Here is a 344,735-nt window from a genome sequence, read left to right on the forward strand (position 1 = left end):
AGTGTCCCGGTCGAACCGCACCTTCCAGTTCCGCCCCGAGCTTCGGCACGTCGACCACCGTTTCCATCGGTCGCGGATACATATCCGTGACGCCCGGTGCGAAGAGAAAATCGACGCCGGCGTCACGCAGCATGGCACTGTCTCGCTCGAGATCGCGCGGATATTTCGCCAGATCCTCGTTGGCGCCGAACTGTAGCGGGTTGACAAAAATGGAGGTGACGACGACGTCGTTTTCGGCCTTGGCGCGAGAGACCAGTTCCATATGGCCGGCGTGCAGGTAACCCATGGTCGGCACCAGGCCGATTTTCCTGCCGGCTTTGCGGTGTTCGCCAAGCCGTTCGCGTAGAGCGGCTATCGTGTGAACGATCTCCATTGTGGCACTCCTCCCCAGGCAATGCCGTTTCCGTATCGCCGGTTTCCATCCCTCAAAATTGCCGGGACTTCTAACGTGTGCAGTGCGAAAAGGCAATTCGCCCGCGCCACCAGCCACGGTTTCGCTTTCAGGCTATGAGGTTCGCAGGCCAATCCAAGGCGATTTAATCTCCGTTGTTGTGCTCCAAACAGAATCGCCCTCCCAAGGGGTGCCTGAGAGAGCGAAAACGAGGCGATGCTGTTTTGCAGAGGCTAGACCGAGCGGGTCAGGCCGCCATCGACTTTGAGGTTTTGGCCGGTGATATACCCAGCGCCATCGGAGGCCAGAAAGGCGACGGTGGCGGCGATCTCGGCGCTGGTGCCATAACGCTGCATCGGCACGCTGTCACGGCGCTCTTCGGTCGCCGGCAGGCTGTCGATCCAGCCGGGCAGCACATTGTTCATGCGTATGTTGTCGGCGGCGTAGGTATCGGCAAAGATCTTCGTATAGGAGGCAAGGCCCGCCCGGAATACCGCCGATGTCGGGAACATTGCCGATGGCTCGAATACCCATGCCGTGGAGATGTTGATGATCGAGCCGGATTTCTGCTTCTGCATGATAGGAGCGATGAGACGGACCGAGCGAATGACGTTCATCAGATAGACGTCGAGGCCGGTGTGCCATTGCTCGTCGGTGATCTCCAGGATCGGGGCGCGCGGACCATGGCCGGCGCTGTTGACGAGCACATCGATCCGCCCCCATTTTTCCATCGTCGCATTGACCAGGCGCTTGAGATCGTCATTCGACTGATTGGAGCCGGTAACGCCGATGCCGCCAAGTTCCTGAGCCAGTGCCTCACCCTTTCCGGAGGAGGAGAGGATGGCAACATGGAAGCCATCGGCCGCAAGACGTCTGGCGCTTTCGGCACCCATGCCGCTACCGCCCGCCGTGATGACAGCCACTTTTTCTATCGACATTTTCGGTTCCTCCTTCATCTTGTTCTGCTAGAACTGATTGCCTCGAAATTATCGATGAAATATCATCGTCTTCGCGCGAGAGCGAAGCAGATAAACTCCTGTTTGCCAGTAGAAAAACTATCGCATGAATGGTTCACCCAGTAAACTTCCCTCGCTGAACGGTCTGAAGGCATTCGAAGTGGCCGCGCGCCATCGCAGCTTCAGGCTCGCGGCCGAGGAGCTTAGGGTGACGCAGGGCGCCGTAGCGCAGCAGGTGCGCGGGCTGGAAGCCGAGCTTGGCGTAAAGCTGTTCGAGCGAATGCCGCGGACTTTGGCGCTAACGGGCGAGGGACGGGCCTATATCGCCGATATCAGGCGTGCCTTTGAAATTATCGCACAAGCGACTGGCGATCTCAGGCCGCAGCCCGTCAGGCTCACCATCAGCACCACGCCGACATTCGCGTCGAAATGGCTGATTCCGCGCCTGCCGGATTTTACCGCTCGTCATCCCGATCTCGATCTTCATATCCTTGCGACCGAACGCATGTCAGGCTTCCAGGCTGATGGAGTGGATCTTGCAGTCCGCTACGGGCGACCGCCTTTCGGGCCGGGACTTGCGACCGAACTGCTCTTCGAGCAAGAGATCATCGCCGTTTGCAGCCCGGCATTGTTGCAGGACCGAAAGCCGCCGAAGACTGCAGAAGAACTTGCCGACTACGCGCTTCTTCATGATGCCCATAATTCCTGGCCCGAATTCATCGACAAGCATTTCGGGCGGGCGGCTCACGCCTCTTATAAAGGTATCAGCTTCAACCAGACATCGCATGCAATCGAGGCGGCGATCGCCGGGCAGGGAATCGTTCTTGCCAACCGCGATTTCGTGGCGCGAGATATGGTGGAAGGTCGCTTGACGCAGGTTATCCAGGGGTCGCTAAGCGGTCCATCCGACTTCTATCTTGTCTGGCCGCGCTATCGCAAATCCGCAGCCATTGAGACGGTCATCGCCTGGATGAGAGGAGAAGCGAGCAGTAAATAGGGGATACCGCTCGCCCGGTGTTGCGAGCGAGCCGGTTTTTCAGGAATGAAATGCCCACCGGTTTTCGAAGGCGGCCCATCAGGCGCGGTCGCGCTGCCAAATGTTGCAATTGTCCTTTGGGGTTAGCGCTTTCCTCAATCTTTTCCTGTTATCTGCAGCCATGGCGAAGATCGTGGCATTGGCTGCATATTTCTATCAGGCTGCGGTGGCTTTCGGGCTGCTGATCGCTGTGGCGCATCTGCTGATGCCAGCGGATTATGCCGCCTATTCGCTGTTCATCTCGATCAGCCAGTTTGCGGCGATCCTCTGCTTCGAATGGGTTCGCTTTGCCTGCAGCCGCTTCTATCCGGGGCAGGGGCCTGGGAGCGAGGCGCTGGAGCGCAAGGCGCTGACGGTAGAATTCGCGGCATGCTCGGCAATCTGCCTGATCGCCGCTTCCGTCTCGATCTTTTTTTCGGTCTCGGCAGAGATTGCCGTGCTTGGCGGCCTGGTTGCGATCTTCCAGGGTGGCAGCGACCTGCATCTCACCATGCTGCGCTTTCGTCAGGAATTTCGCGTCTTTTCGCGGCTGCAGGGTTCGCGCGCGACAATTCTGGCAATCGGTACGCTTGCGGGTGCGGCCATTGCCCCGACCTTCACATGGACCGTCGCCGGTCTGATGGCCGGCTATCTTGCCTATAGTCTTCTAGCCGTATTTTTAACCCGCAACAGTCTTCACGAAGCGGCTTCATTCGAGAAGGCGCTAGTGCGCAAGCATTTCGTCTATGGCAGCGTCGCCGCGAGCGCCTCCGTTATCGGCATGCTGACACCGCTGGGATTGAAGTCCATCCTTACGGCCATGTTGGGAGCGGGTGGTGCTGCCGGCGCACTTCTGGCGCTTGATCTGCTGCAGCGACCCTTCATCCTGATCGTCTCTGCGCTGCAGGCCATTCAATATCCCGATGTCGTTACAACCTATGATCGCGATGGATCGACGCCCGCCTTTACCAAGCAGCTCGGAGAATATTATTCGCTGCTGACCGGGCTGACGCTGATGACGGCCGCCGGCATTTTCGCGCTATTGCAGCCGGTCGGCCAATTGGTCATCGCGGCTGGTTTGCGCAAGGAGTTTCTTGCCGTCGCCCCCTTTGTCATCGGCCTTGCGACATGCCGTGCACTGACGGCCAATATGCTGCCCACCCCTGCGCATCTACAGCACCGGTTGCTGACGATCTTTCTGCTCGCGGCACTGGATTGCGTATTGCTGAATGCGGGCACGATCATCGGCGGTTATCTCGGCTCTTATGATGATGCTGCGCTTATGGCCGGTGGCATGATCGGCGCGCTGTGTGCCATGGTGATCGGTGTGAAGGTGATGATGTCCCTTGCCTTCGATTTCGTCTGGCCGCCCGTTATCCTGTCCGCCATCGGGCTCGCCCTGCCGGTGCTAGCGACGATCGGCTTTGGGTATTCGCTATGGATATTCGTGGCCGGGGGCGTGGTTGGCGGCGCGCTCTTCTGTCTGCTCGGCCTCTACAGCTATTTCGTCATTATGTTTCAGCGGCAAGTGCGGCCATAAGCTCTCAAAGTACTTCCAGCATGGAGAGTACGCGATCCGCGCTGCCGTCCCATGAAAAGCGCTTGATGTTCTCGTAGCCACGCCGGCGCAGATCTTCGCGGAGCGTCTCATCCGTCACGATCCTGCGCATGGCATCGAGGAGCTCGTCCTGTCGGAATGGATCGAAGTAGAGTGCGGCGTCGCCCGAGGCCTCGCGCACCGCAGGAATATCGGCCGCAAGCACCGGGCAGCCTTGAGTCATTGCTTCCAATGGCGGGATGCCGAAACCTTCGTAGAGGCTCGGAAAAACGAAAGCCGTGGCATGGCGCTCCAGGGCGGCGATTTCCGCGTCGGCGAGCCGACCGGGGAAAAGCAGGCTGTCGTTTGATTGCTGGCTGTCCGATTTGAACACGGTCGGTGCGGAGCCGCCCACGACGACGAGCTTCTGATTGTCATCCTTGAGCGCCTCGAAGGCGCGGATCGCAAAATCGAGGTTCTTATTCGGCTTCATCGTGCCGACGAGCAGGAAGAAGCCATTCGTCTTGAGATCGAGTCGCTGCATCACGGCTTCATCCGGCTCGATGGCGGCGTAATGATCGACGGCATTGTAGACGACGTCGATACCAGTCGATGGCACCCGGAACACGGAAGCAAGCTCCTGCCGCGAGAATTCCGAGACGGTGCCGATCTTGGCGGTGCGCGTCAGCACGGTTCCAAGGGCGCCATGCAGCAGGCGGTAGCTGCGCTTGAAGGACTGCGGATGGCGGAAGATCGTCACGTCATGGATGACGACGGCCTGGCGGCGATGCAGAAGCGGGCCGCTGCCGCCGAAGCCGATCAGGCGGCTGCCGCGCGAGCGTGAAAGCAGCGACGTCTGCTCCCAAACGTGACCTGGCCCAGCGCCGAATTCGTCGATTTCGATAGCGGAGAGCTTGAGATCGACGGGCGTGTTGCGCGGCACGGCCAGCCGCCAGCGCACGCCATTCAGAGAGGCTGGCAGGGAGCCTGCGGAAATCTTGCGGTCGAGTGCCAAGGTGAGCTCCCGCGCAAAGCGCTGCACGCCCGAAAGGGGCTGGCCGAGGAAACGCCCATTGATGACAATAGATTGCACGCGCAAAACCCGATATTTCATTGATCGGGAACAGCTTGCATCATTTTGTTTAGAGAAGGTTTAGCTGGACTTGCGCGATTTTACGCAAGCGCATCCTTGCTGCTGATCACGGCAACACCACGGGCTCGCATCTCGTCGATTGCCGATTTGACGCCGACGGGATCGATGCCTCGGCTTGCATCTTCGATGAAGCGGACGGTAACGCCAGGCAGCATTTCAACGGCATCGAGTGCCGAGAATTTCACGCAGTAATCGGTCGCCAGGCCGCAAAGATCGAGTTCGGTGACGTCCTGACTGCGCAGATAGGCGGCAAGGCCGGTCAGGGCTGCCTGATCGTTGTCGCGGAAGGCGGAATAGCTGTCGACTGCAGGGTTCTGGCCCTTCTGCTGGATGAAATCGACGGAGGTCAGATGAAGGTCGGGATGGAACGCGGCGTCTTCTGTATTCTGGACGCAGTGATCGGGCCACATCATCTGGGGCTTGCCCGAGAGCATGCCGATTTCAAAGGGTTTCTTGCCGGGATGGGAGGAGGCGAAGCTGCCATGACCAGGCGGATGCCAATCCTGTGACGCGATGATGAGATCGTATTTGCCGCTGTCGATGAGCTCATTGGCAACGGGCACGATCTTATCGCCTTCAGGCACTGGAAGATTGCCGCCAGGGCAGAAGCCGTTCTGGATATCGATGAGCAGCAGCGCTTTCATGAGGCCTGTCCTTCCGTTTTGTTGCGCTGCACGATGCCAAGCGGCGCGTTTCGGATCAAGCCCTTTGCGCCTCGCCGATGAAGGCGGCGAGGCGCGATAGTTTGCAAAGGCTTATGCCGGCTTGTGGCCTTTGAGGCCATAGAAGGCAATGTAGACGTAGCAGATGATCGGCATCAGGAAGGCGAGGTGAATGCCGATCGTATCGGCAAGGCCGCCCTGGATAACAGGCAGGATCGCGCCGCCGACGATGGCAAGGCAAAGAATGCCCGAGCCTTGGCTCGTATATTTGCCGAGGCCATGCAGCGCCAGGCTGAAGATCGTCGGGAACATGATGGAGTTGAACAGACCGATCGCCAGCACGGACCACATGGCGACATGACCTGTCGTCAGCACCGTCACCAGCAGAAGGATGATCGCAATGGCGGCATTGAAGGCGAGTGCCTTGCCATCATCGATATGGCGCATGATTGCCGAGCCGACGAAGCGTCCGACCATCGCGCCGCCCCAGAAATAGGAGACATAGTGGGCGGCATCGGACTCGGAGAGATGGGCGATATCGGGCTGGCTCAGGAAGTTCACCAGGAAGCTGCCGACGCTGACTTCCGCACCGACATAAACAAAGATGCCGACGGCGCCGAGCACGAGATGGCGGTACTGCCAGGCGGAGCCGCCGCCGCGCATCGGCTCGACGGTTTCTTCATCTTCGACCTCGGGCAGCTTCAATGCGGCAAAGACGGCAGCAAGCACCAGGAACGCGGCGGCAAGAAGCAGGTAGGGGAACTTGACCGCACCGGCCTCGGCAAGCCGCATGGCGTCGAGCTGCTCCGGCGTCGCGTTGGTGGCCGCAACCGTCGCAGCGGACAGGATAAGCATGGCGCCGAAGTAAGGTGCAATCGTCGTGCCGAGGGAGTTGAAGGCTTGCGTCAGGTTCAGACGGCTGGCGGCCGTATCCGGCGGTCCCAATACGGTGACATAGGGGTTGGCGGCGACCTGCAGAATCGTGATGCCGGTGGCGAGCACGAAAAGCGCGCCCAAGAAAAGGGCGTAGACTCGGTAGGTGGCGGCCGGAATGAACAGGGCGCAGCCGACAGCCGCGATCGCGAGACCGACAACGATGCCCCATTTATAGGTGATGCGCTTCACGAGCGTGCCGGCAGGCAGCGATATGATGGAGTATGCGCCGAAAAAGCAAAGCTGGATGAGCATTGCCTGGGTGTAATTGAGCTGAAAGACGCTTTTCAGGTGCGGGACCAGAATATCGTTCAGGCAAGTGATGAAGCCCCACATGAAAAAGAGTGAGGTGAGTGCGATAAGCGCGAATTGGTAATTGCCCTGGCCTTGGTGTGCGGATGCACGCGCGCTGGTGGGCGCAGAGCTTGTTGCTGAGCCAGCCACTTTTTTATCCTCGGTTTTTGTTGTTACCAGGCTTCGAGATTCGAGCCGGACGAAAAGCCCGAACGGGCCGAAAGAAGAACTGGCGGCGGCTTGCCGAGATACCCGCGGGAAACGCAGAATCCCGAAGCCGCTTCAATCGATATAATCGATTGGATTATCATTGGTAGCTTGCTAGGCATGCGGATTCTGCAATGCTGCAATGCGATCGCTTGCAAGAGTGGAATGTCTAGCCATACCTTCCGGTTTTGGGGCGGCCTATTCGATTGGGGCCGCTGCCGACGTCAGTCGAGGCTATGCAAATAGCCAAGAACGGCACGTTTCACGCGCAGAGCCAGCTGGTTTTTATCCGTGTCGCCATGGTCCCCTGCGGCATCGACCATTCCCTTGATGATGGCGACCACGTCGCGGCTTGCCACTTCTATATCGGCCTGCGGCGGCAAATCCGGTCGCAGCAGGGTTGCACGCGTGAGCTCGAAGAATCGCCGTTTGACCGCTTCGGTGGCGGCATCGAGCGGCAGCCGCGCCTCCTCGAAATCGAGCAAGCGGGCAAGCGCCGGCCGGCGAAGCTGCTGTTCGACGCAAGGGAGGATGAGCGCCGATAGGGCTTCGCTGCCGGTGGGCCTTTCGGCGGCAATTTCCGCCTCTGCGACGAGGCGGGAAGTCTCGCGCAGGATCAAGGCTCCGATCAGCGCATCCTTGCGTGGAAAATACTGATAGAGCGAGCCGACGCTGACGCCGGCCTTCTCCGCGACGGCATTGGTGGAGAAGGCTTCATGGCCGCGCTCTTCCAAAATGCGAGCGGCAGCCTCCACGATGGCTTCGACTGTTGCGAGCGACCGGGCTTGCTTTGGCGCTTTTCTCGGCGTGGCGCGGCTGTGGAGCGGGCTTTCGGACATGTTCCTGGAATGCGAGTAGTAAAAAGCGAATTATCGCTCATATTACAATTCGCAACCCAACGAAACAAGCATTTCAGCGAACATGCCGGGATTGAGTTCCCAGGCATGGCGGAGAGCGCTTGTGCGAACGACAAGGGAATTGACGCATGTCCAACGAAATTAGATCAGCGATCGTAACCGGCGCATCCAAAGGGATTGGCGCCGCCATTGCGAAGCAGCTTGCCGCCGACGGCTTTCAGATCGTCGTCAATTACGCATCAAGTTCCGAAGAGGCCGCCGATGTTGTCGCCGGTATCGCAGCGGCAGGCGGCCGCGCACTTGCCGTCCGTGCCGATGTCGCCGATGCCGCGGCCATGACCGAATTGTTCGATCGCGCCGAAGCGGAGTTCGGAAAGGTCGACGTGCTCGTCAACAATGCCGGGATCAGCAAATTCTCACCACTGGCCGAGGTTTCGGATGAGGATTTTCGGCAGCAGGTCGCGGTCAATCTGACGGGCACCTTCAATGGAATGCGAGAAGGGGCGAAGCGGGTGCGCGATGGCGGCCGTATCATCAATCTCTCCACGAGCATTATCGGTCACTACTCCCCCGGCAACGGCGTTTACGCGGCGACCAAAGCGGCAGTGGAGGCAATGACCCATATCCTTGCGAAGGAACTCGGCCCACGCGGCGTCACGGTCAATGCAGTCGCGCCGGGGCCGATCGCGACCGAATTGCTGTTCAAGGGGCGGTCCGAGGCGCTGATCCAGCGGCTGATAAACGACATCCCGCTCGGGCGCCTCGGGCTGCCGGAGGATATCGCCCAGATCGTATCGTTTCTGGCCGGCTCGCATAGTGGCTGGGTCAACGGACAGATCATCAGGGCAAATGGCGGGCGCAACTAAAGTGGCGCAGCGCGGCGCAAGAGCCTTTGCGGCAGAAGGATCGTCTCCTCGGGCTTGACCCGAGGATCCAAGCACAAGCCTCTTTGTTGCGTAATTGATTGCCGTGTCAGACGACTTTGTCGCCGCCCAGAACGCGGCGCTCTCGTTCGTGCCTCAAATAGACAACACGAATTTGATGGGAAGCCTGTGCGTGGATCCTCGGGTCAAGCCCGAGGATGACGGAGCGCGGGGGAGGCAAGAGGCCGCATAATCAGCCTCTTATCTTAGCGGTTGCACCGATAGGCAGCCTCTGGTCCCAAACTAGATGGCCGACCTTTTACCGCTAAACCCGCTCCACAAACCCATCCAACACCCTTTTCTGCCCCGCGCGGTCGAATTCGATGGTCAGCTTGTTGCCCTCGATTTCCGAGACGTTGCCGTTGCCGAACTTGATGTGGAAGACGCGGTCGCCGATGGCGAATTTGGAGGGTTCGGCGGAGGTGGATTTGGCCACCAGCTCGCCGTCGATGGTGCGCACCTTGGGGCCGCTCTCGCCATAGCCGATGCGCTCGACGGCGTGGCCGGAGCGGCTGCCCCAGTTGTCGCGGGTTGCATCGTTGCGGTTGGCCTGGGCGCGTTTCCAGCCGGGCGTGGAATAGGTGTTGGCGAAGGGATCTGCCTTGTCGAAGCGTGACTGGCCGTAGCCGCCGCGGCCATATCCGCCATAGGATTGTTCGACTTCGGCGACCTGAACATGCATTTCCGGCAGTTCGTCGAGGAAGCGGGAGGGGATCGTGGATTGCCAGAGACCGTGGATGCGGCGGTTGGAAACGAACCAGATGTGGCAGCGGCGCTTGGCGCGGGTGATGCCGACATAGGCGAGGCGGCGCTCTTCCTCCAGCCCGGCGCGACCGCTTTCGTCGAGCGAGCGCTGGTGTGGAAACAGGCCTTCTTCCCAGCCGGGCAGGAACACGGTGTCGAATTCCAGACCCTTGGCGGAGTGCAGCGTCATGATGGAGACGGCGTCGAGATTCTCGTTCTGCTCGGCATCCATGACGAGGGCGACGTGTTCGAGGAAGCCGCGCATGGACTCGAAGCTGTCCATGGAGCGGATGAGTTCTTTCAGGTTTTCCAGGCGCCCCGGCGCTTCCGCCGATTTGTCGTTCTTCCACATGTCCGTATAGCCGGACTCTTCGAGGATCTGCTCGGCAAGATCGGTATGCGGCGTGTTTTCGAGCAGGCCCTGCCAGCGGCGGAAGGATTGGACGACGTCGAACAGCGCCTTGCGCGCCTTCGGCTTCATCTCATCCGTCTCGATGATGTCGGCCGCTGCCGCCAGCATCGGAATATCGCGCACGCGGGCGTAATCATGCAGGGCGCGGACAGTGGTGTCGCCGAGGCCGCGCTTCGGCGTGTTGATGATGCGCTCGAAGGCGAGATCGTCGGCCGGCTGGCAGACGAGGCGGAAATAGGCCATGGCATCGCGGATTTCGAGGCGCTCGTAGAAACGCGGGCCGCCGACGACGCGATAGTTCAGGCCGAGCGTGACGAAACGATCTTCGAACTCGCGCATCTGGAAGGAGGCGCGCACGAGGATGGCGATGTCGTTGAGATTGTGCTTGTTGCGCTGCAGCTGCTCGATCTCTTCGCCGATCGCGCGCGCTTCCTCCTCGGAATCCCAGGAGGCATGCACCTGCACCTTTATATCGTCCGGATCGGAGCGGTCGGTGAACAGCGTCTTGCCGAGCCGACCCTCATTATGGGCGATCAGATGCGCGGCAGCGCCGAGAATATGTTCGGTGGAGCGATAGTTGCGCTCGAGCTTGATGACCTTGGCGCCGGGAAAATCCTTCTCGAAGCGCAGGATGTTGTCGACCTCAGCACCGCGCCAGCCATAGATCGACTGGTCGTCGTCGCCGACGCAGCAGACATTCTGCGGCTCACCCTTCTGCCGCTGCGCCAGCAGGCGAAGCCACATATATTGCGCCGTGTTGGTGTCCTGATACTCGTCGACCAAGATGTAGCGAAAGCGCTGGTGATAGTCCTTGAGGATATCTGGATTCTGTCTGAATATATTGATCGGATGCAGCAGGAGATCGCCGAAGTCGCAGGCGTTCAGCGTTTTCAGGCGGTTCTGGTAGGCGGCATAGAGTTCGCGGCCCTTGCCGTTGGCGAAGGCGCGCGCGTCGCCTTCCGGAATATCAGCGGGGCTGAGGCCCTTGTTCTTCCAGGTATCGATCATGCCGGCAAACTGCTTGGCCGGCCAGCGCTTGTCGTCGAGCCCTTCCGCCTGGATCAGTTGCTTGATCAGGCGAATGACATCGTCCGTGTCGAGAATGGTGAAGCTGGAGGTGAGGCCCACCAGCTCGGCATGACGGCGCAAAAGCTTGACACCGATCGAGTGGAAGGTGCCGAGCCAGGGCATGCCTTCGACCGCGCCGCCGACGAGCAGCGCGATGCGTTCCTTCATCTCACGGGCCGCCTTGTTGGTGAAGGTGACCGCGAGGATCTGGCTGGGGAAGGCGCGGTTGGTGGAGAGGATATGAGCGATGCGCGTCGTCAGCACGCGCGTCTTGCCGGTGCCTGCGCCGGCAAGCACCAGAACAGGCCCGTCGAGCGTTTCCACGGCTTCCGTCTGCTCGGCATTAAGGCCGGAAAGATAATCCGGCCGGCGGCCGCTGTCGCGTGCCGCCATGGCGCGTGCCGCGATGCCGCCGCCAATGCTGCCGGCAGCCGGCGCGGAACGGCGCGGTGCTGTGTGCTCCGGCTCCTCGTCAAAGAAGGGAATGTCGTCATGTCCAATGGTCATGCGGCCCAATGTAATGATTCTACCCCGAAAGGCAAAAGAAACGGGCCGAAATTAGAACAAAAAGTGCACATTCACAGCTCTTGATGCGCGTTTTGCATCACGGAGCGGACATGCCGACGAGCCTGTAAAACGTGTCGTTGTCTCACCGAAGATTACAACTTTGTTTGTACCTAAATTGTGGTTTAGCAGTCGCTTCATGGGAAGCAACGGCCGCGTGAAAAGATGCCGACTCGGCGCGGTACACGATGCTCGCCAATCGTCGCACCGCGGAATAGCGCGAGCACGTCGGGGCTAAGCCAGTTATCATTTCCGCGCATAATTATGGTGAATTATGCGTTGTTCTTAGCGCATTCTTAAGCATGTTTGCTAATCATGGCGATATGTAACCGCCAGAGAGCAGGCGTTGTTTTTGCCTGGCTCCTGTTTGCCGATGCGATCGGCCCGCGCGCATGAGCGCCCGCGGCAAGGTTCCGATGTCTCCTTGTATGTGTTGCGTATTGTTGCGTTCGGAGTTCATGTGCCGTGAGTATTTTTTCGACCTTCATCAGGGTCAGTCCCTCTATGAATACAGCGCTGGAAGTGCTGAGGGACACCCAGGCCAAACTGGGTAATGCCGAACGACAGATGTCGTCGGGCCTGCGGGTTCAAACGGCGAGAGACAATGCTACGTACTGGAAAATCTCGACTTTGACGCATACTGACGTCGGTGCAATTTCGTCGGTTCAGGATGCGCTCGGTCTCGCCGCCTCGACCGTCAGCACGGCTTCTACGGGTGTCGGCAGCGCGATCGACGTCGTCACCGAGATCAGGACAAAGCTTGTTAGCGCCTATGAGACCAGCGTCGACAAGACGAAACTCAATGATGAGATTGCGCAGCTGAAAGAGCAACTGCGCAGCATCGGAGAGTCTGCGACCTTCAATGGCGTCAACTGGACCGTGCTGCGGGATGGCGCCGATCCTACCGATCCGCATGAAGTGCCGGGTTCGCTGATCCGCGGCAGCAACGGGACGGTTTCGATCGGCATGTTGAGCTATGCAGGCGTGAGTTCGACGAGCGGCCCGATCACATCGGCCGATGCGCGCTATCTGATCGATGATCAGTCGAGCGGCTCCGGCGGATATGGCGTGCTGACGTCGACGTCTTTCGCGACCGAGGCCGGGGCTGCAAGGAACTATGTGCTCGTCAGCACTCAGAACGGCAATACGAGCGGCCAGGTGGAGATCTCGCTCGATGCGAATACGACCAAAGGGGCCATCGCCGACATGGTCAACACAGTGACGGGAATGTTGAATCAGCTCAAGACGATCGGGTCCGCCTTCGGCTCCCTCGAATCGCGCATCAATCTCCAGACCGAGTTCGCCAAGAATCTGAGCGATTCCCTGACCAGCGGTGTCGGGAAGCTTGTCGATGCCGATATGGAGCAGCAATCGAGCAAGGTTCTGGCGCTGCAGGCTCAGCAGCAGCTCGGGCTGCAATCGCTCTCGATCGCCAATGCCAGCTACAATACGGCTTTGCAGCTTTTCCAGAATCTCTGAGAGCCAACCAAAATCATAAGAGGCAGAGTTATACGTATCCTCGTTGCCTCGGTGGCTTTCGCCGTTTTTTCGCTTGGCTGGAGTGTTCGCGGTGCTGCCAGAGGCGGCGTCTGACGTCTATTATTGAAAGATTGTTGCGGAAATTGCTTCCATCCCAAAGATATAAGGGCGTCATAGATTTCTCTTCACGATATTGCCGCAATGCTTCATATCTGCTGCGGCCATCGAACCGGAGAGCGATGATTCCATGATAAAGAGAATTGCCATTTTTGCCCTAGCGGCAGCCTTTTTGAACGCATGCACGACCACTGATCCCTATACAGGTGAGCAGAAAGTTTCCAATACGGCAGGCGGTGCAGCGATCGGTGCCGGTGTCGGCGCTGTCGCAGGCCTTCTGATCGGCCATTCGCCGGCCTCGCGCCGCAATGCCGCGCTGATCGGCGCGGGCGTCGGTGCGCTCGCCGGTGCAGGCATCGGCAATTATATGGACCAGCAGGAATCCGAGCTGCGTGCGCAGCTGCAAGGCACGGGCGTTTCCGTGACCCGTGTCGGCGACCGCATCATCCTGAACATGCCGTCGGCGATTACCTTCGATATCGACCAGGACGCGATCAAGCCGGAATTCTTCCCGACGCTCAATTCCGTCGCAATCGTGCTGCGCAAGTTCAACCGCACGCTGATCGACGTCAACGGCCATACGGATTCGACTGGCAGCCTGCAGCATAACCAGGATCTGTCCGAACGCCGCGCCGGATCGGTTGCCTCCTACCTCGGCAGCCAGGGTATCGACCAGCGCCGCATGTCGGCCATCGGTTTCGGTCCATCGCAGCCGGTTGCAACGAACGCAACCGAGGCCGGTCGCGCACAGAACCGCCGCGTCGAGATCCAGATCGCACCGATCACGCAGAACGGCTAAGTTTTCCTGAACAAAAACGGCCAGGTCTCAGCATCCGGCCGTTTTTTTGTGCGTCCGATCACGCGTGCATGCTGGCGCCTTTGGTGATCTTGTCGACGATTTTCTTGTCTGCACGCAGCGCGATGCCGACCACCTTGGCGTCCTCAGGCGCGAATTCGGAAAAGACGGCGCGGTTGGCCGCATCATGGCCGGTTGAAAACATTTCCTCGATGAAGATGGAAGACGTGACGCCACGCTCCAGCGAGCGGCGGTGGATGGCGGTAATGCTCTCCTTATCGGCCGAGAGCACGATGATGGGCTGGATCGACAAAGCGTTGTAGACGTTGCCGGTGCGATCGCGATAGGCTTCGCCGATGATATCAGGATGCTGCCCGGCTATGCCTGTCGACAGGAACGCCGTTACATTCAGCTTTTGCCAGGATTGAAGGTCGCTTCGCAGAACGATCGCGATTTTGGTATCGAACATCGATGGTCACTTTCATGCAGTCTGGAAATGGGACATTGCGCGAGGATGTAACCGAACAGATCTTCGAGGGTCTTGAACGTTTGTGCGTGACGCCGGAGGCTAACCGCATCCTGTCCGCGCCGGCCTATCCGGGCATCGAGCGCATCCAGGCGCAGTTTCGCGGCGATGCTTTCGAGCTGCATCGACACGATACCTATGCGCTTGGCGTCACCATGCGCGGCGTGCAGACATTCCGCTATCGCGGCGAACAGCGCTACAGCCTGCCTGGGCGGGTGATCATCCTTCATCCGGACGAACTGCATGACGGCGGGGCCGCGACGGATGACGGGCTCGTGTACCGGATGCTGTATCTGGAGCCATCGGTGCTGTTTCAATGCCTCGAAGCGGCGCGTGTCGGCCTGCCTTTCGTCGATGACCCCGTGGTGGAAGACAATCGTCTCGCCGGCTTGCTGCTGGCGGCGCTTGGTGAGCTCGATCGCGAGCTGGATGAGCTCTTCGTTGACGATTTCGTCTCGCGGCTCACCGACGGACTTGTCCAGCACGCCCGTTTGCCGCAACGGCCTTTGGGCAGCATTGCCTGGGGGCAGGCGAAGGCTGCGCGGGACTACCTTGAAGCGCATGTCACGCGGGGTGTGCGCTCGCAGGAACTGGAGCGCATCACCGGCCTCGATCGCTTTGCGCTGGCGCGGCATTTCCGCGCCGCCTTTGCAACAAGCCCGCATCGGTTCCTGCTGATGCGGCGGCTGCAGCAGGCAAAGGCGATGATCGGCGCGGGAGAGCCGATCGCGGAAGTGGCCGTCGCAACCGGGTTTGCCGATCAGAGCCATCTCACCCGGCATTTCAAGAAGGCGTTCGGCATTGCTCCAGGTGCCTGGAACACCATGGTTCAAAGAACCGCTTAGCCGAGCCTATCGACCTTCAATGCAGGCCGAGGAACTGCTTGAGTTCAGGCGTTTGCGGATTGGCAAAGACTTCGCCCGGCGGTCCGATTTCGTGCACGCGCCCCTGCTGCATGAAGACCACGCGCGAGCAGACGTCCCGGGCGAATTTCATCTCATGCGTCACCATCAGCAGCGTCATGCCTTCGCCGGCCAGTTCGCGCACGACAGCAAGGACTTCCGCCACCAGCTCCGGGTCCAGCGCGGAGGTGATTTCATCGCAGAGAAGCGCGATCGGCTGCATGGCGAGTGCTCTTGCGATGGCGACGCGCTGCTGCTGGCCGCCGGAGAGTTCATCCGGATAGGCGTCGAACTTGTGCCCGAGGCCGACGCGGTCGAGCATGCGCCGCGCCATCGCCTCGGCTTCGGCCTTGGCGGTCTTCTTGACCACCATCTGCGAGAGCATGACGTTGCGTCCCGCGCTCAGATGCGGAAAGAGATTGAACTGCTGAAAGATCATGCCGACCTTCAGCCGGAGCGCCTTCAGATGCAGGTCATCAGGCAAAAGCTGTGCACCGGCCACGGAAATCGAGCCGTCATTGATCGTTTCCAGCCCGTTGATGCAGCGCAGCAGTGTCGATTTTCCGGAGCCGCTCTTGCCGATGATAGCGATGACTTCGCCTGGCTCGACATCGAGGTTGATGCCCTTCAGGACTTCATTGGTGCCGAAGCTCTTGCGGACTTCAGTGATTTCGATGAGCGACATTGAGCTTCCTCTCCAGGATCTGGCTGCTCTTGGACAGCGGCCAGCACAGGGCGAAATAGATAAGCGCGACAAAGCCGTAGACGGTGAACGGCTGAAAGGTCGCGTTGGTGATGACGGTGCCGGCCTTCGATAGCTCTACGAAGCCGATAATGGAGGTCAGGGCTGTGCCCTTGACGACCTGCACGGAGAAGCCGACCGTCGGCGGCACGGCGATGCGCAGCGCCTGCGGCAGGATGACATAGCGCATCTGCTGCAAATAACCCATGCCGAGACTCGCCGATGCTTCCCATTGTCCCTTGGCGACGGCCTCGACGCAGCCGCGCCAAATTTCGGTCAAAAAAGCAGCCGACCAGAGGGTGAGGGCGACGCCGGCAGCCAGCCAGGCCGGCACGTCGATGCCGAAAAGCCCGAGGCCGAAGAAGGCGAGGAAGAGCTGCATCAGCAGCGGCGTGCCCTGGAACAGCTCGACGAAATATCTGACCGCGACGCGGCCGACCTTTGCCTTGCCGATGCGAAGGAACAATAGGATTGCGCCGACGATGGCGCCGCCGGCAAAAGAGACGAGCGATAGTAATATCGTCCAGCGTGCGGCCAGAAGCAGGCCGCGCAGAATATCCCATGTGGTGAATTGGATCATTGGCGGACCCTGCGTGGAAAGATCAGCTTGCCCACTGCGGCAAGTGCCTGCCGAAGCAGGACCGCCAGCGCGAGGTATATCGCCGTGGATACGAAATAGGCCTCGAACGCACGGAACGAGCGCGACTGTATGAAGTTTGCCGCGAAGGTCAGGTCTTCGGCGGCGATCTGCGAGACGACGGAGGAGCCGAGCATGACGATGACGACCTGAGAGGACAGCGCCGGCCAGATGCGCTGCAGGGACGGAATGAGGACGACATGCCGGAAGGTCTCGAACCGGGTCATGGCAAGGCTGGCGCCGGCTTCGAACTGGCCACGTGGTGTTGCCTGTATGCCGGCGCGGATGATCTCGCAGCTATAGGCTCCGAGATTGATGATCATGGCGAGATTGGCGGCGGTCATCTCGTTCATCTGAACGCCGATGCCGGGCAGGCCAAAGAAAATGAAGAAGAGCTGGATCAGAAACGGCGTATTGCGGATGAGTTCGACATAGGCAGCCACGAAGGGTTTGAGCCAGCTCGGGCCAAGTGCGCGAGCCCAGGCGCAGGCAATTCCGAGGATAATGCCCAGCACAGCGCCGATAAGGGTCAGCTCCACCGTGACGAGAACGCCCTTGATCAGCGTGGGATAGTATTCGGCAAGCCAGCCGAAATCGAAGTGATAGCGCATGGGAGAAAGCCTCGCTGAGACCGATCACGCCGCCGAATGACGGCGCGATCAGTCCTGCGTTGATCAGAAGCCGGCCGGCAGGTCGGCGCCCAGCCACTTCTGTGACATCTTGTTCAGTGTCCCGTCCGCCTTGGCGGCGGCAATGATGTCATTGACCTTCTTCTGCAATGTCTGCTCGTTCTTGTTCAGGCCGATGAAGCAGGGGGAGTTGGTGATAAGGAATTTCATCTCGGGCTTCTTCGGCGGATTCCTGGCAAGAATGGCCGCCGCGACGACATTGCCGGTTGCAACCAGCTGAACCTGTCCGGACAGGAAGGCGGAGATGGTGCCGTTATTGTCCTCGTAGCGCTTGATTGTCGCATCTTGCGGCGCGACCTTGGTCAGCGCGAGATCCTCGATCGCGCCGCGGGTGACGCCGATCGTCTTGCCGGAAAGGTCTTCCGGCTTCGCGGCCGCGATATCGCCGGGACCGAAGACGCCGTTGAAGAAGGGCGCGTAGGCGTTGGAGAAATCGATGACCTTTTCACGATCCGGATTCTTGCCGAGGCTTGAGATCACCAGATCGACCTTGTTGGTCTGCAGATAGGGAATGCGGTTGGCGCTGGTAACCGGAACAAGCTCCGTTTTCACGCCGAGTTTTTCGCCGATCAGATTGGCCATGTCGATATCATAGCCCATGGGTGCCATGTCCGTGCCGACACTGCCGAAGGGCGGAAAGTCCTGCGGAACGGCGACGCGCAGCGTGCCGCGCGAGGTTATGTCGCTCAGAGCATCCGCCCGAGCTGCGCCAGGGGCGGAAACCGACCCCATCGCCAGCATCGCGATACCGAGTGCCATGAGCATTTGTCTGCGCTTCATCGAATGTCCTTCCAATCGTGGCTGTATGAAAGCTGAAAGGCGAAAGGCAAGACATATGCCAGTCGACGGAAGACTGCCTCGCGGTGTCATGGTATGGATGAAAGTGAATGTTCGGTGATCGTTGGGGCGATGGATTGATTAAAATATAGGCAAAATTCCGCGGCGCTGCTTTTCCGGCCAGTCGATCGTCGCACCTTTGATCAATCGCACAAAACTTGAACTTATGCGCGATAGCGGCTCACTTTCATCACTGGACAGCCCCGCCCCAAATGCCCCATAGAACCGAGAGGGGTTAACGCCCCGGACGACCGCGATGGGAGATTCGGACTATGGTTTTGGCTGATGCAAAGGCGGGAACACGCAACGAGGCCGGCATATCCGCCGTTCTCGGCATTTTGAAGCAGGCCTTCGGTGAACGTTTCCAGACCGGCGAAAGTTTTCGTGCCCAGCACGCCCACACCACCACTTATATCCCATCGCAGTTGCCGGACGGCGTGGTCTTTGCTGAAACGAGCGAGGACGTGCGGACTGTCGTGAAGGCATGTGCCGAACACAAGGTCCCGGTTATTCCTTTTGGCACCGGGTCTTCGCTGGAGGGGCAGGTGAATGCGCCGCAGGGCGGCATTTCCATCGATTTCAGCCGCATGAACCGTATTCTCGAAGTCAATGCCGAGGATCTGGATTGCACGGTCGAGCCCGGTGTCACCCGCGAGCAGCTTAATACCTACCTGCGCGACACGGGCCTGTTCTTCCCGATCGATCCGGGCGCTAACGCTTCGATCGGCGGCATGGCATCGACGCGCGCATCGGGTACCAATGCCGTGCGCTATGGCACGATGAAGGACAATGTTCTTTCCGTGACCGTGGTGACTGCCAATGGCGAGGAAATCCGCACCGCCCGCCGCGCCAAGAAATCATCCGCCGGTTACGATCTGACACGGCTCTTTGTCGGAGCGGAAGGCACGCTCGGCGTACTGACGTCGATCACCCTGCGCTTGCAGGGCATTCCGCAGAAGATCGCCGGTGGGGCCTGCGCTTTTCCGGACGTCAAGACGGCTTGCGATGCCGTCATCATGACCATCCAGATGGGCGTTCCCGTCGCGCGCATCGAGCTGCTCGATGCCATGCAGATGCGGGCCTGCAATCGCTATTCCGGCCTGACCTATGACGAGAAGCCGACGCTTTTTCTTGAATTCCACGGCACCGACGAGACCGTAGCGCTGCAATCGGCGCAATTTGCCGAGATCGCAGCCGAGTGCGGTGGCGGCGAATTCCTTTGGACAAGTAATGCCGAAGAGCGCAACAAGCTCTGGAAAGCCCGCCACGACGCCTACTGGGCCTGCCGGGCGCTGGCGCCGGAGTTGGCTGCGCTATCGACAGATGTCTGCGTGCCGATCTCACGCCTTGCCGAATGCGTAGCGGAAACCCAGGCCGATATCGAGGCGCATGGCCTGCTGGCACCGATCGTCGGCCATGCTGGCGACGGCAATTTCCATGTGCTCGTCCTATTTGACGACAAGACGCCTGAAGGGATCGCTGTCGTCGAGGAATTCGTCGCGCGCCTCAACGCGCGTGCGCTCGCCATGGATGGCACATGCACCGGCGAGCACGGCATAGGGCAGGGGAAGATGGCGTTTCTGGAGCAGGAGCTCGGCGATGCCGTCGATCTGATGCGTCAAATCAAGGAGTCGCTCGATCCGGACGCCATTTTCAATCCAGGGAAGATATTCCGCAGGCACTGAAAGATGGAATATTTTCATGATCTTGGCTTGCTACGCGTGCGAATGGCGCTAGGCTGCATCCGCACTTTTCCGGTTTTTGCCACAAAAAGCCACTGACACGCGCTAGAGGAGGCGTACCTCTTAAAAAGAGCTGCTGTGACAGGCGGAGATCGGGTAGAACCGTACATAGACTAAATTATGCCGTGTATGGCTCTGACAAGCGAGACCTGCATACGTTGGGAATGAAGATTGGAGACGATACGCGTTGTTAGGTAGGGTCCTGGTTTTTCTGGGTGGATTGCTTGTGGTGGTGCTGTTCCTGGCGCTGCTCGCCCCGCTCTTCATAGACTGGACCGATTTTCGCAAGAACTTCGAGGATCAGGCGAGCCGCATCATCGGCAAGAAGGTGACTGTTCATGGCACCGTGGATGCCCGTCTTCTGCCGTTCCCGTCGGTGACGCTGCATGACGTCCGCGTCGGCCAGGAGGCTGATGGAACGCCGCTCGTGCAGGTGGCCGAATTCTCCATGGATGCGGAACTTGCGCCTTTCCTTTCCGGCGAAGCGCTGATCTTCGATATGCGGGTGTCCAAGCCCAAGGTGCGGCTGCGGTTGCTGAAGGACGGCACGCTCGACTGGATGCGCGGTAGCCAGCCGGAAATTCCCGCAAAGTCCGTCGTGCTCGAAAGCGTTCACGTAGAAGACGGCGATATTCTCTTCATCGACGAGCAAACGGGCAGGACCCGCCACGTCACGGGCCTGAATGCCCAGATGTCCGCGCGGTCGCTTGCCGGCCCTTGGCGTATCGAGGGCGATGCGGCCCTCGACAACGAGCATGGCAATTTCACGGTTTCCAGCAGCCAGCCTGACGACAACGGCGTCCTGCGCGTCCGCACCCGGCTGATGCCGGACCGCCATCCGCTTAATGTCGATCTCGATGGCGAGCTTAAACTCGTCAACAGCAAGCCCGATTACATGGGCTCCTTCACGGCCGGGGTCAACGATAAGCAGACGCGCGATTCTGCCGATCAGAAGGCGCAGCCCCGCATTAAGGGCCGTTTCGAGCTGACGAATGACCGTATTCGCGTTCCGGAATATCGTCTTGAAGTCGGTGCCGATGACGATCCTTATGTCGTCACAGGCGAGGCGACGCTGGATACAGGTTCCAAGCCGGAATTCCTGCTGACGGCCGATGGTCAGCAGATCGACGTCAACCGTCTCGGCAACAACAAGGGCACCAACGGCAAGACCAATCGCAACCCGGCAATCTCGGCGCGTCAGCGCCTCAACAATTTGATTGCGATTGCGGCCGAGATCCCGGTGCCACAGGTTCCCGGCAAGGCGACCTTCCGGCTGCCAGCCATCGTGGCGGGTGACACGACCATACGCGACGTGCAGCTCGATCTCGAACCGGCGGGAACGGGATGGAAGATCGATCATGCGATCGGCACGATGCCCGGCCGCACACAGGTCGAAGCGCGCGGCAATCTCATGCTGCGGGACGAGCCCAACTTCATCGGTAATCTGGTTGTTGCGTCCAACCAGCCGTCAGGATTGGCCTCGTGGCTTGTCGGGTCCGTCGATCCGGCGATACGCCAGCTGCGTCAGGCCGGCTTCTCCGCCGATGTCAGCCTGAAGCATGACGAGCAGCGCTTCGAAAATCTCGAGATCGCAATTGGTCCGGCCACGCTGAAAGGCCGGATCGATCGCCAGAGCGGGACGGACAAGGCGCCGCCAAAGCTTGCAGTCGATCTGACCGGCGATGCTCTCGACCTCGATGCGCTGAGGGCGCTGACCGGGCTCTTTACAGGCCAGGATACGGGAGAATCCTTCTTCGATCACCGGATTACGGCGCATCTCCAGGCCGGAAAATTCATGGCCTTCGGCGTGCTGGCCGATAATGTCGATACCTCATTTTCCGTTGCCGACGGCGCTCTGACGATCGACAAGCTTTCGGTGCACAATGTCGCCGGCGCCGAAATCACCGCAACGGGCCGCGCTGACGGCACGCCATCCGACTACAAGGGATCGGGCGAGATCACCTTCAAGGCCGCCGATCCGGGGCCATTCTTTGAAATGCTGCGCCAGCATTTGCCGCACCATCCCGTCATGGACCGTCTGGTGCGCAATGCAGCCTGGTATGGAAACACGGCTCTTCGCGGGGCAGTGACGCTTGGCGGCGATCAGGACAACGCGCTGACGGTGACGCTTGCCGGCGTTTCCAACGGCAGCCGCGTCAATTTCGATTATCGCATGTCCGATCTTTCGGCGTTCACGGGCAAGGGCACCACGACGCTTGAGGGAACGCTGGAAAATTCGGTGACGTCGATCCTGTTCGGCCAGGCGGGTCTCGATCCGTTGCCTGTCGAAGCCGATGCCAATGGTCGTCTGACGCTGAAAGTGTCGGCAAGTGGCACCGATCCGGCGGATGCCGCGCTCACTTTTGCGACCGACAAAACATCGTTTACCGCAAACGGCAAGGTGGATGTCCGTCCAGCTACCTTCCTCAACGGCAACATAGCGCTATCGTTCGAAAGCGCTGACATCGATCCCTATTTCGTGATGAACGGCATCGGTATTCCGCAGATGGGCGCTGGTTTGCCGGTGAAGTTCCAGGCTAATGCCGCGTTGAGCCCGGACAAGATCGTATTTTCGGATATGAAGGGGCTGTTTGCCGACAACAACATGTCCGGCACGCTGACCGTCGATCGGAAGGCGCCGAATCTAAAGGCCTCGGGTGAATTGTCGCTCGACAAGATGGATCTCGACTGGCTGGCGGAAGCCATCTACGGGCCGATGAGCGATCCGAAAACAGGCGCGCTCAACAAGGACAAGCTCGGCCTTCCAGCCTTCGGCGGCATGGACATCGGCGTCAAACTCTCCGCAAGGCAGGTATGGCCTGGTCTGTTCGGTCCCATTTCGAATTTCACCGCCAATGCAGCTTACAGGGGCGAGGAGTTACGGCTGAACGATCTGACGGGTGGCTGGAATGGCGGTACGCTGACCGGGAGCGCGATGTTCGCCAATTCGGATGGCACCGGCCTGCTGCAGACGAAGCTCAGCCTCGCCAATGGCGATCTTGCGGCTGTTGCCTGGCAGCGCGATGGGGCGCCGCTTGCGACCGGCCGCTTCGGCCTTGCGATGAATGCCGAAGCGAGTGGCAAGAGCATTGCCGACCTTGCCGCCAATGCGAGCGGTTCGGGTGAAATGAAGCTCGGCGAGACGCATGTGCGTGGCCTCAATCTTTCCGTCATGCCACCGCTCCTCTCGGCGACGGATCAGATTCAGGGCGATATCACCGCCGCCAAGGTGCTGCCGATCGTGCAGACGCTGCTGAACAATGGCGAAGCGGTCCTGCCGGCAACCAGCATCCCTTTCAACATTTCCGCCGGTGTGGTGCGAGCGACCAATATTATCGCCGGCAACGATCTGGCAAAGCTTTCGGGCAATGCCGAAATCAGCCTGCCGGATGAACGCATGCGCGGCTCACTCGGTATCGACTTCAAGGCCGGTGCCGAAGCGCAGAGCGGGGCGGAACCGGCCCTACGCCTCGATTTCGCCGGACCGCTCTCCGCACCTGGCCGGACGATGGATATCACGGACGTCACCAGCTTCCTGTCTGTCCGGGCATTCGAGCGCGAGCGCCGTCGGGTGGAGCGCTTGCAGGCCAATGTGCTTGAAAAGCAGCGGCTGCGGCGTGAGGTGGCGCTGTACAAGTATGTTGCAGGCGTGCGCGAGGCTCAGCGCCAGCGCGATGCCGCCATCGAGCAACAGCGCCGTGCAGAAGAGGAACGGTTACGCAATCTGGCTCAGCAGGCGGCCGCTCAGAAGCAAGCGGATGAAGAGGCGCGCGCCAAGCTGGCGGCGGAGGAAGCGGCCAAGGCCAAGGCGGCCGCCGACGCGCGAACCAAGGCCGAGACTCAGCATCCGACGGCACCTTTGAATTTCAACGAACTGCCGGGAGTTGCCCAGTAAACCGGAAGGTTCTGGATTGATCCACATCTGGTAGGTAAACGCGCTCACGACATCGTCTTGAGCTCTCTGCAACTATTCAGTTGCGATCCTTCAGCCATTTAAGGACATAGAGGCGGAGCGCAGAGGAGAGGTTGCTGCCGGCTTCGCGCCCGTCGTCGATCTCGGAGATCAGTGCTGCGAGCGACGTGCCGCGCGCGTTGGCGATCGCCTTCAGTTCTGTCCAGAAGGCATCCTCGAGGGAAAAGCTCGTGCGATGGCCATGCAGCGTCGCGGAATGTTTTCGGATCATCGGCGGATCGATCAAAAATCGGAAATGGCGGGATATTTCTGAAAGTGATTCAAAATGCGGAAGTAAGCAACTGATTTCTGAAGTTTTTTATCTCAGAACCTAAATTAGTCTTCGGTCTTCTTGGTTTCGATTCGGCCGGCCTCGTGCGCCTTTGCGGCCTTTTCGTTAAGCGTTGTCGTCAGCTTCTTCTCAGCCTTGGTCCTTCCGAAAGCGATGCGGTTCTGCTCAGCCTGCGTTTCCTTATCAGAACGGGCCTGTTTCTTGCGAAACTGGCGCAGATTGACGATTTCGGCGCTCATTAATCTGTTCCGTTACCGACATGAAAAAGGGAAGCGGATGCTTCCCCTGTAATGGCTACTGCTTCTTGCGGAATGCGTCGAGAGAGACAACCGAGCCCGGCTTCTTTTCCTCGCCTTCCTTGGCTGCCGCCGCAGGCGCTTCCTCGCCTTCGACCGGCACCGGATAGGCCGTGATTTCGCCGGAGGAGGTCTCTTCTTCTTCATCAGCCAACGGCACGTCGAATTCCAGTTCGAAATTGACGGAGGGGTCGTAGAAGCCGCGGATGGCGTTGAAGGGGACGACCAGCTTTTCCGGGACGTCGGAGAAGGAGAGGCCGATTTCGAATTGGCTTTCCGTGATCTTCAGATCCCAGAACTGGTGCTGGATGACGATGGTCATCTGTTCGGGATATTTCGCCTTCAGGTGCTGTGAAATGCGCACGCCCGGGGCGCCGGTCAGAAAGGTGATGAAGAAATGGTGGTCACCGGGCAGGCGGCCTGTAGCGCCGACCTCGGTCAGCACCTTGCGGATTACTCCCCGCAGGGCGTCCTGTGCCAAAATGTCGTAGCGGATATGATCCTGCCCCATGCTTTCCTGTCTTTCGTTGGCCATGCTTTTTATAGGCTTATGCCACGCTGAGCGCCGCCGGAAAAGCCCTATGCGCGAGTCACCGCGTGTCGATCCATAATATAGCACTGGAGAAGAAGGTGAAGGCTTCTGTTGCCAGGTGCCTTCGAACCCCGCCTAAGAGTGCGACCCCTTAGGACTTTATTTGAAGTGTCACACCGCGATTAAGCAGCGAGACGAGCTTCCGCATAGTTGTCGTTTGCAACTACAATTTTAGCCCGATAACGGCGGTACAATGCCGAGCGAAAAGTCGATCTTTACACCCTTGTCGATCCTGTTTCGCCCCCATCAAAAGCCGGTCTGTCGCAAGTTCTGCCGGCCGGTTTTTGGTGGAGGCGCCGGGTACCGCCCCCGGGTCCAATAGGTTTATTACACCGCTCATTTATCGCCATAGCCGGCCCGAAGACCGGCAAGGGTGATATAGTGTTTTCCGTAGGCGAAGGGAAGGGCAATTGTCATAAATGCTTCGCGGAAACATCGGTTTGCCCCGAAGGCCGCGAGATTTGCCTGAATTACGTTTGGCCGCGGTTGGTTTCGCAGCGGCTTGTCATTAGAATTGCGAAAAAGGAATCGGCGGGCCGCTCTTGGGCAGCTTTACAGCCGGAAAATTCAAGCGATTTCGGAGCGGAAGATGGCTCGTCACCCAGAGTATCAATATCTCGACCTGATGGCGCATCTGCTCGAGCACGGCGATCGCCGTATCGATCGCACCGGCGTCGGCACCTTGAGTGGTCTTGGCGCCATGATGCGCTTCGATCTCTCAAAGGGGCAGATTCCGATCTTCACGACGAAGCGGGTCTATTGGAAACTCGCCGTCAAGGAGATGCTCTGGTTCCTGACGGGCGACACCAATATCCGCAATCTCCTGAAGGAAAATGTGCGGATCTGGACCGACTGGCCGTTGGCGAAATATCGCAAGGCGACAGGCGAAGAGATCGATCAGGTCGCTTTTGAAAAGCGCATTCTGGAGGACGAGGCCTTTGCTCTGCAATGGGGCGATCTCGGCCCGGTTTATGGCAAGCAGTGGCGGCAATGGCGCGATGCCGAAGGCCGCGTGCATGACCAGCTCGCCGCGGTCATCAAGGATCTCAAGGCCAATCCCGGCAGCCGCCGCATGATCTTCCACGCCTGGAATGTCGGCGAGCTCGCTGATATGGCGTTGCCTCCCTGCCATATGGTCTACCAGTTCCACGTATCGAATATCTCGGCCGAAGGGGGCAAGCGCCCACGTCTCAGCCTGATGGTCTTCCAGCGCTCATGCGACCTGTTCCTTGGCAATCCCTTCAACATCTGCCAGCAGGCGGTTTTGCTCGCCATGGTCGCACAGCAGGTCGATATGGATATGGGCGAGCTGGTCTGGTCGGGTGGTGACGTCCACCTCTACCTCAACCATCTGGACGCGATCCGCGAGCAGCTCAGCCGTGAGCCGAAGCCGTTTCCGACTTTGCGGCTGCTACGCCGACCCGACAGTATCGATGATTATCGTATCGAGGATTTCGAGGTTCTCGGGTATGAGCCGCACGCGGCGATAGCGGCCGAAGTCGCGGTTTAGGCCTTCGGCTTGGCGTCGGGATCGGTGCGCTGATCGAGGAGTAGTTGCAGGAAGGCGAGATCGAGCCATCGTCCGAACTTCGTGCCGACCTGCGGAAGAAGCCCAACCCGCTGGAAGCCGAGCTTTTCGTGCAGCCGGATCGAAGCCTCGTTGCCTGCCTCGATGCCCGCGACCATTGCATGCTTGCCGATCGCCCGGGCGCGCTCGATGAGCTCGATCATCAGCGCCTTGCCGATGCCGCCGCGGTACTGATCGTTTCGCACATAGACGGAGTGCTCGACCGTGTGCCGATAGCCGTCGAAGGCGCGCCAGTCACCGAAGGAGGCATAGCCAACGACTTCACCATGCTCATTGGTTGCGACCAGCACGGGATAGCCGAGCTTGTGCCGATCCTGCAGCCATTGCTTGCGATTGGCGATATCGACCTGCGTCTCGTTCCAGATCGCGGCGGTATTGGCGACGGCGTCGTTATAGATCGCGGTTATTCCCGCGAGATCTTCGTCTGTCGCATCGCGAATTTGCATCGGTCGCTCCGTAGACTCCATCCCTCAGATTGGATGGTCGTATCGTTTGTTTTTCATGCTGTCATACACCGATTTCGACGCCTGTCTACTATGTTATTACATGGCTGCATCGGAGATCAAACTCAGCTACGAAAGAATCCAGATTTTCTAGTGATGTGCGTCGATTGTTACTGCGGTGAAAGTCCACTATAGTAAAACGCATGTCTCAACTTGATGATATTGACAGGCGCATTGGCGCACGCATTCGCATCGAACGGGAAAGCCGTGGTTGGTCGCTGACCGAGTTGGCCGAACGCTCGGCCGTTTCCCGGGCTATGATCCACAAGATCGAGCGCGGCGAGAGCAGCCCGACGGCGACGCTGCTCGGTAAGCTTTCCGGTGCCTTCAGCCTGAGCATGTCGGCCTTGATGGCACGTGCGGAGATGCAGCAGGGCCGGTTTCTCCGGAAGGAAGAGCAGCCCGTCTGGGTGGATCCGCAGACAGGCTATGAGCGCCGGCACGTTTCCCCGAAGTCGGACCTGCCGCTCGATCTCGTCCGCATCGAGTTGCCCGCGGGGGCGGAGGTTCCGATGCCCGCATCGGCTTATGCCTTCGTGCGGCAGCTCATCTGGGTGCTGGAGGGACAGCTGACCTTTCTCGAGGGAGATACGAAGCACTCGATGTCGCCGGGCGATTGCCTCGAGCTCGGTCCGCCGACGGATTGCGTTTTCAAGAATGAAAGCGGAGAGCCCTGTATCTATGCTGTCCTCGTGCTTCGCAACGCTTGACGACCCCCGCTAAACTTAGCGTTACCGCAAGGCATTGCGCTCGTCCGGTCGGACGATAGGCGATATGGTGCCGTCTTCCTCGATCGGAGAAGGAGATTGGCCGTGGAGATCGCAGTCATCGGAGCCGGTGCCATGGGAAGCGCCATTGGCCGGCGTTTGGTCGAAAATGGGGCGAGGGTGCTCACTTATCTCGACGGACGCTCGGCTTCGACCATCGAACGGGCGAAAGCAGCCGGCATGGAGCCGGTTGGATTGGACGCTATCGCCGCGTCGCGTCTCATTCTTTCCATCGTTCCGCCGGCGGAGGCTGTTGCCGTCGCTGAGCAGATTGCCGCTGAACTGCGCCGGATGGGCGCGAAAACGACCTTCATGGACTGCAATGCGATTTCGCCGCGGACCATGACCGAGGTTGCGGCGATTTTCGGCCGCGACTGCGGCGTGGTTCTCGACGGCTCCATCATCGGCGGTCCGCCGAAGCCCGGCCAGAAGGGGCCGAAACTCTATGTGAGCGCCGATACCGCGAACGACAGCGGCGTGTTGGTCGAATACGGACTACAGGTTCGCCGCATCGATGGGGCAATCGGCGCGGCCTCGGCATTGAAGATGTGCTATGCCGGCATTAACAAGGGCGTTACAGGCCTCGGCGCCGCCATGCTGCTTGCCGCGATCCGTTCGGATGCCGATGCTGCCCTGAAGCGCGAACTTCAGGAAAGCCTGCCGGATCTCGATGCGAAATTCGTCAACGGCATTCCGGACATGTATCCGAAAGCCTACCGATGGGTCGCGGAGATGGAAGAGATTTCCGAGTTCCTCGGTGAGGATGATCCGGCCGCCTTGATCTTTAAGGGCATGGCCGGGCTCTATCGGAAGATGGCCAGGGACCGGGAAGAGGGAGGTCTGTTGGCCGGCCAGCTCGATAAATTGAATAGCGGTGGCTGATATTAGGCCGGGATAGGTGCGTTCCATCTGCCGCCGCCGCCTTGATGATGTAAAGTCGCCTCGCCGACTCGTATTGGCGTCGGCGAGGCAGATTGAGGGAGACGTATGACCCAGCCGATCAAGACCATCGTCGTTGCCGTATCGCGCAACGGCATCATCGGGCGCGAAGGCGACATGCCCTGGCGATTGTCATCCGATCTCAAGCGTTTCAAGGCGATGACGCTCGGCAAGCCGGTGATCATGGGACGTAAGACGTTCCAGTCGATCGGCAGGCCACTGCCGGGCCGGCCGAATGTCGTCATTACCCGCGACACCGACTTTACAGCCGAGGGGATAACGGTCGTGCACTCGCTGGATGAAGCGATCTCGGTTGCATCCCGTCTGGCCAAGGAGAGCAATGTCGACGAAATCTGCATCCTCGGCGGCGGCGAAATCTATCGGCAGGCGATCGATCTCTCCGACCGGCTACTGATCACCCATGTCGAGGCGGATGTGGAAGGCGACACGTCCTTTCCGAAGATCGATCCCGGCATCTGGCAGGCAGATGGCGAGCTTGCCGTGCCGGCTGGAGAAAAGGACACTTATCCGACGCGTTTCGTTCGCTATTTCAGGCGAAAGGCATAAGAGCTGGCCCTAAAAAGCAGATATTTTCCAATGAATCCGACGAACTTCCTGAAGTCGCGTTGAAAGCAGGTGCTTCGATACCTATAACGGGAAACAATCGCTGCCACCCGCGGATTTCGTGGGCTTGGCGCGATATCGGGAGTCAACAAACAAAGAGGTTTTGATGCCTTGGAGCAATCAGAATGGCGGCGGCGGTGGCCCATGGGGCGGCGGTGGCGGCGGAAATAATCAGGGACCTTGGGGACAGGGACCGAACCGACCGCGGGGCAGCGGCAACGGAGGGCCTCCGGACCTGGAGGATATCATTCGCCGCGGTCAGGACCGATTGAAAGGTTTCGTGCCAGGTGGCTTCAATGCAGGCGTCGTTCTCATCATCATCGCAGTGATTGCCGTTTTCTGGCTGATCCAGTGCATCTATACCGTGCAGCCGGACGAGCGCGGCGTTGAACTGCGCTTCGGCAAGCCGCGTGAAGAAATCTCCATGCCTGGCCTGCATTTCCATATTTGGCCGATGGACCGCATCGAATTCGTGAAGGTCACAGAGCAGCAGCGCAATATCGGCGGCCGCTCTTCGGCCGGTTCGAATGCTGGCCTGATGCTGACGGGCGATCAGAACATCGTCAACGTGCAGTTTTCGATCCTCTATACCGTGACCAACCCGCAATCCTATCTGTTCAATCTCGAGACCCCCGACGAGACTTTGCAGCAGGTTGCGGAAAGTGCGATGCGTGAGGTCGTTGGTCGCCGCCCGGCTCAGGACATCTATCGCGACAAACGTCAGGAAATCGCAACCGAGGTCAGAAGTATCATCCAGGATACGATGGATCGCTACGGCTCCGGTATCTCCATCAATGCCGTCCCGATCGAGGATGTCTCGCCGCCGCGCGAAGTGGCCGACGCATTCGAAGAAGTACAGCGCGCGGAGCAGAACGAAGACCAGCAGGTGGAAGAGGCCAATCAATACGCCAACCAGAAGCTCGGTCAGGCCCGCGGCCGCGCGGCTCAGATTCGCGAAGAAGCGGCTGCCTACAAGGATCGTATCGTGAAAGAAGCTCAGGGTGAGGCGCAGCGCTTCATCTCGATCTACGACGAATACGTCAAGGCGCCCGAGGTCACGCGCAAGCGCCTGTTCCTGGAAACCATGGAGTCCGTCATCGGCAATTCCAACAGCATCATCATCGACGACAAGCAGGGCGTCGTGCCTTATCTGCCGCTGAATGAAGTCGGCAAGCAGTCCACGACCCAGGCGGGCAAGCCCGCTGCTGCAACTCAGCCGGAGGCCAAATAATGACATCCAGCCGTTTGCCAGCCATTCTTATCGCGCTCGCGGTAGTACTGCTGCTTATCTATTCGTCGGTGTTCGTGGTCAATGCCCGTGAACAGGCGATCGTTCTGCGCTTCGGCCAGATTCGCGCCGTGAAGACGGAGCCGGGCATCTACTTCAAGCTGCCTTTTGCCTTCATGGATGCCGATCGCGTCCAGTATGTGCAGCAGCAGGAACTCCGCTTCGATCTGGACAATATCCGCGTCCAGGTCTCGGGCGGTAAGTTCTACGAAGTCGATGCATTCGTCGTCTACAAGATCATGGATGCGCGCAAGTTCCGCGAGACCGTCTCGGGCGATCGCGATGCGGCTGAATCGCGTCTCAGGACGCGCCTCGATGCTGCTCTGCGTCGCGTCTATGGTCTACGCGGCTTCGAGGCGGCGCTTTCCAACGAGCGTGCCGCGATGATGACGGACGTGCGCAACGATCTCCATCGCGATGCGGAAACACTCGGCCTCAACATCGAGGACGTCCGCATCCGCCGCACGGACCTGTCTCAGGAAGTGTCGCAGAACACTTACGACCGCATGAAGGCCGAGCGTCTGGCGGAAGCCGAGCTGATCCGCGCGCGCGGTAACGAAGAAGGTCAGCGCCGCCGGGCTGTCGCGGACCGTCAGGTCGTCGAGATCGTTGCCGATGCGCAGAAGGATTCGGAAGTGCTGCGTGGTGAAGGCGAAGCCGAACGTAACGGCATCTTTGCGGATGCCTCCAAGCGCGATCCGAACTTCTACGAATTCTATCGCTCGATGGCTGCCTACAACAAGGCGCTTGCCTCGGGTGGCAAGACGCTTGTCCTGCCGCCGAACCAGTCGGACTTCTTCAAGTATTTTGACAGTCCTGCCGGTTCTGCGCCCAATTCGGGCGCGCCGGCACTCGCCAATCCGACCCCGCCCGCGAACTAAAGCGTTCGTGCTAGAAATGGAAGGGCTGCCTCAGGGTGGCCCTTTTCTTTATGACGGATTGCATCACTTTTAGCCTTTAAGCATTGGCGGGACGGAGGTCCGGGGATTTCGCAAAAAGGTGATTTCACGCTTCATCATTCCGCCTTATGTTGATGCTTATACAAGTTTTCCCCTATCTTGATGAGGATGCCTGATGGCTTCGACCAATCGCCTGCCTTTCAGCCGTTCGTTTGCCTTGCTCGCAAGCATTGCAGTGATCGCCGTCCCCGTTGCCGGCGTTACCGAACAGGCTTATGCGCAGACGCAGAACAGCGGTGCGGCCGCAGGTGCCCAGCCGCCAGCCACGCCGAACAATCAGACGCCGCCGACCGCATCTCCCACGATCGCCACGAATCCGGCGATGAATGCCGGGCCGGCATCGGTTGCCGATCTCGCTTCCGGCCTGCTCGATGCTGTCGTCAATATTTCCACATCGCAAAAGGTCAAGGATGAGGGGAATGGGCCGGCGACCCCGAAGGTGCCGGACAATTCGCCGTACCAGGATGAATTCAAGGATTTCTTCAACAACAAGAAAGACGACGACAGCAACCGTAAGGTGAGCTCGCTCGGCTCCGGATTCGTCATCGATCCCGCCGGCTATATCGTCACCAACAATCACGTCATCGAAGGTGCTGACGATATCGAGGCGATCTTCCCGAACGGCACGAAGCTGAAGGCCAAGCTGATCGGAACGGATACGAAGACCGATCTTTCGGTTCTCAAGGTCGAGCCCAAGCATCCGCTGACGTCAGTCAAATTCGGCGATTCCTCGAAGATGCGAATCGGCGACTGGGTGATGGCGATCGGCAATCCGTTCGGCCTCGGCGGCTCGGTGACCATCGGCATCGTCTCGGCGCGCGGCCGCAACATCAACGCCGGCCCCTACGACAACTTCATCCAGACCGATGCGGCGATCAACAAGGGCAATTCCGGCGGTCCGCTCTTCAACATGAAGGGCGAGGTGATCGGCATCAATACGGCGATCATCTCCCCGAGCGGCGGCTCGATCGGTATCGGCTTTGCAGTGCCGTCCGAACTTGCGGAAGGCGTCGTCAATCAGCTCCGAGACTTCGGCGAGACGCGTCGCGGCTGGCTCGGCGTGCGCATTCAGCCGGTCACGGACGATGTTGCTAATAGCCTCGGCCTATCCGAAGCCAAGGGCGCGCTCGTGGCTGGTGTCATCAAGGGCGGCCCTGTCGATAACGGCTCGATCAAGGCGGGCGATGTCATCCTCAAATTCGACGGCAAGGATGTGGAAGAGATGCGCGACTTGCCGCGCGTCGTTGCCGAAAGCACTGTCGGCAAGGAAGTCGATGTCGTTATCTATCGCGATGGCAAGCAGCAAACCGTCAAGGTGACGCTCGGCCGGCTGGAGGACAGCGACCAGGCGGCAGCCGCAAGCGCCGACAAGAACAAGAAGCCGCAGCTCGCGCCCGACGATAAGGGCAATAGCGATGGTGTCATCAATCCCGACCAGGGGGACGAGGGTGACGACGACGGCATGGATGGGCAGGATCAGGGAGGCGATCCGCAGCAATCGCCGCAGGCCCAGCCGCCGGTCCAGGCAACCTCGAGCATTCTCGGAATGAAGCTCTCGACGCTGACCGCCGAAAACCGCAAGAGCTTCGGCATTGCCGACAGTGTCGATGGCGTTGTCATCACCGAAGTGGCACCAGGCTCGGCGGCGGCGGAAAAGGGGCTGAAGCCCGGCGATGTCGTCGTTGAGGTTGCGCAGGAATTCGTCCAGACTCCGAGTGCTGCCTCGGAGAAGGTGGCTTCGCTGAAGCGGGAAGGCCGCCGCAATGCGCAGATGATGATCGCGTCTCCGAACGGTGATTTGCGTTTCATCGCCGTCGCGCTTGAGTAGAATTCAGCTCCCGGCTTGCTTCGTCTGTTGCGCGCGCCACTCGGCTTGCGTCAGACAATAGAGAACATGGCGCTTTAGATGAGCATGAGTGTCGGGAACGTTAGGGTGATCGAAGTCGCCGCCCTCGACTCGATGCATACCGATCCGCGCCATTACGGCGGTCGATCTGACATTGTTGTGCACGGCGAAGGAAACGATTTGATTGAGGCCAAGCTTTTCGAAGCCATAGGCTAGCAATGCCCGCGCCGCCTCGCTGACCAGTCCCTTGCCCCATTGTCGTGCTACGAGCCGCCAGCCGATCTCGATCGTGCCGGCCGGGACAAATGGCTCCAGATGATCCGTGCGCATCAGCCCGCAATAGCCGATTGCCTCACCGCTTTCCTTAAGTTCCAGCGCATAGAGGCCGAGCCCGGTTTCCGCGATCATGGACTGGACGCGAGCGAAGAAGGCGTCCGCTTCCGCGCGATTGCGGCGAAACGGAAAGAACTCCATGACGGCCTCGTCGGAATTGATCTCGTAGGCCAGATCGCGATCCGTCTCGCGCCAATTGCGGATGATGAGGCGTTCGGTTTCGGTAATGATCATCTGCGGCCCCTGACTTCAGCGATTTGGACTGCTCTATGGTTTGACGAAGTCCGTCTTGCGGTAGCCCTGGATATAGAGCAGGGCAGTCAGGTCACCGTGGTCGATGCGCATTCTGGCCTGTGCCGAAACGGTGGGCTTGGCATGGAGCGCGATGCCGGAACCGGCAAGCTGTAGCATGCCAAGGTCGTTGGCGCCGTCGCCGACGGCCAGCGCGTCATCAACAGAAATGCCGAGCCTCTCTGCGATTTCATTCAGCGCATCCACCTTGGCCTGCTTGCCGAGGATGGGTTCCTCGACGAGGCCCGTCAGGATGCCATTTTCTTCCAGCAGGACATTTGCCCGGTTCTCGTCGAAGCCGAGCGTGGCGCCGATGCGGCTGGTGAAGACAGTGAAGCCACCGGAAACGAGGGCGGCGTAATAGCCCTTCGCTTTCATGGTGGCGATGAGCTCCGGGCCGCCTGGCGTGAGCGTGATGCGCTTGGCAATGACCTCATCGACCACGGAAAGCGGCAATCCTTTGAGGAGAGCGACGCGCTCGCGCAGGGCTGGTTCGAAAGCGATCTCACCATTCATGGCGCGCGCCGTGATATCGGCAACCTTCTCCTTGAGGCCGACTTCAGCGGCAAGCTCGTCGATGCATTCCTGGCCGATCATCGTGGAATCCATATCGGCGATCAGCAATTTCTTGCGACGGGTTTCGGCTTCCTGGATTACCAGATCGATCGGCGCGCTGCCGATCGCCGCCAGGATATTGGCTTCCGCTGCCTCGATATCGGTGTCATCGCGCAGCGCGATATCGCAGGCAATGCCGTCGGCAAGCCAATAGAGCCCGGACGCTTTGACAGCATCAGCCGCCTGTTCTGCGATGGCCGGAACGAGAACGGGGTTTGACGGATTGGCAATAAGCGTGGCAACGAAGGCCATGAGCAGAAACCCTGTGAGCAATATCGACGCGATCCTGATAACCGGGCCGACCGCCAGCGGCAAGTCCGCACTGGCCGTAGAATTGGCCCGTTCGCATAATGGCGTCGTCATCAATGCCGACAGCATGCAGATCTATGACACCCTGCGCGTGCTGACCGCGCGGCCGGATGAAGCAGATATGGAAGGCATTCCGCACTATCTTTATGGCCACGTCCCGGCGAGCCAGGCCTATTCGACCGGCGTCTGGCTGCGCGAGGCAGGCGCCTTGGTCGAACGCTTGCGCGGCGAGGGCAGAATGCCTGTCTTTGTCGGGGGGACGGGTCTTTATTTCAAGGCGCTGACGGGCGGGCTTTCCGATATGCCGGAGATTCCGTCCGATATCCGCGATCGGCTCCGCGGCCGGCTGCTGGCAGAAGGGGCGGAAACTCTGCATCGTGAGCTTGCGGAGCGCGACGCCGCTGTCGCGAAAACGCTGAACCCGCAGGACGGGCAGCGTATCGTTCGCGCCCTGGAAGTGATTGAAGCGACGGGCCGGTCCATCGCCGCTTTTCAGGGTAAGAACGGACCAATGATCATTAATCCCGACCGTGCGCGAAAGATCGTGGTTCTGCCTGAGCGCGCACTCCTGCATGAACGCATCAACAGACGTTTCGAGAAAATGCTGGCGATGGGAGCGGAAGACGAGGTGCGGGCTCTGCTGGCACTGGATCTTCCGCCGGAAATGCCGGTCATGAAGGCGATCGGGGTCGCGCAGATCGCTGCGATGCTGAAGGGGGAGATGACGCGTGCCGAGGTCATCGAAACCGGATCCGCGGCGACGCGGCAATATGCCAAACGGCAGATGACCTGGTTCCGCAATCAGATGGACGAGAGTTGGGAGCGCTTGAGCCCGTAATCCGGTATCAGTCCTTGTCGTAAAGACTGCTGAGCGGCTTTCTCAGAATGCTGTCCCGCAAGGACAAGCCGGGTTCGCGCCGCAGGGATGGAGCGGGCTCTCTCGGCGGTACCGAGCGCGCGATTCCTTCGTCGCTGCGGAATTCGCGGCGTAATTCCGCAAGCTTGCTGTCGATCGATGTTTGCGAAGCCGCCGCGGGTTGCGGTGCGGTGCGCGGCAGCATGTCTGGACGATAGGGTTCGATCGGCGGCGGGTTCGGTTCCACTTGGGGCCGGATTGGTTGCTCGACTGGCACTTCGTCGAAATCATCCTTGATATCCGTCACGGGCATAGCATTGTAGCTTTGCTGCAGAGGACTGATATCGGGGCCTGAAATCGAGCGCATGCGGCCGATGATCGTGCGCAAATCGACAGTGTCCGGCGAGTCCTCGCTGGTTTTCGCGACGCTGCTGCTCGCTTTCGGCAGCAAATGTCGCTCGACCTGGGAAAAGCGCATGCGCATCGGCACTGCGATAGCCTCGCCGAAGGCGATAGCTTCGCCGTTGCCGATCGATGACAGGAAGCTGGTTGTCGATATCGAGGAGTTCGGAATGGCTGAGCGGATGATTTCCTGGTCGCGATCATTGGCAAGGCGCATGGCAAACAGCGTCGAGCACTGCGAGAGGATCGTCTGATCCAGTTCGCCCGGGCGCTGCGTGATGATGCCGAGAGAAACGCCATACTTGCGGCCTTCCTTGGCGATGCGGGCGATGGCCTGTCGTGTCGGGAAGAAGCCAAGCGTTGGATCCGCGGGAATGTAGCGGTGCGCTTCCTCGCAGACGACGAGCATATGGATTGCGCCGTCGCTCCAGAGCGCCAGTTCGAAGGCCATGCGGCAAAGTACTGACGCGACAGAATTGATGACTTCCGAGGGGATGCCGGCGAGCTGGAACGTGCAGATCGGCTTGCCGTCGCCGGGAATGCGGAAGATCTTGGCGATGGTCTCCATGATCGTATCGGTGATCGTATTGTTGGAGAACATGAAATGATAGCGCGGATCATTGATCGCCGAGATGATGCGCATCTTCAGTGAGCGCAGGTGCGGCTTTTCCTGACGGCCCTCAAGGCGGCCGATACGCTCATCTATCAGCGCCAGCAGATCGGCCATGCGATAGGGGACGGGTGTGTCCGCTGTCACCGAAGACTTTTCCGTCTGACGGCGCATCAGGGCTGAATCGCTGCCTCGGAAGGCACGGCGCGCTTCGGGAATGAGATCGCGCAGGGCGTCGAGTTCCTCAGGCACCGCCGGCCGGCCACGGAAGATGACTTCGCTAAATTCGTCGAGACGCATCAGCCAGAAGGGCAGATCAAGCGTATCAGTGTCGATGACGACGGCGTGCCTGGGGAAGGCGGCCGCGAATTCATTGTGCGGATCGAGGATCAGCACGCGCAATTTCGGATCGGCTGTGATTGCCTTGTGCAACAGCAGCGATACGGCGGTGGATTTGCCGACACCGGTCGATCCTACGACCGCGAAATGTTTCGCCAGCATCGTGGGAATGTGGATGGCGGCGTCTATGCTTTCGTCTTGCGTCAGCTTGCCGATGACACAGCTGCTGCCCTTGCCGGCATCGAAGATGCGCATGAGATCGGCGGCACGGATGCGATGCGCGATGGCCCCGAGATAGGGATAGGCCGATATGCCGCTCGAAAACTCCTCGCGGCCATCCGGGCCGACACGGACTTCGCCGAGTAATTCTACCTCGATGCGGAAGAGATTGTCCTGCCCTTCGCCCCAGCCGACGCTTTGTGTATTCATCGAATAGACGAGCGCTGCGACGCGGTTCTTCCCGACGCTAATGGAAATCAGCCGGCCCACGGACCAGAGTTCGGTCAGGTCCGTGCCGCCGGCCTCGGCCACAGCGGCGATCGTCGCTCTGGAACCGTTGCACGCGACGACGCGACCGAGAAAGCGATTTCCCGGTTTCAACTTGTCGCGGCGATCAAGATCTCCCGCGCTGCCTGATGTCTGCAGATCGTTATTCAGCAAACAATTACCCCAACTTTAGATGTCGAAGCATAGAGACGTGGGCTTAACAAAACCCTGTCTGCCATCCGCTCTTTTTATAGGGTTATGATGCAGTCGCGATTTTTTATTGCTTCACGCGTTGACGCTTCGAAATTTTCTGTCTATCACTTCGGCCCATGAAAAACTCGATCGTTCTTATCGTGGTGGGAAGGCGCATGGGCAGGATGGTGTAACCATCCGGCGATAGCCACCCATGCGCTAGATGACAGGCTCCCGAAGGGGCCTTTTTTTATGCCCGAAATCGAGATTTCATCTTTCCAAACCTCCAGCAGACAGCGGAACAAACGTATGACCGGCACAGATAATCAGGCGAGCGGCAATCGAATGACAGGCGCGGAGATCGTGTTGCAGGCGCTCAAGGACAACGGCGTCGAACACATCTTCGGTTATCCGGGCGGCGCTGTGCTTCCGATCTATGACGAGATCTTCCAGCAGGACGACATCAAGCACATTCTCGTCCGCCACGAGCAGGGCGCCGGCCATGCGGCCGAAGGCTATGCCCGCTCCACCGGGAAAGTCGGCGTCATGCTGGTCACCTCCGGTCCCGGTGCGACCAATGCGGTCACGCCGCTGCAGGACGCCTTGATGGATTCGATTCCGCTCGTCTGCCTCAGTGGTCAGGTTCCGACCACGCTGATCGGCTCCGATGCGTTCCAGGAATGCGATACGGTCGGGATCACGCGTCCCTGCACCAAGCACAACTGGCTGGTCAAGGATGTCAACGAACTGGCCGCCGTCATCCACGAAGCCTTCCGCATCGCGCAGTCAGGCCGTCCCGGTCCTGTCGTTGTCGACATTCCGAAGGACATTCAGTTTGCGACCGGCACCTATACGCCGCCGGAAGCCCATGATGTCCAGAAGAGCTATCAGCCGAAGATCCAGGGCGATCTCAACAAGATTCACCAGGCGATCGAGCTGATGAAGAATGCCCGTCGTCCGGTCATCTATTCCGGCGGCGGCGTCGTCAACTCCGGTCTAGAAGCTTCCAAGCTGCTGCGCGAGCTGGTCGAGCTGACAAATTTCCCGATCACGTCGACGCTGATGGGCCTCGGCGCCTACCCGGCATCGGGCAAGAGCTGGCTCGGCATGCTCGGCATGCACGGTTCCTACGAAGCCAATATGGCGATGCATGATTGCGACGTCATGGTCTGCATCGGCGCGCGCTTCGACGATCGCATTACCGGCCGTCTCAATGCCTTCTCGCCGAATTCGAAGAAGATCCATATCGATATCGATCCGTCCTCGATCAACAAGAACGTTCACGTCGATATCGGCATTCTCGGTGATGTCGGCAATGTTCTGGAAGACATGGTTCGCCTGTGGCGCGCCCTGCCGCAAAAGCCTGCGGCGGACCGCCTCGGTGACTGGTGGGCCGATGTTGCGCGCTGGCGTGCGCGCAACTCGTTCGCCTACAAGCCGAGCGACGACGTCATCATGCCGCAATATGCGATCCAGCGCCTTTATGAGCTGACCAAGCATCGCGATACCTACATCACGACCGAAGTCGGTCAACACCAGATGTGGGCGGCGCAGTTCTACGGCTTCGAACAACCGAACCGCTGGATGACCTCGGGCGGTCTCGGAACCATGGGCTACGGCCTGCCGGCTGCGCTCGGCGTTCAGATCGCTCATCCGGAGAGCCTGGTTATCGACATTGCTGGCGATGCCTCGATCCAGATGTGCATTCAGGAAATGTCGGCCGCGATCCAGCACAATGCGCCGATCAAGATCTTCATCCTGAACAACCAATACATGGGCATGGTTCGCCAGTGGCAGCAGTTGCTGCACGGCAACCGCCTGTCCAATTCCTATACGGAAGCGATGCCCGATTTCGTCAAGCTTGCGGAAGCCTATGGCGCCGTCGGCCTGCGTTGCGAGAAGCCGGGTGACCTCGATGCCGCCATCCAGGAAATGATCGACGTCAACAAGCCGGTCATCTTCGATTGCCGTGTCGCCAATCTCGCCAACTGCTTCCCGATGATCCCCTCGGGCAAGGCACATAATGAGATGCTGCTGCCGGATGAGGCGACCGATGAGGCTGTCGCCAACGCGATCGACGCTAAGGGTCGCCAGCTGGTTTGATCGATAGCCGGGCGCGGCACAAGCTGCGCCCGGCCGATCTCGCTGGCATACCGAACAAGAACCGAGGAAACGGAACAAGGATCATGAACGCACACCTTCAACCCACGGGCTCTGCCTACTTCATTTCGCCGGAAACCGCGACGGCTGAGAGCCACACGCTTTCGGTGCTTGTCGACAACGAGCCCGGCGTTCTGGCCCGCGTCATCGGCCTTTTCTCCGGCCGTGGCTACAACATCGAAAGCCTTACAGTTTCCGAGACCGAGCATCAGGCGCATCTGTCGCGCATCACCATCGTGACTCGCGGCACGCCGCAGGTGCTGGAGCAGATCAAGGCACAGCTCGAGCGTATCGTTCCCGTACACCGCGTCGTCGACCTGACGGTGCGCGCCCGCGAACTCGGCCAGGAGCGGCCGATCGAGCGCGAAGTGGCGCTGCTGAAGGTGACCGGAAGCGGCGAAATGCGCGCCGAAACCCTGCGGCTCGCCGACGCATTCCACGCCAAGGTGGTGGATGCGACCGTCGAGCACTTCATTCTCGAAATCACCGGCAAGTCCTCGAAGATCGACCAGTTCATCGCCATCGTCAAGCCGCTCGGCCTCATCGAAGTCTGCCGCACCGGCATCGCCGCGATGAATCGCGGCTCGCAGGGGATGTAACGCCCCCCCATTATTGACCGGCTTGCGGGCGTCGCCTAGCCTTTGCGACGCTCGGGCCGATCGACGGCTTGATTTATACGGGGGTAGCAGAGGTGGCGGCCGTCGCTGGCGAGATTTTTCCCGATATCGGCGAAAAGCCTTGGCATCCGCCGGCGGACATGCGGCTCGGCGCTGCCTTCTTCGTGCGCAATGATTTCCCCTGGCTCAATCAATATTTCGGGAAGCAGAAGCTTGCCTCGGTTGTTTCGCCCGGCATAGGCGGCATCGTTTCCTGGGGTGGCCGCATATCGGCCAAGGTGGCGGCCAGGATTGCGCGGTTTCGCGGATTGCGTCACTGGCATCTGGAGGACGGCTTTCTGCGGTCGATGGGGCTCGGCAAGTCCGGCGCTATTCCGCTATCCATCGTTATCGACGATCTTGGTCTGCCCGTCGATGCAAACAGCCCGTCGCGGCTTGAGCGGCTGATAGAGGGTGCTGGGGAGGCGGGAGAGCTCGGCCGCGCAATTCGCGAGCAGATCGTTCTTAACAAGCTCTCGAAATATAATCATCTTCCTCATCGATCGCCTCACATCGAGCAGACGACCAAGCGGCGCATTCTGCTGGTCGATCAGGTCGTGGGCGACGTTTCTGTCGGTCGGGCGCTCGGCTCAAAAGTCTCCTTTGAGAAGATGCTCGCCGATGCGCTGGCAACCGATGCGCAATGCCTGATCCGGACCCATCCGGATGTCATGGCCGGGCTTCGCAAGGGGTATCTCACGGGTGGCGCCTCGAAAGGTGATGCAATCCTAGTCGATGACGAGGTATCCGTGGCGTCAATCCTTGACGTCGTGGACGAGGTCTGGACGGTTTCCAGCCAGTTTGGCTTCGATGCGCTTCTGCGCGGCATTCCAGTTCGCTGTTATGCCGCGCCCTTTTATGCGGGCTGGGGCGTGACCGAGGATCATTTCGGCGTTTACACCAAGGCCGCGCTTGCCGGGCGTCGAACAAAGCTAAGGACGGTCGATCAGATCGCCGCCGCCGCTTTTTCACTTTATCCGACCTATCGCGATCCGGCCGACTGGCGCGAGATCGACGTCTTCCGGGCGATCGAGCTGATCGTCGCGCAGCAGAAGGCGGCCGACTGAACCTACAGCATGTCCAGGGACTTCTTTCGCGACGGCGGCGGGAAGGCGGCATCGAGCACGGCCCAATCCTCATCTGTAATATCGACATCGATCGAGTCGCGGTTTTCCTCGATGCGCTGTGCGTTCGAGGATTTCGGGATCGATATGACGCCATCGCGCTCCAGCAGAAAGGCGAGGGCGATCTGGGCTGGGGTCGCCTGGTAAGTCTTAGCGACGCGGATCAGCTCGGGATGATGCAGCAGCCGGCCTTGCTCGATCGGCGAATAGGCCATGATTGGAATGCTGCGCTCCTGGCACCAGGGCAAGAGGTCGTATTCGATGCCGCGTCGGGAGAGATTGTAGAGCACCTGATTGGCGGCGACATTGCCGCCGTTCGGCACGGAGAGCAGTTCGTCCATATCATCAATGTCGAAATTCGACACGCCCCAGGCCTCGATCTTGCCCGCAGCCTTCAGACCTTCGAAGGCTTCCACGGTCTCTTCAAGCGGATAGTTGCCACGCCAATGCAGTAGATAGAGATCGATGCGATCGGTATTCAGGCGCTTCAGGCTGCGTTCGCAGGCTTCGACCGCGCCTTTGCGGCTGGCATTGGCGGGATAGACCTTGCTGACAAGAAAAACCTCGTCGCGACGGCCTTCGATCGCCTTGCCGACGATTTCCTCCGAACCGCCGTCTGCGTACATCTCAGCCGTATCGATCAGAGTCATGCCGAGATCGAGGCCGGTCTTGAGGCTGGCGATCTCATCCCTGGCGCTTGCGCTATTCTCGCCCATATTCCACGTTCCCTGGCCAAGCGCGGGAACCTGGATGCCAGAAGGAAGGGTGACGGTTGGGATGGGCTCGCGCATGGTCATTCCTCACTGCAGAAAACCGAAGGATAGGAGCATTCAACCGGATTTCAATCGACATCCGTCATGTCACCGTGACAATCACCCTATGGCTTTCGTATGGCTGGCAAACTAATGTCCGATCAAGATGCGCTGTCATATTCCACGCGCATGAAGACGAATTTCGGATGCCGCCTTATCACGATACGGTGTCCCGGGAGGCATCATGGCGCTGGATACATTTCTGGCTCTTCTACTTTTCGCATTTACAACCTCAATCACGCCCGGGCCGAACAACATGATGTTGTTTGCCTCAGGTGTGAACTTCGGTTTCCGTCGCACCGTTCCACACATGCTCGGCATCGGCGTCGGCTTTTTTGTGCTGCTGATTGCCGTGGGATTGGGATTGGGTGCGCTGCTGCACACGGTGCCGGTGCTCTATACCGCGCTTAAATTCGCCGGCGGAGCTTACCTTGTCTGGATTGCCTGGAAGATCGGCACCTCGCGCAGCCTGAGCGAGGCGGAAAGCGATGCAAAGCCGATGAGTTTCATCAGCGCTGCTGCGTTCCAATGGGTCAACCCCAAGGCGTGGGTGATGGCCGTCACCGCCATGGCTACTTACACTAACGAGCAGCTCTATCTCTTCACTGTCCTTCTCGTCGGGTTCGCGTTTGCCGCTGTGAACGTCGCCAGCGTATCGACCTGGGCCGGCTTCGGTTCCGTCCTGCGCGATTGGCTCTCCGATCCCGTCCGGCTGAAATGGTTCAACATAACCATGGCCGTTCTGCTGGTGCTCAGTCTCTGGCCGATGCTAAAGTAGGCGCAAAGAGACAGGAGGCGGCCATGTCCCACGACCACTCGCATGATGAAGACGATCATCACGATGACCATCACCACGACAACCATTATTCGGACATGCAGGCGCGGGTGAGGGCGCTGGAAACGCTGCTGACGGAAAAGGGGTTGATCGATCCGGCAGCGATCGACCGCATCGTCGAGATATATGAGACAAAGGTCGGGCCGCGTAACGGCGCGCAGGTCGTTGCGAAAGCCTGGAGCGATCCTGATTTCGCCGACTGGCTACGGCGCGACGCGACAGCGGCGATCGCAAGTCTCTGTTTTACAGGTCGTCAAGGCGAGCATATGCGTGCGGTGTTCAATACGCCGGAAACGCACAACCTGATCGTCTGCACACTCTGCTCCTGCTATCCCTGGGCCGTGCTCGGGCTGCCGCCGGTCTGGTATAAGGCGCCAGCCTATCGTTCGCGTGCGGTGATCGACCCGCGCGGCGTGCTCGCCGAATTCGGCCTGACGTTGCCGCAGGAAACGAAAATCCGGGTATGGGATTCGACGGCGGAACTTCGCTATCTAGTGATCCCTGAGCGACCGGCCGGTTCCGAAGGCATGGACGAGGCGGCGCTCGCAGATCTCGTCAGCCGCGACGCGATGATCGGCACGGCGGTCGTCAGAATGCCGGAGGCAGGGCTGTGAACGGGCCGCACGATCTTGGCGGCCAGATGGGCTTCGGCCCGGTCGCACCGGAGCCGAACGAGCCCTATTTCCATGCGGAATGGGAAAAGCGCGCGCTCGGCATCACGCTCTCCTGCGGCGCCTTCGGCGCCTGGACGATCGACGAGAGCCGGCATGCGCGCGAAAACATTCCGCCGGCCGACTATCTGGGTGCCAGCTACTACGAGATCTGGACCCGCGCAGTCGATATGCTGCTGGAGCGGCATGGTTTTGCCACGGCGGAGGAGCTGCGCACCGGTCGTTCGCTCGAACAGGGCAGGGTGCCGAAGCGGATTTTGAAGGCTGACATGGTCGATGGCGTCTTGGCCAAGGGCGGCCCCTGCGATCGACCGCTCGATACCGCACCGCTTTTTGCCGTCGGCGATCATGTGCGCACCAAGAACTTCAATCCGACCGGTCATACCAGATTGCCGCGCTACGCGCGCGCCAAAATCGGTGTCGTTGAGGCCGTGCAGGGCTCTTTCGTCTTTCCCGACGACAATGCCCATGGCCGCGGGGAAAATCCGCAATGGGTTTACACGGTCGTCTTCGATGGCGCCGAGATCTGGGGCGATGGCGCCGATCCCTCTCTGACGGTTTCGATCGATGCCTGGGAGAGCTATCTTGAGCGCATGTGAGATCGCATCGCCTTTGACGCAATCGCCGCAGTTGCCGAAATCTGCCGACGGGGAGCCGGTTTTTCCCGAACCCTGGGCGGCAGAGGCTTTCGCCATGACAGTTCATCTGCATGAGAAAGGTCTGTTTGCCTGGAGCGAATGGGCTGAGCAGTTGTCGGCGGAACTGCACAAGCCGGGCCGAGCGATTGACGGCAGCGATTATTTCGATTGCTGGGTGGCTGCTCTGTCTGGCTTGCTCGTGTCGAAGGGTATCGCGGATGCCGATGCGATCCTAGCTCTGCAGCAAAGCTGGCAACGTGCGGCGGAGGCAACGCCGCATGGCAAGCCGATCGCGCTGGAGAATGATCCTCGACGTTAGAAGGCGGGCTTGCCTGGAACCATCCTTACCGTTCGAGGCTTCGGTCTGCGACCTCCGCACCTTAGGATAAGGATGGAGCGAGTGTCGAATTCCATGAAAGCTCACCTGATCGGCCTGCGCAAAAAGATTAGCCCTCATGGTGAGGAGGCCAAGGGGCCGTCTCGAACCACGAGGGCGGGCGGGTGGCCCCTATCTAAATGTCCTATGCGAGTGTCCCGCCGGTGTCAGGAAGAGAACTGCTTGTAGCACTCGTCCGCCACCTGCCGCAGCATGTCGCGCGAGATTTCGCCTGTCACGGCATAGCCGAGATTGCCGTCGATCCAGTAGAAGGTCTCGACGGGTTTGTCGCTGGCGAAGCGGAAGCTGGTCGTGGTGTTGCCACTATTGCGCCCCACCAGCACGGTCAGGCGCTGGCCGCTGGCATTTTCATACATGAACAGGGCTCCGGGCGTACCATTGATTGGCAGCAGCCGGCCGCCGACGAGCTGGAAGCCCAGTTTTTGCAGGCTCGGCACCTTGAGGCCAGCGACATTCATGCGCTTCCCGAGCCAAGTGGCAAGATGTGCCTCCTGATCCGCGCCGACTTCGACGGGATGGCGAACATCGCTGGCATAGACGACGAAGGCCGAGCGTGCTTGCTGCGGCAGGGCTTCGATTGATGTCAGCTGCAATTCGGGTCTGGCAAAAAGATCAGGGCCGAAGTGGCCGGCCGCAGCACCGGCGATGAAGAGCGCCAATGAGGCGGCAAGCATCCTCAGCTTGGGGCTTCGTTGCGGGGCAAACGCCTGTGCGGCCGATGAGGTTCTGCTCTTCAAAATGAGGTCTGTGTCACCATCTCTCGATACCGCATAAGGGGAGAACATGGCCCGGATGTCATGGTTCTGGGCCTGCCATGCAGCCACGGAAGCAGCCTCTTCAGGATTTTCTGCCAGCCATCCCTCCAGTTCCGCCTGTTTTTCCGGCGGCAGAAGACCATCAGCAAAAGCGTGAAGATCCGCTTCGGTCACGGTCGGTTTGTGTTCGTTCATTTTGGTCTCCGAAGCGTGACAACATTGTCTGCATTCAGCAGGCTCGTCATCTTCTGGCGGGCGCGTGACAGGCGCGACATGACTGTGCCGATCGGGATATCGAGCATGTCGGCGACATCCTGATAGCTGTAGCCCTCGACGACGACGAGCATCAGCACCGCGCGATAGTCTTCGCCGAGGCTGTTCAGTGCCGTTTCGAGGCGCGATCGCTGTAGCGGATCGTTATCCGTTTCGTCAGCCGGCAGATGGCTGTTGTCATCGATATCGACGAAGCTGCGGCCGCCCTGCTGGCGCCGCTCGTTGCGGTAAAGATTGGTCATGATGGTGAAGATCCAGCCGCGCAGGTTCAGTCCGCGCCATTGGCCGCGGCGGGTCAGAACCTTCTCGACACAATCCTGAAGCAGGTCCTCGCCATCGGCATCCGACCGGGCGAGGCTGCGCGAATAGCGTCGCAGCGAGGGGAGGAGCGCCAGCACCTCCGCCTCGAAACTATCGGGCGCTGGGGAGGATCCCGCCGCGCCGTTTCCGGTCCGATCAGGGCCGTGCGACATCCCAGACGCCCTTGAAGCCGTCACCGGCGATATCACCGGACTTTGCGTCCTTGACGAAGAAATAGAGCGGCATGCCGTCCTTTGCCCACTGTTTCATCCCGTCCTTGCGGGTAATGATCGAGTATGCACCCTCGGCCTTGGCTTTGCCATCGGCCATGAGCGGCGGCCAGGCCTTTGCGCAATCGCCGTTGCAATTGGATTCGCCCGGCTTGTCGTTCTTGAACGTGTAGAGCGTCTTGCCGTTTTCGCCGGCCAGCACCTTGCCCTTGGCGCTTTCGACCGTCTTGACGGGCGCGGCGGCGAAGGCGGCGGTGGCAAAGGCCGATGCCGCAGCGAGCGCGGCCAGGAAACTCAGGGTCTTCATGATGTCTCTCCTCGGGTGGGTGAACGATGGTCGTCCAGGCCTCGCATTTTGCGTTGCCGGACATGAGACACGCCTCCTCGGGATTTTATTCCCAGCTCGCCGGGTATTTTTTACTGCTTGCTTCCATTAGCCGAATCCTGCCAAGTCGAGCCATGCAATTCGCGCCGCAACAAGATGAAGCGCTCAAGGCCGTCGCAAACTGGCTGAAAGAGGGGCGCTCGCCGTTGTTTCGTCTGTTCGGCTATGCCGGCACGGGCAAGACGACGCTTGCGCGGCATTTCGCCGAGCATGTGGATGGCGACGTGCTGTTTGCGGCCTTTACCGGCAAGGCGGCGCAGGTGCTGCGCTCGCGCGGCGCCTCGAATGCCAAGACCATCCATTCTTTGATCTACCGGCCGCGTGGCGAAGAGGCCGTAGAGGACGAGGAAACGGGTAAGACATCGATCGCCCCGATGTTCACCATCAACCGCCAGAGCCCGGTCGCAAAGGCCGCCCTGATCATCGTCGACGAATGCTCAATGGTGGACGAAGCGCTTGGCAAGGATCTGATGAGCTTCGGAACGCCCATTCTCGTGCTCGGCGATCCCGGGCAGCTGCCGCCTGTTTCCGGCGGTGGGTTCTTCACGAACGAAGAGCCGGATTATCTGCTGACGGATATTCACCGCCAGGCCCGCGACAATCCGATCATCCAGCTCGCCATGCAGGTGCGTGAAGGCAAGGAGATCATGCATGGCGACTATGGTACCGCGCAGGTGATCTCGAAGAACGAGGTCACGCAGCCGCTGGTGCTGGAGGCCGATCAGGTGCTCGTCGGCACTAATAGGACGCGGCGGCGTTACAATCAGCGCCTGCGCGAGCTTAAAGGATTTACGGCCGACTACCCGCAATCCGGCGACAAGCTGGTCTGCCTGCGCAACGATCCCGCCAAGGGGCTGCTCAACGGCTCGCTCTGGCAGGTGATGACGTCTTCCAGGGAAACGACGAAGCCCGGCATCAATCTGCTGGTGCGCCCGGAAGATGACGACATGGATCGTGGGGCGGCGAAGATCAAGCTGTTGAAACAGGCCTTTGAGGATGTCGAGGGTGAGATCCCGTGGTCGACCCGCAAGCGCTACGACGAATTCGATTACGGCTATGCGTTGACGGTGCATAAGGCCCAGGGTTCACAATGGAACAATGTCGTGCTGTTCGACGAGAGCTGGGCGTTCCGCGACACCCGCGAACGCTGGCTTTATACAGCCATTACCCGCGCCGCAGAGACGCTGACGATCGTCCGCTAGTGGCTTCGAGCTCATGGATGGGGCGTCGCTATGTGGTGACACGTGCGCCGTGTTGCCATCAAAGTTTTGCATGGAACGATGTCGGAATCTCGTTGGTTTTGTTGGCCGTAATGGCATAAAACGACACTACCATCCGCTTTGAAAATCAGGGATTTCGATCATGCCCGCCAAGCTTTCCGTGAACCTCAACGCCATCGCGATGCTGCGCAACCGGCGTGATCTTCCCTGGCCGAGCGTCACGGGTTTGGGCCGTATCGCGCTGGCGGCCGGCGCCAGCGGTCTGACGGTTCATCCGCGTCCCGATCAGCGGCATGTGCGCTTTTCCGATCTGCCCGAAATCCGTGCGCTGATCGATGACGAGTTTCCGGAAGCTGAGTTCAATATCGAGGGCTATCCGAGCGACGAGTTCTTCGATCTCTGTGCTTCTGCCGAGCCCGAGCAGGTGACACTCGTGCCCGATGATCCCGCACAGGCGACGTCGGACCATGGCTGGGATTTTCGCAAGAACCGAGATCTGCTGGCCGAGGTCGTCGCCAAGTACAAGACGATCGGCTGCCGCGTGTCGCTGTTTGCCGATGGCGACGGTGATGCAGAGGCCGTTAAGATCGCGAGAGAAGTTGGTGCCGACCGCATCGAGCTTTACACCGGCCCATACGGCGGCTGCTACGATGATCCGCAGAAGGCTGCCGTCATCCTCGAAGCGCTTGGCAAGACCGCCGACGCAGCTTTTGCCAACGGCCTCGACGTCAATGCTGGCCACGACTTGACCGTCGCCAACCTGCCGGCGCTGCTGAAGCGCATTCCGAAGCTCGCGGAGACCTCGATTGGCCATGGGCTGACGGCGGATGCGCTGGAATACGGTATGGCCGAGACGGTGCGCCGTTTCCGCCGGGCTTGCGGACAGGTGGTTTAAGGGGAAGAGGTTTCGGGGTTGGTCAGGCGAGGGCGTTACTGACGCGCCACGGCGCCTGCCCCTCATTTTAGCCTTCTCCCCGCTTGCGGGGAGAAGGGACGACAGCGCGCAAACGGTGCTTATTCCATTCGATTGGAGTTCATGCGTGAGGCATGAACTCCCTCTCCCCGCACGCGGGGAGAGGGCTGGGGTGGGGTGCCAGGCAAGAAGGTGCGGCAAACGAAGCCTCACCTGACCTCTTCCGAAACTCAGCCAGCCAACGCTGCCTTGTGTTCTTCAAAGAAGCTGCGCAGCGTCTGCGGCTCCTTGCCGGTCAGCTTGTTGAAGTCGTTGGTAAGAATGTCGAATTTGCCGGCGCGGGTATTGGCGTCAGCCGAGACGAGCATGTCGACCACGAATTTCGGCAGACCGGCGCCGGTGAGGCCGGCGGCAAACTGGTCGTCCGTGACCTGCACGACCTCAAGCGGACGGCCGGTGATCTTGCTGACAACGCTTGCGACGTCCTCGATGGTGACGGCGGTCGAGCCGGTCAGCGTGTAGGTGGCGCTTTCCGTTGTGTCGGATGCCAGAGCAGAGGCGATGGCGAGCGCGCAATCTTCCCGGCTGATGTTGCTGACCCGGCCGCCGCCGGTTGCCGTGTACCACTTGCCGGTTTCGAGGCTGTGCGGCAGGCCCATCAGGTAGTTGTCGAAATACCAGGCGTCGCGCAGGATCGTATAGCCGATGCCGCTTGCCTTGATTGCGTTTTCCGTTCCCAGATGGTCGGGCGCGAAGCTGACGAGCGAACCTTCGGGGGCTGGCATGGAGGTATAGAGCACATGCTTGACGCCAGCCTTCTTCGCGGCTTCGACAGCAGCCGTGTGCTGCTTCAGGCGCAGGCCGGGCACGGCCAGTGCATCGGTGCTGATGATCAGCAGACGATCGACGCCGGTAAAGGCGGCGGACAGGGAGCTGGCATCATCGAAGTCGGCCTTGCGGGTGATGACGCCCTTGGCGGCGAGATCGGCAAGCTTCTCCGGGCTGCGCGTAGCGGCGATGATGCGGCCGGGCGCGACCTTATATGTCTCCAGCAGGTGATGGATGACGCGCTGGCCAAGCTTGCCGGCGGCGCCGGTAACGAGAAGGGTGCTGCTCATATGTTTTCCCTTGTTGGGCCGCCGCACATTCGCAGGGCCTTGTTGCTCTCAAAAAGAGACTAGCACTAGAATAGGAATTGACTTTGCGGTGTAAAGGAGGCAGTTTTTCGGCTCCAAGTTACCAAAAGGGAACCGGCATGGCAGCCAGCGCCGTCGTCAATCTGCGTGACAGCATAGATCCGCCGTTACGCGACGTCGATCTCAGTAATCTCGATTTCAGCAATTGTCCCGTGCGTGACCTGATCTCGCAGATCGGCGGAAAATGGTCGGTGTTGCTGCTGGAAACGCTGGCTAAACGGCCGTACCGTTTCGGCGAGTTGCGCCGCTTAGTGCCCGATATATCCCAACGCATGCTGACACAAACGCTGCGCGACCTCCAGCGCGACGGCTACGTCGATCGTGAGGTCTTTCCCACCAAGCCGCCAAGCGTCGAATATCGCATGACGGATCTCGGCTACTCGCTTTACGAGCCGCTGGCGTTGCTTCTGAACTGGGCCGAGGCCAATCATGAGGCCGTGAAGGCCGCAAGAGCGCGTTTCGATCAATCGCCGGACTGAGCTGCCCATCGTGAAGCCTTTGAAGATCGCTATCGTCGGCGCCGGGCCTGCCGGTCTTGCCGCCTCTCTCTTTCTCACTCGTGCTGGTCATACGACCGATATCATCGAACGGTTCGATAGCCCGGCCCCCGTCGGTTCAGCGCTGATGCTGCAGCCGACCGGATTGACCGTGCTGGAATCGCTGGGGCTCGGTCCGGCGATCCATGCCGCCGGCAATCGCATCGACCGCCTGTTCGGCACGGAAACCACCCGTGGCCGCATCGTTCTCGACGTGCGCTACAATGCCTTGCCGGGCGGGCGCTATGGGCTTGGCGTTCATCGTGCCGCCCTGTTCGATACACTTTACGACGAAGTCTCCGCGCGGCAACATCCGATCCATACCGGCCAGCGTGCTATCGGTGTTGCGGAGGAGGGCGATGAGAGTTATCTCTCGGTCGAAGGGGGCGAGCGCCTCGGGCCTTACGATCTGGTCATCGACGCCAGTGGTGCACGTTCGGAACTGGTGACGGCATCGCCCGTTGCGCCGCGCGCACGAAATCTCGTCTACGGCGCCTTCTGGGCGACGCTCAACTGTCCGGATGGGCTCGTAGATCAGGCGGCGCTGACGCAGCGCTATGACAAGGCAAGCGTGATGATCGGTGTCCTGCCGATCGGCAGCAGAAGGCCGGATTTGCCGAAGCAGGCCGCTTTGTTCTGGAGCCTGAAAGTGGCGGATGCCGATGAGGTGCGCAGGCTTGGGCTCGAGCGTTGGAAACAGACGATCCGCGATTACTGGCCGGAATGCGAGCCCTTGCTGGAGCAGATCACGGATTGGGATCAGTTGACACTCGCACGCTATGCCCATCGAACTGTGATGACGCCCTATAGCGGGCGGATTGTTTTCGTTGGCGATGCAGCGCATTCCACCAGCCCGCAGCTGGGGCAGGGTGCGAACATGGCGTTGCTCGACGTGGCTGCGCTGGCGCATGCGCTTGCGAGGCATGAAACCATCGATGCTGCTCTTGCTGCCTATGCCAAGGCTCGGCGGATGCATGTGCGGCTTTTTCAGCTGCTGTCTGCGGCCTTCACGCCCTTTTACCAATCGGATTCGGCAGCATTGGCCTGGATCCGGGACCGGCTGGTTGCCACCATTGCCAAAGTGCCGCCCGCGCCGCAGATCCTGGCGGGCATCGTTTCCGGTACGCTGATCGATCCGTTCCATGGCGCAGGCTTGCGGGAATGTGACTGGCTGCGGCAGGCTGTGCCACAGCCGTCGTGATCATTTTTCCCGCTCGGTCAGATAGGCAAGCAGCGCAATGACCGGGAAGGCGACGCCGATCCAGGAGGCCATGTTCCAGCCGCCGGTGGCATAGGCCCAGCCGCCAAGCGCCGAGCCGAGGGCGCCGCCGGCGAAGAAAGTCGCCATATAGAGGCCGTTGAGACGGCTGCGATGCTCGGCGCTGAGCGCGAAGATGGCACGCTGGCCGAGCACGAGATTCGTCTGGACACCGAAGTCGAGCATGATGCCTGACAGCGTCAGCGTGATCAGCGCCAGCAGCGAGCCGCTGCCGGAAAAATGGCCGATCAGGAAGGCGATGATGGCGAGTACCAGGGCGAAGGCTGTGGCAAGCTTCGTCCAGCCGCGATCGGCAACTCGTCCGGCAATCGGCGAGGCGACGGCGCCGGCGGCTCCGGCAAGTGCGAAGAGGGCGATGCCATTTTGCGTCAGGCCGAAGGCAGGGCTTGCCAGCAGCAGCGGCGTCGTCGTCCAGAAGAGGCTGAAGGCGCCGAACATGCAGGCCTGATAGAGTGCCCGCCGCTGCAGGACTGGTGTGCGAAGCGCGAGATGCCCCATCGAAGATAGCAACTGCCCATAATGCAGTTTCGTATGGGGCACGCGGGTCGGCAGAACGAGGCGCAGGATAACGATCAGCCCGATCATGACGCCGGCCGAGATAATATAGACCGCATGCCACGACAGAAGCTCGGACAGGAAGCTCGCAGCCGGACGGGCCAGCATGATGCCGACGAGCAGGCCGCTCATGACATTGCCGACCACAGCGCCGCGGCTGGCGTCAGGCGCCATATGGGCGGCAAAGGGAACAAGGACCTGCACAGCTACGGATGCAAGGCCAATGCAGAGCGAGGCGAGCAGGAACAGCGACGGCGACCATGCGAAGGCTGCGCCGACAAGCGCGACGGCGGCAAGCGCCACCAGCGTCAGGACCAGTTTCCGGTTCTCGAGAAGATCGCCGAGTGGGACGATTAGCAGGAGGCCGAGGCCGTAGCCGATCTGGGTCAGCGTGACGATGAGGCCGGTCGCCGCAGGGCTGAAGCCGAGTGACTGGCTGATGGGGCCGGCAAGCGGCTGGCCGTAGTAGAGATTGGCGGCCACCAGCCCGCAGGCGGCGGCGAACATGAATGTCAGCAGCGGCGAAATGGTTTTTTCCGGGAGCGGCGTGCTCTCCCGTCTGGCAGCGGCAGTTGCGGGCATGTCTTGTCCTCAATAGGAGCGGGGGTTACGTTCCCCGAAATTTCAGTGAAAATCAGTTCAGCAGTTTCATGGCCGTCTCGGCAACAGCGAGCATATGTTCGGTCTTGCGGCCAGTCTTGCCGATCACGCGCATGCCCTTCGTCAGGGCCAGCAGCGTACAGGCAGTACTTTCCGGATCGACATGCTTCGATATGGAGCCATCCTCCTGTCCGAGACGGATCAAATTGAGGATGCGCCTTTCGTCGAAATCGAAGGCGACGCCGACGCGACCGGCGACTTCTTCGTCGAAAAGCGCGAGTTCGGTAGCGCTTCCGACGACAAGGCAGCCGCGGCGGCCGATCTCCCCGCATGAGGCCTCCGCGAAGAACGTCACCAAGGCACGAAGTTTTTCATGAGCATTTGGGGCTTTTGCAAGCGTCTCGTCGATGAGTTGCTGGCGGACCTGGCGATACCGGCTGAACGCGGCGAGGAAGATGCCGCGCTTATCGCCGAAAGCCTTGTAGACGCTGCCTGCCGTCAGGCCCATGGCCTCGGTCAATTCGCTAATCGAGGCGGCATAGTAGCCACGCTCGGAAAAAACGCGCAGCGCTTCGTCGAGCGCGGAATCCATGTCGAATTCCCGTGGGCGACCGCGAAGCTTCGGTGCGATGTCGAGTGTGTCTGTCGTCATGTCATTCTTTTAGGAAATGATCGTTTCCAAATCAAGCGAATTTTTGCGCCGCAGCAAGAATCGGAAGAACGTTGATTGCGACCGGTCGCGCTACTCGTGGAAAAACGCCATGTGGATCGCGTCCTTATAGCGGCCGTCGATGCGTACGGAATTGCGAGCGAGGCCCTCGCGGACGAAGCCGACTTTTTCGTAGAGCGTGATGGCCTTGTTGTTGTCGGCATGCACGCTGAGTTCGATGCGTTCCATTCCTGCATCATGCGCGGCGCGCAGCGTCGTTTCAATCAATCGACGTCCCAACCCCTGGCCGCGATAGGCGGGGATGATGCCCATGCCGAGCCGACCGGCATGGGCATGGGAAGGAAAGCCATGACGGCTGATGTCGCACCAGCCGACCACCTTCCCATCGGCCAGAGCGACGAACTGCGGATTGCCTTTTTCGATCATGCCAAGCACGAAAATGCGCGTTTCTTCAAGCGGAAAGGCTTCAAGCAGCGACAGATATTCCCGCTCACGCGCGACCGTATCGAGCGCCTTGTGAAAACCTTCGATATGCTCGGCTGATATGGGTTCTATCCGGATTTCACTACTTTCGGCCATCGCTGGTATCTCATTGCAAATCAGGGAAGCATTGAGGATATGGGTAAAACCAGAGGGTGTCCACGCTCGCAGCCAGCCGCCTGCGTTCAGAGATCGAGTTCCCACGTCTGGCCGTTCAGTTCCGGGCCGAACATGCGATGCCGTTCCTCCGCTACAAGCCTGAAGCCCGTCTTGATGTAGATCGCCCGCGCCGTATCGAGAATGTCGTTGGTCCAGAGCGAGAGTGTTCTATAGCCGGCATCGCGCGAGAAACGGATGCATTCTTCGACCAGCATCTTGCCGAGGCCGAGGCCGCGCGCTGTCTTGTCGACATAGAGCAGCCGAAGCTTTGCGATGCCGTCGCCGCCATCGGCAATCATGGCGGAGCCGACATTCAGGCCGCCTCGCTCGGCAATCCAGCATCGATCTTTTTGCGGGTTGAAATTAGACAAGAATTTACCGGCGACTTCGGCCACCAAGCCTTCGAAGCGATCGTCCCAGCCGAATTCCTCGGTGTAGAAGCGCGCCTGACTTTGTACGATCCAGCCAATGTCACCGGGACGGTGATTGCGAATGATCGCGGGCGGCGCTGCGGTTCGATCGGGGCCTAGTGTTTCCTGTATCGTCTGCATCGCTGCAACGACACGCTCGGGTTCGCCGGGCGCGAGTTTTTCGAAATATCCAGCGATCTGCGCGCGGGAGCGGCGGACGAACTCCTCGAACTGCGCCTGTCCCTTCTCGGTGACCTTTATGATCTGGCTGCGCGCATCGCTCGGGTCCGGCGTCGTTTCGATCAGCCCATCCTCGCGAAAGCGCTTGACGATGCGGCTGAGATAGGCGGGGTCGAGATGAAGCTCGCGTGTCAGCGCGGAAGCTGCGACGCCACCGCGGAAGCCGACTTCGAACAGCACGCGCACATCCGTGAGCGTATAGGGGCTGTCGAGATAGGCCTTGTTCAGGACGCCAAGAAAATTCGTGTAGAAGCGATTGAAGTCGCGGACCGCATCGATGGTGGTGAATTCGGCAGCGGCGGGCATGGCATCGTCTCCTCATATACAGAAGACGATGTCCATTAATTATTGGACTCAGTCAAGTAAATTGATTGAAGTCAGGCGGCGCAGCTGCTGCGAGCCTTTGCATCCGCAAGAGCAAAGTTTACGGCGGCTTCCGCGTGGATCGTCGTCGTGTCGAAGCCTGGCAGGATCAGCGCCTTCGGATCGAGGATGAGGCAGATCTCGGTGCAGCCGAGAATGACGCTGTCGGCGCCTTCCGCCTTGGCGCGCGCGATGATGCCGTTCAGCTTCCGGCGCGACTCGTCCTTGATGATGCCGGCGCAGAGTTCGTTGAAGATGATATCGTGCGTGACGGTGCGATCCTCGGGACCGGGCACCATGATGGAGAGGCCGTTTTCAGCCATACGCTCGGCATAGAAGCCGTGTTCCATCGTGTAGCGTGTGGCGAGCAGCAGCGGCTTGACCCTGCCGGCGGCCTTCAAGGCCGCGGCGGTCTCATCGATGATGTGGATGAGCGGAGCTGAAACGCGTTCGGCAACCTGAGGTGCGATCAGGTGCATGGTGTTGGTGCAGATGAGCACGCATTCGGCACCAGCCTTTTGCAGGCGTTCTGCCGCATCGCCGAGGCGATTGGCGGCATCGTTCCAGCGTCCAGCCTTTTGCAGCGCGACGATTTCCTCGAAATTGACGGAGTACATGACCAGTTCGGACGAGGAGAGGCCGCCCAGCCGTTCGCGGACCATTTCGTTGATCAGGCGATAATAGACTGCCGAACTCTCGAAACTCATACCGCCGATCAGGCCAATGGTGCGCATAGTGCTGTTCTCCGCTCGTGGATTTTGAATGGAGGAATAGTGCGGCGATTCACTCGCCGTATGTTTGCGTTTTTTGAAGCTTATCAGGATCTATCTGCAAATGTTTGCGCATTTTGCGATTTATGTGCAAAATATTGGCGTATATATGAGGAGTTGCCGCACATGCTTGATGAACGCGACCGAAAGATTCTCGAATTTCTGCAGGCGGATGCCGGCATCTCCGTCACCGACCTTGCCGATCGCGTTGCCCTGTCGGTGTCGGCTTGCTCGCGTCGCATACAGCGGCTTGAGGAAAGCGGGCATATCGCCCGGCGCATCGTTGTGCTCGACCGCGAGAAGATGGGCGTGCCGACCACGGTCTATGCGATGATCAAGACGGCGCATCACGCCGACGAGTGGATCGAATCCTTCCGCAAAGTCATCGGTGATATCCCTGAGATCGTGGAGGCGCATCGGCTTACCGGGAATTATGATTATATCCTCAAGATCGTCTTGCCGCGTGTCGAGCATTACGATGTCATCTATAAACAGCTCGTGCGCAAGATCGAGCTCTTCGACGTCTCGGCGTCGATCTCGATGGAGGAACTTAAAAGCGGCGCCTCCGTTCCTGTCGGGTATGCACAATAGGTGCCTTGGCCATATCGTAGCCGTGCAGAGGTGCCATGCATAAAAGATGGTTGCTGCATATCCTTCTCAACCCTACGTTTTTGAGCAGAGTTAATCGCGAGGTGTTGCCATGCAGGATCATCATGTCGTCGTGGTCGGAGGTGGCTTTGGCGGGGTGCAGCTCGCCAATGATCTGAAGGGTGCTCCCGTCCGCATCACGATGATCGATCGGCGCAATCACCACCTCTTTCAGCCACTCCTCTATCAGGTCGCAACCACTCTGCTTGCGACCTCAGAGATCGCCTGGCCGATCCGCAATTTCTTCCGCGATCGACCTGACGTGACGACCTTGCTCTGCGAGGTTGTCGGCGTCGATAGCGCGGCGCATGAGGTGCTCCTGAAGAACGGTCAGAAGATCCATTACGACACGCTGGTGCTGGCAACCGGCGCGACCCATGCCTATTTCGGCCATGACGAGTGGGAGCCGGTGGCGCCCGGATTGAAGACATTGGAGGATGCAACCACCATCCGCCGGCGGCTCTTGCTGGCCTTTGAGCAGGCGGAAATGGAAACCGACCCGGCCGTCCGTGAGGCGCTGTTGACCTTCGTCATCGTTGGCGCGGGTCCCACGGGTGTCGAGCTCGCCGGTATCATCTCCGAGCTGGCAAGGACAACACTGCCGAAGGAGTTCCGCAATATCGATACCCGCAAGGCGAAGATCATCCTCGTCGAGGCCGGCCCAAGGGTGTTGCCCGCCTTCGCGCAAGAGCTCTCCGACTATGCGCACAAGGAGCTGGAACTGCTGGGTGTCGACGTCCGCTTCGGTAGACCGGTCACCTCATGCACGGCCGAAGGCGTGACGATCGGCGACACCTTCGTGCCATGCCGTACCATCGTCTGGGCGGCGGGTGTCGAGGCGTCGCCGGCGGCGAAATGGCTTGGCATTCCAGCCGATCGTGCCGGCCGCGCCATTGTCGACAAGGATCTGAGGGCGCCGGGCGAGGAGGATATCTTCATCATCGGCGATACCGCAGCCGTCATGCGTGACGATGGCAGCCCCGTCCCGGGGATCGCTCCGGCTGCCAAGCAGCAGGGCGCTTATGTCGCCAAGGTCATCAAGGCAAAGCTTGCGGGCAGACCGTCGCCCGGACCGTTCCACTACCGCCATCAGGGCAGCCTTGCGACGATCGGCAAAAGTGCTGCGATCATCGATTTCGGCTGGATCAAGCTGAAGGGATGGCTCGCGTGGTGGGTCTGGGGGCTTGCCCACATCTATTTCCTGATCGGCGTGCGTTGGCGCATCGCCGTCGCCTGGAGCTGGCTTTGGATCTATATCAGTCGGCAGCACAGCGCCCGGCTGATCACGCAGAAGGAAACCATGCGCGAGGAATGAAAAAGGGCAGCCCTTACGGCTGCCCTTTTCGTATGAGTTGCTGCGCAATAGTGCTTATGCCAGCGAAGCGATATCGATGACGAAGCGGTAGCGGACGTCGCTCTTCAGAACGCGCTCATAGGCTTCGTTGATTTCCTGGATGTTGATCTTCTCGATCTCGGCCACGATGTTGTGCTCGCCGCAGAAGTCGAGCATTTCCTGGGTTTCCTTGATCGAGCCGATCATGGAGCCGGAGAGGCTGCGGCGGCCGGGGATCAGTGAGAAGGCATGCACCGGAACCGCATGTTCGGGAACGCCGACCAGCACCATGCTGCCATCATACTTCAACAGGTTCAGATAGGCGTTCCAGTCGATCGCCGTGCCGACCGTGTTGATGATCAGGTCGAAGGTGCCGGCGAGCTTGGTGAAGGTCTCGGCGTCGCTGGTGGCGTAGTAGTCCTTCGCGCCCAGCTTGAACCCGTCTTCCTTCTTCGACAGCGTCTGGCTCAGAACCGTGACGTCGGCGCCCATGGCATGGGCCAGCTTCACGCCCATGTGGCCGAGGCCGCCCATGCCGACGATCGCGACCTTCTTGCCTGGGCCAGCCTTCCAGTGGCGCAGCGGCGAAAAGAGTGTGATGCCGGCGCAAAGCAGTGGTGCGCCCGAATCGAGCGGAATGTTGTCGGGGAAGGAGAGGACATAGCCTTCCTTGACGACGATCGAGTCGGAGTAGCCGCCATAGGTCGGCGTCTCGCCATCGGCTTCGACATCGTTGTAGGTCTGAACGAGGCCCGGCATGTAGTGCTCATAGTCCAGGTCGCGCGTGGCGCAGGTCGTGCAGGAATTGACGAAGCAGCCGACGCCGACGCGGTCGCCGACCTTGAACTTCGTGACCTCGGAACCGACGGCGGTCACGATGCCGGCGACTTCATGGCCGGGCACCATCGGATACTTCGAGCCGCCCCATTCGTTGCGGGCCTGGTGAATGTCGGAATGGCAGACGCCGCAATATTTGACGGAGATGACAACGTCGTCCGCATTCGGGTCGCGACGCTCGAAAGTGAATGGTGTGAGCGGCTTGGACGCGTCGGTTGCTGCATAACCCTTTGCGATAGGCATGGGAGATTTCCTTATCTTTTCGGATGGGTTGGGGGTACGATTTGGATGGCCCACCATGCATCAGGTCCGGGCTACAGCGTTAGAGCGATCCTGCAAGCTTTATGTACGATCCTGCGAATCTAAATGCGCGGCAGGTCTTTCGCGATCGAACGGTGTTACCTAGATAGGCATCGATATCTGCTCGAAAACAGTTGGTTGCGCATGACACTGCCTTTCAATCCCAATCAGGAACTCGCGTCGATCGTTGCACGTTTCGCCATGAGCGACGGCGAACATCGCACGCCGATAGACAATCTTAATCTCTATCGGCAGTCGGCCGCGACCGTGTGGCAGCATGGGGCTTATCGGCCCTGTTTTGCAATCGTAGTTCAGGGGCGCAAGAACCTGACAATCGGCGCCGAGACCTACAATTATGGTGTCGGCGAATATATTTTGACCGCGCTCGACCTTCCGGTATCGACGCAGGTCACCAATGTCGGCAGCGATACGCCTTATCTTTGTTTTGGTATGGCGCTCGACAGCGAACGGTTGAAGGAGCTCCTGTCGCGCGTCAGCATTCCGCGTCAGGCGTTGACCGAGCCTGTGCGCGGAATTGCGGTCAATGCCGCCTCGCCGGAACTGCTCGATGCCTCGCTGCGGCTGCTCCGATTGCTTGATCGGCCCGAAGATATTCCAGCCATGGCGCCTTTAATCGAGCAGGAAATCCTCTATCGCCTGCTGACCGGTCCGAACGGCCCTCGGCTGCTGCAGATCGCGATGGCGGAGAGCCAGAGCAACCGGGTGGCGCGTGCCGTCGCCTGGCTCCGCGGCAACTATACGCAGCCGTTGCGCATCGAAGAGCTCGCCGAGCGCGTCGGCATGAGCGTTTCGTCGCTGCATCACCATTTCAAGACTGTCACGGCACTATCACCGATGCAGTATCAGAAGCAGCTTCGGCTTCATGAGGCGCGGCGCCTTATGATCGTCGAGCAGCTAGATGTCGGATCGGCAGGCCATCGTGTCGGATATCAAAGTCCATCGCAATTCAGCCGGGAGTACAGCCGCCTTTATGGCCTGCCGCCGCTGAAGGATGTCGAGGCGATGCGCAATGGCGTGGTTGCCGCCGAGTAGGTCTCCGGCCGACGGCAGTTAGCTGATCGGCGCGTTGCAGCTGCCGCCATTCCATGTGTAGCTCGGCGTGACGTCCTGCGGCCCCCACAGACCTTCGAAACGATGATAGGCGGCATCGAAGCGGATTGTCAGCAAACCCATTCCATATTTGTCAAACCATCGCAGTGTTCGCACTCTGCCGGGTGTCGTTCCGATTTCCGAGAGGGTGCCGACCGTTGTCTCGCCATCGTCTTTAAAACGATAGGTCCCAGCTATGTGGCCCTTCGCATCGACTTGGAGCGACGTTTCGAGATCGACCAACCGATCGCTGGAGAGAAGCTTGCCGCAATAGTGCCCGGCGGGACGCGCTAGGGATTTTGACGCTGCATCCGCCGGTACGGGTAAATGAAATAGTCCGCTCGCAAAACAGATTCCAGCAATCCAGTTGATTGCCTGGCGTTTACCCTTTTCCATGCATCCGACGCGCCAGGCTGGCGCCGCTTTATAAGATTGATTGACCAGGGGTTTCACCGAACGATCTCGCAGCAATAGAGGCCGACATGATCTATCTATTGTGCGCTCGCCATGACAAGTGTCCTCCGTTTTTTTAACGCGGTGCAGCAACGAATTCCGCTTGACGGCTGCATCGGTGTCCTGCATAAAGCGCCACGAACCGTACCGTACGGTACGCATTTGGGAGTAACCATCGTGCTGAGCGAAGCAGGACAGTCGAGCGAGTTTTCGCCGCGCCAGAACGCCGTTCTGGAACAGGCGCTGCGTCTGCTCGTCGATGGCGGCGAGAAGGCGCTAACGACCTCCGGCGTCGCGCGCGCCGCCAATTGCTCGAAGGAAAGTCTTTACAAGTGGTTCGGCGACCGGGACGGCTTGCTATCGGCGATGATCACCTATCAGGCCAGCAAGGTTCGCACCTTCGAGCGCAATGGCGAGCGGCTGAATACGACAAGCCTGCATGATCATCTTGTCGTTTTCGCCCGCGACCTGCTGGAGGTTCTGGCTGGCGACGTTTCACTCGCGTTGAATCGTCTGGCAATCGGCCAGTCGAACCGCGACGGCTCCAAGCTCGGCAAGCTCCTGCTGGAGCGCGGCCGCCGGCAGATCGACCGCCGCGCCATCGGTCTCATCGATGCCGGCAAGCGGGCAGGGCTGCTGCGCTTTATCGATGCCGACGAAGCATATCACACGCTTTACGGGCTCATCGTCTCCGATCTGCATGTGCGCATGCTGCTCGGCGAGCCCGGTTTGAAGGATACGAGCCGTCAGGCTGAGAAGGCGGTCAGCGCCTTCCTCAAGCTTTACGGCACGGAAAAGGTATTGGCGGAAGCGGCAGCGACCGTCTGACAATTTAAAATCTGCACCCAGACAAGCAAAGGGAAGGACAAACAATGCGCGTCTATTACGATCGTGATGCCGATCTCAACCTCATCAAGTCGAAGAAAGTCGCCGTCATCGGCTATGGTTCGCAGGGCCGCGCTCACGCGCTGAACCTGAAGGACAGCGGCGCACAGAACCTTGTGATCGCGCTGAAGGCCGGTTCCCCCACGGTCAAGAAGGCCGAAGCCGACGGCTTCAAGGTCATGACCGTTGCCGAAGCTGCTGCCTGGGCCGACCTGATGATGATGGCGACCCCGGACGAACTGCAGGCCGACATCTACAAGGCCGATATTGCTCCGAACATCCGCGACGGCGCTGCGATCGCTTTCGCCCACGGCCTCAACGTCCACTTCGGCCTCATCGAGCCGAAGGCTTCGGTCGACGTCGTCATGATCGCTCCGAAGGGCCCGGGCCACACGGTTCGCGGCGAATACCAGAAGGGCGGCGGCGTTCCTTGCCTCGTTGCCGTTCACCAGAACGCTTCCGGCAACGCCCTTGAACTCGCTCTCTCCTACGCTTGCGGCGTCGGCGGCGGCCGTTCGGGCATCATCGAAACCAACTTCCGCGAAGAGTGCGAAACCGACCTCTTCGGCGAACAGGTCGTTCTCTGCGGCGGTCTCGTCGAGCTCATCCGCGCCGGCTTCGAAACGCTTGTTGAGGCCGGCTACGCTCCGGAAATGGCCTACTTCGAGTGCCTGCACGAAGTGAAGCTGATCGTCGACCTGATCTATGAAGGCGGCATCGCCAACATGAACTACTCGATCTCGAACACGGCCGAGTGGGGCGAATACGTCACCGGCCCGCGCATCATCACCGAAGAGACCAAGGCTGAGATGAAGCGCGTCCTCAAGGACATCCAGACCGGCAAGTTCACCTCCGAGTGGATGCAGGAATACCGTTCGGGTGCTGCCCGCTTCAAGGGTATCCGCCGCAACAACGACAGCCACCAGATCGAAGAAGTCGGCGCCAAACTGCGTGGCATGATGCCTTGGATCGGCAAGAACAAGCTGGTCGACAAGTCGGTCAACTAAGCTTTCGGCGTGAGCCGGACTGGAGGGCCGGGGCGAGAGCTCCGGCCGTTCTACTTTTGAGCTTTGACGTAAAGCCATCTTGTCGGTTCGCCATCGAAGCCGCCGCCATCCGCTTCAGTCATTGTAATGTTTCTCCATCCTCCGGCGCTCAGCATAGCCTCAAGCCATACGGCGGAAGGATAGTTGTAGTAACGTCCGAACTTGTCATGCCCATCCGCTTCTCCGGCCTTGAAGCTGGCGTGGAAGATGCCACCCATTTTCAGGGCGCGCAAAATGCGGTCGAAGACATCCGGCAGCACTGATCGCGGAACATGTAGGAGGCTGGCCTCCGCCCATATGCCGTCGAAGATTTCGGTGGCGTCCAAGACTTCGAAACGCATCACTCGAACGGGCTTGCCGAGACGCTTTTCCGCTTCCCTCGCAAGCTCGGCTGAACCGTCCGTCGGCGTGACGTCGAAGCCGCGCGACATCATGTAGGCGGCATCGTGTCCACCGCCGCAACCCAATTCGAGGATGGTTGCGCGGGCGGGCAGGGCGGTCAGAAAGGCGTCCAGCCTTTGGCGCGGCAGCCGGCGTTCACGCGCCGCGTAGATGGCGGCGTTGTCGGTATAGAAGGACGATGTCGGGTCGGTGCTCATGCTGGCTGGCGTTCATTCCTTTGTAAGACCATCGTCGATGCTAGCAGGAAAGGCAGACAATATCTGTCACCATGACAAACAAAATAGGTCAGTATTGTTGACTTATCTTTTGTTGCGTGATCTTGTGATACAAAGACCAAAAATTACGAGGAAGCCCCATGTTGAATTGGGAAAATATCTTTGCGACGCGTTCGAGCCGTATGCGCGCCTCCGAAATCCGCGAGCTGCTGAAGCTGCTGGAGCGGCCGGATATCATCTCTTTCGCCGGCGGCATTCCCGATCCCGCGTTGTTTCCGGATGCGGAGTTCAAGCAGGCCTATGCCGACATCTTTTCCGGTCCGACGGTCAATGCAGCGCTGCAATATTCGGTCAGCGAAGGCTACAAGCCGCTGCGCGAATGGCTTGTTGGTCAGATGGGCGCGCTCGGCATTCCCTGCGAACTCGAAAACGTCTTCATCGTCTCCGGTTCGCAGCAGGGGCTCGATTATCTCGGCAAGCTCTTCCTGTCGCCGAAGGACACGGCGCTGGTGACGGCGCCCACCTATCTCGGCGCGCTGCAGGCCTTCAATGCTTATGAGCCGACCTACGATCAGTTGACGCCGAACGGCAACCGCACGCCGGATTCCTATCGCGCCGCGGCTTCGCAGGCGGGGGGCAGGGTGAAGTTCGCTTATCTCTCGGCCGACTTCGCCAACCCGACGGGCGAGACGGTCGACCTGGCCGGGCGTGAGAAGCTGCTCGACCTTGCGGAAGAGCTCGATATCGCCGTCATCGAAGACGCAGCCTATCAGTCGCTGCGTTATGACGGCGAGCCGGTCGCGCCGATCCTGGCGCTGGAAATCGCGCGCAAGGGCAGCATCAACGACACGCGCACGATCTATTGCGGCAGCTTCTCCAAGACGCTGGCGCCCGGCCTTCGTGTCGGCTTCATCGTCGCCAATGCGCCTGTCATCCGCAAGCTGGTGCTGATGAAGCAGGCGGCCGACCTGCATTCCTCGACCATCAACCAGATCGCGATCCATCAGGTCGCCGAGCGCGGTTTTGATGCGCAGGTTGACAAGGTCCGCAAGACCTATAGCCACCGCCGCGACTGCATGCTGGCGGCGCTTGCGAAATACATGCCTAACGGTACGAGCTGGACGAAGCCGCAAGGCGGCATGTTCGTCTGGATCACCCTGCCGAAGGGAATGGATGGCGCCAAGCTGCTTGCACGGTCTCTCGAAACGGCGAAGGTCGCCTTCGTGCCGGGTCAGGCCTTCTTTGCCGACGGCAGCGGCGCGAACACCTTCCGCGTCAGCTTCTCCTGCGCCAATGACGAGATGATCGAAGAGGGTATCTCGCGGCTCGGCAAGCTGATTGCGGGTGAAATTGGGGCGATGGCGGCCTAAGCCGCCGTCGCCGCTTTCTCTACTTGGTAAGGTACGGGCCGATCAGTGAAAGGTCGGCCTCGCTCAGCCTGTCGCTGGCCGTATTGCGCTGGTGCCAGTAGGGATACATCAGCGGCTGCAGGCTGACGTCATCGAGCCGTTTGCGTTCCTCGTCCGTCAGCTTCAGCTCGGCGCTGGCGAGATTGTCCTTGAACTGGGTCTCGGTGCGGCCGCCGATGATGACCGAGGTCACGCCCTTGCGGCCGATAAGCCAGGCAAGCGCCACCTGAGCTGCGGAGACGCCGCGGCCATCGGCGATTTCCACCAGCGTATCGACGATATTCCACAGGCGGTTTTCATCGCGGATCGGCGGTTCCGTCCAGCCGGCGAACTGGCGCGTGCCCTCCGGCGTGGCCTGATTGCGGCGATGCTTGCCTGAGAGCAGACCACCGGCAATCGGGCTCCAGACGAGGATGCCGAGGCCCTGGTCGATACTGATTGGCACCAGCTCGTTTTCCGCGTCGCGGGCTTCCAGCGTGTAATGGATCTGCTGGCTGACGAAGCGTTCGCGCTTGTCGCGCTCACTGACGCCAAGTGCCTTCATGATGTGCCAGCCGGAAAAGTTCGAGCAGCCGATATAGCGGACCTTGCCCTGGCGAACTAATGTGTCGAGCGCTTCCATCGTCTCTTCTAGCGGTGTCTGCCCGTCCCATTCATGCAGCTGATAGAGATCGATGACTTCGGTCTTCATGCGCTTCAGGCTTGCTTCGCAGGCCTGAATGAGGTGCTGACGGGAGGAACCGACATCGTTGACGCCCGGCCCCGTCGGGAAGCGCGCCTTGGTGGCGATGAGCACGCCGTTCTTGCGCGGGCCGCCGATGATCTCGCCGAGAATCTCCTCCGATGCGCCCTGCGAATAGACGTCGGCCGTATCGAGCAGGTTGACGCCGGCATCGATACACATGTCGACAAGCTTCTTGGCTTCCTTGACGCTGAGATCGCCGACAGTTTTTGCCCAGCCGACTCCGCCGAAGGTCATGGTGCCCATGGTGATGGTGGAAACTTTGAGGCCGGAGCGGCCAAGCGGACGATATTCCATCGATCTTTCCTCCTCGATCCCGTCTGAATAACGTGCCTCAGCAAATAGCGCCGGATCGCGGCGGTCAAGATTCAATCATCATACGAACGGCAATCTATTCAAATTCAACTGTCACAATCATGTTAAGCCCCGCGTCTAGACAACCTCATACAACCTAGCCGAGGACGTTTTCATGAAGACCTTTGTTTCCGCCTTTGCCGGCCTATTGGCCATTGCCCTTTTCTCCGGAAGCGCCAACGCCGCCGATCTCGTCCTCTATACCAGCCAGCCGAATGCCGATGCGCAGGCCACCGTCGATGGTTTCATGGCTGCCAACCCCGGCATCAAGGTCGATTGGGTTCGTGATGGCACGCCGCAGATCATTGCCAAGCTGCAGGCTGAAATGCAGGCCGGCGCTCCGATTGCCGATATCCTGCTGATTGCCGATACGGTGACGCTGGAGCGCTTGAAGGAAGCCGGCAAGCTGCTTGCCTACAAGTCGCCGGAAGCCGCAAATTACGATCCGTCGCTCTATGACGCCGGCGGCTATTACTATTCCACCAAGCTGATCACGACCGGCATCGTCTACAACACGGCCGCCGCGATGAAGCCGGCAAGTTGGCACGATCTGGTCAAGCCGGAAGCCAAGGGTCTCGTTGCGATGCCGAGCCCACTGGCTTCGGGCGCCGCTCTCATCCACGCGCAGACGCTCGCCGGCGTCGGCAGTCTCGGTTGGGACTACTACAAGAACCTCGCCGAGAACGGCGCGATCGCTTCGGGCGGCAACGGCGCCGTGCTGAAGTCGGTCGCGTCCGGCGAGAAGGCCTATGGCATGATCGTCGACTACATGCCGATCCGCGAAAAGGCCAAGGGCGCTCCGCTGGAATTCGTTTTCCCGAAGGAAGGCGTTTCGGCTGTGACCGAGCCGGTCGGCATTCTCGCCGGCACGCAGCATGCCGATGCTGCCAAGAAGTTCGTCGATTATGTTCTTTCCGAAAAAGGCCAGGAAGGCTTCCTGAAGCTCGGCTACATCCCGGCCCGCAATGGCACGCCGCTGCCGGAAGGCTTCCCGGCACGTGACAGCATCAAGGTTTTGCCGTTGAATGCCGCCGATGCTCTCAAGAACACGGATCAGGACCTCAAGACCTTTTCCACCTACTTCAAGTCGAAGTAATCCGACCCGGATCTGGAATGTACCGATATGTGCGACGAGGAAACAGCCAGCCGGCCTGGCTGTTTCCTTTTGTTGTTGCCGTCGTGCTCTTGCTCAGCGTTTTGCCGTTGGCACGGCTGGCGTTTGCCGGCGTCGAGGCGCTGCTTAGGGGCGGCACCTATGAACTCATCACCGATCCCTCGCTCTGGCGCTCGGCCTGGTACACGATCGAAACGGCCGTGCTCGGCACCATGGTTTCTGTCTTGCTCGGTTGTCTCTTCGCATTCCTGCTGACATTGACCGATCTTTCGGGCAGGGGGCTTCTCGGCTTCCTCTTCGTATTGCCGATGATGATTCCGCCGCAAGTGACGGCACTCGCCTGGGTACAGATGTCCGGGCCGTCGAGCCCCTTGCTGAAAGCGTTGCATATCGCGCCGCCGCTCGGCTCGCCGCAGCCGCTCTATTCTGTCGGCGGCATTGCGCTGCTTTATGGCGTTCAGCATGCACCGCTCGTCTATCTCGCTCTGCGCGCCGGCCTGATGGCGCTGCCGCGCGATGGCGTCGAGGCCGCAAGGCTTTCGGGCGCGTCCGGCCTGCGTGTCTTCCGCGATATCATCCTGCCCTTGTCTCTGCCCGGTGTCATTGCGGGCGCTGCGATTGCCTTCGTCTCGTCCATCGGCAATTTCGGCATTCCGGCGATCCTTGGTATTCCCGCCTCGATCTATACGCTCTCAACCTTGATCTTCACGAAGTTCTCCAATTTCGGGCCGAGGACATTCGGCGATATCGCCGTGCTCTCGACGATGATCGCCGTCATTGCGGTTGCCGGCCTTGCAGTGCAGGGCATGGCCTTGAAAGGGCGTGACTACCGCGTCATCGGCATTTCCGGCGCGACGGCCGCCTTTTCGCTCGGCCGTTGGCGCTATCTGGCGCTGCCGGTGCTCTATGCCATCCTCTTCATCATGCTTGTTGCTCCCTTTCTGGCGCTGCTCGCAGGTGCGCTGGTGCCGGCATATGGCGTGCCGCTCACCGTCAAGACGGCGTCGCTCAACGCGTTTACGGAAATCCTGTTTCGGCAGAGCATAACGCGCACCGCCTTTTCCAATTCGTTGTTCCTCGCGGGCATGACGGCTTTTGGTCTCCTGCTGGTGACAGTGCTTGCGGCCTATGCGCTGACGCGGCGCAAGGACGCGCTCAGCCGTATCGTTGGCGGCATGATCGAGATCCCTTACTCGCTTCCGGGCATCATCATCGCTGTCTGTTTCATCCTGGTTTTTGCAGCGCCGCTGCCGATCCTCAACGTCACGCTTTACGGGACGATCTGGATCATTCTGCTTGCCTATTTCTCCGCCTATTTCGCTGTCAGCCTGAAACCGGTCATGAGCGCCTTCCTGCAGCTCGATCCGGCACTGGAAGAGGCCGCGCGACTTTCCGGAGCCGGCTTCTTCCGCCGCTTGACCGATATCATCGTGCCGTTGATCGCTCCGGCGGCGGGCGCCTCGGTGATCCTCGTTTTCCTCATTGCCTGCAACGAGCTGACCGTTTCAGCGCTGCTCTGGTCGGCGGGCACGCAGACGCTCGGCGTCGTCATCTATAATCTCGATGATGGCGGCAGCGCCGATCTGGCCTCGGCCATGTCGGTCATCATCATCGCCATGGTCGTCGTGATGATGATGCTTCTGGAAATCATGGCCAAGCGCCTGCCGAAGGGAGTGGTGCCTTGGCGAAGCTGATCCTCAATCATGTCAGCAAGGATTTCGGCACGGGCGGACGCGCTGCCGTCAACGCTTTGTCGCTCGATGTCCGCGAAGGCGGCTTCCTGGCACTGCTCGGTCCCTCGGGCTGCGGCAAGACGACTGTGCTTCGAATGATCGCCGGTTTTGAGCGGCCGACCGATGGCTCCATCCATCTCAGCGAACGGCTGCTGGCCGATGCCGCAAACATGTTGCCGCCGGAGCGGCGCAATATGGCGATGGTGTTCCAATCCTACGCGCTCTGGCCGCACATGAATGTCGCCGATAATGTCGGCTACCCGCTGAAGGTGCGCGGCATCTCTGGCGAGCGTTATCGCGAGAAGGTGCGCGAGGCCTTGGCGACGGTGCGTCTCGGCGACTATGCCGAACGCAGGCCCGCCGATCTTTCCGGCGGTCAGCGGCAGCGCGTGGCGCTTGCCCGCTGCCTGGTGACATCGCCCGATGTCGTGCTGCTGGACGAGCCGCTGGCTAACCTCGACCGTCACCTGAAGAAGGAGATGGAGGAGACCTTTCGCGAATTCCACCAGCGCTCCGGTGCCACCATGGTCTATGTCACCCATGACCAGAGCGAAGCGATGGCGCTCGCGACCGATGTTGCCGTCATGTCCGAAGGGCGGCTCCTGCAGATGGCGCCGCCGGCGGAGATCTATGCGCGCCCCGAAGGCAAAATGGTCGGCGGATTGGTCGGGCACGGTGCCATCCTGTCGATGGCTTTTCCCGATGGCGGTCCGCGCCGTATCGATTGGCCGTTCTTCCGAGGCTTGTGGGAGAATCGGGCAGGCGGCTCGGCCAGAGGGGATATTCTCGTGCGGCCGGAGGACGTGGTTGTCGACGGGGAGGGCATTTCATGCCGTGTCGATTCCGTTCTTTATGAAGGTGAGCGCTATGCTGTGAAGCTATCAATGCCTGATGGGCAGGTGCTGCGTGCCTATAGCCGCGAGGCTGTTGCCGTGGGCGATGATTATCGGGTCGCGATCCGCTCCGCCTGGCGGCTTTGATCGGTGGGGGGACAAGATGGTTGTTCCCTGTCGCCTCCTATGCTTGATTTGCTCGACGTCACGAAGGGGAGTCGCGCATGTCCGATCATAGCTTTCCGATTTTCGATCTCGGCGCTTTCGAAGCAGCCGGTCATGACGAGAAGAAGCGGCTCGGTGCGGAGGTGGATCGGATATGCCGCTCGACCGGCTTTCTGGCGATTGCCAACCACGGTGTCGCGGATGCCGTGATCGCCGAGGTGTGGAAGAAGACACAGACTTTTTTCGATCTGCCGTCTGAGGTGAAGCAGAAGGCGAAAACGCTCTATCCCGGTTACCCCTACGGCTATCTGGGGCCGGGCACTGAGGCACTTGCAAAATCGCGCAACGTGGACACGCCGCCGGATCTGAAGGAAAGCTTCAATGGCGGCCCGCTTTCCGTACCCTCAGGCATGACAGATCCGGAAGCACTCGGCTTCTGCTATGCCGCGACCATCTGGCCGGAAGGGCCTGATGGCTTCGTAGAGGCATGGAAAGCTTATTATCGGGCGATGGAAGATTTGGCGGCGCGTATCATGCGCGTCTTCGCTACGGCGCTCGGCCTTGATGAACATTTCTTCGATTCCTATGTCGATGCGCCGATCAGTGCGCTGAGGGCACTGAATTATCCCGAGCAGCATGTGCCACCGCAGCCGGGCCAGCTTCGCGCCGGCGCGCATACCGATTACGGCAGCCTGACGATCCTCCTGCCGCAACCCGGCTCGAAAGGGCTAGAGATCATCGCCCCTGATGGCAACTGGACGCCGGTGCCGCCGGTGGAGGGTGCTTTCGTCATCAACATCGGCGACCTGATGGCGCTCTGGACCAATGATCGCTGGGTTTCGACTGTCCATCGCGTCGTCAATCCGCCGCCGGAGGAGGGCGGCATGCAGCGCCGCCAGTCTCTGGCCTTCTTCCACCAGCCGAACTGGTTTGCCGAGATCACCTGCCTGCCGTCGTGCCTGAAGGATGGCGAGGAACCGAAATATGCTCCCGTTCTTTCCGGCCCGTATCTGATGGGCAAGTTCAAATCGACGGTAACAGCCAAAGCCGGATGATGCGAGTATAATAAGCCGGCTCACATTTCTCTTAAACTGGAATGCTTCATGTCCCTGCGCCTTGCGACTTTCAATGTCGAAAACCTTTTGACCCGTTTTGATTACACTGGTTTTCGCAATCAGTTGCGCCAGGATCGCGTTCTGCAGCTCTTCGATGTCCGTAATGAAGAGATCTATCAGCAGCTGGAAGCGGCGCGTGTGATTGCGGCGACTGACGACACCAGGCAGATGACCGCGCTTGCGATCGCAGATGCGGATGCCGACATCATCTGCCTGCAGGAGGTCGACAACATGGCGGCGCTGCAGGCTTTCGAATATGGCTATCTCTACCGCATGGTCGGCAACGGCTACCGCCAGAAATTCCTGATCGAAGGCAATGACAGCCGCGGCATCGATGTCGCCGTGATGATGCGTGAGGAGACGCGCGACGGACAGCCGATCGTGCTCAATGACATCAAGAGTCACGCCATGGTGACCTACGGCAATTTCGGCCTTTTCAACGACGAGTTGGCGGAACTCGGCCTTCATTCGGAGGACAAGATCTTCAAGCGCGATTGCCTGGAGCTGCATCTCCATATTGGTGGCGTTCCGTTTTCGCTTTATGTCATCCATCTGAAATCGATGGGACCTGCACGCGAAGGCGTAGATGGACGTCATGCGACCATGCCGATCCGCCGAGCCGAGACCATGGCGGTTCGCCGCATCATCGAAGATCGCTTTGGGGCTGGCCACACGGCGACGAAGAATTTCGCCATCTGCGGCGACATGAACGACTATCAGGAATGGATCGACGTCATCGGCACACGCCGCACCGGCTATCGTTTTGAACCGCGCGGCGAGGAGAAGGGCAGCGCCCTCGATGTTTTCAGCCGTGATGGTTTTGCGGAGAACATCGTGCGGCGGCGAGAGGAGCTTGACCGCTGGACGCTTTACCACGCCCGAGGGCCGCAGGAGCAGCGGCTTTGCCAGCTTGATTACATCTGGCTCTCTCCGGCGCTGGCACGTGCTAATGCAACGCGCATGCCCGATATCATCCGCTCGGGTCAGCCGTTCCGCACTATTTTTCCACCGGGGCAGGAAGTGGAGCGCTATCCGCGCGTCGGCTGGGACAGGCCAAAAGCATCCGATCATTGCCCCGTCGTCATGACATTGGATTTGATATGACCACTTTAGAATTGCAGAGCGATATGGCCGGCTGGCCGCCGGAAAGCACCGTATTTCCCGTTTCCGGGATCGATCTTGCCGTGCTGCCAGGCGAGCATCCTTTCCACATTCAGGAGTCTGCGGCGGCGCAGGAGAACTGGGCAAGAGAAATCGCCGACAATCCAGCCCTTTTTGATGGCCGCATGATCTTCCAGCGTCGTCTTTCGCTTGCCGACGGCCTTGTCAGGGGTGAAGCCTATGTGACGCCTTTCTCGACCTTCCTTTGGTGGCGCAAGCAAAGCAAGCGGCACGGTGGCTTTCATCTTTTCGCATTTCCGGTGGCGGTATCGTCCGATGGTGCGATCATCGCGATCCGCATGGCGCCGCACACTGCCAATCCCGGCCAAATTTATTGCGCGGCTGGATCGATGGACGAAAATGATATTGTCGACGAGCACGCCGACGTCGCTGGCAATATGCGACGCGAGGTGCTGGAGGAAACCGGCCTGGATTTGAACGATGCGATCGCCGACCCTGGATACTACGCAACCCATATGAATCGTTCCGTTACGCTCTTTCGGGTTTTCCGCTTTCCGTGGACGGCCGAGGATATGCTTCGGCGTATCGAGGCGCATATACTGGTGTCTGAAGAAGATGAGGTCGATGGTGTGGTCGCCATTCGCTCGGCCGATCCCGCCGCGCATCACTACAGCGTGGCGATGCTGCCGATCCTTGCCTGGTTCTTCGGTGGCGGTAGATAGCTCGGGCTTGCGCTGGGGTCGCTTGCCGGTATGAATAATTAGATCTGGAAGTATGGATGGAGGCCAGATTGGCGCGCAGCTACAGTGTCTATGATGTGTTCACCGACAACAAGCTGGCGGGCAATCCGCTCGCAATCATCTTCGATGCGGGGGACCTGAGCGATGAGGCAATGCAGGCGATCGCCAGGGAGATGAACCTTTCCGAGACGGTCTTTGTGCTGCCGCCGCAAAATCCCGCCCACACGGCGAGCCTGCGCATATTCACGCCCGGCCGCGAACTGCCTTTTGCCGGGCATCCGACAGTCGGCACGGCGATCGCCTTGGCGGAGAAGGTCCATGCCAATCATGGCGGTGACCTCGATCTCGTTTCCGTCCTCGATGAGCGTGTCGGACCGGTGCGTTGCGCCATCAAGCTACGCCAGAACAAGGCGAGTTTTGCCGAGTTCGATCTACCGAAGAAGTCGCAGGAGATCCCGCTGCCGCTGGATAGGGCCGATATCGCCAATGCACTCAGCCTGAAGATCACCGAGATTGGCTTCGAGAACCATGTACCTTCCATTTGGAGTGCCGGAGTGCCGTTTCTTTTGGTGCCGGTGCACGATGTCGGCGCAGCTGAAAGGCTGGAGTTCGATCTGCAGCTTTGGGAAAAGACGGTGCCCTTCGTCGACGGCGCGCTTGCTTCGGCTTTCATTTATTGCCGCGGCGGCGTCAATCACGTTGCCAAATTCCACGCGCGCATGTTCCCCGTGGGAATGGGTATCGTCGAAGACCCGGCGACGGGTGCTGCAGTGGCGGCGCTGTCCGGGGCGATCAATCAGTTCGATGCTTTGCCGGATGGGCATCATCCTGTTGTCATAGAGCAGGGCATCGAGATGGGACGGCCATCGCTGATTCATCTTCACCTCGATATCAATGGTGGCCTGATCGCCAATGCCCGCATCGGCGGCCAGGCGGTGCGTGTTGCATCGGGAATTCTTGAGCTTTGATTTTATTGACTTTTCGGCGGCCTCTGAAATTTTTTTGACAAAAAAACAAAGAAAATTCGTCTGGCCGCTGGACAATCAAACCGATCCTATTTATATGCCCGGTCACGCCGCCAGCAAGCGGTACGGGTGATTAGCTCAGTTGGTAGAGCAGCTGACTCTTAATCAGCGGGTCGTAGGTTCGAGCCCTACATCACCCACCAAAAACTCCTTGAAATCGTTAGTTAATTCGAAACGTCTCGAGGGTTTTCGGCTGCGCGGTTTCCAGCAGATTGGAAACGGTTTCCAATTCAAGTTCCGTGCTATTCCGGAATGCAGCGGCTCGATCTCGCTCCAGCGGGTTTCCATGAACTTCATCGCATCCCGAGCTAAACTCCGTAGCGCGACGTCCCTTCCGTACTTCAGCATAAGAGAGGTATTCGTCCGCGGTTCTTCTCCCGATCGGACAGCGATCGACGTTGTCGGTAGGGGTGTCGCTCTAGTCGGAAAGCCTGCCCAGTAGAAGGCCGGTAAATAAGCCGAGGAGCGCCGTCACGATCAGGACGGAGCTTGTGGCGGTTGGATTTTCCTTTGCGACCTGCACTACGTTCCGGCCCTCGGAGCGGGCATGATCCGCGATGTTTGCAACTTTTCCCTTTGCTGAAGAAAGGGCCTCGTCGGCGCGATCCGAGGCGCTATCGATCCGCTTTGCCAAATCGGTGGAGAGCCTATCGATCTGGCTGCGGAGTTCATCGATCTGCGCATTGATGTCCTTGTCCAGCGAGATGTTGGCCATGATGCCCTCCTTGATTGCGGGTAAGTTCCTCCAGGAACGAATGGGGGCTTGCTTTGGTTCCCATCAGGTTGAACGACGTCTTTCGCAGTTGGAGAAGTTTTGAAACGGCCGCGAAGCGACCGATGTGCCAATGGCTTTAGCGTAGATGCAGGAGAAACGCGGTTGGCGCTGATATCGACATCGTGAAAAGAAATAGGGAAAGCCCATATTTCAGTCTTCGCATTCGGCGTGTCTTGATGCCGTCCCAGTCATATCCCATAAGTATATCCTGTTTGCTTCGTGCTTTATTGATGCTGGAAATATCCCATGAATTGTTTGCGCGAAGCTTGTGAATTGTTTTCATCGAAACGATGAAGAGATGCATCGGATTATACAATCCTGTGCTGCAATTTTTTCTTTGGCTTTTGCAAGTATAATCGAGAAGGTCCACTATTAACTAGAAGTAGTGAACTCGGATCCTCTCGCAGATCTTACGCGAGCTACAATCTTTGATTTGACTGAACATCCAGCTCGGGCACTGATTGCGCACTAACCAATCTACATCACCAGATTATGCTGTTGCTGTAAGCGGCGCTTACGCCTGCGCTCGGATAGGCCGGGCCGACGGAGCTTCCCGGCTATCGCCCCGCGTTCAAATGACGTCAGAGATGTCTGGCCGATGGCAATGGCCATTGCTTTCGATCACGTGCGTTCAAGGCTTCCTATATCCACCTTCCATGACGCTGAATACAAAGATAGCGGCCAGAATCACGATCAGCGTATAATCGAAGGCGGAGAGCAGGCGAAGCAGTTCCATGATGTTTCTCCTCCCACAGAGAACACGAACCAGAACAACCGCTAGTATGTTCCTCCCCCGGGCGCATGCCAAGTTTTTTGCATTCTGCGGTGCAAAAACAATGTTGTGCGAAGCAAAATAACCAGTTGTTTCCAAAGACATATCAGCACTCTATTAACTGCTATTGGTTGCGGTAAGGGCGAACGCGCGCTGCAATCGTATTGTCAACAAATTTTATAGAGTATAGCATCGGGACAATGATAAGTCCGATTGCCCAACTCTTGCAGAAATCACGTGGTGCGATCGATCTGGAGGGAGTTGGCTATTGACCCTTGGCTCTGACCATCAGCCGCGTGACCTGCCTGTTGTCGTTATCGTCGGCGGTGGCGTTTCCGGAACAGGGGTTGCCTTTCATCTGCTGCAGCGACAATCGCGACAGGTCGGTCAGGTCTTCATATTCGAGCCGCGGGAGCGTTTGGGGGCAGGGCTCGCCTACGACACGCAGGATATCGCCCATCGCATCAATGTACCCGCGGCGAGGATGAGCCTGCTGCCCGATGACATCGAACATTTTCAGCGCTGGCTGCTGGAAAATAATGCGCTTGCCGATGATGATGCGGCGATTGCCGTCGATGGCAGTCTTTTTCCGCGACGCTCCGTTTTCGGGAGCTATATCAACAGCATGATCCGTCCCTTCGCCGAGAACGGGCGGCTGCGCCACGTCAGGCAAAGCGTCGAGCGGATCCAGAGGACGGGCGGCCGCTGGGCGGTGACCGGTGCTGGCGGAGGGCGCGTTGATGCCGATATTCTCGTCATCGCGACAAGCCATCCGTCGCCTTTGCCGCCGCAGGTGTTGCGGGATGCGCTTGCCGATCACCCACGCTTTGTTGCCGACCCAACGCGTCCTGATGCGCTTTCGGTCGTCGGCGCCGGAGATCGCGTCCTTGTGGTCGGCAACGGTTTGACCTCGGCCGACGTCATCGCCTCGCTCGAACTCAGGGGACATAAGGGGCCGGTCACCGCGATATCCCGACGCGGTCTGCGCTCGCGTGGCCATGCCGCGGTCAAGCAGGAGCTATTCGGCGATTTTGCTGATCAGCCCTCGAAAACCGCGGTTGATCTGCTGAAAAGCGTGCGAGCGGCTATCCGTAGGGCGGAAGGGGAAGGACGCAGCTGGCATGCGGTCATCGATCAGGTAAGGACGCAGGGGCGGCAAATCTGGGAGGCGCTTCCGATCAAGGAGCGGCGTCGGCTGGTTCGGCATTTGCGGCCGTTTTGGGATGTCCATCGTTTCCGTGTTGCGCCGCAGGTGGAAGCTGTCAGCGAACGGGCGCTTGCAAGCGGCAGGCTTGAGGTGCTGGCGGCTTCGGTTGCGGAGGTTGGCGTTACCGACGATGTCATCGATTGCCGGTTGCGATTGAGCCGTTCCGACCGCTTCGTCAGAAGGCAATTCGATGCGGTCGTCGTTACCACCGGTCCGGGACACCGAGGCATTCTGCAATCCCAAGCCTGGATCGATGAGCTGTCGAAAGCCGGATATCTCGCATTGGATCCCGCCCGCTTGGGATTTTCCTGCGACACGCAATCACGCGCCTTGGCGGCCGACGGCACGGTGACACCATCTCTGTTTATCTCCGGACCGCTCGCACGCGGAACCTTCGGCGAATTGATGGGATTGCCCGAGGTGGTCGAGCACGCCGTTCTCGTCGCCGACCAGGTGGCCGGCGCGATCGCCGATTACACGACGCGTGGGCAAGGGAAGGCATATTTGGACAGTAGCGCCGCCTAAAATCCAAGAAAAGCCGCAAATTCGTTGCTCAGACGATACATTTGCCTAAATTTACTCATATAAACTATACAATTTGTGAGTTACTATCTTGTTCCCACGAGATTGCGGAGTTACTTCCGCAGTCCCATGCTGACAGGATTGGCCCGTTGAGTCTCTTTCGAGCCATGCCGGGTTTTCAACAACTGACTTTGCAGTAAAGCGGACGGCGATGCTTACGAAAAAAGGAAAGTACGGATTGAAGGCGCTGGTGGATCTCGCACGCCTTGGTCCGGGTGAAACCGCGTTCATCAACGATATCGCGTTACGCAACAATATTCCGAAGAAGTTTCTCGATACCATCCTGCTAGAATTGCGAAACGCCGGCGTGTTGCGTTCGAAGAAGGGGCCAGGCGGCGGTTATTCGCTGTCGCGTCCCGCCTCGGAAATCCGCATCGGCCACGTCATCCGTACCCTGGACGGTCCGCTGGCTCCTATCCGCTGCGCCAGCCGCACGGCCTATGAAGCTTGCGACGACTGTTCCGATCCGGAGCGTTGTCAGGTACGGCGCTCGATGACCGAGGTGCGTGACGCGATTGCCGAGATTCTCGACAACATGTCGCTGGAACAATTCGTCGCCGGTGGCGCGGATTTCGACGCCCCGGAACGGGAAGATCGACGCGCTTCTCATACCGCCTGATTTTCGACGTACCTTTGCTTTCAAGGCAACCAACTCTTCAATGGCTTCACGCCGTTGAGATGGTAGTTGCCGACGATGTGGTATTTCTGGCGGGCCGGTTCATGCAGCGTATGGATGCGGGCGTTGCGCCAATGGCGGTCGAGGTTCAGGCCGATGCCCGCCGACGTCGTGCCGGCAAGCTCGAACAGCGTATCGGCTGCCTCCATCGCAATATCAGCCGTCATAGTCTGGGCTGCCGCAACGGAGAGCGCCGCATCGATGACGTGGTCTTCCGTGAGATTGATCTGCGCCGCGTCGATCTTGCCGCCGGCCCATTCCATCGTTGCCGTTGCCGCTTCGATGTGGACGGCAATTTCTCCGACTCTCGTTACGATCAGCGGATCATTGACGGCTTGCTCATCGCCATCGCTTTCCTCCGGGTGAGGACGCGCCCGCACGAGCTCCATAGTCGCTGCCAGTGCGGATCTGGCGATGCCGAGATTGATTCCAGCGCGCGTGAGCTGGTTCACGCAATCGATCACCGTCGGCTCCGCCAACTTTTCTCGGTCTACGAGCAGGGTGTCGGCATCGAGATAGACATTATGCAATATGACCGTGCCGTTTCCGGAGGTGCGTTGACCAAAGCCGTCCCAATCGTCGATGATCTGGATGCCTTCCGTATTTCTGGGCACGACAGCGGCTATCGATCCCTGGCGTTTATCCGCCGCGAACAGCGCGATCCAATCTGAAAAGAGAATGCTGGCGGATGGCCGGCTACGTCCGTTGAGGCGGAAGCCGGCTCCGTCCGATGTCAGATGCCAGGAATGCTGGTCGGCGCCGCTCGCACCCGCCTCGGAAAAGATGCTGCCGAAACGATCGCCGGTAATGGCGCGATCGAAAAGGAGTGCCCTTTGGTCCTCACCGCCGCCAATTCTGACCGCTTCCAGCACGTGAAAATGCGTCTGCAATATCTGCGCGATGGAAGGGTCGGCCTCCGCCAGGATGGCGATGACTTCGGCGAGAACGCTGTTCGAAATGTCGATGCCGCCATTTTCGGAGGGAACGGAAATTCCAAGCAGCCCCGATTGGGATAGAGCCTCGGCCTCGTCATAGGGCAGGATGCGGTTGATATCGCGGTCGCTCGCCTGCTGTGCAAAGGCGGCCGCAAACGAGCGCGCAATATCGAGCGCCTCTTCTTCGCTTTGAACGCGATGGGCGGGCGGCCTGACGCGTTCATACAATTGGGAAACAGTCCCCATTTGTCACTCCTCGACCAGCGCCGACTCGGCTCCTCAGGGCGTGGCAAATCAGCGAGATGCTGGTTTCGCACCCTTCTGTATAATAGGCGCCGACTGAAAAATTGTAAGCGTTCGGCCCGATGTCAGTCAGATCGAATAGCGAACTCGGTGCCTTCCAATGCCATTCCCTCCACAGCGAAAGCGGTTTCGAAATCTGATCTTAGCGCGCGGAATTGCTTTCCTTTTCCCGGCTCAATCGAAGGCGCGGCACGAAGAAAGCAGCCGACCGCAAGATGTTTTTCAAACTGCATTATCGCCAATCCGATTCCGCCCGCAGAAGAAAGCGCTTGCTAGACGCGCATTTTCGCGCTTTCATATACGACTAAATAAGTAGACAATGACAATAATCATGCCGCCTCATCGCTTCAAGAAGCAATGGCGGACGATTGCAGGCATCGGATATTGCACGAGTTGGACCTGCCTGTCGCACCTTTCTTTCGTTGGAGAAGAATGGTGGAATTTTGAGACCCGAAGCGGCTCTTATGCGTTTGTCAGCCACCGTTCTTCGGTGTCGAGCATGAGATCGGAGTTTGAATTTCGGGCCGTTAAGTGACAAGCCCAAGAAAGGCATGATCGACCACCTCTCGCCCCAGGAGTTGATATGACGGTTCAGGGATTCTTTTCCGCCAGGACGAATGCGGCGTCGTCGGCTTATGTGATGCCGCGGATTGCCGTGATCGGACGTGGTTTTTCCGGCATGATGATGGCAATCGCCCTGCTGAAGACAGTGCGCTTTCCCTTCCATCTGCAGCTCTTCGATCCCAATTCCAGCGTCAGCGGTGGTCAGGCGCTCGCCTCGGGACACAGCAGCGAAATCCTCAACAGCCGCGTGCGCGATCTTTCGGTCTCTGCCGGCGATCCTGACGATTTCAATCAATGGCTCTCCAGCAATGCGCCTTTCCGCAGCGCCGTTCCCGCCGCCATACCGGGTTTCTTGCAGATCTTCGTGCCGAAGAGCATTTTCAGCGACTACGTCTACCAGCGCTTTTCGGAAGCCTTCTCATCACGGCGCGATGTGGCGGTGCAGGTCCGCAGCGAGACGGTCTTCGGTCTCAGGCGTGTTCGCGGCGGCCGTTTCGTGGTGGAGAGCGACGGTGCCGGCAATGCGCCATTTGATATGGTGGTGCTGGCAACGGGCTACGGCATTGCCGATCGGGAGGCGCAGGCCAGCGATCTCGTGACGGTCCCGACCACCGTTCGTGCGCGCCGCCTTGTGTCGCGACCGCACACGATCTTGCTGGGAAGCGGCCTGCGCGTGGTCGATCGGCTGCTGCAGATGCGCGAAAATGGCTATACGGGGCAGATCACCATCGTTTCGCGGCGGGGCTTCCTGCCGCAGAGCCATACGCGCAACAATGCCGACCCGGTTTTCCCTGCAGATGAGATGCCAGATAAACTCAGCGAAATTGTTCGCTTCATTCGCCGCGCGTGCGAGGAGGCGGAGGCGAACGGGCAGAGCTGGCAGTCCGTTATGAATGGTTTGCGCAAGCATGCCCGATCGCTATGGCGATCCCTGCCGGCCGGTCAGAAGCAGCAGTTCAACCGTCATCTGCGGGCGCTCTATGACAGCCATCGCAATCGGTTGCCCGAAGCCCTGCATGTTCGCCTCAATCAGGAGATGGCTGAGGGTAACACGCTGTTGCGGCGCGGTCACTTCATCCGGCGGACGCCGACAGGGCTGATTTTGAGGCCCGCGGGACGGCAGGAGACCGAGCAGCTCTATGCCGATGACGTGATCGATTGTCGATGCCAGGCGCCCGATCTGAATGCGCCGTTGCTGCGCAGCCTCATCGACGCCGGCCTCGCAGTGCCGGACGAGCTCGGTCTCGGTCTCGCCGTCGATGCTGCAGGTGGGCTCGAGGTCAATGGGCGTTCGACGGAGGGGCTCTTTGCCATCGGTCCCCTGGGGCTTGGAAGTCTCCCGGACATCGATCTCGTGCCTGAGATCGTGACGCAGGCCTATGCTGCCGCCGAAAGCGTGGCGGAACGTTTTCATCCGCAATGCAAGGCGGTCTGACCACTCAGCAGCGTCTCCAGTTGCAAGCAAGATGGCGATCGTTTGGTTCGTTAAGCGTGCTGCATCGCGGCAGAATAGCGGCTTGCCGCGGGCGCCGAACATGGCGCCACCTTCATTCTGATTGCCCAGCGCGATAATCTATCATTGCCAAGGTGGTTCTCTGGCCTATTTCTGGACGGGCGCTGGTCCGTGCGATAGGTCATGTCCAATATGAGGCGGCGTTACCAGGTTTTGAGCGAGGTTCTGGACAGGATAAGGGCGTGAAATGCCTTCGTGTCGCCTTTCTTTGTCTTACAAGGCGTACGCGTAAAGACTATGGAATTCGCAATCTTGTTATAGGACGAGTCGGGTCTCTGTTTTTGCGGCGATTTCGGTCATCCATTGGCTGCGACTTCATGTGCAACGAGGAGCTCTGCTTGCGCCCGCTGAAATCTCGTCTTTTTCTATTGCCTCTTTTGTTGCTGGGATTGGCTGTATTTGCCATCATCGGTCCGCTGGTGGGCGAGGATGCCTTTGCGCAGGATCAGCAGCCGGCCCAGACGTCACAGCAAACGGATCAACAGCCCGGGCAGCTCGCCACTGGGCTGCTGGATACGGCCGTCACCGAACTCGGCAAGGCAAAGAAGACCTACGCATCGCTTCAGGAGGCGGCGAAGCAGGCAACGGCTGATGATGAGACGCTCGTGGCGCTCTCCGGCCAGGTTGACGAACTCAATCGCACCACCGCTGCTATTTCCGCGCGCCTGAAACCCCGTACCGCCGAGATCGATACACGCCTGACGCAACTCGGTGCTGCCCCGAAGGAAGGCCAGCCGCCTGAGGCTCCGATCGTGACACAGGAGCGCGACCGGCTCAATGCCGAACGCTCGCAGATCAGTGCCGTGATCCTCGATGCAGACAATCTGACCGCAGAAAGTAATCGGCTTTCGATGCAATTCATGGAGATGCGCCGAAAGTTGTTTGCCGAGACACTATTCAAGCGGACGGAGGTTTCCACCACGACATTCGACGATGCAGGCGCGGCTTTGGTCGAGGAGGGCGTCAAGTTTACTGCCGCGGTGACGAGCTGGATCGCCTTCGTGCTCAAGGCAAAGCTCGCCTCGCTTCTGGCTGCCGTCTGCCTGTCGATCGGCGCTGCGCTGATATTTCTTTTTGGGGGTTATCGGCTGTTCCGCCGCTACTACGTGCAGGACGAGGCTATCGAGAATCCGCCCTATATCAGCCGACTCTCCGTCGCCTTCTGGTCGACGCTGATCCGCACGCTGTCGCTGGCGGCCTTTCTTGTCACATCTTTCTTCTTCCTCTCGAATTTCAATGTGCTGCGGCCCGACATCGCGCCGATACTGGCGGCGGTCTTTGGCTTCATCGGCCTCGTCTATTTTGTCGGTCGCCTCAGCAATGCCGTCTTCGCGCCATTCCGGCCGCATTGGCGCTTGGTCAAGCTGTCAAACAAGGGAGCGCATTCGCTCACCTGGTGCCTGCAGGCGATGGCCGTGGTCAACGGGCTGGATTACGTCTTCGACCGCATCAGCGAGTCTCTGGGATCGCCGGTCGTCGTTACCGTAGCGAAAAGCTTCCTGGCCGCACTCTTGATCGGCCTCATCCTGATTGCGGCCTCCTTCGGCTCGCCGATGCTGGCCAAGAATGGCGATCCGGATGCGCCAGGTCGCCATTGGCCGCATGGCATGGCCATCATTCTTCGCGCTCTCGGCATATTGGTGATCTTCACCTCGTTCATCGGCTATGTGGGGCTTGCCCGCTTCATGGCAACGCAGATGATCGTGACGAGCGCTGTCATCGCAACCATGTATCTCGGTTTTCAGCTCGGCAAGGCCGTATCCAAGCAGGGCGTCTTTGCCGAAACGATCATCGGCCGCTTCTTGGAAAACCGTCTGACGCTGCGTGAAGTGGCGCTCGATCAGGCAGGTCTCGCAGCCGGACTTGCGACCTACGCAGTCGCGCTGCTGACGGGCATTCCCCTGATTCTGCTCTCCTGGGGTTTCCACATTCAGGATCTGGAAGCCTTCGCCTACAGGCTCTTCACCGAGATCAAGATCGGCAACATGTCGATCTCGCTGCTCGGCATCTTTGTCGGTATCCTGCTGTTTGCGGGCGGCTATCTGGTCACGCGCTGGTTCCAGCGGTGGCTCGATAGCAATGTCATGGCGCGCGGGCAGGTGGATCTGGGTGTCCGCAATTCGGTGAGAACCGGCATCGGCTATCTGGGCATAGCATTGGCGGCGATCTTTGCCATTTCCGCTGCCGGCATCGATTTGTCCAGCCTGGCGCTCGTCGCCAGCGCCCTTTCGGTCGGTATCGGTTTCGGTCTGCAGAATATCGTGTCGAACTTCGTGTCGGGCCTGATCCTGCTGGTCGAACGACCGTTCAAGGTTGGCGACTGGATCGTTTCGGGTACATCGGAAGGCATCGTCAAGCGCATCTCGGTGCGTGCGACCGAGATCGAGACCTTCCGCAAGCAGTCGATTATCGTGCCAAACTCCGAGCTTATCAACGCATCCCTCGGCAACTGGACGCATCGCAACAGGCTTGGCCGCTCCGAAATCCCTGTATCCGTCAGCTATGATGCCGATCCGCGCAAGGTGATGGATATTTTGCTGGAGCTGGTACGCTCGATCCCGAAGGTGCTTAGGAATCCGGAGCCGCATGTGGAGTTCCTGCGTTTCGGGCCGTCATCGCTCGATTTCGAGATGCGCTTTTATCTGTCCGATCTCTCCGACGGCATGGAGATCCGCAACAATCTGCGCATCGAAATCCTGAAGCGCTTCAACGAGGAGGGGATTTCAATTCCCTATCCGCATCAAGAACTGCATATCGTTCGCGACGGTAGGAGAGGCAGGCAGCTGGATGCTACAGCCGAAGCACTGACGGATTCTGCCGACGGGCCCGAGGCCGGGGATGCCATTCAGGAAGGCTCTGTTTCGTCCCGCGAAGATAAAGTGCCGGAGGCAAAGGGGGCGGCGAGCCGGCGTCGCGGCCGGACCGCAGCGGAGTAAGTTGCACGCAGGCAGGCCGCCGCCTGTGTGCTCCGTCTGGAAGACTTAACCCTGACTTCTCGACATGGACAACGTGCTGCCAGCAAGGCCCGCGCCTCGAACGGCGTCGGCCGACCAGCGTAATTTTCTTCATTTCCGGGAAACCAATCGACTTAACAAATACGCAAAAGCTTTGTCTTAAAACAATACAGAGGGGATCATTTTCAAAAACAGGTTTTCATTATGCCATTTCTGGGTGTTTCGGGGATGCAATATTCCGGCGCGTCTCTTGCCGGCTCTCGCATTCTTCTCGTCGAGGATTCCAATCTCTTTACATCGATGGTCAGGGCGAAGCTGAAGGGGCTTCTGGACATCGACGTCGAGATTTGCCGCAATTTCGAAGAACTGCAGCTTGCCTACGACAAGTCGTCGGAGCCGATCAAGCTGGCGATCTCGAACATGAACCTGCCGGGCGCCGAGAAGGGAGAGGCCTTGGCTTATCTTCTCGATCTCAGCATTCCAACGATCGCCTTCACGGGCACTTTTCTCGAAGGCACACGCGACGAGCTGATCGCCAAGGATGTGGTGGATTATATTCTCAAGGATAATATCTTTGCGGTGGATATGCTGGCGGAATCGATCTGCCGCTTTCTGACGAACCATCGTCACCACGTTCTCATCGTGGACGACAGCGCAACGGCCCGCGCTTTACTGTCCAGCCGGCTTAAACGCTACAATTTCCGCGTCAGCGTTGCGGAGAATGGTGCAAAAGCGCTCGAAATCCTGAAAGCCAGCTCGGATATCGGCCTTATGGTCACGGACTACAATATGCCCGACATGGACGGATTCGAGCTGACGCGGCGCATCCGCGCCACCACCGGCTCTCATGAGCTGCGCATTATCGGTGTCTCGTCATCCAGCAACCGGCTGCTTTCTGCCCGTTTCCTCAAAGCGGGCGGCAATGATTTCATCCTGCGGCCCTTCATCGACGAGGAATTCTACTGCCGCGTGAATCAGAATCTCGACACGCTGTTGCAGATTCAGTCGGCGCAGCCGCCTGCGAGGGAGGTACAGGCCCGATAAAATCGGCTTGAGCAATCCAGAAAAAGTGAGGAAAAATCACTTTTATGTAAATCTCCGCAATCGGCGGTTCCAATTTTTTCACGAATCCTGTTCAGGATACGGGAAAGACGGTTTGGCAGACCTGCAATTGACTGAATATTCATACACCTGAGGGTGTGGGAGGAATTGACGGGAAATGGTACTGCATGCGGGAAACCTCAGCGGCGGCCTCGGTCACCGCGACGGCAGCCAGAAAATACTTCTGGTTGAGGATTCGCGCATGTTTTCGGCGGTGCTATCGCATCGGTTCGAAACCGAACTCGGTCTTGCGGTAACCCATTGCTCTTCATTGAAAGTGCTGAACGAGGTGCTGGCAGGGGCGGATCGCAGCTTCACGATGGCGGTGATCGACCTTAACCTCCCCGACGCTGCCCATGGAGAAGCCCTGGATGTCGCCGTCGCCCATGACATTCCCACTATCGTTTTTACGGCATCTTTCGACTTAGCGACGCGCAATCGCATCATGGAGCGCAATGTCGTCGACTATGTGCTCAAGGATGGCGAGTTCGCCCTCGACAATCTCGTCTCCTCCGTCCGCCGCGCCATTGCCAATCGGTCTGTCCGCGTGATGGTCGTCGATGATGTGCCTTCGGCGCGGAAAATGCTGACGGACTTGCTGCACGCCCAGCAATTCAAGGTCGCTGAAGCCGGCACGGGTGTCGAGGCGCTGGCAATGCTCGAAACATTCGACGACATCGAAATCGTCGTCACCGACTATAATATGCCTGACATGAACGGGCATGAACTGACCCGCCGCATCCGCCACCGCTATGGTTCGGATCGGATGCGGATCATCGGCATTTCGTCTTCGAACGATCGTTTGCTGTCTGCGACATTCCTGAAGGCGGGCGCCAGCGATTTCATCTATCGGCCCTTCGTTCAGGAAGAGCTGCAATGCCGCATTGCATTGAATGTGGAGACGCTGTCGCAGCTGAAGCAATTGCGGGCGGCGGCGGCGAGCGACTATCTGACTGGGCTCTATAACAGGCGCTATTTCTATGATCATGGCCCGCGCCTAGTCAATGAATGCCTGCGTCGCCAGCGTCCGAGCTCCGTTGCCATTCTCGACATCGATCACTTCAAGCATCTGAACGACACTTATGGGCACGAGATCGGAGACCAAGTGCTGAAGGCCGTTGCTGGCAGGCTTCACACGCTTCTGGAAGGCACGAATAATCTGCTCTCCCGCCTTGGGGGCGAAGAGTTTGCCATTCTTTTTGCGGAAATGAATTCGCGTGCGGCAACCGAGCTGTGCGACGAAGTCCGACTGAGCCTTGCGAGCCTGAAGGTTCATGCCGACGACGAAGAGCTTTCGGTGACTGTTTCCATCGGGGTTGCGGAAATTGCCGGCTACGAGGCCTTCGACAACTATCTCAATGCTGCCGACCAGTTTCTCTATATGGCGAAGCACAGTGGCCGAAACCAGGTCTATTCCGATTTCAAGATGGCTCAACAGGCGGCCCAGTAAGCCGCCTGCAATAATCCGATTGCCTTGATTTCCATCGCTCTCAGACGACAATGCCGGTGCGGTTGGTCGACATGGTCAGCTTGCGTTCTGCGCGCTCCTGCTGCGGCGAGCGATTATAGAGTTCGCGATAACACTTAGAGAAGTGCGAGGCCGATACGAAGCCGCATGCGACCGCCACTTCAACAACCGGCATGGAGGACTGCACCAGTAGATGCCGGGCGCGATCCAGGCGAATTTCAAGATAGTAGCGTGCCGGCGAGCGGCCCATTTCCTGGCGGAACAGGCGCTCGATCTGCCGACGCGACAGGCCGGCATCGTCAGCGATTTCCAAAAGCGACAGCGGTTCGGCAAGGTTGCTTTCCATCAGCTCGATGATCGATAGGACCTTGGAGTTCTGCACGCCGAGACGCGCGCGCAGCGGCAGGCGCTGGCGGTCATGCGGGCTGCGGACACGATCGGTCAGCTGCTGCTCGCAGACGCGGTTGACGAGGTTTTCGCCAAAGTCCTGACCGATGAGATTGAGCATCATGTCAAGCGAGGCGGTGCCGCCGGCGCATGTATAGAGGTTGCTGTCGACCTCATAGAGATCGGCATAGACTTCCGCCTGCGGGAAGGTTTCCGAAAAGCCCGGCAGGTTCTCCCAGTGGATCGCACAGCGCTTGCCATTCAGCAATCCTGCTTGGGCAAGCACATGCGCGCCCGTACAGAGGCTGCCGACGGCGACGCCGCGATTGTATGTCTCGCGCAGCCAGGCATTGACCGACTTGTTGTGGAATTCTTCGACATAGATGCCGGAACAGACCAGCACCATGTTGGGGCGGTTCTCGCCGCCGAGATAACGGCGCTCGTCGGTAAGGGAGGAATTGACCTCCAGCCCGATGCCGCTGGAGGAATAGACTTTCTGACCGTCCGTCGAGGCGAGCCGCCATGTGTAGGCGGGGTAGCCCAGCATGCGATTGGCAATCCGTAGCGTCTCGATCGCGGCGGAAAACGGCAGCATAGTGAAATGCGGAACAAGGAAGAAAACCAGGGAGCGCGTCTTGATCGGGGTCTTGCTCATGTCGTGAAAATCCATGTTCCAGGGCCGTTACGTATTCCTTGCGTCAAATACGTCGGCCCGATGGTCTATAAGCGACATTGGCATGGATAATCGCGGCCGCAAAGGGATATTTGCGTCTACTTTGAAAAATACGGCTATGAAGGAGAGAAACAAAGGGGAGGCGAGCAATATGCTCAAGCGACGAAATATATTTGTGGGTAATTCTCAGGATTAAAATGCGCTTCGCATCCTGATGCGTAAATGTTCAAAAGGCGACGCTCGCTTGGGTTGAACGCCGCCTTCAGCCGTTATGCTTGCTGATTATCATCGGGTAGCTTTCGGCTTCTTGATTTCGTTTGCGGCCGGCCAGCCCAGGTCCTTGCGCATGTCATCGGACAGAGATTCGAGCTCACGAAGGGAGCGCCACTGCTGCCAGCGATTAGCGAGGCGAGAAAAGAAGGGCATGTAACTTCCGCCTGACGGAAACGGGTTCCGCGTGCCGGTCTGTCTATAGCTGATGGTCGTCATTTTCAGGGTCCTTTCAGTGTCAACCGTTCAAAATGTCACGGGTTTAATATGGGCCTGCCAGATCCATCAATCAAACGAATAGATCTTATAGCTGCCATTAGTATTATTGAACGAACGCAATTTGCCGGGTTTCCGCTCCAGCGCCGACAATGTGCGATCCGGCGGGAGGCCGCGTGCATTGACGTCATCGATCAGATGAGCGGGAAAGCGGGTGGCAATCTCGTCGAGGGTGTGCTGTGCCATCCGCTGAATCTTGCGGAGGCGTAAAAGAGAGAAAAGCCGTGAGGCTTCGTCTGATACCATGCCAGCCATGATTTTACTCCTTTGAGGCTGTCTGAATTTCCATTACGTCTAATATGGTGCTTCGTTGACATTCAGACAAATGAAATGATATGGTGCTTAGGATCAGAAAAATTGAAAGGTAACCGATATGACCGTACCGTTCCGCCGGCCCATACCGTTGCTTGACAATGAAGTTCTGCGTACCTTTGTCGCGATTGCCGAAACGGGGAATTTTTCGACCGCGGCCGATGCTGTTTTTCGCACGCCATCCGCCGTTTCGATGCAGATCAAGAAGCTGGAGGAGCAGCTCGGCGTCACGCTATTCCTGCGCGACGCGCGCTCGGTGAGCCTGACGCAGCATGGGGAGATGCTGCTTTCCTATGCGCGCAATATTCTGGCGCTCTCCAATGAGGCGGTGTCGCGCTTCATCATGCCAGAACTCAGCGGGGTGGTACGGCTTGGCGCGCCTGACGATATAGGCGAGCGCCTGCTGCCGACCATCCTGAAGAGTTTTTCGGAAACTTATCCAGGCATCATGGTCGATGTCGTCGTCGATATGAGCATCCAGCTCAAGAAGCGCATCGAGGAACAGCGGCTGGACCTCGCGCTGATCAATTGCGCGACGCGTCCTTTCCCGACCGAGGGTGAGGTCATCTACACGGAGCGTCTCGTCTGGGCCGGCGCCAAGTGCGGTACCGCCTATCGCCGCGATCCGCTGCCGATCTCGATCTGGGAAGAGGGCTGCATCTGGCGGTCGGAAGCGATGTCGCAGCTAGAGCGGCAGAAGCGTGCTTATCGCGTTTCCTATCTCAGCGCGCATACGATGGCGCAGCGCGCCGCGATCGTCTCCGATCTTGCCGTCGCGCCATTCCCGCGCTCCTACATCACCGATGATATGGAAATCCTCGGGCCGAACGAGGGGCTACCGGAACTGACGTCCTTCGACATTCGTCTGCTGACGGCATCGCAGATGACCGGACCGATGAAAGCGGTGGCAGACAGCATTCGCCAGGCCTTCGTCGAGATCGGGCGCAAAATGGCCGCGTGAATCGCGGCCAACCATCTCTTGGACGAATTGCTTTCTTACTCGCGGCTGCGGCGACGCCTGCGACCGCCGCCGTCTCCGCCATCGTCGGAGATCTGCTTACGCTCCGGCAATGTCACGACCTTGGACAGTTCCGGGAAGCTGTCGACCTTGTTCGGTAGCGCCATGGCGTAGACGAAATGCTCTTGAAATTTTGATTCAAGCGCCGTCTCTATCTTCTCGATTTTCCTGACGGTTTCCTCGATCTCGCGGCGATGGCCGCGGTTGAGCAGCGCCATGCGCGCGCCGGTGCCGGCGGCATTGCCGACGGCCTTGACCTTGTCGAGTTCGCAGTCGGGAATGAGCCCCAGCACCATCGCATATTTAGGATCGATGAAAGTGCCGAAGGCGCCGGCAAGGCCGATGCGGTCGACATGATCGATGCCCTGCTTGTCCATCAGCAGCTTGACGCCGGCATAGAGCGCTGCCTTGGCAAGCTGGATGGCGCGGATATCGTTCTGGGTGACCGTGATACGCGGTTCGCCGTCTCGCAGCAGATAGGAATAGGTTCGGCCATTCTGAAGGATGCGCGGCGAGCGTGCGGCCATTGCGCCATCGACGACGCCATCTTCCGAAATGATGCCGGTCAGGAACATTTCGGCGACGACCTCGATGATGGCCGAGCCGCAGATGCCGGTGACACCGACTTTAGCTGCGGCTTCCTCGAAGCCCGGCTCGTCCGACCACTGTTCGATGCCGATGACGCGATAGCGCGGCTCCAGGGTGGCGGGATCAATGCGCACGCGTTCGATCGCGCCGGGAGCGGCGCGCTGACCGCTGGAAATCTCGGCACCTTCGAAGGCGGGGCCGGTCGGCGAGGAGGCGGCGACGACGCGGTGGCGGTTGCCGAGCACGATTTCCGCATTGGTGCCGATATCGACCAGCAGCATCATTTCATCCTGACGATGCGGCCCTTCGGCAAGTGTCGCGGCAGCCGCATCAGCGCCGACATGACCGGCGATGCAAGGCAGCATATAGATGCGGGTGCCTGTGTTCATCGGCAGGCCGATTTCGGCCGATTTCAGATGCACCGCCCCTGATACGGCGAGCGCGAAGGGGGCGCCGCCGAGTTCGGTCGGGTCGATGCCGAGGAAGAGGTGGTGCATGATCGGATTGCCGACGAAGACGGCGTTCAAAATATCCTGGCGCGACACGCCGCCATCGGCACAGACCTTGTCGATCAAGCCGTTCAAGGCTTCGCGGACGGCGTTGGTCATCGCCGCGCGGCCGTCCGGGTTCATCATCACATAGGAAACGCGGCTCATCAGATCCTCGCCGAAGCGGATCTGCGGGTTGGAGGCGCCGGCCGAAGCAACGGTTCTGCCCGACAGCAGCGACGATAGATGCATGGCAATCGTCGTCGAACCGATATCGCAGGCAATGCCGTAAGCTTCGTTCTTCAAGCCGGGGTAGAGCGCGATGAGGCGAGGGCGCTCGCTGTCCTGATCACGATGAATGGCGGCCGTCACCTTCCATTCGCCCTTGCGCAGGATCGACTGCACCTGCGGGATGAGGTGGAAATCCACCTCGAGATTGTCGTATTTCCAGTCGGCCGCGATTGCCGCCTTCAGGCGGTCGAGATCGCCAAGCGGCTTGTGCATATCGGGCTCCTCGACCTCGACGTAGCACATGTGCACGGCCGGATCGCGGGCAATCACGCGCTCGTCGGCTGCCTTGCGCACGACTTGTGCGTTGATGACCGTATCCTGCGGTACGTCGATGACGAGATCGCCCTGAATCAAGGCGGAGCAAGAGAGCCGGCGGCCTTCAGGCAGGTCGCGCACCTCGGCATAGCGCTTTTCCTTCGGCCCGATCGGTGAAAGATGATCATTGGCCGAGACGATCTTGTGCTTGGCGAAATTGCCTTCCTGCACCGACACCTGGCAACGCCCGCAGGTCGCGCGGCCGCCGCAGACGCTTTCGACATAGACACCGAGCTGGCGAGCGGCCTCCAGCACAGGTGTTCCCACGGGGAAGTGGCCGCGCTTGCCGGATGGCATGAAAAGGACGAGAGGTTTGGCGCTGTCGCTGGCTTCGGCCACGGATCAGCCTTTCTATTTGCTAAGGCGGCGCACGTTCGAGCGAACACGCCTGCTATAGGGTTTTATCGCGGCGTGAGCGACCGCATCGGCCATGCTGCGCTGGCTTGCCGCGCCTGCGGCCGTCAGAGCCGCGAGACCCTGTTGCACCATTGCTGTGTTGACGGCAACGGCGCTTTCCGCCGCAGCCATCATCTTTTCGGAAACCATCCGGTTCATTTCGGCGGCATTCACATTGCCGGTCAGCGCGTCCATCCACATCTGCTGCAGCCTGATCGCGATCACGACAGGTGCCTGTAGCCAGAGCGTGGCAAGATCATTGGAAAGGCCGCGACCGGATGACATCTTATTCCCTCGCTGCTCCTGCACCGGCGCGCGCTGCACGACCGCCGCGGCGTCCGCCGCCGGCGGCTGGTGCCGCTGTTGCTGCGGCGGCTGCGACGCCGCCTTCGGCAGGCTTATAATCACGATAGGTCATGATCCAGTTGGTGCAATTGGCGTCCGTGCCGTTCAGCACGTTGGCGGCGCGTACGGCTTCCATCTCCTGCGGACGGCAAGGGTTCATGATTGCCGAGGTCATGCCCGCGCCGATGACCATTGGGATGAAACCGGCATTGATGCCGTGGCGATGCGGCAGGCCGAACGAAATGTTGGAAAGCCCGCAGGTGGTGTTGACCTTCAGCTCGTTGCGCAGGCGATGCAGCAGCGCGAAGACCTGACGGCCGGCGTCACCGAGCGCTCCGATCGGCATGACGAGCGGATCGACGACGATATCATGCGGCTTGATGCCGTGATCCATGGCGCGCTCGACGATCTTCTTGGCGACGGCGAAGCGTACATCCGGATCCATGGAAATGCCTGTCTCATCGTTCGAGATGGCGACGACGGGCACATCGTATTTCTTGACCAGCGGCAGGATGGCTTCGAGCTTTTCCTCTTCGCCCGTCACCGAGTTGACCAGTGGCCGGCCCTTGGCAACCTTGAGTGCGGCTTCGATTGCTGCCGTGACCGAGCTGTCGATCGAGAGTGGTACGTCGACCAGACCCTGCACGATCTCCAGCGTCTGCACCAGGAGACCCGGTTCGGTCTCGTTCGGGTTGACCGAAGTGACGCCCGCATTGACGTCGAGCATGGTCGCACCGGCGGCGACCTGCTCCAGAGCGTCCTTGATGACGGTGTCGAAATTGCCTTCGATCATCTCGGCAGCGAGCTTCTTGCGCCCCGTCGGGTTGATGCGCTCGCCGATCACGCAGAAAGGCTGGTCGAAGCCTATGATGATCTCGCGGGTGGCGGAGGCAACGATGGTACGCGTCATGTCGGATCCTCTGGTCAGTTGGCCCGATAGCTGGTCTATCGTGCGGTGATCTGGGTTACAAGCCGGCCGGTTCCTCTCCTGGCCCGCCTCTATCTATCGAACTCAATGCGTCTGCGGCGGCGTATGGTGGGCTGCAATTTCCGCCATCGCCTGCTGGTTTTCTTCCCGGCCTTCGCTGATCTGGTGCAGGCGCTCGGCAACCAGGGCGTCGCTGCGGCTTGCCTCGCGCTTCCACGGCTGACGGCCCTTCAGAACGCCGGAATCATGCACCATTTCGGCGACATATTCCTCCTGGCGGTAGGCCATGACGTGGATGCCGGAAACGCCCTCGATCTCCTTCACCTCGTTGATGATGTCGATGCAGAGCTGCTTGCCTTCCTTTTTCTGATCCTGCGCACCTTCAATGCGTTTGATGATTTCATCGGGAATGTGGACGCCCGGTACGTTGGAGCGCATCCAGCGCGCCGTCTTTGCCGATGCGAGCGGGCCGACGCCGACGAGAATGAAGCATTTTTCGGTGAGGCCGAGGTCGCGCACCTTCTTCATGTATTCGCGGAACATCGGCACGTCGTAGCAATACTGGCTCTGGACGAACTGTGCCCCGGCCTCGATCTTCTTCGCCAGCCGGTAGGGCCGGAAATCATAAGGCGGTGCGAAGGGATTGATGGCGGCGCCCAGAAAGACCTTCGGCGGCGAGGTCAGCTTGCGACCGGAGAGGAATTTCGCGTTGTCGCGCATGATGCGCACGGTTTCGAGCAGCGACATGCAATCGAGATCGAAGACCGGCTTGGCGCCGGGCTGATCGCCGGCTTGTACACCGTCACCGGTCAGGCACATGATGTTGCAAACGCCCATGGCGGCAGCGCCCAGCACGTCGCCCTGGATGGCGATGCGGTTCTTGTCGCGGCAGGCGATCTGCATGATGGGCGCATAGCCCATGCGTGTCAGAAGCGCGCAAATCCCGACCGAGGACATATGGCAGTTGGCACCCGAAGCGTCGACGGCGTTGATGCCATCGACCCAGCCCTCGAAGATGGCCGCGCGCTCGTAAACGTCTTCGGCATTGGCGCTGTCGGGCGGGTTCAATTCGGCTGTCACGGCGAACTCGCCGCGGCGAAGCACGCGTTCCAGCCGCCCGAGCGAAGAGTGGCCGGGCAGGGGATCGAGCGGCAGATGGACGCCAAGCGGGTTTTCATCGATATGCGACATCGCTCAGGCTTCCTTTTTCGCCGTTTCACGGGCTGCCGCGGCCTCAGCCGTGACGCGAAGCCACGAAGATGTTTCGCGCAGCGACTGGTTCACGGGCTTCTGCACGTTGAGGATCGCGTCGCCGTGCGTCATGTTCCTCGAGCCGTTCCAGGCCTGCACCCAGACGCAGGGCATGTCGGGCTCCACTTCGCAATTGCCGTTGGCGCGCACGCCGCCACAGGGGCCATTGCGCAGCTGCTTGGGACAGTTCATCGGACAGGACATGCCTGTCGATGATAGCGCGCATTGGCCGCACATGCGGCAATCGAACAGGAAGCCCTTCACATTGCGTTCGATGAAGGTGATCGGGCGCTCCACGCGGTCATAGCCGAATGCCTTCCACAGCGGATGAAGCAGGAGGAAGGCGTCGGCGAAGCGACGATAGAACCATTCCAAGAAACGTGAGTGACGCACCGCCCAGAGACGGACCGTGTATTTGCGCCGGGCGCGGCGGTTGGGCGAAACTCCCGCAGGCGTATAGGCACCGCTGGCCGCTTTTGCGCCCGCGGCGGCATTGCCGGGCTTCTGAACGGCGTCAGCCATTATCGCGGCCTCCGGATTTTACCAGAGCCACCAGCCGCTCGCGATCATAAGCTGCCTCAAGCTCGCTCGCCGCCTTGTCCGCCTCGGCTTCGAGTTCGTCCGATACCGGCACGGGATCCGCCTTACGCCATTCGGCGAGATAGTCGTCGGTTTCGGCTGCACCGGTGCGCATGGCGCACATGTCTATTGCTTCGGTAAAGCGCAACGAAAGCTCGCGTTTTGCCGTCTGCCTGCCCTTTTTGATGATCACCTGGGCCGGAATGTCCCGCCAGTAGACGACAATGCGATCTGCCATGCACAAATCTCCTCTTCACGCCAGAATGCACGCCGGCCGACCTCGGGACTGCGCTCGCCACGACGCGGCACATGCCGAAAAGCGACGCGACATGAAAACCTCGTCTGGAAGTATCGCCAAGGCGCTTTATCCTTTGAAACGGCCGGGTTCGAACTGTGATTGAATGTTTTTCCGTCGTCCAGCATGTCGGCCCAGGCAAAGAGGAGGAAGACAGAAAAGCGACGTAGGTGTCGTAATCAGACGGTCAGTAATTCGCGGGCAAGATCGCCGTACCCGGTGTAGCGATATTCGTAGTCCAGCCCGAGATAGGCGGCGGCTTCCTTCGCCTTTGCCTGCAGTGCGGGATCCTCTTCCTGCGAGAGATAGACCACCTTGCGGTAGTTGCCGAAATACATATCGCGCAATTCGGGATGACGGTCCAAACCCAGCGGGACGATGACGAAGGCTTCGAACTGGCGGGCCAGGAAGTCGGTGAGGAAGAACGAGGTGATATCATCGTCACGCGCCGCGAAGGCCTCGTTGCCGGTAAAGAAGGAATAACAATGCGGTCCGGACAGGCGCTCTATTCTCTCGCGCTCGCAAATCCTGTCGATAGCGCCACCAGTGCCGCAATCGGCATAGCCGATGAAGATCTTTTCGAAGCCGCGAGAGCGGGCATCGGCAATCGCTTCTTCCAGGGCTGGTGCGATCTTCTGGGGATAGGAGTGATAGATTGCGGGAAGACAGTGGAGATCGATGTGATCGAGCCCGTTTATTCGGGTAAGCGCCAGTATTTCGCGCGCGATTGCGCCGCACGCGATCACATGAACCTTTTGCTTTGTTATACGTTTATCGCCCGGAGGGTTCTTCTCCGCATTTTTTTGATCGATATCCACTCAGAGGGGGTTCCCAATCATGACTGCATCGACACTCACGAAAATTGCAGCGGCCTGCGCCGTTCTCATGGTACTTGCTTCCTGCGCCAATACCATACGCGGCGTGGGCAGAGATACTGCAAACGCGGTCCACGCGACGGAGGACGCTGGTCATACCGTCAAGAAGGCTGCTCAATAATTAATTTGGGATGCCAATGCGCCGGCGGCAACCCATTGGTTATCGCCGGCCATCAGTTTCTTGCATCAGGCGCCGGCAGCCAGGCTGTTGTGCTTGCGCTTCATGAATTCCTTGGCGGTTTCGACCGCCACGGCGGCGTCGCGGCAATACGCATCGGCGCCTACGGCCTTGCCGAATTCCTCATTCAGCGGCGCACCGCCGACCAGCACGACGTAGTCATCGCGCAGGCCCTTTTCCTTCAGAGTATCGATGACAACCTTCATGTAGGGCATCGTCGTGGTCAGCAGGGCCGACATGCCGAGAATGTCGGGCTGTTCGCGCTCGATGGCGTCGAGATAGTTTTCGACCGGGTTGTTGATGCCGAGGTCGATGACGTCGAAGCCTGCGCCTTCCATCATCATGCCGACAAGGTTCTTGCCGATGTCGTGAATGTCGCCTTTGACGGTGCCGATCACCATTTTGCCGAGCTTCGGCGCGCCGGTCTGCGCCAGAAGCGGACGCAGGATAAACATGCCAGCCTTCATCGCATTGGCGGACAGCAGAACTTCCGGAACGAAGAGAATGCCGTCGCGGAAGTCGATGCCGACGATGCGCATGCCTTCGACCAGTGCTTGGGTCAGAATATCATAAGGCGCCCAGCCACGCTCGAGGAGGATATTGGTGGCTTCCTCGATTTCTTCCTTCAAGCCGTCATATAGGTCGTCATGCATCTGCTGCACGAGCTCTTCGTCAGAAAGTTCCGAGAGAATGATTTCGTCGTCAGACATGCGCTCCATCCCGTTTTCGTGCAATGCATCAGAGACTTGTATAAAACACTGCCGCCATTACGGATAGACCGGAAGGCCGCCAAAACTCTTTTTGAATGCGACGTCGCACGGAACAATCGCGACGGACGAAGAACAGTTGATATTAGCAGCCCATGTCTGTCCTATGCTAATTGCTGGCGCATTAAGGAACGTCCGCTTGGCGGAATCGGGTAGCATGGGGCCTGATAGACGCATCCATGCGCAGGAGTGAGGAAACATCATGGACGATATGATTGAGCAACCGGCTGCAGGCAATGATGGCGGTGGACGGCGTTCGCGCAGCGAGGGCAGGGGTGCGGCAGCCCGGCGTGCTTCGCGCAGCGGCGGGGGGCCGGGTCCTTCGCTCCCCTATATCACCCGTAAGATCGGCGTCTACGAAGTGCTTGACGAAGAGGGCCTGCAGCTCATCGAACGCAATGCCGATACGGTTCTGGAAGAAATCGGCATCGAATTTCGCGATGACGCGGAAGCGCTGGCGCTCTGGAAGGAGGCCGGTGCCGACGTGCGCGGGCAGCGCGTGCACTTTCCGAAGGGACTTTGTCGCGAGCTTCTGAAGACCGCGCCGAAGGAATTTACCTGGCATGCCCGCAACAGCGCGCGCAACGCCCATGTCGGCGGCAAGGCGACGATTTTCGCGCCGGTCTATGGCCCGCCCTTCGTCCGCGATCTCGAGGGCAACCGCCGCTATGCGACGATCGAGGATTTCCGCAATTTCGTGAAGCTCGCCTATATGGCGCCGTCGATGCATTCGTCAGGCGGCACGGTCTGCGAGCCTGTCGATATCCCGGTCAACAAGCGCCATCTCGATATGGTCTATAGCCATATCAAATATTCCGACAAGCCGTTCATGGGATCGGTGACCGCACCGGAGCGTGCTGAAGATACGATCGCCATGGCGAAGATCGTATTCGGAGACGATTTTGTTGAAAACAATTGCGTGACGCTGAACCTCATCAATGCCAACTCGCCGATGGTGTTCGACGAGACCATGCTCGGCGCTCTGAAAGTCTATGCGCGGCACAACCAGGCTTCGGTCGTTTCGCCCTTCATTCTCTCGGGCGCAATGAGCCCTGTCACTGTTGCAGGCACGCTGACGCAGATTCTCGCCGAAGTGCTGGCTGGAGCTTCCTTCACGCAGCTGATCCGCAAGGGTTCGCCGGTGCTTTACGGCACCTTTGCCGCCTCGATCTCGATGCAGTCGGGTGCGCCGACCTTCGGCACGCCGGAGCCGTCGCTCGTGTCCTACGGCGCGGCACAGCTTGCCCGGCGTCTCGGTCTGCCGTTCCGTACCGGCGGTTCGCTCTGCGGATCGAAGGTGCCGGATGCACAGGCGGCGCATGAATCCGCGAACACATTGAACATGACGCTGCTGGCTGGCACGAATTTCGTGCTGCATGCGGCCGGCTGGCTCGAAGGCGGTCTCGTTTCCTCCTACGAGAAGTTCATGATCGACCAGGATCAGCTCGGCATGATGCAGAAGATGGCCGAGGGCGTCGATCTCTCGGAGAATGGCCAGGCGCTCGATGCCATCCGCGAAGTCGGCCCGGGTAGTCATTATCTCGGCTGTGCCCATACGCAGGCCAACTTCCAGTCCGCTTTCTATCGCTCGGCGCTCGCAGACAACAATTCCTTCGAGCAGTGGGAGATCGAGGGCCAGAAGCGCATCGAGCAGCGCGCCAATGCCCTTTGCCGCTCCTGGCTCGATCACTACGAAGCGCCGCCGCTCGATCCGGCCATCGACGAGGCTCTTCTGGCCTATATCCAGAAGCGCAAGGATTCCATGCCCGACGCCTTCACCTGAAGAGAGCCCGAGGCCGCCAGGGAGCAAGGCGGTGCGACGCGCGTTGCCGACCTCATCCAGAAGGAAGTCTGGCGGCCGCACTATGAATATAAGGGGCCACGGTGAGCCGCGGCCCTCTCATACTCGAACAGCTCCGTGCGGCGCTCGGCGTCGACGGAGTTTTCGTTCGAGGTATAGTGTCCTTCGGCGATGACGAGGGGCCGCTATTGGCCGATGGCGCGACGGCGCGAAGCGTGATCCTACTTGGCAATATCGGCGGCTCGATCTGGACATCGTTCTCGCAGTGGCGGCAATTGCCTGAGAACGCTGCGCGGTCCGACCCGCTCGACGACTGGTCGAAGACAGTCATCCGACCAGTCGCAAGCAGCTTGGGGGCTACGGCTTATTTTCCTTCAGATCCGCCTTGGCAGCCGTTTCAGCGATGGGCCATGCAGGCCGAAGGCTTGAAGGCATCGCCGCTCGATATACTGATCCATCCCGTTTATGGCTTGTGGCACGGCTATCGTGGCGCGTTGGGATTTGCAGATGCCATTGAAAATGACTTCGCGCCGGCATTTCCTCAGCATCCATGCGATGTATGCGTCGACAAGCCCTGTGTCCCTGCCTGTCCGGTAGCGGCCGTAACGACAGCGGGCTTTGATGTTCCAAGCTGTCGCTCGCATTTGCGCACGCGGGAAGGGCAGGCCGACTGCATGGTCGGCGGCTGTCTCGCACGCAACGCCTGCCCGATCGGGGCCGGCTATCGTTATCCCGCCGAGCAGCTTGCATTCCATATGGCGGCACTCCAGCTTTAGGTTCCCGCGTACTCCTTGTTTCGCCGCATTGCGATGCGTTCTAGCGCTTGTGCTATTGATGCAGAGCTATGCGCTTGATTCGATTGATGCTCATCCTTGCCGTTTTTGCCTTTGCCGCGACCGCCTCGGCCGGTGAGGCCTGCCGCAAGGTTCAGCATCTCGGCGACGGCTACACAGTTTGCACCTTCGATCCCGCCCATTACGACGTCCAGATTTTCCAGAATGATCACAACGGTAAGCCTTACGGCTCGTTCCGGGCGCTGGAAATGGATCTGCGCCAGGAGCGCGTCTATGTGCGCTTTGCGATGAACGGCGGCATGTATCTCGACGATCAATCTCCTGTCGGTCTCTTCATCGAAAACGGACGCGAGGTGAAGGCGATCAACACCAACAAGGGCTGGGGCAATTTCCATCTCTTGCCGAACGGTGTTTTCTATGTTGATAGAGGCAGGGCCGGGATCGTGGAGAGCAAGGCTTTCGCTGCTTCCGGCGCCAGGCCATTCTATGCGACACAGTCCGGCCCGATGCTCGTCATCGATGGAAAGCTGCATCCGTCGTTTCTGGCCGACAGCACGAGTCTCAAGACCAGAAACGGTGTCGGAGTCACTATCGATGGGCTCGTCATGTTCGCGATTTCCGATGGCCCTGTGCGCTTCCACGATTTTGCGACGCTGTTTCGTGACGATCTGAACTGTCCGAATGCATTATTTCTCGACGGCAGCATTTCCAGCGTCGACATACCGGAATGGCAAAGGCGCGACAGCCTGTTTCCGCTCGGTCCGATCATCGCAGTGACGGAGATGCTGCCAGGCTAGGGCAGCTCCATATATAGACAAGAACGCCTTCACGAAGCTCTCCACCGGCTCTCGGTCTCGCAAGGTTTGAGCAAGGCCCATCGCGCAGTTTTCAAGCGAGGGGTTCCAGCGAGTCTTCGAGAAGGATCAACATGCACGCGCAAGCGGAGAAACAGACTGTCGCATCGCATGGCGCGGAACACGCCCTGCCAGCCTTTCCTTTCGGTTGGGAGCATCACAAGGATCGGCACTGCATTTGGATCGTCAGCCCGGAGGGCTACGTTCATAGCCGCGCTTTCGAGGATGTTGCCCTCGGTCTTCACTACGCCTTTGCCGAACTCGGCGGCAGTGCGCCTCTGGTTACCAATCCGCGAGATTGGAACGGACGGGTGCCGATCGTCTACGGCGCAAATTTGCTGCCGTCGGTCGCAGCGCAATGGCTGCCACCCGAGAGCATCATCGTCAATATGGAGCAGGTCTCGGCTGAAAGCAGCTGGATCAATCATCGATATCTCGGACTGCTCAAGAAATTCGCCGTGCTCGATTACAGCGAGCGCAATCGCCAGGGACTGGCCAGGTTCGGCGTTCCCGCCGAAATTCTCGATGTGGGATACAACAGGCACCTGACGCGTGTGCCCCGGGCGCCGGTGAAGGATATCGACGTTCTCTTTTACGGCTCGGTCAACGAGCGCCGCAAGAATGTGCTGGTGGCGCTGCAAACAAACGGGCTGAACCTCGTTCACCTGTTCGGCGTCTACGGCACCGAGCGCGACGCCTACATTGGGCGCTCTAAAATCGTCCTCAACGTGCATCATTTCGACGCCGCGATCTTTGAGATTTGTCGCGTTTCCTTCCTGCTTGCCAATGGCGCTTGTGTCGTCAGCGAGGGCAATATCCATGACCCGGAAGTGGCCGCTTTTGCTGAGGGAATGGCGTTTTGCAATTATGATCGGCTTGTCGAAACCTGCATCGAGCTCGTTCGCGACGATGAGAGACGGTCGGCAATTGCGAGCCGCGGCTTCAGCCTCATGTGCGAGCGCCAGCAGGCGACTATTCTTTCCGCTTTGATGGCGAGGGGCGGCTAGGTTTTTTTAGAGCATTTGGGCAGCGAACCGGGCGCCTGTGGCGGGTGGATCGGCAAACGACATGTGAAGGCGGACTGCGACTATGACTGGAAATGAAACGATCTACATCCTCTGCCCACCGAATCATATGACGGGAGGCCCGGAAGCCCTTCACCAACTTTGCGCAAGGCTGACCAAAATCGGGCGCAGTGCCAGGATGGTCTATACCAACGGTTCCGATCACTCCCTGATGCCGTCCCCTGATGGGGAAACCACAATGGTATTTCGGGAATACGAGAATGCCGTTCATCCGCAATATCGGGCCTACGCGACCGAAAGCTCAGACTATATCATCGACAACGAAAACGCGATCGTGGTGTTTCCGGAGATATGGCCGCATCTGATTCCACTCTTCAAGAAGGCGACTAAAGCCTATTGGTGGCTCAGTTTCGATTACGGCATGCGGCATCTGATGCCGCTGGGCGGCGTACCGTTCCTTCTGGAGAACGACTGCAAGATGCTGTCGCAATCCTCCTATGCCACGGCACAGCTCAGTATTTTGGGCTTCAGCGATGTCTTGCGGATCTCGGATTTTACGACACTGGCAAACAACGTGGCGCCACAGCCGATTCAGCAGCGGCGCGATCTGGTTCTGTTCAACAACAAGGCCGAGGCTTTCGGACGCCAACTGGCGACCATGTCTCCGCAATATGAATTCAAGATCCTGAGCGGCATGTCGCCGACGGAAGTCCATCAAAACATGGCGCAGGCCAAGGTTTACGTCGACTTCGGTCCGCATGCCGGCAAGGACCGCATGCCGCGCGAAGCGGCGCTGCTCGGATGCTGTGTGATCACCGGTCGGAACGGCTCGGCCAACAATTTTGAGGATTTGCCCATTCCGGCCAAATACAAGTTTGGCAATCATCCCCAACGAACGCACGAGATTTCAAGAGCGATCGATGACGTGATCCAGAATTTCCCGGAGAGATTCGAGGATTTCGGTGTCTATCGGCGCTCTATTGCCGTCGAAGAGACAAAGTTCGAATTGGAGGTCTTCAGTGTATTCGGGCAGGTCTGATCGAAAGTTGGCGGCAAGAAGGTTGGTCTCGCGATCATGATCAATTTCGCCGATGTTGACTTGCTCGTGGTCGGCGCCGGCTTTTATGGCGCGACGATCGCGGAGCGAGTGGCCAACGAGCTGCAGAAGAATGTGCTTCTGATCGACCGCCGGAGCCATATCGGCGGCAACGCCTATAGCGAGTTCGACAGCGAGACCGGCATCGAGATTCACCGCTACGGCGCGCATCTCTTTCATACGCCGAACGAACTGGTCTGGACCTATCTCAACAGGTTCACCGCATTCACCGACTATAAGCATCGTGTCTATTCGACCTATCGCGATCAGGTCTATTCGATGCCGATCAACCTCGGCACGATCTCGCAATTCTTCAACCGGCGCCTTTCGCCCGATCAGGCGAGGGCACTGATTGCCGATCAGGCGGCGGAAATGGCCGGCCGGCATCCGGCCAATCTGGAAGAGAAGGCGATTTCTCTGATCGGCCGGCCCTTGTATGAGGCGTTTATCCGCGGCTATACGGCCAAGCAGTGGCAAACGGATCCGCGTGACCTGCCCGAACACATCATTACGCGCCTGCCGGTCCGCTACACCTTCGACAATCGCTATTTCAACGACAAGTATGAGGGCCTGCCGGTCGACGGGTATACGGCGATTTTCGAGAGGATGCTGAAGCATCCGAAGATCCGTATTGCCCTGGGCGTCGATTTCTTCTCGCTGAAATCAACGCTGCCGGCCGGGCTTCCGATCGTCTATACCGGCCCGATCGACCGCTATTTCGATTATTCCGAAGGCGAGTTGGGCTGGCGCACCATCGACTTTGAGAAGGAGACGCTGAACACCGGCGACTTTCAGGGGATGGCGGTCATGAATTATGCCGATAAAACAATCCCCTACACGCGTATCCTCGAGTTTCGCCATTTCAATCCCGAGCGAAGCTACCAGACCGAAAAGACGGTCGTTGTGCGGGAATATTCACGATCGGCGAAGCGTGTCGATGAACCCTATTATCCAATCGACACGCGTCAGGACAAGGAGATCTTCCTGCGCTATCGCGAGCGGGCCGAGGCGGAGGCGAATGTCCATTTCGGCGGGCGGCTCGGCACCTACCGATATCTCGACATGCACCAAGCCATCGGCGCTGCCTTGAAGGCCTTCGACAGCAGGATTGTTCCGCATTTCACCGAAGGCCGCGCTATTGGCGGTGAAAGATAGGCGATCGCCCGTTACGCGCCGATGTTCAGCGCGTAACTGCCGGCAGTGCCGACCAAGGCTCAAGGCGAAAATACCCGCTTCGCAGGGGGAAGCTCGGTTGTCGGGCTTTCCTTAGATTGCTTAGGAGCGTCTGCGACGCTCACGCGCCGGAGCGGCGCCGCCTTCGTTGGCCGTCTTGTTGCGCATGGGGCCAATCCGCTCGATGATCGTCTCCAGCGTCGGGCGAGCGCCAGGCACGTAGCTGTCCAGCGCCTCCCGCATGGCGGCAAGGTGGTCGCAGGAGGTGCCGCAGCAGCCGCCGATGATCTTGGCTCCGGCATCGCGGGCAAGGCGTGCATAGTCGGCCATCAGCGGTGGTGTGCCGGAATAATGGATCTCTGCGCCACGATATTCGGGAATGCCGCAATTACCCTTGACGATAACGATGGCGGCCGGGTCTGCCTCGGTCATGTCGAGGAGGCTGGACAGGATATCCGAGGCGCCGACGCCGCAATTGGCGCCGACCGCGAGCGGCCCTGCACCGATATCGGTGGCGACGGCATGAATATCCTTCGGGTGTAGGCCCATCATCGTCTTGCCGGCCGTGTCGAACGAGCCGGTATATGTATAGGGCAAGCCGACCTTGGCAGCGGCTTCGGCAGCGGCGCGGATCTCGTCCGGCGAAGACATGGTTTCGATCCAGGCAACATCGGCACCGCCGGCCTGAAGGCCTTCCATCTGCTCGACGAAGGCTGCGACGGCGTCTTCATAGGTCAAGGCGCCGAGCGGCATCAGCAACTCGCCCGTCGGCCCTACTGAGCCGCCGACGATGACCTTGCGGTCGGCTTTGTCGGCAACGGCACGGGCGATCTCGGCTGCCGTCTTGTTGAGACTGTGCACGCGATCCTGAGCATGATGAAGCTTGAGGCGATGGCGCGTGCCGCCGAAAGTGTTGGTGAGGATGATGTCGGCGCCGGCATCGACGAAATCCTGATGCAGCTTCGTGATCCGGTCGGGATGCTGTTCGTTCCAGAGTTCGGGCGCTTCGCCGGCTTCCAGGCCCATGGCAAAGAGGTTCGTGCCGGTTGCGCCGTCGGCAAGCAGTACGCCTTTTTCGGCAAGCAGATCGGTCAAGGGATTGGTGGCGACGGTCATAGTGTGTCCTCGGATGCGGCGGCTCTAAAGAGTGTCAAATGCAGATATAAACATTTCTTTATGTGAACACAACGACAAGATGGCTGCCCCAATATGTTGACGCGGCAACAAGACAGAAAAAGCGCCCCGGTAAGGGCGCTTTGTCACGTGAGATGAAAATCTCGCCGTCAGGCTGCTGCCATTTCTGCCGTGTCGTGTGTCGTGGGCGTGACCATGGCGGCGATGATGCCTTGCAGATCGATCGTGCCGATAGGCTTGCCGCTCGCATCCGTGACGACGGCTCCTGTCTGGCCCGCCTCGATGATCTGCTTGGCGGCGACTTCCAGCGTCATGTCGCCAGGCACGCGCGCGCCGCCCGGCTCGCCGGCAAGCGGCTTCATGATTGTCTGGGCCTGGATGACGCGGCCGCGGTTCACTTCTTTCACGAAGGCCGTGATATAGTCGTCGGCAGGTTGCAGCACGATCTCCTGACCGGTTCCTTGCTGAACAACCTTACCGTCGCGCAGGATCGCGATCTTGTCGCCAAGGCGCAGGGCCTCGTCGAGATCGTGGGTGATGAAGACGACGGTCTTCTTCAATTCCTTCTGCAGATCGAGCAGCACCGTCTGCATATCCACGCGGATCAGCGGATCGAGCGCCGAATAGGCTTCGTCCATCAGCAGGATGTCGGCATCGTTCGTCAGCGCCCGGGCAAGGCCGACACGCTGCTGCATGCCGCCGGAAAGCTGGTTCGGATAGTGCCTCTCAAAGCCCTTCAGCCCGACGCGCTCGATCCAGTACTGGCCCTTCTTTTCGCTTTCGGAGCGCGGCACGCCCTGGATATCCAAGCCGTAGATCGTGTTCTCGATCACGGTGCGGTGCGGCAGAAGCGCGAATTTCTGGAACACCATTGCCGTCTTGTGGCGGCGGAATTCGCGCAGGTCGTTTTCGTTCATCTTGCAGACGTCAACGCCGTCATAGAGCACTTCGCCGACCGTCGGCTCGATCAGGCGGTTGATATGGCGGATCAGCGTCGATTTGCCGGAGCCGGAGAGGCCCATGACGACGGTGATCGCGCCGGCCGGCATGTCGATATTGATGTCCTGCAGACCGAGTACATGACCATGCGTTTCATTGAGCTCGGCTTTGCCCAAACCGCTCTTCACCTGATCTACATAGTCGCGTCCGCGCGGGCCGAAGATCTTGTAGAGGCTCTTTATCTGGATCGCGTGACTAGCCATGGATGACCTCCGAGTGCTTCTGGAGCCGTCTGCCATAGGCCTGGCTCGTACGGTCGAAAATGATGGCGATGGCGACCAGCGCGAAGCCGTTGAGGAAACCAACGGTGAAAAACTGGTTGTTGATCGCCTGCAGCGTATTTCGGCCGAGCCCGCCGACGCCGACCATCGAGGCGACGACGACCATGGCGAGCGACATCATGATGGTCTGGTTGATGCCGGCCATGATGGTGGGCAGTGCGAGCGGGATCTGCACGTTGAACAGCTTCTGGCGATGCGACGACCCGAAAGCGTCGGCCGCTTCCAGCACTTCCTTGTCCACGAGGCGGATGCCGAGATTGGTCAGGCGGATCATCGGTGGGACGGCATAGATGACGACGGCGATAAGACCGGGCACCTTACCAATGCCGAAGATGACGACGACCGGGATCAGATAAACGAAGCTCGGCATGGTCTGCATGACATCGAGGATCGGATTGACGATCGACTGCAGCCGGTCTGAGCGCGCCATCAATATGCCGATCGGCAGGCCGATGACGATGGCGATCAGCGTACAGACCGTTACCATCGCGAGCGTGATCATCGTGTCGGTCCAGAGGCCGCAGACGCCGATGAGGATCATGGAGATTGCTGTGCCGGCAACAATTTTCAGGTTGCGGCTTGCTGCATAGACGACGAGCATCATCACGATGAGCACGATGAACCAGGGCGTATTGGTAAATGCCCATTCAAGATAGTTCAGAAACCATTGCAGCGGTTGCACGATGGCATCGATGAGAGTGCCATAGGCGCGTACGGACGCCCTGAAGCCGTCGTCGATATTCTTGCGTGCGAGGCGTATGAGCGATTCATCTATTGCCGGAAAGTTGCAGAGCACATTCGGCAGGATCGTACACTGAATAGCCATGTATTTCCCCTTCTTGGTCCGGTTTTGTTCCGCTCCGCCCGTGTGGCCTTCACGTGTGGATGGCTTGCAGCGCTGCGACCGGTTCTTCAGGCTGCCCTTGCATTCTTACTATATTCGCCACCATCAATCTGCACTCGTTGCGACCTTGCGCCTTGCCGCACTGTCGGTATGAGCGTCGTTTGGGTTGTTCTGTGCGAATATGAAATCGGCGGCAGGCACGAGACCGCCGCCGATTCAGCAACATGGATCAGAGCGAAGCCTTGATCTTGGTGGCGACGTCCGGAGCGACCCACTTGGTCCACATATCGGGGTAGGTCTTGAGGAAGTACTTGGCGCCGTCCTCGTTCGTACCCTGATTGTCGGTCATCCAGGCGAGAACCTTGCCGACCGTGGCGTTATCCCACTTGCGGGTCTTCATGTAGTCCATGGCGACGCCGGCCTTTGCGGCAAAGTCCTTGGTCACGACGGTATAGACGTCCGAAACCGGATAGGAGTTCACCTTCGGATTGGCGCAATCCTGCTGCGATGTGCAGGCATCCCAATCCTTCTTGTCATGCGGCACGTTGAAGCTCAGGCGAACCATCTCGTACTTGCCGAGGATGGCTGTCGGAGCCCAATAGTAGCCGAGCCAGCCGGTCTTCTTTTCGAAGGCATTGGCGATCGAACCGTCGAGACCTGCGGCGGAGCCGGTATCGACAAGGGTAAAGCCGAGCTTGTCGGCGCCAAGAGCCTTGTAGAGGTTGGTCGTGGAGATCTGGCAGTTCCAACCTGCTGGGCAGTCATAGACGGCACCCTTGGACGGATCTTCGGGGGCAGGGAAAAGTTCGGGATGCTTGAGGGCGTCCTGAACGGTCTTGATGTCCGGATGGGCGTCTGCGAGGAACTTCGGAATCCACCAGCCTTCGACGCCGCCGTCGCTCAGAAGCGGTGCGGCCACGATCAGGCGGCCCTCAGATACGGCCTTGTCGAGCGCGGTGCGCACGGCGTTGACCCAAAGTTCTGGTGCGACGTCAGGCTGACCTTTTTCGTTCATGGAGGCAAAGGTCGGCTGTGTATCGCCGGTCACCAGGGTGACATTGCAGCCGTAACCGTTCTGCAGGATGATCTTGTCGACCTGCGCGGCAACGCCTGCGGATGCCCAGTTCATTTCAGCAATGGATACACTGCCGCAATCCGCCGCGTGCGCCGAGCCAGCCAAAGCATAGGCGCCGAATGCGAAGATGGCTGAAGCGAGAAGCTTCTTCATTGATATCGTCTCCCAATTTTTCGTTACGTTGCGGAAATCGACCCTAATGTGTTCGATTTCTGTCGATCCCCTGTCAGCGCGGTCCAATTGCAACCGTTCATACGCCGCTGACGACGCCCGTACGGTCCCCTTTGCTGCCGTCGTGCATTTGGTCTTTTTGCGACCGCTGAACTTTATCGCGGCCGGGCATTCTTTGCATCGACATCAGGCAGCGTAAGGATTTGGATGAAGAAATCAACAGCCAGTCGGCTGATGGACGTTATCGTGTCTCTTGGAGAAGCTTAATTAAGCGCCTGAATTAGCCTATTTTCTGCCATTCGTGGCTGTAAAACGTCCATCACATGGCTTCCTCAAAGCTTTGCCGCCCAAGCGGATTTGAATGGTGCTCAAATATCGTGTCCCTGAAAGACGTTTTATATCTTATTTGCGTCGTTTGCGATTTCTCAACGCAAGGCGGAAAATTTTCAAAAAATTTTCAGATTCACTCTAATTTAAGCACTTAATAACCCTCCAGTAACGATGTCGGTTTAACAATCGATGCGTGGCGGGGGACAACCGCTGCTTCCCTGGATCAGGTATAGCGTACCGGGGAATGCGAACCTTGCGGTGTATGTGCAGGGAAGCCGGCGTTTTTGGCAAACCGCGTCGATCTCCGGATCGCGCGGTTTTCGCGCTTTAAGAGTGCCGTTTTGGCACGACTTGCCATCCGACGGAAGCGGTGTCGTTAAAGTCCGATCTTGGTAGTGATAAAAAAATATAGCCGCCAATGCTGTCGCATGGCGGCTTCTTGTGTGTTGGACTAGCGGCTTGACGCGCTATCACCCAACATTATACGTGCGGATGAAGCCCACGGTGCCGAAGCGCGTATCGAGCTGCTGCAGCCGGCTCTCGGGGCGGTGAGCCGGAAGCTTGCCGTTCCAGGCGATCTGGATGGAATTCTGTCTGTTGAAGATGAAAAGCATTGGGGTATCCTCCGACCCGGACCGGCCGGTTTCGTTGTTTGTTTTCACGATGCAGATAATCCTCCTTCGCGTAACTCACAATGGATGAAATCGTCATCCAATGTCGCAAACAGAGCATGTCGGGCGGTGATGCATTTTTGTATCGTGTCGGTGGGCTCGGAGGGGCGGAGATCGCGGCAAAATCAAGGCAAAATCCAGCGTTTTCAGTGGCTGTAGCATATCAAGGTGGTGAGGAATGACGAGAGCGATCATGCTGCAGGGAACCGGATCCGATGTCGGAAAAACGGTATTGGTCGCGGGCTTGTGCCGGCTGTTCGCAAACCGGGGCGTCAGAGTGCGCCCGTTCAAGCCACAGAACATGTCGAACAATGCCGCAGTTGCCGAGGATGGCGGCGAAATCGGACGCGCCCAGTGGCTGCAGTCGCTGGCGTCACGCGTTCCCTCATCGGTTCATATGAATCCGGTGCTGTTGAAGCCGCAATCGGAAACCGGCAGCCAGATCATCGTGCAGGGCAAGGTCTGGGGACAGGCCAAGGGCAGGGACTATCAGGCGCTCAAGCCGCAATTGCTCGGCGCAGTGCTCGAAAGCTTCGCCACGATGCGGGCGGGGACTGATCTCGTCATCGTCGAGGGGGCAGGTTCGCCCGCCGAGATCAATCTGCGGCGCGGCGACATCGCCAATATGGGCTTTGCGACACGCGCCAATGTCCCCGTCGTGCTGGTCGGCGACATAGACCGCGGCGGCGTGATCGCGTCGCTGGTCGGCACGTACCATATCTTGCCGGAGGAAGATCGGCGGATGATCCGCGGCTATCTGATCAACAAGTTCCGTGGCGATGTCTCCCTCTTCGGTGAGGGTATCGAGGCAATTGGTAGCTTCACGGGGTGGCACTGCCATGGTGTCGTTCCCTGGCTGAAGGCAGCGGCGCGCCTGCCGGCGGAGGATTCCGTTGTGCTGGAGCGACTTGCTCGAGGTTCCTCTGGTGCGCTCAAGGTCGCCGTACCCGTGCTGTCGCGCATCGCCAATTTCGACGACCTCGATCCGCTGCGGGCCGAACCGGATGTCGATTTGGTGTTTGTCCGCGCTGGAGAGCGCTTGCCTGCCGATGCAGCGCTCGTGGTGCTGCCGGGTTCGAAGTCTACGATCGGTGATCTCCTTGATCTGCGCGAGCAGGGATGGGACCGCGATATAGCCGCGCATGTGCGCCGTGGCGGCCGCGTCATCGGCATTTGCGGCGGCTACCAGATGCTCGGTCATACTGTTCACGATCCGCTGGGAATTGAGGGATCGGTGACCGAGACGCCCGGATTGGGCCTGCTGGATATCGAGACGGAGATGGCGCCGGAAAAGACCGTGCGCAACAGCACTGCCGTCTCCAAAGAGTATGATGTGCCGTTATCGGGTTATGAAATCCACCTCGGCGTGACGCAGGGCCGGGACTGCGAGCGGCCATCGGCCATGATCGACGGGCGGCCTGATGGAGCCGTATCGCCGGATGGTCACGTCATGGGCACATACCTGCATGGCCTTTTCAGCAGCGACGCTTATCGGGCAAAACTGCTGGCAAGCTTCGGCCTCTCCGGCGAGCGCATGAACTATCGCGCCAGCGTCGACGCGGCGCTGGACGAAGTTGCGGCAGAGCTGGAAAGCGTACTCGATCCCGCCTGGCTCGACAGCCTGGTCGCCTAAAGCTCGCCGGAGACTTCCCGGCGGCGGCGGTCGAGTTCTTCGCTGTAGCGACGCAGCGTATAGCTCTCGGTCAACAGGCCGATGACCTTGCGTTCGATCAGGTCGTTGACCACGACGAGCGCTTCGCTTTTCGTCTGCTCGAACATGGCGGCTGCCTGCTTGGCATTCATTTGCGGCTGCAGGAACTCGTTTCGCAGCCGGATGAAATCGGAAAGGCCGTGCTCTTCGTCGTCCTTTTCGATCGGGCTCGCATAGATATCGGGCACGACGACCATTCCGGAATATTTTTCGTTCTTGTCGACGAGGATGACCCGCTGCGCCGAGCCGATCGGGAAATTCTTGCGGAATTCCTCGATGCTCATGTCGATGCTCGCTGTATGAACATCGGGGCGCATCATGCGGGCGACGGTCAGATTGCGGATCCAGCCGACATCGTGAGCGCTGCGGATACTCTCGCCGCGCAAGTGGAAGCGCCATGTGGCGAAGGAGTAGCCGAAGGTCGTGCGCACCACCAGCGAGGAGGTGATGACCGCCGCCAGAACCAGAGCAGTGATCGGGAAATCTCCGGTGATTTCGAGCGCCAGGAAGGTCATCGTCAGCGGCCCGCCAATGATCGCGACGGCAAGCGAGCTCATGCCGACGACTGCGTAGACGGCCGGCGTCAGCGTGGCGTGATCGAAATAGGGTGCGCAATAGGCGAAGATCTTACCGAGCAGCGCGCCCATGAACAGGGAGGCAAAGAAGAGACCGCCTCTGAAGCCGGAGCCGATCGAAACTGCTGATGCCAGGGATTTCAGGATGAAGACGCCGACAAGTGCGCTCAGCGTCACATCGGTCGAAAGATTGAGATGCAGGGCGCCATGGCCGGCAGACAGAACCTGTGGCGAGATCAGCGCCAATGTTCCCACCACCAAGCCGCCAAGCGCAGGGCGGAAGGGCGGTGCGATCGAGCTTTTGCGCGCCAGTTCCTCGACCCATGCGACGCCCTGCATGATCAGGATGCCGATACCGGCGCAGAAGGCACCCAGCAGGATGGCAGGAAGATAATCAGCCGGAACGATCGCCCCGACATGATCGATATCGATGGCGAAGTCGTCGCCGGCGAGCAGTCTTGCGATCATGGTCGATATCAGCGCCGAGACGACGACGGGTGTCAGGGTCACGATCGAATAGCTGCCGATGATCAGCTCGAAGGCGTAGAAGGCGCCGGTGAGCGGCGCATTGAATGCTGCGGCGATGGCGCCGGCCGCGCCGCAGCCGACGAGCATGCGCAGGTCCGCGCGACGCATCTGCATCTTGTAGCCGAACTTGGAGGCAATGCCCGCAGCGAGCTGCGTGTAACCTGCTTCAAGCCCGACAGAGGCGCCGAATCCATTGGAAATCAGGTTTTGCACGGCCACGATGATGCTGTCGGTCAGCGACATGCGGCCGCCATGCAGCGCATTGGCTTCGATCGGGTCGACCATCGGCTTTTTGCGTGTGCGGGATAATATATAGAGCAGTATGCCGAGAATGATGCCGCCTGCGATCGGTGCGATGAACAATACGGATTTGTCCTGAATTGCCATCGCCGCCGAACTCAAGCGTTCGTAGTCGGTTATGCCGTAGATGACGCTGTGAAACTTGCGCGAGATATAGCTCATCGCCGTTACGGCACAGCCGGATACTATTCCTACTAGCGCTCCGGCGAAGACAAGTCCCAATTCGCCACGGCGCAGCAATGCCCTGAAGCGACCGAGATCGAACAGAGCCGAGAAGACGCCGAGGCGTCGCGGTTGGAATTTCTGCAACATGGGAAACGGACGATACGTTTTACTCGAATGCGAGAGCCTACCCTCTATAACCTCCTAACATCAAAGAAATACGGCAAAAAAGCCGTTGGCTTTATGGGAATTTTCAGCCGATTTCGTAATCAGGATGGCGCAGGTCGCATCCATGCCCTTGATTGACTTGAGGTAAGTGAAAGCCTAATCATTGCCGGTATAACGAATGGTTCCTGAGCGGCGATCTGCCGCATGGGATGAAAAGGGAATGTGGAGGGACGGACCCAATCCGGGCGTTCTCATCACAGCCGACCCCGCGACTGTAGAGCGGTCAGGGTCTTTCGTTCGGTTTGAAACCTATTCCATCGACGATTCGCATGGGGCGAACGAGGCGGGGCAGGCTCAAGTCGAAAAAGCCACTGGCGTGGCATCATGATCAACCGGGGCTGGACGCCTCTTATTCTACGAATCGTCCGCCTTTTCATGATGCATTGCCGGGAAGGCGAGAAAGATCCGCTGGCGCACGATCGGGGGCGACCGGTTTCGGTCCGCCCCCGTCGCGGCGCCTTATCCGCGAGCCAGGAGACCTGCCATGCGTGCCGGGCACAGAGCCTGTTCTGGGACGTCAGTTCCGCTGCCAGCACGGAGGTTGTCATGGCGCAAGACGAGTTTTCGGCGTGTAGGCGCCCGTTTCCCGGCTCCAGCGATGTGCTGCCGACCCTCGCTTCCGCGCGGGAGCGGACATAGCGTATGTCGTCTTCGACTTCCCGAGCAGTCTTCGTCCTTGGGGGCGCGCGTTCCGGCAAATCCAGGTTTGCCGAATCCCTGGTTTCGGACACGGGTCTTGAACGTCACTATGTGGCGACAGGGCAGGCATGGGACGACGAGATGCGCGAGCGCATCGCGAAGCATCGTGCCGACCGCGGCGATCTATGGCAAACGCATGAGGAGCCGATCGATCTTGTCGGGCAGCTTGCCGCCGTCGACGCCGAGGGGCGGGCAGTGCTTGTCGACTGCCTGACGCTATGGGTCACCAATCTGATGATGGCCGAGCGTGACATGGCGGCGGAATTTGCCGCCCTGACCGCCTTTCTGCCGACCGCACGATCGCGGCTCGTTCTCGTCTCCAACGAGGTGGGCTTGGGAATCGTGCCGGAGAATCGCATGGCGCGAGAGTTTCGCGATCATGCCGGCCGCCTGCACCAGATGGTCGCGGCGACAAGTGCCGAAGTTTATTTTATCGCAGCGGGCCTGCCGCTGAAAATGAAGGGTTGATGCATATGAACCAGGAAAAGATTCCCGCCACCGTCATCACCGGCTTCCTGGGAGCCGGCAAGACGACGATGATCCGCAACCTCCTGCAGAATGCCGGCGGCAAGAAGATCGCGCTGATCATTAACGAATTCGGCGATCTCGGCGTCGACGGCGACGTGCTGAAGGGCTGCGGCGCGGAGAACTGCACCGAAGACGACATCATCGAGCTGACCAATGGCTGCATCTGCTGCACCGTCGCCGACGATTTCATCCCCACCATGACGAAGCTTCTGGAGCGCGACGCGCGCCCGGATCACATCGTTATCGAGACCTCGGGCCTCGCGCTGCCGCAGCCGCTGGTCGCCGCCTTCAACTGGCCCGACATCCGCACTCATGTCACCGTCGATGGCGTCATCACCGTCGTCGATAGCGCCGCCGTAGCTGCCGGCCGTTTCGCCGACGATCATGACGCTGTCGAAGCAGCCCGCGTCGAGGACGACTCGCTCGATCATGAAAGCCCGATCGAAGAGCTTTTCGAGGATCAGCTGACCTGCGCCGATCTGATCGTGCTCAACAAGACCGATCTGATCGACGTCGATGGGCTCGGCCGCGTCCGCGCCGAGGTTGCCTCGCGCACGGCACGCAAGCCGACGATTATCGAAGCGAAGAACGGCGATGTGCCGGCCGCCATCCTGCTCGGCCTCGGCATCGGCACGGAAGACGATATCGTCAATCGCAAATCCCATCATGAACTGGAGCATGAAGACGGCACGCCGCATGATCACGACGAGTTCGACAGCTTCGTCGTCGAACTCGGCCCGATTGCCGACCCGGCGGCCTTCGTCGATGCGCTGAAAGGTGTGATTGCCGAGCATGATGTGCTGCGCCTGAAAGGCTTCGTCGATGTCCCCGGCAAGCCCATGCGCCTGCAGCTTCAGGCTGTTGGCAGCCGCATCGACACCTATTTCGATCGCGCCTGGACGCCGGGTGAAGCCCGCGCGACCCGGCTGGTGGTGATCGGCCTGCACGAGATGGATGAGACGATGGTGCGCAAAGCGATCGAAGCGCTGGTCTGATCGATGCTGCGTCTTTGTCCAGAAACATCCCCCTCTGTCCCTTGCGGGACATCTCCCCCACAAGGGGGGAAATTGGGAACTCGCGACTACGTTTTTGCGAAACGGCTGACTACCGAGGTTTTGGTGGCTTCGGATGGTCGCTGGGGTGAGGCATGGCACCAAACAATCTCCCCCTTTGTGGGGGAGATGTCCCGAAGTGACAGAGGGGGGTATGCAGCCGCGTACTCTGAAGCCTGATGCATCTTCTCCTGGCACAGAAGGGAACGATCAGCGACGGCGAGGAGGCGATCGATCTTGGGCAGTCGCCCGGCGATATCCTCTTTCTGTCGGCTGCCGATACCGAGCTTGCGGCGATTGCCGCAGCGCACGGCGAGGGCGGCCGCTCCCTTCGGCTTGCAAGCCTGATGAGCCTCAAGCATCCGATGTCCGTCGATACCTATGTCGACAGGACGGCGCGGCATGCGAAGCTCATCATCGTGCGGGCCTTGGGAGGGGCGAGCTATTTTCATTATGCGCTGGAGGCGCTGCATGCCTGTGCGGCGCGCCAGGGTGCCTTGATTGCAGTGCTGCCGGGGGATTCGAAGCCGGATCCCGGGCTGACGCCATTCTCCAACGTCGCGCTCGATGATCTCAACGCGCTCTGGTCTTATCTGATCGAGGGTGGGGAGGCGAATTCGCGAGCGTTTCTCGCCTATGCCGAGGCGATGCTCTCGGGCGCCGAGAAGCCGATGCCTGCTGTACACTTGATGAAGGCTGGCATCTGGTGGCCGGGCAGGGGTGTGATCGGCGTCGAGGAGTGGCGGAGACTTGAAATCGAATGGAGGGTTCGCCCCTCACCCCAGCCCTCTCCCCGCATTGACGGGGAGAGGGGGCATATCGAGTTCGCTGCTCCCCCTTCGCCCCGCTTGCGGGGAGAAGGTGCCCGTAGGGCGGATGAGGGGCAAGACCCTCCTTTGAAGCAGTTGCCGGCCGCGGACATCGCTTTGGAGCAGATGGCGACCCCAGCAGGATTCGAATCCCCGACGGTTGCCATTTCTTTCTACCGCGCGCTGGTTCAGAGCGGTGAAACCAGACCCGTCGAAGCCATGATAGAGGCTCTTATCGCCGAGGGGCTGCGGCCGTTACCGGTCTTTGCCTATAGTCTCAAGGATGCCGTGTCGGTCGGCATTCTCGAAAGCGTCTTTACGGAGCTGAAGCCGAGCGTGGTCATCAACGCGACAGGCTTTGCCGTTTCGGCGCCGGGCGCGGATCGTCAGGCAACGGTGCTGGAAACGGGTGATGCCGTGGTTCTGCAGGCCATCTTCTCGGCGTCATCGAAGGAGGCGTGGGAGGCATCCTCGCAGGGGCTTTCGGCCCGCGATCTCGGCATGAATGTGGCTTTGCCCGAGGTCGATGGGCGTGTTCTTGCGCGCGCTGTGTCCTTCAAGGCTGCGGCCCGCTATGACGAGCGGGTCGAGGCCAATATCGTCGCGAGCGAACCGCTTGAGGATCGCATGCGCTATACGGCGCGGCTCGCTGCCAATTGGGCACGGCTGCGCAATACGCCGCCCGGCGATCGCCGCGTCGCGCTCGTGATGGCAAACTATCCCAATCGCGATGGGCGCATGGGCAATGGCGTTGGGCTCGATACGCCGGCCGGAACGATCGAAGTGTTGAAGGCGATGCAGGCGGCAGGCTACGGCGTTGCCGATCTGCCTGCCGATGGCGATGCACTGATGCGGCATCTGGCGGAAGGCCCGACAAATTCGGGGCGCGATGGCCGCGTCGTTCGTGAGAGGCTTTCCTTTAGCGACTACAAGGATTTCTTCTCGTCGCTTCCCAAACAGATTCAGGATGAAATCACGGTGCGTTGGGGGAAGCCTGAGGCAGATCCTTACGCGCTCGATAATGGTTTTGCCTTGCCGGTCGCCCGCTTCGGGGACGTGCTTGTCGGCATCCAGCCGGCGCGCGGCTACAACATCGATCCGAAGGAGAGTTACCACTCTCCCGATCTCGTACCGCCACACGGCTATCTAGCCTTCTATGCCTTCCTTCGCCGTTCCTTCGATGCGCATGCGGTCATCCACATGGGCAAGCACGGCAATCTCGAATGGCTGCCGGGCAAGGCGCTGGCACTGTCGGAAAGCTGCTATCCGGAAGCGATCCTCGGGTCGCTGCCGAATCTCTATCCTTTCATCGTCAACGATCCCGGCGAGGGCACGCAGGCCAAGCGCCGCACGAGCGCCGTCATCATCGATCACCTGACGCCACCACTGACGCGCGCCGAAAGCTATGGCCCGCTGAAGGATCTGGAGGCGCTGGTCGACGAATATTACGAGGCTTCGGGCGGCGATCCGCGCCGCATCCGTCTGCTGCGCAAGCAGATCCTTGATCTCGTCGCCGATATCGGGCTGGATCAGGATGCCGGCATCGCCAAGGGCGAGGGCGAAGACGAGGCCTTGCGGAAACTTGATGCCTATCTTTGCGACCTCAAGGAAATGCAGATCCGCGATGGCCTGCACATCTTCGGTGTTTCGCCTGCAGGACGACTGTTGACGGATCTGACGGTGGCGCTGGCAAGGGTGCCGCGCGGGCTGGGCGAGGGTGGGGACCAGAGCCTGCAGCGGGCGATTGCAAGAGATGCATTCGTGGACGTGGAGAGTGCTATACCCCCCTCTGTCGCTCCCGCGACATCTCCCCCACAAGGGGGGAGATTGGTTGCTCGCGGCGCTTCTCTTCATCAAACCGAGATCGAGTCCGCAGATACTGTCGATGGAGAGGCGGGAACGTCGGGCAGCATACTCCCACCAATCTCCCCCCTTGTGGGGGAGATGTCAGCGAAGCTGACAGAGGGGGGTAACTCTCCGAGCAAACCATTCGACCCGCTTGACTGCGATATGGCCGCCGAATGGACAGGCCCGCGCACTACAATCCTCCAAGATATCTCCGACGCCTCCTGGCGCACCCACGGTGATACCGTCGAGCGGATCGAACTGCTGGCCGCAAAACTCGTGAATGGCGACATAGTCTGCCCCGAGACTTGGCCAAACACCAGCATGGTTCTCGACGAGATCGCTTCAAAGCTCCAGCCTTCAATTCTCGCTTGCGGCGATGCTGAAATCGCAGCCCTGCTCAAAGGCCTGGACGGCCGCTTCGTTCCGCCTGGTCCTTCCGGTGCGCCGACGCGTGGCCGACCGGATGTTTTGCCCACGGGGCGGAATTTCTATTCGGTCGACAGCCGTGCGATGCCAACGCCCGCGGCCTATGAGCTTGGCAGGAAATCGGCCGAGTTGCTGATCCGCCGTTACGTTCAGGACCATGGCGAATGGCCCGTTTCCTTCGGCCTGACGGCATGGGGCACTTCGAACATGCGCACGGGTGGCGATGATATCGCGCAGGCGCTGGCGCTGATCGGCGTCAAGCCCGTCTGGGACATGACGTCTCGCCGCGTCACCGGCTACGAGATCATTCCGCCGGCGGTGCTCCGGCGGCCGCGTGTCGATGTCACGCTACGTATCTCCGGCTTCTTCCGTGATGCGTTTCCCGAACAGATCGCCTTGTTCGACAAGGCCATCCGTGCTGTCGGCATGCTCGATGAAGATGCGGCGGACAATCCCATTGCGGCTCGCATGCGCGGCGAGATCGCGCGGCTCGAAGCAGCTGGCCTCGACGCTGCCTCTGCCAGCCGCAGGGCTGGTTATCGTATCTTCGGCTCCAAGCCCGGAGCCTACGGTGCCGGTCTGCAGGCACTCATCGATGAGAAGGGATGGGAGCGGCGTGCCGATCTGGCCGAGGCCTATCTCGTCTGGGGCAGCTATGCCTATGGCGCCGGCGAGGAAGGCAGAGCCGAGCGCGGCGTCTTCGAGGAGCGGTTGCGTTCGATCCAGGCGGTGGTGCAGAACCAGGACAATCGCGAGCACGATTTGCTCGATAGCGACGACTATTATCAGTTCGAGGGCGGGATGGCGGCAGCGGCCGAGCAGCTCGGCGGTGCACGTCCCTCGATCTATCACAACGACCACTCTAGGCCGGAAAAGCCTGTGATCCGCTCGCTGGAAGAGGAGATCGGCCGTGTGGTGCGCGGTCGCGTCGTCAATCCCAAGTGGATCGAGGGCATCATGCGGCACGGCTATAAGGGCGCCTTCGAGATCGCCGCAACGGTGGATTATCTCTTTGCCTTTGCCGCGACGACGGGTGCTGTGCGCAATCATCATTTCGAGGCCGTCTATCAGGCCTTTGTCGTCGATCAGAGCGTGCGCGATTTCATGGCGGAGAAGAACCCGGCAGCACTTCAGGAGATGCGGGAACGTCTGCTGGAGGCGATCGATCGCCAGCTCTGGACGCCGAGAAGCAATTCGGCGCGGTTCGATCTGGAAAGCCTTGATAAGGGCAAGGACGCGGCGGAATGAGTGTGATCGACGAGCTTCTGGTTGGTTTTCGGGATTACCTGCTGTCGCGCAGCGATCCGATGCTGCGGCATTTCATCGAAGGCTTTGACTGGCCGGCGCAACAGCGCTCGCTTGTGACGCACGACTTGCCCGTCGTCCATTATCTTCGAAAGCATGCTCAGTTGGGCGAGGGTGCAGAAGGCGTGCTGTTCGACAGGCTCTTTCAAGCCGCGAACGAACTGCATTGGGCCCAGACCTATAGCATTGCCGATTTCGGCAGCGATTTCCTGCAGCGATATGGCTGGGTCGAGCTGTTCGGCACGCGCGGCCATTTTGCGAGCGAGGAGATGGCCGGCGGCTTCCTGTTGCTCGGTCCCGGCGTGCATTATCCGGATCATCACCACGAGGCTGAGGAGATCTATATCCCGCTGACTGACGGCTCGCTGTGGAGCAAGGATGCCCAGCCATTCCTGCCGCGCTGGTCGGGCGAGATCATCCATCACCCCTCGAATATCCGCCACGCCATGCGCACGGAAGACCAGCCACTCGTCGCGCTCTATCTTTGGCGCGGTGGCCCGCTGGCACAGAAATCGATCATATCAGGGAGAATGCAATGAGCGACGAATTGGCCGAAACCGGCGCGGACGCCCCGAAGAACGACGATGCCCGTCACGCCGACAAGATGGCCAAGAAGAAGGCTGCCCGCGACAAGATCATGGCGACCAAAAACGATGAGAAAGGTCTGATCATTGTCCATACCGGCAAGGGCAAGGGAAAGTCCTCGTCCGCTTTTGGCATGATCTTCCGTCACATCGCTCATGGGAAGCCGAGCGCCGTCGTGCAGTTCATCAAGGGCGCCATGTGGACCGGCGAGCGCGATCTGATCGAGAAGCATTTCTCCGATCTATGCCAGTTCCATACGATGGGTGAGGGCTTCACATGGGAGACTCAGGACCGAGCCCGAGACGTGGCGGCGGCGTCCGCTGCCTGGGAAAAGGCCAAGGAGCTGATCCGCGACGAGCGTAATTCGATGGTGCTGCTTGACGAGATCAACATTGCGCTTCGTTACGACTATCTCGACATCAACGACGTGATCGAATTCCTCAGGAACGAGAAGCCCTACATGACGCATGTGGTCTTGACGGGTCGCAATGCCAAGGAAGAGCTGATCGAGATTGCCGACCTCGTCACCGAGATGGAATTGATCAAGCATCCGTTCCGCTCGGGCATCAAGGGGCAGCCGGGCGTCGAGTTCTGATCGCCTGGCGAGCGTTTAGCTGCCCGGCAGCATCGTCCTCAGAGTTTCCGCCGTCTGCGGGTTCGCGGGAAAGAAGGATTCGATGGCGAGTTCCGACAGCGTGACATCGACAGGCGTTCCGAAGACCGTCGTAGTGGACAAAAACGATAGATGTCCCGCTTCGGTTACGAGTTCCAGAGGTACGGCGATGCCGGCGAAATCCCGTTCCGGAGCTGCCGATTTCGGTGCAGGCGGTGCGGGATAGGCCAACAATTCCTCAAGCAGTTTTTTCAAAACAGGATCGCCAGTTGCCGATATCTGCTGGCGTAGGCGTTCCAACAGATGTGCCCGCCATTCATGGAGATTGGCGATCCGAGGCGCCAAGCCGTGGGGGTGCAGGCTGAGCCGCAGGACGTTGATTGGTCCTTCGGTCAGCGAGGCATCGGTCACCCCCGCGAGCAGCGGAGCGACGGCGGCATTGGCGGCGATGAGCGTCCAATGCCGGTCGACGGCCAGGGCCGGGAAGGGCTCGTGTCCTTTCAGCAGCATATCGATTGCGCGCCGTGCCGGAGCAAGCGCCGGATCATCCAGTTTGCGCTCTGGAAAGACCGGGGCAAAGCCGGCCGCCAGGAGCATTGGATTGCGTTCGCGCAATGGCACGTCGAGCCGTTCGGCGAGATGCATCAGCATCTCGCGGCTTGGAAGTGCCCGCCCGCTCTCGATGAAGCTCAGATGTCGCTGCGATATATCGGCTTCAAGGGCGAATTCGAGCTGGCTCAGGCGGCGGCGTTGCCGCCATTCGCGCAGATGGTCGCCGAGAGAGCGGGCCGGGTTCATCATGCGGCAGCCGGCAGCTGGTCGATGAAGCCGTGAACGGACTTCAGGCGTTCACCTTCGAGGATGGCGAAATCTGTGCCCTTGACGAGCGGCTCGGCGTCGGCCGGACCGAAGCCCCAGGAGAAGCGGAGATTGTCGCCGTGGCGCTCGCCCTCGGTGATGAGCGTGAAGCGGAAGCCGGGGAAGCGTTCGTGTGCCGCGGTGACGAGTGCGTGGATCTGCTCGCGATTATCAGCGCGCATCATCGGGTCGACATAGCTGCAGTCTTCCGTCCAAGCCTCGGCGATGAGCGCACGGCGACGTTCGGTGTCGGCCTCGTTCCAGATGGCGATATAGCGGTCAGCAATGATGTTTGCGTCAGTCATCGGTCAACTCCTTTGGATCGCCTGAACCGTTCAGGCAGGGCGATCATCGGCGCGGACCGAAGTACTATCAATTACGTCAGAGGTAATCAAAGACCCGTTCTAGAGGCCGAGCCAGATCCTGACGGGATGGGTGGGGTCTGCCAGCAGTTTGGTCGCGAAGGCGATGCAGACGATGACGAGCAGCGGTTTGATCAGCTTGGCGCCGATGCGCATGGCAAGCCGCGAACCGAGCTGCGCGCCGAGGAATTGGCCGAACCCCATCGTCAGCCCGACTTTCCAAAGGATGGCGCCGGAGAAGATGAAGACGATCAGGCCGCCGAGATTCGATCCGAAATTGAGCAGCTTCGTATGCGCCGTCGCCTTCAAGAGGCCGAAGCCGGCGAGGGTCACGAAGGCGAGCATCAGGAACGAGCCGGTTCCGGGGCCGAAGGCGCCGTCATAGAAGCCGATCAGCGGCACGAACGTCACGCCGAAAAGTCCGGCACTCATGCGCCGATGCTTTTCGACATCGCCGAGATTGGGTTTCAGGGCGAAATAGAGCGCGATTGCGATCAGCAGGAAGGGCAGGATGATGCGCAGGACTTGGCTTGGCATGACGGTCGCCAGCAACGCACCGAGCATGCCACCGATGACTGCCATCAACGCCATCGGAAGCTGCTCGCGAAGCTGTACGTGTCCTTGTCGGGCATAGGCGATCGTTGCCGAAGCCGCGCCGCAGATGGATTGCACCTTGTTCGTGCCAAGGGTCTGCAGCGGTGGGATGCCTGCCAGCAGCATGGCAGGGACGGTAATCAACCCACCGCCGCCCGCAATGGAATCGACGAAGCCGGCGAAGAACGCAGCGGCAAAGAGCAAAAGCAGCAGTTGAAATGTAATATCTGGCAAGGTGGGAACTCGGAGGCGGGAAATCAGCGGCCTTCTGGCACTTCGCTCGCCGCAAGGCAATTGCTATCAGGACACACCAGCCGAAATTGACGTGTCGGAAGGTGCCCGCTACAGCTGTCATATCGGTCGATGCTGCTGGGAGCGAATATGACGACATATGCCAATTCCACTCGCCGCTATCTTCTGGGCCTTGGCTGTGAGCGCGGCACGGACTGGAATGAAGTGCGGATGCTTGCGGAAAGAGCATTCCAGGAGGTCGGGATCGGGAGTGATCAGGTTCTGGCCGTTGTATCGATCGACACGCGCATGGACGAACCGGCCATTCTCGAGACCGCCACGCATTTTCGTCTCCCGGCCCGCTTCTTCAAGGCGGTTGCACTGGAGCGGGAGACACCCAGACTGAAGAATCCCTCCGAGATTGTTTTCGCGCATGTCGGTTGTCACGGCGTCGCAGAAGCGGCCGCGTTAGCGGCCGCCGGCCCGGACTCCGAGCTCGTGCTTCCCAAGATCAAGTCCAGCTTTGCTACGGCGGCGATCGCCAGGATTGCCTGAGCAGCGAATTCGCAACGCAAGTCTCGCAAATGATCCGCAGGAGATCCTGACGGCATTTCACCGCCGCCTGTTCTCGTGTATGCCGGTAGGTCAAGCGCTGATCTCAAGCGAAGTAAATTTCCGAAAGATCAAGCTTATTCAGTATGTTGGTAAGGAAAAAGCATGCATAAGGTCATTTATGATACCGATCCTGGCGTCGATGACGCCATGGCGCTTCTCTTTTTGCATCGTCACCCGGGTATCGACCTTCTCGGCGTGACGACGGTTTTCGGCAATGCCTCCGTGGACACGACGACGCGTAACGCGCTGTTCCTGAAACGCGAGTGGAATATTCCGTGCCCGGTCGCGCGCGGCGCCAGCGTTACCTTCGATCCGTCGCGGCACGAGCGCCCATGGCCGACGATGGTTCACGGCCATAACGGTCTCGGCGATATCGACGTGCCTGAGACGATCGACCTACCGGCCGATCCGCGGCCCGCCTATCAGTTCATCATCGACACGGTTCGCGCCCATCCCGGCGAGGTGACCCTGGTCGCCGTTGGCCGCATGACTAATTTGGCGTTGGCGCTGAAGCACGATCCGGAAATCGCCAAGCTCGTAAAGAGCGTGGTCATCATGGGTGGCAATTTCTACGTGCCGGGCAATGTTTCTCCGGTCGCGGAAGCCAATATTCACGGCGATCCGGAAGCCGCCGATTTCGTCATGACGGCAGCCTGGAAAGTGGTCGTGGTCGGTCTCGACGTGACGTCGGTGACGACCATGGGCCGCAGCTATCTCGCTGATATGGCGAAAGCGGGCGGTCCCTCGGTGCAGCTCCTGGCCGACCTGTCACAGTCCTATATCGATTTCTACCAGCATGCGGTCGAAGACGGCATGATGGTCCACGATAGCTGCGCTTGCGTCTATGTCGTGGCGCCCGAGTTGTTCGATACCATCGAAGGATCGATCCGCGTCGTCTGCGGCGGCATTGCCGATGGTCAGACGGTTATCAAGCCGGCCGGCCGCCACTTTCCGCCGGGCGACTGGGACAATCTGCCGAGCCAGATCGCTTGCATCGGCATTCGCTCGCAGCAGGTTCTCGATCTGATCCGCGACGTGATTCTGGGCAAGGTGAAGCACTAAGTTCGGTGAAGGGGGCGACAGTGCCCCCTTCACAATTCGCTGAAGACCATTTTCCAGCTCTATCAAGAGCCTACTTGAGTGTCCGGAAATATCGAGTCCGGAGCGTCATGCGATCGGCAAACCTGTTTTTCGTTTCCTGTCGTGGTTGGAAAAGCCCATAGCGTGCTGCCGCTCATGCCGATCGGGTATGTGACGTAATGTTTGCAGTGGGAGCGATGTCGAATCGAGATCGCCTTATCCCGTTCTCAACATTGCAATTTCGCCCATCCGGGCATAGGACACATGGGATGAACGATACCGCTTTTTCCACTCTGCCGGCCCTGGAGCCGGGGTCGGTCTGGCTCGTTGGCGCCGGGCCGGGCGATCCGGGGCTTTTGACCCTGCTGGCCGCCAAGGGGTTGGCCGAGGCAGATGTCATCGTGCATGATGCTCTTGTCAATGAAGATTGCCTGAAGCTCGCCCGCCCGGGCGCCATGCTGGAATATGCCGGCAAGCGCGGCGGCAAGCCATCGGCCAAGCAGCGGGACATTTCCCTGCGGCTGGTGGAACTGGCGCGGACCGGCAAGCGCGTTCTGCGCCTCAAGGGCGGTGACCCTTTCGTCTTCGGGCGCGGTGGTGAGGAGGCGCTGATGCTCGTTCAGCACGGCATTCCCTTCCGCATCGTGCCCGGCATTACGGCCGGGATCGGCGGCTTGGCCTATGCCGGCATTCCGGTTACCCATCGCGACGTCAATCACGCCGTCACCTTCCTGACCGGCCATGATTCGTCCGGCGTCGTACCGGACGCCATCGATTGGGAGGCGATCGGCAAGGGATCGCCCGTCATCGTCATGTATATGGCGATGAAGCACATCGCGCAGATCAGCGCCAATCTCATTGCCGCCGGCCGTTCGGCGGACGAACCTGTTGCCTTCGTCTGCAATGCGGCGACGCCCTCCCAGCAAGTTCTGGAGACGACGCTTGGGCGTGCGCCTGCCGATGTCGAAACGTCCGGTCTCGAGCCGCCGGCCATCGTCGTCGTTGGCGAGGTGGTGAAACTGCGGCCGTCGCTCGACTGGCTGGGCGCGCTTTCCGGTCGCGCGCTGGTATCGCCGGCCGAAAGGCAGGGCGAGAGCGGACGCAAGGTGCCGGCATGAGCGGACTTCTGATCGCGGCACCCTCATCAGGCTCCGGCAAGACCACCTTCACACTTGGTTTGCTGCGGGCATTGAGAAACAGGGGTGTTGCGGTCGCGCCCGGCAAGGCCGGACCCGATTACATTGATCCCGCCTTTCATGCCGCGGCGGTCGGAACGCCCTGCCTCAACTTCGATCCCTGGGCCATGCGCGCAGAGCTCATTTCAGCGAATGCCGCGCTTCATCGCGCCGGCGGACGGATGCTTGTCATCGAGGGGATGATGGGCCTGTTCGACGGCGCCGCCGATGGCACGGGCACGCCGGCCGATCTGGCCGCCTTGCTCGGTCTATCCGTCGTGCTCGTCATCGATTGCTCTCGCATGTCGCAGTCGGTTGCGGCTGTCGTCAGCGGCTTTGCCAATTTTCGCGCCGATATCCGCGTTGCCGGTGTCGTGCTCAATCGCGTTGCCAGTGATAGGCACGAGAAAATGCTGCGCCAGGCACTGAATGCGGTGCGTATGCCCGTCGTCGCCGTTATTCGCGGTGATACAATCCTGGCATTGCCGGAACGGCATCTCGGTCTGGTGCAGGCTGGAGAGCATGGGGCGCTCGAGCAATTTATCGAGGCTGCGGCAGAGATCGTCTCGAAGGCCTGCGATTTCGATCTGCTCTTGCGGGCGGCACAGCAGCATCTCGTTCGCACCTCCGCAGCCAATATCACGCGGCTCATGCCGTTCGGCCAGCGCATTGCGGTGGCAAGAGATATCGCATTCGCCTTCTGCTATGAGCATATGCTGCTCGGCTGGAGGCGGCGCGGTGCGGAAATATCCTTCTTTTCACCGCTCGCGGATGAAGCTCCTTCGGCCGATGCGGATGCGATCTATCTGCCGGGCGGCTATCCGGAATTGCACGCTGGAAAGCTCGCCGCCGCTCAGCATTTCCGGGATGGCGTGAAGGCGGCGGCCTCGCGTGGGGTGCGCATATATGGCGAATGCGGCGGGTACATGGTGCTCGGCGAGGGTCTTGTGGATGCGGCGGGCGTGCGCCACGAAATGCTGGGCCTCTTGCCCGTCGTTACCAGTTACGAGAAACGACAGCGGCATCTCGGCTATCGACGCGTGGTGCCTCTTGCCGGCTCCTTCTTCGAAAAGCCGATGACGGCGCATGAGTTTCATTATTCGACCATCGTATCGGAAGGCGAGGCGGACCGTCTGTTTGCCGTCAGGGATGCGCTCGATACCGATCTCGGCACAGCCGGTCTGCAACACGGCAATGTCGCCGGCTCCTACATGCATCTGATCGATCTAGCCGGTGAAGCCGCATGACCACCAGGATCGTCCACGGCGGCGGCATTACCGCGGCGGCGCGTCAATATGGCGGGCGCCCGGAGGAATGGCTGGATCTGTCGACCGGCATCAATCCCAATCCGGTGACACTGCCGGAAATCCCCGTTGCGGCTTGGCACAGGTTGCCTGACCAGCATTTGCAGGAGCGGGCGCGGGAAGCGGCGAGGAGCTATTACCGCAGCGGCGATATTCTGCCGCTGCCGGTTCCAGGCACGCAGTCCGTCATTCAATTGCTTCCAAAGCTCGTAACGGGCGGCAGGGTTGCAATCTTCTCGCCGACCTATGGCGAATATGCGCGCGCTTTTACGCTCGCCGGCCTGCAGGTTCGCCAGGTTTCGACGATTGCCGAACTCACGGCCGATGACAGGCTGGTCGTTGCCGTCAATCCCAATAATCCTGATGGGCGGGTGCTGCCCATCGAGCAGTTGCGGGAACTGCATGACAGGCAGCGCGAGCAGGGCGGCCTCCTTCTGGTCGACGAGGCGTTCGGCGATGTCGAACCGGCGGCAAGCATGGCGCCTTTGGCCGCCTCTATGCCGAATCTCATTATCTTCCGCTCCTTCGGAAAGTTTTTCGGCTTGGCCGGTCTGCGTCTTGGCTTCGTGATTGCCGAGGCTTCGATCATGACAAGATTCGAGGATTGGCTCGGGCCATGGGCGGTTTCCGGGCCGGCCCTTTCGATCGCTGCCTCCCTGATGGAAAGCGATACAGGCGCCATCCGTAACCGCATTCTTCAAAGGCATTCGGCGCTGGAAGCGGTTCTACGACGTTCCAAGCTGCATGTAGCGGGAGGCACTGCTTTTTTTGCACTGGTTGCAGACGACCGCGCCGAAGGCATATATACGCATCTCTGCCGTCATCACATTCTCGTCCGCAAGTTCGATTACGCCCGCAATTGGCTGCGCTTCGGACTAGCTCCTGATGAGGCGGCAGATAAGAGACTCGCCGGGGTATTAGAGGATTATTCGACATGACCGCCGACGAACATTTGCTCATTCTGGTCCTTGCCTTGCTGCTTGACCGCTTCGTCGGCGATCCCGACTGGCTTTGGCAGCGCTTTCCGCATCCCGTCGTACTGTTCGGCAAGGCGATTTCAGCTTTCGATCAACGGTTCAATGCAAAGCATCTGCCGGGCGTTCTTCGCCGCCGTAATGGGCTGATGTCGATCGTCGCGCTGCTGATGGGCGCTGCCATCGCTGGCTGGGCTATTCATGGATTTCTCGCCTTTTTCGGCTGGCTCGGCATATTGATAGAGGCGGGATTGGTGGCGGTTTTCATGGCGCAGAAGAGCCTTGCCGATCACGTCGGCGAGGTGTCTCGGGCATTGCGCTCCGATGGTCTGGAAGGCGGCCGTCTTGCTGTGTCGCGCATCGTCGGCCGCGATCCCGAGACGCTGGATGAGCCGGGTATCTGCCGTGCGGCCATCGAAAGCCTCGCCGAGAACTTTTCCGACGGCGTCGTCGCGCCGGCCCTGTGGTACGGCGTTTTCGGCCTGCCGGGCCTGTTTTTCTACAAGATGCTCAACACCGCCGATTCGATGATCGGCCACAAGTCCGAGACCTATGTCGATTTCGGCCGCGCCGCTGCGCGCCTGGACGATATCGCCAACTGGCCGGCTGCACGGCTCTCCATTCTGCTGATTGCCGCCGGAGCCTTGGCTAAGCGGGGAATCGCCGCGCTTGGAAATGCGATCCGCATCGCCGTGCGCGACGGCGGGCTGCATCGCTCACCCAACTCAGGCAGGCCAGAGGCGGCAATGGCCGGTGCCCTCGACATCCAGCTTGCCGGCCCGCGAATCTATGGCGGCGAGCTCGTGCGCGAGCCAATGATCAACGGTGCCGGCCGGGATACGGCGACCGTGAGTGACGTCGAAGCGGGTATTTCCATCTTTTATTCCGCGTGCTCGATGCTGACGCTTCTCGCTTTCCTTGGCTTCCTGCTGCTCTTGTGAGCGTCCCTAAATTAAGCAATCGCTCACTATATGTATTAATTTGGTATAATTGGCATAGCGATAGACTTTCCCATCGTCTGAATTGCTTCGGAAGGAAGCAAACGGTCGGAGGGGCAAGATGAAGCATATCGCTTTGGCAGTAACGGCATGTCTATGTATGCAATTCAGCAGCGTTTCGGCTCACGCCGGAACTGTTGTCGCGGTGGTCGATCTTCGATCGCAAACTATGACCGTTTCCGAGGATGGAGCTCTGAAGTATCGCTGGCGAGTGTCGACGGCCCGCAAAGGTTATGTGACGCCGATCGGCTCCTACACGGCGAAATGGCTGTCCAGGGATCATCGCTCGAAGAAATATGACGATGCGCCGATGCCGTACGCCGTATTTTTCAACGGCGGCTATGCCATTCACGGCACTTATGAGGTGCGGCACCTCGGCCGGCCAGCGTCGCATGGCTGCGTTCGGCTCGATACCCGCAATGCCGCCACCTTCTTTGCCATGGCGGCCGACGCGGGGCTTCACAATACACGCATCGTGATCAGCGAATGATCTCTGGCGAATAGACACGCTTCGTCGCTGCGGTTCGGCCGCAATGCTGCCATATCCCGCGTCCACGTCGCGCGCGATTTCACAGGTATGACGCGACGGTCATTTTGCTGTTTGCGCAACAGTGGCTTGCCAATTTGCCGGGGTTTCTGGTGGAAACCATTGGCTTTTGGAACGGATTTCCCTATGAGGGGGATTGAATTATTATTTCAAGAGGTATGGGCAGTGACTGCTACATTTGACAAAGTTGCCGACATTATCGCTGAAACCAGCGAAATCGACCGTGACACCATCACCCCGGATAGCCACACGATCGACGACCTCGGCATCGACAGCCTGGACTTCCTGGATATCGTTTTCGCGATCGACAAGGAATTCGGCATCAAGATCCCGCTCGAGAAGTGGACGCAGGAAGTCAACGAAGGCAAGGTCTCGACCGAAGAGTACTTCGTGCTGAAGAATCTCTGCGCCAAGATCGATGAGCTGCGCGCCGCCAAGGGCTGAGCGACATCCTAGTATTTTTTTGACGCCCTGCCGCTCACGAATATGGCGGCCGGGCGGTTTTATTCTTAAATAGCGTATCCCGCCCGGCACGTTCCTTGTTGCCGAGTTGGATCGGAGGCGTTGATGCTGCTGGAATATTTCCAGATGATCGACAGGGTCGAATCTGTCGATCTGTCCAAGGGCCGGTTGAAGGCTCATTCCGTCGTTCCGGCCAAAAGCCCTGTTTTCGAAGGCCATTTCCCGGGCATGCCGCTGGTTCCCGGCGTTCTCCTTATCGAAACGATGGCGCAGGCTTCGGGCATGCTCGTGCTTGCGGCGACAAAATTTGCCTGTATGCCATTCCTGATGTCGGTCGATGGCGCCAAGATGCGGACCTTCGTGGAGCCCGAAGCCGAACTCGATATCGAAGCCGATCTGGAGCACGAGGGCTCGGGCTTTGCTGTCACCAAGGCGCGCATCACCATCGGTGGAAAGAAGGTCTGCGATGCGCAGTTGAAGCTGCGGACCATGCCGTTTAATGAGGTGCCGCTCGGCGATATCGTGCGCAAGCGGGCAGGCGAGGTCGGACTTCTCGACGCCATCGCCGCCAACGGTTGATGCTGCCGGCTTGTTCGGCGCCGCATTCGAAGAGGATTGATGAATGAGCAAGGCTCAGAATGATGTGGTCATAACGGGTATCGGCATCGTTACCTGCCAGGGCGTTGGCAAGGACGCGCATGTCGCCCTGCTGAAGGCGGACAAAGCGCCGGCGACCATCGTCGAAACCGAGAAGTTCAAGCCCTATCCCGTGCATCCGCTGCCTGAGATCGATTGGTCGCAGCAGATTCCAAAGCGCGGCGATCAGCGGCAGATGGAAAACTGGCAGCGCATCGGCGTCTTCACCGCCGGTCTGGCGCTCGACGATGCCGGTTTCAAGGACGATCTGGAAGCCTGCGGCACCATGGACATGATCGTCGCGGCCGGGGGTGGCGAGCGCGATACCAATGTCGATACGCTGATCGTCAACGAAGGCTTGAAGCGCAACGACCGCGAATTGTTGCTGAATGAGAAGCTGACGACCGAATTGCGTCCGACGCTGTTCCTGGCGCAGCTTTCGAACCTGCTCGCCGGCAATATCTCGATCGTGCACAAGGTCACGGGTTCCTCGCGAACCTTCATGGGTGAAGAGGCCTCCGGTATTTCGGCCGTCGAGACCGCGTTCCACCGCATCAAGTCCGGTGAATCGAGCCATGCTCTCGTTGGCGGCGCATTTTCCGCCGAGCGCCTCGACATGATCCTGCTGATCGAATCCATCAATGCGCATGCTATCGGTAACTGGCATCCTGTCTGGTCGCGCAAGCCGGAAGATGGCGGCGGCATGATCATGGGCTCGCTGAGCGCCTTCCTCGTTCTTGAATCGCGTGCGCACGCCGAAGCTCGCGGCGCGCATATCTATGCGACGATCGATGCGGTCGAGGGCGATCGCGGTCGACGTGACGAAGGCAAGCTCGAAGCACGGCTGGAGCGCATGCTCGCACCCGCAAAGCAGGCGCCTGGCGATGCGACGGTCGTCTTCTCCGGTACGACAGCAATTCCCGATCTCGCCAAGCGCGAAAAAGCCGTGATCGAAGCACAGCTTCCGGAGGCCGCCATCCGTGCCTATTCCGGCATTTCCGGGCATGGGTTGGAAGGCCAGTTTCCGCTCGGGCTCGCCTTTGCGGCACTGGCCGTCGCTAATAAAGCCAAGGTACCGCCCTTCGATGCCGCGAATGAAAAGCCAATGGCGACGGGCGCACGCAATGCCGTGGTAACAACCGTCGGCCATGCGCGCGGTGAAGGTATCGCCGTACTGTCAGCCGAAGCGTGAGGAACAGGACATGACCGCTTACAAGGATCATCTCGGACGTCCGATCGTCGCCGTCACCGGCATGGGGATCATCACGTCGCTGGGGCAGGGGCTACAGGATAACTGGAATGCTCTTTCTTCGGGCACGTCGGGCATTCACGGCATCACGCGCTTCCCGACGGACGGACTTTCGACGCGGATCGCCGGGACGGTGGATTTCATCGATATCCCCGTTCCAAACGCTGTCGAGCGCTCCTATGCTTTTGCCCGTGAAACAACCATCGAAGCTTTGGCACAGGCGGGAATTTCCGGCGATTTCGACGCGCCGCTCTTCCTGGCTGCGCCGCCGATCGAACCCGAATGGAGCGCCCGCTTTGAGCTGGCTGACCGCTCACCTCCGGCAGATCACGAGGGCGATGCATATGAGCGCTTCCTTGCCGCCATGCGCCAGCGCCCCGATCCCGCCTTCCACGAAGCCGCTCTTTTCGGCGCCATTTCCGAGCGCCTTGCCGACCGTTTTGGCACGCGCGGCCTGCCGGTAACGCTGTCGACGGCGTGTGCGTCAGGCGTGACAGCAATCCAGCTGGGCATTGAGTCGATCCGTCAGGGCCGCACCGCGCGGGCACTGACGGTTGCGACCGACGGATCCCTGAGCGCGGAGGCGTTGATCCGCTTCTCGCTGCTCTCGGCGCTGTCGACGCAGAACGATCCGCCGACGAAAGCATCCAAGCCATTCAGCAAGGATCGTGATGGCTTCGTCATTGCCGAAGGAGCGGCGACGCTGGTGCTGGAATCGCTGGAAGCGGCAGTTGCCCGCGGCGCCAAGATCCTCGGCATCATGAAGGGCGCCGGCGACAAGGCGGACTCCTTCCATCGCACACGCTCTTCGCCTGACGGCGGTCCGGCGATCGCGACGATCCGCGCAGCACTTGCCGATGCTGGCATGGATGAGAGCGATATCGGCTATATCAACGCTCATGGCACTTCGACGCCGGAAAACGACAAGATGGAATATGGCGCGATGTCGGCTGTCTTCGGTGAGCGGCTTCCGACCATTCCGGTTTCGTCGAACAAGTCGATGATCGGCCACACGCTGACGGCGGCGGGCGCAGTCGAGGCGGTATTCTCGTTGCAGACGATGCTGACCGGCACGTTGCCGCCGACCATCAACTACAATAATCCGGACCCGTCCATCATTCTCGATGTGGTGCCGAACAAGAAGCGTGAAAAGCAGGTGAATGCCGTCCTCTCGAACTCTTTCGGGTTCGGCGGTCAGAACGCCAGCCTTGTCATGGCGCTTGAACCGGCTTAAGCGGACATCTGAAAAACAGGATACAACTGCGCCCGAGAGGCGAGGGACTTTGCCATGCGTGCTTTGCAACTGATCGACGACCGCAAACTTGAGATCACCGATCTGCCGGAGCCGGAGGCGCCGGGTGCGGGTGAGGTGACCTTGCGCGTCAAGGCCGTCGCCCTCAATCATATCGACGTCTGGGGCTGGCGCGGTATGGCTTTTGCCAAGCGCAAGATGCCGCTGGTCATCGGCGCGGAAGCTGCCGGTGTCGTGGAAGCGATCGGGCCGGGCGTTGCCAATGTTCTGCCGGGTCAGCTCGTGTCGATCTACGGCGCGCGCACCTGCGGCCTCTGCCGCCATTGCCGCGAGGGACGCGACAATCTGTGCGAACATGTCGGCGGCGTGCATGGTTTCCATCTCGATGGCTTCGCGCAGGAGAAGGTCAATTTGCCGGCTCGCCTGCTTGTTCCGGCACCTCCCGGCGTCGATGCGGTCGGTGCAGCGCTTGCTCCTGTGACTTTCGGCACGGTTGAGCACATGCTGTTTGACAATGCCAAGCTCGAACCGGGCGAAACGATCCTCGTTCATGCCGGCGGCTCGGGTATCGGAACGGCTGCCATCCAGCTTGCCAAGAAGATCGGCTGCACGGTCATCACGACGGTCGGCTCCGACGACAAAATCGAGAAAGCCAAGGCCTTGGGCGCCGATCACGTCATCAACTACCGCACCGACCGCTTCGAGGGTGTCGTACGCAAGCTGACGAAGAAGAAGGGCGTCGACGTGGTTTTCGAGCATGTCGGCAAGGATACCTGGGCCGGCTCCATGCTCTGCATGAAGCGCGGCGGTCGTCTCGTCACCTGCGGCTCTACCTCTGGGGTTTCGACCGAAATGAACCTGATGATGCTGTTCCAGCAGCAGCTGAAGCTTCTCGGATCTTTCGGCTGCCGCATGGAGAACATGGCCAACGCGATGCAGAAGATGGCGCGGGGCCTCGTTCACCCAGTGATCGATACCGAAGTCAGCTTCAATGACATCGACCGCGCTCTCGAGCGGATGGAATCGCGCCAGATCTTCGGCAAGATCATCCTGAAGATGGACTGAGCCGCGTGAAGCTTTTCATCACCCGGATCGTGCTTGCGCTCAGAAATTTCCAGCAGTGGCTGGTGGCGCAGGTCATCTTCGGCTTCCTGAATTTCCTGAAACTGTTTCCGGCGGATGCGGGTATCAACTTTGCCGATCGCCTGACCCGCAAGATCGGTCCGCGTATGCGCCGGCATCAGCTGATGCTGACCAATCTGCGCAATGCCTTTCCGGAAAAGACCGAGGCGGAGATTGAAGAGATCGCACGTGCGAGCTGGGGCAATATGGGGCGCCTGGCAGCGGAATATGTCTTTCTCGACCGGCTTTTCGATTTCGATCCCTTTAGCGACAAGCCTGGCCGCATCGAAGTTTCCGGCATTCCGATCTTTCTCGATCTCCGAGACAATCCGCGCCCGTTTATCGTCTTTACCGGGCATACCGGCAATTTCGAGCTGTTGCCGGTCGCCGGCGCCGCCTTTGGTCTGAAGGTGACTGTGCTCTTTCGCCCGCCGAACAATCCCTATGTCGCTCAGAAGGTTTTCGACTTTCGTGCCAAGCGTATGGGCAATCTCGTGCCATCACACGCTGGCTCGTCGTTCGCGCTTGCCAGAGAGCTTGAGGCCGGTCGTGGCGTCGGCGTGCTGGTCGACCAGAAATTCCGTAAGGGTTTGAAGACGTTGTTCTTCGGTCGCGACGTAAAGACCAACCCGCTGCTGCCGAAGCTCGTGCGTCAGTTCAATTGCGAAGTCTATCCGGCCCGTTGCATCCGTTTGCCCGGCAATCGCTACCGGCTGGAGATCGAACCGAAGCTAGAGATGCCTCGCAACGAGGCCGGCGGCCTCGATCTGACTGCAACGGCACAGCTGCTGAATGACAAGGTTGAAAGCTGGGTGAGGGAAAATCCCGAGCAATGGCTCTGGTATCATGATCGCTGGAATATCAAGAAGAGCGTTTTCTAGGCCCATTTTTGCCTGGGCTAGCGGCAGTTTTGTCCGCATGGCCGCATTCGGTCTTCGTCCAGTCATTGTACTTATAAGCCTGGTTTTTCATAAAGTTCTCGTTTCCCGAGAACTTCTGCTCATCCCGATTGAAAGTGGGGATAAGTCATGTTAATTCAGAATATAGAAAGTTTGGTGAGAATGCGGACACCAAGCTGAATATCCTTGGGCATGGCAGCGCCGGGAATCGAGGCCCCTGCGTCCTGTTATGGTCAGGGACAGGAGGGCAATTTTGCTGGCACTCTTTCATGCCTTCTCCATGAAATGTAGTCAGATTCAGCGTGCGATAAAACTTGGCGACGACGAGCTTGTGGCATCGCTCGATCGTGAATTGGAGCCCCTTATCGCAGCTATCCTGGCCTATAAGGCCGTGAGTCTGCTTGAAATTTACATGCAGCTCCAGTTCATGAACAATCTCATCCGCGAAGAAGCGGATGATCGCTCACGGGTCCTGCGCAATTCTGCGTCGCTTTCGGCACTGATCGATCGTTATTTTGGCGGCGCGAGCGAAGCAGCGGGCGAAGTTTTCCGGGTCTTTTCGAGCGAGAAAATCGACCGGGACGATACGCTCGGCTTTGAAGAAGGCAGCGTTCTGAATGATGTCATTCTGGACAGCCTGCCCAATCGTGTCGCGGTCGTCACACGAGATTATCGCTATCTTTACAGCAACGCCGCCAATTCGGAATTTCTGAAATCGAAGCCGATGGAGCTTGTGGGGCGTCACATCTCGGAATTCATCGGCTCGGAAGATTTCGAAATCAGTCTGAAGGCGAAGCTCGATGCCTGCTTTGCCGGGGAAAAGGTGGAGTGTCTTTATCCCTCCTATCGGCAGATCGAACCCGGCAAGGTGTTTCGCTGCACAATCACCCCGTTACGTGCCAAAGATGAAGTGATCGGCGCATTGCTGGTCATGCATGAGATCATCGCCGTTCCCGCGGGTATGTTGGTGGCCTGAACCTGCCGTTCAGGCACCAAACAGCAATTTTCCAATTACGTCCGTGATCAGGCGGCGGTCCTCTTCGCCTGATTTTATGCTGGCCTGATCCGTTTCGTTCGTACCGGAGCTCGATCTCTCATCGGTCTGCTTGTCATTGGTGCTGCATTCGAAACAATGGCATTGGAATCTGATCGGTTTCGTCTTCTTCATACTGCGGTCATGTTCCAACTGGCAAAGGGATCGGGCAGGTTCCGCCAGCGTTCGGGCGTGAAGCCGTCCGCCTCAATCAGGCAGGCGTTCAGTTCGTCCGTGAGATGCTTTTCGTTCATCGGATCGGCGCCGATGAACACCAGCTCTTGGCGGCGATCCCCCCATATCGGATCGAAATAGGGCGCCAGCGCACGCTTGAAGCTCGGATCATGCGGCCACTGGTCTTGCGGCACGGCTGCCCACCAGAGGCCCATTTTGCTCGTGCGGACGAGCGCGCCGGCCTGACTCATCTCGCCGACAGAATAGGGTCTGGTCGCGAGCCAGAAGAAGCCCTTGGTGCGAATGACACCCGGCCATGACCGATTGAGAAAGGCCTGGAATTTAAGAGGATCGAACGGTTTCTTCGCGCGATAGACGAAGGAACGGATGCCATATTCCTCCGTTTCCGGAACATGATCCTTGAAGCCATGCAGCTCCTTATACCAGAGTGGATGGGTTTCGGCTCGATCGATGTCGAAGCGTCCCGTGCCGAGAACCTCCGATGGTTCCACCACACCGAAATCGGCTTCGATCAGACGTGCATCGGGGTTGAGGCCGACGATGATCTTGCGGGCGGCGTCGCGTTGCTCTGCTGTCGCCGCGCCGACTTTGTTGAGAATGACGACATCGGCAAATTCGATCTGCTCGACCAGGAGGTCGACGATGGTCCGGTTGTCGCCGGCGCCGGCGGTCTCGCCACGATCGGCAAGGAAATCCGTCGATCCATAGTCGGAGAGAAGATTGGCCGCATCGACGACGGTCACCATCGTATCGAGCCGGGCAACGTCGGAAAGACTGCTGCCGTCCTCGTCGCGGAACTCGAAGGTGGTGGCGACGGGCAGGGGCTCGGCAATGCCTGTGGATTCGATCAGCAGATAATCGAAGCGGCCCTGCTCGGCGAGCTGACGGACTTCCTTGAGAAGATCGTCGCGCAGCGTGCAACAGATGCAGCCATTGGTCATCTCCACGAGCTGTTCCTCCGTGCGGGAGAGATTGGCGCCGCCGTCGCGCACCAGCGCCGCATCGATATTCACCTCGCTCATGTCGTTGACGATGACGGCAACGCGCAAGCCCTCGCGGTTGTTGAGGATATGGTTGAGCAAGGTCGTCTTGCCGGCGCCGAGAAAACCGGAGAGGACGGTGACTGGGAGCTTCTTGTTCATGACAACTTCCTTTGTAATGTAATATCATTACATATATTGTGATAAAAAAAGCGAGCAACATGCCCGCTTCCTTCGGCGATGTTCAGCCTTGCGCTGAAAGGCAGGCTTTGAGGGAACTCGCGATGCCGCGCATCAGGTCGAAATAGAGATCCGGCCCCTGCGGCAGCGTTGCAGCTTCCGGATCGAGGGTTCCCGATTTTGCGGGGGTGCCTTCCAGCACCACGTTGACCAGCTTCGGTTCGAATTGTGGCTCGGCGAAGACGCAGGTCGCGCCGAGATCGGCGACCTTGCTGTGGATCTCGGCGACGCGCTGCGCGCCCGGAATGGTTTCCGGGCTGACCGTGATGGAGCCTGAGACGCGCACGCCATAACGGTGCTCGAAATACTGGTAGGCATCGTGAAAGACGATGAAGGGCTTGTCCTTTACCGGGGCGAGCGTCGAGGCGATTTCCATATCGAGAGCGTCGAGTTTGTCGTTCAGAGCCTTCTGGTTCGCTTGATAGGTCAGGGCGTTGACGGGGTCCGCCGCGACCAGGGAAGTTGTGATCTCGGAGACCATCGCCTTGGCATTATGCGGATCGAGCCAGAGGTGAGTGTCGAACTCGCCATGATCATGGTCGTGTCCATGGGCGTGATCGTCGCTGGCCTCATGCTCGTCGCCATCGTCATGCGGTTCGAAGGCGCCGCCTTCGCGGAACTTGAGTTTGGTAATGCCGGGCGCATCGTCGAGCTCGACGACGGTGGCGTTGGTACCGAGTGCGGCAAGTGGCTTTTGCAGAAAGGCTTCCATACCCGACCCAACCCAGAAGACCAATTTCGCCTCCTGAAGGCTGCGCGCATTCGAGGGCTTCAGCGCGTAGGTATGCGGCGATGCAGCGCCATCGACGATCAGATCCGGCGTGCCGACGCCCTGCATGACGGCTGCGACCAGCGAGTGGATCGGCTTGATGGAAACGACGACTTTCGGCGCATCGGCTGCAGTTGCGGCCGTACCGACGAGCAGGCCGGAAAGGAGAAGGGAGGCGGCGATGGGAAGAAGAGTTTTTGCTGCGTTCATGCCAGAAATGCCCTTGAATGGGTCTGTTATGTTATTACATCAATTGCGTTATGCTATAACGTGTGCGATAGCATGGCGCAATAGGGCAATTGGAAATTTCATGCTTTCTTCCATCGACAGCAAGAGCCGTCCGCTCGTGTCGCTCCATGATGTCGGCGTTCGTCGCGGCGGCCGCTGGCTGGTGCGTGGGGTCGATTTTTCCGTCAGCCGGGGCGAGATCGTTACCCTGATCGGCCCGAACGGTTCCGGCAAGTCGACCAGCGCCAAGACGGCAATCGGCGTCTTGAAGCCGGACGAAGGGCGCGTGGAGCGCATTGCCAATCTGAAGGTCGGCTATGTCCCGCAGAAGCTTGCGATCGATTGGACCTTGCCGCTCAGCGTGCAGCGGTTGATGACGCTGACGGGACCTTTGCCGGAGCGTGAGCTAATCGCGGCGCTGGAAGCCGTCGGCATCGCGCATCTTGCCAAGGCCGAGGTGCAGCATCTTTCCGGCGGCGAATTCCAGCGGGCGCTGCTAGCGCGCGCCATTGCCCGCAAGCCCGATCTGCTTGTGCTGGACGAGCCCGTGCAGGGCGTGGATTTCAACGGTGAGATCGCGCTTTACGATCTCATCAAGTCCATCCGCAATTCACAGGGCTGTGGTATCCTGCTGATTTCACACGATCTGCACGTCGTCATGGCGGCGACGGATACGGTGGTTTGCCTGAACGGCCATGTCTGCTGCCGCGGCACGCCGCAGACCGTCAGCCAGAGCCCCGAATATGTGAAGCTGTTTGGCACGCGGGCGGCGCAATCCCTGGCGATCTACAGTCATCATCACGACCACACGCATCTGCCTGATGGCCGCGTACAACATGCTGACGGCTCGATAACAGATCATTGCCATGCCGACGACGGCCACCACCATCATGAACATGCCGATCATGGTCACCATCATGGCCATGATCACGATCATGACCACAGCAAGGGAGAACGCCATGTTTGACGATTTCTTCCTGCGCGCCGTCGTGGCCGGCGTCGGGCTGGCGCTGACGACCGGGCCGCTCGGCTGCTTCATCATCTGGCGACGTATGGCCTATTTCGGCGATACGATCTCTCACTCGGCGCTGCTCGGCGTGGCGCTCTCGCTGCTGTTCCAACTCAATCTGACACTGTCCGTCTTCGCGGTTGCTGCACTCGTCTCGATTCTGCTGCTGTTCCTGCAGCGGCGGCAGGCGCTGTCGGCTGACGCGCTGCTCGGTATTCTCTCGCATGCGACGCTGGCGATTGGCCTGGTCATCGTCGCCTTTATGAGCTGGGTGCGGATCGATCTCATTGCTTTCCTCTTCGGCGACATTCTGGCTGTCACCCAGTCGGACATTGCGGTGATATGGGGCGGCGGCATTTTCGTCCTGGCGGCAATCGCCTGGCTTTGGCGGCCGCTTTTGGCTTCGACCGTCAATCCCGAACTCGCCGAGGCGGAAGGATTGCGGCCGGAGCGCGCAAGGCTGTTCTTCATGCTGCTGATGGCCGTGGTGATCGCGATTGCCATGAAAATCGTCGGTATCCTGCTTATCACCGCGCTTCTGATCATCCCCGCGGCCACCGCACGCCGCTTTGCCGCCACGCCGGAAACGATGGCGATCTTTGCTTCGCTGCTCGGCGCTATCGCCGTTGTCGGCGGGCTATTCGGGTCGCTGCGCTACGACACACCGTCAGGCCCGTCGATCGTGGTGGCGGCGCTCGTTCTATTTATCATCAGTCTGCTGCCCCTTGTTCGCAGGAGCGGCACGCCACCGGCGCAACAGAGAGGACAGTCGTCATGACCACTCCGATGCTCACCAAGAACCAGTCTCTCGTTTTCGATATCCTGATCAAAGCGGAAGCGCCGCTCAGCGCCTATACCATTCTCGACAAGCTACGCGATCAGGGCTTTCGCGCGCCGCTGCAGGTCTATCGCGCGCTGGACAAGCTTCTGGAATATGGCGTGGTGCATCGGCTCGAAAGCATCAATTCCTTCGTCGCCTGCGCCCATCCGCATGAGGATTGCCATAGCCATGGCCTCGTCGCCTTCGCCATCTGCGAAAGCTGCGGCCAAGTGATCGAGTTTCACGATCACGAGGTGGATCATCGGCTGATGGATTGGCTGAAATCGCAGAAATTCAAGGCGGAAAAGTCGACCATCGAAATTCGCGGTCATTGCGCCAATTGCGCGGCTTGATCTGCAAATTGCCGTTTATTTCATACTCGGCAAGTAGCTATTAGAAATTTCTAATCTAATCTCTTCAGATCGCGGGCGAAGCGCTGCCAGTTGGCGACATAGTTGCGGGCGGAGCGGCGCAGGCCTTCGATCGCGGCTTCATCCAGCGTGCGGATCGCTCTTGCCGGTGCGCCGACGATCAGCGAGCCATCCGGAAATTCCTTGCCTTCCGTGACAAGTGCATTGGCGCCGACGAGGCAATTGTTGCCGATCTTCGCGCCGTTCAGGATCGTTGCGCCCATGCCGATCAAGGAGTTGTTGCCGATGGTGCAGCCGTGAATGATGGCATGATGGCCGATGGTGCAGCCTTCGCCGATGGTGGTCGGGTAGGCCGGATCGGTATGGACCATCGTGCCTTCCTGGATATTCGTGTCCTTGCCAACGACGATCGGCTCGTTGTCGCCACGTAGCACTGCGCCGAACCAGATGCCGACATCTTCGCCGATTTCGACCTTGCCGATGACGCTGGCATCCGGCGCGATCCAATAGCGGTCCGGCTCGGGTGTTTTCGGCGTCGAGCCGGCAAGGGCGTAGAGCGGCATGGTCGATCCTCCTCGGTCAGACGACGTTCAGTACCAGGTTTGCAACGCCATCGACGGCGCAGCTGATCCGATCACCGCGGGCAACGGGGCCGACGCCGGCGGGCGTGCCGGTCATGATGATATCGCCGGGGGCCAGCGTGAAGAGCTTGGAAAGTTCGGCGATGATCTCCGGCACTTTCCAGATCATCTGCGAGAGGTCGCCTCTTTGTGCGGCCTCGCCGTTGCGCATCAGCCAGATGCCGCCCTTGTCTGGATGGCCGACGTGGGTGGCGGGTACGAGCGCGGAGATGGGTGCCGAATGATCGAAGGCCTTGCCGATTTCCCAGGGGCGGCCGAGCTTCTTGGCCTCGCCCTGCAGGTCACGACGGGTAAAATCAATGCCGACGCCATAGCCGTAGACGGAATCCAGTGCCTGTTCGACCGTGATGTTTGTGCCGCCGCTACGCAACGCTACGACAAGCTCCACTTCGTGATGCACGTCAGATGAAAGGGCGGGATAGGGAAAGTCGCGGGAGACCAGCAGATTGTCGGGGTTCTTCTGGAAAAAGAATGGCGGTTCGCGGGTAGGGTCATGACCCATCTCGATGGCGTGGTCGGCATAGTTGCGGCCGACGCAATAGACACGACGTACAGGGAAAAACTCGGTCTCACCTTCGATCGGCAGAAGGACAGGGGCGGGTGGCGGAATGACTGTCGTTAGTGGGGCGTTCATATGCGCTTTCGAAACTTTCATCTTTTTCAGAGGCCTGTTGCCCTCCGACTCCGTTCGGGCAAACTAGCATCATTGTGACTGCCACGAAAACTGGCCTTTTTGAGGGATTTGGTATAGAGCGCGGATCAGAAAGGTTTCCTATGTATAGCGACGCGCTGAAAACTGGCCGCAAGATCTTTGCGGTTGCCCCCATGATCGACTGGACAGATCGCCATTGCAGGTACCTGCATCGGCAGATCAGCCGGCATGCCTTGCTCTATACCGAGATGGTGGTAGCCGATGCGATCATTCACGGGCCGCGCGACCGGCTGCTGGGGCATGATGTCAGCGAGCATCCCGTTGCACTGCAGCTGGGCGGCTCCGACCCGGCCAAGCTTGCTGAGGCGCTGCGGATCGCAGAAGCCTATAACTATGACGAAATCAACCTCAACGTCGGCTGTCCCTCGGATCGGGTACAGTCAGGCACCTTCGGCGCTTGCCTGATGCTAACGCCGGAGACGGTCGCATCGTGCGTTGCCGCCATGAAGGCCGTTTCGAAGGCGCCTGTCACCGTGAAATGTCGGATCGGCGTCGATGAGCAGGAGCCGGAAGAGGCCTTGCCGGAGCTGATGACGCGCGTGCTCGATGCCGGCGCCGATGCGATCTGGATCCATGCCCGCAAGGCCTGGCTGAAGGGCCTGTCGCCGAAGGAAAACCGCGAAATACCGCCGCTTGATTATGACATCGTCTACCGCATGAAGCAGCGTTGGCCCGAGGTCTTCATCGGCATCAATGGCGGCATCCAGACGCTGGATCAGGCTGAGGCGCATTTGGCTCACGTCGACGGCGTCATGCTCGGCCGCGCCGCCTATCAGAATGCCGCCATTCTCGCTGACGTCGACCATCGCTTCTTTCGCGAAGCGGCTGCCGAGGCCGACTGGAACGGACTGCGCGACCGGATGATTGAGTATGTGGAGCGCCATATCGCCAATGGCGGTCGTCTGCAGCATGTCGCGCGGCACATGGTCGGCCTCTTCACCGGCTTGCCCGGCTCGCGCCGCTATCGCCAGATCCTCTCCACCGACGCCAACAAGCCGGGGGCTGGGCCGGAGGTGATTGCGGCCGCTTTTGCGGCAGTGGATTTCAGCGCGGATTCCGAGCGGGTCAGCGCTTGAGGGGCTATCTCGCTCGCCAGGGGCGAGATAGGACCCGAACCTGCTGCAAACCTCATCCTCACAAACGAAAAACGGCGCGGTTTGCACCGCGCCGTCCGAAACCTTATTCAGGCAGTCACCCGGGGCTTAGTTAGCCTGGATGTTGACAGCCTTCGGGCCCTTGCCCATGCGATCCGGCTCGGTGTCGAAGGTGACCTGCTGGCCTTCGCGCAGCGACTGGATGCCGGAAGCCTGAAGAGCGGAAATGTGGACGAAAACGTCCTTCGCGCCGCCGTCAGGAGTGATGAAACCAAAACCCTTGTCCTGGTTGAAGAATTTTACGGTGCCCTTGGTGGCCATGGGGGATAGTCCTTTACCCATCAGTCTTAGTTTATCCGGATGAACCCGGACGGCTTTGCTTCCGCAACATGCGAAAGCCAGTCGAGAAGTTCACGTACGGGGAAAGAACGTCTGCGCGGGTCAAAAGACCCAACCGCTGCCTGCCGCAAGCGGATCACCAAATCAGTCCAGTCACCGGCATGCAAATGCCCGAGCATGCATATGGGTGACAGGGTTTGTGGAAAAAGGCAAGGGGCAATATCGGGGCAGGGTGGGAAACGGGTAGGATAGGGTGGGGAATTTCAAGGGGTTGAGAAAGCTGGCGCCCGCGCGACCAACGAAGTTATCATTGCGAATGTATATAATGAGCTTGCTGGCCAACAAGAGCGCACCGGCGATGATCCAAAGCACGAGAATCCGTCATGCGGCTGCAACAAACGTTGCTATCTTACGTCAGCACAATTTTTAACACGGGATTCGAGAGGCTGCGTGGTTCAATTGAGTGATGACTATATGATGGGTCTCGCGCTTGATGAAGCCAGGATTGCGCTGGATGAAGGCGTGTTTCCTGTTGGAGCAGTTCTATGTACGGGAGATCAGGTTTTGGGACGCTCCCACAAAACTATGGTTTCGAATCATTTGAACCATGCGGAAATGAATCTCTTTCATCAGGTGTTTAGCGGAGATTACGCTTTCTCGCGAAACAATGGGCTGACGCTTTATACGACACTTGAGCCTTGCATCATGTGCTTCGGTACGATGATGCATTTGCCGATCACGCGGCTTGTTTTCGCTATGACCGATGCATATGGCGGATGTGCTCACGTCAGATTGGAAAATTCTCCTCCCAGACACTTTTCGAGAACGGTAGAGATTGTTGGAGGCGTTCGTCGCCGGGAGGCTTCCAAGCTCTTTGCAGAGTTTCTCGACACGACCACGGAAGAATTCTGGCTCACGGGCGGGGCTTCGCATTTTCAGGCCGCGGTGAGGGCCGAGCTTGATGAAGATGTACTGTAACACCGATAGTTCGGAGCCTTGCTTAATAAACTCCCGGCCTAGCTCTCCGCCAGTGTAAACACCGAACAAGGCTCGGCAATCCCGCGCAGCTCATAGTCCCCTAAAGACACCAGCGTCGTCGTCGTTTCCGCCGCAAGCGCACCCGAGATCAGCACGTTGTGTCCCAGCGGCTTGCAGAGGCCCTCCAGCCGGCTGACGAGGTTGACGGCGGGGCCGATGGCGGTGAAGTCCAGGCGGTCGGCGGCGCCGATGTTGCCCCAGAGCATGTCGCCGAAATGCAGCGCGACGCCAAAGGGGAGCTGCGGCAGGCCTTGGCTTGCGCGTGTCGCGTCGAGATGCGCCATGCCGGCTCGGATAGCGGTGGCGGCGCGCAAGGCCGCCTCGCAAGCTTCCTTTGGTGTCCCGCTCATGGGGAAGATTGCCAGCACGCCATCGCCCATGAATTTCAGGACTTCCCCGCCGAAGGCATGCACGGCGCCGGCGACGCGGTCGAACCAGGCATCGAGTGCCGCGATCACGACGCTTGGTTCCGTCGCTTCGGAAAGGGCGGTGAAATCCCGCAGATCGGCGCAGAGCAGGGCTGCGCGGATGGTTTCGCCGCTGTTGCGGCTGAGCGCACCTGCCTGCACGCGCGCCGCACTTCTGCGACCAAGATAGGCTTCGAGCAGGGTGGAGAGAGTGGCGCGAGCGGCCAATCCCGCCAAGGGTGCTGCGGCAAAGCGGGCGATCTCGCACAGGTTTTCTGCTTCAAAGGAGATGAAGGGCCGAGTGCCGGCCCAGGCCAGCACGGAATTGCCGGGTGCAATCCCGATCGTTTCCTCGCATATCGGGCCTAGATCGCCGAGCCAATCGCGACCGGCCTGTCCGAGCGCCGTGCCGGCGAAGCCGAGAGCTTCGGTCACTGCGCCGGTTTCGGCGCGCCAGAGCCACGTATGCTGCGTGATGATCGGATGTGGCGCGGCAAGCGTCAGCGCGCTGCCGGCAAGCGGGAGGCCGGCGGCCAATAGATGTCCGCCCAGATCGGCCAGGAAGCGTTCGGGGCTGGGCGAGGTGCCGGCTTCGTCGACCAGCCAGGCGAGGGGGGCGGGCAAATCCATGCGGCGATCATGCCATGGCGCTTGCCGGCTGTCATCCGTGCGCATGTGACCACGCCAACGGCATTGGAAGGCAAAATAACACGGGCAACTGCTGTCGCCGATCGGTGATATCGCGGCCATCGAGCATCTGGCCTGATGGCGCCGCGCTCAAAATTCCGTCAGCTCCTGCCGTCGTGGCCGCGCATGGGGTCCGGGCCGGGATCGCGTCCGGCAGCCACTGCGGCCATACGGTCGAGATAATGCGCCCAACCCTTTGCGTGCGCTTCACATTGTTCGACCGTCGGCAGGCCGGTATGGGTGAGGCGCACCAGCGTCCCGTCGGGTTGCTCGATCAGATCAATCTCCACAAGGCTCGATCCGGGAGGCACTTCCTCGCTGCCTTCCCAGCCGAAGCTATAGGCGAGGCGATGAACCGGCACGACCTCGCGGAAAGTGCCGCGCGCGGCACGGGCGCCAGTGACGTTGACGAGATAGATGCCGCCAGGCTCCGGCTCCGTCCGGGCTTCCGTGCCCATCCAGCGCAGGATCTTTTCTGGATCGGTCAGCAGTGCGAATATCGCGGCAGGCGGCGCCGAGACATGGGTCTCGCGACGGACGATCAAAGGCTCGGACATCAGTCTTTCTCCCCAGCTTGCTATCGCTTCCCACCGGCCCGGCACGCGCTCAAGCGCCTTCCGTCTCCCCGTGGGCCTCCTCATATGATGCCATGTAGCGGTTGCGGCCTCGTCAGCAAGGCATTGCTCCACGCTCGCAGGCCTCAGCCTTCATAAAACCGGCAGCACCGGGCGGCAGATATCCGACAATCGCGGTTGCCTTATCGCCCGGGCCGTCCCGTCTTGCCCTTTGTTCGCCCCTTGCGGTGCTTCTCGTCCACCGGGTCCTCATAGGAGCCGACGCCCGGCTTTGCCCGGGTGATCGGCTTGTCCGGCACCTTGCCTGTGACAGGCTTTTCAGTGCGGCCGACGGTCATCTCGTCCAAGGTGTTCTTGCGGAAGAGCGGCGTGCCGGCATCGCTGCCCGGTCCCATTTCGTCGAGGCTTGGCTTGGCGAAATAGCTCTTCGAGGTTGCGTTTTCATCCTGGGATGCGCCACCCGAAGTGCTCGCCTTCGAAGACGAGGAGCGGCCACCCTTGCCGCTTTCGAGGCTCTTTGCTTCCTCGCGGGCGAGCGGATCGTCCATGGCGGCGAGTTCGACGGCCTTGAGGCGCTTGATCTCGTCGCGCAGTCGTGCCGCCTTTTCGAAGTCCAGGTCGGCGGCGGCATCGCGCATGGATTTTTCCAGCGCGTTGAGATGGGCCTGCAGATTGTTGCCGACGAGATGGCCGCCATCGGCGAAGCCCTTGCCGGAGGCGCCACCGATATCGGCGCGGACATGGTCCTTCTCGTAGACGCTGTCGAGGATGTCGGAAATCTTCGCCTTGACCGATTCCGGCGTGATGCCGTGTTCCTCGTTGTAGGCCATCTGCTTTTCGCGGCGGCGGCTGGTTTCGTCCATCGCCCGCTGCATCGAGCCGGTAATGGTATCGGCATAAAGGATGACCTTGCCGTCGACGTTACGCGCGGCACGGCCGATCGTCTGGATCAGCGACGTTTCCGAGCGCAGGAAGCCTTCCTTGTCGGCATCGAGGATGGCGACGAAGCCGCATTCCGGAATGTCGAGACCCTCGCGCAGCAGGTTGATGCCGACGAGTACGTCGAAAGCGCCCAAGCGAAGATCGCGAATGATCTCGATGCGTTCCAGCGTGTCGATGTCGGAGTGCATGTAGCGCACGCGCACGCCCTGTTCGTGCAGATATTCCGTCAGATCCTCGGCCATGCGCTTGGTGAGCACCGTGCAGAGCGTGCGATAGCCCTTGGCGGCGGTTTCGCGGATTTCGCCGAGCACGTCGTCGACCTGGGTGCGGGCGGAACGCACTTCGACAGGCGGGTCGATGAGGCCGGTCGGGCGAATGACCTGCTCAGCGAAGACGCCGCCGGATTGCTCCATTTCCCAGCTACCGGGTGTCGCCGAAACCGCGATCGTATCCGGGCGCATGGCGTCCCATTCCTCGAAGCGCAGGGGCCGGTTGTCCATACAGGAGGGCAGGCGGAAGCCGTATTCGGCAAGCGTCGCCTTGCGCCGGAAGTCGCCTCGGTACATGCCGCCGATCTGGCTGACAGAGACGTGGCTTTCGTCGATAAACAGCAGGGCATTGTCAGGAATATATTCGAACAAAGTCGGCGGCGGCTCGCCGGGATTTCGGCCGGTCAGATAGCGCGAATAGTTCTCGATGCCGGCGCATGAGCCGGTGGCTTCGAGCATCTCGATATCGTAGCGCGTGCGTTGTTCCAGGCGCTGCGCCTCGAGCAGGCGTCCGGCCTTTTCCAGTTCGGCCAGCCGGATTTTCAGCTCTTCCTTGATAGCCTTGATAGCGCCGTTCAGCGTCGGGCGCGGCGTAACATAGTGCGAATTGGCGTAGATCTTCACCGATTTCAGGTCGCCGGTCTTCTGGCCGGTCAGCGGATCGAATTCGGTGATGGCGTCGATCTCATCGCCGAACATGGAGATGCGCCACGCGGCATCCTCCAAGTGGGCCGGGAAGATTTCGATCGTATCGCCGCGAACGCGGAAGGAGCCGCGGATGAAATCCATGTCGCGGCGCTTGTATTGCTGCGCGACGAGGTCTGCGAGAAGCTGACGCTGGTCCAACCGGTCGCCGACATTCATCTGGAACGTCATCGCCGTATAGGTTTCGACCGAGCCGATACCGTAGATGCAGGAGACCGAGGCGACGATGATGCAATCGTCGCGTTCCAGCAGCGAGCGCGTCGCCGAGTGGCGCATGCGGTCGATCTGCTCGTTGATCGAACTTTCCTTCTCGATGAAGGTGTCCGAACGCGGCACATAGGCTTCCGGCTGATAATAGTCGTAGTAGGAGACGAAGTACTCGACCGCGTTGTCCGGGAAGAAATTCTTGAACTCGGAATAGAGCTGTGCCGCCAGCGTCTTGTTCGGCGCCAGGATGACAGCAGGGCGTTGCGTCGCCTCGATGACCTTGGCCATGGTGAAGGTCTTGCCGGAGCCGGTGACGCCAAGCAGAACCTGACTGCGCTCGCCATTCTCCAATCCCTCGACGAGGTCGCGGATCGCCGTTGGCTGGTCGCCTGCGGGCTGATACTCCGAATCCATGCGGATCCGGATGCCGCCTTCGGATTTCGCCGGCCGGGCAGGGCGGTGCGGCGTCCAGAGCTTGCCGTCCTTGAAGAGAGGATTACCGCTTTCGATTAGCTTCGATAGCGCCTCGACGGTGGCCGTAACGCCTTCGCGCGAAATCTTGTCGGCGTCCTCAAGCGCAATGTCGAGACCGGCCACCGGATTGAGACCGGCAGCGGCACGCGTCTTCGGATCGGTCGATCCACCCATCGATGTGCCGCGCCCTGATTTGGATGCAGCTATCTCCACCTTCTTGCGGTGCTTGCCGGCCTTCGAAGCGATCTCGCGCTGGGTTTCGACGCCGGATGCTTCCGCATCGGCTTCGAGCTGCTTCACCCAATCGGCAACGCTGCCGCTGAGCGGCGCACCTTCAAACGGTGCCTGCGGCGCCTCTTCGAAACCGGTCGGGGCGGGGGATTTTTTCGATGATTTGGCCATGGGGCGAATATGGCGACAGATCGCGCAGATGTGAAGGGGGAAAGGGTACAAAAGGGAAACAAAGTGGCGGATTTTTCCATTCGCCGGAGATGTCAAATATGTTACAACCCACGGGCGGCCAGTGCGTCATCGCTGATCCAAAGTCCGCATAGCGCGATCCTCGCAGGCGCCAAGGGAGGAACCAGCCGCAACGTCGACATGCCCGGCCAATGCCGGGTTCCCCCAGCTTCGACGGCATCCGGTATTGCCCGCCTCGCCGCCGCCATCCGGTCGGAGGATCATGATGACCGCATTGGATAGCTTACGTTCCCTGTCCCCCCAGCAGCGAAACACCGTGATCGCAGCCTATCTGGGCTGGACATTGGATGCTTTCGATTTCTTCATTTTGGTTTTCGTTCTCAAGCATATAGCCGAAGAATTTCACACGGATGTTCCGGCGGTTGCCGTGGCGATCTTTCTTACCCTCGCCATGCGGCCGCTCGGCGCGCTGATCTTCGGGCTCGCGGCGGATCGGTTCGGGCGGCGCACCACCCTGATGGTCGACGTGCTGCTTTATTCCGTCTTCGAATTCCTGACCGGCTTTTCGACCGGCTTGACGATGTTTCTCGTCCTGCGTGCGCTTTTCGGTGTCGCCATGGGCGGGGAGTGGGGCGTGGGCGCGTCGCTCGTCATGGAGACGATACCGGAGGACTCCCGTGGGCTGGTGTCGGGTATCCTGCAGGCCGGCTATCCCTCGGGCTATCTGATCGCCTCGATCGTCTTCTTCCTGCTGTTTCCGATCATTGGCTGGCGCGGCATGTTCTTCGTCGGCGCGGTGCCGGCGCTGCTGGTGCTCTATATCAGGCGCAATGTGGAGGAATCTCCGGCCTTCCTGCAGCGGCAGGCCAAGCCGCAACGGCCGTTTCTCACCGTGCTGCGCGAGAATATCCCGCTCTTCCTCTGGGCGGTGCTTTTGATGACCGCGTTCAATTTCTTCAGTCACGGCACCCAGGATCTTTATCCGACCTTCCTCGAAAGCCAGCGGCAATATGATTCCTATACGGTCGGCGCCATCGCCATCGTCTATAATATCGGCGCGATTGTTGGCGGCCTGACCTTCGGCTCTTTGTCGCAGCGCTGGGGCAGGCGGCGGACGATCGTCATCGCGGCGTTGCTGGCCATACCCGTCGCTCCGCTTTGGGTCTGGGGCCACGGCCCAGTCATGCTCGCGATCGGCGCTTTCCTGATGCAGCTGTTCGTGCAGGGCGCCTGGGGCATCGTTCCCGTGCATCTCAACGAGTTGTCGCCGGATGAGGTGCGCGGCACCTTCCCCGGATTTGCCTATCAGCTCGGCAATCTGCTGGCTTCGGGCAATGCCTCGATCCAGGCGGGATTGGCCAAGCAATGGGGCGGCGACTATGCGCTGGCGCTGTTGATCGTCGCCTGCATCGTGGCCGTCGTTGTGGCGTTGTTTGCCGGCTTTGGCTTCGAGAAGAAGGGTGTTCGGTTCGGCGGCAAAGACGCAGGGCAAGCCGATAGTGTCATGCAAACCTGAACCGGTTGTCGTGTTCCATCTCGAGGGCCGGCGATCCTTACCGGCCCTTCTTCACTTTCCGCAGATTTCCGAGATCTTGGCCTGGGCAAAGCCGCGGGCAAGTTCCTGCAGGCCTCCGACCGAGGATATCAGCTCGCCAATCGGGCCATTGATGCCGAGATGCAGGTCGGTGATGTGGCATGCGCCGACATCGACGGTCATGGAGGCATCGAGCTCTCCTTTGATCGTCGTCTTCAGTACGCCATGCGATTTGCAGGCCATCTCTGCGTGGGCATTGATCTGGACGCCACCGTTCGGACCGTCGCAGACATCGAGCGATTTCACCTCGAACTTGTCCTTATGATCGACGCCGGGCAGTTTCTTGCAGGGATCGGCCTCATTCACGGACTTCTCGATCTCGGGGCCAAATTTGCTCTGCAGCAGCGACCAGCAAGAACCGGGCGCAGCTTGTGCCGGCATAGCCGCCATCGGAAGCGGAGAGAGCGGCAGCACGATCGCCACCGTCAGCGAAGCCATGCGAAGCGGCGGCAGAAGCGAGACGAGGAACATGGGATATTTCAGGTTCACGACAATCTATCCTCTTAAAAGAAGAAGCAGCAAATCAGGCGTGGCACCAACAGTCTTCCATCTCTTCCTTCACCAAGGCAATCCCCGGCTTACTGCTTTACGGGTATCGGCATATTTTCGGCAATTCACTGAGAGCGGGGGCAGATGGCCGGCTAGTCGCGATGGCACCGGTCGGCTGACGCCTCAGATCGGAATGGGCTGTCCGCCTGAGCGGTCTTCCTGTTGTTGGTCCTCGCCGCCGTCATAGCCGAGGTGCTTCGCCTTGCGGAACCATTCTGCCGCCTTACCCGCGTCCGCAGTGACGCCATCGCCGTCGCGGTACATCATGGCGAGATTGTAGGCCGCGCCGGCATAGCGATGTTCCGCCGCCCTTTCGAACCAGTAGACGGCTCGATGGCCGTTCTTGGCAACGCCTTCGCCATCGCGGAACATGACGCCGAGATTGTATTCGGCCTCGACATCGTTCTGCGCAGCAGCCTTCAGGAACCATGTGATCGCCTCGGCCTGATCCTGCTTGATCCCGTCGCCATCGGCATACATGGCTCCGATATTGAATTGCGCGCTGGCATCGCCTTGGTCGGCTGCCTTCTTGAACCAGGAAAAGGCGGCAGCGCTGTCCTTGGCGACGCCTTCGCCGTCGCGATACATAATGCCGAGATTGTATTGCGCCTCGACTTTTCCCTGTTCGGCCGCCTTGCGATACCAGATGACGGCCTTGGTCTTGTCCTTGCCCGTGCCATCGCCCTGATCATACATGGTGCCGACATTGAACTGCGCATCGGTATCGCCCTGTTCGGCGGCCTTGCTGTACCAGGCAAACGCCTGCGGCTTGTCCTGTGCTACGCCTTGGCCCGTGTCGTAGACGACGCCGAGATTATATTGTGCATTGAGGTATCCCTGTGCCGCAGACTTCTTGTACCAGGCAATGGCCTGGCCCTTGTCGGCGGTAACGCCTTCGCCCTGATCGTACATGGTGCCGACATTGAATTGCGCTTCGGCATTGCCCTGATCGGCGGCCTTCTTGTACCATCCGAGGGCGAGCGTCAGGTTCTTTTCGACGCCATTGCCCTCCTCATACATTTGTCCGAGTTTCAGCTGTGCGGCGGCATTGCCCTTGTTCGCCAGGGGGCGCCAGTAATCCAGGCCCGATTTGATATCGCCGCGATCGTAGCCGTTTCGTCCGACATCGGCTTGTGCGGCTCCCATGGACGCCAGTGCGAAGAGCAAAGCTGCTGCCGCCTTCTTCCAGTTCACAATCTACCCCTCAGTCGAAATCCGTTGAATTAATATGCTGAGCGCTTCGCAACCGCTAGGGCACGAGCACCATTAGCAAATGAAATAAGAGCCAGCCCGTGCTGACACCCGTGCCTTTTTTGCTGGCGGCCCCTTGTCCCAGCGGTCCGAGATCCTTGATCGGGCCCTCGCCATTGGCTTCCATATAGCTGAGTCCGTGCTGCGCTTCCGGCAACCCTTTGGCCGCTGCCTTGTTGAACCAGTCGGCAGCGGTCTTGGAGTCCTTTGGCACGCCATAGCCGTTATAATACAGATATCCAAGACCGTATTCCGCCCGAGCATCGCCCTGATCGGCTGCTTTGCGAAGCAGAGCGGCCGTTTGGCCATAGTCCTTGGGAACACCCGCGCCCTGATAATAAAGGTAGGCGAGGGCATATTCGCCCTGTGAATTGTTCTGGTCGGCCGCCTTGCGGTACCAGCTGGCGGCGGCCGATTTGTCAGCCGTCGTCCCCTGACCGTTTTCATACATGTAGCCGAGTGCGTATTGGGCGTCAGCGTGACCCTGGCTTGCCGCCTTCTGGTACCAGTCAACGGCCTTGCCATAGTCCCTGCCAACGCCGCGGCCGCCGGCATACATGTAGGCGAGGGCATATTGACCCTGTGCGTCGCCTTGTTCGGCGGCCTTGCGATACCATCTCACCGCGCTATCGTCGTCAGTCTTCACGCCCTGGCCGTTGGCGTAGAGGTAGCCGATAGCATATTGCGCATCGGGGCGACCCTGATCGGCAGCTTTGCGATACCATTGCAGCGCCTGCCTGTAGTCTCGGGCGACGCCTATCCCGTTTGCAAGACTGTAACCAACGGCGTATTGCGCGTCAGCACGGCCTTTTATCGCCGCCTTCATATACCAGGAATAGGCTTCGGCATCGTTCCGTGTCACACCCTTGCCGTTGGCGTAGGCATAGCCGACTGCATACAGACCCTGCGCAACTCCTTGATTGCCGGCCTTTTTGTACCAGGCGACAGCCTGTTCCTGGTCTTCTTCGGCGCCTTGACCGTTGTCGTACATGTAGCCGATTGCGTATTCGGCGTCGGGCCGACCTTGGTCAGCCGCCTTGCGATACCAGCCGAGTGCGATCGCCTCGTCCTGATGCACCCCGAGACCATTGGCATACATGTAGCCGAGCGCATATTGCGCCTGCGCCTGTCCCTGGGAGGCGGATTTCTGATACCAGGCGACGGCGGCTTCATCACTGACGGCCATGCCGCGGCCATTGGCATAGGAATAGCCGATGGCATATTGGGCATCGGCATTGCCAGCCTGCGCCGCCCTTAAATACCAGTCGTTTGCCTGCTTCAGATCGGTATCGACGCCGCGGCCGCTGGCATACATGTAGGCGAGTGCATATTGGGCCTGCGCATTGCCCTGCTCAGCCGATTTCCGATACCAATCGACGGCCTGAGCGTCATCCTGTTCCACGCCCTGACCGTTGGCGTAGCGATAGCCGAGACCATATTGAGCGGCCGAATTGCCCTGTTTTGCGAATTCCACCCAGTATTTCAGGTCGATCGTCGTATTGGCGGGTCCTGGGGCTGGGTCCTCGGCATGAGCAAGCCAGGGCAGCGAAAGAGCGAGCGCCAATCCCAATGCATAGCTCTTTGTCCTCAAGGCTTCAGTCTCCCACCTGCGTCCCAGACCTTAATCGATCTGAACAATATGGCGATGTCTTGGTCAAGGATCGCAGAAACCCAAATGGCGGTGGATTTAATGCCCGCTGGCGGATGCGATCGCTATACCGGAAGTACGTCGTAGAGGCGGAAGATCCATGTGATCTGATAGATCAGCCCGACGATCACGAATGCCGCCTGGAAGCGCCGGTTCGCGGTGATTGAGGCGATGATGCAAAGGATGACATAGACGACATTGCGTATTGGATATTCCCAGCCGAGCGACCGGAAATAGGCTTCCCCCTTCAACAATGTGTCGATGAGGTCTACCGCGTAGGTGACGGCGAGCAGGCCGAAGAACCAATGGCGGCGGGAGATGAAATACTCCTCGAAGCCGCCATAATCCTCGACCGACGGCGGATTGAGCAATACGCAGAGGAAATAGAAGAGGCAGCAGAAGCAGATGAGAAAGAGGTAGACGCCGAAATTGATCTGCGCAACCGATTGTAGCCGGTACTCCCACCACCAGAAATGGATGATGAACAGGAACATGGACAATACCCAGCCGATATGGACGGGGTAGATCTTGTTCTTGCCCGGCGCCTGTACGAAACCGGCAAGCCGAGTCAGAAGCTGAGCCAGCGAAAGGCCGATCACCATGCTCATGACCGTCCTGATATAGACGTAGACTTCCGGTGTGTGCGCCGAATCCATCGCGTCAGCTCTCCTCCGGTACGGCCTTCGGCAAGCCGTTTTCATCGAGCGCGACCATGATGAAGGTCGCAGCCGTCACTTTCTCCAGGCTGTTATAACGGGCGCGGTGCGCCCATGCTTCGACGCTCAGGGTGATCGAGGTGCGGCCGACGCGTTCGACATCGGTGAAGACGCTCAGCGTGTCGCCGATCTTGACCGGCAGTTCGAAGGCCATCTCCTTGACGGCGGCCGTGACCACGCGGCCGCGCGCCCGCTCGGCGGCGCGGATGCCACTTGCCAAGTCCATCTGCGCCATGACCCAGCCGCCAAAGATATCGCCGGCGGGATTGGCGTCGGCGGGCATGGCAAGCGTGCGCAATGTCAGTTCCCCTCTCGGTTTGACGCTGTCATTCATTCATCTGCTCCTGTTCACGGTCGATTCCGACAATCAGCCTATGCAATCCGGTCGCGATGGAAAAGCCATACCCGCATTTCCATGGAGGACTCCTGTGGGTGTTTTGCTTCAAGCCACTATGCGGTGACGTGGTGCCTGTGTGAAACACCGAGATCACCCCGCGGTAAGCTTTCGTTCACCCTTCCCATTTAGGGTTTGTAATCATTACCGACCGTGGCTGGGGCAGCGGATCAGGATTATGGCCATTTTACCCATTCTACGGCGGGTCGCGCTGCCATTGCTATTGTCGTCGGCGCTGGTCGCCTGTACGGCCGACAGCCTTGTGCCGCCATCCGGCATCGACAACTCCTCGCGTGTCGGGTCCATCAAGCCGCATCGCAGTGTGCCGCAACGCCAATTTGCCTACCAAGGGGTACAAGATCCCGTCGTTTCCGCATCGAGCAGTTACAAGAGCGGCGGTCCCGTTCGTTCCAACGGCACTGGCGAGGCTGTGACCACCACGGATGTCGAAGCCGGCTTAGCACAGCAGTCGGATATCCCCTCTCAGGGCGTCAATATGGATGCCGAACTTGGCGTCGGGCCGAGCGAAGAGGCGCAATCCGCCTCGGTGGTGGGATTGGCGCAGGAAGAGCAGCAGAACATTGCGGAAGGTCAGTCCGACCAGCCCGTGGTCGATGGCATCGGCACCGATGCGCCGGTACAGACCAACCGGTCGATTATTCAGCGAACGGCGGCACAGGCCGAACTCAACCAGTCGCGGATACCGAGGCAGCTGCCGGGAACGCAGGTTGCGATGCTGCCGCGTGTCGAAAATCCGATACCGCGCCTCGATCAGCAGTTCGAAGCGCCGCAATCGACGCCGGGCATGATGCCGCCTTCTGAAATCGCCTGCCGTCGGGAATTGCAGCGCATGGGCGTCGTCTATACCGACAAGCCCGCGATCTCGAACGGTCCGGCATGTCAGGTTCCCTATCCGGTTTCGCTCAGCGGCCTTTCCGGTAATATCGCGGTCCGACCGGCGGTGACTTTGAATTGCCAGGTGACGCTTGCCTTCGCCAAATGGGTGAAGAACGAACTCGCCCCAGCCGCACGCACGCGCTACTGGACGGGTATCGGCACGATCGTACCGCTTGGCGGCTATTCCTGCCGGCGGATGAACAATAGCCGGCAACGCTATAATCCTATGTCGGAACATGCGCATGGCAACGCGATCGATGTCGGTACCTTCGTCCTGAAGAATGGCCATGTGATCGACGTGCGCAAGAAGGGCTTGTTCTCCTTCCGGGAAGGACGGTTGCTTAAGGCGGTACGTAGCGACAGCTGCCGCTATTTCGATACGGTGCTCGGCCCGGGCAGCAATCCGGAGCACTGGAACCATTTCCATTTCGACCTCAGGGATCGTCAAGGCGGCCGGCGCTATTGCAGCCTTTGATTGGCCCTTTGCCGGAGCAGCATCCACCCTTGCCAAACGGGAAAGCTGATTTACCTTTCGGCGGAATCGCGCTCAACTGCGCGAGCTAAATGGCAGGGAGGGGTTCATGGAAGACGTACCGAGACGAAAGAGAAGCCTGGGAAGGGCGCTCGTTGCCGCACTGATTGCCATCATTATCGTCATCGGCGGCCGCTGGTATGCTTATGTCGCCTATGCCGATGATCCCTTCGATGAAGTCGGCATCGGTCTCAACTCCATGATGCCTGGACCCATTCGCGACAAGGGTTGCGCGATGCTGAAAGCCCGCTTCGAACACAAGACGCTGCCGCCGGCGGGCTGCGGCGTAAACGGCAATTGGTAAGTTCTTTCCCGATCGTAAGCTGGCAAAAAAGAAAAAAGCCGGCGGAGCCGGCTTGAGCGGAGCATGGCAACGACGGGGGATCCTTGCCAGCTCCAGAAAAGAACTTCATGTTGCAATGATGCTGCACGCAATATGAATGCAAAGCAATAAATCGGCCAATACAGCAGGCGCTGACGGTGTCGCCAAGAGGCGTTGGGCGGAGTTGCGACAAACGTTGCTCACCTAAGGAGCTATATGCCCGACGAAGGTCACGATTTGATGACAGCTTATTTACCCTGGGCGAACGCTGTGTTCCGCTACCGTGGGGTGGTCAAAGGTTAGAACCGGTTATATAGCGGGCAAACGCCGCGAAATTCATCACAAAAGCCGGACTTTGCCTCGCTATGGCTCCGATCATTTCCATAAGTAATCTGACCAAAACCTACTCCAACGGGTTTCAGGCGCTGAAAGGTGTCAGTCTCGATATCGAGCGAGGGGAAATCCTGGCGCTGCTGGGGCCGAACGGTGCCGGCAAGACAACACTGATTTCCATCGTCTGCGGGATTGCCAACCCGAGCGGTGGGTCTGTGACCGTCGGCGGTTATGACGTCGTGCGCGATTTTCGCGCTACGCGCAGCCTGATCGGCCTTGTGCCGCAGGAATTGACGACCGATCAGTTCGAAACCGTCTGGAATACAGTCAGCTTTTCGCGCGGGCTTCACGGCAAGAGGCCGAACCCCGAATATATCGAGAAGATATTGCGCGATCTTTCGCTCTGGGAGAAGAAAGACAACATGCTTCGCCAGCTTTCCGGCGGCATGAAGCGACGCGTGCTCATTGCCAAAGCGCTCTCGCATGAACCGGAGATCCTGTTTCTCGACGAGCCCACGGCCGGTGTCGACGTGACGTTGCGCAAGGACATGTGGCATGTGGTCGAGCGCTTACGCGCGTCCGGCGTCACGATCATTCTCACAACGCATTACATCGAAGAGGCGGAAGAAGCGGCCGATCGCGTTGGCGTCATCAATGGTGGCGAGCTGCTGCTGGTGGAGGAGAAGAGGGCGCTGATGGCCAAGCTCGGCCGCAAGCAGCTGATCCTCGATTTGAACGAGCCGATCGACGCCATACCGGAGTCTCTCAACGGGAACGGGCTTTCGCTAGGCCCGAACGGACTGACGCTGATCTATGATTTCGACGCCCAGGACGAGCAGTCGAGCATTGCGGCTCTGCTGTCGAAACTCGGTGCCGAAGGAATTCATTTCAAGGACCTCTCGACGCGCCAGAGCTCGCTCGAGGATATTTTCGTATCGCTGGTGGAGGCAGGTAAATGAACTTCGAAGCGATCAAGTCCATCTATTCGTTCGAAATGGCCCGCACGCGCCGCACTCTGCTGCAGAGCGTCGTTTCGCCTGTGATTTCCACATCGCTCTATTTCATCGTCTTCGGTGCCGCGATCGGTTCGCGCATCAATCTGGTCGAGGGCGTTTCCTATGGGGCGTTCATCACGCCCGGCCTGATCATGCTGACCTTGCTCGGCCAGTGCATCAGCAACGGCTCCTTCGGCATTTATTTCCCGAAGTTCACCGGTACGATCTACGAGGTGCTGTCGGCGCCTGTCGCCATGACGGAAATTGTGCTCGGCTATGTCGGTGCGGCTGCCACCAAGGGGATGCTGATCGGCCTTATTATTCTCGCCACGGCAAGTTTCTTCGTCGATATCAGGATCGAGCATCCTTTCATGATGATCCTGTTCTTCGTGCTGACGGCCGTCACCTTCAGCCTATTCGGCTTCATGATCGGCATATGGGCTGGGAATTTCGAGCAGCTGAACCTGATCCCGATGCTGGTCGTGCCGCCGCTCACCTTCCTTGGCGGCAGCTTCTATTCGATCAACATGCTGCCGCCCTTCTGGCAGGCGGTTAGCCACCTCAATCCGGTCCTCTATCTGGTCAGCGGCTTCCGCTGGAGCTTCTATGGCATTGCCGACGTCAATCCGGTGCTGAGCCTTGCCATGATCACACTCTTCCTTGTCGTCTGTCTGATCATCCTTGGATGGATTTTCCGGACGGGATATCGCTTGAGAAATTGATGGCGATGCCAGGCTGGCGGGCTTAAGAAGGCCTGCGGCTTTTGCAGCCGCAATAAAATAGTCCAGGAAAGCATTCAATGTCGCAGGCTCATCTCAATCCTTCGCTGCCTCAGGCACTTTCCCGGCTCGATCAACTGACCAATTGGGAGCGCAAGCCGCGGGGAGAGATGCGGGTCGGTCTCGAGCCGATGCTCGATCTCATGCAGCGCTTGGGCAACCCGCATCGGAGCTTCCGCGCCATCCACGTCGCCGGCACCAAGGGTAAGGGATCGGTATCGGCGCTCCTCGAGGCTGGATTGCTGCGGGCTGGCTGGCGGATCGGACGCTATGGGTCGCCACATGTGGACCGCGTGAACGAGCGTGTCAGCATTCTCGGCCAGGAGGTCGAGGACGATGCACTGGCAACCGCGATTATGCTGGTTCTCGACAGCTATGAGAGTGCGAAGCTGGCGGCAACCGCCGGCGAGGACGCCACCTGGTTCGACGTGATAACGGCGGCCGCTTTCGTCGTCTTCAGGGACGCCGGTTTGAACTGGGTCGTGGTCGAGGTCGGGCTGGGCGGCAGGCTGGATTCGACGAATGTTGTCTTCGGCGAAGTCGCGATCGTCACGAATATCGGCCTTGAGCACACGGAGATTCTGGGAAGCACGCGCGAGGCGATCGCGCGGGAGAAAGTCGGCATATTGAAGCCCGGTGCGATGCTTGTGACGACGCTTGCCGCCGACGATGTCGCAGGACAGGTGTTGCAGCAGCGCGCCGATGAGCTGGGCTGCAAGGTGCTTCGGACCGTTCTTCCCGAGGATGCGACGATTGCGGAGACGAATATCGCTCTGGTCGGAGTGGTGTTCGATCATCTGGGGCGGCAGGGTGAGAGTGTACGAGAGGGAGGCGAAAAGGGTCAGCCGATCGGTGCATGGCTGCTCGAAAAAGCTGTTATCGACAAGGCGTGTCTGTCGGGGCGGATGGAGCGTTTCGACGTCTCTCTGTCGCCTGCATTGGCAAAGGGGCGGCAAAGCCTGCCCATCATCATGGATGGTGCACATGTGCCGTTCAATATCGAGGCTGTGTTGCGCGATATTACGCGCTCTTCCTCGGTCAGCGGCGAATGTGTTGCCATCGTCGCACTGGCATCCGACAAGGATGCGCCCGGCTTTCTGGACGTGTTATCGCGATACGCGGCTTATGTTGTCTTTACGGAAGCGTCCGGATCGGGGCGTGCCCATCCAGCGATCGAGCTGGAAGCGTTGGGGAAGTCCATGGGTATGAATTGCGAAGCCGAGCCGGACCCGCACAGGGCGCTGGATCGGGCGATGGTGAAAGCCGCCGAGCGCGGCGGCTGGATGCTTGTTACCGGTTCGCTCTATCTCGTCGGCGCGCTGCGCAGCACCGTCCTCAGAAATGCCCAATGACGACGGACATAGAGATCAGGCTCGCGCTCGCCGGTGATGTTGCTGACATCGCCAGGCTGCATCGCGCGATCTGGTGCGATACCTATCGCGATCTGGCGCCTGCCGAAGTCTATCGGGTCCTTGATGAAGATTACCGTCGCGCGCGATGGGCCGATATGCTGGCCACTCCGCGTCGGGATCAGCGTGTGTTCCTGGCTGAACAAGGTGCGCGACTTGTCGGCATCGGCGCGATTGCAGCTGCGTCCGAGCCAGCATTCGAGGGGCGCGGTGAGATAAAATCGCTCTATATCGATCCCTCCATCAAGCGTCAGGGGCTTGGCCGCCGGCTCATGCGGACAATGATGGAAGAATTTGCTGCCATGGGATATTCGGGCGCCGCGCTTGGCGTTGTCGTCGGCAACGGGCCGGCAATCTCTTTCTACCGTGCGCTTGGGGGGCAATTGATCGGTCGTTACACCGATCCGGGACCTATCTGGCGCTCCGATAATCTCATTTTCGCATGGGACGATCTGTCTCTGCTAAGCTAAACGTCCCATGCAAGCGCTGAACGTGATTGCCTTTTCACGCCAGGGCCTTCCTGCGTGGTGCGATGGTCATGGCCATGACACCTGCCACGACACAGACAAGACCGATGGCTGCCGTCGGGGATAGAGGCTCGCCGAGGAAGATAACGCCGATGCCGACGCCGATCGGGACGCGAAGATAGGCCTGCGCCGTCGTGCCGACCGAGCCCAGGGTCTGGATAAGTCGGAAATAGATGCTGAAGGCAAGCGCGGTGGAGACGACCGACAGGCCGACCAGTGCCAGGATCGAGGCTGTCGATGGCGCAATTTGCCAGGGATGTTCGACAATCAGGCTCGCGGGGATCAGGAGGGTGGCACCGCAAAGCAACGAGCCGGCTGCCGGCATCATCGGGTCCAGTCCCTTGAAATTGCGGCCGAACAAGGCAGCACAAGCATAGCAAATCGATGCCGCGACAACGGAAAGCTGCGGCAGCAATTGGCGGCCCATGCCATGTAGCGCATCGAGGCCGATGATCAGGCAGATGCCCGCCATGCCGGCAATCATGCCAAATAGCTTGCGTCCCGTCAGCGGCTCGCTGCGTAGCAGGAAAGCGGAAATCAGGAAGGCGAAAATCGGTGTCGTGGAATTCAATATGGTCGCCAGACCGGCATCGACGGTCTGTTCCGCCCAGGCGATCAACGTGAAGGGAATGGCGCTGTTGAGGCAGGACTGAATGAGGAAGCGCTTCCATGTGGCGGCGTCTCTCGGCAGGCTCAGCCCGCGCCAGCGTATGATGGCGAGCAGGACAAGACCGGCGATCAGGGTTCGCGCGGCAATCAGCGTGATCGGCGGAATGGTTGCCACGCCGACGCGGATGAAGGTGTAAGAGGCGCCCCAGCAGGTCGCGAGTGCAAGAAGAAGCAGCAGTTCGGTCGTCAGGTTCGGTCTTGCCGGCGTCATCGTTTTTCACTCTTATAAGGTTTGGACATGCCATCTTTTAGAGTGAAGAGGCCGGCGAATGCTTCGCTCCCAACCGAACTATCGCATGCGATGGTTCATTAGTCTCGCAGCCGAAGCTCGTCCGTCTGCATCTGCATGGACCCCAGGGTTTCGAGAAAGCTCATGCCGAGCAGGCTCTGATCGAGCCTGCCTGCTTCTGCCACGCTCGCTTGGACATCCCTGCGCTTGATCGGGCCGATTGCGACGGAGCCGAGTTCCACGGGAGCCGCTCTGGCGCGGCCGTTGGCGGTCAGTACCGTCTGCGAATAGGTGAGGTTTTCCGGAATGATACCAACGCGCTCGGCGTCTTCCTGCGACAGGGCGATGGTGCTGGCGCCGGTGTCGATCAGCATGTCGATCGGTTGGCCGTTGATCATGACCTTCGCTTCGAAATGCCCGTTCGAACGCTTGTGTAGGATGACTTCCTGACCGCCTTCGCTCGTCGTGACGACGACTGCATGGCCGGGCATCAGGCCGGCGAAGAGGCGGTTGCAGACCTGTTCTGCATCGCGGCGATAGATGTAGGCGGTTGCAAGCGCCATGATGATGACGAACCAGATGAGAAGATTACGGATCGACTGGCTGACCGTATGCCGGCTAGCCCAGACGGCGGCGCTCATCATCAGGGCGATCGGCACGAGATAGACGACACGCGCGAAGTCGTCATTGCGCATGCCGAAGGTGGAGCCGGTATTATTGTTGAAGACGAGCAGTGCGAGGCCGATGCCGAGAATGACGAGAACGATGTTCAGGCGGTTCATACGGCGCTGCGCTCCCGTGCCATCCTTTGGCGGCGGGTCTCCCGGCGTGGCTTGCGCTCGACCTTGGTCAGGCGCTCCGGAAGCATTTCCATGATCTGACGGCGTTCGTCATCGCTATAGTTCATCCACGCGCCGATTTCAGCGGATGTGCGGCCGCAGCCGAAGCAATAGCCGGTGTTCTGATCGATGGAGCAAACGAGGATGCAGGGTGTCAGCATGGGATCATATATCGATGCTTCAAACGCACATGGCAAGGGTGCAGAGCGACGCGATCTCGCAAATCTGCTGGGTCGCGCCGATCGTATCGCCCGTATGGCCAGTCAATTTCTGACGGATATATCGCGTGGCCAGAAATGCCGCGGCGCTTGTCGCAAGAAGGCAGCCAACCAGCGCCGGAATGCCCATGGCAGGACCGACGAGCAGTACCGCCAGGCCAAGTGTCGCAAGCAGCGCCAGCTGCATGGCATCGCCATCCGGCTTGCCCGCTGATGCCGCGATCCCATCCGGTTTGGCTGGGGGCAGGGCGTACCAATGCCAGACCATGGCACCGCGGCTCAAGGTGGCCGCGGCGAGGATTGCGACTGCGGCGTCCTCAGGCGGGAGATGCCGGGCGATGGCGGCAAGTGCTGCCGCCCGCAATCCGAAGGACAGTATCAACGCTGCCGCCCCGTACGTCCCGATACGGCTGTCCTTCATGATTTCGAGTGCGCGCTCGCGGTTCTTGCCGCCGCCCAATCCGTCTGCCGTGTCGCTGAGACCGTCTTCATGGAGGGCGCCGGTCAGGAGCGTATGCACGGCAAGCGCCAGCAATGCGGCCATTAACGGATCGGCATTGAGGGCAAGCAGCACGCTGAAGGTCAGTGCAGAGGGCAGGGCGATCAGCAGGCCGGCGACAGGAAAAGCGCGTGAAACACGCGACAGCTTGCCGTCATCGCCTTCGAAGAAGGACGACGGCACGGGAATGCGGCTCAAGAAAGCGACGGAGCGCGCGATGTCACGCATATATTCCCGCATTTCTTCCTCTCCCCGCCATACGCGCGACAGCATCGGGCGCTTTTGGAGTTGTTCACGCCGATTCCCAGGACTAATAGAGTCGCACGCAAAGAACCCGATTTGAGACTAAAAGACAAGGAACGCATTCATGAGCGTCAGCGGCCTCCCATTCGACGATTTCCGCGCATTGCTGCGCGACCTTCCAGGCCCGGATGCCCGGGCGCTCGTGGCCGCGCGCGAACGTGATGCACAGCTCACCAAGCCGCCGGGCGCGCTTGGAAGACTAGAGGAAATCGCTTTCTGGCTCGCGGCCTGGACCGGTCGTCCGCCGGCCGTGACCCGGCCTCTGGTGGCGATCTTTGCCGGCAATCATGGTGTCACGAAGCAGGGAATTACGCCGTTTCCGCCTTCCGTCACGCAACAGATGGTGGAAAATTTCGCGGCCGGCGGTGCAGCCATCAACCAGATCTGCGTTGCCTACGATCTCGGCCTCAAGGTCTTCGATCTCGCGCTCGAGTTCCCGACCGGAGATATCACCGAAGAACCGGCATTGAGCGAACGCGACTGCGCGGCCACCATGGCCTTCGGCATGGAGGCAATTGCCGGCGGTACGGATCTGCTCTGCATTGGCGAGATGGGCATCGGCAATACCACGATCGCCGCGGCCATTCATTACGCGCTCTATGGCGGCAAGGCCGAAGACTGGGTTGGCCCAGGCACCGGCTCGGAAGGTGAGATGCTGAAGCGCAAGATCGCTGCCGTCGAGAAGGCGGTCGCGCTTCATCGCGATCATCTCAACGATCCGCTAGAAATCCTGCGCCGCCTTGGCGGCCGCGAGATCGCCGCCATGGCCGGCGCCATCCTCGCCGCGCGCATGGAGCGTATCCCTGTTATCATCGACGGCTATGTCGCGACGGCCGCTGCCTCTGTTCTCAAGGCTGGCAATCCCTCTGCTCTCGATCATTGCCTGATCGGGCATGTCTCGGCCGAGCCGGGTCATCTCCGTTCGATCGAAAAGCTCGGCAAGACGCCGCTTCTGGCGCTCGGCATGCGGCTTGGTGAAGGTACGGGGGCGGCATTGGCCGCGGGTATCGTCAAGGCTGCGGCAGCCTGCCATTCGGGCATGGCGACGTTCGAAAGCGCCGGGGTTACGAACAAGCACTGAAAAACCGAGCGACGAAACGTTGAAATAAACGTTTCGTCGCTCAATTTCCTGTAGATGATCGGTTTTCCGTCATAAAACTGCAATGAATTTCGAGGCGACGAGAGCTGTTGCCTTGCTTCGCCCACGGTGAGGCGGTATTCGCAAGGCATCCAGATTGCAACCGGGACAATACGGGCGGAGCGCGAATGGCTGAGTTTTCAAAATCAGCGGTCAATAAAGAGACCGGGATTCGGCACTTTTTCGCCGCTGCCGGCTATTCCTGGGGCGGATTTCAGCGGCTGTTGCAGGAATCGGCCTTTCGCCAGGAGCTTCTTTTTGCCGGAGCGGGACTGATCCTGTTGATCGCCGTCGGCGCGACCATCGGTGAGATCGTCATCGCGATGGTCTTGTTCCTGGCCGTCTTCGCAGTCGAAGCCATGAATACGGCGGTGGAAGAGGTGATCGACCGGATCTCGCCGGAGATTTCCAACGTCGGCAAGCACGCCAAGGATCTCGGCTCCTTTGCCGTTCTCTGCATGCTGGTCGCGTCCGGTATCTACATGCTTTATGTCATCGGCAGCCATCTGCTGTTTCGCTAAAGCAATTCCAGGAAAAGTGCGGAGCGGTTTTCCGTCCGGAATTGCGAGACAACAAAGAGATAGAGCGGTTCAGAGATTCCATGAAAAGCTGAAGCGCTCTAACGATCAGCGTCCATGCTTGGTTTACGCGAAGCTCTTCTTGCGCCGCTCGGCGAGCGGGGCATCCTCGACCGCCGGCAGGCTTTGCAGCACGCGCTTGGGCGGTAGGATGGCGATGACTTCCGTGCCTTCCCGCAGCTTGGATTTCAGCATGAACTGACCGTCATGTTTGGCAAGAATGGCCTGTACGATCGGCAGGCCGAGGCCCGTGCCCTGTTCGGCGCTTTTGATGGCGATGGAGCCCTGGCCGAAGGCCGACAGCACAATCGGGATCTCCTCTTCGGGGATGCCCGGACCGTTGTCCTTGATCGCAACATATTCCCCGCCACCGGCGGTCCATCCGACCTTGACGCTGATCTCGCCGCCCTGCGGCGTGAATTTCACCGCATTCGACAGGAGGTTGAGGATCACCTGGCGCATCGATTTCTCATCAGCCCAGACGGAGGGTAGCTGCGCCTCGAATTGCGATGAGATCGAAATGTTCTTGGCGCGGGCACGCAACTGCACCATGCCGATGCAATCCTCGGCAATATCGAGGAGAGAAATCGCTTCTTCGTTCAGCTCGTATTTCCCGGCCTCGATACGAGAGAGGTCGAGGATTTCGTTGATCAGGTTGAGCAGGTGCTGGCCGGATCGATGGATATCACTGGTGTATTCGCGATAGGTCGGATTGTTGAGCGGCCCCATGACCTCCGCCGACATGACTTCGGAAAAACCAAGGATCGCATTCAGCGGCGTTCTAAGCTCGTGCGACATGGAAGCAAGAAAGCGCGATTTGGCGAGGTTTGCTTCTTCGGCACGCCGACGGGCCTCGTCGGACATCGATTTCGCGACTTCGAGTTCCGCGATCAGATCGTCCTTCTCCGATTGGAAAGAGAGGATCTTCAGGTTCGACTGATACATGCGGTTGGTGATGAAGCTGAAGAATATCACGGCAACCGAAATGGCTGCGGCGAGGGCGATATCGGAAGGCCTTCGCGTTAGGATGGCTGCCACGGTCAGCGCTACGGTCGCCGGTGCGAAGGAAAACGGAACAGCTCGCGGCAGCATGAAGCTGGACATGGCCGCAATGCAGATTGCCGCTAGCAGGGTCGTGCCCTTGTAGAAGGCGAAGCTGTCGCCGCCGCAGGTCGCACAATTTTGCATCGCAAAGAGCGCCCAACAGAAGCCGACGAGCAATTGCCCCAGCAAAAGCAGCTGTCGCCATTTTCTGGCGCTTTCAGCTGACATTTCCTGCTTCTTGGCGCGTCGTCCGATCAGCATGTTGATGGCATGCGCGGTGAGGATCGGAATGGTCCAGAAGAGAATGCCGGCATCACGCGCCAGGTAGACGCCGAGAACGGCAACCACGATGACGAAGATCGGCACGACGGCGGCACTCTGCCGCAAGGTGTCGATATGCATCATCATCAGTTCGCGGTCGAAGTTGCGGCTGTGGCCGCTTTGCAGGCGCTCGCGCGTTTGCCGCACGGCCTTCGACACAGCCCGGTTACGGTGACTGCGCGATCGGTCGACAATGTTTTTATCTGTCGATGTGCTGACGCCGGTGCTCATGGTTACATTGAAACTTAGCCTGCCTGAGGCTACACCCTAGCGTTTAAATCTTAAGAAGATGCTGCGCCGAAATGATTTGTTTGCCATCTTCGCCAAGGATTTGTTCTTAAAGGAGGCAACAACGTGATGCGGTCGGGCCGCCTGTTTCGTGACGGCATGGTCACTTTCGCGCTGCTTGCCATTCTTGCATTATTCGCGTTGAAGATGAACAATCGACCGGAAATCGTTCAAAATGGAAGCTTTTATGTCATTGACGGCGACACGCTTTCCGCCAGTGGCGAGCGCTTGAGATTGAAAGGGATCGATGCTCCCGAATATCGGCAGCGCTGCCAACGCAATGGCGCGGATTGGGCCTGCGGCGAAGAAGCACGCAAGGCGCTTGCCACAATGATTAAGACCGGAGCGCCCGAATGTCGGGGGCGGGAGAGGGATCGCTATGGTCGCCTGTTGGTGACATGCGTCGCCGGCGATGCTGATATCAACGCCGCAATGGTGCGCAACGGCATGGCGGTTTCTTATGGCGGCTACGCAAGCGAGGAGCGGAGCGCACGGCAGGCGAAGGCTGGGCTTTGGGCCAGTGATTTCGAGAGGCCGAGCGACTATCGGCGCGAGGAGCGTATGGCCCATGACAATGATCCGATTGCCGGATGGCTCGGCTATTTGCGCCAGCTTGTCGGGTGGAGCGCCCCATGAAGCAGGAGGGCGAATTGCAAATCCTGCGTTCGGCGATTGCGGCCTGCCGTCTCTGTCGGGACGCACCGGCCAAGGGCGAGGCGGATCGCCTGCCGCATGAGCCGCGTCCGGTTGCGACACTATCATCGACTGCACGGATACTTATCGCAGGGCAGGCGCCAGGATTGCGCGTTCACGAGAGCGGTATGCCGTTCAATGATGCCTCCGGTGATCGTTTGCGTCAGTGGCTCGCCGTAGATCGCGAGAGTTTCTACAATCCGGATCATTTCGCCATAATGGGCATGGGCTTCTGCTTTCCGGGCTATGACAAGACTCGAAGCGATCTGCCGCCGCGCAAGGAGTGCGCACCATTATGGCGGCAACGGGCAATGGATGCGATGCCGCAGATCGAATTGATCCTGACGATCGGTCAATATGCGCAGGCTTGGCATCTCGGAGCGGAGCGCATGGGTTCGATGACCGAGACTGTCGCGCAGTGGCGGCGTTATCTTCTAACCAACCGGTCGCCGTCCGTCCTGCCGTTGCCGCATCCGAGCTGGCGCAACAGCGGCTGGCTGAAACGTAACCCGTGGTTCGAGGCCGAACTGCTTCCCATTTTGCAACAACGTGTGAAAAGCCTGCTTCCTTGAGAAAAAGTTTCTTTTCTGTCGCTAAAAATACGCTATAGAGAGAATATAATTCGAAGGGATGCTTTAAATGGACCGTCTTGACCGCAAAATCCTGCGCCTGCTGCAGGAGGATTCCACTCTGGCCGTAGCCGATCTTGCCAAGAAGGTCGGTCTCTCGACGACGCCCTGCTGGCGCCGTATTCAGAAGATGGAAGAAGATGGCGTCATTCGCCGCCGCGTGGCCTTGCTCGATCCGGAAAAGGTCAATACGAAGGTCACGGTTTTCGTGTCCATCCGCACCAATAGCCACTCGATCGAATGGCTGAAGCGCTTTTCGGAAGTGATCGCCGATTTCCCGGAAGTGGTCGAATTCTATCGCATGAGCGGTGATGTCGACTATCTGTTGCGTGTCGTCGTCCCGGATATCGCCGCCTATGATGCCTTCTACAAGCGCATGATCGCCAAGATCGAAATCCGCGATGTCTCTTCGGCTTTTGCGATGGAGCAGATCAAGTATTCGACGGAACTGCCGCTCGATTACATGCTGCTGGAAAATGCCAAGTCCAACGAGGACTGACATAGACTGAGCGCCGCTCTGACGAGGCGCTCAGCAGAAGCTATTGATTTCCCGGCAGCCTTTACTTCTTGTCCAGGCGCGCGAGCAGTGAGGAGGTATCCCAGCGATTGCCTCCCATCGCCTGGACGTCGCCGTAGAACTGGTCGACGAGGGCCGTGAGCGGCAGCTTGGCTTTGTTTCGCCGGGCTTCCTCAAGCACGATGCCGAGATCCTTGCGCATCCAGTCGACCGCAAAGCCGAAATCATACTTGCCTGAATTCATGGTCTTGTGGCGGTTTTCCATTTGCCAGGAGCCGGCGGCGCCCTTGGAAATGACTTCCACGACCTTTTCGATATCGAGCCCGGCCTGCTTGCCGAAATGGATGCCTTCGGCCAGGCCCTGGACGATGCCGGCAATACAGATCTGGTTGATCATCTTGGTCAGCTGTCCCGCGCCGACAGACCCCATCAGCCCAACCATGCGGGCATAGGCGTCGATGACGGGACGAGCCTTCTCGAAGGCGGCTTCATCACCGCCGCACATGACGGTCAACACGCCGTTTTCCGCGCCTGCCTGTCCGCCGGAAACCGGTGCGTCGATGAAGTCGACGTCTTTTTCCTTGGCGGCTGCGTAGAGTTCGCGGGCGACTTCGGCGCTTGCGGTGGTATTGTCGATGAGAATCGAACCGGCCTTCATACTTAAGAGGACGCCGTTCTCACCCGTGGTCACCGAGCGCAGGTCGTCGTCATTGCCCACGCAGGTGAAGACGAAATCGGCGCCTGCAGCGGCTTCGGCCGGAGTGGGGGCAAACTTGCCGTCATATTGTTTGGCCCATGCCTCGGCCTTGGCGGTGGTGCGGTTATAGACGGTGACGTCATGCCCACCCTTGACCTTCAGATGCCCAGCCATGGGATAACCCATGACGCCCATGCCGATGAATGAGACCTTTGCCATTTCATAACTCCGTGACCGAATTTGTCTCGAAGGCTTAGCCGAAAGGCCGGGGAGACGAAAGACCGATTTGTCAGCCAACTTGTCACCATGGCATATGATTTGAAATCTGATTTCCGTTTTATCCACTTATTGGAATGGAATTTCGCTACTGTTGCGAATCTTCATAATTTTCTTTGTCGATATAATCTATGGATTTGCGATCTTTAAGTCATCGACAACGAGCCGGTGGCCGCGGAAGCGCCGAGGCCTCATGAAAAGGGATCTTCGATGATTTCGCGCAGACAGACACTCGGCCTTCTCGGTGCGACGGCGGCAGCTTTCGCTTTACCTTCCGTTCGACAGTCACGTGCGGCTGCAGCGACGACGCTTCGGATCGGCTGGCAGAAAAACAGCGTATTGGCATTGGCAAAGCGTCAAGGGGCGTTGGAAAAGCGGCTTTCCGATCGCGGCGTATCCGTCGAATGGTCGGAGTTCACATCCGGCCCGCCGCTGCTGGAAGCTCTTGGCGCCGGTGCTCTCGATTTCGGTGCGACGGGCGATGTGCCGCCGCTGTTTGCGCAGGCTGCCAACGGCAATCTGCTATACGTCGGCATTTACACCGGCAGCCCCGAAAGCTCCGCCATTCTCGTGCGCAAGGATTCCCCGATCGAGGCGCTTGCTGATCTCAAGGGAAAGAAGGTTGCCTTCAAGCGCGGCTCCAGCGCCCACAACGTCGCCGTCAAGGCGCTTCGCAAAGGCGGGCTGACGATCAGCGATATCCAGCCGCTCGATCTCACGCCGCCGGATGCAGCCGCTGCGTTCAAGACCGGCGCGATCGACGCCTGGTCGATCTGGGATCCCTATCTCGCCATTGCAGAGGCCGACCCGGATACCCGCATCCTTGCGACTGCGCGGGGCATCGTCGATTCCTTCAGTTATTTCCTGGCCAACGGCGATTTCACCAAAGATAACCCGCAGGTGATTATCGATGTCATCGACGAACTGGCCAAGGTGGGGGCGGCGGCGCAATCGGATTTGGACGGCACCGTTAAGGCCATGTCTGAAATCACCGGTGTGCCGGCCGAGGTGACGCGGGTGGTGCTGACGCGCCCCGGTGCAAATCTTGGCGGTGTCTCTACCATTACAGATGCGGCGATCGCCTATCAGCAGGGGCTGGCTGACGAGTTCTATAATCTTGGCATCGTTCCGAAGAAGCTCAACGTCACGGACATCGTCTGGCGACCAAAGGCGAGCTGACGCTGACAAGACCCACGGATATCGTCTGCGCCCGTAACACTACGGGCGTGGACTTTATGGGCAAAATATTTCGTCAAACGCCGACAATTAGAAAATCCATATTGTCGATGTAATCGATAGTCTATGCCATTATCCGGATCGAACATCGGGAGGTGGCTCCCGACCACGCGCATCCAGAAAGCAGGAAAGCTTCATGACCGCGACCGCAAAACCCATCGATTTTCTCTGGTTCATCCCGACCTCCGGCGACGGCACCTATCTGGGTACGGCCGATCTCAACCGCGGCCCGGAGATTGGCTATCTCCAGCAGATCGCGCAGGCAGTCGATCGGCTGGGTTATACGGGCGTGCTTTTGCCGACCGGCGTTTCCTGTGAAGAATCCTTCGTGACGGCTGCGGCGCTCTCGGCGCACACGCAGAAGCTGAAGTTTCTGGTCGCCATCCGCCCGGGTACGGCCTCGCCGGCCTACTATGCGCGCCTTGCCTCGACGCTTGATCGCGTTTCGAACGGCCGCGTGCTGCTGAACATCGTCGTTGGCGGCAGCCCGGCAGAGCTCGCCGGTGACGGCATTCATCTGGAACACGATGAGCGCTACGCCCATGCCGATGAATTCTTCCATGTCTGGGAGGAGCTGTTGGAGACGGGGTCGTCCACCTTCGAGGGAAAATATATCAAGGCGACGAATGCGCGGCTCGGCCTGCCGCCGGTGCAGGCACCGCGCCCACCGCTCTACTTCGGTGGATCTTCGGATGCGGGTATCGAATTCTCGGTTGGTCGCGTCGACAAGTATCTGACATGGGGCGAGCCGCCGGCGCAGGTGGCCGAAAAGATCAAGAAGGTGCGGGCAGCCGCTGCCAAGCGTGGGCGCGAGGTCAGCTTCGGCATTCGCCTTCACTTCATCGTTCGCGAGACGGACGAAGAGGCATGGGCTGCGGCCGACAAGCTGATTTCAAAGCTCGACGACGAGACGATCCGCGAAGCGCAGGAGCAATTCGTCAATCAGTCCGACTCCGTCGGGCAGAAGCGCATGGCGGCGCTGCATGGCGGTCGCCGGGACAAGCTCGAAGTTTCGCCGAATCTCTGGGCTGGCGTCGGCCTGGTCCGTGCTGGCGCCGGTACGGCACTTGTGGGATCGCCGAAGACGGTCGCTGCAAGGTTGCGGGAATATCAGGAGCTCGGCATCGAAACCGTGATCGGCTCGGGCTATCCGCATCTGGAGGAAGCTTATCGTGTGGCCGAACTGCTCTTCCCCGAGCTGGGATTGGAGCGCGACGAGCAGCGTGCCGGGTTCCGCAACGAATTCGGCGCCAAGCAGATTTTCGCGGGCGGCAGTCATGGCGGCAATCTCAAGGTCGTTTCCGGCTCGTAACGCCAGATCAAAGGGAGATCCCCATGTCGGCATTCGACACGTCCTTCGTCCGCGTGGCCTCGGAACGGCGCGCACGCCAGGCTAAGGTCGCGCGGCAAGGCATTTCGTTCCAGAGGTTTCTGCCGTTCCTGCTGCCGGTTGTCGTCATCGCGGCATGGCAGCTGGGCTCGTCGCTTGGATGGATCTCCAACCGCATTATGCCGTCGCCGGCGGCCGTCGTGGTCGCCTTCTGGCAGACCACGATTTCCGGCCAACTCCCGAACAATATCTTGGTCAGCGCCGGTCGCGCCTTCGCCGGCCTGCTGGTCGGCGGCTCGATCGGCTTTCTGCTTGGCATCGCCAACGGCGTGTCGCGGCTGTCTGAACAGCTGACCGATACGACGCTGCAGATGCTGCGAACCATTCCGCATCTTGCCATGGTGCCGCTCGTCATTCTCTGGTTCGGGATCGGCGAGGAATCCAAACTGTTCCTGACGGCGCTCGGCGTGCTTTTCCCGATCTATCTCAACACCTACCACGGCGTGCGCAATGTCGATCGCGGGCTGATCGAGATGGGACGGGTCTACGGCATGAGCAACTGGACGCTGTTCCGGAAGGTCATCTTCCCCGGCGCACTTCCGTCCATTTTGGTTGGTTTGCGCTTTGCCCTCGGTATCATGTGGCTGACGCTCATCGTTGCCGAATCGATCGCGGCATCGTCGGGCATTGGCTACATGGCCAACAATGCCCGCGAGTTCGGCATGACTGATGTCGTGGTGCTGACGCTCGTCATCTACGCCATTCTCGGCAAGCTCGCCGATGTCGTCGCACGGGCGATCGAGCGCAGGGCTTTGCGCTGGAATCCGGCCTATCGGAATTAAGGAACCTCCCATGAGCGTCAACACACTCGATCGCCCGCGGGCGGAAGCCAAAAATTCCGCCGCGCAGGCGGCGGGCACTGCGGCCATTCATATCAAGGGTCTGGAGAAGAGTTTCGGCAGCAACCGTGTCCTGCGGGGCATCGATCTCGATATTCCTGCCGGGCAGTTCGTCGCCGTCATCGGCAAGAGCGGCTGCGGCAAGAGCACGTTGCTGCGCATCCTGATGGGGCTGGAAGAGCCGAGCGCCGGCCATCTGCGCTTTGAAGCGGTCGATGGCGGTGACACACAGCCCAATACCCGCATCGTCTTTCAGGAGCCTCGGCTGCTGCCCTGGCTTTCCGTCGCCGACAATGTTGCGGTGGGCCTGGGCGAGGGCGTGCCACAGGATATCTCGCGCAAGAAGACCGCGTCCGTTCTTTCGGAGGTGCAGCTTGCCGAGAAAGCCAGTGAATGGCCCTCGAGCCTTTCCGGCGGCCAGAAGCAGCGCGTGGCGCTTGCCCGTGCACTCGTCAGCAAGCCCGGGATCCTCGCGCTTGATGAGCCGCTCGGTGCGTTGGATGCTTTGACCCGCATCAGCATGCAGGAGCTGCTGAACCGCGTCTGGCGCGAGCTCGGCTTTACCGCCGTGCTCGTGACGCACGATGTCAGCGAAGCCGTGCATCTGGCCGATCGGGTCGTGGTGCTGGACGAGGGCCGGATCGTGCTCGATCTCGACATTCCCTATCCGCATCCCCGCCGTCATGGCAATCCGGCGCTCGCAGAGCTCGAAGGGCAGCTGCTGGCGGCAATCCTCGGTGACGCGCGGAATTAGAGCTTTTTCGCTTTTCTTCGAATCGCGAAAACGCTCTATCTTTTTGTTTTTACGTAATTCCGGACGGAAAACCGCTACGCACTTTTTCTGGAATTGCTCTAATTCGGCCTGCTATCGTCTCCCTCGACATAGAGCTTGAGGTTATCGAAGCCGATTTCTGTGCCCATGAGGCGAGAGCCGTTGTCGCTGTAGCCGTCGAGGAACACGACCTGTTCGACGAAGGTCATTTTCGTGCCGCCGGGTTCTGAGGCGAAGCTGACCGTTGCCAGCGATACGGAGATTCTGACGTTGTCGAGCATCATGTCGAAGGCATAAATGAAGCGCTCGTTCTGGACGACGTCGATATATCGCGCCTGATAGGCATGCACGACGCCTTCAGCTGAGGCGACGCGACTGCTTTCGCTGCCGCCGGCACGGAAATCGAGTTGGAACTCCAGCGACTTCCAATCCTCATGGCAGCCGAACCATTGCCGCTTCTGCTCCGGTATTGCCCAGGCATTGAAGACCTTTGGCAGGGAGGCTTTGAAATGACGCTCTATGGTGATCGTGGTATGGTTTATCGATCTTATGCTCATTCGTCCGTCGTCTCCGTCGATGTATCAGCAAGAAAGAGGTCGAGCCGGTCGAAGGTCCTGTTCCAGGATGCCTTGCGCTCGGCAATCCAGCGTTCGACAGCTGCCAGCGCTTCCTTGCGCAGGTGATAGGTGCGCACCCGCCCGGCCTTTTCCGACACGACCAGCCCGCTCGTTTCCAGCACCTGCAGATGTTTCATCACGGTCGGCAGCGCCATGTCGAGCGGCTGTGCCAGTTCCGTGACGGAGGCCGGTCCACGCCCGAGCCTGTCGATCATGCCGCGACGGCTTTGATCGGACAGAGCCTGGAACATGCGGTCGAGCGCCTGCGATTCTTCAAGCATTCGGCTTTTCCGGCCGGAACCGTGCCGGCAGCTTGTCACTATAAGGGTACATATGGAAATAGGGCATTGCTTCCTGCAGGACGCGGGCGAAGGATGGGCGCTCGATAAGGCGCCGATAATAGGCCTTCAGCCGGCCATGCTCCTCGCCGAAGGGGACGAGGGTTTCCGCGTAGAAGAGAGCCGGCGCGGCGGCGCAATCCGCCATGGTTACATTGTCTCCGGTGATCCAGATTTTTCCGTCCAGCTGCTTTTCGATCATGCCATAAGCGGTGCGCAGCAAGGTCTCGGCTTCGGCGACGCTTTGCGGGCGCCGCTCCCCTTCTGCGCGGCGCACGTCCGCGACGATCGCTTGCATCGGCTCCTGCACATAGAGATCGAAGAAGCGATCCCAGAGCCGCACACATAGGGCGTCCGATGGATCTGTCGGCAGCAGCGCCCTTGCGCCGGGATAATGCCGGTCGAGATATTCGATAATGATACTAGTCTCGGGAACCGTGCTGTCGAGGGCTTCGTCGCGAAGCACCGGAAATTTTGCGAGCGGCCAGAGGCGCGCCAGCGAGGCGCGCGATTCCGCATTGCCGAGATCGATGATGCGGCTTTCGAATGTCGCCCCGTTTTCATAGAGCGCCATCAAGACCTTGTGGCAAAAGGAGGCGAGGGGATGCTGATAGAGAATAAGGGACATGCGGCGACCTTTCCGAGATCAAGGTTCGAGCTGATACTTATCTGAGTGGCTAAGTATCAGCTCGCCGGTCGCCGCGCAAGAAAATAGTTATCCAAATGGATAACTATTTGCAATGTGATGTATTTTCCCTCAATCGGCGAGACGACGGGCGATGACCAGATGACCCGGGGTCGGCTGGCCATCTTCCATACGGACGTTGATGTCGGTGATTTCGACGAGTTCGAAGCCCGTCGCAGTCAGCCGCTCGCGCACATAGGCTTCCGAATGGGCGAAGCGCTGATGCGGGCCGACCATATAGGGACGTCCGGCCATGGTCGCCTCAGGCAGGGTCTCCGAAGAGAAGATGAAGAGGCCGCCCGGCGTCATGTTTTCGGCTGCGCCGAAGAACAGGGGTTCCAGCGCGCCGAGATAGGGCAGGACATCGGTCGCGGTGATCAGATCGAAGGCGCCCTCGTCATTGTCGTCTAGAAAATCCTCGACCTCGGCAACGAAGAGCGTTTCGTAGATATCCTTTTCATGGGCGACTTCGACCATGTTTTCGGAAATGTCGATGCCAGTAATATCCTCGGCGATATCGCGCAGCGTGCCGCCGGTGAGGCCAGTGCCGCAGCCAAGGTCGAGCATCCGCTTGAAGGGACCGAGGCCAAGAGCCTGCAGGCGCTGGCGCACGAGAACCGGGACGTGGTAGCCGAGCTGCTCCACCAGCACATCCTCGAAAATCTCGGCATGCTGGTCGAACAGGGTTTCGACATAGGCGTCCGGCGCCTTGGCCGGTGTCTCGCCGCGCCCCATCGAGGCGATACGCACGGCTGCGCCACCATGGTCTTCCGGATCGAGAGCCAGTACCTTTTCATAGGCCTGAACCGCAGCGTCGATATCGCCCGCCTTCTCCAGTGCCAGTGCCTGGTTATAGGCTTCCGCAAGCGCGTCTTCGTCGATCTTCTTCTTTGCCATGAGTGACAGCCCTTCCATTCGTCACGCAGGCATTAAGGCGCTTGATCGCCTTTTGCAATGCTTGGCGCGCAGGCGCAGAATATGGGCTTCAGGGAAGGCGACTTGGGGGACGCTATCCGAACAAAAGAATAAGGGAGGAAAAATCATGGATAATGAACGCACCACACCGAATCCGACAAGCAGCCCCGCAGAGCGCGGCCGTCCCTCTTTGCCGTCCACATCCGCTGAAGTCACAAACACCTTGACGCACTATTATCGGGGCGAACTGGGGAGGATGACGAGCTGGCGCGATCGCATCGACCGGACATCGAATTGGGCGATCACGGTGGTTGCAGCCCTGCTGTCCGTATCGCTTTCGACACCGACGTCGCATCATGGGGTATTGTTGTTCGGAATGATGCTGATCACACTGCTGTTGCTGATCGAGGCGCGACGATATCGCTTCTTCGATGTCTATCGCTCGCGGGTGCGGCAACTGGAGCGGCACTACTTCGCGCAGATTCTGGCGCCGCAAACGGACCTCAATCCTGATTGGGCCCTGTCGGTCGCCGCCAGCCTGCGTTCGCCCCGGCTGCTGCTCAGCTATTTCGAAGCAGCACAGCGGCGGTTGCGGCGCAATTATTGCTGGATGTATGCGATCCTGCTGCTGGCATGGATCCTGAAGATCTCGACGCCAAGGCTTCAGACCAGCGGCGTAGCGCAGGAGCAGCCGCATTCATGGAGCTATATTGCCGACAACGCGGCTCTCGGGCCTATACCCGGCTTGCTCGTCATCCTCCTCGTCGGGGTCTTCTATGCCGTCGCCCTCTATGGCACGCTCCATCGTGGGCCGGATGACGGCGATTTCGTCCATGGCGAAGCGCATGTCTGATACACGTGTCTCCGACGTGTGACGGGGAGCTGGACAGATCGAAGCCCCGGCGGTTCTAGTGGAGAATGAATTCTCCCTTTAGCGCTCGCCATTCCGTCGCTGAAATCAGCTTGCGATGGACATAACGCACGGAATGCAACGGCCCATCCAGCGTTTCCTGCCAGAATTTCAGGAAGCCGCGCATTTCCGGGAAGTTCGGGGCGAGATCATAATCCTGCCAGATATAGGTCTGCAGGAATTGCGGATGATCGGGCAGGCGGTAGAAGATCTGCGCCGTCGTCAACCCATAACCCTGCAACTGCTTTTGCATGTCGTTATGCATGAGCTTTCTCTTTCCGTTCCCATTCTTGTTCGTGACTCACGGTTACTCAAATATGGAAACAACAGATGGTAAACTCAAGCTTTACAAAAATGTCATGATGGAAATTTATTCACAGAAATCAATGTATTAGCAGCGATTGCATGGGAGTGCTGCCAAGGCTGCGCCCAGGCGCAGCCTTGGCGGGATCAGCGCTTGAGGTGCCGTGTCAGTCGGCCTTCCATCCACGCCCAGCCATTCCGCATCAACTCGACGATAACGAGATAGAAGATCGCTGCCCAGAGATAGATCTGATAGTCGTAGGTACGCGAAAACGCGTATCGCGTCTCGCCCATGAGGTCGTAGACGGTGATGATGGACACCGTGGCGGAACTCTTGATCAGCAGAATGATCTCGTTGCCATAGGGGCGCAGCGCCACGATGAGCGCCTGAGGAATGATAATCTTGCGGAAGGCGATCCAGGTGTGGATGCCAAGTGCGCTGGCGGCTTCCCGCTGGCCTTTCGGCACGCTTTGAATGGCGCCCCGGACAATCTCCGTCTGATAGGCCGCCGTGTTCAGTGTCATGGCGAAGACGCCGCAATAGAAGGGGTCCTTGAAGAACCACCACAGGCCGACATCCTCGAAGAACCAGCGAAAGCTCGGAAAGCCGTAATAGACCATGAAAATCTGCGCCAGCAGCGGCGTACCGCGAAACAGATAGACATAGCAATAGGTCAGCGTGCTCAGAAATTTGTTGCTCGACATGCGGGCGAAAGCCAGCGGTATCGAGAGGATCGCGCCGAGGATGAAGGATGTGGCGACCAGTTTGACGGTGATCCAGAGACCGTTGCGAAGCCTGGGTCCATATGTCATGACCTTATCGAGATCCCAGCCGAGCACAATCATCGCCAACAGCGAAATGCCGAGAATGGCCCAGAGGGTCAGAAAAAAATAACCGGCGATGCGCGCCTTGGACAGCTTCGTGACCGTCTTCGGCGGTGCCGGCTGCGCGGCGATCAGAACTTCGGCATGGCTCATCGATGGACCTCCGCGCGTTTAGCCCATCGATCGAGATAGAAGAGGCCGACGGAAGAGATGACGGCCAGTGTCAGATAAAACAGGCAGGCGATGGAATAGAAGGTGAAGGGCGCCTTGGTGGCGCGGACGGCAATCCCCGTCTGCCTGATGATATCGGCAAGGCCGATGATGGACACGTAAGACGTATCCTTCAGCAGGTTCATCCAGAGGTTCCCGAGATTTGGCAGGGAAATACGCACGAGTTGCGGCACGATGATAAGCCGCATGGTTCGCGCCCGATGAAATCCAAGTGCATCGCCTGCCTCATATTGACCTTTGGGAATGGCTTTGAAGGCAGAGAGGAGGACTTCCGAACAATAGGCGGAAAAGACGATTGCCAGCGCCACCATGCCGGCCGCGAAGGCGTTGATCTCAACGGGTCCGTCATAACCGAATTTGGCGAGCACGGACTGCAAGAGGATCTGCATGCCATAGTAGATGATGAAGAGCGTCAGCAGCTCCGGCAGGCCACGGAAAATCGTCGTGAAGACACCAGCGGCGAGCCTCAGCGATTTCTCTTCCGATTGCTGCGCGAGCGCCACGAAGAAGCCGATGACGATGCCAAGCGGCAGCGTTAGGACCGAGACGGCGATGGTGATCTTCAAGCCGCCGGCAAGCTCGTCGCCCCATCCCGTGTCACCACAGGCGAGCATCGTATTTTGGCCGAACAGAGTGAACAGTCCGGCCGGACCACACAATGGGTCAAAAATCGTACTCAACCAGGTCCACAAGGAACCAAGGGCGGAAAACAATCCGCTCATGCCATATTTCCCCTAGCGGCTTTTGCCGCGTTTCTGCTTATATTCATCTCGTTGTCAAACAAAAACGGCGGAAGGGCAAGCTTCCGCCGTCGTCTTTTCCCAGGGAATCGACGGGCGATCAATCGCCGTAGACGTCGAAATCGAAATACTTGTCCTGGATCTTCTTGTAGGTGCCGTCAGCGCGGATCGCAGCGATCGCGGCGTTCAGCTTATCCTTGAGGGCCGCATCGCCCTTGCGGATGGCGATGCCTGCACCGACGCCGTTGATGACCGGGTCGCTTTTCAGCGTACCGAGCATTTTGCAGCAGTTGCCTGCATCGGACTTCACCCATTCGGACAGCACGACGACGTCGTCGATGGCGGCATCGATACGGCCGTTGCTGAGGTCGAGCTTGTATTCGTCAGCCGACGGATAGAGCTTGAGCTCGGCATCCTTCAGGTGGGCGGACGCATAGTTGGCATGCGTCGTGGAGGACTGTGCGCCGATTGTCTTGCCCTTCAGGGCTTCATCGGTCGCTTCCTTGAGAGTGGAGTCCTTCGGAATGGCGATTGCCGGCGGCGTGTTGTAAATCTTGTTAGTGAAGTCGACGATCTTCTCGCGCTCGGGTGTGATCGACATGGACGAGATGATCGCGTCGAACTTCTTGGCCTGCAGGGCGGGAATGATGCCGTCGAAATCCTGGTTTACGAAGGTGCACTTGACCTTCATGTGATCGCAAAGCGCATTGGTTATATCGATGTCGAAGCCGGTGAACTTGCCGCCGGCGTCAAGCGATTCGAAAGGCGGGTAGGTCGCGTCCGTGCCGAAGACGATCGTGTCGCCGTCGGCAAGCGCCGCACCGGCGACGAGCGACATTGCGGCGAAGGATGCGGCGGCAATAAGACGAGTGGAGATGCGCATATTGACCCTCTCTGTTGGTGGCCGGCAGCCCATTATTGTTTTTGGCAGACGGCTCGAGTGGAGCGGGCCGGTGGCCCGCCTCGCGGCGATATTCGTACTTTTTTTTGGGAAAATGCAACTGGAATTACAAAGGCAATCTGCCTTTGCGCAATGCCGCCGTAATGCACGCGCTACACAGGCAAATCTGAATGTAAGCCATCCATTGCGTTCAGGCAGGGTTAATTACGGCAACCTAATAGAGCGGGAACATATAGCGGCTTGCCGCGATTCAGCCTCATGAGAACCGAAAATTGGCCGGGTTCCTGAGGCAATCGCCTTGCCGCTCAGATTCGCAATTCGGCGGACAAAGATCATAAGAGGAGACCCCTATGGGAAAGCGATCCAGACTATTTGCCAGCGCCGCGTTTCCGCTGCTTTCGCTATCGCTCGCCTTCGAGCCGGCAGCAGCCGCGGCCCTTCGTGAACAGCCAATCGTACCGCTGAACAACGGCATCGCCGGCGCAGCCGCGACCGCCGCAGATACAAGTTTCGAGGTGGCGCAGCAGGAGGCGCCGGCAGCTCAGCCCGATGAAGAGCAGCTCAAGCACAAGAAGCCTGCCGAGGGCGGGGAGGGCCAGAAGCATCAGGGTGGTGGCGAGCAGCAGCACCAGATGAAGCAGGCTGAGCCCGAGGGCGAGCCGAAGCCGCCGAAGCAGCAACAGCCGCAAGCGCAACCGCCGAAGGCCGAGCATCAGCAGCCCGCGGAGCAGGAGCAGCCGAAGCCGCAGAAGCAACAGCCGGCCGCAGAGGCTCCCCCCGAGCCGAAGAAGCAGCGCCAGCAACCGGCCGAAGAGCAGCCTCAGGCACAGCCCGAAGCCAAACCGCAGCCTAAGGCTGTCGCTCCCCAGGCAGAGCCGGAAGCACCGCAGCCGAAGCCGAAGGTCAAGCAGCCCGAAGCCAAGCAGCCTGTGGAGCAAGAGCAACCGAAGCCGCAAAAGCAGCAGCCGGCCGAAGCGCCGCAGCCGAAGGCAGAGCAGCAGCCTGCTACGGAAGCGCAGCCGGAAGCACAGCCGCCAAAGGCCAAGCCTGGTTCGAAGGCACAGCAGCCGACGCCGGCCGAGAAGCAGGCTCCCGCCGCGGGCGAACAGCCGAATCAGGAGGCCCAGCCTGGAAAGCAGGCGCAGCCCGAACAGAACGCCCACCCCAAGCCGCAAGGTCAGACCGAGGCTCCGGCGAAGCAGCCTGCCGAGCAGCAGCCGGCACCGGCCGGTGAACCTGTCCAGGGACAAAAGGCACAGCCGGGAACGCAGCCTCAGACGCAGGCACAGCCCGGAACGCCTGCAACCCCTGGCGCTGCGCAGGGGCAGAAGCAGGGCGGGGACAAGACCCACGGCAAACAGCCGCAGAACCAGCAGCAGGGCGAGCAGCCCGCTGCCAATCCGCAGCAGCCGGCCCAGCAGGGCACGCCGCAAGGACAGCCAGCACAAGCTGGCAATCCGGCAACGCCGCAGCCTGGCAAGCAGCAACCGGCCAATGGCGCTGCGACGCCGGCTCAAGCTGGTGCAACGGCTCCCGCCGCCAACGGCAGTGGCCAGCAGGCTGGCGAAATTAAGCTGCCTCCGGCCGAGCAGGTCTCGCCGCAGGAACTGGAGCGCCGTAAGAAGATCGCGGAGAATCCCGCCTCTGCCAATGGTCCCGTCATCCTGCCCGTCGAAAACGGAAGCGCGGTTCTGGACAGCCAGAAGGATGCGGTTCGTCGTGGCGAGCATCTGAACAACGGGCAGAATCCCGCTGCCCCAGGCGCCCAGGGTGGTCGCGGACAGGCGGGTCAGGCTCCGCAGAGCGGGCAGGCCCAGACCGCCCCGGCCCAGCAGCCGCCACCGGCTTACACCAAGCCGCCGACCTCCGATGCTGAGGCCCAGCGCGCGGCAGCAGGCGCTCAGCAGCAACCTCCGGTCAAGATGGAAGCTGTAACCAGCGAGCAGGGTCGTCGCATCGATCGCCGGCCGGACTTCGCCCCGCCACAGGGAACGACGGTGCAGACCATCATCAATCAGGACAACCGGACCATCGTGAATGTCGACAACACCTATGTCGTTCGTCACGATGATAGCGAGCGCTTCATTCGAGGCGGCGAGCGCCCGGTCTACGAACAGCTGCCGCGTGACCGCTACCGCGAGACGATCGATCAGCCCGATGGTGATCGCGTCATCACGATCCGCAACCGCTACGGCGACATCATCCAGCGCTCGCGCATTGACTCCAGCGGTCGCGAATATGTGCTGTTCTACTCGCCGGAACTGGAAAATCGTCCTGACAATGACGACTACTACCGCGATCCGGGTGAAGATCTGCCGCCGATGCGACTGCTCATTCCGCTGAGCCAGTACATCATCGACACGGCATCGAATCGCAATGCCGACTATTACGACTTCCTGCGTGAGCCGCCGGTCGAGCCGGTCGAACGTATCTATTCGGTCAACGAAGTCCGCTATTCGGCTCGTATCCGCGACAAGATCCGCCGTATCGACCTCGACACGATCACCTTCGCGACGGGCAGCGCCGAGATTCCGATGTCGCAAGCGAGCAGCCTTCGCGGTGTCGCCGATGGCATGTTGAAGATCATCAAGCGTGATCCGACGGAAACCTTCCTGATCGAGGGCCATACGGATGCGGTGGGTTCGGCCCAGAGCAATCTGATCCTGTCGGACCAACGCGCGGAATCGGTCGCCAACGTGCTGACGGATGTCTACGGCATTCCTGCCGAAAACCTGGTCACCCAGGGCTATGGCGAGCAGTATCTCAAGGTGAATACGCTCGGTCCGTCGCAAGAAAACCGCCGCGTCACGATCCGCCGCATCACGCCGCTGGTGCGCCCGGTCGCATCGAACCAGTAAGAAACGGCTTACAGCTTGATAGCGGGGGCCGCCGGGAAACCGGCGGCCTTTCTATTTCGTCGGTTTGCCAAGGCCGACTTTCGCAGCGATGAAGTCGGCGATGGCGAGAGTGTCGTTGAGGTCGAAAACAGCGAGCGGAGCGGCATCTTCCACCGGATGGTCGGCGGCGATAGCGATGATGTGAGGGTCCTGTGGGGCGAGCGGTTCGCGCTTAGCCGCTTCCAGCCGGCGCGCCTCGATTTTCGGGATGGGTTCGCGCTTGTAACCCTCGATCAAGACAAGGTCGCAAGGGGCGAGACGCGCCAGTATTTCTTCGAAGCTCGGTTCGGGGGCGCCGCGCAATTCGTGCATGATGGCATAGCGCGTGCCGGAGACGATGGTGACCTCATGCGCGCCCGCCTCGCGATGGCGAAAGCTGTCGGCGCCGACCTTGTCTATATCGAAATCATGATGCGCATGCTTGATGGTCGAGATGCGATAGCCGCGCTGGGTGAACTCCGTGACCAGCCTCACGGCAAGCCCCGTCTTGCCGGAATTCTTCCAGCCGGCAATGCCGAAGATTTTGGGCCGAGATTTCGTCATGACATGTCTTCCAAAGCTGCTAGCCATGTCTCCGCTTCGGCGAGATCGGCTGGCGTATTGATGTTGAAGAAGGGATCGAGAGGCCCGATTGCCGTTTCGACCGCGGGGAATTCCACCCGCCGCACCTTATGTCGAGCGAGAAAATCCCTGACGCGCCGTTTGTCGTCGGAGGAGATCCATAGCTCCAGGTCGGCGGTGACTGAGACGGGCCAGAGACCGAAAACAGGATGATCCCGGCCGATTGATGCGGCAATGGCAATCTCATCGAGGCCATGAATGACATGTGCAAGGCGCGCGACAAGATCGGAAGGAAAGAACGGGGTGTCGATGGGGATGGTGGCGATGTGCGAGACCTCAGGGTGACGCAATTGCGCATCCTGCAGCGCGGCAAGCACACCTGCAAGCGGCCCCAATTTACCGGGAGTTCTATCCGGAATGAGCCGCATTCCCATGGCGTCAGGCCAATCGGCATCTGCATTCAGTGCGATTGGTTTGAGCTGCCGTTGCCCGATCTTCGACATGATACGAGCGATCAAGCTTTCGCCGGCGAGCAGCGCAAAGGCCTTGTTTGCGCCCATGCGGCTGGAACGGCCGCCCGCGAGCAAAACGACGGGAATATCTTCGGGATTGGCGATGAAGTCGGACATGATTGCGACCTCAGGCGGGAACGCGGGGTTCTGATTCCTGCGCGACAGGCTCGGCCGCCCGCCGTCTGCTTTCGCGATAGAAAGTATAGATACCGGAGGCAATGACAACGGCTGCACCGAAGACAGACCATCCGTCCGGCAATTCGCCGAAGGCGATCAATCCGAGCAGAGCCGACCAGATGAGACTGAGATAACGGAACGGCGCGACGAAAGAGATTTCGCCCGTGCGCATGGCCAATATGACGCCCTGGTAGCCGATCAGCACCAGAACGGAGGCCAGCAGGATCTGCAGGAGCGACGTCGCGCTCGCCGGCTGCCAGCCACCGAAGGGGATGATGCACAATGCTCCGAATATGGATATGGAAATTGCGGTGCAGAGCGTGACCATCAGTGACGGCACGTCCTTGTCTATACAGCGTGTCGCCAGATCGCGGGCGGCGGTCGCAAACATGCAGGCGATAGCAAGGAGGGCCGCCGTCGTGAACCCGTCACGGCTGGGCCTGATGATGATCAGCACGCCGACGAAGCCGACGGCAATGGCCGTCCATCGCCTCCATCCCACAGGCTCGTTCAAGAAAATCATCGCGCCAAGTGTCACGGCAAGCGGAACAGCCTGCTGGATAGCGGAGGCATTGGCGATAGGCATCATTCCAAGAGCAGTGATGTAGGTTGCTGCCGCCAGAGCTTCGCAGGCGATGCGCAGCGCAATCATCGGCTGCAGGATGACGCGCCAATTGCGCAGGGCGCCCATTCGACGGGCAAGCAGATACACAAAAAAACTCGTGAACAAGCCGCGGATGAAGATGATCTCGCCTGCGTTCATCGTTGCGATAACAGTCTTGGACAACGCATCGCTGCAGGAGAAGCCGGCCATGGAGGCCGCCATGAAGAGCGCGCCCTGCGTATTCTTGGTCAGTCGCATGAGAAAGATGAGTCTCCCGATTACCCATCTGAATTAGCGCCGTTTTCAGCAAATTGGAATCGGCTGTGTTTCGGCCGAAGTTGAATTCGTTTGAGCGGCAGTCAAATTCGATTGTGCATTGCGGGATGTTTGTCATTCATTGACGTAATTTTTCGCGCTGTGGTCGTGGAATGATACAGCGGTTGCAGTTTTTTTGCCGTTGCAGAGGCTTTTAGGCAGGCGATTAATGCTTATTCAATCTTATTTCCCGAGGCTCTCAGCGGTTTTGCATGAGGCAGAAGCCCTTACCGCAGCGCAGCAGGAATGACGATCCCGCCTTCGCTGGAGATTTTTAATAATCCAGTTGAGGCGCCGTATGTTTTTCATTGATCGTCTTTTGCAAGGCCGCAGGATTGTCACCAAAGTCCTTATTTTCGTGGTGCCTCTGGTGGTTCTGATCGCCGGCGTCGGCCTGGTGGGCTATCACACGGCCAATATTCTGAACGGTCATATGACCGTGACGCGCGCCACGATCGAGAATATCAGCGATTTCGAGAACCTTCAGGCCGCCCTGCAGGAATTCACGGGTTCACCTTCCGATGACACGCGCCAGACATTGGCCGCCAAGATCGACGCGCAGGAACAGGGCGTCCGTCGCTTAAGTGGGCTGCTCAGTGACGATCAGCGCGCCAAGATCATTCCGGTCACCGAGCTTGCCGCCAAGATGCGCACCCAGGAAGCGACGCTCTGGTCCATCAGGCAGAAGCAGGATAGCGATGTCGAAGCCATCCGGAAGGCGGTACAAAACATCGAGGCGACCGCCAAGGCCGCCGGCAAGCAGATCGACATCATCCGCAAGGATTTCAGCGACAAGGAAACCTTCGCCAAGGAACTGCTCTACGATGCTGCGGCCTATAAGGGCCTGTCGGAGAAGATGAGCAATCTGCGCATCCAGGTGCAGATGGCTGCCGATTCCACCGAGGAGATTTCAGACGCGCGCACCTATGCGGACGCTATCCTGAAGCAGGTGACGGTTTCCAAGGCACTCGTTTCCAAGCGCGGCGCCAGCCTCGTCGCCAATGCCTCCGATGCGGCCGACAAGCTCGATGCGGTATTGAAAGGCTCCGGCACGCCCGACCAGAAGGTCGAGGCGATGGGGCCGATCCTGCAGAGTTTCGTGAAGATCGAGGGCGAAATGACCCTGCAGTCGGCCAAGAACAGCGATACCGCCGCCGATCGTTTCGTCAGTCTCGATAAGATCATCGATGGCCAAAAGGAGCTTCTGGATCATGTCGATCAGGCGCTTAGTCTCGTCGATCGTCTGATATTGCACGCCTCGCGCATGGAAAACGTTCGCGATGCAGCCTCACGCGAACCGGTACTTGCGGATCTCAAGGATCTGCAGAGCATAGCTGCAAGGATTTCGGAGCTCGGCCCGACCAACGCCACCATGCGTGATTTTGCGGCTCATATGAAGCCGCTGATCGAGGGCTTGACCAATGGATCGGCCGATCTGCTGCAGACGGCAGCCGACTGGAAGACGACGCGTGTTCAGTCCAACACCTTGCTCGCCGATGCGATGACCTCGCTGCGTGGCTTCGTTGCTCAGGCACAGGAACTTGGCAAGGAAGATAGCGAGCGTTCGGCTAACGTCTCGGTCATCGCCATGATCGTTGGTACGCTGCTTGCCATCATCGGCGGCCTCATGCTCGTGGAAACCCTGCGCGGACCGCTGAAGCGCGTCGCCGACGTGATGACGCGCCTTGCGAGCGGCGACCTGGAAGTCGCGATCGACGGCCGCAATCGCGGCGATGAGATCGGCGACATGGTACGCTCCGTCAGCGTCTTCCGCGATGCCGCGCTTGAAAATGTCCGGCTGGAGCGGGAAGCCGAAAGCGCCCGTGCGCTCTCTGCGGAAGAGGCTGCCCGCCGCGCCGCCGAGCGCGCCCGCATCGAAGGCGAGCAGAAGCAGGCGCTCAATGCGCTGGCCGACGTTCTCGCCAAGCTTGCCGACGGCAATCTGGAAGAGGGAATGCGCGAGGACCTTTCGGCTGACTTCGTGGAAATGGCCTTCACCTACAATCACGCGGTCGAGGCGCTGCGTGAGACCCTGACTGACGTGCGCTACACGGCCGAGGAGATCAAGGGCGGCACCGGCAATCTTGCCATGTCGGCCGACGACCTCGCTCGGCGCACCGAGCAGCAGGCTGCCGCCCTCGAGGAAAGCTCGCGGGCACTGCATCGTCTCAGCGACGTTGTGCGCTCGACCGCCGATCGTGCACGGCAAACGGCGACCTCCGTCAACGAGACGCAGGCCTATGCGACCCAATCGGGTGAAGTCGTCGCCAAGGCTGTGGGCGCCATGAGCGAGATCAACCGTTCGTCGGAGAAGATCGCCACGATCATCGGGGTCATCGACGAGATCGCCTTCCAGACCAACCTCTTGGCGCTGAATGCCGGTGTCGAGGCAGCCCGTGCCGGTGAGGCCGGCCGCGGCTTTGCTGTTGTCGCTCAGGAGGTGCGTGAACTTGCGCAGCGCTGCGCCAACGCGGCGAAGGAGATCAAGGGCTTGATTTCCGCAAGCTCCACCCAGGTGCGGAACGGCGTTCATCTGGTCGAGCAGACCGGCGCAGCCCTGACCGAGATCATCAACCATGTCACCGGCGTCCAGAGGCTCGTTGCCGACATTTCGTCGGCGACCACCGAGCAATCGACCGGTATCGAGGAAGTCACCCGCGCGGTTTCCGAAGTCGAGCTGATCACGCAGCGGAACGCGGCAATGGTCGAGGAGAACAATGCCGAGATCCATGGCCTGCGCCAGCGCGTCGACATGCTTTCGGAAAAGATCGATCGCTTCCGCACCGGCGATGGCGAGGCGGAGCATGCGAGCTATGGCAATGCGGATGCACGTTACCGCGCCGCGTAAGGCTGCATCGATGGAAAGACTATCATGAATCGAAAAGCGCCGAGCCAACGGTCCGGCGCTTTTCCATTGAAGTCTGTTTTCCAATTACTGAATTGCGAGCGAATTACCGACCGAGATGGAGCGTCTCGCCATCGGCGGGAATGAGCAGCCGCGAGGGATCGAGACCGCCTGCCTCTGCGGTTTGGCGAAGATCCTGGCGCGTGATGGTCGCGTGATCGAGCGCTTCCATATGAGTCGCGACGATGGTTGCTTGCGGGGCGAGGCGGCTGACTTCGAGCGTCTGTTTGTCGTCCATGACGATCAGGTCGCCATCCCAACGGGCGCCGCAGGAATGGGTGACGATGATATCGGGGGAGAATTCACGGATCGTTTCGGCGACCGGAGGGTAAAACACGGTATCGCCAGCCCAATAGACAGTGGGTTCGCTGACAGCTTCCAGCGTGAGGCCGATAACCGGCCCCATTTTTTCCACCACCGGCCCAACGCCGTGGCTGCCTTGCCGCGGCGTGATTGTTACGCCTTGCCAAACGACCGATTGCGTGAGCGGCGTGACGTTTGTGAATCCCGCGTCGCGGATACGTCCTTCGTCACCGGGTTGGCAAAGGATCGGCAGTGTTTTCGGCACGCGCTCCTTCGCCACGGCATCGAAATGATCGGTATGGAGATGCGATACGATCACCAGCTCGACGCCCTGGAGAATGTCGTCGATCGAACGCGGCAGTTCCGTCATCGGATTGGGAGAGCGGCCGGTGAAGGACGGGAGACTGTGGCGCGGTGCAAAGTAAGGGTCGATCAGCAGAATATGGCCGCCATAGGTGACCTTCAGCGTCGCATTGCGAATAAGCTCAAGCTGCATATTTGATGTTCTCGGTGGGATTTAGCCGCCGGTGACGCTCATGTGGCGACCGACTGCCGGACGGTTGTGCGTGCGGTCGATGATGAAATCATGACCCTTCGGCTTGCGGGTGATGGCTTCGTCTATCGCTGCATGGAGCAGGGCGTCATCCTCGCTTGCGCGCAACGCCGTGCGCAGGTCGGCCGCGTCGTTCTGGCCGAGGCACATATAGAGCGTGCCCGTGCAGGTGAGCCTTACGCGATTGCAGCTCTCGCAGAAATTATGGGTCATGGGCGTGATGAAGCCGAGGCGACCGCCGGTTTCGGCGACTTGGACGTAACGGGCAGGGCCGCCCGTCTGGTAGGGAATGTCCACCAGCGTGAACTCACGCTCGAGATCGGTGCGCAACTGGGAGAGCGGGAGATACTGGTCGGTGCGGTCTTCGTCGATCTCGCCCATGGGCATGGTCTCGATGACGGTCAGGTCCATGCCGCGACCATGCGCGAACCGCAACAGGTCGGGAATTTCGGTATCGTTGAAGCCTTTGAGCGCGACAGCGTTGAGCTTGATCTTCAGACCGGCTTTCTGCGCTGCGTCGATGCCTTCCATCACCTTGGAGAAATCTCCCCAGCGGGTGATCGTGCGGAATTTATCGGGATCCAGTGTATCGAGCGACACGTTGATGCGCCGGACGCCGCTATCGTAAAGCTCTTCGGCATGGCGGGCGAGCTGCGAGCCGTTCGTCGTCAGGGTCAATTCGTCAAGCGCGCCATTTTTCACGCTCTCACCGAGCTTGCGGACCAGAAACATGATGTTCTTGCGCACCAGAGGTTCGCCGCCGGTGAGCCTGATCTTGCGCACGCCCTTGGCGATGAAGGCGGAACAGAGCCGGTCGAGCTCTTCGAGCGTCAGCAGATCCTTCTTCGGCAGGAAGGTCATGTGCTCGGCCATGCAGTAGGTACAGCGGAAATCACAGCGGTCGGTGACGGAAACGCGGAGATAGGTGACCGCACGCCCAAAGGGGTCGATCATCGGGCCAGTACCCGCTGCCAGCGGCGATGCGCCGCCTATCGTGCCAATTATGCTATTCACTCGAACCTCCGTCAGGTCACTAATGTGTGCATAGGCGATTGTTGCGTCAAGGAAAATGACTTTCAATTATACTTGCGTGTAGACCTGTCGCGGCATAATTCTCGGAAAGACGCTGAAGGACATGGGAAAATCGATGAGTGACGTTTGGCCGACCGAATTGCGGGTCTCTAAGGATCGCCGTCACCTGTTGGTGACGTTCGACAACGGCGCGAGCTTCGACTTGCCGGCGGAGATGCTGCGGGTGCTGTCTCCCTCCGCGGAGGTCCAGGGACATGGACCGGGACAGAAGGTTACCGTACCGGGTAAGCGCAACGTCGGCATCATGTCGATGACGCCGACCGGCAATTATGCCGTTCGCATCGGCTTCGACGACATGCACGATACCGGCATTTTCACATGGTCCTATCTGCGCGAGCTTGGAGAAAAGGGCCAGGAGCTTTTCGCGGCCTATGAGGCTGAGCTGAAGGAAAAGGGTCTCAGCCGCGACCCGGTTGGAAAGCCGCGTTAGCAAATTCCAGTGACGGACAGGGGACGTAGGCATGATCCTTGGTGGTAGGGAAAACTGGCTTCGCGCCAAGGGCAGCAAGAACGAGAGCAAGGTTTCCTTCGTCGAGCTGTTTTTCGACCTGGTCTTCGTTTTCTCGATCTCGCAGCTTGCGCATGCGCTGGCCGAGCATTTCACCCCATTAGGGGCGCTCGAGGCCATCATGCTGATCTTCGCGGTATGGTGGGTTTGGGTTTTCACCGCCTGGGTGACGAACTGGCTCGATCCGGACCGCATGCCTGTGCGCATCATGCTGTTTACGCTGATGTTTGCGGGACTTATCCTTTCCGCTGCTATCCCCGAGGCCTTCGGCGAGAAGGCGATTTTCTTTGCCGGCGCCTACGTCTTCATGCAGGTGGGCCGTTCGCTGTTCACCGTCTACGCCCTCAAGAATGCCAGCGCTGCCAACCATCGCAATTTCCTGCGCATCACCAGCTGGCTGATCCTGTCCGGCATTTTCTGGATATCAGGCGCCCTGATGGAAGGCGAAATGCGCATCATAGTCTGGCTGATCGCGCTCATCATCGAATATGCAGCTCCAGCGCTTGGCTTCCGGGTACCCGGGCTCGGCAAGTCGACGACGGCGGACTGGAATGTATCAGGCGCGCATCTGGCCGAACGTTGCGCACTCTTCATCATCATCTGCCTCGGCGAAGCGGTCCTGCAGGCCGGCAAGACCTTTGCCGAACAGCCGGTGACGCCCTTGATCGTCGCGGTGTTCATCACCGCCTTCGTCGGCACGGTTGCTCTGTGGTGGATTTACTTTCAGTTTGGCCATGAAAGGGCGGCCCATCGCATCGAGCATGACGACACGCCCGGCAGCCTCGCTAGGCAGGCGTTCACCTACGCGCATATTCCGATCTTGGCCGGTATTATCCTGAGCGTCGTCGGAGATGAATTTCTCTTTGCTCATCCGCATGATGCAGCGGATATGCACGCCGCGGCCGCCATTCTAGGCGGACCGGCGGTCTTCCTCCTTGGAAATCTCTGGTTCAAAGGGGTAACCACCGGCCGGCCGCCGCTATCGCATATGGCGGGACTCGTCGGGCTGGCGCTATTGCTTCTTACCTTGCCGATGGTCGTGGTCTATCAGCTCGGCATTCTGGCGACGGCCGTGCTCGTCGTCGTTGCGATCTGGGAATTCGCCTCGTTGAACCGGGTTGTTCCTGCGGCACGCTCAGCCGGCGATCACTGATCGCCGACGGGCTCCAGTGGTTCATGCTCTTCCTGCATCAGGAGGCTGACGACGCGCTCCATATGCACGGTGATCGCGTCGCACTCTTCGATTGGCGCATCCGAGAGCATCCGGTCGATGAGCGTGGTCTGGATGGTCATGGCCTCTTCCGTCACGCGCCGGCCTTCCTCGGTCAGGTGGAGGCGGAGCACCCGCTTGTCGAGACGATCGCCACGGCGTTCGATCAGCCCCCGCTTTTCCATCTGCGGCAATAGCATGCTCATGTTGGAGCGGCCGACCAATAGCTTGCGGGCAAGCTCCTGCTGGGAAATGCCTTCAAAGCGAAACAGGTTGACGAGAATGTCGAGGTGCGGCGGCTTGATGTCGAGATGCGCCAATGCCCGTCCGAGCGATTGTTGCATCAGCTGGCAGGCGCGCGCCACGGCGATCCAGCTTCGAAAACGCGGATGGTCCCAGGGAAGGGATTGATTTTTGTTCATCGTTGTACTTTATTGTTCATAGTTGAACATTATTGGATTCCCACTATGCCATCCTTTGCGCTCAAGGTCACCCGGTCGGGTCTCGCCGGTCTCGAAAGGCTATCTCCGAGGCTCGCCGGCAAGGCAGCTTTCCGGCTTTTCTGTCTGACGCCATCGCGTCGGCCGCGGGGCTCGAAGGCCAAGGCGGCGTATATGGAGGGCAGGCAGCGTCTCCTTGCAGCGGAGCAGGTGATGCTGCCGTTTCCCGGCGGCCGCGCCATGGCTTACCGTTTCAATGGCGGCGCTAAGGGGCCGCGCAGGCGCTATCTCGTAGTCCATGGCTGGGGCTCCAGCAGTGAATATATGTCTGAGCTGGCTGCATTCCTTGCCGATAGTGGGGCAGAAGTGATCTCGCTCGATCTGCCCGGCCATGGTCGCTCGGCCGGTCGGTTCCTGAATGTGCGTTTGGCCGTTTCCGCTATCGCGGCGGCGTCGGCGCGCTTCGGAGCCTTCGACGCAGCGATCGGACACTCCTTTGGTGGGGCATCCCTGGCACTGGCATCCGCGGGCTTTCTGCCTGATATCGAGCCGCTTCGTCCAGGCAAGCTTGTGTTGATCGGTGCGCCGAGCGCCATGGGCTCGCTATTCAAGGATTTCGGTCGACTGATGCGGCTCGGACCTGCGACCCAGGCGGCCCTGGAAGACGAGGTTCGCCTGATAACGGGCAGGACGCTTGTTTCCTATGACCAGAAACATGGACGGCTGGATCCGAGCCGGCCTGTTCTCGTCATCCATGCCGAGGATGACAAGGAGGTGAGCGCCGATCATGCGCGCGGCTATGCGGCCGAGGGGCCGCATGTCCGTCTCTTCTGGGCCAATGGTTTCGGGCACCGGCGAATCGTCAGCGCCGCACCCGTGTTCGACGCCATCCAGGGCTTCCTTACCGAAGATACCCAGAAGGAAAATCCGCTCGAAAATCATGACGGGACGGTGCTATCGTTCTACCGAACTCCGCTGCGTCGCTCGTCATAATAGTGGCTGTGCCGCGCCGGATCCGAGTTAAATGCCAGAGAGAAGCGTGAGGTCGCATGCACATCGTCACATCCGTCGAGGAACTGAAGCAGCTCTATGGCGACGCCGGCGAGGCGTCGATCACCAAGGTCACGAGCGTCCTGACACCGCTCTATCGCCAAATGATCGAAGCATCGCCCTTCATGGCACTGGCAACGGTCGGGCCTGAGGGGCTTGATTGCTCACCGCGCGGTGACTTGGGTGGAGTCGTTCGCGTAGAGGACGAGAAGACCCTGCATCTGCCGGATTGGCGCGGCAACAACCGCGTCGACTCTCTTGCGAATATCGTTCGCGATCCGCGCATAGCGCTGATGTTTCTCATCCCGGGATCGAATACGACGATGCGGCTCAATGGTCGGGCAGTCGTCTCGATCGACCCGGCCTTGCTCGACAGTTTCGAGATGGATGGCAAGCATCCGCGCTGCGTTGTCGTGATTACGATCGAGGAAGTCTATTTCCAGTGTGCGCGGGCGATTATGCGGGCCGAGCTGTGGAATGCGGAACGGTTCGTCGATCCGGCAAGCCTGCCATCGCCGGGTATGATGCTGAAGGCGGCGAAGGCCGATTTCGATCAGGAGACTTATGATCGCGAGGCGCCCGTACGGGCAGCCAAGACACTCTGGTAAGCAAGCCGCCGGCATGCCTGGGAAAGCAGCGCCGGCGGTTGGTTGGCTTCGCTTCTAATTCTTGTAGATGAGCCAACTTTTGGTGAAATCCTTCTGCATGCCATCCTGATAGACGCTGCTGCAATTGCGGCCGGCATTCTTGGCGCAATAAAGCGCCAGATCGGCCTTGTTATACAGTTCCCCGGAATCGGCCGCTTCCGAAGCCATGCAGATGCCGAGGGAGAGGGTGATCGGACCATAGTCGACCCTGGTGCGCGAATTCTTGAACGGCGTCGCCTCCAGGGTGCGACGGATCCGTTCGCAAACCGTCGTAACTTCCTCGATGCTGGTGGCTTCCAGAATGAGAGCGAATTCCTCGCCTCCGACGCGGGCGACGAAAACGTCGCGACGTACATTGGCGCGGATGATGGAGGCGACGGTGGCGAGAATCTTGTCGCCGACCGGGTGCCCGAACGTATCGTTGACCCGCTTGAAGTGATCGATATCGGCAAGAACCAGAGCGGTCGTCGGCCGGGTAAGCTGGTTGTCGAAGATGGAGATCAGCCGGTCCTCGAAGGCGCGGCGGTTGGAAAGCCGGGTTAGCGAATCGGTGTTGGCGATGCGCTTGTATTCGTCCAGCTCCTTGCGGACCAGATCCATTTCCTGGCTGCGCTCCACGACATGCTCGACGGTCTTTTCACCGTGAGCCATCGTATCGCCGGTTGCTGTGGCGAGCATGTCAATGGCGCTGCGCAGCAGTTCGGCGCTGTTGTGGCTTCTGGAGCTTATGCTTTCACTGGTTTCGCCGAGCAGGCGGTTATAGCTTTCGAGTGTTGTCTGTTCCTGACGCAGGGCGCGCAGGATGGCATCGAGTTCGGAGGCGAGGCGGGTATGCGCTTCATCGAAGACGCGGCCTGCATGATGCGGAAAATACTTGGCGCCGATCGCGTCCAGCTCCTCCTGGGTGGCGTTTTTGCCCAGAGCTGCCAGTTCACGCGTAAGAGTGGGATTGGAGCCGATATAAGCTTCGTAGAAAAGTTCGTAATTGCGCGGAATAGGTGCGACCCCCATGGATCGCATGGCGTAGGTAATTTGCCCTGCCACGTCGGGAATTTGCGCCTTCGGCGTAATCGCCGTACTCATCGATGAGCTCCGTAACATGTATTTTTTAAATCTCTTCTTTATCTACGCAAAGATTCTTTGAGAAAATATTAAGAATGTGATTATGAAAAATCCTCTGACACTATGGTTTTATTCAAAAATAATACAATTGAAGAGGGTTTTACAGAAAGGGGCGCCGATGCGCCCCTTTTGATATGCTCAATTCAAAACAGCTATTCTATCCAAGGTTAAGTTCCTGAAAGAAATCATTGCCCTTATCGTCAATGACGATAAAGGCGGGAAAATCTTCGACCTCGATTTTCCAGACCGCTTCCATGCCAAGTTCCGGATATTCGAGTACCTCCACCTTCTTGATGCAATCCTGGGCAAGGCGGGCAGCCGGCCCGCCGATCGAACCGAGGTAGAAGCCGCCATATGTCTTGCAGGCTTCCCGTACGGCACGCGAGCGGTTGCCCTTGGCGAGCATGACCATGGAGCCGCCGAAGGATTGGAACTGGTCGACGTAACTGTCCATCCGGCCTGCGGTCGTCGGGCCGAACGAACCGGAGGCATAGCCGGCTGGCGTCTTTGCCGGGCCGGCATAATAGACCGGATGGTTCTTCAGGTATTCCGGCATGCCTTCGCCCTTTTCCAGGCGTTCGCGGATCTTGGCATGGGCAAGGTCGCGCGCGACGATGATGGTGCCGGTCAAAGAGAGGCGCGTCTTGACTGGGTGCGCCGATAGCTCTGCCAGGATATCCGCCATCGGCCGGTTGAGATCGATGCGGACCATGGATTCCGAGAGCTTGGCTTCGTCGATCTCCGGCATGTACTTGGACGGGTTGGTCTCCAGCTGTTCGATGAAGATGCCGTCGCGCGTGATCTTGCCTTTCGCCTGGCGGTCGGCGGAACAGGAGACGCCGAGGCCGATCGGCAACGATGCGCCATGACGGGGCAGGCGGATGACGCGGACATCATGGCAGAAATATTTGCCGCCGAACTGCGCGCCGACGCCGAGGCTCTGCGTGAGCTTATGGATTTCCTTCTCCATTTCGATATCCCGGAAGGCATGTCCGCTTTCGGAACCTTCCGTGGGAAGACAGTCGAGATACCGCGTCGAGGCGAGCTTGACCGTCTTCAGGTTCATCTCGGCCGAGGTGCCGCCGATGACGATCGCGAGATGGTAGGGCGGACAGGCCGCCGTGCCGAGCGTCAGGATCTTTTCCTTCAGGAAGTCCAGCATGCGGTCGTGGGTCAGGAGAGACGGCGTGCCCTGATAGAGGAACGTCTTGTTGGCCGAGCCGCCGCCCTTCGCGACGAAGAGGAACTCGTAGGCGTCGGTTCCTTCCTCGTAGATATCGATCTGTGCGGGCAAGTTGTTCTTGGTGTTCTTCTCCTCGAACATCTTGATCGGTGCGAGTTGCGAATAGCGCAGGTTCTTCTTCTCGTAGGCGTCGAGTACGCCCTTGGCGAGCGCGCCGCTGTCGCCGCCTTCGGTCCAGACGCGGCGGCCCTTCTTGCCCATGATGATGGCGGTGCCGGTATCCTGGCACATGGGCAGCACGCCGCCGGCGGCGATATTGGCATTCTTCAGCAGATCGTAGGCGACGAAGCGGTCGTTATCGGTCGCTTCAGGGTCTTCCAGGATCGATGCCAGCTGCTTCAGGTGGCCGGGGCGTAGCAGATGGTTGATGTCGGCAAAAGCCGTTTCGGCAAGGAGACGGATGCCCTCTGGATCGACGGTCAGGATTTCCTGGCCCTTGAAGGTATCGACGGAAACATAGTCGCCCGAAATCTTGCGGTAAGGGGTCGTGTCGTCGCCGAGGGGAAATAGATCGTCAGCCATGTGGAAACCTTTCAAGCCGGATGGCGGGGAAGATGTTTGGAAACGATCTAAATCCGGCTTGAGGCAAAAGCAATTGTCTGGCTGATAAGTTGAAATCTCAAAATGGAGATGCGCAGATCGGGTGGGTCTTTTGACGTTGAGATCTTGTGCCCGGCCCCTCACCCTAGCCCTCTCCCCGCTCATGCGGGGAGAGGGGACCTATCCTGTGTTTGCGGCACCTACTGAGGCTGCTGATCTTGCATGATCACTCCCTCGCCCCGCCTGCGGGGCGAGGGCTGGGGTGAGGGGCCAGGCAGATCGTTGCACCAGACGCGAACGTGCCTGATGATCACCGTTCACTTCGGGCCGATCATCGTTTCCGGGCGGACGATGGCGTCATATTCTTCCGAAGACACCAATCCGCTTGCCAGCGCCTCTTCTTTTAGGGTCGTGCCGTTCTTATGGGCCGTCTTGGCGATCTTGGCGGCGTTGTCGTAGCCGATCTTCGGGGCGAGCGCGGTCACCAGCATCAGGGAGCGCTCCAAGCCAGCCTTGATGTTGTCCTCGCGCGCCTCGATGCCGACGACGCAATTGTCGGTGAAGGAGACGGCGGCATCGCCGAGCAACTGCACAGACTGCAGGAAATTATAAGCCATCATCGGATTGTAGACATTGAGCTCGAAATGGCCCTGGCTGCCGGCAAAGGTGAGTGCAGCGTTGTTACCGAAGATGTGAATACAGACCTGCGTCAGCGCTTCGCACTGTGTCGGATTGACCTTGCCCGGCATGATCGACGAGCCCGGCTCGTTCTCCGGCAGTGAGAGTTCTCCGAGGCCCGAGCGCGGACCAGAGCCAAGCAGGCGGATGTCGTTGGCGATCTTGAACAGCGCGGCGGCGGCGGCATTGATGGCTCCGTGGCTGAAGACCATCGAGTCATGGGCAGCCAGCGCTTCGAACTTGTTCGGGGCGGTAACGAAGGGCAGGCCAGTGATCTTGGCGATCTCGTCGGCGACCTTCTCGGCAAAGCCGATCGGTGCATTGAGCCCGGTTCCAACCGCAGTGCCGCCCTGGGCGAGTTCGCAAAGGCCCGGCAATGTCAGCTCGATGCGCTTGATCGAGGAGGCGACCTGCGCGGCATAGCCGGAGAATTCCTGGCCGAGCGTCAGCGGCGTTGCATCCTGCGTATGAGTGCGGCCGATCTTGATGATATGGGCGAAGTCGGCAACCTTCTTTTCCAAAGCGGCATGCAGATGCCTGAGCGCCGGCAGCAGGTGATGGACGATCTGCTCGGCGCAGGCGATGTGCATGGCCGTCGGATAGGTGTCGTTCGACGACTGGCTCATGTTGACGTGATCGTTCGGATGCACCGGCTTTTTCGAGCCCATGACGCCGCCGAGCATTTCGATCGCGCGATTGGAGATCACTTCATTCGCGTTCATGTTCGATTGCGTGCCCGAGCCGGTCTGCCAGACCACAAGCGGAAAATGCTCATTGAGTTTTCCGTCGATGACTTCCTGCGCCGCAGCAACGATCGCTTTGCCGAGGGTCGGATCCAACTGGCCGAGCTCCATGTTGGCACGTGCGGCCGCCTGCTTGACGATGCCGAGGGCGCGCACGACCGATAGCGGCTGCTTCTCCCAGCCGATCTTGAAATTGCCCAGCGAGCGTTGCGCCTGCGCGCCCCAATAGCGGTCGCTAGCAACTTCGATCGGGCCAAATGTGTCGGTTTCGGTGCGGGTGGAGGTCATCTTCCTGGTCCTGCTTTCCATTGAGACGGATAGCAGCTCATATAGGTCCGAAAGGGCCTCATGAAAATATCAAAGCGCCATTTGATGACTATTATAGTCATGTTTTGCTTGGTGCGGCGTGCTCTTTTTAACACGCTGCGCATATATTAACGGACACGCATTTTCGGGCGCTTAAAAAGTCTCCAAAAATTCAATAAAGCATTAACCAATAATTTCATATTTTTGTGTGGACTGAGCCGCGAAAGACGCCACCGCTTCGTCACATGAAGTTGAGGCATTGAACGAAAGGCGGGCCTCGCCGTTTTCATAGTGTGAGTATACGATGTCGAAGACATCGCGGCCGAGTTGAAAACAGCACCGCCAAGCTCGAAGTCATCGCACGATACAGGGACTGATTACAGAATGAAACTTGCTTCCAAAGCCACCGCATCCGTCCTGGCTCTCTCCTGTTGCCTTTCCTCGATAGGCGCAACCTCTGCAAGTGCCATGACCCTCATGGATTTCATCCGTGGCGGCCAAGGCCGTCAGCAGAGCACGCAGGTTTCGGCTCCCGTTCCTGTCAATCCGGTGCAGACGCTGGATCCTGATCAGCCTCCGCGAGTAAAACAGCCGCTGCCGACCGTCGATGCGCCAAAATATTATACCTATAAAGCCGATCAGATGCGTTTGGTGTCGACGGCGCATTTCGCCGACCCGGTCGTGACCGGTGCCGTTGCAGACGCTTCTCCCTCGCCAGTTGCGATCGACTCCGAGATTTCGCAGCGCCGTTATCTGGCAGATGCGCGCGTCATGGCGACCAACGACATCGCCAAGGCGATCGAAGCCTATTATGCCGATCAGAGCAAGCCGCTTCTCTGGGTTGCCGATCATGCCGTCAGCGACAAGGCGAAGGCTGCCATGGCGGCACTTGCCGATGCGGGTTCCGTCGGCCTCGATCCCGCCGATTATGCGGTAACTTTGCCCAGTGCGGATGCGGAAAACGCCGATCCGGTCATGCGCGATCGCGCGCTCATGCAATTCGAGCTCGCGCTGTCCAGCAAGATATTGATGTTTGTTCAGGATACGGTTCGGGGTCGCCTCGACCCGAACAAGATTTCCGGCTATCACGACTTCAAGCGCAAGGACGTCAATCTGACGGCAATGCTCGATGTATTGCGCGCCAGCCCGGATGTTCCAGCTTATCTGAACAGCCGAAACCCATCCAATCAGCAATTCCTGGCCTTGAAGGCGGAACTCGCGAAACTTCGTGCGGAATCCGGGTCGGACGGCAGCCATATCTCCATTTCGCTGAGCGGAATTCTGAAGCCGGGCGGCAGCTCCCCGGAAATGGCCAACATCGTCAAGGCGATCCAGCACCGCGGATCGGATGCGCTGAAGGCGGCCCATGCCGATCTTTTCGATGCCTATCTGGGCACGCCGGACTATACGCCCGAACTCGTGTCGCTGGTTGAAGACTTCCAGCGCGAGAAGGGGCTGACGGCCGATGGCGTGATCGGCTCATCCTCCGTTCGCGCAATGGTCGGCGAGAACAATGACGTGAAGATCCAGAAGCTGGTCATCGCCATGGAGCAGTTGCGCTGGCTGCCGCCTGAGCTTGGCCCGCGCTATGTCTTCATCAACCAGCCGGCTTTCATGGTCTATTACTACAATAACAACCAGGAGCAGCTGTCGATGCGCGTCGTCGTCGGCAGCAAGCAGCACCAGACCTTTTTCTTCGAAAATCAGGTGCAGACGGTCGAATTCAATCCGTTCTGGGGCGTTCCGCAGTCGATCATCATCAACGAAATGCTGCCGAAGCTGCGTTCCGATCCGAACTATCTCGACCGGATGGGCTATCAGGTCGAAGTCGGCGGTCGTGCTGTCGCATCCTCCAGCGTCGACTGGTACGGCTCGACGAAGAGCATCTCGGTTCGCCAGCCGCCGAGCAGCGACAACGCACTCGGTGAATTGAAGATCCTCTTCCCGAACTCGCACGCGATCTACATGCACGATACGCCGCAGAAGAGCTTCTTCAAGAAGGATATGCGCGCACTCAGCCACGGCTGCGTCCGTCTTGCCGATCCGCGCGCTATGGCCGCCGCCGTGCTGAACACGACGGTCGATGACGTCGCCAAGCAGATCGCCACTGGCCAGAACAAGGCTGTGGCCGTGCCGCAGAAGTTCCCGATCTACATCGCCTATTTCACCGCTTGGCCGAACAAGGACGGCGTCATCCAGTATTTCAACGACGTCTACGATCGCGATGCCGCCACGCTGAAGGCGCTGGATGCGACCTCAAAGGCACGCACCGCCCAGATCTAAAGTCTGTTCAGCGGAGAAAACGAATAAGGGCGGCCCATCGGTCGCCCTTATTCGTTTAAGGGCTGATGCGCCTCAGGCCGCCAGCAATCCCTCGACCAGCTCGGGCGTCAGTTCGTCGTAGTGGTAGATGATGCGGTTCGGTCCGAGCGTTTCGATGCCGACATCGGAGTAGCCGAAAGGGACGGCGATCGAGGGGACGCCGGCATTGCGGGCGACGAGGATGTCGTTGATGCTGTCGCCGATCATGATCGTACGGGCGATGTCGCCGCCGGCGCGTTCGACCGTGCCGATCAGGTGCTCGGCATTCGGCTTGCGGACGGTGAAGGTGTCGCCGCCGGTAATGGCCTCGAAGTAATGGGTCAGCTTCAGCCGGTCGAGCAAGGTACGCGCCAGCGATTCCATCTTGTTGGTGCAGACGGCGAGCTTATAGCCTTGGCTCTTCAGCGTATCGAGAGCTGCAAGCAGCCCCGGGTAAGGCTGCGTCACGCCTGGCATGGTTTCGGAATAATGAGTGATGAAGCGCTGCAGAAGGGTGGGCAATTCTTCCGATGTCAGCATATAGCCGTGCAGCTTGCAGGCTCGCTCGATCATGACCTGCGCGCCGTTGCCGACGAGATGTGTCACGTCGTCGTAGCTGACCGGGGGAAGCTTGAGCGCCGCGATCGTATGGTTCAGGCTGACGATCAGGTCCGCATGCGTGTCCAGCAGCGTGCCGTCGAGATCGAATACGACAAGGGGGGATTTCACTAGGAATCGGCCTTTGCAGAGAAAAGAGTGCGTCTTTTGGAGTTAAAAGATCGCGTAGGCAATTGCAACTGAAGTGCCGGAATGCCTTGGCGGGAAGGGGCCGGGGATTTCTATATCACGCCGTTATTTTGGCTTTCGTTTGGCTGGAGAGCCGTGTAAACAGCAGACCAACGTAACAATGGGAGCAGGTGGCGCATGGACGCCCGCCAGATGAAGATTGAGGCTGCGAGAGCCGCGCTCGCTCATGTCGAGAGCGGCATGCGGCTCGGGATCGGCACCGGCACCACGGCGGAGGAATTCGTTCGCCTGCTCGCCGAAAAGGTTGCTGCCGGCCTCTCGATCCAAGGCGTTCCGACGTCCGAAAGGACGGCCAAGCTTTGCAATGAGCTCGGCGTCCCGTTGAAATCCCTGGACGAGCTTCCCGAACTTGACCTCACCATCGATGGTGCCGATGAGCTGGATGGCGCGCTGACGCTGATCAAGGGCGGCGGCGGTGCGCTGTTGCGCGAGAAGATCGTTGCGGCGTCGTCAGCCCGCATGATCGTCATTGCGGATCAAAGCAAGGTCGTCGAGACGCTCGGCGCATATCCATTGCCTATTGAGGTCAATCCGTTCGGGCTCGTTTCTACCCGCATCCTCATCGAGAAGGCGGCCTCGCGTCTTGGGCTCTCGGGCACCCTCGACATGCGCCGCTCCGGTAACAGCCTCTTTGTCACCGACGGGGGGCATTACATCGTCGATGCATCTTTCGGCCGCATTCCTGATGCAGAGGCGCTGTCGAACGAGCTCTATTCGATTCCCGGCGTTGTCGAACACGGGCTCTTTATCCATATGGCGACATTAGCGATCATTGCCGGCCCTGCCGGTGCGCGCACGTTGCAGGCCAACAATACATAGGAGCACTCATCTCATGATCAAATTTGCGGGTCTTGGCCGTCTTGCCGCTGCAACCATTCTTCTTTCCGGCATTGCCTTCGGTTCGGTCAACGCTCAGGAAGTTTCCGAGGATCAGATCAAGGCTGCCCGCGCCGCGATCAATGCTCTCGGCATTACCAACCAGTTCGACAATATTCTGCCTAATCTCGCCGAGCAGCTGAAGAGCACGATGATCCAGGCAAACCCGAATTTCGGCGATGCGATCAATTCGACCGTTGATGCCACCGCGCTCGCGCTCGCACCACGTCGTGCCGATCTGGAGCGTGAAGCTGCCATCACCTATGCCAAGGCTTTCTCGGCCGACGAACTGAAGGCAATCGCCGATTTCTACGGTTCGCCGGCAGGCAAGAAGCTTCTTAAGGATGGTCCGCTCGCCACCCGCGAACTCTACAAGGCCGCCGATATATGGAGCCAAGGCATTTCGCGCGATCTCGCAAAGCAGAGCAACAATGCTCTGCAGAAGGTCGTCAAGCAGCCGGTCGTTACGCCGGATGCCGGCGCGGCCGCTCAGCCGGCGCCGAAGCAGTAAGCGACGCGTCTTTGCTGCATTCGTTCCGAAAGAGATGTTTCGTCTTTTAGGTGCGTACGGCAGGCAGCTGAAATTCGAAGCCCGGATCGATTCCGGGCTTTTCTTTTTATGTCCCGGCTCCCTATATGAGGGCGACCCCCATTGGCGCTTCGCGCGCATCTGACGTCTACAGGAGCGATCCATGCCTTCGTTTGATTTCGACCTTTTCGTGATTGGCGGCGGCTCCGGCGGCGTGCGCAGCGCGCGCGTGGCCGCATCGCTCGGCAAGAAGGTCGGCATTGCCGAGGAATATCGCTATGGCGGCACCTGCGTCATTCGCGGTTGCGTGCCTAAGAAACTGTTTGTCTATGCCTCGCAGTATAGCGAGCACTTCGAGGACGCGGCCGGTTTCGGCTGGACGGTCGGCGAAAGCAGCTTCGACTGGAAGAAGCTGATCGAGGCGAAGGATAAGGAAATCGCCCGGCTGGAAGGCCTCTATCGCAAGGGGCTCGACAATGCCAAGGCGGAGATCTTCGATACACGCGCAGAGCTGGTGGATGCTCACACGATCAAGCTGTTGAAGACCGGCCAGACCATCACGGCCGAAACCATCGTAATTGCGACCGGCGGCCGGCCGAACCTGCATACGGCGCTGCCGGGTCACGAGCTTTGCATCTCCTCGAACGAGGCCTTCCACCTGAAGGAACTGCCGAAGTCGATCCTGATCGCCGGCGGCGGATATATTGCCGTCGAGTTCGCCAATATCTTCCACGGGCTCGGAGTCGAAACGACGCTGATCTATCGTGGTGCCGAGATCCTGTCACGCTTCGATCACGACCTGCGCAAAGGCCTGCATGAGGCCATGGAGGAGAAGGGCATCCGCATTCTCTGCCACGACATCATCGAGCACGTCGAGAAGGCAGAGGGCAGGCTCAGCGTTCGGACGAAGAACGACAAGGCGCTGACGGTCGATACCGTCATGCTGGCGCTTGGCCGTACGCCGAACACAGAAAATCTCGGGCTTCAGGCTGCCGGCGTCGCGATTAACGAGCAGGGTGCTGTCATCGTTGACGAATATTCGCGCACTTCCGTTGCGAACATTTATGCGCTCGGCGACGTCACCGACCGGGTACAGCTGACGCCCGTCGCGATCCATGAGGCCATGTGCTTCATCGAGACCGTCTATAAGGACAATCCGACCCGGCCGGACCACGAACTCATCCCGACGGCCGTCTTCTCGCAGCCGGAGATCGGTACCGTCGGCCTGACCGAGGAGGATGCTGCCAAGCGCTATCCTGAACTCGAGGTCTATCGTGCGCAGTTCCGGCCGATGAAGGCGACGCTTTCGGGCCGAGCCGAGAAGATGATCATGAAGCTGATCGTCAATACTGCGGACCGCAAAGTCATCGGCGCCCATATTCTTGGCCACGATGCTGGCGAGATGGCGCAGCTTCTCGGCATTACGCTGAAGGCGGGCTGCACCAAGGACGATTTCGACCGCACCATGGCGGTACATCCGACGGCGGCGGAAGAATTGGTGACGATGTATTCGCCAAGCTACCGCATCCGCAATGGCGAGCGCGTGTAACGGCCCCGTTTCACGCAAATATCGGCTGCACCATAAAAGATTCGCACAGTAGTTTGCCCGCCTTTGCAAGCGGGCGGCAAAGGTTTATAAGCGCGCGTTATTTACGACGATGGGCCGCCCGAGAAAGATCGGGCGCACAAGCAGGTGAGTGAGATGGCACAGAATTGGACACCGAGTAGTTGGCGGCAGAAACCGATCCAGCAGGTGCCGGATTTTCCGGACAAGGCAGCGCTGGCAGAGACCGAAGCGCAGCTTGCAAGCTATCCGCCGCTTGTTTTTGCCGGTGAAGCCCGTCGTCTGAAGGCGCATCTTGCCAATGTTGCCGAAGGCAATGGCTTCCTGCTTCAGGGCGGCGATTGCGCCGAAAGCTTCGCCGAGCATGGTGCCGATACGATCCGCGATTTCTTCCGCGCCTTCCTGCAGATGGCCGTCGTACTGACCTTCGGTGCGCAGCTGCCGGTCGTCAAGGTTGGCCGTATTGCCGGCCAGTTCGCCAAGCCGCGCTCTTCGAACATCGAAACGCAGAACGGCATCTCGCTTCCGAGCTATCGCGGCGACATCATTAACGGCATCGATTTCACCGAAGACGCACGCATCCCCAATCCGGAACGTCAGCTGATGGCTTACCGCCAGTCCGCTGCGACGCTCAATCTGCTGCGCGCCTTTGCCATGGGCGGCTACGCGAACCTTGAAAACGTGCAGAAGTGGATGCTCGGCTTCGTCAAGGATAGCCCGCAGGGCGAACGCTACCGTAAGCTTGCCGACCGCATCGGCGAGACGATGGATTTCATGCGCGCGATCGGCATCACCGCCGAAAGCAATGCGAGCCTGCGTGAAACCGATTTCTTCACCAGCCACGAAGCGCTGTTGCTTGGCTATGAAGAAGCCTTCACCCGCGTCGATTCCACGACCGGCGACTGGTATGCGACCTCGGGCCACATGCTCTGGATCGGCGACCGCACGCGCCAGGCCGATCATGCCCATGTCGAGTATTTCCGCGGCATCAAGAACCCGATCGGTCTGAAGTGCGGGCCTTCGCTGCAGGCGGACGATCTGCTTAATCTGATCGATATTCTGAACCCGCAGAACGAAGCCGGTCGCCTGACGCTGATCTGCCGTTTCGGGCACGACAAGGTTGCCGACAATCTGCCGCGCCTCATCCGAGCCGTCGAGAAGGAAGGCCGAAAAGTCGTCTGGTCCTGCGACCCGATGCATGGCAACACGATCACGCTCAACAACTACAAGACGCGTCCGTTCGAGCGCATCCTGTCGGAAGTCGAGAGCTTCTTCCAGATCCACCGTGCCGAAGGCACGCATCCGGGCGGCATCCACATCGAGATGACCGGCAAGGATGTGACCGAATGCACGGGCGGTGCCCGCGCCGTCGGTGCCGAGGACCTTCAGGATCGCTATCACACCCATTGCGACCCGCGCCTCAATGCCGACCAGGCGCTCGAGCTTGCCTTCTTGCTCGCCGAGCGTATGAAGGGCGGCCGTGACGAGAAGCGTATGCGCGCACATGGCTGAGTGAAGTCGCATCCATGACCTATCGAACGGGCCGGCGAAAACCGGCCCGTTTGCTTTTGGGCCGGACCGATCAGCGCGGTTGAAAGATGCTTCATTTCTTTGAAATTGACCCGAATGTGGTTCTCGGGAAGGCTGCCTTGAAATAGAGGGAGCGATGATGAGCGACGAACACACGGGAGCCTGCCTTTGCGGCAGCGTAGGTTTCAGGACACGCGGCAAACTGCGTGAGGTCGTCGCCTGCCATTGTTCGCAGTGCCGCAAGCAGACCGGTCTCTATTACGCCGCAACCAACGTCGCGCGCGAAAATCTCATCATCGAGGGAGAAGAGGCGATTACCTGGTATCGTGCCAGCACATTCGCGCGCCGCGGTTTTTGCAAGACTTGCGGCTCGGCCCTGTTCTGGGTGGCCGACAGCGCCGATGAAATATCGATCATGGCCGGTCTGTTCGACCAGCCGAGCGGACTCAAGATAGCCTATCACATCTATTGTGCAGACAAGGGCGACTACTATGAGGTCAGCGACGGACTGCCGCAATATCGGCAGGGGCGACAGGGATTGCTGACGGCCGGCCCCTACGATTGACCCTCAGATACTGCCTTTTTCGCTAACGAGCTTGCTGAGCTTGGCGAGCTCCTCCCGCACCACCGCGAGCTCGGTCAACACCTGCATATCAATCTTCTGGTGCAGCGATAGCACTTCCAGCTCGGATTTGAGATTGACCTCGTAATCCTTGGCCGCCTCGAAGCGGTCCCTTTCTGCCTGCCGGTTCTGGGACATCATGATGATCGGCGCCTGGATCGCGGCGAGCATGGATAGGACGAGGTTCAAAAAGATGAAGGGGTAGGGGTCGAAGGCGTTCGTGGTGAGAAGGATCGTGTTGATGACGCACCAGAAGACCAGAAACAGCAGGAAGGCGATGATGAAGGACCAGGAGCCGCCGACGCGGGCAATGCCATCAGCCAGACGCTCTCCTCTGGACGATCCCGCCGAGATAGCTGCATTGATATCGGTGGAGATGACTTTTCGCTCGTGCGCCTTTTTAAGAACGCGCTTTTCGATATCGCCGAGCTGATCGGCTGTCTTGTCAAAATGGAGATGAACGAAGTTGGGAGGATTATGCATTGGGAGGGCTCCGAGGTCCAAGTGGCGTTGAATGCAACTATTCGACCAACGGGCTAAAATGCAACGAGGGAAGGGTATCAAACATCACGAGGCGATTTGCCTCTGTGCGGCCAGAGCGCATGCCAGCCGCTGAGGTTCGGAGCATCCGGCCTGCCGCACCCAGGCATTGGTGCCGTCCATGATAATGCCGAAGATCGGGTCCTTTATGGCGTAATAAAGCATCGGCATTCATGGCATCGATGAAGGGAGCGTCTGCCAGCGCGGCTTCAATGATGAATGCGATCAAAGTCTTCTTTGCAAGGCTGGCTTAGTCTTTTTCCGGGCAAAAATACCGCCTATGCGGGGGGCGCGATCTTTGATGCATGTGCGGGGAGGAAGGCGGTTGCGGAAGGAAGATGGCATCGCTAAATGTATGGCATGACAGAGCAAAGCCAGATTACCAACACCATCCGTATCGCCGTCGCGCAGCTCAATCCGACGGTCGGCGATGTCTCCGGCAATCTCGCCAAGGCGCGTGATGCCCGCGCCGAAGCCGCGCGCGAAGGCGCGCAGCTCGTATTGCTGACAGAATTGTTCATTTCTGGCTATCCGCCGGAAGATCTCGTGCTGAAGCCGGCCTTCATCCGCGCCTGCTGGAAAGCGGTCGAGGCTCTGGCCGCGGATACGGCCGATGGCGGTCCTGGCGTCATCATCGGCTTTCCCCGACAGGACGAAACTGGGCGCTATAATTCGATTGCCGTGCTCGATGGCGGGAAGGTGATCGCCGTCCGTGACAAGGTAGACCTGCCGAACTACGGCGAGTTCGACGAGAAGCGAGTGTTCGATCAGGGCGCCATGCCCGGTCCGGTCAATTTCCGCGGCGTTAGGCTGGGTATTCCGATCTGCGAGGACATCTGGGGTGAACTCGGCGTTTGCGAAACGCTGGCTGAGAGCGGTGCAGAAATCCTGCTGTCGCCGAATGGTTCGCCCTATTATCGCGGCAAGGTGGATATCCGCCATCAGGTCGTGCTGAAGCAGGTTCTCGAAACCGGCCTACCGATGATCTATGCCGCTCAACTCGGCGGCCAGGACGAGTTGGTTTTCGATGGCGCGAGCTTCGGCTTCAATGCCGACAAGACGCTGGCCTTCCAGATGAGTCAGTTCGAGACCGCGCTTGCCGTGACGACCTGGAAGAAGAACGGCGATGGCTGGCACTGCGCCGAAGGGCCGATGGCGCATATCCCGGAAGGCGAGGAGGCGGATTATCGCGCCTGCCTGCTGGGCTTCCGCGACTATGTCAACAAGAACGGCTTCAAGTCGGTCGTGCTCGGCCTTTCCGGCGGTATCGACTCGGCGATCTGCGCCGCGATTGCCGTCGATGCGCTCGGCGAAGAACGCGTGCGCACCGTCATGCTGCCTTATCGCTATACCTCGCAGGATTCATTGAAGGATGCGGCCGATTGCGCCAAGGCGCTCGGCTGCCGCTACGATATCGTGCCGATCGAAGATCCGGTGACAGGCTTCACTTCGGCCTTATCCGATCTCTTCGAAGGTACCGAAAGCGGCATTACCGAGGAAAACCTGCAGAGCCGCGCGCGCGGCACCATTTTGATGGCGATCTCCAACAAGTTCGGCTCGATGGTGGTGACGACGGGCAACAAGTCGGAGATGTCTGTCGGCTACGCCACGCTTTATGGTGATATGAACGGCGGCTTCAACCCGATCAAGGATCTCTACAAGATGCAGGTCTATGCGCTGTCGCGCTGGCGCAACCTGCATGTGCCCCCCGGTGCGCTCGGCCCCTCGGGTGAGGTCATTCCCCATAACATCATCGACAAGGCGCCTTCGGCGGAATTGAGGCCTAACCAGACGGACCAGGATTCGCTGCCGCCCTATCCGGTGCTTGACGATATCCTCGAATGCCTGGTGGAGAAGGAGATGTCGGTGGAGGAGATCGTGGCCCGGGGCCATGATGTCGCGACCGTACATCGCATCGAACACCTGCTTTATCTCGCAGAATACAAGCGCCGCCAGTCGGCACCGGGTGTGAAGATCACCAAGAAGAATTTCGGTCGCGACCGTCGCTATCCGATCACCAACCGGTTCCGCGATCGCTGATCGCGGTATCCAGCGGCAAGGGAGAGGAAGAATGCGCAGCTCGGTCGAGATCTATAATATCCGCACCGGTGCAAACCGGATCGTCTGGCAAACGGAGCGGCTGATCGAAGCGCCGAACTATTCGCCTGACGGCCGATATCTACTGCTGAATGGCGACGGCCTACTTTACCGGCTGCCGCTGGATGGCAGCGGCATCGCCCAGGTCGATACCGACTTTGCGACCCAGTGCAACAACGATCACGGCATTTCTCCGGATGGTTCGCTGATCGCGATTTCCGACAAGACGCAGCACGGCAAGTCCTGCATCTATGTTCTACCCGCAGAGGGCGGCACGCCAAGGCAGGTGACCACCAATCTGCCGTCCTATTGGCACGGCTGGTCGCCGGACGGGAAGCGTTTCTCCTATTGCGGCATCCGCAACGACGTTTTCGATATCTATACGATCTCGATCGATGGCGGCGAAGAGACCCGACTGACGCATGGCGAGGGCCGCAATGACGGACCTGACTATTCGGCCGACGGGCAATGGATCTATTTCAATTCGAGCCGCACCGGCCTCATGCAGATCTGGCGCATCCGTCCCGACGGCACCGGCTTGCAGCAACTGACCGACGACAATTACGGCAATTGGTTCGCGCATCCGTCGCCAAAAAACGACAAGGTCGTCCTGATCTCCTACGATCCCGACGTCTTCGATCATCCGCGCGATCTCAATGTGCGGATGCGGCTTATGGATATGGACGGCGGCAATATCACGACGCTGTTCGAGCTCTTTGGCGGGCAGGGGTCGATCAATGTGCCGAACTGGTCACCGGATGGGGACGAGTTCGCCTATGTCCGCTATGAGCCGGCCTGAGCTCTGGACAGATCGCAACCGGCGCGATAGATCTGGATGCGTTCTCAGGGCGCATCCGATCCGCGGGAAGGGCTAGGCCCACCTGATGCATATAAAGTGAGACTGCCACACCTCTTTTCAGTCTGTGGGCGCGGATACCGGACGTAAATGGAAGGAGGTCTATCGTGACCACGCGCTCTTTGGCTGTCGACGCCACTCTCGATTCCCTGAAAAAACAGGCCAAGTCTTTCCTCAAGGCCCTTCAAGCCGGCGATGCTTCGGCGCGCAGCCGCGTTGCGCCCTATTTTGCCGATCTCGCTAACGTGGGGTTGCAGGACATTCAGCTCGTTCTTGCCCGCGAATTCGGCTTTTCCAGCTGGACGAGGCTCAAGGTATATCTGGAAAGCGACGATCGTAAGCATGTTCCGCGGGACCAGCTCGCCAACCGTTTCCTGTCACTGGCGACGGTTTCTTACTTTGCCAATATTCCCGCCGATCCCGCGCGCTTCGATGAGGCGCTGCGACTGCTGGAAGCTCATCCGGAGATTGCCGATGAAAGCATTCATGTCGCTGCCGCGCTTGGCGATGCCGACCGCGTAAGTCGTTGGCTCGATCGTCAGCCACAGCTTCTCGATCGCAGGGGCGGCCCGCATGATCTCACTCCGCTGATGTGCGCGGCCTATGCTCGCGTGTCGGGTCGTTCCAGCCTGCCGGCAGCCCGTGAGCTGGTCAGGCGCGGGGCCGATGTCAACGCCTTCTTCCTCGATGCCGGCCAATATCGCTTCACCGTTTTGACCGGCGTCTTCGGGGAAGGCGAGGCGGGAAAGGATCGCCAGCCTCAGCATCCGGAATGCGAGGCTTTCGCGCGATTGCTGCTCGATGCCGGCGCGGAGGCGAATGACAGCCAGGCGCTCTACAACCGCATGTTCGAACCCGACAATACATGTCTGAAATTGCTGATCGAATATGGCTTGTCCGCTGGGGATAAGAACAACTGGCTCGTGCGCGAGGATGGCAAGTTCGTCGAGAACTCGCAGACCGTTTTCGACTATCAGCTTGCCTGGGCGCTGGAACATCGCATGGGCGAGCGGGTACGGTTGCTGGTGGAAAATGGTGCTGATGTTCACAAGCCTATTAACGGCAGGACTCCCTATGAGTGGGCCCGCCTAAGTGGCGATAGCAAGCTGGCGGCATACCTTATTCAGAAGGGCGCCGTCGCGGTTCGCCTGAAGCCAGAGGATTGGGCATATATTCAGATTAAGGCGGGTGACATCGACGCCGAGCAGATCATGATGATTTTCAAGCAGATGCAGGGCGGAAACAATCTTAATATCGTAGCAGCGATGCATAAAGCACATCCCGCCATGCTCCACGACGCTGCCGGGGAAAACGACTTGGAGGCCGTGCGCCGCATGCTGGTGTTGGGCTTCGACGTCAACGCGATGACGAGCCGCACACCGCTGCACGAGGCGGCATTACATGGCCATATGGAGATGGCGAAACTGCTGATCGCGCACGGAGCCGATACCACTATTCGCGATTCTAATTTTCATGCGTCGCCAATCGGTTGGGCCGAATATAACGGCAAGGATGAGATGGTCGAGTTTCTGAAAGCCCATCCGCTCGATATTTTCGCGGCGGCCACTTTCGGCCAGATCGACCAGCTGGCTGTCATTCTCGATAAGCATCCCGAGCAGGTGAATATCCGCTTCGGGGACTTCCGCTCGCATGGGCAGCCTACCGATCGCGATTGGATGACGCCGCTCGGGTTTGCCATTGTCAATCACTGCGGCGAGGCGGTGCGCTTCCTGCTGGCGAAGGGTGCGGATCGCTCGATCAGGGACGCTTCCGGACGATCTTACCGCGATCTTGCGCAGGAGGCGGGTGATGAGTCCGTCATCTCCCTGTTGCGCCAGTCGGCATCGGCATAAAACCTTGGAAGTAGCGCGGGTCAGGCGAAAATGAGAAACGGCTGGCCGCGCATTATTGCGTCGGCTGCGGCCCGGCCTCTTTGGGATGCTTGAGATCGATGCTGCCCTGGTCGGTCGCGAGGAATTGCGGGCCGACCTGGCGTACCTTATGGGCTGAGGGATCGTAAGGGCGATCCGGCGGAAACTGCTGAGGCTGCGCCTGTGTTACCTTGGGAATCGGCGCGGGCGCCTGCTTTTGTTCGAGGCTCGAATTCTTCTGAAGCCTTGGCGTCTCGATGACGGTGATGGAGCTTTCAGGCTTGGCCAGGGACTGCTCCTGCGGTGCATAGGCGTCCATCTTCGTGTGGGTATCGATCACGATATCCGGGGTTGCCGAAGCCGGCAAGCTGCAGCCGTTGCGCTGCATCGTATCCAGCAACTGCCGGCGCTGCATGGCTACGGCATCGACGCGGCCGACGCTTTCCTCGCGCTGATCCATCAGCACGGAGAGATCCTGCCGCATCTGATCGATCAATTGCCTGATGTCATCGCAGACGCCCTGATTGTCCTGGCCGCCAAATACGCCATCGTCGCCTTCGGCGCAGCCCTGGTTGCGCAGATCGCTCATCGTCCGGCGGATCATCAAGTTCTGCTGCACGATGGCGCGCGAGAGTTGGCGCGTTTCCTGGCTAGCGCCGATCACCTCGTTGATGTCGACATAGCGGCCGCGCAGTTCGTCACAGAGATCGGCCTGTGCGAGGGCCGGCGTGGCCGCCAGCAGGGAAAAGAGGGCAAGGGAAGCTTGTTTTATGCCGCGGTTCACGGTTCTGCTCTCGAAAGCGGTTTTAAGTCGCTAAAGATTACACGCTGCAGCTTAACAACGTATCCATGAAAAAGCACGGATTTCAAGAGGATTTTCGTGAAATTGCAGCTCGCAGCCGCCAATAGCCAGGAGATGGGCGGCACCGCGATTGCATGAAACGCGGTACCGTTCTGACGGCGGCTGCGAGGCGCAGGATCAGGCGATTTGTGAGGCCTCGACGACGGCGAGCGCCGCCATGTTGACAACGCCACGGGAAGTGACCGACGGCGAGAGAATATGGGCCGGAAGCGCCGTCCCGAGCAGGATGGGACCGACATGCAGACCATCGGTCATCGTCTTGACCACGCCGAGCGTGATATTGGCCGCATCGAGATTGGGGAAGACCAATAGATTGGCTTCGCCGGAAAGCGCGCTGTCCGGCATAACGTGGCGGCGCAGGCTCTCGGAAATGGCGCTGTCGCCATGCATTTCGCCATCGACCTCCAGATCCGGCGCTGCCTTGCGGACGAGAGCCAGCGCTTCGCGCATCTTGGTAGCGCTTTCCGACTCCCGGGAGCCGAAGTTGGAATGCGAGACGAGGGCAGCGCGCGGCTCGATGCCGAAGCGCTTGATTTCCTCGGCCGCCAGCCAGGTGGATTCCGCGATTTCCTCGGCGGTCGGATTAAAGGTCACATAGGTATCGGTGTAGAAAGTCGCGCCGCGCTGCGAAATGAGCAGGCTCAATGCCGAGAAATCGCGAACGTCCGGCCGCTTGCCGATGACCTGCCGGACGATGCGCAAATGACGCTCATAACGGCCTTCGAGACCGCAGATGAGCGCATCGGCTTCGCCGCGCTTCAGGGCAAGCGCGCCGATAACGGTCGTGTTGGTGCGAACGATGGTGCGCGCTGCTTCGGGGATAACGCCCGCGCGGCCGACCAGCGAGAAATAGAGCTCGACATATTCGCGGAAGCGGGGATCGTCTTCCGGATTGATGACGGCAAAATCGGTATTCGGACGGATCTTCAGGCCGTAGCGCTTCAGGCGCGTCTCGATGACGGAAGGACGGCCGATCAGGATCGGGACGGCCGTGCCTTCTTCAAGAAGAACCTGGGCGGCGCGCAGCACGCGTTCGTCCTCGCCTTCGGAAAAGACGACGCGCTTGCGCTCGGCAATCTTCGCGGCCGCAAAGATCGGCTTCATGACGAAGCCCGAGCGGAAGACGAAGCGGTTGAGCTCGTCCATATAAGCGTCGAAATCGGTGATCGGACGCAGGGCGACGCCGCTATCTGCGGCTGCCTTTGCCACGGCCGGCGCAATGCGCAGGATGAGGCGCGGGTCGAAGGGCGAAGGGATCAGATAGTTGGGCCCGAAGACCGGAGTTTCGCCGGTATAGGCCCGCGCCGCGACATCGGAAGGCTCCTCGCGGGCAAGTGCTGCGATGGCGCGCACGGCGGCCATCTTCATCTCTTCGTTGATCGTCTTCGCGCCGCAATCGAGCGCGCCGCGGAAGATATAGGGGAAGCAGAGGACGTTGTTGACCTGGTTCGGGAAATCCGAGCGGCCGGTGCAGATCATCGCATCGGGGCGGGCGGCACGGGCGAGATCCGGCATGATTTCCGGCGTCGGATTGGCGAGCGCCATGATCAGCGGCTTTTCGGCCATCTGGGCCAGCAGTTCGGGCTTCAGCACGCCGGCGGCGGACAGGCCGAGGAAGACGTCGGCGCCCGGAATGGATTCGGCCAGCACGCGCTTGTCGCTGTCCTGGGCGTACACGGACTTCCACTCGTCCATCAGGACGTTGCGATCCTTGTAGACCAAGCCTTCGATATCATGAACCCAGATGTTTTCGCGCTTGGCGCCGAGAATGACGAGCAGGTTGAGGCAGGCAAGCGCGGCTGCGCCCGCGCCGGAGGCGACGATCTTGACCTCTTCGATCTTCTTGCCGGCCAGTTCCAGTCCGTTGAGGATGGCGGCGGCGACGATGATGGCGGTGCCGTGCTGATCGTCGTGGAAGACCGGAATTTCCATTTTCTCGCGCAGGCGGCGCTCGACGTCGAAGCATTCCGGCGCTTTGATGTCTTCGAGATTGATACCGCCGAAGGTCGGTTCGAGCGCCGAGACGGTGTTGACCATCTCATCGACCGTCGGCGCTGCGATTTCGATGTCGAAGACATCGATGCCGGCGAATTTCTTGAAGAGAACGGCCTTGCCTTCCATGACTGGCTTGGAAGCGAGCGGGCCGATATTGCCGAGGCCGAGGACCGCCGAACCGTTGGAAATCACCGCTACGAGATTGGCGCGGGACGTGTAATAAGCGGCCGTTTCCGGATTGTCGCGAATGGCAAGACAGGGCGCGGCGACGCCGGGCGAATAGGCAAGCGCCAGATCGCGCTGGTTGCCGAGCGGCTTGGTGGCCTGGATTTCAAGCTTGCCGGGGCGGGGATAGCGATGGAAATAGAGCGCCTGTTCATCGAAATCGCCACTCGCCATGTTTTCGGCTTTTTTCGAAGTGTCGTGCGTATCCATCTCGCGGTCTCCATTCCTGCCTGCGCTTTGAGTCTTCTGCATACATCAATCGCTTCGCCTTCACAGTATGGAATTGAGGTCACAAAGCGTTTTTGTCGCGACAAAACTGAATTGCCTTTTTTGCAAGAATTAAGCGGCGCGCGTCCCTTGGATCGAACGGTGCGCTGGCGGCTGAGCCGTCAAGCACAGGGATTGTCATCTTCCTGAAACACGAGTCTGGTTTTGGAATAGCCAACGTAGGATAGGGCACGGACGTATAGTTCGTGAATGAAAACATGGACCCCCGGCATTTCCGAACGCTATTCATTTCTGACGTGCACCTCGGCTCGAAGGCCGCCAAGGCGGACTACCTGCTCGACTTTCTCCGTCATCACGAAGCCGATACCATCTTTCTGGTCGGTGACATCGTGGATGGCTGGAGATTGAAGCGAAACTGGTATTGGCCCCAACACTGCAACGACGTGGTCCAGAAGCTCCTGCGCAAGGCGCGCAAGGGCACGCGCATCGTCTATATCCCCGGCAATCACGACGAATTCCTGCGTGACTTCCCCGGCATGCATTTCGGCGGCATCGAGGTGGCGCAACGCGCCATGCATGAAACGGCCGACGGCAAGAAATATCTGGTGCTGCATGGCGATGAATTCGATGTCGTCGTCCGTAATGCCCGCCTGCTCGCCTATCTTGGTGATTGGGCCTATGACACGGCAATCCTGATCAACATCGGCCTTGCAGCGGTACGCCGCCGGCTGAACATGCCATACTGGTCCTTCTCGGCCTGGGCGAAGCTGCAGGTAAAGCACGCCGTCAATTTCATCGGCGAATTTCAGCGTGTCGTCGCCGAAGAGGCCAAGCGCAACGACGCCGATGGCGTCATCTGCGGCCATATCCACCATGCGGTGATCGAGGATCTCGATGGCATCCGTTACATCAACACGGGCGACTGGGTGGAAAGCTGCACGGCGATTGCCGAACACGAAGACGGCACGTTCGAGCTGATTACCTGGCAGAATATTCTCGAGACGCAACCGGTTGGCTCGGCTGTCGAGGAAATGCCGCGGGCACTCGGGGCACAGGCAGCATAATTCTGCGCCTGTTCACAGGCTTGCTAATAGCTTGTCATAATTATTGAACGCCTACAGCTTCGGTTTTTCCGAAACGGTACGGTTTGGCCATTTCTCGCCATAGTCGTATTCTCGATAGCGTGATAGGGACAAATAAGTTCCCTTCAGGTCTGTCATGATTCCCGCGATCAAGTCCTTCCAGGGCGAGGGTGCGCCTCCATATTTCCGCTTGCGCACTGCCTTGTCCTACTGCGCTCCGTTGTTCGTCAACGGAATTGCGCTCCCGTTTTTTCCCGTCTGGCTGGCGGGGCTGAATTTCAATGACCATGAGATCGGCCTGGTGCTTGCCATTCCCATGGTCGTTCGGGTGCTCGTGACACCCATCATCGCGGTGCTTGCCGATCATATGACGGAGCGGGCGGATGTGTTGCTATGGTCGGGTGCCCTGTCGCTGCTGACGGCTGTCGCGCTCTACTGGACGAGCGACTTCTGGCCGGTGCTTCTGGTCTACGGCATTCAGGGCGCCACCTACGCGCCTTACGTGCCCGTGGTTGAGTCGATCGCCATGTCGGGCGTGCGCCGCTGGGGCTTCGACTATGGCTCCATGCGGGTCTGGGGGTCGATCACATTCATCCTGTCGACCCTTCTCGGCGGCCAGCTGATCGGCATGTGGGGCGGCACCACTGTCTTGCCCGTAATGGTGGCGGGATTCATTCTGACGACGCTGATGGGGTTTTTCGCCCCGCGCATCGGGCCGACGCGCCGGCGCAACCAACCGATCAATCTGCAATCTCCGACCGGAAATCTGCGCTCGCCGCACTTGCTCATCACTATGATCGGCGTGTCGATCCAGCAATCGAGCCATGCGATGCTTTATACGTTTGCATCGATCTACTGGCATAAGCTTGGCTTTTCCGGCGCGCAAATTGCTGTTCTATGGAGCATCGGCGTCGCGGCTGAGGTGATGGTTTTCTTCCTGTCGAAGAAGCTCAGTCGGCGGTTCAGCGCCTGGACATTGATCTTTTTCGGCGCGACCATGTGTATTCTGCGCTGGATCCTGTTTCCGATCAATTTCGGCTTCTTCGGCTATTTCATCCTGCAGTGTTTTCATTCCTGCACCTATGCCTGCGTCCACACAGGCATTCAGCGTCGCATAGTGGCCTCAGTGCACGAAACGCAGGAATCATCGGCCCAGGGGGCGTATTATTTTTACAATGGCATGTTCTTAGGGTTGATGACCCTTGCATCCGGCTATCTCTATGCCTGGCTTGACCTCGCCAGTTATTATGTCATGGCCGGCATTGCAGCCTTCGGGCTGGTTATGGTCATTTTCGCCTACGGGCTGCAGGCCAGGACGCCGGCAATCGGCGGCGGCGCTCACGGCGTATCCTGATGCGGTGCAACAAATTCATTTGGATATCAAAAAGCCGTGACATAAGTTGGCGTCGGCGCGAGATGGAAATTCCACGCATAGTCGGTGTATTAAGCATTGACCAAGCGGGCTCACCGAGTCGGCGTATGTTGTGCCAGATTTGAAAGACGCATGAGTTTGAAAGCAGCCGAGCAAAGGTCCGATGCACCGAAGATCGATGATGCGCCCGAAGGCGCAGGCCATCGCTATCGGCTGCAAGGCAATTGGCGCAGCGCCAATGTGCATGGCGTGCTGCGACAAATCGAGCAGTTGTCCAGGCGCAGCTCCGGCGGCGACGTCGTGATCGATCTTTCCGGTCTTTCGGATGTGGATACGGCAGGTGCGCTGCTGATCCGCCGACTGAAAGAAAGCCAGGAAGCACACAAGGCTCGCGTTACGATCGAGGGTTCCAATCCGCATATCGACGAATTGCTGACGACTTTCGACGCGCATCCGGACGATGAGGCGGCAGCGGCGAAGCCGAGGAAATCATGGGCGGAGCGTTTCTTCGCGCCTATCGGCGAAAGCGTCTACGATATCTGGGGCAATCTCATTGCCGCCATGTATATACTGGGTTCGGCCGTGCGCGGCGGTCAGCTCAAGTTTGGCCGCGGCAGCGGCGTTTCGCCAGCCTCGATCATCAATCAGATCGATCATATGGCTGTGCGCGCCGTTCCGATCATTCTGCTGATGTCGTCGCTGATCGGCGCAATCATCGCCCAGCAAGGTGCTTTCCAGCTGCGTTATTTCGGCGCGGAAATCTTCGTGGTCGATCTGGTCGGAATCCTGCAATTGCGCGAAATCGGCGTGCTTCTGACCGCGATCATGATTGCCGGTCGTTCCGGCAGCGCGATTACCGCCGAAATCGGCTCCATGAAGATGCGCGAGGAAGTCGACGCGCTGAAGGTTATGGGCCTGAACCCCGTCGGCGTGCTCATCTTTCCCCGGCTGGTGGCGCTGACGGTGGCCTTGCCGCTGCTGACGGTTATTGCCAACTTTGCCGCGCTTTTTGGCGCTGCATTGGTGTCCTGGGCCTATTCCGGCATCACGTTTGCGACCTTCATCTCGCGCCTTCATGAGGCCGTCAGCCTTTCAACGGTCATTTCAGGCATGATCAAGGCGCCGTTCATGGCGCTGGTGATCGGCATCGTCGCCGCAGTCGAGGGCTTGAAGGTGGGCGGTAGCGCCGAGTCTCTCGGTCAGCACGTGACGTCATCGGTGGTGAAGTCGATCTTCGTCGTTATCCTCATGGACGGGCTTTTCGCCATGTTCTATGCGGCAATCGATTTCTGAGGGACGATAACGATGAGCGCGCTTCACTCGGAAATCCCGTTGGAAAAAGATGAGCAGGGCAGGGACATCGTGCTGTCGGCTCGGGATGTCACTGTGGCTTTCGGCTCGAAAGTGGTTCTCGATAAGTTGAACCTCAATATCTATCGCGGCGAAATCCTCGGTTTCGTCGGCGCTTCCGGCGCGGGTAAATCCGTGCTGCTGCGCACTGTGCTGCGGCTCCTGCCGCGCCGATCGGGCAAGATCGAGATCCTCGGCGAAGATTACGACAAGCTCGACGAAGAGGATCGCAATCGGCTCGACATGCGGCTCGGCGTGCTCTTTCAGCAAGGTGCACTGTTTTCCTCGCTGACGGTCAAGGAAAACATCCAGGTACCGATGCGGGAATATCTGGACCTGCCGAAAGAGATGATGGACGAGCTTGCGCTGATGAAGATCCGCATGGTGGGTCTCGCCGCTGACGCAGCCGACAAATATCCTTCCGAGCTTTCGGGCGGCATGATCAAGCGCGCGGCGCTGGCGAGAGCCCTGGCGCTCGATCCCGACCTCGTTTTCCTCGATGAGCCGACCTCGGGCCTCGATCCGATCGGCGCGTCGGAGTTCGACGAATTGATTGCCAAGCTGCGCGACACGCTGGGCCTAACCGTTTATATGGTGACACACGACCTCGACAGCCTGTTTTCCGTCTGTGACCGTATTGCTGTCCTCGGACAGAAGCGGGTATTGGTGGAAGGCACGGTTGAGGACATGCTCGCCTGTGATGACCCCTGGGTGCAATCCTACTTCAGGGGCAAGCGCGCACGCTCGATCGTGCCGCGCGAGGACATCAGAGGGCACAACGACGACAAAGGCGCAGGCGCCCACAGCCGCGAGAAGTGACTGGAGACAATGGAAACCAAAGCCAATTATACGATCGTCGGGTTCTTCACGCTGGTTGTCATCGCTGCCGCCTTCGGCTTCGTCTACTGGATGGCGGAATACGGCCGGGGCGGTCCGATGGTCGAGCTCGTCGTGCGCATTCCGGGGTCGGCAAATGGGTTGAGCGTCGGCTCGCCGGTCCGTTTCAACGGTATTCAGGTCGGTTCGGTGCAGGGCCTTTCGATCGATGCCGACGACCCGAACTATTCTCTCGCCTTCACGCAGGTGCGCGCCGATGCACCGGTCTACACGTCGACCAAGGCCATTCTTGAGATCCAGGGCCTGACGGGTGCTGCCTATATCGAGCTTTCCGGCGGCCGCAACAGCGACGAAAATATCCTCAAGCGCTCGATCGACACGGGCAAGCGAGCGGTATTGCTCGCAGACCAGTCGAGCGTGACCAACCTGTTGACGACGGCCGACAAGATCCTGAACCGCGCCAACGACACGATCGGCGACATCCAAGGCTTCGTCTCGGATTCGCGCGGGCCGCTGACGGATACCGTGCGCAATGCGCAGAAATTCTCCAAGGCCATCGCTGACAATTCCGACAATATCGACAAGTTCCTGGCAAGCGTCGGCCAGCTTTCCGATACCTTCAAGACGGTCTCGGTCCGCGTCGACTCGACGTTGGATGCGATCGAAAAGCTGGTGCGCGCTGTCGATGCCCAGAAGGTCAACGACGTCATCGCCAATGCCGACAAGATCACGGCCAATGTCGCCGATGCGACGACCGATCTGAAGGCGACGATTGCAAGTTTCAAGCAGACAGCCGACACCTATACGACGTTTGGTCAGAACGCTCAAAAGACCCTGGATCGGGTCGATGCGATCGTCGCGCAGATCGATCCGGCCAAGATCAAGGGATCGGTTGACGATATTGCCGATGTGACGAAACAGGCTCGTACCGCGGTCGCATCGATCCGGGACGTCGCCAACTCGGTTGCCTCGCATCAGCAGGATATTGACCAGACGATCGCCAATGCCCGCGAGATTTCGACCAAGCTCAATGCGGCGTCCGGCAAGGTCGACGGCATCCTGACCAAGGTCAATTCCTTGCTCGGCGACGATAGCACCAAATCGCTGTTTGCAGAAGCCAAGGACACGCTCGAATCCTTCAAGAAGATGGCGGACAATCTCAATTCCCGCATCGGGCCGATCGCCGACAATCTGCAGAAATTTTCCAGCAGCGGCTTGCGCGATGCCCAGACCCTCATCAACGACATGCGGGGCACGGTTGACAATCTGAATAGTACAATCACTAATTTCGACCGCAATCCGCAACGACTGATTTTCGGTGGGGATACGGTCAAGACTTACGACGGCCGCGCGCGGCATTGATGAAGAGCGATATCTGGTCTCCAGGGGATAAGCGAAATATGGTCGGTTGCGTGTCGAGTGAGCGTCATCAGGTGTGGAAAGCTGTGATCGCGTTGCCGTTGCTCGCGGCCTTGCTGGGAGGCTGTGGAACCTCCTCCAACAATGATACCTACGATCTTTCCGCGTCGGCGAAGACGAATGGACCTTCGGTCAAAAGCCGCCAGATCCTCATTCCGCCGCCGACCGCGCTGCAGGCTCTGGATAGCAATCAAATCGTCATTCGCGTCTCGGGCTCGGAAATTCAATACCTCGGCAAATCGCAATGGAGCGACAAGCTGAGCAGAATGGTGCAATCGAAACTTGTCGAGGCTTTCGAGAATACCGGCAAGCTCGGTGGCGTCGGCGTGCCCGGGCAGGGGCTTGCAATCGACTATCAAATCGTCACCGATATCCGCTCCTTCGAGATCAATGCGTCCGGCGGCCATAAGACGGCAATCGTCGAAATCTCCGAAAAGATCCTGAACGATCGCACCGGTACGGTGAAGGCCCAGAACGTGTTCCGGAAGGTCGTGCCGGTCAGCGGCGGCAGCAATCCCGATTTCGTGCGGGCGCTCGATGCCGCATTTGCCGGTGTGACAGGCGAACTTGTCGACTGGACGTTGCGCTCGCTGTAAGGGCGGTCAGCGCTCCATCAACTCCTTCAGCGTCTTCAGATCCCGCATGACATGCGCGGCATCGGCCGCGAATTGCTCTGCCTCCATGCCCGGTAGCTGAAGCACGGTGAACATGACCTCGCAACCGTCACCGTTCGGTACGACGCGTAAGGCATTATAGACTTGCAGATCGGATTCCAGCGTGACCCAATGGTCGATGACACCAAAGTCATTGCGGGGTGAGAAGCGCACACGTGCAGTGCCGAGCGTGCCTTCGGCGATCCAATCATTGCCATCCTGCGTCAGCCCGGATGCCAGGCCTGAGGCCCAGAAAGGCATGTTTTCCGGACGGCTGGCGTAGTTGTAGACCTCCCTCCAGTCGCGATCGATGGAGATATGTACGATCTTCGCATTCATGGTCGACATGGTGTTTTCCTCCTCTATATCACCGTCAAGGGACTGAGACCGGCTGAACAAGCCAGGGTTCGCACGCGAATGAATCGCCAATTCGGCAACATTGTTGCACAGTCCTGCAAAGGGAACGATTCACGGCTTTCGGAGGCTTGCCGTTTTCCGCCCGGAGTGCAACAACAGCCCCAACGCAGGGCTGCCGCCTGTCGCGCCAAGCGCCGGCGGCATTGCGTCACATCGGATATTGCTGCGTCTTCAGGGTGGGCTGAGTGCAGTGAACGGTTCATTGGAGGATTGTCGTGGAAAAGGCAGAAATCGGGCTGATCGGTCTCGCGGTAATGGGATCGAATCTGGCGCTCAACATCGCTGAAAAAGGCAACAAGATTGCAGTGTTCAACCGTACTCCTCAGGTAACGGATGAATTCTACGCGAATGCGGGCGCACTCAAGGACAAGATCATTCCCTGCAAGACGATCGAGGAGTTCGTCGAGGCAATCCGTCCGCCACGGCCGATCATCATCATGATCAAGGCCGGCGAGCCGGTCGACCAGCAGATGGCGGCGCTGCAGCCCTATCTGGACAAGGGCGATATCATGATCGACGCCGGCAATGCCAATTTCCGCGACACGATCGCCCGCTTCGACCGCCTCAAGGATACCGGCCTGACCTTCATCGGCATGGGGGTGTCCGGCGGCGAGGAAGGTGCGCGCCATGGCCCCTCCATCATGGTCGGCGGCACGGAAGAGTCCTACAAGCGCGTCGAAAAGGTGCTGACCTCGATCGCTGCGAAATACAACGACGATCCATGCGTTGCCTGGCTCGGCAATGACGGCGCCGGTCACTTCGTCAAGACGATCCACAACGGCATCGAATATGCCGATATGCAGATGATCGCCGAAATCTACGGCATCCTGCGCGATGGCCTCGGCAAGAGCGCTGCCGATATCAGCTCGATCTTCGGCGAATGGAACAAGGGTCGCCTCAACTCCTATCTCATCGAGATTACCGAGAAGGTTCTTGCCGCGAAGGATCCCGCAACCGGTAGCGCCATGCCTGATGTCATTCTCGACAAAGCCGGCCAGAAGGGCACAGGCAAATGGTCGGTTATCGAAGCCCAGAACATGGGCATTCCTGCAACCGCCATCGAAGCCGCCGTTGCCGCCCGCAGCCTCTCGGCCATCAAGAGCCAGCGCGAGGCCGCCGAGAAGATCTTCGGCACGCCGGACTACAAGTTCCCAATCGCCTTCGGCCCTGACCTCTTGAAGGATCTGGAACTGGCGCTTTTTGCTGCCAAGATCGGCGCCTACGCGCAGGGCTTTGCCGTCATGGCCGAGGCTTCGAAGGAGTTCAACTGGTCGCTGCCGATGCCCGTCATCGCCAAGATCTGGCGTGCCGGCTGCATCATCCGCTCACAGTTCCTCGATGAGATCACCAGCGCCTTCACGAAGACGCCGGATGCGGCGAATCTAATCGTTACTCCGGCCTTTGCAGAGATGGTCAAGGAATCGATCCCGTCGCTGCGCCGCATCGTTTCGGCTGCGACTGCTGCCGGCCTGCCGGTTCCAGCGCTTGCTTCTGCGTTGACCTATTTCGACGCGTATCGCCAGGCGCGCGGCACCGCCAACCTGATCCAGGCTCAGCGCGACTTCTTCGGCGCTCACGGCTTCGACCGTGTCGACGGCAAGGATATTCACCACGGCCCATGGGGCAGTGGTGCTACAGCCTGATAGAGCAGTCGGATACGATGATCAAAAGGCCTGCCGGTGAAACCCTGCAGGCCTTTTCCTTATCAGCCGTTTGACCAGACGGGCGGGCTGATGCTTTGCAGAAGCTCGGGCTCCACGCCGTCGATGCGCGCGATGACCGCCTTGGCGAGCTCCCGGCCGGCATGACGAAAGTCTTCCGACGCCGCAATGATATCGGGCCTGATCCAGCTCAAGACATCGGTCGATTGCTTGGCGACCATGTCGATGTCACGCCCGAGACGAAAACCAGCGGCCTCGATTCCGGCATTGACGGCAATGGCGCCGCCGCTGCTAGAGCAGATGAAACCATCGGGTGCATGTGGAGAGCGCATCAGTACTTCGACCGTGTCCTTGATATCGGCAAGGGTGTTGTCCGTGGTGATCCCGAGCGGGATTTCTTCAGCCCCATATTGACGCAAACCCGCCTGGAAGCCGATGCGGGTATGCGAATAGTAAGTCAGCTTGTTGGAGGGCTGCAGAAGCGCCAAGCGACGCCGTCCTTTGGCGACCAGCGCCTGCACGGCTTCGTGCGTGAAGGCTTCGTTGTCGAAATCATGGAAGGGGTGCACTATGCCCATATCCGTCCGTCCATGCGTGGAAAAAGGCATGCCACGATCATGCATGAGCGCGACGCGCGGATCGTTGGGTTCGGTGCGCGATATGATGACGCCGTCCGCCGAGCCAGTATCCAGGATATAGCGGACCGGAACCAGCGAGTCCTTGCTAAGCGAATGCGGCGTGATGACCAGATGATACTGGGTACCGGCCAGAACCTCGGAAATGCCGAAGACGATCTGGCTGGTAAAGCCCATGATGTCTTCGTGCATGCTCAGGACCAGGGCGATAACATTGGTCTTTCCGGTCCTGAGACGTACGCCGGCGCGATTGGGATGATATCCCAGTTGCCGCGCGACCATGCGCACCCGCTGCTTGGTCTCGGCGCCGATGTCAGGAGCATCTTTCAAGGCGCGAGAGACGGTGGTTATCCCGAGCCCGGTCATAAAGGCGATCGTCTTGAGCGTCGGCCGTTCATGTGTAGACTGCGCTGTGCTGCTGCCGGAAATCTTTTTACTGTCCATATCCTGCAATGCTGCCTCCCGCGACCGACCGCTTATAGTGCCCGCAACAGCGCTGCAAGCATATTTGTGATGTGGTCACTCCTTCCTCGTCTCGAAAATCTGTAACGATACAGTGGAAAAGTCGAGCACTTTTTCTCATGTCGAGAAAACTAATATATGCGACGGTTTAATCCGCATCCTTTTTCCAAAATTTGCAGATGCATGAGAAGGTTTCTGGTGTTCGGTGGATGATGTAAAAAATAGATAAATATAATCAGCAACTTATATTTTCCTGACGCTTGCGAATGGTGGGATGAATGATGGGCATTTTGGCTTATTCGAAAGAAGGTATATAATTTGAGGCGCTATATTTGAGCCTGCTGAAAAATTTTATGAGCGAGCGGTTGCGCGTTGAAAATGATTCGACTAGGTTTTTCCGGCAACGTTTCAGTGAGGGAGGAGAACTCATGAATATTCGTTTGATGGCCGCTGTGCTGGCCGCTTCAGTTGCATTGCCGCTTGGTGCGGCCAAGGCAACTGATCTTGAGGTAACGCATTGGTGGACTTCCGGTGGTGAAGCTGCCGCCGTGGCGGAATTGGCAAAGGCGTTCGACGCGACCGGCAATCATTGGGTCGATGGTGCGATCGCCGGCTCGGGCGGCACTGCTCGTCCGATCATGATCAGCCGCATCACCGGCGGCGATCCCATGGGTGCCACCCAGTTCAACCACGGTCGTCAGGCCGAGGAGCTGGTGCAGGCCGGCCTGATGCGTGATCTGACCGACGTCGCGACGCAAGAGCATTGGAAAGACATCATCCGTCCGTCGAGCCTGCTCGATTCCTGCACGATCAACGGCAAGATCTATTGTGCGCCGGTGAATATTCACTCCTGGCAGTGGCTCTGGCTTTCGAATGCTGCTTTTAAGAAGGCCGGCGTTCCGGTTCCGAAGAATTGGGATGAATTCGTTGCCGCCGCTCCCTCGCTGGAAAAGGCAGGCATCGTTCCGCTCGCTGTCGGTGGCCAGCCATGGCAGGCTGCGGGTGCCTTTGACGTCTTGATGGTCGCCATCGCCGGCAAGGATAACTTCGAGAAAGTGTTTAAGGACAAGGATGCGAAAGTCGCTGCCGGACCGGAGATTGCCAAGGTCTTCAAGGCTGCCGATGACGCCCGCAAGATGTCCAAAGGCTCCAACGTTCAGGATTGGAACCAGGCCACGAACTTGGTCATCACCGGCAAGGCCGGCGGCCAGATCATGGGAGACTGGGCACAGGGTGAGTTCGCCTTGGCAGGCCAGAAGGCCGGCACGGACTATACCTGCCTTCCCGGCCTCGGTGTCAATGAAGTCATTTCCACAGGCGGCGACGCATTCTACTTCCCGCTGCTGAAGGATGAGGCCAAGTCGAAGGCTCAGGATGCGCTCGCGAAGACGCTTCTCGATCCGAAGACCCAGGTTGCCTTCAACCTGAAGAAGGGTTCGCTGCCGGTGCGCGGCGACGTGGACCTCACAGCAGCCAACGACTGCATGAAGAAGGGCCTGGAAATTCTGAAGAAGGGTAACGTGATCCAGGGCACGGACCAGCTTCTTTCTGCCGACAGCCAAAAGCAGAAAGAAGATCTGTTCTCCGAGTTCTTCGCCAATCCTTCAATGACGCCGGAAGCGGCTCAGAAGCGCTTCGTCGAGATCATCGCTGCTGCTGATTGATCTCTATCTTCTCGCTGTAGTGATACCGGCCTCGCGTTGCGGGTCGGTATCACGGCCGGGACACGTCCTGTGATCCGGCTGGCTACGGCGCCCCTTCGGCGGCGGACTCCCAGAGATGTGACGTTCGGCCGTGGATGAGGAGGAAGCGACAGGGACTGAGACCGGGTCATGGCCCAGAGTTCCTGATCGTCGAAGCAATCGCGCGTTAGAAGGAGCTACAATGACGGGTCATGCGAAAGCCGGCCGGCCAAATCAATTTCTGCGCAATCTGAATTCGAAGATTGCATCCATTCCAATGATCCTGACGGCCGTCGTCATCTTTCTCGGCGGCACAATCTGGACAGTGGTTTATTCCTTCACCAATTCAAAGCTGCTGCCACGTCTCAGCTTCGTCGGGCTGGACCAATACCACCGTCTATGGGCGGCGCCGCGCTGGGTCGTGTCCATTGAGAATCTTGCCGTTTACGGCATTTTTTCCATGATCTTCAGTCTCGTCATCGGCTTCGTGCTGGCTGCGCTGATGGACCAGAAGATCCGGTTCGAAAACACCTTCCGCACGATTTTTCTTTATCCCTTCGCTCTCTCCTTCATTGTCACCGGCCTCGTCTGGCAGTGGCTGCTCAACCCCGAATTCGGCATCCAGTCCGTGGTGCGCTCGCTCGGTTGGACGACATTTACTTTCGATCCGCTCTATACCCCGAGCATCGTCATCTACGGTGTGCTGATTGCAGCTCTTTGGCAGGGAACGGGGCTCGTGATGTGCCTGATGCTCGCAGGCCTGCGCGGCATTGACGAAGATATCTGGAAAGCGGCGCGCGTGGATGGGATTCCGATGTGGCGGACCTATCTTTTCATCGTCATCCCGATGATGCGCCCCGTCTTCATCACGACGCTGGTCATCATCGCCAGCGGCATCGTCAAGGTCTACGACCTCGTCGTCGCGCAAACGAGCGGCGGACCCGGTATCTCTTCCGAAGTTCCGGCGAAATACGTCTACGACTACATGTTCCAGGCGCAGAACCTCGGCCAGGGGTTTGCTGCTTCCACCATGATGCTGGTGACTGTCGCAATCATCGTCATCCCCTGGGCTTATCTGGAATTCGGCGGAGGGCGCAAACGTGTCTAATCCTGTTACTCTCAAGAATGTAAACGGCGGTGCTGCCTTGACGGAGAAGACGCTCTCCGGACCGAGTGGCCGCAAGCCGCGCCGGGTGATTTCCGGCCGCAATATCATGCTCTACGGCACGCTTTTCGTCGCCGCGGCCTATTACCTGTTGCCGCTGTATGTGATGATCGTCACGTCGCTGAAGGGAATGCCTGAAATCCGGCTCGGCAACATCTTCTCGCCGCCGCTCGAGATCACTTTCGAACCATGGGTGAAAGCCTGGGCAACGGCTTGTACGGGCCTCAATTGTGACGGCCTTTCCCGCGGTTTCTGGAATTCCGTGCGCATCACTGTGCCGTCGACGATCCTGTCGATCGCGATTGCCTCGGTCAACGGCTATGCGCTTGCCAATTGGCGCTTCAAGGGAGCCGATCTGTTCTTTTCGATCCTGGTAATCGGGGCGTTCATTCCGTATCAGGTGATGATTTATCCGATCGTCATCGTGCTACGCGAAATCGGCATCTACGGTACGCTGACCGGACTTATCCTGGTGCACAGCATCTTCGGCATGCCGATCTTGACGCTGTTGTTCCGGAATTATTTCGCATCGCTGCCGGTGGAGCTTTTCAAGGCCGCGCGTATCGATGGCGCCGGCTTCTGGCAGATTTTCCTGCGCATCATGTTGCCCATGTCGCTGCCGATCTTCGTCGTCGCCATGATCCTGCAGGTCACAGGCATCTGGAACGACTTCCTGTTCGGCGTCGTCTTCACCAGGCCCGAATATTATCCGATGACCGTCCAGCTCAACAATATCGTCAATTCCGTCCAGGGCGTGAAGGAATACAACGTCAACATGGCGGCAACGATCCTCACCGGTCTTGTTCCACTTATCGTCTATTTCGTGTCCGGGCGGCTCTTCGTCCGCGGCATCGCCGCCGGCGCAGTGAAGGGGTGATCCATGAACAGTAGCGTTTCCATCAAAGACCTCTCGCTCGATTTCGGCGCGGTCACCGTTCTGAAGAACCTCAACCTCGAGATCAACGACGGTGAATTCCTAGTGCTTCTCGGTTCGTCGGGCTGTGGCAAATCGACTTTGTTGAATTGCATTGCCGGCCTGCTCGATATCACCGAGGGGCAGATCTTCATCAAGAACAAGAACGTCACTTGGGAGGAGCCAAAGGATCGTGGCATCGGCATGGTGTTCCAGTCCTATGCCCTCTATCCGCAGATGACGGTCGAGAAGAACCTTTCCTTCGGCCTGCGCGTTGCCAAGGTGCCGCAGGACGAGATCAACAAGCGCATCGCGCGGGCTGCCGAGATCCTGCAGATTCAGCCGTTGTTGAAGCGCAAGCCGGCCGAGCTTTCGGGCGGCCAGCGCCAGCGCGTCGCGATCGGCCGCGCCCTGGTGCGCGACGTCGATGTGTTCTTGTTCGACGAGCCGCTTTCGAACCTCGATGCCAAGCTGCGTTCGGAGCTGCGCGTCGAAATCAAGCGGCTGCATCAGTCGCTGAAGAATACCATGATCTACGTGACCCATGACCAGATCGAGGCGCTGACGCTCGCCGATCGCATCGCGATCATGAAGAACGGCGTCATCATGCAGCTCGATGATCCCACGACGATCTACAATGAGCCGCGCAACCTCTTCGTCGCAGGTTTCATCGGTTCGCCGTCGATGAATTTCCTAAAGGGCGAATTGGTAAACCGCGAAGGCAAGGTCGTGTTCGCGACCAATGACGTGCTGTTTTCTCTTGACGGCTACAAGGCCGGCGAGCCTCTGCAGGCCGGCCGCAAGGTAGTGCTGGGCGTCCGTCCCGAGCATATCAAGGTCAATGAAACGGCCGCGTTGGGTGCCGAGATTCACGATGCCACGGTCGATATCGAAGAGCCGATGGGCGCCGATAATCTGCTCTGGCTGAAGCATGCCGGTCACACGATGTCGGTTCGCGTCAACGGCGCGAGGCGCTTTGGGCCCGGTTCGGCCGTAAAGCTTGGCTTCGACATGTCTCTCGCATCGCTCTTCGATGCGCAGACAGAACTCAGAATATGATCCCATGCCCGGAGGCGGCCCGGCCGCCTCCTTCTTTGCAGCGGTCCGAGGAGGTCCGATGTCTTCTTCCATCAATGATAGCCTCACCGTCGATCTGGCCGGATCGTGGAGGCTGACGTCTCCCGACAGTGATCACTCGCTGTCCATATCTCTGCCCGGTGATGTCCATTCCGCGCTCTATGCTGAAGGGCTTATTCCCGATCCTTATTTCGCGCGGAACGAAGAGATCGTGCAGTGGGTCGCCAAGCAGGACTGGGAGCTGACGCGCAGCTTCGTACTCGATGATGCCGGCGGAGACTGGTATCTCGATATCGATTATCTCGACACAGTCGCCAGCGTCTACGTCAACGATGCGTTGGTGCTGGAGGGCAATAACTGTTTTCAGCGTTATCGCCCCGACGTCTCGAAGGTGCTGAAGGCGGGTGAGAACACCATTCGCATCGTCCTGCATTCGAGCATTTCGGCTGGTGCTGCCCTGCAGGCCAAACAGCCTTTCTACATTCCCTACAGCACCGGCAATTCGCCGATCCCGAACGGTAACATGCTGCGCAAGCCGCAATGCCATTTCGGCTGGGATTGGAACATTGCGATCGCGCCGCTTGGCCTCTATGGCACCATCGCGCTGAAGAAGCTCGAAATAGCCCGCATCGAAAATGTCGTCACCCAGCAGATTCATAATGATGACGGCTCGGTCGATCTCAAGGTGACGGTGGCGCTATTTGCCAAGGGAACGGGGATCGCACAGCTTTATTTCTCGCTTGATGACGAGCGGGTACGCCTCGACGTCGGCGTCAACGCCGGCGAGACGTCGATCACCCATTTCTTCCATATCGACAAGCCTAAGCTTTGGTGGCCGGCAGGCAATGGCGAGCAGGCACTCTATGCGTTGTCGGTGGAAACCAATTTTGAAACCGTCACGCGGCAGATCGGCCTGCGCACGGTCGAGTTGATTACCACCGAAGATGAAGCGGGTAGCCGTTTCGCGTTGAAGATCAACGGTCGCGAGATCTTTGCCCGCGGGGCGAACTGGATTCCGGCCGACGCATTGTTTTCTCGCTCTAATCCGGCTGCAACAGAGGATCTGCTGCAATCAGCTGTCGATGCCAATATGAATGCGATCCGTGTATGGGGCGGCGGCTTCTATGAGCATGACTGGTTCTACGACACCTGCGATCGCCTGGGTCTGATGGTGTGGCAGGACTTCATGTTTGCCTGCAATCTCTATCCCTCGACTGGCGACTTCCTGGAAAATGTCGAGGATGAGGTGGGCTATCAGGTGCGCCGGCTTGCGACGCATCCCTCCATCGTTCTCTGGTGCGGCGACAATGAGCTGGTGGGTGCGCTCACCTGGTTCGAGGAGTCCCGCAAAGATCGGGATCGCTATCTCGTCTCCTACGATCGCCTGAACAGAACAATCGAGACGGCGATGAAGAAGGCGCTGCCGGATGCGATCTGGTGGCCGTCGAGCCCGGCTTCGGGCTATCTCAATTTCGGCGACGCCTGGCATGCCGATGGCTCCGGCGACATGCATTACTGGTCGGTCTGGCACGAGAACAAGTCTTTCGACAATTATCGTTCCGTGCGGCCGCGCTTCTGCTCGGAATTCGGCTTCCAGTCCTATACCTCGCTGCCCGTCATCAAGACCTATGCCGAGGCGAAGGATATGAATATCGCCTCTCCGGTCATGGAACTGCACCAGAAGAATGCCGGCGGCAACGAGCGCATTGCCGGCACGATGTTCCGCTATTTCCGCTTTCCCAAGGATTTCCCGAATTTCGTCTATCTGAGCCAGGTCCAGCAGGGCCTCGCCATCAAGACGGCGGTGGAATATTGGCGTTCGCTGAAGCCGCATTGCATGGGCACTATTTACTGGCAGCTCAACGACACCTGGCCTGTCGCTTCGTGGTCCAGCCTGGATTACGGCGGCCGGTGGAAGGTTATGCACTATCTGGTGCGGCGCTTCTTCCAGCCTGTATCCGTTGCGGCAATTCCTTCGGACGATAATAAGACGATCCGCTTCTCTCTGGTCAACGACACCAATGCCGATGTGGTGGTCGATATTTCCGTATCGCTGCTCAAACTTGATGGTGAGCGCGTGCCACTGACGACGGCGCATGCCGTCTGCACGCCGGATGCCGCCGTCACGGCGTTGTCGATCGATGCGGATCAGGTTCCCACCGATTGCCTGCTGGCGTGGCGCTTCACCGCATCGAACGGCATGGGCGGCGAGGGGCATTATGTTCACGGCACCTACAAGGCGCTTGAGCTTCAGCCCGCCGGCCTGACGGTGCTGCGGGAGGAGAAAGAGGAAAACGGGACCGTAGAACTCACCATCACCGCAAGGGGACTTGCGCTGTTCGTGATGATCGAGAGCGAGGCGGAAGGGCGTTACTCCGACAACGCCTTCGATCTTGCCGCCGGCGAAAGCCGCCGCGTCGTGTTCACGCCCACCAAGCCGCTCGCAAGCGGCGTGCCCGAATTCCGCATCTACGATCTGCAATCCAGCCAGTCGGTGGATAGCTAACCGGCGACAGCCGGCTGATGGATTGAGCTATTGCGTCGCTGTGGCGACGCTTTCGGGGCCCCAAGCCCCAAGACGGACGGCCCGAAGGCCATTGGAGGACTATTGATGACGAAACTTGGATTTCAGCTCTACAGCGCCCGCAATTTCCAGCCCTATTCGGAGATCTTCGTAAAGCTCGGTAAGGCCGGCTATGCCGAAGTCGAAGGCTTCGGCGGTATCTATGCCGATCTTGATGAGACCGGCCTCAAGAACCTGCGCGCCGAACTCGACAAGAACGGCCTGCGGATGGCAAGCGGCCATTTCAGCCCGGATTTCCTTGATGGCGAAGTGCAGAAGTCGCTCACCATCGCCAAGACCCTGGGCATGGATTCGATCTATGCGCCCCATATCGGTGCCGATCAACGCCCGAAGGATGCCGCCGGCTGGCTCGCCTTCGGCAAGCGCCTGCATGAAATGAGCAAGCCTTACAAGGATGCAGGCTTCGAATTCGGCTGGCACAACCACGATTTCGAATTCGTTAAGCAGGCTGATGGCTCGCTGCCGATCGAGCAGATCTTCGAAGGCGCTCCGGATATTTCGTGGGAAGCCGATATCGCCTGGGTCATCCGCGGCGGCGGCGATCCCTTCGCCTGGATCGAAAAGCTCGGTCCGCGCATCACGGCCGTTCACGTCAAGGACATTGCGCCGGCTGGCGAGAATAAGAATGAAGACGGCTGGGCCGATGTCGGGCGCGGCACCGTTCCGTGGGCAAAGCTGCTCAAGGCGCTCGCCGGTACCAAGGTCAAGCACTTCGTCGTCGAACATGACAATCCGAGCGACGTCGATCGCCTGATCACGCGCTCCATCGCATCCTTCAAGAGCTTTTGAGGCACTTCCACATGGCTAAGGAACTTGGCGTCGGCATCATCGGATGCGGCAACATTTCAACCACCTATTTCTCGCTCGCACCGCTCTTCAAAGGCCTGAAGGTGCTGGCCTGCGCGGATATCAACATGGAAGCGGCGCGTGCGCGCGCCGAAGAATACAAGGTCAGGGCCCAGACGATCGACGAACTGCTCGCCAATGACGAGCTCGATGTCATCGTCAACCTGACCATCCCGGACGCGCATTTCCCGGTTTCCAAGCGCATCCTCGAAGCCGGCAAGCACGTCTACTCCGAGAAGCCGCTCGTGCTGACGCTGGAGCAGGGTGAGGAGCTCCGTCGCATCGCCAAGGAAAAGGGGCTGGCGGTCGGCTGCGCTCCGGACACCTTCCTCGGTGGTGCACATCAGCTCGCCCGCAAATTCATTGATGACGGCGGTATCGGGCGCGTCACTTCGGGCGCATGCTATGTGATGAGCCCGGGCATGGAAATGTGGCATCCGAATCCGGACTTCTTCTTCCTGCCCGGTGGCGGCCCGATCCTCGACCTCGGCCCGTATTACGTCGCCAACCTCATCAACCTGATCGGGCCGGTGAAGCGCGTGGGTGCGATGACCTCCATGGCATCGCCGACCCGCACCATCACCAGCCAGCCGCGTCATGGCGAGATTATCCCGGTGAAGACCCCGACGACGATCCAGGCGCTGCTGGAATTCGTCAGCGGCGCCCGGATCACGCTGACGGCGAGCTGGGATGTGTGGTCGCATCGCCATGCCAATATGGAGCTCTACGGCACCGAAGGCTCGCTCTACGTGCCCGATCCGAACTTCTTTGGCGGCACCGTCGAGGCGAGCGGCCGCGACAAGGACATCAAGCCGCTGGAAAACTGGGCGCATCCTTTCGGCATCGTCAACCAGGAAAGCCCGAACGGCTCGCGCGCCAACTACCGCACGGCCGGCCTTGCGGACATGGCAGCCTCGCTGATCGACGGACGCGATGCCCGTTGCTCGCTCGACCGCACCCTGCATGGCGTCGATGTCATGACCTCGATCCTGAAATCCGGCGAGGAAGGGCGTTTCATCGATCTCAGCACGACCTGCACACAGCCCGCAGCGCTCGGCATCGAAGAGGCTCAGGCGCTCTTGAAGTAGGCGCAGGAAGAGCTAGTTTGCGCGCGGGTGACCAATCCCGCGCGCTTTTTCATCTCGAAGGAATTCCATCATGGCCTGGCAACCGGCATCCGATCGTTATTCAAAAATGAAATACAACAGGACCGGCCGTTCCGGTCTGAAGCTGCCGGCGGTCTCGCTGGGGCTCTGGCACAATTTCGGCGGCGACACGCCGCATGACCGCAAGGTGGACATGTGCCGCACGGCCTTCGATCTGGGCATCACGCATTTCGACCTCGCCAACAATTACGGGCCGCCTCCCGGCAGCGCCGAGACCGCGTTCGGCGAGATCCTGCGCACCGATTTCGCCGGGCTGCGCGACGAGCTGATCATCTCCTCCAAGGCCGGCTACAATATGTGGCCAGGTCCCTATGGCGAATGGGGCAGCCGCAAATATCTGATCGCCTCCTGCGATCAGAGCCTGAAGCGCATGGGCCTCGACTATGTCGATATCTTCTATTCCCACCGCTTCGATCCGGATACCCCGCTCGAGGAGACCTGCGGCGCGCTCGACCATATCGTCCGCTCGGGCAGGGCACTTTATGTCGGCATTTCCTCCTACAACTCGCAGCGTACGCGTGAGGCTGCCGCCATCCTCAAGGACCTCGGCACGCCATGCTTGATCCATCAGCCGAGCTATTCCATGCTCAACCGCTGGGTCGAGGATGACGGTCTGGTCGATACGCTCGAAGACCTCGGCATCGGATCGATCGTCTTCTCGCCGCTCGCTCAGGGCATGCTCTCGACCAAGTATCTCGGCGGTATTCCGGAAGACAGCCGTGCGGCACAAAACCACTTCCTGAAGCGCGAGTTCATCCGCCCGTCGATCATCGACAACATCAGAAAGCTGAACGAGATCGCCGAAAAGCGCGGCCAGACGCTGGCGCAAATGGCGATCGCCTGGGTTCTGCGCGGCGGCCGCATCACGTCGGCTCTGATCGGCGCCAGCCGTTCGTCGCAGATCGTCGATTGCGTCAAGGCGCTCGATAATCTCGACTTCACGGCCGAAGAGCTGAAGCAGATCGATGTCTATGCCAAGGAGGCTGATATCAATCTCTGGGCCAAGTCGGCGGAACGCGACTGATCATCATAAGACGTCCGGGATCTGGTTCCGGGCGTCTCATTTGTATGACCGCACATCGCCGCATGTCGTGGTTTCTGGAGGAGAGAGTTTCATGATCCGCAATCCGATCCTGCCGGGCTTCAATCCCGATCCATCCATCTGCCGCGTGGGCGAGGACTACTATATCGCCACCTCGACATTCGAATGGTATCCGGGCGTACAGATCCATCATTCGCGCGACCTCGTGAACTGGACGCTCGTGAGACGGCCGCTGGAGCGGGCTTCGCAGCTCGACATGCGCGGCGAGCCAGACAGCTGCGGCATCTGGGCGCCTTGCCTCTCCTATGCGGATGGGCTGTTCTGGCTCGTCTATACCGACGTCAAGCGCTATGATGGCAACTTCAAGGACGCCCATAACTACATCGTGACCTCGCCAACCATCGAAGGCGAATGGTCCGAGCCGGCCTATGTCAATTCCTCCGGTTTCGATCCATCCCTGTTCCACGACGATGACGGCCGCAAGTGGTTCGTCAACATGCAATGGAACCATCGCACCGAGAGCTATGGCGGCTCGCCGAAAACGCCGGCTTTCGACGGTATCCTGCTGCAGGAATGGGATCCGGCGACGAAATCGTTGAAGGGGCCGATCAGGAACATCTTTGCCGGCACCGAGCTGGGGCTGGTCGAAGGGCCGCATCTCTTCAAGCGGAACGGTTGGTACTATCTGACCACGGCTGAAGGCGGCACCGGCTACGATCATGCCGTCACCATGGCTCGATCCCGCGACATTGCCGGGCCATACGAACTACATCCGAACAAGCATCTGATCACTTCGAAGGATCATCCGGAGGCGGCGCTGCAGCGTGCGGGCCATGGCCAGTATGTCGAGACCCATGATGGCAAGTTCTACCATACGCATCTTTGTGGGCGGCCTTTGCCTCCGCATCGTCGCTGTACGCTCGGTCGGGAAACGGCCCTGCAGAAATGTGTTTGGAAAGAGGATGGCTGGCTCTATCTCGAAAACGGCACCAGCGTTCCCGATGTCAATGTCGTCGGCTTGAACGGTGCCGTGCCGGTCGAGAAGGCGCGCCGTAGCGGTTACAATTTCGACGAGGGCAGGCTGCCGACGGATTTCCAATGGCTGCGCACGCCGCAACCGGAACGCATCTTCAGCCTGACGGAGCGGCCCGGCCATTTGCGGCTTATCGCCCGCGAGAGCATCGGTTCCTGGTTCGAGCAATCGCTCGTTGCCCGCCGTCAGGAGCATCACAGTTTCCGGGCTGAAACGGTCGTCGATTTCGAACCCGACACCTATCAGCAGGTTGCGGGCCTGACGCACTATTACAATCGCTTCAAGCTGCATGCCATCGCCGTGACCTTGCATGAAAAGCTCGGCCGCTGCGTCACTATCATGACCTGCCCCGGCGATTATCCGAATGGCCGCTTGAGCTTTCCGATCGAGGGCGGCGTCGCCGCGCAGGAAGGGCGGATACAGCTTGCCATGGAGGTGCGGAACAACGACCTGCAGTTCTTCTGGCAAGCTGAAGGCATGGGCGCATGGCAGGCGATCGGGCCAGTACTCGATGCCGGCGTCATCTCGGATGAGGGCGGGCGCGGCGAGCACGGTTCCTTCACCGGAGCCTTAGTGGGCATGTTTGCCTTCGACCTCTCAGGCCGGGCAAAGACAGCGGATTTCGACTGGTTCAACTACGATGAACTGTGAGGGGTGATGACTTCCGGCAGCGCGCTGTAAAGCCTGCCGCTGTTCTCACTCTATTACGGAATTGTAATTCGACTGTCAGATGCGTTTCATGTCTGTCACGGTAAGTTCGCGTGCAGATTCTGAAATGAGGAAACAACCAATGAGAAAAATCTTCACTGTCCTTCTTGCTGCATCCGTCCTCGGTATGCCGCTGGCTGCGACAGCGCAGGTCAAGCCGGCTCCCGCCGGCAAGCAGGCCGTTGTTCAAAAGGAGGCGGTGAAGAAGAAGGTCGTTATCCGCAAGGGCGGATGGGTCAAGGGGCGTCGCCTGTCTGCCTCCGACCGCCGCCGCGCCACGGAAATCGACTATCGCGCCTTTCAGCTATCGACGCCTCCGCGCGGCTATCACTGGGTTCGCCTCAAGAACAATTTCCTTCTCGTCGGCATTACCAGCGGTTTGATTTCGAAGGTGCATGAAGCCAGGTAGGCCGGATGGAGCTACCACCAAGCAAACCAAGGGCGGCCGAGAGCCGCCCTTTTCGTGCCCAAAACTTATGGAGCAGTTTGAATCAAAAATCCCCGGCATCTCTGCCGGGGATCGAGCGTTCGTCTCTTATCTATCAATCTCAGCTCAGGCGGCCGGCTGCGTGGGCCAGCATCGTGTAGACCTTGCCGGTGTCCGAGGTGAGATAGGACTGTGTGACGGTGCGATCGCGATCGGTACGGGCGACATCGGCGAGCAGCTTTTCGAAGTCGGCGATGTAGCGATCGACTGCGGTGCGGAATTCCGGCTCGCGGTCGTACTTGCGCTTGATCTCGTCGAAAGTCTGCTGACCCTTGAGCGTATAGAGCCGGCGGGTGAACACATCGCGTTCGCCGCGCTGGTAACGGCGCCAGAGATCGACCGAGGCGTCATGATCGATGGCGCGGGCGATATCGACCGAAAGCGAGTTCAGCGACTCTACGACATGGCGCGGGTTGCGTGCGGCGGGAGCAGGAGCCTGTTCCGGAGGCGCCTTCGGCGCTGGTTGGCGGGCCGGCTGCAGACCGGCATTTTCATCGCGCGACGCGCCACGCAGCAGATCGCTGATCCAGCCGCCACCGGCCGCTTCCTGGCGAGCAGGAGCTGCTGTTTCCGCTGGACGCTGCGGCTGTGCTGCCGGTCGCTCGGCAGGGAGTGATCCACGCAAGCCGAGCGCCTCGATCGAAGGCTGCTGCGGCTGCGGTGCCGGGCGCTGTACGGGCTGCTGGGCGACCGGGGGCTGTGGCGCCGGTTGCTGCGGGGTCGATTGTTGTGGCGGCGGAGCTGCAGCTGCCGGGGCAGGTGCAGCGGGTTGCGGCCGTGGAGCAGGCTGTGCTTCGGCCAGCGCGCGCGCGGTCGGCTCCGAAATCTCCAGCTGCTGCGTTGAGCGGCCGACAATCTGCGAGATGTCCTGCAGGGCCTTGATCTGTTCGGCAACGGCGCGACGCATGGCTGCAGCGCTCTCCTTCGCTTCTTCCGGAAGATCGAAGGCACCGCGCTTCAGTTCGTTGCGGGTGAGGTCAAGCTCGCGGCGGATATCGCCGGCGGAGCGGCGGATCTCATCCGTCGCACCGGCGAAGCGGCCGATCGCGTCATCGACGGCAACGCGCAGGGTTTCACGCAGCTGCTGGGCAGCCGTATCCGAGGTCTTGCCGGCGTCGGCGAGCATCTGCTCGACCTCGGACAGCGAGGCCGTGAGGCCGCCGCGCAGTCGATTGGTGAGATCGCTGGAGCGGCGCTCGGCGTTGGCGAATGTGTTCTCGACAGCCTGGTTGGCTTCTTCGCCGGCCTTCTGCAATGCGGTGCGCATGTTTTCCGCAGCATCTTCGGCGCGCTTCTCGGCGTCGGAGAGAACGCGGCCGATATCGCCGAAGGAGGACTGTACGCTCTGGCGGAGATTGCCGGTCACCTGGTTCGAACGCTGTTCCGCCCGGTCGAAGGCCGTTTCCACCATCGAGCCGAGGGCACGCATGGTGTTCTCGATCTCTTCCGAGCGCTGAACGAGACCGACGGCCAGGTTCTGCAGTGCCGTTTCGCGCTCTTCCAGCGTCGATACGAGGTTCGACTGGGCAGCGCCAAGGAGCTGGGATGCTTGCGTCAGCACCTTGGAGTGATCGTCGAAACGACCGACGATGCTGCCGACCTGCGACAAGGTCTGGCCGGTAATCTCAGACAGCTTGTCGACCTTGCCTTCGAGAAGACGGCTGGAGGCCGAGACCATCTCGCCGGCCTTCGCGGCGGATTCGGCGAAGCGTGACGAGGTTGCCATGAGGCGGTCGTCGACGTTTGCGAATTCGCTTGCGGCATTGGACAGCAGTCCGGCGATCGCCGAGTTGTTGTCGGCCAGGCGGGCGATGATGCCGTTGACGCTCGCAAGCAGGTTGTTTTCGAGTGCGCTGACCGTGTTGACGGCGTGCTCAGTGCGCGACGAGATCGCGTTGATCAGCGCGGCATTTTCAGCGCGCAGGCGTTCCGTGCTTTCCTGAGCCGCCGCCGTGATGAGAGCGGCCGCCTCCTGACCCGTTGCCGCGTAGCGATCGACGATCGGGCGAGCCTTTTCGTCGATGAGGCGTGAAAGTTCGGTGGAGCGCCCAGCCAGCATCGAATTCAGCTCGCGCGTGCGCTCGTCGAGCGAGGTGCGGATGGAGGAGCTACGGGCTTCCAAGGCCTTGTCGACATCGGCGAGCGTGGTGTCAATTTCGCGGGCGCGTTCCTCCAGAGAGCTGCGGATCGCCGTGCTGCGCTCGTCGAGCGCACGCTCGACCTGCGCCATGGTGGAGGCGATTTGCTCGCTGCCGCCGGTAAGCGTGTTGCGGATGGCCGCGCCACGGGCTTCCAGCGACTGTTCGGCCGAAGAGAGCGCCTGCGAGATCGTATTGACCTGGTTGCTGACGAGGCCTTCGGCTTCGGCAACCTTGTTGACGATCGCGTTGCCTGCTTCCGAGAAGGTCTGGGCGACGGCCGCAGCCTGGCTTGCCAGCCGGTTCTGCGTTTCCGAGACGCGGTTGACGAGCTCGTCGGAGCGCTCGCTCATGGCACGCGTAAAGGCATCGCTATGGCTGCCGAGGTTCTCGGCGAATTGTTGGCCGGTATTGGCGAGCAATTCGGCCGTGCGGGTTGCTTCCGTGTCCATGCCCTGCGCGGCGTCGGCAACGGCCGTGCGCAGCGTCGTTGCAAGATTGGCGGCCTTGCCTTCGATCGTGCGGTTGACCGCTTCGAGGCCGAGATTGAGAGCGCGATCCATGGTCGAAAGGCGCTCTTCGATGCGAGCAGCTGCCTGGCTGCCGCTGTCGTCGATCTTTGCCGCGCCACTCGCCAGCGTGTCGGAGAGGCGGTTGCCGGCGACATCGACCTGGGCGGCAACGCCGGTGACACCTTCGTTGATGCGATTTTCGAGCGCCGAAAGGCTCGCTTCGACGCGCGAACCGGTCTCGGCAAAGCGGTTCGTCATGCCGTCGATCGACTGGTTGAGGTTGGATGAGAAGGTTTCGGCTGAGCGTGCGATGTCGCCGGCGGCCTGCTGGATACGGCCGGCAATGTCGCCCGCACCACTGTTCAGGCGCTCTTCCAGCGTCCTCGCGCTGGCGTCAATGGTCTGGCGCAGCGAAGCCTCACGGTCCTCGAGCGACATTTCCAGCATGCTGGCGCTGGTGGCAATCGAGGTGCCGATGGCGGTCGTCTGTTCCATCAGCGTGTTGTCGATCTGCGCGTGGGCATCGCGCAGGGCAAGGTTGATCGCATTGCTGCGGTCTTCCAGCGTGGAACGCATACGCTCGTAGGCCGAGGCGAGGTTCTGATCCATCTGCGACAGACCGGCGCCGAGCGTATTCTCCAGCTGGCGGGTCGTCGTGCCGAGAACGGTTTCGACGCGATCGCTGTTGGCGCCGAGCATTTCGGAGAGGGTGTCCGTATGGGCGGTGAGCGAGCGGTCGAGGCGTTCCTGGTTTTCGCTATAGGCAGCACGGATGGCTTCCGCCTTGTCGCCAAAGGCTCCGGCAACGCGGGACTCTGCACCGGAGACGCTGTCGAGAAGCGCGTTGGCGCGTTCCTCCAGGGCGCTTTCGAAACGGTTCTGGTTTTCTGCAAGCGAAATTGCGAAGGCCATGCTCTTGTCGTCGAGCGTGTTGGTCAATGCCTCATGGCCGCTGGTGACGGTATGGGCAATAGCCTTGGCGCTGTGGGAAAGAGTGTCTTCCAGCTTCGCATGGCCTTCCGAAAGAGCAACGGCGAGCGCCATAGTCCGGTCGTCTAGGCTGTTGACGATTTTGTCGTGAGTGCCGGCGACGGTTTCGGAGAGGGCGTCAAGACGGCTGGATACTGCATCCTCCAGGCGTGACTGGGTGTCCGAAAGCGAAATGGCGAGGGCCATCGCCTTGTCGTCCAGTGCATCGGCCAGCGCACTGTGGTTGCTGGTGAACGCGTTCGTGATCGCCTCGGCGCGATTGGCAAGCGTCGCTTCGAGACGCGACTGGCCAGAGGTCAGCGCATCGGAAAGCGCCCGTGTCTTGCCATCCAGCGTGTCGGCAACGCGATCGGCATGGCCGGAGACGGTATCCTCCAGGCGGGCTTGGGCTTCCGACAATGCGATGGCGAGTGCCATCGCTCTGTCGTCCAGCGCTTCGGCCAAGGCATTATGATTGCCCGCAAATGCCTTGATGATGGCCTCGGCGCGGTTTGCGAGGGTTTCGTCAAGACGAGCCTGTCCGGAGGTCAGCGCAGCGGCGAGGGCGCTGGCCTTGCCTTCGAACGTGTCAGCGACGCGGTCTGCGTGACCGGAGACGGTTTCCTCCAGCCGGGCCTGGCTCTCTGAAAGTGCGATGGCGAGCGCCATCGTCCTATCGTCGAGAGCATTGGTGACGCTTTCGGCGTGACCCGAGACGGTGCTTTCGAGGCGAGCCTGTCCCTCGGCAAGTGCGCGCGCCAGCTCATTGGTCTTGGAATCTAGCGTGCCGGCAACACGTTCCGCATGACCGGAAACCGTGTCTTCCAGGCGGGATTGGCTTTCGGAAAGCGCGATAGCAAGTGCCATCGTCTTGTCGTCGAGCGTGTCGGCCAGCTTGCTATGAGTATCGGCCATGACGCCGGTTATCGCGTCGGCGCGGCTCGCAAGCGTGTTTTCGAGGCGCAGCTGGCTTTCGGCCAGCGAAATGGCCAGCATCGAGGTACGCTCGTCCAGGGCGGCGGTCAGATGTTCGTGAGAACCGCTGACGGCGCTGGCAATCGCTTCCGAACGCTCGGCAAGCGTCTGCTCGAAACGGGACTGGTTATCGGCCAGCGCGCCGAACAAGGCGTTGCTGCGGGCGGCCATGACGGCATCGACCCGCTCATGGGCAGAGCTCAAAGCCTGCGTGATTTCGTTGGTGCGAGCAGAGAGGGTGTTGTTGATGTCGTTGGCACGGCCGGTGAAGGCCGAGGTGAGTTCTTCCGTGCCGCTTTGCAGCGCGGCGGAGACATCGCGCGTGACACCCTGCACGGCGGATGTGAACGCACCGGCATGCGAGGTGAGGGTGGTGTTGAGTTCGCTCGTGCCCGAGGTCAGGGCGGAAGAAATGCCTGTCGTGGCGTTTTGCAGCGCGGAGGTGATCTCGTTCGCCTTGGAGCCGATCGCGCTTTCCAATACTTCCTGGCCGGTTGCCAGCGTCGTTGCGAGAGCGAAGGACTGGTCGGTGAGATGCGAACCCAGGCGCTCGATGCTGGAGGTCAGGATGCCTTCCAGCGCATCCGAATTGCTGCCGAGCGACTGATTGATGCGGGCAAGGCTTTCCGAGAGCTTGGTGTCCAGGGAGCCGGCACGCTTGTCGAAGGCGGAGGTGAATTCCGACACGCGGTCATCGAAGGTCGTCGAAAGCTGCGCGATCGTCGACTGGAAGCGCTCTTCGAAGAAGCCGGAGCGCAGGTCGAGATCCATGATGGTGTCATCGGCTGTCGACTGCAGGCTTTGACGGAAGCTCGCGCCTTTTTCGTCGAGTGCCGTGTTGAGGCGGGACAGAACATTGTCCAGGGTGCCCGTGATAGACCGCTCGCCGCCGCTGAGGCTTTCGCTGATCTCCTTCGTGCGGGCAACCAGTGTTTCATTGAGCTGGCGTGCACGTTCGTTCAATGCGGAATTCAGCTTTTCGGTGTTTGCATCGAGCGTCGAGGCGCGCGTTTCGAACTGGCCAAGCAGGTCCTTGCCGCGGTCGGCAAGAGTCGACGACAGAGATTCAAGGCGGGTATCGAATTCATGGCTGAGAGCGAGGCCTGAAGCGTTGAGGTTCTGCAGCAGGCTGTCGGTCTTGGCGGAAAGCAGGGTGCCGAGGGCCTGGACCGCGGAATCCGACTTCTCCATCAGGGCGGCTGCTCGCGTATCGATCATCGATGCGAAAGCTTCGCCAGAAGTAGAGAGCCGCACGGCGATTTCTTCGGTCGCCAGCGACAGGTCTTCCTTGATCTGATCGTGCACGCCTGAGATCGACGAGCGGATACGCTCGGCGTGATTGACGATGGCATCACGTTCTGCGCCGAGTTCGTGCACGAGGCCGCGCACGCGCAATTCGTTGTCGGCGTAGCTGCGTTCCAGTGCGTTGACCTCGGAATGGACGAGGGTTTCGAGTTCCGTCGCGCGTGCAATGGTGCGCTCGATGCCTTCGTTCATCGCCGAGACTTCACGGCGAACGGCCTGACCGACCGTCATGATGCGCTCGGAAGCGATGGTTTCCGGCTCGACGAGACGCAGGGCGACTTCCGCCATGGAGCGCGCTGCATTGCGCATGTCGTGCGCACGCGAGATCATCATGCCGAAAGCATAGAAGAGCAGCACCGGAACGATAATGCCGACGATGCAGGCGATGACGCCCGGAAGGGCGGCAAGATCCGCGATGGAATGAATGTTCCGGATCTGGGTGCCATAGAGCATGAACGCGAGGCCGGCGCCGCCGATGATCCAGAGCAGCGAGAAGATCGTGGCGTTTCTAACCGCACGGCTCTGCGAGGCTCCGTCGAGCGCTCTCAATATGCTTGCGGAACTTGCCCTGTTGCCGTCATTGGCAGCAGCGAGGTTCGGATTCTTCGGTGCCTCGGCAGGGCGGGGCGGAGTGGCAGGGGCTGCGGTGCTGCGCGCGCCGCCATTCTTGCGGGCGGCATCATCCCTGGTCTGCTTTATCGGCTGTTTCGGCGGCTCAGACACATTTTGCTCCGGGATATCGGGCGTAGTTCCGCTGCGAGACTCCAAGCTCTCGTCACTGAAATCGATCTGCAAAGCTTCGTCCAATGCCTGAAAGGCCTTGTCCTCGACCGACTCGATGTACTTTTTGTTCGCCATGCGGTTACGCCTCGTTACAACTCACTCGGGCTTGCCGTGCCTTTTCCGGTAATTCCGCCGCGTCCGGAAAAGACGAACCCTGCCTCCCGTGGGGTCCTCCGCCTTCGATCAACACCGAGCTTGGATTTCCCATTACATTCAGAGTGGATAACTGGTTTTTCAAACGGATGTTATGAAAACATTACCATCATCCACTTCCGGGGCAAAGGCATGTGCCATCCACCCAATTTACCAGTATCGTAGTGACACATTCCCCCAGTCATGACAATTAATTCCACCTTAAAGCCAGTGGATCATTAAGGGGTCATTAACCCTGTTTGACTGTTCAATGCGATGAAAACCCAAGATTTTGAGCATGTTTAACGCACGTTAACCATGTCCCGAGTTTTCAGCCCTTAATGTGCCAAAATTTAACTCGATGGCCATGTCCGGGCCGCAACTATGCGGCAGGTCTATAAAACAGACACAGATAAAAGACTGGAGCATTGGCACATGGCAGCTTTGAACATCGCATTTGAATCTCCGGACAATTCGCGGGGCGCGGCTCCGTCGCGGGAGCGGGCCATCGATCTTGTCCATCTCGGAAAACAGACGATGGGTGATAAGGCGCTTGAGGTCGAGGTGCTGCAGATGTTCGCAAGGCAGGCTCGTTCATGCCTGCAGGAGATTGGCAGCGGCGATTTGAAACGCATAGAAGCTGCATCGCACAAGCTGAAGGGGGCTGCCAGCTCCATTGGCGCCTTTCGCGTGGCGGATGCGGCCGGAGCGCTCGAAAGCAACGTCGGCGACGCTGCTCGCATGGCAGCGGTTACAGCCAGCGTTATCGAGGCCGAAAACTTCATTTTGAAGCTTTCGCGCTAGGCCGAGCGTTCGAACAGCAAATCTCAAGCATTCTTGCGCCGCCAGAAGGGATAATCCGTTTCGGCGGCGCAAATGTTGACTGCTCCAGCGAATTGTTGGAAGTAAAATTCCGATCGTCCTTCATTCAAGCAATTCGGAATTCACCCACATGACCAAATTGACCATCGTCGCCTTCGACGGCACGCGCTTTGATCTCAATGTCGACGAGGGCTCCACCGTGATGGAAAATGCAGTGCGCAACTCCGTTCCGGGTATTGAAGCGGAATGCGGCGGCGCCTGTGCCTGTGCCACCTGTCATGTCTATGTCGATGAGGAATGGACCGAAAAGGTCGGCGGCCCGGAAGCCATGGAAGAAGACATGCTCGATTTTGCATTCGACGTCCGTCCGAACTCGAGGCTTTCCTGTCAGATCAAGATGAAGAGCGCGTTGGACGGGCTTGTGGTGCATGTGCCGGAGCGCCAGGCCTGAGGCAGCGCTCCAACGCGCCTTACGCGATTCCTCGGCCAGATCTCCTGTAGACGCTCGTCACGCAAAAAGATGCCCCGCTCAGCTGGTGCAGCGAGCGAGGCGAGGCGGGCGCATCACCACAGGCAAGGGAGGAAACACCTGCGGCTTCAGGACGCGCCAGGAGAACACTTAGCGCATGCTTCGAAAAACAAACCCGACTGCGCCGAAGAGCGAATAGACCCGCCGACGCAGGCACTCGAAATCGATCCTTATGAGACAACCGCCAGGCCTTTTTCGAATCAACCAGTGCGTTTGTCTCTGTAATTGATAGGAAAAACCTATTTCAGATTCTCGTAAAGTTCAAAGAGCAGCGGGATCGCACGATTCACAGGATATAGTGACCTATTTCCCACAGCTGTCGTCACTCGATCGCTTTTTGCGCTGAGGGCAGCTCTTCGGACTACTGCGAATTGCCTTGTCGGCTGCGATAGTAGAGCAGCCTCTGCATGCGGCTCGAAAAATTGAGCGCTTCTATGCGGTCGAAGCGCGCCTGATCGGCGTCGTGCCGTTCGGTTTCGCGCGATGTCACCGCGTTTGCCCGTTCCTGCAGCGTATCGCAATTGCTGGCGGGTGGCAGAGCGAGAATCTGCTTTTCCATCTGCCGCGCATGCTGGCGGGCGATTTCGACATGCCGATCTTCGTGGCGCCGGATATCGCCGGCCAGGGTATCCCAGATCACGGAAAGCTGCTTGCTGGCGCCCCGCCGGTCCCGCCAGCGCGGCAGGATGATTTCCGTATTGACCGTTACCTTGACGCTGGAGATATGGCAGCGGCCGTTTGATTCGCTGTAGGTCGCACTGCCGCCGAAGCGGATCTTCGTTGCGCCGGGATGGTGGCTGCTTGAGCCTATCGCCAATGGCCCGCGCTGGTTCAAGGCTGCATCGAGCTCGTCGGCGGTGCTTCCCTTGATGTCGAAATAGGAAATTGACTTGCGGGCGATGACTTCTGCACCGGCCACACCGGGTATGCAGACCGCGAGCAGCAATGCACACGAAAGACTGAACTTATGGGACGCAAGCGGCATTCGTGTCGCTACCATGTTGAACTTCTGTGAACCTTGCGGCATAGCCAGTGTGAGCGCAATATCAAGCGCAAGGTTTTTTCCTTTTCAATGGGATGGACAGTTCGTGACGGAGCTTCGCAGCCAAAGATGGCATGTCGCGCATGGCCGCAGCATCGATGTCGGCGGGCAGAGTGTCATCATGGCTATCGTCAATGTGACGCCGGATTCCTTTTCCGACGGCGGTCATTATGAGGCCGTCGATGCGGCCGTTGCCCATGCGCTGGCTTGCGTCGAGGAGGGGGCCGCCATCATCGATATCGGCGGCGAATCGACCAAGCCGGGTGCTGTCGCCGTCAATGCCACCGAGGAGCAGGGACGGGTACTGCCTGTCATCGAAGCCCTGCGCGGAAGGACCGATGCCCTGATCTCGGTCGATACCTACCGCGCCGATACGGCGCGGCTCGCGATCGGAGCGGGTGCCCATATCGTCAATGATGTCTTCGGTCTGCAGCGCGAGCCTGATATCGCCGCTGTGGCGGCACAAACGGGCGCCGGTCTCTGCATCATGCACACGGGCCGCAACCGGCAGAAGCTGCCTGATGTCATCGATGACCAGCTTTTCTTTCTCAATCGCTCGCTGGAGATCGCAGCCGCCGCAGGCGTGGACAGGCGGACGATCGTGCTCGATCCGGGTTTCGGCTTCGCTAAGGAAAATGCCGAGGAAAATCTGGAGCTCATGGCGCGTTTCAACGCCCTGCTGCGCTTCGACCTGCCGCTATTGGTCGGTACTTCGCGAAAGCGGTTCGTCGGCACTATAACGGGTCGCGAAGCAGCTGATCGCGATGTCGGCACCGCTGCAACCAGCGCAATCTTGCGATTGCAGGGAGCTGCGATATTCCGTGTACACAATGTCGCAATCAATAGGGACGCGTTGGCCATCGCGGATGCTATTCTCGCGACGCGGGCGAGACTTAAAACATGATGCTCGGATCCAAGGAGCGGTTTTCGGACGCGATCGCGCCTGTTCGAAACGGAGATACGCCATGAGCGCTGTGACATACACCATTACTCTACAGAATTGCGCCTTCTTTGCCCGGCACGGCGTCCATGACGAGGAGGAATTCCTCGGCCAGCGCTTCTTCGTCGATGCCGAACTCGATGTCGAAGCCGGCGACGCGCTGGAGCGCGATTCGATCGACGATACCGTCAATTACGGCGTCGCCTTCAGCGTCATCGAGGAAATCGTGACAGGTCGCCGGCGTTATCTGATCGAGGCGCTGGCGCTCGATGTGGCCAAGGAGCTATGCCGTCGTTTTCCGAGTATCCGCCGGGCCAAAATCACGGTACGCAAGCCCAATGCGCCGGTTCCGGGCGTTCTCGATTATGTACAGGTGAGCATTGAGCATTTTGCCTGAGGGTGCAGCCGCGCGGACGACGCTCGGTTTGGGCGGCAATCTGGATAACCCCGTCCACGCCATGGCGCTCGCCCTGCGTACGTTGGACGCGCGTGCCGATTGCCGGGTGGTTTCGGTGTCGCGGCTTTACCGAACGCCGCCCTGGGGCAAGACGGACCAATCCTTTTTCTACAATTCCTGTGCTGCCGTCGACACGACACTCTCGCCGGAAGCTCTGCTCGACGTCTGCCTGGACATAGAGCGGCAGATGAAGCGAGTGCGGATCGAGCGCTGGGGACCACGCACGATTGATATCGACGTGCTGACCTATGGAGATTTGGAAAAAGCCGAGCCGTTGCTCACCATTCCACATCCGCGAATGGTCGAGCGTGGTTTCGTGCTGATGCCGCTTGCTGATTTTGCCGCCGATCTCGTGGTGAAGGGCCGCACGATCGCCGACTGGCTGCAGGATGTTGATATCGAAGGTATCGAGGTCGCGGATGAAAGCCGTGATTGGTGGCGGACAGCCTGAACCGGACCCCTTGGATCTATAAAGACAAAGGCCGGCAAATTGCCGGCCTTTGACTATATCCATAAATAAACCTCCACCTACGGTGGAGGACTGGACGAGTTCTACACGGTAGTTGAGAGACCTTCTGCTTGAACCGCTGGGGTGGCCCAGACTTCGAACAAGGAGGTTTTATGGATGAGCAAACGCTCTCGCATACGACGTGGGACTGCAAGTATCACGTTGTTTTTGGCAGCAAATACCGCACGAAAAGACTTTACGGGGACGTGCGGCGTGAGTTGGGAGAACTCTTGCGTCGGCTGGCACAGCAGAAAGGCTGCCAGATCGAGGAGGGTCATCTGATGCCCGACCATGTGCATATGTTGATATCGATCCCACCGAAATACTCGGTTTCGCATATTGTCGGCTTCTTGAAGGGCAAGACGGCCCTTTACGTAGCGAACAAATATGCGCGCAAGCGCCGCTACAAAGGTTATCACTTTTGGGCACGCGGGTATTTCGTATCGACGACGGGCTACAATGAGCAGGTCGTCAGACAATATATCCGTAATCAGGAAAAGGCCGACAAAGCTTCCGACTTTGCCGACCTCTTCAATCGTAGCTACTAAGCGCTAACAATACCGCTTCTAGCGGTTCAAGCGCAGCGTTTCAAACCTCCACCTCTGGTGGAGGTCATGACTTTTCTGAGTTCTCATCTAACGCTATTGGATCGACCCGACCGCCATCTGGTCGACGTCGGCGCGCTTCAGCGTGACGCCGATAACCGGGACCATCTGATCGCCGACCTTCACCGAGATTGTGACATTCATTGACTTGTTGTCCGCAACGCGGGCGATCATGGCGCCGTTGAGCTTTTGGCGGATCAATCCGAGAACGACGGTGTTGTCGTTGACCGCGCCTGATGTGACGTCGAGGCCCTTGCCGGCTGCGCCATCCAGGAACTTTCCGCTGTAGGAACCGCCATTCTGCGTGATCTCGGCCGACATCGGCTGCTGGAAGACGCCGACGCGGCAGGTGCCGTCGAGCTTGACGCCGGCGCTGCCACCATCGGATGGCTTGCCTGTGAGATTGCAGGTGAACTTCGTGCCCTTGTACTTGCCGGCGACGATTTCGCCGGGGCCGCTCCAGGTCCCGGAGATTGACTGGAAGAAGGCCTTGTCGCGGGGCGCCGCGTCGGCCGACTGCACCCAGGCGCCGGTGGAGATGGCTGCGGCTGCAAGGCTGCTTACAAGAAGAAATCGACGCGAAAACATGGACATTCCCTAGCGAGGCGGAACCGTGAAACTGATTGTCACTTTTGCCGCAGAATGGTTAATGCTTGGTTTCCTGAATGCCAAAACGCCTGATTTTCAAGTCCTCATGCAGGATTGCGGCCGCCTACGCTCGGCGTGAGGTCGCCGGCAAAATCGGCAATGCCGGGACGCTTGAGCGCCTTGAAGGGGAGCGGCCGGCAGAGGTCCATGGCGGCGATGCCGATCCTTGCGGTCATCATGCCGTTGACGACGCCCTCGCCAAGACGCGCCGACAGTTTCGACGCCAGGCCGTGGCCGATCAGTTGCTGGACGATGCTGTCGCCGACTGCGATGGAGCCGGTGACGGCCAGGTGGGCGATCACATCGCGCATCAGCCTGACCATGCCGAGCGTTCCGGGTCTGCCGCCATAGAGCTCGGCCATGGCGCGGACGAGTCTCGCCGCCTCGTAGAGAACGTAGAGAATATCGACGAGGGCACGGGGGCTGACGGCAGTTACCACCGATACCCGTTTCGAGGCACCGAGAATCAGCCCGCGGGCGCGGCGGTCGAGCGGGCCGAGCAGCTCACGTTCGGCAAGGTCGATCAGTTGCGGCGCATCGATGATATCGTCTTCTGCCGCCTTCAGGGTCGCGCGGCCTCTTGCCGTGTCCGGATTGGCTTCCAGAATGGTGCAGAGTCGCTTGACCAATGCTTTGGCGCGTGCCGGCCGGGTTTCGACAATGGCGGCATCCGCCTCCGCCTTGATGCTCTGCACGGCGGCGAGCCGCATCATTCCGGCTGTCTCGCGGATGACGATGGCAAGCACGGCCAGGATGCCGATGGCGATGACCGCAATGGCAGTATAGCCGAGCCAATCGGCCCGGCTAAACAGGTCGCGGATGAGCTGATCCGTCCAGAGACCGAAAGCGAGCGATACCAGAATGCCAAGCGCGCTGAGTGCCACCTTGCCGAAGGAAAATCCTTTGCGGCGTGGCTTGGCGATGGCAGTCGCATCCGAATCGGCACCGAGGGCCGGGTTGATGAACGGATCTTCCGCGTCGGGCGTCAGCACAATATCGGTATCGAAGCTCTGCGGTTTGCGAACCGCTGGCGCAGTTGCCTCTTTTTTGGAGGTTTCAGGTTCCACCGCGAAGGCGCCGGGACGACGATTACCGTTCGGCTCGTTTTCGGTCGATTTCGTCATGCGAGACGGTCTCCGAACAGGAACTGCATGGCGCGGTCGAGGCGGATATGCGGCACCGAAAGCTTGATGCCTTCCCCCGTTTTTTCCAGCTCCGGAGGGCGAAACCGTACGACATTCACTTCGGGCAGATGGACGTTTGCTCCATTGGATTCAAGGGCTTCGAACAGCGAGCGGGGATTTTCCGGGAGATCGCCGGGGAAGACCGCCGTCTTGCGATTGCCGTCGAAGGTCTCGCCGGCGATGGTTTCGCCGTCCATCGGCGTGCCGACGATGACGGGAAGCATCTGCCCATCGCGGGTCACGGTTGCCTCGCGGGTCGCCCGCACCGAAGCGATGGCCATCACATCGATACCGGCCCCGGCCATGCCGATGCGCTCAATGGCGCGGTCGACGAGACGGCGCGTCAACGCCTCCAGCCGATCATGACTTTCATGATGGAGATGGTCGGCCTTGGTCGCGGCCACCAGCACGCGGTCGATGCGCCGGCCGAGCAACGAGGACAGGAGGGAGTTGGTGCCCGGACGGAAGCAGGCGAGCACATCCGTCAAGGCCCGTTCGAGATCCTGCACCGCTTCCGGGCCGCGATTGATGGCCTGCAGGGCGTCGACCAGAACGATTTGGCGGTCAAGACGGGCAAAATGTTCGCGAAAGAAGGGTTTGACGACAACGGCCTTGTAGGACTCGTAGCGCCGCTCCATCATCGCCCATAGTGACCCTTTCGGCGCATTGGCCTCGGAAGGCAACTTCAGCGGTGCGAAGGTGAGGGCGGGCGAACCGTCGAGATCGCCTGGCAGAAGGAAGCGGCCGGGGGGCAATGTGGAAAGCGAACGTTCGTCGGATTTGCAGGCTTTCAGGTAGTCGGCGAAAGCCGTGGCCAGATCGCGCGCCTTCATTTCATCCGCGGGTTCAGCGATATTTGCCGCTTCCGTCGCGCCAAGCCAATGACGTGACAGTTCGGCACGAATGCCGGTCTCCGCCAGCGCAAGCGTTTCCTCGCTGAAGGTGCGGAAATCCTTGGCAAGCAGCGGCAGATCCAGCAGCCATTCGCCCGGATAATCGACGATATCGATCGAGAGGCGACCGGGCGAGAACAGGCGGTTCCAGCCGCTGGCGCTTTGGTAGTCCAGCGTGAGGCGCAGCTCGGAAATCGCCCTTGTCGAATCCGGCCAGACGCGGTCTTTCACGAGCGCGCGGATATGATCCTCATACTGAAAGCGCGGCACGGCGTCATCGGGCTGCGGTTCGAGGCGAACGGCGGAGACACGGCCGGATTGCACCGGCTCGAACAACGGCAGGCGTCCACCATTCAGGAGATTATGCACCAGCGAGGAGATGAAGACGGTCTTGCCCGAACGGGAGAGGCCCGTGACGCCCAGACGAATTGTCGGATTGACGAGACCGGCGGCTCGATCGGCCAGATTATCGAAGGCGATGAGGGCGTCGTCGGTAAAAGAAGTCAGGCTTGGGGGCAAGGCGGGATCCCTGGATGACAGCGTGACCGTGAATATAGGGATGGAAACTTGCGCCGAAAAGATGAGCAGATATGTGTCTGCAATCAGCCGCGCGGCCGCTTGCGGCCCATATCGCCGAAGTCTCTATTCGGTGACAAAGTCGAGCAGTACCCAGCCCGATGGCGTCGAATCGACAACGGCAAGACCAGCAGTCGGAAATCCGCGTGGAAGAGCGCTGGCCAGAGCATCGCGTCCAATCAAGGCCGCAAGCGTCAGTTCGATGACTGGGTTATGCGCGACCAGCATGACCGACTCCTGATCGGTCTGCGCAGCGATGAGTGACAGATAGACATCCGGTGAGCCGTTATAGAGTTCGTCGACAAACCGGAACTCCGTCGACGGCGTGACGATGCGGCGTATAGCCTCGGCGGTCTGGCGGCAGCGCAGGGCGGTGGAGGAAATGACGAGGTCGGGCTTGTAGCCTTTATCAGCCGCCTCGTCGGCGACAATCTCCGCTGCAGCGTAGCCGTTGTCGCTCAAGGGACGGTCGAAATCCCTTTGGCCGGGTGCAGCCTGCATGGCCTCGGCGTGGCGTAGAAGATAGATCCGGGAGGGCGGCGGCGAAATGCTGATCATGGCAAGATCTCGAGGCTCGATTTCACTCATGAGGTAACGTCTCTTCATTGGTGCCGTCAACTGCTGCGCGATCTGTCAGAAGGCGAAATGCTCCATCATCACGGGAAGGTTACGAGAGACGCGAATCTGGCTTGATGAGAAGAAGTGATGAAAAAATAGACCCTTAGCTGAATTTTATGACAAATTTAAAAATCAGTTGACAGCATCTATTTGGCTTGAATCGGCACTATCGGTTGGGATATACAGCCCAGCCATATGAGATGTTCTTCAGGAGAATCGCGTTGAGTGAGAAGATCGATCTTAGCAACTATGTGCCCTCGGAAGACGAGGAGTTCATGAATCTGAATCAGCGAGCTTATTTTCGAGCGAAGCTGGTGGCATGGAAAAACGACATCCTTAGAGAAGCGCGCGAAACCCTGGATCATCTGGCGGAAGAAAGTGCAAATCACCCCGATCTCGCCGATCGGGCTTCTTCCGAAACTGACAGAGCTATCGAACTTCGGGCTCGCGACCGCCAACGTAAACTCATTTCCAAGATCGATGCCGCATTGCAGCGTATTGAAGATGGCACGTACGGCTATTGTGAAGAAACCGGCGAGCCGATCGGCCTCAAGCGTCTGGACGCTCGCCCGATCGCAACCTTGTCGATCGAGGCGCAGGAGCGTCACGAGCGCCGCGAAAAGGTTTACCGCGACGAGTAATGACAGCATCGGTTTCAACCGGCTTAAATAAAACAAAGGCACGATGGAAATCTCCGTCGTGCCTTTTTCGATTCCGGCGTTTCTGAGAGGCCGCAACTTATTTGTCGCGGCTGACGCTCATTTCCCCAAAGATGCGAGCGACTTCCTTCTGAAGAGCGCTGTCAGCTCCGGCCAGCGGAGCGAGCTCCGGTTCGACGCGTTTTGCCGGGCTTGGGATCGTGGATGGTTCAGCATTTGGTTGCTGCTGCACCTGTCGCGGCGCCGGCGCGTTCGGAATGATCCGTTCGGCGGTCAGGTTCTTCGACATTTCCGCTTCCAGAATACGCTGGAAATCATTGCCGGGTTCGACCGATGGCGTCGGTGCGGGGGTAGGCTCGGCTGTTGCCGGGAGTGCGGGAGCCGGTTGTTGCTGAGGCAGGACGACATGTCGGGCAGCGTCCAGTATGTCGGCGGCTTCCGTCTCGCTGATAGTCGGCACCGGCTGGGGCGCCGGTTGCTGCGGCTTGACGGCGGCGGGTTGCGGGTGTTTGGCCACCTGCGGGACTGGAGCCGGCGGCGCCGTAGGCTCAGGGCGCGGCTCGTTGCGCAGATAGGCTTCGATCTTGTCCTCAGCGGTTTGCTGGCGCTGCGGAAGCGTTGCGGGAGGAGCTTCCACCGCAGCCGCCTTCTGCTGCTGCGGCCGCCTCTCTTCAAATGCCATGGGGATATCGACCGGCGTCGCGGCGGTTCCGGCGCGTGTGGGATCGGAAATGCCCGATTCGATGACGATGTCCGTCGGGCCGCCGATCATGATCAGATGCTCGATCCCATCGCGTCGCACGAGCACGAGACGGCGGCGAGCATCGACGGCGGCGGCATCCAACACCTGCAGGCGAGGCTGACGGTTCTTGCCACCGCGCACGAAGGGAGAAGGCGCTCGGTTGCGCATGACCCACAGAATGCCGATGAGCACGAGCAGGGCAATGCCAACTCCACCGGCTGCGAGAAAGAAACGGCTGCCATAGGCTCCGGCGATATCGTCCAACATGTCGAGATACTCCGTAATTGTCCCCGATGTTGCGGTTTACAGCGCCGCGCGTCACATGTGACGCGCAAAGGTCGTTGTAGTACTTTAAATCCACTGCATAATTTTACCCTTAATCAAATCCTGTTTTGGGGAATTATGCAGTAGTTGCAACTTACGAGGGTAATGCTTTCACCATGACCCTTCTATACGGCGATCATATGAACAGGATTGCGCCGGAGACAAGATGCGATTGCAGGCTGTTGTCTTCTATTGCCTGTGAATTCAAGCCTTTCTGGCCCGGCAAAGCTTTTTGCCGATGACGCAACTTGATAAAGAAGATTCGAAAGGTCCGACTCCGGCGACCCCTAAAAACGTGTATGACATGTCGCGAGGAGAACGGCCGATACGAGGGGTTCATGACGAAGCAGCGTCCGTCCGACGAGTATAGCGTGCCGCTGGTGGATCGCGGGGTTCGTTCTGGAACCGTGCTGCGCATCATCCTGCTTGCGCTCGTTCTCGTGGCCGCGGCCGCGGCTTTCGTCGTCTTCAAGAACCAGCTGGACAACGAAGCGGTTCTCGGTGGCCTGGGCATTCTCGCCATGGTCGGCATCTTCTTCCTGGTTTCCTCGATCATCGGCTTTGTCGAGGTCATGCCACAGCCTCAGTCCGACAGTCTGGCCCGGTCCTTCCTCAACAGCCACCCCGACGGAACGCTGATCACGGATGAGAAGGGGCGCATCGTCTACGCGAATGCCGCCTATGGTCGGCTGACCGGGGCGACGAAGGCGACGGAAGTGCAGTCGCTGGAGATGCTCCTGTCGCGAAATCGCGAGTCCAACGAGGCTCTCTATCGTCTCGCCAATGGCCTGCGCGATGGCAAGGAAGGATCGGAGGAGTTCCGCCTGCTGAAGCCGCTCGGGCCTGTGGATGGAAGCGGCAATGTGGCGCATTGGTACCGGCTGAAGGCGCGCGTGCTGCCGGCCGAGCAAGGCGCCAACAAGGCACTGCATATCTGGCAGATTACCGACATCACCTCCGAGCGTGACGATCAGGAACGTTTCTTCAAGGAACTGCAGAACGCGATCGACTATCTCGACCATGCGCCGGCCGGCTTCTTTTCCGCGGGGCGCAAGGGCGAGATCTTCTATCTCAATGCGACGCTGGCTGAATGGCTGGGCTTCGATCTGACGAAATTCGTGCCGGGCTCGATGACGATCGGCGATCTTGTGGCAGGCGAGGGGCTGGCGCTCATTCAGTCCGTCCAGGCCGAGCCGGGCTTGAAGAAGACGGTGACGCTCGATCTCGATCTGCGCCGTTCCAATGGCCAGAGCCTGCCCGTGCAGATCGTTCATAGTGTCACCTCGATGCGCGACGGCGCACCCGGCGAGAGCCGCACCATCGTCCTGACCCGTCAGAACGGTGCCGATACCGAGCAATCGGCCTCCGCTGCCGCGATGCGCTTCAGCCGCTTCTTCAACAATACGCCGATGGCGATCGCATCCGTCGATGGCAATGGCCGTATTCTTAGGACGAATGCGCCCTTCCTCAAGCTCTTCTCGGATCTGGTCTCGCGTGATGATATCGAGCGCGGTGCCGCCCTGGAGAGCGTCGTCAATGAAAGCGACCGGCCGCAGCTGCAGCAGGCGCTGGCGGCTGCCAAGGACCGGCAGGGCGACATTCCGCCGATCGATTCCCGCAATCCGAAAGACGAAACGCGGCATTTCCGTTTCTATGTCAATGCCGTCATCGACCAGACCGACGAGGCGCCGGAAGAGGCTGCCATCGTCTATGCCGTCGAGGTGACTGAGCAGAAGGCGCTCGAGACCCAGATGGCGCAGACGCAGAAGCTCAATGCCGTCGGGACGCTTGCTGGCGGCATCGCGCATGACTTCAACAACGTTCTGACCGCAATCCTTCTGTCTTCCGACCATCTCCTGCTGCAGGCGCGGCCTTCCGACGCCAGCTTCGCGGATCTGATGGAAATCAAGCGTAATGCCAATCGTGCGGCCGTGCTGGTGCGGCAGTTGCTCGCCTTCTCGCGCAAGCAGACGATGCGGCCGACGATCCTGAACCTGACTGATGTGATAGGCGATCTGCGCATGCTGGTTGACCGGCTGCTATCGGGTACGCATGTCAAACTCGACGTCGACTACGGGCGCGACCTCTGGCCCGTGAAAACCGATCTCTCACAGTTCGAGCAGGTGCTGATCAACCTCTGCGTCAATGCCCGCGATGCCATGCCGGGCGGCGGTACGCTGACGCTGCGCACCCGCAATCTGCGTGCGGCCGATGTCAGCGCCTTTAACTATCCCTACCTTCCGCATGAGGACATGGTGCTCGTCGAGGTCAGCGATACCGGAACCGGTATCGCGCCTGAGATCATGGACAAGATTTTCGAGCCCTTCTTCACGACCAAGGAAGTGGGCAAGGGCACCGGCCTCGGCCTTGCCATGGTTTACGGCATCATCAAGCAGTCCGGCGGCTACATCCAGCCGGAATCGGAAGTGGGCAAGGGAACGATCTTCCGCATTTTCCTGCCGCGACACATCGTGGAAATGCCTTCGGTAACGGAAGCGAAAGTGTCGGAAAGCCGCGATGTTACGGCCATGGACCAGGGTGCGGGTGTCGCCGCTTCTCCGGAAGAACCGGCCGATCTTACAGGCAAGTCCGCTGTCGTGCTGCTTGTCGAGGACGAAGAGGCGGTACGCCGTGGTGGCAAGCGCATGCTTGAGACGCGGGGTTATACCGTCCACGAGGCCGGCTCCGGCGTTGAGGCGCTCGACATCATGGAGGAGCTAGACGGACAGGTTGATGTCGTCGTCTCCGACGTCGTCATGCCCGAGATGGACGGGCCGTCGCTGCTGCGCGAATTGCGCAAGAAATATCCGGATCTGAAGTTCATCTTTGTTTCGGGGTATGCCGAGGATGCCTTTGCCCGCAACCTGCCAGCGGACGCCCAATTCGGCTTCCTGCCGAAACCGTTCTCGCTGAAGCAGCTTGCCGTCGTCGTGCGCGAGACGCTGGACAAGAATTAAGTGAGGGGTGTTTTGCGCCTCTCCATGTTGCCGATTACGGCGCAACGGTGTAATCAACCGCCCATGATCGACCTCGCCAAGCCCGTTTTCCAAATGTGGTGGCGCTCCTTCTAGGAGCGGCAGTCGTCATGTCTTGAAATCGACCCTGCCGCCGTAATCCGGCAGGCATGGTCCATTTCCGTTTTTCCCTTCCCGATTGCGGCGGCTCCTTTTGCGGAGCAATGAAATGTTTTCCCCTACCGATAATCGTCCCGTCATCCTGACGGGCGATCGGACCACGGGTCCACTCCATCTCGGCCATTATGCCGGGTCGCTGAAAAGCCGCGTTGCACTTCAGCACAGCCATGAGCAATTCCTGCTCTTGGCGGATACGCAGGCACTGACCGACAATGCGCATGATCCCCAGAAAGTGCGGCGCAACGTCCTTGAAGTCGCTACGGACTATCTTGCAGTCGGCATCGATCCGGCGCTGACAACGATCTGCGTTCAATCCGCTCTACCCGCGCTGGCGGAATTGACACTGCTCTATCTGAATTTCGTTACGGTCAGTCGCCTGGAGCGCAATCCGACGATCAAGACGGAGATCCAGCTGCGCGGTTTCGAACGCGATGTGCCGGCCGGCTTTCTCTGCTACCCGGTCGCGCAGGCCGCCGATATCACCGCCTTCAAGGCGACCGTCGTTCCCGTCGGGGAGGATCAGGCACCGTTGATCGAGCAGACCAACGAGATCGTTCGCCGTCTCAACCGACAGATCGGGCGAGACGTTCTGGTGGAGGCTACAGCGATGGTGCCGGCTGTCGGGCGTCTGCCCGGCGTCGACGGCAAGGCGAAGATGAGCAAATCGCAGGGTAATGCGATCCCGCTTTCGGCATCGTCCGATGAGATCAGGGATGCGGTGCGGCGCATGTATACCGATCCGGATCACCTTCGCGTCAACGATCCAGGCAAGGTCGAAGGAAATGTCGTCTTCACCTATCTCGATGCTTTTTGTGAGGATCGGCGGTTGGTCGACGAGATGAAGGCGCATTATCGCCGCGGCGGACTTGGCGACGTCACCTTGAAGAGACATCTCGAGGATGTCTTGCAGGCGCTGCTCGCGCCGATCCGAGGGCGTCGCGCGCGTTATGCCGCTGAACCGGACTATGTGATGGCAGTCTTGCGGGAGGGGACGCGAAAGGCGAGGGAGCGGACAGAAGCGACGCTTGCCGAATTAAGGTCTGCTCTGGGTCTGTTCTCTCTCACTTGAAAGAAAGAGAACGGCCGGGCGATCGCACACCCGGCCGTTCCTGTGACTAGGGCCTTGATTAGTCCGCCAGAGCTACGGCGATTTCCGCGGCCAAACGCGCATTGTTTTCGACAAGCGCGATATTGGTCTTCAGGCTGCGGCCTTCGGTGATGTCGAAGATCGTGCTCAGCAGATAAGGCGTAACCGCCTTGCCGGTGATCTCGTCGCGCTCGGCGCTGTCGAGGGCCCGCTCGATATAGATTTCCATCTCCTCGCGCGGGATCTCGTCGGCTTCCGGAACCGGATTGGCGATCAGCATACCGCCATCGATGCCCAGCTGCTCGCGCGTCGTCTGGAAGTTGGCGATGGCCGCCGGGCTGTTCAGCGTCAGCGGGCTCGTAAGTCCTGACGAGCGCGACCAGAAGGCTGGGAACTCGGTGCTGTCGTAAGTCACGACCGGAACACCACGGGTTTCCAGCACTTCGAGCGTCTTCGGAATATCGAGGATCGCCTTGGCTCCGGCGCAGACGACGATGACGCCGGTACGGGAAAGCTCTTCAAGGTCGGCCGAAATATCGAAGCTCTCTTCCGCGCCGCGATGCACGCCGCCGATGCCGCCGGTGGCAAATACCTTGATGCCGGCGCGGGCGGCGGCGATCATCGTGGCGGCCACGGTGGTCGCGCCCGTGCGGCGCTCGGCGATCGCAAAGGCGATGTCGGCGCGGGAGACCTTCATCGCCCCTTCCGTCTTGGCAAGGGCTTCCAGCTCTTCCGGCTCGAGGCCGATATGCAGGGTGCCATGGATGACGGCGATGGTTGCGGGTACAGCGCCTTCCTGCCTGATGATCGACTCAACGCTGCGCGCCATCTCGATATTGCCTGGATAGGGCATGCCGTGGGTGATGATCGTCGATTCCAGAGCAACGATCGGCGCACCGCGGAGCTTTGCGGCAGCGACTTCCTTCGAATAGGAGATCGGAAGCAGGGGCGAGATAGGCTGGGTCATTGTCGTTTCCAATTCACTGAAACAATATACGCGTCTTGAGCAGGCTTCATGACAGAATTTCGGCCTCGGGAACAAGGGCCAGGGCCGCGTTTAGCAGCTCGGGAGAGAGATTTTCTGCCGTTGCATAGGGAGACTGGACGGTGATTGCCGCTGCTGCCGCGCCATGACGTATGGCTTCCGCGAGATCGTGGCCGGCCATCAGCGCCGACAGAACGCCGGAGGCAAGCGAATCTCCCGCACCGGTGACATCGGCGACATCCTCGACGATAGGCGGCTGCAAGCTGACCACGATATCACGCGAGAATGCGATCAGGGGGCGTTTCCCGCGGGTGATCACGCCGTTGCGCAGGCCGAGCGCTCGCAAAGCGCTCACCCATTCACGCGGATCCTCCGGACGGATTTCAGTCAACGCCGCGGCTTCGGCTTCGTTGAGGAACAGGTGATCGATGCCGGCAAGGCTTGGCTTCAGCCGCACCACTTTTGCCGGTGAGATGGCGATAGCGGCGACCGGCTTGCCGCATAGAGCAGCTCTTGCCGCAATTGCGCCTAAGGTTTCGGCAGGCAGATTGGCGTCGCAGAGAATGAGGTCCGTTTCATCGAAGGCATCGCGAACGGCGCGAATCGCTAGGCGTCGCGGAACGAAGAGCTTGTAGAGCTCCATATCGGCAAGCGCGATGACCAGATTGCCGTCATTCTCGAGGATCGCGGTATAGCTCGGCGTCTTGCGATCGAGGAAGACGAAGGGCTTGTCGTCGATGCCGGCATGGCTTGCAGCCTCGGCCACCATTTCACCGGAGGGGTCGCCGCCGCGCGGCGAGATCAGCTTTACGTCGAAGCCGAGGCGGGCGAGATTTCTCGCCGCATTGAAGCCGCCGCCGCCGGGTTCCTCGAACCATGCGCCGGGGTTGCTGGCGCCAGGCGCCGTCTCGCCGAAGATGCGGCCACGCCGGTCTATATGGGCGCCGCCGAGAACGAGAATCTTTTTCGCCATAGGGTTATCCTCAGCAGTCGAAAAGACGAATCGAGCGGGGCGGCGACATGCGTGAATTGACCGCCCCATAACCGTAAGTATCTGGGAAGAAAGAAGAAAACAAAAGTAGAACGGAAATCATTTTATCTTTTTCTTTCAATTGCTTGTTGTGCTCTTGCGATAAGAGAACAAATAGAGTACAGAATTCTCATCGGCGGCGACATTGCTAGAGCGGCTTCAATAACCTAAAGGTGGATCGAATGTCTCAGAATTCTTTGCGGCTTGTAGAGGACAAATCGGTGGATAAAAGCAAGGCACTTGAAGCGGCACTCTCTCAAATTGAGCGGTCGTTCGGCAAGGGCTCGATCATGAAGCTCGGCTCCAACGAGAACGTGGTCGAAATCGAAACGGTTTCCACCGGCTCTCTGAGCCTCGATATCGCTCTCGGCATTGGCGGCTTGCCGAAGGGGCGCATCATCGAAATCTACGGGCCGGAAAGCTCGGGTAAGACGACGCTGGCCCTGCAGACCATTGCAGAGGCACAGAAAAAGGGTGGCATCTGTGCCTTCGTGGACGCAGAACATGCGCTCGATCCGGTCTATGCCCGCAAGCTCGGCGTCGACCTGCAGAACCTGTTGATCTCGCAGCCGGATACCGGCGAACAGGCGCTTGAAATCACCGATACACTGGTGCGCTCCGGTGCGATCGACGTCCTCGTCGTCGACTCCGTTGCAGCTCTGACACCGCGCGCCGAAATCGAAGGCGAAATGGGCGACAGCCTGCCGGGCCTGCAGGCCCGTCTGATGAGCCAGGCGCTGCGCAAGCTCACGGCTTCCATCTCGAAGTCCAACACCATGGTGATCTTCATCAACCAGATCCGCATGAAGATCGGCGTCATGTTCGGTTCGCCGGAAACGACGACGGGCGGTAACGCGCTGAAGTTCTACGCCTCGGTTCGCCTCGATATCCGCCGCATTGGCGCCGTTAAGGAGCGCGAAGAGGTGATCGGCAACCAGACGCGCGTCAAGGTCGTCAAGAACAAGATGGCGCCTCCCTTCAAACAGGTCGAGTTCGACATCATGTATGGCGAGGGCGTTTCCAAGACCGGCGAACTGGTCGATCTCGGTGTCAAGGCCGGCATCGTCGAAAAGTCCGGCGCCTGGTTCTCCTATAACAGCCAGCGTCTCGGTCAGGGCCGCGAGAATGCGAAAATCTTCCTGCGCGACAATCCGGATCTCTCGCGCGAAATCGAATTGTCGCTGCGCCAGAATGCCGGCCTGATCGCCGATCGTTTCCTGCAGAATGGCGGCCCCGATGCCGATGATGGCGACGCCTCTGGCGAATAAAGGCTTCGGGAAGCAATTCCCAACCTAAGATCGAGACCCAAAAGTCGAAACCGGCCGTATTGTCCAAGGGATGTGCGGCCGGTTTTATTCGTGCGGCTGGACAGCGCCGGGAGCGGACGATAAAAGCCACTGACTTTGATGCAAGTTGCTGAGCGCAGGACTGAAGGGCCCCATATGAGCGGTGTGAATGAAATCCGGTCGACCTTCCTCGACTATTTTAAGAAAAACGGCCACGAGATCGTGCCGTCGAGCCCGCTGGTGCCGCGCAACGATCCGACATTGATGTTCACCAATGCCGGCATGGTGCAGTTCAAGAACGTGTTCACCGGCCTGGAGCAGCGTCCCTATACGACGGCGTCTACCGCGCAGAAATGCGTTCGCGCCGGCGGCAAGCATAACGACCTCGACAATGTCGGCTATACCGCCCGTCATCACACCTTCTTCGAGATGCTCGGCAATTTCTCCTTTGGCGACTATTTCAAGGAGCGCGCCATCGAGCTTGCATGGAACCTGATCACCAAGGAATTCGGCCTCGATGCCAAGCGCCTGCTGGTCACGGTCTATCACACCGACGACGACGCCTTTAACCTGTGGAAGAAGATTGCCGGTCTTTCCGACGACAAGATCATCCGCATCGCCACCAGCGACAATTTCTGGGCGATGGGCGATACCGGTCCTTGCGGTCCCTGTTCGGAAATCTTCTACGATCACGGCGATCACATCTGGGGTGGCCCTCCCGGCTCTCCGGAGGAAGACGGCGACCGCTTCATCGAGATCTGGAATCTCGTCTTCATGCAGTTCGAGCAGATCACCAAGGAGCAGCGCGTCGACCTGCCGCGTCCGTCGATCGACACCGGCATGGGTCTCGAGCGCGTTGCCGCCGTACTGCAGGGCAAGCATGACAACTACGATATCGACCTGTTCCGCGCGCTGATCGAGGCTTCGGAGGAGGCAACGGGTGTGAAAGCCGAGGGCGAGCATCGTGCCAGCCATCGCGTCATCGCCGATCACCTGCGTTCCTCCGCCTTCCTGATCGCCGATGGCGTGCTGCCGTCGAATGAGGGCCGTGGCTACGTGCTTCGCCGCATCATGCGCCGCGCCATGCGCCACGCGCAGCTGCTCGGCGCCAAGGAACCGTTGATGTGGAAGCTGCTGCCGGCGCTGATCCAGCAGATGGGCCGTGCCTATCCGGAGCTGGTGCGCGCCGAAGCGCTGACCTCCGAGACGCTGAAGCTCGAAGAAACCCGTTTCCGCAAAACGCTGGAACGCGGCCTCTCGCTGCTTAACGATGCCACTTCGGATCTGCATAAGGGCGACAGCCTGGACGGCGAGACGGCCTTCAAGCTCTACGACACATATGGCTTCCCGCTCGACCTGACGCAGGACGCGCTGCGCGCCCGCGGCATCGGTGTCGATATATCAAGCTTTACCGATGCCATGGAGCGCCAGAAGGCCGAGGCGCGTTCGCATTGGACCGGCTCCGGCGATAAGGCGACCGAAACCATCTGGTTTGAGCTCAAGGAAAAGAACGGCGCGACCGAGTTCCTGGGTTACGATACGGAATCTGCCGAAGGCGTCATCCAGGCGATCGTCAGGGATGGCGTCGCCGTCGATAGCGCTTCCGTTGGCGACAAGGTGCAGATCGTGGTCAACCAGACGCCGTTCTACGGCGAGTCCGGTGGCCAGATGGGTGATACCGGCGTGATCTCCAGCGACCATGGCAAGCTCACCGTCAGCGATACGCAGAAGAAGGGCGAGGGTCTCTTCGTTCATAGCTCCGAAGTTTCGGAAGGCAAGATCAAGGTCGGCGATGCCGTCGTCCTGACCGTCGATCACAACAGGCGCTCGCGCCTGCGCGCCAACCACTCGGCAACCCATCTGCTGCACGAGGCACTTCGCGAAGTGCTCGGCACCCATGTCGCGCAGAAGGGCTCGCTGGTTGCGCCCGAGCGGCTGCGTTTCGACGTCTCTCATCCGAAGCCGATGTCGGCTGAGGAGCTGAAGGTTGTCGAAGAGATGGCCAACGAGATCATCCTTCAGAACTCGCCTGTTACGACCCGCCTGATGAGCGTCGATGATGCCATCGCGGAAGGTGCGATGGCGCTGTTCGGTGAGAAGTATGGCGACGAAGTCCGCGTCGTGGCGATGGGGCAGGGCGTGCGCGGTGCAAAGTCCGGTAAGCCTTACTCGGTCGAGCTTTGCGGTGGTACGCATGTCTCCGCTACCGGCCAGATTGGTCTCGTGCGCATTCTCGGCGAAAGCGCCGTCGGTGCCGGCGTGCGCCGTATTGAAGCTGTGACCGGCGAATCCGCGCTCAGCTATCTTGCCGAGCAGGACGAGCGCGTGAAGAACCTCGCCTCGACGCTGAAGGTACAGCCGGCAGACGTGGTTTCGCGTGTCGAATCCTTAATGGATGAGCGCCGCAAGCTGGAGCGCGAATTGGCCGATGCCAAGCGCAAGCTCGCCATGGGCGGTAGCCAAGGCGGCACCGCCGATGCAGTCCGTGAAGTCAACGGAGTCAAGTTCCTCGGCAAGCCGGTTTCCGGCGTCGATCCCAAGGATCTCAAGGGCATGGCGGATGAGGCTAAGGCAAGCCTCGGCTCCGGTGTCGTGACGCTGATCGGCGTTTCGGATGATGGCAAGGCCAGCGCCGTCGTCGCCGTCACGGAGGATCTGGTTGGCCGCTTCAGCGCCGTCGATCTCGTGCGCGTCGCTTCAGCTGCCCTCGGCGGCAAGGGTGGCGGCGGCCGTCCCGACATGGCGCAGGCCGGTGGCCCTGATGGCGCCAAGGCCGACGAGGCGATCGAGGCGATTGCTGCGGCACTTGCTGGCTAAGACACTGATTTCCGATTGATAATTAAAGATGGCGGATGCTTCGGTGTCCGCCATTTTTCTTTGTGCAGGCAATTCCGCAGGATTTGTCAAATCGGGTTATGCTCTTGTCGGGCCGATCGATTTGCAAGGGGTTTGACATGAGTGGTGGAACGGCGTGGACGCTTTACGAGACCCGGTTGCGGCGGGTTTCGGCCTATATCCATGAGCATCTGGACGATGAGCTCGATATGGAAATGGTCGCCGAGATCGCCTGCATGTCCAGCTATCACTGGCACAGGATCTATCGGGCGATCTATGGCGAGACGGCGGCGGCGACCGTCAAGCGGCTTCGGTTGCATCGTGCCGCCGGCGATCTCGTCAACACCCGTCTATCCGTCAGCGACATTGCAAAGCGGTCGGGCTATCCCAACCTCCAGTCGTTCAACCGTATCTTCAGATCTGTCTACGGCATGCCGCCGGCGCGATATCGGAATGAGGGAAGCCATACGATTTTCGAACCTAGCACCCAAGGAAGGATCACGGTCATGTTCGACGTTACGCTTCGCACTATTTCCCCGATGTCACTGATCGGTGTCGCCCATCGCGGCTCCTATATGCAGATCGGCCAAGCTTTCGAAACACTTTTCGGTACCATCTTTGCCCGCGGCCTTGCGGTGCCGGACATGCGCATGATCGGAGTCTATCTCGATGATCCGGATGTGGTGGAAGCGGACAAACTGCGCTCCCATGCCTGCGTCACGGCTGGCGAGGCCGTCGTTGCCAATGCTCCGCTGGAGCGGCGTTCGCTCGATGGCGGCGACTATGCCGTGCTGCGCCACAAAGGCCCTTATGCAAACATGCATAAGGCCTATCACTGGCTTTATGCGCAGTGGCTGCCGGCTTCCGGCCGGCAATTGCGCGATACCGTCATGTTCGAGGAATATATCAACAATCCGCGCGACGTGCCGCCGACGGAGCTTTTGACCGATATCTATATGCCGCTGCAATAGCGGCATATGAGCGCGATCGAAGATTTCTTTTTAATGCCTTGTATTGTCAAGCATTAGTTGGCTTCGGCATGGCTGCATTGTCGATCTCGTTGCCGCGGCGGTAAGCATCGCGGTCGCTGACCCGGGCCCAATAATCGACGAAGGCCTGGCGTTTCTCGATCGTGCCGAAATTGAGACCCCAGCCGATATGCGAACCGACATAGACGTCGGCGGCCGTGAAGCGGTCGCCGGCGATGAATGGCGAGCTTGAGACTGCATATTCGATCGTATCGAGCACGCCTTGGATGCTACCGCAGCCGGCCATGCGCTGACGTTCCGGTGGAATTTCGAAGCCAAGCGCGCGGATGGTAACTGCAGCTTCCAACGGGCCGGCAGCAAAGAACATCCAACGGAAATAGCGACCACGCTCGGCCGCGGTCGGGGCGAGGCCAGCCTGCGGGAAGGTTTCGGCCAGATAGGCGCAGATGGCGGCACCTTCGGTGACGACAGTATCGCCATGCTTGATCGCCGGCACCTTGCCCATGGGGTTGACCGCAAGATATTCCGGCGATTTCATCGTCGTGCCGTAGTCGAGATATTCGGTGCGGTAGGGCTGGCCGGTTTCCTCAAGCATCCAGCGGGCAATGCGTCCGCGCGACATCGGGTTGGTATAGAAAACAAGTTCTTCAGCCATCTGCCTCTCCCTTTTATTGCGCGCATTTTTGCCACTGGTTAGCCCCGGCGGCAAGATTTCGCACAAAAGAAAACCCGGCGTGAAAGCCGGGTCTTCGTATTTGCTCATGTCGGCAAGGCTTAGGCAGCCATGGCCTTCTTGAGGTTCTCGTCGATCTTGTCGAGGAAGGCAGTGGTCGAGAGCCACGGCTGATCGGGGCCGATCAGCAGCGCCAGATCCTTGGTCATGTAGCCGGCTTCGACGGTATCGACGCAGACCTTTTCCAGCGTGGAAGCGAACTTTGCGAGTTCTGCATTGTCGTCCAGCTTGGCACGATGGGCGAGACCACGGGTCCAGGCGAAGATCGAAGCGATCGAGTTCGTCGAGGTTTCCTGGCCCTTCTGGTGCTGACGGTAGTGGCGGGTCACCGTGCCGTGTGCGGCTTCGGCTTCGACCGTCTTGCCATCCGGCGTAAGCAGAACCGAGGTCATCAGGCCGAGCGAGCCGAAGCCCTGGGCAACGGTATCGGACTGAACGTCGCCGTCGTAGTTCTTGCAGGCCCAGACGTAGCCGCCGGACCACTTGAGGGCCGAGGCGACCATGTCGTCGATCAGGCGGTGCTCGTAGGTGATGCCGGCTTCGTCGAACTGAGCCTTGAACTCGTTCTGGTAGACTTCTTCGAAGATGTCCTTGAAGCGGCCGTCATAGGCCTTGAGGATGGTGTTCTTTGTGGAGAGGTAGACCGGCCACTTGCGCATCAGGCCGTACATCATCGAGGCGCGGGCGAATTCGCGGATCGACTCGTCGAGGTTGTACATGGCCATGGCAACGCCGGCGCCCGGAGCGTTGAAGACTTCCTTTTCGATGACTTCGCCATCTTCGCCGACGAACTTGATGGTCAGCTTGCCCTTGCCGGGGAATTTGAAGTCGGTCGCGCGATACTGGTCTCCGAAGGCGTGACGGCCGACGACGATCGGCTTGGTCCAGCCGGGAACCAGGCGCGGAACGTTCTTGCAGATGATCGGCTCGCGGAAGATCACGCCGCCGAGGATGTTGCGGATGGTGCCGTTCGGGCTCTTCCACATCTGCTTCAGGTTGAATTCCTTGACGCGATCTTCATCCGGTGTGATCGTCGCGCACTTGATGCCGACGCCATGCTTCTTGATGGCGTTGGCGGCGTCGATCGTGACCTGGTCGTTGGTCGCGTCGCGGTTTTCGACCGAGAGGTCGTAGTAGTCGATATCGATGTCGAGGTAGGGGTAGATCAGTTTATCTTTGATAAACTGCCAGATGATGCGAGTCATTTCATCGCCATCGAGATCGGCAACGGGATTTGCGACCTTGATCTTCTTCATACTTCTGCCTCGTTTAAGCTAATGGGACCGGATGGTCCTGTGGGTAATGTGAAGTCCCGAGGGCTATAGCACCGCAAGCGCGGAACGCAAAGCCGATAGAGCCTTCTGCGTCGCGTTTTTGATCATTCGTGACATCCCGCGCAATTTGCGATCCGGCCATTGCCAAAGCGGTCGATGGGTCTAATGTCGCGCATGTTTTGCCTGTTGCAACGGAATCATATCATGCAGAAATTTGCCGCCTCCGCGATTGCCTTTACGCTTTTCCAGTTTTCGTTTGGTGCGCATATGGCGCTTGCTGCCGATGCGACGACGCCGGTCAAGGCCATTATGGATGCGACCGTCTCGAACTGGGCGGGCGGCGACAGTGACTGGCAGGATATTTTCGGCGAGGACAAGCTCAACGAAATCTACAGCAAGGATTTTGGAGCGAAATACCAGGCGGCGGCGCAGTTTCCTGCTGCCGACGAGGATGGTATCTCGCCATTCGATTATGATGTCATCGTCAATGCGCAGGATGCCTGTCCGCTGGAGGATGTGAAGATTGCCGCCCAGCCGCCGAAGAACAATGTGACGGAGGTGCTGGCGACCTTCAAGAAATCCACCTGCATGGGCTCCGATGCAGATTATCAGAAGGTGACGACGGTTCGTTTCGAGGTCATCGAAGAGGGCGGACGGCCCGTGGTGGATGATATCGTCACCAACGACGACAACGGCAATCCGAGCTCGCTCAAGAGCGTGATGGTGGATCTTGTCAAACAGCAGCAACAACAGCCGTCCGATCAGCAGAAGTCGGCCAATCCCTAATAGTCGGGAGGGCTCGTCGCGGCGCTGACACTCAAAAACCTTGCCGAGTGGCTGGTGTCTCGTTATTGCGACCGTGATTTGCGCGATTGAGTTCGCGCGCGGAGATTTAGGCATCATGGCAGGCACGAACAGCGAGCGTCAACTTCTGGCCGAAGGACCGGCCATCATTCTGGTCGAGCCGCAAATGGGCGAGAATATCGGCATGGTGGCGCGCGCCATGGCGAATTTCGGCCTTGCCGAGTTGCGTCTCGTCAACCCTCGAGATGGCTGGCCGAACGAGAGGGCGCAGGCGACAGCCTCGAAGGCAGATCACATCATCGAGGCGACGAAGGTCTATGAAACGCTGGAACAAGCGATCGCTGATCTCAACTTCATCTATGCGACGACCGCGCGCGAGCGGGATGGCTATAAGCCGGTGCGTTCGCCTGTCGTTGCGGCGGAGACCCTTCGCGCAAAGTTCAAGGCAGGTGAGGGCACCGGCATTCTCTTCGGGCGCGAGCGCTGGGGCCTGACGAATGAGGAAGTGGCGCTTGCCGATGAGATTGTGACCTTCCCGGTCAATCCCGCCTTCGCTTCTTTGAACATCGCGCAGGCCGTGCTCCTGATGTCCTATGAGTGGATGAAGTCAGACATGGAGGATCTGGGCGATGTGCCGTTCCAGGCGATCGAGCAGCGGCCTTCGACCAAGGAGCAGCTTTTCGGCCTGTTCGATCAGCTCGAAGAGGCGCTGGATGCGCGCAATTATTTCCATCCTGCCGGGAAAAAGCCGAAAATGGTCGACAATCTTCGGGCCGTCCTCTCGCGCCGGGCGTTCACCGAACAGGAAATCAGCGTCTTGCGCGGGGTGATCTCGTCTCTTGACCGCTTCTCGCGGAAGTCTCCGCGCGGTAGCGGCTCGCATCCCAGATCCTCGAAAGTACCGAAGGAAGCCCCCAGCGATGACAGCAGCGGCGAATGAGCTGAAACCGGTCCTCGTCTTCGATTCAGGGATCGGCGGTTTGACCGTGCTGCGCGAGGCGCGCGTGCTGATGCCCGAGCGCGGTTTCATCTACATCGCCGATGATGCTGGATTTCCCTATGGCAGCTGGGAGGAGCAGGCACTGAGGGAGCGCATCGTCGATCTCTTCGCAAAGCTGCTCGTGCAATATGATCCGGAAGTCTGCATCATCGCCTGCAATACGGCGTTCACGCTGGCCGGCGCCGCTCTTCGTGCCGCCTTTCCGCAAATGACGTTCGTGGGCACGGTACCCGCGATCAAGCCGGCCGCCGAGCGAACCCGCTCCGGCCTTGTATCGGTGCTCGCGACACCGGGCACCGTCAAGCGCGCCTATACGCGCGACCTGATCCAGTCTTTTGCCACGCAGTGCCATGTGCGGCTCGTCGGATCGCAGGACCTGGCACGCCTGGCGGAAGCCTATATTCGCGGCGATGTCGTCAGCGATGAGGCGGTCATGACCGAGATCGAGCAGTGCTTCGTCGAGATGGATGGCCGCAAGACCGATATCGTCGTACTCGCCTGCACGCATTATCCTTTCATGGCCAATATCTTCCGCAGGCTCGCACCATGGCCGGTCGACTGGCTCGATCCGGCTGAAGCGATCGCAAGGCGTGCCCGCAGTCTTGTGCCGCAGGTGGCCGATGCCGTCCATCCCGATGATTTTGATTTTGCGGTGTTTACCTCCGGTGCGCCAGATTTTCCCACCCGCCGGCTGATGCAGGGTTTTGGACTCAAGGCTTGATGATGAAAGACAAAGTTTCGCTGCGCAAACTCGAGCTCGTGGATATGCCGGCCGCTGCAGCCGTTCATCGTGCGTCCTTCAACGAGCGGCTGCCGACGCTTGCGGGGCTTCATACGCCGGAAGAGGATGTCGGTTTCTGGAGCGCTGTGGTCTTCAAAGACTGCCAGGTCTGGGGCGCGGAAGAGGGTGGTCGCCTGGTCGGCGTCATTGCTTTCCTCGAGGATTGGATCGACCAGCTTTATGTTCTGCCCGAGGCGCAGGGGCGCGGTATAGGCAGCCGCCTGCTCGATGTCGCCAAGTCGACCTATCCGGCGCTGTCGCTCTGGACATTCCAGAGAAACGAGCCGGCGCGCCGCTTTTACGAGAAGCACGGCTTCTTCGTGGTTGACGAGTCTGACGGAGCAGGCAATGAGGAGAAGGAGCCGGATGTGCTTTACAAATGGGAAGCGCGTTTGCACCGGCTGTAATGCAGGATTTGACTGAGCGGCGGGGTATTTGGGGGGGTATGTCATTGATGTCTTTTGAGAATGCCGAGGTTAGCCATGCGTCTGCGTGAGTGCCACAATTTCCATGATTTTCGTCTTCTTGCGAAAAAGCGTCTTCCCGGCCCGATCTTCAACTATATCGACGGCGCAGCCGACGACGAGGTGACGCTGCGGCGAAACACAACCAGCTTTGAAAGCTGCGATCTCGTGCCCAATGTCCTGCGTGGGGTCAGTGAGATCGACATGTCTGTCACTGTCATGGGACAAAAGCTTGCCACGCCCTTCTATTGCTCGCCGACGGCGTTGCAGCGTCTCTTCCATCATCAGGGCGAGAACGCGGTGGCTGCTGCGGCCTCCTCGCTCGGCACGATGTTCGGTGTTTCTTCGCTCGGCACTGTCAGCCTTGAGGAAATTCGCAAGAAGCATTCCGGACCGCAGGTCTATCAGTTCTATTTCCACAGGGATCGCGGCCTGAACCGTGCGATGATGGAGCGGGCAAAGGAAGCCGGTGTCAATGTGATGATGCTGACGGTGGACAGCATTACCGGCGGCAATCGTGAGCGTGATCTTCGCACTGGGTTTTCCATTCCGTTCAAGCTCAATCTCGCCGGCATTACCCAGTTCGCCATCAAGCCCGCTTGGGCACTGAACTATGTCACTCACGAGAAATTCCGCCTGCCGCAACTCGACGAGCATGTGGACATGAGCGGCGGCGCGATGTCGATCGGCAAATATTTCACGGAAATGCTCGATCCGTCGATGAACTGGAACGACGTTGCCGAGATGGTGAAGCACTGGAACGGGCAGTTCTGCCTGAAGGGCATCATGTCGGTCGAGGACGCCAAGCGTGCTGTCGACATCGGATGCACCGGCATAGTGCTCTCGAACCATGGCGGGCGGCAGCTGGACGGCTCACGCTCGGCATTCGATCAGCTGGCCGAGATCGTCGATGCCGTCGGCCACCGCATCGATGTGATGATGGATGGCGGCATCCAGCGCGGCACACATGTGTTGAAGGCTCTGTCGCTCGGCGCCAAGGCGGTCGGTCTCGGTCGTTTCTATCTCTATCCGCTCGCGGCTGCCGGTCAGGCTGGTGTGGAGCGAGCGCTCAGGCATCTGCGCACCGAAGTTGAGCGCGACATGAAGCTGATGGGCTGCACCTCGGTTAGCGAACTGTCGCGGGCTAATCTGCGTTTCAGATAGGCCTCGCAATCGCCTGTGGGTTTTTTCAATCCACGGGCGCGAAGCTTGGAAATCTTTGCTAGACGAGGGCGCGTCCTTTCAGAAAGATGGGGCGCATTCACATTTGATTCTTGCTCATAGGGGAAGTGCATTGCAGGTCGGCATCGACATGGGAACGGCGTCCGGCGGGACCAGCGCCCAGCTCGATATCGAGGAGCTGCTGGCGACCCGTCTCCTGGTGCAGGGCAATTCCGGTTCCGGAAAATCTCATCTTCTACGGCGGCTGCTGGAACAGTCGGCGCAGTGGGTGCAGCAGGTCATCATCGATCCGGAAGGCGATTTCGTCACCCTGGCCGATAAGTTCGGTCATGTGGTCGTCGATGGCGAGCGCACGGAAGCCGAGCTTGCCGGCATCGCCAATCGCATCCGCCAGCACCGCGTCTCCTGCGTGCTGACGCTCGAGGGGCTCGATATCGAGCAGCAGATGCGCGCTGCAGCCGCCTTCCTCAATGGCATGTTCGATGCCGACCGCGAATTCTGGTATCCGGTGCTTGTGGTGGTCGACGAGGCGCAGATGTTTGCGCCCTCGGTCGGCGGCGACGTTTCGGAAGATGCCCGCAAGATGTCGCTCGGCGCCATGACCAATCTGATGTGCCGCGGCCGAAAGCGCGGCCTTGCCGGCGTCATCGCGACGCAGCGCCTCGCAAAGCTTGCCAAGAACGTGGCGGCGGAAGCTTCCAATTTCCTAATGGGCCGTACCTTCCTCGATATCGACATGGCGCGTGCCGCCGATCTTCTCGGCATGGACCGCAGGCAGGCGGAAATGTTCCGCGACCTGAAGCGCGGCAATTTCGTAGCCCTCGGGCCGGCACTTTCGCGCCGTCCGCTGCCGATCGCCATCGGCGCGGTGGAGACCTCGGCTCGCTCTTCCAGCCCGAAGCTGATGCCGCTGCCGGATGCGCCGCAGGATGTCGAGGATCTGATTTTCACGCCGGACCCCGAAGAGTTTGCGAGGCCCGTTGTCCGCCGCACCACGCCAGCGCCGCGGCCGACGACCGATATTCTGGCAGAGCTTTCCCGCTCCGTGCCGGCGGCAAGCCAGGCGCCTTCCGAGCCCAAGGTCAGCCAGCCGGAATTATCCAGCGAGGATCGCGAGGCGAGGGTGGGTGCCGTGCTTTCCGAAATCCTCGACGACCCGGCCTCGGGCTTCCGCACGGATTCGGTGCTCTATCAGGAGTTTCTCGTTCGTTTGCGCATGCGCCGGGTTCCCGGTGCTCCCATGAGCCTCTCGGAATTCCGTCGCCGCGTGGCGATTGCGCGCTCCGGCGCTGACGAAGAAGTCATGGCAACGGATCAATGGGCAACGGCGCTTTCGCTGTCTACCAGCGTCACCGATGACCTGCAGGGCGTCTTTTTAATGTTGGCCAAGGCCGCCATCAGCGGAGAGCCGTGCCCGTCCGACGCCCGCATCGCCCGTGCCTACGGCACACATTCGGCCAGACGCGCGCGGCGGCTGCTGAGCTATTTCGAAGAGCAAGGCAGCGTCGTCGTTCACACGGATTTCTCGGGCAAGCGGATCGTCGCTTTCCCGGATATGGGCTCACAGACCGCGCCCGGCGATGCCAATGCGCCCGATCTGGATGGCGGCGAGCAGGCGGCGGCCGAATAGCCTGAGATACGGGCACTCTTGATCCGTATCCGGGATACGCTTATATTCATCGTTGCAGGAGATGAATTCATGGCCGTGCGTGACAGGATCCAGCGATATAGGGAAAGTGGTGGAGCGTCCGACCTAGTGAGGGTGGAAGTTCTAGTTCCCGCAGCGTGCCGCAATGATATCCTGTCGCAAGCGGCGGAAATGCGCGCAGAACATCGACAAAGGAAAGAGCGTCTTCGAGAGAATGTCGAAGAAGCGCTTGACCGCTACGGCACCCGCCTTCTTGACAATATCGATCTGGATCGCCTACCCGATTTGGCGCAGAAGGCAAGTGTGATAGCCAGCGCCTTGATGGAGCGCGGCGATGCACGCGCCTTTGCAATGGGGCGTCGTATGCTTGACGAGGTTGGGCGATAGGCGATGGCGCTGACCAAACTGCAAAAAGAGATTATGGCGTCCATTGCGAAAAATCGCTCGGAAACCAGCTATGTCGCAGGTGGGCTTGTCCTTGATATGAATTGGCCTCGTCTGTCCGACGATATCGATATCTTCCAAGATACCGACGAGGAAATCGGTCCTGTCGCCGAGCGGGACATGGAAACGCTCAAAAGTGACGGTTTCCGTGTTTATGTCGAGGTAAATGTCTATGGCTGTGTCGAGGCGGAAGTCTCCAAGGCGCGGGAGAATACGCTCATTCAATGGATGAACGAATCTCGAACCCGGTTTTTCCCGCTTATTCGAGACAGGGAGTGGGGTGCAAGGCTTCATCCAGCGGACCTCGCCGTGAATAAGGTTCTCGCGGCATCAACCCGGACAAAGCCTCGGGATTTCGTCGATTTGTTAATGATCGACGAAAGGTTGTCTCCGCTTGGTGCGGTTGTCGTCGCAGCCTCGGGAAAGCCACCGCATTATTCTCCGATCAGGATAATTGATGAAATTCGGCGAAGAGGGCTATCGGTTTCGACCGAGGATTATGATTCCGTGAGAGGTCTTCCAGTCGATCTTACGGCCAGCGTCATTCGCGACAGGCTTGTGGAGGTGCTGAATGGAGCGGAGCGCTATATTCGATCGGTGCCACCGGATATAGTCGGTCTGCTTGCAGTCAATAGCAGCGGCATCCCCATTCAGATATCAGCTTTGACCGATGATGGCGTGCAGTTTCGAAAGGCGACATCCGAGCCGGACCTAATGCCGTCGTTACCAAATGTGCCGGAGGATTGGCGCGGCCTGGGGCGTGAGGAATGAAACTGCGCGCTTCTCGCCGATCCTGCTGTTGACAATTCCATGACAACCCCTTACAGACCGCGCCAACGCCGGGCAGAAATGTCCGGTGTTTCATTTGACATGTCCCGTGGCTTCGTCCGTTCGCTAACGTGAGAAGCCTGTCAGAGCTCGAAAACGGAGTTCAGAGGAGGGCGTGTTTCCTTCGCGGTTCGGCAACGGGCCGCAATAACACTTGAAAGGAAATGCGATGAGCAAGCGCGAATCGTCCAAGTACAAAATTGACCGCCGTATGGGCGAGAACATCTGGGGCCGTCCGAAGTCCCCGGTTAACCGTCGCGAATACGGCCCGGGCCAGCACGGCCAGCGCCGCAAGGGCAAGCTTTCCGACTTCGGTGTGCAGCTGCGCGCCAAGCAGAAGCTGAAGGGCTACTACGGCGACCTGCGCGAGAAGCAGTTCCGCGCGATCTTCGCTGAAGCTGACCGTCGCAAGGGCGACACCTCGGAAAACCTGATCGGCCTGCTCGAATCGCGCCTCGACGCGATCGTCTACCGCGCCAAGTTCGTTCCGACCGTTTTTGCTGCCCGTCAGTTCGTCAACCACGGCCACGTCACCGTTAACGGCGTTCGCGTCAACATCGGTTCGTACCGCTGCAAGGCTGGCGACGTTATCGAAGTTCGCGAAAAGTCCAAGCAGCTCGTAACCGTTCTGGAATCGGTTGCTCTCGCTGAGCGCGACGTTCCGGACTACATCGAAGTCGATCACAACAAGATGGTTGCGACCTTCGCTCGCGTTCCGGCCCTCGGCGACGTACCGTACGCCGTCGTCATGGAACCGCATCTGGTCGTCGAATTCTATTCGCGTTAATAAGCGGATAACTTTCTTGATGAATGAAAAGCCGCTCGGTTCGAGCGGCTTTTTTGTCTTTGGAGCGCCTCATGACGGATTTGCAGGCTATTCTCGACGGCATTCACAATGAGCTTTCGCCGCGCATCGGTGAGGGCAAGGTTGCCGATTACATTCCGGAGTTGGCAAAGGTTGATCCGAAGCAGTTCGGAATGGCAATCGCGACTGTCGACGGCAAAGTCTACAGCATCGGTGATGCCGGCGTTCCTTTCTCCATCCAAAGTATCTCGAAGGTCTTCATGCTGACCCTGGCGCTCGGCAAGGTCGGCGAGAGCTTGTGGAATCGTGTAGGGCGCGAACCATCTGGCACGGCTTTCAACTCCATCGTCCAGTTGGAGCGGGAAGAGGGTATTCCCCGCAATCCCTTCGTCAATGCAGGTGCCATCGCTGTCAGCGATGTCGTACTCGCTGGACACGAGCCGCGCGAGGCGATCGGCGAGCTGCTGCGCTTCGTCCGTTATGTGGCCGACGACGAGACGATCAGCATCGATGACAGCGTGGCGCGTTCGGAGACGCAGACGGGCTTCCGCAATTTCGCGCTCGCCAATTTCATGCGCGCGTATGGCAATATCCACCATCCGGTCGAGCATGTGCTCGGTGTCTATTTCCATCAATGTGCGCTTTCCATGAGCTGCCGGCAGCTTGCCAAGGCGGGGCTCTATCTCGCCGCACGCGGCAGCAATCCGATCACCGGGCACTCCGTCGTCTCGCCGAAGCGGGCGCGGCGCATCAATGCGCTGATGCTGACCTGCGGGCATTATGATGGCTCGGGGGATTTCGCCTATCACGTCGGCCTTCCGGGCAAGAGCGGCGTCGGCGGCGGCATCCTGGCCGTGGCGCCGGGCATTGGCTCGATCGCCGTCTGGTCGCCGGGCCTGAACAAGGTCGGCAATTCGCAGCTCGGTGCCGTGGCATTGGAAATGCTGGCGGCCCGCACCGGCTGGTCCGTATTCGGTGATTGATACCCATGTCTTCTCGTCCCGCTTTCTGCTATCAGCGTGGCGAGATCCAAGGAATGACGGAATGAATATCGCGACCACGGTGAAAGACGACATCGATATCGAGGCTGAAGATGGCGGCTCTGCCGCGCGTCCGATGTTTTCCGATGCGCCGCGCTCCGTTTCCTTCAACAAGCTTCGCAAGCGCCTGTTGCGGCAGGTACGCCAGGCTATGGAAGACTTCCAGATGCTGAAGGGCCAGAAGCGCTGGCTGGTTGGCCTTTCCGGAGGCAAGGATTCCTATGGTCTGCTGGCGCTCCTGCTTGACCTGAAATGGCGCGGTTTGCTGCCGGTGGAAATCATCGCCTGCAATCTCGATCAGGGCCAGCCGAATTTCCCGAAGCATATTCTGCCCGAATATCTCACCAAGATCGGCGTTGAGCATCGCATCGAGTATCGCGACACCTATTCGATCGTGAAGGCGAAGGTGCCGGAGGGGGCAACCTATTGCTCGCTCTGTTCGCGCCTGCGCCGCGGCAACCTCTACCGCATCGCCCGCGAGGAGGGCTGCGATGCGCTGGTGCTGGGCCATCATCGCGAGGATATTCTCGAAACCTTTTTCATGAACTTCTTCCATGGCGGCCGGCTGGCCTCCATGCCGGCGAAGCTGCTCAACGACGAAGGCGACTTGATGCTTCTGCGTCCGCTCGCCTATGCCGCCGAGGACGATCTTGCCAAATTTGCTGCCGCCATGCAGTTTCCGATCATCCCGTGCGATCTCTGCGGCTCGCAGGATGGGCTGCAGCGTAATGCCATGAAGGATATGCTCGCCGATATCGAACGGCGCATGCCCGGCCGCAAGGATACGATGTTGCGCGCCCTGGCGCATGTGAACCCTTCCCACCTGCTCGACCCGAAACTGTTCGATTTCGCTGGGTTGATGACACAGGGGTCTTCCAGCGATCCAATGTAAATTCAGGGCTTTTGCCACACCGATGTCATCGAATCGGGCATAAGAGGAAGCCCTTTCAAAACAGAGGCTTCCTATGAATTTCTCCGATGCTGATTTCGACTATGTGATGACGATTGTTGCCGAAGCGGCGTCAAAGGAAATCATGCTGCGTTTCCGCAATCTAGACGCTGGCGACATATCGGAAAAGACTTCCGCTATCGACCTCGTGACCGAGGCGGATCTTCTAGCCGAGCGGCACATCACCGCGGCGTTGAAGACACGGTTTCCAAAGGCCGTCATAGTGGGCGAAGAAGCCTATGAGGCCGACAAGTCTGTCGTGCCGACGCTGGCACATGCGGAATTGGCTTTCACCATCGATCCTGTGGATGGCACCTTCAATTTCGCTGCCGGACTGCCTGTCTTCGGGACGATCATCGCTATCATCGCCAATGGCGAGACGATCGCCAGCATCATCCACGATCCTGTGCTTGGCGACACCCTGACCGCCATGAAAGGCGGCGGCACTTTCCTGCGCCGGCAAACCGGGCAAGTGAGGCGGCTTGCCGTCGCCGCACCGGCGTCTTTGAATGCGATGACGGGCGCCATATCCTGGGGGCATATGGATGAGCCCGAGCGGTCACGCATCTGTGGCAATCTATCGAAGACCCGTATGGCTTTCTCTCTCAACTGCTCGGCCTACGAATATTGGATGGTGGCGTCGGGCAAATGGCATTTCATTGGCCATTCCAAATTGATGCCATGGGATCATCTGGCCGGCGTGCTGGCGCATCAGGAAGCGGGCGGCTATACCGCCAAATTCGATGGTACGCCCTACAAGCCCGGCGAAACGACCGGCGGCATCATTTCTGCGCCTGACGAGGAAAGCTGGCGGATGATCCGCCGCGAGATCATCGGCGCCTGACGCGAAAGGAAAAAGCATGACATCGCTCGTTGACGTTACCACGCTTGCTCATGTGCTGCGCCGCGCGGCGCAGACGGAGATCCTGCCGCGTTTTCGCAGGCTCGGCAGCGACGATATCCGCGCCAAGAGCGAGGCGACCGACTTGGTAACGGAGGCCGACGAGCGGGCCGAGCGCATGATCAAGGCAGAGGTTTCGCGCCTCTGGCCCGAGGCGCTGTTCATCGGCGAGGAATCGGTTGCGGCCGACCCCTCGCTACTGAAGAAGCTGCAGGATGCCGATCTTGCCATCATCGTCGATCCCGTCGACGGCACGTTCAACTTTGCTGCCGGCATTCCAGCCTTCGGCGTCATGGCTTCGGTGGTCTCGAAGGGGGAAACCGTTGCCGGCATCATCTTCGATCCGATGGGTGATGACTGGGTGCTGGCGGAGCGCGGCAGCGGTGCATGGCTGCGTCGGCCTGATGGTGAGATGCTGCGTCTAAACGTTGCTCCCTCCGTCCCGCTGGAAGAGCTGGTCGGCATGGCGGCCACCGGTTTTCTGCCGAAGGAAAAGCGTGCGGAGGTCATGGGTAATCTCGCCAAGGTGCGCTACACGACCTGCTATCGCTGCGCGGCGCATGAATACCGCACGCTTGCGGGCGGCTATGTGCATTATCTCATGTACAACAAGCTGATGCCTTGGGATCACCTTGCGGGATCGCTGATCTCGGCCGAAGCCGGAGCCTATGTCTGCCGTTTCGACGGTTCGCCCTATTTGCCGCATCACCTCGATGGCGGGCTCCTTGTCGCGGTGGACAAGGACACATGGGAGCTGCTGCGGCGCGAAGTCTTCACTCTTTGAGGGGAACCACGCCACGATAGCCGGCGCGGCCTCTTGGAAAGTGACAGCCGGAGGGCTATCTTTGCTCCAACAGGCAAGAGCCTTGGTCGGCGCTTGCCGCGGGGATGAGACAGATGTCCGAGACGAGCCGCAAGCTGACCACCATCTTCTGCGCCGATGTGCAGGATTATACGCGCCTCATGGGAAAGGACGAGGAGGGGACGCTTTCAACCCTTCGTCGTTACCGCGATGCGATGAAACGGCTGATCGAAGCCCACGGCGGCCGGGTCATCAACACCTGGGGCGATGGCGTCTTCGCCGAGTTTCCAAGCGTCGTCGAGGCCGTGCGCGCTGCGATCGACACGCAGAACGAGCTTGCCGGCTACAATGCCGTAATCAATCCCGACAAGCAGATGCTCTTTCGCATCGGCCTCAATCTCGGTGATGTGATCGCCGATGGCGACGATCTCTATGGAGACGGCGTCAATATTGCCGCCCGGCTGCAGTCGCGCGCTGCTCCAGGTGGCATCGTCATTTCCAACACCGTCTATGATCAGGTCCGCAACAAGGTGGCGGTCGGTTTCGATTTTCTCGGGCAGCTCGAGGTCAAAAACATCGAAGGCGGCGTGCCGAGCTATGCAGTGCGGATCGGCGGCGTGCAGGTTGTCGACACTACATCCGGTTATCGGTCCGCCCCGGAGCCAACTCCTGTGCAGGCGCCGAAACCTGCGTTGGGGGTACCCGTGCCGCAAGACTGGCGGCGGAGCTATGGCAGCGCCCTCATCGTCTGCATCGCACTTGCCATCATCAATGGGCTAACCTGGGATGGCGAGTTCTGGGCGAAATGGCCCATACTTGTGATCCTATGGGTTGCTGCGGTCCGCTACGCCCGCAGCAACAGGCAGATCGATATGGCGATTGCCAGCCTTGTCATCACCGGCATCGGCATCGTGGCGATCAATCTTTTCACCTGGCACGGCACGCCTTGGGCGATGTGGCCGCTCTTCGGGCTTGCGATCGCCGCTGCGTTGCGCTGGGTCAGCCGGCCGCGCAGCGGTGTTTAATTCATGAAGTCACGTCGCTCTAGACGTGCCCCATGCCCGGCTCCAGCGCCGGCGTATCGCCGGGATGGGTGAAAAGCTTGCCGCGTTCCGCCCACAGCGTTGCGACGATCGACAGCGCGCCAAATATGGTGAAGCCGGCAAGCAGCGGCTGTGCAGTGCCATCGAACATCTGGCCGACGACGCCGCCAAGCAGGACGCCGACTGTCGTGGAGACCGAGCTGGTGATGGCGGCTGCCGTTCCCGCCAGGTGTCCCATCGGCTCCAGGCTGATGGCCATGCAGTTGGTGGTGATGACGGCGAACATCATCAGCATGACCGAGATCAGTACATAAATGAAGGTGAAGCTCGGCTGGCCGAACATGCCGACGATGTAGCCGATAGCGCCTAAAACGGTGAAAACGATCATGGCGGCATGGGAAATGCGGCGCATGCCAAAGCTGCGAACGAAATAGCCATTGGCGAATTGTGCGACGGCGGTGCCTGCGGCCGTTGCCGCAAAGGCGATCGGGAACGTGTCCCCAAGGCCGTAGACTTCGCCGAAGACCTGCTGCACGGAGACGATGTAGGCGCAGATAATGCCGGTATAGAGCGTCAGCCCGATCATGTAGCCGCAGGTGATGCGGTTAGTCAGCACCGTCTTGAAGCCTGAAAGAACCGACGAAACAGAAAGCGGCAGGCGCTCTTCAGCGGGCAGCGTCTCCTTCATACGGAAGAAAGCGACCAGGAAGAGGGCGGCGCTGACGATGCCGAGCAGGATGAAGATCCATTGCCAGTTCGAATAGGCAACGATCATCTGGCCGACGAAGGGCGCGACCATCGGCATGATCATGAATACGATCATGACATAGGACATGACGCGGGCCATTTCGCGACCGCCGAAGCAATCGCGGACGATGGCGAGCGTGGTGATGCGCACGGCCGCAGCGCCAACGCCCTGGGCAAAGCGCATGGCAAGCAAGGCAAACAGGCTGCCGCTCCAGGCCGCGGCAAACAGCGTCACCGTATAGAAGGCAAGACCGCCAAGCAGGATGTATCGTCGGCCATAGGTGTCCGACAGGCTGCCGAAGAAAAGCTGACAGATGCCGAATCCGAGGAAATAAACGCCTATGACGAGCTGGATGTCGTTCGGGTTGGCGACATTGAGCGACTGGCCGATATTCGGCAGCGCCGGCAGCATGCTGTCGATGCCCATGGAAATGCTGGCTGTCATCAAGGCGATCGTGAGGATGAATTCCACGATGCCAAGACCGATGCGGCTGGAGCCGGACTGCACGGGCGGCTGAGCCGGCGACTGGGATTGAGGCGGGGTTGTCATTCGAATATGCCTGTCAATGTAAAGCGAGAGACTGATCGGCCGGAGGCGGCGCATTGTGCGGGCGGAAGAGGCGTCCCCTTTCGGCGATCACCACGAACACCAGACCGATCAGCGAAACGGTGAAGTAGCCGATGACCATCGGCGTTGCCGTACCGTTGAAATACTGGCCGATACCGGCGCCAATCGAGGCGCCGCCGACCGTGCTCATGAAGCCGAGCACGGAGGAGGCGGTGCCGGCGACATGGCCGAGCGGCTCCATGGCGAGAGAATTGAAATTCGAGCCGATCCAGCCGAACTGGAACATTGCCAGCGCGAAAAACAGCATGAACAGTGGGAAGGGCATCGGTGCCGGGCCATAGAGCTGCACCAGCATCCAAATGAAGGTGATGAAGGAGAAGCCGAGCAATGCCGCATGGGAAAGTCGCCGCATGCCGAAACGGCCGACGAGCTGTGAGTTTATGAAGGAGGACAGCGCCATGAAAAGCGCCACGCCGCCAAAGGCAACCGGCGTGTACACGCCCAGCCCGTAAATGCCGCTATAGATCTGCTGCGCCGAATTGATGAAGCCGAACAGCGCTCCGAAAAGGAACGTGCTGGCCAAGGTGTAACAGAGCGCCACGCGGTTCGTCAGAACTATCCTGAAGCCGGAGGCTACCGATCTGATGGTCAGCGGACGGACATTTTCCGGCTTCAAGGTCTCCGGAAGCCGGAAATACATCCAGAGACCGACGAGCGTCGCCATGGTGCCGATGAAGACGAAGATCATGTGCCAGGTGCTGACGAGCATGATGATCTGGCCGCTTCCCGGCGCGATGACCGGAACGATCATGAATACCATCATGATCAGCGACATCACTTCGGCCATCAGGCGGCCGCCGAAGACGTCACGGACGATGGAAATGGTGATGACGCGCGTCGCTGCTGATCCTAGACCTTGGATGAAGCGGAGCGCTAGGAGGCCGGCAAAAGACGGGATAAGGGCAATGCCGAACGCGGAGATGACGTAAACGGTCAGGCCGATCAACAGGGGCAGGCGGCGGCCGAAGCGATCCGACAGGGGGCCGTAGATGAGCTGCGCCGAGCCGAAGCCAATCAGATAGGCCGTCACCACATATTGCCGATGATTCTCGTTCATCACGCCGAGGCTGGAGCCGATCTGCTGCAATGCGGGGAGCATGATGTCGATGGCAAGCGAATTGATCGCCATCAGAAAGGCCGCGAGTACGATGAACTCGCGTTTGCCCATGGGCAGCTGCCCCTGGGACATGGCCTGGGATGAAGTCGTCACGGTTTTATTCCCATAAACATGTCAAGGCGCCGCCCGGCGGCAGCGCCCAATTGATCAAATTTAACTATGGAAACCGGACGAGGAGCCCGGTGCCCGGTCAGGCGGCGCCGCGAACGCTGATGCCGTGTTCCTGAAGGTGTTGCTGCAACTCGCCCGCCTGGAACATCTCGCGCACGATATCGCAGCCGCCGATGAATTCGCCCTTCACGTAAAGCTGCGGGATGGTCGGCCAGTTGGAGTAGTCCTTGATGCCCTGGCGAATCTCGGCATCGGCAAGGACATTGATGCCCTTATAGTCGACGCCGATATAGTCGAGAATCTGGACCACCTGGCCGGAGAAGCCACACTGCGGGAACTGGGGCGTGCCTTTCATGAAAAGAACGACGTCGTTGTTCTTAACTTCATTATCGATGAATTCGTGAATGCCGCTCATTGTCCAGTTCCTTTCACATGCGGGGTCAAGGTCCGCAGCGTTACATCTGTCCCTTAAATAGCAAGCAGCCGACAAGATTTCCAGCCGCAAAACATGCGCATCGTTTTTTTCATCGCATGAATGGACTCGCGGATTTACGACGTGGGACGACAGCGAATAGGCCCTATTGAGCTGATTTTCTGAACAGTGCGTTTTGAAAACGAACCTTCAACTCCGCGCCTGAACAACACACATAAATTTGAAGCAAGGGACGGTTAGTATTAGTCTGCTATCTAATTTACAAACGATCGGTATGTTTGTAAAAGTGTTTCGATTGATGCGATTTGGCGCGTATCGGTCCCTTGTGAGCATTGCAGTCGCATTTTGAGGGAGCGGACACCATGAGCCACCACCATTATTCAGACGGGCAGGTTGGTGAAGAGCGCGAATTTTATAGCTCTGTAGACACCAGCGAAGGCGAGCGGGAATATTTCGAGCACGTGCGCACGCCAAGAGCATCGATCCTGAATAGCGCCGTGACTGTTAGTGCCATCGTCCTTATATTGAGCATCGCTTTCGGCTATCGTGCCGCGACCGCCCCGACACAGCAGCGGATGGCGTCTCCTATCGCCGAAAAAATCATGATTGCTCCACCGGTAGACTCATGTGCAGAGGCTTCTCCATATCCTCGCCATGAATGCTGAGATATGCCGTGCTGCCACAATATGGCACGTCAGCGGGCGGGATTCTTGGGAACAGGCTTTTTTCTGCCCACGGCAACGATCGTAAACGTTTGATTCCAGACTTTTTTATTTTCAGCAGATTATATTGCTCCGCCATGAAAAAGCCGGCAGTTCGTGGTCATGGCCATCTTCAGTTGCGTTTGGCGCGTCCCGGGGACAGACTATAATATGAATCCTATCAAGAAGAGGGTGGTTCTCCACTTCCCTGGCTTCGAGCCGCTGGATGCTGCCGCACATCGGGCTCGTTACGAGCGTACCGCGCGGCAGAGCGCCGCCGCCTGGGATTTCACCGCGTCAGTGAATGAGATGAAGAATTTCGGCCGTGCGCCGTATTTCGATGTCACGGCGACGGCTGCGGACTGGCATACGCAAAGCCGCATTCACATCGTCGATCACAACGATCTGGTTGCCACGCTGAACGGGAGGCCATTCTTCACACGGTTGATGCAGGGCTATCTTGCGGCAGCAAAAGTTGCCGCTTCGGGCGGCATGACCGGCTATTTCCGTCATGCATGGCGCTTCGGCCTGTTCTTTATCTTTCCCTTTCTGCTGATGCTTGCGGGGCTGATTCTCAGCCTGTCGATCGCGATTGCGCCAATCCTTTTCGGGCTGCCGGCCTGGAGTCATATCGGCAGCATCGCGCTCGCAGTCGCCTTTTTCGTCTATGTTTTCCTGCCGCAAGCCGAAAAGCTGCATACTCTGCATCTCTTTTCCGATTGGGAGATGGCGGTCGCGATGGCGGGTTTAAACGGAATAGGCGCAGAACAGTGGCTGGAAGCGAGCGCCGTCAGCGTCCGGCAAGCCTTGGATGAGCCCGACGTCGAAGAGTTCGTCATCTCCTCGCATAGCATGGGCTCGTCCGTGGCAGCTCACGTGGTCGGCCTATTGCTGGAGCGCGAGCCGGACCTGCTGCAAGGCAAGCGCGTGGTGTTTACGACCCTCGGCAGTGCCATCCTGCAATGTGCTCTCATGCGGCCGGCAAAGGTGTTGCGCTCACGTGTGGGATTGATCGCGCGCTGCAAGGACATCTTCTGGCTCGACGTTCACTGTCTGACCGATGCAATCCATTTTTATAAGGCGAAAGTCGCGGCTGTTTGCGGCCATGAGGATGTCCGGCAGGCTTCGATCCTCTTCGTGCGCTTCAAGCAGATGCTGTCGGAAAAGCACTACAAGAAGATCAAGCGGGATTTCCTGCGAGTTCACCGGCAATATGTGCTCGGTCCCGATCTCAGGGCCTTCTTCGATTTCACGCTGATGACAGCCGGTCCGTTGCCGGCTGCGGATTTCGCTGAATTCTCAGTGAAGAGATTGCCGGAGCTGAGCTTCAACTCCGGCGAAGCGGCGCAGGCGCTCTCAGTCGGGCGCTGACGTCTGCAGCGCGAGGGCGTGCAGAACACCGCCCATATTGCCCTTCAGGGCATCATAGACCATCTGGTGCTGCTGCACGCGGCTCTTGCCGCGGAAGGCTTCCGCGACAACTTCGGCTGCATAGTGATCGCCATCCCCGGCCAGGTCGCGAATCGTCACCTTGGCGCCGGGAATGCCGGCCTTGATCATGTCTTCGATATCGCCGGGGTTCATGGGCATAAGTGGTACCTCGATTATTCAGCAGCGGCGAGCGCGCCGCCATCCATGAAGGCAGGAAACCACGATTCATGCGCCTCACGCAACTGTTCAACCGGAAGCGTTAACAACCCATCGATAACGAGTGCATCGCCGCCGATCGTTCCGAGACGGCGGAAGGGGATGCCGGCGCTTTCAGCATTGATGCAGACGAAATCCGCGACATCGGCCGGAACGGCGATGACGTAGCGGGCCTGATCCTCGCCGAAAAGTGCCGCATGCGGCAGGGTCTTGTGTTCGGAGAGATCAATGTTCAGGCCCTTGCCGGATGCCATCGCCATTTCCGCGAGTGCCAACGCCAGTCCGCCGGACGATATGTCGTGGCAGGCCGAGACCTGGCCATTGCGGATGGCGGAGCGGACGAAATCGCCGTTGCGGCGCTCGGCAAAGAGATCGACTTCCGGAGCCGGGCCGTCGGTCGAGCCGAGGATGTCGCGGAGATAGATCGAGGAGCCGAGATGGCTGCCGTCGACGCCGATCATCAGAACGTGGTCACCTTCCGAAGCGGAGCCGATGCGGGCCATCGCCTTCCAATCCGGCAATAGGCCGACGCCTGCGATCGTTGGGGTCGGCAGGATGGCAACGCCATTGGTCTCGTTGTAGAGCGAGACATTGCCGGAGACGATCGGGAAATCCAGCGCGCGGCAGGCTTCGCCGATGCCTTTAATCGCGCCAACGAACTGGCCCATGATCTCGGGCTTTTCCGGATTGCCGAAGTTCAGATTGTCGGTCGCGGCCAGCGGCTCGGCACCGGTTGCGGTGATGTTGCGCCAGCATTCGGCGACGGCCTGCTTGCCACCTTCGAAGGGATCAGCTTCGACATAGCGCGGCGTGACGTCGGAGGAGAAGGCGAGAGCCTTGGTCGCATGGCCTTCGACGCGGACGACGCCGGCGTCGCCGCCTGGAAGCTGCAGCGAATTGCCTTGGATCAAGGTGTCGTACTGCTCGTAGACCCAGCGGCGGCTGGACTGGTTGGCAGAGCCAATGAGCTTCAGCAGAGCCTGACCGTAATCTTCCGGCGCGGCAACCAGATCAGCGGGCAGGGCGGCGCGCTTGTCGGATTCCCGCCACGGACGATCATACTCCGGAGCCTGGTCACCCAGATCCTTGATCGGCAGATTTGCAACTTCCTCGCCCTGATGGATGACCCGGAAACGCAGGTCGTCAGTCGTCTTGCCGACGATGGCGAAATCCAGGCCCCATTTGACAAAGATCGCCTTCGCCACCGCTTCCTTTTCCGGCTGCAGCACCATGAGCATGCGCTCCTGGCTTTCCGAGAGCATCATTTCATAGGCCGTCATCCGCTCTTCGCGCACCGGCACCTTGTCGAGATCGAGCTCGATGCCGAGGTCGCCCTTGGCGCCCATTTCGACGGCGGAGCAGGTAAGGCCAGCCGCACCCATGTCCTGGATGGCGATAACGGCGCCTGTCTGCATCAGTTCCAGGCAGGCTTCCAGCAGGCACTTTTCCGTGAAGGGGTCGCCGACTTGAACGGTCGGGCGCTTTTCCTCGATCGATTCGTCGAATTCGGCAGATGCCATGGTCGCGCCGCCGACGCCGTCACGGCCGGTCTTCGCGCCGAGATAGACGACCGGCAGTCCGACGCCCTTGGCTTCCGAAAGGAAGATCGCATTGGACTTGGCAAGACCGGCCGCAAAGGCGTTGACCAGGATATTGCCGTTGTAGCGCGCATCGAACTCGACTTCGCCGCCGACAGTCGGAACGCCGAAGGAATTGCCATAGCCGCCAACGCCGGCAACGACGCCGGAGACGAGGTGGCGGGTCTTCGGATGATCCGGTTCGCCGAAGCGCAAGGCGTTCATGGCAGCGACCGGGCGAGCGCCCATGGTGAAGACGTCGCGCAGGATGCCGCCGACGCCTGTGGCAGCACCCTGATACGGCTCGATGTAGGACGGATGGTTGTGGCTCTCCATCTTGAAGACGACGCAATCGCCGTCATCGATATCGACCACGCCGGCATTTTCGCCCGGCCCCTGAATGACGCGCGGTCCTTGGGTCGGCAGGGTGCGGAGCCACTTCTTGGAGGACTTGTACGAGCAGTGCTCGTTCCACATGGCCGAAAAGATGCCGAGCTCGGTGAACGTGGGCTCGCGGCCGATCAGATCCAGAATGCGCTGATATTCATCCGACTTCAGGCCGTGGGCGGCAATCAGTTCGGGGGTGATCTGGATCGTATTGGAAATGGTCATGGGCGCTCGAGTGTCCTTGCCTGTAAAGGATTTGAAGACCGGTCAGGGATCGGGGTCTCTTTAGCGCAACTCTCCCTGTCGTGCGACAGGAAAATCACCGGCGTTCACAACACGCCGGTATGGATGTAGCGAAAATCAAGCGCGCGGCCATGGGCGGCCGCTTCGCAAGGTCAGAATTTATAGCCGACCATGATGCCGGCGCGCGTCATGCCGCCGTTAGGCCCATCGCAAAGATTGGCATGCGACGAGTGCGCGATCTGCGCCATTACGTTCCAATGATTGTCGAAATTGTAGCCGAGGCCGGCATATTCGTGGAAGAGCAGGCGGCAGCCGAGCATCGGACCATGCTCTCGCCAGTCGTCCAGGTTGCCGGTGTGCACCGTGCCGCCGAAGCCGAGTTCGGTGAAGATGCCGTTGCTATTTGTGAGCGTCCAGGAAAGGCCGCCATAGACCTGCGTCGCGGAGCCAGACGTACCAATCGACGTGCCTACATGGATACGAGGATGGGTCAGCTGATCCTTCCAGTCGGCGGTCGGATTGTAGCCGAACGGATTGAAGAGGACCTGAACATCCGGGAAGACACCGCTTTCGTGCTCGTTGCCGCTCTGGACGGAGCCGCTTGCGCCAAAACGCAGTTCGTCGAAGATCTTGACTTGAGGGGCGGGTGTCGCCGCCACTGTGTCGGCGGCGATTGCGGTCGATTGACCCGCAACGAATATCGAACTGACTGTCAGAAAACTCAAAACTAAACGCTTGCTGAAAAAGCCTGCAATAGCCATGCGCTCCCCCTAGTGTAGCGGGCGAATCCTCACGTTCATTGATAGAATGGTAGCGTGCTAAGTGTCGAGGCGGCGAATGCGCATTTAGGCAAGATGTCTGTCGATAAATTGATAAGGCTTGCTTAAATGTGACTATCGTAACCCGATGAGCCGTTTTCCAACAACCTGCGTAATGTCATGAACCCGGCGGCAACATCTTTTCGCTGTGGTGGTGACGAAAAGGCGACGCGGACGCGATGATAGACCCTATCGATTCGGGCGGCCTTGAATTCATCCTCGTCATCGATGAGCACGCCTTCGGAGAGGGCTGCATTCTTGAAGGTACCCGAAAGCCAGGGTTCCGGCAGCTTCAGCCACAGGAATGGCAGATGTGGATGCGAATTGAACTCGAAGCCCGATAACGCCTCACGTGCCAATTGCTCACGGGCGTTAATCTCTTCGACGGACTTGCGGCGCAGTTCCAGGGCATGACCGCCGAGCACGAGCCGCGCGCAGGTTTCGGCCAATATGAAAGGCAAGCCGCCTGTCGTCATCTTGTGCGTGACCTTGATGCGCTGAGCGAAATGCGGCGGGCAAGCGACCCAGCCGCCGCGCACGCCGGCTGTCACCGATTTCGACAGGCTGCTGACGACGAACGTCCGCTCCGGCGCAATGGCCGCCATCAGCGGGTTCTGGTCGCCGGTCATGCCGCCGTAGAGGTCGTCCTCGATCAGCCATACGCTGTGGCGGCGGGCAATGGCGGCAATCGCCCGGCGTCTTGCCTCCGGCATCGTCACCAGTGTGGGATTATGGGCTGTCGGCATCAGGAAGGCGAGGCGCGGATGCTGCTGTTGGCAGAGACGTTCGAAATCCTCCGGGATCATCCCGTGCTCGTCCGAATCCACGAGGATCGAGCGCCTTCCGAGCAGGCGCGCGGCGCGGCTGATCTGCGTATAGGTGAGGTTCTCGAAGACAATCTTGTCGCCCGGCGAGGTGACGGCGGAAATGACTGCTATAGCGGCGGCGTGCGCGCCGAGCGTCGGCACGATCGTCTCGATTGCCGGCTTCCAGCCGTTTCGGGCGAGCCAGATCTGCCCAGCCTCAAACCAGTTTGCCGGGAAGTTCCTTGAATAGGAAGAGATCTCGGATTGGTGCTCGCTGCTGATGTCGGCGAAAAGCTTGCCGATGATGGTGCCCTGGCCGATGTCGGGAGCGGCGGTCGTGTCGAAGCGGATCTTGGCGTCGGGTGTGTTCAGGCCGCGGGTACCGGCAAGCGCCTGCGTGATCGGATCGACAAGCTCGATCTGCTTGCCGTTCGAACGCTCGAGAACATAGGTACCGCGGCCGACTTCGCCAGCGACGAGGCCGCGTTCATGCACAAGGGCATAGGCCCGGCTGACCGTGCCGATGGTAACGCCGATATCATAGGCGAGATTGCGCTGCGGCGGCAGCTTCGTGCCCGGCGGCAAGACGCCATGCGTGATCGCATTCTCGATGCTGTCGGCGACACGGATGTAAACCGGGCCGGTTCCGCTCGAAATGTCGGGGAGCCAATTTGTCATAATGACAATTTCCTAGATTGTCCCTGTTGTTGAGTCAAGAGTATGAGTCAATTTGTATCGTTTGGCTCGGTACATCAAAATTGTCATCATCGTCTGGAAATGAAAAATGAGCACAATGGGTACAATCTGTTCGGCCGAGGCGGGAGACGCCCGTTCGGTGAACATGGAGAGTGCGGCGGCGCAGCCAAGGCCGCATGTCGTGCGTCGGCTTTGGGCACTTTACCAGCATTGGCAGGAGAAGCGCGAAGGACGGCGGGTTCTGAGGGATCTGACAGATGACCAGTTAGTCGACATCGGTCTGACGCGCCGCCAGGCGGTCAAAGAGGTCAACAAGTCGTTCTTTTGGGATTGAGAAGGGTTGGCATTAACTCATAGACGTGCAACCACAGCCATGACGAGACGAGCTGGATCGGAAAGCCCCGGGCGTCGACAGCGGATTGGATCTTGGTCGTGAGTCCGTGTCGTGATCGATCGAGACAATGATTTGCCCTCGATATACTTCGTCCACAAATTGGGCATGCCCGTAAATGGTCCTTGGCGATATTCTGCAAAGCTTGACAAAACAGCAAGATCGGTCGAGCGCGCCTTGCCTGCGTACGCCTAAATGATGTGGCCACGCAGGAGAGACGATGAAGACGGCGCTTCACAACTATCGGGCACGAATGCTGCGAGTGCTGGACCACATCGACCGGCATCTTGACAGTGATCTGGACTTGGAAACGGTGAGCGATATTGCGGCCTTTTCGAAGTTCCATTTCCATCGGCAATTTACGGCGACCTTCGGGTTGTCCGCACATCGCTATATCCAGCTTGCCCGCCTGAAACGTGCGTCGCACCGGTTGGCCTACACGGACGACCAAAGCGTCACGGACATAGCGATGGATGCCGGCTATGACGCACCGGACGCCTTCGCCCGCGCCTTTCGGCAAAGGTTCGGGCAATCGCCTTCGTCGTTCCGAAAGTCTCCGGACTGGGAGCCGTGGCTTGCGGCCTTAGGGCCTTTCGACAACGCAAGGAGCACGCTCATGCAGAAGACCTTTACCTTTGACGACGTAACAATCCGCGAGGTGCCGGTGACGCCGGTAGCGATCATGGAGCATCGGGGCGACCCGGCGACGATCGGCACCACCATCAAGCGGTTCATCGCGTGGCGTAAGGCCGCTGGCCTGCCTCCGAAGACAAATCCGACCTTCAATGTCTGGCGTTCCGAGCGGCGCCCCGCGTCGCCAGCGGATTATAGCATGGACCTCTGTGTCGGGACCGACCAGCCGATCGAGACGAACGGCGAGGAGATCACCGTCGGTGAGATCCCCGGCGGGCGCTGCGCGGTCCTGCGTGTGGTCGGCAACACCGACAATCTGGAGCCAGCCGCGCTCTATCTTTATCGCGACTGGCTTCCAGCCAGCGGCGAGGAAGCGCGGGACTTCCCGATCTATTGCCAGCGGCTAGCCTTCTTCCCGGAGGTGGCGGAACATGAAACGGTCGCGGAACTGTTTTTGCCGCTGAAATGACGGCCTCCGACGACAGCCTGTCCCTTCCGATCGCAAGAAGTGGGCACGTGGACAATGATCCCTAAGATTAAGGGCACGTCATGCGTCGGCTGCGGGATAGCTTGAAACAGATAAACCTAAGGCTTGCGGCTTAGCTGCAGGCCTTCGATCCCCCAGCCCAGCGATTGACGTCGCCGGTGATGCGGCCGCCGGAGGCGCCTGACATCATCGGACCGAAAGCCTGCAGCTGTGCGGGATTGCCTTCCGCCTGCACAACGAGCGATGGCCTGCCGGTCGGATGCTTCTTGTCGACCACGAGGATGCGCGGGCGACCGGTAAAGGAATTGAGCTCGGGAGCGAGCTGATAGCTGGCAAACGCCGGATCCGAAGACTTGAACCAGCATGCATTGGCGTTGAGCATGATGCGTTCCATCGTCGACAGGGCGCTATGATCGGTCGCAATGATGCTCGGCGGGCGCGGGCCGCAAGAGGTGACCAATAACCCAAGCATCGCGATAGCGGCGGCGGAGTAAAGTCCTGTCAGGAGGCGAGGGCGCATCAATCTCTTTCCAATAAGGCGGTGGGGCTGGTCTGCCGGGTCGCATTCCGGCGCCCTGCTGTTCGATCCAAAAACGCCGATTTTATGGTTCTGATAGCGGGCTGGCCTATCAGGCCGCGATCACGCCAAGCGCGGACGCAAAGAGGCCACGGCCATCGCTACCGCCATGGGCTGCCTCGATCAGATTTTCTGGATGTGGCATCATGCCAAGCACATTGCCCTTGGCGTTCATGACACCGGCGATGTCGTTGACCGAGCCGTTCGGGTTGGTGCCTTCGGCATAGCGGAAGACCACCTGGCCATTGTCTTCGATTGCCTTCAGCGTTTCGGCATCGGCGAAATAGTTGCCGTCGTGATGTGCGACCGGGCTGCGGATGATCTGACCCTTGGCATAGGCGGCCGTGAAGTCCGTTTCGGCATTGACGACTTCCAGCTTCACTTCGCGGCAGACGAATTTCAGCGAGGCGTTGCGCATCAGCGCGCCCGGCAGCATGCCGGCTTCGAGCAGGATCTGGAAACCGTTGCAGACGCCCAAAACCTTGACGCCCTTGTCGGCCTTGTCTCTAATCGCCTGCATAATCGGCATGCGGGCGGCGATCGCGCCGCAGCGCAGATAATCGCCGTAGGAAAAGCCGCCGGGAATGACGATCAGGTCAACATCCGGGATTTCGGTCTCCGTCTGCCAGACCGTCACGGGCGCATGGCCGGAAATCTTGGTCAGCGCCGCGATCATGTCGCGATCGCGATTGAGGCCGGGGAGTTGGACGACTGCTGATTTCATGATGCTGTTCCCGCAATAGGCGACGAGTAATCGCTGGAATGTGCTTCGTGAGCCATACTTCATTGTCTTAAACAAAGGAAGGATGGCTCGCGAAAGAGGACAATCAGTCGATCGAAATGCTGAAATTCTCGATGACCGTATTGGCGAGAAGCTTCTCGCACATGGCCTTCAGATCGGCTTCGGCCTTGTTCTTGTCGGTGCCTTCAAGCTCGAGATCGAAGACCTTGCCCTGGCGGACCTGATGGACGCCGTCAAAGCCGAGTGCGCCAAGCGCGCCTTCGATTGCCTTGCCCTGCGGATCGAGAACGCCGTTCTTCAGCGTGACGGTTACACGAGCCTTGATCACGATTGTCCTTTCTGAACTTACTTGACGAGAACCGGGCCCGTGCCGCGCACGGGTTCGTTTTCATTGATGATGCCGAGGCGGCGCGCCACTTCCGAATAGGCTTCGAGCAGGCCGCCCATGTCGCGACGGAAGCGGTCCTTGTCCATCTTTTCGTGGGTTTCGATGTCCCAGAGACGGCAAGAGTCCGGCGAGATTTCGTCGGCGAGGATGATGCGCATCATGTCGCCTTCGAACAGGCGGCCGCATTCGATCTTGAAATCGACGAGCTGGATGCCGACGCCGAGAAAAAGGCCGGTCATGAAGTCGTTCACGCGGATGGCGAGCGCCATAATGTCATCGAGCTCGGCCGGATTGGCCCAGCCGAAGGCGGTGATGTGCTCTTCGGAGACCATCGGATCTTCGAGCGCATCGGACTTATAGTAGAATTCGATGATCGAGCGGGGCAGGACCACGCCTTCCTCGATGCCGAGGCGCTTTGCGAGCGAGCCGGCGGCGACGTTGCGCACGACGATCTCGAGCGGAATCATCTCCACTTCCTTGATCAGCTGCTCGCGCATGTTGAGGCGGCGGATGAAATGGGTGGGAATGCCGATCTTGTTCAGATGGCTGAAGATATATTCGCAGATGCGATTGTTCAGAACACCCTTGCCATCGATGACTTCGTGCTTCTTCTTGTTGAAGGCGGTGGCGTCGTCCTTGAAGAACTGGATCAGCGTGCCCGGCTCAGGCCCCTCGTAAAGGATCTTGGCCTTGCCCTCGTAAATACGGCGGCGACGGTTCATTGGTATTCTTCTCTGTCTTTGGCGCTCATGGGACAGCGCAAGTGGATCGTATGTGGGCGTCCCCATAACGGATAAGAAGCGAATTCACAATCCGCCTGCGCCTCCTTCCTCGGAATTCCGGCCTCGGCGGGGTGCCAATGCCAGATTCGGGGTCCAGTCATGACCTGTTTTACAGGTTTTTATCTGACGATGGAATGAAGGTGCCGGGTACTTCACAGGCTAGTAAGGCGAGGCATGCCTCTATTCATCGTCAGTCAGCAATAATACTACGGCTTCAGCTGGCTGAGAAACTTCGAAAAGACCATTGTGCCTTCCGGCCAGGGGCCGTGACCGGATTCGGTATTGATATGGCCGGATTCGCCTGCGTCGATCAGTAGCGAGCCCCAGCTGTTGGCAATATCGTCGGCATGCTCATAGGTGCCGAAGGGATCGTTGCGGCTGGCAATCGTGATCGACGGGAACGGCAGGGGATCGCGCGGGTAGGGACCGAAGGTCATCAGATGCTTTGGCCGGATGCCAGGATTGGCGACATCCGGCGGCGCGACCAGGAAGGCGCCTGCGACCTTGTTTCGGAAATGCGGGATTGCATGGATCACCGAGGGAACGCCGAGGGAATGCGCGACCAGCACGACGGGCTTGTCCGAGGCATTCACTTCTTCCGCAATGCGGGCCACCCAATCGTCGCGCACGGGCTTCGACCATTCAGCCTGTTCCACGCGCCGCGCGGTCGAGAGCTTCTGCTCCCAACGGGTCTGCCAGTGGTCGGGGCCGGAATTCGTATAGCCGGGGATGATGAGGATGTTTGCGTCGGAGGCTTTCATGATTTCGCCGATGTGGAAAAGGGGAGCCCAACTGTCAAGGGAAAAAGGCGACAATTGCGGCAAAATTTGCTATGATTACCGCTGCCGGTAGCGAATGACGATGTCGGTGACCCGTTTTGCCGCCATCTTGCACCGCCAACCGAGCGCTACGGTTGAGGAGGAGAGCATTATGACGGCCTTTCACGTCATGGCTGGAGCAGACCACACTTTTAAGCGTCCGGCCATCCGTAAGATCGCTATCGCCGATCTCGTCGATGCCCTGAAAATGGGACTGGACGATTTCAGCGAAAAACCATCGCATTATGTCTTCCTGTGCCTGATGTATCCGATTGCTGGCATTGCCCTGGCGATATGGAGCACCGACCAAAATCTGCTGCCACTGCTGTTTCCGCTGATGTCCGGTTTTGCCCTGCTCGGACCCTTGGCCGCGATCGGTCTCTACGAGATCAGCAGGCGGCGGGAAAAGGGGCTGGATACGTCGTGGAGCCATGCGTTCGACGTGCGCTTCTCGTCAGCCTTGCCGTCGATCATCGTCGCCGGCCTCATGCTGTTCGGCCTGTTCATCGTCTGGCTCGTCGTGGCGCAGAATATCTACTTCTTCTATTTTGGCGACGGTGTTTCCCCGACGCTTTCATCTTTCGTATCGAGCGTTCTGACGACGCGCGAAGGTATGGCGATGATGCTTTGGGGCGATCTGATCGGGTTTATCTTTGCACTCGTCGCACTGACGACCACGGTCGTTACTTTCCAGCTGCTGCTGGACCGTGACGTCGGGGTCGTCGCGGCGATCGATGCAAGTATACGGGCGACGCTGATCAATCCGGTGCCGATTGCGGTTTGGGGGCTAATAGTGGCGGCGCTGCTGGTTGTCGGCACCATTCCGATCTTTGCGGGTCTGGCAGTCGTCATGCCGATCCTAGGCCATGCCTCCTGGCATCTCTATCGCAAGCTGATCGTAGCTGAAGATTAGGAGGACCGGCTTAGGAGGCAGGCCGCTATTGTTGGAACCGCGGCGCGGTTTTTGACGTTGATCCGCGTCACAAGGAGATGCGGATCATGGTGCGACTTACCCATATTTTCACCCGTTTCGCAGTTGTGGTTTCGGAATGGACTGGCAAGCCGGTCATTTTCGTGCTGGCGCTGCTTTCGGTGGTTCTTTGGGGAGCCACCGGGCCAATCTTCGGTTACTCCGACACATGGCAGCTGGTCATCAACACCAGCACGACGATCGTCACCTTCCTGATGGTTTTTCTGCTCCAGAATGCACAGACGCGCGATACGCGAGCCATCCAGGCCAAGCTCAACGAACTGATCCTGACGAGCGCGGCCGAGAACCGCTTTGTCGGGATCGAGAATCTTGACGAAGAGGATTTGAAGCACCTCGACCGGCTGGTCGAAAAGGCGGCGAAGCGCGAACCTGAACAACATCAGGACAAGGCTGGCGAGAGCATCGAGTGTGACCGCGCTATCGCGGCCACAGCCGCCAACAACAGAAAGAGGCGGCGCGTCAGCCGCACCGCCTCAAGCAAAGCAAAACCGGAAACGGAAAACTCTAGCCGAAAACCCGCTTGAAGATCGTGTCGACATGCTTGGTGTGATAGCCAAGGTCGAATTTTTCGCGGATATCTGCTTCCGAGAGAGCCGCACGCACTTCCTGGTCGGCCAGCAATTCCTCGAGGAAGTCCTTGCCTTCCTCCCAAACCTTCATGGCGTTGCGCTGGACGAGCCGATAGGAATCCTCGCGGGAGACGCCGGCCTGGGTCAGCGCCAGCAGCACGCGCTGTGAATGAACAAGCCCGCGGAACTTGTTCAGATTCTTCATCATATTGTCCGGGTAGACGAGAAGCTTGTCGATGACGCTGGTGATGCGGGCCAGCGCGAAATCGAGCGTGACGGTCGCGTCCGGGCCGATCATGCGCTCGACGGAGGAGTGCGAGATATCGCGCTCATGCCAGAGAGCGACATTTTCCATGGCCGGGATCGAATAGGAGCGAACCATGCGGGCGAGGCCCGTCAGGTTTTCCGTCAGCACCGGATTGCGCTTGTGCGGCATGGCGGAAGAGCCCTTCTGGCCCGGTGAGAAATATTCTTCGGCTTCCAGAACTTCCGTGCGCTGCAGATGGCGGATTTCGGTGGCGAGGCGCTCGATCGAAGAGGCGACGACGCCGAGTGTAGCGAAGAACATCGCATGACGGTCGCGTGGGATGACCTGGGTCGAGACCGGCTCGGGCTTCAGGCCCAGGGCGGCGGCGACATGCTCCTCGACGCGCGGATCGATATTGGCGAAGGTGCCGACGGCGCCGGAGATCGCGCAGGTGGCGACTTCCTCGCGCGCGGCGATCAGGCGCTGCCTGCAGCGCTCGAATTCGGCATAGGCGAGCGCCAGCTTGACGCCGAAGGTGGTGGGTTCGGCGTGGATGCCGTGCGAGCGGCCGATGGTGACGGTGTCCTTATGCTCGAAGGCACGGCGCTTCAGGGCTTCCAGCAGCTTGTCGATATCGGCGATGAGCAGGTCGCTGGCGCGCACGAGCTGGACGTTGAAGCAGGTATCGAGCACGTCGGAGGAGGTCATGCCCTGGTGCACGAAACGGGCGTCCGGCCCGACGATTTCGGCCAGATGCGTCAGGAAGGCGATGACGTCGTGCTTAGTGACGGCCTCGATCTCGTCGATACGGGCGACGTCGAACGTGGCCTTGCCACCCTTTTCCCAGATGGTGTCGGCTGCAGACTTCGGAATGACGCCGAGAGCGGCCAGCGCGTCACAGGCATGGGCCTCGATCTCGAACCAGATACGGAACTTGGTTTCGGGAGACCAGATGGCGACCATTTCCGGTCGGGAGTAGCGCGGGATCATAGGCTCAAAGCTTTCTTGGCTGACGGAAAGGGAGAACTCGGCGCCCCCATAACAAAGACGGGCGGCAATCACAATGTTTCATGGGCACAATGTTTCAGGGCCTCAATCTCTCTGCCGCGCAAGATAGGCCGAAACAACGATCAGGCATAGCAGGCCGAGCGGCAAAAACAGGGTAAGGCCGAGGACGGCGAACTGGTAGACGGCGCTGGCGCCGGTGAACAGGAACTGGAAGATCCAGATAAGCGAGCCGAATGGCGCATGCCAGCGCGAATAGAACCAGCGATAGTCCATGGCGAAAAGGAAGGCCGTCATCGCCGCGGTGCCGATGGAGAGGGCCAGAAAGAAGGCGGCAAAACGCGCGCCGGTCGGCCGCTGGCGGGCAAAACGCCGGGTGAGCGGCACAAGGATGGGCCAGGCGAGGGCGCCGCCGAAGAAGTAGATGAGGGTGAGGGCGGTGATGTGGCTGGTCAGAAGGCCATTGCGAAAATAGAGGGTGACAAGTGCCGAGGCGGCCATGGCCGCGCCCCAGCCGACCGCGCCAGCGAAGACTTCCAAGCAATGCGAGGCGACGGTCCGTCCCCGGTCCGTCGCTATTAGAACATTGGTTGGATTAGTTTGATCCAACGCGGCCTCGTTCGGCGGCCGCCCGGAGATCGCCTACCGTCTGACGGTAGGCGTCGACCGATTCGCCTTTGAAGATCGCCGAACCAGCAACAAGGACGTTGGCACCGGAAGCGGTGATCAGAGGGGCTGTTTCAACCGAGACGCCGCCATCAACTTCCAATTCGATCGGACGATCACCGATCAGGGACTTGGCGCTGCGGATTTTATCAGCCATGGCAGGGATGAACTTCTGGCCGCCGAAGCCCGGATTGACTGACATGATCAGGATCAGGTCGATATCGTCGAGGACGTTTTCCAGCACGGAAAGCGGCGTTGCCGGATTGAGGGTGACACCGACCTTTTTGCCGAGATGACGGATGGTCTGCAGCGAGCGATGCAGATGCACGCCGGCTTCTGCATGGACCGTGATGCGATCGCATCCGGCCTTGGCGAAGGCTTCCAGATAGGGATCGGCCGGCGAGATCATCAGATGGCAGTCGAAAGTGGCTGTCGTGTAAGGGCGCAGCGCCTTGATGACATCGGCGCCGAAGGAGATGTTCGGCACGAAATGGCCGTCCATGACATCGAGATGGATCCAGTCGGCGCCGGCTTCGGTCACATCCTTGACTTCCTGCCCGAGCTTGGCGAAGTCGGCGGCGAGAATGGAAGGGGCAATACGGATCGGCAAGGTCATGGGTGGCTGAGCTCCAACTGATTATTTCGCGCCTGGATTAGCACCGCTGCAACGGGCAAACAACCGCCAGAACAGCTTGCCATCAGTTCGATGGCGTCACCGGCACGAAGGCGTTGCCACGCCATTCCAGCAGGCGATAGGGGTTTTCGGTCAATTCGTGGTTTTGTCCGAATGAGATTTGTCCGATCACCGTCTGGAAAACTGTCCCCACGAACTTTTCGGCAACGGGCTTATTGTCCGCCTTGGCGCCGTCGGCTGCCTGGCTGGCAATCTGAGCCGCTGCTGCAGCCGGTAGGATATATCCGTCAGGTTCGATGCCACCTGCGCGCATCGCCTGCACAGTGGGCTGGGCTGCCGGCAGGCTGGCATAGTCGGGTAGCGCAATTGCCTGCACGCCCTCCAGCAGGGGCAGGGGCTGATCTGCGGCGCGCATGGCATCGCCGCCCATCAGGACCAGCTGGATGTTCTCGCTCTTCGCGTCGCGGGCGATCACGGCGACATCGCTGCGATCGCCGCCGACGAAGACGCGTGTTGCCCCTGCCTTCTTCAGGCGTCGCACGAGGGCGATCTGTTGGTCCTGTCCGGGACGATAGGTATCGGTGAAAACAGGCTTCAGACCTTTTTCCTCAAGCGCGTTGCGGATCGCGCCGACCAGTTCGCGGCCGTGTATCGTGCCGTCATCGATCAGCGCCATCGGCTCTGCCGCCCAGTTCTTCAGAATGGTATCGATTGCCACGGCCGCCTCGGCGCTATCGACCGGAGCGAGGCGGAACAGGGGCCAGCCGTTCTTCAACGCATCTTCCATGAGAATGCGCGAGCGAACGGAAACGGTGATGACGGGAATGCCGGCATCCTTGAGGCGCGGCAGCGCGCCCTCGAGAGTTTCTGTGCAGAGAAAGCCGATTGCGACTTGTGCTTTGGCAGCCACCAGAGCTTCAGCGGCGGCCCGGCCGCCATCCTCCGTACAAGGCTCGTTGACGACAGTTGCCGTATCCTTTTGGGCCTGGATCTGGAAATTTGCGCCGGCTATTATCTCTGCCCCGAGCGCTGCGAAATTACCGTCCTGCGGTGCCACGACGCCGATGTGAATTCCTGCGGCATAGCTGCTGCCGGCTGCCGAAAGCAGCGCAAACAGGAGCGGAAGGCGGCGCAGAACGTTCATCGATGGAGTATCCCGGACAATTTTCCTGCCCTATTTATCCGTCTGCAGGGCATCGTCAAAGAAAAAGCAGCAAAATCACTCTGTTTTCAATAATGCTATTGTAGAAAAGCTAACATCTGATCGTCATATTGAATGGCGGGCAAGCACGCCTCAACAAAGGGAGACGGTGGTGCTAGACAGGCAACGTATGGACCCGGCGCTTTATCGCGATGCCATGAGTCGTTTTGCGGGGCATGTGCAACTGGTGACGACGGCGCTCGGCGCGGAGCGCCGTGGCGTGACGATCACAGCCGCGTGCTCGGTGTCGGATAGCCCGGCGACGGTTCTGATCTGCCTCAACAACAGCAACGCCAAGAACGAGATCTTTTTCAAAAGCGGCATCTTCGCCATGAATACGCTCGGCGCGGATCATCAAGCCCTGGCCGACGCCTTTTCCGGGAAGACACAACTGACCGTCGATGAACGTTTCGCTGCCGGCAGGTTCGAGACGCTGGCCACGGGTGCGCCGGTGCTTGCCGATGCGCTCGCGGCCTTCGATTGCCGCGTGCTCGAGATCAAGCAGGCCTCCACGCACAACATCATCTTCGGCGAAGTGATGGCCATACGCTACAGCGAACCGAAGCCGGCACTCCTCTATATGAACCGGGGCTATCACACGCTATAACCCCTGCAAGGGAGTTATCATGGCGGATCAGACATTACCTTCGCTGCCGAGTTCGATCGATGAGACGATGGCGTTGCTCGGCGCGCACAACTATCTGGCCGGACGCGCGCTCGGCACCGTGCTTTTTCTCGCATTGAAGATGAAGCGGCCGCTCTTTCTGGAGGGCGAGGCCGGCGTCGGCAAAACGGAAATCGCCAAGGTCCTGGCGAAAGCGCTCGACCGGCCGCTCATCCGTCTACAGTGCTATGAAGGACTGGATGTCTCGTCGGCCGTCTATGAATGGAACTATCCGGCGCAAATGCTGGAAATCCGCCTCGCGGAAGCGTCCGGCCTCACCGATCGGGATCGTATCGAGGCCGATATCTTTTCCGAGCGCTATCTGATCCGCCGGCCGGTGCTGCAGGCGTTGTCGACCGTTGGCGGTCGGGCGCCGGTCTTCCTGATCGATGAACTGGATCGTACCGATGAGGCTTTCGAGGCATTCCTGCTAGAGGTGCTGTCCGATTTTCAGGTGACGGTGCCGGAGCTCGGGACCATCCGGGCCGCCGAACCGCCCATCGTCATCATCACCACCAACAGGACGCGTGAAGTCCATGACGCCTTGAAACGGCGCTGTCTCTATCATTGGGTCGATTATCCTGAGGCCGAGCAGGAGCTTAAGATCATCCGCCGCAAGGTGCCCGGCTGCAATGAAGCGCTGTCGCGCCAGATTGTCGCCTATGTGCAGAAGCTGCGCACGCTCGATCTCTTCAAGAATCCAGGCGTCGCCGAGACGATTGACTGGGCTACCGCCCTAACGGAACTCGATCGGCTGGCGCTCGATCCGGAGACCGTTTCGGATACGCTGGGCACTTTGCTGAAATATCAGGACGATATCGCCCGTATTCAGGGCGCCGAAGGCAAGCGTGTGTTGGACGAAGTCAAATCCGAACTGCTGGCGGCGGGATGAGCCATGGAGCCGGGCGCGCAGGATGGCATCGTCGTTGCGCCGTCACCGCCCGGTGACGGGCGTCTTGCCGATAATATCGTGCTGTTCGGCCGAGCGCTGCGCAAGGCCGGGCTGAAGATCGGCCCTGGGGCGATTGCCGATGCCATCGAGGCGGTCGAAGCGATCGGCATCGGTTCACGCGAGGAGTTCCACGCTGCCTTGTGCTCCGTCTTCGTCAAGCGGCATGAGGATCTTGCCGTGTTCGATGAGGCGTTCCGGCTATTCTGGCGCTCGCGCGATCTCGTCGCCAAGATGATTGCGATGATGTCGCCCGTTGTACCCGACCACCGGCAGAAGGAAAAACCGAAGCCGGGCGAGAGCCGGGCAAGCGATGCCTTGCTCAGTGACCGTGACGAACGACGTCCGCAGCGCGAGGCGCCTGATATCGAAATAGATTCGCGATTTACCAGCTCCGGCGGTGAGGTACTGCGCCATCTGGATTTCGCCCAGATGTCGGCGGCGGAGATTGCCGTCGCCAAGAAGGAGCTGGGGAAGCTGCAACTGCCGCTGGACCGCGTGCGTACGCGCCGTTTCACACCGTCACGCACCGCGGCCAAGGTCGATCCACGCGCGACGATGCGCTCGGCCTTGCGCACGGGAGGGGCGCTGATCCTGCCACGCTTTCGACGGCCGAAGGAAATTCAGCCGCCGCTGGTCGTGTTGGCCGATATCTCCGGCTCGATGAGCCAGTACACGCGCATCTTCCTGCATTTCCTGCACGTGCTGACCGAGCGGCGGCGGCGTGTTCATACATTTCTGTTCGGAACGCGCCTGACCAACGTGACCAGGGCAATGCGCCACAAGGACCCCGATCAGGCACTGGACGAATGTGCGGCTGTTGTGCGCGACTGGTCGGGGGGAACGCGGATCGGCGAGACGCTGAAGGAGTTCAACAGGCTATGGGCGCGCCGGGTGCTCGGGCAGGGCGCGATCGTGCTGTTGATCACCGATGGGCTGGAGCGCGAAGGCGTGGAATTGCTCAGTGCGGAGATGGATCGCCTGCATCGCTCCTGTCGGCGGCTGATCTGGCTCAATCCGCTCCTGCGGTTCGAGGGTTTCGAGGCTCGAGCGCGCGGTGTAAAAGCGATGCTGCCGCATGTTGACGAATTCCGTCCCGTTCACAATCTATTATCTCTGGCCGATCTCGTATCGGCTCTCACCGCCGGCCGCTCGGACACTTATGATCCCAGGCGGTTTCTCGGCAAGCAATGAGGCTCCGATGTCAGATATATCCGAAAGTCTGGATCCGCTCGTGATCGCGGAGGAATGGGTGTCGGCAGGGCGCAACGTGGCCATGGCGACCGTTGTCGATACCTGGGGTTCGGCGCCACGCCCGTCCGGTAGCCATCTGGTTATCGATGGCGAGGGCAATTTTCATGGCTCGGTTTCCGGCGGCTGCGTCGAAGGTGCCGTCATCACCGAGGCACTCGACGTCATCGAAACGGGCAAGTCGCGCATGCTGGAATTCGGCGTCGCCGATGAGACGGCTTGGCGGGTCGGCCTTTCTTGCGGCGGCCGCATCCGCGTCTATGTCGAAAGGCTCGGCTGATGGACCGGCAGATACTGGCGCGGCTGAACGAGATGCGGCGCAAGCGGCAGGCGGCGATCCTCGTCACCGATCTCTCAGGGGGCCCGGATCGGCTTATCGTCGAAGGCGATGCGCTGGAAGGCGCACTCGCGGATGCCGCTTCAGCGGCATTTCGTTCGGGCAAGTCCGCAGCGCTTGATATCGATGGGCAGAAGCTGTTCTTCAACGTGCATCTGCCACCGCCGCGCATCGTTATCATCGGCGCTGTGCATATCAGCCAGGTTCTGGCGCGGATGGCGGCCCTTGCCGGCTTCGATGTGACGATCATCGATCCGCGCACCGCCTTTGCCACCCCGGAACGCTTTGAAGGCATAGACCTGATTGCCGATTGGCCCGTGGATGCGCTGAAAGAGCGGCCGCTCGACAGCTATATGGCACTCGTGGCGGTAACCCATGATCCGAAGATCGATGACGAGCCGATTATTCAGGCGTTGAAGACGGGCTGTTTCTACGTCGGCGCACTCGGCAGTCGCAAGACGCATGCCGGCCGCGTGGAACGCTTGACGCGGGAAGGCTTGAGCGACGCCGAGCTCGCCCGCATCCATGCGCCGATCGGGCTTGCCATCGGCGCTGCCAGCCCGGCCGAAATTGCGGTTGCCATCCTGGCGGAGATCATCGGCTCGCTTCGTGGGCGCGAGGTCTCGTCGCCAAAGGGCGTTGCGCCATGATCTTCGGTGAGTTCTTGACGGCTGAGGCGGAGGGCGCGGTTCTCGCGCATTCAATCCGGCTGACCAATGGCAGTTTTTCCAAGGGACATCGGCTTGGCGGCGAAGATATAGAGCAACTCGCCTCTGCCGGAATTGACCGCGTTATCGCTGCGCGCATCGAACCGGGCGATCTCATGGAGGACGAGGCAGCCGAGCAATTAGCCCGAGCTGTCGCGCCCGATCATCTGACGTTCTCTGAAGCGGCGACAGGGCGGGTGAATGTTTACAGCGCCGTTGACGGTCTGTTCATTGCAGATCGCATGGCGGTCGATCGGATCAACAGTCTCGATCCGGCGATCACCCTTGCCTGTCTTGCAGACCATGTACCTGTGCGAGCCGGCGACATGGTGGCGACCTTCAAGATCATTCCGCTTGCCGTTTCCGGAGCCAAAATCGCTGCTGGTGTTGAAATTCTCCGGCGGATGCCGGTTTTCGAGGTCAAGCCCTTCATGCCGCATGCCGTTTCGCTTGTCGCCACGGAGTTGCCGTCGCTGAAGGCCTCGGTCATGGACAAGACTGCACGTATACTGTCGCAGCGGCTGCAGCCATCGGGCAGTATACTGCAGCGGGAAGAGCGTGTTGCTCATAGAGCGGCCGATGTTGCCGGCGCGATCCGTCGCGCTCTCGCTGCGCAGGACAGGCTTGCGAAACTGGTAATCGTTTTCGGGGCTTCGGCAGTCATCGATGCCGGCGATGTCATTCCGGAGGCAATTCGGCTTGCCGGCGGCGAGGTTATTCAGGTCGGCATGCCCGTCGATCCGGGCAATCTGCTGGTGCTGGGCAGGGTGGGCGACGTTTATGTCGTCGGGGCGCCGGGATGCGCGCGCAGCCCGAAGGAGAATGGCTTCGACTGGGTGCTGGATCGTATATTAGCCGGCGAACGACCGGCGCCGCAGGATATCAGCGGCATGGGCGTCGGAGGGCTGCTCATGGAAATTCAATCACGCCCACGGCCGCGTGACATCGTCAACAAACCGCCGTCGGCGATATCGGTTGTCATCGTCCTGCTGGCTGCGGGAAAGGCAAGCCGCATGGGCGAGGGTGGCTCGCACAAGCTTCTGGCGGAATTCGATGGCGTGCCTCTGGTACGCCGTTCGGCATCCATCGCCATCGCAAGCGGCGTATCGGATATCGTTGCCGTCACAGGGCACCGGCGCGATGAGATCGAGACCGCACTAAGTGGTCTCGCCGTTGAGGTCGTACTCAATCCGGATTATTCCTCGGGCATGGCCAGTTCGCTGGTCGCCGGTGTCGGTACGCGGGCCGCTCAAAAGGCCGATGGCGTCCTTGTCATGCTGGCCGATATGCCCGGCGTCACAAGCGAGGATCTAAAAGCCTTGATATCAGCCTTTCGTGAGACGAACGGCCAGGCGATCGTGCGGGCGGTATCGGGCGGTAAGCGTGGCAATCCCGTTATCCTGCCACGGTCGGTCTTGAGCGCCGTGATGCGGCTGGAGGGCGATGTCGGCGCCCGGCATATTATCGAGACATCGGGGCTTCCGGTCATTGATGTCGAGATCGGCGAGGCGGCACATCTCGATGTCGATACGCCTGAGGCCGTTGTCGCGGCCGGTGGGATTTTGAAGGGGTAGCGAATGGACAATATCGATATCGAGGAGATGTTTCAGTCGCTCGGGCCGATCACCATCAAACGAATGTTCGGCGGCAAGGGCATCTACCATATGGGTCGGATCCTGGCGCTGGAAGTGGGTGACGAAATCCTTCTGAAGGCGGACGATACCAGTGCTTCCGAATTCGAAGCGGCAGGCGCGCGGCGCTGGGCCTACGAGGGCAAGAAAGGCAAAGCCGTCAACATGCCCTATTGGTCGATACCAGAAGATGCGTTCGACGATCCGGATGAAATGGCGCGTTGGGTGCGGCTTGCCTATGAGGCTGCACTTCGCGCCGACAAATAGGCGTCAGCGGAAGTCTTCTTCGCTCAAATGGGCGATGGTTGCCTTGGCGAACTCGGAAAGCTGAGCTGGCAATTCGTTTCGGCCAAACCAGCCGAAATCGGAGAGCTTATCCGGCTCCATCAGCCGTGGTTCGCCGGAAAAGTCCCTGCAGATATAGATGAGCGAGATCCAGTGCTGCCGATCGGCCTCGATGATGACTTCCTCAGTGCAGAGATAATCGATTTCACCGATGGAGAGGCCGCTTTCCTCTTCGGCTTCGCGAACGGCGGCGCTGGCCGCCGGCTCCATATGATCCACCTTGCCGCCGACGATACTCCAGCATCCGGCTTCCGGTGCCTTGAGGCGTCGGTAGAGCAATAGCTTGCCGTCCCGCAAGATTGCGAGACCGGTTCCCAGTCCTGGGAAATCGATGCCGGGCTTGCCCAATATTCAGATCCCGAAGTTGGACGCAGCATCTCGCTAGCCGATTCGCTGCGTATCTGAACTGGATATATCAGGCCTTGGCGTTTGCCACGATGAGCATGAAAGCGGGAATATCGTCGCCAAAGCCAACCGGAGTCGGGCCATCATCCTGATCGCGATAACGGTTGCGGCGCTCGCGATGATCGTCATTGGCAGCGGGGAATGGCCGATGGCTGTTGCGAGAACCGTTATGGGATCTGTTATTGTTGTTCTCAGACTTGCGCTCGTTCTTCACGCTTTCGGCCTTTGCTGGTGCTGCTTCGATCGCTACGACGTCATTATCCTCGACGTCGATATCAGATTTATGACTCGGGGCGTTGCGGCCTCCACGGCTGCGATCCCGGTCGCGGCCCTTGCCCTTCTGGTCACGACGGCGGGACGAGCGATTGTCGTCACCGCTCTCGTCAGCGGGCGGCAGAGTCGAAAGATCGCCGTTCAGCCACTGGACATCTTCGCCGATCAGCTTCTCGATGGCATCGACATGCTTGGTGTCGCGCTTCGTCACGATAGTGAATGCAGCGCCGGAACGACCGGCGCGACCGGTGCGGCCGATACGATGGACATAGTCTTCCGAATGGATCGGAACATCGAAATTGAAGACGTGACCGACATCGGGAAGATCGAGACCCCGAGCTGCGACGTCGGAGGCGACGAGAAGCTGGATCTGTCCGTCCCGGAAGTTCTGCAACATCGTCGTGCGCGAACGCTGATCCATGTCGCCGTGCAATGCGCCGACAGAAAAGCCGTGGCGTTCGAGCGAGCGGAAGAGATCGGCCACATCCTTCTTGCGATTGCAGAAGATGATCGCGTTCTTCAGATCCGTCTGGGCGCGGATAAGATCGCGCAGCGTGGCGCGCTTCTCATAATCCTTACCGTGCGAGGCAACGAAGCGCTGCGTCACGGTCTTGGCGGTCGATGCCGGCTTGGCGACTTCGACGCGTTCCGGGTTCTGTAGGAAGCGGTCAGCCAGCTTCTGAATTTCCGGCGGCATGGTTGCCGAGAAGAACAGCGTCTGGCGCGTAAACGGGATGAGCTTGGCTATGCGCTCGATATCGGGGATGAAACCCATGTCGAGCATACGGTCGGCTTCGTCGATGACGAAGATCTCGACGGCGCTCATCAGCAGCTTGCCGCGTTCGAAATGATCCAGCAGGCGGCCGGGCGTGCAGATCAGCACATCGGCGCCACGCTCGAGCTTGCGGTCCTGCTCTTCGAAGGAAACGCCGCCGATCAGAAGGGCAATGTTCAGGCGGTGGTTCTTGCCGTATTTTTCGAAGTTTTCGGCGACCTGCGCTGCGAGTTCGCGCGTCGGCTCCAGAATGAGCGTGCGCGGCATACGAGCGCGAGCGCGTCCCTTTTCGAGCAGCGTCAGCATCGGCAGCACGAAGGACGCGGTCTTGCCGGTCCCTGTCTGGGCAATGCCGCAGATGTCACGGCGCTGAAGCGCAAAGGGGATTGCACCGGCCTGGATAGGAGTCGGTGTGGTGTAGCCCGCGTCAGTCACCGCGGAAAGGACTTTTTGGCTCAGGCCAAGGTCAGCAAATGTTGTCAAAGGGAAATCTAATTCCGTCTTGGTTCAGTCGAACACCATGAGTCGACACACAGGAGCGTGCCGCAATGCAGCGCGACATAGAACCAAATACCCGTGAAGTCAAGGAAAGCAGGCGCTTCAACAGCCTCGAAGTTCATTCATAACGCAATTTTTGGATTAGTGCCATCTTTGTTGCGCGTTTGTCACAATTCCGGCAGCTAAATTGCGCCCAATCCGCTGATGTAACTTGCGAGTTTCGTGCCGGCACCAATGAAATACATCGGGTCTATGGCATGTCCGTTCTCGCGCACTTCATAATGCAGATGCGTTCCTGTCGAGCGCCCGCTGCTGCCGGCAAGACCGATCGCATCGCCGGCGCCGACCCTGTCGCCGACTTTGACGAGCACCTGTTCCATATGTCCATAACGGGTGGAGATGCCGTCGCCGTGGTCGATCTCTACCATGTTGCCGTAGCCGCCAGTCCAGCCCGCCGAAACCACCTTGCCGGGGGCGGTGGCCTTGACCTTCTCACCGGGGCTAAAATGGAAGTCGGTACCGGTATGGAGAGCCAGCGTGCCGAAGAAGGGATCCTTGCGGTTACCGAAAGGGCTGGTGATAAGCTTGCCCGGCGCCGGGTTGCGGAAGGGCAGGCTTTCGGCTGCGCCCCGCACTGTTTCCAGATGTGTCAAGGCGGTATCGAGCGCCGCCATGGATCGCTCGAACTGGTCGATATTCTCAGGCGGCACATAAGGGCCGCCCACACCGCTATCCGTATCCTCACGCGCAATGCCCGCGATCTCGTTCGGCACCTTAATGCCGACATTCTGCATGATCGACTGGATCGAAGTGGCGGTTTCGGATGCATCGGCGGTGAGATTGCGGATGCGGGACAATTGATCCTGTTCGATATGCTTCAGCGACAGCGTCACCTTGGAGAAAACCCGATCGGCGCGGTCGGCGACGGTTTCGGGGGCGGGGACGTAGGCAAGCGTGGAGTTGTCGGGTGTGGCGTCGGCCGGCTTGCCGCTCAGGAGAAGCTTTTCGATTGCCTTGGGTGACGTCAGCTGGGCATGTTCATTCTTTGGCGCAGCAGAGTTGGCATCCGTATGCGCGTTCTTGTCGGTCAGGCCGGAGTTCTCTGCCCGGTCGAGAAGAGTGCTGAGCTTGCCGTTGCGCGAGGAGAGCTGCTGCTGCTGTTCGATCAGCTTGTCGACCTTCTCCTCCACGACCTGCTGATCTAGGAGTTGACGCGAGGTAACACGGTCGACCTGCGCCCGCAGCGCGGCGATGCGATCTTCATAGTCATATTGCATGCGCGCCTGGCGAGCCATCGTCGCGCCGATGAGATCGTCGCGAAGTACAAGGTAGGAGGTTGCAAGCAGATAGCCGATCGAGAAGACCCCGACCATGCAGACGGTAACGGCAGCCATCCACGGGCGCACGGTCATATGGCGCACGGTATCGCCGCTCGCCAGAATAATGGTGTGATGTCGCTGTTGCTTGCCGAAAACCCGGTTTTGAGGCTTGGCTGTCACCGAGAATCTCCCAATCGGTGCGTATTGGCACCCAAGGGAAGTACACGGCATTATGGTTAACGAATGCTTTCTTTTGCAATATTAGATACTGGAAAAGCTGCTTGTCATCAGTATATCAAGCATTGCTTGTAGACGTCAGGGAACGGTAGAAGGATGGCGTCAGCCCGGCTTCCGCCCGCGCGATGTCATTGAAGGGAGCTTTCAGCGAACCACGGAAATTGGCGCGCACCAGCTCCTGAAAGGTTCGGGCCGGATCGCGCTTTTCCCGCGCGCACAGGAAGCGGAACCATTTGGCGCCGACGGCGACATGGCCTTTCTCGTCATTGTAGATGACGTCGAGTATGGCGGCGCTCTCCAGATCACCGGTTTCGCGCATTTTGGCCTGCAGCGCCGGCGTCACGTCGAGGCCTCTGGCCTCGAGAATCAGCGGTACCACGGCCAAGCGGGCTGTGAGATCGGTGCGGGTCGCATGGGCAGCCTGCCAGAGGCCGTCATGGGCGGGCAGATCGCCATAATCCGCGCCGAGTTCGCGCAGGCGAGCCCGCACCATGCGAAAATGCTTGGCTTCCTCGAAGGCGACCTGCATCCAGCCGTCGAAGAAGGAGTTGGGGACCGGGCCGGTTGCAAAACGTGCGACGATATCGAGCGCCAGATCGACGGCATTCAGCTCGATATGGGCAATGGCATGCAGGAGCGCGATGCGGCCTTTCAGCGTGTGCAGCGAGCGCTTCTCCATGTTTTTCGGCGGCACCAGTTCCGGCTTTTCGGGCCGGCCGGGCCGATCGGCGAGCGGCGGGTCGAGCGGCGAACGCAGCGACAGGGTGCGCGCAAACCAGCGGTTTGCCGATTCCTGGGCAAGCCCGGTCTTGCGATCGAGATCGGCCGACCGGATCGCGGCTATGGCGCCGCCGCGTAGCGACGTGATGGTTTCGGGACTGCCGGACATGCCTTCAGAGTTCCCTGGCTGCGGCCAGAACGGCTTCGGCGTGTCCAGCAACCTTGACCTTGTCCCATATTGCAGCGACGCGCCCATCGGCGCCGATCAGGAAGGTCGAGCGCACCACACCCATATAGGTGCGGCCATACATGCTCTTTTCGCGCCAGACGCCATAGGCCATTGCCATGGTCTTTTCCTCGTCTGAGGCGAGCGGCACGGAAAGCGCATGCTTCTTGACGAATTTGTCATGGCTTTTCACCGTGTCAGGCGAGACGCCGAGAAGGGCGACGCCAAGCCTTGCGAAATCGGCTGACAGTGCCGTGAAGGTAATCGATTCGGTCGTGCAGGCGGTGGTGTCATCCTTGGGGTAGAAATAGATTACCAACGGCTTTCCGGCAAAATCGGCAAGGCGAACGCGATCGCCGCCGTCGCGTGGAAGATCGAAATTCGGTGCCTTATCGCCGATGCCAAGTTGAACTGGAAAAACTGCCGCCACGGGAAAACCTTTCTTTTGCCGGTTTTTTAGATGACACTTGAGGGAAGGCATATATACTGCTCGCGTGTGCCGTCCAATGGGACGCAGCGTCACCAACAAAATTGTAGAGAGCGAAAGGCACGCGCAGGAGTGATCCGAGGCGAAAAGATAACATTCCGCAAAAAGGATCTCGTGCCGCTCGACAATCTGCCGTCCGCCCAAGCCGAAGATCCGTTGATCGTGCATGTGCCGGAACGCGTTCGCCGTCGTCGTTCGCATGTCTGGCATGTTTGCCGTATCACGCTGGTTTTCTTTGCTTTTCTCGCCATCATTTTCGGTGCTGTCATAGCGACCATCGAAAGCGGCATCTTCGACGAGCCGCTGTCGCAGAAGGCGCAGACGGCGCTCGATCATGCCATCGGCCCGCGTTACAAGGCAGAGGTGGGCGCGACCGTGGTCCGATTTACCTCCGATCTCCGCCTGGCGTTGGAGGCCCGTGACGTCAACGTCATCGACCAGGAGAGCGGCAAGCATCTGTCGACGATGTCGGCCGTCAACATGGAACTTGACCCCTTGGCTCTCATCGAAGGCCGGGTGGAAGTGGCAAGTGTCGCGGCAGAGGGGATCGCGCTCGATACCTCGCTGCTGCCGCAAGGCGACCCGGTGGATTTGACTGCCCTGCGCGTTGATGCCTTGCCCAAGGCCCTGAATGCGGCTTTCGACAATCTCGACTTTCTCGAACATTTCGTCCAGCGAGGCGGCACGAATTCCGTGCGTATTTCCGGCTTCTCCATGAAGCTGGCGCGGCAGGAAGGCGAGCCGATCTCGCTTGTCGTCGATAATCTGACCTTCGAGCGCACTGCACCGAATTCTCTGCATCTCTACGGCGAGGTGGCGATCAATGGTTCCGTGGCGCTTCTGGATGTGCGGGCGGATCAAAAGGAGGCCGGTCGCACCTCTTCGCTCGCGGCCAGGATATCCAATCTCGACCTCAAGCCGCTCACGATGGCCTATGATCCGAATGGTACGCCCCGACAGGGCTTCACGACCTTCGGGGACATCACGCTTTCGGCGGTCAAAGGAGAGGCGGGTGTAGATCCGAAGCTGAATGCCACCGTCAAAGTTCAGCCCGGCACCCTCTATATGGACCATGATCCGCAGGAGCTGACGCAGGCCAATATCAACCTGGCCTACAATTTCGATCACCAGACCCTGGAGATTGCTCCCTCCGATGCACAGTTCCTCGGGACGACCGTGCCGTTCTCCGGCGCGCTGATCGATCTCGACCGCGTCGACGCCAATGCAGGGAAGGGCTTTGGCATCGACTTCGTGATCAAGGATGGGGTCGCCGCTTCATCTCTGTCAGGGGAGAAGCCCATCAGCTTCGATGGTCGTGCTACCGGCCGGTTCTTTTCGGCGACCAAGGAATTCCAGTTCGATAATCTCGGCATATCGACACCACAAGGCGCGCTTTTCGGCTCCCTGCATATGAAGCTCGGCGACAGTTCGCCTGAGATCAGTTTCGGCGGCCGCGCGGACAAGCTCGACACGGCTGCCGTCAAGCAGCTATGGCCGTTCTGGATGGCCTCGAAACCTCGAACCTGGGTCGAGGGCAATCTCTTCGGCGGATCGGTGACCAACGCCGTCATATCCGTTTTCATTCCGGCTGGCCGGCTGCGTGAAGCGTCACAGACCGGGAAGCTGCAGCTTGGCAAGAATGAGCTGCATATCGCCTTCGATATCGACGGCGCGCGGATGAATGTCCCCGGCGAAATCCCGCCATTGCGCGACACCAAGGCCCATTTCGATCTGACCGGTCCGAATATGGTGGTCGCTATCGCCTCGGCGACCTCCTACTTCTCCACCGGGCGCACGATCACGCTGAGCGACAGCAGCTTTTCGATCCCGGCGACCTACGATAAGCCGCTGATGGCCGATCTCGATTTGACGATTTCAGGCTCCGGCGACGCCATCGGCGAACTTCTGAGCTACAAGCCTCTGGAGGTCCTACAGCGGACCGAATTCAAGCCGGCGGATTTCAATGGCAAGATCGTCGCCAAGGTCGATGCCAGGATCGGGCTGATCAAGGATCAGCAGCCGCCTCCGCCGGAGTGGCAGGCGACGCTTGATCTCGACAATGTCGATCTGCTGAAACCGATGAACAATCGCAAGATCGACAATCTGACTGGCGTGATTTCGGCCGATCCGCAATCCGTGCATCTACAAGCCCAGGCTCAGATTGATGGCATTCCCGCCCAGATCGACATGGTCGAGCCGACCGATAGCAAATCGACCGTCAAGCGCGCTCGGGTGATCACGGCAACGCTGACCGATGCGCAGCGCAACACCGTTCTGCCTGGACTTCGCGATATGATCGACGGGCCTGTCAAAGTGGAGTTGACCCGTATTGATGACGATCGTCAGGGCGTGAAGGTCGATCTCGGCAAGGCCGCCCTGACCGTTCCTTGGATCGGCTGGTCGAAGGGCAGCGGCATTGCGGCGACTGCACAGTTCGAAGCGTCCGGCCCGGACAGCCAGACGGCGCTCAAGAATTTCACGCTCAAGGGCGATGGCTTCGGCGCCAGCGGCGATCTTCTGATCAGCAAGGGGAGCCTTACCTCGGCGAGTTTCACCAGCGTGAAACTTTCGGCGCTCGACGATTTCGCGCTTTCGCTCAAGCGGAGCAAAAGCGGCGGCTATGACGTCGCCGTATCGGGAAATTCCGCTGACATAAGACCGATCCTCGCGCGCCTGAAGGCATCCACATCGGGCGGACAGCAGAGTTCAAACGGGGATGGTTCGGCGAGTGCGACCGTTCGCGCCAATCTCGACAAGGTCATAGGCTTCAATGACGAGACGATCGGCAACGTCAAAGGCGTTTATTCGATCTCGGGCGGCAAGACGACGGCTGCGGATTTTTCGGGCTTGACCCGTAGCGGCGAAGCGCTGGTCACCCAGATGAGCAAAGGGGCCAACGGCGTCATCCGTATCACAAGCGGCGATGCAGGCGCCGTTGCGCGCTTCACCGACCTCTACAAGCATTTGCAGGGTGGGCTGCTCAATCTGTCGCTGCGCTCGATCGGGCAGGATGACTGGGACGGCTCGCTCGATATCCGCAACTTCTCCATCAACGATGACAAGAAACTTTCGACCATCGTGTCGACGCCGAGCGGGAAGAACGGCAAGAGCCTGAATTCAGCGGTGAAGCAGAATATCGATACGCGTTCGCAGAGCTTCGAGCGCGGCTTTGCGCGGCTGGTGATGCGCGATGGGATGCTCTCGGTCGAAAATGGCGTGGTGCGTGGTGTGCAGGTCGGAGCGACGTTCCAGGGCGTGCTGAAGGACGCCAGTGGCAAGATGGACATGACGGGAACCTTCATGCCCGCCTACGGCCTGAACCGGCTGTTCGCGGAGGTTCCGATCGTCGGCTTCATCCTAGGCAATGGCAGCGATCGCGGTCTGATCGGCATCACCTTCAGGCTGACCGGCACGATCGAGAAATCGAACCTGCAGATCAATCCTCTCTCGATCATCGCACCGGGCGTATTCAGGCAGATATTTGAATTTTGAATATTGAGGCGGACGGCGCTAAGGCCTCCATCTTTCGATAGCTGAGGCAGGGTGGATCATTTTTCTGCCGCCAGCCGCTCTCGTATGCGCTCCGGCCCACCGCTCATGCGCCGCGCGAATGGTCGATCAGGGTCGACAATACGCCAGAATGGAGCTGTGTCGCTCTGGCTGAGCTGTACCAGATGTCGTTGAACGGTGACAGGGCAGCAGGCATCCGCGCCATACTGCCTGGCAAGCACCTGTCTTACTCCCGCAATATCGGACAATTGGCCCGGAGGCGCTGCCCAGAGCGCACGAGCAACCATCTCCTCACTGGGAATCAACATGCTTTGGGTAGAGCTTCGGCCCTTGCGCCTTATCTTGATTACCGGCAATTCATCCATAATCCACCTCCAGGGTTGGAACCTTAACAGAGGACGAATGGGCAGGTCGCGATCCGACATGGGGATACAGAGAAACATTCGGTCGGCACCGATAGTGCTCTGCATTTGCGCTGGCCGAAAATAACAGAGCCGGCGCGAAGGCGCCGGCTCTGTTCATTCTCGTGACCCTCGGACGCTCAGGCGGCCGGGCGGATCAGGATATGCTTCTTCTTGCCGAGCGACAGTTTGATGACGCCATCGGCGGTGACTTCGCCGCTGCCGATGATCTTGCGCTCGTCGCTGACGGCCTGATCATTGATGCGCACTGCGCCGCCCTGGACATGGCGGCGAGCTTCGCCGTTAGAGGCGGCAAGGCCGGCACGCACGATCAGGGCCAGCAGACCGATGCCAGCTTCGAGTTCTGAAGCAGGGACGTCGATCGACGGCAGGTTTTCCGACAGACCGCCTTCCTCGAAGGTCTTGCGTGCGGTTTCGGCTGCCTGCTCGGCTGCCGCGCGGCCGTGAAGGATTGCGGTGACTTCGGTCGCAAGGATCTTCTTGACTTCGTTCAGTTCCGAACCCGCAACGGCGGAAAGCCGCGCGATTTCGTCCATTGGCAGCGTGGTGAACAGCTTGAGGAAGCGCGGAACGTCCGCATCCTCGGTGTTACGCCAATATTGCCAAAAATCATAAACAGGCAGCAGGTCGGCATTGAGCCAGACGGCACCGGAAGCCGACTTGCCCATTTTGGCGCCGGAGGAGGTCGTCAGCAGCGGCGAGGTCAAAGCAAAGAGTTGCTTGGTCCCCATGCGGTGACCGAGATCGATGCCATTGACGATATTGCCCCACTGATCCGAACCGCCCATCTGCAGGCGGCAATCGTAACGCTTGGCCAGTTCGACGAAATCGTAGGCCTGCAGGATCATGTAGTTGAATTCGAGGAACGACAGCGACTGTTCGCGGTCAAGCCTCGTCTTCACGCTGTCGAAAGACAACATGCGGTTGACGGAAAAATGCCGGCCGACATCGCGCAGGAATTCGAGATAGTTCAGCGAGCGCAGCCATTCGGCATTGTTGATCATCAAGGCCGCGTTGCCGGGCTTGTTGTAGTCGAGGTAGTTCGAGAAGCAACGTTTGATCGAGGCGATATTGTCCTCGATCATGTCGATGGTCATCAATTTGCGGGCTTCCTCCTTGAAGGAGGGATCACCGACCATGCCGGTGCCGCCGCCCATCAGGGAGATCGGCCGATGGCCAGTCGCCTGGAGCCAGTGCAGCATCATGATCTGGGTGAGATGGCCGACATGGAGACTAGATGCCGTCGGATCATAGCCGATATAGGCAGTCACGGTTTCCTTGGCGAAGAGGTCGTCGAGGCCGGCTTCATCGGAAATCTGATGAATGAAGCCGCGCTCTTGCAGGGTGCGCAGGAAATCGGATTTGAACTCAGCCATGATCTTGGTCTCTCGAGGTCGCATTGCTGGAAAGCGCGGCGAAGTCGCTATTGTTTGACGTTGGGCGCGCGTTTAGCACCGATTTGGCGGCGCGTCATCATTTTGCTGGAACAGACGACAAGTTTCGGCGTGGGCAGCGTGTGTAACCGAGCACTTCTGAACGTCAATAGACCGTAACATGGCCGCGAATCTGCCTGGAATAAGTCCCGCATTCGCCCGAATCGAATCCTAGGCATTTTCTTATTGATCCCGTACGCACCTCATGTTTCGTGAAAGAAACCGGTATGTCGCCTCTGCTTTCGAAGATGGGATTGTCATCCAAAAAGACGATCTGGGCATTTTTTGCCATGATGTTGGTTTTGGCCGGTATTGCTGCTGCGAATCCGGCCGAAGCTCAGGGTTCCCCTGAAAAGAGAATAGCGCTTGTCGTCGGTAATGCCGCCTATACGGTGGGGGCGCTTCCGACACCGGCCAATGATGCCGGCCTGGTCGCGCAAACGCTGCAGGCTGCCGGCTTCGATGTGATCGGCGCGCGCGATCTCGATCAGAATGGCTTGCGCGATGCCATGCGCGACTTTCTGACGAAAGCCAACGCGTCAGGCCCCAACACCGTCGTCTTCGTCTATCTGGCGGGCTATGGTGTTCAATATCAGGGCGACAATTATTTCGTGCCTGTCGATGCGCAGATCGCCAATGCCACGGATGTCCCCGTCCAGGCGGTCCGCGTGAGCGACTTCACAAAGTCGCTGTCGGCCATCAACAATCGTGGCAGCATCGTCGTGCTCGACGCGGCTAGAGCCAATCCGTTCGTGCAGTCCAATCAGCCGCTGGCGGGTGGTCTGGCGCTGGTCGATCCCGATGCCAATCAGCTAATTGCCTTCAATGCGGCGCCCGGCACGGTCGCACCGCAGGAGGCCGGTCCCTATGGTTCCTACGCGCATGCGTTGGCAGAGATGATCCGCGTCGGCGGCCTTTCGCTTGACGATGTCTTCGATCGAACGCGCCTGCGTGTCGGCGACTTGACCAAGGGCGCCGAGATTTCCTGGGATGCCTCCAAATTCAAGAATGCCTTCACCTTCTTCGATCGCAGTCCGAATGCGCCGGCTGCTGCGGTGTCGAGCACCGAGGATGTGGCAAACCGGACGAAGCCCATTCGTGATTTCGATGAACGCGATGCCTATTTCGCGGCGCTCGATCGCGACACGCTGCAAGGCTACGAGGATTTCCTCGCCGCCTATCCAAACGATTCCATGGTCAGGCGTGTTCGCGCCATTGTCGCTGCCCGCCGCGAGGCCATCACCTGGCGCGAGACCTGGCTTGCCGACACGCCCGAGGCCTATTGGTCTTATCTTAGGCGTTATCCGCGCGGTCCCCACGTCTGGGATGCCCGCCGCCGTCTCGAGCATTTCGAGGCAGCGCTCGAGCCGCCGCCGTCTTTCACCGTGATCGAGTATGACGTGCCGCCGCCCCCACCGCCGGAGGTGGTCTATATCGACCGTCCCGTGCTTTATTTCGATGATGCAGACTTCGGCTATGCGCCGCCGCCGCCCGTCGTCTTCCTGGCACCGCCGCCACCGGATTTCGTCCAGTTGGCGCCACCGCAGCCCGCGGTCGATCTCTATGTGTTGCCGGCGCCGGTCTTCGTTCCGGTTCCTGCATGGGTCGAGCCGCCGCGCGATATCGCGCCGCCGGAAAACAACATCATCTTCAACAACATCCACAATACGGTCGTGAACAACACGACGGTCATCACCAACAACACTGTGGTCAACGAGAACGGGGCGGCACCCGCAGCACCTGGGCTGACGACCGGTCAGAAACTTGCCGGTGCGGCCGTTATCGCCGGAGCAGGGGCTGCAGCACTGCATGTTGCCCTGCCGCCATCGGTACAGAAGAAGGCGGCAGTTATACAAAGGCAGAATCCCGCCGCGGCCGCCAAGACGGTGCCTGGAGTTGCTCCGGCGGCGGCGCCGTCGGCGCAGCCGCAAGGCGGAAATGCCGCTGCCCACGTGCTTCCCGGCGCCAATGGTCAGCCGCTGCCGGCTGGCGGCAAGCCACCCGTCAATCAGGGAACGGCTCAGACGAAGCCGGGGCAATCGCCGCAAGCCGCGCCGAATGCGGTGCATAATCCGTCTGTTGCCACTCAACCTGCCCAGCAAGGTACAAATGCCAATGCGCACGCGCTTCCGGGCGCGAACGGTCAGCCTTTGCCAGCCACGGGCAAGCCGGCCAGTCCTGGCGCAGCGCAGACAAAACAGGCTCAACAGCCTCAGGCTACGCCCAACGCCAGTACACATGCGCTTCCCGGTGCCAAGGGACAGCCGCTGCCGGCCGTTGGCAATGCGCCTGCCGTGAAGGGGCAAAACCACATTGCCAAGACCCCGGCACCGCAAGCAATGCCGGGCGGCAAACCGAATCCGGTCGCCGCTGCACCGAAACTCAATGCGCATGCCCCGGCCGCGCCGGCTGTCGCCGCCAGAAATCCGGCGAAGCCCAAGGCGGTCATGAGCAACCAACCTAGGGTCAACAGTCAGCCGCGTGTCGCCGTCGCGCCGCCTCGGCAAGCCAATCCGGCGCCTGCGCAGCTCAGGCCAGCACCGCATATAGTGACACAAGCACCCAAGCCACAGGCTCAGCCGAAGCCGCAACCGCAGCCGAAGGTCGTGCAGCAGCAGGTGAAGAGACCACCTCCGCCTCCGCCGCAGAAGCCTCCGGAAAAGAAGAAGTGCGGCGCTCCCGGTCTGCCGGCATGTCACTGACGGATGATATCAAGCGATAACCTGGAAAGCCCGCTTCGGCGGGCCTTCGCATGCGACATTGTCGCTTGATCGGCTTGTTGAAATCAGGCCGAGCGGTTAGCACTGACCGGCCGGTTGTCAATCGGCGCTGTCATGCACGTTACGGCAGGCTGGAGATCCATCACGAAAACAGGCAGGCAGATGAGTAATACCATCATACTCGAAACCCCGCGCCTCGTTCTGACGATGTGGGACAAAGGAGATGCCGAAGAGATTCGGCAATTGCATTCGACGATCGAGACAACGCGCTATCTCTCGGGTGCAGCACCGTGGACCCTGGAGAAGGCCGAGGAACGGCTGAAAAGCTGGTTCGATGAACATGCGCGCGATGGCGTGACCAAATACAAGATGCTGCGGCGTGAGGATGGACGCTTTATCGGCCGTGCCGGCTTTTCGCGCTTTCAAGAGAGGGGACGTGGCGAGTTCGAACTCGGTTATTCGCTTCGGCAGGACGCGTGGGGCAACGGTTACGCCACGGAAATAGCCGGCGCCCTCGCGCAGTGGTTTTTCCGCCGCGGCTTTGCCGATCGATTCATCGCATTCACACATCCGGAAAACGCCGCATCGCAGCGAGTTCTCCAGAAAATCGGCATGCAATACGAAGCGCCGATCGTTGTCAGCGGCACTCCAGGCCTTTGCTTCAAGATGTCACGCTAAGAACAGTTTCGGCAAAATGCGCAGCAGATTTTCGACCGGAATGTGTAAAACAGCAAGATTGAGCGTTTCCGTGTTTCAAAGAACGGCGGAAACGCTCTGAGAGGGCTGCTTCTTAGCGAATGCGCTTGGCAGCCGGTTCCGGCACCAATTCGCCGTTCAGGCGACGATCGAGATAATCCTCACATTCGCCGAGCAGCGTTTCGACCTGACCGTTGAAGAAGTGGTTGGCGCCCGGAACCACCTTGTGCGTGATCAGGATGCCCTTCTGGGTCTTCAGCTTCTCGACGAGGCCGTTGACGTCCTTTTCCGGAGCAACCTTATCCGCATCGCCGTTGATGATCAGGCCGGACGAGGGGCAGGGCGCCAGGAAGGAGAAGTCGTAGATATTCGGCTGCGGCGCGATCGACATGAAGCCTTCGATTTCCGGACGGCGCATCAGAAGCTGCATGCCGATCCAGGCGCCGAAGGAGTAGCCGGCAACCCAACAGCTCTTCGAATCGGGATGAAGGCTCTGCACCCAGTCGAGTGCAGAGGCAGCATCGGAAAGCTCGCCGGCACCGTGGTCGAATTCGCCCTGGCTGCGGCCGATGCCGCGGAAATTGAAGCGGAGCGTGGTGAAGCCGCGCTTCTGGAACATATAGAAGAGCTGGTAGACCACCTGATTGTTCATCGTACCGCCGAACTGCGGATGAGGATGAAGGATAATCGCGATCGGGGCGCTCTTTTCCTTGGAGGGCTGATAGCGGCCTTCAAGGCGACCCGCGGGGCCGTTGAAAATTACTTCGGGCATCGATACTCCGGCTCTTCTTTTTCTGCGTTCAAACCATACGGCACGCAGCAAGTTGACTTGACGAATGCGCTCATCTTTTCTAGAACGCAGTTTAGAACAATTCGAAACTTGATGCGGTGGTCCGTGCGTTGTTTGTGCAACGGTTTGTGGAACGTGTCATAAGGCATGCCCGGCTGAAATTTCAAGGAAAATGAGCCGGTCGCAGCAAAGCAAAGTCGCGCAGGAAGAAGATTATGGCTGCAACACGCCTCTATCTCGACTGGAATGCTACCGCGCCGCTCCATCCGGCGGCCCGCGAAGCCATGCTGCGTGCTATGGATATTCAAGGCAACCCCAATTCCGTTCACGGTGAAGGTAGGGCAGCGCGCGCAGCTGTCGAGGCCGCACGCCGGCAGGTCGCGGCTCTTGCGGGCGCAGAAGCTGCCCACGTCGTTTTCACCAGCGGCGCCACCGAAGCGGCCAATATGGTGCTGACGCCGGAATTCCGAATGGGGCGCACGCCGCTTGTCGTCAGCCACCTATATATATCGGCTGTCGAGCATCCGGCCGTGCGCGAAGGCGGGCGATTTGCCAGGGATAATGTCAGCGAAATACCGGTGACATCGGACGGTACGGTCGATCTTGCTGCACTGGAGGCCACGCTCGCTGCCCACGACAAGGCGAGCGGCTTGCCGATGGTTGCCATCATGCTCGCCAATAATGAGACCGGAATTGTCCAGCCTGTCGGCGAAGCGGCCAAGCTCGTTCAGGCCGCGGGCGGCCTTTTCGTGGTGGATGCCGTTCAGGCGGCTGGTCGCGTTCCGATCGATATCAATGCGATCGGCGCGGATTTTCTGATCGTCTCCTCCCACAAGATCGGCGGTCCCAAGGGTGCCGGCGCGCTCGTCTCGCGTGGCGAGGTGTTGATGCCGAAGCCGTTGATCCATGGCGGCGGTCAGGAAAAGGGTCATCGTTCGGGAACAGAAAACACGCTTGCCATCATCGGCTTCGGTGCGGCTGCCGAGGCTGCTGCCGCAGATTTCGAGGTTCGCAACGCCGCGATCGCTTCGTTGCGCGGCCGGCTGGAGGCGGGCATGGAGCTGGCGGCGCCGGATGTCATCATTCATGGAAAGGATGGCCCGCGTGTTCCGAACACCAGCTTCTTCACGCTGCCCGGACTGAAATCCGAAACCGGCCAGATCGCCTTCGATCTTGAAGGGGTTGCCATATCGGCCGGCTCAGCCTGCTCGTCGGGCAAGGTCGGTGAGAGCCATGTGCTCGTGGCGATGGGATGTGACCCGAAACTCGGGGCTCTCCGCATTTCGCTGGGGTCGACTACAACCGAAGCGGATATCGATCGCGCAATCGCCGCGTTTGCCCGCATCGCGGGAAGGCGCAAGCTGGCGGGCGCGGCGGCCTGACGGCCACAATTTTGCGGAAACCGAAATTTCCGCTTGCCAAGCGGGGTGAAAAGTCCCTTTTGGCCGACTACATAAGGGGCAGACATAAGTCTGCCGCAACGTTGACAAGCTGCCGGACCTTGGATCCGGCGAGATTGGAGAACGAAATGCCTGCAGTCCAGGAAACGGTCGATCAGGTTCGCCTGATTGACGTGGACCAATACAAGTATGGTTTTGAGACCATCATCGAAATGGACAAGGCTCCCAAGGGTCTGTCCGAAGACATTGTCCGTTTTATTTCCGCCAAGAAGCAAGAGCCGGAATGGATGTTGGAATGGCGTTTGGAAGCCTATCGCCGCTGGCTGACGCTGGAAGAGCCGACATGGGCGCGCGTCGACTATCCGAAGATCGACTTCAACGACATCTACTACTACGCCGCGCCGAAGAAGTTCGCTGGCCCGAAGTCGCTCGACGAAGTCGACCCGGAACTCCTGAAGACCTATGAGAAGCTTGGCATTCCACTGCGCGAGCAGGAGATTCTTGCCGGCGTCGAGAAGCCGAAGATCGCCGTCGATGCAGTGTTCGATTCCGTTTCGGTCGTCACCACCTTCAAGGAAGAGCTGAAGAAGGCCGGTGTGATCTTCATGTCGATCTCGGAGGCCATTCGCGAGCATCCGGATCTGGTGCGCAAGTATCTCGGCTCCGTCGTGCCGACCTCGGATAATTTCTATGCGACGCTGAATTCGGCCGTCTTCACCGATGGCTCCTTCGTCTTCGTGCCGAAGGGCGTTCGTTGCCCGATGGAATTGTCGACCTACTTCCGCATCAACGAGAAGAACACCGGCCAGTTCGAGCGCACGCTGATCATCGCCGAAGAAGGTGCCTACGTCTCCTATCTCGAAGGCTGCACGGCACCGCAGCGCGACGAAAACCAGCTGCATGCCGCCGTCGTCGAGCTCGTTGCGCTCGATGACGCCGAGATCAAGTATTCGACCGTCCAGAACTGGTATCCGGGCGACAAGAACGGCAAGGGCGGCATCTACAACTTCGTCACCAAGCGTGGCGATTGCCGCGGTCATCGCTCCAAGATCTCCTGGACGCAGGTCGAGACCGGCTCCGCGATCACCTGGAAGTATCCGTCCTGCATCCTGCGCGGCGATGACAGCCGCGGCGAGTTCTACTCGATCGCCGTTTCGAACGGTCATCAGCAGGTCGACAGCGGCACCAAGATGATCCACCTCGGCAAGAACACCTCGAGCCGCATCGTCTCGAAGGGCATCGCCGCCGGCGTCTCGCAGAACACCTATCGCGGTCAGGTTTCGGCTCACCGCAAGGCGTCGAACGCGCGTAACTTCACGCAGTGCGACTCGCTGCTGATCGGTGACAAGTGCGGCGCCCATACGGTGCCCTACATCGAGGCGAAGAACTCGACGGCGCAGTTCGAACATGAGGCCACGACGTCGAAGATTTCCGAAGACCAGCTGTTCTACTGCCTGCAGCGCGGTATCCCGACCGAAGCGGCGATCGCACTGATCGTTAATGGCTTCGTCAAGGAAGTGCTGCAGGAGCTGCCGATGGAATTCGCCGTCGAAGCGCAGAAGCTGATCGGCATCTCGCTCGAAGGCAGTGTTGGCTGACGCGCCCGAACCAGAATTAGCTTTGGCGCGCCGTGCGCGCCGCACCTTCATTCCTGCGATAGGATACTAAAATGCTTGAAATCAAGAACCTGCACGCCCGTATCGCCGAAGACGGCACCGAGATCATCCGTGGTCTGAACCTGACGGTGAAGGCTGGCGAAGTCGCTGCCATCATGGGTCCGAACGGCTCCGGCAAGTCGACGCTCTCCTACATTCTCGCCGGCCGGGAGGATTATGAAGTCACCGAGGGTGATATCCTCTATAATGGCGAGAGCATCCTGGAGCTCGACGCTGCCGAGCGCGCTGCCAAGGGCATCTTCCTGGCGTTCCAGTATCCGGTCGAAATCCCCGGCGTTGCTACCATGCAGTTCCTGAAGGTAGCGCTGAACGAGCAGCGCAAGGCGCGCGGTGAAGACGAGCTGACGACGCCGGATTTCCTGCGCCGCGTCAAGGACGCTGCCGCCAAGCTGCAGATCAACATGGACATGCTGAAGCGCCCGCTCAACGTCGGCTTCTCCGGTGGTGAAAAGAAGCGCGCCGAAATCCTGCAGATGGCGCTGCTCGAGCCGCAGCTTTGCGTGCTCGACGAAACAGACTCCGGCCTCGATATCGATGCGCTGAAGATCGTTGCCGATGGTGTCAACGCGCTGCGTTCTCCGGACCGCGCCGTGATCGTCATCACCCACTATCAGCGCCTGCTAGACTATATCGTTCCGGACACCGTTCACGTGCTCTACAAGGGCCAGGTGATCAAGTCCGGCGACAAGACGCTGGCGCATGAGCTGGAAGCCAACGGCTATGCCGACATCATCGGTGCTGCAGCCTGATCGAGGCGGAAAGGACACGTCGATGAACATTCAGACGACGAACCGCCTGACGTCAGCCGAAACGGCGCTGATCGAGGCGTATAACGACCAGATGGGCGACTTGCCTGGCGATGGCGAGGTTTTCGCCGTCCGTGATCGCCTGCTCGACGAGCTGAAGACCGCCGGCCTGCCGACGCGTCGCGTCGAGGCTTGGCATTATACCGATTTCAAGAACCTGCTGCGTCTGGTGCCGAGCGACATCGGCAAGGGTCTTGCGGAAGCACTGCCGGCGACGGTTGAAGGATCGCCAGTTATTGCCGTCCTTCAGGGCAAAGCAAGCGAGAAGGCATCGGTGAAGAATTTGACCGTTGCGCGCTACGCCGACAGCTTGATCAACGGCACGGCTGCTGTCGGGCTCGAGGCGCTTGGCAAGGATGACGCTATCGGGCGCATCAATGCGAGCTTCGTGCGTGACGGTTATGTCATCGATTTTCCTGATGGTACCGAACTCCAAGCGCCTCTGGAAGTGCAGTTCATCCATGCCGGCGGCCAGATCCACAGCCGCCTGCCGGTTACATTCGGCGCCGACGTCAAGGCGACCTTTATCGAGCGTCATCAGGCGGTCGAAGGCGCTGCCGCGCTGGTTTCCTCGGTGAGCGAAGTCAAGATCGGCAAAGGGTCCGAGATCACCTGGATTATCCTGCAGGAGCAGGGCAGTGAAGATACCCATCTCGGCCAGCTCCGCATCGATCTCGGAGAAGATGCCAAGCTGAAGCTGTTCGTCATCAACGCCGGCGGCAAGCTGGTGCGCCAGGAACTGTATATCAAGGTAGCGGGCGAGGGCGCCGATCTGACGCTGCGCGGCATCAACCTGCTCGGCGGCGATACGCATACCGACGTGACGATGGTGCTTGGTCATGATGTTCCGAACACAGGTTCCACCGAAGTTATCCGCAATGTGGTCTTCGACCGCGCTCGCGGCGTCTTCCAGGGCATGATCCGGGTTGCTCCGGATGCGCAGAAGACCGATGCCAAGATGGCCTGCAACACGCTGCTGATGTCCGACGATGCCGAGTTCTCGGTGAAGCCGGAGCTTGAAATCTTCGCCGATGACGTTCAGTGCGGCCATGGTGCCACTGTCGCGGATATCGACGGCAACCATCTCTACTATCTGATGGCGCGCGGCATTCCGGAGAAAAAGGCGCGGGCCATGCTCGTCAACGCCTTCGTGGCCGAGATCGTCGAGGAACTGGAAGATGAAGCCCTGGTCGAGGCGCTGGAAGGCGTTATCTCGGCCTGGCTGGAAAAGCACGCCTGATTGGAGGCAAAGCCCGTGGACAAGATCGTGCCGGCAACGGCCTATGATGTCGAAGCCATCCGCCGGGATTTTCCGATCCTGACGAAGACGGTGCACGGCAAGCCGCTCGTCTATCTCGACAACGGCGCCTCCGCCCAGAAGCCGCAGGTCGTCATCGATGCTATCTCGCATGCCTATTCCAACGAATATGCGAATGTGCATCGCGGCCTGCACTTTCTGTCCAATGCTGCGACGGAAGCCTATGAAGCGGCTCGCGAAAAGGTGCGCCGCTTCCTGAATGCGCCGTCGGTCGACGATATCGTCTTTACCAAGAACTCGACGGAGGCGATCAACACGGTCGCCTACGGCTGGGGCATGCCTAAGATCGGCGAGGGCGACGAGATTGTCGTCTCCATCATGGAGCATCACTCCAATATCGTTCCCTGGCATTTCATTCGCGAGCGTCAGGGCGCGAAGCTCGTCTGGGTGCCAGTCGACGACGAGGGCGCGTTCCATATCGAGGATTTTGAAAAGAGCCTGACGGAGCGCACCAAACTCGTCGCCATCACGCATATGTCGAATGCGCTTGGAACTGTCGTTCCTGTGAAGGAAGTGTGCCGTATCGCCCATGAACGCGGCATCCCGGTGCTGATCGATGGCTCGCAGGGCGCGGTGCACATGCCCGTCGACGTGCAGGATATCGATTGCGACTGGTATGTCATGACCGGCCACAAGCTCTATGGTCCCTCGGGCATCGGCGTTCTCTACGGCAAGAAGGAGCGGCTTGCCGAGATGCGGCCGTTCCAGGGTGGCGGAGAGATGATCTTCGATGTCACCGAGGAAAACGTCACCTATAACGAGCCGCCGCACCGCTTCGAAGCGGGAACGCCGCCGATCGTTCAGGCGATCGGTCTTGGCTACGCGCTTGATTATATGGACAGCATCGGGCGCGAGGCGATTGCCAGGCACGAGGCTGATCTGGCTGCCTATGCGGCGGAACGGCTGCGCGATATCAATTCGCTGCGCGTCATCGGCACGGCGCCAGGCAAGGGTGGCATCTTCTCCTTCGAGCTCGCGGGAATACACTCCCACGACGTCTCGATGGTGATCGACCGCCAGGGTGTGGCGGTTCGTGCTGGCACGCATTGCGCCCAGCCGCTCTTGAAACGCTTCGGCGTCACCTCCACATGCCGTGCATCGTTCGGCATGTACAATACGCGAGCCGAGGTGGATGCCTTGGCCGATGCACTGGAATATGCACGGAAATTCTTTGCCTGAGGAGGCAAGCGATGTCACTCGACGAAAGCGAACAGAAGATCGACGTACGCGAAGGGATCGTGCATTCCAGCATCCCTGCAGATGAACTGGCGCGCCTCAGCGACGACATCATCTCTGCGCTGAAAACGGTCTACGATCCGGAAATTCCCGCCGATATCTTCGAACTTGGCCTGGTCTACAAGATCGATATCGAAGACGACCGCATGGTGAAGATCGTCATGACGCTGACTGCACCGGGTTGCCCGGTTGCCGGCGAAATGCCGGGCTGGGTCGAAAATGCCGTCGGCGCCGTCGAAGGCGTTTCCGGTGTCGACGTCAGCATGACCTTCGATCCGCCGTGGACGCCGGATCGCATGTCGGAAGAAGCGCAGGTCGCCGTCGGTTGGTATTGAAGCTTTAGGCCGCCGGCTTTACATTGAGACTCGAAGCGCCGGATCTTGACCCCGGTTGCGGAAGGAGAATGAGCCCATGGGCTTCGCAATCATGAGCATGACGGACGCGGCAGCTGCCCGCGTCAAGGCGATCGTCGAAAATTCCGGTCCCGATGCCAAGGGCGTTCGCGTCGGCATCAAGAAGGGCGGCTGCGCCGGGATGGAATATACCATCGATCTGGTGACCGAGCCGAATGCGAAGGACGATCTGATCGAGCGCGATGGCGCAAAGGTCTGGGTTGAGCCCTCGGCCGTCCTCTATTTGCTCGGCACAGAAATGGGCTTCGAGACGACGACCTTGCGCTCGGGCTTCATCTTCACCAATCCGAACCAGACATCGGCCTGCGGCTGCGGCGAATCCGTCGAATTGAAACCTGCCGATCTCGCCGCACTGGCGGCGCAACGACAGGCTGCGCAACCCGCCTAAATACACCTCCTGTATTTCACCTTGCAGCATTTCGTGCTTTGATCGATGGATGCTGAGGGTCTTCCATCGCCCTCGGCTGACCAGCGGCTTCGAGCCGGATGAGGTCGAGCCGCGCAAGGGAGATCTTATGGCGACTGCGGCATGGGTTTACACATTGATCCCGGCGGCAGCAGCCATCGCGGGTGCCGCGGTTGCGGTGAATACGCGGCCGGGGCCTAATCTTGTCAGCGCAATCCAGCATTTTGCAGCCGGCGTCGTGTTTGCCGCCGCCGCCGGAGAAATTCTGCCTGATGTCATGCATCGCGGTTATCCCCTGGCGACGGTGATCGGCGGCGCTATTGGTGTTGGCGTGATGTTGCTGGTCAAGCAGTTGGAAAACTGGGCCAAGGGGCCGGTCGGTCTTCTGGCTGCCATCGGCATCGACATCCTGATCGACGGGCTCGTGCTGGGCATCGGTTTTGCAGCGGGGCCGAAAGTCGGCTTGCTGCTGACCATCGCCCTGACGATCGAGGTGCTATTCCTTGGTTTGACGGTGGCGAACGAACTTGGTGAGAGCGTCCGTTCTCGAACGAAGATCGTCGCGGTGACGGCAGCGCTTGCGCTGCTGCTGCCGATCGGCGCCTTGCTGGGAACACCGATCGCTTCATTGCCCGGCCCGATTCTGACTGGCTTCTTTGCGTTCGGGCTGATTGCGCTGCTTTATCTGGTCACCGAGGAACTGCTGGTCGAAGCCCATGAAACACCCGACCGCCCCTGGGTGACCGCTATGTTCTTTGCGGGCTTTCTCGTGTTGCTTCTGCTTGAGGAGGCGATCGGCTAGCGGCTGAAAGTTTCAGTTAGCTGCCGAAACGGGCGTCAGCTTGAGGCCAAGCGCCTTGACGACTTTCAAGATCGTTGCAAATTCGGGATTGCCGTCGCCGCTGAGCGCGCGATAAAGCGCTGAGCGGTTCATGCCGACATCCTTGGCAAGCTTGCTCATGTTGCGCGTGCGCGCGACTTCGCCCAGCGCCTTGGCGATCGAGGCCGGATCGTCGGTTTCGAAGGCGGCGGCGATGTAGGTGTCGGGGTTGTCCACGTCGAATCGTTCCGGCATAAATCTGAATTCCAAGGTCCCACCGTGGCGTCATCAAAAACGCCGCGCATCCTTTCGGACATGCGGCGTTTTCATAGACAAGTTTCGCAATAGATTTATGTCTGTTTCCAGCGAAGCGACTGAACCGCTTCGCTTTTTTGTAAAAATCCTATTCTGCGGCCTCGGCGTAGGATTCCAGCGGCGGGCAGGTGCAGATCAGGTTCCGGTCGCCATAGACATTGTCGATGCGGTTGACCGGCGACCAGTATTTGTCGACGCGGAATGCGCCGGGCGGGAAGCAGGCCTGTTCGCGCGAATAGGGGCGATCCCATTCGCCGACAAGGTCTTCCACCGTGTGCGGCGCATTCTTCAACGGATTGTTGGCCTTGTCCATCCGCCCGTCCTCAATAGCGCGGGCTTCCTCACGGATGGCCAGCATCGCCTCGCAGAAGCGGTCGAGCTCTGCCTTGGTTTCCGATTCGGTCGGCTCGATCATCAGCGTGCCCGCAACAGGCCAGCTCATGGTTGGGGCATGGAAGCCGCAATCGATCAGGCGCTTGGCAACGTCGTCGACCGTCACACCGGCGCTTGCGGCCAGCGGGCGGGTGTCGATGATGCATTCATGTGCCACGCGCCCATCCTTGGACTTGTAGAGCACGTCATAGGCGCCCTTCAGCCGGGCAGCGATGTAGTTGGCGTTGAGGATTGCCACCTTCGTCGCCTGCGTCAGGCCTTCGCCACCCATCATCAGGCAATAGCTCCAGGAGATCGGCAGGATGGAGGCAGAACCAAAGGCTGCCGCCGAGACCGCTCCGCTGCGGCCGTCCGTTTCCGGATGGCCGGGCAGGTGGGGCGCCAGATGCGCCTTGACGCCGATCGGGCCCATGCCGGGACCGCCGCCGCCATGCGGGATGCAGAAGGTCTTGTGCAGGTTCAGGTGGCTGACATCGGAGCCGATATCGCCGGGACGCGACAGGCCGACCATGGCGTTCATGTTGGCGCCGTCGAGATAGACCTGACCGCCATGCTTGTGCACGAGATCACAGATCTCCTTCACCGTCTCCTCGAAGACGCCGTGCGTCGAAGGGTAGGTGATCATGCAGCAAGAGAGGCTGTCGGCATATTGCTCGGTCTTGGCGCGGAAATCGGCCATGTCGATATCGCCGTCGTCGCTGACTTTCACGACCACGACCTTCATGCCCGCCATCTGTGCCGAGGCGGGGTTGGTGCCGTGCGCGGAGGTCGGGATGAGGCAGATGTCGCGGTGACCTTGGCCATTGGCAATGTGGTAATTGCGGATGGTGAGGAGGCCGGCATATTCACCCTGTGCGCCGGAATTCGGCTGCATGGAGAAGGCGTCATAGCCGGTTACGGCGCAGAGCTTGTCAGTGAGGTCATCGATCATTTCGCGGTAGCCGAGCGCCTGATCGGCCGGGACGAACGGGTGGATATCCGAAAATTCCGGCCAGGTGATCGGCAGCATTTCCGCCGTCGCGTTCAGCTTCATGGTGCAGGAGCCGAGCGGGATCATCGAGCGGTCGAGCGCCAGGTCGCGGTCCGAAAGACGACGAATGTAACGCGTCATCTCGCTTTCGGCACGGTTCATGTGGAAGATCGGATGTGTGAGGTATTCGCTGGTGCGCAGCAGAGTCTTCGGCAGGCGATAGGACGGCTCGAAATCGGCGATGCGGAAATCGCCGCCGAAAGCGCGCCAGACGGCTTCCACCGTTGCCGGGCGCGTGCGCTCGTCCAGGCTGATGCCGATCTTGGTTTCACCAACCTTGCGCAGGTTGACGCCTTCGGCGACGGCTGCACGCAGGATCAGACCCTGCATGTGGCCGACCTCGACGGTGATCGTGTCGAAGAAGGTTTCAGGCTCAACGATATAGCCGAGCTTTTCCAGGCCCTTGGCCAACAGCACGGCCTTCTGGTGGACCTGTTGTGCGATCGCCTTCAAGCCCTGCGGACCATGGAAGACCGCATACATGGAGGCCATGACGGCGAGGAGCACCTGGGCGGTGCAGATGTTCGACGTCGCCTTTTCGCGGCGGATATGCTGCTCGCGGGTCTGCAGCGAGAGGCGATAGGCGCGATTGCCGCGTGCGTCGACCGAGACGCCGACGAGACGACCGGGCATGGAGCGCTTGTAGTCGTCCTTGACGGCCATAAACGCGGCATGCGGCCCGCCGTAGCCAACCGGAACGCCGAAGCGCTGCGACGAGCCGATGGCGATATCCGCACCCATTTCACCGGGGGATTTCAGCAGGGTCAGCGCCAGGAGATCGGTCGCCATGATGGCGATGGCGCCGGTCTGGTGCAGGCGGGCGATCAGGCCGCTGAAATCGTTGATTTGGCCGTGCGTGCCCGGATACTGGAAGATAGCGCCGAAGACGTCGACCGGATCGAGATCGGTGAAGGGATTGCCGACGATGACGGTCCAGCCGAGCGGCTCGGCGCGGGTCTTGATCAGCGCTACGGTCTGTGGGTGGCATTCGGCATCGACGAAGAAGGCTTTTGCCTTCGATTTTGCGACGCGTTCTGCCATTGCCATGCCTTCGGCTGCAGCCGTTGCTTCATCGAGCAAGGAGGCGTTCGCGACATCGAGACCGGTGAGGTCGCTGATCATCGTCTGGTAGTTCAGCAGTGCCTCGAGGCGGCCTTGGCTGATCTCGGGCTGGTAGGGGGTATAGGCGGTGTACCAGGCGGGGTTCTCCAGAATATTGCGCTGGATGACCGGCGGCGTGATCGTGCCGTAGTAGCCCTGGCCGATGAGCGAAACGAGAACCTTGTTCTTGTTGGCGGTCTCGCGCAGACGGTCGAGCGCCTCGCGCTCCGTCATCGCTGCGCCCCAGGCGAGCGGCGCCGTCTGGCGGATCGCCGGCGGCAACGTCGCGTCGATCAGGCCGTCAAGGCTCTTATAGCCGATCACCTTGAGCATATCGGCCATCTCCGACGGAGACGGGCCGATATGACGGCGGTTGGCGAAATCGTATGGCTGGTAATCGGTGAAGGTGAATTCCGTAGGCGTGGCCATTATCCGATCAGCTCCTTGTAACCGGATTCATCAAGAAGGCCATCGAGATCCCCGATGTTCTTCAGCTTCAGCTTGAAGAACCAGCCAGCACCCATGGGGTCGGAGTTGACGAGGGCCGGATCGGCAGTGATGGCTTCGTTGATTTCCGTGATTTCCCCGTCGAGCGGACAATAGACTTCGGAGGCTGCCTTGACGGATTCGACGGTTGCCGCGTCGGCTCCCTTGGAGAAGCTGGCACCGACCTCGGGCAATTCCACGAAAACGAGATCGCCGAGCTGTTCGGCTGCGTGGGCCGTGATGCCCACGATTGCGACATCGCCTTCGACCTTCAGCCACTCGTGTTCTTCGGTGAATTTCAGCATGGATAATCCTCTCTGGAAAAGACGTTCAGCGTTTGTAGGTGGGTTTGATGAAAGGCAGGGCGCTGACGGCGACGGGCAGATATTTGCCGCGTACTTCAGCGTAAACGGTGGTGCCGGGGGCTGTGAACTCGGTCGGCACGTAGCCCATGGCAACCGGGGATTCGACGCTCGGGCCAAAACCGCCCGAAGTGACTTCGCCGATCTCCGTCTTGCCTTCGGCATCGGCATAAAGCTTGGAGTGGCCGCGCACTGGTGCCTTGCCATCCGGCTTCAGGCCGACGCGACGCCGCGTGGTGCCGCCATCGAGTTCGCCGAGGATGCGGGTTGCGCCGGGGAAGCCGCCGGCGCGGACACCGCCGGTCTTGCGGGCCTTCTGGATCGCCCATTCGAGTGCACCTTCGATCGGCGTCGTCGTCTGGTCGATATCGTTGCCATAAAGGCAGAGGCCGGCCTCCAGGCGCAGCGAGTCACGGGCGCCGAGGCCGATCGGCTGTACATCCGGGTGCTCCAGCAGCCGCTTGGCGATATCCTCGGCCTTATCGGCCGGGACGGAGATTTCGAAACCGTCTTCGCCGCTATAGCCGGAGCGCGAGACGAGGCAGGAGACATCGTGGAGGCGACAATGGCGCACGTCCATGAATTTCATATGGGCGATATCGGCCCAGAGCTCGGCAACCACGTCGACGGCGCGGGGTCCCTGCAGGGCAATGAGCGCGCGATCGAGTAATGTAACTTCGCAGCTATCGCCGATATGCTCTTGAAGATGCTTGAAATCCTGCTCCTTGCACGCAGCGTTGACGACGACGAAAAGATAGTCGTCCATGTGGGCGATCATCAGATCGTCGAGGATGCCGCCCTTGTCGTCGGTGAAGAAGCCATAGCGCTGGCGATTTTCAGCGAGGCCGAGAATATCGACCGGCACCAGGCTTTCCAGTGCCAGGGCCGCATCCTCATATTTGCCTGAGCGTGCGCGGATCGTCACCTGACCCATATGCGACACGTCGAACAGGCCGGCAGAGGATCTGGTCCAAAGATGTTCCTTCAGCACGCCTGGCGCATATTGCACGGGCATGTCGTAGCCTGCGAACGGCACCATGCGGGCGCCGAGGGACACATGCAGGGCATGAAGGGGGGTGGTCTTGAGGGCAGCGGTCTCGTCCAAATGACGCCTCCGGGTTTTGCGCTCGTTTCGAAGCGCAGAGCTCACAATTTCGGCGCGGTTGCGCCTGACGATGAGCCCCCTCTGTCTGTTTGCCTGAGATTGTTATCCCTTCGGCGAACGCTTGCGCGCTTCTCTCCAGAGTTCCGTCTGCCCCTTGCTGGTCCTTTGGCCTGAGAGTTTCCGGGGCGGTTGCTCCTTCGGCACCGGCTTACGCCGGATTCTCCCAACAAGGTTGACAGCCATTATCCGGTCCCGGCGGAAGATGGCAAGGGGCAAATGTCGTCGCTGAACAAATTTTTGTCGCGCCGATCAATCCTGCGTTTCCTAATGAATACGGGCCTTTGCAACAGAGATGGGAGAGGCTATCCCTTCTCATCGATTGAGGAGCCGGGCAGGAGACAAAGATGAACCGCAACTACGCAGCCGCATTGCTGATGTCCATTGGCGCATTTTCGCTTCCTTCCAGTGGAGCGATGGCTGAGGACACCGGCACGATGAAATCCATGCCCGGTATGCACATGGATGCGGGTGCGGCGCCTTCCGGCTCCGCGACTGCCAAACTTGGCGATCTCGATATCAGTGGCGGCTATGTTCGCGCCATGCTTCCCGGCCAACCGGTCGGTGGCGGCTATATTACCATCCACAATACCGGCAAGACCGACGACAAACTCACTTCTGTCACCTCTTCAGCTGCCGGCAAGGTGGAGCTGCACGAGATGAAAATGGAAGGCGAGATCATGAAGATGCGCGAGGTGAAAGGCGGCATCGCCATTCCCGCCGGCGCGACGGTGACGCTCGCGCCGAATACGATGCACATGATGTTCAAGCAGGTAAAGACGCCTTTCAAGCAGGGCGGCACGGTGCCCGTGATGCTGATGTTCGACAAGGCAGGCATGGTCGACATCAATCTGCCCGTCATATCGGCCAAGGGAAATTGAGCCAGAAAATTATCCTGCCGTATAATTCCGGTTTCCACTTTTCCTCGAAATGCTCTAAAGCCACGTCAAAAGGCCGGGAAATCTCTGGCCGCGGGGCTGATGCCCTGTCGTTTGAATTTGCATGGTCCGCCGAACGCAGGTTTGGCAATGCTTGGGACATGCCGCGGTATTTGAAAGAAGAAGAATGGCCGGGATTGAGCATATTAAGGTCGAGCCTGACGAGGCCGGCATGCGCCTGGACCGCTGGTTCAAGGTGCATTTTCCAGGGCTCGGCTTCGGGCAACTGCAAAAGCTGATGCGTTCGGGCCAGGTGCGTGTCGATGGTGGCCGCGTGAAGACGGATGCCCGCGTACAGCCGGGGCAGGTGGTGCGCGTGCCGCCGCTCGATGTCGACGCCAAGGGGCCGAAAGGCGGGCCTATTGCCAGCAACGACCTCAAGCACTCCGGCGACGCCGAACTTCTTGCGCGCATGCTGCTGCATGAAGACGACAAGGTCTATGTCCTGAACAAGCCGGCAGGCCTCGCCGTGCAGGGCGGTTCCGGCCTGACCCGCCATATCGACAAGATGCTCGAGGCATGGACCAGCAAGAAAGGCGAGAAGCCGCGCTTGGTACATCGTCTTGACCGCGACACGTCAGGCGTCCTCGTCGTTGCCCGTACCCGGGGTGCGGCGCAGAAGCTGACGGCAGCGTTCCGCGAGCGCGATACCAAGAAGACCTATTGGTCGCTGGTCAAGGGCGTGCCGCGCAAGCATGAGGACAAGATCTCCACCTGGCTGGTGAAGGAAGCGACGGCCGATGGCGACCGTATGCGCATCGCCAAGCATGGAGAAGAGGGCGCCGATCACGCCATCTCCTACTATCGCGTGCTCGAGACCGCAGCGCAGAGCCTAGCCTGGCTGGAAATGGAGCCTTATACCGGCCGTACCCACCAGTTGCGTGTCCACGCGCTGCATATGGGCCATCCGATCATCGGCGACCCCAAATATTTCGATGACGATCCGAACTGGGATTTTCCGGGCGGTGTCCAGAAGCGCCTGCATCTGCATGCGCGCCATATCGATATCCCGCATCCGAGCGGCGGACGCCTGCGCGTCACCGCGCCTTTGCCGCCGCATATGGTTCAGACCTGGAACCTTCTCGGTTTCGATATGGAATCGGCAAGGGAGCCGGACGACGAATGAAGCTGGTCCTATTCGATTGTGACGGCACGCTGGTCGACAGCGCGCGGCTGATCCATGAGGTTATGGCGCGCACCTTCGTGGCCTTCGGCTATAAGCGCCCCGATGTTTCTGCGACGAAATCGATCATCGGCCTGACGCTCGATATCGCGATTGCCCGCCTGCAGGGCAAGCCGCATGTCGACGACGAAGCGATCGCGATGACGGCGCATTACAAGTCGATCTTTCCGGAGGTGCGAGACGAGGCCGACATGCAGACGCCGCTTTTCGACGGCATCAAGCCGCTGATCGAGACGCTTGCGGCCCGCGATGAACTGCTGATCGGTGCAGTGACCGGTAAATCCCGTCGCGGCTTGACCCATATCCTTGAGGTCAACGACTTCGCGCCCTATTTCATTGTCTCGCGCACCGCCGACGACTGCCCGTCCAAGCCGCATCCGGCGATGGTCACGGAATGCTGCGACGAGACTGGCATGGATCCGCACGATACGATCGTGATCGGCGACGCCATCTACGACATGCAGATGGCGAAGTCGGCGGGTGCGACTGCCATCGGCGTTGCCTGGGGCTATGCTTCCGTCGAGGAGCTACTGGCGGCAGGCGCCGATGCCATCGCCCACCATCCGAACGATTTGTTGAGCCATATTCTCTGAGGTGACGCCATGCGCGACCTGTTGAACGATCTTTCCGAAGGTCTCAGCCATCCCGATCCGATCCGCCGTGCTCAGATCCAGATGAAGAAGCCGTTGCCGAAACGCTTCTATAAGGATGTGACGATCAGCGCGGACGAGGGCGGTCACGCCATCGCTCTGGATGGCAAGGTAGTGAAGACGCCGGCGCGGCACTCCCTGGCCATGCCGACGGAAGCGCTTGCCAGGCTGGTGGCTGCAGAATGGGTGCGACAGGTCGACGTGATCGATCCCGCGAGCATGCCTGTGACGCGCCTCGTCAATACCGCCATCGATGGCGTTGCGACGGAGAGCCAGGCTGTATTCGACGAAATCGTCCGCTTCTCCGGCAGCGATCTGCTTTGCTACCGCGCCGACGGTCCCGAGCGGCTCGTCGAGCGGCAGTCGCAGCGCTGGAATCCGGTGATCGAATGGGCAGCGCGCGACCTAGGCGCCCGCTTCATCCTGGCCGAAGGCGTCATGCACCAGGAACAGCCTAAAGAGGCTATCGCGGCCTTCGCCGCTGCTTTGCGCGAGTTTGACACACCGATGGAACTCGCGAGCTTGCACACGATCACGACTCTGACCGGTTCGGCGATCCTGGCGCTGGCCTTTGCGAAAGGTTTCCTGCCGCTTGCCGAGGTCTGGTCGCTCGCTCATCTCGACGAGGATTGGACAATCGAGCATTGGGGCAGCGACGAAGAAGCCGAGCAGCGCCGTGCACAACGTTTTGAGGAGTTTCAGGCCGCGGCCGCGGTTTTTTCCGCGCTTCGCAGTTGAATATTGTTGATTTCCAGTCCTTTATATCGATCTGCATATCTTGCAAATTCGAAAGTCGGGGCAGGGATCATGTTGTTGTGGAGGCCGAGAGCCATACCGGCGCTCGTGGGATGTCTGGCGTTGGCCGCTTGCTCGAGCTGGTCCGTGGATCCTCCGCCTCCAACCTATGCCGTGCGCAGCGCAACCGTCGTAGCCGATCAGGCGCTGCCGCCGGTGTCGCCGGCACTGGTTGCAGCCGTCAATGATCGCGTCAACGCCGCGATCGCCGCTACGAGCTTCGGTCCGCAATTGCCACAGGTTGCCATCACAGTCCGACTGAGCGACGTGCGCAAGGCGCGCGGCTTCAATCGCGACCGCAGCAGCGCCAAGATCAATATCGATGCTGCGGCAGCCGATGGCGGCGCTGTGATTGCCATGGCATCGTTCGAGACCAGAACTGTCGCTCCTGATCCTGCCACCGCCGATGAGCTGATGGCGGAAGACATCGCCGCGCGGGTTCGTTCCATCTTTTCGCTGAACACACCACGGCTCGCAAACTAAGCCAACAGCTTCAAACAGGGCTCGCGCCATGCTAAGCCCGAGCGATGATGGAGAGAGGGCCGCATGAAGGAAATCCTGCAGGAACTGGAACGCCGTCGCGAGATTGCAAGGCTCGGCGGCGGGCAGGTGCGCATCGACGCGCAGCACGCCCGCGGCAAGCTGACGGCTCGTGAGCGCATCGATATCTTCCTCGATGAGGGCTCTTTCGAAGAGTTCGATATGTTCGTCGAGCATCGCTCGACCGATTTCGGCATGGACAAGAGCAAGATTGCCGGCGACGGCGTCGTGACCGGCTGGGGCACGGTCAACGGACGAACTGTCTTCATTTTTGCCAAGGATTTCACAGTCTTCGGTGGATCTCTTTCAGAGGCACATGCGGAAAAGATCACCAAGGTGCAGGACATGGCGCTAAAGAACCGGGCGCCGATTATCGGAATCTACGATGCCGGCGGCGCCCGCATTCAGGAAGGCGTGGCCGCACTCGGCGGTTATGCTGAGGTATTCCAGCGCAACGTACTGGCCTCCGGCGTCATTCCGCAGATTTCCGTCATCATGGGCCCCTGCGCCGGCGGTGACGTCTATTCTCCAGCCATGACCGACTTCATCTTCATGGTTCGCGACACCTCCTATATGTTCGTCACCGGGCCGGATGTGGTGAAGACCGTTACCAACGAGACCGTGACATCCGAGCAGCTCGGCGGTGCCTCGGTGCACACGACGAAATCCTCGATTGCGGATGCCGCCTACGACAATGATGTCGACACGCTCCTGCAGGTGCGCCGGCTCATCGATTTCCTGCCGCAGTCGAACACGGCCGCGGTGCCGGAGATCGAGTGCTATCAGTCGGTGACGGCACCGGATAATTCGCTCGATACGCTGATCCCGGCGAATGCCAACAAGCCCTACGACATCAAGGAACTGATCCTGAAGGTGGCGGACGAGGGCGATTTCTTCGAAATCCAGGAAAGCTTCGCCAAGAACATCGTCTGTGGCTTTGGCCGCATCGAGGGCGCCACGGTCGGCTTCGTCGCCAATCAGCCGATGGTGCTTGCCGGCGTGCTCGACAGCGACGCGTCGCGGAAGGCTGCGCGTTTCGTACGTTTCTGCGATTGCTTCAATATCCCGATCGTCACCTTCGTCGACGTGCCGGGCTTCCTGCCGGGAACGGCACAGGAATACGGCGGCCTGATCAAGCACGGCGCCAAGCTGCTATTCGCCTATGCAGAAGCGACTGTTCCGAAGCTCACGGTTATCACCCGCAAGGCCTTCGGCGGCGCCTATGACGTCATGGCCTCCAAACACCTGCGCGGCGATCTCAACTACGCCTGGCCGACAGCGCAGATCGCCGTCATGGGCGCCAAGGGTGCCGTAGAAATCATCTTCCGCAAGGATATCGCCGATCCGGAGAAAATCGCGGCTCATACGAAGATGTATGAAGACCGTTTCCTGTCGCCCTTCGTTGCTGCGGAGCGCGGTTACATCGACGAGGTGATCATGCCGCGCTCGACTCGGCGCCGGCTGGCCCAGGGTCTCAGAATGTTGCGCAACAAGGATCTGACCAATCCCTGGAAGAAGCACGACAACATCCCCCTTTGAGTCCGTGACAACACGTCACGGATATCACACGGAAAATTGATCCGACGTCAGAAGCCGTGTTTTCACGTTCCCGGTCGTGCGCACTATTGCTTCCTCGTGGGGGAGTTAAAACTGGAGTTTAACATGGCGCTTTCCGATCGGCTGAATCAATATCAGCCCTATGCTCTTACTGTCTTGCGCGTCGTCACCGGCGCGTTGTTCATCGAACACGGCTTGCAGAAGCTGTTTGGCTTTCCGCTCGGCGGTCAGTTCCCAAGCCCGCTGCCGACCTTGCTTCTGGTTCAGGGTATCCTTGAAGTTATCGGTGGATTGGCAACGATCGTGGGCTTCTTTACCCGTCCGGTCGCGTTCATTCTGTGCGGCAACATGGCGGTCGCCTATTTCATGGCGCATTATCCGAAGAATTTCTTTCCGGCCAACAACGGCGGTGACGCAGCGATTCTCTATTGCTTCGTCTTCCTATTCCTGATCTTCGCCGGCCCGGGCCTGCTCGCGATCGACAACAACAAGAAGTAACCAACCTCTCCGTCGGACTCGGTTGAATTGCCGGGTCCGGCGAATAAATTCGTCTCTCGCGTGTTTACTTCGTAATCAGCGAAACGAGAGCACTTCTGACAGGATCTCCTTCGCATCCCCTATCGAACGGAGATCCTCATGTCATTTTCCGAGCGCTTGTCGCCCTACCAGCCTGCAGCCCTTGCAATTCTGCGAATCATAACTGCGCTGCTGTTCATCGAACATGGCACGCAAAAGGTCTTCGGCTTTCCGCCGGCGCCTTACGAAATCACGACGCTGTTCTTCGTGGCTGGGATCATCGAGCTCTTGGGCAGTGTCCTGATCTTGCTCGGGCTTTTCACCCGGCCGATCGCCTTTCTCCTGAGCGGTGAAATGGCGATAGCCTACTTCATGGTGCATATGCAGATCGACTTCTTCCCGGCCAACAATCAGGGAGATGGGGCGATCCTGTTCTGCTTCATCTTCCTGTTTCTGGTGTTTGCCGGGCCGGGAATCTGGGCGCTGGACAATCGCCAGCGCCGATGACTGCTGTCGTCTTAAGCGGCAAGCTTCAAACCGGCTATGCCGGCCACGATGAGGCCAATGCAGAGCAGCCGCACAAAGGTCGCGGGATCACCGAGCAACCATATGCCAAGGAGAACCGTGCCGACGGTGCCGATACCGGTCCAGACCGCATAGGCCGTGCCCATGGGGAGGGTCTTTACGGCCAGACCGAGCAGCACGACACTGATGACCATGGAAATAACGGTGAGAACAGTCGGCACCAGCCGGGTGAACCCCTCGGTATATTTCAGGCCGACGGCCCAGCCGATTTCGAACAGACCTGCAAGGAAAAGCAGGAACCAAGCCATTTTACGCTCCTTTGTTAAGAGCGAGGCCGTCCCCGCGATATCTACGGCCGATTTTGGATGTCGGCCGCCGCAGTCGTCTGCGTGCTTCCTATATGCCTTTGCCGACTGCCTATTTCAAGGCGATCGTACTACCTTTACTTTTCCAACCGTTCGGCATGCCACTTCAGGTGATCGTCCATGAAGCTGGAGATGAAATAGTAGGAGTGGTCGTAGCGCTCGTGCATACGCAGCGTCAGGCTGATATCCGTGCCCTTGATTGCGTCTTCGAACAGCCATGGGCGCAATCCGTTTTCGAGGAAGCTGTCGGCCTTGCCCTGGTCGATCAGGAACTCGGGGAAGCGGGCGCCGTCTTCGACGAGCGCGCAGGCGTCATAGCGGCGCCAAGCGGCCTTGTCGCTGCCCAAATATTTCTCCAGCGCAGGGGCGGACCAATCGGCTGTCGACGGCTCTACGATGGGAGCAAAAGCGGAGCAGCTCTTGAAGCGGTCCGGGTTCTTCAGCGCGATCGTCATGGCGCCGTGGCCGCCCATGGAATGGCCGAAGATGCCCTGACGGCTCATGTCGGCGCGGAATTGCCTGGCGATGAGAACGGGCAGTTCCTCGGTGATGTAAGTGTACATCTGATAGTTTTCGGCCCAGGGCGTCTCGGTGGCGTCGAGATAGAAGCCAGCGCCTTTGCCCATCTGCCAATTGGTCAGCTCATCCGGCACGTCATTGCCGCGCGGGCTGGTGTCGGGGCAGACGATGATTATACCAAGCTCGGCGGCCATGCGGCGGTATTCGCCCTTTTCCATGACATTGGCGTGGGTGCAGGTGAGGCCGGAAAGATACCAGAGAACCGGTCGGGGCTCCTTGACAGCCTGCGGCGGCACGAAGACGGCGAAGGTCATCTCGCATTTGCAAGCTTCGGACTCATGCGAGAAGACACCCTGCATGCCGCCAAAGGCGGTGTTCTGGGAAATGATGTTCACGGCTGGCCTCCAGGCGTTTGATGGGCTTTTGAACGCCGGCAGAGCCGGTCGAAAGTTTCGAGAAAGGTGGAGCGGTCGCGCGGCGAGAAGGCGGCGTTGTAGCCCTTGCTCTCACCGGTTTCGCGAAGATGTGCGCCGAGGTCGCGCATGGCGGTCGCCATGCCGATATTCGTCTTGTCGAACACGCGGCCGGTTGGTCCCGTCACAAGCGCGCCGGTCGCAACGCAACGGCCCGCGAGCGGCACGTCGGCGGTGACGACGATGTCGCCAGCACCTGCGTGTTCGGCGATCCAGTTATCGGCGGCATCGAAGGCATTGGAGACGATGACGTTGTGCACCATCGGGTCGCGCGACGGCCGCAATCCCGAATTGGCGACGAAGGTCACCTCGATGCCGTGGCGTTCGGCAACCTTCAGGATTTCCGGCTTGACCGGGCAGGCGTCGGCATCGACATAAATCATGATATCAAATCTTTTCAGCTATATGCGGCGATTTTCTCATGCGCCGCATACATCTTGCCAAGTGGCTTTTACCGTCAATACAGCACGACGCTACGGATGCTTTCGCCGGAATGCATCAGTTCGAAACCCTTGTTGATGTCGTCGAGGGGCATGGTGTGGGTGATCATCGGATCGATCTCGATCTTGCCTTCCATGTACCAGTCGACGATCTTCGGAACGTCGGTGCGGCCACGCGCGCCGCCGAAGGCCGTTCCCATCCACGAGCGGCCCGTCACCAGCTGGAACGGACGCGTCGAGATCTCCTGGCCGGCGCCGGCAACGCCGATGACCACCGACTTGCCCCAGCCGCGATGGCTG

General features: G+C 59.6%; 327 protein-coding genes, 1 tRNA gene, 1 other RNA gene, 1 pseudogene and 2 riboswitches (1 of these 332 only partly in view). Of the genes and pseudogenes, 187 read left to right on the top strand and 143 right to left on the bottom strand.

The features are described from left to right. Positions 1-373, bottom strand: partial view of a pantoate--beta-alanine ligase gene (panC, locus tag AC13QE_RS06820; protein ID WP_488483114.1) — the 5' portion only. It extends 500 nt beyond the left edge of the window; 373 of the gene's 873 nt are visible here — the first part of the coding sequence; the start codon lies at positions 371-373; its stop codon lies beyond the left edge, outside the window. A gap of 251 nt (positions 374-624) precedes the next feature. Next, entirely contained in the window at positions 625-1,329 is a 705-nt protein-coding gene (locus tag AC13QE_RS06825) for an SDR family oxidoreductase (protein ID WP_488483115.1), read from the bottom strand. Between the two features lie 124 nt (positions 1,330-1,453). Between AC13QE_RS06825 and gcvA the strand changes: the two genes are divergently transcribed. Further along, positions 1,454-2,344, top strand: a complete 891-nt coding sequence (gene gcvA / locus AC13QE_RS06830) for a transcriptional regulator GcvA (protein ID WP_488483116.1) — start codon at positions 1,454-1,456, stop codon at positions 2,342-2,344. A 172-nt stretch (positions 2,345-2,516) separates the two neighbouring features. Then, positions 2,517-3,902, top strand: coding sequence for a hypothetical protein (locus tag AC13QE_RS06835; protein ID WP_488483117.1), 1,386 nt, complete (start codon positions 2,517-2,519; stop codon positions 3,900-3,902). Positions 3,903-3,906: 4 nt separating this feature from the next. Here the strand turns inward: AC13QE_RS06835 and AC13QE_RS06840 are convergent, their stop codons facing one another. The 4 genes from AC13QE_RS06840 to AC13QE_RS06855 form a co-directional block, all read right to left on the bottom strand. Continuing rightward, positions 3,907-4,992: a glycosyltransferase family 4 protein gene (locus tag AC13QE_RS06840; RefSeq protein ID WP_488483118.1), complete on the bottom strand. Its 1,086-nt coding sequence runs from the start codon at positions 4,990-4,992 to the stop codon at positions 3,907-3,909. Positions 4,993-5,072: 80 nt separating this feature from the next. Continuing rightward, the gene (gene pncA / locus AC13QE_RS06845) at positions 5,073-5,696 is read right to left on the bottom strand and encodes a bifunctional nicotinamidase/pyrazinamidase (protein WP_488483119.1); all 624 of its coding nucleotides are present in this window, start codon (positions 5,694-5,696) and stop codon (positions 5,073-5,075) included. 111 nt (positions 5,697-5,807) lie between these two features. After that, positions 5,808-7,091 carry a sugar MFS transporter gene (locus AC13QE_RS06850; protein WP_488483120.1) on the bottom strand — a complete coding sequence of 428 codons (1,284 nt, stop codon included), beginning with the start codon at positions 7,089-7,091 and terminating at the stop codon, positions 5,808-5,810. Positions 7,092-7,372: 281 nt separating this feature from the next. Beyond that, positions 7,373-7,987, bottom strand: coding sequence for a TetR/AcrR family transcriptional regulator (locus AC13QE_RS06855; RefSeq protein WP_488483121.1), 615 nt, complete (start codon positions 7,985-7,987; stop codon positions 7,373-7,375). 146 nt (positions 7,988-8,133) lie between these two features. On the opposite strand from AC13QE_RS06855, the gene AC13QE_RS06860 reads away from it, so the two are divergent. After that, positions 8,134-8,871, top strand: coding sequence for an SDR family oxidoreductase (locus AC13QE_RS06860; RefSeq protein WP_488483122.1), 738 nt, complete (start codon positions 8,134-8,136; stop codon positions 8,869-8,871). Positions 8,872-9,193: 322 nt separating this feature from the next. On the opposite strand, the gene AC13QE_RS06865 is transcribed toward AC13QE_RS06860, so the two are convergent. Beyond that, positions 9,194-11,659, bottom strand: coding sequence for an ATP-dependent helicase (locus AC13QE_RS06865; RefSeq protein ID WP_488483123.1), 2,466 nt, complete (start codon positions 11,657-11,659; stop codon positions 9,194-9,196). A 561-nt stretch (positions 11,660-12,220) separates the two neighbouring features. Between AC13QE_RS06865 and AC13QE_RS06870 the strand changes: the two genes are divergently transcribed. Next, positions 12,221-13,195: a flagellin N-terminal helical domain-containing protein gene (locus AC13QE_RS06870; RefSeq protein ID WP_488483335.1), complete on the top strand. Its 975-nt coding sequence runs from the start codon at positions 12,221-12,223 to the stop codon at positions 13,193-13,195. A 247-nt stretch (positions 13,196-13,442) separates the two neighbouring features. Beyond that, positions 13,443-14,111 (top strand): YiaD family glycine zipper/OmpA-like lipoprotein, encoded by a 669-nt coding sequence (locus AC13QE_RS06875; protein WP_488483124.1) that lies wholly within the window; start codon positions 13,443-13,445, stop codon positions 14,109-14,111. A gap of 58 nt (positions 14,112-14,169) precedes the next feature. On the opposite strand, the gene AC13QE_RS06880 is transcribed toward AC13QE_RS06875, so the two are convergent. Next, on the bottom strand, positions 14,170-14,577 hold the full coding sequence (locus AC13QE_RS06880; RefSeq protein WP_112334527.1) for a DUF2000 family protein: 408 nt from the start codon (positions 14,575-14,577) through the stop codon (positions 14,170-14,172). Between the two features lie 14 nt (positions 14,578-14,591). Between AC13QE_RS06880 and AC13QE_RS06885 the strand changes: the two genes are divergently transcribed. Further along, positions 14,592-15,479: an AraC family transcriptional regulator gene (locus tag AC13QE_RS06885; protein ID WP_488483125.1), complete on the top strand. Its 888-nt coding sequence runs from the start codon at positions 14,592-14,594 to the stop codon at positions 15,477-15,479. 16 nt (positions 15,480-15,495) lie between these two features. On the opposite strand, the gene AC13QE_RS06890 is transcribed toward AC13QE_RS06885, so the two are convergent. From AC13QE_RS06890 to AC13QE_RS06905, 4 genes are all read right to left on the bottom strand, one after another. Next, on the bottom strand, positions 15,496-16,221 hold the full coding sequence (locus AC13QE_RS06890) for an amino acid ABC transporter ATP-binding protein (protein ID WP_488483126.1): 726 nt from the start codon (positions 16,219-16,221) through the stop codon (positions 15,496-15,498). Then, positions 16,199-16,858, bottom strand: a complete 660-nt coding sequence (locus AC13QE_RS06895) for an amino acid ABC transporter permease (RefSeq protein ID WP_112605307.1) — start codon at positions 16,856-16,858, stop codon at positions 16,199-16,201. The genes AC13QE_RS06890 and AC13QE_RS06895 overlap by 23 nt, the downstream gene beginning before the upstream one ends. After that, positions 16,855-17,526: an amino acid ABC transporter permease gene (locus tag AC13QE_RS06900; RefSeq protein ID WP_132716961.1), complete on the bottom strand. Its 672-nt coding sequence runs from the start codon at positions 17,524-17,526 to the stop codon at positions 16,855-16,857. The genes AC13QE_RS06895 and AC13QE_RS06900 overlap by 4 nt, the downstream gene beginning before the upstream one ends. Positions 17,527-17,589: 63 nt before the next feature. Next, on the bottom strand, positions 17,590-18,369 hold the full coding sequence (locus AC13QE_RS06905; protein ID WP_488483336.1) for a transporter substrate-binding domain-containing protein: 780 nt from the start codon (positions 18,367-18,369) through the stop codon (positions 17,590-17,592). Between the two features lie 344 nt (positions 18,370-18,713). Between AC13QE_RS06905 and AC13QE_RS06910 the strand changes: the two genes are divergently transcribed. After that, positions 18,714-20,126 (top strand): FAD-binding oxidoreductase, encoded by a 1,413-nt coding sequence (locus AC13QE_RS06910; protein WP_488483127.1) that lies wholly within the window; start codon positions 18,714-18,716, stop codon positions 20,124-20,126. A 244-nt stretch (positions 20,127-20,370) separates the two neighbouring features. Further along, positions 20,371-24,078, top strand: coding sequence for an AsmA family protein (locus tag AC13QE_RS06915; protein WP_488483128.1), 3,708 nt, complete (start codon positions 20,371-20,373; stop codon positions 24,076-24,078). 76 nt (positions 24,079-24,154) lie between these two features. Here AC13QE_RS06915 and AC13QE_RS06920 read toward each other — a convergent pair whose 3' ends face one another. From AC13QE_RS06920 to ssrA, 4 genes are all read right to left on the bottom strand, one after another. Continuing rightward, a complete protein-coding gene (locus AC13QE_RS06920) occupies positions 24,155-24,367 on the bottom strand; it encodes a ribbon-helix-helix domain-containing protein (RefSeq protein WP_041677915.1) in 213 nt (70 codons plus the stop codon). Between the two features lie 104 nt (positions 24,368-24,471). Next, positions 24,472-24,666, bottom strand: a complete 195-nt coding sequence (locus AC13QE_RS06925) for a DUF4169 family protein (RefSeq protein ID WP_015340298.1) — start codon at positions 24,664-24,666, stop codon at positions 24,472-24,474. A gap of 55 nt (positions 24,667-24,721) precedes the next feature. Further along, the gene (locus AC13QE_RS06930) at positions 24,722-25,234 is read right to left on the bottom strand and encodes an SspB family protein (protein WP_041677914.1); all 513 of its coding nucleotides are present in this window, start codon (positions 25,232-25,234) and stop codon (positions 24,722-24,724) included. 118 nt (positions 25,235-25,352) lie between these two features. Further along, positions 25,353-25,723, bottom strand: a transfer-messenger RNA (tmRNA) gene (gene ssrA, locus AC13QE_RS06935). A gap of 181 nt (positions 25,724-25,904) precedes the next feature. On the opposite strand from ssrA, the gene AC13QE_RS06940 reads away from it, so the two are divergent. Next, a complete protein-coding gene (locus tag AC13QE_RS06940; protein ID WP_488483129.1) occupies positions 25,905-26,825 on the top strand; it encodes a thymidylate synthase in 921 nt (306 codons plus the stop codon). Here AC13QE_RS06940 and AC13QE_RS06945 read toward each other — a convergent pair. Continuing rightward, on the bottom strand, positions 26,822-27,349 hold the full coding sequence (locus AC13QE_RS06945; RefSeq protein WP_488483130.1) for a GNAT family N-acetyltransferase: 528 nt from the start codon (positions 27,347-27,349) through the stop codon (positions 26,822-26,824). The genes AC13QE_RS06940 and AC13QE_RS06945 overlap by 4 nt on opposite strands. Before the next feature lie 200 nt (positions 27,350-27,549). Here AC13QE_RS06945 and AC13QE_RS06950 point away from each other — a divergent pair, with 200 nt between their 5' ends. From AC13QE_RS06950 to AC13QE_RS06975, 6 genes are all read left to right on the top strand, one after another. Beyond that, on the top strand, positions 27,550-28,116 hold the full coding sequence (locus AC13QE_RS06950) for an XRE family transcriptional regulator (protein ID WP_132716956.1): 567 nt from the start codon (positions 27,550-27,552) through the stop codon (positions 28,114-28,116). Between the two features lie 102 nt (positions 28,117-28,218). After that, complete coding sequence (locus AC13QE_RS06955) at positions 28,219-29,055, top strand: NAD(P)-dependent oxidoreductase (protein WP_488483131.1); 837 nt, start codon at positions 28,219-28,221, stop codon at positions 29,053-29,055. A gap of 105 nt (positions 29,056-29,160) precedes the next feature. Then, positions 29,161-29,679: a dihydrofolate reductase gene (locus AC13QE_RS06960; RefSeq protein ID WP_488483132.1), complete on the top strand. Its 519-nt coding sequence runs from the start codon at positions 29,161-29,163 to the stop codon at positions 29,677-29,679. 163 nt (positions 29,680-29,842) lie between these two features. Continuing rightward, positions 29,843-30,967: an FtsH protease activity modulator HflK gene (gene hflK, locus AC13QE_RS06965; RefSeq protein ID WP_015340291.1), complete on the top strand. Its 1,125-nt coding sequence runs from the start codon at positions 29,843-29,845 to the stop codon at positions 30,965-30,967. Further along, positions 30,967-31,905, top strand: coding sequence for a protease modulator HflC (gene hflC / locus AC13QE_RS06970; RefSeq protein WP_132716953.1), 939 nt, complete (start codon positions 30,967-30,969; stop codon positions 31,903-31,905). Before hflK ends, hflC begins: the two co-directional genes overlap by 1 nt. 193 nt (positions 31,906-32,098) lie before the next feature. Beyond that, a complete protein-coding gene (locus AC13QE_RS06975; RefSeq protein ID WP_488483133.1) occupies positions 32,099-33,811 on the top strand; it encodes a Do family serine endopeptidase in 1,713 nt (570 codons plus the stop codon). 3 nt (positions 33,812-33,814) lie between these two features. Here the strand turns inward: AC13QE_RS06975 and AC13QE_RS06980 are convergent, their stop codons facing one another. Both AC13QE_RS06980 and serB read right to left on the bottom strand, forming a co-directional pair. Next, positions 33,815-34,396, bottom strand: a complete 582-nt coding sequence (locus AC13QE_RS06980; protein WP_488483134.1) for a GNAT family N-acetyltransferase — start codon at positions 34,394-34,396, stop codon at positions 33,815-33,817. Positions 34,397-34,429: 33 nt separating this feature from the next. Beyond that, positions 34,430-35,320, bottom strand: a complete 891-nt coding sequence (gene serB / locus AC13QE_RS06985; protein ID WP_488483135.1) for a phosphoserine phosphatase SerB — start codon at positions 35,318-35,320, stop codon at positions 34,430-34,432. Here serB and miaA point away from each other — a divergent pair. Continuing rightward, entirely contained in the window at positions 35,319-36,215 is an 897-nt protein-coding gene (gene miaA / locus AC13QE_RS06990; protein WP_488483136.1) for a tRNA (adenosine(37)-N6)-dimethylallyltransferase MiaA, read from the top strand. The genes serB and miaA overlap by 2 nt on opposite strands. Before the next feature lie 7 nt (positions 36,216-36,222). Here miaA and AC13QE_RS06995 read toward each other — a convergent pair whose 3' ends face one another. Beyond that, a complete protein-coding gene (locus tag AC13QE_RS06995; RefSeq protein ID WP_488483137.1) occupies positions 36,223-38,244 on the bottom strand; it encodes an ATP-binding protein in 2,022 nt (673 codons plus the stop codon). Positions 38,245-38,571: 327 nt separating this feature from the next. Between AC13QE_RS06995 and AC13QE_RS07000 the strand changes: the two genes are divergently transcribed. The 3 genes from AC13QE_RS07000 to AC13QE_RS07010 all read left to right on the top strand — a co-directional run bounded on the left by AC13QE_RS07000 (position 38,572) and on the right by AC13QE_RS07010 (position 42,145). After that, positions 38,572-40,365 carry an acetolactate synthase 3 large subunit gene (locus AC13QE_RS07000; RefSeq protein ID WP_488483138.1) on the top strand — a complete coding sequence of 598 codons (1,794 nt, stop codon included), beginning with the start codon at positions 38,572-38,574 and terminating at the stop codon, positions 40,363-40,365. 83 nt (positions 40,366-40,448) lie between these two features. After that, positions 40,449-41,021, top strand: a complete 573-nt coding sequence (gene ilvN / locus AC13QE_RS07005) for an acetolactate synthase small subunit (RefSeq protein WP_488483139.1) — start codon at positions 40,449-40,451, stop codon at positions 41,019-41,021. Between the two features lie 92 nt (positions 41,022-41,113). Continuing rightward, entirely contained in the window at positions 41,114-42,145 is a 1,032-nt protein-coding gene (locus tag AC13QE_RS07010) for a capsular polysaccharide export protein, LipB/KpsS family (RefSeq protein WP_488483140.1), read from the top strand. Between the two features lie 2 nt (positions 42,146-42,147). On the opposite strand, the gene AC13QE_RS07015 is transcribed toward AC13QE_RS07010, so the two are convergent. Then, positions 42,148-42,993 carry an aldo/keto reductase gene (locus AC13QE_RS07015; protein ID WP_488483141.1) on the bottom strand — a complete coding sequence of 282 codons (846 nt, stop codon included), beginning with the start codon at positions 42,991-42,993 and terminating at the stop codon, positions 42,148-42,150. A 205-nt stretch (positions 42,994-43,198) separates the two neighbouring features. On the opposite strand from AC13QE_RS07015, the gene AC13QE_RS07020 reads away from it, so the two are divergent. Genes AC13QE_RS07020 through AC13QE_RS07035 form a run of 4 tightly spaced genes read left to right on the top strand, consistent with a single transcriptional unit; the run spans position 43,199 to position 45,477 of the window. Continuing rightward, positions 43,199-43,792: a LysE family translocator gene (locus AC13QE_RS07020; RefSeq protein WP_488483142.1), complete on the top strand. Its 594-nt coding sequence runs from the start codon at positions 43,199-43,201 to the stop codon at positions 43,790-43,792. A 23-nt stretch (positions 43,793-43,815) separates the two neighbouring features. Then, positions 43,816-44,463, top strand: a complete 648-nt coding sequence (gene nthA, locus AC13QE_RS07025; RefSeq protein ID WP_488483143.1) for a nitrile hydratase subunit alpha — start codon at positions 43,816-43,818, stop codon at positions 44,461-44,463. Continuing rightward, positions 44,460-45,119 carry a nitrile hydratase subunit beta gene (gene nthB, locus AC13QE_RS07030; RefSeq protein WP_132716941.1) on the top strand — a complete coding sequence of 220 codons (660 nt, stop codon included), beginning with the start codon at positions 44,460-44,462 and terminating at the stop codon, positions 45,117-45,119. The genes nthA and nthB overlap by 4 nt, the downstream gene beginning before the upstream one ends. Further along, complete coding sequence (locus AC13QE_RS07035; protein ID WP_132716940.1) at positions 45,106-45,477, top strand: nitrile hydratase accessory protein; 372 nt, start codon at positions 45,106-45,108, stop codon at positions 45,475-45,477. The genes nthB and AC13QE_RS07035 overlap by 14 nt, the downstream gene beginning before the upstream one ends. 224 nt (positions 45,478-45,701) lie before the next feature. Here the strand turns inward: AC13QE_RS07035 and AC13QE_RS07040 are convergent, their stop codons facing one another. The 3 genes from AC13QE_RS07040 to AC13QE_RS07050 are packed head-to-tail and all read right to left on the bottom strand — an operon-like array spanning position 45,702 to position 47,420. Beyond that, positions 45,702-46,505, bottom strand: coding sequence for an anti-sigma factor family protein (locus tag AC13QE_RS07040; RefSeq protein WP_488483144.1), 804 nt, complete (start codon positions 46,503-46,505; stop codon positions 45,702-45,704). Continuing rightward, positions 46,502-47,056, bottom strand: a complete 555-nt coding sequence (locus AC13QE_RS07045; RefSeq protein ID WP_132716938.1) for an RNA polymerase sigma factor — start codon at positions 47,054-47,056, stop codon at positions 46,502-46,504. The genes AC13QE_RS07040 and AC13QE_RS07045 overlap by 4 nt, the downstream gene beginning before the upstream one ends. Continuing rightward, entirely contained in the window at positions 47,040-47,420 is a 381-nt protein-coding gene (locus tag AC13QE_RS07050; RefSeq protein WP_488483145.1) for a COG4315 family predicted lipoprotein, read from the bottom strand. Before AC13QE_RS07050 ends, AC13QE_RS07045 begins: the two co-directional genes overlap by 17 nt. A gap of 152 nt (positions 47,421-47,572) precedes the next feature. On the opposite strand from AC13QE_RS07050, the gene AC13QE_RS07055 reads away from it, so the two are divergent. Further along, positions 47,573-48,700 carry an ATP-dependent DNA helicase gene (locus AC13QE_RS07055; RefSeq protein WP_112398953.1) on the top strand — a complete coding sequence of 376 codons (1,128 nt, stop codon included), beginning with the start codon at positions 47,573-47,575 and terminating at the stop codon, positions 48,698-48,700. Positions 48,701-48,860: 160 nt separating this feature from the next. Beyond that, complete coding sequence (locus tag AC13QE_RS07060) at positions 48,861-49,613, top strand: pyridoxine 5'-phosphate synthase (RefSeq protein WP_488483146.1); 753 nt, start codon at positions 48,861-48,863, stop codon at positions 49,611-49,613. A gap of 248 nt (positions 49,614-49,861) precedes the next feature. Here the strand turns inward: AC13QE_RS07060 and AC13QE_RS07065 are convergent, their stop codons facing one another. Beyond that, positions 49,862-50,749, bottom strand: a complete 888-nt coding sequence (locus tag AC13QE_RS07065) for an SDR family oxidoreductase (protein WP_488483147.1) — start codon at positions 50,747-50,749, stop codon at positions 49,862-49,864. 137 nt (positions 50,750-50,886) lie between these two features. Between AC13QE_RS07065 and AC13QE_RS07070 the strand changes: the two genes are divergently transcribed. Both AC13QE_RS07070 and AC13QE_RS07075 read left to right on the top strand, forming a co-directional pair. Next, positions 50,887-51,306, top strand: a complete 420-nt coding sequence (locus tag AC13QE_RS07070; protein WP_285171430.1) for a winged helix-turn-helix transcriptional regulator — start codon at positions 50,887-50,889, stop codon at positions 51,304-51,306. A 10-nt stretch (positions 51,307-51,316) separates the two neighbouring features. Further along, a complete protein-coding gene (locus tag AC13QE_RS07075; RefSeq protein ID WP_488483148.1) occupies positions 51,317-52,564 on the top strand; it encodes an FAD-dependent oxidoreductase in 1,248 nt (415 codons plus the stop codon). Here the strand turns inward: AC13QE_RS07075 and AC13QE_RS07080 are convergent, their stop codons facing one another. The 5 genes from AC13QE_RS07080 to AC13QE_RS07100 all read right to left on the bottom strand — a co-directional run bounded on the left by AC13QE_RS07080 (position 52,565) and on the right by AC13QE_RS07100 (position 56,853). Beyond that, positions 52,565-53,779 (bottom strand): MFS transporter, encoded by a 1,215-nt coding sequence (locus tag AC13QE_RS07080; protein WP_488483149.1) that lies wholly within the window; start codon positions 53,777-53,779, stop codon positions 52,565-52,567. Between the two features lie 52 nt (positions 53,780-53,831). Beyond that, positions 53,832-54,449, bottom strand: coding sequence for a TetR/AcrR family transcriptional regulator (locus AC13QE_RS07085; RefSeq protein WP_488483150.1), 618 nt, complete (start codon positions 54,447-54,449; stop codon positions 53,832-53,834). A 90-nt stretch (positions 54,450-54,539) separates the two neighbouring features. After that, the gene (locus AC13QE_RS07090) at positions 54,540-55,046 is read right to left on the bottom strand and encodes a GNAT family N-acetyltransferase (RefSeq protein WP_488483151.1); all 507 of its coding nucleotides are present in this window, start codon (positions 55,044-55,046) and stop codon (positions 54,540-54,542) included. 86 nt (positions 55,047-55,132) lie between these two features. Next, positions 55,133-56,062: a bifunctional helix-turn-helix transcriptional regulator/GNAT family N-acetyltransferase gene (locus tag AC13QE_RS07095; protein WP_488483152.1), complete on the bottom strand. Its 930-nt coding sequence runs from the start codon at positions 56,060-56,062 to the stop codon at positions 55,133-55,135. Between the two features lie 71 nt (positions 56,063-56,133). Continuing rightward, a complete protein-coding gene (locus AC13QE_RS07100; RefSeq protein WP_488483153.1) occupies positions 56,134-56,853 on the bottom strand; it encodes an aspartate/glutamate racemase family protein in 720 nt (239 codons plus the stop codon). A gap of 162 nt (positions 56,854-57,015) precedes the next feature. On the opposite strand from AC13QE_RS07100, the gene AC13QE_RS07105 reads away from it, so the two are divergent. Both AC13QE_RS07105 and AC13QE_RS07110 read left to right on the top strand, forming a co-directional pair. Next, on the top strand, positions 57,016-57,480 hold the full coding sequence (locus AC13QE_RS07105) for an Lrp/AsnC family transcriptional regulator (protein ID WP_488483154.1): 465 nt from the start codon (positions 57,016-57,018) through the stop codon (positions 57,478-57,480). A gap of 109 nt (positions 57,481-57,589) precedes the next feature. Beyond that, on the top strand, positions 57,590-58,852 hold the full coding sequence (locus AC13QE_RS07110; RefSeq protein ID WP_488483155.1) for an NAD(P)/FAD-dependent oxidoreductase: 1,263 nt from the start codon (positions 57,590-57,592) through the stop codon (positions 58,850-58,852). A 54-nt stretch (positions 58,853-58,906) separates the two neighbouring features. Here the strand turns inward: AC13QE_RS07110 and AC13QE_RS07115 are convergent, their stop codons facing one another. Next, positions 58,907-59,950, bottom strand: coding sequence for an NAD(P)-dependent alcohol dehydrogenase (locus AC13QE_RS07115; RefSeq protein ID WP_488483156.1), 1,044 nt, complete (start codon positions 59,948-59,950; stop codon positions 58,907-58,909). Between the two features lie 201 nt (positions 59,951-60,151). On the opposite strand from AC13QE_RS07115, the gene AC13QE_RS07120 reads away from it, so the two are divergent. Further along, entirely contained in the window at positions 60,152-61,060 is a 909-nt protein-coding gene (locus AC13QE_RS07120) for an AraC family transcriptional regulator (RefSeq protein ID WP_488483157.1), read from the top strand. An 18-nt stretch (positions 61,061-61,078) separates the two neighbouring features. Here AC13QE_RS07120 and AC13QE_RS07125 read toward each other — a convergent pair whose 3' ends face one another. Further along, complete coding sequence (locus AC13QE_RS07125) at positions 61,079-61,570, bottom strand: hypothetical protein (RefSeq protein ID WP_488483158.1); 492 nt, start codon at positions 61,568-61,570, stop codon at positions 61,079-61,081. A 177-nt stretch (positions 61,571-61,747) separates the two neighbouring features. On the opposite strand from AC13QE_RS07125, the gene AC13QE_RS07130 reads away from it, so the two are divergent. Next, positions 61,748-62,398 carry a TetR/AcrR family transcriptional regulator gene (locus tag AC13QE_RS07130; protein ID WP_132716924.1) on the top strand — a complete coding sequence of 217 codons (651 nt, stop codon included), beginning with the start codon at positions 61,748-61,750 and terminating at the stop codon, positions 62,396-62,398. 44 nt (positions 62,399-62,442) lie between these two features. Continuing rightward, a complete protein-coding gene (ilvC, locus tag AC13QE_RS07135; protein WP_015340257.1) occupies positions 62,443-63,462 on the top strand; it encodes a ketol-acid reductoisomerase in 1,020 nt (339 codons plus the stop codon). A 50-nt stretch (positions 63,463-63,512) separates the two neighbouring features. Here ilvC and AC13QE_RS07140 read toward each other — a convergent pair whose 3' ends face one another. Then, positions 63,513-64,100, bottom strand: a complete 588-nt coding sequence (locus AC13QE_RS07140) for a class I SAM-dependent methyltransferase (protein WP_488483159.1) — start codon at positions 64,098-64,100, stop codon at positions 63,513-63,515. Between the two features lie 158 nt (positions 64,101-64,258). Between AC13QE_RS07140 and AC13QE_RS07145 the strand changes: the two genes are divergently transcribed. Continuing rightward, on the top strand, positions 64,259-65,488 hold the full coding sequence (locus tag AC13QE_RS07145) for an aminotransferase-like domain-containing protein (protein ID WP_488483160.1): 1,230 nt from the start codon (positions 64,259-64,261) through the stop codon (positions 65,486-65,488). Positions 65,489-65,507: 19 nt separating this feature from the next. On the opposite strand, the gene AC13QE_RS07150 is transcribed toward AC13QE_RS07145, so the two are convergent. Continuing rightward, positions 65,508-66,566 (bottom strand): aldo/keto reductase, encoded by a 1,059-nt coding sequence (locus AC13QE_RS07150; protein WP_488483161.1) that lies wholly within the window; start codon positions 66,564-66,566, stop codon positions 65,508-65,510. A 172-nt stretch (positions 66,567-66,738) separates the two neighbouring features. On the opposite strand from AC13QE_RS07150, the gene AC13QE_RS07155 reads away from it, so the two are divergent. The 8 genes from AC13QE_RS07155 (at position 66,739) to AC13QE_RS07190 (ending at position 74,613) form a co-directional block, all read left to right on the top strand. After that, a complete protein-coding gene (locus AC13QE_RS07155; RefSeq protein ID WP_488483162.1) occupies positions 66,739-67,719 on the top strand; it encodes an ABC transporter substrate-binding protein in 981 nt (326 codons plus the stop codon). A 17-nt stretch (positions 67,720-67,736) separates the two neighbouring features. Further along, positions 67,737-69,431, top strand: coding sequence for an ABC transporter permease (locus AC13QE_RS07160; protein WP_488483163.1), 1,695 nt, complete (start codon positions 67,737-67,739; stop codon positions 69,429-69,431). After that, a complete protein-coding gene (locus AC13QE_RS07165) occupies positions 69,419-70,450 on the top strand; it encodes an ABC transporter ATP-binding protein (protein ID WP_488483164.1) in 1,032 nt (343 codons plus the stop codon). The genes AC13QE_RS07160 and AC13QE_RS07165 overlap by 13 nt, the downstream gene beginning before the upstream one ends. Positions 70,451-70,527: 77 nt before the next feature. Next, positions 70,528-71,523 (top strand): isopenicillin N synthase family dioxygenase, encoded by a 996-nt coding sequence (locus tag AC13QE_RS07170; protein WP_488483165.1) that lies wholly within the window; start codon positions 70,528-70,530, stop codon positions 71,521-71,523. Between the two features lie 48 nt (positions 71,524-71,571). Continuing rightward, positions 71,572-72,687 carry an endonuclease/exonuclease/phosphatase family protein gene (locus AC13QE_RS07175; protein WP_488483166.1) on the top strand — a complete coding sequence of 372 codons (1,116 nt, stop codon included), beginning with the start codon at positions 71,572-71,574 and terminating at the stop codon, positions 72,685-72,687. Then, complete coding sequence (locus AC13QE_RS07180) at positions 72,684-73,427, top strand: NUDIX hydrolase (RefSeq protein WP_488483167.1); 744 nt, start codon at positions 72,684-72,686, stop codon at positions 73,425-73,427. Before AC13QE_RS07175 ends, AC13QE_RS07180 begins: the two co-directional genes overlap by 4 nt. A gap of 68 nt (positions 73,428-73,495) precedes the next feature. Then, positions 73,496-74,413: a PhzF family phenazine biosynthesis protein gene (locus AC13QE_RS07185; RefSeq protein ID WP_488483337.1), complete on the top strand. Its 918-nt coding sequence runs from the start codon at positions 73,496-73,498 to the stop codon at positions 74,411-74,413. Between the two features lie 124 nt (positions 74,414-74,537). Continuing rightward, positions 74,538-74,613, top strand: a tRNA-Lys gene (locus AC13QE_RS07190). Positions 74,614-74,888: 275 nt separating this feature from the next. Here AC13QE_RS07190 and AC13QE_RS07195 read toward each other — a convergent pair. Further along, positions 74,889-75,185, bottom strand: a complete 297-nt coding sequence (locus AC13QE_RS07195) for a hypothetical protein (protein ID WP_488483168.1) — start codon at positions 75,183-75,185, stop codon at positions 74,889-74,891. A 1,100-nt stretch (positions 75,186-76,285) separates the two neighbouring features. On the opposite strand from AC13QE_RS07195, the gene AC13QE_RS07200 reads away from it, so the two are divergent. Together AC13QE_RS07200 and AC13QE_RS07205 are read left to right on the top strand one after the other, a co-directional pair. Next, positions 76,286-77,749 (top strand): FAD/NAD(P)-binding protein, encoded by a 1,464-nt coding sequence (locus AC13QE_RS07200; protein ID WP_488483169.1) that lies wholly within the window; start codon positions 76,286-76,288, stop codon positions 77,747-77,749. 208 nt (positions 77,750-77,957) lie between these two features. After that, positions 77,958-78,425, top strand: a complete 468-nt coding sequence (locus AC13QE_RS07205; RefSeq protein WP_132716910.1) for an RrF2 family transcriptional regulator — start codon at positions 77,958-77,960, stop codon at positions 78,423-78,425. A gap of 20 nt (positions 78,426-78,445) precedes the next feature. On the opposite strand, the gene AC13QE_RS07210 is transcribed toward AC13QE_RS07205, so the two are convergent. After that, positions 78,446-79,663, bottom strand: a complete 1,218-nt coding sequence (locus AC13QE_RS07210; RefSeq protein WP_488483170.1) for an SfnB family sulfur acquisition oxidoreductase — start codon at positions 79,661-79,663, stop codon at positions 78,446-78,448. A gap of 122 nt (positions 79,664-79,785) precedes the next feature. Next, positions 79,786-79,953, bottom strand: a complete 168-nt coding sequence (locus tag AC13QE_RS07215) for a hypothetical protein (RefSeq protein WP_488483171.1) — start codon at positions 79,951-79,953, stop codon at positions 79,786-79,788. 350 nt (positions 79,954-80,303) lie between these two features. Between AC13QE_RS07215 and AC13QE_RS07220 the strand changes: the two genes are divergently transcribed. The 4 genes from AC13QE_RS07220 to AC13QE_RS07235 all read left to right on the top strand — a co-directional run bounded on the left by AC13QE_RS07220 (position 80,304) and on the right by AC13QE_RS07235 (position 87,302). Further along, positions 80,304-81,719, top strand: a complete 1,416-nt coding sequence (locus AC13QE_RS07220; protein WP_132716908.1) for an FAD/NAD(P)-binding protein — start codon at positions 80,304-80,306, stop codon at positions 81,717-81,719. A 416-nt stretch (positions 81,720-82,135) separates the two neighbouring features. Continuing rightward, positions 82,136-84,733, top strand: a complete 2,598-nt coding sequence (locus AC13QE_RS07225) for a mechanosensitive ion channel family protein (RefSeq protein WP_488483172.1) — start codon at positions 82,136-82,138, stop codon at positions 84,731-84,733. A 222-nt stretch (positions 84,734-84,955) separates the two neighbouring features. After that, the gene (locus tag AC13QE_RS07230) at positions 84,956-85,795 is read left to right on the top strand and encodes a response regulator (RefSeq protein WP_015340234.1); all 840 of its coding nucleotides are present in this window, start codon (positions 84,956-84,958) and stop codon (positions 85,793-85,795) included. 175 nt (positions 85,796-85,970) lie between these two features. Beyond that, positions 85,971-87,302, top strand: a complete 1,332-nt coding sequence (locus tag AC13QE_RS07235; RefSeq protein ID WP_488483173.1) for a diguanylate cyclase — start codon at positions 85,971-85,973, stop codon at positions 87,300-87,302. 40 nt (positions 87,303-87,342) lie between these two features. On the opposite strand, the gene AC13QE_RS07240 is transcribed toward AC13QE_RS07235, so the two are convergent. The 3 genes from AC13QE_RS07240 to AC13QE_RS07250 all read right to left on the bottom strand — a co-directional run bounded on the left by AC13QE_RS07240 (position 87,343) and on the right by AC13QE_RS07250 (position 89,181). Beyond that, the gene (locus AC13QE_RS07240; protein ID WP_348627044.1) at positions 87,343-88,362 is read right to left on the bottom strand and encodes a GlxA family transcriptional regulator; all 1,020 of its coding nucleotides are present in this window, start codon (positions 88,360-88,362) and stop codon (positions 87,343-87,345) included. A 303-nt stretch (positions 88,363-88,665) separates the two neighbouring features. Next, entirely contained in the window at positions 88,666-88,869 is a 204-nt protein-coding gene (locus AC13QE_RS07245) for a YjiS-like domain-containing protein (RefSeq protein WP_112334601.1), read from the bottom strand. A 66-nt stretch (positions 88,870-88,935) separates the two neighbouring features. After that, positions 88,936-89,181 (bottom strand): hypothetical protein, encoded by a 246-nt coding sequence (locus AC13QE_RS07250; protein WP_015340230.1) that lies wholly within the window; start codon positions 89,179-89,181, stop codon positions 88,936-88,938. Between the two features lie 118 nt (positions 89,182-89,299). Here AC13QE_RS07250 and AC13QE_RS07255 point away from each other — a divergent pair, with 118 nt between their 5' ends. Then, the gene (locus tag AC13QE_RS07255; protein ID WP_132716903.1) at positions 89,300-90,199 is read left to right on the top strand and encodes a LysR family transcriptional regulator; all 900 of its coding nucleotides are present in this window, start codon (positions 89,300-89,302) and stop codon (positions 90,197-90,199) included. A 35-nt stretch (positions 90,200-90,234) separates the two neighbouring features. Here AC13QE_RS07255 and AC13QE_RS07260 read toward each other — a convergent pair whose 3' ends face one another. The 7 genes from AC13QE_RS07260 to AC13QE_RS07290 form a co-directional block, all read right to left on the bottom strand. Next, on the bottom strand, positions 90,235-92,235 hold the full coding sequence (locus AC13QE_RS07260) for an ASKHA domain-containing protein (RefSeq protein WP_488483338.1): 2,001 nt from the start codon (positions 92,233-92,235) through the stop codon (positions 90,235-90,237). A gap of 54 nt (positions 92,236-92,289) precedes the next feature. After that, positions 92,290-92,619, bottom strand: coding sequence for a hypothetical protein (locus AC13QE_RS07265; RefSeq protein WP_488483174.1), 330 nt, complete (start codon positions 92,617-92,619; stop codon positions 92,290-92,292). A gap of 1 nt (position 92,620) precedes the next feature. Then, positions 92,621-93,589, bottom strand: coding sequence for a methyltetrahydrofolate cobalamin methyltransferase (locus AC13QE_RS07270; protein ID WP_015340226.1), 969 nt, complete (start codon positions 93,587-93,589; stop codon positions 92,621-92,623). Positions 93,590-93,691: 102 nt separating this feature from the next. After that, positions 93,692-94,798, bottom strand: a complete 1,107-nt coding sequence (locus tag AC13QE_RS07275; protein WP_015340225.1) for a methylenetetrahydrofolate reductase — start codon at positions 94,796-94,798, stop codon at positions 93,692-93,694. A gap of 3 nt (positions 94,799-94,801) precedes the next feature. After that, positions 94,802-95,380, bottom strand: coding sequence for a methylenetetrahydrofolate reductase C-terminal domain-containing protein (locus AC13QE_RS07280; protein WP_112334604.1), 579 nt, complete (start codon positions 95,378-95,380; stop codon positions 94,802-94,804). Next, the gene (locus AC13QE_RS07285; RefSeq protein WP_132716901.1) at positions 95,373-95,675 is read right to left on the bottom strand and encodes a virulence factor; all 303 of its coding nucleotides are present in this window, start codon (positions 95,673-95,675) and stop codon (positions 95,373-95,375) included. Before AC13QE_RS07285 ends, AC13QE_RS07280 begins: the two co-directional genes overlap by 8 nt. Before the next feature lie 236 nt (positions 95,676-95,911). Continuing rightward, entirely contained in the window at positions 95,912-96,550 is a 639-nt protein-coding gene (locus AC13QE_RS07290; protein WP_488483175.1) for a DUF1638 domain-containing protein, read from the bottom strand. 19 nt (positions 96,551-96,569) lie between these two features. Between AC13QE_RS07290 and AC13QE_RS07295 the strand changes: the two genes are divergently transcribed. Continuing rightward, complete coding sequence (locus AC13QE_RS07295) at positions 96,570-96,728, top strand: entericidin domain-containing protein (RefSeq protein ID WP_112334606.1); 159 nt, start codon at positions 96,570-96,572, stop codon at positions 96,726-96,728. Positions 96,729-96,793: 65 nt separating this feature from the next. Here the strand turns inward: AC13QE_RS07295 and AC13QE_RS07300 are convergent, their stop codons facing one another. Next, positions 96,794-97,495 carry a corrinoid protein gene (locus AC13QE_RS07300; protein ID WP_112334822.1) on the bottom strand — a complete coding sequence of 234 codons (702 nt, stop codon included), beginning with the start codon at positions 97,493-97,495 and terminating at the stop codon, positions 96,794-96,796. A gap of 259 nt (positions 97,496-97,754) precedes the next feature. Between AC13QE_RS07300 and AC13QE_RS07305 the strand changes: the two genes are divergently transcribed. The 6 genes from AC13QE_RS07305 to glf all read left to right on the top strand — a co-directional run bounded on the left by AC13QE_RS07305 (position 97,755) and on the right by glf (position 104,277). Then, positions 97,755-99,335: a trimethylamine methyltransferase family protein gene (locus AC13QE_RS07305; protein ID WP_488483176.1), complete on the top strand. Its 1,581-nt coding sequence runs from the start codon at positions 97,755-97,757 to the stop codon at positions 99,333-99,335. A gap of 101 nt (positions 99,336-99,436) precedes the next feature. Next, positions 99,437-100,129, top strand: a complete 693-nt coding sequence (locus AC13QE_RS07310; RefSeq protein WP_488483177.1) for a ferredoxin — start codon at positions 99,437-99,439, stop codon at positions 100,127-100,129. A gap of 68 nt (positions 100,130-100,197) precedes the next feature. Continuing rightward, the gene (locus AC13QE_RS07315) at positions 100,198-100,944 is read left to right on the top strand and encodes a phosphodiester glycosidase family protein (protein ID WP_488483178.1); all 747 of its coding nucleotides are present in this window, start codon (positions 100,198-100,200) and stop codon (positions 100,942-100,944) included. A 131-nt stretch (positions 100,945-101,075) separates the two neighbouring features. Beyond that, positions 101,076-102,008: a CgeB family protein gene (locus AC13QE_RS07320; RefSeq protein WP_488483179.1), complete on the top strand. Its 933-nt coding sequence runs from the start codon at positions 101,076-101,078 to the stop codon at positions 102,006-102,008. Positions 102,009-102,264: 256 nt separating this feature from the next. Then, positions 102,265-103,065 carry a hypothetical protein gene (locus AC13QE_RS07325; protein ID WP_488483180.1) on the top strand — a complete coding sequence of 267 codons (801 nt, stop codon included), beginning with the start codon at positions 102,265-102,267 and terminating at the stop codon, positions 103,063-103,065. A 36-nt stretch (positions 103,066-103,101) separates the two neighbouring features. Beyond that, complete coding sequence (gene glf / locus AC13QE_RS07330; protein WP_488483181.1) at positions 103,102-104,277, top strand: UDP-galactopyranose mutase; 1,176 nt, start codon at positions 103,102-103,104, stop codon at positions 104,275-104,277. Positions 104,278-104,397: 120 nt separating this feature from the next. On the opposite strand, the gene bmt is transcribed toward glf, so the two are convergent. From bmt to AC13QE_RS07355, 5 genes are all read right to left on the bottom strand, one after another. After that, a complete protein-coding gene (gene bmt, locus AC13QE_RS07335; RefSeq protein ID WP_488483182.1) occupies positions 104,398-105,411 on the bottom strand; it encodes a betaine--homocysteine S-methyltransferase in 1,014 nt (337 codons plus the stop codon). A 167-nt stretch (positions 105,412-105,578) separates the two neighbouring features. Then, complete coding sequence (locus AC13QE_RS07340) at positions 105,579-106,631, bottom strand: quaternary amine ABC transporter ATP-binding protein (protein WP_488483183.1); 1,053 nt, start codon at positions 106,629-106,631, stop codon at positions 105,579-105,581. Further along, positions 106,624-107,535 carry an ABC transporter permease gene (locus tag AC13QE_RS07345; protein WP_112334613.1) on the bottom strand — a complete coding sequence of 304 codons (912 nt, stop codon included), beginning with the start codon at positions 107,533-107,535 and terminating at the stop codon, positions 106,624-106,626. The genes AC13QE_RS07340 and AC13QE_RS07345 overlap by 8 nt, the downstream gene beginning before the upstream one ends. Positions 107,536-107,782: 247 nt before the next feature. Further along, positions 107,783-108,781: an ABC transporter substrate-binding protein gene (locus tag AC13QE_RS07350; protein ID WP_132716893.1), complete on the bottom strand. Its 999-nt coding sequence runs from the start codon at positions 108,779-108,781 to the stop codon at positions 107,783-107,785. A gap of 818 nt (positions 108,782-109,599) precedes the next feature. Continuing rightward, complete coding sequence (locus AC13QE_RS07355) at positions 109,600-109,743, bottom strand: hypothetical protein (protein ID WP_015340209.1); 144 nt, start codon at positions 109,741-109,743, stop codon at positions 109,600-109,602. A gap of 235 nt (positions 109,744-109,978) precedes the next feature. Here AC13QE_RS07355 and AC13QE_RS07360 point away from each other — a divergent pair, with 235 nt between their 5' ends. Next, positions 109,979-111,433 carry a cobyric acid synthase gene (locus tag AC13QE_RS07360; protein ID WP_488483184.1) on the top strand — a complete coding sequence of 485 codons (1,455 nt, stop codon included), beginning with the start codon at positions 109,979-109,981 and terminating at the stop codon, positions 111,431-111,433. Here AC13QE_RS07360 and AC13QE_RS07365 read toward each other — a convergent pair. Continuing rightward, positions 111,430-113,226, bottom strand: a complete 1,797-nt coding sequence (locus tag AC13QE_RS07365) for a chloride channel protein (RefSeq protein WP_488483185.1) — start codon at positions 113,224-113,226, stop codon at positions 111,430-111,432. The genes AC13QE_RS07360 and AC13QE_RS07365 overlap by 4 nt on opposite strands. 180 nt (positions 113,227-113,406) lie before the next feature. After that, a riboswitch (cobalamin riboswitch) is annotated at positions 113,407-113,805 on the top strand. A 141-nt stretch (positions 113,806-113,946) separates the two neighbouring features. Between AC13QE_RS07365 and cobU the strand changes: the two genes are divergently transcribed. From cobU to cobO, 5 genes are all read left to right on the top strand, one after another. After that, positions 113,947-114,471, top strand: a complete 525-nt coding sequence (gene cobU, locus AC13QE_RS07370; RefSeq protein ID WP_488483186.1) for a bifunctional adenosylcobinamide kinase/adenosylcobinamide-phosphate guanylyltransferase — start codon at positions 113,947-113,949, stop codon at positions 114,469-114,471. A 5-nt stretch (positions 114,472-114,476) separates the two neighbouring features. Next, positions 114,477-115,526, top strand: a complete 1,050-nt coding sequence (gene cobW, locus AC13QE_RS07375; protein WP_132716889.1) for a cobalamin biosynthesis protein CobW — start codon at positions 114,477-114,479, stop codon at positions 115,524-115,526. Between the two features lie 236 nt (positions 115,527-115,762). Beyond that, positions 115,763-119,914, top strand: coding sequence for a cobaltochelatase subunit CobN (cobN, locus tag AC13QE_RS07380; protein WP_488483187.1), 4,152 nt, complete (start codon positions 115,763-115,765; stop codon positions 119,912-119,914). After that, on the top strand, positions 119,911-120,510 hold the full coding sequence (locus AC13QE_RS07385; protein ID WP_488483188.1) for a dimethylsulfonioproprionate lyase family protein: 600 nt from the start codon (positions 119,911-119,913) through the stop codon (positions 120,508-120,510). Before cobN ends, AC13QE_RS07385 begins: the two co-directional genes overlap by 4 nt. Continuing rightward, the gene (gene cobO, locus AC13QE_RS07390) at positions 120,507-121,151 is read left to right on the top strand and encodes a cob(I)yrinic acid a,c-diamide adenosyltransferase (protein WP_132716886.1); all 645 of its coding nucleotides are present in this window, start codon (positions 120,507-120,509) and stop codon (positions 121,149-121,151) included. Before AC13QE_RS07385 ends, cobO begins: the two co-directional genes overlap by 4 nt. Positions 121,152-121,166: 15 nt before the next feature. Here cobO and AC13QE_RS07395 read toward each other — a convergent pair whose 3' ends face one another. The 3 genes from AC13QE_RS07395 to AC13QE_RS07405 all read right to left on the bottom strand — a co-directional run bounded on the left by AC13QE_RS07395 (position 121,167) and on the right by AC13QE_RS07405 (position 123,217). Further along, positions 121,167-121,970: a helix-turn-helix domain-containing protein gene (locus AC13QE_RS07395; RefSeq protein ID WP_488483189.1), complete on the bottom strand. Its 804-nt coding sequence runs from the start codon at positions 121,968-121,970 to the stop codon at positions 121,167-121,169. Continuing rightward, positions 121,967-122,332, bottom strand: coding sequence for a nuclear transport factor 2 family protein (locus AC13QE_RS07400; RefSeq protein ID WP_183870620.1), 366 nt, complete (start codon positions 122,330-122,332; stop codon positions 121,967-121,969). Before AC13QE_RS07400 ends, AC13QE_RS07395 begins: the two co-directional genes overlap by 4 nt. A gap of 99 nt (positions 122,333-122,431) precedes the next feature. After that, positions 122,432-123,217 carry a TSUP family transporter gene (locus tag AC13QE_RS07405; RefSeq protein ID WP_488483190.1) on the bottom strand — a complete coding sequence of 262 codons (786 nt, stop codon included), beginning with the start codon at positions 123,215-123,217 and terminating at the stop codon, positions 122,432-122,434. 147 nt (positions 123,218-123,364) lie between these two features. Here AC13QE_RS07405 and AC13QE_RS07410 point away from each other — a divergent pair, with 147 nt between their 5' ends. From AC13QE_RS07410 to AC13QE_RS07475, 14 genes are all read left to right on the top strand, one after another. Then, positions 123,365-123,769 carry a cobalamin biosynthesis protein gene (locus AC13QE_RS07410; RefSeq protein WP_488483191.1) on the top strand — a complete coding sequence of 135 codons (405 nt, stop codon included), beginning with the start codon at positions 123,365-123,367 and terminating at the stop codon, positions 123,767-123,769. 162 nt (positions 123,770-123,931) lie between these two features. Then, entirely contained in the window at positions 123,932-124,891 is a 960-nt protein-coding gene (locus tag AC13QE_RS07415; protein WP_488483192.1) for a nucleoside hydrolase, read from the top strand. A 287-nt stretch (positions 124,892-125,178) separates the two neighbouring features. Further along, positions 125,179-126,027, top strand: a complete 849-nt coding sequence (gene cobA, locus AC13QE_RS07420; RefSeq protein WP_488483193.1) for a uroporphyrinogen-III C-methyltransferase — start codon at positions 125,179-125,181, stop codon at positions 126,025-126,027. Next, complete coding sequence (locus AC13QE_RS07425; protein ID WP_488483194.1) at positions 126,024-127,331, top strand: cobyrinic acid a,c-diamide synthase CobB; 1,308 nt, start codon at positions 126,024-126,026, stop codon at positions 127,329-127,331. Before cobA ends, AC13QE_RS07425 begins: the two co-directional genes overlap by 4 nt. Beyond that, the gene (cobD, locus tag AC13QE_RS07430; RefSeq protein WP_488483195.1) at positions 127,328-128,326 is read left to right on the top strand and encodes a threonine-phosphate decarboxylase CobD; all 999 of its coding nucleotides are present in this window, start codon (positions 127,328-127,330) and stop codon (positions 128,324-128,326) included. The genes AC13QE_RS07425 and cobD overlap by 4 nt, the downstream gene beginning before the upstream one ends. After that, complete coding sequence (cbiB, locus tag AC13QE_RS07435) at positions 128,323-129,303, top strand: adenosylcobinamide-phosphate synthase CbiB (RefSeq protein WP_488483196.1); 981 nt, start codon at positions 128,323-128,325, stop codon at positions 129,301-129,303. The genes cobD and cbiB overlap by 4 nt, the downstream gene beginning before the upstream one ends. 118 nt (positions 129,304-129,421) lie before the next feature. Beyond that, positions 129,422-129,850 carry a L,D-transpeptidase gene (locus tag AC13QE_RS07440; protein WP_041677498.1) on the top strand — a complete coding sequence of 143 codons (429 nt, stop codon included), beginning with the start codon at positions 129,422-129,424 and terminating at the stop codon, positions 129,848-129,850. Positions 129,851-130,072: 222 nt separating this feature from the next. After that, on the top strand, positions 130,073-130,351 hold the full coding sequence (locus tag AC13QE_RS07445) for an acyl carrier protein (RefSeq protein ID WP_041677496.1): 279 nt from the start codon (positions 130,073-130,075) through the stop codon (positions 130,349-130,351). Positions 130,352-130,474: 123 nt separating this feature from the next. Further along, on the top strand, positions 130,475-130,948 hold the full coding sequence (locus AC13QE_RS07450; protein ID WP_488483197.1) for a 3-hydroxyacyl-ACP dehydratase FabZ family protein: 474 nt from the start codon (positions 130,475-130,477) through the stop codon (positions 130,946-130,948). A 43-nt stretch (positions 130,949-130,991) separates the two neighbouring features. Then, positions 130,992-132,197, top strand: coding sequence for a beta-ketoacyl-ACP synthase (locus AC13QE_RS07455; protein WP_488483198.1), 1,206 nt, complete (start codon positions 130,992-130,994; stop codon positions 132,195-132,197). 10 nt (positions 132,198-132,207) lie between these two features. Then, positions 132,208-133,488, top strand: coding sequence for a beta-ketoacyl-ACP synthase (locus AC13QE_RS07460; RefSeq protein ID WP_132716873.1), 1,281 nt, complete (start codon positions 132,208-132,210; stop codon positions 133,486-133,488). Between the two features lie 54 nt (positions 133,489-133,542). Next, entirely contained in the window at positions 133,543-134,571 is a 1,029-nt protein-coding gene (locus AC13QE_RS07465; RefSeq protein ID WP_015340187.1) for a zinc-binding dehydrogenase, read from the top strand. 5 nt (positions 134,572-134,576) lie between these two features. Next, positions 134,577-135,509: a lipid A biosynthesis lauroyl acyltransferase gene (locus AC13QE_RS07470; protein ID WP_488483199.1), complete on the top strand. Its 933-nt coding sequence runs from the start codon at positions 134,577-134,579 to the stop codon at positions 135,507-135,509. Between the two features lie 271 nt (positions 135,510-135,780). After that, positions 135,781-136,503, top strand: a complete 723-nt coding sequence (locus tag AC13QE_RS07475) for a PAS domain-containing protein (protein ID WP_488483200.1) — start codon at positions 135,781-135,783, stop codon at positions 136,501-136,503. Positions 136,504-136,691: 188 nt separating this feature from the next. Here the strand turns inward: AC13QE_RS07475 and AC13QE_RS07480 are convergent, their stop codons facing one another. Both AC13QE_RS07480 and znuA read right to left on the bottom strand, forming a co-directional pair. Continuing rightward, a complete protein-coding gene (locus AC13QE_RS07480; RefSeq protein WP_488483201.1) occupies positions 136,692-137,897 on the bottom strand; it encodes a GTP-binding protein in 1,206 nt (401 codons plus the stop codon). A gap of 82 nt (positions 137,898-137,979) precedes the next feature. Further along, a complete protein-coding gene (gene znuA, locus AC13QE_RS07485) occupies positions 137,980-138,954 on the bottom strand; it encodes a zinc ABC transporter substrate-binding protein ZnuA (protein ID WP_488483202.1) in 975 nt (324 codons plus the stop codon). A gap of 100 nt (positions 138,955-139,054) precedes the next feature. Here znuA and AC13QE_RS07490 point away from each other — a divergent pair, with 100 nt between their 5' ends. Genes AC13QE_RS07490 through AC13QE_RS07500 form a run of 3 tightly spaced genes read left to right on the top strand, consistent with a single transcriptional unit; the run spans position 139,055 to position 141,154 of the window. Continuing rightward, positions 139,055-139,939, top strand: a complete 885-nt coding sequence (locus AC13QE_RS07490; RefSeq protein WP_488483203.1) for an ATP-binding cassette domain-containing protein — start codon at positions 139,055-139,057, stop codon at positions 139,937-139,939. Next, entirely contained in the window at positions 139,932-140,759 is an 828-nt protein-coding gene (gene znuB, locus AC13QE_RS07495; RefSeq protein ID WP_488483339.1) for a zinc ABC transporter permease subunit ZnuB, read from the top strand. Before AC13QE_RS07490 ends, znuB begins: the two co-directional genes overlap by 8 nt. Further along, entirely contained in the window at positions 140,756-141,154 is a 399-nt protein-coding gene (locus tag AC13QE_RS07500; RefSeq protein WP_488483204.1) for a Fur family transcriptional regulator, read from the top strand. Before znuB ends, AC13QE_RS07500 begins: the two co-directional genes overlap by 4 nt. 50 nt (positions 141,155-141,204) lie before the next feature. On the opposite strand, the gene AC13QE_RS07505 is transcribed toward AC13QE_RS07500, so the two are convergent. Continuing rightward, the gene (locus AC13QE_RS07505; RefSeq protein ID WP_132716868.1) at positions 141,205-141,735 is read right to left on the bottom strand and encodes a gamma carbonic anhydrase family protein; all 531 of its coding nucleotides are present in this window, start codon (positions 141,733-141,735) and stop codon (positions 141,205-141,207) included. Between the two features lie 16 nt (positions 141,736-141,751). Continuing rightward, complete coding sequence (locus AC13QE_RS07510; protein ID WP_488483205.1) at positions 141,752-142,447, bottom strand: fumarylacetoacetate hydrolase family protein; 696 nt, start codon at positions 142,445-142,447, stop codon at positions 141,752-141,754. Between the two features lie 155 nt (positions 142,448-142,602). Here AC13QE_RS07510 and dusA point away from each other — a divergent pair, with 155 nt between their 5' ends. Next, positions 142,603-143,601, top strand: coding sequence for a tRNA dihydrouridine(20/20a) synthase DusA (dusA, locus tag AC13QE_RS07515; protein ID WP_488483340.1), 999 nt, complete (start codon positions 142,603-142,605; stop codon positions 143,599-143,601). Between the two features lie 126 nt (positions 143,602-143,727). On the opposite strand, the gene AC13QE_RS07520 is transcribed toward dusA, so the two are convergent. Then, positions 143,728-143,940, bottom strand: a complete 213-nt coding sequence (locus tag AC13QE_RS07520) for a cold-shock protein (RefSeq protein WP_004109325.1) — start codon at positions 143,938-143,940, stop codon at positions 143,728-143,730. Positions 143,941-144,408: 468 nt separating this feature from the next. On the opposite strand from AC13QE_RS07520, the gene AC13QE_RS07525 reads away from it, so the two are divergent. Continuing rightward, positions 144,409-144,936, top strand: coding sequence for a nucleoside deaminase (locus AC13QE_RS07525; RefSeq protein ID WP_488483206.1), 528 nt, complete (start codon positions 144,409-144,411; stop codon positions 144,934-144,936). 38 nt (positions 144,937-144,974) lie between these two features. On the opposite strand, the gene AC13QE_RS07530 is transcribed toward AC13QE_RS07525, so the two are convergent. From AC13QE_RS07530 to uvrB, 3 genes are all read right to left on the bottom strand, one after another. Continuing rightward, on the bottom strand, positions 144,975-146,033 hold the full coding sequence (locus AC13QE_RS07530; RefSeq protein ID WP_488483207.1) for an adenylate/guanylate cyclase domain-containing protein: 1,059 nt from the start codon (positions 146,031-146,033) through the stop codon (positions 144,975-144,977). Between the two features lie 158 nt (positions 146,034-146,191). Next, entirely contained in the window at positions 146,192-146,647 is a 456-nt protein-coding gene (locus AC13QE_RS07535) for an SRPBCC family protein (protein ID WP_113230657.1), read from the bottom strand. Between the two features lie 200 nt (positions 146,648-146,847). Next, positions 146,848-149,664 (bottom strand): excinuclease ABC subunit UvrB, encoded by a 2,817-nt coding sequence (gene uvrB / locus AC13QE_RS07540; protein ID WP_488483208.1) that lies wholly within the window; start codon positions 149,662-149,664, stop codon positions 146,848-146,850. 283 nt (positions 149,665-149,947) lie between these two features. On the opposite strand from uvrB, the gene AC13QE_RS07545 reads away from it, so the two are divergent. Then, positions 149,948-151,198, top strand: coding sequence for an MFS transporter (locus tag AC13QE_RS07545; RefSeq protein WP_132717690.1), 1,251 nt, complete (start codon positions 149,948-149,950; stop codon positions 151,196-151,198). A gap of 51 nt (positions 151,199-151,249) precedes the next feature. Here AC13QE_RS07545 and AC13QE_RS07550 read toward each other — a convergent pair whose 3' ends face one another. The 5 genes from AC13QE_RS07550 to AC13QE_RS07570 all read right to left on the bottom strand — a co-directional run bounded on the left by AC13QE_RS07550 (position 151,250) and on the right by AC13QE_RS07570 (position 155,774). Further along, positions 151,250-151,765, bottom strand: a complete 516-nt coding sequence (locus AC13QE_RS07550) for a hypothetical protein (RefSeq protein ID WP_488483209.1) — start codon at positions 151,763-151,765, stop codon at positions 151,250-151,252. Between the two features lie 183 nt (positions 151,766-151,948). Then, a complete protein-coding gene (locus AC13QE_RS07555) occupies positions 151,949-153,019 on the bottom strand; it encodes an SEL1-like repeat protein (protein WP_488483210.1) in 1,071 nt (356 codons plus the stop codon). 55 nt (positions 153,020-153,074) lie between these two features. Next, positions 153,075-154,667: an SEL1-like repeat protein gene (locus AC13QE_RS07560; RefSeq protein WP_488483211.1), complete on the bottom strand. Its 1,593-nt coding sequence runs from the start codon at positions 154,665-154,667 to the stop codon at positions 153,075-153,077. Positions 154,668-154,789: 122 nt separating this feature from the next. Further along, the gene (locus tag AC13QE_RS07565) at positions 154,790-155,380 is read right to left on the bottom strand and encodes a hypothetical protein (protein WP_132716858.1); all 591 of its coding nucleotides are present in this window, start codon (positions 155,378-155,380) and stop codon (positions 154,790-154,792) included. A 4-nt stretch (positions 155,381-155,384) separates the two neighbouring features. Further along, positions 155,385-155,774 (bottom strand): acyl-CoA thioesterase, encoded by a 390-nt coding sequence (locus tag AC13QE_RS07570; protein ID WP_112334649.1) that lies wholly within the window; start codon positions 155,772-155,774, stop codon positions 155,385-155,387. Positions 155,775-156,012: 238 nt separating this feature from the next. On the opposite strand from AC13QE_RS07570, the gene AC13QE_RS07575 reads away from it, so the two are divergent. The 6 genes from AC13QE_RS07575 (at position 156,013) to AC13QE_RS07600 (ending at position 161,571) form a co-directional block, all read left to right on the top strand. Beyond that, a complete protein-coding gene (locus tag AC13QE_RS07575) occupies positions 156,013-157,206 on the top strand; it encodes an extensin-like domain-containing protein (RefSeq protein WP_488483212.1) in 1,194 nt (397 codons plus the stop codon). A gap of 106 nt (positions 157,207-157,312) precedes the next feature. Continuing rightward, positions 157,313-157,567, top strand: a complete 255-nt coding sequence (locus tag AC13QE_RS07580; protein WP_488483213.1) for a hypothetical protein — start codon at positions 157,313-157,315, stop codon at positions 157,565-157,567. A 383-nt stretch (positions 157,568-157,950) separates the two neighbouring features. After that, positions 157,951-158,877: an ABC transporter ATP-binding protein gene (locus AC13QE_RS07585; protein ID WP_488483214.1), complete on the top strand. Its 927-nt coding sequence runs from the start codon at positions 157,951-157,953 to the stop codon at positions 158,875-158,877. Beyond that, a complete protein-coding gene (locus AC13QE_RS07590) occupies positions 158,874-159,635 on the top strand; it encodes an ABC transporter permease (RefSeq protein ID WP_132716854.1) in 762 nt (253 codons plus the stop codon). Before AC13QE_RS07585 ends, AC13QE_RS07590 begins: the two co-directional genes overlap by 4 nt. Positions 159,636-159,712: 77 nt before the next feature. Beyond that, positions 159,713-161,044, top strand: a complete 1,332-nt coding sequence (locus AC13QE_RS07595) for a bifunctional folylpolyglutamate synthase/dihydrofolate synthase (RefSeq protein ID WP_488483215.1) — start codon at positions 159,713-159,715, stop codon at positions 161,042-161,044. After that, entirely contained in the window at positions 161,041-161,571 is a 531-nt protein-coding gene (locus AC13QE_RS07600) for a GNAT family N-acetyltransferase (RefSeq protein WP_132716853.1), read from the top strand. Before AC13QE_RS07595 ends, AC13QE_RS07600 begins: the two co-directional genes overlap by 4 nt. A 34-nt stretch (positions 161,572-161,605) precedes the next feature. On the opposite strand, the gene AC13QE_RS07605 is transcribed toward AC13QE_RS07600, so the two are convergent. The 4 genes from AC13QE_RS07605 to AC13QE_RS07620 form a co-directional block, all read right to left on the bottom strand. After that, positions 161,606-162,508, bottom strand: a complete 903-nt coding sequence (locus AC13QE_RS07605; protein ID WP_488483216.1) for a DMT family transporter — start codon at positions 162,506-162,508, stop codon at positions 161,606-161,608. A 98-nt stretch (positions 162,509-162,606) separates the two neighbouring features. Further along, entirely contained in the window at positions 162,607-163,308 is a 702-nt protein-coding gene (locus AC13QE_RS07610; protein WP_488483217.1) for a retropepsin-like aspartic protease family protein, read from the bottom strand. After that, positions 163,305-163,526 carry a DUF1289 domain-containing protein gene (locus tag AC13QE_RS07615; protein WP_112398367.1) on the bottom strand — a complete coding sequence of 74 codons (222 nt, stop codon included), beginning with the start codon at positions 163,524-163,526 and terminating at the stop codon, positions 163,305-163,307. Before AC13QE_RS07615 ends, AC13QE_RS07610 begins: the two co-directional genes overlap by 4 nt. A gap of 19 nt (positions 163,527-163,545) precedes the next feature. Continuing rightward, positions 163,546-164,322 carry an adenosylcobinamide-GDP ribazoletransferase gene (locus AC13QE_RS07620; protein WP_488483218.1) on the bottom strand — a complete coding sequence of 259 codons (777 nt, stop codon included), beginning with the start codon at positions 164,320-164,322 and terminating at the stop codon, positions 163,546-163,548. A gap of 127 nt (positions 164,323-164,449) precedes the next feature. Between AC13QE_RS07620 and cobT the strand changes: the two genes are divergently transcribed. Then, positions 164,450-165,466, top strand: a complete 1,017-nt coding sequence (gene cobT, locus AC13QE_RS07625; protein ID WP_488483219.1) for a nicotinate-nucleotide--dimethylbenzimidazole phosphoribosyltransferase — start codon at positions 164,450-164,452, stop codon at positions 165,464-165,466. A 185-nt stretch (positions 165,467-165,651) separates the two neighbouring features. Then, a complete protein-coding gene (locus AC13QE_RS07630; protein WP_488483220.1) occupies positions 165,652-166,044 on the top strand; it encodes a diacylglycerol kinase in 393 nt (130 codons plus the stop codon). Between the two features lie 123 nt (positions 166,045-166,167). Here the strand turns inward: AC13QE_RS07630 and AC13QE_RS07635 are convergent, their stop codons facing one another. After that, complete coding sequence (locus tag AC13QE_RS07635; protein ID WP_488483221.1) at positions 166,168-167,697, bottom strand: sensor histidine kinase; 1,530 nt, start codon at positions 167,695-167,697, stop codon at positions 166,168-166,170. Between the two features lie 123 nt (positions 167,698-167,820). Here AC13QE_RS07635 and AC13QE_RS07640 point away from each other — a divergent pair, with 123 nt between their 5' ends. The 3 genes from AC13QE_RS07640 to AC13QE_RS07650 all read left to right on the top strand — a co-directional run bounded on the left by AC13QE_RS07640 (position 167,821) and on the right by AC13QE_RS07650 (position 169,575). Further along, positions 167,821-168,390: a thermonuclease family protein gene (locus AC13QE_RS07640; RefSeq protein WP_488483222.1), complete on the top strand. Its 570-nt coding sequence runs from the start codon at positions 167,821-167,823 to the stop codon at positions 168,388-168,390. Continuing rightward, positions 168,387-169,019 carry a uracil-DNA glycosylase family protein gene (locus tag AC13QE_RS07645; protein ID WP_488483223.1) on the top strand — a complete coding sequence of 211 codons (633 nt, stop codon included), beginning with the start codon at positions 168,387-168,389 and terminating at the stop codon, positions 169,017-169,019. Before AC13QE_RS07640 ends, AC13QE_RS07645 begins: the two co-directional genes overlap by 4 nt. Positions 169,020-169,086: 67 nt before the next feature. Next, the gene (locus tag AC13QE_RS07650) at positions 169,087-169,575 is read left to right on the top strand and encodes an Lrp/AsnC family transcriptional regulator (protein WP_069613098.1); all 489 of its coding nucleotides are present in this window, start codon (positions 169,087-169,089) and stop codon (positions 169,573-169,575) included. Between the two features lie 61 nt (positions 169,576-169,636). Here the strand turns inward: AC13QE_RS07650 and AC13QE_RS07655 are convergent, their stop codons facing one another. Further along, positions 169,637-170,530 (bottom strand): NAD(P)-dependent oxidoreductase, encoded by an 894-nt coding sequence (locus tag AC13QE_RS07655; RefSeq protein ID WP_488483341.1) that lies wholly within the window; start codon positions 170,528-170,530, stop codon positions 169,637-169,639. Between the two features lie 246 nt (positions 170,531-170,776). Here AC13QE_RS07655 and AC13QE_RS07660 point away from each other — a divergent pair, with 246 nt between their 5' ends. From AC13QE_RS07660 to AC13QE_RS07675, 4 genes are all read left to right on the top strand, one after another. Then, positions 170,777-171,745 carry an aliphatic sulfonate ABC transporter substrate-binding protein gene (locus AC13QE_RS07660; RefSeq protein WP_488483224.1) on the top strand — a complete coding sequence of 323 codons (969 nt, stop codon included), beginning with the start codon at positions 170,777-170,779 and terminating at the stop codon, positions 171,743-171,745. A 193-nt stretch (positions 171,746-171,938) separates the two neighbouring features. Further along, on the top strand, positions 171,939-173,114 hold the full coding sequence (gene ssuD / locus AC13QE_RS07665; protein WP_488483225.1) for an FMNH2-dependent alkanesulfonate monooxygenase: 1,176 nt from the start codon (positions 171,939-171,941) through the stop codon (positions 173,112-173,114). Positions 173,115-173,137: 23 nt separating this feature from the next. After that, positions 173,138-173,974 carry an aliphatic sulfonate ABC transporter permease SsuC gene (ssuC, locus tag AC13QE_RS07670; RefSeq protein WP_488483226.1) on the top strand — a complete coding sequence of 279 codons (837 nt, stop codon included), beginning with the start codon at positions 173,138-173,140 and terminating at the stop codon, positions 173,972-173,974. Between the two features lie 10 nt (positions 173,975-173,984). Then, the gene (locus AC13QE_RS07675) at positions 173,985-174,785 is read left to right on the top strand and encodes an ABC transporter ATP-binding protein (RefSeq protein WP_488483227.1); all 801 of its coding nucleotides are present in this window, start codon (positions 173,985-173,987) and stop codon (positions 174,783-174,785) included. A gap of 98 nt (positions 174,786-174,883) precedes the next feature. Here AC13QE_RS07675 and AC13QE_RS07680 read toward each other — a convergent pair whose 3' ends face one another. The 4 genes from AC13QE_RS07680 to AC13QE_RS07695 all read right to left on the bottom strand — a co-directional run bounded on the left by AC13QE_RS07680 (position 174,884) and on the right by AC13QE_RS07695 (position 177,340). Continuing rightward, the gene (locus AC13QE_RS07680; protein ID WP_132716840.1) at positions 174,884-175,360 is read right to left on the bottom strand and encodes an SRPBCC family protein; all 477 of its coding nucleotides are present in this window, start codon (positions 175,358-175,360) and stop codon (positions 174,884-174,886) included. Beyond that, the gene (locus AC13QE_RS07685) at positions 175,357-175,701 is read right to left on the bottom strand and encodes an ArsR/SmtB family transcription factor (protein ID WP_488483228.1); all 345 of its coding nucleotides are present in this window, start codon (positions 175,699-175,701) and stop codon (positions 175,357-175,359) included. The genes AC13QE_RS07680 and AC13QE_RS07685 overlap by 4 nt, the downstream gene beginning before the upstream one ends. After that, positions 175,694-176,386 (bottom strand): glutathione S-transferase family protein, encoded by a 693-nt coding sequence (locus AC13QE_RS07690; protein ID WP_488483229.1) that lies wholly within the window; start codon positions 176,384-176,386, stop codon positions 175,694-175,696. Before AC13QE_RS07690 ends, AC13QE_RS07685 begins: the two co-directional genes overlap by 8 nt. A gap of 129 nt (positions 176,387-176,515) precedes the next feature. Next, positions 176,516-177,340: a methyltransferase domain-containing protein gene (locus AC13QE_RS07695; protein WP_488483230.1), complete on the bottom strand. Its 825-nt coding sequence runs from the start codon at positions 177,338-177,340 to the stop codon at positions 176,516-176,518. A gap of 145 nt (positions 177,341-177,485) precedes the next feature. On the opposite strand from AC13QE_RS07695, the gene AC13QE_RS07700 reads away from it, so the two are divergent. Next, complete coding sequence (locus tag AC13QE_RS07700; RefSeq protein ID WP_488483231.1) at positions 177,486-178,211, top strand: DUF2270 domain-containing protein; 726 nt, start codon at positions 177,486-177,488, stop codon at positions 178,209-178,211. Positions 178,212-178,266: 55 nt separating this feature from the next. Here the strand turns inward: AC13QE_RS07700 and AC13QE_RS07705 are convergent, their stop codons facing one another. The 4 genes from AC13QE_RS07705 to AC13QE_RS07720 all read right to left on the bottom strand — a co-directional run bounded on the left by AC13QE_RS07705 (position 178,267) and on the right by AC13QE_RS07720 (position 181,250). Continuing rightward, entirely contained in the window at positions 178,267-178,533 is a 267-nt protein-coding gene (locus AC13QE_RS07705) for an usg protein (protein ID WP_015340141.1), read from the bottom strand. Between the two features lie 185 nt (positions 178,534-178,718). Then, complete coding sequence (locus tag AC13QE_RS07710; protein WP_132716836.1) at positions 178,719-179,549, bottom strand: ABC transporter permease; 831 nt, start codon at positions 179,547-179,549, stop codon at positions 178,719-178,721. Continuing rightward, entirely contained in the window at positions 179,546-180,349 is an 804-nt protein-coding gene (locus tag AC13QE_RS07715) for an ABC transporter permease (RefSeq protein WP_015340139.1), read from the bottom strand. Before AC13QE_RS07715 ends, AC13QE_RS07710 begins: the two co-directional genes overlap by 4 nt. Before the next feature lie 118 nt (positions 180,350-180,467). Further along, positions 180,468-181,250 (bottom strand): lysine/arginine/ornithine ABC transporter substrate-binding protein, encoded by a 783-nt coding sequence (locus AC13QE_RS07720; protein ID WP_015340138.1) that lies wholly within the window; start codon positions 181,248-181,250, stop codon positions 180,468-180,470. A 368-nt stretch (positions 181,251-181,618) separates the two neighbouring features. Between AC13QE_RS07720 and AC13QE_RS07725 the strand changes: the two genes are divergently transcribed. After that, positions 181,619-184,126, top strand: coding sequence for an OmpA family protein (locus AC13QE_RS07725; RefSeq protein ID WP_488483232.1), 2,508 nt, complete (start codon positions 181,619-181,621; stop codon positions 184,124-184,126). A 51-nt stretch (positions 184,127-184,177) separates the two neighbouring features. Here the strand turns inward: AC13QE_RS07725 and mobB are convergent, their stop codons facing one another. The 3 genes from mobB to AC13QE_RS07740 are packed head-to-tail and all read right to left on the bottom strand — an operon-like array spanning position 184,178 to position 186,277. Beyond that, complete coding sequence (gene mobB, locus AC13QE_RS07730) at positions 184,178-184,708, bottom strand: molybdopterin-guanine dinucleotide biosynthesis protein B (protein WP_132716834.1); 531 nt, start codon at positions 184,706-184,708, stop codon at positions 184,178-184,180. Continuing rightward, a complete protein-coding gene (mobA, locus tag AC13QE_RS07735) occupies positions 184,705-185,355 on the bottom strand; it encodes a molybdenum cofactor guanylyltransferase MobA (RefSeq protein ID WP_488483233.1) in 651 nt (216 codons plus the stop codon). Before mobA ends, mobB begins: the two co-directional genes overlap by 4 nt. A 10-nt stretch (positions 185,356-185,365) precedes the next feature. Beyond that, positions 185,366-186,277 (bottom strand): DMT family transporter, encoded by a 912-nt coding sequence (locus AC13QE_RS07740; RefSeq protein ID WP_488483234.1) that lies wholly within the window; start codon positions 186,275-186,277, stop codon positions 185,366-185,368. A gap of 355 nt (positions 186,278-186,632) precedes the next feature. Between AC13QE_RS07740 and AC13QE_RS07745 the strand changes: the two genes are divergently transcribed. Next, positions 186,633-189,182, top strand: coding sequence for a methyl-accepting chemotaxis protein (locus AC13QE_RS07745; protein WP_488483235.1), 2,550 nt, complete (start codon positions 186,633-186,635; stop codon positions 189,180-189,182). A 103-nt stretch (positions 189,183-189,285) separates the two neighbouring features. Here the strand turns inward: AC13QE_RS07745 and AC13QE_RS07750 are convergent, their stop codons facing one another. Beyond that, positions 189,286-190,038, bottom strand: a complete 753-nt coding sequence (locus AC13QE_RS07750) for an MBL fold metallo-hydrolase (RefSeq protein ID WP_488483236.1) — start codon at positions 190,036-190,038, stop codon at positions 189,286-189,288. 21 nt (positions 190,039-190,059) lie between these two features. Then, entirely contained in the window at positions 190,060-191,109 is a 1,050-nt protein-coding gene (moaA, locus tag AC13QE_RS07755) for a GTP 3',8-cyclase MoaA (RefSeq protein ID WP_488483237.1), read from the bottom strand. 133 nt (positions 191,110-191,242) lie between these two features. On the opposite strand from moaA, the gene AC13QE_RS07760 reads away from it, so the two are divergent. Together AC13QE_RS07760 and AC13QE_RS07765 are read left to right on the top strand one after the other, a co-directional pair. Further along, positions 191,243-191,617, top strand: coding sequence for a gamma-butyrobetaine hydroxylase family protein (locus AC13QE_RS07760; RefSeq protein ID WP_132716829.1), 375 nt, complete (start codon positions 191,243-191,245; stop codon positions 191,615-191,617). Positions 191,618-191,648: 31 nt separating this feature from the next. Then, entirely contained in the window at positions 191,649-192,848 is a 1,200-nt protein-coding gene (locus AC13QE_RS07765) for a low temperature requirement protein A (protein ID WP_488483238.1), read from the top strand. Here the strand turns inward: AC13QE_RS07765 and AC13QE_RS07770 are convergent. Beyond that, positions 192,842-193,327 carry a MarR family winged helix-turn-helix transcriptional regulator gene (locus AC13QE_RS07770; RefSeq protein ID WP_488483239.1) on the bottom strand — a complete coding sequence of 162 codons (486 nt, stop codon included), beginning with the start codon at positions 193,325-193,327 and terminating at the stop codon, positions 192,842-192,844. The two genes, AC13QE_RS07765 and AC13QE_RS07770, sit on opposite strands and share 7 nt — an antisense overlap. 45 nt (positions 193,328-193,372) lie before the next feature. Between AC13QE_RS07770 and AC13QE_RS07775 the strand changes: the two genes are divergently transcribed. Both AC13QE_RS07775 and AC13QE_RS07780 read left to right on the top strand, forming a co-directional pair. Next, positions 193,373-194,338, top strand: a complete 966-nt coding sequence (locus AC13QE_RS07775; RefSeq protein WP_488483240.1) for an alpha/beta hydrolase — start codon at positions 193,373-193,375, stop codon at positions 194,336-194,338. 56 nt (positions 194,339-194,394) lie between these two features. After that, positions 194,395-195,003: a pyridoxamine 5'-phosphate oxidase family protein gene (locus tag AC13QE_RS07780; protein WP_488483241.1), complete on the top strand. Its 609-nt coding sequence runs from the start codon at positions 194,395-194,397 to the stop codon at positions 195,001-195,003. Between the two features lie 54 nt (positions 195,004-195,057). Here the strand turns inward: AC13QE_RS07780 and AC13QE_RS07785 are convergent, their stop codons facing one another. The 3 genes from AC13QE_RS07785 to fumC all read right to left on the bottom strand — a co-directional run bounded on the left by AC13QE_RS07785 (position 195,058) and on the right by fumC (position 199,656). Further along, positions 195,058-196,125, bottom strand: a complete 1,068-nt coding sequence (locus AC13QE_RS07785; RefSeq protein ID WP_488483242.1) for a GGDEF domain-containing protein — start codon at positions 196,123-196,125, stop codon at positions 195,058-195,060. A 196-nt stretch (positions 196,126-196,321) separates the two neighbouring features. After that, positions 196,322-197,929: a fumarate hydratase gene (locus tag AC13QE_RS07790; protein ID WP_488483243.1), complete on the bottom strand. Its 1,608-nt coding sequence runs from the start codon at positions 197,927-197,929 to the stop codon at positions 196,322-196,324. A gap of 335 nt (positions 197,930-198,264) precedes the next feature. Further along, positions 198,265-199,656, bottom strand: a complete 1,392-nt coding sequence (gene fumC / locus AC13QE_RS07795) for a class II fumarate hydratase (RefSeq protein ID WP_112334688.1) — start codon at positions 199,654-199,656, stop codon at positions 198,265-198,267. A gap of 402 nt (positions 199,657-200,058) precedes the next feature. On the opposite strand from fumC, the gene AC13QE_RS07800 reads away from it, so the two are divergent. Continuing rightward, complete coding sequence (locus tag AC13QE_RS07800) at positions 200,059-201,957, top strand: L,D-transpeptidase family protein (protein ID WP_488483244.1); 1,899 nt, start codon at positions 200,059-200,061, stop codon at positions 201,955-201,957. Positions 201,958-202,029: 72 nt separating this feature from the next. Here the strand turns inward: AC13QE_RS07800 and AC13QE_RS07805 are convergent, their stop codons facing one another. Beyond that, positions 202,030-202,704, bottom strand: coding sequence for an HAD family hydrolase (locus AC13QE_RS07805; RefSeq protein ID WP_488483245.1), 675 nt, complete (start codon positions 202,702-202,704; stop codon positions 202,030-202,032). A gap of 195 nt (positions 202,705-202,899) precedes the next feature. Here AC13QE_RS07805 and rpiA point away from each other — a divergent pair, with 195 nt between their 5' ends. The 5 genes from rpiA (at position 202,900) to AC13QE_RS07830 (ending at position 207,846) form a co-directional block, all read left to right on the top strand. Beyond that, on the top strand, positions 202,900-203,601 hold the full coding sequence (gene rpiA, locus AC13QE_RS07810; protein ID WP_488483246.1) for a ribose-5-phosphate isomerase RpiA: 702 nt from the start codon (positions 202,900-202,902) through the stop codon (positions 203,599-203,601). Between the two features lie 13 nt (positions 203,602-203,614). Then, positions 203,615-204,169, top strand: a complete 555-nt coding sequence (locus AC13QE_RS07815) for a DUF2059 domain-containing protein (RefSeq protein ID WP_112606318.1) — start codon at positions 203,615-203,617, stop codon at positions 204,167-204,169. Between the two features lie 181 nt (positions 204,170-204,350). Beyond that, positions 204,351-205,736 (top strand): glutathione-disulfide reductase, encoded by a 1,386-nt coding sequence (gene gor / locus AC13QE_RS07820; RefSeq protein ID WP_488483247.1) that lies wholly within the window; start codon positions 204,351-204,353, stop codon positions 205,734-205,736. Positions 205,737-205,889: 153 nt separating this feature from the next. Further along, positions 205,890-207,263 (top strand): class II 3-deoxy-7-phosphoheptulonate synthase, encoded by a 1,374-nt coding sequence (locus AC13QE_RS07825; RefSeq protein WP_112334694.1) that lies wholly within the window; start codon positions 205,890-205,892, stop codon positions 207,261-207,263. 157 nt (positions 207,264-207,420) lie between these two features. Then, positions 207,421-207,846: a GFA family protein gene (locus tag AC13QE_RS07830; protein WP_488483248.1), complete on the top strand. Its 426-nt coding sequence runs from the start codon at positions 207,421-207,423 to the stop codon at positions 207,844-207,846. A 3-nt stretch (positions 207,847-207,849) separates the two neighbouring features. On the opposite strand, the gene AC13QE_RS07835 is transcribed toward AC13QE_RS07830, so the two are convergent. Next, a complete protein-coding gene (locus AC13QE_RS07835; protein WP_488483249.1) occupies positions 207,850-208,386 on the bottom strand; it encodes a DUF1003 domain-containing protein in 537 nt (178 codons plus the stop codon). 84 nt (positions 208,387-208,470) lie between these two features. Next, positions 208,471-208,614, bottom strand: a complete 144-nt coding sequence (locus tag AC13QE_RS07840) for a hypothetical protein (protein WP_488483250.1) — start codon at positions 208,612-208,614, stop codon at positions 208,471-208,473. 189 nt (positions 208,615-208,803) lie between these two features. Between AC13QE_RS07840 and AC13QE_RS07845 the strand changes: the two genes are divergently transcribed. The 3 genes from AC13QE_RS07845 to AC13QE_RS07855 all read left to right on the top strand — a co-directional run bounded on the left by AC13QE_RS07845 (position 208,804) and on the right by AC13QE_RS07855 (position 213,249). Further along, complete coding sequence (locus AC13QE_RS07845; protein WP_112334832.1) at positions 208,804-210,483, top strand: NAD+ synthase; 1,680 nt, start codon at positions 208,804-208,806, stop codon at positions 210,481-210,483. Positions 210,484-210,514: 31 nt separating this feature from the next. Beyond that, on the top strand, positions 210,515-211,339 hold the full coding sequence (locus AC13QE_RS07850; RefSeq protein WP_488483251.1) for a TolB family protein: 825 nt from the start codon (positions 210,515-210,517) through the stop codon (positions 211,337-211,339). Positions 211,340-211,503: 164 nt separating this feature from the next. Then, the gene (locus tag AC13QE_RS07855; RefSeq protein ID WP_488483252.1) at positions 211,504-213,249 is read left to right on the top strand and encodes an ankyrin repeat domain-containing protein; all 1,746 of its coding nucleotides are present in this window, start codon (positions 211,504-211,506) and stop codon (positions 213,247-213,249) included. A 52-nt stretch (positions 213,250-213,301) separates the two neighbouring features. Here AC13QE_RS07855 and AC13QE_RS07860 read toward each other — a convergent pair whose 3' ends face one another. Then, entirely contained in the window at positions 213,302-214,051 is a 750-nt protein-coding gene (locus AC13QE_RS07860) for a hypothetical protein (protein ID WP_488483253.1), read from the bottom strand. A gap of 195 nt (positions 214,052-214,246) precedes the next feature. Next, positions 214,247-216,559 (bottom strand): NADP-dependent malic enzyme, encoded by a 2,313-nt coding sequence (locus tag AC13QE_RS07865; protein ID WP_132716811.1) that lies wholly within the window; start codon positions 216,557-216,559, stop codon positions 214,247-214,249. Positions 216,560-216,834: 275 nt separating this feature from the next. On the opposite strand from AC13QE_RS07865, the gene AC13QE_RS07870 reads away from it, so the two are divergent. The 6 genes from AC13QE_RS07870 (at position 216,835) to AC13QE_RS07895 (ending at position 223,233) form a co-directional block, all read left to right on the top strand. Continuing rightward, positions 216,835-217,641 (top strand): UDP-2,3-diacylglucosamine diphosphatase, encoded by an 807-nt coding sequence (locus AC13QE_RS07870; RefSeq protein WP_488483254.1) that lies wholly within the window; start codon positions 216,835-216,837, stop codon positions 217,639-217,641. A gap of 154 nt (positions 217,642-217,795) precedes the next feature. Beyond that, positions 217,796-219,013: an MFS transporter gene (locus tag AC13QE_RS07875; protein ID WP_488483255.1), complete on the top strand. Its 1,218-nt coding sequence runs from the start codon at positions 217,796-217,798 to the stop codon at positions 219,011-219,013. Between the two features lie 150 nt (positions 219,014-219,163). Continuing rightward, positions 219,164-220,324: an MlaE family lipid ABC transporter permease subunit gene (locus tag AC13QE_RS07880; protein WP_488483256.1), complete on the top strand. Its 1,161-nt coding sequence runs from the start codon at positions 219,164-219,166 to the stop codon at positions 220,322-220,324. 12 nt (positions 220,325-220,336) lie between these two features. Beyond that, positions 220,337-221,200, top strand: a complete 864-nt coding sequence (locus AC13QE_RS07885; protein WP_041677900.1) for an ABC transporter ATP-binding protein — start codon at positions 220,337-220,339, stop codon at positions 221,198-221,200. Positions 221,201-221,209: 9 nt separating this feature from the next. After that, positions 221,210-222,580, top strand: coding sequence for an MlaD family protein (locus tag AC13QE_RS07890; protein WP_015340103.1), 1,371 nt, complete (start codon positions 221,210-221,212; stop codon positions 222,578-222,580). A 38-nt stretch (positions 222,581-222,618) separates the two neighbouring features. Beyond that, positions 222,619-223,233 carry an ABC-type transport auxiliary lipoprotein family protein gene (locus tag AC13QE_RS07895; protein WP_112411895.1) on the top strand — a complete coding sequence of 205 codons (615 nt, stop codon included), beginning with the start codon at positions 222,619-222,621 and terminating at the stop codon, positions 223,231-223,233. A gap of 6 nt (positions 223,234-223,239) precedes the next feature. Here the strand turns inward: AC13QE_RS07895 and AC13QE_RS07900 are convergent, their stop codons facing one another. Continuing rightward, positions 223,240-223,638, bottom strand: a complete 399-nt coding sequence (locus AC13QE_RS07900) for an SRPBCC family protein (RefSeq protein WP_488483257.1) — start codon at positions 223,636-223,638, stop codon at positions 223,240-223,242. Between the two features lie 284 nt (positions 223,639-223,922). Here AC13QE_RS07900 and gndA point away from each other — a divergent pair, with 284 nt between their 5' ends. Then, positions 223,923-225,350 (top strand): NADP-dependent phosphogluconate dehydrogenase, encoded by a 1,428-nt coding sequence (gene gndA, locus AC13QE_RS07905; protein ID WP_132716806.1) that lies wholly within the window; start codon positions 223,923-223,925, stop codon positions 225,348-225,350. 62 nt (positions 225,351-225,412) lie between these two features. Here gndA and AC13QE_RS07910 read toward each other — a convergent pair whose 3' ends face one another. After that, complete coding sequence (locus AC13QE_RS07910; RefSeq protein WP_488483258.1) at positions 225,413-226,447, bottom strand: LacI family transcriptional regulator; 1,035 nt, start codon at positions 226,445-226,447, stop codon at positions 225,413-225,415. 446 nt (positions 226,448-226,893) lie between these two features. On the opposite strand from AC13QE_RS07910, the gene AC13QE_RS07915 reads away from it, so the two are divergent. The 10 genes from AC13QE_RS07915 (at position 226,894) to AC13QE_RS07960 (ending at position 239,090) form a co-directional block, all read left to right on the top strand. After that, positions 226,894-228,129, top strand: coding sequence for an ABC transporter substrate-binding protein (locus AC13QE_RS07915; protein ID WP_488483259.1), 1,236 nt, complete (start codon positions 226,894-226,896; stop codon positions 228,127-228,129). Between the two features lie 220 nt (positions 228,130-228,349). Beyond that, on the top strand, positions 228,350-229,255 hold the full coding sequence (locus AC13QE_RS07920; RefSeq protein ID WP_488483260.1) for a carbohydrate ABC transporter permease: 906 nt from the start codon (positions 228,350-228,352) through the stop codon (positions 229,253-229,255). Continuing rightward, positions 229,248-230,189: a carbohydrate ABC transporter permease gene (locus AC13QE_RS07925; RefSeq protein WP_015340096.1), complete on the top strand. Its 942-nt coding sequence runs from the start codon at positions 229,248-229,250 to the stop codon at positions 230,187-230,189. Before AC13QE_RS07920 ends, AC13QE_RS07925 begins: the two co-directional genes overlap by 8 nt. 3 nt (positions 230,190-230,192) lie before the next feature. Further along, positions 230,193-231,284 (top strand): ABC transporter ATP-binding protein, encoded by a 1,092-nt coding sequence (locus AC13QE_RS07930; RefSeq protein WP_488483261.1) that lies wholly within the window; start codon positions 230,193-230,195, stop codon positions 231,282-231,284. Positions 231,285-231,342: 58 nt separating this feature from the next. Beyond that, positions 231,343-233,808 (top strand): beta-mannosidase, encoded by a 2,466-nt coding sequence (locus AC13QE_RS07935; RefSeq protein ID WP_488483262.1) that lies wholly within the window; start codon positions 231,343-231,345, stop codon positions 233,806-233,808. A 105-nt stretch (positions 233,809-233,913) separates the two neighbouring features. Continuing rightward, on the top strand, positions 233,914-234,675 hold the full coding sequence (locus AC13QE_RS07940; protein ID WP_488483263.1) for a sugar phosphate isomerase/epimerase family protein: 762 nt from the start codon (positions 233,914-233,916) through the stop codon (positions 234,673-234,675). A gap of 11 nt (positions 234,676-234,686) precedes the next feature. Beyond that, positions 234,687-235,820, top strand: coding sequence for a Gfo/Idh/MocA family protein (locus tag AC13QE_RS07945; RefSeq protein ID WP_132716799.1), 1,134 nt, complete (start codon positions 234,687-234,689; stop codon positions 235,818-235,820). Positions 235,821-235,890: 70 nt separating this feature from the next. Next, positions 235,891-236,922 (top strand): L-glyceraldehyde 3-phosphate reductase, encoded by a 1,032-nt coding sequence (mgrA, locus tag AC13QE_RS07950; RefSeq protein ID WP_132716798.1) that lies wholly within the window; start codon positions 235,891-235,893, stop codon positions 236,920-236,922. Positions 236,923-237,013: 91 nt separating this feature from the next. Next, positions 237,014-238,624, top strand: a complete 1,611-nt coding sequence (locus tag AC13QE_RS07955; protein ID WP_488483264.1) for a glycoside hydrolase family 43 protein — start codon at positions 237,014-237,016, stop codon at positions 238,622-238,624. Between the two features lie 139 nt (positions 238,625-238,763). Next, the gene (locus AC13QE_RS07960) at positions 238,764-239,090 is read left to right on the top strand and encodes an RcnB family protein (protein WP_132716796.1); all 327 of its coding nucleotides are present in this window, start codon (positions 238,764-238,766) and stop codon (positions 239,088-239,090) included. 139 nt (positions 239,091-239,229) lie between these two features. Here AC13QE_RS07960 and AC13QE_RS07965 read toward each other — a convergent pair whose 3' ends face one another. Beyond that, positions 239,230-245,925: an apolipoprotein A-IV repeat region-like domain-containing protein gene (locus AC13QE_RS07965; RefSeq protein WP_488483265.1), complete on the bottom strand. Its 6,696-nt coding sequence runs from the start codon at positions 245,923-245,925 to the stop codon at positions 239,230-239,232. A gap of 492 nt (positions 245,926-246,417) precedes the next feature. Between AC13QE_RS07965 and AC13QE_RS07970 the strand changes: the two genes are divergently transcribed. Both AC13QE_RS07970 and AC13QE_RS07975 read left to right on the top strand, forming a co-directional pair. Further along, positions 246,418-246,786, top strand: a complete 369-nt coding sequence (locus tag AC13QE_RS07970; RefSeq protein ID WP_488483266.1) for an Hpt domain-containing protein — start codon at positions 246,418-246,420, stop codon at positions 246,784-246,786. 148 nt (positions 246,787-246,934) lie between these two features. Next, positions 246,935-247,255: a 2Fe-2S iron-sulfur cluster-binding protein gene (locus tag AC13QE_RS07975; RefSeq protein ID WP_015340086.1), complete on the top strand. Its 321-nt coding sequence runs from the start codon at positions 246,935-246,937 to the stop codon at positions 247,253-247,255. A gap of 439 nt (positions 247,256-247,694) precedes the next feature. Here AC13QE_RS07975 and AC13QE_RS07980 read toward each other — a convergent pair whose 3' ends face one another. Beyond that, positions 247,695-248,318, bottom strand: a complete 624-nt coding sequence (locus AC13QE_RS07980; RefSeq protein ID WP_488483342.1) for a DUF922 domain-containing Zn-dependent protease — start codon at positions 248,316-248,318, stop codon at positions 247,695-247,697. A 103-nt stretch (positions 248,319-248,421) separates the two neighbouring features. On the opposite strand from AC13QE_RS07980, the gene folP reads away from it, so the two are divergent. The 4 genes from folP (at position 248,422) to tnpA (ending at position 250,828) form a co-directional block, all read left to right on the top strand. Continuing rightward, a complete protein-coding gene (folP, locus tag AC13QE_RS07985; RefSeq protein ID WP_488483267.1) occupies positions 248,422-249,279 on the top strand; it encodes a dihydropteroate synthase in 858 nt (285 codons plus the stop codon). Between the two features lie 61 nt (positions 249,280-249,340). After that, positions 249,341-249,712 (top strand): dihydroneopterin aldolase, encoded by a 372-nt coding sequence (folB, locus tag AC13QE_RS07990; protein ID WP_112398356.1) that lies wholly within the window; start codon positions 249,341-249,343, stop codon positions 249,710-249,712. Then, positions 249,705-250,223 (top strand): 2-amino-4-hydroxy-6-hydroxymethyldihydropteridine diphosphokinase, encoded by a 519-nt coding sequence (folK, locus tag AC13QE_RS07995; protein ID WP_488483343.1) that lies wholly within the window; start codon positions 249,705-249,707, stop codon positions 250,221-250,223. The genes folB and folK overlap by 8 nt, the downstream gene beginning before the upstream one ends. A gap of 170 nt (positions 250,224-250,393) precedes the next feature. Then, a complete protein-coding gene (tnpA, locus tag AC13QE_RS08000; RefSeq protein WP_488483344.1) occupies positions 250,394-250,828 on the top strand; it encodes an IS200/IS605 family transposase in 435 nt (144 codons plus the stop codon). A 93-nt stretch (positions 250,829-250,921) separates the two neighbouring features. Here the strand turns inward: tnpA and AC13QE_RS08005 are convergent, their stop codons facing one another. The 4 genes from AC13QE_RS08005 to AC13QE_RS08020 all read right to left on the bottom strand — a co-directional run bounded on the left by AC13QE_RS08005 (position 250,922) and on the right by AC13QE_RS08020 (position 254,744). Further along, a complete protein-coding gene (locus tag AC13QE_RS08005) occupies positions 250,922-251,473 on the bottom strand; it encodes a hypothetical protein (RefSeq protein WP_112606368.1) in 552 nt (183 codons plus the stop codon). 104 nt (positions 251,474-251,577) lie between these two features. Beyond that, on the bottom strand, positions 251,578-252,657 hold the full coding sequence (locus tag AC13QE_RS08010) for a YcjF family protein (RefSeq protein ID WP_488483268.1): 1,080 nt from the start codon (positions 252,655-252,657) through the stop codon (positions 251,578-251,580). Continuing rightward, positions 252,654-254,129 carry a YcjX family GTP-binding protein gene (locus AC13QE_RS08015; protein WP_488483269.1) on the bottom strand — a complete coding sequence of 492 codons (1,476 nt, stop codon included), beginning with the start codon at positions 254,127-254,129 and terminating at the stop codon, positions 252,654-252,656. The genes AC13QE_RS08010 and AC13QE_RS08015 overlap by 4 nt, the downstream gene beginning before the upstream one ends. A 123-nt stretch (positions 254,130-254,252) precedes the next feature. Beyond that, a complete protein-coding gene (locus tag AC13QE_RS08020; protein ID WP_488483345.1) occupies positions 254,253-254,744 on the bottom strand; it encodes a SixA phosphatase family protein in 492 nt (163 codons plus the stop codon). 281 nt (positions 254,745-255,025) lie between these two features. Between AC13QE_RS08020 and dksA the strand changes: the two genes are divergently transcribed. Continuing rightward, the gene (gene dksA / locus AC13QE_RS08025) at positions 255,026-255,445 is read left to right on the top strand and encodes an RNA polymerase-binding protein DksA (protein WP_015340076.1); all 420 of its coding nucleotides are present in this window, start codon (positions 255,026-255,028) and stop codon (positions 255,443-255,445) included. A gap of 97 nt (positions 255,446-255,542) precedes the next feature. Here dksA and AC13QE_RS08030 read toward each other — a convergent pair whose 3' ends face one another. Next, positions 255,543-256,472, bottom strand: a complete 930-nt coding sequence (locus AC13QE_RS08030; RefSeq protein WP_488483270.1) for a flagellar biosynthetic protein FliO — start codon at positions 256,470-256,472, stop codon at positions 255,543-255,545. Between the two features lie 395 nt (positions 256,473-256,867). Here AC13QE_RS08030 and cckA point away from each other — a divergent pair, with 395 nt between their 5' ends. Together cckA and trpS are read left to right on the top strand one after the other, a co-directional pair. Continuing rightward, positions 256,868-259,486, top strand: a complete 2,619-nt coding sequence (gene cckA / locus AC13QE_RS08035) for a cell cycle histidine kinase CckA (RefSeq protein WP_488483271.1) — start codon at positions 256,868-256,870, stop codon at positions 259,484-259,486. Positions 259,487-259,712: 226 nt separating this feature from the next. Then, the gene (gene trpS / locus AC13QE_RS08040; protein ID WP_488483272.1) at positions 259,713-260,732 is read left to right on the top strand and encodes a tryptophan--tRNA ligase; all 1,020 of its coding nucleotides are present in this window, start codon (positions 259,713-259,715) and stop codon (positions 260,730-260,732) included. Between the two features lie 58 nt (positions 260,733-260,790). Here trpS and AC13QE_RS08045 read toward each other — a convergent pair whose 3' ends face one another. Next, positions 260,791-261,717: a pseudouridine-5'-phosphate glycosidase gene (locus AC13QE_RS08045; RefSeq protein WP_488483273.1), complete on the bottom strand. Its 927-nt coding sequence runs from the start codon at positions 261,715-261,717 to the stop codon at positions 260,791-260,793. A 46-nt stretch (positions 261,718-261,763) separates the two neighbouring features. Further along, positions 261,764-262,708 (bottom strand): carbohydrate kinase family protein, encoded by a 945-nt coding sequence (locus AC13QE_RS08050; protein ID WP_488483274.1) that lies wholly within the window; start codon positions 262,706-262,708, stop codon positions 261,764-261,766. Between the two features lie 239 nt (positions 262,709-262,947). Between AC13QE_RS08050 and recA the strand changes: the two genes are divergently transcribed. From recA to AC13QE_RS08065, 3 genes are all read left to right on the top strand, one after another. Then, positions 262,948-264,033, top strand: a complete 1,086-nt coding sequence (recA, locus tag AC13QE_RS08055) for a recombinase RecA (RefSeq protein ID WP_015340070.1) — start codon at positions 262,948-262,950, stop codon at positions 264,031-264,033. A gap of 174 nt (positions 264,034-264,207) precedes the next feature. Then, on the top strand, positions 264,208-266,868 hold the full coding sequence (gene alaS / locus AC13QE_RS08060) for an alanine--tRNA ligase (RefSeq protein WP_488483275.1): 2,661 nt from the start codon (positions 264,208-264,210) through the stop codon (positions 266,866-266,868). Between the two features lie 137 nt (positions 266,869-267,005). Continuing rightward, entirely contained in the window at positions 267,006-267,857 is an 852-nt protein-coding gene (locus AC13QE_RS08065; RefSeq protein ID WP_488483276.1) for an AraC family transcriptional regulator, read from the top strand. A 46-nt stretch (positions 267,858-267,903) separates the two neighbouring features. Here AC13QE_RS08065 and AC13QE_RS08070 read toward each other — a convergent pair whose 3' ends face one another. Both AC13QE_RS08070 and AC13QE_RS08075 read right to left on the bottom strand, forming a co-directional pair. Beyond that, complete coding sequence (locus tag AC13QE_RS08070; protein ID WP_488483277.1) at positions 267,904-268,530, bottom strand: glutathione S-transferase family protein; 627 nt, start codon at positions 268,528-268,530, stop codon at positions 267,904-267,906. 119 nt (positions 268,531-268,649) lie between these two features. Further along, the gene (locus tag AC13QE_RS08075; protein WP_015340066.1) at positions 268,650-269,864 is read right to left on the bottom strand and encodes an NADP-dependent isocitrate dehydrogenase; all 1,215 of its coding nucleotides are present in this window, start codon (positions 269,862-269,864) and stop codon (positions 268,650-268,652) included. Between the two features lie 222 nt (positions 269,865-270,086). Between AC13QE_RS08075 and AC13QE_RS08080 the strand changes: the two genes are divergently transcribed. The 14 genes from AC13QE_RS08080 (at position 270,087) to AC13QE_RS08145 (ending at position 282,555) form a co-directional block, all read left to right on the top strand. Next, positions 270,087-270,668, top strand: a complete 582-nt coding sequence (locus AC13QE_RS08080) for a hypothetical protein (RefSeq protein ID WP_488483278.1) — start codon at positions 270,087-270,089, stop codon at positions 270,666-270,668. 115 nt (positions 270,669-270,783) lie between these two features. Continuing rightward, the gene (locus AC13QE_RS08085; RefSeq protein ID WP_488483279.1) at positions 270,784-271,626 is read left to right on the top strand and encodes an RNA methyltransferase; all 843 of its coding nucleotides are present in this window, start codon (positions 270,784-270,786) and stop codon (positions 271,624-271,626) included. Further along, positions 271,607-272,407: a glutamate racemase gene (gene murI / locus AC13QE_RS08090; RefSeq protein ID WP_488483280.1), complete on the top strand. Its 801-nt coding sequence runs from the start codon at positions 271,607-271,609 to the stop codon at positions 272,405-272,407. The genes AC13QE_RS08085 and murI overlap by 20 nt, the downstream gene beginning before the upstream one ends. A 2-nt stretch (positions 272,408-272,409) precedes the next feature. Beyond that, the gene (locus AC13QE_RS08095) at positions 272,410-272,874 is read left to right on the top strand and encodes a GNAT family N-acetyltransferase (RefSeq protein WP_488483346.1); all 465 of its coding nucleotides are present in this window, start codon (positions 272,410-272,412) and stop codon (positions 272,872-272,874) included. A gap of 75 nt (positions 272,875-272,949) precedes the next feature. Beyond that, the gene (locus tag AC13QE_RS08100; RefSeq protein WP_488483281.1) at positions 272,950-274,095 is read left to right on the top strand and encodes an alpha-hydroxy acid oxidase; all 1,146 of its coding nucleotides are present in this window, start codon (positions 272,950-272,952) and stop codon (positions 274,093-274,095) included. A 130-nt stretch (positions 274,096-274,225) separates the two neighbouring features. Further along, entirely contained in the window at positions 274,226-275,743 is a 1,518-nt protein-coding gene (locus tag AC13QE_RS08105; RefSeq protein WP_488483282.1) for a helicase HerA domain-containing protein, read from the top strand. A gap of 69 nt (positions 275,744-275,812) precedes the next feature. Continuing rightward, a complete protein-coding gene (locus AC13QE_RS08110; protein WP_488483283.1) occupies positions 275,813-276,148 on the top strand; it encodes a hypothetical protein in 336 nt (111 codons plus the stop codon). Between the two features lie 3 nt (positions 276,149-276,151). Beyond that, positions 276,152-276,976, top strand: a complete 825-nt coding sequence (locus AC13QE_RS08115) for a hypothetical protein (RefSeq protein ID WP_488483284.1) — start codon at positions 276,152-276,154, stop codon at positions 276,974-276,976. Between the two features lie 226 nt (positions 276,977-277,202). Next, positions 277,203-277,820 (top strand): 30S ribosomal protein S4, encoded by a 618-nt coding sequence (gene rpsD / locus AC13QE_RS08120; RefSeq protein ID WP_015340058.1) that lies wholly within the window; start codon positions 277,203-277,205, stop codon positions 277,818-277,820. Positions 277,821-277,891: 71 nt separating this feature from the next. Then, positions 277,892-278,821 carry a glutaminase gene (locus AC13QE_RS08125; RefSeq protein ID WP_488483285.1) on the top strand — a complete coding sequence of 310 codons (930 nt, stop codon included), beginning with the start codon at positions 277,892-277,894 and terminating at the stop codon, positions 278,819-278,821. A 61-nt stretch (positions 278,822-278,882) separates the two neighbouring features. After that, positions 278,883-279,770, top strand: coding sequence for a tRNA 2-thiocytidine(32) synthetase TtcA (ttcA, locus tag AC13QE_RS08130; protein ID WP_488483286.1), 888 nt, complete (start codon positions 278,883-278,885; stop codon positions 279,768-279,770). 73 nt (positions 279,771-279,843) lie between these two features. Then, positions 279,844-280,671 carry an inositol monophosphatase family protein gene (locus tag AC13QE_RS08135; protein ID WP_488483287.1) on the top strand — a complete coding sequence of 276 codons (828 nt, stop codon included), beginning with the start codon at positions 279,844-279,846 and terminating at the stop codon, positions 280,669-280,671. A 16-nt stretch (positions 280,672-280,687) separates the two neighbouring features. Beyond that, positions 280,688-281,512 carry an inositol monophosphatase family protein gene (locus AC13QE_RS08140; RefSeq protein ID WP_488483288.1) on the top strand — a complete coding sequence of 275 codons (825 nt, stop codon included), beginning with the start codon at positions 280,688-280,690 and terminating at the stop codon, positions 281,510-281,512. 113 nt (positions 281,513-281,625) lie between these two features. Next, positions 281,626-282,555 (top strand): adenylate/guanylate cyclase domain-containing protein, encoded by a 930-nt coding sequence (locus AC13QE_RS08145; protein WP_488483289.1) that lies wholly within the window; start codon positions 281,626-281,628, stop codon positions 282,553-282,555. Between the two features lie 19 nt (positions 282,556-282,574). On the opposite strand, the gene AC13QE_RS08150 is transcribed toward AC13QE_RS08145, so the two are convergent. The 3 genes from AC13QE_RS08150 to grxD form a co-directional block, all read right to left on the bottom strand. After that, complete coding sequence (locus AC13QE_RS08150; RefSeq protein WP_132716773.1) at positions 282,575-283,870, bottom strand: multidrug effflux MFS transporter; 1,296 nt, start codon at positions 283,868-283,870, stop codon at positions 282,575-282,577. A gap of 13 nt (positions 283,871-283,883) precedes the next feature. Continuing rightward, positions 283,884-285,116, bottom strand: a complete 1,233-nt coding sequence (locus AC13QE_RS08155) for a multidrug effflux MFS transporter (protein ID WP_132717681.1) — start codon at positions 285,114-285,116, stop codon at positions 283,884-283,886. Positions 285,117-285,255: 139 nt separating this feature from the next. After that, complete coding sequence (gene grxD / locus AC13QE_RS08160) at positions 285,256-285,591, bottom strand: Grx4 family monothiol glutaredoxin (protein ID WP_015340050.1); 336 nt, start codon at positions 285,589-285,591, stop codon at positions 285,256-285,258. Positions 285,592-285,971: 380 nt separating this feature from the next. On the opposite strand from grxD, the gene AC13QE_RS08165 reads away from it, so the two are divergent. Then, on the top strand, positions 285,972-286,274 hold the full coding sequence (locus AC13QE_RS08165; RefSeq protein ID WP_488483290.1) for a hypothetical protein: 303 nt from the start codon (positions 285,972-285,974) through the stop codon (positions 286,272-286,274). Positions 286,275-286,481: 207 nt separating this feature from the next. Continuing rightward, positions 286,482-287,681, top strand: a complete 1,200-nt coding sequence (locus AC13QE_RS08170; protein WP_488483291.1) for a hypothetical protein — start codon at positions 286,482-286,484, stop codon at positions 287,679-287,681. Here AC13QE_RS08170 and AC13QE_RS08175 read toward each other — a convergent pair. The 4 genes from AC13QE_RS08175 to AC13QE_RS08190 form a co-directional block, all read right to left on the bottom strand. Continuing rightward, positions 287,667-287,900, bottom strand: a complete 234-nt coding sequence (locus AC13QE_RS08175) for a BolA family protein (protein ID WP_004108912.1) — start codon at positions 287,898-287,900, stop codon at positions 287,667-287,669. The two genes, AC13QE_RS08170 and AC13QE_RS08175, sit on opposite strands and share 15 nt — an antisense overlap. A gap of 14 nt (positions 287,901-287,914) precedes the next feature. Beyond that, positions 287,915-290,146 (bottom strand): phosphoribosylformylglycinamidine synthase subunit PurL, encoded by a 2,232-nt coding sequence (purL, locus tag AC13QE_RS08180; protein WP_488483292.1) that lies wholly within the window; start codon positions 290,144-290,146, stop codon positions 287,915-287,917. Positions 290,147-290,316: 170 nt separating this feature from the next. Beyond that, entirely contained in the window at positions 290,317-290,925 is a 609-nt protein-coding gene (locus AC13QE_RS08185; RefSeq protein ID WP_488483293.1) for an acyloxyacyl hydrolase, read from the bottom strand. Positions 290,926-291,047: 122 nt separating this feature from the next. Continuing rightward, positions 291,048-292,466, bottom strand: coding sequence for an aminotransferase-like domain-containing protein (locus AC13QE_RS08190; protein ID WP_132716769.1), 1,419 nt, complete (start codon positions 292,464-292,466; stop codon positions 291,048-291,050). A 106-nt stretch (positions 292,467-292,572) separates the two neighbouring features. Between AC13QE_RS08190 and AC13QE_RS08195 the strand changes: the two genes are divergently transcribed. Together AC13QE_RS08195 and AC13QE_RS08200 are read left to right on the top strand one after the other, a co-directional pair. Further along, positions 292,573-292,818, top strand: a complete 246-nt coding sequence (locus tag AC13QE_RS08195; protein WP_488483294.1) for a DUF1127 domain-containing protein — start codon at positions 292,573-292,575, stop codon at positions 292,816-292,818. 277 nt (positions 292,819-293,095) lie between these two features. Then, entirely contained in the window at positions 293,096-293,977 is an 882-nt protein-coding gene (locus AC13QE_RS08200; protein WP_488483295.1) for an AraC family transcriptional regulator, read from the top strand. Between the two features lie 130 nt (positions 293,978-294,107). Here the strand turns inward: AC13QE_RS08200 and AC13QE_RS08205 are convergent, their stop codons facing one another. The 5 genes from AC13QE_RS08205 to AC13QE_RS08225 all read right to left on the bottom strand — a co-directional run bounded on the left by AC13QE_RS08205 (position 294,108) and on the right by AC13QE_RS08225 (position 297,245). Then, positions 294,108-294,515, bottom strand: a complete 408-nt coding sequence (locus AC13QE_RS08205; protein WP_132716766.1) for a hypothetical protein — start codon at positions 294,513-294,515, stop codon at positions 294,108-294,110. A 109-nt stretch (positions 294,516-294,624) separates the two neighbouring features. Continuing rightward, positions 294,625-295,296 carry a phosphoribosylformylglycinamidine synthase subunit PurQ gene (purQ, locus tag AC13QE_RS08210; protein ID WP_488483296.1) on the bottom strand — a complete coding sequence of 224 codons (672 nt, stop codon included), beginning with the start codon at positions 295,294-295,296 and terminating at the stop codon, positions 294,625-294,627. Positions 295,297-295,399: 103 nt separating this feature from the next. After that, positions 295,400-295,642, bottom strand: a complete 243-nt coding sequence (gene purS / locus AC13QE_RS08215) for a phosphoribosylformylglycinamidine synthase subunit PurS (RefSeq protein WP_069613006.1) — start codon at positions 295,640-295,642, stop codon at positions 295,400-295,402. Between the two features lie 17 nt (positions 295,643-295,659). After that, positions 295,660-296,424: a phosphoribosylaminoimidazolesuccinocarboxamide synthase gene (purC, locus tag AC13QE_RS08220; RefSeq protein ID WP_015340039.1), complete on the bottom strand. Its 765-nt coding sequence runs from the start codon at positions 296,422-296,424 to the stop codon at positions 295,660-295,662. A 266-nt stretch (positions 296,425-296,690) separates the two neighbouring features. After that, entirely contained in the window at positions 296,691-297,245 is a 555-nt protein-coding gene (locus AC13QE_RS08225; RefSeq protein ID WP_092716524.1) for an RBBP9/YdeN family alpha/beta hydrolase, read from the bottom strand. A gap of 169 nt (positions 297,246-297,414) precedes the next feature. Here AC13QE_RS08225 and AC13QE_RS08230 point away from each other — a divergent pair, with 169 nt between their 5' ends. Together AC13QE_RS08230 and AC13QE_RS08235 are read left to right on the top strand one after the other, a co-directional pair. After that, the gene (locus tag AC13QE_RS08230) at positions 297,415-298,215 is read left to right on the top strand and encodes a DUF2189 domain-containing protein (protein WP_488483297.1); all 801 of its coding nucleotides are present in this window, start codon (positions 297,415-297,417) and stop codon (positions 298,213-298,215) included. A gap of 86 nt (positions 298,216-298,301) precedes the next feature. Next, positions 298,302-298,817, top strand: coding sequence for a low affinity iron permease family protein (locus tag AC13QE_RS08235; protein ID WP_488483298.1), 516 nt, complete (start codon positions 298,302-298,304; stop codon positions 298,815-298,817). Here AC13QE_RS08235 and purB read toward each other — a convergent pair. The 4 genes from purB to AC13QE_RS08255 all read right to left on the bottom strand — a co-directional run bounded on the left by purB (position 298,798) and on the right by AC13QE_RS08255 (position 302,558). Continuing rightward, positions 298,798-300,099, bottom strand: coding sequence for an adenylosuccinate lyase (gene purB, locus AC13QE_RS08240; RefSeq protein ID WP_488483299.1), 1,302 nt, complete (start codon positions 300,097-300,099; stop codon positions 298,798-298,800). The genes AC13QE_RS08235 and purB overlap by 20 nt on opposite strands. Positions 300,100-300,201: 102 nt before the next feature. After that, a complete protein-coding gene (locus tag AC13QE_RS08245) occupies positions 300,202-300,723 on the bottom strand; it encodes a hypothetical protein (RefSeq protein WP_488483300.1) in 522 nt (173 codons plus the stop codon). Continuing rightward, complete coding sequence (rpe, locus tag AC13QE_RS08250) at positions 300,710-301,396, bottom strand: ribulose-phosphate 3-epimerase (protein ID WP_112334753.1); 687 nt, start codon at positions 301,394-301,396, stop codon at positions 300,710-300,712. The genes AC13QE_RS08245 and rpe overlap by 14 nt, the downstream gene beginning before the upstream one ends. A gap of 82 nt (positions 301,397-301,478) precedes the next feature. Beyond that, entirely contained in the window at positions 301,479-302,558 is a 1,080-nt protein-coding gene (locus AC13QE_RS08255) for an ABC transporter substrate-binding protein (protein ID WP_488483301.1), read from the bottom strand. 169 nt (positions 302,559-302,727) lie between these two features. Between AC13QE_RS08255 and AC13QE_RS08260 the strand changes: the two genes are divergently transcribed. Genes AC13QE_RS08260 through AC13QE_RS08290 form a run of 7 tightly spaced genes read left to right on the top strand, consistent with a single transcriptional unit; the run spans position 302,728 to position 308,421 of the window. After that, positions 302,728-303,222, top strand: a complete 495-nt coding sequence (locus AC13QE_RS08260; RefSeq protein ID WP_132716759.1) for a flavin reductase — start codon at positions 302,728-302,730, stop codon at positions 303,220-303,222. A 19-nt stretch (positions 303,223-303,241) separates the two neighbouring features. Continuing rightward, on the top strand, positions 303,242-304,171 hold the full coding sequence (locus tag AC13QE_RS08265; RefSeq protein ID WP_488483302.1) for an AAA family ATPase: 930 nt from the start codon (positions 303,242-303,244) through the stop codon (positions 304,169-304,171). Positions 304,172-304,174: 3 nt separating this feature from the next. Further along, complete coding sequence (locus AC13QE_RS08270) at positions 304,175-305,422, top strand: vWA domain-containing protein (protein ID WP_488483303.1); 1,248 nt, start codon at positions 304,175-304,177, stop codon at positions 305,420-305,422. Between the two features lie 7 nt (positions 305,423-305,429). Then, complete coding sequence (locus tag AC13QE_RS08275; protein ID WP_015340028.1) at positions 305,430-305,759, top strand: XdhC family protein; 330 nt, start codon at positions 305,430-305,432, stop codon at positions 305,757-305,759. Further along, a complete protein-coding gene (locus tag AC13QE_RS08280; RefSeq protein WP_488483304.1) occupies positions 305,759-306,466 on the top strand; it encodes an XdhC family protein in 708 nt (235 codons plus the stop codon). The genes AC13QE_RS08275 and AC13QE_RS08280 overlap by 1 nt, the downstream gene beginning before the upstream one ends. After that, positions 306,463-308,097 (top strand): NTP transferase domain-containing protein, encoded by a 1,635-nt coding sequence (locus AC13QE_RS08285; protein ID WP_488483305.1) that lies wholly within the window; start codon positions 306,463-306,465, stop codon positions 308,095-308,097. Before AC13QE_RS08280 ends, AC13QE_RS08285 begins: the two co-directional genes overlap by 4 nt. Before the next feature lie 3 nt (positions 308,098-308,100). Then, the gene (locus AC13QE_RS08290) at positions 308,101-308,421 is read left to right on the top strand and encodes a TfoX/Sxy family protein (RefSeq protein ID WP_132716754.1); all 321 of its coding nucleotides are present in this window, start codon (positions 308,101-308,103) and stop codon (positions 308,419-308,421) included. Positions 308,422-308,424: 3 nt separating this feature from the next. On the opposite strand, the gene AC13QE_RS08295 is transcribed toward AC13QE_RS08290, so the two are convergent. The 5 genes from AC13QE_RS08295 to AC13QE_RS08315 form a co-directional block, all read right to left on the bottom strand. Further along, a complete protein-coding gene (locus AC13QE_RS08295) occupies positions 308,425-308,847 on the bottom strand; it encodes an NUDIX domain-containing protein (protein WP_112334761.1) in 423 nt (140 codons plus the stop codon). 67 nt (positions 308,848-308,914) lie between these two features. Continuing rightward, complete coding sequence (locus AC13QE_RS08300) at positions 308,915-310,435, bottom strand: DEAD/DEAH box helicase (protein ID WP_132716752.1); 1,521 nt, start codon at positions 310,433-310,435, stop codon at positions 308,915-308,917. A gap of 197 nt (positions 310,436-310,632) precedes the next feature. After that, positions 310,633-311,949 carry a peptidoglycan DD-metalloendopeptidase family protein gene (locus tag AC13QE_RS08305; RefSeq protein WP_488483306.1) on the bottom strand — a complete coding sequence of 439 codons (1,317 nt, stop codon included), beginning with the start codon at positions 311,947-311,949 and terminating at the stop codon, positions 310,633-310,635. A 115-nt stretch (positions 311,950-312,064) separates the two neighbouring features. Next, entirely contained in the window at positions 312,065-312,895 is an 831-nt protein-coding gene (locus AC13QE_RS08310; RefSeq protein ID WP_488483307.1) for a ferritin-like domain-containing protein, read from the bottom strand. Between the two features lie 4 nt (positions 312,896-312,899). Next, positions 312,900-313,382 carry a peroxiredoxin gene (locus AC13QE_RS08315; protein WP_488483308.1) on the bottom strand — a complete coding sequence of 161 codons (483 nt, stop codon included), beginning with the start codon at positions 313,380-313,382 and terminating at the stop codon, positions 312,900-312,902. Between the two features lie 129 nt (positions 313,383-313,511). On the opposite strand from AC13QE_RS08315, the gene AC13QE_RS08320 reads away from it, so the two are divergent. Then, entirely contained in the window at positions 313,512-316,931 is a 3,420-nt protein-coding gene (locus AC13QE_RS08320; protein WP_488483309.1) for a YhdP family protein, read from the top strand. 56 nt (positions 316,932-316,987) lie between these two features. On the opposite strand, the gene AC13QE_RS08325 is transcribed toward AC13QE_RS08320, so the two are convergent. Together AC13QE_RS08325 and tyrS are read right to left on the bottom strand one after the other, a co-directional pair. Continuing rightward, positions 316,988-317,314 (bottom strand): hypothetical protein, encoded by a 327-nt coding sequence (locus AC13QE_RS08325; protein WP_488483310.1) that lies wholly within the window; start codon positions 317,312-317,314, stop codon positions 316,988-316,990. A gap of 176 nt (positions 317,315-317,490) precedes the next feature. Beyond that, on the bottom strand, positions 317,491-318,747 hold the full coding sequence (gene tyrS, locus AC13QE_RS08330; RefSeq protein WP_488483311.1) for a tyrosine--tRNA ligase: 1,257 nt from the start codon (positions 318,745-318,747) through the stop codon (positions 317,491-317,493). Positions 318,748-319,031: 284 nt separating this feature from the next. Between tyrS and AC13QE_RS08335 the strand changes: the two genes are divergently transcribed. Both AC13QE_RS08335 and AC13QE_RS08340 read left to right on the top strand, forming a co-directional pair. After that, the gene (locus AC13QE_RS08335; RefSeq protein WP_488483312.1) at positions 319,032-321,506 is read left to right on the top strand and encodes a caspase family protein; all 2,475 of its coding nucleotides are present in this window, start codon (positions 319,032-319,034) and stop codon (positions 321,504-321,506) included. A 180-nt stretch (positions 321,507-321,686) separates the two neighbouring features. Next, positions 321,687-322,202 carry a GNAT family N-acetyltransferase gene (locus tag AC13QE_RS08340; RefSeq protein ID WP_488483313.1) on the top strand — a complete coding sequence of 172 codons (516 nt, stop codon included), beginning with the start codon at positions 321,687-321,689 and terminating at the stop codon, positions 322,200-322,202. A gap of 112 nt (positions 322,203-322,314) precedes the next feature. On the opposite strand, the gene AC13QE_RS08345 is transcribed toward AC13QE_RS08340, so the two are convergent. Continuing rightward, entirely contained in the window at positions 322,315-322,992 is a 678-nt protein-coding gene (locus AC13QE_RS08345) for an alpha/beta hydrolase (RefSeq protein ID WP_004108794.1), read from the bottom strand. Between the two features lie 233 nt (positions 322,993-323,225). On the opposite strand from AC13QE_RS08345, the gene AC13QE_RS08350 reads away from it, so the two are divergent. From AC13QE_RS08350 to AC13QE_RS08385, 8 genes are all read left to right on the top strand, one after another. Beyond that, positions 323,226-324,392, top strand: a complete 1,167-nt coding sequence (locus AC13QE_RS08350) for a cysteine desulfurase family protein (RefSeq protein ID WP_488483314.1) — start codon at positions 323,226-323,228, stop codon at positions 324,390-324,392. Between the two features lie 146 nt (positions 324,393-324,538). Continuing rightward, a complete protein-coding gene (sufB, locus tag AC13QE_RS08355; RefSeq protein ID WP_015340014.1) occupies positions 324,539-326,008 on the top strand; it encodes a Fe-S cluster assembly protein SufB in 1,470 nt (489 codons plus the stop codon). A 71-nt stretch (positions 326,009-326,079) separates the two neighbouring features. Next, a complete protein-coding gene (gene sufC, locus AC13QE_RS08360) occupies positions 326,080-326,835 on the top strand; it encodes a Fe-S cluster assembly ATPase SufC (RefSeq protein WP_092716448.1) in 756 nt (251 codons plus the stop codon). 22 nt (positions 326,836-326,857) lie between these two features. Further along, entirely contained in the window at positions 326,858-328,132 is a 1,275-nt protein-coding gene (gene sufD, locus AC13QE_RS08365; protein WP_488483315.1) for a Fe-S cluster assembly protein SufD, read from the top strand. 15 nt (positions 328,133-328,147) lie between these two features. Beyond that, positions 328,148-329,389 carry a cysteine desulfurase gene (locus AC13QE_RS08370; RefSeq protein WP_488483316.1) on the top strand — a complete coding sequence of 414 codons (1,242 nt, stop codon included), beginning with the start codon at positions 328,148-328,150 and terminating at the stop codon, positions 329,387-329,389. A gap of 11 nt (positions 329,390-329,400) precedes the next feature. Then, on the top strand, positions 329,401-329,781 hold the full coding sequence (locus AC13QE_RS08375; RefSeq protein WP_015340010.1) for an SUF system Fe-S cluster assembly protein: 381 nt from the start codon (positions 329,401-329,403) through the stop codon (positions 329,779-329,781). Positions 329,782-329,857: 76 nt separating this feature from the next. Next, positions 329,858-330,247, top strand: a complete 390-nt coding sequence (gene sufA, locus AC13QE_RS08380) for a Fe-S cluster assembly scaffold SufA (protein ID WP_285202695.1) — start codon at positions 329,858-329,860, stop codon at positions 330,245-330,247. Positions 330,248-330,374: 127 nt separating this feature from the next. Continuing rightward, positions 330,375-331,067 (top strand): ZIP family metal transporter, encoded by a 693-nt coding sequence (locus tag AC13QE_RS08385; RefSeq protein ID WP_488483347.1) that lies wholly within the window; start codon positions 330,375-330,377, stop codon positions 331,065-331,067. A gap of 12 nt (positions 331,068-331,079) precedes the next feature. Here the strand turns inward: AC13QE_RS08385 and AC13QE_RS08390 are convergent, their stop codons facing one another. The 4 genes from AC13QE_RS08390 to gcvT all read right to left on the bottom strand — a co-directional run bounded on the left by AC13QE_RS08390 (position 331,080) and on the right by gcvT (position 335,877). Beyond that, positions 331,080-331,340, bottom strand: coding sequence for an addiction module antidote protein (locus AC13QE_RS08390; protein WP_132716737.1), 261 nt, complete (start codon positions 331,338-331,340; stop codon positions 331,080-331,082). 148 nt (positions 331,341-331,488) lie between these two features. Continuing rightward, positions 331,489-334,353 carry an aminomethyl-transferring glycine dehydrogenase gene (gene gcvP, locus AC13QE_RS08395; protein WP_488483317.1) on the bottom strand — a complete coding sequence of 955 codons (2,865 nt, stop codon included), beginning with the start codon at positions 334,351-334,353 and terminating at the stop codon, positions 331,489-331,491. Next, entirely contained in the window at positions 334,353-334,715 is a 363-nt protein-coding gene (gcvH, locus tag AC13QE_RS08400; protein WP_132716735.1) for a glycine cleavage system protein GcvH, read from the bottom strand. The genes gcvP and gcvH overlap by 1 nt, the downstream gene beginning before the upstream one ends. A gap of 25 nt (positions 334,716-334,740) precedes the next feature. Further along, positions 334,741-335,877, bottom strand: a complete 1,137-nt coding sequence (gcvT, locus tag AC13QE_RS08405) for a glycine cleavage system aminomethyltransferase GcvT (protein WP_488483318.1) — start codon at positions 335,875-335,877, stop codon at positions 334,741-334,743. Positions 335,878-336,025: 148 nt separating this feature from the next. Next, a riboswitch (glycine riboswitch) is annotated at positions 336,026-336,113 on the bottom strand. Between the two features lie 168 nt (positions 336,114-336,281). Between gcvT and AC13QE_RS08410 the strand changes: the two genes are divergently transcribed. From AC13QE_RS08410 to AC13QE_RS08445, 8 genes are all read left to right on the top strand, one after another. Then, on the top strand, positions 336,282-336,815 hold the full coding sequence (locus AC13QE_RS08410) for a copper chaperone PCu(A)C (RefSeq protein ID WP_488483319.1): 534 nt from the start codon (positions 336,282-336,284) through the stop codon (positions 336,813-336,815). A gap of 184 nt (positions 336,816-336,999) precedes the next feature. Beyond that, positions 337,000-337,998, top strand: coding sequence for an RluA family pseudouridine synthase (locus tag AC13QE_RS08415; RefSeq protein ID WP_488483320.1), 999 nt, complete (start codon positions 337,000-337,002; stop codon positions 337,996-337,998). Further along, positions 337,995-338,648 carry an HAD-IA family hydrolase gene (locus AC13QE_RS08420; RefSeq protein WP_015340000.1) on the top strand — a complete coding sequence of 218 codons (654 nt, stop codon included), beginning with the start codon at positions 337,995-337,997 and terminating at the stop codon, positions 338,646-338,648. The genes AC13QE_RS08415 and AC13QE_RS08420 overlap by 4 nt, the downstream gene beginning before the upstream one ends. Before the next feature lie 9 nt (positions 338,649-338,657). Then, entirely contained in the window at positions 338,658-339,443 is a 786-nt protein-coding gene (locus AC13QE_RS08425; RefSeq protein WP_488483321.1) for an ATP12 family chaperone protein, read from the top strand. Positions 339,444-339,587: 144 nt separating this feature from the next. Beyond that, positions 339,588-339,983 (top strand): hypothetical protein, encoded by a 396-nt coding sequence (locus AC13QE_RS08430; protein ID WP_488483322.1) that lies wholly within the window; start codon positions 339,588-339,590, stop codon positions 339,981-339,983. 63 nt (positions 339,984-340,046) lie between these two features. After that, positions 340,047-341,579: an acyl-CoA carboxylase subunit beta gene (locus tag AC13QE_RS08435; RefSeq protein ID WP_132716729.1), complete on the top strand. Its 1,533-nt coding sequence runs from the start codon at positions 340,047-340,049 to the stop codon at positions 341,577-341,579. A gap of 123 nt (positions 341,580-341,702) precedes the next feature. Beyond that, complete coding sequence (locus tag AC13QE_RS08440) at positions 341,703-342,095, top strand: DoxX family protein (protein WP_488483323.1); 393 nt, start codon at positions 341,703-341,705, stop codon at positions 342,093-342,095. 138 nt (positions 342,096-342,233) lie between these two features. Beyond that, a complete protein-coding gene (locus AC13QE_RS08445; protein ID WP_488483324.1) occupies positions 342,234-342,620 on the top strand; it encodes a DoxX family protein in 387 nt (128 codons plus the stop codon). Between the two features lie 11 nt (positions 342,621-342,631). Here AC13QE_RS08445 and sugE read toward each other — a convergent pair whose 3' ends face one another. The 4 genes and pseudogenes from sugE to AC13QE_RS08465 all read right to left on the bottom strand — a co-directional run. After that, positions 342,632-342,946 (bottom strand): quaternary ammonium compound efflux SMR transporter SugE, encoded by a 315-nt coding sequence (gene sugE / locus AC13QE_RS08450; protein WP_488483325.1) that lies wholly within the window; start codon positions 342,944-342,946, stop codon positions 342,632-342,634. 134 nt (positions 342,947-343,080) lie between these two features. Continuing rightward, complete coding sequence (fghA, locus tag AC13QE_RS08455; protein ID WP_488483326.1) at positions 343,081-343,917, bottom strand: S-formylglutathione hydrolase; 837 nt, start codon at positions 343,915-343,917, stop codon at positions 343,081-343,083. Beyond that, complete coding sequence (locus AC13QE_RS08460; RefSeq protein ID WP_488483327.1) at positions 343,914-344,378, bottom strand: YaiI/YqxD family protein; 465 nt, start codon at positions 344,376-344,378, stop codon at positions 343,914-343,916. The genes fghA and AC13QE_RS08460 overlap by 4 nt, the downstream gene beginning before the upstream one ends. Positions 344,379-344,452: 74 nt before the next feature. Then, a pseudogene (locus AC13QE_RS08465) lies at positions 344,453-344,735 on the bottom strand (S-(hydroxymethyl)glutathione dehydrogenase); the annotation flags it as partial.

This window comes from Martinezella sp. CNPSo 3957 (assembly GCF_057784395.1).

What these genes read in the sequence shown, in the direction of transcription:
- mobA (WP_488483233.1), bottom strand. Translation starts at nt 185,355, where the DNA reads ATGTCCGACTTCATCGCCAATCCCGAAGATATTCCCGTCGTTTTGCTC.
- AC13QE_RS07060 (WP_488483146.1), top strand. Translation starts at nt 48,861, where the DNA reads ATGCCCGCCAAGCTTTCCGTGAACCTCAACGCCATCGCGATGCTGCGC.
- AC13QE_RS07270 (WP_015340226.1), bottom strand. Translation starts at nt 93,589, where the DNA reads ATGACGCGTACCATCGTTGCCTCCGCCACCCGCGAGATCATCATAGGC.
- AC13QE_RS07360 (WP_488483184.1), top strand. Translation starts at nt 109,979, where the DNA reads ATGACGAGAGCGATCATGCTGCAGGGAACCGGATCCGATGTCGGAAAA.
- AC13QE_RS07260 (WP_488483338.1), bottom strand. Translation starts at nt 92,235, where the DNA reads ATGCCATCCGGCAAGCGCGGCCACTTCCCCGTGGGAACACCTGTGCTG.
- AC13QE_RS07400 (WP_183870620.1), bottom strand. Translation starts at nt 122,332, where the DNA reads ATGACTGACGCAAACATCATTGCTGACCGCTATATCGCCATCTGGAAC.
- AC13QE_RS07175 (WP_488483166.1), top strand. Translation starts at nt 71,572, where the DNA reads ATGTCCCTGCGCCTTGCGACTTTCAATGTCGAAAACCTTTTGACCCGT.
- cckA (WP_488483271.1), top strand. Translation starts at nt 256,868, where the DNA reads ATGACGAAGCAGCGTCCGTCCGACGAGTATAGCGTGCCGCTGGTGGAT.
- AC13QE_RS06875 (WP_488483124.1), top strand. Translation starts at nt 13,443, where the DNA reads ATGATAAAGAGAATTGCCATTTTTGCCCTAGCGGCAGCCTTTTTGAAC.
- AC13QE_RS07840 (WP_488483250.1), bottom strand. Translation starts at nt 208,614, where the DNA reads ATGCCGATGCTTTATTACGCCATAAAGGACCCGATCTTCGGCATTATC.
- sufB (WP_015340014.1), top strand. Translation starts at nt 324,539, where the DNA reads ATGCCTGCAGTCCAGGAAACGGTCGATCAGGTTCGCCTGATTGACGTG.
- AC13QE_RS07620 (WP_488483218.1), bottom strand. Translation starts at nt 164,322, where the DNA reads ATGCGGGAATATATGCGTGACATCGCGCGCTCCGTCGCTTTCTTGAGC.
- AC13QE_RS08125 (WP_488483285.1), top strand. Translation starts at nt 277,892, where the DNA reads ATGACGGATTTGCAGGCTATTCTCGACGGCATTCACAATGAGCTTTCG.
- AC13QE_RS07160 (WP_488483163.1), top strand. Translation starts at nt 67,737, where the DNA reads ATGTACCGATATGTGCGACGAGGAAACAGCCAGCCGGCCTGGCTGTTT.
- AC13QE_RS07265 (WP_488483174.1), bottom strand. Translation starts at nt 92,619, where the DNA reads ATGTCATCCGGTCGCGGCCTTTCCAATGATCTTGCCACGCTCTGGCTA.
- AC13QE_RS08390 (WP_132716737.1), bottom strand. Translation starts at nt 331,340, where the DNA reads ATGCCGGAACGATTCGACGTGGACAACCCCGACACCTACATCGCCGCC.
- AC13QE_RS07460 (WP_132716873.1), top strand. Translation starts at nt 132,208, where the DNA reads ATGACCGCTTACAAGGATCATCTCGGACGTCCGATCGTCGCCGTCACC.
- AC13QE_RS07800 (WP_488483244.1), top strand. Translation starts at nt 200,059, where the DNA reads ATGAAACTTGCTTCCAAAGCCACCGCATCCGTCCTGGCTCTCTCCTGT.
- sufA (WP_285202695.1), top strand. Translation starts at nt 329,858, where the DNA reads ATGGGCTTCGCAATCATGAGCATGACGGACGCGGCAGCTGCCCGCGTC.
- AC13QE_RS07210 (WP_488483170.1), bottom strand. Translation starts at nt 79,663, where the DNA reads ATGGGGACTGTTTCCCAATTGTATGAACGCGTCAGGCCGCCCGCCCAT.
- AC13QE_RS07315 (WP_488483178.1), top strand. Translation starts at nt 100,198, where the DNA reads ATGCGCTTGATTCGATTGATGCTCATCCTTGCCGTTTTTGCCTTTGCC.
- purQ (WP_488483296.1), bottom strand. Translation starts at nt 295,296, where the DNA reads ATGAAATCAGCAGTCGTCCAACTCCCCGGCCTCAATCGCGATCGCGAC.
- AC13QE_RS08275 (WP_015340028.1), top strand. Translation starts at nt 305,430, where the DNA reads ATGTCAGATATATCCGAAAGTCTGGATCCGCTCGTGATCGCGGAGGAA.
- AC13QE_RS07245 (WP_112334601.1), bottom strand. Translation starts at nt 88,869, where the DNA reads ATGACGACCATCAGCTATAGACAGACCGGCACGCGGAACCCGTTTCCG.
- purL (WP_488483292.1), bottom strand. Translation starts at nt 290,146, where the DNA reads ATGACCATTTCCAATACGATCCAGATCACCCCCGAACTGATTGCCGCC.
- AC13QE_RS08110 (WP_488483283.1), top strand. Translation starts at nt 275,813, where the DNA reads ATGGCCGTGCGTGACAGGATCCAGCGATATAGGGAAAGTGGTGGAGCG.
- AC13QE_RS08050 (WP_488483274.1), bottom strand. Translation starts at nt 262,708, where the DNA reads ATGGCGAAAAAGATTCTCGTTCTCGGCGGCGCCCATATAGACCGGCGT.
- AC13QE_RS07770 (WP_488483239.1), bottom strand. Translation starts at nt 193,327, where the DNA reads ATGAACAAAAATCAATCCCTTCCCTGGGACCATCCGCGTTTTCGAAGC.
- AC13QE_RS08415 (WP_488483320.1), top strand. Translation starts at nt 337,000, where the DNA reads ATGGCCGGGATTGAGCATATTAAGGTCGAGCCTGACGAGGCCGGCATG.
- AC13QE_RS08095 (WP_488483346.1), top strand. Translation starts at nt 272,410, where the DNA reads ATGAAAGACAAAGTTTCGCTGCGCAAACTCGAGCTCGTGGATATGCCG.
- AC13QE_RS06920 (WP_041677915.1), bottom strand. Translation starts at nt 24,367, where the DNA reads ATGATCCGAAAACATTCCGCGACGCTGCATGGCCATCGCACGAGCTTT.
- AC13QE_RS07660 (WP_488483224.1), top strand. Translation starts at nt 170,777, where the DNA reads ATGATTTCGCGCAGACAGACACTCGGCCTTCTCGGTGCGACGGCGGCA.
- AC13QE_RS08255 (WP_488483301.1), bottom strand. Translation starts at nt 302,558, where the DNA reads ATGAACGTTCTGCGCCGCCTTCCGCTCCTGTTTGCGCTGCTTTCGGCA.
- AC13QE_RS07100 (WP_488483153.1), bottom strand. Translation starts at nt 56,853, where the DNA reads ATGCGCACCATTGGCCTGATCGGCGGTATGAGTTTCGAGAGTTCGGCA.
- AC13QE_RS07710 (WP_132716836.1), bottom strand. Translation starts at nt 179,549, where the DNA reads ATGAGCCATGCCGAAGTTCTGATCGCCGCGCAGCCGGCACCGCCGAAG.
- hflC (WP_132716953.1), top strand. Translation starts at nt 30,967, where the DNA reads ATGACATCCAGCCGTTTGCCAGCCATTCTTATCGCGCTCGCGGTAGTA.
- AC13QE_RS08310 (WP_488483307.1), bottom strand. Translation starts at nt 312,895, where the DNA reads ATGTCCGGCAGTCCCGAAACCATCACGTCGCTACGCGGCGGCGCCATA.
- AC13QE_RS07235 (WP_488483173.1), top strand. Translation starts at nt 85,971, where the DNA reads ATGGTACTGCATGCGGGAAACCTCAGCGGCGGCCTCGGTCACCGCGAC.
- znuA (WP_488483202.1), bottom strand. Translation starts at nt 138,954, where the DNA reads ATGAACGCAGCAAAAACTCTTCTTCCCATCGCCGCCTCCCTTCTCCTT.
- AC13QE_RS06880 (WP_112334527.1), bottom strand. Translation starts at nt 14,577, where the DNA reads ATGTTCGATACCAAAATCGCGATCGTTCTGCGAAGCGACCTTCAATCC.
- AC13QE_RS08200 (WP_488483295.1), top strand. Translation starts at nt 293,096, where the DNA reads ATGAAGACGGCGCTTCACAACTATCGGGCACGAATGCTGCGAGTGCTG.
- cbiB (WP_488483196.1), top strand. Translation starts at nt 128,323, where the DNA reads ATGACCGCCGACGAACATTTGCTCATTCTGGTCCTTGCCTTGCTGCTT.
- rpiA (WP_488483246.1), top strand. Translation starts at nt 202,900, where the DNA reads ATGGACGCCCGCCAGATGAAGATTGAGGCTGCGAGAGCCGCGCTCGCT.
- rpsD (WP_015340058.1), top strand. Translation starts at nt 277,203, where the DNA reads ATGAGCAAGCGCGAATCGTCCAAGTACAAAATTGACCGCCGTATGGGC.
- AC13QE_RS07760 (WP_132716829.1), top strand. Translation starts at nt 191,243, where the DNA reads ATGAGTGACGTTTGGCCGACCGAATTGCGGGTCTCTAAGGATCGCCGT.
- AC13QE_RS07080 (WP_488483149.1), bottom strand. Translation starts at nt 53,779, where the DNA reads ATGCCCGCAACTGCCGCTGCCAGACGGGAGAGCACGCCGCTCCCGGAA.
- AC13QE_RS07140 (WP_488483159.1), bottom strand. Translation starts at nt 64,100, where the DNA reads ATGAGCACCGACCCGACATCGTCCTTCTATACCGACAACGCCGCCATC.
- AC13QE_RS07895 (WP_112411895.1), top strand. Translation starts at nt 222,619, where the DNA reads ATGGTCGGTTGCGTGTCGAGTGAGCGTCATCAGGTGTGGAAAGCTGTG.
- AC13QE_RS07920 (WP_488483260.1), top strand. Translation starts at nt 228,350, where the DNA reads ATGACGGGTCATGCGAAAGCCGGCCGGCCAAATCAATTTCTGCGCAAT.
- AC13QE_RS06870 (WP_488483335.1), top strand. Translation starts at nt 12,221, where the DNA reads ATGAATACAGCGCTGGAAGTGCTGAGGGACACCCAGGCCAAACTGGGT.
- AC13QE_RS08345 (WP_004108794.1), bottom strand. Translation starts at nt 322,992, where the DNA reads ATGCCCGAAGTAATTTTCAACGGCCCCGCGGGTCGCCTTGAAGGCCGC.
- AC13QE_RS07980 (WP_488483342.1), bottom strand. Translation starts at nt 248,318, where the DNA reads ATGCCGCTTGCGTCCCATAAGTTCAGTCTTTCGTGTGCATTGCTGCTC.
- AC13QE_RS07480 (WP_488483201.1), bottom strand. Translation starts at nt 137,897, where the DNA reads ATGAACAAGAAGCTCCCAGTCACCGTCCTCTCCGGTTTTCTCGGCGCC.
- AC13QE_RS07900 (WP_488483257.1), bottom strand. Translation starts at nt 223,638, where the DNA reads ATGTCGACCATGAATGCGAAGATCGTACATATCTCCATCGATCGCGAC.
- AC13QE_RS07650 (WP_069613098.1), top strand. Translation starts at nt 169,087, where the DNA reads ATGGACCGTCTTGACCGCAAAATCCTGCGCCTGCTGCAGGAGGATTCC.
- AC13QE_RS07505 (WP_132716868.1), bottom strand. Translation starts at nt 141,735, where the DNA reads ATGCCGCTCTACGCCCTTGCCGGCTCGACGCCGAAAACACCCGAGCCG.
- AC13QE_RS07395 (WP_488483189.1), bottom strand. Translation starts at nt 121,970, where the DNA reads ATGATGAACCCGGCCCGCTCTCTCGGCGACCATCTGCGCGAATGGCGG.
- AC13QE_RS08340 (WP_488483313.1), top strand. Translation starts at nt 321,687, where the DNA reads ATGAGTAATACCATCATACTCGAAACCCCGCGCCTCGTTCTGACGATG.
- AC13QE_RS07440 (WP_041677498.1), top strand. Translation starts at nt 129,422, where the DNA reads ATGAAGCATATCGCTTTGGCAGTAACGGCATGTCTATGTATGCAATTC.
- cobU (WP_488483186.1), top strand. Translation starts at nt 113,947, where the DNA reads ATGTCGTCTTCGACTTCCCGAGCAGTCTTCGTCCTTGGGGGCGCGCGT.
- fumC (WP_112334688.1), bottom strand. Translation starts at nt 199,656, where the DNA reads ATGACCTCCACCCGCACCGAAACCGACACATTTGGCCCGATCGAAGTT.
- AC13QE_RS07965 (WP_488483265.1), bottom strand. Translation starts at nt 245,925, where the DNA reads ATGGCGAACAAAAAGTACATCGAGTCGGTCGAGGACAAGGCCTTTCAG.
- AC13QE_RS07145 (WP_488483160.1), top strand. Translation starts at nt 64,259, where the DNA reads ATGTTGAATTGGGAAAATATCTTTGCGACGCGTTCGAGCCGTATGCGC.
- AC13QE_RS07250 (WP_015340230.1), bottom strand. Translation starts at nt 89,181, where the DNA reads ATGGCTGGCATGGTATCAGACGAAGCCTCACGGCTTTTCTCTCTTTTA.
- cobD (WP_488483195.1), top strand. Translation starts at nt 127,328, where the DNA reads ATGACCACCAGGATCGTCCACGGCGGCGGCATTACCGCGGCGGCGCGT.
- AC13QE_RS07065 (WP_488483147.1), bottom strand. Translation starts at nt 50,749, where the DNA reads ATGAGCAGCACCCTTCTCGTTACCGGCGCCGCCGGCAAGCTTGGCCAG.
- AC13QE_RS08375 (WP_015340010.1), top strand. Translation starts at nt 329,401, where the DNA reads ATGTCACTCGACGAAAGCGAACAGAAGATCGACGTACGCGAAGGGATC.
- mobB (WP_132716834.1), bottom strand. Translation starts at nt 184,708, where the DNA reads ATGACGAAATCTCGGCCCAAAATCTTCGGCATTGCCGGCTGGAAGAAT.
- AC13QE_RS07285 (WP_132716901.1), bottom strand. Translation starts at nt 95,675, where the DNA reads ATGGCAGATCGCATTGTCGTCTACTGGCGGGACATTCCGGCCCAGGTG.
- AC13QE_RS08385 (WP_488483347.1), top strand. Translation starts at nt 330,375, where the DNA reads ATGGCGACTGCGGCATGGGTTTACACATTGATCCCGGCGGCAGCAGCC.
- AC13QE_RS06905 (WP_488483336.1), bottom strand. Translation starts at nt 18,369, where the DNA reads ATGCTCATGGCACTCGGTATCGCGATGCTGGCGATGGGGTCGGTTTCC.
- sufC (WP_092716448.1), top strand. Translation starts at nt 326,080, where the DNA reads ATGCTTGAAATCAAGAACCTGCACGCCCGTATCGCCGAAGACGGCACC.
- AC13QE_RS08265 (WP_488483302.1), top strand. Translation starts at nt 303,242, where the DNA reads ATGGCGGATCAGACATTACCTTCGCTGCCGAGTTCGATCGATGAGACG.
- AC13QE_RS07345 (WP_112334613.1), bottom strand. Translation starts at nt 107,535, where the DNA reads ATGGCTATTCAGTGTACGATCCTGCCGAATGTGCTCTGCAACTTTCCG.
- AC13QE_RS07320 (WP_488483179.1), top strand. Translation starts at nt 101,076, where the DNA reads ATGCACGCGCAAGCGGAGAAACAGACTGTCGCATCGCATGGCGCGGAA.
- AC13QE_RS08005 (WP_112606368.1), bottom strand. Translation starts at nt 251,473, where the DNA reads ATGTTTTCGCGTCGATTTCTTCTTGTAAGCAGCCTTGCAGCCGCAGCC.
- AC13QE_RS07715 (WP_015340139.1), bottom strand. Translation starts at nt 180,349, where the DNA reads ATGAGCGGATTGTTTTCCGCCCTTGGTTCCTTGTGGACCTGGTTGAGT.
- AC13QE_RS07340 (WP_488483183.1), bottom strand. Translation starts at nt 106,631, where the DNA reads ATGGCTAGTCACGCGATCCAGATAAAGAGCCTCTACAAGATCTTCGGC.
- AC13QE_RS07120 (WP_488483157.1), top strand. Translation starts at nt 60,152, where the DNA reads ATGACACTGCCTTTCAATCCCAATCAGGAACTCGCGTCGATCGTTGCA.
- ssuD (WP_488483225.1), top strand. Translation starts at nt 171,939, where the DNA reads ATGACCGCGACCGCAAAACCCATCGATTTTCTCTGGTTCATCCCGACC.
- AC13QE_RS07105 (WP_488483154.1), top strand. Translation starts at nt 57,016, where the DNA reads ATGCTTGATGAACGCGACCGAAAGATTCTCGAATTTCTGCAGGCGGAT.
- AC13QE_RS08030 (WP_488483270.1), bottom strand. Translation starts at nt 256,472, where the DNA reads ATGTTGGACGATATCGCCGGAGCCTATGGCAGCCGTTTCTTTCTCGCA.
- alaS (WP_488483275.1), top strand. Translation starts at nt 264,208, where the DNA reads ATGAGCGGTGTGAATGAAATCCGGTCGACCTTCCTCGACTATTTTAAG.
- AC13QE_RS07300 (WP_112334822.1), bottom strand. Translation starts at nt 97,495, where the DNA reads ATGTCTGACGACGAAATCATTCTCTCGGAACTTTCTGACGAAGAGCTC.
- znuB (WP_488483339.1), top strand. Translation starts at nt 139,932, where the DNA reads ATGTTTGACGATTTCTTCCTGCGCGCCGTCGTGGCCGGCGTCGGGCTG.
- AC13QE_RS07875 (WP_488483255.1), top strand. Translation starts at nt 217,796, where the DNA reads ATGATTCCCGCGATCAAGTCCTTCCAGGGCGAGGGTGCGCCTCCATAT.
- AC13QE_RS08435 (WP_132716729.1), top strand. Translation starts at nt 340,047, where the DNA reads ATGAAGGAAATCCTGCAGGAACTGGAACGCCGTCGCGAGATTGCAAGG.
- gcvP (WP_488483317.1), bottom strand. Translation starts at nt 334,353, where the DNA reads ATGGCCACGCCTACGGAATTCACCTTCACCGATTACCAGCCATACGAT.
- AC13QE_RS07150 (WP_488483161.1), bottom strand. Translation starts at nt 66,566, where the DNA reads ATGGAATATCGTCCGCTTGGCCGCTCCGGCCTCAAAGTTTCCACCATC.
- AC13QE_RS08205 (WP_132716766.1), bottom strand. Translation starts at nt 294,515, where the DNA reads ATGCGCCCTCGCCTCCTGACAGGACTTTACTCCGCCGCCGCTATCGCG.
- AC13QE_RS06900 (WP_132716961.1), bottom strand. Translation starts at nt 17,526, where the DNA reads ATGCGCTATCACTTCGATTTCGGCTGGCTTGCCGAATACTATCCCACG.
- AC13QE_RS07565 (WP_132716858.1), bottom strand. Translation starts at nt 155,380, where the DNA reads ATGGATTCGGCGCACACACCGGAAGTCTACGTCTATATCAGGACGGTC.
- AC13QE_RS08150 (WP_132716773.1), bottom strand. Translation starts at nt 283,870, where the DNA reads ATGACAACCCCGCCTCAATCCCAGTCGCCGGCTCAGCCGCCCGTGCAG.
- AC13QE_RS07580 (WP_488483213.1), top strand. Translation starts at nt 157,313, where the DNA reads ATGGAAGACGTACCGAGACGAAAGAGAAGCCTGGGAAGGGCGCTCGTT.
- AC13QE_RS08235 (WP_488483298.1), top strand. Translation starts at nt 298,302, where the DNA reads ATGGTGCGACTTACCCATATTTTCACCCGTTTCGCAGTTGTGGTTTCG.
- AC13QE_RS07040 (WP_488483144.1), bottom strand. Translation starts at nt 46,505, where the DNA reads ATGAACGAACACAAACCGACCGTGACCGAAGCGGATCTTCACGCTTTT.
- tnpA (WP_488483344.1), top strand. Translation starts at nt 250,394, where the DNA reads ATGGATGAGCAAACGCTCTCGCATACGACGTGGGACTGCAAGTATCAC.
- AC13QE_RS07050 (WP_488483145.1), bottom strand. Translation starts at nt 47,420, where the DNA reads ATGAAGACCCTGAGTTTCCTGGCCGCGCTCGCTGCGGCATCGGCCTTT.
- AC13QE_RS07645 (WP_488483223.1), top strand. Translation starts at nt 168,387, where the DNA reads ATGAAGCAGGAGGGCGAATTGCAAATCCTGCGTTCGGCGATTGCGGCC.
- AC13QE_RS08165 (WP_488483290.1), top strand. Translation starts at nt 285,972, where the DNA reads ATGAGCCACCACCATTATTCAGACGGGCAGGTTGGTGAAGAGCGCGAA.
- AC13QE_RS07870 (WP_488483254.1), top strand. Translation starts at nt 216,835, where the DNA reads ATGGACCCCCGGCATTTCCGAACGCTATTCATTTCTGACGTGCACCTC.
- AC13QE_RS07020 (WP_488483142.1), top strand. Translation starts at nt 43,199, where the DNA reads ATGGCGCTGGATACATTTCTGGCTCTTCTACTTTTCGCATTTACAACC.
- AC13QE_RS06940 (WP_488483129.1), top strand. Translation starts at nt 25,905, where the DNA reads ATGGCTCGTCACCCAGAGTATCAATATCTCGACCTGATGGCGCATCTG.
- AC13QE_RS07355 (WP_015340209.1), bottom strand. Translation starts at nt 109,743, where the DNA reads ATGCTTTTCATCTTCAACAGACAGAATTCCATCCAGATCGCCTGGAAC.
- AC13QE_RS06865 (WP_488483123.1), bottom strand. Translation starts at nt 11,659, where the DNA reads ATGACCATTGGACATGACGACATTCCCTTCTTTGACGAGGAGCCGGAG.
- mgrA (WP_132716798.1), top strand. Translation starts at nt 235,891, where the DNA reads ATGGCCTGGCAACCGGCATCCGATCGTTATTCAAAAATGAAATACAAC.
- AC13QE_RS07930 (WP_488483261.1), top strand. Translation starts at nt 230,193, where the DNA reads ATGAACAGTAGCGTTTCCATCAAAGACCTCTCGCTCGATTTCGGCGCG.
- AC13QE_RS07940 (WP_488483263.1), top strand. Translation starts at nt 233,914, where the DNA reads ATGACGAAACTTGGATTTCAGCTCTACAGCGCCCGCAATTTCCAGCCC.
- AC13QE_RS07275 (WP_015340225.1), bottom strand. Translation starts at nt 94,798, where the DNA reads ATGTCGCATATCGATGAAAACCCGCTTGGCGTCCATCTGCCGCTCGAT.
- AC13QE_RS08285 (WP_488483305.1), top strand. Translation starts at nt 306,463, where the DNA reads ATGATCTTCGGTGAGTTCTTGACGGCTGAGGCGGAGGGCGCGGTTCTC.
- AC13QE_RS06925 (WP_015340298.1), bottom strand. Translation starts at nt 24,666, where the DNA reads ATGAGCGCCGAAATCGTCAATCTGCGCCAGTTTCGCAAGAAACAGGCC.
- trpS (WP_488483272.1), top strand. Translation starts at nt 259,713, where the DNA reads ATGTTTTCCCCTACCGATAATCGTCCCGTCATCCTGACGGGCGATCGG.
- AC13QE_RS08145 (WP_488483289.1), top strand. Translation starts at nt 281,626, where the DNA reads ATGTCCGAGACGAGCCGCAAGCTGACCACCATCTTCTGCGCCGATGTG.
- ilvC (WP_015340257.1), top strand. Translation starts at nt 62,443, where the DNA reads ATGCGCGTCTATTACGATCGTGATGCCGATCTCAACCTCATCAAGTCG.
- AC13QE_RS08170 (WP_488483291.1), top strand. Translation starts at nt 286,482, where the DNA reads ATGAATCCTATCAAGAAGAGGGTGGTTCTCCACTTCCCTGGCTTCGAG.
- AC13QE_RS07170 (WP_488483165.1), top strand. Translation starts at nt 70,528, where the DNA reads ATGTCCGATCATAGCTTTCCGATTTTCGATCTCGGCGCTTTCGAAGCA.
- AC13QE_RS07615 (WP_112398367.1), bottom strand. Translation starts at nt 163,526, where the DNA reads ATGCTGACACCCTGCATCCTCGTTTGCTCCATCGATCAGAACACCGGC.
- AC13QE_RS06960 (WP_488483132.1), top strand. Translation starts at nt 29,161, where the DNA reads ATGACCCAGCCGATCAAGACCATCGTCGTTGCCGTATCGCGCAACGGC.
- AC13QE_RS08075 (WP_015340066.1), bottom strand. Translation starts at nt 269,864, where the DNA reads ATGAAGAAGATCAAGGTCGCAAATCCCGTTGCCGATCTCGATGGCGAT.
- AC13QE_RS07385 (WP_488483188.1), top strand. Translation starts at nt 119,911, where the DNA reads ATGAGTGTGATCGACGAGCTTCTGGTTGGTTTTCGGGATTACCTGCTG.
- AC13QE_RS07070 (WP_285171430.1), top strand. Translation starts at nt 50,887, where the DNA reads ATGGCAGCCAGCGCCGTCGTCAATCTGCGTGACAGCATAGATCCGCCG.
- AC13QE_RS08140 (WP_488483288.1), top strand. Translation starts at nt 280,688, where the DNA reads ATGACATCGCTCGTTGACGTTACCACGCTTGCTCATGTGCTGCGCCGC.
- AC13QE_RS08335 (WP_488483312.1), top strand. Translation starts at nt 319,032, where the DNA reads ATGTCGCCTCTGCTTTCGAAGATGGGATTGTCATCCAAAAAGACGATC.
- AC13QE_RS08190 (WP_132716769.1), bottom strand. Translation starts at nt 292,466, where the DNA reads ATGACAAATTGGCTCCCCGACATTTCGAGCGGAACCGGCCCGGTTTAC.
- AC13QE_RS07055 (WP_112398953.1), top strand. Translation starts at nt 47,573, where the DNA reads ATGCAATTCGCGCCGCAACAAGATGAAGCGCTCAAGGCCGTCGCAAAC.
- AC13QE_RS07575 (WP_488483212.1), top strand. Translation starts at nt 156,013, where the DNA reads ATGGCCATTTTACCCATTCTACGGCGGGTCGCGCTGCCATTGCTATTG.
- AC13QE_RS07280 (WP_112334604.1), bottom strand. Translation starts at nt 95,380, where the DNA reads ATGGCTGACGCCGTTCAGAAGCCCGGCAATGCCGCCGCGGGCGCAAAA.
- AC13QE_RS07195 (WP_488483168.1), bottom strand. Translation starts at nt 75,185, where the DNA reads ATGGCCAACATCTCGCTGGACAAGGACATCAATGCGCAGATCGATGAA.
- AC13QE_RS07635 (WP_488483221.1), bottom strand. Translation starts at nt 167,697, where the DNA reads ATGAGCACCGGCGTCAGCACATCGACAGATAAAAACATTGTCGACCGA.
- AC13QE_RS07790 (WP_488483243.1), bottom strand. Translation starts at nt 197,929, where the DNA reads ATGGCTGACGATCTATTTCCCCTCGGCGACGACACGACCCCTTACCGC.
- AC13QE_RS07680 (WP_132716840.1), bottom strand. Translation starts at nt 175,360, where the DNA reads ATGAGCATAAGATCGATAAACCATACCACGATCACCATAGAGCGTCAT.
- AC13QE_RS07605 (WP_488483216.1), bottom strand. Translation starts at nt 162,508, where the DNA reads ATGACGCCGGCAAGACCGAACCTGACGACCGAACTGCTGCTTCTTCTT.
- AC13QE_RS08175 (WP_004108912.1), bottom strand. Translation starts at nt 287,900, where the DNA reads ATGCCCATGAACCCCGGCGATATCGAAGACATGATCAAGGCCGGCATT.
- AC13QE_RS07975 (WP_015340086.1), top strand. Translation starts at nt 246,935, where the DNA reads ATGACCAAATTGACCATCGTCGCCTTCGACGGCACGCGCTTTGATCTC.
- AC13QE_RS07045 (WP_132716938.1), bottom strand. Translation starts at nt 47,056, where the DNA reads ATGTCGCACGGCCCTGATCGGACCGGAAACGGCGCGGCGGGATCCTCC.
- ttcA (WP_488483286.1), top strand. Translation starts at nt 278,883, where the DNA reads ATGAATATCGCGACCACGGTGAAAGACGACATCGATATCGAGGCTGAA.
- glf (WP_488483181.1), top strand. Translation starts at nt 103,102, where the DNA reads ATGATCAATTTCGCCGATGTTGACTTGCTCGTGGTCGGCGCCGGCTTT.
- AC13QE_RS08290 (WP_132716754.1), top strand. Translation starts at nt 308,101, where the DNA reads ATGGACAATATCGATATCGAGGAGATGTTTCAGTCGCTCGGGCCGATC.
- AC13QE_RS07970 (WP_488483266.1), top strand. Translation starts at nt 246,418, where the DNA reads ATGGCAGCTTTGAACATCGCATTTGAATCTCCGGACAATTCGCGGGGC.
- recA (WP_015340070.1), top strand. Translation starts at nt 262,948, where the DNA reads ATGTCTCAGAATTCTTTGCGGCTTGTAGAGGACAAATCGGTGGATAAA.
- AC13QE_RS07610 (WP_488483217.1), bottom strand. Translation starts at nt 163,308, where the DNA reads ATGAACCGCCTGAACATCGTTCTCGTCATTCTCGGCATCGGCCTCGCA.
- AC13QE_RS08070 (WP_488483277.1), bottom strand. Translation starts at nt 268,530, where the DNA reads ATGGCTGAAGAACTTGTTTTCTATACCAACCCGATGTCGCGCGGACGC.
- AC13QE_RS07215 (WP_488483171.1), bottom strand. Translation starts at nt 79,953, where the DNA reads ATGCAGTTTGAAAAACATCTTGCGGTCGGCTGCTTTCTTCGTGCCGCG.
- AC13QE_RS07230 (WP_015340234.1), top strand. Translation starts at nt 84,956, where the DNA reads ATGCCATTTCTGGGTGTTTCGGGGATGCAATATTCCGGCGCGTCTCTT.
- AC13QE_RS07415 (WP_488483192.1), top strand. Translation starts at nt 123,932, where the DNA reads ATGCATAAGGTCATTTATGATACCGATCCTGGCGTCGATGACGCCATG.
- AC13QE_RS07450 (WP_488483197.1), top strand. Translation starts at nt 130,475, where the DNA reads ATGCTGCTGGAATATTTCCAGATGATCGACAGGGTCGAATCTGTCGAT.
- AC13QE_RS06975 (WP_488483133.1), top strand. Translation starts at nt 32,099, where the DNA reads ATGGCTTCGACCAATCGCCTGCCTTTCAGCCGTTCGTTTGCCTTGCTC.
- AC13QE_RS07780 (WP_488483241.1), top strand. Translation starts at nt 194,395, where the DNA reads ATGCACATCGTCACATCCGTCGAGGAACTGAAGCAGCTCTATGGCGAC.
- AC13QE_RS07570 (WP_112334649.1), bottom strand. Translation starts at nt 155,774, where the DNA reads ATGAATGACAGCGTCAAACCGAGAGGGGAACTGACATTGCGCACGCTT.
- AC13QE_RS07465 (WP_015340187.1), top strand. Translation starts at nt 133,543, where the DNA reads ATGCGTGCTTTGCAACTGATCGACGACCGCAAACTTGAGATCACCGAT.
- AC13QE_RS07205 (WP_132716910.1), top strand. Translation starts at nt 77,958, where the DNA reads ATGCTTACGAAAAAAGGAAAGTACGGATTGAAGGCGCTGGTGGATCTC.
- serB (WP_488483135.1), bottom strand. Translation starts at nt 35,320, where the DNA reads ATGGCCTTCGTTGCCACGCTTATTGCCAATCCGTCAAACCCCGTTCTC.
- AC13QE_RS07000 (WP_488483138.1), top strand. Translation starts at nt 38,572, where the DNA reads ATGACCGGCACAGATAATCAGGCGAGCGGCAATCGAATGACAGGCGCG.
- AC13QE_RS07585 (WP_488483214.1), top strand. Translation starts at nt 157,951, where the DNA reads ATGGCTCCGATCATTTCCATAAGTAATCTGACCAAAACCTACTCCAAC.
- AC13QE_RS07545 (WP_132717690.1), top strand. Translation starts at nt 149,948, where the DNA reads ATGACCGCATTGGATAGCTTACGTTCCCTGTCCCCCCAGCAGCGAAAC.
- AC13QE_RS07745 (WP_488483235.1), top strand. Translation starts at nt 186,633, where the DNA reads ATGTTTTTCATTGATCGTCTTTTGCAAGGCCGCAGGATTGTCACCAAA.
- AC13QE_RS07740 (WP_488483234.1), bottom strand. Translation starts at nt 186,277, where the DNA reads ATGCGACTGACCAAGAATACGCAGGGCGCGCTCTTCATGGCGGCCTCC.
- AC13QE_RS06885 (WP_488483125.1), top strand. Translation starts at nt 14,592, where the DNA reads ATGCAGTCTGGAAATGGGACATTGCGCGAGGATGTAACCGAACAGATC.
- AC13QE_RS07880 (WP_488483256.1), top strand. Translation starts at nt 219,164, where the DNA reads ATGAGTTTGAAAGCAGCCGAGCAAAGGTCCGATGCACCGAAGATCGAT.
- AC13QE_RS08230 (WP_488483297.1), top strand. Translation starts at nt 297,415, where the DNA reads ATGACGGCCTTTCACGTCATGGCTGGAGCAGACCACACTTTTAAGCGT.
- AC13QE_RS06910 (WP_488483127.1), top strand. Translation starts at nt 18,714, where the DNA reads ATGGTTTTGGCTGATGCAAAGGCGGGAACACGCAACGAGGCCGGCATA.
- AC13QE_RS06950 (WP_132716956.1), top strand. Translation starts at nt 27,550, where the DNA reads ATGTCTCAACTTGATGATATTGACAGGCGCATTGGCGCACGCATTCGC.
- AC13QE_RS08440 (WP_488483323.1), top strand. Translation starts at nt 341,703, where the DNA reads ATGGCGCTTTCCGATCGGCTGAATCAATATCAGCCCTATGCTCTTACT.
- AC13QE_RS08425 (WP_488483321.1), top strand. Translation starts at nt 338,658, where the DNA reads ATGCGCGACCTGTTGAACGATCTTTCCGAAGGTCTCAGCCATCCCGAT.
- AC13QE_RS07090 (WP_488483151.1), bottom strand. Translation starts at nt 55,046, where the DNA reads ATGGCCGAAAGTAGTGAAATCCGGATAGAACCCATATCAGCCGAGCAT.
- AC13QE_RS07695 (WP_488483230.1), bottom strand. Translation starts at nt 177,340, where the DNA reads ATGGCAAAGAAGAAGATCGACGAAGACGCGCTTGCGGAAGCCTATAAC.
- AC13QE_RS07830 (WP_488483248.1), top strand. Translation starts at nt 207,421, where the DNA reads ATGAGCGACGAACACACGGGAGCCTGCCTTTGCGGCAGCGTAGGTTTC.
- AC13QE_RS07535 (WP_113230657.1), bottom strand. Translation starts at nt 146,647, where the DNA reads ATGTCCGAGCCTTTGATCGTCCGTCGCGAGACCCATGTCTCGGCGCCG.
- AC13QE_RS07490 (WP_488483203.1), top strand. Translation starts at nt 139,055, where the DNA reads ATGCTTTCTTCCATCGACAGCAAGAGCCGTCCGCTCGTGTCGCTCCAT.
- murI (WP_488483280.1), top strand. Translation starts at nt 271,607, where the DNA reads ATGACAGCAGCGGCGAATGAGCTGAAACCGGTCCTCGTCTTCGATTCA.
- AC13QE_RS07455 (WP_488483198.1), top strand. Translation starts at nt 130,992, where the DNA reads ATGAGCAAGGCTCAGAATGATGTGGTCATAACGGGTATCGGCATCGTT.
- purC (WP_015340039.1), bottom strand. Translation starts at nt 296,424, where the DNA reads ATGAACCGTCGCCGCCGTATTTACGAGGGCAAGGCCAAGATCCTTTAC.
- AC13QE_RS08350 (WP_488483314.1), top strand. Translation starts at nt 323,226, where the DNA reads ATGGCTGCAACACGCCTCTATCTCGACTGGAATGCTACCGCGCCGCTC.
- AC13QE_RS07700 (WP_488483231.1), top strand. Translation starts at nt 177,486, where the DNA reads ATGGATAATGAACGCACCACACCGAATCCGACAAGCAGCCCCGCAGAG.
- AC13QE_RS06825 (WP_488483115.1), bottom strand. Translation starts at nt 1,329, where the DNA reads ATGTCGATAGAAAAAGTGGCTGTCATCACGGCGGGCGGTAGCGGCATG.
- cobO (WP_132716886.1), top strand. Translation starts at nt 120,507, where the DNA reads ATGAGCGACGAATTGGCCGAAACCGGCGCGGACGCCCCGAAGAACGAC.
- AC13QE_RS08135 (WP_488483287.1), top strand. Translation starts at nt 279,844, where the DNA reads ATGAATTTCTCCGATGCTGATTTCGACTATGTGATGACGATTGTTGCC.
- AC13QE_RS07410 (WP_488483191.1), top strand. Translation starts at nt 123,365, where the DNA reads ATGACGACATATGCCAATTCCACTCGCCGCTATCTTCTGGGCCTTGGC.
- AC13QE_RS07350 (WP_132716893.1), bottom strand. Translation starts at nt 108,781, where the DNA reads ATGAAGAAGCTTCTCGCTTCAGCCATCTTCGCATTCGGCGCCTATGCT.
- AC13QE_RS07085 (WP_488483150.1), bottom strand. Translation starts at nt 54,449, where the DNA reads ATGACGACAGACACACTCGACATCGCACCGAAGCTTCGCGGTCGCCCA.
- AC13QE_RS07325 (WP_488483180.1), top strand. Translation starts at nt 102,265, where the DNA reads ATGGTATTTCGGGAATACGAGAATGCCGTTCATCCGCAATATCGGGCC.
- grxD (WP_015340050.1), bottom strand. Translation starts at nt 285,591, where the DNA reads ATGAGCGGCATTCACGAATTCATCGATAATGAAGTTAAGAACAACGAC.
- folB (WP_112398356.1), top strand. Translation starts at nt 249,341, where the DNA reads ATGAGCGCTGTGACATACACCATTACTCTACAGAATTGCGCCTTCTTT.
- AC13QE_RS07885 (WP_041677900.1), top strand. Translation starts at nt 220,337, where the DNA reads ATGAGCGCGCTTCACTCGGAAATCCCGTTGGAAAAAGATGAGCAGGGC.
- AC13QE_RS06855 (WP_488483121.1), bottom strand. Translation starts at nt 7,987, where the DNA reads ATGTCCGAAAGCCCGCTCCACAGCCGCGCCACGCCGAGAAAAGCGCCA.
- AC13QE_RS07835 (WP_488483249.1), bottom strand. Translation starts at nt 208,386, where the DNA reads ATGCATAATCCTCCCAACTTCGTTCATCTCCATTTTGACAAGACAGCC.
- AC13QE_RS07845 (WP_112334832.1), top strand. Translation starts at nt 208,804, where the DNA reads ATGACAGAGCAAAGCCAGATTACCAACACCATCCGTATCGCCGTCGCG.
- gcvH (WP_132716735.1), bottom strand. Translation starts at nt 334,715, where the DNA reads ATGCTGAAATTCACCGAAGAACACGAGTGGCTGAAGGTCGAAGGCGAT.
- AC13QE_RS08045 (WP_488483273.1), bottom strand. Translation starts at nt 261,717, where the DNA reads ATGACCCAGCCTATCTCGCCCCTGCTTCCGATCTCCTATTCGAAGGAA.
- cobA (WP_488483193.1), top strand. Translation starts at nt 125,179, where the DNA reads ATGAACGATACCGCTTTTTCCACTCTGCCGGCCCTGGAGCCGGGGTCG.
- AC13QE_RS08155 (WP_132717681.1), bottom strand. Translation starts at nt 285,116, where the DNA reads ATGGGCAAACGCGAGTTCATCGTACTCGCGGCCTTTCTGATGGCGATC.
- AC13QE_RS08085 (WP_488483279.1), top strand. Translation starts at nt 270,784, where the DNA reads ATGGCAGGCACGAACAGCGAGCGTCAACTTCTGGCCGAAGGACCGGCC.
- AC13QE_RS07630 (WP_488483220.1), top strand. Translation starts at nt 165,652, where the DNA reads ATGGCTGAGTTTTCAAAATCAGCGGTCAATAAAGAGACCGGGATTCGG.
- AC13QE_RS07365 (WP_488483185.1), bottom strand. Translation starts at nt 113,226, where the DNA reads ATGTTGCAGAAATTCCAACCGCGACGCCTCGGCGTCTTCTCGGCTCTG.
- AC13QE_RS08280 (WP_488483304.1), top strand. Translation starts at nt 305,759, where the DNA reads ATGGACCGGCAGATACTGGCGCGGCTGAACGAGATGCGGCGCAAGCGG.
- AC13QE_RS07595 (WP_488483215.1), top strand. Translation starts at nt 159,713, where the DNA reads ATGTCGCAGGCTCATCTCAATCCTTCGCTGCCTCAGGCACTTTCCCGG.
- AC13QE_RS07425 (WP_488483194.1), top strand. Translation starts at nt 126,024, where the DNA reads ATGAGCGGACTTCTGATCGCGGCACCCTCATCAGGCTCCGGCAAGACC.
- AC13QE_RS07530 (WP_488483207.1), bottom strand. Translation starts at nt 146,033, where the DNA reads ATGGATTTGCCCGCCCCCCTCGCCTGGCTGGTCGACGAAGCCGGCACC.
- nthA (WP_488483143.1), top strand. Translation starts at nt 43,816, where the DNA reads ATGTCCCACGACCACTCGCATGATGAAGACGATCATCACGATGACCAT.
- AC13QE_RS07180 (WP_488483167.1), top strand. Translation starts at nt 72,684, where the DNA reads ATGACCACTTTAGAATTGCAGAGCGATATGGCCGGCTGGCCGCCGGAA.
- AC13QE_RS08325 (WP_488483310.1), bottom strand. Translation starts at nt 317,314, where the DNA reads ATGGATGAATTGCCGGTAATCAAGATAAGGCGCAAGGGCCGAAGCTCT.
- cobW (WP_132716889.1), top strand. Translation starts at nt 114,477, where the DNA reads ATGAACCAGGAAAAGATTCCCGCCACCGTCATCACCGGCTTCCTGGGA.
- ssuC (WP_488483226.1), top strand. Translation starts at nt 173,138, where the DNA reads ATGTCGGCATTCGACACGTCCTTCGTCCGCGTGGCCTCGGAACGGCGC.
- AC13QE_RS07850 (WP_488483251.1), top strand. Translation starts at nt 210,515, where the DNA reads ATGCGCAGCTCGGTCGAGATCTATAATATCCGCACCGGTGCAAACCGG.
- AC13QE_RS06860 (WP_488483122.1), top strand. Translation starts at nt 8,134, where the DNA reads ATGTCCAACGAAATTAGATCAGCGATCGTAACCGGCGCATCCAAAGGG.
- AC13QE_RS06930 (WP_041677914.1), bottom strand. Translation starts at nt 25,234, where the DNA reads ATGGGGCAGGATCATATCCGCTACGACATTTTGGCACAGGACGCCCTG.
- tyrS (WP_488483311.1), bottom strand. Translation starts at nt 318,747, where the DNA reads ATGGCTGAGTTCAAATCCGATTTCCTGCGCACCCTGCAAGAGCGCGGC.
- pncA (WP_488483119.1), bottom strand. Translation starts at nt 5,696, where the DNA reads ATGAAAGCGCTGCTGCTCATCGATATCCAGAACGGCTTCTGCCCTGGC.
- AC13QE_RS07785 (WP_488483242.1), bottom strand. Translation starts at nt 196,125, where the DNA reads ATGAGTACGGCGATTACGCCGAAGGCGCAAATTCCCGACGTGGCAGGG.
- cobT (WP_488483219.1), top strand. Translation starts at nt 164,450, where the DNA reads ATGAGCGTCAGCGGCCTCCCATTCGACGATTTCCGCGCATTGCTGCGC.
- AC13QE_RS07600 (WP_132716853.1), top strand. Translation starts at nt 161,041, where the DNA reads ATGACGACGGACATAGAGATCAGGCTCGCGCTCGCCGGTGATGTTGCT.
- AC13QE_RS08460 (WP_488483327.1), bottom strand. Translation starts at nt 344,378, where the DNA reads ATGATTTATGTCGATGCCGACGCCTGCCCGGTCAAGCCGGAAATCCTG.
- AC13QE_RS07910 (WP_488483258.1), bottom strand. Translation starts at nt 226,447, where the DNA reads ATGGACAGTAAAAAGATTTCCGGCAGCAGCACAGCGCAGTCTACACAT.
- cobN (WP_488483187.1), top strand. Translation starts at nt 115,763, where the DNA reads ATGCATCTTCTCCTGGCACAGAAGGGAACGATCAGCGACGGCGAGGAG.
- AC13QE_RS07510 (WP_488483205.1), bottom strand. Translation starts at nt 142,447, where the DNA reads ATGAACGCCCCACTAACGACAGTCATTCCGCCACCCGCCCCTGTCCTT.
- AC13QE_RS07955 (WP_488483264.1), top strand. Translation starts at nt 237,014, where the DNA reads ATGATCCGCAATCCGATCCTGCCGGGCTTCAATCCCGATCCATCCATC.
- AC13QE_RS08065 (WP_488483276.1), top strand. Translation starts at nt 267,006, where the DNA reads ATGAGTGGTGGAACGGCGTGGACGCTTTACGAGACCCGGTTGCGGCGG.
- AC13QE_RS07750 (WP_488483236.1), bottom strand. Translation starts at nt 190,038, where the DNA reads ATGCAGCTTGAGCTTATTCGCAATGCGACGCTGAAGGTCACCTATGGC.
- AC13QE_RS07305 (WP_488483176.1), top strand. Translation starts at nt 97,755, where the DNA reads ATGGACGATATGATTGAGCAACCGGCTGCAGGCAATGATGGCGGTGGA.
- AC13QE_RS07685 (WP_488483228.1), bottom strand. Translation starts at nt 175,701, where the DNA reads ATGCTTGAAGAATCGCAGGCGCTCGACCGCATGTTCCAGGCTCTGTCC.
- AC13QE_RS08445 (WP_488483324.1), top strand. Translation starts at nt 342,234, where the DNA reads ATGTCATTTTCCGAGCGCTTGTCGCCCTACCAGCCTGCAGCCCTTGCA.
- AC13QE_RS07705 (WP_015340141.1), bottom strand. Translation starts at nt 178,533, where the DNA reads ATGCATAACGACATGCAAAAGCAGTTGCAGGGTTATGGGTTGACGACG.
- AC13QE_RS07935 (WP_488483262.1), top strand. Translation starts at nt 231,343, where the DNA reads ATGTCTTCTTCCATCAATGATAGCCTCACCGTCGATCTGGCCGGATCG.
- AC13QE_RS07775 (WP_488483240.1), top strand. Translation starts at nt 193,373, where the DNA reads ATGCCATCCTTTGCGCTCAAGGTCACCCGGTCGGGTCTCGCCGGTCTC.
- AC13QE_RS08010 (WP_488483268.1), bottom strand. Translation starts at nt 252,657, where the DNA reads ATGACGAAATCGACCGAAAACGAGCCGAACGGTAATCGTCGTCCCGGC.
- AC13QE_RS07725 (WP_488483232.1), top strand. Translation starts at nt 181,619, where the DNA reads ATGGGAAAGCGATCCAGACTATTTGCCAGCGCCGCGTTTCCGCTGCTT.
- AC13QE_RS07720 (WP_015340138.1), bottom strand. Translation starts at nt 181,250, where the DNA reads ATGCGCATCTCCACTCGTCTTATTGCCGCCGCATCCTTCGCCGCAATG.
- AC13QE_RS07675 (WP_488483227.1), top strand. Translation starts at nt 173,985, where the DNA reads ATGAGCGTCAACACACTCGATCGCCCGCGGGCGGAAGCCAAAAATTCC.
- AC13QE_RS07255 (WP_132716903.1), top strand. Translation starts at nt 89,300, where the DNA reads ATGACCGTACCGTTCCGCCGGCCCATACCGTTGCTTGACAATGAAGTT.
- AC13QE_RS08195 (WP_488483294.1), top strand. Translation starts at nt 292,573, where the DNA reads ATGAGCACAATGGGTACAATCTGTTCGGCCGAGGCGGGAGACGCCCGT.
- AC13QE_RS07945 (WP_132716799.1), top strand. Translation starts at nt 234,687, where the DNA reads ATGGCTAAGGAACTTGGCGTCGGCATCATCGGATGCGGCAACATTTCA.
- AC13QE_RS07220 (WP_132716908.1), top strand. Translation starts at nt 80,304, where the DNA reads ATGACGGTTCAGGGATTCTTTTCCGCCAGGACGAATGCGGCGTCGTCG.
- AC13QE_RS08100 (WP_488483281.1), top strand. Translation starts at nt 272,950, where the DNA reads ATGCGTCTGCGTGAGTGCCACAATTTCCATGATTTTCGTCTTCTTGCG.
- AC13QE_RS07015 (WP_488483141.1), bottom strand. Translation starts at nt 42,993, where the DNA reads ATGCGCGAGCCCATCCCAACCGTCACCCTTCCTTCTGGCATCCAGGTT.
- AC13QE_RS07500 (WP_488483204.1), top strand. Translation starts at nt 140,756, where the DNA reads ATGACCACTCCGATGCTCACCAAGAACCAGTCTCTCGTTTTCGATATC.
- gcvA (WP_488483116.1), top strand. Translation starts at nt 1,454, where the DNA reads ATGAATGGTTCACCCAGTAAACTTCCCTCGCTGAACGGTCTGAAGGCA.
- AC13QE_RS08270 (WP_488483303.1), top strand. Translation starts at nt 304,175, where the DNA reads ATGGAGCCGGGCGCGCAGGATGGCATCGTCGTTGCGCCGTCACCGCCC.
- uvrB (WP_488483208.1), bottom strand. Translation starts at nt 149,664, where the DNA reads ATGGCCAAATCATCGAAAAAATCCCCCGCCCCGACCGGTTTCGAAGAG.
- AC13QE_RS07095 (WP_488483152.1), bottom strand. Translation starts at nt 56,062, where the DNA reads ATGCCCGCCGCTGCCGAATTCACCACCATCGATGCGGTCCGCGACTTC.
- AC13QE_RS08225 (WP_092716524.1), bottom strand. Translation starts at nt 297,245, where the DNA reads ATGAAAGCCTCCGACGCAAACATCCTCATCATCCCCGGCTATACGAAT.
- AC13QE_RS08410 (WP_488483319.1), top strand. Translation starts at nt 336,282, where the DNA reads ATGAACCGCAACTACGCAGCCGCATTGCTGATGTCCATTGGCGCATTT.
- AC13QE_RS08185 (WP_488483293.1), bottom strand. Translation starts at nt 290,925, where the DNA reads ATGGCTATTGCAGGCTTTTTCAGCAAGCGTTTAGTTTTGAGTTTTCTG.
- AC13QE_RS06980 (WP_488483134.1), bottom strand. Translation starts at nt 34,396, where the DNA reads ATGATCATTACCGAAACCGAACGCCTCATCATCCGCAATTGGCGCGAG.
- hflK (WP_015340291.1), top strand. Translation starts at nt 29,843, where the DNA reads ATGCCTTGGAGCAATCAGAATGGCGGCGGCGGTGGCCCATGGGGCGGC.
- AC13QE_RS08020 (WP_488483345.1), bottom strand. Translation starts at nt 254,744, where the DNA reads ATGATCAGCATTTCGCCGCCGCCCTCCCGGATCTATCTTCTACGCCAC.
- AC13QE_RS07960 (WP_132716796.1), top strand. Translation starts at nt 238,764, where the DNA reads ATGAGAAAAATCTTCACTGTCCTTCTTGCTGCATCCGTCCTCGGTATG.
- AC13QE_RS07115 (WP_488483156.1), bottom strand. Translation starts at nt 59,950, where the DNA reads ATGCCTATCGCAAAGGGTTATGCAGCAACCGACGCGTCCAAGCCGCTC.
- gor (WP_488483247.1), top strand. Translation starts at nt 204,351, where the DNA reads ATGCCTTCGTTTGATTTCGACCTTTTCGTGATTGGCGGCGGCTCCGGC.
- AC13QE_RS07690 (WP_488483229.1), bottom strand. Translation starts at nt 176,386, where the DNA reads ATGTCCCTTATTCTCTATCAGCATCCCCTCGCCTCCTTTTGCCACAAG.
- rpe (WP_112334753.1), bottom strand. Translation starts at nt 301,396, where the DNA reads ATGACCTTGCCGATCCGTATTGCCCCTTCCATTCTCGCCGCCGACTTC.
- AC13QE_RS08115 (WP_488483284.1), top strand. Translation starts at nt 276,152, where the DNA reads ATGGCGCTGACCAAACTGCAAAAAGAGATTATGGCGTCCATTGCGAAA.
- AC13QE_RS07520 (WP_004109325.1), bottom strand. Translation starts at nt 143,940, where the DNA reads ATGGCCACCAAGGGCACCGTAAAATTCTTCAACCAGGACAAGGGTTTT.
- AC13QE_RS07590 (WP_132716854.1), top strand. Translation starts at nt 158,874, where the DNA reads ATGAACTTCGAAGCGATCAAGTCCATCTATTCGTTCGAAATGGCCCGC.
- AC13QE_RS08420 (WP_015340000.1), top strand. Translation starts at nt 337,995, where the DNA reads ATGAAGCTGGTCCTATTCGATTGTGACGGCACGCTGGTCGACAGCGCG.
- ilvN (WP_488483139.1), top strand. Translation starts at nt 40,449, where the DNA reads ATGAACGCACACCTTCAACCCACGGGCTCTGCCTACTTCATTTCGCCG.
- AC13QE_RS07110 (WP_488483155.1), top strand. Translation starts at nt 57,590, where the DNA reads ATGCAGGATCATCATGTCGTCGTGGTCGGAGGTGGCTTTGGCGGGGTG.
- sufD (WP_488483315.1), top strand. Translation starts at nt 326,858, where the DNA reads ATGAACATTCAGACGACGAACCGCCTGACGTCAGCCGAAACGGCGCTG.
- AC13QE_RS06895 (WP_112605307.1), bottom strand. Translation starts at nt 16,858, where the DNA reads ATGATCCAATTCACCACATGGGATATTCTGCGCGGCCTGCTTCTGGCC.
- AC13QE_RS07240 (WP_348627044.1), bottom strand. Translation starts at nt 88,362, where the DNA reads ATGAGCAAGACCCCGATCAAGACGCGCTCCCTGGTTTTCTTCCTTGTT.
- AC13QE_RS07815 (WP_112606318.1), top strand. Translation starts at nt 203,615, where the DNA reads ATGATCAAATTTGCGGGTCTTGGCCGTCTTGCCGCTGCAACCATTCTT.
- AC13QE_RS07825 (WP_112334694.1), top strand. Translation starts at nt 205,890, where the DNA reads ATGGCACAGAATTGGACACCGAGTAGTTGGCGGCAGAAACCGATCCAG.
- AC13QE_RS07865 (WP_132716811.1), bottom strand. Translation starts at nt 216,559, where the DNA reads ATGGATACGCACGACACTTCGAAAAAAGCCGAAAACATGGCGAGTGGC.
- AC13QE_RS08080 (WP_488483278.1), top strand. Translation starts at nt 270,087, where the DNA reads ATGCAGAAATTTGCCGCCTCCGCGATTGCCTTTACGCTTTTCCAGTTT.
- sugE (WP_488483325.1), bottom strand. Translation starts at nt 342,946, where the DNA reads ATGGCTTGGTTCCTGCTTTTCCTTGCAGGTCTGTTCGAAATCGGCTGG.
- bmt (WP_488483182.1), bottom strand. Translation starts at nt 105,411, where the DNA reads ATGACCGTCGCCACCAATCCCTTGACCGATCTGCTTGCCGAAAAAGGC.
- AC13QE_RS07890 (WP_015340103.1), top strand. Translation starts at nt 221,210, where the DNA reads ATGGAAACCAAAGCCAATTATACGATCGTCGGGTTCTTCACGCTGGTT.
- AC13QE_RS07295 (WP_112334606.1), top strand. Translation starts at nt 96,570, where the DNA reads ATGACTGCATCGACACTCACGAAAATTGCAGCGGCCTGCGCCGTTCTC.
- AC13QE_RS06890 (WP_488483126.1), bottom strand. Translation starts at nt 16,221, where the DNA reads ATGTCGCTCATCGAAATCACTGAAGTCCGCAAGAGCTTCGGCACCAAT.
- AC13QE_RS07155 (WP_488483162.1), top strand. Translation starts at nt 66,739, where the DNA reads ATGAAGACCTTTGTTTCCGCCTTTGCCGGCCTATTGGCCATTGCCCTT.
- miaA (WP_488483136.1), top strand. Translation starts at nt 35,319, where the DNA reads ATGAGCAGAAACCCTGTGAGCAATATCGACGCGATCCTGATAACCGGG.
- AC13QE_RS07915 (WP_488483259.1), top strand. Translation starts at nt 226,894, where the DNA reads ATGAATATTCGTTTGATGGCCGCTGTGCTGGCCGCTTCAGTTGCATTG.
- purB (WP_488483299.1), bottom strand. Translation starts at nt 300,099, where the DNA reads ATGATCCCGCGCTACTCCCGACCGGAAATGGTCGCCATCTGGTCTCCC.
- AC13QE_RS07765 (WP_488483238.1), top strand. Translation starts at nt 191,649, where the DNA reads ATGATCCTTGGTGGTAGGGAAAACTGGCTTCGCGCCAAGGGCAGCAAG.
- AC13QE_RS06945 (WP_488483130.1), bottom strand. Translation starts at nt 27,349, where the DNA reads ATGCAAATTCGCGATGCGACAGACGAAGATCTCGCGGGAATAACCGCG.